We start from the raw sequence: 453,831 nt of genomic DNA, 5'->3' as shown, positions 1-453,831 counted from the left end.
TGGCGACCTGCAAGCAGTATCACCTGACGCCGAAGATCATCATGCTGAACAACCGCTTCCTGGGCATGGTCCGCCAGTGGCAGCAGATCGACTACGGTTCGCGCTACTCCGAGTCCTACATGGATTCGCTGCCGAACTTCGAGAAGCTGGCCGAGGCGTATGGCCACGTCGGCATGCGCATCGAGAAACCGGGCGACGTCGATGGCGCGCTGCGCGACGCGTTTGCGATGAAGGACAAGCTGGTGTTCATGAACTTCATCACCGATCAATCGGAAAACGTCTGGCCGATGGTTAAAGCAGGCAAGGGTCTGTCCGAAATGCTGCTGGGTTCGGAGGATCTCTAATATGCGACACATTATCTCTGTATTGCTGGAAAACGAAGCCGGTGCGCTGTCCCGCGTGGTGGGCCTGTTCTCGGCACGCGGCTACAACATCGAAACGCTGACCGTGGCGCCGACCGAAGACGCGACCCTGTCGCGCATGACCATCGTCACCACCGGCTCGGACGACATCATCGAACAGATCACCAAGCACCTGAACCGCCTGATCGAGGTGGTGAAGGTGGTGGACCTGACCGAAGGCCATCACATCGAACGCGAACTGATGCTGATCAAGGTGCGCGCGGTGGGCAAGGAACGGGAAGAGATGAAGCGCACGGCGGACATCTTCCGTGGCCGCATCATCGACGTCACCGAAAAGAGCTACACGATTGAACTGACCGGCGCCAAGAGCAAGCTCGATGCGTTTATCGACTCGATCGACCGTGCTTCGATACTCGAAACAGTACGTACCGGCGGTTCCGGCATTGGACGCGGCGAACGCATCCTCAAAGTATAAGCAAGTAACTTACAACGAATTTATTTAGGAATGAACATGAAAGTTTTCTACGACAAAGACGCTGACCTCTCCCTGATCAAAGGCAAAAACGTGGCCATCATCGGCTACGGCTCGCAGGGTCACGCGCACGCACAAAACCTGAGCGACTCCGGCGTCAACGTCACCGTGGGTCTGCGCAAAGGCGGCGCCTCGTGGCAGAAAGTGGAGAAAGCCGGCCTGAAAGTCGCTGAAGTGAACGACGCCGTCAAAGCTGCCGATGTCATCATGATCCTGCTGCCGGACGAGAACATCGCCCAGGTGTACAACGAAAACGTCGCACCGAACGCCAAGCAAGGCGCGGTACTGGCCTTCGCCCACGGCTTCAACGTGCACTACGGCCAAGTCGTGCCGCGCGCCGACCTGGACGTCATCATGGTTGCACCGAAAGCGCCAGGCCACACCGTGCGCGCCACCTACACCCAGGGTGGCGGCGTGCCGCACCTGATCGCCGTGTACCAGGACAAGTCCGGCGTGGCGCGTGACATCGCCCTGTCGTACGCATCGGCCAACGGTGGCGGCAAAGCCGGCATCATCGAAACCAACTTCCGCGAAGAGACCGAGACCGACCTGTTCGGCGAGCAGGCAGTGCTGTGCGGTGGCGCGGTCGAGCTGATCAAGGCCGGCTTCGAAACCCTGACCGAAGCGGGCTACGCGCCGGAAATGGCTTACTTCGAGTGCCTGCACGAACTGAAGCTGATCGTCGACCTGATCTATGAAGGCGGCATCGCCAACATGAACTACTCGATCTCGAACAACGCCGAGTACGGCGAGTACGTGACCGGTCCCAAGGTTGTCACCGCGCAGACCAAGGAAGCCATGCGTCAGTGCCTGAAAGACATCCAGACCGGCGAATACGCCAAGTCCTTCATCCTGGAAAACAAGGCCGGCGCACCAACCCTGATCTCGCGCCGCCGCCTGACCGCCGAACACCAGATCGAAGAAGTCGGCGCCAAACTGCGCGCCATGATGCCTTGGATCGCCAAGAACAAAATGGTTGACCAGTCGAAGAACTAAGCAGTTCCTTCTTCTGCAAAAAACCGGCACGCGTTGCCGGTTTTTTTACGCCCGGTGGAAATGTGTGAATTTTTTAAAGTTTCCTTGAGGTAAAATATTGCTTTATTAATGAAGAATGAGGTTGTGATGATCGTTTGGCGTGGATATGGTTTTCTGGTGGTACTGCTGGCAGTAGCCGGCATGGTCTTGGGGCAGCTGGGCGTGGAGGCATTGCCCGAAGGGTATCGTCCGGGCGGCGCCTTTGTGGGACTGGTGCTGGCTGCAGCGCTGGTGTATGGTCTGCATCGCCTGATCGAGGCCAAACAGCCAGCACGTGTGCTGATCGATAAAAATACCGGTCAGGAAGTGGTGTTCAAGCCCAAGCACGATCTGTTCTTCATCCCGCTGAAATACTGGTCGCTTGTGCTGGTCGTGCTGGCCGTGGTGCAGTTCTTCCAGAAATAATCAGTGCAGGGCGGCGTAGGCTGAGATTGCCGCAATCAGCGTGAGGACGCCGACCATGGCGGCGCCCCATTCGGGCACCAGCATCTTGCCGTCGTCCGCATAGGGCGGCACCAACTTCCTGCTGAAGATTTCCTTGCTGCGCATGGCGCGCGCGTGGCCGAACGAGATGATGGGGATGATGAATCGTCCCAGGCTGTACATCAGCACTTCCATAAAAAGGTAGAACGCGAATTCGCCGACGATCATCATCTGGAGCCTCCGTATCGATTGCGCATCATAGCTGTGCTGTAGTTAGGAAATCCTTAAAAATGGAAATGTTACAAACAGTCACTATGTCTTACAGGTGCGCGTAGTAAATTCATGTAAAGTCCGGCTTGTCGTAATCTCAACCTGGAGCCCGTAATGAACCTGATGAAAAAACTTGCCGCCGCTGCCGCTGTGTCCTTTGCGCTGGGCGCGCACGCCGCTCCAACTGAATCGCTGCCAAGCGCCGGCACGCTGGTGATCGTGCCGGCCTACGGTGAAGTCAAGCATGTCAACGACCAGGCAGTCGTGGTGCTGGCCATCGAAGAGCAGGACAAGGACAAGACCGCCGCCGCTTCGCGCGTCAATCAGAAGATGAAGCAGGGCCTGGAGATCGTCAAGAAAGAAGATCCGAACGCCAGCCTGAAGACCCAGGGGTATTACACCTATCCGGTGTATCCGGAAGAGCGCGTGCTGCCGAACGGCCAGCCGGTCAAGCAGCGCGTGCCGACCGCATGGCGCGTCGGCCAGTACCTGGAAGTGACCACCACCAGCCTGGACAAGCTGCCGAAAACCGTGGCCGCCGCGCAGAAGATCCTGACGCTGAACGCCATCAACTTCGGCCTGACGCCGGACACCACGCGCAAGCTGGATGAGCAGCGTATCGCCGCCACCTACAAGAACCTGAACGAGCGCATCGGCTCGATCGCCAATGCCATGGGCCGCAAGGTGGGCGACGCAGTGGTCGACACCATCGACTTTGAAGGCTCGGGCAATTACGCCCAGCGCGAACAAGCTTTCGCGCCAGCGCCGATGATGATGCGCGCCAAGGCCGCCGACATGGCCGAAGTGGCCGAGCCAAGCTTCGAGCCAGGCGAAACCACGCTGCAGATGCAGGTCGTCGGTAAAGTACGCTTCAAATAATGGCCAGTTGAGGTAGAGTTGCAGTTTTCTTAACTGGAGACTGCAATGAAATACCTTGCTGCTGCTGCCCTGATGGCGTGCGCCGTGGCGCACGCCGATACCTTGCCGACCAACGGCGCACTGGTCGTGGTGCCGGCCTTTGGTGAAGTGAAGCACGTCAACGATCAGGCTACCGCCACACTGTCGATCGAAGAAATCGACAAGGACAAGGCCGCTGCTGCCTCGCGCGTCAATCAGAAGATGAAGCAGGGCCTGGAGATATTGAAGAAGGCCGATCCGCAGGCCAGCCTGAAATCCCAGGGCTATTACACTTATCCCGTCTATCCGGAAGAAACGCCGCCGCAAGCCGGCCAACCAGTGCAGCCGCGCAAGCCGCGCGTGCCGACTTCGTGGCGCGTGGGCCAGTCGGTACAGCTGGTGACCGCGAACCTGGAGGCTTTGCCGAAAACCGTGGCTGCCGCGCAAAGCGTGCTGAGCCTGAATAATCTGCGCTTCGGCCTGACGCCGGAAACCACGCGCCAACTGGAAGACCAGCGCATCGCCGCCACCTACCAGAACCTGAATGAGCGCATCAACGCGATCGCCAAGGCCATGGGGCGCAAGGTCAGCGAGGCGGTGCTGGATACGGTGGACTTCGAAGGCTCGGGCAACTACGCCAATCGCGTAGAAGTCAGCGGCTCGCGCGTACTCGCCTACGCCAGCAATGTGGCGCCACCACCACCAGCCCCGCCGGTGACCGAGCCGAGTTTCGAGCCCGGCGAGACGGTGCTGAACATGCGCCTGGTGGGCAAAGTGCGCTTCAAATAAACTAGGGCTGGACGCCGCGCGCCAGCAATGCGTCCAGCTGCGCAAACAGCGTGGTGAATTGTGCGTTGGCGGTGCGGCAGTAGGCGCAGGTTTGCAAATGCGCGGCGAGCGCCTGTTGCTGCGCCTGTCCCAGCGGCTCGTCGCGCGCGCTGATGACCAGATACGTCGTCTCGCGGCAGGTCAATGCTTTGTTCATTCCAGTTCTCCCCAGCCGCGCACCGCACACTCGCGCAAGCGCATGCGGGCGCGGTATAACGTCACGCGCAGGTTGCCGCTGCTGATCGTACAGCTGGCTTCGATTTCCTTCAACTCCATGCCCAGGTATTCGCGCATCAGGAATAGCCGCGCGGTGTCCTCGGGCAGCCGGTTCATGCAGACTTCGATGATGTCGAGCAGCTGCCTTTCGGCCTCCTTGGTGGCGCCGCAGACGGTGTCGACGAAGCTGTCCGGGTGCCAGGCGTCGTCGCTGGTGAACAGCGGATCGAACTCGCCGCCGCCGTCGTTGCTGGTGCTGTCCGGCAGCGGCGCCTGGAAGCGCCGGGCGCGGATGGCGTCGACGATCTTGTGGCGCAAGATGGCGGTCAGCCAGCTACGCAGGCCGGCGCGGCCGGCGTAGCTGTCCCATGCCTTCATCGCACCCAACAGCGCTTCCTGCACCGCGTCCTCGGCGTCGGCGGCCGAAGCGAGTTGCAGGCGCGCCAGCCGTAGCAGAAAGGGCCGCTCCTGCGCCAGCTGGCGCCATGGATCGGCGTCGCTCATTGCGTGCGTCGTCCCAGTGAAATCGCGTAAGCGGGTGCGCGCGCATTCAGGATCGGGTCGGCCGACGGCGTAATGCCGGCTGGCAGCGTCACCGGCATGAAGACGACGCCATCGCAGCTTTGTGCCGCCAGCGCGGTCACGCGCAGCGTGCCGAGCGCCACATGGCCATTGCCTTGCCACTGTTGTGACGAATCGATCAGGGAATCGCCCTGGGCCGGCAATTGCGCATAGATGGTGAACTCGGCCGGACGCAGGGCCAGGCGCTGCGCAAGTTCGGCTTCCAGGAAGTTGTCGGGCATGGTTTTTTCCTCATCATCGCTCAGGTAGAGTGTGCCGGCGGCTGGTTCGACCACGATGCGCGCGTGCTGTTTCGCGCTGCCCGCACCTTCGAAGACAAAAGCGTTGGTGGAGAAGTAGGGCGTGGCGGCATACGACGCAGGCGCGGTGTGGGATGCCAGCAAGGCTGGCTGATTCTTGCCGTCCGGGTATTTGGCATTATGCGCCGCAACCTTGGCCGGGTCAGGTTTTTTGGTCACCGGGTCCGGCACGCGCGCCTCCAGGAAGCTGACAAACGATGCCGGCGTGGCGGCAAAGAACACGGGTTCGGAGATCAGCAGCAGGTCATAAGTTTCGTTGCCGCCGGTCAGACGCATCGACAGGCCGCGCACTGAGCGGCTTTTGTCCGATACGCCGGGATTGCCGCCGCCGATCGAAAAGCGGATCGCCGCATCCACCCTGGCTTGTGCGAACAATGGGCTGTTGACGAACTGCGCCACCTGCGGCGCCGGCGTAAAGTCGCCCTTGGCACAGAAGCCCTTGGCATGCGAGCCGCGTTTGCCCGGGTGCTTGCCGAAAGTACCGTTCAGCGCGTCGACCAGCGCGGCGGGACCGGGGACGTCCGCTTCGGCGGCGGTAGCTTGTTGATTGAGTAGCAGCAGGCTTGCAGCGAGAATGGCTGGTTTCACGGTGTTCTCCAAAGAGGTTGAGATACCGTTAAGTCGTTCCACCGCTTTGTTTGTTACACGCATTTTTGATGATGCATGGTAACAGGTCCTTTTTTGTTGTCGCCTCCTCTATAATGACGGAGCAACACTACCTGATAAAAGAACGGACCACTATGCCCAAATTTCCCCGCCGCCGCGCCAAGAACGCGGCCGTAGCCAAACTGCCCAAAACGTCACGTTTCAGCCGTTTTGCGCGTCGCGCCCGGGGACTGGACCTCGACCGGCCGCGCCATCGCGGCATCTACCTGCTGCCGAACGCCTTCACCACGGCGGCGCTGTTCTGCGGCTTCTACGCCATCGTCATGGCGATGAACCAGAAGTTCGAGCATGCGGCATGGGCGATTTTCATCGCCATGATCCTCGACGGCCTGGATGGCCGCGTCGCCCGCCTGACCAACACGCAGAGCGAATTCGGTGCGCAATACGACTCGTTGTCGGACATGGTGTCCTTCGGCGCCGCGCCGGCGCTGGTGATGTATGAATGGTCGCTGCGCGGCCTGGGCAAGCTGGGCTGGATCGCCGCCTTTGTCTACTGCGCCGGTGCCGCGCTGCGCCTGGCGCGCTTCAACACCAATATCGAAGTGGTGGACAAGCGCTACTTCCAGGGCATGCCTTCGCCATCGGCGGCAGCGCTGATGGCCGGCTTTATCCTGATGATGCTGGACCTGGAAGTCTCCGGCCTGGAAATGGGCTGGGTATCGTGGGGCATCGCCGTATTTGCCGGCCTGACGATGGTCAGCAATGTGCCGTTCTACAGCTTCAAGGATGTGAACTTCCGCAAGCCGGTGCCATTCATCGGCGTATTCCTGATCGCGCTGGGCCTGGCGCTGATCGCCATCAAGCCGGCGGCGACCTTGTGGCCGCTGTTCGCGGTGTATGGCATATCGGGCTATGTGGTGGCCGCCTGGCGCGCGGCCAAGGGCAAAAAGGTCAGCCTGATCCAGACCGAGATGGAAAGCGACGACCCGAGCGAACGGCTTTAAATAATAGGGCGGTCGGCCCTGAAGCAGTGAAACGCAACGCAGCATCAGCCACGGAGCTATCATGAGCAACGCATCCAACCGCCTCATCATCTTCGACACCACCCTGCGCGACGGCGAGCAATCGCCGGGCGCGTCGATGACCAAGGATGAAAAGGTCCGCATCGCCAGGCAGCTGGAGCGCTTGCGCGTGGACGTTATCGAAGCCGGCTTCGCGGCAGCGTCGCCGGGTGACTTCGAATCCATCAAGGCGATTGCCACCGCCGTGCGCGAATCGACCATCTGCTCGCTGTCGCGCGCCAATGACCGCGACATCGCCCGCGCCGCCGAAGCGCTGGCGCCGGCCGAGCGCAAACGCATCCACACGTTCATCGCCACCTCCAAGCTGCACATGGAGGCCAAGCTGCGCATGCTGCCGGAGCAGGTGTTGACACAGGCGCGCAATGCGGTGCGCTTTGCCCGCCAGCATACCGACGATATCGAATTCAGCCCGGAAGATGGCAGCCGCTCGGACGAGGACTTCCTGTGCCGCGTACTGGAAGGTGTGATCGAGGAGGGCGCGACCACCATCAATTTTCCCGACACGGTCGGCTACGCCGTGCCGGAGCTGTTCGGCGAAGCCATTCGCCGCCTGCGCGAGCGCATTCCGAATTCCGACAAGGCCGTGTGGTCGGTACACTGCCATAACGATCTGGGGATGGCGGTGGCCAACTCGCTGGCGGGCGTGATGATCGGCGGCGCGCGGCAGATCGAGTGCACCATCAACGGCCTCGGCGAGCGCGCCGGCAATACCGCGCTGGAAGAAGTGGTGATGGCGCTGCGCACGCGCGGCGGCTACTACAACCTCGAATGCGGCATCGACACCACACAGATCGTGGCGGCATCCAAGATGGTGTCGCAGATTACCGGCTTCGCGGTGCAGCCGAACAAGGCGGTGGTCGGTGCGAATGCGTTTGCCCACGCCTCGGGCATCCACCAGGATGGCATGCTGAAGTCGCGCGAGACCTATGAAATCATGCGTGCCGAGGATGTCGGCTGGGCCGCGACCAAGATCGTACTGGGCAAGCTGTCCGGCCGCAACGCCTTCAAGCAGCGTTTGCAGGAGCTGGGCATCGGCCTGGAATCCGAGGCCGAGGTGAATGCCGCCTTCGCGCGCTTCAAGGAGCTGGCCGACCGCAAGGCCGATATTTTTGACGAGGACATTCTGGCGCTGGTGTCGGACGAGCAGCAATCGCAGGAAAGCGAGTTGTATCGCTTTATCTCGCTGGAGCAGCGTTCCGCCAGCGGCGAGACGCCGACCGCCAAAGTGGCTTTCAGCATCGACGGCGAGGTGCATGTCAGCGAAGGCCGTGGCGACGGCCCGGTGGATGCCACCGTCAACGCCATCGAGGGCGAGGTGGGCAGCGGCGCAGAGCTGGTGCTGTTCTCGGTGAACGCGATCAGCACCGGCACGCAGTCGCAAGGCGAGGTGACAATGCGTTTGTCGAAGGAGGGCCGCATCGTCAATGGCGTTGGCGCGGACCCGGATATTATCGTGGCGTCGGCAAAGGCGTATCTGTCGGCGCTGAACAAACTGCATTCCAACATTGAGCGAGTGAATCCGCAACCATGAGTGAGTATTTTGATGTTGTAGCGTTGGGCGAGGCGATGGTGGAGTTCAACCAGGCCGAATCCAGCGAGCCTTTGTATCGCCAGGGCTTTGGCGGTGATACGTCCAACGCCGTGATTGCCGCCAGCCGCCAGGGCGCGCGCGTGGCCTACCTGAGCCGTGTCGGCGAAGACCATTTTGGCCGCATGTTGCTGGACCTGTGGCGTGCGGAAGGCGTGGACGTGAGTGTGGTAGCGCGCGACCCGCAAGCGCCGACCGGCTTGTACTTCGTGAATCACGGCCCGGAAGGACATACCTTCAGCTATCTGCGTGCTGGTTCGGCGGCCAGCCGCATGCAGCCGCAGACGATGGACCTGAGCGCGGCGGCGCGCACGCGCTGGCTGCACGTATCCGGCATCTCGCAAGCGATTTCCGCCAGCGCTTGCGATACGGTGTTTGCCGCCATCGAGACGGCGCGCGGGGCGGGCGGCAAGGTTAGTTTCGATCCCAACCTTCGCCTGTCCCTGTGGCCATTGGCGCGCGCCCGCGCCACCATTGCGGCGACGATCGCGATGACCGACCTGTTCCTGCCGAGTCTTGACGAAGCGGTGGCGCTGGCAGGCACCGACGATGTGCCGGCGATCTTTGCCTGGGCACGTGCGCATGGCGCGCATACGGTGGTGCTGAAAGCCGGCCCGTCCGGCGCATGGTATGCGGCGCCAGGCGCCGAACCGCAACTGGCCGCATCGCGCGCCGTGCAGGCGGTGGACGCCACCGGCGCCGGAGATTGTTTCGACGGCTCGCTGCTGGCGCGCCTGGCGGCAGGTGACGCGCTGGCCGATGCGGTACGCTACGCCAATGCGGCCGCCGGCCTGTCGACGCTGGGCCATGGCGCGGTGGCGCCGATTCCGACTGCGGAGCAGGTGCGCGCGGCGCTGGGCTGATACTTCGTTCCACGCCGAAGCATTTGCGCTACCCGATAGCTATCCTGATGTTTTCAACAGGAGGTTTACATGGCTGTCACTTGCTTTATCCGTTACGAGATCGATCCCTTCCAGCGCGAGGCATTCCGCCAGTATGCCGAGAACTGGCACCGCATCATCCCCCGACTGGGCGGCCGCCTGCTGGGCTACTTCCTGCCGCTGGAAGGCAGCAACTACGAAGCCTGGGGCCTGGTCGGCTTCGATACGCTGGCGGACTATGAATCCTATCGCGCCCGTTTGCGTGCCGATGCCGAGGCGACCGCAAATTTCGCCTACGCCCAGCGCGAACGCTTCATCTTGCGCGAAGAACGTACCTTTACCGAGGCCGTGACATGATCGCTGTGATTTTTGAAGTGACGCCAAGCGCCGATGGCCGCGCCGGGTATCTGGCGCGCGCGGCACAGTTGGCGCCGTTGCTGGCCTGCGTGGATGGCTTTATCTCGGTCGAACGCTTCACCAGCATCACCACGCCAGGCAAGATGTTGTCGCTATCCTTCTGGCGTGATGAGGCGGCGGTGCAGGCATGGCGCCAGCAGGAGCAACACCGCGTCGCACAGCGGGCGGGGCGCGACGGCGTGTTCGACGACTACCGCCTGCGCGTGGCGTCGGTGATCCGCGACTACGGCATACATGACCGCGCTCAGGCGCCGGCCGACCAGCCGCCCATGACCCCGCGCTCCGGGCGCGCCTCTCCATGACGCTGGCGCAACCGCGCTTTGCCCGCGTGGCGGCGGCCATCGGCGATCCGACGCGGGCACTGATGTTGTCGCGCCTTCTGGATGGCCGCTTCTACACCGCCACCGAACTGGCGCAACACGCCGGCGTGGCGGCACCGACCGCGTCGCAGCATCTGAAGCTGCTGGTGGATGAAGGCCTGGCCCGCGTTCGCGCGCAGGGCCGCCACCGCTACTACATGCTTGCAGACGGCAATGTGGCGCATGCACTGGAAGCGCTGCTGCGCGTGGCTGACGGCGCACTACCGGAATCCACGCGCTGGAAGGCGCCGTCGATGCACGGCCTGCGCCATGCGCGCAGCTGCTACGGCCACCTGGCCGGCGTGATGGGCGTAGACCTGTGCCGCTGCTTCATCGATCAGGGCTGGGTGGAGGGCGACGCGCAGGAATATGCGCTGACAGCGGAAGGCGTGGCACGCGTGCGCGATCTCGGCATCGTGCTGCAAGAGAGTCCGCGTCAACTGTATGGCTGCGTCGACTGGTCCGAACGCCGCGACCATTTCGCCGGGCCGCTGGCAGTCGCGCTGCTGGACAACTTCATCGAACGCGGCTGGCTGCGCCGCAGCGCCGACACGCGCGCACTGGAAGTCTCCGCCAGCGGCCGCAAAGCCCTGGCGGAGCTGTTTGTTTAGAAGCGAACTTTGACGTAGGCGGCCGGGCCGTGCAGGCGCACGTTGAGGTCGCTATTGTCGCGGTTGCGGTTCAGGCTGATTTTGTGTGCCGTGTATTCCGCCACCACGCCAACTGCCTTGGTCGGATACCATTCCACGCCCAGCGCGCCGCCATAGATATGGCCTTCGATGTTGCCGCCGTTTTTCTTGATCCCGGAAGCGTCCGCGTACAGGCGCACGTTATCCGATACCTGCTGACGCCAGCCCAGTTCCAGCAGCGGCGCGTAAGCGTGCTCTTTTTCATGGTAGTCGGCATTGCCGGCCACGCCGTTCAGCACGCCGCTGGCGGTGCCCTTGATGCTGGCCGAGTAGTAGGCGGCGCCGACGCCGACGCCAAATACGCTGTTGCCGCTGCCGATCCACCACTTATAAGCCAGATTGGCCAGGTCCAGTTTCAGCTTGGCGTTCAGCTGGCCGGTGCCGCTCAGCGGCAGGCCGTTGACGTTGGTGGAGCCACTCAGCGACGGGTTGTAGTTTTTGTCGTAGCGGTAGTAATCGAAGTCCAGGCCCTGCGAATCGCCGATCAGCAGCGATGCCTTGACGCGCGGCAGCGTAACGTGGTCCAGCTCGTAGCTGCCGGTATCGATGCGGCCATAGTTGGTATCGCCCTGATAGTCGATCTTCGGCTCGGTGTAGAAGGCGCCGACCGACAGACTGGCGCGGTCGAGTGCCGGCGAAGGTTCTGCCCAGGCGATGGCGCTGGCGGCGCTCAGGGCCAACAGCGTGGCGGCGTAAATGGCGTGGCGGGCAGGGGGCGTGCGTAAAGACATGGTTTCTCCATAGGTTGCAATGTTGATGGGAAAATAATAGCAACCATGACCAGCCAAACACGTCGGCGCACGCCCAGAGTGCGCGTGGGAATCATCCTACTCTATAGCCAACCGGGCAAAAGGCAATCAATATTAGCCGTTTGGTGGCAGCTCCCCCAAAAAGAGCATACACAGCCTGTATTTTCCGCTATACTTCCGGGTCTGGTCTTTCCGGCCAGGCTTCATTGCAACTTCACGGTGGGCAGGGTTACGACTCCGCGCACCGCATGTTAAAGGTAAATATCATGACCGTAGAAAACATCAACAAAGCAGCGATCATCGCTGACAACGCCCGTGGCCAAAAAGACACCGGCTCCCCAGAAGTGCAAGTTGCACTGCTGACCGCACGCATCAACGAACTGAACGGCCACTTCAAAGCCCACAGCAAAGATCACCACTCGCGTCGTGGTTTGATCATGATGGTTAACCGTCGTAAATCCCTGCTGTCCTACCTGAAGAGCAAAGATGCAACCCGTTACCGCGATCTGATCGCTAAACTGGGTCTGCGTAAGTAATTCTTGCGCCGTCTGGCTTAAGTCAAAATGCCTGCGTCAGTTTGCTGTCGCGGGCATTTTGTCTTTCTGGGTATTGAAAAATTGCCAAGTAGAATGTAGTAAAGGTGGTCTGACAACTGCCTGTGGTGAGGTGAACGACAGCCCCTGAAAATCTGTCGGCAAATAGAAAGGGATTACCCATGTTTAATAAAGTTACGAAAACCTTCCAGTACGGTCAGCACACCGTCACGCTGGAAACTGGCGAAATTGCTCGCCAGGCATCCGGCGCGGTGATGGTGTCGATTGAAGACACCGTCATTCTGGCCACCGTGGTAGCGCGTAAAGACGCGAAACCAGGCCAGGACTTCTTCCCGTTGACCGTCGACTATCTGGAAAAAACCTATGCTGCGGGTAAAATCCCTGGCGGTTTCTTCAAGCGCGAAGGTCGTCCTTCGGAAAAAGAAACGCTGACCTCCCGCCTGATCGACCGTCCTATCCGTCCGCTGTTCCCGGAAGGCTACCTGAATGAAGTGCAAGTGGTCATTCACGTTCTGTCGGTCAACCCGGAAATCGATCCAGACATCGCCGCGATGATTGGCGCTTCGGCCGCGCTGAGCGTGTCGGGCGTGCCATTCAATGGTCCGATCGGCGCCGCCCGTGTGGGTTACGCCAATGGCCAGTACATCCTGAATCCTACCGTTGAACAACTGAAGACCTCGCAGATGGATCTGGTGGTTGCCGGTACCGAAACCGCCGTGCTGATGGTGGAATCGGAAGCGCAGCAGCTGTCGGAAGAAATCATGCTGGGCGCCGTGGTCTTTGGCCACACCCAGATGAAAGCCGTGATCGACGCGATCCACGAGCTGGTACGCGACGGCGGCAAGCCTGAACAAGTCTGGACCGCGCCAGCCAAGAACGAAGCGCTGATCGGCCGTGTGGCCCACTTCGCCGAAGCGAAGATCCGCGACGCCTACCAGACCCGCGACAAGCAAGCCCGTACCGACAAGCTGCGCGCAGCATCGGCTGAAGTCGTCGCTGATCTGGCTGCTGAAGCTGCCGCTGCCGGCGCCGCTGCACCTGATTCGGTTGACGTTGGCAACATCCTGTTCGACATGGAATCGAAGATCGTCCGTTCGCAGATCCTCGAAGGCGAGCCACGTATTGACGGCCGCGACACCCGCACCGTGCGTCCAATCTCGATCCGTACCTCGGTGCTGCCACGCACCCACGGTTCGGCACTGTTCACCCGTGGTGAAACCCAGGCGCTGGTGGTTGCCACGCTGGGCACCGCCCGTGATTCGCAGAAGATCGACGCGCTGATGGGCGAGTTCACCGATCCGTTCATGCTGCACTACAACATGCCACCGTTCGCCACCGGCGAAACCGGCCGCGTCGGTACGCCGAAGCGTCGTGAAATCGGTCACGGCCGTCTGGCCAAGCGCGCGCTGATCGCCGCGCTGCCGTCGCAGGAAGAGTTCAGCTACTCGGTGCGCCTGGTGTCGGAAATCACCGAATCGAATGGTTCGTCGTCGATGGCTTCGGTCTGCGGCGGCTGCCTGGCGCTGATGGATGCTGGCGTGCCGATGAAAGAGCACGTGGCCGGTATCGCCATGGGCCTGATCAAGGAAGGCGGCCGTTTCGCCGTGCTGTCCGACATTCTGGGTGACGAAGATCACCTGGGCGACATGGACTTCAAAGTAGCCGGCACCCGCAACGGTATCACCGCGCTGCAGATGGATATCAAGATCCAGGGCATCACCAAGGAAATCATGCAAGTGGCGCTGGCGCAAGCCAAAGAAGGCCGCGAGCACATCCTGGGCGAAATGCAAAAGGCCGTGCCAACCGTGAAGACCGAACTGTCGGACTTCGCACCACGCCTGATCACCATCAAGATCAATCCGGAAAAAATCCGTGACGTGATCGGCAAAGGCGGCGCCGTCATCCGCGCGCTGACCGAAGAGACCGGCACCCAGATCGACATCAGCGACGAAGGCGTAGTCACCATCGCTTCGGTTGACGCTGCTGCCGGCCAGGAAGCCAAGCGCCGCATCGAAGAGCTGACCGCATCGGTTGAAGTAGGCAAGTCCTACGACGGCGTCGTGCTGAAGCTGCTGGACTTCGGCGCCATCGTTCAGGTGATGCCAGGCAAAGACGGCCTGCTGCACATCTCGCAGATCGCCAACGAGCGTGTGAACGCCGTTGCCGACTACCTGAAAGAAGGCCAGGCAGTACGCGTCAAGGTTCTGGAAACCGACGACCGCGGCCGCCTGAAACTGTCGATGAAAGCCGCAGCGGAAGAAGCAGCCGCAGCAGCAGCCAACGCACAGTAATCAGTTCAGTCTGATGTGAAAACCGCCGGGTGCGCAAGCCCCGGCGGTTTTTTTATTGTTCTTTGATTTGCGTCTAGCGGTGGATGAAATTTCGTTGTGCCGCCGGCTTGACAGGTCTAGCATGAGCTGACATACCGTCACCGGGGAGTCATCATGCAAACCACTATTTTTATCGATGAAAAGCTGATGCAAGAGACGCTGCTGTTGACGGGATTGACATCAGAAAGCGCAGCCGTGGAACTCGGCCTGCGCACGGTGGTTCGCCTCAAGCAGCAAGAGAAGATACGTGAAATCCGAGGCAAGCTGCCTTGGGAGGGCAACCTGGACGCCATGCGGTCTGACAAATGATCTTGGTAGACTCCAGCGTCTGGATCGATTTTTTCAGAGGCAATTCGACCCCGCAAACCGATGCGCTCGATGCCATATTGGGCCACGAGCCTTTGGCCATCGGTGACTTGATTTTGGTTGAGGTGCTGCAAGGCTTTCGTCTGGATCGTGACTTCCACCAAGCGCAGAGATTGCTAACTTCGCTGACCGTGATCGATCTCGGCGGTCGAGCCGTAGCCATACAGGCGGCCCACAATTTTCGCGCCTTGCGGTTATTCGGCGTCACCATACGCAAAACCATCGATACATTAATCGCCACCCGCTGTATTAACGATAGCTATGCCTTGCTTTACAGTGACAAGGATTTCGATCCTTTCGTCGATTACCTTGGCCTGCGCTCGGCAATGCCCTTTCTTGCCTAATCTGCGCCGGCAATATATGGCATGTTAGATTTGCATTTTCTATTGATAATTGTGTTTTCAGCGGCGGCATCACGCTCGGGATACCGTTTGTGAGCGTGTAATTTTTCGTCATTTCGATCGTCGCTTTTGCCGTTGTAAGTTTGCTTCTCGATTGCTATTAAGCGGGCTGATGTGGATTAGCTCTCGTCCAGGGCACGGTCTGCGGGCTTTGAGATGCTGGCCGTGCTGAAGCGCTGAACTTTGCGTTCTCCATCCTGTCCAACGTGCAGGGGAGGACATCATGGATAGTCTCTACTACGAAGACGTTGCGGCCTGGGCAGAGAAGCAGGTAGCACTGCTACGTTCACATCAATGGGCGCAGCTGGATATCGAGCATATCGCCGAAGAAATTGAGGATATGAACGTTAGCCATCGCCATCAGTTGGCACACCGGATGGCAATTCTCCTGGCGCATATGCTCCAGTGGAAATATCAGCCAGATCGCAGAGGTAAAAGCTGCCTTAATACCATGCGTACACAGCGCGACGCCATCGCAAAGCTATTCAAGAAAATGCCAAGCTTGCGTAAGCTGCTAGAAGACGCCGAGTGCGATGAGGAAGTTTGGCGTGACGCGGTCGATATCGCCGGACGCGAAACAAACCTGGTTGATTTGCCTAAAGATCGCGAATGGCCGTTTGAAGTTGTTTTGAAAGCAGACTATTTGCCTGCTCAAGGCCCGAAAATAGCGCCTTGAGCAGGTGCTGGCGCTGGATTACTTGCCGTCGTAGGTGACGCGGAAGATGCGGCCGGCGTAGTCGTCGGAGATCAGCAGCGAGCCGTCGGCCAGCATGATCACGTCGACCGGTCGGCCGACCACTTCTTCACCGCGCAGGAAGCCATCGATGAAGCTGGTGTCGCTGACCATCTTGTTGCCGTACAGCGTGATCAGGCGGACGTTGTAGCCGATCTTGGTCGAGCGGTTCCACGAGCCGTGCTCGGCGACGAAGATGTTGTTGCGATACGCTTCAGGGAACTGCTTGCCGGTGTAGAAGCTCAGGCCCAGCGGTGCCACGTGCGGCCCCAGCTTGGCGACCGGCTCGACAAACTCTTCGCAGGTACGGCCCGCGCCGAACTTCGGATCTGGCACCACGCCACCGTGGCAATACGGGAAGCCGAAGTGCTGGCCGAACTTGGTCAGCACGTTCAGCTCGCACGATGGCGTGTTGTCCCCCATCTCGTCGCGGCCATTGTCGGTGAACCACAGCTGTTTAGTCGTCGGGTGGAAGGCGAAGCCGACGGTGTTGCGCACGCCACGGGCGATTTCTTCCAGCTGGCTGCCGTCCGCGTTCATGCGGTAGATCTTGGCGCTCTTGGTATCGTCGGTGTCGCAGATATTGCAGGGTGCTCCGACCGGAATGACCAGCTTGCCGTCCGGGCTGGCCTTGATGACTTTCTCGCCGTGCCATTTGTCATTCGGCAGGCTGACTTTGACCACTTCATACGATGGCTTTTGCGCGTAACGCTTGTCGATGTTGTCGAAGCGGATTACGCGGCTGATTTCGCCGACATACAGCGCGCCGTTCAGCAGTGTGACGCCGATCGGGTTTTCCAGGCCCTCGGCGATGGTGACCACGTCCGCCGTCTGCTTGTCCGCACGCGGCACCAGCGCGTACACCTTGCCGGCTTTGCGCGAACCGACGTAGACGATGCCGCTGTCCGACACCACCATGCTGCGTGCCGTGGTCGCGCCTTCCGCGTACACGCTGATGCGGAAGCCTTTGGGCAGCGTGAAGCCGCTCAGCAGATCCGAGGCGGGCTTGACCACGGGCGCCGCAACTGGTGCCGGAGCCAGCTTCTTGTTGGCGTTGGCGCCGATGTAATCAGCCAGCAGCGCAATCTGCGATGGGCTCAAGGCTGGCGACCAGGCTGGCATGTTCTTGTCCGGAACGCCCTTGCTGATGATCTTGATCAGGTTGGCCTTGGTCGGCTCGCCGTGCAGCCAGGCATGCTGGCCCAGCGTGGGGCCGACCGCGCCCTCCATCTTGGCGCCATGGCAGGCGGCGCAGTTGGCCTGGTACAGTTTGTCGGCGGCTTGCGTGGAAGCGGCCGACAGCGCGGCAGACGCGGAGAAGGAAACGAACGCCATGCCGATGGCGGCGGCTTGCAGAGCGGTCTTGTACATTGGAAGTTTTCCCCTGATAAATGGTGGCGCCATTGTACAGTCAGCGCAGGGGAGTGAGGCGGCGTGTTTGCCGCCTCGATACAACTCAGCTTGCCAGACTGTTGCGCAGTTGCGGCAGCGCAGCGATGCGTGGCTGGGAGGCGCGCGCGGCGGTGCGCACCACGCCGGTCGATGCGCCTGCACCATCCAGCTTGAACACGCTGACCAGTTGCGCCAGGTGGGTGGATTGGCCTTGCAGCGATTCCGCCGCTGCGGCTGCCTGTTCCACCAGCGCGGCATTCTGCTGCGTCACGCCGTCCATCTCGCCGATGGCCTGGTTGATCTGCTCGATGCCAGCTTCCTGCTCCTGGCTGGCGCTGGCGATCTGTTCCATGATCTCGCTGACGCTGCGTACGCTGCTGACGATTTCGGTCATGGTGTTGCCAGCCTGGTCGACCAGGGCGGCGCCGCTTTCGATTTTTTCCACCGAATCGCTGATCAGTTCCTTGATGTCCTTCGCGGCGCTGGCCGAGCGTTGCGCCAGGTTGCGTACTTCCGATGCGACCACGGCAAAGCCGCGACCCTGTTCGCCGGCGCGCGCCGCTTCGACAGCCGCGTTCAGCGCCAGGATATTGGTCTGGAAGGCGATGCCATCGATCACGCCGATGATGTCGACCACGCGCTTGGACGAGCTGCTGATCGATTCCATGGTGGTCACCACTTCCGCCACCACGCCGCCGCCGCGTACCGCCACGTCGGAGGCGGTGGCCGCCAGCTTGTTGGCCTGGCGGGCGTAGTCGGTGTTCTGTTTGACGGTCGAGGTCAGCTCTTCCATTGACGAGGCGGTTTCCTCCAGCGAGCTGGCTTGCTGCTCGGTACGCGACGACAGGTCCATATTGCCGCTGGCGATTTCGTCCGATGCGATGGCCACCGCCTCGGTGGTGGTGCGCACTTCGCCGACGATGGAGGCCAGGCGGTCGCGCATGGCGGCAATGCTGTACAGCAGGCTGGACTTGTCATTGGCCGCCAGCTCCACGCGCACCGTCAGGTCGCCGGCCGCAATGCGGTCGGTGATGCCGGCGGCATAGCTTGGTTCGCCGCCCAACTGCTTGAGCACTGAGCGGGTAATCAGCCAGCCCAGCAGAATGGCGACGCCTAGCGACACCACCGCCAGCACGACGGACAGCGTGATGCCCTGGATGCTGCGGTCGTGCACGGCTTTGCCGGTTTTGTCGATGGCGGCGCGCTGGCGCTCGGCAACTGCGCCGATGCTGGCCAGGTAGCGTTCGCAGGCAGGCACGAACAGTTCGCGGATGCGCTGTGCGGTCAGCTCGGCGTTGCCGCTATCGCGCGCTTCCAGCACACTTTTGCGCGCGGCCTGGTAGACATCGCGGTCGGCCAGGGCCTTGGCGTACAGTTCCTTGGCGCGCGGGTCGACCAGGCGGTCGTTCAGCAGTTTCTGCACTTCGGCGTTGCGCTGGATGGCGCGTGCCAGGCCGTCGTCAAAATAGCGACGGTCTTCCGGATTGCTCAGGCGGGCGGATGCCTGGGCGCGCTGCACATTGCTCTGGATGCTGGCTTGCCACTCGGTGACCAGCCGTTCGGTTTGCAGTTGCTGTTCCAGCAGGTGGTCGGTGTCTTCGGTGATGCTGCGCAGGGTGAGCGAGCTGCCGACAGCAATAACCAGCAGCAGTACCAAGCACGCGCCAAAACCTATGGCCAGGCGGTTACCCACTCTCATTTTGGCGAAATTCATGTGTTTCCTCGATAGTCAAATGTGGTGGATCATTATTGTCTCAATAGCAATATGTATTGTGATTGAGCAATTCTAACACTGATTCAAAAAGTTTGTGCTTCGGGGAAATACCTATTGTGTGGGGCTGATATCGGCGAAGATGAGGGGTTTTGCGGGTGAGATGACGCAATCCGAATTTACTTTTATTTACAAAGTGACGTTGCTTAGGTAGTCTCTGCAAGCATGACTTCCATCACCGATTTCGACGTGCCGTTCGACGGCCACATGCTCAAGGCCGACCACTACACCGGCACCGCCAGCAATCGCATCCTGTACCTGCATGGGGCTGGAAACAGTACCCGCCACGGCCACCATTTGCTACGTTCAGCCTTGCAGCAGCGCGGGCTGGGCAGCGTCTGTTTCGACGCCATCGGTCATGGCGAGACGGGCGGCGCGCTGGCACAATCTTCTGTCGCCAGTCGCACCCGGCAAGCGCAGGCGGTGCTGGCGGCCAGCGCGCTGAGCAAGCCGCTGGTGGTGTTCGGCTCCAGCATGGGCGCCTACAACGCCATCCGGCTGACTGAGCAGCACAAGGTGGATGCGCTGGTGCTGATTGTTCCTGGTGTCTACACACCATCGGCTTATGAGGTGCCGTTCGGACCGGATTTCTCGGCGGTGATACGCAAGGAGCGCAGCTGGGACGATAGCGACGCCTGGGACATCCTGTCGCGCTTCGAAGGACGCCTGCTGGTGATCCACGCCGAGCACGACGCTGTCATCCCGCTGGAAATTTCCGACCGGCTGTTCGGCGCCGCCACCCGCGCGCAATCGCGCCAGCTGCACATCGTGCAAGGCGCTGAACACAATCGCCTGTGGTCACTGCTGGCAGAAACACCGGCGGACTTCGATGCAACCATCGATATGATTGTCAACATGGTTAAGTAAGATCAAAATACGTATCTCAGAGTTGCCTTATCGTAGGACGCGTTTGAAAGCGCCTGCAGATAGGATACTTTGATCATGATACGGTCCTTCGCCAGTAGGGATACAGAACGTCTTTTTTTAAGTGTGCCTGTGCCACGCTTCCGAAATATCGAGCGGCCAGCTAGACGGAAATTATTGTTGCTGCATGCGGTTCATAGCTTAAATGAGTTGCGCATATTGCCGGGAAACCACCTCGAAAGCTTAATTGGCCGTCGAGCGGGGCAGCATAGCATCCGGATTAACCATCAATGGCGAATCTGCTTTCGATGGAGTGGCATAGATGCTTATGACGTTGAAATAATTGATTATCATTAGGAGGTCGGCATGAAAACCGTTCTTCAGGAAATCCATCCAGGCGAGATATTACGTGACGATTTTTTAGTGCCCTTGGGCTTGCCTGAGAGCGTGCTGTTTGATGTATTGGAGGCTCCGCACGAAGAGGTTGCAGCGTTAATTGCTGAGCAGGGACCCGTCACGGCCAGTGTCTCTCTTGCGCTTGCCAGCTATTTTAAGACGAGCAGTGATTTCTGGATGAGTCTACAGGCCGAGTATGAACGGCGTTTGCTGAATGGCGGAAGGCAGTAGGAGTCGAACTTACGAGGGAGCGGCTGACGCCCCCCACCGGGTTTGAAGCCCGGCCCCATCACCGGATGAGTATGCCTTCCGTTGTTTTCCGTTGTTTGCTACGCGCTGTACGCCCATGCGGCGTTCGGGCGTATCAGGTGGATATTGCCAATGCGGCGAGTATAGCCGACACGGTCGAAGAACTCCAGGATCTGTATCGCCCGCTTGCGTCCGAGGCCGGTCGCGTCGCGGAACGATGACGCCTGTACTTCGGGCAGTGTGGTCACCAGTCGCGCCAGTTCATTCAGCTGCTGCGGGTGATAGAACAAGTCTTTCACCACCTGATTCAATTCGCCTGTTTTGGACAGCTTGAGCAGCAGGCGACGCACTTCGGCCTCCGGCATCTGATGCATGCGCATCAGGTCGCGTACCCATGGCGGATCGAAGCCGCCCGCCAGCAGCGATGCGAGTAGCGGCGCCGCCAGTGCCTGTTCCTCGGCGCTCAGTTCGACGCTGTGTTCGGGCAGGTGCAGGCTGCGGCCACGCTGCCGGATGGCGCCATCTTTCAGCAGCGTGTCAATCAGGCGGCTCCACAAGCGGTCTTCCATGTCTGGTGAGACGATGCGCTTCAATCGCCACAATTCCGGCCCGGCGTCGTCCGGCGCGCGCGCGTGGAATTCGCCCAGCGCCTCCAGGATGCGTGCTTGCAGCGCCTGCACCTCGGCGGACGCGATCAGCAGCGTGTCGCCGCCTTGCAGCGCGACTTCCACCGTGCCGGCTGGTGCCTTGATCTGCTCCGCCGGCAGTTGCGACAGGCGCACCAGCGTCGATGCACGCAAGCCCAGTGGCCCGCGTGCCAGCAATGCCGCGATGTCGCCGTTGCCGATGTATGCGGACAGTGCGTCCAGCCACGCCAGGCGTGCCGGGCTGCGCCGCTTGCGCGCCGGCCCGAAAGGATCGAGTACGACACCGCCGCCGATGGTGGCGGTGGCTTGCGCATTGCGGATGACGAAGCGGTCGCCCGGCACCGCATGCACTGGCGCGTCCAGCACCAGTTGCACGCGTCCGGTGTGGCCGGGCGTCAGTACTTCATCGTCGAGCATCACGACGTTGGCGGTGTGGTGGGCGGCACCGAGGTGTACGTGGACGGGTGACCAGGGCTTCAGCGTCAGGCCGCAATCCGGCGTCAGCGTCAGTTGCACGTCGACGCGCTCCGAGCATTCGCCCAGCGCCGGCGCGACAACCCAGCTGCCGCGTGCGATATCGTCTTTGGATGCGCCGCTCAGATTCAGCGCCAGGCGCTGGCCTGCGCGGCCCACTTCGGCGGCGCGGTTTTGCGCGTGGATGCTGCGCACGCGTACTTGCTGGCCGCCGGGCGCCAGTTGCAGCGTATCGCCAATGCGCACGCTGCCCGCCAGTGCGGTGCCGGTGACGATGGTGCCTTGACCAGACAGCGTGAACACACGGTCGACGCCGAGGCGGAATAAACGCCGTTCATCGTTGGCCGGTAGCGTGGTGGCTATTTGCGCCAGGTGCTGTAGCAGCGCAGTGACGCCGACGTCGCCTTCGACCGTGGCGTTGGTGCGGAATATCGGTGCGCCGGCGAAATCGGTGGGCGACAGCAGGGTGTGAATTTCCTGCTCCAGTTGTTCCATGCGCGCAGCATCGGCGCGATCGATCTTGGTCATCGCCACCACGCCGCGCCTGACGCCCAGCAGGCGCAGGATGGACAGGTGTTCCAGCGTTTGCGGCATGATGCCGTCGTCAGCGGCGATCACCAGCAGCGCGACGTCGATGCCGGTGACGCCGGCGGCCATGGTGCGGATGAATTTTTCGTGGCCCGGCACGTCGATCACGCCCAGCACGTCGTCGCCCAGCGGCGTGTAGGCGTAGCCGAGCTCAATCGAGATGCCGCGCGCTTTCTCTTCCTTCAGGCGATCGGTGTCGACGCCGGTGAGGGCGCGCGTCAGCGTGGTCTTGCCGTGGTCGATGTGGCCTGCGGTGCCGACGATCATGCCTGGAGCAGCGACAGTTGTTCGATGAAGCGCTGCTGCTGATGGTCTTGCAGACAGCGCAGGTCGAGCCACAGCGCGTCTTGCGCCACGCGGCCGATGACCGGCAGCGGCAGCGCGCGCAGACGTTGTTCCAGCACGCCTAGCGCGTTGCTGACGCGGCCTGCGGCAGCGGGGCGCACCACCAGGCCGTGGCTTGGCAGTTGGTCGACCGGCAGCGCGCCGCTGCCGATCTGGCTGGTCATGGCATCTTCGCTGACTTCATAGCCTGCGCCCAGTGCGGTTTGCAGCAGTGGCAGAATGGTTTGCGCTTGCGCGCGCATGTCAGCGGCGGGGCGTGTCAGCAGTTTGAGGGTGGTCAGGCGTTCTGGCAGCAGGTCGGGTGCGCGGTACAGCGCGAGCACTGGCTCCAGCGCGGCCAGCGTTAGTTTGCCGACGCGCAGCGCGCGCTTCAACGGATTCTTTTTGATTTGCGCGATCAGGTCTTTGCGGCCGACGATAATGCCGCATTGCGGGCCGCCCAGCAGCTTGTCGCCGCTGAAGGTGACCAGGTCGGCGCCGCCTTCGATGGTTTCGCGCACGGTGGTTTCATGCGGCAGACCGTATTGTTCGAGGTCGACCAGCGTACCGCTGCCCAGGTCCACCGCCAGCGGGATGTTGTGCTTTTTCGCCAGCGGCGCCAACTCATCCAGCTCGATGCTCTTGGTGAAGCCGGTGATGGCGTAGTTGCTGGTGTGGACCTTCATCATCAGCGCGGTGTCTGGGCCGGCTGCTTCGTCGTAGTCTTTCAGGTGGGTGCGGTTGGTGGCGCCCACTTCGCGCAGCACGGCGCCGGCGCGGGTCATCACGTCGGGGATGCGGAAGGCGCCGCCAATTTCCACCAGTTCGCCGCGCGAGACGATGACTTCCTGGTTCAGCGCCACGGTGTTCAGCATCAGCAGCACGGCGGCGGCGTTGTTGTTGACGATGGTGGCGGCTTCGGCGCCGGTCAGTTCCAGCAGCAGCTCTTCGATCAGGTTGTCGCGGTCGCCGCGCTTGCCGGTGTCGATGTCCCATTCGAGGTTCATCGGCCAGCGCATGGCGTCGACTACCGCTTGCACGGCGGCGTCCGGGAGCAGGGCGCGGCCAAGGTTGGTGTGCAGGACGGTGCCGGTCAGGTTGAAGACCGGACGTAATGGTGAAGCGTTTTGTTCTTGCAGGCGGGCGGCCAGCATGGCCAGTAGCGATGGGATGCTGGTGTCGGTGGCGGGTGTGGCGGCTGCCACGTCGCCGCCTTCACGGGAGGCCAGCAGCATGGCGCGCAGTTCAGCCAGCAGCGCGCGTGCGGCTTCCAGCGTCTGCACGCGGCCATGCTGCGCAATCAGCGGTTCGCAGCCGGCGTCGGACAGAATCAGATGCACAGCCGGCAGACGGATCGCGCCCGGTGCCTTATCCGCGTCACCGTGCGGCGATGCCGATGCGGCCATTGCGGTCGGTGCGCTGCTTGTCGTCGCGCCGGCCGCAGCCGCAGCTACGGTGCGTGCGTCCGCCGCAGTGGCGGGCGTCGCGGGAGACGCCGGCTTGCTGCCAATTGCTGGCGGCTTGCTCATTCGGCGTTAAACCACAGCAGAGGATTGCCGCTGGCGCGCGAGTAGCCGGCTTCGCCGACCAGCAGGTCCAGCGTCAGGCTGGCCAGGTCGTCGGCCAGTGGCTCGACGAACAGGTCGTGCTCTTGGTTGAAGATCTTGCGGTAGGTATGGCAGTCCTCGCAGGTCTCTGCGCGTGCTACCTTGCTTGGATCGTTGGCCTTGTTGACTGGCTCGGTTGGCTCCGGCGTGCCGTCTTCCGGTTCGATGCTCTGGTAAGCGATCTGGGAGGTGCTTTCGCAGCACGAGCACTTCACGCGCACCATATGCCATTCACTGGCGCAGCATGCGCAGTGCAGATAGCGATAGCCCTGCGATTGTCCACCGATGCGGATCACGCTGGCCACTGGATGCGCGCCGCACACAGGACACAGGGTGTTGGTCACCAGCGGCTGCACGCGCGGCGCGTCCAGCTGGCTGGCGCGCATGGTCCACATGACTTGCAAGGCTGCAGCCACAAACGGTGCGTGCAGTGGATGCACGCCTTCGGTCAGTTCGGCCAGCACCGCATCGGCGCAGCCTTCCAGTTGCGCGCTGTCGAGCGAGCGCAGTTCTTCCAGCACGGCAGCCAACTGTGGCTGGCTTGCTGCCAGCGGGTCCAGTTCATTCAGGATGGCGCCGAACACGCGGCGCCACGTAGCGGGGCGCTGGCCGCTGACAGGCAGCGGCGGCATGTGGTGATCGATCGCCAGTTCGATGCCGGCAGCGTCTGGCAAGGCGAAAGTTTCAGGCGGCAGTGAGCGGATCACGGCGGCTTGTGCGTCAACCAGCGCAGCCATCATCTTCAGGTAGCCGCTCATGGTCTCGCCGACCGGAATACCCTTGATTTGATTATCTGCCAACTGGCGAAGGCGCGTTGCGCGCGCGGTGAACAGACTGCGTGCTTCCGGGAGCAGCAGGCGCGGTATGGCGGTGTGATCGAGTGCCTCGATTTCGCCAGGTTCTAGCAAGCGTTGTACCAAAAAAAATCTCCCGTATTGCTGGCAGCAGAATCGCTGCCAGCTCAGGGAGTATTTTAATCCCAAATCGGGATCGCCGCAGGCTTAGTCAAGCTTTGTACGGCCTTTGCGGATCACTTCATCAAACCAGCGCGGATGGTGCTTGCGTGCCCAACCGTAGGTGACCGTGCCGCGCACCATGGCGCCGATCGAACCCTTGACCCAGAACGCCGCGTAAATGTGCACGATGATCGACATGATCAGCACCGTCGCGCAGAAGGCGTGCAGCAGCGCGCCGAGACGCACGATCTCGATCGGGAAGTAGAATGCAAAGTACGCGCGCCAGATCACGATGCCCGACAACAGCAGGCCAGCCATGGACAGGATCAATACGTAGAACAGAATCTTCTGGCCGGCGTTGTACTGGCCGACCGGTGGCAGATTCTCTTCACGGTTGTTGAACACGTCCTGTGGTTGCTGCAGCCATTCCTTGTCGCCCGGTTCGAACTTGTTGTGGTGCCAGAAGCGCACCACCAGCACGAAGAACGAGACGAACATCACCAGTCCGATGAACGGATGCAGGATGCGCGTCCACTGGCCGCCGCCAAGGAACACCGCCATCCACGACATCGCCGGATGGAACATGGCGAGGCCGGAGACAGCCAGCAGTATGAAGCAGATCGCCGTGATCCAGTGATTGCTACGGTCGTTGGCCGTATAACGCTGGATCAGCGGATTGCCGTCTTTATCATGGTTGGGTGAGCTCATTTTGCTTCCTCCCTGATACGTTGGGCCTCGGCGACTGCCTCGGCTTCTTCTTCCTTCGACACTTCGTTAGGACCCACGCGCGAGTAGTGGAACCAGCCCGCCAGCGCCGTCACCGCCATGCCGGCCAGTGCCAGCGGCTTGGTCAGGCCTTTCCACAAACCGACCGTGGCGCTGATGCTCGGATCTTTCTTCAATCCGTGGTACAGCGTTGGCTGGTCGGCGTGGTGCAGCACGTACATGACGTGCGTGCCGCCGACACCGGCTGGATCGTACAGGCCGGCGTTCTGGTAACCGCGCGACTTCAGATCCTCGATGCGCTCCTCGGCGTGTTGATGCATGTCCTCCTTGGTGCCGAATACGATGGCGCCGGTAGGGCAGGTCTTCACGCACGCAGGTTCCTGGCCGACAGCTACGCGGTCCGAGCACAGCGTGCACTTGTAGGCGCGGTTATCCTGCTTGGAAATACGCGGCACATCGAACGGGCAGCCAGCCACGCAGTAGCCGCAGCCGATGCAGTTCTCCTGATGGAAATCCACAATGCCGTTGGTGTACTGGACGATCGCGCCCGGCGAAGGACAGGCTTTCAGACAGCCTGGATCTTCGCAGTGCATGCAGCCGTCCTTGCGGATCAGCCATTCAAGGTCACCCTTGGTGTTCTCGTATTCCGAGAAGCGCATGACGGTCCAGGATTGCGCCGTCATGTCGATCGGGTTGTCGTAGACGCCGGTGGTTTCACCCACTTCGTCACGCAGATCGTTCCATTCCATGCAGGCGGTCTGGCAAGCCTTGCAGCCGATGCATTTGGAGACGTCGATCAGCTTGGCGACAGTGCCGGTCACCGGTGTGCGCGCCACCGGTGTCTGGATTGTCGTTGCCGACATGCGCTTGATATCAAGTGATTGTAATGCCATGTTTTATCTCCTCCGGCGTTAAGCTTTTTCCACTTTCACCAGGAACGATTTCGATTCCGGTGTCTGTGAATTGCCGTCGCCTACAGTAGGCGTCAGCGTGTTAACCAGGTAGCCCGGTTTGGTGAGCCCCTTGAAGCCAAAGTTGATCGGCAGGCCGACGTGATGCATCGGTTTGCCGTCGATGGTCAACTGCTTGATACGCTTGGTCACCACTGCTTTCGCAATGATGTAGCCGCGCTTGGACGATACCTTCACCCGATCGCCATGCACGACGCCGACTTCCTTGGCCAGCGCTTCGCCGATTTCGACGAACTGCTCCGGCTGAATAATCGAATTCAGACGCGCATGCTTGGTCCAGTAGTGGAAGTGTTCCGTCAGGCGGTAGCTGGTAGCCGCGTGCGGGAATTCATCCTTCTTGCCCAGTTTCTTGCGGTCGTTCGCGAACATGCGGCCGGCCGGGTTGTTAAAGGCTTTCGGATTATTCGGATGCAGCGGGTTGTGGCCGATCGGCGATTCGAACGGCTCGTAGTGCTCGGGGAACGGACCTTCGGCCATCGCATCACGCGCAAAGAAGCGTGCCACGCCTTCCTGCAACATGATGAATGGACCCATGCCGTTTTCCGGCGGTTCGTCCGCTTTGTAGTCCGGCACGTCGGCGCCGCCCCAGTTGGTGCCGTTCCACGCGATCAGCTTGCGCGTCGCATCCCATGGCTTGCCTTGCGGGTCGCACGAAGCACGGTTGTACAGCACGCGGCGGTTGGCCGGCCAGGCCCAGGCCCAGTTCAGCGTATTGCCGATACCGGTCGGGTCGCTGTTGTCGCGGCGGCCCATCTGATTGCCTTGCGCGGTCCACGAACCGGCAAAGATCCAGCAACCGCAAGCGGTGCTGCCGTCATCCTTCAGTTGCGCGAAGCCTGCCAGCTGCTCGTTCTTCTTCAGGATAACCTTGGTCGGATCTTTCGGATCGGTGATTTCCTTCAGCGCTTTACCGTTGAATTCCATCGCGATCTCTTCCGGCTGCGGCGAGTGCGGCTGCGCGTAGTTCCAGGTCAGGTTCAGGATCGGATCAGGGAACTTGCCGCCGTCTTTCTTGTACGCCGCTTTCAGGCGCAGGAACAGGGCCGACATGATTTCCAGGTCGCTGCGCGCCTGGCCTGGCGGCTCGGCGCCTTGCCAGTGCCATTGCAGCACGCGCGACGACGAGACCAGCGAGCCACGCTCTTCAGCGAAGCAGGAAGTCGGCAGGCTGAATACCTCGGTCTGGATCGCTGCCGGATCGACCTTGTGGAAGTCGCCGTGCGGTTTCCAGAACTCCGACGTTTCGGTTTGCAGCGGGTCCATGATGACCAGCCATTTCAGCTTGGACAGGCCGTCAGTGATCTTCTGCTTGTCCGGGCCGGAGGCCAGGATGTTGAAGCCCTGGCAGATGTAGCCGGTCATCTTACCCTGAGTCATCAGCTCGAAAGCCTGCATCATGTCGTAAGGTTTATCCAGCTTCGGCAGGTAGTCGAAGGCGTAGTTGTTTTCCTCGGTGGCGTGATCGCCCCACCAGGCCTTCATGAAGGAGACCAGGAACTTCTTCGAGTTGCTGTAGTAGCTCAGCTGATTAGGGCGCAGCGGTTTCAGCGCGCGCTTGGCGACATAGGCATCCCAATCCTGCTCGGCCTCGCCTGGCAGGCTCAGATAGCCCGGCAGCATATTGGTCAGCAGGCCCAGGTCGGTCAGACCCTGGATGTTGGAGTGGCCGCGCAGCGCGTTCATGCCGCCGCCGGCGATACCCATATTCCCCAGCAGCAGCTGGATCATGGCGCCGGTACGCAGGGTTTCCGCGCCGGTCGAGTGCTGGGTCCAGCCCAGTGCGTACAGGATGGTTGCGGCACGGCCCGGCACAGCGGTCGATGCCAATGCTTCCGCCACCAGATGGAATTTCTCCGGCGGCACGCCGCAGGCTCTTTCCACCATCTCTGGCGTGTAGCGCGCGTAGTGCTTCTTCATCAGCTGGTACACGCAGCGCGGGTGCTGGAGCGTTGGATCGATCTTGGCATAGCCATCGTCGCCCATCTCGTAGTTCCAGCTGCTCTTGTCGGTGTACTTGTTCTTTTCGTCGTCCCAGCCCGAATACAGGCCGTCGTTGAAGGCGAAATCTTCGCGCACGATGAAAGGCATGTCCGTGTAATTGCGGACGTACTCGTGTTGAATTTTGTCGTTGGTGAGCAGGTAGTTGATGATGCCGCCCAGGAACACGATATCCGCGCCGGTACGGGTAGGGACGTAATGGTCCGCCACCGAGGCCGTTCGGGTAAAGCGTGGATCGACCACGATCAGCTTGGCGCCGCGATGCGCTTTCGCTTCCGTGACCCATTTAAACCCGCAAGGGTGTGCTTCTGCTGCGTTGCCGCCCATGACCAGGATAACATCAGCATTCTTGATGTCTACCCAGTGATTCGTCATCGCACCACGTCCAAATGTCGAGGCAAGACCTGCCACCGTTGGACCGTGTCAAACACGTGCTTGGTTGTCGAATGGGAGCATGCCGGTGGCACGCATCGTTTTATGGGTTAAGTAGCCGACTTCGTTACTGGCTGCCGATGCACACAGCATGCCGGTGGTGGTCCATCGGTTGACGGTTTTGCCGTCTTCGGTTTTTTCGATGAAATTGGCGTCACGGTCCTCTTTCATCAGCTTGGCGATGCGGTTCAGCGCGTCATCCCACGACATCGGGCTCCATTCGCTCGCACCTGGAGCGCGGTATTGCGGCGCCAGCAAGCGGTTAGGCGAGTGGATGAAGTCGATCAGCGATGCGCCTTTCGGGCACAGCGTGCCGCGGTTGACCGGGTGGTCGGCGTCGCCTTCAATGTGGATGATGCTGGATTTGGCGTTTTTGGCGCCGTCGCCCAGGCCGTACATCAGAATGCCGCAACCGACGGAGCAGTATGGGCAAGTGTTGCGGGTTTCGGTGCTGCGCGCCAGCTTGTACTGCCGGACTTCGGCCAAAGCCGTAGCCGGTGCAAAGCCGAGGAGCGCAATGCTCGAACCCGCGATGGTCGCGCCGGTTACCCGAAGGAACTGGCGTCTCGACATCTGGTTCATGGAATACCTCTCTTGTTTGTCTAGTGACCTCCCAAGTTTATCACCTGCATTAACCCTGTCGTGAGTGCTGAATTGTATTAATTGTTGCTAATACGCCAGAACTGCCTTTTGGTATGGGTGAATTGATAATTTTTGTTTTGCTTATAACAAGCTTTCAACTGCCTGAATCGATGGCGGCGAGGCGCCGGGGCCGAGGCAGGCGGCGGCGCCTGCGGCTACCGAGAATTGCAGGTGCTGCAACGGCGTCGCGTCGATGCGGTGCATCATGCTCCAGGCCAGCGCGGCGATGCTGGCGTCGCCGGCGCCTACCGTGTCCACCACCTCGATGCGTGGCGCCGGCTGTGACCAGCTTTGGTCGCCGATATGCAGCGAGGCGCCATCCGCGCCTTTGGTGTACAGGTAGGTGGCGGCCGGGTTCCAGCTGCGCAGCGTGTCGAAGGCGCCGGCGATATCGTCGGTGCGGAACAGGCCCGCCAGGTCTTCTTCGGAGACCTTGATCACATCGGCCAGCGCTGTCATGCGGCGCAGCGTGGTGTCATAGCGCTCGTCCATCAGCACGCGGTAGTTGGGATCGTAGCTGATGCGCACACCCTCATGTTTCAGCTGCTCGGCCAGCGCCAACAGCTTGCCGGCCAGCGGCTCGCGCGCCAGGCTGATGCCGCCGAAGTGCACCCACTTGCAGTGCCCGCGCCAGCCTTGCGGCAGCTGCGCCGCATCGAAATGCAGGTCGGCGGCATCGTCGCCGATGAAGAAGTAGGCCGGTGGATCGGTGCGGTGGACGATGGCCAGCAGCGGCGATTTCGCGTAACGCTGCAGGAAGCGCAGGTCCAGCCGCGCCGCTTCGCTGGCACGCCACAGCGCGTCGCCGAAGACATCTTTGCTGATCGCGCCGGCAAACGCGGTCGGCACATCCAGCGCGGCCATCGTGCGTGCCACATTCCAGGTCGAGCCGCCGGTGAGGCTGTACCAGTGCTGCTGCGCGCCGTCCTGCACCACCATGTCGGTCAGCGCTTCGCCCGCTGCGATAAACAAGGGGAATGCCGTCATCTCAGTCTTTCACCACATTGAGCACTTCGTAGCAGGCGCCCATGGTGTGGTAGTCCACCTTGCCGGCCGGGCTTTTCTCGTCGGTCAGCTTGCTGTTGTCCGGCGCGAGAATGCGATACCAGGCGCCATGCTGGTGATCGACGAAATGCTCCCAGCTGTAGGCCCAGATCTTGTCGTACCAGGTCCAGTAGCGATGCTCGCCGGTACGCGCCGCCAGCAGGGCGGCGGTCGCCAGGCTCTCGGCCTGCACCCAGAAGTATTTGATGTCGTCGCAGATGCTGCCGTCCGGCGCGAAGCCGTAGTAGATGCCGCCGTGTTCGTGGTCCCAGGCTTTCGCCAGCGCCGCGTCGAACAGCTCCGCCGCGCGCGGCAGCAGCCAGTTCGGATTTTGCGACAGGTGGGCTGCATGGCGCTCCAGCAATAGCAGCAGCTTGGCCCATTCGGTCAGGTGGCCGGGCTGGTAGCCCCATGGACGGAAGATGTTGGTCTTGTCGTGGCGGTTGTATTCCGTGTCCACCGACCAGTCGGAGTGATAGTGTTCCCACACCATGTTGTCGGCCAACGCCGCCTGGCGGATGGTGATGTTGCGCGCCAGCGTTTCAGCGCGCAGCAGGTAGGCGCGCTCGCCGGTCGCTTCAAAGGCGGCGATCAGCGCTTCGCAAGCGTGCATATTGGCGTTCTGGCCGCGATAGCTGTCCAGGTGCGACCAGTCGGCGCTGGCCTCGTCAGCGTACAGGCCGTGCTGCGCTTCCCAGAAGCGCTTTTCCATCAGTTCGAAGGTTTCGGCGATCCATGGCGCCGCCTGCGTTTCACCAGCCATCAGCGCGTGGCTGTAGGCCAGCAGCACGAAGGCCAGGCCGTAGCAGTGGTTGGTGCCGTCGGTGACGCGGCGTTCGCCGTTGTTCCAGTCCAGCTGCCATGCGTAGCCGCCGGTGGCAGGATCGCGGTGCGCGTCGCGCAGGAAGGACAGCGCATGACGCAGGCGCTGGCGATCTTCCACGTCGCCAAACTGGCGCCACGCCATCGCATAGTTGAAGACGAAGCGGGTGCTGCTCACCAGATGGCGCGTGTGCGCATCGTAGACAGTGCCGTCGTCTTTATAGAAGTGATACAGGCCGCCGCTGGGATCAACGCAGCGGGCGTCGTAAAAATGCTTGGTGTGGCGGATGTGGTTCAGCAGCGTGCTGCGGGAGCGGAAATCAGGGGCCATTATCAGGTCCGTTTGAAGTTGACGAGGTTCTTGGGTCGCCAGCCGTCCATGACGGTACTGGCGCGTACGATTAATTCCACCGGCGCGATCTTCTCCACCGGCTCTTCTTGCTGGCCGTTGAGCAGCATGTCCACGCCCAACGCACCCAGTTCTTTTTTGTCGATGCGCAGCGTGGTCAGCGGACGGTGTCCCAGCACGGCGGTCGAGATATCGTCGAAGCCGACGATGGCGATGTCGTGCGGGACTTTCAATCCCTTGGCCAGGCAGCAGCGCATCGCCACCAGCGCGGCGCTGTCGTTGTAGCAGAACAGCGCATCCGGCGGATGCGGCAGCGACAGCAGCTGCTCGGTCGCTTCCCAGGCGCCGATTTCCAGGTCGACGCCGTCCGGCAGGTAGGCCTCCATGCGCGGATCGCCAAGGATGCCTTCCTCGAACAGCGCTTGCCGGTAGCCGCGCGCGCGTTCGCGGATCGAGTAATGCGATAACGGGCCGGAAATGAAGCCGATGCGCGTGCGGCCGGTATCGATCAGGTGCTTGGTCGCCAGGTAGCCCCCCATCATATTGTCCGGGTTGACCGAGCTGTAACCGCGCAGCTTCATATCGATCAGCACCAGTTGCTTGCCGGTCGAGCGCAGGGCGCTCAGCGTCTCCGGTTCGAAGAAGCCGGCGCACACAATGCCGTCCGGCGCGTGCATGCGGATCTGGTCGATCAGGCCATCGGCCGGGCCCACCGCCATGAACGACAGCACGATGCCTTGCTTGCGGCAGGCTTCCTCCGCACCGTGCAGCACCGGCGAATAAAACGGACTGCTGGCCGCCGTGTTGTGCTGGCGGTGCAGCAGGAAGGTCAGGCGGCGCAGGCGTTTCGGCCGCAGCTTGCAAAAATCGTAGCCCAGACCGCGCGCCGTTTCCAGCACCATCTGGCGGGTGGCTTCGGTCAGGCCGGGTTCATTTTTCAACGCGCGTGAAATCGTCCCCGCTGATACGCCCGCGACACGGGCGATGTCCCTGATCGTGATATTCGTCCCCATTATTTTTGTGTCTCCTCGGTGTGATGGAAGTCTTGCATTAGCGTTATTGACGGTCAACCGCGATAGCGAGTTGGCCTTTGAGTTTAGCGTAATTTACTAAACACGCTCAATTTAGTGAATATGGCTAAACTGAGGCCGAAATTCGCTTGGTGTTTGACCGGCCGGCGGCAACTATGCAGAATATTTTTATCAATAATATAAAAACCATCCATACGAGGAGACGCTCATGGAACACGTTGCACCCGCAACAGTGCACCCGCACGCCCATGCGGAAGGTGGCAACACCGTCCCGCTGATTATCATCACGCTATTGTTTTTCATGTGGGGGCTACTGACCTCACTGAATGACGTGCTGATTCCGCACCTGAAATCGATCTACACGCTGAACTATGTACAGGCCATGCTGGTGCAGTTCTGCTTCTTTGGCGCCTACTTCATCGTTTCGCTGCCGGCCGGGATGCTGATCAAGAAAATCGGCTACCAGCGCGGCGCGGTCAGTGGACTGGTGCTGGCGGCCGCCGGCTGCGCATTGTTCTTCCCGGCGTCGACCAGTGGCTATGCCTTGTTCCTGCTGGCGTTCTTCGTGCTGGCCAGCGGCATCACCATCCTGCAAGTGGCGGCCAATCCGTTTGTCACGGTGCTGGGCGCGCCCGCCACCGCCTCCAGTCGGCTGACGCTGACGCAAGCCTTCAATTCGCTGGGTACGACCATTGCGCCGGCGCTGGGCGGTGTGCTGATCCTGGCCGAAGGCGCGCCTGCCGTTGCTGGCATCGTCCGCAGCAAGGCGGAGGAAGCAGCGGCGGTGCAGGGGCCGTATCTCGCGCTGGCGGCGGCGCTGCTGGCGCTGGCGATGCTGTTTGCGCTGGTGCGCCTGCCGAAGATCATGCACGCAGATGAAGAGGGCGGCGCGATGTCGTCCGTCAGCACTGGCGTGCTGGCGCACCGCCACCTGCTGCTGGGCGCCATTGGCATCTTCCTGTACGTCGGTGGAGAGGTCAGCATCGGCAGCTTCCTGATTAATTTCCTCGGCGAGGCGAATATCGCCGGCCTGTCGCATGGCGATGCGGCGCACTACGTCAGCTATTACTGGGGCGGCGCCATGATCGGCCGCTTCATCGGCTTTGCCGTCATGCGCTACATCAGTCCAGGCAAGGCGCTGGCGTTTAACGCGACTGCTTCCATCATTCTGATCCTGCTGGCGATCTTTGGCCATGGCCAGTTGGCCATGTGGTCGATCATTGCGGTCGGCCTGTTCAACTCCATCATGTTCCCGACCATCTTCAGCATGGCACTGCACAAGCTGGGCAAGCAGACCGGCCAGGGCTCGGGCATTCTGTGCATGGCGATCGTCGGCGGCGCACTGGTGCCTTTCGCGCAAGGCCTGCTGGCGGATACCATCGGCCTGCAACAGTCGTTCTTCGTGCCCGCCGCCTGCTATGTGTTCATCCTCTATTTCGGCTTGAAATACGCCGGCATGTACCACAACAAGGAGACTGTATGAAGTTGAAACTGGCGATCGCATTCGCCCTGGCCGCGATGTCGGCGCAGGCGGCCGAGCAACCATGGATGGACAAGTCGCTGAGCGCCGACCAGCGCGCCGAACTTGCGCTGAAGGCGATGACGCAGCAGGAAAAACTGCGCTGGGTGATGGGCCACTTCGGTTCCGACCGCGACCAGCACAAGAAGCATCCGGCAGCGCTGCCTTTCTCGGCCGGCTACATCGAGGGCGTGCCGCGCCTTGGCCTGCCGGCGCTGTTCGAGACGGATGCCGGCCTGGGCGTCGCCACGCAGGCGAGCAAGACGCCGCGCGAACGTACCTCGCTGCCTTCCGGCCTGGCTACCACCGCCACCTGGGACCGCGCGCTGGCCTACAAGGGCGGCGCGATGATCGGGTCCGAAGCGCGCGCTTCCGGCTTTAATGTCATGCTGGCCGGTGGCGTCAATCTGCTGCGCGAGCCGCGCAACGGCCGCAATTTCGAATACGCCGGTGAAGATCCTCTGCTGGCCGGCAGCATGGTGGCGGAGCAGGTCAAGGGCATCCAGTCCAACAACGTCATCGCCACCATGAAGCACTACGCCGTCAATGACCAGGAGACTGGGCGCTTCGTGGTGGATGTCCGGCTGGACGACGCCAGCAATCGCATGTCCGATCTGCTGGCGTTCCAGTTCCTGATGGAGCAGGCCGATCCCGGCTCGGTCATGTGCTCATACAACCGTCTGAATGGCGTCTACGCTTGCGAGAACGATTACCTGTTGAACCAGGTGTTGAAGAAGGACTGGGGCTACAAGGGCTATGTCATGACCGACTGGGGCGCTGCGCACAGCACGGTGGAAGCCGCGAACGCTGGCCTCGATCAGCAGTCCGCCTGGGAGTTCGACAAGTCGGCATACTTCGGCGGTGCGCTGGAGGAAGCTGTCACCAATGGCCATGTGTCACAGGCGCGCTTCGACAACATGGTGTTCCGCGTGCTGCGCGCCATGTTTGCCAACGGCGTGGTGGACCATCCGGTCGCCGAAGGCGGCAAGATCGACTATGCCGCCAACAGTGTGGTCAGCCGCATCGATGCGGAAGAGGGCATGGTGCTGCTGAAGAATGCCAACAGCGTGCTGCCGCTGAAGGCTGGCGCGAAGAAGATCGTCATCATTGGTGCGCATGCGGATGTCGGCGTGCTGGCCGGTGGCGGTTCATCGCTGGTATATCCGATAGGTGGCAACGCGGTGCCGGGCATTGCGCCGACTTCGTGGCCTGGACCAGTGGTGTATCACCCTTCGTCGCCATTGAAAGCGATTCAGGCGCGCGCACCTGGCGCTTCGGTCAGTTTTAATGACGGCAAGGACCCTGTCGCCGCAGCCAAGGCGGCCGCCGATGCGGATGTCGTGCTGGTGTTCGCGCAGCAGTGGGTGGGTGAGGCGCTGGACGCGGTGTCGCTGTCGCTGCCGGATAATCAGGACGCGGTGATTTCCGCTGTCGCCAAGGCCAATCCAAAGACCGTGGTGGTGCTGGAAACTTCCGGCCCGGTGCTGATGCCGTGGGTGGAGCAGGCTGCCGGCATCCTCCAGGCGTGGTATCCGGGCAGTGCCGGTGGCGAGGCCATTGCGCGCGTGCTGTTTGGCGAAGTTAATCCGTCCGGCCACTTGCCGGCGACCTTCCCAGCCTCGGAGAGCCAGCTGCCGCGTCCCAAGCTGGATGGCGATCCGAAAAACGAAACCGTGCGTTTCACGGTCAACTATCATGAAGGCGCGGCGGTTGGCTACAAGTGGTTTGACCTCAAGGGGCTGAAGCCGCTGTTCCCGTTTGGTCACGGCCTGTCGTACACGCAGTTTGCCTACTCGGGCCTGAAGTCCAGCCAGAAGGACGGCAAGCTGTCGCTCAGTTTCAAGGTAACGAATACCGGCGCTGTCAAAGGCAAAGATGTGCCGCAGCTGTATGTGGCGCCGCTGAACGCCAAATGGGAAGCGCCGAAACGTCTGGCCGGCTGGGACAAGGTGGAGCTGGCGCCGGGCGAAAGCAAGGAAGTCAGCGTCACGGTCGACCCGCGCCTGCTGGGCGTTTTCGACAGCAAGAGCAAGACCTGGCGCATCGCAAAAGGTGGTTACAAGGTGCTGCTGGCGCATGACGCGGCAGACGCCAAAGCGACAAGCATCACTGTCCAGCTGCCGCAGCGCACGCTGAACGTCAACGGAAAATAAACAGAGGAGCGAGACTTGAAACAACTATACAAATTCTGCGCGATGGCGATGATGATCGGTGCCTGTGGCATCGTTGAGGCAGCGCCTGCCGCGAAGGGCGATTTCGTCACCGTCAAGAACACGCACTTTGCGCGCAAGGGCCAGGCTTACTACATCGCCGGCGCCAACTTCTGGTACGGCGGCTACCTCGGCGCCGCCACCGGCGTTGGCGACCGTGCACGCCTGGTGAAAGAGCTGGATAACATGAAGGCCATCGGCATCAACAACCTGCGCGTGCTGGCCGTCTCGGAAAAGACCGAGATGAAGAGCGCCGTCAGCCCGGCCACCACCAGCGCCCCAGGCCAGTACGATGAGAACCTGTTGGCCGGCCTGGACTTCCTGATGGCGGAAGTGGCCAAGCGTGACATGACCGTGGTGATCTACCTGAATAACTTCTGGCAGTGGTCTGGCGGCATGACGCAGTACCTGAACTGGTTCGAAGGCACGCCGGCGCTGGACCCGAACGTGACCAAGGACTACGACACCTATATGCAGAAGACGGCCGGCTTCTACCGCAACGCCGCCGCGCAAACCGAATACCGCAACGTCATCGCCAAGATCGTCAAGCGCGTCAACACGATAACCGGCAAGCCATACACCGAAGACACCCACATCCTGTCCTGGCAGTTGGCGAATGAGCCGCGTCCGGGCAACGGCAAGTCGACGGCGGAAGAAAAAGCAGTCTACGTCAAATGGATCGACGATGTGGCGGGCTACATCCATAGTCTCGACAAGAACCATCTGGTCAGCACGGGCAGCGAAGGCCTGGCTGGCTCCGCGCAGGATGCGCAATTGTTCCTGGATGCTCACCGCACCAAAAATGTCGACTACCTGACCTACCACCTGTGGCCGAAGAACTGGGGTTGGTTCGACTCCAACAACCCAACCGGCAGCTGGGACAACGCCATCGGCAAAAGCCGTGACTACCTGAACTCGCACATCGAGTTGGCCAAGAAGCTGGGCAAGCCCATCGTGCTGGAGGAGTTTGGCCTGGACCGCGACGGCCCGTCGTTCAGCATCAAGGCGACGACCAAGATCCGCGACCGCTTCTACCGCGAGGTATTCGACATCGTCGCCACCCGCGCACAGAAAGGCGATCCGATCGCCGGCTTCAATTTCTGGGCATGGGGCGGCATGGGACGCGCGGCCAATGCGGATTACTGGTGGAAGCCAGGCAATGACTTCGTCGGCGATCCGCCGCAGGAAGAGCAGGGCCTGTACTCGGTGTTCGATTCTGACGTCAGCTCGCTGCTGCTGATTAAGGAGTACGCCGACAAACTGCACGGTATCAAGCGATGAAGCGCCTGCTGGTATTGCTGGCGATGATCGTCAGCGTCAACGCCCACGCCCAGAAGTTTGCCGGGCTGGCCGACACGCCGCAGATGGGCTGGAACAGCTGGAACTCGTTCGGTTGCGACATCAACGAAAAGCTGATCCGCGATACAGCGGACGCCATGGTCAGGCTGGGTCTCAAGGATGCCGGCTACGAGTATGTCAACATCGACGACTGCTGGCACGGCAAGCGTGACAAGGATGGCTTCATCCATCCGGACCCGGAACGCTTCCCGTCGGGGATGAAGGCGCTGGCAGATTATGTGCACAGCAAGGGCCTCAAGCTGGGCATTTATTCGGACGCCGGCGCCACCACCTGCGGCGGCAAGCCGGGCAGCCGTGGCCACGAGTATCAGGATGCCAAGACCTACGCCGGCTGGGGCATCGATTACGTCAAGTATGACTGGTGCGACACCAAGGGCCTGAGCGCTCAGGGCGCCTACACCACGATGCGCGACGCCATCCGTGCCGCTGGCCGGCCGATGTTTTTCAGCATGTGCGAATGGGGCGACAACAAGCCGTGGGAGTGGGCCAGGGACATCGGCCATTCGTGGCGCACCAGCGCGGACATTTATCCATGCTGGAACTGCGAGCTGAATCACGATGCTTACTCGCGCCTTGGTGTGTTGCGCATCTTCGACCGCCAGGCCGGCTTGCGCAAGTACGCCGGCCCGGGCCACTGGAACGATATGGACATGCTGGAAGTCGGCATGGGCATGACGGAAGACGAGGACCGCGCGCACTTCTCGATCTGGGCGATGATGGCGTCACCGCTCATCCTCGGCAACGACCTGCGCAAAATTCCGCAATCCACGCTGCGCATCCTGGAGAACAAGGATGTCATCGCGATCAACCAGGACAAGGCCGGCATCCAGGCTTGGAAGTTCTTCGACGACGGCAAACTGGAATACTGGGCCAAGCCGCTGGCGAACAACGAATGGGCGCTGATGGTGCTGAATCGCGGCGAGCAGGCGGCCGGCGTCAACTATGACTGGAAAGCGCACCTGGTCAGCGATGAGCTGAGCAAGCGTGAACTCGACTTCAAGCTGGCAACCTATGACTGGCAAGACATCTGGGGCGGCAAGTCGGGCGATACCGGCAAGAAGCTGGAAGCGAAGGTGGCGCCGCATAGCGTGCTGCTGTTGCGCCTCAAGCCGCAGCCGCTGGATGGCGCGGCGTGCAGCACCACGCCGGCGCCGCGCAAGCTGAGTTACCACTGGATGTCGCGCACCCGCTGGCAGCAGATGTTCGACGAAGACGTGGAAGTCGCCGACAAGGGCGGCGTCGACCTGCTGTTTGTTGGCGACTCGATCACCGAGGGCTGGAACGCGGATGTCTGGAAGCGCTCCTTCGGTCAGTGGCGCACGGCCAATTTCGGCATCGGCGGCGACCATACCGGCAATGTGTTGTGGCGCTTGCAGAACGGGCACGCTGAAAAGCTGCGTCCCAAGACTGTGGTGCTGACCATCGGCGTCAACAACTTCAGCTTCTGCAACGCGACGCCGGCGCAAGCCTTTGATGGCGTCAAGCTGGTGGTGGCGCAGTTGCGCAAGCTGTATCCGGATGCGCGCATTCTGCTGAACGCCATTCTGCCGCACGGCGAGTCGCCGCAAAGCGTGGAGCGCAAGCGGGTAGTGGAGTTGAACCGCATGGTTGCGACCCTCAACGATGGCAAGCACGTGTTCTTCCATGATTATGGCCAGGCGTTCCTGCAGAAGGATGGCGTGATGTCGGCGGATGTAATGCCGGACTTCCTGCATCCGACACCGTGGGGCTATCAACTGTGGGCCGACGCCATGCTGCCGGATATCCGCAAGCTGATGGAGTGAGTGTGAGCCGATTTCGCCCACAGCGCCGGATAAAGGCGGCATTGACGGCGGCAGGCTGGCTTGCCGCCAGTCTCGCCGGATCGGCGACCATTCCGGCCGCCGATCCGCACGTTGCGCGCATGGGGCGCACGCAAACGCTAGCGGATGGCGGCGTGCGCTTCAGCTATCCCGGCGTGAGCTTTCAGGTCAGTTTTGAGGGCACACGGCTGATCGCCACCATGCAGGCCAGCGGCAAGCAAAGCTATGTGGACGTGATTGTGGACGGCGAGGCACGCAAGCTGCGCCTGGATGAAGGTCGTCAGACGCAGGTGCTGGCGGCCGGGCTGGCGCGCGGTCTGCATACCGCGCAAATTGTCAACCGCTCGGAAACCTGGCAGGGCAATGCGGCTTTGCTGGACCTCGACACGGATGGCGCGTGGCACGCGGCGCCAACTCTGCCGGACCGCAAGCTGCTGTTGCTGGGCGACTCCGTCACCTGCGGTGCGGCGATCGACCGTGTGCCCGGTGAGGAGAACGGCGCGGCATCGGCCAATCCGCGTGCATCTTATGGCATGTTGATGGCGCAGCAGCTGAAAGCGCAGGTACAGCTGGTCTGCTACGGAGGACGAGGCCTGGTCCGCACGTGGGAAGGCAAAACCAAGGAACTGAATCTGGCCGACTATTACGGCATGGCGCTGCCGACGCAGCCGGTCGCCGTGCCGTGGGATCAGCGCGACTACCGGCCGGACGCCATCCTGGTCGCCATCGGCACCAACGACATGACCACCGGCATACCGGAGCGCGAGCAGTATGTGACCGCGTATGTATCACTGGTGAACACGCTGTTGCAAGACCATCCGCAAGCGCAGATCATGCTGACTGAAGGCGGCATTCTCACCGGCGAAAAGCAGGCCGTGCTCACGGCCTACATCAGCGAAACGATACGCCGCGTGGGCGATTCACGCGTGCACGCCATCGCCTCCAAAGGTTATCCGGGCGACGCCGCCAACGGCCATCCGACCGGCGCGCAAAACATCAGCATCGTCAACGACCTGCTGCCGCAGGTGCGCAAGGTTATGCGCTGGTAATCAGTTGGCCCAGCATGGGCGCCAGCAGCACCATCAACACGCCGCTGAAGATCATGGTCAGGCTGGCGACCGCGCCTTCCTGCGGACCAATCGAACGCGCCTTGCTCAAGCCGAAGCCATGGGCCGCCGCGCCATACGGTGCGCCGCGCGCAATGCGCATGCGCAGCGGCAGCCTCGCCAGCAGCACCTGGCCAAGCAGGATGCCGAACAAGCCGGTAATGATGACAAACACGCCGGTCAGCTGCGCCGAACCGCCCAGGTGGCGCGTGGCTTCGAGTGCAAAAGGTGTCGACACCGAGCGTGCCAGCAGGCTTTGCGCCATGCTGCCGTGCAGGTCCAGCAAGCGGTCCAGCAGCAGTGTGCTGCCCAGCGAAGCGGCGATACCGGCCACGCTGCCGAGCGTCAGCGCCAGCCAGTGCTCCTTCACCAGATCGCGATACTGATAGATCGGCAGCGCAAACGCTACCGTTGCCGGGCCGAGTAGCCAGGACAGCCAGCGCGTATCGCCAAAGTAGACCGGGAACGGTGTCGACGACAGCTGCACCACCGCGATCAGCACCGCCGAGGTGGCGATGGCGGGCGTCAGCCACAGGCGCGGGTAGCGTTTGTGCAAAGCCTGATTTGCATAGAACAGGCCCAGTGTCAGCAGCAGGAACAGCAGCGGCTTCACGCGGCACGCTCCGCGCGCAACCGGCGCAGCTTGCGGCCGCGCTCAAAGCGGCACACCCATTCGACGGTGAAAGCGGTCGCCAGCATCACGCAGGCGAAGCCGATGCCGATGGCGGCGAACAGCCGCAGGCCATCTTCTTTCAGCAAGCCGGTGAATTGCACCACCGATACCACCAGCGGAATGAAGAACAGCAGCATATTGGACAGCAGCCAGTCCGCGCCATGTTCGATGGCGGAAGGCCGCAGCACGCCGGATTGCAGCAGCGCGACCATGATAATCAGGCCGACCACGCCGCCGGAGAAGGGCAAGCCGACCCAGGCCGAGAAGCGGTCGGCGGCATACCACGCCGCGATCAGCCCCAGCACCTGCGCCAATGTGTAGACAATACGTTTCATGCTGCCATTTTAGGTGTCGCCGGATAAAAGATAAAATGAATTAAAATTATTAAAATCATTCTGAATTGGAATAGATAATGGACATCCGCGCACTGCGCTATTTCGTTGCTGTGGTCGACCATCAGGGCTTCAGCCGCGCTGCCGAGGCGCTGCATGTGACCCAGCCGACGGTCAGCAAGATGATCCAGCAGCTGGAGCAGTCGCTCGACTTGACGCTGCTGGAACGTGTCGGCAAGCGCTTCACGCTGACCGACGCCGGCAACGTGGTGCTGCAACGCGGCCGCGCGCTGCTGGCGATGCATGAAGAAATGGGCGTTGAGCTGGCTGACTTGCAGCAGATGCGGCGCGGCGATCTGCGCATCGGCGTCACCCAGCAGGCGCACGCGCCACTGGCGCCGCTGCTGGCGGCTTATCACAAGCGCTATCCGCAGATAGAACTCAAGCTGTTTGAGGGCGGCTCGCAAGGCATCGAGGCGGACTTGCGCAGCGGCGCGCTGGAAATGGGGACGATGCTGGACTATCCTTCCAATGCGTCGGCATGGCAGGACTTCGATTCCTTCCCGTTGCTGACATCGCCCATGTGCCTGCTGGCGCCCAAGGATGCGCCATGGCGCGGACGTCGCGGCGTGGCGCTCAGCGAATTGGCCGATTGCGCCTTCATCTTCTACGGCGAAGGCTTCGCGCTGAACGAAGTGATTGCGGATGCCTGCCTGCGCGCCGGCTTCAAGCCACGCATCAGCAGTCGTAGCGGTCAATGGGATTTCGTCGCCTCGCTGGTGCGGCTGGGCGTCGGCGTCACGCTGCTGCCCAAGGTGTTTTGCGATACGCTGGAGAAGGGCCAGTTCACCGTGGTTAAGCTTCAGGAACCGGCGCTGGACTGGAAGCTGATGCTGGCCTGGCGGCGCGGCGGACATCTTTCATTCGCCGCGCGCGCCTGGCTCGATCTGGTGCGCAGTAAATCCGCCTAGAAGTTGGCGCCGATGCGGAAGCCGAACATGCGTGGTTCGATGAAGTTGGACTTCATGAAGCCACCGAAGGCCGAGTCGGTGCTGGTCTTGGCATGCTTGTCGCTGAAATTGCGGACGTACAGTTCGGCGTGCCATGTGTCTTCCGGCGATTCAAGCCGCACCGACGCGTCGCCCGTCGCATAGGCGCTCTGGTAACGGCCGATGTGTGCGAACTCGGAATTCAGCAGATCGAAGTAGGCCTTGTCGCGCCAGTTCACCTTCACATACGGGATCACCTTGTAGCCGTTTGCCAGACCGAACTCCTGCGAGAAGTTCAGGTTGAGCTGATACTTCGGCGTATTCGGCAGGTGGTTGCCGTCGATATCGGCAAGGCGGCGGCCCAGCAGCGTCTTGTCGGTGCCGTTGTAGACGGCCGGGCAGGCCTGCAGTCCCAGTTCGGTGCGCACGTCGCACAGATAGTCGTCGCTGTACGAATTGAAGTCGTGGACGCTGGTGTTGATGTAGGCGAACCCGCCACCGAAGCGCGCACCGCGCCATGGCCGGTAATCCCATTCCAGTTCCAGGCCAGGGATGTTGACGCGGCCGACGTTGATGGTACGCCAGGTTTCGTACACATCGCATTTCGGCTGGTCGGCCGGGCAGGGCAGGCCGTTGTCCGGAATGATCTGGTTGACGAAGTAGGTGCCGGTCAGCTGCATGCCTTTGTACTTCATGAGGAAGGCAGTGGCGGACAGGCTCAGTTTGTTTTCCAGGAACTTGCCCTTGAAGCCCAGCTCATAGTTGGTGACGGTTTCCGGATCGTAGGGCAGGAAGGTGACTTGTCCCGGCTTGCCGTCGGCGCACAGGTGATAGTTGCAGGTGTCCGCCTTGTCGGCGAAGCCTCCCGCCTTGTAGCCGGTAGAGATGGAGCCGTAGACCATCTTGTTGTTGTCGATCTGCTTCTGCAGGCCGAGGCGCCAGGTGACCTTGTTCCATGTCTGTTTGTGGTCGTTGGAGGTTGGCGATCCATACAGGCGATAAGCATCGACGCTGCCGCCCATGCCCGGCGAGAGGTCGGTGCCGTCGTGAACGTGGAAGCCCGGCGTGCCGGGCGTGCCTTGCGAATACCAGCCGTTGTAGTAGGCGGCGTTGCCGATCCAGTTGGCGCCATACACCTTGCCGCCTTTGTCCTCCTTGCTGTCGACGCTGTAGCGCGCGCCGGCGGTGGCGGTCCATGTCGGGATGAATTGCCAGTCGGCTTGCGCGAAGGCTGCCTTGGCGTCCACCTGGCGGTTAGGCTGGTGATACAGCACGCTGCCGACATCGCCGTAAGGCTTCTGGATGGTGTTGGTCTGCTCGTAGTCGATCGCGTTCCGCTCGTGCATCCAGAACAGGCCCGCCACGTATTTGACGCTGCCCAGTTGCTGCTTGAGCTGGGCCTCGTGTACGGTCGACAGGTAGCGCGAGGATAGCGTGCGGTGGAAGGAGTCGGTCAGCGGCCAGGTGCCCCAGTTGCCGTCGGCGGAATTCGGATAGGCGCCGTTGATCTGGAATGGTGCGGCGTTCTGCAGGCCCTTGTCGTCGTCGGTGATCTCCGAGCGCCGCTGGTCGGCCACCTGGAAGGTGTAGTCGAAGCTGGTGTGGTCGTTGATATTCCAGTTGACGCCGGTGCGGAGTGTGCGGATCTTCATGTCGATGTGACCCGGCACGTTGACATTGATGTCCCACTTGCCCTGGTCGGTGCAAGCGTAGCGTGTGCCGGCGCCGGCCTCGCAGTCGCGGAAGTTGGCGCCGCCGGCGCTGGAGTCCTGGAATTCTTCGTAGGCCGCCTTGGCGGTGAGGTCGCGATTGACCTTCAGCAGCGCAGTCAGGCGGCCCGCCCATTGGTCCTGGTTGGTGTAGTACTTGCTCGGACCGACCGGCGTATTGAAGCGCTGGTCGACGTCCGGCTTGCCATTCGGGATCCAGCCCAGCGCTGGCGCATTGGCTTCGCTGACGTCGCGGCTCTGGTTGGCATAGCCGTCGCGTTTCACTTTCATGAAGGTGCCACGCAGCGCGAGCGAGTCGTTGATCACCCAGTTTTGCACCAGGTTCAGCTGCTTCTTGTTGTAGTTGCCCAGGTCCAGCTGCGCATTGCCGTAGTTACCGGTCCAATCGGGCTTGGCGGGAATGACGTTGATGCTGCCGCCGGTCGAGTTACGGCCGAACAGCGTCCCTTGCGGGCCGCGCAGCACTTCCACCTGCTCCAGATCGAACATCAGCGCCTGCGCGCCTTGCGGGCGCGGCGAGTACATGCCGTCGACGTGGAAGCCGACCGCCGGGTCGCCGGTCTCGGTAAAATTGGTGGAGGTGATGCCGCGTATGGTGATCTGCACCGCCGAATCGAGGCCGGTGTTTTCGATGACGACGTTGGGCATTTCGCCGCTCAGGTCACGCAGGCTGGTGGCGCCCTTGCGCGCCAGCTGTTCCTGGGTGATGGCGGTGACCGCCAGCGGGGTCTTGAGCAGCGAAGTGGAATAGCGGGTGGCGGTGACTTGAACTTCCGGGATTTCGTCCTGCGCAGCGGCCACGCTCATGAAACTGCAAGCGCTGGCCACGGCAAGACTCATCAGCGTCTTACTCGTAGGGTGCAGCATTTTGTCTCCTTGGTGTTATTAGAGTGGTCATTCGCCAAATCTTGATGCGGCCGCGCTCAGGATGTGGCAATCTGACAATTCAGTATTGACCTCCGATTCGGGGTGGTCAAACAGAACACCATTTGATGACGCAGTTTATTCAGGTTTACTAAACATGAAGAGATACCACCTTGCAGCTTGCGTGCTGGTTTTGAGCGCGCTGACTTCTCCCCTCCATGCGGCGCAGCAGCCGTTGAAAATGCGCTGGGAGGTGTTGCGCAACGAACTGGCCGGGCCGCAGGGGCGAACCAAGGCGCGCCTCAGCATCACCGCGCTGAAGGGAGCGCCGTTGCCGGCGCAGGGCTGGTCGCTGTATTTCAACACCGCGTATGGCATCGTCAATGGGCCGCTGGATGGTCACCTGGTGATGGAAAAAGTCAGTGGCGGCTTGTACCGCGTGCGGCCGGCGGCCGGCTTCAAGGGCCTGAAGGCGGGGCGCACGCTGCATGTGGATTACTATTTTTCCGATGTGCTGATCAAGCTGGAACGCGCGCCCGCCGGTCCTTACCTGGTCTACGATGCCGCGCCGGAGGTGGCGCACGCCGTCAGCGACTATCAGGTGCTGCTGCCGACACGCCCGGAACAGTTGACGCGGCCGGCCGGCGCACATGTGCTGGTGATGCCGCAGGATACCTACCGCCGCAATGCGCAGGCGGACCTGCTGCCGGCCAGCGCGCTGCCGCCACTCTTTCCGACGCCGCTGGAATTGAAGGCAGGCGCCGGTCGCGTGCAGTTGCTGCGCGCGCCGCAAGTGATCTCCGGCCCTGGTCTGAAGTACGAAACGGCGTTTGCCCGCGCGCTGTTTGCGCGCTATCTGCCGCAGGGGGATAGCACGCGTACACCGCTGCCGCTGCGCCTGCGCATCGGTGTGGTGGACGGGCAGCAGTCGCCGGAAGCCTATGAGCTGAGCATCAGCGCCGACGATGGCATCAACATCACCGGCAACACGGCGGCTGGTGTCGCGCGTGGCCTGCAATCGCTGCACGATCTGTTGCCTTTGCCGTCGCCTGCCGCCGCGCAGATCGAGTTGCCGGCGCTGGAGGTGGTGGATGCGCCGCGCTTCGCCTATCGCGGCTTCCAGCTGGATGTCGCGCGCAACTTCCAGCCGAAGGAAGTGGTGCTGAAGACGCTGGACCTGATGGCCACCTACAAGCTAAACAAGCTGCATTTCCACATCACCGATGATGAAGGCTGGCGGCTGGAAATCGCCGGCCTGCCGGAACTGACCAGCATCGGTGCGGTGCGTGGCTACAGCGCGAAGGATGGCGTGCGTTTGCCGCCGGCGTATGGTTCGGGCCCGCGCAGCGACGATCCGCATGGCAGCGGCTACTACACCCGCGCCGACTATATCGAGATCCTGCGCTACGCGGCCGCACGCCACATCGAGGTGATACCGGAGGTGGAGATGCCGGGCCATGCACGCGCCGCCGTCAAGGCGATGGAGGCGCGCTATCACCGGCTGACGGCGGCGGGCGAGCAGGGGGCGGCGCGCTACCTGCTGAACGATTTCGACGACCGCTCGGTGTATAACTCGCCGCAGCAGTACAACGATCATGTGATCAATCCTGGCCTGGAGTCCAGCTATGCATTCATCGATCATGTGGTCGAACAGATCGCTGCGCTGCACCGCGACGCTGGCGTGCCGTTGAAGACCATGCATGTCGGCGGCGATGAGCTGCCGCATGGCGCATGGGAGAAATCGCCGGTCAGCCTGGCGCTGATGCAGCGCGAGAAGCTGGCCAGCGTGGCGGATCTGTGGGATTACTTTTACAACCGTGTCGACGGCATCCTGCGCAAGCATGGCATGACTGCCTCGGGCTGGGAGGAGCTGGGGGCGCGTCGTTCGGCGCAGGAAGGCGCGCAACTGCTGCCGAATCCGCGCTTTACGCAGCGGGGTTTCAGCCTGTATGTATGGAATAACACGCCGGGCAATGAGGAATTTGCGTGGCGTGCTGCCAACGCCGGCTACGACATTGTGCTGGCGCCGGTGACCAATATGTATCTGGATATGGCGGCCAATGCCAATCCGGAGGAGCCGGGAGTCAACTGGGGCGCGTATGTGGAGCTGGATACGGTGTACAACTTCAAGCCGATCAGCGCGCAGTTGAGCGAGCCTGGGCGCAAGCGCATACGCGGACTGGAAGCCACGCTGTTTTCGGAAACGATCCGTGAAGCCAGCCAGCTGGACTACCTGATGATGCCGCGACTGCTGGCGGTGGCCGAGCGGGCGTGGGCACCGGACCCGGCCTGGGCGCTGGCTGGCGATGCGGCGCAGACGGCCGGCTTGCATCGGGCAGCCTGGTCGGGCTTCGTCAATGTGCTGGGACAGCGGGTGCTGCCGCGCCTGGACCTGGAGCGCGGCGATGTGGCTTACCGGATCGCGCCGCCAGGAATGGTGGTGGAGGGCGGCAAGGTGCTGATCAACCATCTGCTGCCGGGCATGACTTTGCGCTACACCACCGATGGCAGTGCACCGACGGTGCGCAGCAAGCCGGTGACCGGGCCGATCGCCGCCAGGGGCACGATTTCCGCCGCCGCTTTCGACCGCACCGGCCGCGCCGGCCTGGTGGCGCGCATCGTCAACCGCTAGCCCCGCCGCCGCATTTTCGCGCAGGCGGGTATCCCCAGCATGGGTTGCGGCGTACGCCGGAACGACGGGGCGGAGGTTTTTGCCGTCCAGTCGCCGTTTTGTGCAGTTCGTCGCAATCCCTGGTCGCTGGTTCGTGCGCGCGGGCTATGATGCTTGTATCAACACCAGAGGATGCGATATGAAGAAGCTTTTCCAGTTCGGCTTGCTGTTTGCCGCGTTTTGCTCGCTGTTTGGCCGTGCCGGCGCCGCTGACGACGTCACCGAAACACGCATGATCCCCATCGATGCCCGCGTGGTGCGGGTCAAGATCGATGGCGTCGTCGATCTCAAGCTGCGCCAGGGCGACACGCCGACGCTGCGCATCATCGGCGAGAAGCGCTACCTGGACAAGCTGACCGCGTCCCAATCCGGCGACACCTTGCATCTGGAAAGCGAGGGGCGCGGCATCAAGATCGGGCGCGGCACCGCCCGTGCCGAGCTGATCCTTCCAAAATTGCGCGAAGTGGTGTCGGAAGGCGTCGGCCAGACCGAAATCAACGGTTTCAGCGGCGACAAGCTGGATCTGACCCTGGATGGCGCCGGCAGCATGAAAATCGTCTGCGACTACAAAATCGTCAAGGCCAACCTGGGCGGCGTCGGCAGCATGAACGTGTGGCTGAGCGAGAATGAAGAAGCCGAGCTGGACCTGCGCGGCGCCGGCTATATCACGCTGGGCGGGCGCAGCAAGCTGCTGAAGGCCAACCTGGGCGGCGTCGGCGGGCTGAATGCGCAGCAGTTCCAGGCGGATTCTGTCGATGTCGACCTGAGCGGCCTGGGCAACGCCACCGTTACCGCCAGAACCAATGCGACGCTGAACCTCAGTGGCCTGGGATCGGTCATTGTGTATGGCAAGCCGTTGAACCGCAATGTGTCGGTGGACGGGCTGGGCAAGGTCAGCTGGAAGTAACAACACACCTACTATACAACGCGATATGAAAAAATTCATACTAGCGATCGTCATCGCACTCGGCTGGCAGCAAGCCGCGATGGCAGGATTCGCCGAAGGGGCGACCGCGTACAACAGCAAGAACTATGCGGTGGCATTGAAAGAGATACGCCCGCTGGCGCAGGCCGGCAATGTGGATGCGCAGCATCTGCTGGGGCTGATGTACTACATGGGTCGCGGCGTGCCGCAGGATTACAAGGCGGCGCTGGAGTGGCACCGCAAGGCGGCGCTAAAGGGCAAGGCCGACGCGCAATACGTGGTCGGCGCCATGTATTACACCGGCAACGCGGTGATCCAGGATCACAAGCAGGCGGTGTCGTGGTTCCGCAAGGCGGCCGAGCAGGGACACCCGGACGCGCAGCAGGTGCTGGGACTGATGTATCGTTATCATATGGGCGGCATGCCGCAGGATAATGTGATTGCTTATATGTTATGGAATCTGGCGGCAGCCAATGGTTCGGCCAATGCGGCCGAGCAGCGCGCGCAGGTGCTCAAGCATATGAGCAAGGAGCAGATCGAGGAGGGGCAGGCGCTGTCGGCGGCCTGGCGGCCCAACACGGCTTTACCGCAGAAGTCCCGCACTGGCGGCGGGTAAAGTGCGGAAGTCGTACAATCGCTCTTTATCCATAGAGGGCGAACGATGCGCGCGATTGAAATCACCCAACCCGGCCCGGCCGATGTCCTGAAACTGTGTGAACGCCCGATGCCGGTGGTGAAGTCCGGCGAGGTGCTGATCAAGGTGCATGCCGCCGGCGTCAACCGCCCGGACGTGTTCCAGCGCACCGGCAATTACGCGCCGCCGCCGGGCGCTTCCGACATTCCCGGCCTGGAAGTCGCCGGCGAAATCGTCGACGGTGATCTCGACTACACCACCCTCGATATCGGTGACCATGTCTGCGCTTTGGTGCAGGGCGGCGGCTATGCCGAGTATGTTGTTGCTCCGATACAGCAGGTTTTACCAGTCCCGAAAGGCTGGTCGATGCTCGAAGCGGCGACAATTCCGGAAAATTACTTCACAGTCTGGAGCAACGTTTTTGACCGCGCCAATCTGAGCGCCGGCGAGACTTTGCTGGTGCAGGGCGGCAGCTCCGGAATCGGCGTTACCGCCATCCAGCTGGCCTCGGCGATGGGCCACCGCGTGTTCGCCACCGCCGGCTCCGATGACAAGGTGGCGGCCTGTGTGCAGCTCGGCGCCGAACGCGGCATCAACTATAAAACCGAGGATTTCGCGGCGGTCGTCAAGTCGCTGACCAACGACCGCGGCGTCGACGTGATTCTGGACATGGTGGCCGGAGACTACCTGCCACGCGAGGTTTCCTGCCTGGCCGACGATGGCCGCATCGCCATCATCGCCACGCTGGGCGGCGGCAAATCGACGCTGGATATGGGCCAGGTGCTGCGCCGCCGCCTGACCGTCACCGGCTCGACCTTGCGCCCGCGCTCGGCCGAATTCAAGGGGGCGATCGCCAAAAAACTGAAGGAAAAAGTCTGGCCGATGATGGCCGAGCGCAAGCTCAAGCCGGTCATTCATACGGTCTTCCCGCTGGAGCAGGCGGCCGCCGCGCATGCGCTGATGGAAAGCAGTTCGCACGTCGGAAAAATCATGTTGCAGGTGATCTGACGGTGATTTCGTTGTAAAATGCGTAGTAAATTTACGGTTTTCGATAGCCGGGGAGAGGCTTTGCCTGTTTGACCATGCGTTTTTGGGCGCGGTAAAATAGTGGGTTATCAAACCTTTGGGCAAGCTTATGCGTCGCAAACTCGTTATCGGCAACTGGAAAATGAATGGCAGTCGCGCCGCCAACACGGCGCTGTTGTCGGGGATAGTCGCCGGCTTGAACGACTTTGGCGCGGACTGCGCGGTGTGTGTGCCGGCGCCCTATCTGGCCCAGTGCCAGGCTGAACTGGCTGGCTCGGCCGTGGCGTGGGGGGCACAAGATGTGTCCATTCACGCCAGCGGAGCGTATACTGGCGAAGTATCGGCGGCGATGTTGCAGGATTTCGGCGCCACCTACGTGTTGTGCGGTCACTCCGAGCGCCGCTCCTATCACCACGAAAGCAGCGAGCTGGTGGCGCGGAAGACGGTGGTGGCGCTGGCAGCAGGGTTGACGCCGGTGGTGTGTGTTGGCGAGTCGCTGGCCGAGCGCGAAGCAGGGCAGACCGAAGAGGTGATCTGCGGTCAGCTGCAAGCCGTGCTGGATGCGATCGCGGCCGACGACGTGGCAAAGATCGTGCTGGCCTACGAGCCGGTATGGGCGATCGGCACCGGCAAGACCGCCACGCCGCAAATCGCCCAGGATGCACACCGCTTCCTGCGTGACTGCCTGGCGGAAAAACACGCGGCTGCGGCGGCGGAAGTGAAAATACTCTACGGTGGCAGTATGAAACCGGAGAATGCAAAAGAATTGATGGCCCAGCCGGATATTGACGGCGGCCTGATTGGCGGCGCCGCGTTAAAGCCGAGTGATTTCCTCGGGATTATTCAGGCCGTATAAATGCAGTAAATTGCAGTAGAAACGCGCAGTAGAAACAAAACGATACAAAACTTTTAATTTGGAACGGAATAACATGAACTTTTTCAATCTGGTTATCGTAGTGCAGGTGGTTTCCGCCATCGCCATTATCGGCCTGGTGCTGCTGCAACACGGTAAGGGCGCCGACATGGGCGCGGCCTTCGGCTCCGGCGCTTCCGGCAGCCTGTTCGGCGCCACCGGCTCCTCCAACTTCATGTCGAAGTCGACCGGTGTTGCTGCCGCGATCTTCTTCATCGCCACGCTGAGCCTGTCGTACATCACGACCCACCGCGCCAACAACGTCAGCGGCGGCGTGATGGATCGCGCGCAAACCACCGTGCCGGCAGCGCCTGCCGCAGCGCCGGCAACCGCGCCAGCAGCACCTGCCGCTTCGGCGCCAGTTGCACCGGCTCCTGCAAACTCTATTCCAAAGTAATATAATCTCTGTAGTTATTTAGTGCTGTTGATATTTTTTTAAGTTGTTTGCTCATAGTTTTAGCAGTATCTTTGTGAGCACAAAAATAGTTAAAGATTTATCGATTTTTTCTTGTTTTGACGCAATACGGGATTAACAACCGCGTGAAAACGAAGTAAAATAACGGCCTTATGCCGACGTGGTGAAATTGGTAGACACGCTATCTTGAGGGGGTAGTGGCGCAAGCTGTACGAGTTCGAGTCTCGTCGTCGGCACCAGAATATAGGCCAGCAAGGGTGGTACCAAGCTGGCTTTTTTACGAGGATGTGTCGTTCGATCCTGGTCTGAGCAGTTTTTCGATTGGGGCGAACGTTAAGCGCACCGCAGCGTACCGCGATGTGTCCTTTAAACTGATCGTTCAACATAAGCTCATCTAATCGTGAACCTCGAAAATTATCTCCCCGTCCTGTTGTTTATCCTCGTCGGTCTCGGCGTAGGCATTGCTCCCCAAGTACTCGGTCACATCCTCGGCCCAAAAAGGCCGGATGCAGCCAAGCTGTCCCCGTATGAATGCGGCTTCGAAGCGTTCGAAGACGCGCGCATGAAATTCGACGTGCGTTACTACCTCGTCGCGATTCTCTTTATTTTGTTCGATCTGGAAACGGCATTCTTCTTCCCGTGGGGCGTATCCATGCGCGAACTGGGCTGGCAGGGCTTCGTTACGATGATGGTGTTCATCGCCGAATTCGTGGTCGGTTTTTGGTATATCTGGAAGAAAGGTGCCCTTGATTGGGAATAAGCCATGGCTATTGAAGGCGTATTAAACGAAGGTTTCATCACCACCTCGGCCGACAAGCTGATCAACTGGGCGCGTACGGGTTCGATGTTCCCGATGACGTTCGGTCTGGCTTGCTGCGCAGTCGAAATGATGCACGTGGGCGCTGCCCGTTACGACATGGACCGCTTCGGCGTGGTGTTCCGTCCATCGCCACGTCAGTCCGACGTGATGATCGTGGCCGGCACGCTGTGCAACAAGATGGCGCCGGCACTGCGCAAGGTCTACGACCAGATGCCGGAGCCGCGCTGGGTCATCTCGATGGGTTCCTGCGCCAATGGTGGCGGCTACTATCACTACTCTTACTCCGTTGTGCGCGGCTGCGATCGCATCGTGCCGGTTGACGTGTACGTGCCAGGCTGTCCACCAACTGCTGAGGCCCTGCTGTACGGCATCATGCAGTTACAGAACAAGATCAAGCGCACCAATACGATCGCACGCTAACGGGGGCGCAACACAATATGACTACACATCTGGAAAAACTCCAAACCGCCCTCGGCACTGCCCTGGGCGACCGCGTTTCTACGGTCGTTGCGCTGGGCGAGATCACGCTGACCGTCAAGGCCGCTGATTACTACGCCGTGATGCAGACGCTGCGCGACGACGCCACGCTGGGCTTCGACACCGCCATCGACCTGTGCGGCGTCGATTACCTGAACTATGGCGATGGCGCCTGGGATGGCCTGCGTTTCGCGGCTGTCACCCACCTGCTGTCGGTCCAGTACAACTGGCGCGTCCGTGTACGCGCTTTCTGCGCTGACGACGAGATGCCGCTGCTGCCGTCGCTGACGCCGCTGTGGCGTTCGCTGAACTGGTACGAGCGTGAAGCGTTCGACATGTTCGGCATCCTGTTCGAGAACCACAACGACCTGCGCCGCATCCTGACCGACTATGGCTTCATCGGCCACCCGTTCCGCAAGGACTTCCCGGTCTCGGGCTACGTGGAAATGACCTATGACGCCGCACAGAAGCGCGTGGTCTACCAGCCGGTCACCATCGAGCCGCGTGAAAACGTGCCGCGCGTGATCCGCGAAGAAACCTACGGGAAGTAAGAACATGGCAGAAATTAAGAACTACACCCTGAACTTCGGTCCGCAACACCCGGCCGCGCACGGCGTGCTGCGCCTGGTGCTGGAGCTGGACGGCGAAGTGATCCAGCGCGCTGACCCGCACATCGGCCTGCTGCACCGCGGCACCGAGAAGCTGGCTGAGCAGAAGACCTATCTGCAGTCGGTGCCGTATATGGACCGCCTCGACTACGTGTCGATGATGTGCAACGAGCACGCCTACGTCATGGCCATCGAAAAGATGCTGGGCCTGGAAGTGCCGCTGCGTGCGCAATACATCCGCGTGATGTTCGACGAAATCACCCGCATCCTGAATCACCTGATGTGGCTGGGCGCGCACGCGCTGGACGTCGGCGCCATGGGCCCGTTCCTGTATTGCTTCCGCGACCGCGAAGACCTGTTCGACTGCTACGAAGCGGTATCGGGCGCGCGCATGCACGCAGCCTACTACCGTCCGGGCGGTGTCTACCGCGACCTGCCGGATGCAATGCCGCAGCACAAGCCATCGATCATCCGTTCGGCCAAGGCCATCGACAACCTGAACAAGGACCGTCAGGGCTCGATGCTGGACTTCATCGAAGCCTTCACCGCGCGCTTCCCGACCTATGTCGACGAATACGAAACCCTGCTGACCGATAACCGTATCTGGAAACAGCGTACCGTCGGCATCGGCGTGGTGTCGCCGGAAGATGCGAAAGCCATGGGCTTCACCGGCGCCATGCTGCGCGGTTCGGGCATCCAATGGGATCTGCGCAAGCACCAGCCATACGAAGTGTACGACCTGATGGACTTCGACATCCCGATCGGCACCAACGGCGACTGCTACGACCGCTACCTGGTGCGCGTGGAAGAACTGCGCCAGTCGAACAAGATCATCAAGCAGTGCGTTGAATGGCTGCGCAACAACCCAGGTCCCGTCATGACCAGCAACCGCAAAGTTGCGCCACCAGGCCGCGTGGACATGAAGACCAATATGGAATCGCTGATCCACCACTTCAAGCTGTTCACCGAAGGTTTCCACGTACCGCCAGGCGAAGCCTACAGCGCGGTGGAACACCCGAAAGGCGAGTTCGGTGTCTACATTGTGTCGGACGGCGCCAACAAGCCATACCGCGTGAAACTGCGCGCTCCAGACTATGCACACTTGCAGTCGCTGGATGAAATGGCGCGTGGCCACATGATTGCCGACGCCGTCACCATTATTGGTACGCAGGACATCGTGTTCGGCAGTATTGACCGCTAAGTGCGAGAGGCAAAAAGTATGTTGTTATCCGAGCAGTGCTACAAAAAAATCGATCGCGAGCTGGCCAAGTACCCAGACGATCAGCGCCAATCGGCCGTGATGGCCGCGCTGGCGCACGCCCAGGTTGAACTGGGCTGGGTCTCGCCTGAAACCATGCAGGAACTGGCCGACTACATCCGCATGCCGGCCATCGCCGTGCAGGAAGTCGCGACGTTCTACAATATGTACAACCTGAAGCCGGTCGGCAAGCACAAGATCACTGTGTGCACCAACCTGCCTTGCGCCCTGTCGGGCGGCGAGCGCGCGGCACACCACCTGAAGCAGAAGCTGGGCATCGACTACCGTGACACCACGGAAGACGGCGCGTTCACGCTGATGGAAGGCGAGTGCATGGGCGCCTGCGGCGACGCACCGGTGCTGCTGGTGAATAACCACCGCATGTGCAGCTTCATGTCCAATGACAAAATTGACTCCCTCGTGGAGGAACTGAAGAAATGACGTCACTCCACAACCGACACATCGATCCAGTCATCCTGGCCGGCCTCGACGGCGATAACTGGCATCTGGAAGATTACGTCAAGCGCGGCGGCTACAGCGCCCTGCGCCGTATCATCGAAGAGAAAATCACCCCGGAACAGATCATCGCCGACCTGAAAGCGTCGTCGCTGCGCGGCCGTGGTGGCGCGGGTTTCCCTACCGGCCTGAAGTGGAGCTTCATGCCGCGCCAGTTCCCGGGCCAGAAGTACCTGGTATGCAACTCAGATGAGGGCGAACCGGGCACTTTCAAGGACCGCGACATTCTTCGCTACAATCCGCACTCGCTGATCGAAGGCATGGCCATCGGCGCCTACGCGATGGGCATCACGGTTGGCTACAACTACATCCACGGCGAGATCTTCGAGGTGTACACCCGCTTTGAAGAAGCGCTGGAAGAGGCGCGCGCCGCCGGCTTCCTGGGCGACAAGATCATGGGCAGCGAGTTCAGCTTCCAGCTGCACGCGCACCATGGCTATGGCGCTTACATCTGCGGCGAAGAGACTGCGTTGCTGGAATCGCTGGAAGGCAAAAAAGGCCAGCCGCGTTTCAAGCCGCCATTCCCGGCGTCGTTCGGCCTGTACGGCAAACCGACCACCATCAACAACACTGAAACCTTCGCTGCGGTGCCGTTCATCCTGAACATGGGCCCTGAAAAGTACCTGGCGATTGGCCGTCCGAACAACGGCGGCTCGAAGATCTTCTCGATCTCGGGCGACGTTGAGCGTCCGGGCAACTACGAAGTACCACTGGGTACGCCGTTTGCCAAACTGCTGGAACTGGCAGGCGGCATGCGCGGCGGCAAAAAGATCAAGGCTGTGATTCCTGGCGGTTCCTCGTCGCCGGTGATCCGTGGCGAGATCATGATGCAAACCGACCTGGATTACGATTCGATCGCCAAGGCCGGTTCGATGCTGGGTTCCGGCGCGGTCATCGTGCTGGACGAGACCCGCTGCATGGTCAAGGCCATGGAACGCCTGGCGTACTTCTACTTTGAAGAGTCGTGCGGCCAGTGCACGCCGTGCCGTGAAGGCACGGGCTGGATGTACCGCATGATCCACCGCATCGAAAACGGTCAGGGCCGCGCATCGGACCTGGACGTGCTGAATTCGGTATGCGACAACATCCAGGGCCGCACGATTTGCGCGCTGGGCGACGCGGCAGCAATGCCTATGCGTGCGTTCATCAAGCAATTCCGCGAAGAATTTGAACACCATATCGAGCACAAGCAATGCTGCGTGCCCGCGTATATTTAAGCTGCGTCAGGTAACGATCACCATGGTTGAAATCGAAATAGACGGCAAAAAAGTCGAAGTCCCTGCTGGTAGCATGGTGATGGACGCCGCCAACAAACTGGGAACCTACATTCCGCACTTCTGCTATCACAAGAAATTGTCGATCGCAGCTAACTGCCGCATGTGCCTCGTCGAAGTGGAGAAGGCGCCCAAGCCTTTGCCAGCATGCGCAACGCCGGTCTCGGCGGGCATGATTGTGCGCTCCAACTCCGACAAGGCCACGCAGGCACAGAAGTCGGTGATGGAATTCCTGCTGATTAACCACCCGCTGGACTGCCCGATCTGCGATCAGGGCGGCGAGTGCCAGTTGCAAGACTTGGCAGTGGGCTACGGCAAGGGCGAATCGCGCTACGAAGAAGACAAGCGTGTGGTCACCCCGAAAGACGCCGGCCCGCTGGTGTCGATGCAGGAAATGGCGCGTTGCATCCAGTGCACCCGTTGCGTGCGTTTCGGCCAGGAAGTGGCCGGCGTCATGGAACTGGGCATGATCGGCCGCGGCGAACATTCGGAAATCACCGCGTTTGTCGGCCAGACCGTCAACTCGGAAATGTCCGGCAATATGATCGACCTGTGCCCGGTCGGCGCGCTGACCTCCAAGCCATTCCGTTACAGCGCCCGTACCTGGGAACTGTCGCGCCGTAAATCGGTATCGCCGCACGACGGCCTGGGCGCCAACCTGATCGTTCAGGTTAAAGCCGGCAAAGTCATGCGCGTGCTGCCGCTGGAAAACGACGCAGTCAACGAGTGCTGGATTTCCGACAAGGACCGCTTCTCGTACGAAGGCCTGAACACCAGCGACCGCCTGACCCAGCCGATGCTGAAGCAGGGCGGCGAGTGGAAGGAAGTCGATTGGCAGACCGCGCTGGAATACGTCGCGCACGGCCTGAAAAACATCCGTCACGAACACGGCGCCAATGCGTTGGCCTCGCTGGCCACGCCGCACTCGACGCTGGAAGAACTGCACCTGCTGCAAAAGCTGACCCGCGCCATGGGCTCGGACAGCGTCGACACCCGCCTGCGCCAGACCGACTTCTCGTCGGACGTGACGCCGTGGCTGGGCATGTCGATCAGCGAATTCGGCGCGCTCAACCGCGCCTTCGTGATCGGCTCGTTCCTGCGCAAGGATCACCCGCTGCTGGCCACCCGTCTGCGTACCGCAGTGAAGGGCGGCGCCAAGCTGTCGATCCTGCACGCAACCGACGACGACCAGCTGATGACCATCGCCAACAAACTGATCGTTGCTCCATCGGAGTGGCTGTCGGCGCTGTCGCAAGTGGTTGTCGCCGTCGCTAAAGCGAAAGAAGTTGCCGCACCAGCAGGCTACGAAGGCGTACAAGCCTCGGACGCTGCTGCCGCGATCGCCGCTTCGCTGCTGTCGGGCGAAAGCAAGGGCGTATTCCTGGGCAACGCTGCTGTACAGCACCCACAAGCTGCCGCGCTGCACGCCGCCGCACAATGGATCGCTGAACAGACCGGCGCCAAGCTGGGCTACCTGACCGAAGCCGCCAACACCGTTGGCGCCTACATCGCCAACGCCAACAGCGGCAAGGCGCCAGCCTTCAGCGAGCCGAAAGCCGCTTACCTGCTGCTGAACGCCGAACCGGAACTGGACGCGCACAATCCGCAAGCCGCCGTGGCCGCCCTGAAGAAAGCCGACATGGTCGTGGCCCTGTCCGCCTACAAGCACGGCATGGACTACGCCGATGTGCTGCTGCCGATTTCGCCATTCAGCGAAACCTCGGGCACCTTCATCAATGCTGAAGGCCGTGCACAAAGCTTCAACGGCACCGTCAAGCCGCTGCTGGAAACCCGTCCTGCGTGGAAAGTGCTGCGCGTGCTGGGTAACATCCTCGGCCTGGACGGCTTCGACTACGACACCTCGGAAGCGATCCGCGACGAAGTGCTGGGCGCCGGCGTGACCGATGTATCGGCCAAGCTGAACAACGTGTCCAAGCTGCCGCTGACCGCCGCTACCGCTACCTCGACTGGTGTTGAACGTATCGCCGACGTGCCGATCTACTTCGCCGACGCCGTGGTCCGCCGCGCCGAGTCGCTGCAGAAGATGGCCGACGCGGCTGCGCCGAAAGCGCACCTGTCGAGCGCCCTGGCGCAGCAACTGGGTGTTGCCGAAGGCGACAAGGTCAAGGTTACCCAAGGCTTCGGCAGCGCGATCCTGGTCGCCACTGTCGACGCCAAACTGCCAGCCAACGCCGTGCGCGTGGCCGCTGCTCATGCATCGACCGCCGCCCTGGGCAGCATGTTTGGTTCCATCACCGTTGAAAAAGCAGGAGAGGTGAAATAATGGCGCTGCCTGAATTCGTCACTACACTACACACGCTGGGCGCCAACAGCGTGCTGGCGCCAGTCTGGCCAGTGGTCTGGTCGCTGATCAAAGTCCTGTGCGTGCTGCTGCCGCTGATGGGCCTGGTTGCTTACGCCACCCTGTGGGAGCGCAAGTTCATCGGCTGGATCCAGATCCGCGTCGGTCCTAACCGCGTCGGTCCGCTGGGTCTGCTGCAGCCGATCGCCGATGCGCTGAAACTGCTGTTCAAAGAGATCATCACCCCGGCCAAGGCCAACCCAGGCCTGTTCGTCATCGGCCCGATCATGACCATCATGCCGGCACTGGCATGCTGGGCAGTGGTGCCTTTCGGTCCGGAAGCCGTGATCGCCAACGTCAACGCCGGTCTGCTGCTGCTGATGGCGATTACCTCGATGGAAGTCTACGGCATCATCATCGCCGGCTGGGCCTCGAACTCGAAGTACTCGTTCATGGGCGCGATGCGCGCTTCGGCACAGATGATTTCCTACGAAATCCCGATGGGCTTCGTGCTGGTGGTCGTGCTGATGGTGTCCGGTTCGCTGAACTTCGGTGACATCGTCGCCGGCCAGCAAAAAGGCATGATGGTCGAGCAGGGCTTGAACTTCCTGTCGTGGAACTGGCTGCCGCTGCTGCCGTTGTTCGTGGTCTACCTGACCTCCGGCCTGGCCGAGTGCAACCGCCACCCGTTCGACGTGGTCGAGGGCGAGTCGGAAATCGTTGCCGGCCACATGGTCGAATACTCGGGCATGGCCTACGCCATGTTCATGCTGGCCGAATACGCCAACATGATCCTGATCGCCACGCTGGGTTCGATCATGTTCCTGGGCGGCTGGTCCGCACCGTTTGCCTTCCTCGAATTCTGGGGCGGTTTCGGCGGCTTCTTCTGGTTGTTCGCCAAAGCGTTCTTCCTGGTGTCGGTCTTCATCTGGGTGCGCGGTACTTTCCCACGCTACCGTTATGACCAGATCATGCGTTTGGGCTGGAAAGTATTCATTCCGCTGACGCTGGTGTATCTGGTGTTCATCGCTGGCTGGATGCAGACCTCCTGGAATATCTGGAAGTAAGGGATTAAAGAAAATGGAACGTTTAAAAGACTTTATCGGTAGCTTCATGCTGACCGAACTGATCAAAGGGATGGCGCTGACGGGCAAGTATATGTTCTCGCGCAAGATCACCGTGCAGTACCCGGAAGAGAAGACGCCAATGTCGCCGCGCTTCCGTGGCCTGCACGCGCTGCGCCGCTATCCGAACGGGGAAGAGCGCTGCATCGCCTGCAAACTGTGCGAAGCAGTGTGCCCGGCGATGGCGATCAGCATCGAATCCGAGCAGCGTGAGGACGGCTCGCGCCGTACCACCCGTTACGACATCGATCTGACCAAGTGCATCTTCTGCGGTTTCTGCGAAGAGTCGTGCCCGGTTGATTCGATCGTGGAAACGCATGTGCTGGAATACCACGGCGAGAAACGCGGCGATCTGTACTACACGAAAGAGATGCTGCTGGCCGTCGGCGACCGTTACGAGAACGATATCGCCGCAGCCCGCGCAGCGGACGCTCCTTATCGCTGACCCAGGCGGGCCGAACTCCGGTGAGGCCCGCTTCAGCGATGTGATCAATAAAACTGTACGTCTCTTGGGTTAGTTATGGAATTTAAAACTGCTTTGTTCTACGTCTTCGCGGCCATCATGATATTGGCCTCGCTGCGCGTTATCACGGCCCGCAATCCGGTGCACGCGGCACTGTTCCTGGTGCTGGCGTTCTTCAACGCCGCCGGCATCTGGATGCTGCTGGAAGCCGAGTTCCTGGCCATCGTGCTGGTGCTGGTCTACGTTGGCGCCGTGATGGTGCTGTTCCTGTTCGTGGTCATGATGCTCGACATCGACACCGAAAAGCTGCGCGAAAACTTCTGGGGCTATCTGCCAGTCGCTTCGTTTGTCGGCGTGATCATCGTGCTGGAAATGGCTGCCGTGCTGTGGCGCTCGTTCCTGACCTTCGATCAGGAAGTGGCCAATCCAAACAATATCGGCGGCACCAAGGAACTGGGCCTGCTGATCTACACCAAATACATCTATGGCTTTGAGATTGCCGCCGTGGTCCTGCTGGTTGCGATCATCGCAGCCGTGGCGCTGACCCTGCGCAAGCGCAAAGACACCAAATTCTTCGACCCAGCCGACGCTGTCCGCGTCAAGCGTAATGACCGCCTGAAGATCGTGAAAATTGATCCAGTCACTACGCGCGGCCAGGTTGAAACCGAAGTTAAGGAGGCACCATGACTTTATCCCTGGCTCACTACCTGGTTCTGGGCGCGATCCTGTTCGCGATCTCGATCGTGGGTATTTTCCTGAACCGCAAGAACGTCATTGTCATTCTGATGGCCATCGAACTGATGCTGCTGGCAGTGAACATGAACTTCATCGCGTTCTCGCATTACCTCGGTGATGCGGCAGGCCAAATCTTTGTCTTCTTTATCCTGACCGTTGCTGCTGCCGAATCGGCAATCGGCCTCGCGATCCTGGTGGTGCTGTTCCGTAATCTGGACACCATCAACGTAGAAGACCTGGATAGCCTGAAGGGCTAAGTTTTAACCTCCGAAAAATAACGATTAAGGTTCATCATGGCGGGTACACTTAACGCTAATCTCTTGCTAGCCGTACCACTGGCGCCCCTCGCGGGCGCAGCGGTAGCAGGCTTGCTGGGAACTAAATTCTTCGGCAACGTGGTCGGTCGCAAGACCGTGACTGCGGCGACCATTCTGGGCGTGCTGGTGGCATTCATTATTTCGGCGATGACGCTGATGGAAGTGCTCGACGGCGCGCGCTTCAATGAAACCATCTACACCTGGATGACCGTGGCCGGCATGAAGCTGGAAGTCGGCTTCCAGATCGATTCGCTGTCGGCGATGATGATGTGCGTGGTGACCTTTGTGTCGCTGATGGTGCACATCTACACCATCGGCTACATGGCGGAAGATGAAGGCTACAACCGCTTCTTCTCGTACATCTCGCTGTTCACCTTCTCCATGCTGATGCTGGTGATGGCGAACAACTTCCTGCAACTGTTCTTCGGCTGGGAAGCCGTGGGCCTGGTGTCCTACCTGCTGATCGGCTTCTGGTACACCCGTCCGACCGCCATCTTCGCCAACATGAAGGCCTTCCTGGTCAATCGTGTGGGTGATTTCGGCTTCATCCTGGGTATCGGCCTGCTGCTGGCTTACGCCGGTTCGATGAATTACCAGGAAGTGTTCGCCAAGCGCGAAGCACTGTCCCTGCTGACGCTGCCGGGTACCGACTGGGCGCTGCTGACCGTCGCCTGTATCTGCCTGTTCATCGGCGCGATGGGTAAATCGGCGCAGTTCCCGCTGCACGTCTGGCTGCCAGATTCGATGGAAGGCCCAACCCCGATTTCCGCACTGATTCACGCGGCAACCATGGTTACCGCCGGCATCTTCATGGTGTCGCGCATGTCGCCGCTGTTCGAGCTGTCGGACACCGCGCTGAGCTTCATCCTGGTGATCGGTTCGATTACCGCGCTGTTCATGGGCTTCCTGGGCATCATCCAGAACGACATCAAGCGCGTCGTCGCTTACTCGACGCTGTCGCAGCTGGGCTACATGACTGTGGCGCTGGGTTCGTCGGCTTACTCGGTGGCCGTGTTCCACCTGATGACCCACGCGTTCTTCAAGGCACTGCTGTTCCTGGGCGCCGGTTCGGTCATCATCGGTATGCACCACGACCAGGACATCCGCAACATGGGCGGCCTGCGTAAATACATGCCGATCACCTGGATCACTTCGCTGCTGGGCTCGCTGGCCCTGATCGGTACGCCGTTCTTCTCGGGCTTCTATTCGAAAGACTCGATCATCGAAGCCGTGCACGAGACGCATATCTGGGGCGCCGGTTTCGCCAACTTCGCCGTGCTGGCTGGCGTGTTCGTGACCGCGTTCTACTCGTTCCGTATGTACTTCCTGGTGTTCCACGGTAAAGAGCGTTTCGGCCAGGCGCATGCCCACGGCCATGACGATCACCATGCTCCGGCTGCTGCCGCTGCGCATGACGACCACGGTCACGACGACCATGGCCACGACGAAGACCATGACGACCACGCGCACCACGGTCTGGCCCCAGGCCAGAAACCGCACGAATCGCCATTCGTAGTCTGGTTCCCGCTGGTGGCCCTGGCCATCCCGTCGGTGCTGATCGGCTTCTTCACCATCCAGCCTATGCTGCATGGCGACTTCTTCAAGGATGTCATCTTCATCGGTGAAAACCACAAGGCGATGGAAATCCTGGGCGAAGAGTTCCACGGTGCCGTCGGCATGGCGATCCATTCGCTGACCACGTTGCCGCTGTGGCTGGCCATCGCGGGTGTCGCATCGTCGTACTACTGCTATATGATCAATCCACGCGTACCGGCATGGTTCTTCGCCAAGTTCAAGGCAGTGCACACGCTGCTGGACAACAAGTACTACATGGACAAGTTCAACCAGACCGTGTTTGCCGGTGGCGCACGCTTGCTGGGTGAAGGCCTGTGGAACTTCGGCGACAAGAAACTGATCGACGGTCTGCTGGTCAACGGCAGCGCCAAGCTGGTTGGCTGGTTCTCCTCGATCACCCGCCTGGCGCAGACCGGTTATATCTACCACTACGCCTTCGTGATGATCCTCGGCATTCTGGGGTTCCTGGTCTACTTCCTGCCGTTTTGGCACGCTTAATTAGCTGATACGCATAGAGATAACGATAACCATGATGTCAACAATATCTTCATTACCTCCGTACCTGAGCCTCTCGATCTGGCTCCCGATTATTTTCGGCCTGATCGTGCTGGCAGTAGGGCGTGACAGCAACGCGCCATTCACCCGCGTGCTGACTTTGATTGGCTCGATTGTCAGCTTCGGTGCGACGATCCCGCTGATCACCCACTTTGACAATGCCGCCCACGGCATGCAGTTCGTCGAGAAAGCGCCGTGGATCGAGCGCTTCAACATCTGGTACTCGCTGGGTATCGATGGCCTGTCGCTGTGGTTCGTGCCGCTGACCGCCTTCATCACCATCATCGTGGTGATCTCGGCCTGGCAAGTGATCCAGAAGCGCGTCGCGCAATACATGGGCGCGTTCCTGATCCTGTCCGGCCTGATGATCGGCGTGTTCACCGCCATGGACGGCCTGCTGTTCTACTTCTTCTTCGAAGCGACCCTGATCCCGATGTACATCATCATCGGTATCTGGGGCGGCGACAACCGCGTGTATGCGTCGTTCAAGTTCTTCCTGTACACCTTCTTCGGCTCGCTGCTGACGCTGGTTGCCATCGTCTACCTGTACAACGTGACCGGTAGCTGGGACATCCTGCTGTGGCACAAGGCGCCGCTGACGATGACCGAACAGATATTGATCTTCCTGGCCTTCTTCATGGCGTTTGCCGTGAAAGTGCCGATGTTCCCGGTCCACACCTGGCTGCCGGATGTCCACGTCGAAGCGCCAACCGGCGGTTCCGCCGTGCTGGCCGCGATCATGCTGAAACTCGGCGCCTATGGCTTCATCCGTTTTTCGCTGCCGATCACGCCGGATGCTTCGCACTACCTGTCGGGCTTTGTGATTACCCTGTCGCTGATCGCCGTGATCTACATCGGTCTGGTGGCACTGGTACAGAAAGACATGAAAAAGCTGGTCGCCTACTCGTCGATCGCGCACATGGGCTTCGTCACGCTGGGCTTCTTCGTCTTCAACGACATGGCAGTGCAGGGCGCCATCATGCAGATGATCTCGCACGGCTTCGTGTCGGGCGCGATGTTCCTGTGTATTGGCGTGCTGTACGACCAGGCCCACTCGCGCAACATCGCCGACTACGGTGGTGTGGTCAACAAGATGCCTAAGTTTGCCGCCTTCTTCATCCTGTTCTCGATGGCCAACTGCGGCCTGCCAGCAACCTCCGGTTTCGTTGGCGAGTTCATGGTGATCCTGGGCGCCACCCAGTACAACTTCTGGATCGGCCTGCTGGCAGCAACGGCACTGATCTTTGGCGCAGCGTACTCGCTGTGGATGGCCAAGCGCGTCATCTTCGGCAAAGTGACCAACCACCACGTGGCTGAACTGGTCGACCTGAATGGCCGCGAGTTCTTCATGCTGGGCATTCTGGCGGTTGCCACGCTGTACATGGGCCTGTACCCAGCACCATTCACCGACACGATGCAAACCTCGGTCGCTGACCTGCTGGCACACGTAGCACACAGCAAGCTGCCTTAAGAAAAAACGGAAACGCATAAATGACTACACCTATTGCACAAGACGCCATCAACCTGGTCCCGGCCTATGCCGAGATCGCGTTGCTGATCGGCGCTTCGGCCATCCTGCTGATCGACATGTTCCTGTCCAAGGCGCAGCGTTCGTTCACCTACGTGCTGTCCCTGCTGATGCTGGTGGTCCTGGCTGGCATCAGCTACACGGACTTCGCCGCCGGCACCACGACCTATACCTTCCACGGTATGTTCGTCGCCGACCCGATGGCCAACCTGCTGAAACTGTTCACCTACCTGACCGTCGGCATGACGCTGATCTATTCGCGCCAGTACGCGACTGACCGCGACATGTTGAGCGGCAACCTGGGCGGCGAGTTCTACGTGCTGGCGCTGTTCGCCATGCTGGGCCAGATGATCATGATCTCGGCTTCCAGTCTGCTGTCGATCTACCTCGGCGTGGAACTGATGTCGCTGTCGCTGTACGCACTGGTGGCGATGCGCCGCGACAACGTGCGCGCAACCGAAGCGGCGATGAAGTACTTCGTCCTGGGTGCGCTGGCTTCGGGCTTCCTGCTGTACGGCATGTCGATGCTGTATGGCGCGACCGGCACGCTGGACATCCGCGAAATCGCTACCGCTGTTTCCGCCGGCACCATCAAGCCGACCATCCTGGTGTTCGGCCTGGTGTTCCTGGTTGCCGGCCTGGCCTTCAAACTGGGCGCCGTGCCGTTCCATATGTGGGTGCCTGACGTCTATGATGGCGCACCAACCGCCGTGACCCTGCTGCTGGGCGGCGCACCGAAGATCGCCACCTTCGCGATCTGCATCCGCCTGCTGGTGGAAGGCCTGCTGCCGATGGCGTTCGACTGGCAGCAAATGCTGATGGTGCTGGCTGTGATGTCGCTGGTGGTGGGTAACGTCACCGCGATCGCGCAAACCAACATCAAGCGTATGCTGGCTTACTCGACCATCGCACAAATCGGTTTCGTGCTGCTGGGCCTGCTGGCTGGCGTGGCCGGCACCACCAACCGCACCGGCATGGACGCCGCCTACAGCTCGGCCATGTACTACGTGCTGACCTATGTGCTGACCACCGTCGGCACCTTCGGTACGCTGATGCTGCTGTCGCGCGCCGGTTTCGACGCCGACAACATCGCCGACTTCAAAGGCCTGAGCAAGCGCAGCGGCTGGTTCGCCACCGTGATGACCATCCTGCTGTTCTCGCTGGCCGGCGTGCCACCGATGATGGGCTTCGCCGCCAAGTTCGCCGTGCTGGACTCGGTGCTGGCCACCGGCCAGATCTGGCTGACCGTGTTTGCCGTGATGTTCTCGCTGGTGGGTGCGTTCTACTACCTGCGCGTTATCAAGCACATCTGGTTCGACGAGCCGGTTGACAATGCACCGCTGGCCGCGCCAGCCGACATGAAACTGGTACTGAGCCTGAACGGCCTGGCCATCGTCGCGCTGGGCATTCTGCCTGGCCCGCTGCTGGACGTGTCGCTCAAAGCCATCAAAGCAACGCTGGCTGCCTGATGGATATCTCCACCGCCGGCTGGCTGGTCATCGCGATAGCACTCGCGGCGGCCAACCTGCCGTTCTTCAACGACAAAGTGTTCGCGGTACTCGGCACCAAATGGCAAGGCAAGCCGCTGTTCGTGCGCTTGCTGGAAATGACGGTGCTGTACTTTGTCGTTGGCGCGGTGGGGTTCTCGCTTGAGACCCACATCGGCGCCCGTTTCCCGCAGACCTGGGAGTTCTACGCGATCTCCGCCTGCCTGTTCATCGTTCTCGGATTCCCGGGATTTATCGTCCGCTACCTGCGCAAGCCCCACGGCTGATACACTATCGTTCTCATACGATAGTGGAGCAGGGATGGACAACCTCAAAGAAACGCGTATCGACGGCGAACTGGTCTACGACGGCCATTTCCTCAAAGTCCAGCGCGACACCATAGAACTTCCCAACGGCAAGCGCACCAAGCGCGAATACATCCTGCATCCTGGTGCGGTGGTGATTCTGCCGCTGCTGGACGATGGCACCGTGCTGATGGAGCGCCAGTTCCGCTATCCGCTGCACGACGTATTCATTGAATTCCCAGCCGGGAAAATCGATCCGGGCGAAGACCCACTGCTAGCCGCCAAGCGTGAGCTGGAAGAAGAAACCGGCTACACCGGCGGCGAATGGCAGTTCGTTACCAAGATCCACAACGCCATCGCTTACGCGGACGAGCATCTGGACCTGTACCTGGCGCGCGGCCTGAAGGCCGGCAAGCAAAAGCTGGATGAAGGCGAATTCCTGGAAACTTTCACCGCCACCATCGACGAACTGTTGCAATGGGTCCGCGAAGGCAAGATCACCGACGTCAAGACCGTGATCGGCATCTTCTGGCTGGACAAGCTGCGCTCGGGCGACTGGAAGCTATGAAGCGCTGGCTTGCGTTGGTCATGCTGTGTGTCGCCGCCAGCGACGCGCAGGCAGCGGCGCAGCGCACGCCATTCCAGATACGCTGTGAGGATACGATCAGCAAGTCGGTGTCGGTATTGAAGGCGAAGCAGGAAGGCTACACCATCAACAACCAGCTGCCATACCGTGCGCTGACCGCGCGTACCGGCAGCAGCAACCGCGGCATGCAGACGCTGGGCCTGACCGTTACGCAAGGCTTGCACAAGGCCTCGGTGGGCGGACCGATCCTGCAGGACCGTCAGAGCGGCTATGAATGCATCGCGCCGAAGGTGGATATCCAGCTGTACTACTCGCCGGTGCGTATCTACGTCGGCAACGAGTTTGTGCCGGGCACCTGCGCGTACAAGGAAATTCTGGATCACGAGATGCGGCATCTGAAGGCGCACATGGACAACCTGGCGCGCGTGCAGAAGGTGGTGGGCGATGCATTGAACAAGCGCTTCGCCGGGCAGCCGATGTATGCGCCATCCGGCACCGCGATGTCGGCGTTGCAGCACGAGATCGGCAGCACCTGGTTCAACTTCATCCGCGACGAATTTGAGAAAGGCAAGGCCGATCAGGAAAAGATCGACTCGCCGCAAGAATATGCCCGCCTGGGCAAGGCATGTAACGGCGAGATCGCGCAGATCCTGACGCGCCGCCGCAAGTAAAGAGAGTTATGACAGAGAATACGAAACCGCGCTACTTCGCGCTGCTGCCGGCCGCCGGCGTTGGCGCGCGCATGGCGGCGAACGGGCCTAAGCAATATCTGACGGTCGGCGGAAAGCCGATGCTGCGTCATGCTGTCGACGCTTTTCGCGCCTCGCCGCTGGTGGCGCACACCTACGTGGTGGTCAGCCCTGATGATGGCGTGATCGATTCCGTGCTGCCGGCGGACCTGGACGGCGTGACCGTGCTGCGCGTCGGAGGCGCCACGCGCATGGACTCGGTGCTGAACGGCCTGCGCGCACTGAACGGCGTGCTGGCCGAACATGATCTGGTGATGGTCCACGACGCCGCACGTCCCGGCCTGACGCCCTCTTTGATCGCTCGCTTGATCGACGGCGTCGGCAACGATCCGGCCGGCGGCTTGCTGGCCCTGCCGGTAGTCGACACCATGAAACGCAGCGCCCCCGGCACCGACGGCATCAGCGTCAGTGCCGCCACCGTGCCGCGCAACGGCTTGTGGTCCGCCCAAACGCCGCAGATGTTCAGCTACGCCTTGCTGCTGCGCGCCCTGGGCAGCGCCCCGGACGCCAACGCCATCACCGACGACGCCAGCGCCGTCGAAATGCTCGGCTACGCGCCACGCCTGATCGAAGGCCATCCACGCAACCTCAAAGTAACGCTGCCGGCAGACATCCGCATCGCCGAGATGTACCTGGCACATAAGGACGACTAAACATGAACAAACTCCCATTCCGCATCGGCCAGGGCTATGACTGCCACGCGCTGGTTGAAGGCCGCAAGCTGATTATCGGCGGCGTCGACATCCCGCACCACGTTGGCCTGCTGGGCCACTCGGACGCAGACGTGCTGCTGCACGCCATCACAGATTCGATTTTGGGTGCCGCCGCGCTGGGCGACATCGGCAAGCACTTCCCGGACACCGATCCGGAATTCAAAGGCGCCGATTCGCGCAAGCTGCTGAAAGAAGCTGCCAAGCGCGTCTTGGCGACTGGCTATAGCATCGGCAATATCGATTGCACCATCATCGCCCAGCGTCCGAAAATGGCGCCGCATATTCCGTCGATGCGCGCCAACATCGCCGAAGACCTCGGCGTGGACATCAGCCAAGTCAACGTCAAAGCCAAGACCAATGAAAAGCTGGGCTACCTCGGCCGCGAAGAAGGCATCGCCGCCGAATCCATCGCCTTGCTGATCTCCTCGTAAAACAGGATCGCCTCATTCTCGCTAGCACTGAAGGCAATATCGGGCGGCACCGACGGATAGTCGCGCAAGAAATCCTCGACGGTTTTGCCCGCCAGCAGATAATCAAACATCCGCTTGATCGGTACCAGCGTGTTGGCAAACACCGGCGTGCCTCCAAGAACGGCCGACTCCATCTGTACCTCGGGTGTCAGCGACTGCATGAAAGCCAGCAGTTCTGGATCGATAGGATCAAGCGGCGAGTTTCGCGGCTCAATGATGCGCCCCTTGAAGCGTTCAACTGGGTTGAAATAAAACCCCGACTCCAGAGGCGGGCAGTCGTCGTCAAACTGAACGTCATCGTCACGCCCTGGAATGACTTCCGACCACTCGCTTACTTCTCCCAAGTATGGTTCGACGTTCTTCTCGGGTTGCCTTTCTGAATGAGATGATTCGTATTCCATTATTTCGCTCCGTTTAAATGAGTGCGACCTCCTGTCCACGCGACAAACCTAACGTCAAAAAACGTCGCAAGTTGTAATGGTAGCGGGCATCCTCAATTGTGATCGAGCGGCTATCCTCGATCACAGCTCCACAATCGGCAAAGTCCAGACCATGATTGCGAAGATTGCTTTTGCGCTTGGCCTCGTCCCAAAAATAGATTGTCATTTCAGTCTAGCTGCTGAACGATATCCTTCAAGCAGACTGAAGAGGACAGTCGGCCCAGGAATCATTGGAATATCCTGAACCGTTGTTCTTTACGTGCTTTAAGCTAAATCAAGAGTGCGTCAGAGTGCTTAGCAACGACCAGTTGAGCCTGCCCGCAAATCCGCTGGCGCTCATGCAGTCATCGCAGCCGAATCCATCGCCTTGCTGATTTCTTCGTAAAATAAAATCGCCTCATTCTCGCTGGCGCTGAAGGCGAGGTCGCGTGGCACCGATGGATAGTCGCGCAGGAAATCGTCGACGGTTTTGCCCGCCAGCAGATAATCAAACATTCGCTTGATCGGCACCAGCGTGTTGGCAAACACTGGCGTGCCACCAAGAATGCCCGGCTCCATCTGCACTTCTGGTGTTAAAGACTGCATGAAAGCCAGCATTTCAGGGTCGAAAGGATCGAGCGGCGAATTTCGTTCCTCAATGATTCTTCCCTTAAATCGCACGACCGGATTGGCATAAAATCCCGACTCCAACGGAGGACAATCGTCATCGAACTGAATGTCATCGTCAGGCCCGGGTATGACATCCGACCACTCACTTACTTCGCCCCAATAGGGCTCGACGCTCTTTCCGTGTGACTTTTCTGAATGAGATGATTCGTATGCCATTATTTCGCTCCGTGTAAATAACCGCTACCTCGTAACCGCGCAAGAAGCCCAACGCCAGAAAGCGCGGTTCGTTGTAGTGATAGCGCATATCCACGATAGTGACCGTGCGATGATCCTCGATCACCGTGCCACAGTCCGCAAAGTCCAGACCATGATTGCGAAGATTGCTTTTGCGCTTGGCCTCGTCCCAAAAATAGATCGTCATTTCAGTCTAGCTGCTGAAAGATATCCTTCAAGCAGACTGAAGAGGACAGTCGGTCCAGGATATCGTTGCGCTATCCTGAACCGTTACTTTTTGCCGGCCTTAAGCTAAATCAAGCGTGCGTCAAGGCGGTGAGTGCTGCCACCAGTTGATCCAGCTCTTCGGTGGTGGTGGAGAGTGCGACGGTGGCGCGGACGATGTTGCTGTGGCCGATGTTGCGCTCGACCGTGAAGATGTTGAAGCGGTTCAGCAGCGCCTGCTGTAGTTCACGCGCGCTCATGCCGTCGATGGCGAAGGCGACCAGCGCTGTGCCATGTTCCGCCGCGCGTGGCGACAGCAGGCGCAGGCCGGGCAGGTCGGCGACGCGGCTGACCCAGTAGTCACGCAACTCGGCCAGGCGGGCCGTCTTGGCTTGCGTGCCGCCCACGCTATCATGGAAATCGAGCGCCGCAGGCGTGGCAAGAACGGCGCCCAGCGCAGGCATGCCAACATGCAGACGACAGCGGATATCGGTGACTGGATAATCCTGATCGCCCATGTGTGGCTCGATCTTGTGCAGTTGCGCAGCGCGGATGAAGACGAAGCCAAGACCCGGCGGCGCGCCGATCCACTTGTGCAGGTTGAAGCCGGCGAAATCGACATGCATCTGCTGCACATCCACCGGCAACTGGCCCAGCGCGTGCGCACTGTCGACCAGCACATCAACACCATGCTCGCGGGCGAAAGCGACAATCTCGCGCACCGGCACCTGCTGGCCGTTGCACGGATAGACCTGCGACAGCAGCATCAGTTTCAAGCCGGGCGTACTGCGGATGGCATCCTTGTATCGCGCCAGCAGATCTTCCTGGCTGATGGGCAGTTCAAATTGCAGCGTCAACGGCGTGACGCCGCGCCGCTGCTGCAGCCACGCCATGCTGTTGCGCATCGCCGGATAATCGAGATTGCTCCACAAAACCACATCGCCCGGCTGCAACGAATGATACTGGCCAATCAGCACTTGCATCGACTCACTGCCACTGCGGGTGAGCAGTATCTCATCCGGCTCCGCGTTGATCAGTTGTGCCAGCCGCGTGCGCAAGATATCTACATGCCTGGCGGTGAACTCCCCGCGCACAAACGGACTCAGATGCGCATTCGCATAGCGCACAGCCTCCTCAAACGCCGCCTGCACTGGCAAAGCCATCGCGCCGAAATAGCCGTGTTCGAGATTGGTGACCGTAGAAGTGGATTTGGGATACTGGGACGCAATGTCATGCATGAGTTGGCCTTTAGCTTGGGACGTGTCCTATTCTATCCAAAGTTTTGCTGATCTCCTCATAGAAGAGTGTAGCGTCGCTTTCCAGCACCGTTGTCGCTACATCTTGTGAGACGGCAGGATAGTCGTACAGGAAAGTAGACATCGTTTTGCCAGCCAACAGATAGTCGAACATGCGCTTGATGGGACATTCAGCCAGCTATCGGGATCGTCCAAATAACTATTCAGTTTAGTAGCTGAAAGATATCCTTCAAGCGGACTGAAAAACAATGGGCTCAGGACATCATGTCGATATCCTGAGCCCGTTAGTGGGGATGGCTTTAAGCCAGATCAATCGTACATGCTGAATCAGCGCGGCAGCGCGATCACCTCGCCGATGCCGGAGTGGTCGTGCTTGTCGCCGTACACGCGGTCCAGCTCTACTTGCGCAAACTCGCCGGTGCAGTGGCCGGCGGCGACGCGTTCCACGTGCCAGCGTGTCTTGAAGTTGTTCACCACTTCGCTGACTTGCTGGTCGCTCTTGTCGACCAAGTGCAGTCCGCCGACGATCGTGTACAACTGCTTGTCGTACTGCGATGCAGCCTCCAGGATGCGCTCGATGCCCGGGTGCGAGCAACCGACCACCACCGCCAGGCCTTGCGGCGTACGGATCGCCAGCGACAGTTCATTCAGCTCCAGCGTGCCCTTGCTGTCCGACACGGTCTTGACCAGGTATAGCCCCGGCGCCACCTCCACCGATTTGTCGATCAGCGTGAATCTGGCGGCAGGCCATGGCGAATCGATGGTCAGGCTGGCGGGCGGCTTGCCGTTGAAGTAGCGCAGGTCGGGCGTGATACCGGCCGCATTGCGCAACAGCGCCTTGGCGGCAGGCGGGGAGGGCGGCGTGCCGAAGGAGCCGGTTTCCAGCGGCGCGTAGATTTTGACGGTAGGGTTCTGTTCCAGCACATAGGCCAGGCCGCCGGTGTGGTCGCCATGGCGATGCGAGATGACCACGAAATCCAGCGTTTTCAGATCGATGTTGAGCTTGCGTACATTGTCGGCAAAGGTCTGGTACTGGCCGCCGGCGTCGAACAGGATGCGTTTGCCCTGGTACTCGACCAGCGCCGAATAACCCCAGCCGCGCTGCAAGTCCGACGGTTTGCCAAACGCATCGAAAATCACCGTGACACGCGCCGGCGCATCATCGGCTTTGGCGGGTAGCAGGCAGCTCAGGCCTGCCAGCAAAACGAACAAGCGGAACAACTTCATATCTGATCCTTGTCTGATGAGGGAATCAGACAATTTTCACGCGCGGCGGATTTTTCCGCCAAGTCTATTTCCGCATAGTGTTATTGGTTTTCCGAAGAAGGCAGTAGCAGATCGCGCAGGCGGTCGGCGGCGCCCGGTATGCGCTCCAGTCGCGGATAGCGCAACGAATCGAAATAGGGGATGCTGGCCGAACGTACCGCGCCATCCGCCTCGAAGTCCAGTGCGATGGCCTGCTTGCTGGCGGCGCTGTCGCGGATTGCCTGCTTTAGTCCCTCATCGGTATAAGGCTGTCCGCCGACCGATACCAGGCGTGCGCCCAGGCTGATGCCGGCCTTGAACGCCGGGCCTTCCCATGCCACGCTCTTGATCGCGCCCTTTTTTCCTATTACCAGTCCGAGCGAGGTGGACAGGTCCATGCCGCCGAGGTCCACCTCATGCAGCGTAAAGAATTCCGTTGGCTGGTCGGTGTACACCAGGCGATAGCCGCCACGTTTCAGACCGTCGAGCAGATAGGTGTCGTCGTGCGCGTGCAGGCGTTGCTTGAAATAGGCCGCCCAGTCATACGGCGCGATCTTGTTGAGCGTCTTGCAGACATCTTCGAAGGTGTAGGTGGTGATGGTGCGCGTATTCTGCCCCGCGCCAAAGAACACGGCGGCGAAATCCAGCATGCTTTTGCGATCCTTGGTCAGTGCGCGCAGCAGCATGTCGACGTCCAGCCAGAGCAGCACGCCTTCGGCATAGTAGTCCTCGCGGCGCTGCCAGTCGCGCCAGTTGACTGGCTTGGCCGGCATGTACAGCGCATCGACGGTGCTGTCCTGCAGCGACTTCCACGCGCGTCCCGGGCGATTCGCCATCAGCGACGCATCGACCGCCAGCGCATCCAGGCTTTGCTGCACGCTGCGCAAGCCCTGGCGCGTGCTGATCACGTGCGCCCAGAATTCGGTCTGGCCTTCATACACCCACAGCAGGCTGCCGCGCATCGGCAGGTTCAGGTTGGGTGTGTATAAATCGGCAGGCTGGCGCGTGCGGCCGTTCCACGAGTGGATGAACTCGTGCGCCACCAGATTGGCCATCAGCACCTGCTCGCCGGGATCGCGCGCGTAGTTGGCCGAGACATTGATTTCAGTGGACTCCTGATGCTCTACGCCGCCGCCAGAAGGCAGTACATCCGACAGCGACATCAGGAAATCGAAATGCCGGTAGTGTTGCGAACGGAACAGCTGTGGCACGGCGGTCGCCAGCGTTTTGAACTTGGCGATCAACGTTGCCGGCAGGTCGAGTGAGGCGGCGCTGTCGCCGAACATATTCAGCCGCACTTGTGTACCGTCCAGGTCGATGCGCTTGTAGTAGCGGCCCGCGTACACCGGTGCATCGACCAGGTCTTCAAAATTGGCCGGCTTGAAGGTGACGCGATTGCCGCTGGACCTCGCCGTTTCCAGCGACGTCGCAAACTGGAAACCATCAGGGATTGTCAGCTCGGCCTGCACGCCGACATTCCGGATGTACCACCCGGCTGGATACAGCGCTACCTTTTGCCAAGACAGGATCAACAGATCGCGTGACATCAGCTTCGGGCCGGCTGCGGCGGGCAGGTACTGAAACTCCAGTTGGATCGCGCGCGCGCCGGATGGCACGTTGATGTGGAAAGCGTAGGGATTGGCATCGTCGCGCCGCCAGTCCAGCCGGCGTCCGTCCGCATGGATCATCAGGCCGGCCAGCGGCGCGGCTTCCTGCGTTGGTGAGTGACTGCCGGTTTCCCATTGAGGATAGAGCAACACCATGGCGCCGGGCTTCTGAACCGGAATGGTTTCGCGTACGCGAAAGATCTTGTGCACGCTGTCGCTCGCGTCGACCGCAAGCTGGATATCGCCTTTAAAAGGAATGTCTCGCGGCGCCGGGATCATGCCGGCCATGGCGAGGCAAGGAAGGATGAGCAGGGAGAGCAGTAGTTTTTTCATATCGTGCGTCTTGCAATATACATGCCAAACGTAAGCCGTTGAATGGCAAGGGTATCGGGCCGTCCGCCCGGTGTAAAGCTGTCCGCACGGACGTCCGATGTCAGGCGCGCGTCACGCGGTGGGTGTTTGGACTATCGTGGAAAAAAGGAGGTGCGTATGTTGAAGACTTGCTTGGTGGGATTGGGTCTGGCTGCGGTAACTGCGGTTGTGCCGCCGGGAGACGAGAAGAAAACGAAGACCAAGGTGCTGGAGGCGGGCGCGAAGGTATTGCAGAGTAACCGGCCGCTGGCGGGCTTCGATATTTATCTGGTTGGCTTTCATCCAATGAAAGAACATCCGGAGCAGCAGATGGAGGCCCATCATTACTGTCATCAGATGAACGAGGATTTCGCGCAATGCATGCTATTTGACGGTAACGCCGAAGACGCGAACCTGAATGGCGTGGAATACATCATCTCCGAGAAGCTGTTTGCATCTTTGCCGGCCGGGGAGCGTGCATTCTGGCATCCGCACAACGGCGAGATCCTCAGCGGCCAGCTGATGGCGCCCGGCATACCCAAAGCCGCCGAGAAAGCGCTGATGAAAACCAAGATGAACAGCTATGGCAAGACATGGCACTTCTGGCACACGGATCAACAGAAGCTGCCGCTGGGCGAACCCATGCTGGCATGGTCATTCAACCGTGACAACGAGGCGGTGCCCGGCCTGGTGGAGAAACGCGATGAAAAGATGGGGCTGGACACCGCCACCACGCGCGCGTCGCGACGTGACCTGCTGCCGCTGGCCAGGCCGCAGTCGGGCGTGGATGATCTCAAAGGCAAGTTTCCGCGCCCGACCACTGACATCCCTGGCGTAAGGCAGCAGTAGCTCCTGCAGCAGTAGCGTCTGTTACCATACGCCTTTTTGGGAGTGAAGATGGCGCGGGATATGACTGCGTACCGCCAGATGGCGGTGCAATCGGTGGCGTGGGGCGGACAGGTGGCGATCTATCCGTTGCCCGGCCAGGCCTATTCGACCGACCTGCCGGTGCAATGCTCGCGCCGCATGAGCGACACCAGCATCTATCCGCTCGGCACCTGCTTCCTGGTGGACGCCAAGCTGACCGACCGCCAGGGCGGCCCGCAGTACCTGTATGTCTGGCATGGCGACGACATCAAGGTACTGTCGGATAAGGAAGCCGAGGTATTCCTTGGCGCCTATCGGCGCGTGCGGCTTTAATGTACCGCGTGCAGCTTGGCGGCGGGCTTGTCGCCATCGCGCGCCCACAGCAGCGCGACCGCCGCCATCGACAACGACAGCACGCCACCAACCACCATTGCGCTTGATACGCCCAGATGATCGACCGCCAGGCCGCCCACCAGCGCGCCGCCGGATAGCGCGATCTGCGCGGTAGTGACGAACACCGCGCCGCCACTTTCCATCGCATGCGGCGCGGCCTGGAAGATCCAGGTCTGCACCGACATCGGCATCATGCCAAACGCAATGCCCCAGATGACCACCAGCACACCCGCGCCGATCAGGCCATGGCCCAGCAACGGCAGCGCGGCGGTCGACAAGCCCATCACCACACCGGTGGTGATCAGCCCGGCCCGTACGCTGCGCGCCAGGATCTTGCCGCCGATTACGTTACCCGCCAGGCCCGCCGCGCCATACACCAGCAGCAGGATGCTGATGGTCTTGGCGTCCAGCTGCGTCACCTGGGCGAGGAAGGGCGTGATATAGGTGTAGGCCGTGAATTGGCCGATAAAGATCAGCATGGTGATGAAGATGCCCAGCCGCGCCTTGGGCACGCGCAGCAGTTCCGGCAACTGGCGGAAGGTGACCGAGGACTTGGCCGGCAGCGCCGGCAGCAAACGCATTTGCGTCAGCAGCACCAGCACGGCAACCAGGCTGCCGGCGTGGAAGGCGGTGCGCCAGCCGAACAGTTCGCCAATCAGCGCGCCGGCCGGCACGCCGGCCACGGTGCCGATCGAGACGCCGGCAAATATCATCGACAGCGCTTTCGGCTCCATGCCCGGCTGAACCAGCCGCGTGCTCAATGCTGGTCCCAAGGCCCAGAAGCCGCCAACGCCGACGCCCAGCAGCGCGCGGCCCACCAGGATCAGCGGGAAGGAATGCGAGAAGGCGACGATCAGGTTGGACAGCAGCATGGTGCCGGTCAGGCTCCACAGCACGTAGCGGCGGTCGGTCTTGCCGATGCCGACGGTGACCAGGATGGCCGCCACCGCCGCCACCAGGCCGGGCACGGTAATCATCATGCCGGCCACGCCTTCGGTGATACCGAGTTCGGCAGCAATTGCCGGCAGCAGGCCGACCGGCAGGAATTCGGTGGTCACCAGCGCGAACGCGCCAATGGCGATGGACAGCACGCCTGGCCACGGTGAGTGATGGGGAGCAGGCGAGGCCGGCGCGGTGGCGACGGTCGCCTGGGTATTTTGTTTTTGCATGGGAATTCCTGAAAAAGCTTGAGTTTTTTACTGGTCGGTTCATAATGTCCGTAGCAAGGAACTTTGTCAATAAATTTTTAACCGATCGGTATGAAAGAGAGAAAAATCGGCCGCCCGCGCACCTTCGACGCGGATAGCGCGCTGGAAAAAGCGATGAAGGTGTTCTGGGAGAAGGGCTACGAAGGCAGTTCGCTGCCGGAGTTGACCGAAGCCATGGGCATGAACCGGCCCAGCATGTACGCGGTGTTCGGCAACAAGGAGAACCTGTTCAAGCTGGCATTGGAACGTTACGGCGCCAGCCGCGATCCCCTGTTTGAAGCAGCGTTGCAACAGCCGACCGCGCGCGAAGTGGTCGAGCATTTCCTGCGCGGTAACGCCAACGCCCAGACCGAGGAAGAGAGCCCACACGGCTGCCTGGTCATCAATGGCGCGCTGGCATGCAGCGACGATGCGCTGCCGATCCGTAACACGCTGATCGAACGCCGCGCCGCCGCCGAGGACCGGCTCAAGCAGCGTTTCATCCGCGCCAGTCAGGAAGGCGATTTACCGCCGAATTTCTGCGCCGGCCAGATGGCGCGCTACGTGATGACCGTGTCCAACGGCATGGCGGTGCAATCCGCTGCCGGCGCCACCCGCGAGCATTTGCAGCAGGTGGTGGACCAGGTGCTGTACGGCTGGCCGAAGAAGTGACGGCTTAGTCGCCGCTGGCGTCGTCCTCGTCGTCATTGCCGGCGCCTTCCTTGACGGCCTGCGAACGCGCGCCGTCGGCGCCGGTTTTCAGTTTGGCGGCATTGGCCAGGAACTGGTCGACGCTGCGATCCTCGCTGTGCCGCACTTCCGGCGGCAGCAGCACCGACATATACAGCTCATCCGCCGCGCGGCCCGTGCTTTGCAGGTTGGACAGCACCATCAGGCCGGAGCCGGCCAGCAGCATCACCGTCGCGGCAATCAGGAAGCGGCGCGGGTGGTGTGGCTTGATGGTAATCAGGTGGAAGAAGATCATCGCACAGGCGATGCCCAGCGTGACCAGGTTGCCGTAGCGCGTCAGCGATTCCGCCGACCACGCATAGGCCAGCACCGAGCTGCCCATGCGCCACAAGCCCACCACCGCCAGCGCGCTGCCGAGAATGAACAGATGGCGTCCCATGCGCGCATGTGCGCCGAACAGCCGGTTGGCCAGCGCCCATACGCCCGCCCACAGCAGGCCGGCGGCCAGGCTGGACGCCAGCACCAGCAGGTAACGGATCAGCGCGAACGGTTCGACATCCGACAGCCAGGTTTCCACGCAGCTGAACAGCGCGATCAGCACCAGGCCGATGGTGGCCGGTGTGCCGCCTTCCCAGCCGTGCATGGTGGTGTCGGCGATTTCCGGCGCCACCGGGAAGTCGGCGCCGCGCACGCGCAAGCGGGTGTGGCCGAGGCGCACCACGGCTTCGCCGTCGAGCGACATGCTGCTCTGCTTGCGGCCCTTGTAGACAATGCCGTTCTTGCTGCCGAGGTCGCGCAGCACCACCTGGTTGTGCTGGTCGGTTTCGATGATGGCGTGGCTGGCGGCGCTATGGGCATCGTCGAGGATGATGTCGTTGTCGTAGCTGCGGCCGATGCGGATCGGCAGCGCACTTACCTTGTGACGGTGCAGCACGTCGCCATTGCGGGCGAGGATTTCGATGAAGTAAGGGGCTTTCATTTGACGCCGCCTTTCTTCGCCGTGGCCGGCGCCAGCGACAGCGATTCAAGGAACACGCGCGTCAGGCGCATGCCGTTGTCATAAGAAACGCCGCGCGCATCGAGCCGGCTTTGCAGGCTCATCAGGCCCTGGTCGGTGCTGGCGGTCAGCAGTGCAAAGTCGTACAGGCCGGCGAACTTGCGGTAGGCGCGCACACACAGCACGGCGCGCAGCGACAGGTCTTTGTGCTTGACGAAGCTTTCGGTGCAGTTGGGGCCGGTCAGGCGCGCGTCGCGGTTGCTGCCGAAGTGTTCGTTCTTGAACGAGGTGCTGGCCAGTTGTGCGAAGCGCAGCTGGTCGAGGCCGGTGCTGCGCAGGAACTGGTGGCGGATAGCAATCTGGCCGGTCTGTAGCGAGCCGCTGACGAAGATCGCCGATTCCATCGCACAGCTGGCGTCGTCCACCGAGAATGGTTTGTCGGCCTTGACGTTGGAGCGGCCCCAGCAGCGCATCTGTTCGGATTCGCGCACCGGCACTTGATACGGTCCCATCGGTTTCAGGCTCAGCGGGCTGGCGAGCAGCTGGTTGACCATCGCAGTCTGGTGCGCCAGCAACTGGCTGGCCACCACCGAGGTGAAATCGGCCGGCGCTTTTTGCTGGGCTTCGACTTTTTTCAGCAGGTCCTGTGCGTAGCGCGCCGGCACCAGGAAGCTGACCAGTTCGCCGTCAAGGCGCTTGGAGACGTTGACGCCGGCCACCGAGCCGTCGGCCGTCACGCTGGGGCCGCCGCTCATGCCGGAGTTGATCGGGCCGGTGAACATCAGCTGGTCGTAGAAGCTGCGGGTGATGACGCCGTTGTAGGCCCCTTCGGAAATCGCGAAGCCGAGATCGAGCGGATTGCCCATCGAGTACAGGTATTGGCCCTGCGTCAGGCGTGCGAGTTTTTCCGGCATCTTGAAAAAGCCGGTGCCGTTGCGGTTCACGCGCAGCACGGCCAGGTCGTGCAGCACGTCGACCGCCAGCAGTTCAACATTGCCGCGCTGGCCGCTGGTGTCCACCCATTCGCCGACGTAGGTGTCGGGATCGAGGGCGAATTGCGAGACCACGTGATAGTTGGTCAGCACCAGGTTGCTGGTGCCGATCAGGAAACCGGAGCCGACCGAGGATTGCGTGCGGCCGCTTTTCAGCAGCGAGCGCACTTGCAGGATGTCGTTCTTGGCGGAGGCGTACAGGTGCTGGGCGGCGCTGGAGGGCGGCGGCAGCGGCGCGCCGTCGGCGTTGGCCGCATCGCCGGCATCGGCGGTGTTGCTGTCGGCCGCGCCATTGGCGCCATGCGCGCCCTGTGCGCCCTGTACGGCGCCTGACGCGGCAGCGGCAGGTGGTGTGGCGGTGGCCGGTGCTGCGTTGGCTTGGCCGGTGGGCGGCTTGGCGCCGGGCTGCGCCGCTGCGGCGGGGTTGGTTGGTATGGCTGGCTTGGCTGATGCCGCGCGCGCCGCCGGGCTGGCGGGCTGCTGCGCGGTGGCGGTTTCGGGCGCTGCCGGCGCGATGCCGGCGCAGGCCCAGGTGAAAGCAAGAATGCTGGCGAGCTTGGTGACTTTCATGCAGTCCTTAAAACAACGTTACAGCGCGCCATCCTCCACCGGCACCGGCGTCAACGGCGTCATCATGTGGCCCAGCTTGGCGGCCTTGGTATCCAGATAATACTGGTTGAAGGCATTGCGGTTGACCAGCAGCGGCACGCGCTCGGCCACTTCAACGCCCAGATTCGTCATGGCACTGATCTTACGCGGATTATTGGTCATCAGGCGCAGGCTTTTTACGTTGAACTGTTCGAGCATGGGCTTGACCAAGCCATAAGTACGCTGATCCGGCTTGAAGCCCAGCTGTTCATTGGCCTGCACCGTGTCGGCGCCAGCCTCTTGCAGGCGGTAGGCGCGAATCTTGTTGACCAGGCCGATGCCGCGGCCTTCCTGGCGCAGATAGAGCAGCACGCCCCGGCCTTCATCGGCAATCTTCTTCAGCGCGCCTTCCAGCTGGGCGCCGCAATCGCAACGTTGCGAGAACAGCACGTCGCCGGTCAGGCACTCCGAATGGACGCGCGCCAGCACCGGCTCGCCATTGCCGATATCGCCCAGCACCATCGCCAGGTGTTCCTTGCCGGTGGCTTTCTCGACGAAGGCGTGCAGCGTGAACTGGGCCCAAGGCGTTGGCAGGGCGCAGGAGGTGACGTAGTTCAGTTCGTCTTGGGACGGGATTTCTGCGCTCTGCGACATGGTTTTGCTCTTTATTCTATTCATCCAGGGTAAAAAAGGCGCGCCGGGCTGTTCCAACAGACCCGGCGCGCCCTTCATGATACCAAAACTGGCGGAAATGTTTTGAGGGCCCCCTCGGACCCTCAAGCCTGCTTATTGTTTAGGCAGGTCGAACAGCAGCAGTTCAGCTTCTTCCGCCTGATCCAGCGTGACGACTGGCTCGTCGCTCAGTTTCAGCGCGTCGCCGGCTTTCAGATGCACGCCGTTGACAGTGACCGCGCCGCGGATCAGGTGCACATAGCCAATCCGGCCTTCTTTCAGCTCATGTTTCAGGCTGTCGCCCTCGGCCATGATGGAGGCGTAGATCTCTGCATTCTGGTGGATCAGCACCGAACCTTTGCGGCCATCGTTCGACGCAATCAGGGCCAGCTTGCCTTGTTTGCTCTCGGGAGCGAAGTTCTTTTCCTCGTAGCTTGGAGGAATGCCGACCTGGTCAGGCTGGATCCAGATTTGCAGGAAGTGCACGATTTCATCACGGTTGTGGTTGAACTCGCTGTGACGCACACCGGTGCCGGCGCTCATGCGCTGGACATCGCCGTAGTGCAGCACCGAACCGGTCCCCATGCTGTCCTTGTGTTCCAGCGCGCCGCTCAGCACGTACGAAATGATTTCCATGTCACGGTGGCCGTGGGTGCCAAAACCCTGGCTGCCTTGCACTTTGTCTTCGTTGATGACCAGCAGCGGGCCGAAACCGACGTGTTCCGGGTCATGGTAATGACCGAAGGAGAAGCTGTGTTTGGAGTCCAGCCAGCCGTGGTTAGCTTTGCCGCGCGAATCAGAATGACGTACTTGTAACATGATGTGCTCCATTTCTTGTTGGGGTTAATGTGCGATAATTTTGAAAGCGTTCTTTCGTATCGCTGCATCCATGAATCACATTGTAGTCCGCTGATTCCAAATAAAAAAACGGAAAAATTACCGTCCTACTATCGAAAAAATCGAATGCTCAGACTAAGCCTTGAAGCCCTGCAAATCGTGGACGCCATCGACCGGCGCGGTTCCTTCTCCGCTGCCGGCAAGGAATTGCACCGCGTGCCATCGACGATTTCGTACACCGTCAGCAAGCTGGAGGACGATCTCGGCGTGCAGGTGTTTGAACGCAACGGCCCGCGCGTGGAGCTGACGCCGGCCGGCGCCGAGCTGCTTAAAGAGGGGCGCTACCTGCTGAAGGCGGCGCAGGATCTGGAGCACCGGGTGCGCCGCGTGGCGTCAGGCTGGGAAACCGAGCTGGCGGTCGGCATGGATTCCATGTTTTCCGCCTGCCTGTTCCACGACGACGTGCCGGCTTTCTATGACGTGGCCAAGCAGACCCGCCTGCGCATCGTGCAGGAAGCCTTGTCCGGCACCTGGGAAGCCTTGCTGGAGCGCCGCGCCGATATTCTGGTGGGCGCGGCTGGCGACGGCCCGGCGGGTGGCGGCTATGTTTCCGAGCCGCTGGGCAAGATCAACTTTGTGTTTGCCGTGTCGCCATCGCATCCATTGGCGAGTGTCCAGGACAAGCTGGGACGGACGCATCTGCAACACTACCGCGCTGTCAGCGTGGCCGATTCGGCACGCCGGATGGCGCCGCGCACAGTCGGCCTGTTGCTGGGACAGGACACGCTGACCGTACCCGACATGAAAACAAAATTCCAGTACCAGCTGGCTGGCATGGGCTTTGGCTTCCTGCCCGAACCCTGCGCCCGTACGGCCATCGCCGCCGGCCTGCTGGTGGAGAAACAGGTCGAGGAGCCGAAGCCGGCCGAGACCTTTTACCTGGCCTGGCGCAGTGGTGAAAATGGCGCCGCATTAAACTGGTGGATCAACCGCATGCGACAACCGGGCCTGTTCGAACGCCTGATTAGCCAGCTGCCCCATCATAATGTTGACCAAGGCCAATAGTTTCGGGCAACATGTCAGGATCGCCTAACGTCTCGCTGGAACTTTCAATGACCGCCACGCCGCCTGTGTTTCCGCATCCTCTGGCTGACCGCAACGGCAGTCCGGCAGCCTTGCTGCTGGACCTCGCGCGCCTGCCTGCTGGCGCCGCGCCGGTGACCGTGCTGGAAGAACTGGCCGGCGGCAGCATGAGCTGCTACTACCGCGCCGGCGCCGACGAGGCCTTGCAGCAGTCACTGGAACAAGCCGGCTGGAAGCCGCTGCCGGCCGACAAGGCGCAGCGCGTCGACGACGCGCTGCCGAAAGAGCTGCCGCCCGCCATCCAGTGGATTGAAGGCGACTGGTTCCTGGCCACGCCGCCGAAGCCGGTCGGCACCCAGGCCGCGTCGCGCGCGCTGGCGCTGCGGCTGGTGCAACTGGTGTCCGCCGATGCCGACACCCACGAAATCGAAGCGCTGCTGCGCCAGGACCCGACCTTGTCATATCACCTGCTGCGGCTGGTGAATTCGCTGGGCATGGGCACCGGCCGCCGCGTCACCAGTTTTTCGCAAGCCATCCTGATCCTCGGCCGCTCGCAGCTGCGCCGCTGGCTGAACCTGATGCTGTTCTCGTCGCGCGAAGGCGACCAGCGCTCGGCCATGTTGCTGGCGCACGTGTCGGTACGGGCGCGGCTGATGGAGTTGCTGTCCAAGGCCATCGGCGAAGACAAGCATCATCAGGAACAGGCCTTCATGGTCGGCATGTTCTCGCTGTTGGGGACGCTGTTCGGCATGCCGCTGGAGGAAGTGCTGAAGCCGCTGACCATCAGCGACGCGGTGCAACGGGCGCTGCTGTCGCATGAAGGCGAACTGGGCCAGCTGCTTTGCGTGGTCGAATCCGCCGAGCGCGCGGAATACGATAGCCTGGGCGACTGCCTGGCAGCCTTGCAGCTGGACGGCGCCACCTTCAACCGCCTGGTTGCCGATGCTTATTTATGGATGCAAGGCGTCAGCGCCGGCAAGGCGGGTAACGTCCATGGTTAACGCGATCGAGCGTTGCCTTGAATTGAGCCGGCTGGCGCGCAGCCAGCAAGGCGAGGCGCTGGCGCAGACGCTGCGCGAGCTGGAGCAGGCCCTGACGCTGGCCCGTTCGACCGTCAAGCCGGCCGACATGCCGGCGTTGCCGGACGGCGCCACACTGGAACTCGACCTGACCGGTTATGTGACGGCCTGGAGCGCCGGCGCAGAAGGCATGTTCGGCTACACGGCCGCCGAGGTTATTGGCCAGCATGTATTGTTCCTGTATGCAGAGGACGATGACGACGGTAATATCGCCGAGCTGTTCTTCGACCACAGTCCCGGCGCGCTGGCGGCGCGCACCGAAGTGCGGCGGCGCAAGAAAAGCGGCGAGATCATCTGGGTGCACCTGGACATCGAACTGCGCCACGACGACAGCGGCGAACCGCTGGGCATGCTGGTGCGCGTGTCGCAAGCCAACCATGCGCTGTCCGACCAGGACAAGATCAACCTGCACGCGCGCATCATCGAAGACAGTGAGCAGGGCGTGCTGATTACCGATGCACATGAGCGCATCGTCTCGATCAATTCCTCGTTCACCCGCATCACCGGTTACACGCCAGCCGAATCGATCGGCAAGACGCCGGACCTGCTGCGCTCCGGCGTGCACGACGCCGAGTTCCGCGCCAAGGTGCGCACGGCGATGCAGGGCGGCGGTCCATGGCGAGGCGAGATCATCGGCAGGCGCAAGAATGGCGAGATGTTCCCGCAGTCGGTGACCATCAGTGCGGTGCGCGACCAGCGCGGCAGGATCAGCCACACGTTCTCGCTGTTCTCCGACATCAGCGTGCACAAGGATGCCGAGGCGCGCATGCAGCGCATGGCCAACTACGACCCGCTGACCGGCCTGCCCAATCTATGCCTGCTGACCACGCTGGTAGGCCAGGCGCTGACTGAAACCAAGCGGTCCGGCGAACATGGCGCCTTGCTGGTGGTGGAGATCACCCGCGTCGGCGCCATCAGCGATACGCTGGGGCATGATATCGGCAATGAATTGCTGAGTGAAATCGGGCGCATCTTCCGCCAGACGCTGCGCGAAGGCGATGTGCTGGCGCGGCTGGACGGCCATCGCTTCGCTGTCGCGCTGCTGCATGTGGAAAAGCGCGAGCACGCCGGCATCGTCGCCGAGAAGCTGTTGACGGCGCTGGCGTCGCCGATCCTGGTCGCGGCGCACAGCTTGCAGGTTGGCGCGCACGTCGGCATCACCGTCTACAACGAAGACGGCGCCGATGTGCCAACGCTGATACGCTATGCCGACGTAGCGGTGGCCAAGGCGGCGCAAAGCATCGAATCGAACTTCCTGTTCTACAGCGAAGAGATGAACCAGCGCGCCAAGGAGCATTTGCGCATCGAAAGCGAGCTTCGCCAGGCGCTGCACAACCACGAATTGCAGCTGTTCTATCAGCCGAAGGTGAGCTTGCGCAGCGGCCGCATTGTCGGCGCCGAGGCGCTGCTGCGCTGGCGCCATCCGGTGCGCGGGCTGGTGTCGCCGGGCGTGTTCATCCCGGTGGCGGAAGAGACTGGCCTGATCCATGACCTCGGCTCGTGGGTGCTGGAAGAGGCGTGCCGCCAGGTCAGGGAGTGGCGCGACGCCAACCTGATCATGCCGCCGATCGCGGTCAACCTGTCGGCGCGCCAGTTCGACAGCGAGCTGCCCAGGCGCGTCGCGGCGGTGCTGGAACGGCACCAGGTGCAGCCGGACCAGATCAACCTGGAAATCACCGAAAGCCTGCTGATGCGCGGCACCGAAAAAGTCATCGCCATCATGAACGAGCTGGTGGCGATGGGCATGGCGCTGGCGCTGGATGACTTCGGCACCGGTTACTCCAGCCTGGCGTACCTGAAGAAGTTCCCGATCAGCACGCTGAAGATCGATCGCTCCTTCGTCATCGGCCTGCCGTACGAGGAGAATGACTGCGCGATTGCGCGCGCCATCGTCACCATGGCACAGCAGCTGCGCCAGGAGATCGTGGCCGAGGGCGTGGAGACCGCCGAGCAGATGAGTTTCCTGCGCGAGCTAGGTTGCGACCAGCTGCAAGGCTATCTGTTCAGCCAGCCGGTGCCGGCCGCCGAATTTGCCGCCATGCTGCGCGAAGGCAAGCGGCTGGCTTTCCCTAACCGTTGATCAGTGTGCTACGGAAGAGAGATAGCGTGCTATGTTACAGGCTGACAGAATGGTCTGTTTTCATCCACCTGAGGAGACTTCCATGCTAAAACATACGTTTGCTGCAATGACGCTGGCTTGCGCCGGCCTGGCCCTGACCGGCTGCACTACCACCACCGGTGAAGGCAAGCCAAGCGCCGCCGCCGTCAAGACCGAGATCGAGCAGGGCGCCTACACCACGCTGGAGCGCCTGTACAAGGAGGTGCCGGGTTCGCGTGAACTGGTGCGCAAGGCAAACGGCGTGCTGGTATTCCCGAACGTGGTGGCGGCCGGCCTGGTGGTCGGCGGCGAATATGGCAAAGGCGTGCTGCGTAGCGGTGGCCAGTCGGTCGATTACTACAGCGTTGCTTCGCTGTCGGTCGGCTTCCAGGCGGGCGCGCAATCGAAGGCGGTGGTGCTGCTGTTCATGAGCCGCGAGGCGCTGGACAAGTTCCGCAATGGCAAGGGCTGGACCGCAGGCGTGGATGGCTCGGTGGCGCTGATCAAGGTGGGCGCGAATGGCGAGATCGACACCTCGACCGCCAATAATCCGATCCAGGGCTTTGTACTGACCAATGCCGGCCTGATGGCCAACCTGAATCTCGAAGGCACAAAGATTTCCAAACTTAATCTCTAAGGCAATAATGACGCGTAACACCCTGGACCAGGCCCATATTCATCCCGCTGCGCTGGCGCAGATCGAGAACAATCATGCTGCGCTGGTAGCGGAAGTGCAGGCCGCCATCACCGCCCACAAGGTGGTGGTGGTTGGCATGGGCTTGAATCCCTTTCCCGCCAAGGCACGCAAGATCCTGGACGGGCAGGGCACGCCGTACACCTACCTCAGCTACGGCAATTACTTTTCGCAATGGCGTCCGCGCCTGGCGCTCAAGCTGTGGAGCGGCTGGTCGACCTTCCCGATGATCTTCGTCAACGGCACGCTGATCGGCGGCGCCAATGATCTGCAAAAGCTGATCGCCAGCGGCGAGTTTCAGCGCATGCTGGCGGCCTAGTCGGGATCGACTTCGTCGTTGAGCTTTTCGGTCAGCTCTTTCAGTGACGGCGACGCTTCGTCCAGGTGGTAGACCACGCAATGGGGCGCGCCGCCGTCTTCGACTTCCAGTTCATATTTGAAATCCCAGGACTTCGGCGCCTGCTTGACCAGCTTGGGCGGCAGGGCGAAGAAGTCGCTGGCCTGTAGCAGCTGTTGCAACTGGCTGGCCTGCTCCTCTGGTAGTTGCTTCAGGTCGACGGTGCGGGTTTGCGCGCCGGCCGGGCCGGCAAAGCCGCCGGTGCATTTGAGTATCAAGCGCATGGTGTTTCCTTCACGTCACACCCACCACTTTCCACGCGGCCTGGATGGCGTGCTGCTCGGCCGAATCGGCGCCGTACAGCAGCGCGGCGGACTCGGTGGTGGCGTTGGCCATGTCGGCAAAGGTGGCGTTTGGCGTCAGCAGGCCCAGCGCCTTGTACCAGATCGGCCCGGCCTTGTCCCAGGAGTTGCCCTTGAGCGCGATGGCGGCCGCATAGAACGCGTGGTTGGGGATGCCGGAGTTGGTGTGCACATCGCCGTCTTCGATGTAGCCTGACATGTTTTTCGGCTGGTCGTCGCCGGACCAGGTGAGCGCCTGGTTACCAGGATCTGCCATCGAACGCAGCGCCTTACCGACCGACGGCGCCATGATGCCGGCGCCGATCAGCCAGTCGGCCTGCTCGACATTCTGCTTCAGCGTCCACTGTTTGACCACGCTGCCGAACACGTCGGAAATCGATTCATTGAGGGCGCCGCTCTGGTCTTCATACACCAGCCCGCCCGGCACGGCAAACTGCGTGACGCCATGCGTCAGCTCATGGGCGATGACATCCAGCGCGCCGGTGAAGCCGAGGAATAGCTTGCCGTCGCCATCGCCATAGACCATTTGCTGGCCGTTCCAGAAGGCATTGTTGAACTTGCTCTGGTAGTGAACCGTGGACTCCAGCCGCATGCCCTTGCCATCGATGGAATTGCGTTTCAGAACTTCGCGATAGAAATCGTAGGTGGCGCCGGCGCCGTCATACGCCTGGTTGACGGCGACATCGGTGGACGGCTTGCTGTCCTCGCCGCGCGCCAGCTTGCCCGGCAGTTTGGACTTGTTTTGCGCATCGTAGACAGTGCGGCGTTTCTCGCCGGTGGCGGCGGCCGCGATGCCCAGCACGACAGGCGCAACCGAGCGCTGGCCGCGCAGGTGGGCGGAAATTTCCGCTGCATCGAGCAGGCAATGGCGCTCGGTGGCGTCTTGCGTTTGTTCCGCCAGCTTGCGCAACATCTTGGGCGGAACGATGAAGCAGGTGCAGCCATGCGGATGCTCGGCCATAACGTTCTCCTAAACAATGCAATAACGTATTTATACACGTATTTGCGTTGCCGGCACGTCACCGTTGGCGCGCAGCGGTCTTGAGCGGATCGAGCAACATGCGCAGGTTGTTGTGGTCGAGTTCGTACATCAGCGCGATCAGGCCGCCCAGTTCGCCGGAGGGGAAACCTTCGCGCGCGAACCAGCCCAGGTAGTGGCCGGGCAGGTCGGCAATCTTGCGGCCCTTGTACTTCCCGTAGGGCATTTCGCGCGTCAGCAGCAGGGCGAGTTTTTCTGAGTTCATCCGCGCATGATAAACCCTTATTGCGGCGCCGACACCATCTCCAGCGGCACGCCGCCGCGCGCGGTGCGCAAGTTGACCAGGCGGACCGGTTCCAGCGCGTTTTCCGCCTTGCCGTCGGTGGTGACCGCCAGCGCGATGGTGTTCTGGCCGTTCGGGTTGAGGATGCCGGGCGGGATCACGAAGGTGCGCTGCGGCCCGATGTGGGCCGCGAACTGGCCCATGTTCCAGCCGTTGACGAAAATCAGCGCGCGGTTTTCGCGCTCCGAGCGCGGCTGCGTGGTGTCGCCGAAGGCCAGGCCCAGCTGCACATCGTGCTGCTTCGGCAGATCGAGCTGGAACTGGGTCTTCAGCCAGTAGGTGCCTGGCGCTGGTGGCGCGTCGGTGGACTGTGCCTTGCTCCAGCCTTGCTGCGGCGCTGATGGCAGGTGCCAGCCTTCGCGTTCGCCGTACAGGCCGCCGTTGTTGAGCGGGCCGCGCGCCACGTCGGTCAGCGTTTCGCCGCCGCGCGTGCCTTGCAGGCGCCAGGCGATCGGCACGGCGAAGCGCTTGCCGCCTTTCGATGTCAGCGAGGCGGAGATCAGGCCGCGTGCCTCGCGGTGGTAGTCGTCCGCCATCAGGTTCCAGTTGTGCGAGTTGTTGCGCACCATGACGGCGATCAGATGCTTGCCTGGCGCCAGATTGCCCAGTGCCAGCTTGACGCTATCGGTGGTTTCGGGGAAGGAACGGCCGGTGTCCAGTTCGTGCTGGCCGACGTAACGGCCGTCGATCCACACTTGCAGCATGCCGGCGCCGCCGGCGCCGTAGAACAGTTCCAGCTGATTGGTTTTCGGATCGGAGATGTCGATGCGGCCGCGATACCAGATGTCGCCGTGATGGAAACCGTAGTCGCTCATCGACAGCGTTGGCTGGCCGCGTTCGGGCATGGTCCAGGTTTGCGCCGCCGAGGCGCGCGTGTCGGCCTTGGTCCAGAGTGTGTCGTCGAAGTCTGGTCGGGCTTCCTGGCTGTCGGTGCGGCGCAGCCAGGTGGCGGTGGCCAGGTCGGGCAGTTTGACGGCTTCCGGCCCGGCCAGCGTGGCGCTGCGGTAGCTGCCGTCTGGTTGTGCGGTCAGTGCGAGGCGGCTGCCGTTGAAGGTGGCGGCACTGAAGGCCGGTCCCCAGATTTCCAATGCGCTGGCGGCCGAGGTGTCGCCGGTCAGCGCCAGCGTGCCGCCGGCCAGTGTGGCGCTGCGCACCAGTGCTGGCGTCAGTTGCAGCACCTGGCCGGCTGGCGTTTTCTGCGTCCAGAAGTTGATGCTGTTTTTGTTGTCGGCGATCAGTAGCAGCAAGGCCGGTTTGCCGCCGCCGCTGATGCGCACGCGCGCCAGGCCGTCGTGCACGTAGCTCAGTTTGAGATCGCCGCTGGCAGCGTCGTAGTGCGAGCTGACCTTGCCGGCCAATACTTCGACGCGCGGTGCGCTGGTGTAGCGCAGCACGGTTTCGCCGTCTTCGCCATCGCGGCCATGCAGCAGCGCGAGATCGCGCTCGCCCTGGCGGAAGTGGGTTTGCAGTTCGGAGGTGGAGTACACCAGTTGCTGGCGCTCCAGCGCATAGGACGCCAGCAGCATCTTGGCGTCCTGGCCGTTGAGGCGCAGCGGCACCGTGTAGCGGCGTTCCCTGGTGTCGAGTTCAAAGGTGAAGCGGTCGTCGCTCAACTGGTCGGAAGGGCTGTGCACGGCGAACAGGATGTGCGTGCCCAGCTTCGGATTGACGTTGTGGTAGACCTTCACCTTTGGCGACGAGGTCGGGATGAGCGGCCCTTTGCCCATCTGCGCCAGCGCCTGTTCGGCGGCTTGTACGAACATGCCTTGCTGCTTCAGCGTCAGCGCCTTCGGCCGCAGGCCACGGTCTTCCGAGATCGGCGCGCCGTAGTCGTAGGAGGTGTACACCACCGGGCCGCCCAGCCAGCCCCACGAGGTGCCGCCGAAGGTCATGTAGATGTTGTGGATGGTGATGCGGTTGATCAGATTGGTGCCGTAGAACACGCGCTGGTAACCGATGCCCTGGCGCTCGGCGGTGCAGTTGTAGGTGCCGTTGGAGCCCCAGTAGTCGAACCAGCCGCCGCCCAGTTCGGCGGCGAAGCCTGGCGTTTTCGGCGATGACAGTGCGCCGGCCTTGAAGCCGGGCTTGCCGTAGATTCCCCAGTCTGGCGCCTTGTTCGGTCCGGATGGATCGGCGAACACATTGCAGCTGCCGCCAGGGTAGCCGTCGAAGGCGTAGATGTCGGTTGGGCCGGAATTGGCCCATGGCGCGGTGGAGGTCGGCGGCGTCCAGTCGGGCAGGCGGCCGGCAGCGTTGTGGAAGAAGGGGACGGTGATGCCGTCAGCACGGGCTTTCTTGGCCAGGTGCTCCATCTGGCGCACGTGTTTCGGCTCCACCTTGCCCAGTTCGTTTTCCAGCTGGTAGGCGATGACGTTGCCGCCGCCGTCGGTGATCTGGTGGCGGGCGATGATGGCGTTAATTTGCGTCATCCATTCATCGGCGGCGGCCAGGTAGACCGGATCGTCGGTGCGGGCTTCGGCCTTGTTGCGGAACATCCAGCCGGGATAGCCGCCGCCGGTCAGTTCGGCGTTGACATAAGGGCCGGTGCGGGCGATGACGTACATGCCTTCTTCTTCGGCGATCTCAATGGCGCGTTCGACGTTGCGCACGCCGTTGAAGTCGTACACGCCGGGCGCTGGCGAGTGGTAGCCCCAGTCGAAGTAGAAGGCGATGCCGTTGAAGCCGACCGCTTTCATTTTCTGGATGATGTCGCGCCACAGCGAAGGGCTGGGCAGACGGAACGGGTGAATCTCGCCGGACCAGACGACGATGCGCTTGCCGTCCACCATCAGCGAGTGTTCGTCCCAGCTGACTTTGCGTGGTTTGCCTTTGGGCTTGGTAGCGGTGGTGTAGGCCTGGCGTTCGTCCAGCAGCACCGAGGCGTTGGCCACCGTGCCGGAGATGCCGCCGGTCTGAGTCTTGGTGCTCCAGGTGCGCAGCTTGTCGCTGCTGTCGGCGTACCAGAGCTGGCGGCCGTCGGCATCGTTGGCGTACAGGCGCCAGCCGCCACTCGGCAGCTTGACCAGCGCCGGCGTTCCAGCGATGCTGCCCAGCGCGGCCAGGCCGGCTTGCGGCTCTACTCTCCAAGGGCCAGCCAGCGTCGCGGCGGTCGCCAGTTCCAGCTGACCGCTGGCAGGATTACGCACCAGCGCGGCGTATGGCGCGGCCGAGGCTGGCGCTGCGTCGTGGCCGGCATTGGCGCGAGCACCGGCGCTGACAATGGCGCCGGCGCTGTCGCTCGCACCGACAGTTGCGCCGGCTGTCCCGACGCCGACGTCGCCGATGCGCGCGATCGCGGCGCCGGGGGGCAGTCCACGCGCTTGTTGCTGGGCCGACCATCGCGTGAATTCGGCGTCCGGCGTTAGTACATAGGTTTGTGCGCCTGCTTGCGTGGACAGCGACACGGCCAGCTGCGGCTGGCCGTCCACGCCGCTCAGCCAGCGCGGTGCGGCGGCCAGCGTCAGGCCTGGCAGCGCTGGCGCGACGATATCAAGCGGCTGCCAGTGTTTCAGGTCTGCCGACCGGGCGACCGCGATGCGCGCACCCTGCGCGTAGGCGATGTAGTAGTTGCCGGCATGGCGCACGATGGACGCATCGACGGCGACATCGGCTGCCGGAGCGCCGCTTGGCGCTGCCAGCGCTGTTAATGCTGTCAATGCCTCCGACGCCAGTGGCGTGAAGGTCACGCCATCGTAGGACGAATACACGCTCAACTTGCCGATGCTGGCCAATGGTGCGCCAACCAGCACAAACACCGGTGAATCCGCCGTGACCTGCTGGCGCGCCTGCTGCTTCTGCGCGTCCGACGCCTGCGGAATCCCCAGCTCCTGCGCGCCCGCATGCAGCGCCAGCGTCGCGCAAGCCATGGCGAGCAGGCGAGGCAGCAGGGATAGTCGGGGGCGGCGAAGCGCGGTGCGTGCAGTCGTCATGGGCGAGGGCGAGGCCAGTCGGGTTGAGGTAGCCCGGATCATAATGCCTTTTCACCTTGGCAACCCCGCTGGAAAACGTCAACAATCTGAGTGTTTTGGCGCAAACGCCGCATGATAATTGCGGTTGAGGCAAATATGTTTTGGATTTTGCTGTCTTTTTCTCATGAACGAAAGCCCAGATACTGCATGGCATCCACTTTAAAGGAGTCATGCCATGCCCATTGCCTTATTGGCGCTGACCATCAGCGCATTTGCCATCGGAACCACTGAGTTTGTCATCGTCGGCCTGTTGCCAACGATTGCCGCCGACCTGGGCGTCAACCTGCCGTCGGCCGGGCTGCTAGTCAGCCTGTACGCGATGGGCGTCGCCATTGGCGCCCCGGTGCTGACCGCGCTGTCCGGCAAAATGCCGCGCAAGCTGCTGCTGGTGTCGCTGATGGTGCTGTTCACCCTTGGCAACCTGCTGGCCTGGAAGGCGCCGGGCTATGAATCGCTGGTCATCGCCCGCATCCTGACGGGACTGGCACACGGCGTGTTCTTCTCGATCGGCTCGACCATCGCCACCTCACTGGTGCCGAAGGAAAAGGCGGCCAGCGCGATCGCCATCATGTTCACCGGCCTGACGGTGGCGCTGGTGACGGGCGTGCCGCTGGGGACATTCATCGGCCAACACTTCGGCTGGCGCGAGACCTTCCTGGCGGTGGCGGCACTGGGCTTGATTGCTGCTGTCGGCAGCGCGATCTTTGTACCGTCGTCGATCCAGCACAACCAGCCAGCCTCGCTGCTGCAGCAGATGAAGGTGCTGGCTGAACCGCGCCTGCTGCTGGTGTATGCGATGACGGCAGTGGGTTATGGCGGTTCGTTCATCGCCTTCACCTTCCTGGCGCCGATTCTGACCGACATCACCGGCTTCAGCGCCAACGCGGTCGGGCTGGTGATGCTGGTGTACGGCGTATCGGTGGCGGTCGGGAATATCTGGGGCGGCAAGCTGGCCGACCGTCGCGGCCCGATCGGCGCGCTGAAGATCATCTTTCTTGGTCTGGCGGCTGTGCTGGTGGTGTTGACCTTCGCTGCGCCATATAAATGGCTGGTGATCGCCACTGTACTGGCATGGGGCGCGGTGGCGTTTGGTAACGTGGCAGGGTTGCAAGTGTATGTTGTACAGCAGGCAGAGCACTACACACCACGCGCTGTCGATGTGGCGTCGGGCCTGAATATCGCCGCCTTCAACCTGGGCATCGCCGGCGGCGCATGGGGCGGCGGCGTGATCGTCCAGCACTTGGGGCTGGCGCACACCGGCTGGATCGGCGGTCTGGTGGTGCTGGGCGCCTTCGGCCTGACCGCGCTGAGCGGCCGCCTGGACCGCCTGAATCCACGGCCGGCCAGTATCAGTGGGGGCAGGTCGCTCCACGCGACAGGTCACTGAGCGGTGTATAGTGGCGGCGATTTGAACTTCGCCGTCACACCATGTCCGCAGTCTCCCTGTTTAGCCTCATCTCCGCATATTTTGCGATCCTGCTGATCGTTGCCTGGCGCACTTCGCGCAACGCCAACAACGACAGCTTCTTCATCGGTAACAAGAGCAGCAACTGGCTGCTGGTGGCCTTCGGCATGGTCGGTACCACGATGAGCGGCGTCACCTTCATCAGCGTACCCGGCGCCATCGGGCGCGACGGCTTCGGCTACCTGCAGGTCATCCTCGGCTATGTGCTGGGCTATATCGTCGTCATCACGGTGCTGCTGCCGCTGTACTACCGTCTCAAGCTGACGTCCATCTACACCTACCTGGAACAGCGGCTCGGCCCGCGCTCTTACAAGAGCGGCGCCGCGTTTTTCATCCTGTCGCGCACCATGAGCGCGTCGGCGCGGCTGTACCTGGTGGTGAACATCCTGCAAATTACCATCCTCGACAGCTTGGGCGTGCCGTTCTGGCTGACCACGCTGGTCATCCTCGGCATGATCCTGCTGTACACCTACGAGGGCGGCGTCAAGACCATCGTCTGGACCGACATGCTGCAAACCGCCGGCATGGTGCTGGGACTGCTGATCTGCGCCGGCTGGTTGCTGCATGCGATGGACACCGGCCCGCTGGACAGCCTGGCGCAAATGCACGAACAAAACCTGACGCGCGTCGTCACCACCTCGATCGACAGCCCGGCCAATTTCTGGAAGCAGGTCGGCGCCGGTTTCTTCATTGTGCTGGCCATGACCGGCATGGACCAGGAAACCATGCAGAAGAATATCTCGGTCAAAACGCTGCGCGATTCGCAAAAGAATATGGCGCTGATGACGGTTGTACTGACCGCTGTACTGGTACTGTTCATGTACCTTGGCGGCTTGCTGTACCTGTACGCGCCGACAGTGGGCATTACGGCTGTAGGAGACAAGATCTTCCCGGCGGTGGTGATGAGCCACATGCCGGCGGCCTTGCAGCTGATCTTCTTCATCGGCCTGATCTCGGCGCTGTTCCCCAGCGCGGACGGTGCCATGACCGCGCTGACGTCGTCGTTCAGCATCGACATCCTCGGCGTACAGCGCCGCACCGACATGACGGAAGCGGCGAAGATACGCTTGCGCCACCGCGTGCACCTGGTGTTCTGCGCCATCTTCCTGGCGCTGGTGCTGGTGTTCAAATGGGTGGACAACGCCAGCATGGTCGGCCTGGTGCTGAAGCTGACCGGCTATACCTATGGTCCGTTGCTGGGCCTGTTCGCTTTCGGTATCCTGACCCGGCGCGCGCTTCGCGACCGCTGGGTGCCACTGGTGGCGCTGGCCGGACCGGTGCTGTGCTATGTTATTGATTTTAATCAGGAAGCGCTACTTGGTAGTTACCGCATCGGGTTGGAACTACTTGTTATCAATGGCCTGATCGTTTTCACCGGACTGCTGCTTATTTCCAAAAAGCAGCAATAGCAGTATTATCATTGCAAATTACGCAATCATGGAGTGTTGATGAGTCAATCCCCGTTATCTTATGTTCGTCGTGGTTTCGCCTTCTTCTGGCGCGCGCTGGACGCCGGGCGCCGCACGGTGCTGAACCTGATTTTTCTGGCCATCGTGCTGGTGCTGCTGTACGCCATCTTCGGCGGCGGCGCCAAGCCGCTGCAGCCCAAGACCACACTGGTGCTGGACCTGAAAGGCCAACTGGTGGAGCAATCCAGCGTCAATGCGACGGATGCTCTGCTGGCCAACGCACGTGGCGCTGAAGTGCACAAGATGATACAGCTGCGCGATGTACTGGCGGTGCTGGAGACGGCCGCCAAGGATCCGGACATCGGCGGCGCCGTGCTGCTGACTGACGAGATGCAAGGCGCCGGCCAGGCCACGCTGCGTGAAGTGGCCAGCGCCATCGAGCGCTTCAAAGCCGCCGGCAAGCCGGTGGTGGCGTGGGGCGCCAGCTACGATCAACGCCAGTACCTGCTGGCCGCGCATGCCAGCGAAGTGTATATGCACCCGATGGGCATGGTGATGATCGAGGGCTTTGGCCGCTACCGCAACTACTACCGCGACGCGCTGGACAAGCTCGGTGTGACGGTTAACCTGCTGCGCGTCGGCACCTACAAGGCAGCGGCCGAGCCGTATATCGCCAATGGCCCGTCGCCGGCCGCCGCCGAGGCGGACGCGTATCTGTATAACGCGCTGTGGGCTTCGTACACCGACAACGTGGAAAAAGCACGCAAGATGCCGCAAGGCCAGATCATGAAGTCCATTAACGAACTGCCGCAGCAGGTGGCGGCGGTGAATGGTGACCTGGCCAAGCTGTCGGTGGCGACCAAGTTTGTCGACGGCCTGAAAACGCGCGATGAAATCCGCGAGCTGATGGTCAAGCGCGGCGTGCCGGACGCGGAAGGCAAGAGCTTCCGCCAGATCAGCTTCGACGAATACCTGGCGCGTGTGCCGCGCAAGCTGACCGGCGACGCCGTTGGCGTGATCGTGGCGCAGGGCGAAATCAGCGACGGCAGCGCCGGCCCGGGCGCCATCGGCGGCGAGTCGACCTCGAAGCTGATCCGCATGGCGCGCGAAGACAGCAGCATCAAGGCTGTGGTGCTGCGCGTCGATTCGCCTGGTGGCAGCGCCTTCGCTTCGGAACTGATCCGCCGCGAGCTGGAACTGACGCGCGCCGCCGGCAAGCCGGTGGTGGTCTCGATGAGCAACCTGGCAGCATCGGGCGGCTACTGGATTTCGATGGCGTCAGATGAGGTGATCGCTGAGCCGAATACCATCACTGGCTCGATCGGCGTGTTCGCGCTGCTGCCGACCGCCGACAAGGTGGTGGACAAGCTGGGCATCCACACCGCCGGCCAGCCGACCACCTGGCTGGCCGATGCCGGCAACCCGTTGCGTCCACTGGACCCGCGCTTCAGCCAGGTGATCCAGGGCAGCATCAACCATATCTACGAAGAGTTCACCACCAAGGCGGCCAAGGCGCGCAAGACCACGCCGGCCAAGATTGATGAAGTGGCCCAGGGTCGCGTGTGGACTGGCGTGCAAGCCAAGGAGCGCGGCCTGGTCGACCGACTGGGCACCTACAACGATGCGCTGAAATCGGCGGCGTCGCGCGCCAAGCTGGCGGGCGACTATCGTGTGGTGTATGTGGAGCGTGATATCAGCAAGGTTGACCGCTTCATCGAGATGGTCGGCGGCGGCACAGCGAAAGCAGTGGCGCAGGCCGTGGCGGCCGAGCTGAAACTGGGCGCCGCCGCCAGCACCGGTCTGCCGCCAAGCGCGGCGACCGAGGTGGCCGGCGACTTCGCTTGGCTGTCGGAGTTGACGGCGAAACGCAAGCCGTTCACCGCCATCACCCACTGCCTCTGCGAATCGCCTTAAGCCAGCGGTAGCGTCACTTCGAAGCAGCTGCGTCCATCGCGCATCAGGACGCAGCGCGCTTCGCCACCATGGCGGCGGGCGATCTGCCGCACCAGTGCCAGTCCAAGACCGGCGCCGGTATTATCCAGTGTGCCACGACGACGGAAGAAGGGCTCGAACACGCGCTCGAATTCCGAGTCCGGCACGCCCGGGCCCTTATCCCATACACGCAAGGTCGCCACACCGTCGGCGCAGGTAATTTGCACGTTGGCCGGCGGCACGCCGTGGCGGTGCGCATTCTCCAGCAGGTTGCGCAACAGGCGGCGCAGCAAGCGCGGGTCGCCATGCATGATGGCCGATTCGCCGTCCAGCGTCGCCTCGTCATAGCGCGCGCATTCCTCGGCTGTCAGGGCCAGCAGGTCCAGTTCCTCGGTGTCGGTATTTTCCCGGATGGCGCCCAGCCGGCTGGCCAGCAGGATTTCATCCAGCAGATGATTCAGCTCGGCGATGTCCTGCTCCAGGCCCGCACGCCGCTTCGGATCGATGCCTTCCGTGATCAGCTCCAGCGCCAGGCGGATGCGCGCCAGCGGCGTGCGCAATTCGTGCGAGGCGTTGGCCAGCAAGGTCTTGTGCGCGCCGACCAACTGTTCGATCTGGTCGGCGGCGCGGTTGAAGCTTTGCGCCAGCCGCGCCACCTCGTCCTTGCCTTCCACCTTGACGCGCGTGGTCAGGTCGCCGGCACCCAGCGATTCGACGCCTTGCTGCAAGCGTTCCAGCCGCTTGGTCAAATGGCGCACCAGCGGGAAGGCGGCGATGCCGATGCCCAGCGCCACCAGCATCAGCGCGTTGTGCAGCATGGCCTTGGGGCGGGTGAAGCCCAAGGGCTCGCTGGACAGCAGCTTGCGGCCGTCCGGTAGACGCACAAAGGATTCCGGCGGCGGGCCGGTGACGCCTTGCTTGCGCCAGTGTCGCGCCGGGATCATTTCGCCAACCACGGCCAGCGGGCGCCAGTCGCGCGTGTACAGCGTCATATGGGCGTTCATGCCGTAGGCCATGCGGGCCAGCGCGGCCTGTTGTTCCTCGGGCGGCGCATCGGCCGGCGCCAGCATGTTCGACACCAGCTTGGACAGCGTGATGTTGGAGCGCTCCAGCGGGCTGCCGCTGCGGTTCCAGATCAGCGTGGTGGCGATGGCAAACAGCGCCAGGATAAAAAGCAGCGCGACGTAAAAGCGGAAGTAAAGGCGCGGAAGGCCCATGCTGAAGCGTTTCATCAATCCTGCACCTTGGCGAACAGATAACCGGCGCCGCGCACGGTGATGATGCGGCGTGGTTTTTTGGGATCATCCTCGACGGCGGCGCGGATACGCGACATGTGGACGTCGATCGAGCGGTCGAAGGCTTCCAGCGGCTCGCCCTTCAGCAGGTCCATCAGCGCATCGCGCGACAGCACGCGGCCGGCGTGTTTGGCCATCACCAGCAACAGGTCGAACTGGTAGGCGGTGAGGTCGCAGGACACGCCATCCAGCTTGGCCGAATGCGCGGCTGGGTCGATTTCCAGGCGGCCGAAACGCAGGAAGCCTTCGCCGGGCGTGCCGGCGTTGCGTGCGACATCCAGCGGGCGCGGTTCGACGCGGCGGCGCAGGATGGCGCGCAGGCGGGCCAGCAGTTCACGTGGCTCGAAAGGCTTGGGCAGGTAGTCGTCGGCGCCGATTTCCAGGCCGACGATGCGGTCGATGGCGTCGCCGCGTGCGGTCAGCATCAGCACCGGCACGTCCGACGTGGCGCGCAGCTGGCGGCAGACATCCAGGCCGTCCATGTCGGGCAGCATCAGGTCGAGAATGACGGCGTCGATTTCGGCGGCGGCGATGTGGGTCATGGCCTCGCGGCCGGTCGGCGCGTGAGTCACGCGGAAGCCTGATTGGCCCAGGTATTCGGTCAGCATTTCGGCCAGGCGGGGGTCGTCTTCGACTAAAAGTATGCGGTCTACAGGATTCATGTGGGCCATTCTACGTCAGCAGCTTGTAGGGCCGATGTCACCTCGGTAAAGAAATGTAAAGGTAGATTAACGATATCAACGCAAAGTCCTTGATTTGTAGCGAGATTGTATCGTCGGTGTTTCCCCCGCAGACATGGCGAAAACCTTGTGCTAGAGTCCCGGCATTGAGGCCATGGCGCGGTTGCCATGGACACGCACGCCTACAAAAAGGATAACGATGGATTCGCAAGCCAAGCCGACTTTGAATGCCAACCCTCCCAAGCGCAGCCGCAAGCTTCTCGGCAGCGTGATCGCTGTGGCCGTGATGGCCGCGCTGGGTGGACTGGCGTGGTATCTGACGCACCAGCCAGCAACGCCGGCGGGCGGCGCCAGTGCGCAAGGTCCTGGCGGTCCTGGTCCCGGCGGTCCTGGTGGTCCCGGTGCTGGCGGCGGTCGACGCTCGCCGGCCACCACGGTGGGCGTGGCGACGGCAGAGAAAGCCGATATCCCGGTCACGCTGGAAGCATTGGGCACGGTGACGGCGGCGGCCACCACAACGGTGCGCCCGCAAGTCTCCGGCATCCTGCAGAGCGTGTTGTACAAAGAGGGCCAGATGGTCAAGGCCGGCCAGGTGCTGGCGCAGATCGATCCGCGCCAGTTTGAAATGTCCCTGATGCAGGCCACCGGCACGCGCCAGCGCGACGAAGCCCAGCTGGAAAACGCCAGGCTGACGCTGAACCGCTACCGCACGCTGCTGACCCAGGACTCGATCGCGCGCCAGGATGTCGACACGCAGGCGGCGCTGGTCAAGCAGCTGGAAGGCACGGTCATGACCGACAAGGCGGCCGAGGGCACGGCGAAACTGAACCTGGGCTACACCAAGGTGGTGGCGCCGATCTCCGGCCGCGTGGGCTTGCGCACGGTGGATATCGGTAACCTGGTCGGCTCCAGCGACACCAGCGGCATCGCCGTGATTACCCAGCTGTCGCCGATTGACGTTGAATTCTCGATCCCGCAGGACAGCGTGCCGGGCGTGGCGCAGCGCGTCAACGACGGCGCTTCGTTGCCGGCGCTGGCGCTGGACCGCACCCGCACCAATACGCTGGACAGCGGCAAGTTCTACGCGATGGACAATCAGATCGATACGTCGACCGGCACGGTCAAGGCCAAGGCGCGCTTTGCCAACGCCAAGTCGACGCTGTTCCCGAGCCAGTTCGTCAACGTGCGCCTGGAGCTGAACACCATCAAGGACGCCATCATGGTGCCGGTGACGGCGCTGCGCCATGGCACCAAGGGTGACTTCGTCTATGTGCTGAAAGAGGACAAGACCGTCACCGTGCGCCAGGTCAAGCGCGGCGCCTCGACCACCGACAAGGTGCAGATCACCGAGGGCCTGAAGCTGGGCGAGCAAGTCATCACCGAAGGCGCCGACCGCCTGAAGGAAGGCGCGAAAGTCACGCTGCCGGGCGCCAAGCCGGCTGGTGCTGGTGCTGGCGCCGGTGCTGACGGCGCGGCCAAGGGTGAACATCACCGCCGCAACAAGGAAGGCGCGGCCAAAGCAGAAGGCGCAGCGAAACAATGAGTCCATCCGCACCATTCATCCAGCGTCCGGTAGCGACTTCGCTGCTGATGCTGGCGATTGTCCTGGCGGGCATCGTCGGCTTCCGCTTCCTGCCGCTGTCGGCGCTGCCGCAGGTTGACTTCCCGACCATCCAGGTGCAGACGCTGTACCCGGGCGGCAGTCCGGAAGTGATGGCGCAGACCGTGACCGCGCCGCTGGAACGCCAGTTCGGCGCCATGGCCGGCCTGTCGCGCATGAGTTCCACCAGCGCTTCCGGCGTATCGATCATCACCTTGCAATTCGGACTGGGACAGTCGCTGGACGTGGCCGAGCAGGAAGTGCAGGCCGCGATCAACGCCGGCTCATCGCTGCTGCCGACCGACCTGCCGGCGCCGCCAATTTACGCCAAGGTCAATCCTGCCGATGCGCCGGTGCTGACGCTGGCGATCACCTCCGACACGATGCCGCTGACCGAGGTGCAGAACATCGTCAACACCCGCCTGGCGCTGAAGATCAGCCAGGTGTCCGGCGTCGGCCTGGTCACGCTGAGTGGCGGCCAGCGCCCGGCGGTGCGGATTCAGGCCGACACCAATGCGCTGGCGTCGTATGGCCTGGGCCTGGACACACTGCGCACCGCCATCACCGCAGCCAACGCCAACGGCGCCAAGGGCAGCTTCGATGGCCCGAGCCGCGCCTACACCATCAACGCCAACGACCAGCTGGTGACCGCCAAGGATTACAAAGACCTGATCCTGACCTACAAGAACGGCGCGCCGGTGCGGCTGGCCGACGTCGCACAGGTGGTCGACAGTGCCGAGAACGTGGAGCTGGGCGCCTGGGCCAACACCAAGCAGGCCATCATTCTCAACGTGCAGCGCCAGCCTGGCGCCAACGTTATCGCCACCGTGGACGCCATCAAGGCGCGCCTGCCGGAACTGCAAGCAGGCCTGCCGGGCGCCATGCATGTCGAGGTGCTGAGCGACCGCACCAAGGGCATCCGCGCCTCGGTCGAACACGTGGAGCTGGAGCTGTTGTTGGCCGTGGTGCTGGTGGTGCTGGTGATCTTCGCCTTCCTGCACAGCCTGCGCGCGACTGTGATTGCCAGCCTGTCGGTGCCGATTTCGCTGATCGGCACCTGCGGCGTGATGTATTTGCTCGGCTACAGTTTGAACAACCTGTCGCTGATGGCGCTGACCATCGCCACCGGTTTCGTGGTCGATGACGCCATCGTCATGATCGAGAACATCGCCCGCTACATCGAGGAGGGCGAAACGCCAATGGCCGCCGCGCTGAAAGGCGCCAAGCAGATCGGCTTCACCATCATCTCGCTGACGGTGTCGCTGATCGCCGTGTTGATCCCGCTGCTGTTCATGGGCGACGTGGTGGGCCGGCTGTTCCGCGAATTCGCGATTTCGCTGGCCATCACCATTTTGATTTCCGCCGTGGTGTCGCTGACGCTGGTGCCGATGATGTCGGGCCGCTGGCTCAAGCCGCACGGCGAGGAAAAACTCAGCCGCTTCGCGGTGCGCTTCCAGGAATTCTTCGACTGGGTCATCAGCCACTACGACAGGTCGCTGACCTGGGTGATCAAGCATAGCGGCCTGACGCTGCTGGTGGCGCTGGGCACGTTGCTGCTGACGGTGCTGCTGTACATCGTCATCCCGAAAGGCCTGTTCCCGACGCAGGATACCGGCCAGTTGCAGGCACGCCTGGAAACCGGCAAAGCGGTTTCCTATCAAAAGATGGCGTCGTTGCAGCAGGAGGCGGCCAAAGCAATTCTCGAAGATGCGGCGGTTGAGAATCTCAGCTCCGTGGTTGGCGTGGACGCGGCCAACAACACCATGCTGCACACCGGCAGCATGCTGATCAACCTGAAGCGGGAAGGGCGCGGCAACCAGCAGGAAACCATGGACCGCCTGCGCAACCGCGTGGCGCAAATTCCCGGGCTGACCTTGTACCTGCAACCGACGCAGGATCTGACCATCGATGCTGAAACCGGTCCGACCCAGTTCCGCGTGTCGATCGAAGGCGCGGACAACGCCACTGTGAACGAATGGGCGACCAAGCTGGCCAACCAGATGCGCACCAAGTCGCAGCTACGCAATGTGGTATCGGACGTCGAGGCCAGTGCCGCTGCGGCCTATGTCAGCGTTGACCGCGACACGGCCTCGCGCCTGTCGGTGACTGCCGCGTCGATTGACGATGCGCTGTACAGCGCCTTCGGCCAGCGCATCGTCTCGACCATCTTCACCGAGACCAACCAGTACCGCGTGATTCTGGAAGCGCGCCGCGATGATATCTCGACGCCGGAAGACCTGGGCAACCTGCAACTGAAGACCGGTTCCGGCAAGGCCACGCCGTTGTCGGCGGTGGCTACCGTCACCGAACGCCAGGCGCCATTGCAGATCACCCACGTGGCGCAGTATCCGGCCACCACGCTGGGCTTTGACACCGCACCAGGCATCTCGCTCGGCACTGCGGTCGACAGCATCAAGCAGGCTGCGGTCGATATCCATATGCCGACTGCGGTCACGCTGACCTTCCTTGGCGCGTCCGGCGCCTACCAGAATTCGCTGGACAACCAGCTGTGGCTGATCCTGGCTGCCGTGGTGTGCGTGTACATCGTGCTGGGCGTGCTGTATGAAAGCTATATCCACCCGCTGACCATTTTGTCGACGCTGCCGTCGGCCGGCGTCGGCGCCTTGCTGGCGCTGTGGGTCTCGGGCCAGGACCTGGGCGTGATCGGCATCATCGGCATCATCCTGCTGATCGGTATCGTCAAGAAGAACGCGATCATGATGATCGACTTCGCCATCGAGGCGGAGCGCGACGAAGGCAAGCCGCCGCGCGAGGCGATCCACCAGGCCGCGCTGCTGCGCTTCCGTCCTATTCTGATGACGACGCTGGCCGCGCTGTTCGCTGCCGTGCCGCTGATGCTGGGCTGGGGCGAAGGCTCGGAGCTGCGCCGCCCACTGGGGCTGGCCATCTTCGGCGGCCTGATTGTCAGCCAGTTGCTGACGCTGTACACCACGCCGGTGATCTACCTGGGCTTCGACAGCCTGGCGCGGCGCCTGCGTGGCGAGTCTGGCGACAAGCGCAAGCCGCAGGCTGAAGGCGGTGCCGCGTGAACCTGTCCTCGCCATTCGTCAAGCGTCCTATCGCCACCGTCTTGCTGACGGTCGGCGTGGCGCTGGCCGGCATCGGCGCGTTCTTCGTGCTGCCGGTGGCGCCGCTGCCGCAGGTGGACTTTCCGATCATTTCGGTCAACGCCACCGTGCCCGGTGCCAGCCCGTCGACCATGGCCACCAGCGTGGCCACGCCGCTGGAGCGGCACCTGGGCACCATCGCCGGCGTCAACGAGATGACCTCGCAGTCCAGCACCAGCAGCAGCAACGTGATCCTGCAGTTCGACCTGAACCGCAATGTGGACTCGGTGGCGCGCGAGGTGCAGGCGGCGATCAATGCCAGCCGTGTCGATTTGCCGGCCACGCTGCGCAGCAATCCGACTTACCGCAAGGCGAATACCTCCGGCTCGCCGGCGATCATTCTGGCGCTGACCTCGAAGACCCGTACGCCGGGCCAGATCTACGATTCGGTGTCCAACATCGTGTTGCAACGCCTGTCGCAAGTGACCGGCGTGGGCGACGTGGAACTGGGCGGCAGCTCGCTGCCGGCGGTGCGCGTGGAATTGAATCCGTTCGCACTGAACCGGCAGGGTTTGTCGATGGAGGACGTGCGCGCCGCCATCCAGGCCGCCAACGCCAACCGTCCGCGCGGTGCTATCCAGGGCGACGGCCGCCGCTTGCAGATCTATACCGAATCGGCCAACACTGTCGGCGGCCGCAGCGCCGCCGATTATCGTCAGCTGATTGTCGGCGTGCGCAACGATGTGCCTATCCGCCTTCAGGATGTGGCGGAAGTGGTGGACGGCGTCGAGGACCAGAACAATCTGGGCCTGTTCAACGGCGAGCCAGCCATCATCGTGCTGCTGCGCTCCCAGGCTGGCGCCAACGTCATCGAGACGGTGGACAGCGTGCGCGCACAGCTGCCGATGCTGCAGGCGCAGCTGCCGCCGGACGTCAAGATCCAGGTGGCCAGCGACAGTACCAATTCTATCCGCTCGTCGCTGCATGAAATCGAAGTGACGCTGATTATCTCCATCCTGCTGGTGGTGCTTGTGGTCAGCGTATTCCTGCGCAATGTGCGCGCCACCATCGTGCCGACGGTGGCCACCGTGGTGTCCTTGCTGGGCACTTTCGGCGTCATGTACCTGCTGGGCTTCAGCCTGAACAACCTGTCGCTGATGGCGCTGACCGTGGCTACCGGCTTCGTGGTCGATGACGCCATCGTGGTGCTCGAAAATACCACCCGCCATATCGAGGCCGGCATGGACCGCTTCGAGGCGGCGCTGCTGGGCGCGCGCGAGGTGGGCTTCACCGTGCTGTCGATCAGCCTGTCGCTGATTGCCGTGTTCATTCCGCTGCTGTTCATGGGCGGCCAGTTCGGCGCGCTGTTCAAGGAGTTTGCGATTACCTTGTCGGCGGCGGTGATGATTTCACTGGTGATCTCGCTGACCACCACGCCAATGATGTGCGCCTGGCTGCTGACGCCCGGCGGCCACGAAGCCAGGCCGCAGACGCCGGTCGCGCGTTTCTTCGAGCGTGGCTTCGACGCCATCCTGCGCGGCTATGCGCATGCGCTGGACTGGGCGCTGCACAGTGTGTGGCTGGTGATGGCCAGCCTGGTGTTCGTCATCGGCCTGAATTTCTACCTGTTCGCGGCCATCCCGAAAGGTGGTTTCCCGCAGCAGGACACGGGCCAGATCAGCGGCGGCATCCGCGCCGACCAGAGCATCTCGTTCCAGGCCATGCAGGGCAAGCTGCGACAGCTGGTCAACATCATCAAGGATGATCCGGCAGTGGACACGGTGGTCGGCTTCACCGGCGGCCGCCGTGCCGGCGGCGGCTTCATGTTCATCAACCTGAAGCCGGCCAATCAGCGTGACGTGGCCGGTCAGGCAGTGATCGCGCGCCTGCGGCCGCAGCTGGCCAAGGTGACTGGCGTCAGCCTGTTCCTCAGTCCTGTGCAGGATCTGCGCTCGGGCGGACGCTCGGCCAACGCCAACTTCCAGTACACGCTGAAGTCCGACAATCAGTCGGACCTGAAGAAGTGGGCGACCCGTTTGGCGCAGGCGATGAAAGAGCAAAAAGCGCTGATGGACGTGGACTCCGACCAGGCCGACAATGGCGTCGAGACTTTTGTCACCATCGACAAGGACATCGCCTCGCGGCTCGGCGTCTCGACCAAGGATATCGACAATGCGCTGTATAACAGCTTCGGCCAACGCCAGGTGGCGACCATCTATGATGAGTTGAACCAGTACCACGTCATCATGGAAGTGCCGCGCGAATTCGCCAAGAGCCCGAATGCGCTTAACGATGTCTACGTGCCGGCCAAGGGCTTGCCGTCGCCGTCGGCGTCCAATCCGAGCGGTGCGCCGACCGTGAGTACGACCACCACCTCGTCCACCGGCGCCACATCCACCACCACCACGGCCGCCAATGTGGCCGCGCCGGCGGTGAAGGATGCATCGTCCGGTTCGGCGCTGAGCACCACGGCCACCACCATGGTGCCGCTGTCGACGTTGGCGCGCTTTGCCGAAAGCTCGGCGGCGACTTCGATCAATCACCAGGATGGTGAACTGGCGACCACCATCGCCTTCAACCTGGCCGAGGGCTACAGCTTGTCCGACGCTGCGGCCGCGATCTCCAGCGCCGAGGCGGAAATCGCCATGCCGAATAATGTGCGCGGCAATTTCGCCGGCTCCGCCAAGCAGGCGCAGGAGAGCAACAAGTCGCTGCCGCTGCTGATCCTGGCCGCGATCGTGGTGATCTACATCGTGCTGGGCATCCTGTACGAAAGCCTGGTGCACCCGGTGACGGTGCTGACCACGCTGCCGTCTGCCGGCGTTGGCGCGGTGCTGGCGCTGCTGATCTTCAAGATGGAGTTCTCGACGATTGCGCTGATTGGCATCTTCCTGCTGATCGGTATCGTCAAGAAGAACGCCATCATGATTATCGACTTTGCGCTGGAAGCCGAGCGCGCGCGCGGGCTGTCGCCGCTGGAAGCAGTGCGCGAAGCCTGCCTGCTGCGTTTCCGCCCGATCCTGATGACCACCTTGGCGGCGGCGCTGGGCGCGTTGCCGCTGGCGATCGGCTTCGGCGAAGGCTCGGAGCTGCGCCAGCCGCTGGGCGTGGCCATCATCGGTGGCCTGATCGCCAGCCAGCTGTTGACGCTGCTGACGACGCCCGTGGTCTACATCCTGATGGACAAGCTGCGCCGCCGCAGCCCGTCCGAACAACAACTCAGCCGCATCCATAGCGACGAATCGCCGATTACACCATGAGCAAACACGCATCTTCTTCCTCTTATTCCCTGAGCGCGCTGGCCGTGGTGTCGGCGCTGCTGGCCGGCTGCTCGGTCACGCCGGCTTACAAGGTGCCTGAAACGGCGGCGCCGTCGGCCTACAAGGAGACACCAAGCGACGCTGACAAGGCTGCCGCCGGCTGGACCGCCGCCGCACCGGCCGACACGCTGGAACGCGGCCCGTGGTGGCAGCTGTTCGGCGATCCGCTGCTGAACCAGATGGCCGACAGCATTGAGGTGAATAATCAGAACGTCGCCGCCGCCATCGCTGCGTATGCGCAGGCGCGCTCGCTGGTGGCCGAGCAGCGCGCGTCGCTGTTCCCGTCGGTGAACCTGAACGGCAGCGCCACGCGCACCGGTGGCGGCGGCAACACGTCAACCGCCAACCAGTACCGCGCCAATATCGGCGCCAGCTGGGAGCCGGATGTATGGGGCAAGCTGCGCGCCAACGTCAGCAACGCCGACGCCAGCCTGCAGGCCAGCGCCGCCGACCTGGCCGCAGCACGCCTGTCGGCACAGGGCGAACTGGCCACCAATTACTTCTCGCTGCGCCAGACCGATGCAGAGAAGGCGCTGCTGGACGCCACCGTGGAAGGCTATGAGCGCGTGCTGCAGATCACGCAGAACCGCTTCGATGCCGGCATCACCGCCAAGTCGGACCTGCTGCAGGCGCAGACGCAGCTGGCCAGCGCTCGCATCGACCAGATCACGCTGGTGCGCCAGCGCGCCACGCTGGAACATGCGATTGCGGTCTTGCTGGGCAAGCCGGCCGGCGACTACACGCTGGCACCTGCCGACTGGAAGATCGCCGTGCCGGATATTCCGACCGGTGTGCCATCGACGCTGTTGCAGCGCCGTCCCGACATCGCCGCCGCCGAACGCCGCGTGGCCGCCGCCAACGCCAATATCGGCATCGCCCGCAGCGCCTACTTTCCTAGCCTGAACCTGACCGGTTCCTACGGCTACGGATCGTCGTCCACCGGCGGCTTGTTCAACGCTTCCAACAACCTGTGGTCACTGGGCCTGACGGCGGCGCAGACGCTGTTCGACGCCGGCGCCATCAAGGCCCGCGTCAGCGGTGCCGAGGCGGCGCGCGACCAGGCCATCGCCAACTACCGCCAGACCGTGCTGACCGCATTTGCCGATGTCGAGAACCAGCTGGCCGCCACCCGCACGCTGGCGCAGCAGCAGGATCTGCGCAAGGTGGCGTCGGAAGCGGCCGACCAGGTCGAGGTGCAGATGTTGAACCGCTACCGCGCCGGCCAGGTCAGCTACAGCGACGTGGTGACTGCGCAGCAGACTGCGCTGAGCGCGCGCCGCTCTCTGGTACAGGCGCAGGCGGATCGCCAGACCACAGCGATTGCCCTGATCCAGTCGCTGGGCGGCGGCTGGCACGCCGCCCAGTAAGCTGTCGTCGCCGCGAAAGCGGCGACCCATGGAACGCCAGCAGCGCGACGCGGCCGGCGCGTCCCGCCGCAACGGCCCGCTATGCCTTGGGCCGTCTGCCGGCTTGGCTTTATAATACTGGCGCCGTTATCAATCAGGGGCCATATCTTGTTTAAATACTTAGTCATTCCTGCCGCAGTGCTGTGCGCCACAAGCGCATACGCCGACGAAGGCCAATGGCAGCCATACCAGCTGCCACAACTGAAATCCGAATTGAAACGCATCGGCATCGCCATCCCGGCGGAAAAGCTGGCCGATTTGTCGAAGCACCCGATGAGCGCCATCGTGTCGCTGGGCGGTTGCTCGGCATCGTTTGTGTCGGACGCCGGCCTGGTGGTCACCAACCACCACTGCGCGTATGGCGCCATCCAGCGCAACTCGACGCCTGAACATCATTACATCGCCAACGGCTTCCTGGCCAAGACCCGCGACGCCGAACTGCCGGGCGGCCCGAACACGCTGGTATATGTGACCGACAAGGTAGAAAACGTCACCAGCCGCGTGCTGAAAGGTGTTGCGCCAGCCATGAACGGCAAGGCGCGCAGCGAAGCGGTGGAGAAGAACATCAAGGCCCTGATCGCCGAATGCGAGAGCGACAAGTTCTATCGCTGCTCGGTGCCGGCCTTCCATCGCGGCCTGGAGTACTACCGCATTCGCCAGATGATGATACGCGACGTGCGCCTGGTGTACGCGCCGGCCAATTCGCTGGGGGACTTTGGCGGCGACATCGACAACTATGAATGGCCGCGCCACGTGGGTGACTATTCCTTCCTGCGCGCCTATGTCGGCAAGGATGGCCGTCCGGCCGAGCCGTCGCCGGACAATGTACCGTACAAATCCAGGGACTTCCTGGTGGTCTCGGCCGAAGGCCTGAAGAACGGCGACCCGGTGCTGCTGGCCGGCTACCCTGGCCGCACCAGCCGCTACAAGCTGCCGTCGGAAATCCGCTATGCGCGTGACGCCGCCTATCCGGCCAAGGCTGGCGAGATCCAGTCCGACCTGGACGTGATCGCCGCTGCCACCAAGGATAGCGATGCCAACGCGGTGCGCTACGCCAGTGTGGTCAAGAGTCTCAATAACGTGATGAAGAAAACGCGCGGCCTGATGGACGGCTTTGCACGCAAGGACATCGCCGCCATCAAGGACGTACAGGACGCCGAGTTCCGCGCCTGGTACGCCAAACAGCCGAGCGCCGACAAGAAGCTGCTGGCCGAACTGGATGCACTGATCGCCGCCGACATCGCGCTGAGCGACGAGGAGTTCGGCTATGGCGTCGCCACCACCGGCGACCTGCTGAAGTCCGGCGCAACGCTGTATCGCCTGGCGCAGGAAAGCGCCAAGCCGGATGCCGAACGCGAAACCGGCTACCAGCAGCGCGACCTGGCCTTCATCAAGGCGCGCCTGAACCGTCTGGAGCAGTCGTATGTCGGCAGCGTCGATCAGGCCCGCTTCACGGCGGCGCTGCAGCGCTATGCCAAATTGCCGAAGTCTATGCACGTGACCGGCCTGGATGCACTGCTGCCTGCGGTGGACGCCGTGCCGGCGCTGTACACGCAGTCGCAACTGGGCGACACCGCCAACCGTCTGGCCTGGATCGGCAAGGACGCCAAGGCCATCGCCGGCGCCAACGACGCCTTCCTCAAGCTGGCGGTGAAGCTCGACGGCGTGACGCAGTCGCTGAAGGAGCGCCGCAAGGAGCTGGACGGCAATCTGGAGCGCGTAATCCCGCAATACATGGCGGCCGTCATCGCGTGGAAGAAATCGCAGGGCAAGCCGGTCTATCCTGATGCGAATTCGACGCTGCGCGTGACCTACGGCACCGTGTCGCCGTACTCGCCGAAGGACGGCATTACCAAGGGTCCGTTCACCACCATCGAAGGCATCGTCGAGAAGAACACCGGCAAGGCGCCGTTCGACGCACCGCAAAACCTGCTGGATGCGATCAAGGCCAAGCGCTACGGCCAGTTCAAGGACCCTGTGCTGGGCACCGTACCGGTCGACTTCCTGACCAGCGCCGACACCACCGGCGGCAACTCCGGTTCGGCGGTGATGAACAAGCATGGTGAGCTGATCGGCCTGAACTTCGATTCAACCTATGAGTCGATCACCAAGGACTGGTACTTCGACCGCGACATCACCCGCGCCATTCATCTGGATATCCGGTATATGCTGTGGGTGATGGCGGAAGTCGACCATGCCGACAATCTGCTCAAAGAAATGACCATCAAGTATCCTAAAAAATGACGACCTTGCAGCTCCTGCTTAGTTACGCCAATATGCCATTGCACCTGGCGGTATTTGCCACGACCCCGCTGGAGCTGCTGTCGTTCCTGCTGTCGGTGGCGACGGTATGGCTGAACATTCGCCAGAGCCACTGGGCCTGGCTGTTTGCCATCATCTCGTCGGCCACCTATGGCCTGGTGTTTTATGGTTCGCGCCTGTATGGCGACATGGGCTTGCAGCTGGTGTTCATTACCGTGTCGATCTTCGGCTGGTATCAGTGGCTGCATGGCGACGATCGCCACGACAAGCTCCCGGTGACGTCGCTATCGGCGCGCGGCCGTGTGATCGCCGGCGTCGCCTGGCTGGCGGGCTTTGTGCTGCTGGCCTGGTTCCTCAAGACCTATACCGATACCGACGTGCCGAAATCGGACGCCTTCCTGACCGCCGGCTCGCTGGTCGGCCAGCTGCTGCTGTCGCGTAAGAAGATCGAGAACTGGCATGTGTGGATCATCGTCGATGTGCTGTATGTGGGGCTGTATTTGCACAAGCACCTGATGCTGACGGCAATTCTGTACGCGGTGTTTGTCGGCATGGCGGTGGTCGGGCTGCGCGCCTGGAGCGGCGACACGCACACTGGCGGCCGCCGTCTGGCGCTGGAATGAGCGGCGCGCCGCTACGCATCGCCATCCTCGGCACGGCGTCTTCGGGCAAGACCACGCTGGCCGCCGCGCTGGCGGAGCGCTATCAGACGGTCTGGGTGCCGGAGTATTTACGCGAATTTGTCGACACCGCCGGCCGCGTGCCGGTGGCGGGGGATCAGATCCACATCGCCCGCACGCAGCTGGTGCGTGAACAGGCCGCCGCTGCAAGCGCGCGGCGCTATCTGTTCTGCGATACGTCGCCGCTGATGACGGCGGTGTACAGCCGCCACTACTTTGACGGCATCGATGCCGAGCTGGCGGTGCTGGCTGACGCGCACGCGCGCGACTATGCGCTGACGCTGGTGACCGCGCCGGATATTCCGTGGATTGCTGATGGCTTGCAGCGCGAGAGCGAGGAGGTGAGCATCATCATCCACCGCATGCTGCATGAGGAATTGTCGGCACGCGGGATTCCTTACGTGCCGATCAGCGGCGGCGTGCAGCAGCGCATCGCCCAGGCGGACGACGCGCTGGCCGCACTGTAGCCCCCGGTCAGAGGTCGAACTGCGCCGAGACGCGCACGGTGCGCGAGGCGCCCGGCATCAGGTAACCGCCCAGATCAGGCGTCACATCGCGCCAGTAGAACTTGTCGAAAGCATTGTCGACCGCCGCGCGGAAGGTGGTGCCGACGCCGCCGATACGGGTTGAGTACGAAGCGCTCAGGTTCACCACATGGTACTTCGGCACGAACACGCTGTTGGCCGCATCAAACGCTTTCTTGCCCGAGTAGATCCAGTTGGCGCCCACTTTCAGGCCCTGCACCGCAGGCACGGCGTAATCCGCATACACCGACGACTTGAACGCGGCGACATTGGTCACGCGCTTGCCGTCAAGCTCCACCGATCCGGTGCCGCTTTGCCGCGTGTTCAACGCAGTGGCCGAGAAACCCACATCCAGGTCGCGGTTGACGCGGCCGTTCAGCGCCAGTTCCAGGCCACGGTTCTGCGCCTCGCCGTTGCGCACGTAGTATTTGGCAGCGTCGGTGTACTCCAGTCCTTTGCGGATCTGGAACAGGGCCACGGTGGCGCTCAGGTCAGGGCGGATATCGGCCTTGATGCCCACTTCCACCTGCTTCGATTTGCCCGGTTCCAGCGCGCGGTGTTCATTCTCGGTGCCTTTCGGCGCCACGCCGCCATGCTCCAGGCCCTGCGCGTAGGAGATATAAGTCGAGACATTAGGACGCACGGCGTACACCAGCGCCACGTTGGGCAGCCAGAAGCCGATGTCGGTGTGGGCATAGGGCGGCAGCACGCCGTCGTCGTCCGGTTTCACGTATTCGTCGCGCTTCACCTGCACGTAGCGCGCGCCGGCGTGCAGCTTCAGTTGCTCGTTGAGGCTGACGATGTCCTGCGCGAACAGCGCGCGTTCGTTGTCGCGGCGGCGCTCCGAGACCGGGCCGCTGCTGCCTGGCGCCGGCGCCACAATCACCGGATGGTAGATATTGCTGGTGCCCGACCAGTCGTACAGGTCATCGCCCCATTTTTCGCTGTTCTTGAAGAACGATGCGCCGCCGGTGAATTCATGCTTGACCGAACCGGTGGCGAAGCGGCCTTGCAGCAGTGCTTGCGCCGTCAGTGGCGATTTCTTCTCGCCCAGGCTGATGTAGTTGTAGACATCGTAATCGCCATTGCCGCAGAAGCCCGGATACAGTTCCTGCGCGCCGCAGCCGTAAGGGAAGGCGGTGTAGTCGTCGCGCTTGAAGTGGTGCTGGTTGACGCTGACGGTGGCGTTCCACTCGGGCGAGAACTGGTAGGTGAAGCGCGCACCGACGTTGCTGCTGGTGGTTTCCACCGGGCGGCTCCACGGCTGGTCGTTCAGCAGCTGGTCGGCCGGCACGTCCGGCAGCGTGGCGTTGTTGAGCAGCTGGTAGCCCGGCGCGGTGATCTGCGATTTGCGCTGGTAGTCGGCGTCGACTTGCAACAGCGCCTGCGGCGAGATGCGCCAGTCGAAGGCGGCCGAGACGAACTTGCGGTTGCCGTCGGCGCCCTTGATGTAGGAGCGCAGTCGCTCGCCGGCGACGTTGACGCGGTAGCCGAAGTCGCTGTTCTCAAAGCGTCCGCCGAGGTCCAGTGCGCCGTACAGCGTGCCGCGCTCGCGTGCTTCCAGTACCACGGTGCGCAGCGGCGTGTCGGTCGGGCGCTTGGTGACGTAGTTGATGATGCCGCCCGGCGCGGAGACGCCGGCCTGCAGGCCGGACAGGCCTTTCAGCACTTCCAGCCGCTCCTTGTTTTCCAGCGGGATCTGGGTGTCGCCGGCGATCGCCATGCCGTCCTTGCGGTAGCTGGAGGCGTTGTCCAGCTTGAAGCCGCGAATCGAGAACTGTTCGGCGTAGCCGACCGCGTTGTAGGCGTCGCTCAGGCTGGCGTCGTAGCGGGCGGCGTCAGTGGTCGAGCGGATTTGCAGGTCCAGCATCTGCTGCGCGGTCAGCACGCTGACCGAGGCTGGCGTTTCCAGCAGCGGTGCATTGGAGAAGCCGGCGACGGCAGCCGTGGCGGCGCGCGTCTTGGCGGCGCTGACGACGACTTCCTGCATCGTCTGTTCAGGTGCATCTGCGTCGGCGCCGGCGGCGTGCGCCAGGCCGGAAGTCATCTGTAAAACCGCCAATGCGATGGCGGACACTGCAAAGTTTGGTGTGGACATATCTGCTCTCTACTTGTTCGGCTGGATGCCAGCGAAGAGAGCCATCAAAGGAGGGGAGGTACCGACTTTTGCGCTTTCCTTCGCTGGCATTATCCAGATCAGGTACGAAGGGTATCTCTCACCCGGAAACGACGTTCCCAGGACCCCTAGCGAGGCGCCAGTGTAACACAGTTGTCATCGCGCGCCAGCGGTGCTGGTGCCGTGCGCCGCGTTTTGCGCGGCGCCGCTACACTGCGGACTTGCGCCGCCACACGGCGGCCATTGAAAGGATTTGAATGAAGCAGTCGTATCAAGAGGGGACCTGGTTTGCCGTGCCGTTGCTGGACGGCGGCTATGGCTGGGGCCTGGTGGCGCGCCTGACGCCCGGCAGCAAGATCATGCTGGCTTACCTGTTCGGCCCCAAATTGCCGCGCTTTCCGTCGCTGGAAGAGCTCAACACGCTGCGCCCGCAGGATGCAGTCAAGGTGCTGCGTTGCGGCGACATGGCGCTGGCCAGCGGCCACTGGCGCGTGCTGGGCGATATCGATGTGTGGCAGCCGGCCATGTGGCCGGTGCCGCAGTTCCTGCGCCGCGCCGATGCGCTGAAGCGCGCGTGGCGCGTCACCTATGCCGATGCGGACCCAGGCCGTTCCGAGCGCGAAGAGTCTGTGCCCTATGAGACACAAGGGCTGGAGTCGGACTCGCTGTACGGCTACGGCTCGGCCGAGCTATTGCTGACCAAATTGCTGGAGGCGCCGGAGCACCCGATCAATCAGCAGACGCCGCGCAGCTGACATTCCACGCCGCGTATTCGCTGCGGCTCTTGCGTACCGCCACCCTGACCAGCGTGTCACGGTCACTCTCGAACACCATGCCCACCATGACAGGCGCCCCGTTGGACGGTGGCGCCGGCTCGATTGCGGCCAGGCGGAAGGTCAGCGCACGCTGCCGCGCGCACGATGAGTTCCCGGCGAACAGCAGGCGCGCTCGCGCCAGCAATGTGCGGTGCTGCCAGATCAGTGCCTTGACGTCGTCCGGATGCACGGCCGGGTCCATGCGCGTGGTGTATTGGGCGACGCTGCACGGCACCTTGGGCGTGGCCAGCCAGACGTACCATTCCGGCGCCGCCGCCGAGGGTGTCCAGCGCTCGCCCTTGGGTGCTTTGGCGTTGTAGATGTAGCTGGTGCGGATTTGCCGGCACAGGTCCGGCGTCAGGCGGCGCGGCGCCGAGTCGACGCGTGCGATCACCTGCCACGGCTCGCCGCGACGGCGCTGGATGTCGAACGCCGGCGCGAACAGCGACGGGCCGCCGCTGACATGCGCTGGCACTTGCTGGCGGTAGTATTCCTCGAAGGAACTGCGCTCTGCGTCGCTCGCTTCGCGCGTCTGCGGCGCTTGCGGTTTGGCCGGTGCCGCCGGTGTTCTGGCCGCGTGCGCGCTGCCGCCGGCGCCGAGCAACACGGCCAGCAGCACGGCGGGCAGCGCGCCGCTATTCAGGGGACTGCGCATTACAAGCCTTTCATGACAATCTGGATCTGCAGGCCGCCGCCGTCACGGTTGCGTACCTGGAGTTCGGCATTGTGACGGCTCATGACGCGGTCGACAATCGCCAGGCCAAGACCGGCGCCGTTGGCCTGGCCGCGCGCTTCGTCCAGGCGGGTGAAGGGTTTGAGCAATTGCTCGATCTGCGCGGCCGGCACGCCGGCGCCGTGGTCCTGTACTTCGATGATCACTTTTTTGGACGCGTGCATGCCCTTGACGCTGCACTTGATGTCGATGTCGGTATGGTCCTCGCCGGCGGTCTTGCCGTAGCGGCGCGCGTTTTCAATCAGGTTGTTGATGACACGCTTGATGTCGGTGGCGTTGCCCATCACCTGTGCGCCGGGTGCGATGTCGGTGTGGATGCGCACATCCGGCAGGCGCGCGGCTTCATGCGCGGTGTCTGCCAGCAGCTCGCTGATGTCGACGTTGATGAAGCTGGACGCCTCGGTCGGCTTGGCGTAGTCGAGGAACTGGCCGATGATGGCGTCCATCTGGCCGATGTCGGACTGCATGCCTTCGCGCGCTTCGTCCGACAGGTTGGCCATTTCCAGCTCCAGCTGCATGCGCGCCAGCGGCGTGCGCAGGTCGTGCGAGATGCCGGCCAGGATCACCGCGCGGTCGGATTCCACCTGCTGCAATTCGTCGACCATCTGGTTGAAGCTGCGGTTGGCCTCCATGATCTCCATCGGGCCTTTTTCCGGCAGCGGCGCCGGCCGCTTGCCCTGGGCGAAATCGCGCGTTGCCTGCGTCAGGCGACGCAGCGGCAGGTTGACCAGGCTGGATATCAGCGCCGCGCCCAGCAGCGACACCAGCGACACCACGCTGGCCCAGCCCAGCCACTGGATGCCGGTCAGGCCGCGGATGCGTTCGCGCTCCAGCATCAGCCAGTACTGGTCGTCGTCGATATTGAAACTGACCCAGAAGCCGGCCACGCCGTTGACCTTGGCCGAGAAGCGCGTGTCGGCACCCAGCTTGGCCTTGACCAGCTTTTCGATGTCCGGCATCAGCGCGTTCCTGGCTGGCGGCTCGACCTTGTCGTCTTCTTCAAGCGGGAACACGCGGATGCCTTCGTTCGACACCAGCTCGAACAGCAGCTCGCGGCGCAACTCGGGCGCCGAGTGGGTCAGGGCAGCGTGGGTGATAGTGACCACCGAGATCACCTGGGCCGAGATCTGCTGCACCTGCGGCTCGTGCTGCACCACGCTGATCATGCCGACCCAGGCCGTCATGCTGGTGGTGGTCAGCGCGCCCAGCAGGAAGAAGGTGCGCCAGAAAAGGCCGCTTTTCAGGCTGGCCAGGCGGAACGAGAACGGCAACTTCATCTGCACGCCGGCGCCTTAGCGCGGCTGGCCCTCCGGGATGAACACATAGCCCAGGCCCCAGACGGTCTGGATGTACAGCGGGCTGGATGGATCAGGCTCGATCAGCTTGCGCAGGCGCGAGATCTGCACGTCCAGGCTGCGGTCGAACACTTCGTATTCGCGGCCGCGCGCCAGTTCCATCAGCTTTTCGCGCGACAGCGGCTGGCGCGCGTGGCGCGCAAATACTTTCAACACTGAGAATTCGCCGGTGGTCAGCGGCACCGTCTCGCCGTTTTTCTTCAGCGTGCGCGTGCCCAGGTCCAGCACGAACTGGCCGAACTCGAAGGTCTGCGGAGTTTCCGACGGCGCGCCGGGGATTTCGTCCGGGCCGCGGCGGCGCAGCACGGCGCCGATGCGCGCCACCAGCTCGCGCGGGTTGAATGGCTTCGGCAGATAGTCGTCGGCGCCCATTTCCAGGCCGACGATGCGGTCGACGTCTTCGCCTTTGGCGGTCAGCATGATGATCGGCGTCTGGTCGCCGGCGCCACGCAGGCGGCGGCAGATCGACAGGCCGTCTTCGCCGGGCAGCATCAGATCCAGCACCAGCAGGTCGTAACGCTCGCGCAGCCACAGCTTGTTCATCGCGGTGGCGCTTTCGGCGGTGAAGACGTTGAAGCCTTGCTCGGTCAGATAGCGGCGTAGCAGGTCGCGCAAGCGGACGTCGTCGTCTACCACCATGATCTTGGCGGCGTGGCCCTGGGAAGTAGCGGCGGCGTTGTTGCTGGATTCAGTCGTTGTACTAGTCATGTGGCAGCCAGATTTGTCTTATTCATGTTGCTATGGTAACGTCATATTCGTCCTGCGAAAACGCGTGCGGGACGACCCATTACAAATTATTACAAACTTTACCCAATTAGCCTTACCCACCCGGTCAAAGCATCATACACTTCCGGCATAGATTCAGCTTTCCAGGGAACGCCATGTTCATCGATCACAAAAAAAAATTCGCGGCAGCAAGCGCATCTTTTTGCGTTCGGTCTTCCATGGCCTCTGCCTTGCTGTGTTGCGGCCTGCTGGCCGCTGGCGCCGGCCAGGCGCAGGACGGTCAGCGCCGCGATGCGCCACCCGCCCACCAGCAAAATGGCCAGCGTGGCGAAGCGGCACGTAGCAACGATGCGCGTCAACTCGATCCGCGCCGCTACGAGGAACGCGCCGAGGAGCAGCGCCGCGCCATGCAGGAAGCCAGTCGCAACGCCGAGATGAATCGCCGCGTCGGCCGCATGACGCCGGATGAGCGCCGCGACCTGCGCCGCCAGATCAATGAAGTCAGCCAGGATCTGTACGCGGTGCCGCCAAAGCGTTAATTGCCAGTCAATTAAAGATAAAAAAACGCTACGCTTGTTATTTTCGTACTATTGATCTGTATCAATATCCTCACACATGCGCCGCGCGAGGCGCTGATTTCCCTATCTTTTGCATGGTCTAAGTGTAATATTAGTTAATTACACGCAACGCCCTTCGGCCGCATGCGTGCCGTTTGGAGGAAGACCGTGGTTCAAGACGTTGCATCCGCAGCGCCAGCCGCCAGCCCGGAGCCAGAAGCCCCAGGGCCCGGCTTGCCCCTTGGTTTGGTGAGGCGCGCGGACGGAATTTATATCGATCTGGGCATGAGCAAACCGGCGCTGATGGCGGCGGTCAGCCATGTATTCCAGTCGGGCTGGTATTTCGCCGGCCTGGATTATGCCGCCCTGATGCTGGCAGTGTACGGCGTCGGCCCGGATCCCGGCGCGCTGCAGGCGCTGCGCCTGGCCGATGCGGCGCGCGTCTTCGATGGCGCCCGACTGGCACTGTACAAGCCACCCAAGACCAGCCTGTCGTATGCCGAGTATTACTTCCAGCAGCTGTACCTGGAGGAGCAGACGCTGCCCGACGGCACGCTGATCCCGGAACGCCCGGTGCAGCTGGACATCGACGAGTTCATCGCCTTCATGTGGAGCCAGGGCATCCGTTTCGGCATCGATGTGGCGGCGGTGCAGGCGGCCATGGCCTCGCCCAAGGCCGAACGCATCACCTTTGCCACCGACCTGGAGCCGGCGCCGGGGCAGGATGCCGCCGTGGTCGAAGTGTCGGCCGAGCTGCATCGCAGCGATGCGCCGAAGGCGCGTGCCGATGGCCGCATCGACTTGCAAAGCTTCCAGAACCGCTTCCCGCAGATCAAGGCGCATATGCGGCTGCTGAAAAAGCTGCCGGCGGCGCCTGGCCTGCCGGGCTTCGACCTGGCTGGCCGCAAGACCGAGCCGGAGCCGCCCAAGGACCTGACCTTGCGTTTCCTGTCCGGCGAGGGAACGGAAGCGAAAATGTTCGAGGATGGCGAGTATCTGGTGTCGACCCGCGAGGGTTTTCTCAGTGTCGACGCCAAGTCGAACCGGATTGCCATCACCGATAAAATCGTCAGCCTGGAGGGCGTCAGCGGCCGCACCACCGGCAACCTGCAACTGGCCGGCGCCTATGAGGAATACGGCGATGTGCAGGAACAGCGCGATGTCACCGGCAGCGACATCACGGTGCATGGCAACGTCTATGGCAATATCCATTCGCGCGGCGGCACGGTGGTGCTGGACAAGAACCTGGTCAGCGGCAGCGTGCACAATGCCGCCGGCGATATCCATATCGCCGGCGTGGCGTCGAATTCGGTGATCTATGCGGCCAACGGCGGCGTGACCATGCAGCGCGCCGAGAACTGCGTGATTTCCGGCACCCGCGTCAAGATCGAGGAAGCGTCCAACTGCGAAATCATCGGCGAGGAAGTGCTGGTGTCGGTGGCCGAAGGCTGCGCCATCGCCGGCCGCAACGTCGAGGTGGAAAGCGCCGGGCCGCGCCGCCGTACCGAGATGGTGATTTATGTGCTGGTCAAGGATGTCACCCAGTTCGACCAGGAGATCTCGGAGCTGGACATGCGCATCGCCGCCTTCGCCCAGGCCAACCGCGACAGCCAGTTGGAGATCGAGCGCATCTCGGCGCTGCCGGACGTGCGCCGCTATCTGGCGCTGGCGGCCAAGCTGCGCACCCAGGAACTGGTGCTGACGCCGGAGCAGGGCCAGCATCTGCGCAAGATCGCCAGCGCCGTGTCGGAAGAGATGAAGGCGATCCAGAAGCTGAAGCAGGACCTGCAGGTCGGCCAGACGCAGCACACGCTGCTGGCCGACCGGCTGCTGCGGGTGATCGAGCAGAAGGCGGAAGCAGCCGGCATCGCCCGCTGCGGCCTGCACCTGGCCAGCGGCGAAACCATGGTGCGCACCATGCCGTTTGCCGCCGATACCGCAGTGCTGCGCCAGTTGCAGCCCAAGGACCTGAAGCAGCGCCTGCGCGGCACGCCGAGCGGCGGCCAGTTGCTGTTTGCCGACAGCGCCGGTTCGCTCGACTGGCATCTGAATCCGCGCCTGCGGCCGGCGTCCCCTTGATGCGGCTGGCGCAAGCCCGCCGTAAATGCTAATCTTGCGCTACATTTTTCCTGGGGATTAGACTGTGTCAGACGACGCTACGGCGCTGGTATCCATTGCGGATGGCGATCTGCCGGCCGCGATCGTCCAGCGCGAGGACGGCATCTACTTCAAGGCCGACACCCCGGCGGTGGCCTGCCTGACCGCCGTCAGCCAGGTTTTCATGAGCAGCGCCTTCTTTGGCGGGCTGGATTACGCGGTGTTCAGCAAGATGCTGTACAACGTCGGCCCCGATTTGCCGGAGGTGCTGCGCGCGCAGCCCTTGCTGCGCTTCGCCGACATCATCCTGCCTTTCCACGCGGTGCGGCGCGCGCTATACAAGACCGTCAAGGTGATCAACGGCGAGGCCGAGTATTACTTTGAGCAGGTGTTCATGGAGCTGCCGGACATGCCGCCGCAGCCGGCGCGCCTGAATTTCGATGAATTTGTCGCCGACATGTGGGTCAAGGGCATCCGCTTCGGCATCGACGCGCCGGCGGTGCGCGATGTCATCGCCACCGGGCGGCTGGCGCGCATCATCGTGGCGCGGCGGCTGAACGCGGTGCCGGGACGCGACGCCGCCATCGTTGAGGTATCGCAGGACATCCACCGCAGCAATGCGCCCAAGGACATGGGCGAGGGCAGGCTGGACCTGCAGACGTTCCAGAACCGCTTCCCGCAGGTCAAGCCCAACGTCAAGTTGCTGCGCAAGGTGCCGCGCGCGGCGGGTGTGCGCGGCTTCGAGTTGTCCGGGCTGGTGCTGGAGCCGCCGGTGCCCAAGGATATCGAGCTGGCGTCGGTGGCCGGCGAGGGCACAGTGATCGAAAACCTGCGTGGCGGCGAATTCCTGGTGTCGGCGGTGGAGGGCTTCCTCAGCGTTGATCCGGCCAGCAAGCGCTTGTCGATCGGGCCGAAGATCATCAGCCGCGAGGGCGTCAGCGCGCGTACCACCGGCAATTTGCAACTGACCGCCGAGTACGAGGAGTTCGGCGACGTGCAGGAGCAGCGCGTGGTTGAAGGCGGCAACATCACCATCCACGGCGATGTGTTCGGCAACATCACTTCGCGTGGCGGCGATATCGCGCTGAACAAGAACCTGATGGGCGGCACCGCCATCAATGCCGATGGCGCGATCCGCGTGCGCGGCGTCGCTTCAGGCGCGGTGTTGCAGACCAGGCAGGGCGAGATCGCGCTGTCGCGGGCGGAAAGCTGCATCATCTCCGGCACGCGGGTGGTGATTGGTGAGGCCAGCAACTGCGAGATCCTGGCCGAGGAAGTTGTGATCAAGGTGGCAGAAGGCTGCGCCATCGCCGCCCGCAAGATCGAGATCGTCCACGCCGGCCCGCGCAAGCAGAGCGAGATGCTGCTATACACGCTGGTGCCGGATACCGCCAAATACGATAAGAAGATCGCCGAGTTGCAGCCGCGCGTGCTGGCGGCCGGGCGCGAGGCCGAGGCGCGCAAGGCGGAGATGGACGAGATCACCGGCCAGACCGAGGTGCGCAATTACCTGACGCTGGCCACCCGCGTGCGCAAGCGCGAGGTGACGCTGACGCCGGAGCAGCTACCGCTGTTCCAGAAGATGGCGGAGACGGTCGGGCCGTCGCTGCGCCGGGTGGCGAAGATTTCGCTGGCGATGAAGGCGGCTCAAGTGCAGCAGGAGCAGGCGCAGGAGGAGGTCAATCAGGTGCTGCGGCAAAAGAAGGCCTTGCAGCGCGGCTCGCGTTGCGTGGTGGAGCTGCTGACCGGCGATGTGCTGCTGCGGACCATGAGCTTTGTGCCGGGCGAGCCGCCGCTGTATGACCGCCCGGCCAGGGAGGTCAAGGCCAAGGTGCGCACGGCCGCGCCGGGCATGACGGTGCTGCATGCCGGCCACGTCGGGCCTATTCACTGGGTGCCGCAGGTCGACGACTAGATCTGCCGGCGCAGCGCCGCCAGCAGTTCGCGCGCGTAGCCGGGCAGCGCTGCTTCGTCGCGCACGCAGATCAGCAGCTTGCGGTCGGCCCAGGCATCGCTCAACTTGACCATGCGCAGCGGCGCCGGGCTGCGGCGTGCCGCCGTTTCGGGCAGGATCGCCAGCCCGGCGCCGCTGGCCACCATGCGGCTGACCGCTTCGAAACTCAATAGCCTGATCTTGCAATGGAAGCGCCGGCCCAGCCGCGCCGCCTGTTCGATGGCGTTCTGCTGGAAGGCGCTGTCGCCTGCCAGGCCGATGAAATCGTGGTCCAGCGCCTGTACGAACGCCAGTTGGCGTTGCTGCTTCAGCTGCTGCGCCAGCGGATGGCCGCGCGCCATCACCAGCACCAGCGGATCGTCGCGGAAAGCATAGGTTTGCAGCGCGGCGCTGTCTACCGCATCCGAAATGATGCCGATGTCGGCGGCGCCGTCGGCTACGGCCTGCACGATCTCGCGGCTCATGCGTTCTTCCAGGTTGATGCTGAGGCGCGGATGTGCTTTGAGGAAGGCCGCCAGCGCGTCCGGCAGGAACTCGGTGATGGCCGAGGTATTGCACAGCAGCCGCACCTGTCCTTTCAGCCCGGCGGCGAATTGCGCCAGGTCGGCGTGCATGTTTTCGACCTGTCGGGTGATGGTGCGCGCATGCTGCAATAGCGTGCGGCCAGCCTCGGTGGGTTCGGCGCCGCGCCGGCCGCGCTGCAACAGCGGCACGTCGAGCGCTTCCTCCATGCCGCGCACGCGCGCGCTGGCCGACGGCAGCGCCAGGTGCGACAGTTGCGCGCCGGCGGTGATGCTGCCGCTTTCTGCGATGTGGATGAACAGTTGCAAGTCAGTCAGGTCGAAGCGCATAGTCCGGGTTTAGCCTAAGTATTATCCGAAGTCTGGCTCAGTATATTCCACATTTTCAGGCACCTCGCGGCACGGCACAATATGGTTCATGGAGATCTTGTTCATTACCGCCGTTTTCATTGTCGCTGGCCTGGTGAAAGGCGTCACCGGCATGGGCCTGCCGACCGTGGCGATCGCGCTGCTGTCGCTGCGCATGCCGCCCTTGCAGGCCGCCGCGCTGCTGATTGTGCCTTCGTCTGTAACGAACGTCTGGCAACTGGCGGCCGGGCCGTCGGTGTATCCGCTGTGGCAGCGTTTCCGCTGGGTGATGCTGGCGATCTGCGCTGGTGTGGCAGGCGCTTTCCTGCTGGGCGCCGCCAGCTGGAGCGGGCTGGTGCTCGGGTTGGCGCTGCTGGCTTATGGCCTGCTGGGCCTGAGCGGCTGGCGCATGCGGGTGGCGCCGCGTCATCAGCGCTGGGCCGGGCCGCTGGCCGGTGCCGCGACCGGGCTGATGGCCGGCGTTACCGGCGTGTTTGTCATGCCGGTCGCGCCCTATCTGCAAGCGCTGGATCTCGACAAGGATGAGCTGGTGCAGGCGTTGGGCATGGCGTTCACCGTCGGCACGCTGGCGCTGGCGGTGATGCTGGCGCTGCGCGGCGAATGGCAGGCGACTGCCGCTGGCAGTTCGGTGCTGGCGCTGTTGCCAGCCATCGCCGGCATGCAGCTGGGCCAATGGCTGCGCGATCGCATGCAGCCGGCGCTGTTCCGCCGCTGCTTCTTCATCGCCCTGCTGGCGCTCGGCGCCCACCAGCTGCTGCGTATCGTTACAGGGTGATTTTGCCGCGCATCTGTTTGCGCTGGCCGTCTTTGGTCTTGCCGTCGAGGCGGCGGCGCTGCGAGCCGAGCGTCGGCTTGGTGGCGCGCCGCACGGTGGGCAGCACGGCCACGCTGTCGACCATTTCCTGCAGACGGCGCAATGCGTCCAGCTTGTTGGCGCCCAGACTGCGCGACTGCTGCGCCTTCATCACGATGACGCCTTCGCGCGTGATGCGGCTGTCACGCAGTGCTTGCAGGCGCTGCTTGATGTGGTCTGGCAGCGACGAGGCGGCAATGTCGAAGCGCACATGCACGGCGTTCGATACCTTGTTCACATTCTGTCCTCCCGGCCCCTGGGCGCGGATGGCGGTGAATTCCACTTCGTCGGGATTGATCGTGTAGTTCATTCAACGATTGTAGCAGTTGACGCCTGTCAACGCATGCGGCGGCGGGCGCGGTTAGCATGGCTACTGCTGTTCTTCCCATCGAAAGGATCGTCATGGCTACTCCGAACACGCCGGTTGCCGCTGCGCGCCAGTACCTGGTCTTCCGGCTGGGCGGACTCGATTACGCGCTGGACTTCTCCAAGGTGCAGGAGCTGCGGCCCTTGCAGGCGCTGGAGCGCTTTTCGTCAGAGGGGGAAATCATCAGCGGCGTGGTGGTGTCGCGCGGCGTCATCATGCCGATCGTCGACATGCGCATCGCTTTCGGGCCGCGCCCGCCGCAGCATGATCCGCTGACCGATGTGATCATCCTCAAGCTGTCCAGCTGCGTGATGGGAATGGTGGTGGATGGCGTGACGGATATCGTCTCGCTGGCGCTGGAACAGATCCAGCCGATTGCCGGTGCGGCAGCGGTGGATTACCTGGCGGGACTGGGAGAAGTGGACGGGCGCCGCCTGATCGTGGTCGACATCGATAAGCTGATGTCGGTCCGCAAAGTGCAGTTCGGCGCCCGCCAGGCTGCCTAGTTGAGCGCTTCCAGTTCCTCGCTCAACGCCAGCCACTGTTCTTCCAGCTCGCCCAGCTCCTTGACGCAGTAGGCCTGGTCGGCCAGCAGTTCCTTCAGCTTGCCCTTGTTGGCGGCGTCGTAGATCGACTCGTCGGCCAGCTGGGCGTCCACGCCGGCCTTCCTGGCGGTCAGCTTGGCGATCTGCTCGTCCAGGCGCTTGATCTTTTGCTCGATCGGCTTGCGCTGCGCCGACAGGCGCTGGCGCTCTTCCGCGTCCTGGCGTTTCTGCTCCTTGCTGGCGGCTGGCGCGACGGCGGCTTTCGGCGGCGCCACCGGCGACTGCACCGGGAAGGCGGTCTTGTTGTCCTTGCCGGCCGCCGGCAGCACGTCGGTGCCTTTGCCCAGCTTGGTCTGGAACAGCCAGTCCTTGTAGTCATCCAGGTCGCCATCGAACGGCTGCAATTTGCCGTCGGCGACGATGATGAACTGGTCGGTGGTGGCGCGCAGCAGGTGGCGATCGTGCGATACCACCACCAGCGTGCCTTCGAACTGCGCCAGCGCTTCGGTCAGCGCTTCGCGGGTTTCCAGGTCCAGGTGATTGGTCGGTTCATCCAGCAGCAGCAGGTTTGGGCGCTGCCAGACGATCAGCGCCAGTGCCAGGCGCGCCTTTTCGCCGCCGGAGAACGGCGCGATCGGGCTGGCGACCATGGTGCCCGGGAAGTTGAAGCCGCCGAGGAAGTTGCGCAGTTCCTGCTCGCGCGTGGTCGGCGCGATTTTCGCCAAATGCCACAGCGGCGATTCGTCGTGACGCAGCATCTCCACCTGGTGCTGGGCGAAGTAGCCGATGTTCAGGCCCTTGCCGGTGGTGGCTTCGCCGGTCAGCGGCATCAGCTCGCCGGCGATGGTCTTGATCAGCGTCGATTTGCCGGCGCCGTTAATCCCCAGCAGGCCGATACGCTGGCCGGTCTGCAGCGAGAAATTGATACCGCGGACAATGGTTTTCTCGGTGATCTCGCCGGTCTTCTCGTTCTCGCTGCGGTAGCCGGCGTTGACCTCGTCCATCACCAGCAGCGGGTTCGGTGCGCTCAGCGGCTCGCGGAATTCGAACGAGAATTCGGCGGCGGCGCGCAACGGCGCCAGTTCTTCCATCTTGGCCAGCGCCTTCATGCGGCTCTGTGCCTGGCGGGCCTTGGAAGCTTGCGCCTTGAAGCGGTTGACGAAGGATTCCAGGTGGGCGCGCTTGCGCTGCTGCTTTTCCAGCGCACCGGCGGCCAATATCATCTGCGCCGCGCGCTGGCGCTCGAAGGCCGAGTAGTTGCCCGAGTAGCGTTTCAGCTTGCGCTCGTCGATGTGCACCACGACGTTGACGATTTCGTCGAGGAAGTCGCGATCGTGGGAGATGATCAGCAGCGTGCCGGCGTAGCGTTTCAGCCAGTCTTCCAGCCAGATGATGGCGTCCAGGTCCAGGTGATTGGTCGGTTCATCGAGCAGCAGCAGGTCGGATGGGCACATCAGCGCCTGCGCCAGGTTCAGGCGCATGCGCCAGCCGCCGGAGAAACTGGCCACCGGCTGCTGCATCTGGTCCAGCGTAAAGCCGAGGCCCAGCAGCAGCTGTTCGCCGCGCGACTGCACGGTGTAGGCGTCGGCGTCGGCCAGCGCGCCGTAGATATTGCCGATGGCGATGCCGTTTTCGTTGGATTCCGGCTCGGACTCCAGGCGCGCCAGTTCTTCCTCCAGCTTACGCAAGCCGACGTCGCCGTCGATGGCGTAATCCAGCGCGGCGCGTTCCAGCGGCGGGGTTTCCTGCGCCACGTAAGCGACGCGCCATTTGGCCGGGAAGTCGATGTCGCCCTGGTCCGGATGCAGCTCGTTGCGCATCATCGCGAACAGGCTGGATTTGCCGGCGCCATTGGCGCCGATCAAACCGATCTTGTCGCCAGGGTTGAGGGTGACATCGACTTGTTCCAGCAGCGGCTTCACGCCGCGCATTAAACTAACTTGATTGAAACGGATCATTTTAAATTTTCAGTTGGTCGGCCGTCAGCAGGAAGACCATGTCGTCGCCATTGCTGGTGGTGAGCCAGGTCAGGCCCAGTTCACCAAAGGCGGCTTCGGCGTATTCTTTTTCATTGCCGATCTCGACGATCAGCAGGCCATCGTCGGTCAGGCGTTCGGCGGCGCCGGCGACAATGCGGCGCACCAGGTCCATGCCGTCCTTGCCACCATCGAGCGCGAGCTCCGGCTCGGCGCGGTATTCCATCGGCAGCTTGCTCATCGAACCGCTGTTGACGTACGGCGGATTGGTGATGATCAGGTCATACTTCTTGACCGGCACATTGGCGTACAGGTCGGACTGGATCAGCGTCAAACGGTCTTCCAGCGCGTAGGTGGCGACGTTGCGCCTGGCGACTTCCAGCGCGTCGGCCGAAATATCGACCGCGTGGACGGCGGCGTCGGGGAAGGCGTCCGCCATCATGATCGCCAGGCAGCCGGAACCCGTGCACAGCTCCAGAATATTGGCCACGCTCTCAGGCTCGTTGACCCACGGCGCGAAGTATTCGGGGATCAGCTCGGCGATGAAGGAGCGCGGCACGATGGTGCGTTCATCCACGTAGAACTTGTAGGTACCCAGCCACGCTTCATTGGTGATGTAGGCCGCCGGAATGCGCTCGACGACGCGGCGTTCGATCACTGCCAGCACCGACGCCACTTCGTCCGGCAGCAGCTTGGCGTCCAGGAAGGGATCAAGGCGGTCCAGCGGCAGCTTCAGCGTGTGCAGGATCAGGTAGGCTGCTTCGTCGAAGGCTTCCATGCTGCCGTGGCCGAAGAATAGCTGGGCAGTGTTGAAGCGGGTGACGGCGTAGCGCAGCAGGTCGCGCGGCGTGGTGAATAGAGTGGTGGTCATGGCTTTTCAGGTCAACAGGTTTTCCAGCGTGCGGCGGTAGATATTCTTCAGCGGATCGACGAAACGCAGTTCGATATGCTCGTCGATCTTGTGAATACTGGCGTTCGGGGGGCCGAATTCTATCACCTGAGGGCAGATCTGCGCGATAAAGCGGCCGTCCGAGGTGCCGCCGGTGGTCGACAGCTCGGTGTCAACGCCGGTCTCCGACTTGATCGCCGACGACAGCGCATCGCTTAAAGTGCCGCGCGGCGTCAGGAACGGCAAGCCGCTCAGCGCCCACTTGATGTCGTAGTGCAGATTGTGCTTGTCCAGGATGGCGTGCACGCGGCGCTTCAGGTCCTCGTGCGTGCTGGCGGTCGAGAAGCGGAAGTTGAAGTCGACCACCATCTCGCCAGGGATCACGTTATTCGCACCGGTGCCGGCGTGGATGTTGGACATTTGCCAGGAGGTCGGCAGGTAGTATTCATTGCCGTGGTCCCAGACTTCCGCCGCCAGTTCCGCCAGCGCCGGTGCGCCCAGGTGGATCGGGTTCTTGGCCAGCTGCGGGTAGGCGATGTGGCCTTGCACACCCTTGATCGTCAGCTTGCCGGACAGCGAGCCACGGCGACCGTTCTTGATCATGTCGCCCAGCGTTTCATCCGAGGTCGGTTCGCCGACGATGCAATAGTCCAGCGTTTCGCCACGCTCTTTCAGCATATTGCAGACAATGACCGTGCCGTCGGTGGCCGGGCCTTCTTCGTCGCTGGTGATCAGGAAGGCGATCGAGCCTTTGTGATCGTCATGTTTGGCGATGAACTCTTCGCAGGCCACCACAAAGGCGGCGATCGAGGTCTTCATGTCGGCCGCGCCTCGGCCATACAGCTTGCCGTCACGGTGGGTTGGCGTGAAGGGCTGCGAGCGCCATTGTTCGACCGGGCCGGTCGGCACCACGTCGGTGTGGCCGGCGAAGACCATCAGCGGCGAAGTCGTGCCGCGACGCGCCCACAGATTGGTCACGCCATTCGATACGATGGTTTCGCACTTGAAGCCGAGCGGCGTCAGCAGGTCGATCAGATGCTGCTGGCAGCCTTTGTCATCCGGCGTGACGGAGGACAGGGAGATCAGCTTTTCGGTCAGCGCCAGGGTCTTGGAAGGGGTCATGTCGGCTATATTCAGCGATTAAAGATTTGTTGGTACTGCGCGTCGGAGAAGCCGACCGAGAAAGCGCCGTGGTTATCCATCACCGGACGTTTGATCACGGACGGATTCTCCAGCATCAGCGCGATCGCTGCTTCGTCGTCGACGATGGACGCCTTGCGCTCATCGGACAGCGCACGCCAGGTGGTGCCCTTGCGGTTCACCAGCACATCGCGCGACAGCTGCTTCAGCCAGCCGGCGACGATCTCGCGCGTCAGGCCCTGCTTTTTGAAATCGTGGAAGGTGAACTCCTGCTGCTGGTCGGCCAGCCAGGTGCGTGCTTTTTTGACGGTATCGCAGTTCGGGATGCCGTAGAGGGTAATGGTCATGATCAGTCGGGGAAGTTGGACCCGGTAGGATACCATGGCCGGCGCTCCGACTGATAGGCTACTGGCGGCGCGTTCGATAAGTATCGACGCTGCGCAGCAGGGCCGTCATCAGGCTGGACACGGTCAAGCCACCCAAAATGGCGCCGGCGATGGTTGCCGCGCAGTAGATGGCGGTCTGGTAGCTGGCGTCTACGTGCGTTCCTGTTCTTACCGCTACCGCCATGGCGATCATGGAAACGCCGGCTCCCAGCGCCAGGCCGGCGATAAAACCGATCGCTCCCCAAACGGGACGATAAGCGCGTATGCGACGCAGGTAGACGAATGCGGCGTAAAACATGGCAGCCAATAGCACTCCAAGCAAAATAACAAACAAGGCGGCCATTTTTACTCCTCCAACGCATCAAAACGATCATGGCATCAGCGTAACATCTTGCCTATTTTGAAAGCGCACGGATTCTTCTGCAGAGCGCCGGGGCGGGAGTATTGGGTATCCCTCGCGGAAATTTAGTCGATTACCTAGACCGTTTTAGACTGATGAGGGCTAGTTTTAGACTGCTTTAGACTCTACGAGACCCGTTTAGAACGTTTTAGACTAAATTTACGGAAGGCATACCCAACACCCCGCTCAGGTGTTGAGGGTGAACTCGGTGAACGAAGCTTCGCTACTGGGTGGTTTGGCTTCCGGCGCGGCCTGGGCTTTGCTGTCCGGCCCATTATTGAGCAGCCACAGCAGATTGGTGGCGGAATCGGCGTTGGCCAGTGCTTCGTCCTGGCTGACCTGACCGTCCTGCACCAGCTTCAGCAAGGCCTGCTCGAACGATTGCGAGCCGGGTGACATGCTCTTTTCCATCGCCTCCTTGATCTGGCCGATTTCGCCTTTTTCGATCAGATCCGAGATGTAGCGCGTGTTGACCATGACTTCCACCGCCGCCGAGCGCGTGCCGCCATTCGCCGTGCGTACCAGCCGCTGCGAGACGATCGCCTTGACGGTGCTCGATAAATCCTGCAACAGGGCGGGGCGGTTCTCGATCGGATAAAAGCTGATGATGCGGTTCAAAGCGTTGTAGCTGTTATTGGCGTGCAGCGTCGCCAGCACCAGGTGGCCCGACTGCGCATAGGCCAGCGCCGCCGCCATGGTTTCCTTGTCGCGGATCTCGCCGATCAGGATGCAGTCCGGCGCCTGGCGCATGGAGTTGCGCAGCGCGGTATAGAAGTCCTTGGCGTCGCTGCCGATCTCGCGCTGGTTGACGATGGATTTCTTATTCTGGAACAGATACTCGATGGGATCTTCCAGCGTCAGGATATGGCCCGAGCGCAGTTCATTGCGGTGATCCAGCATCGAGGCGATGGTGGTCGACTTGCCGGAGCCGGTAGAGCCGACCAGCAGCAGCAGGCCGCGCTTTTCCATGATCAGTTCCGACAGCACCGGCGGCAGCTGCAAATCCGCCAGCACCGGTATCGTCGCCGGCACAAAGCGGAACACGGCCGAAATGGTGCCGCGCTGCCGGAACGCCGACAGGCGGAAGCGCCCCAGGTTGGGCACCGACACGCCCATGTTCAATTCATTGGTGGTGACCAGTTCATCCATCTGCGCCGGCGTGGCGATTTCCGCCAGCAGCGCCTGGATATTGTCCGGCTCCAGCTTTTGCTGGTTGATCGGGATCAGGTTCCCGTTGATCTTGATGTGCACCGGAGAATTCACCGCGAAGAACATATCTGATGCGTTCTTCTCCTTCATTAGCTGGAACAGGCGATCCATGGCCATGGTGTGACTCTCCGGTTTTTAAAGCAGCAGCTTAAACGCCGCGCAGCAGTTCGTTGATGCTGGTTTTCGAACGGGTCTGCGCGTCCACGCGCTTGACGATCACCGCGCAGTACAGCGAGTACTTGCCGTCTTCCGAAGGCAGCGAACCCGATACCACCACCGAACCCGAAGGCACGCGGCCATAGGTTACTTCGCCGGTGGCACGGTCGTAGATCTTGGTCGACTGGCCGATGTACACGCCCATCGAGATCACCGAGTTCTCTTCAACGATCACGCCTTCAACGATTTCCGATCGGGCGCCGATGAAGCAGTTGTCTTCGATGATGGTCGGATTGGCCTGCATTGGTTCCAGCACGCCACCGATGCCAACGCCGCCCGACAGGTGGACGTTCTTGCCGATTTGCGCGCACGAACCGACGGTGGCCCAGGTGTCGACCATCGCGCCTTCATCGACGTAGGCGCCGATGTTGACGTAGGAAGGCATCAGCACCACGTTTTTGGCGATGAAGGAACCACGGCGCGCCACCGCTGGCGGCACCACGCGGAAACCGCCCTTGGCGAAATCGTCGGCGGTGTAGTTCGCGAACTTGGTTGGCACCTTGTCGTAGAACTGCATGGTGCCGTCCGATGGCAGCACCACATTGTTCTCCAGGCGGAACGACAGCAGCACGGCCTTCTTGACCCACTGGTTGACTACCCAGCTGCCGGTGGCCTTGTCGGCCACGCGGATGGTGCCTGCGTCCAGGCCGGCCAGCACGTGGTTGACGGCGTCGCGCAGTTCGGCGGCGCCGTTGGCCGGGTTGATGTTCGCGCGGTCTTCCCAGGCGGTTTCAATGATGTTCTGGAGTTGTTGGCTCATGATGGACTCAATAATATTAAAGGGACTTGCAGAATTTGACGATGCGCTGGGCCGCTTCCAGGCCTTCCGCCGTTTCGGCGACCAGCGCCATGCGGATGCGGTTGCGGCCCGGATTGATGCCATGCGCCTCGCGCGCCAGGTAGCTGCCCGGCAGTACGGTGACATTATATTCGGCGTACAGGCGCTGGGCGAATTCAGTGTCGGACAGGCCCGTGCGGCTGACGTCCGCCCACAGGTAGAAGCTGGCATCCGGCAGTTCGACGTCCAGCACTTCCTTCAGCAAGGGCGTGATGGCGTTGAACTTGGCGCGGTATTGTTCGCGGTTTTCTTCGACATGGGTTTCGTCGTTCCAGGCCGCGATCGACGCAGCCTGCACGGTGGTGCTCATGGCGCCGCCGTGATAGGTGCGGTACAACAGGAATTTTTTCAGTACCTCGGCGTCGCCGGCGACAAAGCCCGAACGCATGCCTGGCACGTTGGAGCGCTTCGACAGGCTGCTGAACACCACCAGGCGCGCATACGGCTTGTCGATGGTGGCCAGGCCAAGCTGGTGGGCGGCTTCCATCGCGCCCAGTGGCGGTTGCTCGCCGTGATAGATCTCGGAGTAACACTCATCGGCGGCGATGACGAAGTTGTAGCGTTCCGACAGCGCGAACAGGTGTTCCCAGTCGGTCAGCGACAGCACGGCGCCGGTCGGGTTGCCTGGAGAGCAGACGAACAGCAGCGCCACACGCTGCCATACCTCGACCGGAATGCTGTCGTAGTCGCAGCCAAAGTTGCGCGCCGGGTCGGAGTTGACGAAGTACGGCTCGGCGCCGGCCAGGTAGGCCGCGCCTTCATAAATCTGGTAGAACGGATTCGGGCTGACCACGATCGAGCCGGCGTCCTTGTCGATCACCGCCTGGGCCAGCGCAAACAGCGCCTCGCGCGAGCCGTTCACCGGCAGCACTTGCGTGGCGGCGTTCAGCTTGGGCAGATTGTAGCGGCGCTCCAGCCAGCTGGCGATGGCATTGCGCAGCTCGGGCGTGCCAATGGTGGTCGGGTACACGGCCAGGCCGCCGAGGTTGTCGATCAGCGCCTGCTGAATGAACTTCGGCGTCGGATGCTTGGGTTCACCCATGCCCAGGCTGATGGCCTTGAACTGCGGGTTGGGCGTTACCTGCTCAAACAGCAGACGCAGTTTTTCAAACGGGTAGGGATGAAGCTTGTCGAGAAGTGGGTTCATAGTCCTTGATTATAGCGCCTCGGCGTGTGCCCGGTCATCCATGCTAAATTGTTAAAATATACGGGTACACAACCACAGGTGCAGGATATGGCGGAAAATGAGATCGTGCTGGAAGCGCAAGTCAGCCGCAAGGTAATGGCGGCGCGGCTGGCGACAGGGCTGGCGCAGGGATTGCTGCTGTATTGGCTGTATGCGGCCGCGCGTGACGCCGCCTGGCCGGCGACGTCGGCCTATGTGATGGTGCCGCTGATGACGGTGCTGCTGATCTGGCCGGTGCTGCTGGTGTCCAGCCTGGGCCACCTGACGCTGCGCGCGGTCGGTTACTGGCTGCTGGCGGCGGCCGTGGTGCTGCTGCTGTTCGCCCAGCACGATGTCTGGCGCGGGCTGCACTCGCACCTGCTGCTGCCGCGCTGGCAGTATAGATCCGTGTGGTCGCCGTCGGTGCCGCTGCTGGGCTACGCCGCCGCCTTCTTCTTTATCGCCCATGCGATGGTGATGGCCGGCGCGCACGAGGGCCGGCGCATCGCCAGCTACAACGGCTATTTCGAGACCGCCTGGAAGCTGGCTATACAACTGTTGTTTTCCATGTTCTTCGTTGGCGCGCTGTTCCTGGTGCTGTGGATGGGCGCCGAGCTGTTCATGCTGGTCAAGCTGGGTTTCCTGCGCGAGCTGCTGCAGCAATCGTGGTTCAACGTGCCGGTGGTGTGCACCGCCTTCTCGTGCGCCATGCATGTGACGGACGTGCGGCCGGCCATCGTGCGCGGCATCCGCACCTTGCTGCTGGTGCTGCTGTCGTGGATCTTGCCGGTGGCGGTGGTGCTGGTGACCGGCTTCCTGTGCACGCTGCCCTTCACCGGCCTGACCGCGCTGTGGGAGACACGGCACGCCACCGCCGTGCTGCTGGCGACAGCGACGGTGCTGCTGGTGCTGATCAACGCCGCCTTCCAGAACGGCGCCGCGATCGTCGCGCTGCCGCTGCGTGTCGGTGCGCGCACCGCCGCCATCCTGATCCTGCCAGTGATCATGGTCGGCATCTATGCGCTGGGGCTGCGGGTGGCGCAGTACGGCTGGACCTCGGACCGGGTGATGGCCGCCGCCTACCTGCTGGTGACCACCTGCTACGCCATCGGCTACCTGTGGGCCGCCTACGAATACGACACCTGGCTGCAGCCGCTGACCACGGTGAACATCTACACCGCTTTGCTGGTGCTGGCAGTGCTGCTGGTGCTGTTCTCGCCGCTGGCCGACCCGGCGCGCATCGGCGTGCACAGCCAGATGGCGCGGCTGGCCCAGGGCAAGCTGGCAGCCGCCGATGTCGACTTCCACTATCTGCGCTACCAGGGCGGACGCTATGGCAAGGCCGCCTTGCAGCAGCTGGCGCGCGCCACCGGGCCGGATGCGGCGGTACTGCAGGCAGGCGCCAAGGCGATGCTGGCGCAGGATGACAAGGACCGCTGGAAGACGCCGGTGCATTCGACAGCGCCAGTGTCGGTGGCCGACAACCTGACCGTGTGGCCGGCCAATGCCCAGGTACCGGCCGGCTTCCTGGCGCAAAACTGGCAGGATACACCGGACAATCAGAAGCCCTCGTGCCTGAGCACCAGAGAAGGCAAATGCGACGCCTTTGTGTTCGACGCCGACGGCGACGGCAAGCCGGATGTGCTGCTGCTGGAAAAGCAGCACGCCTTTGGCGCCCGGCTGTATGCCGAAGAGGGCGATGGCAAGTGGAGCACGGTTGCCACGCTGAGCTACCGCGACGCTGCCTGCAAGCCGCTGATTGAAAAGCTGCGCAAGGGCGAATTCACGCTGGCCACACCACGTTTCAAGGAACTGGATATCGGCGGCCAGCGGTTCGAGCTGAGAGCCGAGCACCCGCCGCGCGAGAACTGCCTCAAGTAACGGCGCCCTGTAGCGGGCAGGCATGCATATCGTCTCCAAGGCGGCGCGCCAGCTCGCCGCGAAGTTGTTGCAGGCCGTGGATGCGCTGGTCGATATCGTCCAGCTTGCGCTGCAAGGCTGCGCGCAACTGCGGCGCGGCGTCGTCCGGCTCGGCCAGCAGCGGCAGGTCGGCCTCGATCTCGCTCAGCGTGAAGCCCAGCGTTTGCGCCAGCCGGATGTAGCGCAGCCAATTCACCGCTTCTGGCGGATAGTCGCGATAGCCATTGGCGCTCCGGCGCGCGCGCAGCAGGCCGCGCTTCTCGTAAAAGCGCAGGGTGTCGCGGCTGATGCCGGTGGCGGCGGCAATTTCACCGATTTGCATGCCTGGATCTCCAGTTAGTGCTTGACCCTGGAGTGTACTCCTGCCTTTAGTATGGCGACATCATTGAACGGGAGAGCCCATGCTGAACATCGCCACATATCGCCACATCGTCCGCGCCAGCGCCATCTACGACCTGGTGCTGACCGCGCCGTTTGCCACGCCGTGGAGCTTTGCCATCGTCCGCGCGCAGCTGGACGCCACCAACCAGGCGCTGGGCGGCGCAGCGCTGCCGGCGTTCACGCCGTTTCACATTTTGTTTGCCTGCCTGCTGGGCAGCGTGGTGCTGGTATGGTCGGTGCTGCGCATCCGCGACCCGCAGCCGCTGTATGGCCGCTACGACGGCATCGCGCGCTTGCTGTTCAGCAGCTGGATGATCTGGACGTTGCACGCCACCGGTGCACCGCTGCTTTGGCTCTTCATCGTGCCGGAGCTGGCGTGGGGCATTGTCCAATGGCTGCCGCTGCGCGTCCGCCGCGTTCGCGCTTAATCAGGCGGCTTGCGCCAGCGCCGCCGGCGTGCCCCAGACCTGCTGCGCCACGCGCATCATGTTGCGGCCCAGGACCAGCTCCGCCTCGCTGTCGCTCATGCCGGCGCGGCGCAACGCTGCCGGCAGGTCGCGCCAGACTTCCGGCGGCGTGAAGCTGGGCGGATGCGCCATGCTGTAGCCGGCCGACGCCGGCCACCAGTGCGATGGATCGAAGCCGGGCGGCGTGTCGTCCAGGCCGGGCTGCTGGAAGCAGATATCCAGGCCGATGCCGACATGGCGTATGCCCACCAGGTCGGCGATATAGGCCGCATGGCGCGCCACAGCGTGCGCATCCGGCTGTTCGCTGCCAAGGAAGAAGGACAGGCCGGAAACGCACACCACGCCGCCGGTGGCCGCGCAGGCGCGTATCTGCTCGTCGGTGACGTTGCGGCCGTGCTGCACCAGCGTGTAGGGATTGGCGTGGCTGAAGATGACCGGCTGCGACGACGCCTCCATGATCTCCAGGCTGCTGACGCGGCCCGTATGCGAGCAGTCCATCAGGATGCCGTTGTCGTTGACCGCCGCCACCATGCGCTGGCCGAGCGGCGTCAGGCCGCGCGGCGCGTCGTGGCAGCCGCCGGCGACGCTATTGTTGCGGTTGTAGGCGAAGTGGATCTGGCGCACGCCCAGCTGCGCGTACAGCGCCACCATTTCCGGCTGCTCCAGCAGCGGCAGCGCGCCTTCCAGGTCGAAGCTGATCGCCATGCGGCCATCGGCGGCGGCCTGGATGATATCGTCGACGCTGGACACCAGCGCATAGCGCTGCGGATCGGCAGCAATGGTAGCGCGGTAGCCGGCAATCACCGTCATTACCTGCGACAGCGGATTCATATCGGCGCCCACATTCAGCGACACATAATTGACGCCAGCCGCGTGCAGGCGGCGCACCGGCGTGAAATCGGCCAGCGGGTGCTGGGGCAGGCAGGCGTGGGCATCCCAATTGATCATGGCATTCATCTTTATCAAAACGGCTATACTGCATCATAATGTATATTCGCTGCATGCTTTATACTATCGCCCTCATTTAAAGAATTCAGGCCGATATGTCCTTCTCCACCCTGGGCCTTGCTCCCTCCCTGCTCAACGCCATCACCGAGATCGGCTACCTGCAGCCGACCGCGATCCAGCGCGAAGCGATTCCCGCCATCCTGCGCGGCGAAGACGTGCTGGGCGCGGCGCAAACCGGTTCCGGGAAAACCGCCGCCTTCGCGCTGCCGATGCTGCAAACGCTGCTGGCCAAGCGCGGCGGCCCGCGCCAGCTGCACGGCCTGATTCTGGTGCCGACGCGTGAGCTGGCGGCGCAGGTGGGCGAGTCGGTGCGCCAGCTGGTGTCGATGCTGCCGACCACCTACAAGGTGCAGGTGGTGTTTGGCGGCGTTTCGATCAATCCGCAGATGCTGGCGCTGCGCGGCGGCACCGACATCCTGGTGGCCACGCCGGGCCGCCTGCTGGACCTGATTGACCACAACGCGGTGCGCATCGAGCAGACCTCGATGCTGGTGCTGGACGAAGCGGACCGCCTGCTGGACCTCGGCTTCAGCGAAGAGCTGAACCGCATTCTCGCGCTGCTGCCGGCGCAGCGCCAGAACCTGTTCTTCTCGGCGACCTTCCCGCCGGCGGTGCAAAAGCTGGCCGACAGCCTGCTGCGCACGCCGACGCGCATCGAGGTGCTGGCCGAGTCGTCCGACCAGCCGGCGATCACGCAGCGAGCAATCAGCGTTGATGTGCCGCGCCGGACCATGCTGCTCAAGCACCTGATCCAGCAGCACAAATGGCGTGGCGTCATGGTGTTTGTCGCCTCCAGGTACGCGTCCGACCACGTGGCCGACAAGCTGCGCCGCAACGGCATTCATGCCGAGTCCTTCCATGGCGAATTGAGCCAGGGCGCACGCACCCAGACGCTGACCGACTTCCGCAGCGGCTATCTGCAAGTGCTGGTGGCGACCGACGTGGCCGCGCGCGGCATCGACATCGCGCGCCTGCCGGCGGTGGTGAATTACGATCTGCCGCGTTCCGCCGTCGACTACACGCACCGTATCGGCCGCACCGGCCGCGCGGGCGAAAGCGGCATGGCGATCAGCTTCGTCAGCGCCGACGCCGAGCAGCATTTCCGCCTGATCGAGAAGCGCCAGAACCAGCGTGTGCCGCGTGAAGTGATCGCCGGTTTTGAGCCGACCGAAACGGCGCAGCCGGTAAGCGCCGTCACGGATATCGTCAACGGTGGCATCAAGGGCAAGCGCAAGAGCAAGAAGGACAAGCTGCGCGAAGCCGCCGCCAACGAAGGGACAGGCGAGTAAGCTACATGGCTTGATGGGATGGCGTCACTGCTGATTTCCGGTGGGACGATACAGTTTGCGATAAGCCGACGGCGACGTGCGCAAGGATGCGCGAAAATGCTGGCGCAACGACAGCGCGGAGCCAAAGCCAGCTTCCTGCGCCACCATCTCGATCGATATCTCGCTGCTCTCCAGCAGCCGCTGCGCATGCGCCACGCGCTGGTTCAGCAGCCACTGCTTGAACGAGGTGCCGGTCGCATCGCGGAAATGGCGGGTGAAATTGCGCCGGCTCATGGCGGCGCGCGCGGCCAGCGCATCGATGCTGTGATGATGCGCCAGATGCCGGTTGACCCATTCCAGTACCTGCCCGAACCGATCATCGCTGCCGCTGACCGGCACGGGACGTTCAATGAACTGCGCCTGGCCGCCTTGCCGCTGCGGTGCCACCACCAGCTGCCGCGCGATGTGATTGGCCGCCTCGGCGCCGCGCAACTGGCGCAGCAGGTGCAGGCAGCAATCCAGTCCCGCCGCCACGCCGGCGGAAGTCAGCACATCATCATCGACGTACAGCACCTCGCGATCAACCGCGACGGCCGGATAGCGCCCGGCCAGCGTATCGGCAAACGCCCAGTGCGTGGTGGCGCGATGGCCGGCCAGCAGGCCGGCTTCCGCCAGCGGGAAGGCGCCCAGACACAGACCGACGATGCGGGCGCCGCGCTGATGGGCGCGTTTCAGCGCTTCCAGCAGCGCCGGCGGCGCGCCCCGGCAGTCGTCATGCCAGGTCGGCAGGATGACGATATCGGCACGGGACAGTGCCGACAGGCCGTGCCGGACCGAGATATCGAAACCGCCGGTGGTGCGCAGCGGCGAAGGGTCTGCGGAACAGATTTTCAGGTCGAAACCTGCGTCACGGAACACCATGCCGGGTACCGACAGGTGAAAGGGTGTGATGCCGTCGAAGGCGATGACGGCGATCCGGTAGTTTTGGGCGGTGGTCGCGTTCATGGCCCGATTATATCGTATGTGTGCCTTCGGGCCACTGTTGGCACGCCGTCCGGCGGCGCACAATGTCTCTCATCGCAACCCAACCAGGAGAATTACCATGCGCCGTGCCCTGATCGTCATCGATGTGCAAAACGAATACTTCAGCGGGAATATGAAGATTGAATACCCACCGGTGGAGGTCACGCTGCCGAATATCACCCGCGCCATGGATGCCGCGCACGCCGCCGACATCCCGGTGGTGGTGGTGCAGCACGACGCGCCGGAGCAGTCGCCGATCTTCGCCAAGGGCTCGCCAACCTGGCAGCTGCACGATGAAATCGCCCAGCGTCCCTCCAGCCATCACATCAACAAGACTTACGCCAGCGTGTTCACCGGCACGGATCTGGGACAGTGGATCGCAGATAACGGCGTCGACACGCTGACCATCGTTGGCTACATGACGCACAACTGCGATGCGTCGACCATTTACGAGGCCGCGCACAAGGGTTTGTCGGTCGAGTTTTTGTCAGACGCCAGCGGTTCGCCATCGTATGAAAACGCGGCCGGCAAGGCCAGCGCGGAAGAGATACATCGTGTCTTCAGCACGGTGTTCCATTCCGGCTTCGCGGCGGTGGCCAGCACCGAACAGTGGCTGACGGCGGTGCGCGAAGGGAAAGCGCTGGAGCGCGACAATATCTATATGTCGGTCCAGCGCACGAAGCAGCATTAACCGCCGACGCGTTTGGGCTTGTGGCCGAGCTTCACCAGTTCGGCCATCACACGTTCGCAATGGTCGCCCTGGATTTCGAGCACGCCATCCTTGACGGTGCCGCCCGAGCCGCAGGCGCTGCGCAACTGCTTGCCCAGCGTTGCCAGTGCGTCGGCGTCCAGCGGCAGGCCGCGCACCAGCGTCACGGTCTTGCCGCCACGGCCCTTGGATTCGCGCGACACGCGCACATTGCCGTCGCCGGCCGGCTTGGCCTTGGCGGCCGTTTTGCAGCCGCAATCGCCCAATGGCTTGCGGCAGTCAGGGCAGATGCGGCCGGTTTCGGTGGAGTAGACAAGGGCCATGGCTTAATCCTTCAGCAATCGCGGCATCATGATGTCGAAGAAGCGTTTCTGGTCCGAGGCCAGGCAGACCTGCGCGTTCGGCTTGCCCAGCTGCTCGCGGGTGTAGCCGTCGTTGTCGACGACGATGCGCAGCGGCGTGGTCGGGCAGACCGCCGGATCGATCAGCCATACCACCGGCACCACGTCGAACAGCGACGGCATATTGCTGGACCATGGCTGGTAGGCGTTGATCCATTGATGATAGAGCAGGGCCAGCGCATCGGTCACCGGCGAGCCGTGGCCGAGCAGGGCGTTGCGTTCCACTTCGTCGAGGCGGATTTGGGTCGAGTCGACCGGCATCATCACGATCGGCACGCCGGAGGTGAACAGCTTCTGCGCGCCGGCGATATCGGAGACCATGTTGTATTCCTTGTCGGCCGGGCGCGATGGCACGTATTGCGACTTGCGGTAGCCGCTGCGCACCGAGCCGCCCATCATGGCGACCTGTTTCAGCTTGCTGAAGGTGGCGGCGTCGCGCTGGATGGCGGCGCCGATGTTGGTCAGCGGGCCGAGCGCCAGCAGCGTGATCTGGCCGGGCTGGCGCTTGATCTGGTCGAGCAAGAAGTCCACCGCATCGACTTTTGCCGGCAGCTTGCCGCGCTGTGCATAGCGCGCCTGCGTGAACGGCTGCGGATTACCGCTGGTGGCGACGCCTTGCGCCACCGGAATCTGGCTGTGGCCTGTTTCGCGCAGCATGCGTTCCAGCAGTTGCGCGCGCAGGGCGGTGTCGCCCCAGGCGGTGGTGATGCCGACAATCTCGATCTCAGGGCTTTGCAGCAGCAGGCCGAGGGCGAAAGCATCGTCGATGTCGTCGCCGATGTCCATGTCGACGATGACTTTTTGCGGCGCGGCCTGCGCGACGACAGCGCACGACAGCGCCAATGCGGTAAACAGCCCGCGCAACGGGCGAGCGAGAGGGTAAGCCATGACGATCCTTGATGCGGTGAAGCGGGGATTTTACAGGAAGCTGGCTTTCCTCAGCGTGGCCGGCACGATGCGGCGGTGCGCCGGGGCGACAAATAGCATGTACAGGCGGCCCAGCGCATTCCGGGTATGCACCACGGTGCTGATCGCAACCTTGCCCGGCAGCTTGCAGACCGAGAGGCTGACGTTGAGGTGCTTGTCGGAGTCGCCGAGGATGACTTCCTGCTCGCTGAGATAGTTGATGGTAAATATGCCGACGCGGTCGCCGACCTGATAGGCGCTGGCCGGCTTGGCTGGATCGATATCGCTCAGCAGGCCGAGGTTTTTCAGGCCCACCAGTTGCACGATGCGGTTGCGCAGCGCCATGGCGGCGTTGACCCAGCCGGGCGTGGTGGCAGCCACGCGCAGATAGAGTTCCAGTGCGCTCAGAGGCGTAGGCGCGAGGTCGGTGGTGTAGCAGTCGTGAAAGTCGGCGCCGCGCAGGTGTTGGCTTATCTCGGTTTGTTGTGGAATGGCGGTGGTGGTGATGTTCATTTTTCGGTGACCAGATCAATGCGGCGCTTGATGCGTTGGGCTTCTGCGGTGTCGCCGGCTTGTTCGGCGCGCATCGCCTGTACGCCCAGCCAGGCAAGCAGTGGACGGCGCCAGCCTTGGGCGGAGGCGGTTTCCACGGCGTCCGCCAGAATTTGCGGCGTGGCTCTGCCGGCGCGCAGCAGCACGCCGCTGGCGACCAGCCGCGAGAGCGGATCGGCGATGGCTTGCACTGCGCTGGCCGCCGCCGCGTCGCTGGTTGCCGCAGCCACCGGCTGATGCTGCGCTGGCAGCAGCCCGATGTCGGCGGCGGACAGCGGTGCGCCAGCGGCGGTCGTGGTGGACGCGGCTGGGGCGGCAGCGACCGAGCGGCCGACGCCGGGCAGACGGCCGGCGAGGTAGGCGGCGTAGGCGCGGTCGGCGGGGCTGGCATCCTGGGCCAGCTTGTCGTAGCCGGCGCAATCCTCGAACACCAGCGAGGCGACGCGCGCGGCGCATTGGATCAATTCTGCGCGGATCATCAGGTCGACCTTGCCGGTGCTGGCCAGCGCGCTGCGGGCGCGCTTGAATTCGGCGGCCTCGATGCGCGTGTTGCCCTCCATGTAAGCAGCAGTGGCGCGGTCGATGCCGTTATGCGCGTTCATCTGCCAATCCGGCACTGGCGGATTGTTGCCGCAGCCGGCCAGCAGCACGCCAGCGATGACGATAATCTTCTTCATGGCAGCTTGATCTCCGTATCGCGCTTGAACGGCCACTTGCGGTTGATTTCATTCACCAGCTGCTCCACACGCCGCAAGCTGCTTTCCACCTCGCCGCGCAACGCGCCCAGGTCTGCGGTGGCTTCCCTGGTGTTGGAGGCGACCGCCTGCGCTTCAACCAATACCGCATCCATCTTCTTCAGCGAGTTGCGCGCGTCCGCCAGCAGGCCGTTCAGCTGCTGCACCGTCGCCTGCGCATCGGTCATCACGCCTTTCTGGCCGAAGACCTGTTCGTCCGCGTGGCCGATCAGGCTATCCGCCTTGACCGCCAGCGCATTCACCGTCAGCAGCAGCTTGTTGGCGCGTTCCATCAGCTGCTGGGCGTTCTTGTCATCGCCGGCGATCAGGCCCATCGCGCCTTGCGGGCCATTCAGCTTGCCGGTCACGCCGGCGACATTCGCCAGGCTGGCGGCCAGCGCGGAATTCTCCGCCGTCAGGTCGTTCAGGTTTTGCAGCAGGTCGCGCGCCGCCGCCAGCAGGCGCGGAATTTCGGCGCCCGGATCGCCCACCAGCAGCGTGCGCGCCGCGCCATCCTCCAGTGGTGGATCGGTGGGAATGCCACTGAAAGCGCGCAGCTTGGCGCCGCCCACCAGGCCGCGCTCCAGCGTGAAGATGCTGGAACTGCGCAGCCAGTGCGCATCCTTGCTCTGCACATCCACCACCACGCGCGCCTTGCCCTCGCTGCTCAGCTCAATGCGGCGCACGCGTCCGATGGGGAAGCCGGCAAACGTCACATCCATGCCGACCACCACGCCTTCCGAGTCGTCGGCTTGCAGTATCAGCGTCTGCGTCGACTCGAAGGCGCCGCGTGCGTATAACAGATACAGGCCGGAGCCGGCCACCAGCACCACCATCAGCACCAGCAGCAGGGCGGCCTTGAATTCAGCATTGCGCACAGGCGCGGCTTGGTTGATTGGTTCAGTCATATCAGTAGTAATTCCCCATAAGCGAGGCGACTTCGATCAGCAGCATCACGGCAAACAATCGCACCATGTCGGACAGACCATGCGATACCTTGTTGCGGTAGCTCTCGCCGAAATAAAAAGAGGAAGCCATCGGTATCAGCCCGACGGCAAAGCTGAAGAACACAATCTTCAGCACCAGGATCATGGTCACGGCCGGGTTGAACACTTGCCCGACCACGCGCGTGTAGCCAGCCAGCGCCCACGGCGTAAAGCCATATAGCGACAAATAGGTAAGGATCAGCGTCAGCACACAACTGACGGCGGCCAGCAGCCATACCGCGAAAATGCCCGCCGCCACACGCGGAAAGAACTCGCGATGCAGTTCCGCCTCGGTGACATGCTGGCCGGTGCTGCGGCCCTGAGCGAATTCCAGCCCGGCGGGCAGGGTGGTGCGCAGCGCCACGAAGGCGGCGGCAGTCAGCGGGATCAGCTCCAGCACCAGCACGCGCACCACCATCTCCAGCGCATAGCGCGTCAGGCCATAGCTTTGCGAAGTCACCACCACGATGCGTATCAAGACCAGGCTGACCAGCGCGGACAATACGCCATACCACGCCAGGCTGGGCGCGGTGTCGGCCACCAGATGGCGCGCCAGCAGCGGGCGCCGTTCGCGGCCATAGCTGGACGGCGCCAGCGCCACGGACAGCATCAGCACCGCGAACTGCGTCAGCCGCCACCAGCTTTGCAGCCAGCCGACCGCGCCACGGTGCAGCCGTTGCAGGAGATTGGGGAAGGATGCTTGCGTACTCATATTGGCATATTAGCACCGGCGCGGCGGGAACAGGTGTCCGCTACTTTTCCGGGAAGCTGTCGATGATGGCGTCAGCCGCCGCGCGCACCCGCGCGCTGCGGCTCAGATCCGCGTGCATCGCCAGCCACACATCATAATGGTCGACCCGTTCCGGCCAGATGCGCACCAGGCGCGCGTCGCCATCGGCCATGTGGCAGGGCAGCTCTGCCACGCCCATGCCCAGTCGCGCCGCGTCGATCAGCGCCAGGCCGCTGTTGACCTCCATCGCCACGCGCGCGTTGTGCACTGGCTCCAGGCAGATTTTTTCCTGGTGGCGCGGCGCCACGCTGACCTGATAGATGACGATGTCATGCCCCGCCAGCCCGTTGCCCGGCACCGGCATGCCGCGCTCCTTCAGATAGGCCGGCGTGGCGTACAGGCCCATGCTGCGGCGGGTCAGGTGGCGCGAAATCAGGTCCGGATCGCTGGGCTTCAAGGTGCGCACCGCCAGGTCGGCCTCGCGCCGCGTCAGGCTGGTGATGCTGGTGCTGGTACTCAGCACGATGCGGATTTCCGGATGCATCACGTGCAGGCGCTGCATGGCGGTGATGACGAAGTGCGCGGCCATGGTGTCTGAGGTGGTGACGCGCACGCTGCCGGACAGCCGGTTGTCGATGCCTTGCATCTCGCGCTGAAACTGTAGCGCCGCCTGTTCCATCTTTTCAGCGGCGGTGACGGCCAGTTCACCGGCTGGCGTGGCCAGATAGCCGGACGGCGTGCGCAGGAACAGGCGCGCGCCCAGCGACTTTTCCAGCGCGTTGAGGCGGCGGCCGACGGTGGCCTGGTCGATGTCCAGCAAGGCGGCGGCGGCGCGCAGCGTGCCTTTGCGGTAGATGGCGAGGAAGATGCGGGCGTTGTCCCAGTCCATGGCGGCTCCGTGCGTGATGCATATTTGCATCAGAATGCTGATGTTATGCGTATTTACTGCATCATGCAAGCCGCCTACCATGGGCGGATGAATACCTCGACGACAAGCGCCGCGCAGGCGCGGCAAGTACCTCCCTTATTGATGCTGATGACGCTGGCCATCGGCTTCGTCATGGCGATGATCGACGTCACTGCCGTCAATACGGCGTTGACCGACATTTCCGCCAGCCTGTCGGTGCCGCTGACCGGCCTGGTATGGGTGGTCGACGGCTACACGCTGACGTTTGCCGCATTGCTGATGGCAGGCGGCGCGCTGGCTGACAGATTCGGCCCCAAGACTGTCTACCAGGGCGGGCTGAGTGTGTTCATCCTTGGCTCGGTGCTGTGTGCCGTGGCGCCGAGCGGCCATGCGCTGATCGCGGCGCGCTTCCTGCAAGGCGTCGGTGCGGCGCTGTTCATGCCCAGTTCTCTCAGCCTGCTGACGCATGCGTATGAAGACCAGGCTACGCGGGCGCGCATGCTGGGCACCTGGTCGGCCATCGTCGGCTGCTCGTCGGCGGCTGGACCGCTGGTGGGGGGATTGCTGGTGCACGAATTCGGCTGGCGCAGCGTGTTCTGGGTGAATGTGCCGATTGGCTTGCTGGGCATCGTCTTGACGCAGGTGATGGCGCCGGCTACGCCGCGCCATCAGCGCGACCTGTCGATGCTGAGCCATGCGCTGGGGGTGATCGCGCTGGCGGCGCTGAGTTTTGTGCTGATCGAGGGGCCGGCGTTGGGCTGGATGTCGGGCGCAGTGCTTGGCGCTGGCGTGGCCACGCTGGCTGCCGCCGTGCTGCTGGTGCGACGCGAGCGGGCAGGCGCGCATCCCTTGCTGCCGAAAGCGCTGTTCGATACGCCAGCCTTTGCGGCCGCTAACGGTGTCGGCTTCCTGATTAATTTTGCGGTGTTCGGGCAGTTGTTCTTGCTGAGTTTATTTATTCAGCAGGGCGGGGCCGATGCGCTGCAAACGGGCCTCAAACTGATACCGATGATGGCGGCCTTCGCCATTGGTAATCTGACTTCCGGCCGCATTACGGCGCGTGTCGGCACGCGGCCGCCGATGATGTATGGCCTGCTGGTGGGCCTCGGCATGGCGCTGATGATGCTGTTTGGCTTGCGTCCGGATACGCCTTACTGGCTGCTGGTGGCGGCGGCGGTGCTGATGAATGTCGCCATCGGCATTGCGATTCCGGGCATGACGGCGACCGTGATGCTGGTAGCTGGCAAGGCCCACGCCAACAGCGCCGCCGCCGCGTTGAACGCCAATCGTCAGATCGGTGCGCTGGTCGGCGTGGCGATGATGGGGACGGTGATGCACGTGACGCCTGAATGGGCGCTGCGCATGCCGCTGGCGTTCACGCTGATCGCAGCGGCATACGCGGGCGCCTTGTACCTGGTGTACCGCTACGTCAAACCCGCGCGGCCAGGCGGGGTCTGACGCCTGGCATTCAGGCTAAAGCGTGCCGGTTAGATGCCTTGCTGCTGGCGCCACGCGATCATTTCGGCGATGGTCAGGATAGGCAGCTGGTGCTGTTCGGCGAAGCGTTCAATGTCGGCGCCGCGCATCATGGTGCCGTCGGGGTTCATCAACTCGCACAGCACCGCCGATGGATCCAGGCCCGCCATCGTCGCCAGATCGACCGAACCTTCGGTGTGGCCCTTGCGGGACAGCACGCCGCCAGGCGTGGCGCGCAGCGGGAATACGTGGCCGGGGTGCACCAGGTCGGATGGCCTGGCGTTGGCCGCCGTCGCCGCGCGGATGGTGGTCACGCGGTCGGCCGCAGAGACGCCGGTGGTGACGCCTTCGCGTGCTTCGATCGATACCGTGAACGGTGTGCCATAACGGCTGCCGTTGTTGGCTGCCATCATTGGCAATGCCAGTTCGCGCACCTTGTCGGCGCTCAGGCACAGGCAAACGATGCCGCTGCATTCACGTATCATCATGGCCATGGTCTGCACGGTCAACTTTTCAGCGGCAACGATCAGGTCAGCTTCGTTCTCGCGATCGAAATCATCGAGCAGGATGACCGGGACGCCGGCGCGCATGGCTTCCAGTGCCGCGTGGATGCGGCCTTCCAGATCGTCGGATACCAAGATGTAAGGGGATATTGCGGTGTGGTCCAGCATGTGAAACGCTCCTTGATGAAATAGGAACGCGACAGGGCAAGCGAATACGCGCAGCCCACCACGCCGATGGCTCGGGCAGCAGGATGCGTCAAGCGCACATCTTCTTTCATCCGGACTTTAACCGTCGGCCCTGGAGTTACACCAGATCTGCGCGTTTCCGCGCTCGCGGGCTTTACCGCCGGTGGGGAATTACACCCCGCCCCGAAGACGTTGTTGTTGCCTGCCGGACGGCAGGCACGAGGATTCTAGCCTAAATTCCGGATTTCGGTGTAAGGTAGCAGGTCTATTACATATTTTGCATTCGGAATGAAGCTGATTACCCTGCGTATCGTGTCCGGCGCTGCACTGTTGGCATGTTCTTTTCTGGCGCAAGCCGAGACTCTCCCGCCACTGAAGCTGAGCGATCAGGTGCCGATCGGACCGCAGGTAAAAGTTGGCAAACTGTCCAATGGGCTGACCTACTATATCCACCAGAATGGCCGTCCCGAGAAAAAGCTCGAATTGCGGCTGGTGGTCAAGGCGGGCTCGATCCTGGAAGACGAGGACCAGCAAGGCCTGGCGCACTTCACCGAGCACATGGCCTTCAATGGCTCGACTCATTTCAAGCGCAACGAACTGGTGTCCTATCTGCAGTCGATCGGCGTGAAGTTTGGTGCGGACCTCAACGCCTATACCAGTTTCGATGAAACTGTTTATATTCTGCCCATCCCTACCGATAAAAAGGAAGTCGTCGAACAGGGCTTCCAGGTGCTGGAGGACTGGGCGCACGGCCTGTCGTTCAATGATGCCGATATCGACAGCGAACGCGGCATCGTGCTGGAGGAACTGCGCCTCGGCAAAGGCGTGGACGACCGCATGAACAAGGTGGTGCTGCCGAAGGTGCTGAACGGCTCGCGCTACGCCGAGCGCATGCCGATCGGTAAAGAAGAAATCATCAGGAACTTCAAGTACGACGCCATCAAGCGCTTCTACCGCGACTGGTATCGTCCGGACCTGATGGCGGTGGTGGTGGTCGGTGACATCGAGCCGGCCGAGGCGCAAGGCCTGATTGAGCGGCATTTCGCCAAGCTGAAAAATCCGGCCAGGCCGCGCCTGCGCGCGTACGCGCAGATCCCGGAACGCCAGGATTCCGAAGGCATCGTCTTCACCGACAAGGAAGTCAGCGCCAACACGGTCTACATCCGCTATCCGATCCAGTCCTGGCCGGCCGGCGAGACCATCGGCGACTACCGCCAGAAGCTGATCGAGGGCATGTACAGCTTCATCCTCAGCCAGCGCATGTACGAATTGACGCAGCAGGTCGATCCGCCTTTCCTGCAGGGCGGCAGCGGCATGAACAAGATCGTGCGCGGCTACCGTTCCTTCGGCGCCGGCGCGGTGCTGGGCAAGGGCGGCGCCACGCCGGCCATCAACGCGCTGGTGCAGGAAGACCAGCGTGCGCGCCAGTACGGCTTCAGCACGTCGGAAGTGGAGCGCGCCAAGAAGGGCATGTTGCGCAACTACGAGCGCATGTACAACGAGCGCGAAAAATCCGATTCGTCCGGCTATGCGGCGGAGTACATCCGCAACTTCCTGGAGGATGAAAGCATCCCCGGTATCGCCACCGAGTACCGCTACGCGACCGAGCTGATACCAGGGATTACGGTGCAGGAGGTGAATGACGCCGTGCGCGCCGCCGTGCCGGATAACCAGAGCAAGCTGGTGATCTACACCGGCGTCGACAAGGCCGGCGCGGCGCCGCCGAAGGCAGATCAACTGGTGGCGATTGCCACCGCCGCCGAGAAGATCGCCGTCAAGCCGATCGAAGACAAGGTCTATGCCAGCCAGTTGATGCCGACCCTGCCGAAGGCCGGCCGCATCGTCAGCGAAAAGGTCAATGCCGTCATCGGCACCACCGAGCTCACGCTGAGCAACGGCGTGAAAGTGGTGCTGAAGCCGACCGACTTCAATAATGACCAGGTGATCCTGGGCGGTCTGCGTTACGGCGGCTGGTCACTGCTGCCGGACAGCGATGTCTTCGCCGCGCATTACGCCAGCAGCATCGTTGGCCAGATGGGCGTGCTGAATTATTCGCCCAACGACCTGGTGAAGGTGCTGGCCGGGAAGAGCGTCAGCTCCAGCGCGCAAGTCAGCTCGCTCAACGAATCGGTGGGCGGCAGCTCCGGCAGCACCGACGTGGAAGCCATGCTGCAACTGGTGTACCTGCAAATGACGCAGCCGCGCAAGGACGCCGCCATCTACACCGCCTACGTCGACCGCCAGCGCGAACTGGCGCAGAACAATCTGGCGCGGCCGGAATCGGTGTTCTACGATACCGTGACGGCAGCGCTGTACAACAATAGCCCGCGCGTGCTGCGCGCCGCCAAGCCGGCCGACTTCGACCAGCTGGCGCTGGACCGCGTGCTGGATATTTATAACAGCCGCATGTCGAGCGCGCGTGACTTCACCTTCTTCATCATCGGCAGTTTCGAGGTCGAGAAGATCAAGCCGCTGCTTGCCACCTACATCGCCAGCCTGCCGGCGGGCGAGATCCCGGTGGCGTTCCGCGACGAGGGCGTGCGCCCGGTCAAAGGCGTGGTCAAGAAGGAAGTACATGCCGGCTCGGAGCCGAAGAGCACCATTTCGCTGTCCTTCACCGGTGAGGTGGAATACTCGCGGGCGGCGCGCATCCGCTTGCAAGCGCTGGTGGAAGTCATGAACATCAAGCTGATTGAAACGCTGCGCGAGAAGATGGGCGCGATGTATAGCGGCGGCATGAGCGGCAGCATGAACCGCATCCCGTACGGGAACTACTCGATCAACGCCACGCTGCCATGCGCGCCGGAGAATGTGGACAAGGTGCTGGCCGCGACGTTTGCGGAAATCGACAAGATCAAGCGGGATGGCATAGACGAGGCGGACCTGAACAAGGTCAAGGCTTCGTGGATCAAGAGCTATCGCAAGGGGATGCGCGAAAATGGCTATTGGATGGCGTCGTTACAAAATGCCTTCTTCAACAATAACAATCCAGAGGATATACTCACTTATGAGTCGCGCGTGAACGCGCTGACGGTAGCGGACCTGAAAACGGCCGCGCAGCGTTATTTTGATACAAACAACTACCTGCAGGTAGTGCTGTATCCCGAGAAGTAAGGAGTGATCATCATGGCAAAGAAAAAAGAAGAGCTGGACCCGGAAACCCTCGAACTGATTAACTGGTGTATTGAAGTGGAGGGCTTCCTGGTCAAGGGCGGCGCCACCCAGCAGGAGGCGCAGGACCATATCGAAGAGCAGGTGGAATGGTTCACCGACCAGTTCTATGAAGGCTTGACGCCAGAGGAAGCCGCCAAGGAAGCACTGGCTTAATCGGGCAGGGCGTCGTGGCAGACGACGCCGAGTTTATTTCCTTCCGGGTCGCGGAAGTAGGTGCCATAGTAGTTGGCGTGGTAGTGCGGGCGCAGGCCCGGCGCACCTTCGCAACTGCCGCCAAGCGCCAGCGCCGCCGCGTGGGCGCGGTCCACCGCCTCGCGTGACGCCGCCATCAGCGCCACCATCTGCCCATTGCCGCAGCCCGCAGGCTGGCCATCATACGGTTTGCCGATCACGAACAAGGGCCGCGCGCCTTCGGCCGGCTGCCAGGCAGCCCACGGCTGGCTGGCGTCGACAAAGCGCTGGCGCGCGCCGACTATCTCCATCAAGGCGCTGTAAAAAGCCAGCGCCGGTTCAAAATTGTTAATGCCCACATAAACGTGCGACAGCATGTGCTTCCTCCGGCAGATAAGTATATTGTCAACAGCAGCAGACAGTGTACGCCGGGACGGACGCCAATGCATCATGCGCAAGAAGGAGTAAAACCATGTTCAAAAAAATAATCGTCGGGTTCTCGGTGCTGGTGCTGGTGCTGTTTGTGGTGGCGGCGCTGCAGCCAAGTAGCTATACCGTCCAGCGTGCGATCAGCATCCAGGCGCCGCCGGAAAAAGTGATCCCGTTGATCAGTGACTTCAGCCAATGGCCGCGCTGGTCGCCATGGGCGAATATCAGCGCCGGCCACATGGAAGTGCTGCGCCAGACGCCAAGCAATATCAGCGTCAAGCTGCAATTCGCCGGAGAGAATGCGGCGCCGTCAATGATGGAATTCTGGGTGCAGCCGCAGGATGGCGGCACCACGGTACGCTGGAGCATGAACGGCGAAACTGATTTTACGGGTAAGATCATGAATATGATTATCAGCATGGACAGGGCGCTAGGCCCGGCGTTTGAAAGCGGCCTGGCCAAAATGAAAGCGGTGGCGGAAAAATAAGCGGAGGCGTGTGATGCGGATGCGTGCGTTAATGCCGGCGGCGGCGATGGTCGTCATGGTGGCCACGATTGCAGCGGCGCGCCCTTTCATCCGCGTGCGCGGACACCCGATCTAACTGGCGCGCCAGGCGCCGGGATTGACGCCGGCCCATTCCTTGAAAGCGTGATTGAACGCGCTTTGCTCCTGGTAGCCGAGCAGGAAAGCGATATCCACCAGGTTTAATTCGGGACGTTTCAGGTATTCCCTGGCCAGCGCAAAGCGGGCCTGGTCCAGCACCTGCTGGAAGGTGGCGCCGGCTTCGCTCAGCTTGCGCTGCAAGGTGCGCGGCGACAGCTTCAGTGCTTCGGCAATCGACGCCAGCCTGACCTGGCCGCTCGACAGGCTGGCGATGATGGCAGCATGCACCTGCTGCGTGATCGCCGGCTGGCTGGCGAGGCGCTGTTGCAGCAGCTGCTCCGCGTGCTGTTGCAACACCGGGTAGAGGCTGACGTCGGCGTTCGGCACAGGCCAGGACAGCATCATGGCGTTGAAGCTGGCCACATTGGCCTCGGCGTCAAATTCGGGCACCGCGCCCAGCACTTTTTCATACTCGTCGCGCAGCTCGGGCGGACCGCCATCGTGCATCAATTTCAGATCATTGGCCGGCAGCGTGATGCCGGCCAGCCAGTTGCTGAACACCCGGATGCCTGCAAACACGCTATCGGCCAGGTGCCGGTGCGCGCTGCTGTAATTGCTATGCCAGGCGTAGTAGGCGATGTCGTCATCGACAGTGATGCTGGAACGGCCCAGGTCATGCGCCAGCTGTTCATAGCGCATGGTCTGTTCGAAAACGTGGCCGAAGTCGCGGCAGCTCAACAGGATCAGGCCATAGACGGTGTAGGTGCCCAGTTTGACGCATTGGCCGACATGCAGGCCGAAATGCGGATCGTTGGCCAGTTGTGCGCCAAGGTCGAGCAGGTGCACATAGTCGTCGGCGGGCAGCGATTCCGGCAGCGGTTCCAGCGTGCCGGGCGCCAGGCCGGCGGCTTGCTCCAGCGCCCGCGCCGTCACGCCGCGCGCTGCGGCGGCTTCCAGCAGCGGCTGGAGATAAGAGCCCGCTACGCGTTTGGCATGATCGAACAAGGGAGCTGTCATGAATGCGCAATACCGGCGGGCGGCATTGTTTTAATCTCAACTGGTGAATAATCGGTGCGCTCCAGTATAACAAGCGCCCGCCAGGGAGATAGAAAAACAATGAGACGCTGGAACGGTTGGGGTGACGATGCGGTTGAATTTGCGCTGAACGATGGCGCGTTGGCTTTTCTCGCGCAGCGCATCGGCGCCGGCAAGCCGGTGCCGGATGCGGGCTTCGAGCAGGCTTGCGCGCAGGTCGGCGCCTCGCGTCTGCCGGCGCATCGCTTGGTGAATACCGCGCCGGCACTCCGGCTGCGCAATGCACTGGGCCAGAGCCTGCCGGACTGGCTACGCCTGCGGTATGGCGTGATTGGCGCAGCGCCGGACGGCGTAGCCTATCCGGAGAGCGCGCAGGACGTGCGCGACTTGCTGGACTATGCACGCCAGCATGGGGTGGCGGTGATCCCGCAAGGTGGCGGCACCAGCGTTGCCGGTCATCTGACTGCGCCAGCCGGTATGCCGTCACTGGCGGTGAACATGACGCGCATGCGCCAGTTGCTATATCTGGACACGGAATCGCAACTGGCGACCTTTGGCGCCGGAGTGCTCGGCCCCGACCTGGAGGCGCAGTTGCGCGCGCGCGGCTACACGCTGGGCCATTTCCCGCAGTCGTTCGAGTATTCAACGCTGGGCGGCTGGGTGGCGACACGCTCGTCGGGGCAGCAGTCGCTGCGCTACGGGCGCATCGAGCAGATGTTCCGAGGCGGCTCGCTGGAGACGCCATCGGGCACGCTGCATTTGCCGACATTCCCGGCGTCGGCTGCCGGGCCGGATCTGCGTGAGATAGTGCTAGGCTCCGAAGGCCGTCTCGGCATCCTGACCGAAGCGACGGTGCGGGTGACGCCGGCGCCGGCTTATGAGGCGTTCCACGCGGTGTTCTTCCCCAACTGGCAGACGGCGGAGACAGCGGTGCGGCAGGTGGTGCAGGCCGGCTTGTCGCTGTCGATGCTGCGTCTGTCGAATCCGCTGGAGACGCTGACCATGCTGGCGCTGGCCGGCCATCGTCGCATGGTGTCTGTGCTGGAAGGCTATCTGTCGCTGCGCGGCTGTGGCGACGGCAAGTGCATGCTGATGATCGGTGTCAGTGGCCGCAAATCGCTGGCGCGCGCAGCCTTGCGCGAGGCGCTGGCGATGACGCTGCCGCATGGCGGCGTGCATGTGGGGCGCTTCATGGGCGACAAGTGGCGGCAAAACCGCTTCCGCAATGTCTACTTGCGCAACGCGGCGTGGTCGCATGGCTATGCCATCGATACGGTCGAGACGGCGGTGGATTGGCCGCGCGTCGAGATCATGATGCGGGCGTTGGAGAAGGGCGCCGTGGCGGCGCTGGGCCAGTATGGGGAGCAGGTGCATACCTATACGCACTTGTCGCATCTGTATGCGCAAGGGGCGAGCGTCTACACGACGTTTGTGTACCGGCTGGCCGGCGACTATGAATCCGACCTGGCGCGCTGGAAGTCGCTGAAGACGGCGGCTTCGCTGGCGATTGTCGAGCATGGCGGGACGATCAGCCACCAGCACGGCGTAGGTGCCGATCATGCGCCGTATCTGGCGGCGGAAAAGGGGCGGCTGGGTATGTCGATGCTGCGTTCGGTGCTGGAGCATGTGGACCCGCAGCGGATCATGAATCCCGGGAAGCTGATGTCATGAAGCGCACCGACTTCGCGCGTGAGTGGGATGTGATTGTGATTGGCGGCGGCATTACGGGCGCTGGCATTCTGCTGGAGGCGGCAAGGCGCGGCCTGAAGGCGTTGCTGGTTGAGCAGCGCGATTTTGCCTGGGGTACGTCGAGCCGGTCTTCAAAGCTGGTGCATGGTGGATTGCGCTATCTGAAAGAGGGGCAGTTTGCGTTGACGCGCGAGTCGGTGCATGAGCGCGAGCATTTGTTGCGTCAGGCCGCCGGCCTGGTGGAGCCGCAGAGCTTCGCCTTTGGCGATTATGTGGGGCGCAAGCCGGGCAAGCGGGCATTCCTGGCGGGACTGGCGATTTATGACCGCATGGCGGGACAGCGCGCGCGGCACTACTATGGCCGCGACGAGTTCGCGGCGCTGGCACCGAATGTCGCCACGGACGGCCTTCAGGGTGGGATGGTCTACACGGACGCCAAGACGGATGATGCGCGGCTGGTGCTGAGGGTGTTACAGGAGGCGCGCGCGCATGGTGCTGTCGCATTAAATTACATGGCTGTCGAGGCGCTGCTACGCGCTGGCGACGCCACGCCAGCGAATGGCGACGTGGAAGGCGTGCGTCTGCGCGACGGCCTGGATGGTGCGCAGCACGAGGTGCGCGCACGGATGGTCATCAGCGCGACCGGCGCCTGGGCAGACCGGCTGCGCACAACGCCGCCTGCTTCGGGCGTGGCGGCCAATGAAGCAACTGGCATGCATGCCGGCCGTCCCGGTGGCGCTTCGGCGGCCGGCGGCACGGAGCGCGACGGGGCGGCGCGTCGACTGCGGCCTTTGCGTGGTAGTCACCTGGTACTGCCGGCCTGGCGGCTGCCGCTGGCGCAGGCGATCAGCTTGATGCATCCCGCCGACGGCCGCCCGGTGTTCGCCTATCCGTGGGAAGGTGTTACGCTGGTCGGCACGACCGATGTGGATCACCGTGACGATCTATCACAAGAAGCAGCCATCACGCGCGCCGAATGCGATTACCTGCTGGCCGCCTTGCTCGCGCAGTTCCCGCAACTGCAATTGGGCGATGATGACATCATCGCCACCTACGCCGGCGTGCGGCCGGTCATCGATAGCGGCAAGTCCGATCCGTCGAAAGAGACGCGCGACCACGCACTGTGGCTGGAAAACGGCTTGTTGACCGTCACCGGCGGCAAGCTGACCACCTTCCGCGTGATCGCGCTGGACGTGCTCAAGCTGGCCGCCACGCGACTGCCGGAGCTGCAGGACAAGCTGTCGCCACAGCCGGTATTCACGCCCTCGCCACCGCTGCGCTATACACCGGAGCTGCCGGCCGGTCAGGCGCTGCGCCTGCAGGGCCGCTACGGCGTGCAGGCACAGGAACTGGTGGATGCGGCGCAGGCCGGTGAGCTGGCCGTCATTCCTGGCACGGAAACCATCTGGGCGCAGCTGCGCTGGGCCGCGCGCCATGAAGACGTCTGCAAGCTGGAAGACCTGCTGCTGCGGCGCACGCGTATCGGCATCCAGTTGCGCGGCGGCGGCGTCGCCATCCTGCCACGCATCCGCACCATCTGCCAGCCGGAACTTGGCTGGGACGATCAGCGGTGGGAGCAGGAGCAGGCCGCGTATCTCGCACTCTGGCAGGCGCATTACAGCATGCCGCAACAATAACCACTACGAGACATCATGGCAGACCACTACCTGCTCTCCATCGACAACGGCACGCAAAGCGTGCGCGCGCTGCTGTTTGACTTGAACGGCAATCTGGCCGCCAAGTCGCAGATTCACCTGCAAGCCTATTTCTCCGCGCATCCCGGCTGGGCCGAGCATGACGCCGATGGTTATTGGGACGCGGTCGCCGCCGCCTGCCAGCAACTGTGGCGCAGCACCGACATCCCGCGCAGCGCCATCAAGGGCGTCGCTGTCACCACGCAGCGCGGCACGGTGGTCAATCTGGACCGCGAAGGCAAGGTGCTGCGGCCAGCGATCACCTGGCTGGACCAGCGCCGCGTCGGCAAGCAAAAACCGTTAAGCTGGTGGTGGCGCGCCGCCTTCAAGGCTGCACGGGTGGAGGACACGATTGAATACTTCCGGCGCGAAGCGGAAATCAACTGGATCGCCGAGCAGCAGCCGGAGATCTGGGCACAAACGTATAAATACGTGCTGCTGTCCGGCTTCCTCAACTACCGGCTGTGTGGGCGCCATGTTGATTCAACCGGCTCGCAGGTAGCCTACCTGCCGTTCGACTACAGGCGCCACCAATGGGCCGCACGGCGCGACTGGAAATGGCAGGCGCTGCGTGTGCGCCCCGACATGCTGCCCGAGCTGGTGTCGCCAGGGACCGTGATCGGCACCGTTACCGCAGCCGCTGCTGCGGCAACCGGCATCCCGGAAGGCACGCCGCTGGTGGCCGCCGCTGCGGACAAGGCGTGCGAGGTGATCGGCGCCGGCAGCCTGGAACCGCACATCGCCTGCCTCAGTTACGGCACCACCGCGACCATCAACACCACCAGCAAACAGTACGTGGAGGTGACGCCCTTCATTCCACCGTATCCGGCAGCCGTGCCAGGCGCCTACAGTACCGAGGTGCAGATCTTCCGTGGCTACTGGATGGTCAACTGGTTCAAGGAGCAATTCGGACATCTGGAAAAGATGGCTGGCGCGGAGCAGGGTACGGCGCCGGAAGCGATGTTCGACCAATTGGTTAACGAGGTGCCGCCGGGCTCCATGGGATTGATGCTGCAGCCGTACTGGAGTCCAGGCATCCGCATCCCCGGGCCCGAAGCCAAGGGTGCGATGATCGGCTTCGGCGACGTCCACACGCGCGCGCATATGTATCGGGCCATCCTGGAGGGCTTGGCCTATGCGCTCAGGGAGGGCAAGGAGCGTATCGAAAAACGCAGCGGTGTGGCGGTGACAGAATTGCGCATCGCCGGCGGCGGCTCGCAAAGCGACGCGGCGATGCAACTGACGGCGGACATCTTCGGCTTGCCCGCCGCCCGCGCGCATGTCTACGAAACCTCCGGCCTGGGCGCGGCCATCGCCATCGCCGCAGGCCTCGGGCTGCACAAGGACTTCAACACCGCAACGCGTGCCATGACGCGTCCGGGCCGCGTGTTCCATCCGATCGCCGCCAATCAGAAAATCTACGATCAGCTGTACCGGCGCGTCTACCTCAATATGTACAAGCAGTTGCAGCCGATGTATCAGCAGATCGCTGACATCACCGGCTATCCGGAGCAGTTATAGGCTGCCGCGCAGTTCAAGCGCAATGGTGCGCGGCGCGGTAACGCTGGCATAAGGCAGGCCGAAGGCTTTGGTCTGCCCATCCAGGTTGTAGACGTAGCGCTTGTCGAACAGGTTGTTCACCAGCAGCCCGATGCCGAACTTGCCGTTGCTGGCGTCCCAGCCGAGGCGCAGGTCGGCTTTGCCGCCGGAGTCGCCGGTGCGGAAGGCTGGTGCGTTCAGGCATTGCAGCGCGCGCGTGTCGTCGTTGCAGCGGGATTTGCTGTGATAATTCCCTTGCAGCGTGGCGCTCATGCGGCCGTTCAGCGCCTCCCAGTTGGCGTTGATGCCAGCCATGCCGCTGAAGCGCGGCGTGCCGACCGTCTGGCCTGACAGATCGAGTGTGGCGCCGCTGCTGTCGGTGGTCTGGTAGCGCTGGTAGGTCTGGTCGATCAACTCGACGCCGGCGAACGCGGTCAGGCGTGGCGAGATGCGGATGCGCGCATCGAGATCCAGGCCCTTGGCCTCCTGGTCGCTATTGATGATGTTGTAGGTGGGGATGGCGCTGGTGCCGCCCAGCTTGACGTCTTGCAGGTTCTTGAAACGGTAGGCGAACAGCGAGCCATTGATGGTGGCGCGCAGCGACGGCGCGGTCAGCTTGAAGCCCAGTTCCAGATTGGTCATCTTTTCGGGACTGAAGCTCGGATCGCGCTCACGCGGATTGGATGATGTGGCGTTCGGCGGCGTGAAGACATTGAAGCCACCGGCCTGATAGCCGCGCGATAGCGAGGCAAACAGCAGCAGGTCGTCATTCAGCTTGTGATCGAGTACCAGGCGCGGACTCCAGTCGGTCCAGCTGCGGTTGGCGCTGACAGGCGTGGCGGCCAGCGGGCCGGCGGCGGCAAAGATGATATTCGGCGGTAGTGCCGAAGCATCCAGTCCCGCAGCCGGGCCGTAGGTGTTGAGCAGCGCGTCCAGCGCGACCGATTCACGGCCCGGCACATGCCATTGCATTTCCTTGCGGTCGCGGCTCCAGCGCAAGCCGGTGGTCAGGCGCGTGCCAGGCGCCAGGCGCCAGATCAAGTCCCCGTAAACAGAGAAGGCACGCGTGCGCAGGCTGGCGTTATTGTCCTCCTGCCAGCTGAATACCGAGCTTTCGTCCACGCCGGGAACGCCTGCCATGCCCAGTCCACCAAACAGCGTGGCGAAATCGGCGACGCCGCCTTGCATCAGGCTCAGGCTATCCAGCGTAGCGGTGTTGAGAATGGCGGAACTGCGCTGCCGCTCGCGGTTGTTGTAGAAACTGGCGCCGGCGATCCAGTCCAGCGTGTCGGTGGTGCCGGACAGCTTGAATTCCTGCTGCCAGTTGTAGGCCTTTTTCTGGTCTTGCGTGGCCAGGCGGAAGTCGATACGCGCGCTGCCGTCGTTGTCGGTCAGATTATATGACGAGAAGGTGCGGTAGGCGGTGGTGGAGCGCAGCGTGACGCCGCCCAGCGGTATCTCGGCGCGCAGCGTCACGCCGTCGAAGTTGCGCGTCTCGCGGCCATCGGTGTCGTTCTCCAGCGGCGCCTTGCGTGGGTCGCTGAAACGGGCAACGTAGGCAGTATCGTAGACGCCGGTGTAGCCGGAAAATGGCAGCGTTGGATCCTTGACGACCCCAAAGGCTGGCCAGCCTTTCTGGCGTAACTGTTCGTGCTCCCACGACAGCAGCAGCGTCGCGTCGCTGATTTTCTGCTTGAGCGACAGGCGCGTGGCCCAGGTATTGTCGCCGGTGGTGCGGTGGCCGGTGCTGGTATTGCGCACCCAGCCATCGCTGCGGGCGCGGACGAACACCAGCCGTGCGGCGGTACTGCCGCTAAGCGGCACGTTGAGCATGGCGTCGGCATCGACGCGGCCGTAATCGCCCACCTTGACATGGCCGCTGGCATCGAATTCCGCTTCCGGCTCGTTGGTGACCACCGAGATGGCGCCCGCCGCGCTATTCCGGCCGAACAGCGTTCCTTGCGGGCCTTTCAGCACTTCCACCCGCTGGATGTCGATGAAGTTCATCAGCGCACCGCCGGTCTTGCCGGTGTAGACGCCATCGACGTAAATGCCGACCGGCGTATCGGTGCCGATGCCGAAGTCGCCCGCCTGCACGCCGCGTATGCCGAAGATCGGCTGGGTGGGCTGGGTGGCGTCAACCTGGAAGCCAGGCAGGTAGCCTGTGACATCGCCGAGATTGCGTGCGCCGAGGTTCTGGATGTCGCGCGCGGTAATCACTTCCATGGAGATCGGTACTTCCTGCACTGACTGCGCACGGGATTGCGCGGTGACGATGACTTTCTGGATATCGTCGTCGGCGTGCGCGCTGAGTGTGCCGGCGAAGGCGAGGGCGATGCTGTGCGCAAGCACGCGCATGTGGCGGGATGGTCGGGATGGCGGCTGCAATGCATGTGGCTTCACGGTCTCTCCTCGGTTGTTTGGTTTTTTTCAATGTAGACGCGTGCTTCACCGCGCCGGGGGCCGGATCGGACAGACAAGGATGCCGTCCCGGCCAACCCCTGTCGGTGTTGCGTGGCCGCTTCGGCTCCCCGCTTGTCCTTTTTGCCCCCGTCGCCGCCTGGCTTTGTTTGCACAATGAAGCCGGGACTTTCAACAATGGGGGGGAACACAATGATCGCAAACGAGATTACCGACTGCGGCAACGCGGTGTGTGTGGTGGGCGCGGGGCCGGGCGGCTTGTCGGCAGCGCGCGCGCTGAAGGCGATGAACCTGGCATACGAGCAGTTCGAGCGCCATGCGGATGTCGGCGGCATCTGGGACATGCAGAATCCCGGCAGTCCGATTTACGAATCCGCGCACTTCATTTCATCGCGCGATCTGTCTGGCTTTATCGGCTTCCCGATGCCGAAGTCGTATCCGGACTATCCGACCAACCAGCAGATACTCGGCTATGTGCGCAGCTATGCGGATGTATTCGGCCTGCGTGCGGCGATCCGCTTCAATACGCCGGTGCAGCATGTACAGAAAGAAGACAGCGGCAAGTGGGTGGTGACGCTGGGTGACGGCACGCGCCGCCGCTATCTGGCGGTGATTTGCGCCACCGGCTGTAATTGGGACCCGAATATGCCCGAGGTGAAAGGCCAGTTCAACGGCGAGATACGCCACTCTGTCACCTACAAGAGCAGCGATGAATTTGCTGGCAAGCGGGTGATGATTGTCGGCGCCGGCAACTCCGGCGCGGATATTGCCTGCGATGCTGCCAGCCGCGCGCGGCACGCCTTCATCAGCATGCGGCGCGGCTATCACTTCATTCCCAAGCATTTGTTTGGCATTCCCGCCGACCAGGTGGGCGAGAGCGGCCCGCCGCTGCCGATCTGGGTGGCGCGTCCGGTCATGAGCCTGTTGCTGAAGATGTTCACCGGCGACCTGACACGCTTCGGCTTGCCCAAGCCGGACCACAAGCTGTTTGAAAGCCATCCGCTGCTTAACTCGCAGCTGCTGCACAATCTTCAGCATGGGAATATCACGGTCAGGCCGGATGTGTCGCATTACGACGGCGACGATGTGGTGTTCAGGGACGGCAGCCGCGAGCAGCTGGACCTGGTGATCTATGCCACCGGCTACAAGTGGAGCTGCAAATACGCAGCTGAATACTTTGAGTGGCGCGGCGGCAGGCCGCAGCTGTATCTGTCGATGTTCAGCCGCGATCACCGCAACCTGTTCGGCATCGGCTACGTTGAAACCAATTCCAGCGCCTACAAGCTGTTTGACACGGAAGCTTTCATGATCGCCGCCTACCTGCGCGATCAGCTGGACAACCCGGCCAGCGCCGGCCGCTTCGATGAATTGATCGCGCATGACCATCCCGACCTGTCGGGCGGGCTCAAGTTCGTGCAGTCGCAGCGGCATGAAGTCTATCTGGAAGCGCACGCGCTGAAGTCTTACCTGAAGCGGCTGCGGCGCAAGATGGGCTGGCCTGAACTGACTGAAGACTACTACGACTGCTTGCGCGTTGATACGGCGGCTGCACAGCCGGCCGCACTGCGCGCGGCGGCTTGACGGAGGCGGCATGGAGAAGACCTTTGCGTTCTACCAGCAGCAGGCAGCCGGCCTGGATTTTGAAACGCGCGCGCTGATCGGCGGCCGTTTCGTCAACGCTATCTCGGCCGAGGAGTTCGACACCATCAATCCCGCCACCGGCCGCCGGCTGGCCGGCATCGCGCGCTGCGGTGCGCTGGAAGTGGATGACGCAGTCAGTGCCGCGCGCCGCGTGTTCGAGCGTGGCGACTGGTCGCGCGCCACACCCAAGCACCGCAAGAAAGTCTTGTTGCGTTTCGCCGACCTGGTGGAAGCCAAGCTTGAGACACTGGCGATCATGGAGAGCCTGGATTCCGGCAAGCCGATACGTGATGCGCTGTCGGCCGACCTGCCTGACATGATCGAAAGCCTGCGCTGGCACGCGGAAGCCGCCGACAAGCTGTACGACCAGGTAGCGCCTACCGCGCCGGATATCGTGGCAATGATCGTGCGCGAACCGGTCGGCGTGGTCGGCGCGGTCCTGCCATGGAATTTTCCGATCTACCTGGCTGGCTGGAAGATCGGTCCGGCGCTCGCCAGTGGCAATTCCATCGTCATCAAGCCGGCCGAGCAAACCACACTGACGGCGCTGGTGCTGGGCCGGCTGGCGCTGGAGGCGGGTGTGCCGGATGGCGTGCTGAATATTGTGCCGGGCCATGGCGAGACAGTGGGGCAGGCAATTGGCCGGCATGGCGATATCGACTGTGTCAGCTTTACCGGCTCTGGCGAGGTGGGACGGCTGTTCCTCAAGTATTCGGCCGAGTCGAATATGAAGCGGGTGGTGCTGGAGTGTGGCGGCAAGAGCCCGGCGCTGGTGCTGGCCGATGCGTACGACCTGGCTGGCGTGGCGCAACAGGTGGCGCTGGGTGCGCTGTTCTGCCAGGGCGAGAATTGCAGCGCCGGCTCGCGGCTGATCGTGCATCGCTCGCGCAAGGACGAACTGCTGGAACAGGTGAAGCGGGCGTTTGACGAATGGTGCGTCGGCGATCCGCTCGATCCGGCCACGCGCATCGGCGCGATGATCGAACCGCAGCATATGCGGCGGGTGCTGGGCTATATCGCTGGTGGCAAGGAGCAGGGCGCGCAACTGGTCTATGGTGGCCAGCAGGTGCGGCAGGACAGCGGCGGCAGCTTTGTCGAGCCGACCATCTTTGACCGGGTGCAGCCGTCGATGACGATTGCACGCGAAGAGATCTTCGGCCCTGTGCTGTCAGTGCTGACGTTTGACAGCCTGGCCGAAGGCGTGGCGATTGCCAACGACACCAGCTATGGCCTGGCATCGTCCGTCTACACCAGCAGCCTGGACGCGGCGCACAGCGTGGCGAAGCAGATCCGCGCCGGCACGGTGTCGGTCAACTGCTTCTCGGAAGGCGATACCGGCGTGCCGTTCGGCGGCTACAAGGAGTCCGGCTTTGGCGGCCGCGAGAAGTCGCTGCTGGCGCATGACCAGTACATGGAAACCAAGACCATCTGGATGCAACTGGGGAGGGGCGGCGCATGACGACAACTGCAACGGGGCGTGTGGCCCTGATTACCGGCGGCGCCGGCGGCATCGGCCGCGCCATCTGCCGTGGCTTTATCGCGCGTGGCATCCAGTGCGTGCTGGCGGATTACAACCAGGCGTCGCTGGATGTCGCCGTCGCTGAACTGGGACCGGCAGCCACCGGCGTGGAAATCGATTTGCGCGACTTCAGCAAGCTGCCGGAGTTGCTGGCCTTTGTGCAGCAGCGCTTCGGGCGGCTGGACATCCTGGTCAACAATGCGGCCATCACCGGCACCGGCCATTTCGAGGAGCGCTCGGTCGAGAATATCCTCGGCGAGCTGAATATCAACCTGCTGTCACCGATTGTGCTGACACGGCTGGCCTTCCCGGCCTTGCAGCGGGCTGGCGATGGACGCGTCATCAATACGGTTTCGCTGGGCGGCATTTTTCCGCTGCCGGAAACCGGCATCTACTCGGCCACCAAGTTCGGCCTGCGCGGCGCCATGCTGTGCCTGGGCATGGACGCCGAACGGCACGGCGTGAAGATCGGCAGCGTGATGCCATCCGCCACCGAGACGCCGATGCTGATGCGCGAAGCGATTGAGGGCGGCAACACGCTGCAGTTCATGGACCCGCCGCAGCAGCCGGAGGATGTGGCGAAGCAGGTGCTGCGCATGCTGGATCACCCCTGCCTGGAGCGCTATCCGCGCATCAGCGAATCCTGGACGGTGCGGCTGGCGATGCTGGCGCCGAACCTGCTGCCCAGGCTGATCCCGCTGTTCCGCAAGAAGGGCTTGCGCGGCCATGCACGCTACCTGGAGTCGCTGCGGCGGCGCGGGCTGGTGCAGGTACGCGATGGCCAGTGGGAGCTGTCCTAGGCGGTTGCTTGCGCGGCGCCGGCCCGCTCCACGGGAATCAGCCGTGGAGCGGGCGCGCCCTGGCGGATCTGGTTGGGCAGCATGCCGGACCAGCGCTTGAAGGCGCGGCGGAAGTTGCGCGCATCGGTGAAGCCGGTGGCCATGGCGATATCGACCAGCGGCATTTCGCTGCGCTTCAGCAGGTCGAGCGCCGCCTCGTAACGCACCTGGTCCACCAGCCGCTGATAGGAGGTATCCAGCTCGGCCAGCCGGCGGCGCAGCGTGCGCTCGCTGAGATTGAGCGTCGCACCGACTTTCGCCAGGCCCGGCACCTCGTCCACAGAGCCGCGCAACTCGTTCATGATGGATTCGACCAGATCGTTGCGCGGCGTTTCCGTCTCCAGCAACTGGTCGATTTGCGCCTGCAGGCTGCCTTGCATATAGCGGTCATGCGTCGGCAGCGGACAGTGATACCAGGCCATGTCGCAGATCAGGCGATTCAGCGGCGCGTTGAACACCACCGGGCAACGGAAGTATTCGCTGTAGGCGGCAGCATACGCAGGTCGAGGATAGCGCAGCTCCAGCCGCGCCGGGCGGAAGTGCGAACCGACCATCGCGCGCGATACTTCCACGCCGCTGACAAAAATCTCTTCGATGAAGAAGGGCTCCAACTCGGGATCGTGAAAGCGCGTCGCCACCTCGGTGACGAAGTGGTGTTCGTCGAGGATGCCGATTTCATTGACCGTCAGTGCGCCGGCGGCGCGCTGGTACTTGATCAGATACTGGAACGCCTCGCCCAGCGTGGCGCAGGTCAGCATGCCGAGGCCCGGCAGGCCGAAACACACGACCGTCTGGCGTGCGCCGGTGGCGATGCCGATCGCCGGATCGCCCCAGCGCTGCATCGCACGCCGTATCAACAGGCTGGTTTGGCGGTAGGAGACGCGGAAGTTGGCGTCGCACAGATTCTCCGGCGTGAAGCCCAGCCCCTTGCACAGCCGCTCAGGCGAGTGGCCACGGCTGGCCACCAGTTGCAGCACCTGGCGTATCACATGCGGCGGCACATCGGCTGCGGCTTCGGCGTCGGGATGATGCGGCTTGACCGGCATGGGCGCTTCTCCTGTAGATTGTGCGGCTAGCATAGTACGGTTTGTGGCGGCTGGATCACGTTGTGGCTAAATGGCCGTTTTGGTGCCGTGTTTGGCCATTTTAGACCTATTGCACTACGCCGCCGTCGTAAGCTGGGTAAAAATTCAACACGGGATAGACCATGCGGACTTTCATCCTTTCCTGCGCCTGGGCGCTGGGCATAGGCGGCACCACCATGATGCCGCTGCTGGTGACGAATGCGATGGCGCGGCTGCACCTGGACGAAGGCCAGGCGACCATGCTGGTTGGCGTCGAGATGATCGGCATGCTGATCGGCTGCATCGTGCTGCCGCCATTGGCGCGACGCCTGCCGGTACCACTGACGGCGGCCGCAGTGGTGCTGCTGGCGGCCTGCCAGGCCGCTTCCGCGCTGCTGCTGCCGGTGCCGGTGTTCAGCGGGCTGCGCCTGGTTGCCGGCTTGTGCGAGGCGCAGATGATCGTCATGGTCGGCATCTGCCTGGCTTGCCATCCGGATGCGGAACGCCTGTGGGGACTGGTGCTGCTGGTGTCCGGGCTGGCGGTGGCCGGCGTGTTCACGGTGCTGACCTTGTTCCCGGATGCCGCCAGCGGCGCGGCCGTGTGGCAGGGACTGGCGCTGATGGCGGCGGTGCTGGGCGTGGTGGCGGTGCGCGTGCCGTCGCTGGCGCCGCAGCGGCTGCCCGGCGTGCACATGGGACGGCAGGGCGGCATGGCCGGCATCTGGCTGGCGTGGGGCGTGTTTGTTGGCGTGTACAGCGTGCAGGCCGGCGTGTGGGCGGTGTCGGCGTTGCAGGGAGAGCGTATCGGCCTGACGCTGCCGCAGATCGGCGTGCTGCTGTCGGTGTCGTCGCTGCTGGGATTCTTTGGTGCGCTGGTGCCGGCGATACCGGTGCTGGCGGCGCGACGCGGACTGACAGTGATGGCGGCGCTGGCCGTGATGTTCGGCTCCGTCGCCTGCTTCTTCCTGGCACACGGCGCGGTGCTGTACTTCATCGGCCAGTTGATGCTGAATGCGGCCTTCTACACCATCATGGCGGTGCTGAACAGCTTCATCTCGGCGCAAGACCGCGACGGCACGCTGCTGTCGCGCTCCGTGGTGGTGACGTTTGCCGCCGTGGCGCTAGGCACGGTGGGGGCGGGAGCGTTATTCCAGGACGCCGGCGGTGTCGGCGTGACGGTGTTCGCGCTGCTGGCGCTGGCGGGCAGCGTGCCGCTTGGGCTGAAAGCCCTGCGCGGCACGCCACGCGTCAGCGCATCACCAGCGCTTTGACTGCGGCTAGCGAGGCCCCACCGGTCTTGGTGGCCTGCACCTGATTGCGGCCGCCTTCCTTTGCCACGTACATGGCGCGGTCGGCGGCGACAAACAGCGACTCGGTGTTGTCCAGCTGGTGCGGGTGGATGGTCGCCACGCCGATGCTGACCGTCAGCCACGCCGACGTGGTCGAGCGCGGATGCGGGATCTGTAGCGATTCGATGTGGGCGCGGATGGATTCGGCCAGCTGGTAGGCAGCAGCGGCGTCGGTCTCGGCAAACAACAGCACAAATTCCTCGCCGCCGTAGCGTGCCGCGAGGTCGGTCGGCCGCAGCGCGTGCGAGGCGATCGCCTGCGCCACCTGCTGCAGGCAGGCGTCGCCGGCCGGATGGCCCAGCGTATCGTTGTATAGCTTGAAGTGGTCAACGTCCAGCACTACCAGCGACAAAGGCTGGCCGCTGCGCATGGCGCGCTGCCATTCTTTTTCCAGGAAACTGTCGAAGTGGCGGCGGTTGGCGATCTTGGTCAAGGGATCGACCATGGCGGCGCGTTGCAGCGCGTCTTCCGACTGCTTGTGGTGGGTAATGTCGTGCAGCAGGCCGATGAACAGCGGCTGGCGCAGGTACATCGGCGTCAGCGTCAGGTCCATGCACACCGAACTGCCGTTGCGGTGGCGGATGATGACCTCGCGCGTGCCGTGGTTGTGCGCCGACTGCGGCGCGGCGGCATAGCGGGCGAAGTAGTCCAGGTACTCCTGTGCCACCAATGGATTCAGCAGTTCGGTGATGTCGCGGCCGGCCAGTTCCTCCGCCTGATAACCCAGGTATTTGTCGCAGGCTGGATTGGTGAACTGAATGCGGCCGTCGGCCTCGATGATCAGCAGGCCCTCGGCCATGTTGTTGACGATGGTGCGCAGGCGTTCGGCCTGTTCCTCATGCGTTTCGCTGCGGCTGCGGATTTGCAGCTGGGTGCGCACGCGTGCGCACACTTCCGGCATGCGCAGCGGCTTGCTGATGTAATCGACCGCGCCGAGATCGAAGCCGGCCACCACGTCCTCGGTGGCGGTGCGCGCGCTCATGAAGATCACTGGAATGCGCTGGGTGGCGGCGTTGCTCTTCAACTGGCGGCAGGTTTCGTAGCCGTCCATGCCCGGCATCATGATGTCGAGCAGGATCAGGTCCGGGTGGACGCGGCGCGCAATTTTCAGTGCGCGCTCGCCGCTGGTGGCGACGAAGGTCTGGTAGCCCTGTTCGACCATCAGCTTGCGCAGCGCGCCGAGATTTTCGGGCGCGTCGTCCACGATCAGTATCGCGGCATCGCGCCGCGTAGCAAAACTCAGACTTCCGGAATTCATTGGAGATCGCCTTTAACCTGGTGGGTTGCATTGGCGTGTTTGAGCGGTTGCGCGGGTCGGCAACGGCGGGTCAAAACAGAGGTGATCGGTGCGTGTTTCAACAAAGGCTGGCCTGATATGAAAGTGACTATCCGTCTAAATCATACCGCTTTGCTGTCGAGCTCGGGTGAAAAAAATCCGGTGGGCTACGCGTGTTGTCCTCGATGCATCAGGCCGCAGCCACGCTAGCGCCAGATTGTGTAAGTAATGTTGGCTGGAAGTTATGGGAATTGCCGTTTTTAGTGACTATTGGTGATAAAGTCGCGGGCGATGGTGTTGTATTTTTGCGGGCGGCGAGTGCCGCCCGCTGAGGGTGTTACTTAGATTTTTGCGGCAATCAGCTTGCCCAGGATCTCGATGCCGTGGCGGATGCGTTCCGGCGGCACGGTGACGAAGGACAGACGCAGCGTGTTGGTAGCCGGCTCGTTGGCGTAGAACGGCGAACCAGGGACGAACGCCACTTTCTGGGCGATCGCTTCATCCAGCAGCTGCATGGCGTTGATGTGCTGCGGCAGCGTGACCCAGATGAACATGCCGCCTTCCGGCTTGGTCCATTCGACGCCGGCCGGGAAGTGCTGGGCCATCGCGTCCAGCATTACCTGGCACTGGTCGCCGTACAGCGCGCGGATTTTCGGGATGTGCTGGTCGAGGAAGCCGTCCTTGATCACTTCGTGCACCACCATCTGGGTCAGCTGCGACGTGTGCAGGTCGGCCGCCTGCTTGGCCAGTTCCAGGCGGCGCGCCAGCGGCAGCGGGGCGACCACGTAGCCGAGGCGGATGCCAGGGGTCAGCACCTTGGAGAAGGAGCCCATGTAGATCACGCCGTCCGGGTTCATCGCCACCATCTTTGGCAGCGGCTCGCCCTTGTAGCTCAGCGAGCCGTAAGGATCGTCCTCGATCAGCGGCAGGCCAAGGCGGGCGCAGGTTTCCACCAGCTCCTGGCGACGCTCGATCGACAGCGAACGGCCGGTCGGGTTCTGGAAGTTGGGCAGCGAGTACAGCAGGCGCGCGCCTTGCGCGACCTTGTCGATCGACGACGGCACCAGGCCATGTTCGTCGGTAGCCACCGATTTGAATTCCGGCAGGTAGACCGAGAATGCCTGCAGCGCTCCCAGGTAGGAGGGGGTTTCAACCAGCACGCGGCTGCCTTCGTCGATCAGCACCTTGCCCAACAGGTCCAGCGCCTGCTGCGAGCCGGAGACCATCAGCACTTGTTCCGGCACGATTTTGGCGCCGCCGGTCGACAGCGAATCGGCGATCCACTGGCGCAGCGGGGTATAGCCATCGGTCGGGCCGTATTGCAGCGCGACCTTGCCGTTGTTGGTCAGGACCTTGTCGTAGGCCAGCTTCATTTCGTCGACCGGGAAGGTCAGCGGCGATGGCAGGCCGCCGGCGAAGGAGATGATCTCTGGCTGCTGCGTGATCTTCAGGATCTCGCGGATGAAGGAAGCCTGCAGCTGTTCGGCGCGTTCGGCGAACTGCCACTGGATCGGATTGGGATTTTCGATTTTCATACGTGTCTCACTAGAGGATAACAACAAGCGCGCTTGTGGCGGCTTTTATAGAAGGAACGGCAGCGGATAAGCTGCCGCCCGCTTTACGCGACTTCCGCGATCAGTTCGATTTCGACGCAGGCGCCAAGCGGGATTTGGGCGACACCAAAGGCGGAGCGGGCGTGCTTGCCGGCGTCGCCGAAGACTTCGCCCAGCAGCTCGGAAGCGCCGTTGGTGACCAGGTGCTGTTCAGTAAATTCAGGGGTGGAGTTCACCAGGCTCATGACCTTGACGATGCGCTTGACGCGGGTCAGGTCGCCGCCGACGGCCGCTTGCAGGGTGCCGATCAGGTCGATGGCGATGGCGCGTGCGGCGGCCTTGCCTTCTGCGGTGTCGATGTTCTTGCCCAACTGGCCGACCCAGACGCTGCCGTCGGCGCGCTTGGCGATGTGACCAGACAGGAATACCAGATTGCCGGTTTGGGCGTACATGACGTAGGCGGCGGCTGGAGTGGCTGGTGCTGCCAGGGTGATATCAAGCGCTTTCAGTTTTTCGTAAACAGACATTGTGGTTATCCAGTTAATTATTAGTGTGGAGACCGATATTGTACTCTCGCGGCGGAGGATGCTTACAGTTGCCGCGAAATCCAGATACTGTACGGCGTCAGCCCCGTTTTACCTGCATTTTGCGGCCCGCGCCCACGGTGGCGATGACAGCGATTGCGAAGACCAGGGTTTGCCATTCCAGTGCTTCGCCCAGTACCACGGTGGCGCCCAGTACAGATAAAAAGGGTTGCACCAACTGTACTTGCCCGACCCGCGCCACGCCACCGAGCGCCATGCCGCGATACCAGAAGAAGAATCCGATAAACATTGAAAATACGGAAACGTAGGCGAAGCCGGCCCAGGCGGCGGTGTTGGCGCTGGCAATCTGCGCAGCTTCCTGCCACGCCAGCCAGCCGATCACCGGCAGCAGCGGTGGGGCGGCCAGCACCAGCGCCCAGCAGATGGTTTGCTGTCCGCCCAGTGTCTGCGACAGGCGGCCGCCGGCGGCGTAGCCCATGGCCGCCAGCAGCACCGCCAGGAAAATCGCCAGGTCGGCGGCGTGCAGACTGCCGCCGCTCTGCCGCAGCGCAAAGCCGACCACCAGCGCCGAGCCTATGATCGCCATGATCCAGAAGCCTCGGGACGGTTTTTCTCCACCCAGCAGGGCGGCGAACAGGGCAGTAGCCAGCGGCAGCACGCCGACCAGTACAGCGCCGTGGGCGGCAGGCAGGCTGCGCATGGCAACGGAAGTCAGCCAGGGGAAACCGATCACGCAGCCGATGGCGACCATGGCCAGTGCCGGCAGCGCGGAGCGCGGCGGCAACGGGGCGCGTTTCCAGTACAGCCAGCCGGCTGCCAGTACGGCGGCAGCCAGTGCGCGGGCGAGGGCGACGAACATCGGCGACAGTCCTGCCGCGCCTTCCGCGCCGGCGCCAACAGCGAGGCGGGTGAAGGGCAGCGTCAGGCTGAAGATGGCAACACCGATCAGGCCGAGCAGCATGCCGGTGGTTTCGTCACTCAGGCGGCTGTGAGTGGTCAGCATGGGTGTTGGTGTCATGCTGACATCCTACGTGACAAAACCAGTACAGTGCCAGTACACTTGCAAACATAATTTGACATACTGTGACGGTAAAATGACCAATACACGACCACGCACTTCGCTGTTGGGCGCCGCAGCAGCGGCGGCAGCGGAAGCAGTCAACGAGGCGCTGGCCGCCGCCCAGGCACGCGAAGCCCGCGCCATGGCCGCCCCTGTGCCCGGCCCGGCGGTGACGGCGGTGCCTTTGCCCGGCCCGGCTGCTGCCAGTACGTCTGCCGGTCGCAATGAGCCGCGTGGGCCACGTGCGCCAACGCGTACACCTGGCAGGGCTGCTGGCAACACACGAGCGGCAACGGCGCAAGATCCCGCGCAGGGGCCTGCGGCGCCTGGTCGCGCGTCTGCCGGCGCGAACGCTGGCGCCGGTACGGCTGCAGCTACTGGCGCTGGTGCGGCCGCAGCTAATGGCGTGGCCGGGCGCGGCGGCGCTGGGCCGATGCTGGGCCTGTTGTTGCGTGAATCGGGCGAAACGCTGATCGACCAGATCGTGCGTTCGGTGGCTGCGCGTATCGATGACCGCGTGTTGCGCGGTGGCGCGCGCATGCCGTCGATCCGGGCGTTTGCGGCGTCGCACGGCGTATCGGCCTTCACCGTGGTGGCCGCCTACGACAAGCTGGTGGCCACCGGCTACCTGGAATCCCGCCGTGGCGCCGGTTTCTTCGTGCGGGAGCGGCCGGCGATGGCGCTCAACGTGGCCGATCCGGCGGCGGGCGGCGGCGCATTCGGCGTGCATGGCGCGGCTGGCGGGCGCGCTGCGCTATCCGGCTTCGACAGCAAACCGATAGACGTGGTGTGGCTGGTGCGGAATATGTTCCGCCAGATGCCGCATCAGCAGATGCCAGGCTCCGGCGTGCTGCCGCCCGAGTGGCTGGACGGCCCTGCGGTGGCCAACGCCCTGCGCGCCGTCAGCCGCCAGAACCCGACGCTCTTATTAAGCTATGGCGTGCCGCAAGGCTTTCTGCCGCTGCGCCAGCAACTCCAGCACAAGCTGGCCGAGCTGGAAATCGCCGCCGCGCCAGAGCAGATCCTTACCACGGCCGGCGTCACGCAGGCGCTGGACCTGGTGGCGCGCGAATTCACGCGGCCTGGCGACACGATCTTCGTCGACGACCCGGCCTGGTTCCTGATGTTCGGCTCCTTCGCCGCGCTGGGCGCCAAAGTGGTCGGCATCCCGCGCCTGGCCGACGGCCCGGACATCGCCCGCCTGGCCGAGCTGGCGGCGCTGCACAAGCCCAAGCTGTACATCATCAACTCGGTGCTGCACAACCCGAGTTCCACCTCGCTGTCGGCGGCCAAGGCCTTCCAGGTGCTGCGCCTGTCGGAGGAACACGACTTCATCATCGTAGAAGACGATATCTACTGCGACCTGCATCCCGGCAGCGCGGTGCAGCCGGCGACGCGGCTGTCGGCGCTGGACCAGCTACAGCGCGTGATCTACCTGAGCGGCTTTTCCAAGACCATGGCCGCCAACCTGCGGGTCGGCTTCATCGCCACCTCGCCGGAGCGCGCCGAGCGCCTGGCCGACCGCAAGATGCTGTCCACCTTGACCACCAGCGACATCGGCGAGCGGGTGGTGTACAAGGTGCTGTCCGAGGGCTCCTACCGCAAGCACGCCGACAGATTGCGTGCACGGCTGGATGGGCTGCGCGCCAAGACGCTGCGGCAGATGGAGCGGGCCGGCCTGAAAGTCGACGGCTCGCCGCCGGCCGGCATGTTCGTCTGGGCCGATGCCGGCTGCGACACCAATGTGCTGACGGAGCGCGCCATGGCGCATAATCTGCTGCTGGCGCCGGGCAGCCTGTTCTCGCCCAAGCAGCTGCCGTCGACCCGCATGCGCCTCAACGTCGCGGCGATGCAAGACCCGGCCGTGTGGCGATTCCTGGAAAGGGAATTGGTCGGCTCTTGAAAAGCCTCTTATAATCCCCACTTTCCTGAAATCTTAACCAAAAGACTATTCCAAAATGGCTGATACCGAAAAACAAACCCTTGGATTCCAGGCAGAAGTGAAACAGCTGCTGCAGCTGATGATTCACTCCCTGTACTCGAACAAAGAGATCTTCCTGCGTGAACTGATCTCCAACGCCTCCGACGCATCGGACAAGCTGCGTTTTGAAGCGATCAACAACGACGCCCTGTACGGCAACGACCATGAACTAAAGATCAAGGTCAGCTTCGACAAGGCCGCGCGCACCATTACCATTTCCGACAACGGCATCGGCATGAGCCGTGACGAGGCGATTTCGCACCTCGGCACAATCGCCAAGTCGGGCACCAAGGAATTCTTCGGCAAGCTGTCGGGCGACCAGCAGCAGGATGCGGCCCTGATCGGCCAGTTCGGCGTGGGCTTCTACTCAGGCTTCATCGTCGCCGACAAGATTACCGTTGAAACCCGCCGTGCTGGCGCCGCCGCTTCGGAAGGCGTGCGCTGGGAATCGGAAGGCCAGGGCGACTACTCTGTCGAACAGATCGAGAAGATTGGCCGTGGCACGGACATCATCCTGCATCTGCGCGAAGGCGAGGACGAGCTGCTGTCGTCGTGGAAGATCAAGTCCATCATCCGCAAATACTCGGACCACATCTCGCTGCCGATTGTGATGCAGAAGGAAGAGTGGGACGAAGAGCAGAAAGAAACCGTCCTCAAGGACGAGCTGGAAACCGTCAACCAGGCCAGCGCGCTGTGGGCGCGCAGCAAATCCGACATCACGCCGGAACAGTACGAGGAGTTCTACAAGCACGTCTCGCACGACTTCGCGGCGCCGCTGACCCATACGCACAACCGCGTTGAAGGCCGCAGCGAATACACCCAGCTGCTGTACATTCCGGCCAAGGCGCCGTTCGACCTGTGGGACCGCAACAAGCGTGGCGGCATCAAGCTGTACGTCAAGCGCGTCTTCATCATGGACGATGCCGAGCAGCTGATGCCGACCTATCTGCGCTTCGTCAAGGGCGTGATCGACTCGGCTGACCTGCCGCTGAACGTCTCGCGTGAAATCCTGCAAGAGTCGCGTGACGTCAAAGTGATCCGCGATGGCTCGACCAAGCGCGTGATCGGCATGCTGGAAGAACTGGCCAACGCCGACGAGCAGGAAAAGAAAGACAAGTACACGACCTTCTGGACCGAGTTCGGCCAGGTGCTGAAAGAGGGCATCGGCGAAGACGCGGCCAACAAGGACCGTCTGGCCAAGCTGCTGCGTTTTGCTTCGACCGCCAACGACAACGACCAGCAAATCACTTCGCTGGAACAGTACATCGCGCGTGCCAAGGAAGGCCAGGACAAGATTTACTACGTCACCGCCGATAACTACATCGCCGCGAAAAACAGCCCGCACCTGGAAATCTTCCGCAAGAAAGGCGTTGAGGTGCTGCTGCTGACCGACCGCGTCGACGAGTGGATGTTGTCCTTCCTGACCGAGTTCGAAGGCAAGGAACTGGTGTCGGTGGCCAAAGGCGGCCTGGATCTGGGCGCGCTGGAAGATGAAGCCGAGAAGAAGGAACACGAAGAAACCGAGTCCTCGTACAAGGATCTGGTCGAGAAGATGAAGGAAGCGCTGACCGATAAAGCCAAGGACGTGCGCGTGACCTTCCGCCTGACCGATTCGCCGGCATGCCTGGTGGCGGACGAGAACGAGCTGTCGGGTAATCTGCTGCGCATGCTGAAGGCGGCGGGCCAGAATGCGCCGGAGTCCAAGCCTATCCTGGAAATCAATCCGGATCACCCGCTGGTGCAGCGCCTGAAGAACGAAGACGTGGCCAGTTCCTTCAGCGATTGGTCGAACATCCTGTTCGATCAGGCACTGCTGGCCGAAGGCGGTTCGCTGAGCGACCCAGCCAGCTTCGTCAAACGCCTGAACGAGCTGCTGCTGGCGAAATAAGCCCTGCCGCGCGCTGGTGTGTTGTGATACTTTAGCGTTTCACAACACACCGGGGCGTTCATGAAGAAATCCGCACTGGCGCTGGCTGTTCTGGCCAGCGTCTTCCTCTCCGCACACGCACAAAATACGCTGCCCAGCGAGACGCCTGAGGAGTTCAAGGCGCCGGTGGATAGCTTCGACTATATCAAGCGCACGGTGATGATACCGATGCGTGACGGCGTCCACCTGAACACTGTCATCGTCATTCCGCGCAAGGCGCGCAACGCGCCGATGCTGCTGACCCGCACGCCGTACAGTGCCGAAGGCATGACCAGCCAGTCGGAAAACGCCCAGATGGAATCGATCCTGCAGGGCTATGACAACCAGGCCGACGTCATTACCAAAGGCGGTTATATCCGCGTTGTGCAGGACGTGCGCGGCAAGTACGGCTCGCAGGGCGACTACGTGATGAACCGGCCGATGGCCGGCACCGCCTTCAATCCGACCGCCATCGACCATTCCACCGACACCTGGGACACCATCGAGTGGCTGAGCAAGAATGTGCCGGAGTCGAATGGCAAGGTGGGCATCATCGGCAGTTCGTATGATGGCTATCTGCCGCTGATCGCGCTGGTGAATCCGCACCCGGCGCTGAAGGTGGCGGTACCGATGAATCCCATGGTCGACAACTGGCGCGGCGACGACTGGTTCCACAACGGCGCCTTTCGCCAGGTGAACCTGCCATACATCCTGGAGCAGGTGGTCACGCGCCGCAACGACGCGCACTGGTTCATCAACACCTACGACGACTACGATACCTTCATGCGCGCCGGCTCGGCCGGCGAACTGGCGCGTCAGCGCGGCGTCGAGCAGAGTGGCTTCTGGCGCAAGGTGCTGGCGCATCCATCGTATGACCAGTTCTGGCAAAGCCAGGCCGTTGACCAGATCCTTGCGAAGCAGCCGATCACCGTGCCAACGCTGCTGGTACACAGCCTGTGGGACGCGGAAGACATCTACGGCGCCATCGCCGCCTATAAGGCGATCAAGCCTAACGACAAGGACAACAAGGTATTCCTGGTGATGGGGCCATGGAACCACGGCGGCCAGGATGGCGACGGCAGCAAGCTGGGGCCGATCCGCTTCAACAGCGACACCGGCCTGCACTTCCGCGAAGAGATTCTGCGGCCCTTCCTCGACCGTTACCTGAAGGACGAGCCATCGCCGGAAGCGCTGGCGGCGAAGATCGCCCCGGTGACGGCGTTCGAGACCGGCACCAACAAATGGCGCGCGCTGGAGCGTTGGCCAGCCGGCTGTGTCACCGGCTGTTTCATCGCGCCGGCCACGCTGAAGCTGGGCGCCAACGCCAGGCTGAATCTGACCAACGCCGCGCCGGTGGCATTGCGTGCACCGGCGCAGAAGAACGGCTATGACGAATACATCTCCGACCCTGCCAAGCCGGTGCCATATCGCGCGCGGCCGATCGCGGCGGTGGGCTATGACGAAGCCAAGGGCCAGACCTGGCCACGCTGGCTGGTCGACGATCAGCGCGAACCCTCGGGCCGCACCGATGTGCTGACCTATACCACCGGCGTGCTGTCGGCGCCAGTGAAGATCAGCGGCGAGCCGGTGGCACACCTGCTGGCCTCCACCAGCGGCACGGACGCCGACTGGGTGGTCAAGGTGATTGATGTCTATCCGGATCAGGTGCCGTCGCAGCCGGAGCTGGGCGGCTATCAGCTGATGGTGTCGGCAGATATCTTCCGTGGCCGTTATCGAGAGAGCCTGGAGACGGCCAAGCCACTGGCGGCCAACACACCGCTGCCGTATCGGTTTGCGCTGCCGACCGCTAATCACGTGTTCCTGCCGGGCCACCGCATCATGGTGCAGATCCAGTCCAGCTGGTTCCCGCTGTATGACCGCAATCCGCAGACCTTTGTGCCGAACATCTTCCACGCGCAGCCGGCGGACTATAAAAAGGCAACCCAGCGCATTTACCACGACAGCTATATCGAGCTGCCGCTGGTCGGCGCCTCCGTCAAGTAAGGCTTACAGCGCGGTGCGTAGCGCGAACAGCTCGGGGAACAGCACCACGTCCAGCATCTTGCGCAGGTAGCTGACGCCGGCCGTGCCGCCGGTGCCGGTCTTGAAGCCGATGATGCGCTCGACCGTGGTGACATGGCGGAAGCGCCAGAAGCGGAACGCGGTTTCCATGTCGACCAGCTTTTCCGCCAGCTCGTACAGCGCCCAATAGCGCGTTGGGTCGCCATAGACTTGCAGCCACGCTTGCTGCACTGATTCGTCGGCTGCCGTTGGCAAGGTGGGATCGGCGTTGAGGCGCTCGGCGGAAATCGGCAGGCCGTGGCGGGCCAGCAGCTTGACGGCTTCGTCGTAGATCGACGGCGTGTTCAGCGCTTCTTGCAGCAGCGGGAGTTCCGGCGTGGTGGCGTGCACGTTGAGCAGCGCGGCGTTCTTGTTCCCGAGGATGAATTCAATCTCGCGGTACTGGTAGGACTGGAAGCCGGATGAGGCGCCCAGGTAAGGGCGGATGGCAGTGTATTCCGGCGGCGTCATGGTGGCCAATACGTCCCAGGCGTGCACCAGCTGGTCCATGATGCGTGCCACGCGCGCCAGCATCTTGAAGGCTGGCGGCAGGTCGTCGGCCTGGATGTGCGTGCGCACCGCGCGCATTTCGTGCAGCATCAGTTTCATCCACAGTTCGCTGGTCTGGTGCTGGATGATGAACAGCATTTCATTGTGGTTGGGCGACAGCGGGTGCTGGGCGTGCAGGATCTGGTTCAGGCCCAGATAGTCGCCGTAGCTCATCGCGTTGCTGAAGTCCATTTGCGCGCCGTGCCATTCAGGGTTGGTGTCGGCACCGTGCATCGGGCATTTGTTTTCGCTCATACTGTTTATCTCGTTTTCAGGTCACGGCGTCGCGCTTGGCGTCGATGTTGTAGTCCTTGCGATCCAGGATGTCGCGCAGGATTTCGACAGCGTCCCATACATCAGCATAGCTGGTGTACAGCGGCGTGAAGCCGAAACGCATGATGGCTGGCTCGCGATAATCGCCGATGACGCCGCGTGCGATCAGCGCCGCCATCACCGCGTAGCCGTGCGGATGGGTAAAGCTGACGTGGCTGCCGCGATTGGCGTGTGCGCGCGGCGTGACCAGGCCCAGTGGATGGGCGGCGCAACGGGCTTCCACCAGTTCGATGAACAGATCGGTCAGCGCCAGCGACTTGGCGCGGATCGCCGCCATGCTGGTCTGGTGGTGGACGTCCAGGCCGCATTCGACCAAGGCCAGCGAGACGATCGGCTGGGTGCCGCACAGCGCCCGGGCGATGCCCTCGGCCGGCTGGAAGTCTGGCGCCATGGCGAATGGCGCGGCGTGGCCCCACCAGCCGGACAGCGGCTGGTGGAAATGCGGCTGGTGCTTTTTCGGCACCCAGATGAAAGCCGGTGCACCAGGGCCGCCGTTCAGGTATTTATAGGTGCAGCCCACCGCCAGATCGGCGCCGCCGGCGTGCAGATCGACCGGCACCGCACCGGCCGAGTGGGCCAGGTCCCAGAGGATCAGCGCGCCGTGCTCGTGGGCGAGGGCGCTAGCGGCCTGCATGTCGTATTGGTAGCCGGTGCGGTAATTGACGTGGGTGAGCATGACCACGGCGGTATCGGCGCCGATGGCGGCCGGCAGTTCCTCCGGGCTGTCGATCAGGCGCAGCGTGTAGCCGCGATCCAGCCAGGTGGTCAGGCCCTGGGCCATATAGATGTCGGTCGGGAAGTTCGAGCGTTCGGTGACGATCACGCGGCGGCCGGCATCGGCGGCTTGCATATCCAGCGCGGCGGCCAGCGCCTTGAACAGATTGACCGACGTGGTATCCGTGACAACCACTTCGCCATCGGCGGCACCGATCAGCGGCGCCAGCAGCTTGCCGAGGCGCTTGGGCAGCTCGAACCAGCCGGCAGCGTTCCAGCTGCGGATCAGGTCCTTGCCCCATTCCTGGGCGATCACTTGCTGGGCGCGGGTGAGGGCGGATTTTGGCCGTGCGCCCAAAGAGTTGCCATCCAGATAAATAATGCCGGCTGGCAGATCGAACTGGTCGCGCAAGGAGGCGAGCGGATCTTGCGCGTCGCGCTCCAGGCAGTGATTGCGAGTTGTCATTGTGGATACAAGTTGAGGTCTAAAGCAGCGAGTGTAACCTGAAAAATTGCCCAAAGCGCCGATTTTTCAGCGGCAGTATCCGCCGCAAACCCGCATGAATACTGGACTTGCGCACTTTTTTAAAAATTTTTCGATTTTTTTTCAAAAAAACCCTAAAGTTCCCCTAAACCCTGCCGTTACCGTTCTTAGATGCGCAGGAAACCGTGCATCGACCGGTCGGGCGGGTAGGCAAAAAATTTTTAAATTTTTTTCGTTAAAACCCTAAAGTTCTCCAAAAGACTGCCGTTACCGGTTTAGATGTCGCAAAAAAGAGTCGCTTTGCCGCTTTATTTTTCGATTTAAAGGGATGATTTTTTGAAACTTGTATCCCGCAAGAAACCTACGCCGCAAGGGCGTAGCAGCTGATCTGCGAGTGTTTGTAAGACAAACACCGACAGGTCGCGTCCTCTATTTCCCGACGAAAAATACGGAGAGTATCCTCTACTCGCCCTTTTGTTGCTCAAGCAGAATGTATCTCAACGGAAACGCAAACGTGTTCCGACAGAGAGAAAACGCAAGGAGTGGGAAAATGACCGCAAACGATATGATGGCTGAAATTCGCGACGCCAACCTGAGCTACCTGATGCTGGCTCAGCAGATGATCCGCGCCGATAAAGTCACCGCGATTTTCCGTCTGGGCATCGCTGCTGAAATCGCCGACCTGATCGAAGGCATGAGCAACGCACAAATCCTCAAGCTGGCAGGCGGCAATATGATGCTGGCCCGCTTCCGCTTCGACGACAGCGCCATCCTGTCGATGCTGACCAACTACAATAAAGACCGCGTTCTGGCCCAGTCGCACGCCGCCATCCTGATGGCCGGCCAGCCAGTCGAAGAAATCGTTTAATTGCTGGGAGCGCAGATCATGGCCGCCAAGAAGAGTGTTGTGTCGGAAGCCCAGGAAATTCAGCTGGCCATCGAATTGATCCAGCTGGGCGCCCGCCTGCAACTGCTGGAATCGGAAGTGTCGCTGTCGCGCGAACGCCTGCTCAAGCTGTACAAGGAGCTGAGGGGCGTGTCGCCGCCGAAAGGCATGCTGCCTTTCTCGACCGACTGGTTCCTGACCTGGCAGCCAAATATCCACTCCTCGCTGTTCATCAACATCCACAGCTTCCTGGTGACGCATGCCGGCGCCACCGGTGTCGAAGCGGTGATGAAGGCGTACAAGCTCTACCTGGAGCAAATGCCGCCGGAGCCGGGCGAAGAGCCGCTGCTGTCGCTGACCCGCGCCTGGACGCTGGTGCGCTTCTTCAGCAGCAAGATGCTGGAAACTGCGCCATGCGGCAAGTGCCAGGGCAAGTTCGTGGTCAACGCCATGGACCTGAACGGCAGCTACGTCTGCGGCCTGTGCCACATGCCTTCGCGTGCCGGCAAGACCAAAAAATCGCGCGAAGCCGAGGCAATCGCGGCATAATGCCCGCGTGACTGAAACGTATATCAATTACATTCAACGCATCCTCCGCGCGCCTGCCGTGCGGGCTATGCTGATCCAGTGCGGTGCATTGCCGCTGACCCTGGCCATCCTGTACCTGATGGCCAGTTTCCGTTTACCCACCGATTATCTGACGCTGGCCGTCGTGCAGGGCCTGCTGGCCGCGCTGATCACCTGGAAGCTGGCGCTGGCAGCCTGGTGGCGCGCGATCCAGCTGCTGTTCCCGCTGGCGCTGCTGACCACGCTCGCGCTGCAGCTGCCGTCCTGGCTGTTCGGCGCCGGCTTTTTGCTGCTGCTGGGCTGGTACTGGTCGACCTTCCGCACGCAAGTGCCTTACTACCCGTCCGGGCCGGCCGTGTGGGACGCGGTGCGCCAATTGCTACCGGCGGACAAGCCGCCGCGCGTGGTCGATATCGGCAGCGGCCTTGGCGGCTTTACGCTATACATGGCGCGCGTGCGCCCGGACGCCGAGGCGATCGGTATCGAACTGGCGCCGCTGCCCTGGTTATATAGCTGGCTGCGGGCGCGGCTGACCGGCAGTCGCGCCCGTTTCATGCGCGGCGACTATGAAAATCTTGATTTCCGTCAGTTCGACCTGGTGTTCGCCTACCTGTCGCCAGCTGCCATGCCGGGATTGTGGCGCAAGGCGAGCGCGGAAATGGCTGCTGGTTCGATGCTCGTAAGCTATGAATTTGTCATTGAGGAAAGAACGCCAGATAGCATCATTCGTGCCACAGCAGGAGAGAATCCCCTCTATATATGGTACTTTTAAGCATCATTTGACGTTATTCACTTGCCCCTCGCCCCCTAGTCAGGCTATTGTAGTTCTATATGTAAATTCTTGAAAAAACCGGCCCGCTTAGTCACAATTCGGCCGGTTTTCGCTCTGGGGAGTCAGCACACCTTGTTAGTCATCATCGGATATGTAGTGGTCTGCGTCGGCGTGTTCGGCGGCTACGCCATGAGTGGCGGGCATCTGGCCGCGCTGTTCCAGCCGCTGGAGCTGGTCATGATCGGTGGCGGCGCCTTTGGCGCTTTCCTGGTCGGTAACAACGGCAAGACGCTGAAATCCACGCTGGCTGCGCTGCCGACGCTGTTCAAGGGCTCGCGCTACACCAAAGACCTGTACATGGAGTTGATGTCGCTGCTGTTCGACGTGCTGTCCAAGGTGCGCAAGGAGGGCCTGATGTCGATCGAAGGCGACATCGATAGCCCGGAGCAGAGCCCGCTATTCAGCAAGTACCCAAGCGTGCTGGAAGACCACCACATCGTCGAATTCATGACCGATTACCTGCGCCTGATGGTGTCCGGCAATATGGATGCGTTCCAGATCGAGAACCTGATGGATATCGAAATTGAAACCCACCACCACGAGGGCGCCGCACCCGGGCATGCCATCGCCAGGCTGGGCGACGGCATGCCGGCCTTCGGTATCGTGGCGGCGGTGATGGGCGTGGTGCACACGATGGAATCGGTGGGCCTGCCGCCGGCCGAGCTGGGTATCCTGATCGCTCACGCGCTGGTCGGCACCTTCCTCGGCATCCTGCTGGCTTACGGTTTCGTCGGTCCGCTGGCCAGTCTGCTGGAGCAGAAGCTGGAAGAGTCGACCAAGATGTACCAGTGCGTGAAAGTCACGCTGCTGGCCAGCCTGAACGGCTATGCGCCGGCGTTGGCAGTGGAATTCGGCCGCAAAGTGTTGTACTCGACCGAGCGTCCGTCCTTCAACGAGCTGGAAGACCACATCAAGAAATCCAAATCGAAGTAAGCCATGCTGCGCATACTCTATTGTTTAAGGATGAATCATGGCTGAAGAGGGCCTGCGGCCGATTATCGTCAAGCGCATCAAGAAGCATGGCGGCGGTCACCACGGCGGCGCCTGGAAGATTGCCTACGCCGACTTCGTGACGGCAATGATGGCCTTCTTCCTGCTGATGTGGCTGCTCGGCTCGACCACCAAGGGTGACCTTAACGGCATTTCCGAATACTTCAAGACGCCGCTAAAAGTGGCGATGTCCGGCGGTTCCGGCAGCGGCGACAGCTCCTCGATCCTGAAGGGCGGCGGCAAGGACCTGACCCGCACCGACGGCCAGGTCAAGGCCAGCGACGATCCGCAGGTCAAGAAGACCTATAACCTGACCGCCGCCAAGGCAGCGCTGGAAGCGGAAGAGAACCAGCGCCTGAAAAACCTCAAGGAGCGCATCGAGAACAAGATCGAGGCCAATCCGCTGCTGAAGAAATACAAGGAACAGCTGCTGCTGGACATCACCAGCGAAGGCTTGCGCATCCAGATCGTCGACGAGCAGAACCGTCCGATGTTCGCGCTGGCCAAGGCCGAGCTGCAACCGTACACCAAGGAAATCCTGCACGAGATCGGCTTCGTGCTGAACGATGTGCCCAACCGCATCACCTTGTCCGGCCACACCGACTCGACGCCTTACATGAGCGACGCCGGTTACAGCAACTGGGAATTGTCGGCCGACCGCGCCAACGCCTCGCGCCGCGAGCTGATCGCTGGCGGCATGCAGGATGCCAAGATGCTGCGCGTGGTGGGGCTGGCCTCGGCCATCAACCTCGACAAGGCCGATCCGTTCAATCCGATCAACCGCCGCATCAGCATCGTGGTGATGAACAAGCGCGCCGAAGACAGTGTGCTGCGCGACGGCCGCAAGATCGAGGTTGGCGACGTCGAGGATGCCGGCGAGATCGCACCTGCGGCTGCCGCCCAGGCCAAGCCGGCCGGCCCGCCTGTCCGCAAATAAGCACATAGGCAAATAAGCAAATAAGCAAGCAGAAGTAATCGAGACTGTTATGACGAGAAAAAAAATTCTGGGTTCCCATGTCAAGCGCCTGCTGTCCGGCGTGTCTGACCACGGTCGCCGGCATCTGACCGAAGTCGAGACCGACCTGATCCAGACTGGCCTGCTGCTGGAGGAAGCGATTGAAAAGCTGTCCTTCAACTTCATGGCCATCCACCAGACGGTGGAAGCGGAACAGGCCACCATCCAGCTGCTGCTGGATGGTGGCACCGTCACACCCGAGCAGCGCACCCAGCTGGAGGCGCTGCAAGGCCAGGTCGGCGGCTATGTCAACGCCGCCATCACCAGCCTGCAGTTCCAGGACATGACCAGCCAGCTGCTGGACCGCACACTGAAGCGCGTCACCGGTCTGCGCGAGTTCCTCGGCACGCTGGGCGCGCACGGCGACGAAATGCTGCCGGAGAGCGACAACGAGCAGATTGTCGAACTGCTGGGCAAGGTCAGCATGGCGCTGGCGATACAGAGTCTGGAATTGCGCAGCGTGCTGCGCAAGGCAGTCAGTCAGCAGCACCTGGAAAGCGGCGACATCGAGCTGTTCTAACACCTAAACAACGTGATTTACAAGAGAGAATAAGATGGCCAAGACTATACTTGCAGTTGATGATTCCAGCTCCCTGCGCCAGATGGTTGCCTTCAGCCTCAAGGCTGCCGGCTACCAGGTGGTGGAAGCGGTGGACGGCCAGGAAGGCCTGGAAAAGGCCAAGCTGCAGAACGTCGACCTGGTGCTGACCGACCAGAACATGCCGCGCATGGACGGCCTGCAACTGATCCAGTTGCTGCGCGAGCTGCCCAGCTATGCCAAGACGCCTATCCTGATGCTGACCACCGAATCGTCCGACGAAATGAAAGCCAAGGGCCGCGCCGCCGGCGCCAACGGCTGGCTGGTCAAGCCTTTCGACCCACAGCGGCTTATCGAGGTAGTTAAAAAGGTCATCGGCTGATATAGGGCGCGCAATGATGCGAAGCGAACGTAACGGAGTATCACCATGACCATCGATATAAGCCAGTTTTATCAGGTCTTTTTCGATGAGGCCGAGGAACTGCTGGCTGAAATGGAGCGGCTGCTGCTGGCCGTCAATGTGGAGTCGCCTGACACCGAGGATCTGAACGCGATCTTCCGTACCGCCCATTCGGTCAAGGGCGGCGCGTCGACCTTTGGCGTGACCGACATGAGCGAAATCACGCACGTGCTGGAGACCCTGCTGGACCGTATCCGCAAGGGCGAGATGGCGCTGACCGGCGAACACGTGGACGCCTTCCTGGCCGCCAAGGACATCCTCAAGATGCAGCTGGACGGGCACCGCCTCGGCAGCGAAGTGGACCAGGATGCGGTCGGCAACGTGCGCATGATGCTGCAATCGCTGGCGCAGGATGTGCCGGTGGTGGCGCTGGCGCCCGTTGCGCCGGCCTATAACGCGGTCGAAGCCAAGGTGGTCGATCACAGCGGCGGCCGCCGCTACCGCCTGGAACTGCCGGCCATGGCGCACCGCGAAGTACAGGCGCTGGGCGAGGAGCTGGGTCTGATGGGCCACGTTTCGATCACGCCGCTGGACAAGGACCGCAATGCGATGGTGGTCACCACGCACGAAAGCCTGGATGACATCATCGCCATCTGCTCGTTCGTGCTGAATCCGGACGAGATGCAGGTCACCGAACTGCCGGCGCTGGACGACGCCCAGGCGCAAAAAGAGAAGACCGCGCGCGACCAGGTCGAGGCCGATCTGGGCTATGGCTTCTTCGATACCACCGAACTGAAACCGGCCGGCGCCAGCGGCGAAGGCTATGGCTTCTTCCAGCCGCTGGACGAAATCCGCGCCAACGCCGGCGCCGCCTCCGAGGATGCGCAGGGTTACGGCTTCTTCCAGCCGGTCGAACAGATCCGCGCCGCCGCCGGCATCGTCATCGAGACACCGCCAGCGGAAGAAGAGAAGAAAGTCGCCAAGAAGGAAGAGAAGGAAAAAGAGAAGGCGCCTGCCCACGCCGGCGCCGAATCGGCGTCGATCCGCGTGTCGATCGAGAAGGTCGACCAGCTGATCAACCTGGTCGGCGAACTGGTGATCACACAGGCGATGATCGAGCAGCGCGTCGACACGCTGGACCCGATGGTGCACGAGCGCCTGCTGAACAGCGTCGGCCAGCTGACCCGCAACACCCGCGACCTGCAGGAAGCGGTGATGTCGATCCGCATGATGCCGATGGACTTCGTGTTCTCGCGCTTCCCGCGCATGGTGCGCGACCTGGCGCACAAGCTGGGCAAGAAGGTCGACTTCATCACCAACGGCGCCGCCACCGAGCTGGACAAGGGCCTGATCGAGCGCATCGTCGATCCGCTGACCCACCTGGTGCGCAACTCGATCGACCACGGCATCGAGATGCCGGAGGTGCGCCGCGCCGGCGGCAAGAGCGATGCCGGCCGTTTGTTCCTGTCGGCCTCGCACCAGGGGGGCAACATCATTATCGAAGTCTCGGATGACGGCGGCGGATTGAACCGCGAGCGGATACTGGCCAAGGCGCAGCAGAACGGCCTGGCGGTCAGTGATACCATGAGCGACGCCGAAGTCTGGCAACTGATCTTCGCGCCGGGCTTCTCCACCGCCGATGTGGTCACCGATGTCTCCGGCCGCGGCGTCGGCATGGACGTGGTCAAGCGTAACATCACTGCCATGGGCGGCGTGGTCGACATCCGTTCGGCCAAGGGCTTCGGCACCACCATTTCGATTTCGCTGCCGCTGACGCTGGCGATCCTGGATGGCATGTCGATCCGTGTCGGCGACGAGGTGTACATCCTGCCGCTTGGCTTTGTCATCGAGTCGCTGCAACCGGCGCCGGAAGATGTCAAGGAAATCAGCGGCAAGGGCCGGGTCATCAAGGTGCGCGGCGAATACCTGCCGCTGGTGCCGCTGTACCAGATGTTCGACATCACGCCGCGCTTCAGCGACCCGTGCCAGGGCATCGTCATCATCGTCGAAACCGACGGCCGCAAGGCTGGCCTGTTCGTCGATGAACTGGTCGGCCAGCAGCAGGTGGTGGTCAAGAACCTGGAGTCGAATTACCGCAAGGTGGCTGGCATCTCCGGCGCCACCATCCTTGGCGACGGCGGCGTGTCGCTGATTCTGGACGTCGCTGCACTGATACGCTCGTCGCGCCAACTGGCCGACGAATCGATTTTTTCTTCATAGGGGGCCAAGATGGCAGAGATCCAATCCAACACCGCACACGCCAGCGAGATCGCCGGCCACGAATACCTGGCCTTCAAGCTGGGCGCGGAAGAATACGGCATCGACATCCTGAAAGTGCAGGAGATCCGCGGCTACGAGGCGGTCACCCGCATCGCCAACGCGCCGGAATTCATCAAGGGCGTGATCAACCTGCGCGGTATCATCATTCCGGTGGTCGACATGCGCATCAAGTTCAACCTGGGCGAGCCGGTGTACGACCAGTTCACCGTGGTCATCATCCTCAACATCAATGGCCGCATCGTCGGCATGGTGGTGGACTCCGTGTCCGACGTGACCACGCTGACGCCGGAGCAGGTAAAGCCGGCGCCGGAAATGGGCACCGCCTTCAGCAGCGACTACATGATCGGCCTGGGTACCATCGATGAGCGCATGCTGATCCTGGTGAATATCGACAAGCTGATGTCCAGCCCTGAAATGGGCTTGATGGACCAACTGGCGGCGTAAGACCGCCACCGCCGGCGCCACAGCCCCGCCCCGGTGTTAAAGCAATACGGACGTGCCCCAAAAAGAAGGGCGCGCCGCCACACGACGATAGAGTATAGAAGAGGGGAGTGACACCATGAATTTACGCGATTTCAAAATCGGCGCACGGCTACGCATTGGCTTCGGCATCATCCTGCTGATCCTGGTGGGCATCGTGCTGATGACTAACTACCTGAATTACAGCAACAAGAACAAGCTGACCAAGGGACTGGAAACAGCGACCGCCAAGAACCTGCAAGCGGGCACGATGAAGAGTGCCATGCTGGAAACCGGCATCGCCATGCGGAATATCGGCCTGCAGTCGGACGTCAGCCTGATGCAGAAGGAAGAACAGAAGGTCAAGGACCAACGCGCCCGTTACGACAAGGCGCTGAATGAACTGAAGGCGCAGGGCCTGAATGACAGCGAGAAAAAAGTGCTGACGGAACTGGCGGCGCTGGACGCCGACACCGATGCCGCGTTCAAGGAAGCGATCGGACAGATCCTGGCGTTCAACAGCGAAGGCGGCGCCAAGGTGATTTCCGGCCGCATCGATCCGCTGAACACCCAGACGCTGGCGCTGATCAACAAGCTGGTCGACATGCAGCAGGCCAACGCTGCCGAAGTGATGGACAATTCCGTCACCGCCGATCGCGGCCTGATGCTGGTGCTGTTTGTGCTGGGGGGCGTGGCGGTGGCGCTGGGCGTGGTGTGCGCAACGATTATTACCCGCTCGATCACCGTGCCGCTGTCGGGCGCGGTTGGCGTGGCGCAGAAGGTGGCGTCGGGCGAACTGACTTCGCACGTGCAGGTGGAAGGCAGCGATGAAACCAGCGAACTGCTGCAGGCGTTGAAGGACATGAACGACAGCCTGGCCAAGACGGTGGGCGATGTGCGCACCGGCACCGAGCTGATTTCGACCGCGTCGCAGGAAATCGCCTCGGGCAATGCCGACCTGTCGGCACGCACCGAGTCGCAGGCCAGCTCGCTGGAGGAGACGGCGTCGTCGATGGAAGAATTGACCTCGACCGTCAAGCAGAATGCCGACAATGCGCGCCAGGCCAACCAACTGGCGGTATCGGCATCGTCGGTGGCGGAGAAGGGCGGCAGCGTGGTGTCGCAGGTGGTGCAGACCATGGGTTCGATCACCGAATCGTCGCGCAAGATTGCCGACATTATTTCGGTCATCGACGGCATCGCCTTCCAGACCAATATCCTGGCGCTGAATGCGGCCGTCGAGGCGGCGCGTGCGGGCGAGCAGGGCCGTGGTTTCGCGGTGGTGGCTTCCGAGGTGCGCAATCTGGCGCAGCGCTCGGCCGGCGCCGCCAAGGAAATCAAGGAGCTGATTACCGATTCGGTGGAGAAAGTCGACGCTGGCAGCAAACTGGTGGATGAAGCTGGCCAGACCATGGATCTGATCGTTACGTCGATCCGCCAGGTGACCGATATCATGGGCGAGATCACCGCCGCCACGCAGGAACAGAGCAACGGCATCGAGGAAGTCAATACGGCGATCTCGCAGATGGATGAGATGACGCAGCAGAATGCGGCGCTGGTGGAGCAGGCGGCAGCAGCGGCGGAAAGCATGCAGGAGCAGGCGGAATTCCTGTCGCAGGCGGTCAGCATCTTCAAGCTGTCGCATGATGCGGCGGTGCGCCAGGCTGCGCCGGCGCCGCGCCGCGCGGTGACGGCCAAGCCGGCCGCAGCCGCCGCGCCAGCGATTGCCGCGCCGCGCCCGGCAGCGACCAAGCCTTCGCCAAAGCCGGCCGCAGCGAAGAAATCCACGCCGGCGTCCTCGGGCGCCGACGAATGGGAAGAGTTTTAAGCCGTCGCACCGGCGTTTGCCGGTGCGACGTGGCATATTTAGAAACACGCATCAAAAAGGATTCAACATATGCCGCAATCAAAAGACACCGTCAAAGAATTTGACTTCAACGCCCGCGATTTCGAGCGGGTGCGTGGCCTGATCTACAAGCGCGCCGGCATCTCGCTGGCGGACAGCAAGCAGGAGATGGTCTACAGCCGCCTGGCGCGCCGCCTGCGCGCCACCGGCATCGACTCGTTCGCCAAATACCTGGACGAGCTGGAAGCCGGCCGCCTCGGCGAGGAGTGGGAGTCGTTCACCAACGCGCTGACCACCAACCTGACCTCGTTCTTCCGCGAAGCCCACCACTTCCCGCTACTGGCCGACCACGTCAAGGGCAAGCGCGAGCCGCTGACCATCTGGTGCTCCGCCAGCTCCACCGGCGAGGAACCCTACTCGATCGCCATGACCGTCTGCGAAGCGTTCAACACGCTGACGCCCAACGTGCAGATTGTCGCTACCGACATCGATACCAATGTGCTGGCCACCGCCGCCAACGGCGTCTACGGCATGGACCGTCTCGACAAGATGTCGCCCGAGCGCCAGCGCCGCTTTTTCCTCAAAGGCAAGGGCGACCGCGAAGGCATGGCCCGTGTCCGGCCGGAATTGCGTAATATGATAACGTTCAAGCAGTTGAACTTGCTGGCGGACAGCTGGCCGATCAGTGGCCAGTTCGACGCCATCTTCTGCCGCAACGTGATGATTTACTTCGACAAGGCGACCCAGCGCAAGATCCTGGCGCGCTTCGTGCCGCTGATGAAGCCGGATGCCCTGCTGTTTGCCGGGCACTCGGAGAATTTCCTGTATGTCTCGGAGTCGTTGAAACTGCGCGGCAAGACCGTCTACGAACTGGACGATAGCTCGGCCGCCCGTAAAGCACCGCCGCACCGCACCTGAGAGAAAACATGGACCTCGAACAATTTGCCACCAACGTCTATTACGACCGGACGTTTGACTGTCAGGCCGCCAAGATCCTGCCTGGTGAGTATTACCACACCAACAAGGACATGCTGATCGTCACCGTGCTCGGCTCCTGCGTGTCGGCCTGCATCCGCGACCGCACCACCGGCCTGGGCGGCATGAACCACTTCATGCTGCCGGACGGCGGCGGCGACAACGGCAGCCCGGTGTCGGCTTCGGCGCGCTATGGCACGTATGCGATGGAAATCCTGATCAATGACCTGCTGAAGGCCGGCGCCAAGCGCGAGAACCTGGAAGCCAAGGTATTCGGCGGCGGCGCCGTGCTGAAGGGCTTTACCGCGATCAACGTCGGCGAACGCAATGCCGCCTTTGTGCTGAATTTTTTGAAAGTGGAACGGATCAGGGTGGTGGCGGAAGACCTGAATGACATCTACCCGCGCAAGGTGTATTTCTTCCCGCGCACCGGCAAGGTGCTGGTCAAGAAGCTGATGCAAAGCCACAATGACACCCTGGTCAAGCGCGAAATCGAATACGCCAGCCGCCTCAAGGTGGCACCGGTGGGCGGCGAGATCGATCTGTTTTAAATAACAAGAAAGCATTTTATGAAGATCAAAGTCCTGGTGTGCGACGACTCCGCACTGATCCGCAGCGTCATGAGCGAGATCATCAACTCCCAACCCGACATGGAAGTGGTGGGCGCCGCGCCCGACCCGCTGGTGGCGCGCGAGCTGATCAAGCAGACCAACCCTGACGTGCTGACGCTGGACGTCGAGATGCCGAAGATGGACGGCCTGGATTTCCTGGAAAAACTGATGCGCCTGCGGCCGATGCCGGTGGTGATGGTGTCGTCGCTGACCGAGCGCGGCTCGGAAATCACCATGCGCGCGCTGGAACTGGGCGCGGTGGACTTTGTCACCAAGCCGAAAATCTCGATTCAGGCTGGCATGCGCGAATACACCGAGCTGATCACCGACAAGATCCGTGCCGCCTCCAAGGCCCGTGTGCAGGCGCGCCGCCTGCCGCAGCCGGGCCACGAAGGCCATACGGCGACGCCGCTGTCGGCGCTGCGCAATCCGCTGCTGTCGTCGGAAAAACTGATCATCGTCGGCGCTTCCACCGGCGGCACCGAGGCGATCCGCGAATTTCTGATGCAGATGCCGTCCGACTGCCCCGGCATCCTGATCACCCAGCACATGCCGGAAGGCTTTACCCGCTCGTTTGCCAAGCGGCTCGACACGCTGTGCAAGATCTCGGTGCAGGAAGCGCAGGGCAATGAGCGTGTGCTGCCGGGCCACGCCTATATTGCGCCCGGCCACTCGCATCTGTACCTGACGCGCAGCGGCGCCAACTACATGACCCGCATCGACCAGGCCGAGCCGGTCAACCGCCACCGTCCGTCGGTCGATGTGCTGTTCCGTTCCGCCGCGCAAGCAGCAGGCAAGAACGCGGTTGGTGTTATCCTGACTGGCATGGGCAAGGACGGCGCCGCCGGCATGCTGGAGATGCGTAACGCCGGGGCGTATAATTTCGCCCAGGATGAAGCAAGTTGCGTGGTGTTCGGCATGCCGCGCGAGGCGATTGCGGTGGGGGCTGCGCACGAAGTCGGCGCGCTGCAGGCACTGCCGGGCATGGTGCTCGGTCACCTGGCACAGCACGGTATGCGCGCTCTGCGTGTTTAATTGTGCAAGTGTGACGTTTTACTGCGACTTTGTTCGCCTTAGGGCAACGAAAATGCTATCCTACAACTTAATGCCAAATAGTAGGCACTATTAACAACCGCGTAGAGAAACAACGGAGCAATTCATGGCTGATCCAAAGATGAAATTTTTAGTTGTTGACGATTTTTCGACGATGCGCCGCATCGTCCGGAATCTGTTAAAAGAACTGGGTTATGCCAATGTCGACGAGGCAGAAGACGGCGTGATGGCGCTGGCAAAACTGCGCGCAGAATCCTTCGACTTCGTCGTGTCCGACTGGAACATGCCGAATATGGACGGCCTGACGATGTTGCAGAACATTCGTGCCGATCCAGCCCTGGCCAAACTGCCAGTGCTGATGGTGACTGCGGAAGCGAAAAAGGAAAACATCATCGCGGCGGCGCAAGCCGGCGCCAACGGTTATGTGGTTAAACCATTCACCGCAGCAACGCTGGACGAAAAACTGAACAAGATCTTCGAAAAACTCGGAGCTTGATTGTCGGCGGCGGGGGCCAGTCCCCCGCAAGCGGGTAGCGCGGACGCGGGCGCTGCCGAGCTATACCTCTAAGGCCATGCACCAGACCACCTTCCTCGTCCGTGAGCCATTGCTCGACCCCAAGCAGCGCGTGGTCGGCTATGAGCTTGCCTGGCAACATGCCGGCACGGGCACCGTCTCCACGCGGGAGTCGCTTGAATCCCTGATAGGCTTTGTTGCCAGCCAGGTGGTTGACGAGGATGACGGCTGGCTGCTGCGCGACAAAATCCTCTTCCTTGAAGCCGTGCCGGCCATGCTGTCGGCCGATACGCTGTACGACCTTCCCCCTGAACGCACTGTGTTGTCGATCCGCGCGGCCGAACTGGCCCATCCGGATACGATGGCGGCTGTCCAAGGCTTGCGCGCCGGCGGCGTCGGCATCCTGCTGCGCGAGGCGGACCTGACCCGCACCGGCAGCCGCTTGCCGACCATGGCCTCGTATGTCGAGGTGCGTTTCTCGGGCGCCGATGTGGCAACGCAGGCGCGCACCTATGCGGCGCTGAAGCAGTCCACTGTGGGCATGATCGCCCGCCCGGTCAGCAACTGGGCCGATTTCGACGCCTGCGCGGCGCTGGGCCTGAATGCTTTCGTCGGCAAGCTGCACCTGACGCCGCGTCCGTCGACCGACACCAAGAGCCTGAATCCGGCGCAGACGGTGATCATGCAGCTGATGCAGATGGTGCGGCAGAATGCCGATATCGTCCAGCTGGAGGCGGTGCTGAAGCGTGACGCCACGCTGTCCTACAAGTTGCTGCGGTTTATCAATTCGGCGGGTTTTGGCGCGGGCAGGGAAGTGCAGTCCTTGCGGCAGGCGCTGACCTTGCTGGGCTACCAGCCGCTGTACCGCTGGCTGACCTTGCTGCTGGCGACCGCCAGCACGTCCGGCTATTCGCCGGTGCTGCTGGAGACAGCGGTGGTGCGCGGCCGCCTGGCCGAGCTGCTGGCGCAGGCGGCGCTGGGCAAGCCCGAGGCGGAGAATGTGTTCGTCGCCGGCATGTTCTCGCTGCTGGACCGGCTGCTGGGCATGCCGATGGATCAGGTGCTGGCGAATGTTCAGCTGTCCGACGATGTGGTGGCCGCCTTGCTGTCGCGCAGCGGAAAATACGGTCCTTACCTGGCGCTGGCGGAAGCCTGCGAGTTGAGTTCCGACCTGGTCGCCTCGCTGGCGGCAACGCTCAAGCTGAACCCGCTGGAGGTCAACAAGGCCCACCTGTCGGCGCTGGCCTGGGCCCAAAACGTCGCCGCTTGATCTCCCTCAAACACGCCACGCGCGACGATTGACGCTGCACCTTGCGCGGCGCATGATGGCCCCATCATGAACGCCAATTCCGATCAGGAGTACATCGACAACAAAGTGGGCGACGTCCGCACCGCTGTGGATGACTTGCGGCTGTCAACCAGCGAGCGCGTCGCGGCGCTGCACGGCAGATTTGATGCCGTGGATGCTCAGTTCCGGGCAGCAGGCGATCAACTCAAGGCCTTGGATCTTAAAATTGAAAGCACCGTTGAGGCGGCGAAGGCGGAAATCATCAAGTGGATTGCCGGGCTGCTCATCGCGATGGTCGCGTTGTTTGTAGGTGCGACCGGCACCATCGTGAACCTGCTGTCGCCTCGTCCGGCGCCGTCGATCAGTGCGCCGGCGTTGATTATCCAGTTGTCGCCGCAGGGCGCGGTGGTGTTGCCGGCCGCGCCTGCTGACCGCAAGCCTTAGATTTCCAGGTTGTCGATCAGGCGGGTCGTGCCGAGCTTGGCGGCTGCCAGCACCACCAGTGGCGTGCCTTGCGCCAGGTCGCCGGCGTTAGGCGGTTGCAGGTCGTTGCGCTTGCGGATCGAGATGTAGTCCGGCTTCCAGCCACGCTTGGCCAGATCGTCCATCGCCTTGTGCTCAAGCTGGAACACATCCAGATGGCCGGCGCGCACTTCGTCCGCCACCGCGTTCAAGGTCTGGTACAGCGCTGGCGCCTCGGCGCGCTCCGTCTGCGACAGGTACATATTGCGCGACGACAGCGCCAGGCCGTCATCCGCACGCCAGGTTTCAGCAGCAATGATTTCGGTCGGCATCGCAAACTGGCGCGTCATGTTGCGGATGATCATCAACTGCTGGTAATCCTTTTTGCCGAACACCGCCACGCGCGGCTGCACGCACGAGAACAGCTTGGTCACCACCGTGCACACGCCGTTGAAGAAACCCGGACGGAACTCGCCCTCCAGCGTATTGCCCAGGCCATCCGGCGGCTGCACGCGGTATTCCTGCGGCTCCGGATACAGATCCTTCTCGGTTGGCGCGAACAGCACGTACACGCCTTCCTTCTCCAGCTTCTCGACGTCGGCCTGGAAGGTGCGCGGATACTTGTCGAAGTCCTCGTTCGGGCCGAACTGCAGGCGGTTGACGAAGATCGACGCCACCACCGGGTCGCCGTGCTTGCGCGCCAGGCGCATCAGCGACAGGTGGCCTTCGTGCAGATTGCCCATGGTCGGGACAAAGGCCGTGCGCAGCTGGCCGCTGAGTTGGTCGCGCAGTTCTTCAATCGAGGTGATGATTTTCATGGTGTTCGCTCATTCTTGTTGCCGGCTCACGCCGGCGAGTAGGCCAGCCGCACATAGATCGGTGCGAACGGCTCGGCCTGGGTAATTTCAATCAGGGTTTCCTTGGCCAGCTCCAGCAGCGCCACAAAGTTGACCACCACCACCGGCACGCCGCCGCCGATGTCAAACAAATCGGCAAACTCGACAAAGCGGGCCGATTGCAGGCGGCGCAGGATGCCGGTCATGTGCTCGCGCACCGACAGTTCCTCGCGGCTGATCTTGTGGTGCTGGGTCAGCTTGGCGCGCTTCATCACGTCCAGCCAGGCCTGTTGCAGATCGACCGCCGCCACGTCCGGCCAGGTCGGAATCAGGCTTTGCTCGATGAAGATCTGGGTGCGGACGAAATCGCGGTCGAGCTGCGGAATCGCGTTCAGGTCGTAGGCTGCCAGCTTGATCTGCTCGTATTCCAGCAGGCGGCGTACCAGTTCGGCGCGCGGATCGTCCGCCTCAACATCGAGGTCGGCCTGGCGTTGCGGCAGCAGCATGCGCGACTTGATCTCGATCAGCATGGCTGCCATCAGCAGGTACTCGGCCGCCAGTTCCAGGTTGGACAGGCGGATCTGGTCGACGTACTTCAGGTATTGCAGCGTCAGCTGCGCCATCGGAATGTCGAGGATGTTGAAGTTTTGCTTGCGGATCAGGTACAGCAGCAAGTCCAGCGGGCCTTCGAAGGCATCAAGGAAAACCTCTAGCGCGTCGGGCGGGATGTACAGGTCGGTGGGCAGCTTCAGCAGCGGCTCGCCGTAGAGGCGGGCGTGGGCGGAGACTTCGGCCGTGACGGCTTCGGCTTCGGCGGCAGCGGCCTCCACAGCCGTGGCGTCCTCCGCAGCCACTGCATCGCTTGCCGCGTCGTCTGCCGCCGCCGCCGTGGCGTTCGCCGCAGCCGGCGCATCGCTTGCAGCGTCGACGGCAGGCGCCGCAACGTCGTTGGCAGCAGCGGCGCCAGCATCAGCGAGTGGATGGACGTCGCCATCCGGCGCGCCGTGTTCGGCGTCCGGTACTGGCGGCTTCACGTCAGCCGTATCTTCTGGCACCATCCCCGCCGCCCGCGTGCGCTGAGCGCTTAAACCTTGTTCTGGTAGACGTAAGCTTGCTGCTTGACAGCCGATTTCAGCTGACGCTCCTGCTCATCCAGCGAAATCGCTGGACGGTCCCACAGCAGCGCGCGGCCTTGTTGCTGGCCGGCTTCAATGCCAGGATTCTTTTCCTTCAACGCCTTGATGAACAGGGTGTGGTCGGATTCGTACATCGAATGTTGTTTAGAAAGTTTCATATTATCTAAGTGGGTGGATCAGCAACGGCTATTTTACCGCCCCCGGTGCTCCAGCGCTATTTCTATCGCTGCGCACTGGCCGGATCGGGTATGCTCTGAAGCATAATGTTGCACGAATATCAAAAATGACGCAAAAACGCCTGACCGCCAAGACCATTTTCCTGCTGACCCTGCCGCCAATGCTATGGGCTGGCAACGCCATTGTCGGCCGCCTGGTGCACGACATGCTGCCGCCGGTGCTGCTGAATTTTCTCCGCTGGAGCATCGCCTTCGTCATCCTGTTGCCGCTGGCCGGTCCGGTGTTCCGTCGCCAGGCGGGACTGTGGAGGCACTGGAAAACCTACGCCTGGCTCGGCCTGCTGGGCATCGGCATGTACAACGCGCTGCAATATATGGCACTGCAAAGCTCGTCGCCGATCAACGTCACGCTGGTGGCGTCCGGCATGCCGGTATGGATGATGCTGACCGGCTGGCTGTTCTTCGGCGTGCCGGTCAGCCGCCGGCAGGTGGCAGGCGCTGTGCTGTCGATCGCCGGCGTGCTGCTGGTGCTGGCGCGCGGCGAATGGCGGCACGTGCTGGAATTGCGATTGGTGCCGGGCGACCTGTTCATGATACTGGCGACCATCGCCTGGTCGTTCTACAGCTGGCTGCTGCTGCGCGCCACCGAACCGGCCGACATCCGCAGCAACTGGGCCAGTTTCCTGCTGGCGCAGGTGGCGTTTGGCGTGCTGTGGTCAGGCGGTTTCGCGCTGGGCGAGCAGGCGCTGGGCGCAATGCCGGTGCAGTGGAGCTGGCTGCTGGCAGCGGCGCTGCTGTACGTGTCCACCGGCCCGGCGATTGTCGCCTTTGGCTGCTGGGGCGCGGGCGTGCGCGAAGCGGGGCCGTCGGTTGGCGCCTTCTTCGTCAACCTGACGCCGCTGTTCACCGCCGTGCTGTCGTCGGCCTTCCTCGGCGAAGCGCCGCATGGCTATCATGCTGCCGCGTTTGCGCTGATCGTCGGCGGCATCGTCGTTTCCGCGCGGCGCGGCTAGCTGGCCGTCGCCGCCTTCAGTGCATCGATGAAGACGCGCACTTTCTGCGGCACATGCGAGGTGGCCGGGTAGACGGCGTGGATGTCGCTCTCCGGCAGCGTCCACTCTGGCAGCACCCGCACCAGCCGCCCGGCGGCGACATCGTCCTTGACCGAGAAAGTGGTGGCGCGCAGCACGCCGTCGCCGCTGATCGCCGCCGCACGTGTCGCATAGGCAGTGTTCGACGAAAATACCGTGTTCTGCATGCGCACATCGATCTGGTTGCCGGCGTGGTCGGTCAGCGCAAACTGCGTCGGCTGCGCCAGCACCGACAGCGACACGTACGGCAGCCGCGCCAATTCCTCCGGCGTGCGGGGCATGCCGTGGCGGGCAATGAAGTCCGGGCTGGCCACCAGCCAGCGCACCAGCTTGTCCACCCGCGTTGCCATCAGGCTGGAATCGGCCAGCTTGCCGAGTCGCACGGTGACGTCGATGCCTTCGGCGATCAGGTCGATGATGTGGTCGCCACAAGTCAGGTCAATCTTCAGCGCCGGATAACGGGCGCGCAGTTGCGCCAGCAGCGGCGACACCACTATCAAGCCATAGTCGATGGGGCAGGCCACGCGCAGCGTGCCTTGCGGGCTTTCGCTGCCGCTGCGCGCCTGCTCGATGGCCAGCTCGGCCGCCTTTAGCAACTGCTTGCTGGAGGTATAAAACGCATGGCCGGCCTCGGTCAGGCTCAGCTTGCGCGTCGAGCGCAGCAGCAGGCCGACGCCGATTTCCTGCTCCAGCAGCTGCATATGCTTGCTGACCATCGATTTGGCCAGTCCCAGCCGCCCGGCGGCGGCCGTCAGTGATCCGGCCTCGACCACAGCGACAAAAGTGGCCAGACGGTTCAGGTTGATGGAGGAAAGATCGGTCATACGTTAATTGTACACTTTAAGCGGACAGTGATTCGCAATTTGTCCGGCTTCTCAGCACGATGTTGTCTCCCTATACTCGCCTCATCAATCACCCACCAGGAGTCATCATGAAGCTGTACGGCATTCCACTTTCCGGCCATACCCACCGCGTGCAACTGTTTTTAGGCCTGCTGAACCTGCCGCACGACTACATCACGGTCGACCTGCGCAGCGGCGAGCACAAGAAGCAGCCGTTCCTGTCGATGAATCCGTTCGGCGAAATTCCGGTGCTGCAGGACGGCGACGTCACGCTGGCCGACTCCAACGCCATCCTGGTCTACCTGGCTGCCAAATACGCCGATAGCCGCTGGCTGCCGCGCGATCCGGTCGCCGCCGCCAAGGTGCAGCGCTGGCTGTCGGCCGCTGCCGGCAAGATCGCCTACGGTCCGGCCACCGCCCGCCTGGTGACGGTGTTCAACGCCCCGCGCGACCATGAAACCGCGAAGAACATCGCCGCGCGCCTGTTCGATGTCATGGAGCAGGAGCTGCAAGGCAACCGCTGGCTGGCGGGCGAGCACCCGACCATTGCCGATGTCGCCGGCTACAGCTACGTCGCGCATGCGCCGGAAGGCGGTGTGTCGCTGAAGCCTTACCCGAACATCCGCGCCTGGCTGGACAATGTGCGCGCGTTGCCGGGCTTCGTCGGGATGCCTGCCACCAAGGCCGGCCTGGCTCCAGAGGAGGTGTAATCATGGATGCCGCCGCCTCGATTTTCCATGCCGGTGAACTGGCAATCCAGCAGCGCGTGGGTGTGCGCGAGCAGATGGCTGGCGCGGCGGCATACATCCGCGATTTCATGCCGGACCAGCACCGCGATTTTTATCACAGCCTGCCGTTCTTCTTCGTCGGCGCGCTGGACGCGGCCGGCCAACCGTGGGCGACCATGCTGGCGGCCGACGCCGGCTTCATCGTGTCGCCGGACGCGCGCACGCTGGATATCAGCGGCGGCATGCTGCCCGGCGATCCGCTGGAAGGCCAGCTGCACGCGGGTGCCCACATCGGCGGACTGGGCCTGGAACCGACGACGCGCCGCCGCAACCGCGTCAACGGCGAGATCGTGGCGGCGGACGATGGCGTCTTGCGCGTCAACGTCACGCAGAGTTTTGGCAACTGCCCGCAATACATCCAGCATCGCCAGCACACGCCGGCGGCGGCTGATGGCCGCAAGGTACAGGTATTGCGCGGCGTAGCGCTGAGCGCTGCCGACCGCGAGCTGATCGCGCGCGCCGACACCTTCTTCATCGCCAGCGCCAATATGGCGGCCGATGCGGGCCGGGGCCGTGGCGTTGATGTGTCGCATCGCGGCGGCCGGCCGGGCTTTGTGCGGGTCGACGATGCGCATACACTGACTGCGCCTGAATTCGTCGGCAACTACTTTTTCAACACCATGGGCAACCTGTTGAACAATCCGCGCGCCGGCTTGTTGTTCATCGACTTCGCGAACGGCGATATGCTGCACATCGCTGTCGAAGGTGAAATTATCTGGGAAGGCCCACAACTGCAAGCCTTTGCCGGCGCGGAAAAGCTGCTGCGCTTCCACGTGCGTGAAGTAGTGCGCAATGTAGGCGCTCTGCCGTTCCGCTGGACCGAGCCGAAACCAGCGATGCAAAACGCCCGCACCGGCAGCTGGGCCGAGGCGGATCGCACGCAAACCGCCGCCGCGCTGACCACCAGCTGGCGTCCGTTCAACGTGGTGGATGTGGTGCAGGAGAGCAGTGACGTGCGCTCGTTCCACCTCGAACCGGCCGATGGTCTGGGCGTTGCGGCGCATGTGCCGGGCCAGTTCGTCTCGTTGCGTCTGCCCGAGTGGGCGACTGGTGGCGCGGCGGCCAAGATCCGCAGCTACACGATTTCCGATGCGCCGGATGGCCGCCGTTATCGCATCAGCGTCAAGCGTGATGGTGTGGTGTCGTCCTGGCTGCATGCGCACCTGTCGCCGGGCGCTCAGATCGAGCTGATTGGGCCGGGCGGCGATTTCGTATTTGAAGAGGGCACGCAGCGCGCGGTGGTGATGCTGTCCGCCGGCATTGGCATTACGCCGATGGTGGCCATGTTGAATGGTTTGCTGGTCAACGGCAGCCGCACGCGGCACAAGCATCCGATCTATTTCATCCATGGCGCGCGCGAGGTGTCGCATCCGTTTGCCGTTCACTTGCAGAACCTGGCGATGGGGCACAGCAATCTCTACCTGCACGTACAGAACAAACGCATCGATGTGCAAGCGCTGAAAGAGTTGCTGCCATTTGATGACTACGATTTCTACCTGTGCGGCCCAGCAGGCTTCATGCAGGCTATGTACGACGGGCTGCGCAAGCTGAATGTCGCTGACGCACGCATCCGCTTTGAGGCCTTCGGCCCGGCCAGTGTGCGGCGCGATGCGGCCAAAGCCGCGCTGGCTGCGGCCGTTGCTCCTGCTGAGGCCATTGCGCCTACCGCGCCTGCGTCGTCGGTGCCCGTGCCGGTGCCAGTGCCAGTGCATTTCACGCGTTCTGGCGTCGACGCCACGTGGGATGGTACGCACGCCAGCTTGCTCGATCTGGCGGAAGCCAACGGCGTGGAAGCGCCGTCCGGTTGCCGCTCCGGCCTGTGCGGTTCCTGCACTGTGGGCTTGAGCAGCGGCGAAGTCGATTACACGCGCGCTTGCGGCACCGAGCCGGAAGCCGGCCAGGTGCTGCTGTGCTCTGTAACGCCGCGCGCGGGTAGCGGCCCGCTGGCGCTGGCGTTATAAGTCCTTAGCGCTTGGACTTGACTTCCTTGTCTTCGCAAGGCGCGTGGGCTGGGGCGGTGGCGCCGCCGTCCGTATGCGCAGTGTTGCAGTCAACCTTGTTCTTGTCGCGCTGCGCATGCTTGCGGTCCTTGGCGGTCTGGTTGGCATTGGTGTTCTGACGGTTGCTATTGTTTTGCATGGTCGTCGCTTGCTGCTCGCCGCTGGTGGCGTTGCTCTGGCCTTGCGTCGGCGTGCCGGTGTTGCTGGTGCCGCTGGTGCCCGTGGTTTGGGTCTGGGCCATGGCTGCGGTGCTCAGGCAGGCCGCTGCGATCATTGCAATCAGTTTGCTATTCATGATGGTCTCCTTTAGCGTTTAACGTCGGGGTTGGGGGTAGTAGGGGCGGCATGTGGCGAAGATGCCTTGCCGTTGTCCTTGCCACAGGCGTTAGCCTGGCTGGCCTTGCCGGTCTTGGCATGCGCCTCGACCGTTTCGGCGCCGCTGGCGTCCACACCGCCTTGCATGCTGGTGCACGGATGTTTATCGGCGCGCTTGTCGCTCTGCTTGGTCTGCGCCGCCTTGCCATCGCCGGTTTTCACCGACGGGTCCGGGTCGGCCTGCTGTGCCCAGGCGCCTGTTGTCAGGCATCCGGTCAGCAGACATATTGCCAGTTTGTTCTTCATGCTTGCCTCCATGCTTGTATCCGATAGGTGCAAACATTGTTTCACGTCGGGCTCGTTGCTGGCGTAGGAGCACTGCCCGTCGTGAAGTCGGAGCGCAGGTGTTTAACGTACTTGGCCCGGATCGGTTTTCTTGCGCGTATCGGTCGAGTTGGGCATTGGGTTATTCGCGCAGGCGACCTTGTTGCCGTTGCGCGTGCGGGAGCTGTTGAGGTCAGGATCGGCGCCTTTGTCCACGCAATCCATATTGTTGTTCCGATTGCTGGCGTCGTTACCGGTGCGGTTGCCGCGACTTTGTGGATCGGTCGTGCTGTTGTTCTGCTGCGCGCCGGTGGTGGACCTGTTTTGGCCACTCTGGTTCTGGCCACTTTGCGTGGTGCCGGTTTGGCCGGTCTGACCTGTTTGTCCGGTCTGGCCCGTTTGGCCAGTCTGGCCGGTCGTGCCGGTTTGCGCTATTGCCACGCTGCCGATGCAGGCTGCTGCAAAGAATGCGATCAGTCGAGTGTTCATGTCTGCCTCCTTGGGTAAGTGAGAAGACATTTTTTCATGCGGGCGCATGAAGCGGCGTAGGACCGCCGCCCGTAAGCGTGTCAGTGCCGCAGCAGGCGGCGCATCACCAGCGGCGCTGGCTCAAGCGGATTGGCGTGCGAATACTCCAGCTCCTCGGCCAGTTCGAATTCGTAGGCGGCGTAGAAGTCGATCAGCTTGGGCTGATCCGCGCGCACGGCCAGACGAACTTCCTGCACGCCGGACGCCAGGCCGTGATGGATCACCGCCTCCAGCAAATGCTGCGACAGGTTGATGCCGCGATGACCCGGCAGCACGCCCATGCGGCAGACTTCCCACACATCCTGCTCGGAATCCAGCGGCAGCCAGCGCACCGAACCGATGGCCTGGTTGTCGACCTCCAAAACAAAACCGCCGCCATCGCGCAGGTGCTCTGCAACGATGACGGCGGTTTCGCGGTGGCCACTGGAGGTGACGCTGACCTTGCCGGCCCACGCGGCGCGCGTGAGTTCGGCGATCAGTCTGGCGTCATCCTTCGTTGCTTCGCGCACCCTCAGGTTCATGCCTGGTCCTTAACGGATGCGCATGCCCGGCTCGGCGCCCGGCCACGGATTCAGGATGTAGATGCCTGGATTGGCTTTCTCATCGGCTGCCGAAGCGGCCATGACCATGCCTTCCGAGACGCCAAACTTCATCTTGCGCGGCGCCAGGTTGGCCACCAGCACGGTCAGCTTGCCGATCAGGTCTTCCGGCTGGTACATCGACTTGATGCCCGAGAAGACGTTGCGGTGACGGCCTTCGCCGGCGTCCAGCGTCAGGCGGAGCAGCTTGTCCGAGCCTTCGACGTGTTCGCAGTTGACGATTTTGGCGATGCGCAGGTCGACCTTGAAGAAGTCGTCCACGGTGATTTCCGGCGCCATCACTTCGATGCCGGTTTCGGTCACGGCGACAGCCGGCGCGGCCTTGGCCTTGGCAGGCTTTTCGGCCTTGACGGCTGGTGCGGCAGCCTGCGCAGCGGCGGCCGACGGCGCGTCGAACAGGTCTTCGATCATCTTGGCGTCCACGCGGGTCATCAGGTGCGCGTAGGTGCCGATGGTGCGGCCCAGCATGGTGCTCGACACCGCGCCGCTGGCGACATCGGTATCGGTCCACACCAGCTGCTCGTCGTTGAGGAACTTGGCGACGTTGGCGGCAACGCCCGGCAGCACTGGCGACAACAGCAGCGTCAGCTGGCGGAACAGGATCAGCGCGGTGGTGCAGACGTCGTGCAGCTCGGCCACTTTCGACTCATCCTTGGCCAGTATCCATGGTTTGTTCTCGTCGACATACTGGTTGGTGATGTCGGCGATTTCCATGATCTCGCGCAGCGCCTTGCCGAATTCGCGCGACTCATAGTTGGCGGCGATGCTGGCCTGGCGCTCGACGCCTTCAGCCGTCACCAGCGCACGCTTGATCCACGCCTGGGCGTTGTCGGACAGGCTGGCAGCCAGCTTGCCGTCGAATTTCTTGGCGATGAAACCGGCGCAGCGCGAAGCGATATTGACGTACTTGCCGATCAGGTCCGAGTTGACGCGGGCGACGAAGTCTTCGCCGGTGAAGTCCAGGTCTTCCACCTTGGAGTTCAGCTTGAAGGCGATGTAGTAGCGCAGCCATTCCGGATTCATGCCCAGGTTCAGGTAGCGCAGCGGCGAGATGCCGGTGCCGCGCGACTTGGACATTTTCTCGTTGTTGACGGTCAGGTGGCCGTGCACCGCCACGCGCATGCGCTCGATGGTCGGGTGATCGGCAAACTTCAGCATCGCTGGCCAGAACAGCAGGTGGAAGGAGACGATGTCCTTGCCGATGAAGTGGATCTGCTCGGTGTTCGAATCGCGCAGGAAGGCGTCGTAGTCCAGGCCTTTCTTGGCGAAGTAATTCTTCAGCGAGGCCAGGTAGCCAACCGGCGCGTCCAGCCAGACGTAGAAGTATTTGCCTGGCGCGTCAGGAATCGGGATGCCGAAGTACGGCGCATCGCGCGAGATATCCCAGTCGGCCAGCTTTTCGCCGGCTTCGCCCAGCCATTCGGAGACCTTGTTGACCATTTCCGGCTGCAAGCGGCCAGGGGTGTTCAGCCATTCGCGCAGGAATTCGTAGCAGCGCTGGTCCGACAGCTTGAAGAAATACTGTTCCGACGGCTTCAGCACCGGCGTGGCATTGGTGAATACCGAGAACGGATTCACCAGGTCGGTCGGCTGGTAAGCCGCGCCGCACACTTCGCAGTTGTCGCCGTACTGGTCCTTGGCGCCGCATTTCGGGCATTCGCCCTTGATGTTGCGGTCGGCCAGAAACATGCCTTTGACCGGATCGAAGAAGCGGTCAACGGTCTTGGTCTGGATCAGGCCGGCATCGCGCAGCTTGCGGTAGATGCCTTGCGACAGCTCGACGTTTTCCGGCGAGTCGGTCGAGTACCAGTTATCGAAGGCGATATGGAAGCCGTCCAGGTACTGCGCGCGGCCGGCGGCGATCTTGGCCACGAACTCCTGTGGCGTGATGCCTTCCTTCTCGGCGGCGATCATGATCGGCGTGCCGTGCGTATCATCGGCGCCGACAAAGTGCACCTCGCGCGCAACACCGGCGTCACGCTGCATTCGCTGGAACCGGACCCAGATGTCGGCCTGGATGTACTCCATCATGTGGCCAATATGGAAAGCCGCGTTAGCGTAGGGCAGGGCAGTGGTGACGAACAGCTTGCGAGTCATGGTTGTTGCACTTTGTGGGTGGAAAAGGAGCATTTTAACAGCGGATGCGGCAGTTGCGCAGCTTGCGCTAGAATGGCGGCATATTTAACGGAGAGTTACATGAGCATCACTGTAGAAGACGTCAAGGCCGCCCTGTCGAAAATTGTTGACCCAAACACAACGAAGGATTTCGTCAGTGGCAAGTCTGTCAAGAATCTAAAGGTCGATGGCAGCGATATTTCGCTGGACATCGAACTCGGCTACCCAGCCAAAAGCCAGATCGATGCCATCCGCAGCAGCGTGATTGCCGGCCTGAAGACCCTGCCGGGTGTCGGCAACATCAGCGTCAGCGTATTCAGCAAGATCCTCGCGCACACCGTGCAGCGTGGCCTGAAGCCGATGGTGAATGTCAAAAATATCATTGCCGTCGCCTCGGGCAAGGGCGGCGTGGGCAAATCCACCACCGCCGTCAACCTGGCGCTGGCGCTGGCCGCCGAAGGCGCGTCGGTCGGCCTGCTGGACGCTGACATCTACGGCCCATCGCAGCCGATGATGCTGGGCGTCAAAGGCCGTCCGGAAACCAAGGACGGCAAATCGATGGAGCCGCTGGAGAACTACGGCGTGCAAGTGTCGTCGATCGGCTTCCTGATCGATCCGGACGAGCCGATGGTGTGGCGCGGCCCGATGGTCACCCAGGCGCTGCAACAGCTGCTGGAACAAACCAACTGGCGCGACCTGGACTATTTGATCGTCGACATGCCGCCAGGCACCGGCGACATCCAGCTGACCTTGTCGCAAAAAGTGCCGGTCACCGGCGCGGTGATCGTCACCACGCCACAGGACATCGCGCTGCTGGACGCGCGCAAGGGCCTGAAAATGTTCGAGAAAGTCGGCATTCCTATCCTCGGCATCGTGGAAAACATGAGCGTGCACATCTGCACCAACTGCGGCCATGCGGAAGAAATCTTCGGCCATGGCGGCGGCGAGAAGATGTGCCAGGACTTCAATGTGGACTTCCTCGGCGCGCTGCCGCTGACCATGGCGATCCGCGAGCAGGCCGACGCCGGCAAGCCGACCGTGGTAGCCGATCCGGATGGCCAGGTTGCTGCGATCTACAAGGCGATCGCCCGCAAGGTCGCCGTGCAGGTGGCTGAAAAAGCCAAGGATATGACCAGCAAGTTTCCTACCATCGTCGTCAAAAACGACTAAGGAGCCGTGATGATGAAGCCGCTGCTGGCCGCAACCCTGCTGACGCTCAGCGGCGGCGCGCTGGCCCAGCAGTCGGTATCGTTTGTCGAGCCGGCGAATGGCGCGACTGTCGGCAGTCCGTTCAAGGTCAGGTTTGCGGTGGCTGGCATGAGCCTCAAGCCGGCCGGCGACATGAGCGCCAACACCGGCCATCATCACCTGCTGATCAACGCCACGCCGGTCAAGGCGGGCGAGGTGATACCTACCGATGAAAAGCACATCCATTTCGGCAAGGGCCAGACCGAAACCGAACTGACGCTGCCGCCCGGCAGCTACACCTTGACCATGCAGTTTGCCAACGGCCTGCACCAGGCCTACGGCGCCGGCATGAACAAGGAAATCAGGATCACCGTCAAGTAATGGCTGTACCGGCCGCGCTCAGTCTGCGCAAGGCGCCGCGCCAGCGCCGCTCCACGCATACGGTGGAGGCGATACTTGAAGCGGCGGCGTTGGTGCTGGAAGCCGACGGCCTGGAAGGCTTCAATACCAATGCCGTTGCCCGTCGCGCCGGCGCCAGCATCGGCACGCTGTACCAATATTTCCCCAGTAAAGATGCGCTGACTTTGGCCTTGCTGATACGCGAGGAAGCCAAGGCGCATGCGGCCGCCGCTGCCGCCGCCGCGCTACCATCCTGGCGCGATGCTTTGACGGCGTTCATCGAAGTCGGCGCGCGCCAGCAATTGACGCGGCCGCATCTGGCGCGCCTGCTGGACCAGGAAGAGGAGCGTCCGCACATTCGCGCCGCTAAGGATGGCGCGCATAGCTTCAGTGAATTGCTGCACGTGATGCTGGATAAGCCGGACGCGCCGCCAAACTTGCATGATCCGGCGCGCCGCGCGCTGGCCGCCGCCGATCTGCTGGCCATCATCCGCGCGATGGTCGATGCCGCAGGCCAGCGCGGCGAAACCGACGTGGACGACCTGGCTCGCCGCGTGCGCGCTGCGGCGTTTGGCTATCTGGCCGCTTAGCTCACCACGGCCAGGGAATACTGAGTCCCGCGCCTGCCAGGTGTGCAGCTTTATAGAGCGCCTCGCCCAATACCAAGTCTTGCAAGGCAAGGCCGGTCATATCAAGCACGGTGATGTCTTCCGGCTTGCGCATGTAGTCAGCGCTGCCGTTCAGCAGATCGCCCAGTTGCACGCATGCGATGCCGGGAGCCCATTGCATTTCACCCAGCGTGCTGGCTTGCGCCAGATCGTCGACGATGACCTGTGCCTGTTGCAGCACGCCGTCCGGCAGTTCGCGCTTGCCGCGTGTGTCGGCGCCGACGCAGTTGATATGCGTGCCAGGCTTGACGGCGCCCGCACTGAATAGCGGCCCGCGCGCCGGCGTTGCCGTGATGACGACATCGCTGGCGGCGACCGCTGCATCAGCATCGGCGGCATGGCGCAACGTGCAGTGCGCCAAGCCCAGCGCGGCAAAGCGCGCCTCAAAGCTGCCATCCGGTCGGCCGCTGCGAGATACGTAGTACGCTGCGCGCAGCGAGGGCAGGGCGCGCAGCGCCGCAGCCAGTTGCGCGCTGGCTTGCACGCCGGCGCCGAACACGCACACCGACTGGCTGTCCTGTCGCGCCAGCGTGCGCAGCCCCAGTTCGCCGGCTGCGGCGGTGCGCGCGGTGGTGATGGCGTTGCCGTCCAGGATGGTGCGCGGCCGTCCTGTGGCCGGATCGAATAACATCACTGTTGCCTGATGCGGCTCGCCGCCCAACTCGCGGTTGGCTGGCCAGAAGCCGGCCGCCTTGAAGCCCAGCAAATCACGCGACGCGACGTCGCCGGACTTGATGCCGAACACGCCGCCCGTTGCCAGCGCCTCGCGCACCACCGGGAAGATGCGGCCTTGCTGCCTGGCATGCAGCGCGAAGGCGGTAGTGACAGCGTCTAGGGCGAGATCGGCATTCAGCAGACCGGCGATCGCATCGCGGTCCAGCAGCAGGAGTTGGGCTTGTTGTCGCATGATTGGCAAAATTATCTAAAACTGGATAAAATGTATTGTATCGACATTTGAGGAGCACGTCATGCACAACAATCTGGAAACGCCGGCGCTGTTGCTGGACGAGGGCCGCATGCAACGCAACATCGAACGCATGCAGAACCGCATGAACCAGCTGGGCGTGGCGTTTCGTCCGCATGTGAAGACCAGCAAATGCCTGGAAGTGGTGCGGCGCCAGATGGCGGCCGGCGCGCGCGGTATTACCGTCTCCACGCTGAAGGAGGCGGAGGAATTCTTCCGCGCTGGCGTGGATGACATCCTGTACGCCGTCGCCATCGTGCCAAACAAGCTGGACCATGCGCTGAAGCTGATCCGCGCCGGCCTACGCCTGACGCTGCTGGTGGAGTCGGTGGCGATGGCGGAGCAGGTCGCCATCCATGGTGCAGCGAATGGCGTCTGTTATGACGTACTGATCGAGATCGATACCGACGGCCACCGCTCCGGCGTGAAGCCTGCCGATCCGCTGCTGCCGCAAATCGCCGCCGCGCTGCAAGGCAGCGCCCGCCTGAAGGGCGTGATGACGCACGCCGGCGCGTCCTACGACTTGAATACGCCGGAAGCGCTGGCCGCCATGGCCGAGCAGGAGCGTTCACGCTGCGTGGCCGCCGCAGAGAATTTGCGCGCCGCCGGCCATGCGTGCGAAGTGGTCAGCGTCGGCTCCACGCCGACAGCGCTCAGTGCGCGGCACCTGAAAGGCGTGACGGAGGTGCGCGCTGGCGTCTACGTCTTCTTTGACATGGTAATGGCCGATGTAGGCGTCTGCACGTCGGATGATGTGGCGATCAGCGTGTTGTGCACGGTCATCGGTCATCAGCCGGACCAGGGCTGGATCATCACCGACGGCGGCTGGATGGCGATGAGCCGTGACCTCGGCCATCAAAGCCACGGCTACGGCCTGGTGTGCGATGCCGACGGCAAGCCGGTCGACGGTCTGGCCTTCGGCAAGGCCAACCAGGAGCATGGCGTGCTGCAATGGACGGGCGAGGGCGATATCAGCCAGATGTTCCCGGTCGGCAGCAGCCTGCGTATCCTGCCAAACCACGCTTGCGCCACCGGCGCGCAGCATGGCCAGTACCATGTGATTCCCCAAAAAGGCGGCGAGTTGAAGGTGTGGCCGCGCTTCAGCGGCTGGTAAATGCGAGTAATCCGTTTGCGCCGTTACTAAGCTGTTGATCGTAAAGGATTTTCTGCGAAAGGAAAGCGAGTTGAGGGCAGGGCGTCGGACGCCTATTCTGTTGGCTTCACCAACAGGAGAACCACCATGAAATTCAACCATCTCAGCTTTCCATCCAGCGACGTGCGCGCCACCGCCGACTTCTTCGTGCGGCACCTCGGCTGCTCGCTGGAATTCATCAGCCCGGCAGCCGCGATGCTGAAGCGTGCCGGTTTCGACATCGTCATCGAAGCCAAGGACCACACCGTGGTGTGGCCGCACAACTTCCATCTCGGCTTCGAACTGCCGTCGGTGGAGGCGGTGAGCGAGTTGTACCAGCACCTGCAAGCGCAGGGCGTTGCCATGAAAACCGGCATGTTCCACCATGAGCGCGGTTCCCGCTTTTTCTGCGCCGCGCCGGGCGGACTGCTGTTCGAAATCAATACCCGCGCCGACGCACACGAGCAGTACCGCGCCAGCTTTGAGCGCCAGGCCGCCGCCGACGCGGTAAAATAGCTGCTTTTATATCTCAGCTTTCACTCCGATGACCAACGCACCAGCCAAGCCAGTCCGCACCCGTTTTGCCCCAAGCCCGACCGGCTACCTCCACCTCGGCGGCGCCCGCACGGCGCTGTATTCCTGGGCCTTCGCCCGTCACTTCGGCGGCACCTTCGTGCTGCGTATTGAAGACACCGACCTGGAACGCTCGACGCCGGAAGCCGTGCAGGCGATTATCGAGGGCATGGCCTGGCTGGGCCTGAACCACGACGAAGGTCCGTTCTATCAGATGCAGCGCATGGACCGCTACCGCGAAGTGGTGGGGCAGATGCTGGATGCCGGCACCGCCTACCATTGCTATTCGTCGCCGGAAGAAGTGCAGGAAATGCGCGACCGCGCCACCGCCGCTGGCCAGAAACCGCGCTACGACGGCACCTGGCGCCCAGAGCCAGGCAAGACGCTGCCGGCGATTCCGGAAGGCCGCAAGCCGGTGGTGCGCTTCAAGAACCCGCTGGATGGCGAAGTGAGCTGGAACGACTTCGTCAAAGGCACCATCACCATTGGCAATAAGGAGCTCGATGATCTGGTCATCGCCCGTCCGGACGGCACGCCGACCTATAACTTCTGCGTCGCCATTGACGACCTGGACATGGAAATCAGCCACGTGCTGCGCGGCGACGACCACGTCAACAACACGCCACGCCAGATCAACATCCTGCGCGCCATCGGTGCACCGCTGCCGGAATACGGCCACTTGCCGATGATACTTGGTTCGGACGGCGCCAAGATGTCCAAGCGCAAGGATGCGGTCAACGTCATGCAATACCCGGCCGAAGGCTATCTGCCGGAAGCCATCCTGAACTATCTGGCGCGACTGGGCTGGAGCCACGGCGACGACGAAGTGTTCTCGATGGAGCAGGTATGTTCGTGGTTCGACGGCTCGCATCTGTCGAACTCGGCTGCACAGTTCAACATCGAAAAACTGAACTGGCTGAACAACCACTATATTAAGCAGGCCGATAACGAGCGTCTGGCCGAACTGGCCAAGCCGCGCATGCTGGCCAACGGCGCCGTGTTCGAGGGCGCGCCGGCCCTGCCTGTGGTGCTGGGTCTGCTGAAAGAGCGTACCAACACCGTCAACGAACTGGCCGACGCCGCCATGCTGTTCTACCGCGAGCCGCAACCGGATGCCGCGCTGCTGACCCAGCACGTCACCGATGCCGTCAAGCCGGCGCTGGCTGATTTCGCCGAGCGTTGCAAAACGGTCGAGTGGAACAAGGCGGCGCTGGCAGCCATGATCAAGGAAGTGCTGGTGGCCAATGGCCTGAAGATGCCGCAGATCGCCATGCCGTTGCGCCTGTTTATTACCGGCCAGCTGCAAACGCCGGCGATCGACGCTGTACTGGAAATCTTCGGCCGCGACACGGTTGTGGCGCGTCTGGCGAAGTTCCTCTAAATTATTCATTGAAGCAGGGGCAAAGTTGCAAAAGGGTATTTGCATAATACGGCGCCTCTGCTATACTCTTGTCTCTCGCGCAAACGGGGGTATAGCTCAGCTGGGAGAGCGCTTGCATGGCATGCAAGAGGTCAGCGGTTCGATCCCGCTTACCTCCACCAGTTTGCAGAGATTGTAGTACGGTAGTTCCAGGGTCCCCATCGTCTAGAGGCCTAGGACATCACCCTTTCACGGTGAGTACCGGGGTTCGAATCCCCGTGGGGACGCCAGCTTCGCCAAGGCTGGTTGGTCGTAAATTTTCTGTGCCAGAGGGGGTATAGCTCAGCTGGGAGAGCGCTTGCATGGCATGCAAGAGGTCAGCGGTTCGATCCCGCTTACCTCCACCAACGCACGGAAGATGTAGTTCAGGTAGTTCCGAGGTCCCCATCGTCTAGAGGCCTAGGACATCACCCTTTCACGGTGAGTACCGGGGTTCGAATCCCCGTGGGGACGCCAGCTTTGCCAAGGCTGGTCGGTTAGTAGTTACTGTTTTCTGCGCCCGGGGGGTATAGCTCAGCTGGGAGAGCGCTTGCATGGCATGCAAGAGGTCAGCGGTTCGATCCCGCTTACCTCCACCAACAGCGTAGAATACATATCCAGTAGTTCCTTGGTCCCCATCGTCTAGAGGCCTAGGACATCACCCTTTCACGGTGAGTACCGGGGTTCGAATCCCCGTGGGGACGCCAAAGCGCAAGTGACCAAGCCGCCATGTAGCGGCTTTTTTGTTTTCTGCGCCTCCTCCTCTTTGCAGCAGTGCAGAATGATCCCGTCTATTAGACGCGATTGCTGCTATCGGTTGGGTAGCTGAATTGCTCTAACGTCAAAGACCTCTCCGTACACATGAAGCAAGCCGCAAGGGAAATGACCAGATATTGTCTGATAAATTGGACAAAAAATTAAAATTTGTCTTTTTAATCGGACGTTTTGAACTTTAAAATATTATGCCTGTCCGATGAAATTGACAAAAAAAGGTATTTTGTCTAATTTGTCGGACATGAAAACCAAAACATCACGCCCGTTTCCGTCTGTAGAGAGACAGCTTAAGGCCTTTGGACTTAGGCTGCGAGAAGCACGTCTGCGCCGAGGCATTTCGACGCTACTGTTTTGCGAACGAATGAATGTGTCGCGTGACACGTTGAATCGGCTGGAAAAAGGTGATGCTTCGATTGCGATGGGCACATACCTGCGCGCGCTTCGCATCCTGGGCATGGACAAAGACTTTGATGCTGTGGCCAGGAACGACGACCTCGGACGCAAGCTCCAGGATGCTAAGCTTTTGATTCGAACTCCACGAGGACGCGCAACGAAGTCTCTTCGCATCGGACAGGAGGCTGTCAATCAGGAGGAGTCTGTTGATGAGTAAAGCTAAAACACTACAGGAGCGTGAAACTTATCAAGTACATCTTGAAGCGGCAGAGTTAGGCATTCAGGAGCAGGTGGGCATACTTCACCGAAACCTGCGCAAGGAGGATTTGCCGCCTTCGTTCCAATACGTGGAAAGTTGGGAGCAGCACCCTGGTCGGTTCATGCTCGATCCACGATTGGACATCCATTCGGGGGAGCAATTTCCTGAAGTGGGCGTGCCGGGTTTTGGTATTTTCCTCGATTCAGCACCGGACAGGTGGGGACGTATGCTGATGGAGCGGCGCGAAGCAGTCGAAGCCGACCGCGAAGAGCGCGCGATGAAGAAGCTGCATGAAGTGGACTTTCTGCTGGGAGTACACGACATCACGCGCATGGGGGCACTGCGCTTTCGCAAGTCCGAGGGGGCCAACTTTCTCGACAACCGCGAAATTGCCGCGCCGCCGGTCACAAGTCTGGCTGAATTGGCCGAGATCAGCCGTCAACTGGAGGAACCAGGCGTGGAAAAGTTACCGGCGTACGAGCGCTGGCTTGCCATGTTGATCGCGCCTGGCACGTCCCTTGGTGGCGCCCGGCCGAAAGCGAATTTCACTGATATAACAGGCAAACTTTGGTTCGCAAAGTTTCCTTCCAGAGAAGACCGTTACGACGTTGGTGCGTGGGAGTATCTCGTTCATCGGATGGCGCGTGATGCCGGTATCTGGGTTCCTGAGTCTCGCCTGGAGAAGTTTGGGGATGGATACCGCACTTTTTGCGTCGAGCGCTTTGACCGTGAGAGGTGGAGTCGCCGCATGTTTGTGTCTGCGATGACTTTGCTTGAGCGCCAGGATGGGCAGACGGATGCCAGCTATATCGACATAGTGGAATTCATCTCTGACCAAGGCGCGCAAAACCATATCAATACAGACCTTGAGCAACTTTATCGGCGTGTCGTTTTCAACGTCCTGATAGGCAACCGCGACGACCACTTGCGCAATCATGGATGCCTTCGGGATAAGTCTGGCTGGTGCCTTGCGCCGGCATTTGACATGAACCCGAGCCTGTACAAGCATGAGCACGCGCTGACACTGGACGGGCAAACGGCTGCTCCAAGCTTGAAGGCCGTAAGTCAAACTGCGGAAGATTTTTATCGGCTTACCCGCGCCAATGCAGACGCCATCGAGAAAGAGGTGGCAGCTGTGGGTGATCCTGAGTTCCAAGCGCAACGTTGTGGTGCTGCCAATCTTGCTGTCTTTTTTCAGCAAAAACAAGGGTTTGCTATTGCGTTCACCTAATCGTGCTGCTATGATTCGCGCCTTGGAAATGTCCCCATCGTCTAGAGGCCTAGGACATCACCCTTTCACGGTGAGTACCGGGGTTCGAATCCCCGTGGGGACGCCAAAAGACATTTCCAAATGGCCAGTACGGACAGTTTCTGTCCCCATCGTCTAGAGGCCTAGGACATCACCCTTTCACGGTGAGTACCGGGGTTCGAATCCCCGTGGGGACGCCAAATCATGCAAAAAGCCGCCTTGTGCGGCTTTTTGCATTCCTGTGCTGTAATGAGGATCCGCTTATATGACGAATTTCCGCCGCCTTGATCTGTTCTGCCGCGTAGTCGATAACTACGGCGACATCGGTATCTGCTGGCGTCTCGCCAGACAGCTGGTGCGCGAGCACGGCCTGGCGGTAACGCTGTACGTCGACGACCTGGCCAGCTTCCAGCGCATCTGCCCTGAAGTGGATGTGGCCGCCGAACGCCAGCAAGTGGAAGAGGTCACGGTGCGTCACTGGCGCGACCAGGATGGCGTCTACACGCCGCAGCAGGTGGCCGATATCGTCGTGGAGTTCTTTGCGGTCGATCTCCCGCCCGGCTATATCGACGCCATGGCGCAGTGCGAGCCACGCCCGGTCTGGTTCAACCTCGAAGGGCTGACCGCAGAGGAGTGGGTGGAAGGCTGCCATCGCCTGCCGTCGCCGCAGCGGCAGGGGCTGATGAAGCATTTCTTCTTCCCAGGCTTTACCGAAAAAACCGGCGGCCTGCTGCGTGAGGCAGCGCTGGAACAACAGCGTTTGCAATTCGAACCCGAGCCGTTCCTGCAACAGCTGGGCCTGACGCCGGCGGAGCTGATATCCACCAAGGTGTCGCTGTTCTGCTATCCGCACGCGCCCGTGTCGGCCCTGTTTGACGTGTGGCAGCAAGGCGACAGGCCGCTGACCTGCCTGGTGCCGGAAGGCGTGGCGGCCGATGCCGTGCGCGCTTTCAGCGGCAGCGATGGCCGCGCCGGGACAGTGGCAACGCATGGCGCGCTGACGGTACGCGTGCTGCCTTTCGTGCCACAGCCGGACTACGACAAGCTGCTGTGGGCTTGCGAGCTGAACTTCGTGCGCGGCGAGGATTCCTTCGTGCGCGCGCAGTGGGCCGGCAAGCCGTTCATCTGGCACATCTACCCGCAGGACGAAAACCTGCATCACAAAAAACTGCGCGCCTTCCTGCTGCGCTATGCGGAAAACCTGCCGCAACTGGCGCTGTTTTCGCTGCGCTGGAACGGCGCACCGGCCGCTGGGGATGATGACTGGATGGCGCTGTGGAACGGGCTGCAAGGGGAGCGCGAAACGGCCGCTGCGCACGCCGCCGGGTGGCAGCAACAAATGCTGGCGCACGGCGATCTGGCCGGCAATCTGCTGTCGTTTGCCGCCACGCTGAGATAGGCGCTAGAAGAAAAACAAGGTACAATGCCGGGTTAATCTCTATGAAGCATTTTTTACCCGATCAAACGTAGGCCGCCCAGGCGACGATGATCTTTACGCAACCACCTTATTAAGTAGAATCACTATGAAACCTGCAAAAGAAATTCGTGTTGGCAATATCATTATGGTTGACGCTAAGCCATTCATCGTGCTGCGTTCCGACGTCAACGGTTCGAGCCGCACGGGCTTCACCTACAAGTGGAAAATGAAGAATCTGCTGACCGGCGCGCCATTCGAAAGCGTGTTCCGCGGCGACGACAAATTCGACGTGGTCGTTCTGGACAAGAAGCCAGTCACCTACTCGTACTTCGCGGACCCACTGTACGTCTTCATGGACGCTGACTACGAACAGTACGAAATCGAAGAAGAAAACCTGGGCGACGCCCTGAACTACCTGAAAGATGGCATGGAATGCGAAGCTGTCTTCTACGACGGCAAAGCAATCTCGGTTGAACTGCCAACCACCATCCAGCGTCAGATCATCTACTCGGAGCCTGCTGTCAAAGGCAACACTTCGGGCAACGTGACCAAAGAAGCCAAGATCGAAAACGCCATCGAATCGAAGCAGTTCACCATCCAGGTGCCACTGTTCGTGTCGCAGGACGACATGATCGAAATCGACAGCCGTACCAACGAATTCAAGAAAGTCGTGCGTAACTAAGCACCGCTTTTTTGCGAAAAGCACGCCCGCGCAAGCCGGCGTGCTTTTTTTTTGTTAATTTTTGTGGTGTAACTTGCAACCTCCTGATATATTAATGCAACGCAACAAATGCGGCGCATTAGTGAAACCAACCTCGGGGATGGCATGGATCGCAGGGATTTCGTCAAAATGGGCGTGGCGGCTGGCGCTGCCAGTGGCAGCGCCTTCGGCAAGCCGCTGGGCAGCGGTGGCATCCTCGACGCCGGCGTGCGCGAACAGCAGCAGATGATGGAGGCGGGCAAGCTCACGTCGCACTCGCTGACGTCGCAATACCTGGCGCGTATCAAGACCATCGACAAGTCCGGGCCGCGCCTGAATTCCATCATCGAGATCAATCCGGAGGCGTTGAAGATCGCGCTGGAGATGGACCGCGAGCGCAAGCTGAAGCGCCTGCGCGGCCCGCTGCACGGCATTCCGGTTCTGCTGAAGGATAATATTGCCACCGCTGACCGCATGAGCACCACCGCCGGTTCGCTGGCATTGTCCGGCGTGCGTGCGGCGCGCGATGCGCATGTGACGGCGCAGTTGCGGGCGGCCGGCGCTGTCATCATCGGCAAGACCAACCTGAGCGAGTGGGCGAATATGCGCTCGACCCATTCGGTCAGCGGCTGGAGTGCGCGCGGCGGCCTGACCTTGAATCCGTATTCGCTCGACCGCAATTGCAGCGGCTCCAGTTCCGGCTCCGGCGCGGCGATCGCAGCCGGCCTGGCGACGCTGGCGGTGGGCACGGAAACCGATGGCTCCATTGTTTCGCCGGCGTCGATCTGCGGCCTGGTGGGCATCAAGCCGACCCTCGGGCTGGTCAGCCGCAGCGGCATCATTCCAATCGCCCATTCTCAGGATACCGCCGGGCCGATGGCGCGCAGCGTCGCCGATGCGGCGCTGATGCTGTCGGCGATGACCGGCGTGGACCCGAAAGATCCGGTGACGCAGGAGGGCGTCGGCAAGGCTGGCGACTACCGCGCGGCGCTGGACAAGGCCGGGCTGAAAGGCGCGCGCATCGGCGTGGCGCGTAATTTCTTCGGCCATCATGCGGAGCTGGATGCGGTGATCGAGAAGGCGCTGCTGGATCTGAAAGCGCAGGGCGCGGTGCTGGTGGATGCGGACGTGCCCAACGTCGGCAAGTACAGCGACAGCGAAACCGAAGTGCTGCTGTATGAATTCAAGGCCGACCTGGCGGCTTACCTGAAGGAGTATGCGCCGAACGCACCGGTGTCGAATATGGCGGAGATCATCGCCTTCAACCAGCAGCATCGGCAGCAGGAGATGCCGTATTTCGGCCAGGAGTATCTGGAGCAGGCGCAGGCCAAGGGCGGACTGGAGTCGCCGGCGTATCAGAACGCGCTGGCCAATAACCGCCGCTATGCGCGTGCCGAAGGCATCGATCAGGTGATGCAGCAGCACCGGCTCGATGCACTGGTGGCGCCGACCGGCGGCCCGGCGTGGCTGACGGATTTCATCAATGGCGACCACTTCATCAGCGGCTTCTCGTCGCCGGCGGCGGTGGCCGGCTATCCGCACATCACCGTGCCGGCCGGCTACGTGCAAGGGCTGCCGGTGGGCCTGTCGTTTGTCGGCGCGGCCTACAGCGAGGCGGCGTTGATCCGCATGGCCTATTCGTATGAACAGGCGACCTTGCACCGGCGCGCGCCGCAGTTTCCGCCCAGCGTGTCGCTGGCGATGCGCTAGTTCTTCAGCACGTGGCGGAAGGTGGGCTCGATGCCCATCGCGTGCAGGTGCCTGACGATGTCTTCCAGTGAAGCGTCTTTCAGCAACAGGCCTTGTGGCGTCTGGCGCGCAGGTGCTGGCGCTGGCGCCGCAGTGTGCTGGCGCTGTAGCGTCGCCAGCGCGTGATCGAACTGCTCGTCGCTGATGCTGTCGAGCTTTTCCAGGAAGGCGGCTTGCGCCATTTCGTTTGGCGGCACTTCCAGGCCCAGGTCTTCGGCCAACGCGCCACCCATGCTCGGATTGATAAACGAGGCCCACAGGCCGGTGGCGACGTGCAGGCATGGAGGCAGTTCGACCATGGTGCGGCCGAAATCAATCTGCTCATCTTCAAAGTAAGCCTTGTGCAGCAAGTCGAGGAACTGGCGTGCCTGTTCCACCGGGATGGGCGAGGCCAGCGACAGCCATAGACGGTAGCTGTCGCCACCGGACACGCTGACCGCCGGCGCGGGCAAGTCCAGCGCCGATTGCAGTGCGTTGGCGACATCGCACAGGCGCAGCCAGTGCTGTTCTTCCACCGCCTTGTGAAAATCGATGACGATGGCGCGCGTCACGCCATCCTGTGCCAGGTCGAAGGCAAACGTCGCCTCGCCGCGCAGGTGGTGCTGGAGGCGCTGGTGGTTGTCGGCGTTGAGCAGGTACAGGCGCCGCAGTTCAGAAATTAACTTGTCCATGCTTGCATTATCGCTCATTATTGCGCAACTTCACATGACAGGGAGGGCGGATGAAAGCTGTACTGATAGCGTTGGCGTTGAGTTCCGGTTGGGCTGCGGCGAGCGAGTTCGCCAAGCCGCATCAGTTGATTGATGTGGGCGGCGGCCGCAAGATGAATCTGTACTGCAGCGGCAAAGGCGCGACCACCGTGGTGTTTGATGCGCCGGCCGGCGATGCAGGGTGGGCCTGGTATCGCGTGCAGCCTGAAGTGGCCAAGCAAACACGCGCCTGCGTGTTTGATCGTGCCGGCTTTGGCTTCAGCGATTTTTCTCCGCAGCCGAATACCGCCGAAAGCGTGGCGGCCGACTTGCACAAGCTGCTGACCGCAGCGGGTGAGAAGGGGCCGTTCATCATGGTGGGTAATTCGCTGGGCGGCGCCAATGTGCAGGTCTACACGTATCGCCATCCGCAATCGGTCAAGGGACTGGTGCTGGTGGAAGCGCAGCATGAAGACGAAACCGCGCGGCTGGACCGCGCCTCTGGCGGCAAAATCAAACAGATCTACGCGATGGTCGTGGGACAGGACAAATACTGCCTGGATGCGGCGGAGCAGGGCTTTGCCAAGGACGCCGAAAAACAGAAGCAGTGCATCGGCGAGCCGCTGGTGAACTATGGCGCGCAACTTGGCGCGGCGATACTGGCGTCCGAGTTGAAGCCGTCATACTGGCGTGCCAGGGCGGCGGAGTACGATGCCATGGCGACTACTGACGAACAACTGCGCAAACTACGCCGGCCCTTCGGCGATATTCCGGTGGTGGTGCTGACGCGTAGCGTCAGCCCTTACGCGGTGCCGGGACAGCCACAAAGCGCCGCCAACAAAGCCTTCGAGGTGGAGAATGCCGCGATCCAGAAGGAATTCACCAAACTGTCGCCGCGCAGCGTTCAGCGCGTGGTAGCCGGCGCCGGCCACACGATTCAGGCAGACAAGCCTGAAGCGGTGACCGCCGCCGTGCTGGAGGTGCTCAAGCAGGTCGGGCGCTGAGCGCTGTCTACATCGCTTTGCGGACCAGGACCGCTTCGGCGCGGTACTGTTCCGGCAGGATGCGCTTCAGGTCCGTCAGCTTTTGCAGGTCGTTGTAGACGATGTAGGGATCGTTCGGGTGCAGCGTCAGGTAGTTCTGGTGATAGGCTTCGGCCACGTAGAACTGCTTGCCCGGTTCGATCCTGGTCGCCAGCGGCTTCTTGAAGGCGCGTGAGGCGTTCAGCTGGACGATGTATTTCTCCGCCACCGCCTGCTGCACCGGCGTCTGCGGGAAGATGGCGGAGCGGTATTGCGTGCCGCTGTCCGGCCCCTGCCGGTTCAGTTGCGTCGGGTCGTGCGCCACCGAGAAAAAGATCTGTAGCAGCTTGCCATAGCTGACTTGCGTCGGATCGTAGGTGACCTTCACCGATTCCGCATGGCCGGTGTCGCCGCGCTCGATCGCTTCGTAGCTGGCGCTGCGCGCATCGCCACCGGTGTAGCCGGAGACTGCGTTGCTGACACCTTTCACGTGCTGGAATACGCCTTGCACGCCCCAGAAGCAGCCGCCGGCAAAGATGGCGGTGGCTGTGCGGGCGCCGTCCACAGGTTCGTCGGCGGCCGGCGGCGCGATGACTGTCGCGGCTTCCGCCGATATCGCCTGCTGCTGGCAGGCCACGAGGCTGAGAATGGCGAGCGCGCCGCCAACTGCTTTGCTGATGCTGTTCATGATGGTGCTCCTTTTAACCGAAGGTGAAGGCGTAGGCTTGGACGCCTGGATCGAGGAATTCAATGCGGAAGGTGCGGTCGGCTACATCGCCGGACTGGCGCACCAGCTGGTACAGGCGCTGGCTCTTGATGACGCCGCTGCCATCTGCGGCGGTATCGCTGCCGTGGTTCTGGCCCGGCGCCGCCCCGTCGACGGTGACGCGGAAGCGTACCGGCTTGCCGTCCTTGCCCGGCCCAAGCACCAGATGCAGATCGCGTGCATGGAAGCGGTAGACGATGCTGCCGTTGGCTTGGTTCAGCGTGACCTGTTCCGGCTGCGCCAGCCAGTTGCCGGCCAGGCCCCACTGGTTCAGCGCTGGCTTGGCGGGCGCCGTGTACTGGCGGGCGGCGTTGGCTGCCTGCTTTTCCGGCGAGGCGAAGTTTTCAGCGCGCTCGTAGCCCAGATAGGTTTCCGGCGAGCCGACCTGGCCCATGTCCGATTGCTGCTGGATGCCTTTGACGTCTTCGGTGCTGACCACCGTGTTGGTCACGTCCTTGCGGCCGGCTTCTTCCAGCAGTTGCTGGATCACCTGTTCCGAACGGGCGTAGTCGCCTTCGCCGAAGTGGTGGTGGCGGATCTGGCCTTTGGCGTCAATGAAGTAGTGCGCCGGCCAGTATTGATTGTTGAAAGCGCGCCAGATGGCGTAGTCGTTGTCGATGGCGACCGGGAAGTTGATGCCCTGGTCTTTCACCGCCTTGCGCACGTTGTTGACGTTGCGTTCGAAGGCGAATTCCGGTGCGTGCACGCCGATTACCACCAGTCCCTGGTCGCGGTATTTATCCGCCCAGGCTTTGGTGTAGGGCAGGCTGCGCAGGCAGTTGATGCAGGAGTAGGTCCAGAAGTCGACCAGCACCACTTTGCCTTTCAGCTGCTCGGTGGTGAGCGGGGCGGTGTTGAGCCACTCGACGGCGCCGTTCAGTGCGGGCAGCTTGCCTTCAACCGGCAGCGTCTCGGCGGCCTGCGCCGCAGCGCGGCGGGACATCATCTCCGGACCGGCGGCATTCCCCGCCATGGCGACACGCGACATCATGGCGACACGCGACATCATGGCGCCGCTAGCCGGCGCATCATCCGCCACAGCGGCCTGGCGCATCATCGCTCCGCCAGCCGGCGCATCTTCCGCCACTGCGGCTTGGCGCATCATGGAGCCGCTAGCCGGTTCATCTTCTGCCGTAGCGGCCCTGCGCATCATGGAGCCATCGGCCTCCGCTTCGCCTGCGGCTGCGGTCTGGGGCATCATTGCGCCGCCTGCTGGCGCGTCATTTGGAGCAGGGCGCGGAGCGAGCGTATCGATCAGCTGCTGCTCGATGCCGGCGGTGGCGACGCTGGAGACGCGCGTTAGCAGGCCGGTATCCAGGCCGGTCGCAATCGCCGCGACACCGGCCAGCATCGCCACGCCGAGGCCACGGCGTATCCATTCACCCGCGCCCAGCGAGCGCTTCATCGCGCTGAAGACTTTACCACCGACCAGCAACGCCAAGGCCAGCGAAGTCGCCGCGCCGGCGGCATAGGCCAACAGCAGCAGCGTTGTGCCGACACTTGCGCCATTCAGCGCCGCGCCGGTCAGGACCAGGCCCAGTACCGGACCGGCACATGGCGCCCACAGCAAACCAGTGGCCACGCCCAGCAGGAAGGACGAACGTGCGCCACCGGCCGAGTCGCCTTCCGTCTGCGCCTTGTTGGACAGCTTGTCACCCAGTGCGACCAGCGGCTTGGTCAAGCGGTCCGCCACCTGTGGCAGCATCAGCGTAATGCCAAAGAAGGCCATCAACACCAACGCAATCCAGCGGCCATATTCATTCGCCTGCACCACCCAGCCGCCACCGACGGCGGCCAGCGTCGCCACCAGCGCAAAGGTCATGGCCATGCCGGCCAGCAGCGGCAGTCCGCTGCGTACAAACGGTTGTCCGGTGCGGGCAAACACAAACGGCAGCACCGGCAGAATGCAAGGACTGACGATGGTCAGCGCCCCGCCCAGATAGGAGAGCAATATCAGCAACATGATGTGGTCCTCCGATCAGGCTTCGCCAGCGACGAAATTCAGCGCCACACCGTCGATGCAGTAGCGCAGGCCGGTTGGCTCCGGGCCATCGTCAAACACATCGCCCAGATGGCTGCCGCAGCGGCGGCACACCACCTCCACGCCATACATGCCCAGCGACGTGGTGCGGCTGGTGTTCACGCCACGCTCCAGCGGCTTCCAGAAGCTGGGCCAGCCGGTGCCACTATCGAATTTGTTCTTCGACGAGAACAGCGGATTCTGACAACCGGCACACAGGAACTTGCCGGCGCGGTGCTCCTTGTAGAGCGGGCTGCTGAACGGGCGCTCGGTGCCGTGCTTGCGCAGCACTTCGTACTGGGCGGGCGTCAGCAGCGCACGCCATTCGGCGTCGGTGCGGGTGACTTCCCAGGCGGCGGCCGGAGCGGCGATGGTGCTGCGGTAGGCAATGCCGGCCAGCAGGGCGGCGCCGCTGGTCAGGATGAAAGAACGTCTCGATGTCATGGTGTCCTCCGTAAGTGGAATAACGATGGAGCCATTCTGCGCCCGCAATGCTGACAAAATCCTCACGTAAACTTAAACTAATTGTGATACTTTCGTAGTACGTATTGCGGCACAATGACGGCCATGGACAACAAACGTGTACTCATCGTCGAAGACGACATTCATATCGCAGACCTGTTGCGCTTGCACCTCCAGGATGAGGGATACCAGGTCACCCATTGTGCCGACGGCACGCAGGGACTGGCCCAGGTACGCACCGGCGGCTGGGATGCGCTGATCCTCGACATCATGCTGCCTGGCGTTGACGGCCTGGAAATCTGCCGCCAGGCGCGCGCCATGACCACCTACACGCCCATCATCATCACCAGCGCACGTTCCAGCGAAGTGCACCGCATCCTCGGCCTGGAACTGGGCGCGGACGATTACCTGCCCAAGCCATTCTCCGTGCTGGAACTGGTCGCACGCGTGAAAGCGCTGTTGCGCCGCGCCGATGCCATGTCGCGCAACCAGCGCAACGAGGGCGGGGCGCTGGAACTGGACGGCGTGCGCGTCGATCCGATCACACGCCAGGCACATTTGAACGGCGCCGCGCTGGACCTGACGCCGCGTGAATTCGATCTGCTGTACTTCTTCATCAAGCAGCCCGAAAAAGTATTCTCGCGCCTGGACCTGCTGAACCTGGTGTGGGGCTATCAGCATGACGGCTACGAGCACACGGTCAACACCCACATCAACCGCCTGCGCGCCAAGATCGAAACCGATCCCGCCGACCCTAAACGCATCCTCACCGTGTGGGGCAAGGGCTACCGGTACGCCAGCGGGGCCGCATGAAACTGACACTGTCACAGCGCCTGTCGCTGGTATTCTCGATCCTGCTGCTGGCTTGCTGCGGCGCGTCGGCGTGGCTGCAGATCCGCGCCAACATCATGCACGAAAAGGAAGTGGTGCAGGGCCTGTCGCGCGGACTGGCGCGCAGCATCGCACTGGATGCGCAGCTGATGCATGCCGAGGATGCGCAAGCGCTCGGCCCCGCCATGGTGCGCCGCCTGTTCAGCCGCCTGATGGACGTGAATCCCAGCGTCGAGGTCTACCTGCTCGATATGGATGGCCGCGTCGTCGGTCACGCCGCGCCGGACGGCAGCCTGAAACGCGACCATGTCAGCCTCGATCCGATCCGCCGCCTGCTGGCCAACGAGCCATTGCCGATACAGGGCGACGATCCACGCAGCGACAAGGGCCGCAAGGTGTTCAGCGCCGCCATCCTGCGCGCCGGCGAGAAGAAGGTCGGCTACATCTACGTGATCCTGCAAAGCGAAGAGCACGACCGCCTGGCCGCCCGCGCCACCGCCAGCTCGGTGCTGCGCACCACCTTGTGGTCGATGGTGGTGGTGGCGGGACTGGTGCTGATCGCCGGCCTGATTGCCTTCCGCCTGATTACGCGGCCGCTGCGCCGCCTGACCACCACCATGCGCCAGCTGGACACCAAAGCCGATCAGCTGGTGCTGCCGGCGCCAGTCGCGGCAAGCCCGCGCGATGAAATCGCCGTGCTGGAACACGCTTTTGGCGACATGGCATCGCGCATCAACGACCAATGGACCACCATGCGCCAGCTGGATCATGAGCGGCGCGAAGTGGTGGCCAATATCTCCCACGACCTGCGCACGCCACTGGGCTCGCTGCACGGCTACCTCGAAACGCTGTCGCTGAAGGATGAAACGCTGACGGCCGCCGAGCGCCAGCACTACCTCGGCATCGCGCTGGCGCAGAGCCAGAAAGTAGGGCGGCTGGCGCAAGCGCTTTTTGAGCTGGCGCGCCTGGAACACGGCTCGGTGCAGCCGGAGCTGGAGCCGTTCTCGCTGTCCGACCTGATCCAGGACGTATTCCAGAAATTCGAGCTGCAAGCCGCCGAACGCCAGGTGCGCCTGATGGCGACGCTGCCGCATCCGGCGCCGATGGTGCGCGCGGACCTGGGCATGATGGAGCGTGTGCTGACCAATCTGTTCGACAACGCCATCCGCCACACACCGGCCGGCGGCGAGGTCGAAATCACCGTGGCGCCAGCGGCCAGCGGCAAAGTCACCGTCACCGTGGAAGACACCGGGCCAGGCGTGCCGGCCGCCATGCGCGAGAACCTGTTCCGTCGCCCGGTGGCGCTGCAAGGCGAGTACCGTGTCGGCGGCCTTGGGCTGTTGACGGTCAACCGCATCCTGCAACTGCATCACAGCAAAATCGAATTGGTCAGCGAGCCGGGTCTCGGCGCGGTGTTCCGCTTTACGCTGGATGCTGCGTGAGCGGCTGGCGCCATTCCGTCAGGTAGTGCTGCGGCGTCTTGCCGAGGATGCGGCGGAACATGGCGCTGAATGCGCTCGGACTGGCGTAACCCAGCGCCGCCGCGATCTCGCCCACGCTTTGTCCCTGCGCCAGCCGGCCGAACGCCTCGGCCAGATGCACCTGCTGCACCCACTGGCGGTAATGCAGCCCGGTCTCCTTCGGGAATAGGCGGATCAGCGTGCGCGCGCTGGCGCCCACCTCATCCGCCCACTGTTCGATATTCCGGCCGCTGCCCGGATCGGCCATGATGGCCGAGCATACCGCCAGCAGGCGCCGGTCGCGCGGCCAGGGGATGGCTATCGGCACCGTTTCCGCCGCCTTCAGTTCGGACAGGATCAGCATCGCCAGATGCTCGCCGCGCCCCGGCAGCGGATATTCGATCGGTTCCTCCAGCAGCGCCAGTATGAGTTCGCGCAGCAGCGGACTGACTTCGATCACGCGGCAGGTATCGCCATAGGCGGCAGCGGTCTTCGGCTCGACGTAGATCGAGCGCATGGTCACCTTGCTGGTGGCTGTCCAGTGATGCATCACGCCCGGCGGTATCCACAGCGCGCGGCGCGGCGGCAGTACCCACATGCCGGCATCGGTCAGCACGCGCATCATGCCGTGGGTGGCATACAGCAGCTGCGCGCGCTCGTGATGGTGCGGCGTGCCGGAGACACCGTGCTCCACATCGCGCGAAATGGCGGTGACTACACGCGGCACGCGCTGATAGTCACGATGATCGGTGCTGCGGGCGGTATCAGGCATCTGTCACTTATTCGACGAAAATTGGAATATCAGGCTTTCTCGACCATATTACACTTAAACGTCCAACAATAAAGGCTTTACATATGACTACCGCTGCCATCAGCCGTCCACACGGCGACACGGTCATGCAGATACTCGGTGCGGTTGCACTGGTCCACCTGCTGAACGATCTCACCCAGGCCATGCTGCCATCGATCTACCCGATGCTGAAATCGGAATTTGGCCTGAGCTTCACGCAGGTCGGCCTGATTACGCTGACTTTCCAGTGCACCGCCTCGCTGCTGCAACCATGGATCGGCCACTACACCGACAAGCGCCCGATGCCTTTCCTGCTGCCGATGGGGATGGTGGCCACGCTGGTCGGCGTGTTGATGATGTCGTTTGCCTCGACTTTCCCGGCGCTGCTGGTGTCGGCGGCGCTGATTGGCGTTGGCTCGTCGACCTTCCACCCTGAAGCCTCGCGCGTGGCGCGCGCCGCGTCCGGTGGCCGCTTCGGCTTTGCGCAGTCGCTGTTCCAGGTGGGCGGCAATGCCGGTTCTGCGCTGGGACCTGTGCTGGCGGCGGCGGTGATCATCGGCCGTGGCCAGGGCAATATCGCCTGGTTCGCGCTGCTGGTGCTGGCCGCGATCGTGGTCCTGGTGTACGTCAGCCGCTGGCACAGCCACCATCTGGCGCAGCCGAAGAAGGCTGCCGCCGCTGCGGTGTCGCCGCTGCCGAAGGCACAGGTGTATGGCGCCATGACGGTGCTGGCGCTGCTGGTCTTCTCCAAGTACATCTACATGTCCAGCCTGACCAGCTACTACACCTTCTACCTGATCGATAAATTCGGCGTGTCGGTGGCGAACGCCCAGATGTATCTGTTCCTGTTCCTTGCCGCTGTGGCAGCGGGCACTTTCATGGGCGGCCCGATTGGCGACCGCATAGGCCGCAAGCGCGTGATCTGGATCTCGATCCTCGGCGCGGCGCCGTTCACGCTGGCGCTGCCGTATGTCGGCTTGTTCTGGACTGCGCTGCTGTCGGTGGTGATCGGCTTTGTGATCTCGTCCGCCTTCTCCGCGATTGTGGTGTTTGCGCAGGAACTCATGCCGGGCAAGGTCGGCATGGTGGCGGGTATCTTCTTCGGCCTGATGTTCGGCGTCAGCGGCATCGGCGCCGCAGCGATGGGCCATATCGCCGACATCAAAGGCATCGCCTATGTGTACCAGCTGTGCTCCTACCTGCCGCTGCTGGGCATCCTGACGGTGCTGCTGCCACACATCGAGCAGCCGAAGCACCGTTAAACAGCTCAGGCGTCGATAAAGCGCATCTTGAAGTTGCGGCCTTTGATGGCGCCGAAGTCGCCGCCCAGCGGGTTGCCTTTGTTGAGGCGCGCGAAGGCGTCGTAGGCGACGCGGCGGTCGATGGCGACGTAGGTCTGGAACTCGGTCACGTTGATCTTGCCGACTTGTTCCTTGCTCAGACCTGCATCGCCGGTCAGCGCGCCCAGCACGTCGCCTGGGCGCAGCTTGTCCTTCTTGCCGCCGGAGATTACCAGCGTCATCATCGGTGCCGGATCGACGCCGTACTCGTTGTCATCGAGGCTGTCGAGGTCGAACCAGTTGACCGGCTGGCCCTGGTATTCCTCGATCAGCTTGACCCACTTCTTCTCGTTCGGCGCACACAGCGACAGCGCCAGGCCTTGCTCGCCGCCACGGCCGGTACGGCCGACGCGGTGGATGTGCACCTCGGTGTCCTTGGACACATCAACGTTGATGACCGCTTCCAGGTTGGGGATGTCCAGGCCGCGCGCGGCAACGTCGGTGGCCACCAGTACAGAGCAGCTACGGTTGGCAAACAGGATCAGGATCTCGTCGCGTTCACGTTGTTCCAGCTCGCCGTACAGCGTCAGTGCGGAAAAACCCTTCGATTGCAGATGCTCGACCAGCTCGCGGCATTGCACCTTGGTGTTGCAGAAGGCGATCGCCGACACCGGCTTGTAGTGGCCCAGCAGGCGCGCCACTGCTTCGTTGCGGTTATCGAAACCGATCTCGAAGAACAGCTGCTCGATCTGGCTGTTGTCGTGCTGCGCCTCGACGGTGACTTCAACCGGATCAACCAGGAAGTCATCGGTGGCGCGGCGGATATCGTCCGGGTAGGTGGCCGAGAACAGCAAAGTCTGGCGGCGTTTCGGGCAGGCGCTGACAATGCCGGCGATTTCGTCGTAGAAGCCCATGTCGGTCATGCGGTCGGCTTCGTCCAGCACCAGCGTGCCGACCTTGGACAGGTCCAGCGTTTCGCGGCCCAGGTGGTCGCGGACGCGGCCCGGCGTGCCGACCACGATGTGGGCGCCATGCTCCAGCGAGGCGATCTGCGGGCGCATCGGCGAGCCACCGGTCAGCACCAGCACCTTGACGTTGCCGGTCGAGCGGGCCAGGCGGCGCAGCTCGCCGGCCACCTGGTCGGCCAGCTCGCGGGTAGGGCACAGCACCAGCGCCTGTACTGCGAACCAGGCCGGATTCAGCTTGGCCAGGATGCCGATGCCGAAGGCGGCGGTTTTGCCGCTGCCGGTCTTGGCCTGGGCGATCAGGTCGCGGCCTTCCAGCACCGACGGCAGGCTTTGCGCCTGGATGGTCGTCATCTCCTTGTAGCCGAGCGAGTCGAGGTTATCCAGGAAGGCGGGATTCAGCGGCAGGCTGGCGAAGGAGGTGGAAGTCATGATGGCGGACCCTGTTCTAAAAGGATGTGAACACAGTCTAACAGGCGTCGCGCTGACTGTGCGGGAGGTGTTTGTGAAGTGTGCTGCGGCTGTGCCGTATCAGTCACGCTTCCATACCGGCAAACCGGTGAGGTCGAGATTTTCGTCGCGTACCCAGACAGGCAGACCCGAGGTATCGGTCGGCTCCAGCAGTTCCAGCTGCTCTTGCTTCAGCGCGGCGCGGCGGGGGCGCGGCGGCGGCGCGCGCTTGGCCTCTGGTTCGAGCGGCACGGCGGGCAAAAAACCGGGCAGGTCGAACGTCGCGTTATCTTTTTTATCTCTCATCTGGAAAAAAACAAAAGCCCGGCTGCATCAGTCGGGCTCCGTTAGCGATTACTTAAGGCGTGGAGTGTAACACAAAGCGCAAACTCAACGGAAGCTCAGGGCCCCCGTCAGGTCGCCCGGCGGCGTGGCGTGGCGGGCGGCAAAGGCTTCGTTGCGCGTCTTCAGGCCTTCCAGCAAGGGCAGGCCGTGCAGGCGGGTGATGAAGCGCATGATCGACGTGGTGTCGTAGAAGGTGTGGTCCACATGGCCTTTTTTCGCGAATGGCGAAATGACGATGGCAGGGATGCGCGAACCCGGCCCCCAGCGGTCGCCTTTTGGCGGCGCCACGTGATCCCACCAGCCGCCGTTTTCATCGAAGGTAATCACCACCAGCATGTTCTTGAACTGCGGTGACTTCTTCAGGTGCTCGATTATATTGGTGATGTGGGCATCGCCGGACTCGATGTCCGAGTAGCCGGCGTGCAGGTTCAGATTACCCTGCGGCTTGTAGAAGGTCACGGCCGGCAGCTTGCCTGCCACCGCGTCGGCGATGAATTTGTTGGAGATCGGGCTGTCGCCCAGGCCGCCGTCGCGCAGGTATTCCTCGCGCTCTTTGGTGCCCGGCGCGAACTGCTTGAAGTAGTTGAACGGCTGGTGGTGGTACTGGAAGTTCGGCTTCTCGCCGCCGCCACGTGCATCCAGCGCCGCCTGCCACGCGCCGCCATACCACGCCCAGCTGATCTTCTTGCGCGACAGCAGATCGCCGATGGTGTCATAGGTTTGCGGCGGCAGGGTGCTGGCGTCTTTCGGATCCGCGTGCAGCGGATCGCCGTCGTAGGCCGGGCGGATGTAGCTAGGCTGGTACGGCGGCGCCATGGTGTTGACCGCGTAGCCGTCCGGCGTGATGGCGCCGTTGTTGACGAAGTGCGGATGGCCGTCCATCGCCGATGCCGGCGAATCCTGGGTGACGGAGAGGCGATAGCCAGTCGGGCCATCGTCCAGCACCGCGATCTTCTTCTTGGTCGCGGTGTCCTTGGCGTTGAAGTATTCCGGCACGCGGCCGGTAATCAGGAACTGGTGGTTCAGGTAGGAGCCGCCAAAAGCCGCCATGAAGAAGTTGTCGCACAGCGTGTACTGTTCGGCGATCTTCCACAGGCCGAGGTTTTTATCGGTCTCGCTGTAGTAGCCCATCACCATGCCGCCGGTGTTGCCCCAGGCAGCGAAGCCGTCGTTCTTGCCGCCGTTGATCTGCATCTGGTTTTGGTAGAACAGGTGCCACAGGTCACGCGTGATGACGGCTTCCGGCAGCGGCTTGCCTTCGGTGTCGACCAGTTTGAAAGGACCGTTCGGCAGACCCTTGATGTCGTCTTCCTTGATGGCGTATTTTTTGCCACCGATGTCCTGGGTATTCGGCACCATGCCGCCCCAGACTTTTGGCAGCGACGGCAGCACCGAACCATCGCGGTCACGCTGCGCGGAGGCGGTAGCCGGCACGGCGGACAGAGGCTGGGCGGTGCCAGGGAAATTGGCGAACAGGTTGTTGAAGCTGCGGTTCTCCAAATAGATCACCACCACGTTCTTGATATTGGCCTTCAGCTTGTCATCGAGCGAGCCTTTGGCGGCGGCTTTGGCCGGGGCGGCTTCGCTCAGTACCGGCAGCGTGGTTGCCAGACCGGCGGCGCCGGCTGCCTGGAAGATGCGGCGGCGCGAAGGGTTGGCGGGAGCGTTTTGCGCTGCATGTTCCAGTTGTTCTGGTTGTTCCATCACTTGCTCGATATCTTTCACCTGCGCCTCCATGGCTAACTTGAAAGGATAATTGTGACAGTTTTGCGGTTGATTGGGTACGGCTTTATGACAGGTGGAAGTGGAGGCGAAGTCACGCCTCCACTTGTCAAGTTAGCTCAATTACGCTTGCTTTCGCGTTTGACGGCGGCGCTGTACGCCGATCAGGCCAGCCAGGCCAGCCAGCATCATGGCGTACGATGAAGGCTCTGGCACGGGGGCATAGGAGATGACGCTGAGATTGTCGATGGCAAAATCGGTATAAACATAGTTGTCATAAGTATCCCATCCGGTCACATAGGAGCCCTGACTGATATTGTAGAAATTGCCGTTATTGTAATCGCCGCAGACAACGCAGGCACCGACGGTAATCCCCCAGTAAAACGGGCGAACCTCGCCATACGGGTAGCCCCAGTCGCCGCCGATCGCGGTCGGCGAGATGTGGATCGTATTCGTGCCGGTGCCATCGGGCGCAGGGGCCAGCCACTGCGCTGCGAACCATTTATTTCCGAGCATGGCTTCGATTTTCACCACATACCCGAGCGCTTGTTGCCCGTTGATTAATTTGGGCGAGGTGACGGTAATATCGAATCCGCTTATGTTGCTGTTGGGGCCGGTAAAATAAATGCTGTCGCCTTGTACGGCATTGCCGACGCCGTCTGCTTCCGGCACCACATTTTGGATGTTCGACTTGAACCCGTGGCCGATAGGCGTAAGCAAGTTGGGGTTATAAAGCCCAACAGCGAGATTGTCGAAATCGAAGGTGTACGCAGTGGTCTCGCGTGCGGCGTGGCTGGTGCTGGACAGCAGCGCGCCTAGGACAAGGATCGAAGCAGACAGCAGTTTCTTCGTTACGGGCATGGGATCTCCAAGGTGGATGAAATGGTGTTGTTGCCAATTCAGGATATCTTAAAAGCAATGATTCTGGAACAATTATATTTTGTTTGTGATAATTGCTTTTTTAATAAACTCACTTGCTGAGCCCCAAAGCAAAAAAGGCCTATCGCAGCGCGATAAGCCTTTTTTAGTATTTGGTTGCGGGGACAGGATTTGAACCTGTGACCTTCGGGTTATGAGCCCGACGAGCTGCCAGACTGCTCCACCCCGCGTCTGAAGGCAATCATTATATACAGGTTTGCCCTGATGCGCAAGCCCGGCTTATTCGGCCCCTAATCGCCACAGCGATGTGACCTCGGCGGCGCGGGCGGCGTGCAGCGGATCGGTGGCGTCGGCGGCGCGTGGATGCACCGGGCGGACGTCGATCCGGTCCAGTACTTTGAGGCCGGCGGCGGCAATCCATTCCAGCAGCTGCGCGCGCGGCCGCAGACCGAGATGCTCGGCCAGGTCGGACAGGATCAGCCAGCCTTCGCCGCCCGGCGTCAGGTGCGACGACAGGCCGTTGAGGAAGCCGCGCAGCATGCCGCTGTCCGGGTCATACACGGCATATTCGATCGGCGAGCTGGGACGTGCCGGCACCCATGGCGGATTGCAGACCACCAGCGGCGCGCGGCCTTCGGGGAACAGGTCTGCCACTTGCAGTTCGACCTGGCTGTCGTAGCCCAGCAGCGCGAGATTCTCGCGGGCGCAGCGCAACGCCCGCTGATCCTGGTCGGTGGCGATCACGCGGGCGATGCCGCGCTTGGCCAGCACCGCCGACAGCACGCCAGTGCCGACGCCGATATCGAACGCCAGCTTGGCGCCCGCCGGCAGCGGTGCATCCGCCACCATCTGCACATATTCCCCGCGCACCGGCGAGAACACGCCGTAGTGCGGATGGATGCGCGCGCCCAGCGCCGGGATCTCGACGCCGGTACGGCGCCATTCGTGCGCGCCGATCAGGCCTAATAGCTCGCGCAGCGAGGCGATGAATGGTTGTTCGTAGCGGCCGTAAGCTTCATTGCAAGCCAGCTTGACGTCCGGCGCGCGGCGCAGCGGAATGCTGTAGCCCTCGTCGAAAGGGATGAGCAGCATGGCCAGCGTGCGGGCGCGCTGAGACTGCGCCTGGCGGTGCAGGTGGAAGGCTTCGGTCGGCGAAGCCGGCACTTTCGGCGCCTTGGCTTTTTTGCCGGCGCGGCCCTTGTGGTCTGCACGGCGGGCCAGTGCTTGCAGCAACTGGCGTGCGTTCTGGAAGTCGCCGCGCCACAGCAGCGCCGTGCCTTCGCAGGCCAGGCGATACGCAACGTCCGCATTGGTGGTGTCGTCGGCGATGATGACGCGTTTCGGCGGTGGCATGCCGGTTTCGGAACGCCAGAGCGCGGAGTGCTGTTCGCCGTTCTCCTCCCAGTGGATTTGTTGTGGAATCGGCGAGGAGATTTGTTCAGGCATGGGGAGGCGATCGATAAAATAGGGAGGCGCCACGCGGAGTTGCGTGGCGCGGAGCCGCTATTATACCGATGCGGTGTCGGACGCCGGAGTTGCGGTGTCGGTGGTTTCCGCCGCAGGTGCCGGCGTTTCAGCAGGCGTCGCTTCCTTGACGTCGACATCGGTGGCGTTGGCGCTTGCCTTGGCCTTGTCGGCGGCGGTCGGCGCCGCGTAGGTATTGGTGTCCTTGCTGTCGACCAGGTTGAGCAGGCGCAGCGACAGGCTGCGCAGCGTGTTGCGGTCGATGCCGTCGTCGGTTTTGTTGGCGCTGTTGTCGCTGCTGGCCAGCGCGGTTTGCAGGTTGCGGCCGATGAGCTGGAACAGGTCGGCCAGCGTGCCAGGGAAGTCGAGGTTTGGCAGTTGCACCACGGGCAGGTCCTTGGTGTCGGTGGTCTGGTCCGGCTGCGGCAGCTCGTCAGCGTTGCTGGTCTGGCTGGCCGCCGCACTCAGCTCGGCGTCGTACTGGACTTCCACTTCGAAATCGAACTTGCGGCCATCGGCGGTGGTGATGGTGCCTTTGCCGACGAAGTGCGAGCTATCGGTCAGGCTGAAAGCCGCCGCATTGGTGACGCTGCCGCCGCTGCGGGTCTGCTGCACGCCGGCGGCGAAGGTGGACGTGGTTTCCAGGCTGGCCGAGTCAAAGTCGATCACCGCGCCCTTGGCGTCATCGCCAAACAGGGCCTGGGTGAAGCTGTTGACGAAATCCTGGGCGAAATCCACCGTGGCGTTGCCGAGCGCGGCGACGCGGCTGGTCAGGTCCAGCGGGTTGCTGGACTGCTTGGCCGGCGTCGCGCCTTGCAGTTTTTGCAAAGCTGCCGGCTTGCTGTCATTGGCCTGGTTGCCGGTGTACAGCGAGGGCAAGCGGTTGCCCAGATTGGAGATGATAGACATGATGGATTCCGTTTAATAACACTTCTACAACTCTTTAACGGTATCCTGGTCCAATACTTGAGGGCCCGGCGCGCAATTTAGTGGTGGTGGGTCCAGCCTTCCGGTGCGGCCAGGTAGGAAGCAACCGCGTCTTTCTGGCCGATGGCGTGGTGACGTACTTCGCCGCACTGGCAAACGCCGACGTAAGGCTGGATGTGCGAGCAGGCCGAAACTTTTTGCAGGCGGACTTGCACGGCTTTGGCGCACTTGGCGCATTTGAAGGTGAGGGTACGTGGTGCTTTTAACATGGTTGCGTGACTGCTTACAAAGACAAAGGCGGGATTTTATCACTCACGCAAAGATGTCGACCGACGGCGTGGCTGGCGGGCCGCTGTCGTAGGCGCGCTGCGCCAGCTCGGCACGCGCCTGCATTTCCATCTGCTGCGCCTGGGTGGCCACTGCGCGATCCGGGCCGGAAGGCTCGGCCGGCGCCAGCGCCGCCGCCTGGATGGCGCGTGCGCGTTCGATGGTTTCCTCGGGTGTGGCGCCGGGCGAGGTGTCGATATTGACTTCGCCGCCGATGGCGTAATCGACGCCGTTCGGGCCGCGCTGGTAGGTGTAGGAGGCGCCGGAGGTCGCCAGCCCGCCGGCGGCGGCCATGTGGGCTTGCTCGTGCTGCCGGACTTCGAGGTCGCGGGCCTTGAGCTGGTCGATCAGGGCCAGTGCTTCGTTGGATAGCTTGGTGGAGGCGGACGGCGTGGACGGCGTGGATTGCGCAGTTTGTGCGGTTTGTGCGGACGCGGCCACCTGCACCGGCGGCACGCTGTGCGCCGGGGACGGGTAGCCGGAACTCGCTGATAGGGCGCCGATGCTCATGTTTTTGCCTCGCGGAGGCTAAATCATAGCACCGCGCGGCTTACATGACGCTAATCGTGCTGCGGCCGCCGGCCGACGGTTGCACCAGGATCTTGGCCGAGATACGTTCGGTCATTTCCTGCACGTGGGAGATGACGCCAACCTTGCGGCCCATCGCTTGCAGGCCGTCCAGTGCGTCCATGGCGACGCGCAGGGTATCGGCGTCCAGGCTGCCGAAGCCTTCGTCAATGAACAGCGATTCGACGCGCACGCGGTTGGAGGACAGCGAGGCCAGGCCCAGCGCCAGCGCCAGCGAGACCAGGAAGGATTCACCGCCGGACAGCGAGTGCACCGAGCGCATTTCGCCGCCCATGTCCTGGTCGCGCACCAGTAGCGCGAGCGATGGTGCAGTGTTGTTCTGGATGCGTTCCAGCTGGTAGCGGCGCGACAGGTGGTTCAGGTGGGCGTTGGCGTAACCGAGCAGGACGTCCAGCGTGAATTGCTGGGCGTAGTTGCGGAAGCGCTTGCCGTCGGCGGAGCCAATCAGGTCGTCCATGCGCGCCCAGCGCTGGGCGAAGGTTTCCTGCTGCTCGATTTCGGTCAGCATGGTGTGCGAGCGGCGGCGCTTTTCGTCATCCTGCGCCAGCGCGAGTTGCAGGGCGGTGGCGTGGTCGTTGGCGGTTTTGCGTTCGGCCAGCAGGGTGTTGAGGGCGGCCGTCACAGTGTCGATCGGCGATGCGGCCGGAGCGCGCGTGTCGGCTGTGTCAGCGGCCTGCGGCTGCGGCGCGTCGTCGGCTGGCAGGTCCGCTGCGGCGTCGGCGGTCCACAGGTCGGCAGTGGCGTTGTCGTTATCGGCGTTCGCGCTGGCGTCGTCGGCTTGCAGGGTGGCGGAGCGTGATGGCGGGGCGGTGAGCTGGTGCTGTTCGCGCTGGCGTTGGCGTTCTTGCAGTACCGTGATCGCCTGGTCGGCGGCGCGGGCGAGCGATTGCAGCGCGTTGCGTTCGATGGCGATGTCGTCGGCCGGTGTGGCCAGCAGTTCGCGCAATTGCGCCAGATCCTGCATGCCGGCTTCGGGCTGGCGCTGCTGGAATGCGGACAGCCATTCGGTCAGGCGCCCGGCGGCTGCGGCAGCGGAGGCTTGCAAGGCGGCGAGGCGCTGGTTGGCTTGCGCCAGCGCTTCGTCGGCGCGTGTGCGGGCCTGGCCGGCTTGCTGCGCTGCCGCCTGGCTGGCGGCGTAGCGCACCTTCGCCGCATCGATGGCTGCTTGCAGCGCCGCCTCGACGTCGCGCACTTCCTTGCCGGCCCACATGGCCATGCGCTGTTCCTGACTGGCTTTGAGCGCGGCATCGGCGGCGCCAAAGGTTTCGCGGATGGTGAAGGCGTCCTGGCTGGCCTTGGACCATGCATCCGTCAGCGCCTTCAGCTCGACCTCGAAGCCAGCGAGGGAGGCCGCGCGTTCGTCGTAGGCGCCGCGCTGCGCCAGCCATTGCTTGCTTTCCGATTGACGCGCTTCATAGAACCGTGCCGGCCCGGACTTCCAGTCTTCCTTCCATTCTTCGCTTGGAATTTCGCCGCCGCTGAAGGCCGCGTCCAGGTCGGACAGCAGGCCGCTCAATACCAGCGCTACTTCGATGCGCTGATCCTCCAGGCCCTTGTACTCGGTGTTGGCTTGCGCCAGCGCGGTCTTGGCGGTGGCAGCGACGGTTTGCAGGCGCGTGTGATCGGCGGCTGCGCGCTCGTAGGCGGCTTGCGCCTGATCGCGTGCGACGCGGGCGGCGTGCAAGGCGCGCTCCTGCTGCTCGACCATCTGCAAAGCCTTATATGCTTCTTGCAGCTGCGCGGTGAACCACGCGGTGCGCTCGGCTTCCAGCGGCAGTTCGCTGCCATCAACCAGCGGATGCGCGGACCAGACGGCGCGCACGCGTTCCAGCTGCTGCTGCACGGAGCGTTGTTCGGCGGCCAGCACGTTGAGCTGGTCGGCGCTGGCTTGCGCGGTGGCGCTGTGCGCTGCCTGATGCTTGACGTTGGCCTCCATCTGCTGACGGCTGCGCGCCACATCGCCTTGCAGCTCGCGCAGCATGATTTGCAGCCGGTCGTCGCTGTGGCGGTATGGGTGGTCTTTGGCGCCGCAGACCGGGCAAGGTGTCTCATCTTCCAGCGTTTGCCGCAGCGATTCCACACTGGCGGCCGTGGCGGCTTCCGCCAGCTTGAGCGAGCGCTCCGCCTGCGCAAAGGTCGCCATGATGGCGATGCCTTGCTGCTGGGCGGCGTTCAGTTGCGCTTCGGCGGCGGTCATGGAATGTCGCAGTTGCACCGATTGGGCTTCGATCTGCGCATGGCGGGCCTGGCGGGCTTCGAGGTCCAGCCAGATTTTCTCCGCGCCGGCAAGCAGATCGCGATGCTGCTCCCAGCCGGTGCGCGATTCGCGCAGCTGCTCGACCGGATACATGGCCATTTCTTGCGCGGCTTGCTGGCGCTGGAGGTCCAGCGCTTGCAGCGCCTGCACAGCGGCTGCCAGCCTGGTGCTGGCATCGGCTTCCTCGTCCCGATGCAGTTGAGCGTTGCGCTGCACGCGCGACAGGCCGTTATGCAGGCGCTCGGCCTGCGCGGCCGCCTGGCCGGCCTGCACGAACAGCACGTCCCAGCGTTCCCATTGCTGCGCGAGCGTTTTCCAGTGCTTGTGCTGCTCCAGCCAGGTGACGCCAGCCTGCTGTTGCGCGGCCAGGCGCGCGTGTTCGTTCTGGCGCGCTTGCAGCGCGGTCCTGGCTGCGGCCTCGGCGTGATCGGCTTTTTCGCAGGAAGTGGAAGCCTGGCGCCAGGCGGGCAGCATGGCTTCGATGCGGGCGTCCAGCGCCTTGGCCTGGTCCAGTTGCGGGGCGGCGTCGCGTTGCGCCGCTTCGGCTTGCTGCTGGCTGGCGGCGGCTTGCGCCTGTGCGGCGCTGGCTTGTTCCAGGGCGGCTGTGGCCTGCTGCACGTTCTGCGCATTGGCGACGATGGCGTTTTGCGTGGCGGCGATGTCGGCGTCGATGCGATGAATATCTTCGTCCAGTGGTCGTGCCGGCTGCACGGCGTCGATGCGCGCCAGTGCCGCATGGCGCGGAGCCGCTGCTTCGATAGCCGCTTGTGCGGTGGTGCTGGCCTGCTGCGCGGCTTGCTCTTCCTGCGTCAGCTTCTCGGCTTGCTGGTGCCAGCGCAGTTCTTCTTCCAGTTCGGTCTTTTTCTGATCCAGCGCCTGCAAGGCGATGGCGGCGTCAGTGCTTTGCGACGTGATCTCGGCGCGCTGTTCGCTGGTCAGCGGTTTCTGGTCCGCCAGCCGCAGGTTGAGTTTTTGCAGCGCCGCCTGTTCCAGCTTGTTGCGCTCGAAGGCGCGGATGGAAATCTCGGAGTAGACAGTGCTGCCGGTCAGCGTCTCCAGCAGCTCGCCGCGCTCGTTGTCCTCGGCCTTGAGGAAGGCCGAGAACTCGTTCTGCGCCAGCAGCACGGCGCGCGTGAACTGTTCGAACGACAGCCCGATGCGTTTCTCGATTTCGGCTTTCACCTCGGTCTTGGTGGCGCCGATCGGCTGTTCCGACGGCAGCAGCTTGAGCGACATCGCGGTTGGCTGCAACGCGCCTTCCGCCTTGGTGCGCGAGCGGCGCACGCTCCAGCGCGCACGATAGGTGGCGCCGTCGCTGCCGACGAAATCGACTTCGGCATAGCCCTCGGCCGTGCCACGGCGCAGCAGCGTGCGCGGGTCCTGCGTGGAAACTGTCTCGTTGCCGACGTCGGACAGGTAATTGCGCCCGGCCACGCGCAACAGGCGTGGCGTGGCGTCGTACAAGGCCAGGCACAATGCGTCCAGCAGCGTGCTTTTGCCGGCGCCGGTCGGGCCGCTGATGGCGAACAGGCCGGTCGATGCCAATGGCTCGGATTCGAAATTGACAGTGAATTCCTCTGCCAGCGAGGCCAGGTTCTTGCCGCTGATTTTCAGGATTCTCATGGTTGCATCAACTCCGCAAAGGCGCTCAGTTGATCGACCGGCGCTGCATTGCCGAAGCGCTGCTCGTATAGCTGCCGGAAAATGTCGTCCGGCTTGAGTTTTTCCAGCTGGTCCAGCGTCATCACTTCCTTGTCGATGGAGGAGGCGCGGGCGGCGGTCGAGGTTTCGATTTTTGCCAGGCGCACCTGCTTGCCATCCAGCGCTGCTTCGATGCGCGCGCGCAGGCCGGGCTCCGGCTGTTCCAGCAGCACGCGCACTTCCAGGTAGGGCTGCTGCTCGACTGGCGCCTCCGGCGGCGACAGCGCCGCCAGTTCTTCCAGCACCTGCGTCAGCGGGGCCGGCCTGGACGGCACGCGCAGCAGTTCCACCGCACGCGGCACCGGCACCGGCGCGATCTCGCGCACGGCGGCGCCTTCCAGGTCGATGCGCAGGATCTGGTGGGCGTAATTCACTTCAGCGAAGGACAACGGCAGCGGGCTGCCGCAATAGCGGATGTGCTCTTGCTTGCCGACGTGCTGCGCCAGATGCAGATGGCCAAGCGCAGCATAGGCAATCGCCGGATCGAAGATCCCGGCCGGCAGCATCTCGGTGCCGCCGATGACGATGCGGCGCTCGGAATCGCTGGACATCTGGCCGTCCACCATGTGGCAATGGCCCATGGCGATGATGGCCTGGCCGTCCTGCCGCTTGCTGTGCGCCAGTTCAAACGCCTGCTGATAGAGCAGGGCGATGCCGGCCAGGTAAGGATCGACGCCTTCGGCGGCATTCGCGCGCGGCACGTCGCCGGGACGCAGGAAGGGCACGGCCAGGCACCAGGCCTCGACCTCGCCGCTGCGGCCGGTCAGCGGCAGCACCAGCGATGCGACATCGATCTCACCGTCGGCATTGCGCTGCACCGCGCCGATGACGCGCGTGCCGTGCGCCTCCAGCAGCGGGCCGGGTGCATCCAGCCGTCCCGGCGAATCGTGATTGCCAGCGACGATGATCAGGTTCAGGTGCGGCGCGCGCTCTTTGGCCAGGCGCAGGAAACGGTACAACTGCTTCTGCGAAGCCGCCGACGGATTGGCATTATCGTAAATATCACCGGCGATCAGCAGCACGTCGGCCTGTTCGGCAACGATGGCGTCGAGCAGCCAGTCGAGGAAGCGCTGGTGTTCGTAGTGACGCTCAAAATTATGCAGGGATTGGCCGAGGTGCCAGTCGGAGGTGTGCAGCAAACGCATGAAGTATGTGAAACAGCCGGAAAAGCGCCAATATAGCGCATGCCGGCTGCGACCGGTTTGATTTATGCCACGTTGCTTGCGGGGGCGTGCTGCATCTGGCCGGCGCGGAAGGTATTGCGACCGGCCTGTTTGGCCTCGTACAGCAGGATGTCGGCGCGGTTCAGCAGTTCGGCCGGGCTGACGTCCTCCTCGCTGTAGAAGGTCAGGCCGATGCTGGTGGAGATCGACACCACCGTGCCATCGAGGTCGAAGTCTGCCTGCATGGCTGCGACGATTTTGGCTGCCAGCGCCGCCGCGTCGTCCACCCGGTGGATGCGCTCCATGATGATAGTGAACTCATCGCCGCCCAGGCGCGCGATGGTGTCGCTGGCGCGCATGGTGTGGGTCAGCCGCGCCGAGAAGGCTTTCAGCAGCGCGTCGCCGACCGCATGGCCGAAGGTGTCGTTGACTGGCTTGAAGCGGTCGATATCCATATACATCACCGCCATCAGGTTGCCGTTGGCGCGCGTGGCGATCATCGCATCGTGCAGCTTTTGCAGGAAGCCGGCGCGGTTGGTCAGCCCGGTCAGCGCGTCAACCTGCGACAGCCGCAGCAGCCGCTGTTTCTCGCGTTTTTGCACGGTGATGTCCTGCCGCATGACGTGGAAGCCGATGACATTCGCGCCGTCTTCGTCCAGCTGCGGGATGTACACCACTTCGTAAGTGCGCTCGGCGAGGTTGCTGCTGTCGCTGGTGTCTTCCTCCTCGAAGGTCAGCGTCTCGCCTTGCAGCGCGCGCTCGACGTAGGCTTCGAGGAAGGCGTAGCGCTCCTCGCCCATGGTGTCGCGGATGGTGCGGCCCAGCACCGATGTACCGCTACGGTTGAATTCCCGTTCGTAGGCGACGTTGTGGAAGCGGTAGACCTGGCCGGCGTCGATATACGCGACCATGGCCGGCAGCGTGTCGGCGATGGTGCGCAGGCGCGATTCGCTTTCACGCAGCGCCATCACCGATTTGCGCACGTGGGTAATGTCGTCCACCGTGCCAACGTAGCCGTAGATCTTCCCGTCCACCACCATGGCGGCGATCTTGAACGAGACCCAGACGATCATGCCGTCCGGATGAACGCAGCGCAGCGTGTCCTGGTAGGGGACGCGCGTCTGCGCCATATGGGCCAGCGCGTTCTTCAGCACAGCGCGGTCCTGTGGATGGACCGCGCGCAGCCAGGCGTCGCCCAGCGCTTCCTCGCGGGTCAGGCCGGTAATCAGTTCAAACGTCCGGTTGACGTAGGTGCAATGGCCGGTTGCGTCGGCGCGCAGCAGGCCGAGTGGCGAGGCATCGTTGACGGCGGTGAGTTCCGCCTGCTGCTTGCGGGCGGCCAGTTCGGTCTCCATGCGCGAGGTGATGTCGCGCACGTTGACCGCGACGCCGTCGGTGATCGGCACGATCTGATGGTGCAGCCAGTGAACCTCGCGGTTGGGCAGGAAGTCGACCTCGAACTCTTCTTCCAGCGGCTGGCGGGCTTCCAGCACATGCCGGTATTTTTCGACAAAGCCTTTGGAGTGCAGCTCGGGCACGACCTCCACCAGGCGCTTGCCCTTGATGTCGGCGCTGCGGTAGCCCAGCAGCTGCGCGCCGCGCTCATTCAGGTCGGCGATGGTGAAATCCAGGATCTCGCGCCGCGCGCCGCGCATGCGGCAGGCCTTGAACAGGAACACCGCATCCAGGCTGGCGTCGGCGGCGGCACGCAGCATCAGTTGTGCTTCGATCACCATGCTGGCGGTGCGGCGCAGCCGGTGCGCCTGCTGCACCAGCAGGTAGACGAACAGCAGCACCAGCACCGAAGCCACGGTGGTGGCGATATAGTACATGTCGCGGCGGTGTTCGAAGCGCGCCATCTGCGATTCGGCGGGATTGCCGACCACCGCCATCAGCTGGAAGCGCGGCATCTCGGCATAGCCGTAGATGCGGTCGATGGCGTCGAATCGCCGCTTGAGCAGAAATTCTTCGGGCGGCTGGGTAGGACTGGACTGCGCCACGCTGAAATCGATGCTGTCGCTGATGATGACCTGGTCGTCAATGCGCGCCGCCGACATGCCGTTTTCACGGCTGATCAGCATTACCGCACCGCCGGCATCGACGGTCAGGCGGTCATAGTCCTCGACAAAATAGGCCGGATCGATCATCACCATGATGACGCCGGCGAAGCCGCCAGCGGGATTGTTCAGCCGGCGCGAGATCTGGATCTGCCATTTCTTGGTGCGGCTGTCGACCACCGGCGTGGCCACCAGCGCGGTATCGTCGCTGCTGCCCGCGTGCTTCCTGAAGATCGGATGGTGCTTCAGGTTGGGTGCGAAGTAACCGTTCATGCTTTCGATGATATTACCCTCACGGTCCAGCACCGCCAGTGGCAGATCGAGCTTGGTTGGCAGCAGCGAATCGAGCAGGCCGTTCCTGCGGGTGAACTCGGGCAGCCGCAGCCTGCCGTCGCTTTCTTCGTATTTGAGCTTGAACAGCTGGGTGGCGTGATCGACCTGGCGCAGTAGGTGGTTGGTATGCTCGGCCAGCGTGCGCGCCAGCGACTGGCTATGCAGCACCGCTTCGTAGTGCGCGGTGTGCTTTTCCTGCCGCACCTGATAGGCGACGGCGGCCCACATGAAGGCCAGCAGCGCGATGCCGAAGGCGGGCAGCAGGATGGCGCGGTACAGGCGGCGGAGAGCGGCGAACATCGGGCGGGAGTCCTCACGGATGGCTTTGAGGTTATTCTGCACGGAAATATCACTTTTGGCGTGAAAGGTGCGAAAAAACGTCACTCCGGCCACAGGCAATATTGAAAACTTTATTAGAATAGTGCCTATGACCGAACCGATATTGAGCCTGTCCGCCGCGCGCGCGCTGCACCTTGCGGCGCAAGGGCTGTTACAGCCGCGCCGCCGCAAGGCCCGTCGGGAAGATGTGCTGGCCGCGATCCGGCAAATGGGCGTGCTGCAAATCGATACCATTCATGTGGTGGCGCGCAGTCCCTACCTGGTGCTATGGAGCCGGCTGGGCGATTATCCGCAGCCGTGGCTGGAGCAGGCGCTGGCGCAAGGTGAATTATTTGAATACTGGGCGCATGAGGCCTGCTTCGTGCCGGTCGAGGATTACGGCTTGTACCGCCATCGCATGCTGGACCCGGAGGCCATGGGCTGGAAGTATTCGGCCACCTGGATGAAGGAGCGCCGCGCCGAGGTCGAGGCGGTGCTGGAACATATCCGCGCCAACGGCCCGACACGCTCGTCGGATTTTGAGCGCACCGATGGCAAGGCCGGCGGCTGGTGGAGCTGGAAACCTGAAAAGCGCTCGCTGGAAGTCCTGTTCACCACCGGCCAGCTGATGATCTCCGCGCGCCACAACTTCCAGCGCATCTACGACCTGGCCGAACGCGTGCTGCCAGCCTGGCACGACAGCCAGCTGCCGCCGATGGAAGACGTGCGCCGGCAACTGGTGCTGAAGGCGGTGAAAGCCATGGGCTGCGCGCGCGGCGCCTGGATCAGCGACTACTTCCGCACCCGGCCGCCGCGCCTTGATCCGGAAATGCTGGTCGGGCAGGGCGCCTTGCTGCGCGCCTGGGTGGACGACTGGGATGACCCGATATACGTGCATCCGGACCACGCCGGATTGCTGGAAAGCGCCGCTGCCGGCGCGCTGGCGTCAACGCTGACCACCATCCTGTCGCCATTCGATCCTGTGGTCTGGGACCGCCGCCGCGCGCTGGAGTTATTTGATTTCGACTACCGGCTGGAGTGCTACACGCCGGCCGACAAGCGCAAATACGGCTACTTCACGCTGCCCATCCTGCGCCGTGGCGCGCTGGTGGGCCGGCTGGACGCCAAGGCGCACCGGCGCGATGGCGTGTTTGAAGTGAAGTCGCTGGTGCTGGAGCCCGGCGCGCGTATCAGCGACCGTTTCACGCGCGACATCGCCGGCGCCTTGCAGCGCCTGGCCAACTGGCACGCCTGCCCGCAGGTCCAATTACAACAGGCAGCGCCGGCCGCATTCGGCCCGCAGCTGCAAGCCGCGCTGGACGCGGCAGGAGCAGAAAAGGAAGCCGCATCATGAGTTTGCCCGCCGCCCCCGCCAGCTTGCTGGCCGCCGACGGCCAACCGCTGTTTGGACGCTACGCCGGCCAGGTCGGCAAGATCGACTGGAGCCAGCTGGCCGCGCCATTTTCCCGCAGCCCGCTGTGGCGGCGCTTTCACCACAAGCGCTGGCATTACATCGCGCTGTGCACCGAGGAGGTGTTCTGCGCGGTCGCCATCGTCGACCTGGGCTGGATCAGCACCGCCTTCGCCTACGCTTTCGAGCGCCGCGACGGCGACATGCTGGCCAACTTCTCGCAGGACGGCCTGCCGCTGGTATCGGCCCGGTTGGCCAACCATGCCGGCGAATCGAGCAGCTTCAAGACCAAGGGCTGCCACATCACCGTCGACACCAACGGCGACGGCAGCTACGAACTGGCGCTGCGCTGCGACTACCTGGAGATCGACGCCAGCTTCGGTCCGTCGCCATCGCCGCTGCTGCTGGCCACCGGGCCTATCGACCAAGGCTCGGTGCACGCGACGCAGAAATCATCGGCCATGCCGCTGCGCGGCGAAGTGCGCACCTGGCGCGAGGAATTCAAGCTCGATGGCGGCATCGCCAGCTTCGATTACTCCAACGGCCTGCTGGCGCGAAACACCGCCTGGCGCTGGGCCTCGGCGCACAATATGGAGCTGGGCTTCAACCTGCAGGCCGGCTATTTCGGCGACCGCGAAAACGCGCTGTGGCTGGATGGCGACCTGATTGCGCTTGGCCCGGCGCACTTCCTGTACGATAAAAAAGAGCCGCTGTCGCCATGGCATATCTTCACCGAAGACGATATGCTGGACTTGACCTTCACGCCCGAAGGCGCGCGCCGCGACAACAAGAAAATGGTGGTGGCGGCCAGCCGCTATTTGCAGCCGATCGGCACCTTCAGCGGCTGGGTGCGCGCCGCGCCCGATCAACCCAAACGCATGGTCACGCAGCTGATGGGCGTGACCGAAGACCATTCCTCCCGCTGGTAGCCAGTTATGAGCATCCGCAATCTCGATCGTCTGTTCCAACCCCGTTCGGTCGCCGTCATCGGCGCCTCGGATAATCCGCAGCGCATCGGGACGCGAGTACTGGCCAATCTGCTGGCCAGCGATTTCCTCAAGAACGGCGGCTCGGTGTGGCCGGTCAATCCCAAGCACCAGAAGCTGCAAGGACTGCAAACCTACGGCCGCGTGAGCGCGCTGCCGATCGCACCGGACCTGGCGATCATCTGCACGCCGCCAGCCACGGTGCCGGGCTTGATCAATGACCTGGGCCAGGCCGGCGGCAAGGCCGCCATCGTCATGACGGCCGATCCGGGCCACAGCGGTGGCCGCTTCCTGCACCAGCCGATGCTGGAGGCGGCGCGGCCCTATCTGCTGCGCATCCTCGGCGCCGGCAGCGCCGGCCTGCAATCACCGGCGCTGGGATTGGACGCCAGCTTCACGCAGATGGCGGCGAAGAAGGGCAAGCTGGCCTTCGTCTCGCAATCGGCGGCGCTGGCGACGGCAGTGTTGGACTGGGCCGGCCAGCGCGGCATCGGCTTCTCGCGTTTTGTTGCCATGGGCGACGGCGTTGACGTGGACTTCGGCGACCTGCTGGACTACCTGGCGGCCGACGGCGAAACGGAAGCCATCCTGCTGTGCATCGAGCATGTCAGCAGCGCGCGCAAGTTCATGTCGGCCGGCCGCCTGGCGGCGCGCGGCAAGCCGGTCATCGTGCTGAAAGTGGGGCGCGACGCGGCGCCCGGCGCCGACCTGGTATTCGACGCCGCCATCCGCCGTGCCGGCATGTTGCGGGTGAACTCCACCGAAGACCTGTTTGACGCGGTGGAAACGCTGGCGCGCCAGCGCCCGCAGCGCGGCGAGCGGCTGGCAGTGCTGACCAATGGCGGCGGCCTCGGATTGATCGCCACCGACGCGCTGGCGTGCAGCGGCGCGCAACTGGCGGAACTGTCGCCGGCCACGCAGAAACTGCTGACGCAGGCCGGTGCACCGCACGCCAATCCGGTCGGCCTGCTGGCCGATGCCCAGGTCGAGCGCTACACCAGCACCGTGCAGGCGCTGTTGCGCGAACCGCAGGCCGACGCGCTGCTGTTCCTGCATGCGCCCACCGCCATGGTGCCGAGTCACCAGATCGCCGAAGCGGTGGCGCCGCTGATGCAGGCGGCCGGCAAGAACGTGCTGTCCTGCTGGCTGGGCGGCGGCTCGGTGGCGCAGGCCCGGCGCGTATTTGCCGACGCCGGCCTGCCAACCTACGACACGCCGGAAAAAGCCGTCCACGGCTTCCTGCAAATCGCCCAGTACCGCCGCAACCAGGCATTGCTGATGGAGGTGCCGGTCGGCGTGCCGACCACCAGCGCCGGCGGCCGTTCGACCGCGCGCAAGCTGGTGCAGGCGGCGTTGCATGACGGCCGTAGCGAACTGTCGGACGCCGATGCGCGCGCGCTGATGGCTGCTTACGGCATCGCGCTGGCGACGCCGCAACAGGCGGCGCTGGCCGGCGCCACGCTGGCGGCGGCGCGCATCCAGATCAGTCACGATCCGGTGTTCGGGCCGGTGGTGTTCTTTGGCCAGGGCGGCATTGCCGCCGACGTGGCGGCCGACCGTGCCGCCGGCCTGCCGCCGCTGAACATGGCGCTGGCGCGCGACATGGTGGATCGCACCCGCGTCTCACGCCTGCTGGCGCAGGGCCAGACGGCGGCCGACGCCGAAGCGCTGATCCGCACGCTGGTACAGGTGGCCGACATGGTGGCCGACCTGCCCGAACTGGCGGAGCTGGATCTGAATCCGCTGCTGGCGATCGGCGGCAGCGTGGTGGCGCTGGGCGCGCGCATGCACCTGGCCAAGGCGCGTGGCCGCCGTGCCGAACTGGCCATCCGCCCGTATCCGCAGGAACTGGAGGAGCGGCTCGACTGGAATGGTGGCCAGATCCTGCTGCGCCCGATCAAGCCGGAGGATGGCCCGCAGCATCAGCAATTCTTCGCCGCGCTGGCGCCGGACGACATCCGCCTGCGCTTTTTCTCGGCGATGCGCGAACTGCCGCCAGCCCAGCTGGCACGGCTGACGCAAATCGATTACGACCGCGCCATGGCTTTCATCGCCACCCGGCCCAATGCGCAAGGCGAGCCGGAAACGCTGGGCGTGGTGCGGGCGGTGCTGGACCCGGACAATCAGTCAGCCGAGTTCGCCGTCATCGTGCGTTCCGATTTGAAAGGGAAAGGGCTGGGCTACATCCTGTTCCAGAAGCTGGTGGATTATTTCCGTGCCAGAGGCACGCGCGAGATCGTTGGCGACGCGCTGTCCGAGAACGCCGGTGTGCAAAAAATGATACGCCACTTTGGCGGCGTGGTTTTGCCGCACCCGGAAGCCGGAATGGTGCGTTTGCAACTGCCTTTGCGGTAGCATTCGCCGCAAGCTTGAGATAAGATAATCAGACCAAGAGCGCTGACGGGTTTGTTCTAGCTCAAAGCGCCGTTGTCGGGAAACTTTACACTTTTACTTCCGCTACCTACCCCCTGGGAGTCAGAATGTTAACCGCCACATACACTTTGGTTGCCCTGTCCGTCGAACAAGCCAGTGTTCGGCTCAGCCTGATATCGTTTCAAAAGTATGTGCGGACCACGCTCATGCAACAGAATCGCATGACGCTGTCGCAACTGGAATACGCTTGCGAAAATCTCAATACCTTGTATCAAGCCTGCCACTGGCGCAAGACGGAGATGTATTTGATCCCCGCGCTGCGCGACGCCACCGAGCACGCCGATCATCTGCTCGATGATCTGAACCGGCTGAACCAGGCCGCGCTGACCTCGATCCGCCTGCTACAGGAAAAGCTCGGCGCGCTGGCTGACGTGCGCGACGAGCAGGTCAGCGAAGTGTGCGACAGCATCGACACTTTTTGCGCTGCACTGCTGAAGCGGCTGGAAAAAGAGGAACTGGAACTGTTTGCGCTGGCGCGCAACGCCATTGCCGGCGAAACCTGGTTCTCCATCGCCAACCAGCTGATGATGCACGATAAGCACCTGGATGAAATGAAACGTTCCGGCCTGCCACCGGCCGAAGCGGCCCAGGTGGCTGCGCGTCGTCGGGCGCTGCCGGGCGGGGAGGTGGATGACGGTCAGATTTCCATTCCCGGTCTGCAAGTCTTGCCAGTTGTAAGCTTGGAAGATTTGCCTGCGCGGCCCCTGCACCGCGCTGCGCGGCAAGCGTCGCGCGACGATGCAGTCATGAAATAACCGTCCTCATATCGCGTTAGCAGGGCAAAATTTCCCTGCTTTGCTATGATGGTGGTTTTAGTCATCACCACCATAGCGCACCATGTTTGATTTCCTCTTTAAGCGTGCGACCGAAACTTCGGCCGTTCCCACCGCTCCGGCAGCCTCGCCAGAGCAGGATGCGGCCACTGCCGCCACCGCCAGTCGTCGTGACGAGCAGACGCAGCGTGCCGCCGCGCTGAATGGCAATGAAGCGGCTGCGGTCGCACTGATACTGGAGAGCGAATTTGCCGGCGTGCGCCTGACCGCCGCCGAGCATGTGCAGTCGCGCGCCGCGCTGGAACAGGTGTTGGCGGCGGTGCGCAATACCGACCGTCGTGTGGCCAAGCTGATGCAGGGCCGTCTGGATGCGATCCGCTACCAGCAGACGGAGCAAAAAAAAGCACAGGTGTGCCTGGATCTGGCGCAACGCCTGCTGGCGGATGAGAAGCTGACGCCGAACCAGGTGGCCGAGCTGGATCGCCAGTGGCTGCTGGTTGCCGATGTGCCAACGCTGGCTGCCGATTATGCCGCCGCCCGGGCGGCGTTGGCGGCGCGTCTGGAAGCGCAGGTCAACTTGCAGCGCAGCATCATTGACGCCATGGCTGCGGTGCGCAAGTTGCCGCAAGCCGGCTTGCCGGCCGAAGAGGCGTTGCAGGCGCTGGAACGCCATGCCGCCGCCCAGGCTGATTACCAGCAGGCGCCCGAACACAATGCCTTGCCGCGCCACCTGCTCAGCGATTTTGCCGCCGCAGTCGAACAGGCCCGCGCCGCGCTGACCGCGCCGCCGAAGCCGGCCGCCAAGGCCGCAGTCACCACCACCGCCGCAGGAACCACCGCCGCAGCCGCAGCCGCCACCGCCGCCGCAGGTACCGCCGCCGCAGGCACCGCCGCCACCGCAGGCACCGCAGCAGCAGCTACCGCCGCCGCAGCCACCGCCGCCACCGCAGGCACCGCGGCAGCAGCTACCGCCGCCGCCGCCACCACTACCGCCGGCGCTGCCGCCGCCACAGCCGCCGACACCGACACTGGCACCGCCAGCGCCGGCCCCGGCCACGCCAGCGCCGGAGCGGCCGAAGCCGATGCGGCCAGTGTCGCCGGCGCCGACGATACGCACGTCACGCCGGCGCACGCCTCTGGCAACGCCGCCGAGACTGTCGCAACCGCGACTGCCAAGCCGCCCAAGCAGCCGAAGCCCGCGCCCAAGGAAACCGACAAGAAATTCCTGGAAACCATGGACGCCATGGAAGCAGCCCTGGAACAAGGCCAACTGCACGCCGCCGCCGAACACGACAAATGGCTGCGCGACCACAAAACCCGCCTGAACCAAGCCCAGACCGATCATCTGAACCACGTCCGCGCCGAACTCAAGCGCCTGGGCGACTGGGCACGCTGGGGCGGCAACGTCTCGCGCGAAGAACTGGTGAAGGCTGTGGAAGACCTGGCAGGCCAGAAACTCGCGATGAGCGAACTGGCCAAAAAGGTTGGCAGCATGCGCGACCGCTGGAAAGCGCTGGACGCCGTCTCCGGCCACGCACCGAAATCGCTGTGGGAGCGCTTTGACGCCGCCTGCACCAGCGCCTACGCGCCGGCCGCCGCCCACTTCAAGCAACTGGCCGACGAACGCCACGCCAACGCCGCCAAGGCGCAAGCGCTGATTACCGAAACACAGGCCCTGGCTGAATCGGTCGCCGGCGGTGGCGCCGATCTGAAAAACGTCGCCGCCGCCGGCCAGCGCCTGCGCCAGATGTGGGGCCGCCTGGGCACCATCGACCGCAAGGAAAAACGCAAGCTGGACCATACTTTTGACAAGGTCCTGGCGCACATGCTGGCGCCGCTGTCCGAACAGCGCAAGGTGGAAGCCGCCAAGCGCGAGCAATTGATCGTTGAAGCCGAAGCGCTGGAGCCATCCGACCGCCACACGCTGGACAAGCTGCGTCATTTGCAGGAACGCTGGCAGGAACAGGCCAAGACGCTGCCGCTGGAGCGCAAGACCGAGCAAGCGTTGTGGCAGCGTTTCCGCGCCGCCTGCGACGCCATCTTCGCCAAGCGCAAGGAAACCGCCCACGCCGCCGATCACGAACGCAAAACGCAGCTGCACGCGCGTGAGGACGTCTGCAAGCAACTGGAAGAAGCCACCTTCAGCGGCGATGACAAGGCCCAGCTGGCCGCCATCGCCAAGGCGCTGAAGGACGCCGCTGCCGCCTGGAACACCACCGGCACCGTGCCGCGCGCGGCCGAGGCGCGCATCAACCAGCGCTACCACAACGCCGTCGGCAAGGTACAGGCACAGGCGGACGCGATCAAGCGCCGCGCCGGCGCCGCCCAGGCCAACGCGCTGCGCGACAAGCTGCGCCTGACGCAGGCACTGGAAAGCGAGCTGGCCTCGGACGCCGCCGTCGACGGGGCCGGCTGGCAAGCTCAATGGGCTGAACTGCCGTCGCTGGGCAATGATTACGAGCGGGCGCTGCAAGGCCGCTTCAACGCTGCGCTGGCAGCCGTCGATGACAAGCGCGGCGCCTACGTGACGCAACTGGAAAGCAACCGCGCCAAGCTGCTGGATGAAGTCCTGCGCCTGGAAATCGTCGCTGGCGTCGACAGCGGCGCCGAGTTTGCCCGCGAGCGCCTGAAGATGCAGGTGGAGGTGCTGCAATCGTCGCTGAAGTCCGGTCAGAAGCCGCAGTCGGCCAGTGCCGCCTATCTGCAACTGTGCGCGATGCCAGCGCTGGCCGACGCCCGCACCAGCAGCCGCATCGAACAGCTGTTCCGCCGCATCGGTGGCGCGGAGCGCGCATGAGCTTGAACGAAGTCCGGATACAGGCCGAGGATTTCGACCTCAGCACGGAGATTGCCCAGCTGCGCGCCGGCCATCCAAAAGTAGGGGGTGTGGTCAGCTTCGTCGGCACGGTACGCGACCTGAATGAAGGCGCGGCCGTGTCGGAGATGGAGCTGGAGCATTATCCTGGCATGACCGAGCAGGCCATCAGCGATATTGTCGATAAGGCAAAACAGCGCTGGCCGATTTTCAGCGCGCTGGTGATCCACCGCATCGGCCCGCTGAGGCCCAAGGACCAGATCGTGCTGGTGGCGGTGACGTCGGCGCACCGGGGCGAGGCGTTTGCCGCCAGCGAGTTCATCATCGACTATCTGAAGACAGAAGCGCCGTTCTGGAAAAAGGAGCAGACGCCCGAGGGCGCGCGCTGGGTGGATGCCCGCGTCAGCGACGATGTTGCGCTGAATAAGTGGCAGTAGCTCCTTGAAAAGCCATTGGTGGCCCCTATGTTAGCGATAGTTAAATATATCGGAGCATCACCATGCGTCAAGACAAACTCACCACCAAACTCCAGGAAGCCCTGTCGGACTCGCAGAGTCTGGCTGTGGGCAATGACAACCAATACATCGAACCGCTGCACCTGCTGACGGCCTTGCTGAACCAGGACGACGGCAGCGCCCGTTCGTTGCTGCAACGCGCCGGCGTCAATGTCGGCGGCCTGACCCGCGCGCTGACGGCGGCCATGGAGCGCCTGCCGAAAGTCTCCGGCAATGGCGGCAATGTGCAAGCCAGCCGCGAGCTGGTTTCCGTGCTCAACCTGGCCGACAAGGAAGCGCAGAAACGCGTCGACCAGTTCATTTCCAGTGAAATGGTGCTGCTGGCACTGACCGAAGACAAGTCGGACGCCGGCACGCTGGCGCGCGAAAACGGCCTGACCCGCAAGTCGCTGGAAGCGGCCATCGACGCCGTGCGCGGCGGCGCCAAGGTAGACAATGCCGACGCCGAAGGCCAGCGCGAAGCCCTGAAAAAATACACCCTCGACCTGACCGAACGCGCCCGCATGGGCAAGCTGGACCCGGTGATCGGCCGCGATGATGAAATCCGCCGCGCCATCCAGGTGCTGCAACGCCGCTCGAAAAACAATCCGGTGCTGATCGGCGAACCCGGCGTGGGCAAGACCGCCATCGTTGAAGGCCTGGCGCAGCGCATCGTCAACAACGAGGTGCCGGATTCGCTGAAGGGCAAGCGCGTACTGGCGCTGGACATGGCGGCGCTGATCGCCGGCGCCAAGTACCGTGGCGAGTTCGAGGAACGGCTGAAATCCGTGCTGAAAGAGCTGGCCATGGATGAAGGCCAGACCATTGTCTTCATTGACGAGATGCATACCATGGTCGGCGCCGGCAAGGCCGATGGCGCCATGGACGCGGGCAATATGCTGAAACCTGCGCTGGCGCGCGGCGAGCTGCATTGCGTCGGCGCCACCACGCTCGACGAATACCGCAAGTACATCGAGAAGGATGCTGCGCTGGAGCGCCGTTTCCAGAAAATCCTGGTGGACGAGCCGACCGTCGAAGCCACCATCGCCATCCTGCGCGGCTTGCAGGACAAGTATGAGTTGCACCACAAGGTCGCCATTTCGGACGCGGCGATCATCGCGGCGGCCGAGCTGTCGCATCGCTACATTACCGACCGCTTCCTGCCCGACAAGGCCATCGACCTGATCGACGAGGCGGCAGCCAAGATCAAGATCGAAATCGATTCCAAGCCGGAAGTCATGGACAAGCTGGAACGCCGCCTGATCCAGCTGAAGATCGAGAAGGAAGCCGTCAAGAAGGAGAAGGATGAGGGATCGCGCAAGCGCCTGGAACTGATCGACGAAGAAATCGTGCGCCTGACGCGCGAGCTGAACGACTTCGAGGAAATCCTCAAGGCCGAGAAAGCCGTGGTGCAGGGCAGCACCCACATCAAGGAAGAAATCGACCGCATCAAGCAGGAGATGGAGCAGGCCACGCGCGACAGCAACTGGCAGCGCGTCTCGGAGCTGCAATATGGCCGCCTGCCGCAGCTGGAAGCCGAGCTGAAGCAGGCCGAGGCGGCATCGGCGCGCGGTGTGTCGATTGAAAAGAACACGCCAGCCAAGCAGAAGCTGCTGCGCACCGAAGTCGGCGCCGAAGAGATCGCCGAGGTGGTGTCGCGCGCGACCGGCATTCCGGTATCGCGCATGATGCAGGGCGAGCGCGACAAGCTGCTGCACATCGAAGAGAAGCTGCATGAGCGTGTGGTTGGCCAGGACGAGGCGATTTCCGCCGTCGCCGACGCCATCCGCCGTTCGCGTGCCGGCCTGGCCGATCCGAACCGTCCGTATGGTTCGTTCATGTTCCTTGGCCCGACGGGCGTCGGCAAGACCGAGTTGACCAAGGCGCTGGCCGGCTTCCTGTTCGACACGGAAGAGTCGTTGATCCGCATCGACATGAGCGAGTTCATGGAGAAGCATTCGGTGGCCCGCCTGATCGGCGCGCCGCCCGGCTATGTCGGCTACGACGAGGGCGGCTACCTGACCGAAGCCGTGCGCCGCAAGCCGTACAGCGTGATCCTGCTCGATGAGGTGGAGAAGGCGCACCCGGATGTGTTCAACGTGCTGTTACAGGCGCTGGACGACGGCCGCATGACGGATGGCCAGGGCCGCACGGTGGATTTCAAGAACACCGTCATCATCATGACCTCGAACCTGGGCTCGCACAAGATCCAGGCGATGGAGGATTCCGATCCGGCGCTGGTCAAGCTGTCGGTGATGGCCGAGGTGCGCTCGCACTTCCGTCCGGAGTTCATCAACCGGATTGACGAGATTGTGGTGTTCCATGGCCTGGATGAGAAGAATATCGGCGCGATTGCGCGTATTCAGCTGGCCATCCTGGAGCGCCGTCTGGCGAAGATGGAGATGACCTTGTCGGTGACCGACGCGGCGCTGCACAAGATCGCCGAGGCGGGCTACGATCCGGTGTATGGTGCGCGGCCGCTGAAAAGGGCGATCCAGCAGCAGATCGAGAATCCGCTGTCCAAGCTGATCCTGCAAGGGAAGTTCGGACCGAAGGACACCATCAAGGTCGATGTCCACAACGGCGCGCTGGTGTTCGGCGGCTAAGCGCCCTGGTGGCGGACGATGCGGTTGCGGCCGTCGCGCTTGGCGCGGTACAGCGCATCGTCCGCCCGCTTCAGCAGGTCTTCGTAGGACAGGTCGCCCGGCGTCATTTCACCCAGCCCGCCGCTGATCGTGGCGCCGGTCTGTTCGGCGATGCGCAGCCGTAGCCGCTCGGCGATTGGCAGCGCCATCTCGCCCTTGGTGTGCGGCATCAGCACCACAAATTCATCCCCGCCCAGGCGCGCCGGAAAGTCCGTGGCGCGCAACTCGCGCCGGCACACGTCCGCCGTGACGGTAATGGCTTTGTCGCCAGCCAGATGGCCGTGCTGGTCGTTGATGATCTTGAAGTGGTCGATATCGAAGATCAGCACCGAGGCCGGTGTCTTGTAGCGGGCGAACAGCTCGAAATGCTCGGTCAGGCTGGTCATCAGCTTGCGCCGGTTGGCCAGGCCCGACAGCGCATCGGTTTCGCTCTGCATGCGCAGCAGCCCTTCCAGCTTTTTACTGGCGGTGATATTGCTGGCCACCCACAGCACCGCATCCTCGCCCATCACCGCATGCTCCAGCGGCTGCACACGGCCCTCGAACCAGATCGCTTCCATCGGCCCGGCGCCACCGACGCCCTTGACGTCGTCCGCCGCCAGTTCGTACTCCACCACATGCAAACCGCGCGAAGCCAGCGCGATGGCGATCTGCGCCTGGAACCAGGCGGCTTTGGCCGGTTGTAACACGTCGTTCAGCGACTTGCCGACCAGGCTGCTGCCATCGTGGTAGTAGCGGGTATCGGTGCCGCCGAACAGGGCGGCGTAGCGGCCGCTGCGGGTCAATATGAATGCCGGGTCCGGCAGCGCCGCCAGCAGCGCCGCGATCTGTTCGTTCGAGAAGAGGGACAGGTCCGCCATGCGATATCGCTGTTGTGATTGATTGGTTTCCACGAATGTACCGTACTTTTAGCCCAAGCTTGCGTTAACGGCAGCAATTTTGAAAACTTAACGATCGATCATTATTGTTGTAATCCAAAAAACGTTGTTGGCGAACAGCCAAAAGTTTTCTTGAACATGGCGGAGAAGGCCGACTGGCTGGCGTAGCCCAGTTCGGCGGCCACCCGCGACAGCGGCACGCCGCGTGCGATCAGCGGTGCCGCGTGCGCCAGCCGCACCTGCTGGCGCCACTGGGCAAAGCCCATGCCCAGTTCGCGCTCGAACAGGCGCGCCAGCGTTCGTTCGGAGGCGCCGACCTGGCTGGCCCAGCCGGCCAACGTCAGCTCGGCGCCCGGTTCGGCGATCAGCGCGTCGCACAGCGCTTTCAGGCGCTTGTCGTCCGGCAGCGGCACGCGCACCGGGCGCACGGCGCAGCGCGGGATTTCGTCCAGGATCATTTCCATCAGCAGGTGGTGGCGGTGGGATGGCTCCTGCTGGTCATGCTGTTCCAGCGCCGTCAGCAACTCGCGCAGCAGTGGCGACAGTTCCAGAATCTTGCATTCATTGCCGGGGAAGGGCGCGCGGCCGGCGTACACGCGCATTGGCCGCAGGTGGGTATTTTCCAGCACGGTGACGCTGTGGACGATGCCTGGCGGTATCCAGATCGCCCGTTGCGACGGCACGATCCAGCTGCTGTGGTTGGCGTCCACCCGCATCACGCCGTGCAGTGCGTAGGTGAACTGGCCCCAGCCGTGGACATGCGGCGCCAGCACGGCGGCCGCCTGCAGGTCGCGACCGGACATGGTGATCGGCCGCTCGGCGGTGGGCGGCTCGTTGGGGAAGTCGAAGCGCGTGTGGTTGACGATCTGGATGGGCATGGCAGGAATTCGACAAAGATTGTCTTTCTATCTTAAATCAGACGGCTGCAAATTGCTTACACTTTGGCAATCAAATAAGGAGATTGCAGCATGAATGACAAAAATCTTTGGCGCCAGGATGCCCGCGTGATTACGCTGGTGGGGCTGGCGCACGGCACTTCGCATTTCTATCACGTGATCCTGGCGGCGCTGATTCCGTGGCTGAAGCCGGAGTTCGGTCTCAGCTATTCGCAGCTGGGCTTGCTGATGACGGTGTTTTTCGTGGTGTCTGGCGTGGGGCAGGCGATGGCTGGCTTTGTGGTCGACCGTCTCGGCGCGCGCACCGTGCTGTTCAGCGGCATCGCGCTGCTGGGCGTGTCGGCGGTGATGCTGTCGAGCGCACACAGCTACACGCAGCTGATGCTGGGCGCGCTGCTGGCCGGCTGCGGTAATAGCGTGTTTCACCCGGCTGACTACACCTTGCTGAATCAGCGCGTGTCCAAGGCGCGGCTGGCGCATGGCTTCTCGGTGCACGGCATCAGCGGCAATATCGGCTGGGCACTGTCGCCGCTGTTCCTGACCTTCGTGGCGGGCCGCACCGACTGGCGCACTGCGCTGCTGTGCGCCGCCTTGCTGCCGCTGATGGTGCTGGCGCTGCTGGCCTGGAACCGCCATGCGCTGCGCCCGGAACCGGCGGCCGTTGCAGTAGCCGGGGCCAAGGCTTCGGCGTCCGCCGACAGCAGTGCCTTCGGCTTCCTCAAGCTGAAGGTGGTGTGGCTGTGCTTTGCGTTCTTCCTGATTTCCGCCGTGGCGCTGGCCGGCATCCAGACCTTTGCCGCCACCAGCCTGGTCAGCCTGTACGGCATGTCGCTGGCGACCGCCACCTCGGCTTACACCTGCTTCATGTTCGCCTCGGCGGCCGGCATGGCGTATGGCGGCTTCCTTGGCGCGGGCAGCCGCAACCATGACCGCATCATCATGATCGCCTTCGGCTCGGCGGCGCTGTTGTCGCTGGTGCTGGCAGCGGCCGTGGTGCCGGCCTGGATGGCGGTGGTGCTGATGGGCCTGATCGGCCTGGTGACGGGCATTTCCGGCCCGTCGCGCGACCTGATGATACGCGCGGCGGCGCCGGCCAATGCCACCGGCCGCGTGTTTGGCGTCGTGTACTCCGGCCTGGACAGTGGCCTGGCGCTGGGGCCGCTGCTGTTTGGCGCGCTGATGGACGCCAACCATCCGTCCGGCGTGTTCGTCTTCATCGGCATCTTCCAGGCGCTGGTGATCCTGACGGCGGTGGGCGTGGGCAGCAACACGCGCGTGGCTGCGGCGCCAAAAACGGCGTAGTATCGGATGCTTTGAAGATCAATGCAAAAGGATGACGATGCGCTTTGCCACCACCGACTTATGCGACGACAACGCCAACCTGCTGGATGACGGCCGCCTGGCTGTGCTGCCGCCGGTATTCAGGCACTACGGCCAGCGCCTGCGTTTTAGCGGCAGGGTGGTGACGCTGAAGGTGCACGAGGACAACGCACTGGTGCGCGCCACGCTGGAAACGCCAGGCGATGGCAATGTGCTGGTGGTCGATGGCGGCGGCAGCCTGCGCCGCGCGCTGGTCGGCGGGCAACTGGGCTTGCTGGCACAGGACAATGGCTGGGCCGGCATCATCGTCGATGGCTGCATCCGCGATACCGATGAAATCAACGCCTGCGATATCGGCGTGCGCGCGCTGGGTGCGCATCCGCAGAAGAGCAGCAAGAAGGGCGTCGGCGAGCGCAACCTGCGCGTGCAGATCGCCGGCGTGCCGGTCAGTCCCGGCGACTGGATTTACGCGGACGCCGATGGCGTTCTGGTGGCGCAGCAAAAGCTGGCCTGACCGTGCGCAATGCAGAAGCGGCAGCGACATCATCGCTGCCGCCTTGCCTTTACGGCTTCTGCTGCTGATGCTGCTGCAGGTGACGGCGCAGGCGTTGCTGGAACTCGTCGACATCGTCCACCGTGGTCAGGTCATCATCGACTTCGACCATGTGGGTGGCGTGGCCGGGCGAAAACGATACGCTCGCCTCCACGCCATCCTTGTTCTCCGACAGCTTGTGTCCCTGAACGGCGCCCAGCACGTTGCCGTGCACGTCGGTTACGATGGTCATCTTCATGACATGCCTCCGCCCTGGATGTTGTGGAAGCAACCGCCGACGCCCTGGTTGTGGATGGCGACGAAGTACGTGGCGTTGCCGTTGTTGTCCTTGCGCTTGCGTTGCTGGTCAGCCAGGTGGACGGCGCCCTGGTTGGGCGTCTTCACATCGGCCGAGGCGAACTGGGTGCCACGGTCGCCGCCGTAAGTGTAGCTCCAGAACGCGGTTTGACCAGGGGCCAGGAAGGTCAGCGGCCCTACGTTGTTGAAAGCCATAATCTCCTCCGTAAAAGTAGGCTGCGCCAGCGGATGCCGGCGCGGCACTTCCATCTTAGCCAGCCCATCGGCACACACTTTGATGCAAACCATGTGCGGGCTTTTTTGGTGGCGCGCGCGTTCTGAGGGATAATGACGGATTGAATCAATCAGGATCACCAGCTTATGTTCTCTTACCGCCACGCCTTCCATGCGGGTAACCACGCCGACGTGCTGAAGCACTTCATCACCATCCAGTTGCTGCAGTATCTGAATCAGAAAGATGTGGCGTACACCTATATCGACACGCACGCGGGCGCTGGCGTCTACGAGCTGGACAGCGGATTCGCGTCCAAGAATGCCGAGTACGACACCGGCATCGGCCCGCTGTGGAACCTGACCGACATGCCGGAACAGGTCAAGGAATACGTCGACCTGATCCGCGCCATGAATCCGAGCGGCAAGATGCGCTACTACCCTGGCTCGCCTTACATCGCCGAGCAGGTGGCGCGCCCGCACGACCGCCTGCGCCTGTTCGAGATGCACCCGGCCGATGCCAAGCTGCTGGCCGATAACTTCCGCCGGCTGGACGAGCATGCGGCAGCGCAAGGCATCCGCCCGACCGTGCGCGGCCAGCGCGTGCTGGTCACCCGCAGCGATGGGTTCGCCTCGCTGAAAGCGCTGCTGCCGCCGCCGTCGCGCCGCGCGCTGGTGCTGATCGACCCGCCGTACGAAGACAAGCAGGACTACAAAAAGACCAAGGACGTGCTGGCCGAGGCGCTGGGGCGCTTCCCGACCGGCACCTACGCCGTCTGGTACCCGCTGTTGCAGCGCATGGAATCGCGCCAGTTCGCCGATAAATTGAAGCAGCTGCCGGCCGCCAACTGGCTGAATGTGGTGCTGACCATCAAGAAGCCTATGCCGGATGGTATCGGTGGCTTGCATAGCAGCGGCATGTTCATCCTGAACCCGCCATACACGCTGGAGCCGATGCTGAAGCAGGTGATGCCGTGGCTGGTCAAGGCGCTGGGTGTCGATGCCGGCGCGCGATTTACGCTGGAGAGTGGCACGCAGACGACGGGTATGCGCAACAGTAGCGAGCGCCGTCCACCGGTTCGTCAAAAAAACGTTGTCAAGAGCGCATGATTAGGTATAGGCTGGTCGGTAGAATGACAATGGGAGCCTCCCATGATGTTAGCCTCACCGGCATCACCCAATGTAGCTGACAATTTCTTCCTCGCGCGCCAGCCCATCCTCAACCGGGGACAGCGGCTGGTGGCGTATGAATTGCTCTTCCGCGATGCCGGTTCCTACAACGGCGCCCACGTCACCGACGACACCGAAGCCACCGCCACCGTGATTGCCCATGCGTCCGAACTGGGCATGGAGCAGGTAGTGGGCGACCAGATGGCCTTCGTCAATGTCGACGCAGTCGGGCTGATGAGCGACTTCATCCGCTTTCTGCCGAACGACAAGGTGATACTCGAAATCCTGGAAACGGTCAAGGCCACGCCGGAAGTGCTGGAGCGGGTACGCGAGCTGAAGCGGGCCGGCTTTCGGTTCGCGCTGGACGACGTTATCGGGCAATCGGACGACGTGCAGAAATTCACGCCGCTGTGCGACGTCATCAAGGTCGACATCAAGGACATGCAGCCCGGTACGCTATCGGCGCTGGCGCGGGTGCTGAAGAATCCGAAGCAGAAGCTGCTGGCAGAGAAGGTGGAGACGGTTGAAGAGTTCCAGGAATGCATGGACCTGGGCTTTGAATATTTCCAGGGTTATTATTTTGCGCGGCCGGTGATCCTGAGCGGCAAGAAGATCTCGCCATCACAGATCAGCGTGCTGAACCTGCTGGACTTGCTGGATCGCGATGCCAGCAGCCAGGAAATCGAGCGCAGCGTCAAGCATGACGCGCTGATAGCGCTGAATCTGCTGCGGCTGGTGAACACGCCGGCGGTGGGAGCGCGGCAGCGCATCAATTCGGTTGGCCATGCGCTGATGGTGCTGGGGCGGCGTCAGCTGCGACGCTGGCTGCAAATCCTGCTGTACGTAAAGAATGGCGGCACGCAGGAGTTCACCTCGCCGCTGCTGCAACTGGCCACCACGCGCGGCAAGACCATCGAGCTGATGGTCGAGCACCGCAAGCCGGGGCAGCGGGTCAGCGCCGACATCGGCTTCACGGTGGGCGTGATGTCGCTGATGGACACCTTGTTCTCGATCCACATGCGTGACGTGCTGGACAGCGTCAACGTGCTGGACGACGTGCGGGCGGCGCTGCTGCACCGTGCCGGCGACTACGGCCACATGCTCAGCCTGATCGAACACATCGAACGTGGTCGCGACGGCGAAATGCTGGCGCAGATGCTGCATCAGCTGCAGCTGCGCCCGGCCGAGCTCTACAACATCCAGCTCGCCGCCATCGAATGGGTCACCGAATACACCCGCAACATCTAAACCCGGGGTCAGTTCTGCCAAATGTACATGAGCTCGTGTACGTTTGGCAGAACTGACCCCGGAGTTTTTATTGGGCGAGGAGGAGGAAGACGGTGGGCTTTTTGTGGAAGTCGGGGGCGGGGGCGGTCTTCCATTGGGCGGCGCTCATCGTGCGGATGGTCTCGCTTGGCAGGCTGAGATCGGTTGCGACGCACAGCAGCGTGTTCGGTGCGCAGGCGGACGCCATCGCTTCCAGCATGGCGGCGTTGCGGTATGGTGTTTCGATGAACAGCTGGGTCTGCTTTTCTTTGCGCGAACGCTGCTCCAGCTCTTTCAGGCGGCTGGCGCGCTGTGCGGCGTCGGTCGGCAGATAGCCGTTGAAGGCGAAGCTTTGGCCGTTCAGGCCGCTCGCCATGACGGCCAGCAGCAGCGACGAGGGGCCGACCAGTGGGCGCACCGGGATCTGGTGCTGGTGCGCCAGGCGCACCAGGTCGGCGCCGGGATCTGCTACCGCCGGCACACCTGCTTCCGATACCAGGCCGCCATCCTGGCCGGCCAGCAGCGGCGCCAGCAGCTCGTTCAGCGCGGCGGCCGGGGTGTTGACGTTCAGCTCGGCGATCTTGATTTCCTGCATCGGCTTGCACAGCGGATGCTGCGCGCCGACCAGCTTCAGGAAGGCGCGGGCGGTCTTGGCGTTTTCTGCGACGAAATAGTCCAGCTGCGCGGTGATGCGCTGCACCTGCTCGGGCAGCACGTTGGCGAGCGCTTCGGTCTCGCCCAGGGTGTTGGGAATTAAATACAGGGTGCCGGTCATGTTATTGCTTGAAAAAAGTGAGGCCAAGTTGGCGCAGCATGCCCGTCAGGGCGATTAAGGGCAAGCCGGTGAGGGCGGTCGGGTCGCTGCTGTCGATCCGTTCGAGGATGGCAATGCCCAGCGCTTCGTTCTTGGCGCTGCCGGCGCAGTCATATGGCTGCTCGATGCGCAGGTAGGCGTCCAGCTCGGCATCCGGCAGGTCGCGGAATTTCACCACGGTCTGGATGTCTTCCAGTTGATGCGTGCCGTCACGGCCATCCCAGACGCACAGTGCGGTATGGAAGATGACTTCGCGGCTGCGCATTTTCTGTAGCTGCGCCAGCGCGTTGGCGTGGTTGCCGGGCTTGCCGATTTGTTCATCGTCCAGCGTGGCGACCTGGTCGGAGCCGATGACGATCGCGCCCGGCATCTGCGCTGCCACGGCGGCAGCCTTGTTGCGCGCCAGGCGCAGCGCGGTGGCGCTCGGTGTTTCGCCGGCCAGCGGCGTTTCATCGATGTCTGGCACGGCGACCTCGAACGGCAATTGCAGACGGGACAATAATTCCTTGCGGTAGGCGGAGCTGGAGGCCAGTACGAGTAAACTTGATGTCATGAGGGGAATGTTATATGCTCTGTCGCCGGTGATTCCTGCGACAGAAATGTCGCAAAAATCGCTAAGGTTTTGACTTGAATACGAAAACCCTGCTATTATCGCAGGTTTTCCGGGGAAACTCTGTAATGAATGCTCTTGTGATCGACACCTTTGAGTTCTGTCGGACCAACAGCAGCCAGGCAGGCACGACGCCTGTCGCTGAATTGACCCGCCTGGCCAAGGAGTGCGCGGACGCCTCCGGCGAGATTGCCTGGGAAGTGGAAGGAAGCACCCACAAGCTGGGTTTCCCGCAGATGACGCTGTCGGTCAACGGCACCGTGCAACTGGTCTGCCAACGCTGCCTGCAGCCTTATGCTCACCACCTCGATTCGTCGACCGTGCTGATGCTGGGTAAGGATGATGAACAGGCGGATGAAATTGAAGCAACGATAGACGACGAATCGATCGATGTCATCGTTGGAAGTCGCAGCATGGAACTGATGTACCTGGTGGAAGACGAAGCATTGCTGGCCTTGCCGCAATCGCCGCGTCACGATGTCTGCCCGGATTCCAGCCTGCTGGACAAGGCGAAAAGCGAGAAGATCTCGCCCTTCGACGCTCTGAAGAGCCTCACCCCGAATAAGTAGTATGTAACAGACGTGTCAATACGCGTGTTTATCGAGTCTTGGCAAGTTAGCAGTGCAATGTAGTAGGGCTCGATTCGCATGTTGTACGCGGTCGATTGTGTTAGAATTTTAGAACTTATGTATTAGGAGTCATTAACATGGCAGTTCAACAGAACAAAAAATCCCCATCGAAGCGCGGTATGCACCGTTCGCACGATTTCCTGGTTGCTCCACAACTGGGCATCGAGCCAACCACCGGTGAAACCCACCTGCGTCACCACATCAGCCCTAACGGCTTCTACCGTGGTCGTAAAGTCCTGAAAACCAAAAACGACGAGTAATCGATCGCTTTTGCTGGACACGGAAACAGGCGGTGCTGACTTGTGTAGCATCGCTTTTTCTTTTTTAAGCGGCTGCAATCTGATTTTGCACACCGTCATGTTCCAACGCGGATTCCGGATGCACCGGCTCTGCCGCTTGCCATAACAATGACAATCAAAATTTCTATCGACTGCATGGGTGGCGATCACGGCCCCTCGGTCACTATTCCCGCAGCTGTTTCCTTCGTCAAACGCGAACCTGATGCCGAGCTGATCCTGGTGGGCCTCGAAGACGTCATCCGCGCCGAACTGAAGAAACACCATGCGGACGCGCACCCGCGCCTGAGCGTGGTACACGCTACCGAACAAGTTACCATGGACGATCCGCTGGAAGTGGCGCTGCGCCGCAAGAAGGATTCGTCGATGCGCGTCGCCATCGAGCAAGTCAAGGACGGCAAAGCCCAGGCTTCCGTCTCCGCCGGCAATACCGGCGCGCTGATGGCGGTCGCCCGCTACGTGCTGAAGACCATGAGCGGCGTCGACCGCCCGGCCATCTGCAGCATCATGCCCAACCAAAAAGGCGGCCCGACCTATATGCTGGACCTGGGCGCCAATGTCGACTGCGAACCGCACCACCTGCACCAGTTTGCCATCATGGGCTCGGTGCTGGTGTCGGCCATGGAAAACATCGAACGCCCGACCATCGGCCTGCTGAACGTCGGCACCGAGGACATCAAGGGCAACGATGTGGTCAAGGCCACCAGCAAGCTGCTGCAGCTCGACCACGAGCGCGGCGCGCTGAACTTCTACGGCAACGTCGAAGGCAATGACATCTTCAAGGGCACCACCGACCTGGTGGTGTGCGACGGCTTCACCGGCAATGTCACGCTGAAGGCAGTGGAGGGCGTGGCCCGCTTCTTTGCCGACACCGTCAAGTCCGAATTCACCCGCAATCCGCTGACCATGCTGAGCGCCCTGATCGGCCGCAGCGCGCTGGGCAATATCAAGAAGCGCCTGTCGCCATCGCGTTACAACGGCGCCAGCCTGCTGGGCCTGCGCGGCCTGGTGTTCAAGAGCCATGGCGGCGCCGATGCATATTCCTTTGAGTGGGCGATCAAGCGGGCGTATGATGCTGCAAAAAATGACGTGTTGCCGCATATCTCGACCTTGATTACCGAGTTGATGCCGCGCAACACCGAAACACCGGAAGTACCTGGCTCAACTATTTAGTGGACGGTAAAACGGCATGACCCTGTATAGCAAAATTATTGGCACCGGCAGCTATCTGCCGGAAAAGCGCGTAACCAATCAGGAATTGACGGACCAACTCGCCGCCAAGGGCATCGAGACTTCGGATGAGTGGATCACCACCCGCAGCGGCATCGCGGCGCGCCACTTTGCCGCGCCGGATGAAAAATCGTCCGACCTGGCGGTGCACGCCGCCAAAAACGCGCTGGACATGGCTGGCCTGCAGCCCAACGATATCGACCTGATCATCGTTGCCAGCTCGACCCCGGATTTCTTCGGCAGCTTCCCGAGCACTGCCTGCATCGTGCAGCAAAAGCTGGGCATCACCAACCACGGCGCCGCCGTTGACGTGCAGGCGGTGTGCAGCGGCTTCGTCTACGCGCTGTCGACCGCCGACGCCTTCATCCGCGCCGGCGTGCACAAGAACGTGCTGGTGATCGGCGCTGAAGTATTCTCGCGCATCCTAGACTTCAGCGACCGCACCACCTGCGTGCTGTTCGGCGACGGCGCCGGCGCCGTGGTGCTGAGCGCGTCGGAAGAGCCGGGCATCCTGGCCACCGCGATGCATGCGGACGGCAGCCATTCCAGCATCCTGTGCATGCCGAACACCTTCGGCGGAGCGACCGCTGGCGAAGCCTACCTGTACATGGACGGCCCGGCAGTGTTCAAGCTGGCCGTGTCGGTGCTGGCCAAAGTGGCTGACGAAGCGCTGGCCAAGGCACAGATGCAAGCGGAGCAGATCGACTGGCTGATCCCGCACCAGGCCAACCTGCGCATCATGAGCAGCACCGCCAAGAAGCTGGGCCTGCCGCTGGAAAAGATGGTGGTGACCGTCGATCAGCACGGCAATACCTCGGCCGCATCGATTCCGCTGGCGCTGGACGCCGCCGTGCGCGATGGCCGTGTCCAGCGCGGCCAGAACATCATGCTGGAAGGCGTCGGCGGTGGTTTCACCTGGGGCGCCGTGCTGGCGAAGTTTTAAGCTGAATTAGAATTAGAGTTCTAACGGACTCAGCGGTAGCAGCGCGGTCATGATTGCATGATAGCTTTGCTGCCAATAATTAAAAAGAGATGAAGTCATGACTAAATTTGCTTTTGTATTCCCAGGCCAAGGTTCGCAGGCGATCGCCATGCTGGACGGTTTCGCCGGCAATCCTGTGGTTGCGCAGACCATCGCTGAAGCCAATGAAGCGCTGGGCTTCGACCTCGGCAAACTGATCGCCGAAGGCCCGAAAGAAGAACTGGACCTGACCACCAACACCCAGCCGGTGATGCTGACCGCTGGCGTGGCCGCCTATCGCGCCTGGATCGCCGCCGGCGGTCCGGTGCCGTCGGTAGTGGCCGGCCACAGCCTGGGTGAATACTCGGCGCTGGTTGCCGCTGGCGTGATCGCCTTCAAGGACGCGGTGCCGCTGGTGCGTTTCCGCGCGCAAGCCATGCAGGAAGCCGTGCCGGTCGGCCAGGGCACCATGGCCGTGGTGCTGGGCCTGTCGGATGACGATGTGCGCGCCGCCTGCGCCGAAGCCGCTGCTGGCGGTGGCGTGGTCGAAGCAGTCAACTTCAACGCTCCGGCGCAAGTGGTGATCGCTGGCGACACCGCCGCTGTCGAACGTGCCTGCGAAATCGCCAAGGGCAAGGGTGCCAAGCGCGCCATGAAACTGCCGGTGTCGGCGCCGTTCCACTCGTCGCTGCTGAAGCCGGCGTCGGACCGCCTGCGCGACTACCTGGTCAACATCACCTTCTCGGCGCCGCAGATCCCGCTGATCAACAACGTTGACGTGGCTGTGCTGAACGATCCTGCCGCCATCAAGGATGCGCTGGTACGCCAGGCCGCAGCGCCGGTGCGCTGGGTGGAAACCGTGCAGAAGATCGCCGCCGACGGCATCGTCGATGTGGTCGAGTGCGGCCCGGGCAAGGTGCTGATGGGCTTGACCAAGCGCATCGACAGCAATCTGGTAGGCGATGCAATCTTCGACCAGGCCTCGCTGGACAGCGTATTGAGCAAGCTCAAATAATCGTTTGCGATTTCAGGCACACTCGGAATTTACTGTAGAAGGACTTACATGACTTTAGCAAATCAAGTCGCCCTGGTAACGGGCGCATCGCGCGGCATCGGCAAGGCGATTGCCCAGGAGCTGGCGCGCCAGGGCGCGAAAGTGATCGGCACCGCCACCACCGAAGCCGGCGCCGAAGCGATTTCTGCTTACCTGGCCGAGATCGGCGCCGAAGCGGGCAAGGGCATGGTGCTGAATGTCACCAACGCTGAAGCCTGCGCTGCCATCATCGACGACATCAGCAAGACGTATGGCGCGGTCGGCATCCTGGTCAACAACGCCGGCATCACCCAGGACAACCTGGCGATGCGCATGAAGGATGACGAGTGGGATAGCGTCATCGCCACCAACCTGAACTCGGTCGGCCGCCTGTCGCGCGCCGTGCTGCGCGGCATGATGAAGGCCAAGGCCGGCCGCATCATCAACATCACCTCGGTGGTGGCCTCGTCCGGCAATCCGGGCCAGATGAACTACGCGGCGTCGAAAGCCGGCGTGGAAGGCATGACCCGCGCGCTGGCACGTGAGATCGGCAGCCGCAACATCACCGTCAACAGCGTGGCGCCGGGCTTCATCGACACCGACATGACCAAGGCGCTGGGCGAAGAACAGCACGCCGCCTTGCTGACCCAGATTCCACTGGCGCGCCTCGGCAAACCTGAGGATATCGCCGCAGCAGTCGCCTTCCTGGCGTCGCCGCAAGCCGCTTATATTACCGGCACCACCCTCCACGTGAATGGCGGTATGTATATGAACTGATGAGAATGGGCATAAAATACAGCCCATTCAAATCTTTTAGTCGTAATTTCGGTATATTTAGCAGCACTCACTGAAATTAGTTTTTCAGCGCGCAAACCTGATAAAATGCGCGCTTTCCGTAACACACAAAATGGAGCCATAACATGTCGGATATCGAACAACGCGTTAAGAAAATCGTCGCTGAGCAACTGGGCGTCGCCGAAGCAGACATCAAAACCGAATCGTCGTTCGTCGATGATCTGGGCGCTGACTCGCTGGACACCGTTGAACTGGTGATGGCACTGGAAGACGAGTTCGAAATGGAAATCCCGGACGAACAAGCAGAGAAAATCACCACCGTGCAGCAAGCGATCGATTACGCTACCGCGCACGTCAAGGCGTAATTTCTGCCCGATCGACTTTAGGAGAATCGCTTGAGAGGTTCTAAAAACCGTCGTGTTGTCATTACCGGCCTGGGCGCCGTGACCCCGATCGGCAATAATATTGCCGATACGTGGGCCGCAGCGGTCGAGGGCAAATCCGGTATTGCCACCATCACCAAGTTTGACGCATCTGCTTTCAGCACCCGTTTTGCCGGTGAAGTCAAAGGCTTCAACATCGAGGACTATATCTCCGCGAAAGAAGCCCGCCACATGGATACCTTTATCCATTACGGCATGGCGGCCGGCATCCAGGCTGTGCAAGACTCGGGCGTGGTTGTCACCGAAGAGAACGCCGACCGTATCGGCGTCATCGTCGGTTCCGGTATCGGCGGCCTGCCGATGATCGAAGAGCAGAAGGAAGATTACGACAAGCGCGGTCCGCGCCGTATCTCGCCGTTCTTCGTGCCGGCCTCGATCATCAATATGATCTCGGGCAACCTGTCGATCAAGTACGGCATGCGTGGTCCTAACCTGTCGATCGTGACGGCTTGCACCACCGGCCTGCACTGCATCGGCGCTGCTGCTCGTCTGATCGAGTATGGCGACGCTGACGTGATGGTTGCCGGCGGCGCCGAATCGACGGTCTCGCCACTCGGCCTGGGCGGCTTCGCCTCGGCCAAGGCGCTGTCCGCGCGCAACGACGATCCGGCCACCGCCTCCCGTCCATGGGATACGGACCGCGACGGCTTCGTGCTGGGCGAGGGCGCCGGCGTGATGGTGCTCGAAGAGTACGAACACGCCAAGGCACGCGGCGCCAGGATCTACGCGGAACTGCTCGGCTTTGGCATGAGCGCCGATGCGTATCACATGACTTCGCCCCTGGAAGATGGCAGTGGTGGCAGCAAGTCGGCGCAAGCCGCGCTGGCCAACGCCGGCATCAACCCGGATCAGGTGAATTATGTGAATGCGCACGGTACCTCGACGCCGCAAGGCGACGTGGCGGAAGTGCAGGGCATCAAGCGCACGTTCGGCGACCACGCCAAGAAGCTGGTGGTCAACTCGACCAAGTCGATGACCGGTCACCTGCTGGGTGGCGCCGGTGGCCTGGAAGCGGTGTTTACGGTGTTGGCGATTCACCATCAGGTGTCGCCTCCAACCATCAACATCTTCAACCAGGACCCGGCTTGCGACCTGGACTTTGTTGCCAATACGGCGCGCGACATGAAGATCGATTACGCAGTGAAAAACTCGTTCGGCTTCGGTGGCACCAACGGCAGCCTGGTCTTCGGTAAAGCCTAAAAAAGTTTGAACCTTTTCTCGCCTCGCCCTGTCTAAACAGGGTGAGCGAGAATTCGGCGCCGGCATTCGCTGGCGCCTGAATTGCCCGGCCTCGCGGCCGGCGCTCCCACCTGGTTATCCCCTTTTTTGTAATGTGTTTGTGGTGCTGCCGTCATGTCGATCGCGGTGTCCGTTGTGGTTCGCCCCTCGCGCGGCTTGCGGATTGCGCACGCCGGCTTGTGTTGTGGCGTGCTGGCGTCCGCCGCCGCCTGTCCCGGCATGGTGGCGCCCGCGTTGTGCCTGTTGAGTGGCGTGCTGGCCTGCTGGTTTGGCCGGCCGTCTGCTATCGCACGCCGGATTGATATATCCGGTGTCGGCCACCTGCGGCTGGCGGTATACCAGCACAACGACAGTGCGCTTTGCCAGCTGGAAGGTGCGACGTTATGGCCGCGCCTGCTGTTGCTACGCCTGTGCGACGCCTCCGGCAAGGTGCAGGTGTTGGCGGTGTTGCCCGACAGCGTGGCGGCCGCCGACTGGCGCCCGTTGGCGCTGGCATGCCGCGCTGTCGCCCGCACTGAAATAAACACGCCGACAGCTTGAACTTCTTGCAGCGGGCTAACTCTATAGCGTATGGCTATACGAAACGGCTGCGCTGCAGGCCACCGAGGAATGCAGGAGTGACGACAGAACGCGAGTGCGACCAATTGCTGGTCGAACGGGTCCGTGATGGCGATAAGCAGGCGTTTGATTTGCTGGTGGTGAAGTACCAACGCCGGCTGATGCGCCTGCTGTCGCGCATTGTGCACGACCCTGCCGAAGCGGAGGACGTAGTGCAGGAGACCTTTATCAAGGCATACCGGGCGTTGCGGCATTTCCGCGGCGATTCGGCCTTCTACACCTGGCTGTACCGCATCGGCATCAACACCGCCAAGAATGCCCTGGTGACGCAAGGGCGGCGCATGCCCACGTCAACCGAGGCGGACAACGAGATGGCGGAAGCGTTTAACGAGGGTGAGCATTTGCGCGATATCAATACGCCGGAATCCATGCTGGCCAGCAAGCAGATCGCCCACACCGTCAATGCCGCCATGGATGCCTTGCCGGTCGACCTGCGCACCGCCATCGCGCTGCGCGAAATCGAGGGGCTGAGCTATGAGGAAATTTCCGCCATCATGGCTTGCCCCATCGGCACAGTCCGCAGCCGCATCTTCCGCGCCCGCGAAGTCATCGCCGAGAAATTGAAGCCTTTGTTGGACACGGCGGTTGACAAGCGCTGGTAAGGCGGGAATGATCGTGACATCCGGCAATTTGAATGGCGGGTACGAATGGACAGCGATAAAAAACTGCGTGAACATATCTCGGCGCTGGTCGATGGCGAGTTGCCTGACAGCGAGCGCGAACTGGCGCTGGCCGCGCTCAATACCCAGGCCGGACGTGCCGCCTGGCAGGCCTATCAGCTGACTGGCGACACGCTGCGCAATACGCCCGGACCCGGGCTGAGCGATGCTTTCAGTGCCCGCCTGGCGGCGCGACTGGCGGCCGAACCGGCGCACGCAGCCGCTGAAGGGACCGACGCCCCCCTTGAAGTCCAGCCAGCCGCCATCATTTTCCCTTAAGCGCATAGCTTTATCATCATATTGCACATACGGAATGGCGATTTTCGCTTACCATGTGCTAGCCTCACGTCGCGCGACGCCACGTGCAGGGCGATTGCATCCTGAACTTTGAAGAAGAGATCGATACTCCATGAAAAATAACTTCTCTGCTGGTCGTAAAACCCTGTCCGCGCTGGTAATGGGCGCCTGCTTGTCGATGTCCCTGGGCATGTCGCCCGCCACGGCGGCGTCGCCGGTCACCGGCGCCGTCATCGGCCTGCCGGACTTTGCCGACCTGGTCGACCGCGTCGGCCCGGCGGTAGTGAATATCCGCACCACCGAGCGCCCGAAACAGCTGCAGCGCGGCGCGCCCGGCCTGCAAGGCGACGAGGACATGCAGGAATTCCTGCGCCGCTTCTTCGGCGGCCAGATGCCAACGCCAAATGGCCGTGCGCCGCGCCGCCAGGCGCCATCCGACGAACCGGTCAACCGCGGCGTCGGTTCCGGCTTCATCCTGTCGGCGGACGGCTATGTGATGACCAATGCCCACGTGGTCGATGGCGCCGACGAGGTGTTTGTCACGCTGACCGACAAGCGCGAATTCAAGGCCAAGGTGCTGGGCGCCGATACCCGCACCGATGTGGCGGTACTGAAAATCGAAGGCGACAAGCTGCCATTCCTGACGCTGGGCGATTCGGACAAGATCCGCGCCGGCGAGTGGGTGATTGCGATCGGTTCGCCGTTCAACCTGGAAAACACCGTCACCGCCGGCATCATCTCGGCCAAGGCGCGTGACACCGGCGAGTACCTGCCGCTGATCCAGTCGGACGTGGCGGTCAATCCGGGCAACTCGGGTGGCCCGCTGATCAATATGCGCGGCGAGGTAATCGGCATTAACTCGCAGATCGCCACGCTGTCCGGCGGTTCCAACGGTATTTCGTTTGCGGTACCGGTCAACGAGGCGATCCGCGTGTCCGACCAGCTGAAGAAATCCGGCAAGGTCACACGCGGCCGCATCGGCGTGCAGATCGGTGAAGTCAACAAGGAAGTGGCGGAATCGCTGGGCCTGAAATCGGCGCAGGGCGCCGAAGTGTCGCTGGTGGAGCCGGGTGGTCCGGCGGACAAGGCCGGCATCAAGGCGGGCGACATCATCCTCAAGTTTAATGGCAAGACGGTCAACCGCTCTAGCGACCTGCCGCGCCTGGTGGGCGAGACGGCGCTGGAAAGCAAGGCAACCGTGACTGTGTGGCGCAAGGGCGCCGAGCTGACGCTGCCGGTGACCGTGGCCGAGCTGGATGGCGACAAGACCGCCAAGGGCACGAAAGGCAAGGGCGCCGACAAGGCCGAGCCAGCCAAGGCCAATGCGCTGGGCCTGAAGGTGGAAGACCTGAACGCCGAGCAGAAGAAGGAGCTGGGCGTCAACGGTGGCGTGGTGGTGGCTGATGTCGATGGTGTGGCGGAACGCGCCGGGCTGGATGAGGGTGACGTACTGCTGCAGCTGAACAACATCGAGATCAAGGATGCCAAGCAGTTCAATGCGGCAGTGGCCAAGCTGGACCCGAAAAAGCCGTCGGTACTGCTGGTGCTGCGTGAAGGCAATACCCGCTTCGTCTCGCTGCGTCCAAGCGCAAAAGCCGAGAAATAAACCAGCGTCGTTCCGGCGGACGGCGTCCGCTGGAGCGACCGGCGCTCATGCACTTTACCCTTTACTCCCGCAGTTATTGTCATTTATGTCAGGACATGCTGGACGCGCTGATGCGGCTGCAAACGCCGCAGCAGCCGATCAGTGTCGACGTCATCGACATCGACCACGCCGATGACCCCGCGCTGCTGGCCAAATACGACGAGCTGGTGCCCGTCCTGTTCGCCGATCTGTCGCAGCCGGAGCTGTGCCACTACTTCCTCGACGAAGCCAAAGTGCGCAAACTGCTTAAAATCTAGGCAGAATGGCATTTCTCGTGGCATAAATCGGGCTTTCCACTCTGAAATCCGGTAAAATGCCGGGGCAAAGCATATGTCCACAAGGCGCTCGCCAGGGCTTCGCCCCGTTCTGAGCGCTTTTTTGTATTGTGCGTCCGTCGTGTCAAACCCGTTTTTGAATATTTGTTAATGAATAACATACGCAATTTCTCCATCATCGCCCACATCGACCACGGCAAATCGACGCTGGCCGACCGCATCATCCAGCTGTGTGGCGGCCTGTCCGACCGCGAGATGGAGGCGCAAGTACTCGATTCGATGGATCTGGAGCGCGAGCGCGGCATTACGATCAAAGCGCAAACCGCCGCCCTGCAATACAAAGCCCGTGACGGCATCGTCTACAACCTGAACCTGATCGACACGCCCGGCCACGTCGACTTCTCGTATGAAGTGTCGCGCTCGCTGTCAGCCTGCGAAGGCGCGTTGCTGGTGGTCGACGCCTCGCAAGGCGTGGAAGCGCAGACCGTGGCCAACTGCTACACCGCGCTCGATCTGGGCGTGGAAGTGGTGCCAGTGCTGAACAAGATCGACCTGCCGAACGCCGATCCGCCAAGCGCGATCCAGGAAATCGAAGACGTGATCGGCATCGAAGCCGGCGACGCCGTCCAGTGCTCGGCCAAGACCGGCCTGGGCGTGGAAGACGTGCTGGAATCGATCATCGCCAAAGTGCCGCCACCGAAGGGCGATCCGAGCGCACCGTTGCAGGCGCTGATCGTCGACTCCTGGTACGACGCCTACGTGGGCGTGGTGATGCTGGTGCGCGTGGTCAATGGCACGCTGAAACCAAAAGAAAAAATCAAGCTGATGGCGACCGACTCGGTGCAGCTGACCGAAGACGTTGGCGTGTTCTCGCCGCGCTCGTTCTCGCTGCCGCAGCTGTCGGCTGGCCAGGTGGGCTTCGTCATCGCCGGCATCAAGGAGCTGAAGGCGGCCAAGGTAGGCGACACCATCACCCACGCCGTCAATGCGGCGCCGGCGCCGCTGCCTGGCTTCAAGGAAGTACAGCCGCAGGTGTTTGCCGGCCTGTTCCCGGTCGAAGCCAACCAGTACGACGCGCTGCGCGACTCGCTGGAAAAGCTGAAACTGAACGACGCCGCGCTGATGTACGAGCCGGAAGTATCGCAGGCGCTGGGCTTCGGCTTCCGCTGCGGCTTCCTCGGCCTGCTGCACATGGAAATCGTGCAGGAACGTCTCGAACGCGAGTTCGACATGGACCTGATCACCACCGCACCGACCGTGGTGTATGAAGTGGAAATGCGCGATGGCTCGGTCATCAAGGTCGACAATCCGTCGCGCATGCCGGAAACCACCAAGATCAACGAGATCCGTGAACCGATCGTCACTGTCAACCTGTACATGCCGCAAGAGTATGTCGGCTCGGTGATCACGCTGTGTATCGGCAAGCGTGGCGTGCAGATGGACATGAGCTACCACGGCCGCCAGGTCAAGCTGGTGTACGAAATGCCGATGGGCGAGATCGTGCTGGACTTCTTCGACAAGCTGAAGTCGACCTCGCGCGGCTATGCCTCGATGGACTATGAGTTCAAGGAATACCGCACTGCCGACGTGGTCAAGGTCGACATGCTGATCAACGGCGAAAAGGTTGATGCGCTGGCGATCATCGTCCACCGCTCCAACTCGGCCTACCGTGGCCGCCAGGTGGCTGCCAAGATGCGCGAGCTGATCCCGCGCCAGATGTTCGACGTGGCCATTCAGGCCGCCATCGGCGTCAACGTGATTTCGCGTGAAAACGTCAAGGCGCTGCGCAAGAACGTGCTGGCCAAGTGCTACGGCGGTGACGTCAGCCGTAAGAAGAAACTGTTAGAGAAGCAAAAAGCGGGTAAAAAACGCATGAAACAGGTGGGCTCGGTCGAGATTCCACAAGAAGCGTTCCTGGCAATCTTACAAGTGGATGAGAAATGAACCTGCAAGTCATCTTAGGAAACTTTGCATTAATCCTGTTCGTGCTGATGGTGCTGACGGGTGTGATCTGGTTCCTCGACGTGTTCTACCTGGCCAAGCAGCGCCGTGCCGCCGCCGACCGCGCGCTGGCCGAGTACGACGCCCGCAGCGCCAAGGCAACCGCCGATGGCATCAAGCTGGACAACCAGGGCCGGCGCGCGCAGATCGAAGCCGACATCCTGCGCCAGCCGACCTGGGTGGAATATTCGGGCAGCTTCTTCCCGGTGATTGCGCTGGTGTTCTTCCTGCGCTCTTTCCTGTATGAGCCGTTCAAGATTCCATCGTCGTCGATGGTGCCGACCTTGCTGGTAGGCGACCTGATCCTGGTGAACAAGTTCACCTACGGCATCCGCCTACCGGTCATCAACAAGAAAATCATCCAGATCAACGACCCGCAGCGCGGCGATGTCATGGTGTTCAAATATCCGAAGGATATGAGCCAGGATTACATCAAACGCGTGATTGGCGTGCCGGGTGATAAAATCACGTATGAAAACAAGCGCTTAACGGTCAACGGCGTGGAGGTGAAGTACACCGCCATGGAAGACTACCTGAACGATGAGCGCCTGGTTTATAACAAGCAATTCCAGGAAAACCTGAGCGGCGTCAGCCACCGCATCCTGAATGACGACAGCAAGCCGACCTATGGCCGCGATGCTGTCGAGGCATTCCCGGGCCGCGATGAGAACTGCACCTACCGTTATGAAGGCTTTACTTGCACCGTTCCAGCAGGCAATTACTTCATGATGGGCGATAACCGCGACAACAGCGCGGACAGCCGCTACTGGGGCTTTGTGCCGGACCGGAATATTGTTGGAAAAGCATTCTTTGTCTGGATGAACTTCAGCAGCTTGCGTCGTATCGGCGGCATCCAGTAACAGGCGGCGTTGAGGCGCGAAAGGGACTAAGATGAAAACACGGCAGAAGGGCATTTCGCTGGTCGGTTTAATCATTGTCCTGGCGCTGCTGGGCGTGGTGCTGGTGCTGGGCCTGAAGATCGTGCCCACCTACACCGAGTACCGGGCGATCCAGAACGCCATCGTCAGCGCCAAGGCGACCGGTGGCTCGGCGGCCGAGATTCAGCGATCGTTCGATGCCGCCACCACGGCCAGCTATATCAGTTCGATTAGCGGGCGCGATCTGGTGATTGAAAAATTGAATGGCGAGACGGATATCAGTTTCGCCTATGAAAAGAAAATCCCGCTGGTCGGACCGGCCAGCTTATTGCTTGAATATGAGGGCACCACCGCCAAGGCTGGTGTCAAACCCACCCAGTAAAGAACCGTACACACAATGAATCTCCAGTTATTGCAAACTCGTTTAGGCTATACGTTCCAGGATGCTGGCCTCTTGCAGCAAGCCTTGACGCACCGTAGCCATAGCAGCGTGCATAACGAGCGACTGGAATTCCTCGGTGACTCGATCCTCAACTGCGTGGTGGCGTCGATCCTGTACGATCGCTACGTGGACATCGATGAGGGCGACCTGTCGCGCCTGCGCGCCAACCTGGTCAAGCAACAGTCGCTGTATGAAATCGCACAAAAGCTGGAGCTGTCGCAGTTCCTGCGGCTGGGCGAGGGCGAGCTGAAATCGGGTGGTTTCCGCCGTCCGTCGATCCTGGCCGACACGCTGGAAGCGCTGCTGGGCGCGATCTTCCTCGACGGTGGCTTCGAGCCGGCGCGCACCGCCATCCGCTCGTTCTACATCCCGATCCTGGACACGGTCGACCCGCAAACCCTGGGCAAAGACGCCAAGACCCTGCTGCAGGAATTCCTGCAAGCGAAAAAAATCTCGCTGCCGCTGTACAACGTGATCGCCACCCATGGCGCCGCGCACAGCCAGGAGTTTGAAATTGAATGCCTGGTGCCCAAGCTGGGCATCCAGGTGTTCGGCCGCGGCGGCAGCCGTCGCGCCGGCGAACAGGCAGCCGCCAAACTGGCGCTGGCCGCCGCCGAGCAGGCGGTGCAGAAAGCACCGTCGGCCGCGCGCAAGTCCAAGCCGCGCGCGGCGCAGCTGAAACTGGCCGGCATCGCTACCGTGCAGGACCAGCCGACGCCGTCGGCCAAGGCAGCCAACAAATAAAAGAGAACACCATGACGACCGAAACGACCTCCGCCAGCAATTACCGTTGCGGCTACATCGCTATTGTGGGCCGCCCGAACGTGGGCAAGTCGACGCTGATGAATACGCTGATTGGCGCCAAGGTCAGCATCACCTCGCGCAAGGCGCAGACCACGCGCCACCGCATCACCGGCATCCAGACTTATGATGATGCGCAGTTCATTTACGTGGACACGCCTGGCTTCCAGACGCGCCACGCGAATGCGCTGAACAAAACGCTGAACAAGACTGTCACCAACACGCTGATCTCGTCGGACCTGATTTTGTTCGTCGTCGAGGCGGGCACTTTCGGCCCGGCCGACCAGCAGGTGCTGGATCTGCTGCCGACCGAAGTGCCGGTGATCCTGGTCATCAACAAGTCTGACCGCGTCAAGGACAAGGCGGCGCTGATGCCGTTTGCGCAGCAGGTGGCGTCCAAGTTCAACTTTGCTGCCATCGTGCCGGTATCGGCCAAGCTGCGCTTCCAGCTGGATGGCCTGGAAAAGGAACTGAAAGCCCTGCTGCCGGAGAACGAAGCGATCTTTGGCCCGGACGATATCACCGACCGCAGCGAGAAGTTCATGGCGTCGGAAATCGTGCGTGAGAAGCTGTTCCGCTTTGTCGGCGATGAGCTGCCTTATACCAGCACGGTGCTGATCGAGAAGTTCGAGCAGGAAGGCGATTTGCGCCGCGTGTTTGCCGCCATCCTGGTCGAGCGCGATACGCACAAATCGATGATTATCGGGAACAAGGGCGCGCGCCTGAAGGAAGTGTCGACGCAAGCGCGTCTCGACATGGAGAAGCTGTTCGGCGGCCCGGTGTACCTGGAGATCTGGGTCAAAGTGAAATCCGGCTGGGCCGACAACGAAGCAGGCCTGCGCGCTTACGGCTACGAGTAAATCCACCACCAGCATGTCCACCACGCCAGACGCCACCCTGGACGCGCCGCTCGCAGCGGCGCCGCAGGGCGCTGGCGTACCTGCGGCATCGGACGCCAGCCCCGCGCCGGCCAAGCGCCCACGTGCGCCGTCGCGCGAGCGCACCATCGGCACCAAGGTCGCCGGCCAGCCGGCCTTCGTGCTGCACAGCTATCCCTACAAAGAAACCAGCCTGATTATCGACCTGTTCACGCGTGACTTCGGCCGCGTGGCCTTGATCGCCAAGGGCGCCAAACGTCCGCACTCGCAGCTGCGCGGCGTGCTGCAAACCTTCCAGCCGCTATCGAGCAGCTGGGTCGGTAAATCCGAACTGCGCACGCTGACCGACGCCGAATGGGTAGGCGGCATGCTGCCGCTGGAGAAAACCGCGCTGCTGTGCGGCTTCTACCTGAACGAACTGCTGGTCAAACTGCTGGCGCGCGACGACGCCCACCCGGCCTTGTTCGACCACTACGTCTCCACGCTGAACCAGCTGGCGCACAACGAACCGGCGCCCATCGTCTTGAGAAAATTCGAACGGGCCTTACTTAAAGAGACGGGTGTTGCGGCCGACCTGACGCGCTGTATCGAAACGCGCAGCGCGGTGCGTTCGGAGCTGGTGTATGTAGTTGATCCGGAGCGCGGCCCGCGTCCCGAGCGCGCTGCTGACCCATGGCCGCGCGTCGCCGGCAAAACGCTGCTCGACATGGAATGTGAAAATTACGAAGACGCCGCCACGCAAGCCCAAAGCAAGCAGCTGATGCGCTTCCTGGTGGCGCATCACCTGAACGGTGCGCCGTTGAATACCCGGCAGATCCTGATTGATCTTAGCCAGCTATAAATCCAGTTATAAGAGAAAAAAATGAGCTTCCTGCAACCATCCGGCACCATCATCGACCTGGGCGTGAACATCGACCACGTCGCCACCTTGCGCAACGCGCGCGGCACCCGCTATCCGGACCCGATCCGCGCCGCGCTGCTGGCCGAGCAGGCGGGCGCCGACTGCATCACGCTGCACCTGCGCGAAGATCGCCGCCACATCAAGGACGCTGACGTCATCGCCATGGCGCCGCAGCTGATTACCCGGATGAACCTGGAAGCGGCGGTCACGCAAGAGATGATCGACTTCGCCTGCAAGATCAAGCCGGCCGACGTCTGCCTAGTGCCGGAAAAACGTACCGAAGTCACGACCGAAGGCGGCCTCGATGTCGCCGGCAACTACAATGCGGTCGAGCGCGCGGTGAAGCAGTTGCAGGCCGAAGGTATCCGCGTCTCGCTGTTCATCGACGCTGAAGAGGCACAGATGGACGCCACCGCCGCCATCGGCGCGCCGGTGATCGAGCTGCACACCGGCCGCTATGCTGACGCCGAAGGCGCCGAACAGGCGGCCGAGCTGGAACGCATCCGCCGTGGCGTGCAGTATGGCGTGGGCAAAGGCCTGAAGGTCAACGCCGGCCATGGCCTGCATTACACCAATGTGCAGGCGATTGCCGCGATTCCGGAAATCGCCGAACTGAATATCGGCCACGCGATTGTCGCCCACTCGGTATTCGTCGGCTGGGAGAATGCCGTGCGCGAGATGAAGGCCATCATGGTGTCCACGCGCATAGGACGCACGTCGTGATTTACGGCATCGGCACCGACATCTGCAAAATCCCGCGCATTGAAGCGGCGCTGGCGCGGCATGGCGACCGCTTTGCCAAGAAGATCCTCGGTCCGCAGGAGTTCGAGAAGTATTTGGTGCGCAAGGCCAGGCATCCGGTGCGCGGCATCCGCTTCGTGGCGACGCGCTTCGCTGCCAAGGAAGCGTTCTCCAAGGCCATCGGCCTGGGCATGCGCATGCCGATGACCTGGCCCGCCGCGCAGATGCTGAATCATCCTAGCGGCAAGCCGATGATCGTCTGTAGCGGCGTGCTGAAAGAATTCATGGAAAAGAACAAGCTGTCGGCGCAGGTGACTGTCAGCGACGAAGAAGACTATGCGGTCGCCTTCGTCATCGTGGAGCAGGAAAAGTGACTGAAGAAGTAAGCGATCCGCGCGAACGGGTATTAGCCACCGTGGCCAAGCTGCCCAACCTGCCGGGCGTGTACCGCTATTTCGACGCCGAAGACAAAGTCCTTTACGTCGGCAAGGCGCGCGACCTGAAGAAACGCGTCTCCAGCTACTTCCAGAAGAACCTGGCCAGCCCGCGCATCGCCATGATGGTCGAGCGCATCGCGCGTCTCGAAACCACCGTCACGCACAGTGAGGCCGAAGCGCTGATCCTTGAGAATAACCTGATCAAGGCCCTCAGCCCGCGCTACAACATCCTGTTCCGCGACGATAAATCCTATCCCTACCTGAAGATCACCGGCGGCGATGCGCCGCGCATGGTCTACTACCGTGGCGCGGTGGACAAGAAGAACCAGTACTTCGGGCCTTTCCCCAGTTCGTGGGCGGTCAAGGAATCGATGCAGATTTTGCAGAAGGTGTTTCAGATCCGCACCTGCGAGGAAAGCGTCTACGCCAACCGCACGCGCCCATGCCTGCTGCACCAGATCGGCCGCTGCTCGGCGCCGTGCGTGGACCTGATCTCCAGCGAAGACTACAAGCTGGATGTGGAAAACGCCGCACGCTTCCTGCGCGGCCGCCAGTCCGAAGTGCTGGCTGATCTTGAGCAAAAAATGCACGCCTACGCCGCCGACCTGAAATTCGAGCAGGCGGCCTCGGTGCGCAACCAGATCCAGTCGCTGTCGCGCGTGCTGCACCAGCAAAGCATGGAAACCACCGGCGACGCCGATGTCGACATCATTGCCGTGCTGGTGCAGGGCGGACGCGCCTGCGTCAACCTGGCCATGGTGCGTGGCGGCCGCCATTTGGGCGACCGTGCCTATTTTCCAACCCACGTCAGCGATGCCGAGGCGATTGCCGAGGAGGCGATTGAAGTCGAAGTACTGGCCGCCTTCCTGGCGCAGCACTATGCCGACAAGTTCATTCCCGGCACGCTGATCCTGAATATCGAATTCAATCACCCGGCGCTGATCCAGGCCTTGCAGGAGCAGTGCGGTCACCGCATCAACCTGATCTTCCAGCCGCAGGACCAGCGCCGCAAATGGCTGGAGCTGGCGCAGAAGGGCGCCGAGATCTCGCTGGCGCGGCTGCTGTCGGAGCAGGGCTCGCAGCAATCGCGCACGCGCGCACTGGTGGATGCCTTGCAGCTGGAGCCGGAAGACATCGACACGCTGCGCGTCGAATGTTTCGACATCTCGCACACGCAGGGCGAGGCGACACAGGCCTCGTGCGTGGTGTTCCATCACCACCAGATGCAGAACGGCGAATACCGCCGTTACAACATCAACGACATCACGCCGGGCGACGATTATGCCGCCATGCGCCAGGTGCTGTACCGCCGCTATGAGAAGGTCGCCAACGGTGATGGCGTCATGCCGGATGTGGTGCTGATCGACGGCGGCAAGGGCCAGATCGAAATGGCGCGCCAGGTGTTTGCCGAGCTGGGGCTGGACATCAGCCTGATCGTTGGCGTGGCCAAGGGGGAAGGGCGCCGCGTCGGCCTGGAAACGCTGATGTTCGTCGACGGCCGGCCATCGCAGGAACTGGGCAAGGAATCGGCGGCGCTGATGCTGGTGGCGCAGATCCGCGACGAGGCGCACCGCTTCGCCATCACCGGCATGCGCGCCAAGCGCGCCAAGACGCGCCAGACCTCGCGCCTGGAGGAAATCGAAGGCATCGGCGCCAAGCGCCGCCAGCGGCTGCTGGCGCGTTTCGGCGGCCTGCGCGGCGTGGTCAACGCCAGTGTCGAGGATCTGAAGACCGTGGAAGGCATCTCCAGCGCCCTGGCCGAGGAAATCTACAAGCAGTTGCATTAAGCACCAACTGTGCTGGTTTAATGCGCGGCGTCAAGGTAGACTAGCGGCGCATTACACATTTTCATGGCCGCACATCTTTTCTAGCTTATGCCCTTCAATATTCCGATACTGTTGACCTGGTTGCGCGTTGCGCTGATCCCGCTGGTGGTGGGCGTCTACTACCTTCCCACCACTGTGCTGCCGGTGGCGGATCAGAATATGGCGGCCACCCTGGTCTTCATTATCGCCGCCATCACCGACTGGTTTGACGGCTTCCTGGCCCGCCGCTGGAACCAGACCTCGGCCTTCGGCGCCTTCCTCGACCCGGTGGCGGACAAGCTGATGGTGGCCGGCGCCTTGCTGGTGCTGGTGCAGCTGGACCGCGCCAACGCCGTCATGTCCTTCATCATCATCGGCCGCGAGATCGCCATTTCGGCGCTGCGCGAATGGATGGCGCAGATCGGCGCGTCGAAATCGGTGGCGGTCAGCTCGCTGGGCAAGATCAAGACCACGGCGCAGATGATGGCGATTCCGGCCTTGCTGTTCCATGATGTGCTGTGGGGCGCGATCGACACCCAGTTCTGGGGCGCGCGCCTGCTGGAGGTGGCGGCGGTGCTGACCGTCTGGTCGATGTTCTATTACCTGCGCCTGGCGTGGCCGCTGATCAAGGAAAAATCCGGCCAGCTGTAATGGAATAAACAATATTTTCATTTGGCATTGACAGGCCGTGTAGAACCTCTATAATGCTGGCCTGTTGTTGATGACGACGAAGCAAAGCGGGAGTAGCTCAGTTGGTAGAGCGCAACCTTGCCAAGGTTGAGGTCGAGAGTTCGAGACTCTTCTCCCGCTCCAGGCAAATCGTCAAAAACAAGTAGTACTAGCAAAAACAGCAGTCACCTGCTATGATGCTGGACTCGAAATGCGGGAGTAGCTCAGTTGGTAGAGCGCAACCTTGCCAAGGTTGAGGTCGAGAGTTCGAGACTCTTCTCCCGCTCCAGTTTCCCCGGAAATTGGCTGGCGCAGTAAAAATGGTAACACTCCATGCGGGAGTAGCTCAGTTGGTAGAGCGCAACCTTGCCAAGGTTGAGGTCGAGAGTTCGAGACTCTTCTCCCGCTCCAGAATTCTGGATGGCAGCGCGTAACCCGCTGTGATCTTGTCATAAAAGTTCCCTCTGGCGAGGTAGCAAAGCGGTTATGCAGCGGCCTGCAAAGCCGTCTAGGTCGGTTCGACTCCGATCCTCGCCTCCATCAAATCAAATACTTGCGTTTTGTTGAGCTAGCTCAAAGCCGATGTAACCCACACGGATTTTGCGGTTGACCACACGCGAGACGGCCTGTTGGCCGTTGCTGTTCTGCGGCGCCGGGCCTATGCTCGGCCCATGGCTTCCTTCAAAACCCTCCCGCACGGCCGCATGCAGATCCGCATCGTGCCCGTCTGCTGCCCAAGCCCTTGTACGCCACCTTCGACGGCGAGGCCACGCGCGCGCCTATGCCGGCCACCTGGAAGCGCTGCTGGCCCATGGCACAACGGCGCGCTATACTGATAGCGCCGTGGCCAGCTGCCCGGCATGCGCCAAGGTGCTTTCCTTCGCAGCTGGCCTTCCGTCCATGCGCATGTTGTCTCACCCGGCATGGCGCGGGAATGTGTGCGGCACGGCACGAAAGGAGATACCTATGGCAGCACGCGACGAAATCGACCGCGTCACCGACCGCATCACCAACCGCATGACGCAAGCCGTCAAGGAGAAACTGGAGGAAGCGGCGGCGTTGACCGGCGCGACGGTGAACCAGTTCATGGTGCAGGCCTCGCTGGAGAAGGCCGAGCGCGTCATCGACCGGGAAAAGACCATTCCGATCACCGCCAGGGATGCATCCATGATTCTGCACATGCTGGACCACCCGTCCATGCCGAATGCGGCACTGCTGCGGGCCTTCGAGCGCTTCAAGCAACGGGAGGCGGAGAATGGCAACCAGAATCCTGCCGCTGGCGAACACCCATGACGTGGGTGCGTTTGACTGCGGCACGCCGGACCTGAACCTCTTCCTCCAGAACACCGCCGGGCAGCAGCAGCGCAAGTCCATCTCGCGGACCTATGTGCTGGTCGATGACGGCGCGCCAGCGCAGGTGCTGGGCTTTTATACCCTGGCGGTGCGGCGCATGGTGATGAAGGAGGCGCTACCGCCGGCGCTGGCGAAGCGGCTGCCGCGCGGAGTGCCCGGCTTCTCGCTGGCGCGGCTGGCAGTGGCCACGACGGCGCAAGGACAGGGCCACGGCGAGTATCTGCTGCTGCACGCTATGCTGCGCGCCGCGCGGGTGGCGGAGCAGATCGGCGGCTTTGCGCTGTTCGTCGACGCCAAGAACCCGGTGGTGGCGGAGTTTTACCAGCGCTACGGTTTTGCCGCGTTCCAGGATCAACCCTTGACCTTATGCCTGCCGTTTGCTGACATGCCGCGTTCTCCGCCGCCTATACGATAAGGGCAGGGCGTGCGTAGCCGGACTCCGCCTTGTCGGAATACGCTCTCCAGCGATATCTGAATGTCACCAACGCGTTGCCCTCAGCGTGTCATGCGCTCCGCGCATCCTCGGCCATAATCCCCGATGCGGGAATACTGTCCGATGCCAAATCACCGCCTCCGGCAGGCGCAACTCTGGAAGGAGGAGGGCGAGGAGTTTGCGCTGTTCGTCGACGACATGCGCCAGCGCGGCATCCTGCAGCCGATGCCATCGACCGGCCGTGGCTGGCGCCTGGCGGACGAGGTGGCGCCACCTGCGGTAGGGGCACGCTGCGTGCTGGGCTCTTTCTTTTTTCGAAGGCAGCCACATGGAACATATCCGGAAAACCATCGATGTCGGCGACTGGACCATGGACGTGCACGCATCGCGCCGGACTAGCAGGATGCCGAGCATTCCTATGCCAGCGTCGAGCAGGCGCTTGAGGGTGCGCGGGCACGAATTACCGTGATGCTGTGATGTGGATTGCCGGCAGATCGATTGCTGCCAGCGCGCGGCGCCTGGCTGCTCGAAGGGTAAGTGGAAACGCATAGCAAAAATAAAATAAGGAGTAGCAACAAATAGGGCGCCACCGCCATCGCCACCAGCGATCAGTTTGCCATGCTGGCGCTGACGGCTGCGCCTCGTGGCCGCGTCGCCGGTGAGCCGGCGCGTCCAGGTGCGCGTGCCAAGGCGGTGCGTCAGAACAGGCTTGCCTGCGCTGGTGCGGACGATGACGGCTGCGGTTCGCCCCCGGCGTCCTTGGGCGGGGCATGCTTCGGCGCCGGCCAGGCCGATTCCTCTACGCGAGATCGCCAGGCGACTGGGCATCTCTCGCAATACTGTCCGGCGCTACCCGCGTTCGGAGATCACTGAGCCCAGCTATGCCGAGCGCCATATCGCGAGCGGACTGGACAAATATTCTCTGCAATTATCGGGATGGCTGAAGAGCGAGGCGAGCAAGCCGCGTAAGCAGCGCCGCAATTTGAAGCAACTCCATGCAGAGCTGCAGGAGCTGGGATATCAAACCATGGCTTCCTTCAACATCCTTCCCCACGGCTGCATGCAGATTCGCATCGTTCAGAAGCGCCCCAGGCGCAGTTAGTACTGGAAATATTTTCCAAAGGTCTGCTATAATTCGGCTCCGCACGCGGGAGTAGCTCAGTTGGTAGAGCGCAACCTTGCCAAGGTTGAGGTCGAGAGTTCGAGACTCTTCTCCCGCTCCAGCTTCCCCAAGCTGGTCGCGCGTCGGTTGTACCACTCCAAGCGGGAGTAGCTCAGTTGGTAGAGCGCAACCTTGCCAAGGTTGAGGTCGAGAGTTCGAGACTCTTCTCCCGCTCCATTATTTCCTTCCCCATCGAACTATCCACGTCGCCGCCAAGCCGATTGCTATTAAATCCCGCTTTGCTTGCGGCCTAGCGTACCATCGTTGCCGCTGCCAGCGGTTGTGGCGCCTCGCGCTTGCGCGCCGGCTGGCGCGAGGCGGTGGTCGGGTTGGAGGTCAGCTGGTAGCCGCTGAAGGATTTCATCTCGTCCATCAGGAAGTGCGAGACGATTTTCTCCACGCCGAAGCCGCCGTTCAGCATCACCACCATCAGGCGCTTCCATTCCTGCATGTCGTCCACCACCGCGCGCAGCATGTAGTCATACAGGCCACTGACGCGGCAGGATTCAACGATCTCCGGCATGCCGGCGATGCAGTCGTCAAACGCGCCGAAGTCGTTCAGCGTGTGCCGCTCGAAGGAAATCTGCGCCATGACGATCAGCACATTGCGGATGCGGTCGACCGCGATTTGCGCGCGGTAGCCGGTGATGAAGCCACGTTCTTCCAGGTCGCGCACGCGGCGCAGGCAGGCGCTGGGCGACAAGGCCACGCGGTCGGCCAGCGCCTGGTTGGTGATGCGGGCGTCCTGCTGCAGCAGATCCATGATCTTGCGATCAATGCGGTCGATATCTTTCTGAGTCATCTACGGTCATCTCCTGATTGTAGGGCGCCATCTACGTAAAGCGGTAGGTCGGCAGCCCTCCCAAGGGAGGTGCAAGAATCATGCCGATATGGCGCCAGTTATTTTCCTTATGATGCGACCATTTCGGGATTTTTGATAGGTGCAGGAACTGTCTATTTTTACTGCGGGCGCATGCCGATTCTGCGGTTGTCGCCACCTGCGGCCGCCGAAGATTGTGCGGAAAATTACAAATCTTAAATAAAATCAAGGGTTTGGCGGATTTTTGTGACGCCCGTGTACCTCTGGACGGCGGAATTCCCTTGCGCCAGAGTCAGGCTTTCTTCAACAGGGAGCCAGGTATGTTGTTGGTGAGGGCGGCCAAAGCCGCAGATCTCGAAGGCGTTCATGCGCTGGCGCTGGCCGCCGGTCCGGGCATGACCACGCTCAAGGCGGACAGAGCCGCGCTGGCTGCGCGGCTGGCGCTTGCGGAAGCCTCGTTCCGGCAAGCGCTATCGCCGGCCGAATGCGATTATGTGTTTGTGCTGGAGGACACCGTCCAGGGCCGGCTGGCCGGCATTGCCGCCATCAAATCCGCAGTTGGCCTGGATGAGCCTTTCTACAACTACCGTATCGGCGCGCTGGTGCATTCGGCGCCGTCGGTGGGCGTCTACCACCGCCACGAGGTGCTGTACATGACGCACGACCTGACCGGCTGTGCCGAACTGTGCTCGCTGTTCCTGCATCCCGCCTACCGCAGCGGCAGCAACGGCAGGCTGCTGTCGAAGAGCCGCTTCATGTTCATCGCGCAGTTTCCGCATTTGTTCACGCAAACGGTGTTCGCCGAGATGCGCGGCTTCCAGCAGCCGGACGGCAGCTCGCCGTTCTGGGAGGCGATCGGCAGGAAATTCTTCCAGATGGATTTCCAGCGTGCCGATGATTTGTGCCAGCCCGGTGGCAAGAGCTACATCGCCGAACTGATGCCGCGTTATCCGATTTACACCAGTTTCCTGTCCGAAGCGGCGCGTGCGGTCATCGGTGTCACCCATGCCGACACGCTGCCGGCGCGCCGGCTACTGGAGCAGGAGGGCTTGTGCGCCAGCAGCTATATCGACATTTTCGACGGCGGCCCGGTGCTGCATGCGCAGTTGCGCGACCTGCGGGCGGTGCGCGACAGTGTTGCGCTCCGCCTCGGCGATGCGCCGCCCGGCGCCAGCCTGTCGCTGATCTGCAATACCGACATGGCCGGTTTCCGCGTGATGGCGGCGCCGGTCGCCGACCAGCATGCACTGCAATGCACCACCGATTGCACCATTCGCGTGCTTGGCATGGTTTGACGGGGTTTTTGCACCGTGGTGCAGGAACTGCGGTTTTTCGGCATCGGCGCGCTAAGAATCTGCGGTTGTCGCTGCCGCAGGAACGCTAATCTTGTGCGAGTCGGAAAAATAGCCATAAAAATCATAGTCTTGAGAAATTTCAGGCGTGATGGCGGCAGATGGACTTGAGGCTTTGTTTCGCCCTACAGTAAGGATGGTCGCTTCAATTCCAGTCACGCCGCCCCATTGCTACGGAGAGTTTTTGAGAATGAAACCAAGATATTCAGTGCTGTCGTTAGCGTTGCTGAGCCTGTTCACCGGTGCAGCCCATGCCCAAGCCGGCGCCACGCCGGACGCATCCCAGGTGGAATCCATCGTGGTGGTGGGCAAGCGCGGCCAGACGGCCGCCAATACCGCTGGCGGCGCCAGCGTCATGAGTGGCGAGGCCTTGAGCAAGGTCGGCGCCGAATCCTTCGCCGACTACCTGGGCAAGCTGCCGGGCGTGGTGTTCAACGCTGGCCCGAGCGGCAATTCCACTGCTGTGATCCGCGGTGTCGGCACCTCGGCCGGCCTGGACCAGGGACAGGGCACCACCGGCTACTACATCAACGAAATTCCGCTGACCGAAGTGGGCTACACCATTTCGATCCCGGATATCGACACCTTCGATGTCAGCCGCGTGGAAGTGCTGCGTGGCCCGCAGGGTTCGCTGTATGGCGCCTCGTCGCTGGGCGGCGCCATCAACTACGTGGCCAAGGAAGCGGACGCCGGCGGTTTTGACGCCACGCTGGAAACCTCGCTCAGCAAGACCGTCAACGCCCACAGCCTGGGCTACACCGGCAAGGCGATGCTCAACGTGCCACTGATCGCCAAAGAGCTGGCGGCGCGGGTGGTGGTGGTCAAGCGCGAAATGCCGGGCTATCTGGACAACATCGGCATCGGCAAGAAAGGCAGCAACGACAATCGCGTCACCGACGGCCGCGTGTCGCTGGTGTGGACGCCGGACAGCAAAACCAGGGTCAGCTGGTTCAGCCTGTGGCAAAGCTCGTTTGCCGATGACGAGTCCTACCGCATGACGCGCTACGGCGAACTGGAACGTTCGACCGCGCTGCCGACCAGCTTCGACCTGGACTTCGCGCTGCACAGCGCGCGCGTCGAGCGCGACTTCGGCTTCGCCAAGCTGACCGCGCTGGCCTCGTACAACAAGAAGCAGCAGGAATTGCACTTCGACTATTCGCCGTATTTCCCGAACTTCATGGGCACCGTCAATCCGCAGCTGTTCCGGCAACTGGGCGAGAGCAAGAACAACAACTACGAGGTGAGGCTGGCCTCCCCGGACGGGGGGCGCTTCGAGTGGCTGGTCGGCGCCTCGTACCAGAAGACCGACAAGCGCTTCGACGAGGACATCTCGGCGCAGGGCGCCAACGCGGTGTTGACGCCGCAGGTCGGCGCCGGGCTGCTGCGCGGCGATTTCTACCACTGGGGATTCAGCCAGACCTACGGCAAGGACAAGTCGGTGTTCGGCGAAGTTTCGGTCAACCTGGACGGCGGCTGGAAGCTGACGGCGGGCGGGCGCCGCTACGACACCTCGCTCAACAGCCGTTCCGAGTACCACGGCGTGCTCTACCCGGACGGCCTGATCATCCCGATCGGCTACCAGGCCGAGAGCGGCTTCTCGCCGAAGCTGTCGGTCAGCTACAAGCCGACGCCGCAGACCATGTACTACGCGGTGGCGTCGGAGGGCTTCCGCTTCGGCGGCGCCAACAGTCTGACGCCGATCGCCGGCTTCACCACGCCGACCGGCTGGGGCAGCGACTCGCTGCGCAACTACGAGCTGGGCGTGAAATCCTCGCTGCTGAACCGCCGCATCACCTTCGACGTCGACGTCTTCAATATCGACTGGAGCGACCTGCAGGTGCGCCTCAGCCGTCCAGACGGCCTGACCTACGGCACCAACGCCGGCAAGGCGCGGCTGCGCGGGCTGGAGTTCTCCGGTTCGTTCCGCGCCACCGAGAACCTGGAACTGGGCGTCAACTATACCTACCTCGACGCCAAGCTGACGCAGGATCTGCTGCAGGCGACGGTGCCGCTGCACAAGGGGCAGCAATTGCCGGGCTCGTCGAAGAATCAGCTGTCGAGCACGCTGACCTACAAGTGGAATGACCGCCACAACGCCAGCGCCTCGCTCAGCGGACGCTACCTGTCCGACGCGCCGGCCAACCTGCAGCAGACCGACCAGCGCATCAACGGCTTCAGCCAGTTCGACGGCCGCTACGCGATGTGGTTCGACAATGTTGAGCTGAGCCTGTTCGTCAACAACATCGCCGACAAGCGCGGGGTCACCTTCAGCTACGGCAACGACGCCTTGTTCGGCCAGCAGCAGTTCGTGATCCGGCCGCGCACCGCCGGCGTGCGCCTGCACTGGCAGTTATGAGCGGACCGATGCGGACCGGCGCGCTGCGTCCCAGCCTCGGCTGGGGCGGGCTGCTGGTGCTGGGGATCGCCAACATCCTCGGCGCCGGCGTCTACGTCATGACCGGCACGGCGGCGGCGCGCTTCGCCGGGCCGGCGGTGACGCTGTCGTTCGTCGTCGCCGGGTTCGCCTGCCTGCTGGTGGCGCTGTGCTACGCCGAACTGGCGTCCAGCATGCCGGAATCCGGCTCGGCCTATTCTTATTGCCGGCGCGCGCTCGGCGGCGGCCCGGCCTGGTCGCTCGGCTGGCTGCTGTTCCTCGAATACAGCATCGCCGCCTCGCTGCTGGCGGTCGGCTTCGCCGGCTACCTGGGCAGCCTGCTCGGCGACTTCGGCGTCGCGCTGCCGGCCGCGCTGTCGACGCCGCTGATCCAGTCGGCGGTGGTGGACGGCAGGCACGCGCTGTCGCTGGGCGCCGGCTGCAACCTGGTGGCGGCGCTGGCGGTGTTGTGCGCCGGCGGCATCGCCGCGCTCGGCATGTCGCGCTACTCGCTGGTCAGCACGCTGCTGGTGGTGGTCAAGGTGGGGGTGCTGGCCGGCTTCATTCTGGTCGGCATGGGCGCGGTCGATCCGGCCAACTGGGCCCCGTTCGTACCGCCCAACGAGGGCGGTTTCACCTACGGCTGGGAGGGCGTGGCGCGCGGCGCGTCGCTGTTGTTCTTCGCCTTCCTCGGCTTCGAGACGGTGTCCACCGCCGCCGCCGAAACCCGCCATCCGCAGCGCGACGTGCCGATCGGCATCCTCGGTTCGCTGGCGGTGTGCACCGGCTTGTACGTGTTGTCGGCGATCGTGCTGACCGGGCTGGTGCCGTTCCGTGAGCTGGGCGTGCCCGATCCGATCGCCATCGCGGTCGACCGCATCGGCATGCCGGGCATCGCGCTGCTGATCAAGGTCGGCGCGCTGGCCGGGCTGGCCTCGGTGCTGCTGGCCAACGCCTTCGGCCATTCGCGGATCTGCTACGCGATGGCGCGCGACGGCTATCTGCCCGACCTGTTCGCGAGCGTGCACCGGAACCGCAACAGCCTGTGGAAGGGCAACCTGCTGCTGGCGGCGATCGCGGCGATCGGCGCGGCATTGTTGCCGATCTCTGTGATGGCCGACCTGATCTCGTTTGGCGTGGCCTTCATGTTCGCCATGGTCGCGGTGAGCCTGATCCATGTGCGCAACACGCAGCCGGATCTGCCGCGCAAGTTCCGCGTGCCGCTGGGCGGCGTGCGCATCGGCGGGGTCTGGATCGGCTTCGTGCCGGTGGCCGCCATCGTCACCAGCTTCGTCATGACGCTGCCGGTGGCGCTCGACATCGTCGGCCAGGCGCGCCGCGGCGACTGGCTATCGGTCGGCCTGCTCGGCGTGTACGCGCTGGCCGGCTTCTCGCTATATCGGTTCTACGGACGGCCGCGCGCGCTCGGCCGTCTTTCTCACCAACCACCTGAAACGGAAACACCATCGTATGCTGAAAATCACTGAAGCCTTCGCGTTGGGGCGCCTGGACGCCCACGATCAGGCCGAACTGGTCCGCAAGGGCGAACTCGATGCCGCCACGCTGACCGAAGCCGCGCTGATGCGCATCGAGGCGCTGGACCCGACGCTGCGCGCCGCCAGCCATGTCGCGGCGGAGCAGGCGCTGGCGCGCGCCGCCGGCCTGCCAGAGGGCGGCGCCATGCGCGGGGTGCCGTGGATGCCGAAGGATTCGCTCGACTATCCGGGCATGCCGAGCCGTTCCTGCTCGCGCAGCCGCACCAGCATTCCGGTGGCCAAGGGCTACCCGTATGTGGAGCGGCTGGACGCGGCCGGCCTGGTCGCGGTCGGCAAGAGCTCGATGCCCGAGTTCGGGCTGCTCGGCTCGACCGAGCCGTTGGGCGGCCCGGTGACGCGCAATCCGTGGTCGCTGGCCCATTCGCCGAACGGCTCCAGCGGCGGCGCCGGCGCCGCCGTGGCGGCCGGCCTGGTGCCGCTGGCGCAGGGCAGCGACGGCGGCGGCTCGATCCGCCTGCCGGCCTCGGCCTGCGGCCTGGTCGGCCTGAAGCCGGGCCGCGACGCCACCGTGCGGGTGCGCTCGCGCCACAACGTGGAGGACCTGCTGGTCGGCGACAGCCTGATGTCGCGCAGCGTGCGCGACACCGCCTGGGGCTTCGCCGCCACCCATCTGCAGCCGAACCGGCCGATGGTGCAGGGCGCCGCAGCGCGCCGGCTGCGCGTGGCGGTGATCGAAAACGGCTTGCGCGGCACCGCGCCGCACCCGGACGTGGTTTCCGTGATCCGCCGCAGCGCCGACCTGTGCGCCTCGCTCGGCCATCGGGTGGAGGCGGTGCGATGGCCGATCGACGGCGCGGCCTTCATGCAATCGTTCGACGATCTGTGGTCGCACCTGGGCGCCGATTGCGTCGACGCGGTGCGGCCGCTGCTCGGCGGCCGCCGCATCGAGGACGCGCTGGAGCCTTGGACGCTGGACATCGCCAAGCGCGCCGAGTCGCTGCCGACCAGCGCGCTGGAGGCGGCGTACCGGCAACTGGCGGGCCTGCCGGCGCAGCTGGCGAAATTCTTCGAGCAATACGACGTGGTGCTGTCGCCGGTGGCGCTGACGCCGCCGCCGCTGTTGGGCAGCTTCGCGCCGACGGTGCCGGTCGACACGCTGCGCGAGACCATGTTCGACTGGATCTCCTACACGCCGCTGCAAAACATGGCGGGCACGCCGGCGATCTCGCTGCCCTTGTTCACCAGCGGCGAAGGGCTGCCGATCGGCAGCATGTTCGCGGCCGACCGCGGCCAGGAGGACATGCTGCTGGCGCTGGCCTACGAACTGGAGGCGGCGCTGCCGTGGCACGCGCGTTGGCCGGCGGTGTCGGTCGCCACGCAGGGCTTGTCGGCGGCGCCCGTATGACCGATAAATTCCTCCCCCGTGGTCCCGCCGATCTGATCGACCTGGTGCGCGGCCAGCCGCTGGCGTGGATCGTCTCCGGCGACCTGCAGGCGACCGTGCTGCCGGTCCAGCTCGAATGCGACGCGGCCGGCAAGCCGCTGCGCCTGCTCGGCCATTTCGGCCGCAACAATCCGCAGTGGTCGGCGCTGGCGCGTTCGCCCAGGGCCAAGGTGCTGCTGCTCGGCCCGCATGGCTATATTTCACCGTCGTGGTACGCCGACCGCAGCCAGGCGCCGACCTGGAACTACGCCTATGCGCAGTTCGAGGTCGAGGTCGAGATCCGCGACACGCCGCAGGACGCCGACGCGCTGCTGCGCCGGCTGGCCGGCGAGATGGAGGCCGGCAGGCCGGCGGCGTGGGCGATCGAAGACATGGGCGAGCGCTATGCGCGGCTGTCGCACGGCATCGTCGGCTTCCACGCGCGCATCGTGTCGGTGGGCAGCCGCTTCAAGCTGGGGCAGGACGAGCGCGACGATGTGTTCGCCGACATCCTGCGCGGCCTGCAACTGACCCAAGGCGATGCGCTGGCCGACTGGATGCGTCGCTTCGCCGACCGTCCCGCCGGGCTGGCGAGCTTGCCGACTGTACCGGTGCCGTCCGCGCTTGATCCCGATATCATGCGGTTCATCGACGACGTCCGCGACCGGGGCCGCGCGCTGACCGCCGGCCGCTCGCTCAGCTGGCCGGAGCGCCGCGTGGTGGCCGAGCAATCGCGCCTGCCATGGCAGCAGGGCGGACCGCAGATGGCCAGCACCGAGGAACGCGTGATCGATACCGAAGCAGGCCCGGTGCGTCTGCGCTTCTACCGGCCGCTGGCTGGCAGTGGGCAAGCCGCCATGGTGTATATGCATGGCGGCGGCTGGGCCTTGTTCAGCATCGACACGCACGACCGGCTGATGCGCGAGTACGCGGCGCGCAGCGGCATGGTGGTGGTGGGCGTGGACTACGCGCTGGCGCCGGAAGCGCGCTATCCTGTGGCGTTGAACCAGGTGGTCGGCGTGGTGCGCTGGCTGCGTGCGCATGCCGGCGAGCTTGGTATCGATGCCGACCGGCTGGCGCTGGGGGGCGACTCCGCCGGTGGCAGCCTGTCGATGGGAACGGCGCTGAAGTTGCGCGACGCTGGCGAGGGGGATGCCGTCAAGGCCATCCTCAGCATCTACGGTGGCTTTTCGCCCGAGTGCTCGCCGGCTTCCCGCCAGCGCTACGGCACACCGGACGATATGCTCACCGCAGACGAGGTGGATGAGTTCTGGGCCAACTATGTCGGCCACATCGGCGACCGCCGCGACCCCTACCTGGTGCCGGTGCTGGCCGCGCTGCAGGGCTTGCCGCCGGTATTCCTGCTGGTGGCCGAGTGCGACGTGCTGGCCGAGCAGAATATGCTGATGGCCGGCTGCCTGCTGGAAGCCGGCGTCGCGGTCAAGGTGAAGGTCTATCCGGGCGCGCCGCACAGCTTCATCGAAGCGATGGGCGTGTCGGCGCTCGCCAGCCAGGCCATCGACGATGGCGCGCAATGGCTGCGCAGCACGCTGGGCTGATGGGATTTTGTGATGTCAAAAGATAAGGATGCAGCATGATAGATCGTCGAAAGTTCCTGGTTTCCGCCGGTGGCCTTGCTGCCAGCGCGATGGCGCCCGCGTTCGCCGCCAGTGTCGCCAAACGCCAGTGGCCTGCGCCGCCACAGCACGCGCGCATGCCCGCCGACGTCGGCAACCTGGGTTATCACCGCATGGACGATTACGCCTGGTTCCAGCCCAAGGACTGGCACGCCGTGCTGCGCGCGCCGGACTCGCTCGACGCGCCGATCAAGGCGGTGGTGAAAGCGGAGAACGACTACACCAACGCCATGCTGGCCCCCTCGGCGCCGCTGCAGCGGCAACTGATCGAACGCATGCAGGCGCTGGACGCGCTGGATAGCGCGCCACTGCAGGTGCGTGATGGCGACTATCTGTACTACCAGCGCAGCAAGGAAGGCAGCGATCATCCGGTCTATGCGCGGCGTCCGCTGGCCGGAGGTGCAGAACAGATCCTGCTGGATGTCGGCGCCGAGGCGCAGGGACAGAAGTACTACAAGCTGAGTTGGGGCGGTCCGCAACATAGCCGTGATGGCCGCCTGTTCGGCTGGGCGGCGGATTTGCGTGGCTCCGACATCTTCTCGATCCTGGTGCGCGATGTCGCCAGCGGCAAGCTGCTGGTGGAGGATATCCTCGACTCGCACGGCGAATTCGCTTTCTCAAGCGACGGGCGCTATCTGTTCTGGTGCGGCCGCACCGACAAAGGCCGGCCATCGAAAATCTTCCGCCGCGAGATTGGTGGCAGCGGCGCCGACACGCTGGTCTACGAGAACAAGGACCCGGCATTCTTCGTCAGCCTGCGCACCACGGTGGCTGGCGGCTATCTGGTCATCCGCATGTTCAACGGCGACATGACCGAAGTACGCCTGGTGCCGATGGCCACACCGACCGCCGAGCCTGTTCTGGTCGAAGCGGCCACGCAGGGGCTGCATTACGATGTCGAGGAATGGAACGGCAAGCTGCTGCTGTTGACCGATGCCGACGGCGCGGTCGATTACAAGCTGGTCACGGCCAGCATCGGCGCGCCGGGCCGCGCCAATTGGCAACCCTTCGTCCCGCATCAGCCGGGCCGCTTCATTCTGGCCATCCATCCGTTCGCGGATTATCTGGTGCGCGAGGAGTGGCGCGATGCATTGCCACGGCTGGTGGTGATGTCGAAAGACGGCAAGGAAAAGGAAATCAGCTTCGATGAAGCAGCCTATGCGATCAGCGTGCCGAACGGCCAGGGCTGGCAGTCGCCGACACTGGCGTTTACCTACCAGTCACCGCGCTCGCCGCGTGCGTCCTGTCTGCTGACGCTGGCCAGCGGCAGCTACGCACGCGTGGACAAGCCCGTGGTCTCGGCGGCGTATGACCGTGAGCGCTATGAAGTGCGCCGGCTGGTGGCGCCGGGCGCAGACGGCGTGCTGGTGCCGATCACGGTGTTGATGCGCAAGGGACAAAAGCTGGACGGCAGCGCACCGCTGTATCTGTATGCTTACGGCTCCTACGGCGGCACGGTGGATGCGGAATTTTCATCGATGGCGATTGCGGCGGTCGACCAGGGCTGGATCTACGCCATTGCCCACGTGCGTGGCGGCGCCGAGCGCGGCACCGACTGGTGGCGTTCGGTGCTCAAGCAGGGCAAGAAGAAAACCTTCACCGACTTTATCGACTGTGCTGAATACCTGATCAGTCAACGCTACACGCGCAAGCAGCGCATCGTCGCGCACGGCTATTCGGCCGGCGGGCTGTTGATGGGGGCGATTTACACCATGCGTCCGGACCTGTGGGCTGGCGTGATCGCGCGCGTGCCGTTTGTCGACGTGCTGACCACGATGGAGCATTACGAGAACCATCCGCTGGGCACCACCTCGTTCCCGTTCTGGGGCGACCCGCGCGTGCCGGAAGAACATGCTTACATCGCCAGCTATTCGCCGTATGACCAGTTGCGCAAGACTGCCTATCCAGCGCTGCTGGCGGTAGGCAGCGTGGCCGATAACCGCGTCGCTTTCTGGGAACCGCTGAAGTTCGCGGTAAAGGCGCGCGCGCTGACCACGGCGGGCAATCCCATCCTGTCGCGGACCGCGATGTACGCCGGGCATATGGGCGATCCGGGCGCCAGGGCCATGTACGAGGAGGGTGCGTCTTTCCTGGCATTTGCCATGTGGGCGGCCGACCGGAAATGGGGCAAGGTGCCGCAGTCCTGACGGCGGCGAGGCGATTGTTACATCGAGCTGGCAGCCGCTAAACTCAGCAAATTGTCGTATGTGCTATTGTTGGGTTCAGAGTCTGATGCCTGGGAGATGATATGAATGCTTTGCCGGCCATTGCTGCGCTGTGCGGCGCGCTGGTCCTGACTTCCGTTCCGGCCGAAGCGGCTGGCCAGTTGGCGCGTCACATGACGGAGCTGAGTGGCGCACCGCAAACCAAGACCATGCGCGGCAAGCTGCGCGGCCACGATACGGCGGATTACACGATTCGCCTGCGCCAGGGGCAGTCGCTGACGGTAACGCTGAAAACCAATCTGCGCTCCAATTATTTCAATGTCAGCGGGCCGGGCGAAGGCGACGCGCTGTTTGTCGGCGCGCGCGACGGCGCCCGTTATAGCGCCAAGGTGGCGCAGGACGGCGACTACAAGATCAGCGTCTACCTGATGGCCAATGCGGCGCGCCGCGACGAGCGCGCCAACTTTACCTTGAAGATCGCGGTGAAGGATTGACGCTGGCGCGCGCTCTTTGCGTCCTGGCGGCCTGGCTGCTGCTGACGGTCAGTGGCCGCTGGCTGGGGGCCGGCGAGGCACAACAGTCGCTGGCGGCGTCGGTTGGCGGCAGCATCGGCCTGCCGTGGTTGCTGGCTGCCGCATTGACGGTCGCGGTGGTGCTGCTGTCTTCTCACCGCCGCACGCTGGGACTTGGGGCGCCTGAGCCCTTGAAATCGACCTGGCTGGTCTGGCCGCCGTTGTTGTATTCATTGCTGATGCTGCTGGTGGCATGGGCCGGCGGCTGGCCGCCGCGTAATGTGCTGCTGATCGTCGCCATCAACACCGCGTTGGTGGCGGTGTCGGAAGAGCTGATGTTCCGCGCGATACTGCTGCAAGGCTTGCTGGACAAGCTGCCGGTGTGGCCGGCGGTGCTGGTGTGTTCGGTGCTGTTCGGCCTGGCGCACACGGTGAACGGCCTGGCGACCGGGGACTTCAGTGGCGCGCTGTGGCAATCGGCGGCCGCTTTCCTGCAGGGTGTTTGCTATGCGGCGATCCGCCTGCGCACCCGCTCGATCTGGCCGATGGTGGTGGTGCATGGATTGTGGGATTTCGCACTGGTGACATCCATGCTCTCCGCTTCGGCGGACGGCGAAAGCTCGGTGCTGCCTTACGCCGCCTTGCTGGCGGTGTTGCCCTTGTGTCTGTACGGCGTCTACCTGCTGCGCGGCAGCCGGCGGGCCTTGATCAAAATCGAAACGGCGTAAGGCCTACCAGGGCGCCGTCATAGCGGCTGAAGGATGGCCTGGTGCTTCTGGCGCACCAACAGGCAGGCGAGGCCGAGCAGCGCGGACAGCGTCATGACCGCCGCCATCACCGTCAACTGATTGCCGGCGAACAGGCCGACCAGCGCGCCGGCGGTGGCGCCGGCCAGCATCTGCATCGAGCGCAGCAGGGCGGCGGCGCTGCCGGCGACATGGCCGACGGTTGCCAGCGCCTGGTGGGTGGCGTTCGGCATTACGATGCCGGCGCACATATTGCTCAGCAAAACGCAGGCCGCGACCAGCGCGATCGAGCCGGCGCCGGCCATCGCGACGATCAGCAGCACAATGCTGATGACGCTGGACGCGACGACGCCGAGGCTCAACAGGCGGTCGGCGCCCCAGCGTCGCGCCAATCGCGCACCGGCGGCCGCGCCGATGATGGTGCCGGCCGCCGTCAGCGCAAACAGTCCGCCATAGACGCCGTTCGATACGCCCAGCATGTCGATAAACACCGCCGACGAGCCGGTGATATAGGCGAACATGGTGCCGAACGAGGTGGCCAGCAGCGCGGTGTGGATCAGGTAAGCGCGGCTGTGCAACACCTGGCCATATGCCGAGATAGCGCTGCGCAGGGCGTTCTGCTGAGGCTGCTTGCCAGCTTGCGGCCGGGTTTCCTGGTAGCCGAAGACGCCCAGCAATAGCAGCAGGAAGCCGATGGCGCCCAGGCTGGCGTAAATCAGCCGCCAACTGCCGAAGTGCAGCAGTCCAGCGCCCAGCAGCGGCGCCACCAGCGGCGCGACGGCGTTGACCAGCGCGACATACGACTGGCGCGACAGCGCCGCCTCGCCGTTGAAGACATCGCGTACGATGGCGGCCGGCAGGGCTGCAGCCGCGCCGGCGGCAACGCCTTGCGCCAGCCGCAACAACAGCAGCGTGCCGATCTGATCGGCATAGGCGCAGGCGATGGCGGCCAGCGAGAACAGCGCCAGGCCAGCGATCAGCACCGGCTTGCGGCCGTAGCGGTCCGACAGCGGCCCGAACAGGATGGGGCCGACGGAAAAGCCAAGCAGGAACACGGTAAGCGTACGCGTGGCTTCGCCGATGCTGGTGTGGAAACCGGCCTGCAAAGCGGGTATTGCCGGCAAGCCAAGGTCAATCGCCAGCGGCGGCAGGGCCGACAGCAGGCCAAGCATGACGATGTAGAGCGGCGACGTGGTTTTAATATATGACATAATGATACTGTATCGTTAGGCGGTACAGTAGTGTATCATGATGCGGTACACTTTGCTGATGCATGGGAGCTGTGGATGGAAGGCATACAAGTTATTTCGAGAGCGGCTGCGATCTTGCGGGAGGTCGGTGCGCAGCCGGACGGTCTGAGCCTGGGCAAGCTGGCCAACGCCACCGGACTGGCGCGCTCAACCGTGCAGCGCATTGTCGATGCGCTGGAGATGGAGCATCTGGTGCAGGCCGGGGCAGGGGGCGTGCGGCCCGGATGGGGATTGCGCCGCCTCGGAGAGCTGCCCGGCTCCGGCATCTCGCAGGAATTGCGCGGCGCGCTGTACGGCCTGTTCGAAGCGACGCATGAAACCATCGACCTGTCGACGCTGAGTGGCGGCGAAGTGCTGTTCATGGACCGTTTCCTGTCAGACCAGTCCGAACGCGCCGTGCCGGCCGTGGGGGCAATCTATCCGGCCTACACCATGGCCAGCGGCAAGGGGCTGCTGGCCTGCCTGTCCAATGACGAAGTCGCCGCGCTATACGCGAATACGCCCTTGCAGCGGCTGACCACGCACACCGTTGCCAGCATCGCCGAGCTGCTTGCGCAACTGGACGGCGTCCGCGCCGGCGCATTTGCCTACGACCTGGAGGAGCACGCCCTCGGCCGCAGCGCGATCGGCCTGCCGGTGGGCGTGTACCGCGATGTGCTGCTGTCCATCTCGGTTGTGATGCCCACGCATCGCTTTGACAAACAGCGCGCAAAAGTCGAGAAAGCGCTGCTGACATGCGCCGAACGCTGCCGTGCGCGGCTGATGGAACTGCAAGCAGCCTGACATCCACCCAACTCTACTGTTGACCTTTGCCGCCGCTTCCCGCATAGTTATAAATGGTTGCGCAACCATAAACACCGAAGAAAGTGTAATTGCCCAACTTTTACTGGACACCTGATCACTATTTCGGAGGAGTTTGATGAAAGCACAGCCTTTCTGGCCGGGCGCGCCCATGGTCATGCTGGCGGTATTTGGCGCGGTCGCAGCGCCTGCTGTACTGGCCGCGCCGGCGGCCGACAATCTGGCGCCACGCCAGCGTATCCTGTTCAACGATGACTGGCGTTTCCACCTCGGCGACCCGGACGGCAATTCCGCCCCTTATCTGTACGACATCCGCCCCGAAGTGCTGAAATCGGCCGATGGCAAAGTGGCCGACGCCATGCCGGAAGAGGCTGCCCGCATCGCGCGCGGTAATACCGCGCTGCTGAAACCGTGGATCATGCCAACTGGTAACGCCTTCATCAAGGACCCGGCCAAACGCTACGCCCGTCCGGCCAGCGGCCCGGCATTCGCAGCGCCATATGCCCAGGCCGGCTTTGACGACAAAGCCTGGCGCAGCGTACAGCTGCCGCACGACTGGGCCATTGAAGGCCCGTTTCTGACCACCGGCCCATACGGCGGCATGGGCCGCCTGAAAACCTGGGGCCCGGCCTGGTATCGCAAGACGCTGACCTTGCCAGCTGCCGACCAGGGCAAATCGCTGTTCCTCGACATCGACGGCGCCATGGCCTATTCCAGCGTGTGGGTCAACGGCCAATTGGCTGGCGGCTGGCCGTACGGTTACAACTCCTTCCGCATCGATCTGACGCCGTATGTGAAAGCTGGCGCCGACAACCAGATCGCCATTCGCCTCGACAACACCGGCGAGTCGGCGCGCTGGTATCCGGGCGCCGGCCTGTACCGCAATGTCTGGATCACCAAGACCGCGCCGCTGCACATCGGGCTATGGGGCGTGCAGATCACCACGCCGAAAGTGTCGCGTGAATCGGCGGAAGTGGCCTGGCAGGTCACGCTGGACAATGACGCCAAGGTTCCAGCCGACGCCGAACTGACCACCCAGCTGTACGCGCTGGACGACAAGGGCGCCATCAGCGGCGCGGCGGTAGCAAGCGTCATCACGCCGCGCACGCAGGTTGCGCCGGGCGCCGGCACGGTGGTCAAGGGGACTGCCACCATCGCCAAGCCGCGCCTGTGGGGACCGTTGCCGACGCAGAAGCCGAATCGTTACGTGGCTGTCACCATCGTGCGCAGCGCCGGCCGCGTGGTCGATAAATACGAAACGAAATTCGGCATCCGCTCGCTGCGTTTCGATCCGAACGCCGGCCTGTACGTCAACGACGAGCACATCCCGATCCGTGGCGTGAACAATCACCACGACCTTGGCGCGCTGGGTGGCGCTTTCAACGTGCGTGCGGCCGAGCGTCAGCTGGAACTGCTGCAGGAGATGGGCACCAACGCCATCCGCATGAGCCACAATCCTCCCGATCCGCAATTGCTGGATCTGACCGACCGCATGGGCCTGGTGGTCATGGACGAGGTGTTCGATTCGTGGGAGCGCAAGAAAACCCCGCTCGACTTCCACCTGATCTTCCCCGACTGGCACGAGCAGGACCTGCGTTCGATGCTGCGCCGCGACCGCAATCATCCATCGATCGTCATGTGGAGCGCGGGTAACGAGGTGGGCGAACAGTACACCGGCGAAGCCGGCGCCGACATCGGCCGCAAGCTGGCCGGCATCGTGCACGAGGAAGATCCGACCCGTCCACTGACCAACGCCATGAACTGGGCGCAGGCGGACATGCCGCTGCCTACCACGCTGGACGTCATCAGCCTGAACTACCAGGGAACGGGCATCCGCACGCTGCCGGGCAAGTTCCCGATGTTCCGCGAAAAGTTCCCGGACAAGGTGATCTTGCATACCGAGAGCGCATCGGCGGTGTCCAGCCGTGGCGAGTACCAGTTCCCGGTGCCGGGCGTGACCAGTGCAGCTGTGCGTCCTGGCGTCGGCGGCGATCCGAAAGCCATGCAGGTCAGCGCCTATGAACTGTTCGCGGCCGACTTCGGCAGTTCGGCGGACAGCGCCTTCCGCGCGCTGGACATGCATCCGTACACCGCCGGCGAATTCGTCTGGACCGGCTTTGATTACATCGGCGAGCCGACACCATATTACGGCGCGCGCAGCTCGTACTCCGGCATCTTTGACCTGGCCGGTTTCAAGAAGGACCGCTACTACATCTACAAATCGCGCTGGCGTCCGGAAGAGAAAACGCTGCACATCCTGCCGCACTGGACCTGGCCTGAACGCGTGGGCGAGGTGACGCCGGTGCACGTGTTCACCTCCGGCGATGAGGCCGAGCTGTTCGTCAACGGCAAGTCGCAAGGCAAGCTGAAGAAGGCGCAGTATGCGTATCGCCTGCGTTGGGATTACGTGGTGTATGAGCCGGGCGAAATCAGCGTGGTGGCCTACAAGGATGGCAAGGAATGGGCGCGCTCGTCGGTGAAAACCACCGATGCGCCGGCCGCGCTGGACGCCACGGCGGACCGTTCCACCATCGCCGGCGACGGCAAGGACCTGTCCTTCATCACCGTGCGCGTCATCGACAAGAACGGTGCGACCGCGCCGCGCGCCAGCAACAAGGTGCGCTTCACGGTTGAGGGGCCGGGTGAACTGGTGGCCACCGATAATGGCGATGCCACCAGCTTTGTCTCGTTCCAGTCGCCTGAGCGCGCCGCGTTCAACGGCCTGGTGCTGGGTATCGTCCGCGCCAAGCCGGGTACGGCTGGCGCGATCAAGGTCCGCGTAACGGCGGATGGCTTGAAGGAATCCGTCATCACCATCCGCAGCACGCGTTAAGCAATCAGGTGCGCCGGGCGGCGCACCGTCATCTCAATACTGGCCGCGCACGGTCAGCATCACACCGCGAGGGGCGCCGTAGTAGTAGCCGGGGCCGTACTCGCGGATCTTCTCGTAATACACCTTGTCCAGCAGATTGGTAACGTTGAGTTGCGCGCTCAGCTTGTTGCTGAAACGGTAGCCGACAAAGCCGGACGCCAGCGTGTAGCCGCCCTGGCGCGCGAACGCCGTACCACTCTGGCTGGTGATCTCGCTTTGCACATTCAGGCCGCCGCCGATCTGCCATTTGTTCAGCTCACCCGGCAGGGTGTAGGTGGTGAACAGGCGGACCAGGTGTTTCGGCGTGGTGGTGCGCAGCGCCTTGCCGGTGTTGCTGGCGGTGTCGCGCACGTACTTGGTGTTGTTCAGCGTGTAGCCGGCGGTGATGTTCCAGTTTTTGCCCGGCTGGCCCGATACTTCGGCCTCGAAGCCACGGCTGCGCTGTTCGCCGTCGGCGACCTGGCAGTAGCCGTTGGTGTAGTCCGGCGGGCAGGGATTCGGGCTGCTCAGGTCGTCGACCGCCTTGCCGTTCTGGTCCAGCTGGAAGATTGCCATGCTGGCGTTCAGGCGCTTGTTGTAGAACTCGCCCTTGATGCCCAGCTCGATGTTACGGCCGGTGATCGGCTTCAGCGGCGTGCCGCCGACGCCAAACGCGCGCTGCGGCGTGAACACGTCGGCGTAGCTGGCGTAGGCGGTCAGGTTGTCGTTGAGCGTGAACAGCGCGGCCACGTAGGGCGTGAACTCGGCGTCGACGCTGTAGGCGTTGGCGACGGCGTCCGGCTTGTAGTCCCACCAGCTCATGCGCGCGCCCAGGATCACGGTCAGCGGATCGGTCACGCTGAAGCGCACGGTGGCGTAGGCGCCTTGCTGCTCGGTCAGGTTCTTGACGTACTTGCCGGTGAACGGCGCGCCTTCCGGCATGGGGATGGTGTACGGGTTCCAGGTGTAGGGATCGAGGCCGGTCATCGACGGCAGGCCGCTGACGGTGCTGCAGGAGCCGGCCACAGGCTGCGCGTAGTCGCGGGTGCCATTGGCGCCGATCACCAGTTCATGCTGGCGGCCGAGGAAGGAGAAGGGGCCGCTGGCATACAGGTCCCAGCTGCTTTGCTCCGCCGTGTAGTCCTTTTCGCCGCAGCGGCTGATCTGGTAGTTGATCTTGTTCGGGTCCTTGGCGTTGCGCGAGATCAGCGTCTGCACATAGCCGTTGGCGCCGTTCAGCCGCTTCATCTTGATGAAATCGAAGCTGGCCTTGGCGCTCCAGCCGCTGCCCAGGTCTTGTTCCAGCGTGGCGAATACCTGCTGGTTCTCGCGGTCCCAGTGATTTTTTGCCGAGCCGAGATAGGTATCGCGTGGGACCACCATCGGGCTGCCGTCGATGTTGGCCATCAGGTTGCCCCAGGCGCCGTTGGTTTTCAGTTGCGCGTATTCGGCACCGGCGAACAGTTTGGTGGTCGGGCTCAGGTCCGCCTCCACCACGGCGTAGAACACGCCTTTGTCGGCGTAGCGGGATTTCTGAAAGTGGCGGCGATCGTCCTTGACCGCGACCACGCGGCCACGCACCGAGCCGGACGCGTTCAGTGGGCTGGAGACGTCGACTTCGCCGCGATAGGTGTCCCAGCGGCCGACGGTGGCGGCGCCGGACAGCGCGAATTGCTCCAGCGGGCGCTTGCGCACCAGGTTGACCGCGCCCGACGGGCTGCCGGCGCCGCGCATCAGGCCAGCCGCGCCGCGCAGCACTTCAGCATGGTCCATGGTGGCCATGTCCGGCTGGATGTAGAAACCATTGCCGCTGCCGGGCGTGATGGCGGCGTTGCCGTCGAACTGCACGTTGGTGATTTCCTGGCCGCGTGCGTAGTAGCTGACGCGTTCCGAGTCGGTGTTGAACACTTCGATACCGGGCGTGCTGCGCAGCACGTCGTTCAGGTCGGACAAGCCCTGGTCTTCAATCTGCTGGCGTGTGATGACGGTCAGGCTGTGCGGCGTTTCGCGTGGCGAGGCATTGATTTTCCCGATCGACAGCGCGCGCGCCGTGTACGAGCCGGTGCCTTCGCTGATATTGTCGCGTGCGGCGGTGACCACCACCGCTGCCATTGTCTGTTCGCCTTTCGGCAGCGCGCGCAGCATGTAAGCGCCGCTGGTGGTTGGCACGGCTTCCAGGCCAGTGCCGTCCAGCAGCGTGTCCAGGCCTTGCTGCACGTTGTACTTGCCGTGCAGGCCACGGCTGTTCTTGCCTTCGGCCAGATCGGTGGAGCCGGCCAGGAAGATGCCGGACTCGCCGATGAAGCGCGTCAGCACGGTCTTCAGCGGGCCGGATGGGATCTTGTAGTCGCGGGCGGCAGGGGCGGCTGCCTGGGCGTGTGCTTGCGCGGCGATCAGCAGCGGCGATGCCAGCACGGCGCCGTTCAACGCCAGGCGCAGGGCGCGCGCCAGGATGCGGGGAGTGGGTTGCTTCGACATGTATTTCTCTCTGACAGTTATCGATAAGAAGATTGCTTCATCTTCTGAATCGAAGTGCTCGCCAAAAAGCGGAACTGTCTGTGTAAATTATTTTTATTTCGGCTCGATGGTGGTCCACCACGGTAGCGTGCGCTCGACCTTGACCGGCAAAACACTCTCCAGCATGGCCAGCGCCCGCTCCGGATCGCGCAGCGGATAGCCGCCCAGCACGCGCAGATGCGCGACTTTCGGCGATACGCCCAGGTGACCACGGTGGTAACGCGCCAGTTCGGTCACCAGTTCCTGCAGCGGAATGTCGGCCGCCAGCAGCACGCCGCGCGTCCACGCTTCGCGCGCCGGATCGGCCGCCATGGTTGGCTGGATGCTGTCCGCGCTGAAGCGCAATTGTTGGCCCGCCTCGGCCACGCGCGTATCGCCGCCGCTGGTGGTGACGGCGACCTTGCCCTGGTAGACAGCCAGCAAGGTGTTGTCGCCGTCCAGCCGCACGGTAAAGCGCGTGCCCAGCGCTTGCAGGCGGCCATGGCGCGTTTCGGCAAAAAATGGACGGGGATCGTGGCCGGTGTCGATCAGCATTTCACCGGTGAGCAGCTGGATGCGGCGCATCGCCGGCTGATAGTCTGTATTCAGCACTGTGGCTGTATTGAGCCAGACGCGGGTGCCGTCGGCCAGCAGGATCTCGCGCATTTCGCCGGTTGCCGTGCGATGGTCGGCCGACCAGGCCAGCGCCATGTCGGACAGCCCGCCATCTCGCCAGCCGGCCCAGCCCAGCGCCATATCGGACAGCCCGCCATCGCGCCAGCCGGCCCAGCCCAGCCAGCCGGCGCCAGCCAGCACGGCGATGCTGCCCAGCAGGCGGCGGCGTCCGCCGCGCTTGGCATGGATTTGCGTCAGGGCGCCGGCGGCGGCCTGGCGGTTTTCCGGCGCCTGCATGGCGGCGAAGCGCTGGCTGATGGATTCGGCATACGCCCAGGCCTGGCGATGGTCGCCCGCCTGATCCAGCCAGTCGCGCAGCGCGGCGCGGTCCTGTTCGGTGGCGTCGCCCGAGCGCAGCAGGGCGAACCATTCGGCCGCCTGCTGCATCACCGCGTGCGACGGCGTCGCGGTGTCAGCTTGCATCGGCGGTCCAGCGTGCTTCCAGTTGCATACAGTGCAGCATCGCTTGCGCCATGTATTTGCGCACCATGCGGTCGGAAACACCCAGTTCGGCGGCGATTTCCTTGTCGGTCATTTCCAGTACGTTGCCCATGATGAAGGCGCGGGCGGCATTGGCCGGCAGCTTGCGCAGCATGGCGTCCACCGCCGTCAGCGCCTGTAGCACGATGGCGCTGTCTTCGGCCGAGCAGACGTTGCCGGCCGGCTAGGCAGCCAGGGCGTCGAACCAGGCCTGTTCCACCTGGCGGCGGCGCCACAGGTCCACGCACAGCCCGCGCGCGACCGTGCTCAGGTAGGCGCGAGCGCCTTCGGCACTGTCGAAACTGCGCGGTTTCAGCAACAGGCGGATGAATGCGTCATGGGCGAGATCGGCCGCATCGCCATGGTTGCCCAGGCGGCGTTGCAGCAGGCCGTACAGCCAGCCGTGATGGTGGGAATACAGGAGTTCGACGGCCGACATGCTGGCACTTCGTGAATAAGAATCATTCCATTTTAGGGCATTGCTGCCAATTACGCAACGAGGGGAGTGGCCAATCGTAAAAATTGTGCAGCGCGGTAGGCATTTCTTAATACCTTTTTAATCGTTCTCGATTTAAAATTAATGCTATTTGACTAAGGGGATTTCGATGGAAGAGTTGCTGGCCGCCTTCATGGCCTGGTTTTTACACCTGGACACGCATCTGGCGCAGCTGATCGATCAGCATGGCGACTGGGTCTACCTGATCCTGTTCCTGGTCATCTTCATCGAAACCGGGGTAGTCGTCATGCCGTTCCTGCCCGGCGATTCGCTGCTGTTCATCGCCGGCGCGCTGGCGGCCAAGGGTTTGCTGGACCCGGTCACGCTGTGCGTGCTGCTGTTTATCGCCGCCGTTGCCGGTGACGCGCTGAATTTCAGCATTGGCGCCTGGTTCAAGAGCAGGGCGCTGGATACCAGCAAGATCCCGTTCGTCAAGCAGGAGCATTTGCTGCACACGCAAAACTTCTTCGACAAGCACGGCGGCAAGACCATCATCCTGGCCCGTTTTGTGCCGATCGTCCGCACGCTGGCGCCGTTTGTCGCCGCGCTGGGTTCGATGCCGCGCAAGGTATTCTTCGGCTATAACGTCAGCGGCGCCTTCCTGTGGATCGGCAGCCTGGTATCGGCCGGCTACCTGTTCGGCAATATTCCGTGGATTAGCAAGAACCTGACCGCAGTAGTGATGGGCATCGTCGTGCTGTCCATCCTGCCGGCGGTGGCAGGATGGCTGCGCGCCCGCGCCGCTTCCTAAGCGCCCAGCTTGCGCCCCAGCCGGCGCCAGCCGATGACGATGCCGGTCAGGCTCATGACCACACCGCCCAGGCTGAACAGTATCAACACGCCGTCCCACAGCGGGCGGCGCTCCACCAGCGGCAGCCAGTCCCAGCTATGCAGCAGCGAGAATAGCCAGCGGCTCCAGCGCTGGAGGCGGTCGCAGCGGCTGACCACCATGCCGGTGTGCGGATCGAGATAGATCCAGCTGGCCTGTGCATCGTTGAACGCCAGGCGCAGCACCGGCAGCGGCTTGATGCTGCCGCTGGTCATGCTGTGTTCGTCGCGGCTGTAATAGTAAAAGTCGTAGGCGTTCAGCGTCTCGACTTCCACCAGCGGCGCTGGCAGAAGGCCACGCGCGGCACTGAGCAAGGCGTTGACGTCGATGGCGGCCGTTTGTGCGCTGCGTCCGTCCAGCAGCAGAGGCTTGCCGGCGGGCGGCTGCGCCAGCACCATGGTCTTGCCCAGCACCCGTATCCAGCGCAGTTCCCGCACATCGCCGCTGGCGGTGGACAGCAGCGCTTCAGGCGCGGCATCCAGCGCGGATGGTTGCAACGCTCCCTGCTCGATGACCGACATGCGTAGCTGCGATGCGCTGCTGGTGAACACGCGCCATGGATTCATCGACATCAGGCCGCTGAAAATCCAGGTGGTTGCGATCACCGCAAACAGCAGGCCGCCGATGTGGTGCCAGCGCATGAGGGCGCCAGGGTAGGGCGAGCGGCTGCCGCTGCGGTATGGCCGCGTGAAGCGCCAGCGCTGGATGCCGACCGTGGCGCCCGCCAGCACCATCACCGTGCCGGCGATGGCAGACCAGTTGACGATGTCGGCCCAGTAGCGGTCCAGCATCCCGCCCCGGAATGGATACAGCCAGTGTATCCAGGCGCCGGCGTAATTCCACAAGCGCTCGCTGCGCGATGCGTCGCGCACCACTTCGCCGGTCCGGCCGGAGATGTACAGCAGCGTGTGCGCGTCGTCGTCGAGCTGCACGCGGTGCAATGGGCGATGGCTGTCCAGGCTGCGCGTGTGGGTGAACGCATCTTCATCGATCATGTCCAGATAGTGCGCTGCTACGTCGGGACCGGCGTAGGCGGTTGCGCTGGCGATGGCGCGTTGCGCATCGGTCGCCATTACGCGCCGTCCGCTGTGCGCATCGATAACGATGGTGGTTTTGCTGTCGGTCGGCTGTACCAGGTAGACCGGCGTGCCGGCGCTGGCGACCGCCAGCCGCAGGTCGCTGAAAGGACCGCTGACGCTAGCGCGCGCCAGGGCTTCCTGCGGCGCCAGCAGCGGCGTGCCGGCCGGTAGCGGCGGCAGGTGCTGCAAGCGTTCGGCATCGGTCAGCTTGGGGTAGCCGACGTACATCATCACCATGCCGGAGCAGAACCACATCGCGAAAAACACGCACAGCACGATGCCCAGCCAGCGGTGCAGCAGAAACAACAGGCGCTTCATGCTTACAGACTCAGATTGGCGGAGACATAGACGGCACGGCCATCACCGGGCGCATGGCGGGTCTGGTCGTTCAGCCAGACGTACTCGTAGTAGCGGTTGGCGAGGTTTTTCAGCTGCACATCCAGCGTCCACTGGCGCGACAGGCGATAGCTGGCACTGGCATTCAGCAGCGTGTAGGCGCCGTATTTTCTGCCGGTATTGGCGGTGGTCAGGTAGTAGTCGCCTTGGCCGTTGGCCCAGGCGGACAGCTTCAGCGCCGGCGTCGCTTGGACTTCATAGCCAGCCGAGTAAAGGCGGCCGGGCAGGTGATCGATCTGCTTGCCGAGCGTGGCGGGTGCCGCCGGATCGGGGCGCGTGATGCGCGAGCGTTGCCATGAATAGCTGAACCATGCCGACGCGTTGTCGCCGGCGCGCACGTTGAATTGCAGGTCGGCGCCATCCCGGCGTGTGCTGCCGATATTTTCCGAGCCGCCGGCGGGATCGTTGAGGCGGCGCTTGACCTCGTCCGAGGCGTCCTGCCGCCACAGCGCCACGCGGCCGTTCAGCCAGTCCACCGGCGTGAACTTGACGCCGCCTTCCCAGCCTTCATTGATCGATGGCCGCAGCGGGCTGCCGCTACTCTGGTAAGCCGCCGCGCCGGCGCCGACCTGGAAGGTCTTGCCCCAGTTGGCGTACACGCTGGCCCTGCTATTCGGCGCATACACGGCGCTGAACTTGGGCTGCCTGATCAGCCCGTAATCCTGGATGTCGTAGTGGACGTTGCGCGAGCGGTCGCTGAAGTCGCCCTCGACCTTGTCGACGCGGTAGCCGGGGATCAGCTTGACGCCGGGCAGCGGCTGCACGACGGCCTGCACATAGGCGCCGTAAGTGTCGAAGCGGAAGTGCTGGTCGCGCGTGGTGGACACGCGTACCTGGTCCAGCGTGTTGTAGCGCGGGCTGGCGTCGTGCTGGTGCTCGGCGCTGACGCCGCCTTCAATCGAGACGCCAGGCAGGCGGTAAGTCAGGCTGGCCAGCAGGCCCTCGTGCGTTTCATCGATCACCCGTTCCTGCTGCGAGGTGATGATGGAATAGCGCAGCCAGCGCTGGTCCTGTACCGAATTGCGGTACAGCTTCGCCGCCAGCGACAGCTGGTCGCTCAACTGGTGATCCAGGTGCAGGCTGAGTTGTGTCATCTCGCGGTTGCCGCCGGTGGCGCGTGCATAAGCGTAGGACGAGGTCGGATCACTGCGCGCATCCTTGGCTTCCAGATAGCCGGCTTCGTCGCCATTGCTTTCAGTATGCCGCAGGATGAGGCCGGAGCGCGTGCGGCCGTCATCGCTGGTGTAGAACCATTTTCCGCCGACGGTCAGCTTGTCGAATTCGCTGTTGCTGCGGTAGCCGTTAGACCTCAGGTAGCCGACGAAGTAGTTCTGCGTCCAGTTCTTGTTCTCGATGCCTTGCGCGACTTGCACCTGGCGCGTGGCGAAGCTGCCGTAGCCGAAGCGCAGCTCGGTATCGTTGCCGCCCAGGCGGGTATTGACGTTCACATTGCCGGCGATATTGTGCAGGCCGTAGCGCGGGTCGTTGGTGCCGCGCACCACCTCGATGCTGTTGATTTCAAGCGGGAACAGCATGTCGAGGAAGGGCATGCCGCCAGCGTTGTCGTTGCTGGGGATGCCATCGATCAGCAGCTTGACGGCGTTGACTTCGCCTTCGCCATTAAAGCCCCGGAATGACAGCTTGCCCGATTCATTACCTTGGCGGAATTGCGTCAGCATGACGCCGGGCGCGCGCGAGAACAATTCCCACGTGTGCTGGGCCTGCTGATCCTGGATCAACTCGGCACCGAGGATATCGACCGAACTGAGCACGCTGCGTGCCGCCATGGGGCCGCTACGCTGCGCGGTGATTTCCACGCGGCCAAGCACCAGCGCGGCATCATCGTTATTTTCTTGTGCGATGGCGAATGACGACGCGCCGACAAGCGCAGGCAGCAATGCGGCCTGCGCAAAAATTTTTGCGGATGAAGACATTTTTACTTCCTTGTAGAGATTCCTGCGGCACAAGCGAACGCGCTTGAACCGCCATGTAAAACGGATGGAATGAACTCAGGAAGTAGCGGGCGGCCCGCGCGGCTTGGCGGCGGCCCAGGAGAACAGCGGCGCTGGCGCCTGGTGGAACAGGGAAGGGTAAAGGTCGTGTCCGCCGACGACGGCAAAGCTGAACGCTTCCGGTGGCGTGAATGCCTGCGGGCTGGCGTGCGCCGCGCAGTACGGGCACTTTTCCATGTGCTGCATCAGATCGGGCTGCTGCGGCGTGCCGTCATCCGGCAATTGAACGCGCTTGATGCCGTTGGCGCCGCACAGTTCCAGCCACTGCGGCGGACTGCCCTTGGGCGTCATCGCATGCGTAACCGCCGGCGCGAGCGCGCCGAACAGGACGGCCAGCAAGGCGATCCAGGCAATAAGCACGCGACGGTCAAGTATGGAAAACATGCCGCCATTGTAAAGCAGCTTGGATTTTTCTGCCTTTAGCTCCCAATACGGCTGGCGCAACGAGCGCATAAATGGATTGGATCTCTCCGTGACGTTTCGGGCCGTTGCCGAAAACGGTACAAGCCAGGCTTGCCAAGGCTAGTCTGGAAAAGCTGAGAGCATGGAACGACGCAGTACTGGATGCGCCATCGCTGAAGCAAGTGTTCGAGTAAGCACAGGTTTTTTTAATACGCGGTTAATGATCGCTGTCGGACAATCGGGTCTTTACCACCCGTTTGTCCGATCATGAACCGCGACCTGCCACTTCCAGAACTGTCGATCGTCATTCCCGTCTATAACGAGGAGGCGGGCCTGCCGGCGCTGTTCGCGCGACTGTATCCGGCGCTCGACCGCTTGCAGACTTCCTATGAAATCATCTTTATCAATGACGGCAGCCGCGACCGCTCTGTCGGCATTCTGGCCGAGCAGTTCCGGCTGCGGCCGGATGTCACGCGGGTGGTGCTGTTCAATGGTAATTACGGTCAGCACATGGCCATCCTGGCTGGCTTTGAGGCGGCGCGCGGCGACATCATGGTGACGCTGGATGCCGACCTGCAAAATCCGCCAGAAGAAATCGGCGTGCTGGTGGAGAAAATGCGCCAGGGCCACGATTATGTCGGCTCGATCCGCCGCAAGCGGCGCGATTCCGCGTGGCGCACCTGGGCCTCGAAGGCAATGAACCATGTGCGCGAAAAAATCACCAGCATCAAGATCACCGACCAGGGCAATATGCTGCGCGCCTACGGCCGCAATGTGGTCGACCTGATGAACCGGTGTGGCGAGGTGAATACCTTTGTGCCGGCGCTGGCTTACCGCTTCGCGCGCAATCCAGCCGAGGTGGTGGTCGAGCATGAGGAGCGTTCGGCGGGCGAATCCAAGTATTCGCTGTACAGTCTGATCCGGCTGAATTTCGACCTGGTCACCGGCTTTTCGCTGGTGCCGCTACAGTTCTATTCGATGCTGGGCATGCTGATGTCGATCGCTTCCGCCGTACTGGTCGGACTGCTGCTGGTGCGCCGACTGTTCCTCGGCGCGGAGGCGGAGGGTGTGTTCACGCTGTTTGCCATCACCTTCTTCCTGATGGGTGTGATCTTGTTCGGCATCGGCTTGCTGGGCGAGTACATCGGCCGCATCTACCAGCAGGTGCGCGCACGGCCGCGCTATGTGGTGCAGGCCATCCTCGAACAGAAGGCTGAAATGGTGCAATCGGCAAGGTTATAATGCGCTCGACCCAGCCATGGAGGGCTGGACATCGGAGAACACGCTACCTTGGATGCCGGAAGAAAATCGCGCAAGGCGCCGCATGATGCGGCGCTGCTGGCGGCCGCCTGCGGCATCGTCGGCAGCGAGGGCCTGGCCGGGCTGACGCTGCGGCCGCTGGCGGAAGCGCTGGGCGTGTCGGTCACCGTGCTGACCAGCCATTACGGCGCGCGCGCTGATGTGATTGCGGCGGTCTGCAACGCGGCCTGCGAGCAGGACAAGCAGCTAATGGCGGAGTGGCGCGGCACGCTGGCGGCGCTGGGCACGCTGTCGCCGGCAATCGCGGCCGAGCTGGCTGAAACCATGCTGGAAGAATTGGCCACGCATCATCGCGGCCTGTCGATACTGTATCTGGAACTGCTGCATGCTTGCACCTGGGATGCGGCGCTACAGCCGGTGTTCGCGGCGTGGCAGGCGGAACGGCGCGGCTTCTGGCAAGCGTTTGGCGAGCGCGCCGGCATGGCGCCGGGCTTGCTGTCTGGCGGCTGGTGGCATGGCTATATCCTCGCTGAACTGGCTTACGGGCTGGTGCTGGGACCGGTCACCGCTTACCGCAGCTTGCGCCGACTTTGCCTGCGCCGCCTGTTTGCTGGCGGTCTGGCGACCAGGGCAGATGCCGGCGACGCGGAATTGTTCGCGCTGTTGCTGGCGCGGATGCAGGCGGCCGATGGCGAGCTGGCTGGCGCGAACGGCGCCGGCACCAGCACGAGCGCCGGCACCAGCGCCAGCATAGCCGGTACTAATGGCATGGTCGCCGGCGCTATCGGCAGCATCGGCACCGCTAGCGCGAACGGTGCCGGCAGCGCGGGCCGTGAGCCGGCGTGGGCGGCGCAGGCGGGGCGCGTTTGTGGCCGCTGGCTGGCGGCGCGGGGCGTGCATGGCCTGACGCACCGCGCCGTGGCGGCGGAGATCGGCATCGCCCACACGACGCTGAGTTATCGCTATCCGGCCCAGCGCGATCTGGTGATCGCCGGCCTGGAATCGATCGTTGCGCACATCCGCTTCGCGGTGGATGCCGACAGCCTGACCGAGTTGCAGCGCCTCCGCGTGGAAGGCGACGGCAAGCAGCTGGACCTGGCGCGCGCCAATTTCGCCGTGGCGATTGCTGCCGCGCGCATGCCGGAGTTGACGGCTTACACAGCCGACATGCGCAGCCGGCGCGGCAACAATCTGGTGAAAGTCTTCATGAAGTATCTGCCGCAGGCACGCGGCATCGACGCGCTGTGTGCGCAAGTCATCTCGATGGGCCTGACTGGCTTGACCAACACCGAGCCGCCCGGCGAAGCATCCGACCAGACGGTAGCCGCAGCATTTGGCGCTGCGGCAAAGTGGCTGCAGCAGAATCAGTAGCCGCAGCCAGGGGCTCAAGCAGAATCAGTGCCGCAGCCAGGGGCTTACTCAGCGTAGGCCCACAGGTCCACCAGCGCGGCGCTGCTGTAAGTCAGCAGACGGAACACGGCAGGCGCGTAGTCGCTGTCAGCCACCAGGTAGCCTTCCGACTGCGCCGGCAAATCGCCGCAGCCAGAGGCTGCCAGTGACAGCTTCAGCGTACCCGGCAGCGACGACGTGCTCAATTTTCCTGACAGCTTGCAATTGCTGCCGCCCGCCACGATATCGCCACTGGCATTGACGCTGAACGTCGCCGCCGCACCGGACGCCAGGCGCACCGTGTAGCTGCGCGCGATGGCGCTGATACTCAGCGTGGCCGAGGTGGTGGCGTTGCTGTTCAACAGATCCAGCGAGGTATTGGCTGTCGGCGCCGGCGTCAGCTGCCATGCGCCGCCGGCGTCGCGGCGGTACACCGCGCTGGCCTGCTGGGCGCTGTTGTTGAGCACCAGCAGACGGCTGCCATCGGCCGCCGAATAATATTTGCCAGCGGTAGGATTGGCGCTATCGCCCGAACTGACCGCATACACGCCAGCCGCCAGATCGGCGACTTTGACTTCAGGCTTGGCGGCCTCGTTATTGCTGCCGCAGGCGGACAGCAGCAGGGCGGCCGCGCTGGCCAGAATAGTGAGGGAATTTTTCATGGCGCGGCTCACTGGGCAAACAGATCACGCAGGCGCAAGCGCAGCCATTGCTGGCCGGCCGGGCGCTGGTCGTAGCCAACCTGCATGGCGGTCACGGAAATCTTGGTCTTGTAGACGACAGCTTCATCTTCCGCCTGGTCGGCGGTGGCAGCGGCCGGCAGCGAGCCGCTCAGGCCCCACGGCGCGGCGCTGCTGAATTTCAGCGCGTAGGTATCGTAAGTGCCGATGCGCGCGAAAGCCCATGGCGCGGTGGCGGCAACGCCATCCGGGAAGTTGACGTTCAGCGCGGTGCCGGTTGGCAGCAGGGCGGAGCTGCCGGCCTTGGCTTGCAGCGCAGCGATCAGCTTGACGGTCAGCTGGGCGACAGTTTTGGAACGGGCGTTGGCCAGCGCGGTGTTATCGACCGTGTCGGTGCCGGCGCTCAGCGCGATGGCAGGCAGGCCACGGCCGGCGGCGAATTGCGCATTGCCGATGGTGCCGGAGTTGATCACCACCTTGCCGACGTTCTGGCCTTCGTTCGGACCGGACAGCACCAGGTCCGGCGCCTTGCCCCAGCGTGCCTGCGCCAGCACGTCCAGGCCATACATGGTGGCCATCACTGGCGTGCCGTGCACATAGTTGAAGTCGCCGCCGGTGTAGCCGCTCTTGGTGAACGGTCCGACCGCAGGCGCGCCGGTGGCGGCGGCACCGTTGTGGCAACCGCCTTCGGCTTCGATCTGCGTCTTGTCGTTGTCCGGAATGATGGTGTTGGTGCTGTACATCACGATGGCCGCGCTGCGGCCGCTCTGGCCGGTGCACGGCACCGAGACGATGACCGAGTGGCCGGCCGCCTTCAGTTCGTCATACAGGGCCTTGACGTTGCTGGTCAGGCCGTCATCGTTGGACAGCACGATATTCAGGGCGAAAGCAGGGCTGACGCACAAGGCGAGCGCGGCACTCATGGCTAAACGTTTCATAGGGTCCTCTCGGTGGGAAAACCGACAGAATATGAAAAGTTTATGACGGCGATATGACACGTGTACGAATTATTTGAACTTGAATATGGCGTAAAAAAAGACACTTGTACGGCTATTGTGTCGCTGCCTCGCCGGAATTTTCCGCTTGCCTGGTGGCCAGTACCTTGTCGATCCGCAGGCCGTCCAGGTCGACCACTTCGAAGTCCCAGCCTTGCCACTGGCAGCGGTCGCTGGTGCGCGGAATATCGCCCAACAGCAGCATCACCATGCCGCTCAGCGTGTTGTAGCGGCCACGTTCTTCCTCCGGCACATCGCGCAGGCCCAGGCGGTCTTTCAGCTCGGGAATAGGAATCAGGCCGTCCAGCAGCCACGAGCCGTCATGGCGCTGCACCGCCCACGATTCTTCCGGATGCGGCGTCTTGAACTCGCCGGTGATGGCTTCCATCACGTCCTGCAGCGTGACGATGCCGAGCACTTCGCCGTACTCGTCGACGATGAAGGCCAATTGCGCGCCGGACTGCTTGAAGTGCTCCAGCAATTCCATGCCGGTCAGCGATTCGGGCACGAATACCGGCTCTTCCAGCTGTGCGGTGAGGTCCAGCTGGTTGCCGTTCAGCGTCTGCATCAGCATCTGGCGTGCGCTGGCGACGCCCAGCACCTGGCGCCAGCCGTCGCGCAGCACCGGGAAGCGCGAGTGCGTGCTGGCGTTGAAGCGGCTCAGGTTGACGGCGGGATCTTCATCAACGTCGAAATAGATGATGTCACGGCGCGGGATCATGAACGAAGCGATCTGGCGGTCGTCCAGGCGGAACAGCTTGCGCACCATCTGGTGCTCCTGTTCTTCGATGACGCCGGAATCCGAGCCTTCCTCCAGCATCAGGTGCAGTTCTTCCTCGGTCATGGCCTGCGGGCCGGTGTTACGCACGCCCAGCAGGCGCAGCACCAGTTGCGTCGATGCCGACAGCAGGCGCACAAATGGGCGGGCGATGATGGCCAGCAGCTGCATCGGACGGGCGATCAGGCGCGCCAGCGGTTCCGGATTCAGCTGGGCCAGACGCTTCGGCACCAGTTCGCCCAGCACAATCGAGAAGTAGGTCAGGATGACCACGATGGAAGCGGTGGCGGCGTTGTCGGCCCATTTTTCAGGCACGCCATGGGACAGCATCCATTCGCCGAATGGACGGGCCAGCGTGGCTTCACCGACGATACCATTCAGCACGCCGATGGAGGTGATGCCAATCTGGATGGTGGACAGGAACTTCGTGGGATCTTCGCCCAGTTGCAAGGCGGCGCGGGCGCCGTGGTCGCCGCCTTCGGCCAGCTTGGCCAGGCGGGCCTTGCGGGCCGTCATCAGTGCGATTTCAGCCATGGCAAACAGGCCGTTGAGCAGGATTAACCCCAAAAGTATAGCAATTTCCATCGAAGTGGCGCACCAGGCGCGATGTTAGAAAGCGCCTATTCTATGCCAGAGTTCTTAAGAATCTATTTTTTGGCCTTGCCTATATTTCCAGCACCAGATGGCCGGGGGCGGTAGCCCAGGAGACGCAGGTGCACATACCGGTGGCGCGCATCTCTGGCGTCAGGCAGATGTCGCGGTGCAGCGGCTGGCCTGACAGTACCAGCGTATAGCACTTGCCGCATTCGCCGCGCTGGCAGTCGTAGGAAACGAAGGCATCGGCCGCCAGCAGCGCGGCCAGGATGGACGTGCCGGGCTGGACTTCGACCGTCATTTCCGATAGCGACAGTTCGACCGTCAGCGGCCCGTCATCCTGCTGCGTGCGGGCGCCGAAGCTTTCGAAGTGCAATGCATCGGCCGGCCAGCCTTGCTGTGCGCCAGCTTCGGCCAGGCCTTGCAGCAGCGGGGCCGGCCCGCAGGAATACAGGCTGTCGCCGTCCTGATAGGGGCCGAGCAGGGCGCCGAGATCGGCGCGGCCGCTCTGGTCGGCGATGTGCAGCACGATGCTGGCGTGCGGCAGGGCGCGCAGTTCGTCCAGCAGCACCAGCCGTTCGGTGCTGCGCGCCAGGTAGTGCAGCGCGAACGGCTGGCCGGCCGCGCTGAGCGCGTGCGCCATCGATACCAGCGGCGTGATGCCGATGCCGCCGGCAATCAGCAGCACACGTGCGCCGGCCGCGTTCAGCGGAAAGCTGTTGAACGGACCATCGATGGTGATCTCGCTGCCGGCCGCGTAGGCTTCATGCAAGCGGCGCGAGCCGCCCTTGCCGCTATCCTCGCGCTGGACGACGATGCGGTAGGTGTCGGTGGCGCCGGCGGCGCCGACCAGCGAATAGTGGCGTTCAAGCGCACCGCCATCGGCATCCTTGAAGTGTACGACGATGTGCGAGCCGGACTGCCAGTCGGGCAGGGCGGTGCCGTCCTGGCGGCGGAGCTGGAACTCCTTGACGGCCTGCCCATGGGCGATGACCTGCGAGATGACGTAGCCCATGGCTTTAGCTGACTGCCGGATTGAACGGTGACGCATCCAGGTATTCCCACTCCACCTGTTGCGGCGTGTCGCGCAGGATCCAGCGCGCAACCTTGAATTCCCAGTAGCGCTTGGTGCCGCCGGTTTCGTTGTGCGGATCTTCCTGATGCCACAGCACGGTGGCGGCGCCGGTCAGTTGCAGCAGCTGGCCACGCTCGAAATCCGGGATGCACAAGCCGGCGTTCGGATTGACGTGGAAATTGCCCAGCGTGTTGAACAGGCTGTTGCCATCGTAGTCGGGGATGCGCAGCGTGTTTTCGTCCACCTGCTTGATGAAGCCGGGCTTGCCGCCGCGATGCGAGGCGTCCGCGCCAGCGCTGTCATGGCGGCTGGCGAGGAATAGCGTGTCGGCCTGCTGGATGATCTGCTCCACCGGACCGCGCAGCACCGTGCCATGCGCCGTTTGCACCGGCACCACCGGCTCGCCCATCCGGCGCAACTGGCGGCGCTGGATGTATTTCGGGCAGTTCGGATACGCCTCGCGGATCGCCACCTCGGCGCCTTCCGCGTCCAGCCGGCTCAGCTTGCCATTGACGCGGTAGCGCCGGCGCGAGCCCAGTTCGATGAACAGCATGCCGATGTCCGGAATCGCCTGGATGTTGCTCCAGAACGGATCAGACAGATCGCGCTCCTGCTGCGGAATATTGATGAGGACGGAACTGCCGTCATTGGTTTGCACAAAGCCTGGCTTGCCGAACAACAGCGAGGCCCAGACCCTGCCGTCCGCATCCGTGCTGCCCACCACGGCCATGAACAGCTTGGCGATGAAGGGACGGGCGCCGCCGATGACCTTGTCGGTCATGACGCTGATATTGCGGTCGGCGATGGCGGTTTCGCCGGCGCGCTGCTGCGCTTCACGTTCGCCCGCGTGGAAGCTGTCGTTCATTGCGTTCTCCATCGTTGATTGCTATACGGCGTATTGTGCGCAGTCCGCCGTAAAACAAGAATACCTGCCCGACGCAAGTAACTATTTCGCCGGCCGAAACGATGAATTGATCCAGGCGTTGTTTATCCGGCGCAGGCCAGTGCCTAGAATGGCCTCACCCAACTGACCTGTTAGCGAAAGGAAGCAAACCATGAAAGTCGCAATCATCATCCTGTCCGACCCAAAAGCCGGCGAAGAAGCACTGGGCCGCATGTTCAACGGCCTGGCCGCCGCCTATGACTTCAAGCAGAAAGGCGTCGAAGTCGGCATCTATTTCCAGGGCACCGGCACCCGCTGGCCTGGCGTGCTGGCTTCGGACCAGCACCCGATCCACGCGCTGTACAAAGGCGTGGAAGACACGGTGGTCGGCATCTCCTGCGGCTGCGCCGACGTGTTCGGTGCACGCGAGGAAGTCGAGAAGGCCGGCTTCGACCTGATCACCGACAACAGCGTGCCTGGCACCTCCGGCCTGCCCAGCATTGCGCAGATCTCGGCGGATGGCTACACCGTCTTCATTTTCTAACCGATCTGCGCTGAAGGATCTCATCATGAAAACACTCCGCATACTTGCCGCGCTCAGCCTGGCGCTGCTGGTGCACGCCGCGCCGCCCGCCTACGCCAAGGACGTCGCCAACGTGGCCAGCACCGCTGCCGTGGAATACCGCACCGTCAAGGTCGACGGCGTGAATGTGTTCTACCGCGAGGCAGGACCGAAGAACGCGCCGGTGCTGTTGCTGCTGCACGGTTTCCCGACCTCGTCGCAGATGTTCCGCAATCTGATTCCGCAGCTGGCCGACCGCTACCGCCTGATCGCGCCCGACTATCCGGGCTATGGCCAGAGCGACATGCCGCCAATGGACAAATTCACCTACAGCTTCGACAACCTGGCCAATGTGATCGACAAGTTCACCCAGACGCTGGGCCTGACGCGCTATGCGCTGTATGTGCAGGATTACGGCGCGCCGATCGGCTTCCGCGTCGCCACCGCCCATCCGGAGCGTGTGACTGCCATCGTGGTGCAGAACGGTAATGCCTACGACGAGGGCATCGCCCACAGTTTCTGGGATGATCCGCGCGTCTACTGGAAGGACAAGACCGAAGCGAACGGCAACAAGCTGCGTCCGCTGTTTGAACTGGCCGGCACCAAATGGCAATACACGGAAGGCGCGCGCGACCCGGCGCACGTCAGCCCGGATGCGTGGACGGTTGACCAGGCGTATATGGATCGTCCCGGCAACAAGGACATCCAGCTGGAGATGTTCTACAGCTACGGCACCAATCCGCCGCATTATCCTGCATGGCAGGCCTACTTCCGCAAGCACCAGCCGCCGATGCTGATCGTCTGGGGCAAGAACGACAAGATCTTCCCGCCAGCCGGCGCCCATCCTTATCTGCGTGACCTGCCGAAGGCAGAACTGCACTTCGTCAACACCGGCCACTTCGCGCTGGAAGAGGATAGCGTGGCGATTGCCAACTACATCCGTCCTTTCCTGGCGAAGAACGTGAAAGCGGCTAAGTAAGCGCCAGTTCCGCTTCCAGCGCGGCAAACAGGATGTCCATGCCGTTGTGGTAGATGGCGTCGATCTCGGTCACGCGCAGGAAGGGCATGGCAGCGGTGATGTGGGGGAATTCGGCCGGCCGGCTGAAGTCCTCCAGAATGATTGGCGTCGCGTCCGGCTGTTTGGCGCGGCTGCCGACTTCCGCCAGGCCGGCGCCGGCGGTGAAGTTGGCCATCATGCGGTAGTAGCGCGCGCTTTGCGCCGGATTCATGCCGGCTTCGTGAAAATGCCCCAGCAACTGCTCGTAGAACTGCAACGCGGTTGGCGTGCGGAAGCGGCGCGATACCATGCTGAGGTAGGCGTGCGGATGGTCGATGGCCATCAGGCGCAGGCCGTCGAAGGTGCGGCGTGCGCGTTGCAGCGGCGTGCCGTCCGGCGTCAGCGTCGCCGACACCTCATCGAGCACAATGTCGAGAATGCCATCCAGCAGCTCGGCCTTGTTGCGGAAGTAGTGGTAGAGCGCCATCGCCTCCACCCCCAATTCGCTGCCCAGCTTGCGCATGCTGAGCTGGTCGATGCCATGTTCGTCTATCATGCTGAGCGCCACCTGGGCGATGCGCTGGCGGTCCAGCGGTTCGGTCTTGTTTTTCACACTCTTAATTTGCCTTTTTATTCACGATGCACATGCATTATCGCACTGGAACAGAAACCATAGAAATAGCTGCACGCCGGCATTTTTTCGCCGCTGCGCCGGACGGCTTCGGCTGCACCATCATTGACTTGCCAGGGACTTCGGCCACGCTGCTGAGCGTCCTGGCGATGCCGTCGCCGACCATGAACCGGGTGGCCGGCCTGCCGGGCGGGCAGCCGCTGGCGGACGAGACGCTGGCGCAGATCCGCCAGTTTTTCCGCCAGCGCGGGATTCCGCGCTTCTGGCTGCACGCCTGGAACACGCCGGACAGCGCCGTGCTGCACGACAGCCTGCTGGCGCATGGCTGCACCCGGCGCGGCGCCTGGGGACAGTTTGAGCTGGTGCTGGCGGGCTTGTTACCGCCAGCAGCGGCCTCATCCCTCAACATCCGCCTGGCGACAGCGGAAGAATACGGCCTCGCTGGCCAGATCCTCAGCGACAGTTTCGGCATGCCCTTGCTGACGCCATGGATGGCGGGGCTGGCGGGCCGGCCGGCGTGGCAGGTGTTCTTCGCCTGTGATGAGAATGGCACGCCGGTCGCCACCGGCACTTTGCTGATCGACGGCGTGCAGGCGTGGCTTGGCATGGGCGGCACCTTGACGGCCGCACGCGGACGCGGTGCCCAGCAGGCCTTGCTGGCGGCGCGGCTGGCGGCGGCCAAGTCGGCCGGCTGCGTCATGGCCAGCGTCGAAGCCGAGGCTGCCGAACCGGGCGAAAGCAGCACGTCGCTGAACAACATCCTGCGTGCCGGTTTCCGGCAGGTGGGAACGCGGCAGAATTATTTATGCGATAGTTAACTTTACAGTGTAAGCACAGATGTGTATTCTGCTGGACTTTACAATGTAAAGCTCAGAGGAGTAGCAATGGATCGTCGATATTTTCTGGCCGCCAGCGTGGTGGCTGCGGCAGGTGGCGCAGCGGCAGCGGCCGCGCCCGATGGCATTACTGTGACCAGGCCGGATGGCGTCAACCCGCCGGGCATCCGCACGGCCGGTATCAAGATGGTGCCGGTGGTGGGCGGCAAATATAAGGTGTGGACCAAGAAGATCGGCAGCGGCCCGGTCAAGGTCCTGCTGCTGCACGGCGGCCCCGGCTTCACCCACGAATACCTGGAGGCGATGGAATCCTTCCTGCCGCAAGCCGGCATCGAGATGTATTACTACGACCAGCTGGGCTGCGGCAACTCCGACCAACCTGACGACCCGTCGCTGTGGACGCTGCCACGCTATCTGGAGGAAGTGGAAGAAGTACGCAAAGGCCTGGGGCTGGACAACTTTGTGTTGTACGGCCATTCGTGGGGCGGCGTGCTGGGCATCGAATATGCATTGACGCATCAGCGCCACCTGCGCGGCCTGGTGATTTCGAACATGACCGCCGGCATGCAATCGCTGCTGAAGCACCTGGACACCATCAAGCAGCAATTGCCCCCGGCCTCGCTGGCCAAGCTGCTGGCGCTGGAAGCCAAGGAGGCCTATGACGCGCCGGAGTACGAGCAGATCATGATGGAAGACCTGTATCCGAAGGTCATCTGCCGCACGACACCTTGGCCGGAGCCGGTCGAGCGTACCTTCCGCCACGCCAACCAGAAGATCTACAACCTGATGCAGGGCAAGAGCGAATTCCTGATGACCGGCAACCTGAAGGATTGGGAACGCTGGGACCGCCTGCACGAAATCAAGGTGAAGACGCTGACCATGGGCGCCAAATACGATGAAATGAATCCCGAGGACATCCGCAAGATGGCCAGCCTGATGCCACGCGGCCGCGCCGTTATCTGCGAGCAGGGCAGCCATTTGTCGATGTGGGACGCGCAGGCTGATTACTTCGCGCACCTGCTGAAGTTCCTTCAATCCGTATGATTGATATATAATGAGAATCATTTTCATTCAGTCGGATTAAACGGGTGCCTGTCTCTGGCAATCAACAGCTTAAGGAGCGCCAGCTGACAGGCGATACACTGACCAGACTCTACGAGCGCTGGCGCGCGCCATTGGTGCGCCTGCTGCAGCGGCGCACCGGTAGCCGCCATCTGGCGGAGGACGCTACGCAAGAGGTGTTTGCGCGCCTGGCGGCGTCGGGCAGGGCGCTGACGCCGGCCGAGGAAGCGCCGTATCTGGCCACTTCGGCGCGCAATGCCGCCACCGACCAGTGGCGCCGCAGCGACGACGCCGAGCTGGTGTCGATGGACGCGGCCGAGCAGGAATTGAAGGCGCTTCCGGATCAACCGCAGCGTGAGCCGCAGCAGATCGTCGAGCAGCGTCAGCGCATCGCGCGCCTGAACGACGCCGTCGCAGAACTTCCGCAACGGCAGCGCCAGGCCTTCCTGCTGAACCGTATCGACGGCATGACCCATGACGAGGTCGCCGCCGCCATGGGGATTTCGGCGCGCATGGTGGCCAAGCACCTGTGCCGGGCCATGGCCTATTGCCAGTTGCGCGTCAACTACGGTAGCGTGGAGCAGATGGAACGCCTCCATGTACACGAGGAAGAAGCCGGGGATACGCCATGAGCCACGACCTGATTGCCTTGCATGAGCAGGCTGCGCAATGGTTCATGCGCCGCAGCGAGCCGGGCTGGACCGGCGCCGACCAGCACGCGCTGACCGTGTGGCTGGCAGCCTCACCACAGCATCGTGAAATTTATGAAGGCATGGCATTGACCAGCCATGACTTGCACCATATTCCGCTGGCGCAGAAAACCTCCCGGCGTCCGCACGCCGCATCCGCCCCTGCCAACAGGGCGCGTGGTGCGCAGGCTGGTCGGCGGGCATGGCTGACGGCAGCGTTGGCCGCGTGTGCGCTGCTGGCGGTTGGCGCTGGGTCAGGCTGGCAGCACTGGCAGCACTGGCAGCATTGGCAGGGCGCACCTGCCTATGAACTCGCCGTCGCTACCGCGCCCGGCGAAGTCCGCACGCTGGATCTGCCGGATGGTTCCACCATCGTGCTCAACATCAATAGCAAGCTGACAGTCCGCTATGGTAGCCACCGGCGTGAAGTGGTACTGGAAGGCGGCGAAGCCTTTTTCAAGGTCGCCCGCGACGCGCAACGGCCGTTCACCGTCGCCAGTGGCGCCAGCGAGGTCAAAGCGGTCGGCACGGCATTCAACGTCCGCGTCACGCCGGCGCAGATCGTGGTGAAAGTGCGGGAAGGCCGGGTCGAGGTCCGCCCGGACAGTGGCGCCAGCCAGGCGCAAATCTACGTGCTCAACGCCGGTGGCGGCCTCGGCATCCATCCAGCCAGCCACCGCGCGCGCAGCATCGCCGTTTCGGCGGACACCGTGGGCGACTGGCGCAGCGGCCAGCTGCATTTCAGGAGCGCACCGCTGGCGGAAGTGGCCGCCGATTTGCAACACTATCTTGGTCAGCCGGTGGTGGTGGAAGGGGCACTGGCCCGGCAGCCGATCTCCGGTGTCGCCTCTACCCGTGAGCCACGCGCCTTCCTGCTGGCGCTGCCAGCGCTGCTGCCATTACGCGTCCAACAGCAGCTGGATGGCAGCTGGCGCATCACCGCCCGCTGAAAAATATTTGCGCATTATTCGCATCCCAGGTTCTGACTTTCCCAGGCTGTGCGTTATTACCTAAGGGGACCACCCCAAGCGGTAACTATTAACGAGGAATGGGGAAGATGAAGGAGACCTTACGTCAATGCGCAGCCTGGCTGCATACCTGGGCCGGGCTGGTGGTCGGCTGGGTATTGTTCTTTGTGTTTGTCACCGGCACCGCCGGCTATTTTCAGCATGAAATCACCCGCTGGATGCAGCCGGAACGCGTGGCGCCGCAAGCGCCCGCGCAGCCGCTGACGCTGGCCGACACGCAGCGCCTGGCAGGCCTGGCGCTCGACCGGCTGGCGCAGGCCGCGCCGCAAGCCGCCAACTGGCGCATCACCTTGCCACACTACGCACAAGGCAACCGCTCGTGGCAGGAATTCGGCGTGCGCTGGGAGCAGATGCCCGAGCCAGGCCACGATTACGGCCCCGCCGTCGCCGAACGCCTGGACCCGGCCAGCGGCGCCTTGCTGCCACAGGAGGCGGAGCCGCGCGCCACCACAGGCGGCTCCGGCCTGTACCGCATGCACTACTCGCTGCACTATATCCCGTACACCTGGGCGATCCGTATCGTCGGCGTCTGCACCATGCTGATGCTGATTGCCATCGTCACCGGTGTCATCACGCACAAGAAGATCTTCAAGGACTTCTTCACCTTCCGTCCCGGCAAAGGGCAGCGCAGCTGGCTGGATGCGCACAACGCCATCAGCGTCATGGCGCTGCCGTTCTTCCTGCTGATTACCTACAGCGGCCTGGTGTTCTTCCTGTACAGCTACATGCCAGCCGGGCGCGACATTGTGTATGGCACCGACCATGACCAGGTCGAAGCCTTCTTCGACGAACTGTACGATGGCGGCCACCAGCACACGCCGGTCAGCCGGCCAGCGATATCGCTGGCGCCGCTGATAGAACAGGCGCAAGCCGCCTGGGGGCCGGGCAAGCTGGCCTCGATCCTGATCGAAGCGGACGAAGGCGAACCGCCGGAGGTTGTGCTGTCGCGCGTGGCGGGCAATCACTTGAGCGCCTATCGTCCGGCCACGCTGCGTTTCAACGCGCAGACCGGCAAGCAACTGCCGGAGAAGCCGGAGCCGGGTGGCAGCGCTGCCGCCACACAGGACGTGATGTTCAGCCTGCACGAAGGGATGTTTGCCGCGCCATGGGGACGCTGGCTGTATTTCGTCGCCGGCCTGCTGGGTTGCGCGATGATCGGCACCGGCCTGGTGTTGTGGACCGTCAAGCGGCGCAAGCACCATCTGGCCTCCGGCTTTGAAGGCGCCGACCACTTCGGCGTGCGGCTGGTGGAAAACCTCAACGTCGCCACGATTGCCGGCCTGCCGCTGGCGCTGGCCGCCTATTTCTTCTCCAACCGCCTGTTGCCGGTGGCGCTGAACGAGCGCGCCGCATGGGAAATGCACTGCCTGTTCGCTGTCTGGCTGGGCACGCTGTTCTACGCGATGGCGCGTCCGCTGACGCGGGCATGGATCGAATTGCTGTGGGCGGCTTGCCTCGGCTTCGCGCTGGTGCCGCTGCTGAACGTGCTGACCACCAGCCGCCACCTCGGCCACACGCTGCCGCAGGGGGACTGGGTGCTGGCCGGTTTCGACCTCACCATGCTGGGCCTGGCGGCGCTGTTTGCCGTGATGGCCGTCAAAGTACAACGCCGCCTCGCGCCGGCCAAGGGAATCGCATGAGCAAGACATTGACGACTGCCGATCGCTGGTCGGTACTTTCACGCATTGTGGCGGCCGCGCTGGGTGGCTACGCGCTGACTTCGGCCGCCACTGTGCTGGTGGCCTTGATCTGGCCGGCGCCCAAGGCGCAAGCCGTGCTGTGGGGCACGATGCTGAGCTTTGCCGTCTACACCACGGCAGTGATCTGGGCCTTTACCACCCGCAGCGCCACGCGCGCGTGGATCGGCATGCTCGGCAGCACGGTCGTGTGCGCCGGCCTGGCGTGGCTGCTGAAAGGAGGTTTGCCATGAATACCCTGCTGCATATCGGCATTCTGGCGATCAGCCTGCTGGGTTTCCTTGCGCTGGCGCTGGCCAGCGAGCGTTATGGCGAGCATCTGTCAGGCCGTCAGCCTTCGCCGCGCGCGCAACTGCTGGCGCGCATTGCCGGCTGGCTGTTGCTGGCGGTGGCGCTGGCCTGGGGGATCACTGAACTGAATGCCGGCATCGGCATTGCGATGTGGCTGGGCTGGTTGAGCGTGGCGGCGCTGGTGCTGGTGTTCTCCTTTCCGAAATGGCCATGGCAGCCGCCGGCACGCGAGAAGCCTGATCGCATCCCAAGGCTGCCAGCCGCCGGCACGGTGCCGGTGCCGCGCGTGCGCCGCGTGGTGGCGGCGCTGCTGCTGGTGGCCACCGGCAGCGTGTTTGCCTACAGCCTGGCCAGGGTGGAGCCGCAGTTGCTGAAGCGTCCCGATGCGGTGCGTGGCAAGATCGGACCTTGGGAGTTCACGCTGGCCGAGGCGCATCGCGAGGCGCCGGAATTGATGGCGATGGATATACCGTTCAAGGAATTCCGCATCCGCTTCTGCGAAACCTGCGACCTGGAGATCCGCCAAGTGCTGATCAAGGTGAATAAACCGCGCAACGAGCGCACCACCGGCATGGCCTTCTTCGGCGCACGTTGGGAGCGCAAGGCGGAGATTCCGCTGCCGTCCACCATCAACGCCGACAGTGAGCTGTGGCTGACGGTGGTCGGCAAGGATGGCAGCGTCCACCAGCAGGCCGTGCGGCTGGTGCTGGTGTCGCCGTCGACGGTGGAGTGGTTCAATCAACACAAGGAGCAGTAATGCGTCACGCTAAACATTTGATCGTGCTGTCCGGCCTGCTGCTGGCGGCTGGTGTGCAGGCACACGAGCCGGTGGTCAGGTGCTATCTGCTGGACGACGCCACGGTGCGTTGTCGCGGCTCGACCAATGATGACGAAGCGCTGCCCGGCGCGCGCATGGAGGTGGTGGGGCACGACGGCAAGACGCTGCTGGAAGCCAAGCTTGACGCCAATTCCACGCTGACATTCAAGAAACCGCAGCAGCCGTTCTATGTGTTGTTCGATACCGGGCCGGGTTTGCAGGCCATCGTCGAGCAGGAGGAAATCACCAGGCCGGCGCCGGGCCGCGCACCCGGCTGGATGCGCAAGCCCTGAGCCTGGTCAACGGCTGGCGTCTGCCTCGGGTACGCCAAAATCCGGTGTACCGTCCGCGCGCCACTGGATCAGCTGCGCGCGCGTGTGGCGATTCGGATCGCCGAGCGGATCACCCTTGATGTCGCGGTAACTGCGGGCGTGATATACCAGAATGCCCGACTTGCCGTCCGGCGTGGTGGTGAATGAATTGTGGCCGGGGCCGTACTGGCCGTTCTTGTCGCTGCTGGCGAAGACCGGCGCCGGCGACTTTTTCCATGATTTGGGATCGAGCAGGTTGGCGCTCGCGTCCGCCGTCAGCAGGCCCAGCACATAGTTGGCGTCGGTCTTGCTGGCGGAATAGGTCATGAACACGCGGCCGTTCTTTACCAGCACGGCCGGCGCCTCGTTCACATCGAAGCCGATCTTTTCCCACGCCAGCTCCGGCTGGCTGAGCATCACTGCGGGGCCGGCGATGGACAACGGCGTATCCATCCGCGCCAGGTAAATTGCCGTCACATGCTTGTCGTTCTCCGGCGGACGCTGCGTCCATGCCAGATAGCGCTGCTTGCCGACCGTGAAGGTGGTCGCGTCCAGCGAGAAGGTTTCCCAGCCGGTCTTCAGCTGGCCGCGCTCGATCCAGCTGCCTTCCAGCGGATTCGGCGACGCGTTCTCCAGCACGTACAAGAGGATCTCCCACGGTTTCTCCGCCTGGCCAGCGGTGAAGTAGACATACCATTTGCCATCGATGTAATGGATCTCCGGCGCCCAGATATGCGCGCCCATCGGCCCGGTGGCGTGCTTGCGCCAGATGGTCTTGACCTCGGCCTTGCCGAGATCATTCAAGTCCTTGGCCCGGCGCAGCTCGATGCGGTCGTATTCGGGCACGGTGGCGGTGTAATAGTAGTAGCCGTCGCTATGCAGCGTCACCTGCGGATCGGCGCGCTGCGTCACCAGCGGATTCTGAAATGCCGGCGCCGCTGATACATTCGACATCAACAGCGCAGCAGCCAGCGCAAAAGCCAAGCGATTCATCCATCGTCTCCATTGTATTTTTCAACGATGATGAAACGAAACCCGCCGGCCTTCCAATAACTTTTTTGCATCCAGCGATACTTTTATTGGAATCGATATTCACGCGACCAGATTTGTTCTCCTGACAGGCCAAAGGTGACTTTTTCAATATCAGGCGGCAAAGGAACACTCACTGTGAAACTACCACTCTTGTCGGGGTGCGTTGAAGCCATTTCGACAAGAATGCGGGTCGATTTTCCTTCATCGACGACTCGGATGCTTTCCGCCACGATAGAGCTGTGGAAGATTAGGCCGCGCAGCATAAGTTTCACTTGAAAGTGGTCTGTGGCGACTTCCAGTGACTGAATGCGTACATCGCCTGTTTCCGCTATACGGGGAAGTGTCATGGCGGTACCTCCTTTCATCCCATTGTAGATCAATCAGGTTTAGGTTTAAAACCTCTCCCTGACTTATGAATTTTGTCACCCGGGTTTTGCTCGAATTTTGTGCCAAGATTTGCTCTCAATATAGATTTGGCTAGTTTGGCGGGTGTGCTGAGCATCGCGTTACGGTGGACAAGACATTCCCCTGTAGCCGATTCCCACGCCTCAGCAGCAAAGGCCGAGCAAGGATTTGCCAGAGACCACGCATCCGAGCCTGCTGCGCGATAGGATGCAATAGTGGCAAAAAGATTTGCCGCCTGCTGTGTGTTGATGAACATCACGCGACAGTATTCACTTTGTCGACCGAGCTCCAGATTCTCCTTCAGCCCGTTTGCGCCGCTGTCTGGATGATTGCCCCATGTGCCATAAGTGACAGGAAAGCCGTCGATAGGGCAATACTCGATCCAGCTGTGCCCAAAGATACCGCCTTCTGATGCATTTGAATGTATTTTTAGTATCCCGCTCATGATGGCGTACTCCCGGTGGCTACCTTACATAACCAGCTCAAAGCACGATTGATCTATAACAAACTTCTTCAGCATGTCTCTTACAGTTCATAATGGTAGAAGTTGATAGTTATCAGGATTCCCTCTCCGCATGAAATTGAAGATCTTCGCCTCTCTGACACTGGCAATTGCGCTAACACCATTCACCCACGCGCAAGACACCCGCTACGTGCCGCACGCGTCGTACACGCAGCTGGCGATACCTGGCCCGGCTTGCCTGACGATGAATCAGCCGTGGGAGGACGTCTGGAATCCCTGCGCGGAAGCGGACCACAAGGATTGGTTGCAGGATCTGCGCCATTGGCGCGACGAGCGCCGTATCCGCGTCGGCTACGATGGCAGCCGCTATGCGCGGCCGTCGGCACAGTGGACGCAGTCGAGCTATATGCAGGCGCAGATGATGGTCGAGGACCGCTATTTCTATGACCCGGTCAAGCGCCAGTACACGGTCGACCGCTACCTGGATGACCTGGAAAAACGCTTCGGCGGCATCGATGCGGTGCTGGTCTGGCCGACCTATCCGAACATCGGCCTGGACGACCGCAACACCATCGACATGGTGCGCTCGCTGCCGGGCGGCATTCCGGCGGTGAAGAAAATGGTGGCCGAGTTCCACCAGCGCGGCGTGCGCGTGATGTTTCCGATGATGTTGTGGGACCAGGGCACGCGTGCGCTGGAGCGTTCCTGGCCGGACGAACTGGCGGCGCTAATGAAGGAAATCGGCGCCGACGGCATCAATGGCGATACCCAGGACGGCGTGCCGCTGGCCTTCACACTGGCCGCCGACAAGATCAACAACCCGCTGGTGTTCCAGCCGGAAGGCCTGCCGTCCGACGAAGCGCTGGCCTGGAACCTGATGACCTGGGGCCAGTACACTTTCCCGTTCGCGCCGACCGTGGACCGCTACAAGTGGCTGGAAACGCGCCACATGGTCAATATTTCGGACCGCTGGAACCGCAGCAAGACCGATGATCTGCAATTCGCCTTCTTCAACGGCGTCGGCTGGGAAAGCTGGGAAAACATCTGGGGCATCTGGAATGGCATCACGCCGCGCGACGGCGAAGCCACCCGCCGCGTCGCTACGCTGTCGCGCCTGTACACGCGCTTCCTGGTCAGCCCGGAGTGGGAGCCGCACTATCCGTCGCGTCGCCATGGCGTGTTCACCAGCCGCTGGCCGCTGGCGGAAGGCACGTTCTGGAGCATCGTCAACCGCAACGAGTACGAGAGCAAGGGCGTGCAACTGCGCGTGCCATACCGCGACGGCGCACGCTACTTCGACGCCTACCATGGCGTTGAATTGACGCCGCAACGCGATGGCGACGGCGTGCTGCTGTCGTTCCCGATCGAGGCGCGCGGCTTCGGCGCGGTGCTGATGACCCACGCCGCGCCCGACGCCAGGCTGCAAGCCAACCTCGCCAGAATGAAGGCGATGACAGCACGCCCGCTGGCCGATTTCTCGGCCGAATGGAAACCCTTGCCGCAGACGCTGACGCCAGTTGTGCCGACCAGGTTGACCAGCAGCGCACCGGAAGGCATGGTCGAGATCCCTGCCGGCAAGTTCGACTTCACGCTGCGTGGCCTGGCGATTGAGGGCGGCAACACGGCCGGCGTCGATGTGCAATATCCATGGGAGGACAGCGCGCGCCGCTTCCACCAGCATGATATGGACATCAAGCGTTTCTTCATCGACCGCTACCCGGTCAGCAACGCCCAGTTCAAGGCCTTCATCGACGCCACCAGCTACCGTCCGGCCGACGATGCCAACTTCCTCAAGCACTGGAAGAACGGCAGTTATCCGGCCGGCTGGGCCAACAAGCCGGTCACCTGGGTCAGCCTGGAAGACGCGCGCGCCTACGCAGCGTGGGCCGGCAAGCGCCTGCCGCGCGAATGGGAGTGGCAGTACGCCGCCACCGGCAGCGATGGCCGCGTCTACCCATGGGGCAACGACTGGCGCGCCGACCTGGTGCCGCAGCAGGCCAGCGGCCGGCTGGTGGCGGCGCCGGCTGATGTCGATGCGCATCCCGGCGGTGCCAGCCCGTTCGGCGTGCAGGACCTGGTCGGCAATGTCTGGCAGTGGACTGACGAATACAGCGACGAGCACACCCGTTTCGCCATCCTGCGCGGCGGCAGTTCCTATCGTCCGCAAGGCGCGATGTGGTATTTTCCACAGGCCTATCGCAACGATCAGCACGGCAAGCTGCTGCTGATGGCGCCGGGCCGCGACCGCGCCGCCACGCTTGGTTTCCGTTGCGTGACCGACGCCGAATAACCGGAGAAACAGCATGCTGCTGAAAGACATGATGAGCAAGGCGGTGGTGACGGTCGAACCGGACGACACGCTGGCGCTGGTCAAGCAAATGTTCCACCTCGGGAAATTTCATCATGTGCTGGTGATGGAGCAGGGCCAGCTGACCGGCGTGGTATCCGACCGCGACCTGTACAAGGCGCTCAGCCCCAACATCGACACGCCGGCCGAGAGCTACAAGGACGCTGTCACGCTGAACAAGACGGTGCGCGAAATCATGTCGCGCCAGCCCATTGTGCTGAAGGACGACGCCACGCTGGATGACGCCATCGATATCTTCAATGCGCATATGATTTCCTGCATTCCCATTGTCACGCAGCAGGGCAAGCTGCTCGGCATCCTCAGCTGGCGCGACATCCTGCGCAACCTGCGCTCGCTGGAGAAGCGATGAACACCCTGGACGCGCTGACCGGACTGGCCGACCGCGCCGCCTTCCGCGAAGGCCTGCGCGCAGCATTGCAACGCGCAACCCGGACCGGCACGCAAGTGGCGCTGGTGCTGGTCAACCTGGACGGTTTTCAGGCGATCAACGACCTGCATGGCCAGGACAGCGGCGACGCCTTGCTGCGCGAGATGGCCAGCCGCGTTCTGCAACTGGCGCGTGCCGGTGAAATGGCGGCGCGGCTGGGCGGAGATGAATTCGCCATCGTCTGCGAACAGGTGACGGCGCCGGCGGCGCTGGCCGCGTTGGCCCAGCGCATCGGCCTTGCGGTGCAGGCGCCGGTGGCCATCGATGGCGAGAAAGTGCTGGTCACCGCCAGCATCGGCATTGCCACCGCCAGCGATGTCAGCACCGCAGTTGCCGGTGATCCTGGCGACGAACTGCTGCGCTTTGCGGCGGCAGCGGTGCAGGTGGCGCGCGACGCCGGCGGCAACGGCTGGCGCTTCTTCGATCCGCAACTGCACGACCGCGCCATGCAGCGCATGGACCTGTCGCATGGTCTGCAACTGGCGCTGGAACGCAACGAAATGGCGCCACGCTTCCAGCCCATCGTCGACGCCGGCAGTGGCCGCATCGTCGGCGCCGAACTGCTGCTGCGCTGGTTCCCGCAGCAAGGGGAGGTGTCGCCGGCCGAATTCATCCCGATTGCCGAAGCAAATGGCGCGGTGATCGGCATCGGCGCCTGGGTCTTCCGCCAGGCTTGCCTGGCCGAGCGCGACTGGCATGCGCGCTGGGGCGCGAAGGCGCCGTATGTATCGGTCAACGTCTCGGTGCGCCAGCTGGATGATGCCGGCCTGGCCGACAGCTTCGCCGCCATCCTGCGCGACACCGGTGCCGATCCGCAGCGTTTGCTGCTGGAGATTACCGAGAGCATGCTGATGGATGACATCGTCGCCAAGCTGCGCGTGCTGGACCAGCTGTCGGCGCTGGGCCTGCGCATGGCGATGGATGATTTCGGCACCGGCTATTCGTCGCTGGCGCAACTGGCGCGGCTGCCGGTACAGGTGCTGAAGATCGACCGCTCCTTCATCAACGATATTGCCGAGAGCGGCGAGAGCAGGGCGGTGGTGGAGGCCATCATCAGCCTCGGCCGCGCGCTCGGCCTGCGGCTGGTGGCCGAGGGCGTGGAAACCGCCGCCCAGCAGCTGGAACTGTGCGGCTACGGCTGCGACTACATCCAGGGCTATTATTTTTACCGCCCCATGCCGGCGGAGCAACTGGTGGCCGCTGTCGACAAACAGGCGGCGCTGGGCGAGCTGCCGCAACCTGGCGGCCTGTATTTCCTGCTATATGTCAGCGAATCGGTGGCGCCGTTATCGCAGAGGCAACTGGACCAACTTCTTCTCCGTACCCGCGCCAACAACGCCGAGGCCGGCATTACCGGCTGCCTGCTGTATGAGGATGAGCACTTCATGCAGATCCTGGAGGGCGAGCGCAGCCAGGTGCTGGATACCTTCGAGCGCATCCGCGCTAGCAAGCTGCACGCCCGCGTCCGGGTGGTCATCGAAGGACCGGCGCGGCGCCGGGTATTCACCCACTGGAGCATGCTGTTGCCGGATAGCACAGCCGCACGCCGGCACGGCCCGGACTTCCGCGCCTGGCAAACCCATCCGATGCGCTTCGACAGCCTTGCCGACGATGCGCGCGTCTGCTATGCCTTCATCACTGCTTACGTGCCTGACGTGAAACACTAGTGCCATTGCGTAAGCTTTGTCTTACGCAAACACAGCACTCGCCCCTATGCAAGATCGCTGCTGAAGTCCAGATAATCGATAGCATCACCTGGATACGGAAAGCGGTCATGAAGATTCTCAAGCAGCGCCTGCTACGCGGCGCTAGCCCGCATTGCGCGCCACCTTGTTTGCAGGCGATTATCGACGTGCAGCCGTGGCATGAGCACTCGTCGGGCGACTTTCCGGTGTTGTGCGAGCGGCTGCTGGCGTGGATGCCGACGCTGCGCAAGCAGCAGCGCGCAGGCGGCCGCCCGGGCGGCTTCGCCGAGCGTCTGCGACAAGGTGCGCATTTCGGCGACATTATCCAGCACGTCACGATGGAATTGCAGCATCTGGCAGGCAATTACGTCACCTTCAGCCAGGTCAACGAAGTCGGCGGGCAGCCCGGCTGCTATCGCGTGGTCTGCGGCTACGCCTCGGAACGCGTGGTGGCAGCTGCGTTGGGGATGGCGGTGGCGCTGACCGAGGCGCTGGCGCGGAACGCGGAATACGACTACACCGGCCAGTTGCGCCGGTTACGGCGGCTGGCACAGCGCTGTGCCGTCAGCCCCGCCGTCAGCGCGGCGCTGACGGCAACACGCCGGCGCGGCATTCCAGTCCACCGCATCAGCGAGGATGCGGAAGAATTCCAGCTGGGCTGGGGCAGCCACCAGCGCCTGATGCGCGCCACCACCACGGCCACCGACCTCGACGCCATGTTTGCCGGCAGCGATGGCCGCATCCCGGTGATCGCGGTCACAGGCACCAATGGCAAGACCACCACCACCCGTCTGATCGCCCATGCGGCCGCTCAGGCCGGCAACCGCGTTGGCATGGCGTGCAGCGAGGGCGTGTATCTCGGCGGCATGCTGGCCGACACCGGCGACTGCACCGGCTACCATTCGGCCCGATTGGTGCTGAGTTCGCCACAAGTCGATTTCGCCGTGCTGGAAACAGCACGCGGCGGCATCCTGCGGCGCGGCCTGGCATTCGATCGCTGCGATGTCAGCGTGCTGCTCAATATCAGCGAAGACCATCTCGGCATGGATGGCGTGGAAACGCTGGCCGGGCTGGCGCGGGTCAAGCAGGTGCTGCTGAACGCCGCCTCGCGCGCCGTGGTGCTGAACGCCGAAGACCCGCTGTGCGTGGCCATGGCGGCGCAGCTGCGCGGTGGTCCCGAGGTCTGGTATTTCTCGCTTGATGCGGAAAATCCGCAACTGCTGCGCCACCTGGCGCAGGGCGGGCGCGCCGTCTACCTGCAAGACCATGTCGCCATCCTGGCCGGCGGCGCGCGCCATCAGGCCTTGCTTGACGTGCGCCGCATGCCGGTGACGCTGGACGGCGCCGCCCGCTGCCACATTGCCAATGTGCTGGCCGCCGCCGCAGCGCTGGTGGCGGCTGGCTTAGCGCCGGAGCAGGTCGTATCCGGCCTGGCCGGGTATGTCGACGACAGCAGCAGCGAGGTGCTGCGCTCCAAGATTACCGACATCAATGGCGTCCATGTCATTGTGGACTATGCGCACAACGGCGCCGCCTATACGGCGCTGGCGCAGATGGCGCACGCCATTTCGGACGGCCATGTGGTCGGCGTGATCTCGCTGCCTGGCGACCGCCGCGATGCGGATTTGATGAACGTCGGCGCCATCTGCGCTGCCGGCTTCGATGATCTGGTCATCTATGAGGCCGATAACCGTGGCCGCAAGCAGGGCGACACCGCGCGCCTGCTGGCCTGCGGCGTGCGCAACGCCAACGTCAGCAAGGGCCGCCTGCACTGCAAGCTGGATGCGCAGCGCGCGCTCCGCTTCGGGCTGGGCATGTGCAAGCCGGGCGATGTGCTGGTGTTTGGCTGCTGCACGTCGCTGAAAGATGTAATCGCCGCACTGCCGCCGGTCGTGCTGGCTTAACCGTAAAGAAAGGCTGAAATATGCATACTGCAATCGTAGTCCACGGCGGTGCCGGGGCGGGAGAAGAATTGAGCGCCGGCTGCCGCAGCGCAGCCCAAGCCGCCGCCGGGGCGCTGGCGCGGGGCGAGCAAGGCCTGGCGGCAGCCATCGCCGCCGTATTGGTGATGGAAGATGATGAGCGCTTCAACGCCGGCACCGGCTCGGCGCTGGGACTGGATGGCAAGACCATCGAAATGGATGCTTCGGTGATGGACAGCCGTGGCACGCTGGGTGCTGTGGCGATATTGCGTTCGGTGCGCAATCCGGTGCTGGTGGCGCGCGACGTGGCAAAGTCGCCGCATGTGCTGCTGGCCGGTGAGGGCGCACTGCGTTTTGCCCGCATGATGGGGCACGAAGCTTACGATGTGGTCAGCGACAAGGCCCGTCGCGAACATCAGAAGATGCTGGAGAAAATGGCGACCTGCGAACAGCCGATGGCGGGCGTTGACAATATCGAATTCGAACGCTATTGGAACTACGACGGTCAGCCCACCTTCAAGGCGCCGCATGGCTGCGACACGGTAGGTGCGGTGGTGCGCGACGCTGATGGCCACTTTGCCGTGGCCGGCTCCACCGGCGGCTCGGCGCCATCGTTGCTGGGCCGGGTCGGCGATACGCCGCTGATCGGCAGCGGCTTCTACGCCGGCGCGGACGGTGCGGTGGCCGCCACCGGTATCGGCGAATACATCATGCGCAATATGCTGGCCAGCAAGGTCTACCATTGGATCGCCGGCGGCATGGACCTGCACGAAGCGCTGCGACGCGGTATCGCGCTGGTGCCGCCGGATGCCGATACCGGCCTGATCGCGGTCAGCAAGACCCAGGCCGGCTGGCTGGCCAATGCATCGACACCGTTTGCACACTTGTAGCGCCCTGTGTGAATCCTCGCACACAGGCAGGCTGTGCGAGTGATTATCATGCAAGTCCACTTATCGTTTTTCTTACTACAACAGGGGGTTATATGGGCTTTATTATCTGGTTGGTGATTGGCGGCGTTCTGGGCTGGCTGGCAAGCATTGTGATGCGCACCGACGCGCAGCAAGGCATGTTCCTCAACGTGGTGGTTGGTATCATTGGCGCCGTGCTGGGCGGCCTGATCCTGGCGCCGATGTTCGGCAGCGGCACCATCAATGACGGCGACTACGGCGTGGTGTCGCTGGGCGTATCGTTCCTCGGCGCGATCGTGTTGCTGGCGATTGTCAACCTGCTGTTCCGCGGCCGCGCGCGTTAAGCCATCTTGGACGACTTGCCCGGCTATGTGCGCGTGCGCGGGGCGCGCGAGCACAATCTGAAAAACGTCGACGTCGATATTCCGCGCAATGCGCTGGTGGTCTTCACCGGCGTATCCGGTTCCGGGAAGTCGTCACTGGCGTTCGGCACGCTGTATGCCGAGGCGCAGCGGCGCTACCTGGAATCGGTATCGCCGTATGCGCGGCGGCTGTTCCATCAGATGCCGGTGCCGGAAGTTGACGCCATCGACGGCTTGCCGCCGGCGGTGGCGCTGCAACAACAGCGCGGCACGCCGACCACGCGGTCGTCGGTCGGCAGCGTCAGCACGCTGTCGAATTCGCTGCGCATGCTGTATTCGCGCGCCGGCGACTATCCTGTCGGGCAGGAGTTGTTGTACGCTGAATCGTTCTCGCCGAATACGCCGCAGGGCGCATGTCCGCAATGCCATGGCCTCGGACGTGTGTATGAGGCCACCGAAAAATCCATGGTGCCGGATGACAGCCTGACCATCCGCGAGCGCGCGGTGGCTGCCTGGCCCACCGCCTGGCACGGCCAGAACCTGCGCGATATCCTGGTGACGCTGGGCTACGATGTCGATGTACCGTGGCGCGACCTGCCGAAAAAGACCCGCGACTGGATCTTGTTCACCGACGAGCAGCCGGCCGTGCCGGTGTACGCCGGCCTGACGCCGGCCGAGACGCGCCGCGCGCTCAAGCGCAAGGAGACGCCCAGCTATCAGGGCACCTTCACCGGTGCGCGCAAATACGTGCTGCAAACCTTTGCCGGCACCGAAAGTGCGTTGATGAAGAAGCGCGTCGCGCAGTATCTGGTCAGCATGGCCTGTCCAACCTGCGAGGGCAAGCGGCTGCGCAAGGAAGCGTTGTCGATCAGGTTTGCCGGGCATGACATCACTGAAATCTCGCGCCTGTCGCTGCGCCAGCTGGCGCAGTTGCTGCAACCGTATGCGGCGGCACCGCCGTCTGGCCGCAAGCCGGCCAGGCCGCACCCGGAAAAGGCGATTGTCACGCAGCGCATTGCCGCTGATCTGCTGGCGCGGCTGGAGGTGATGCTGGACCTCGGCCTCGGCTATCTGAATCTGGAGCGCGGCACGCCCAGCCTGTCGCCGGGCGAGTTGCAACGGCTGCGGCTGGCCACGCAGGTGCGCTCCAGCCTGTTCGGCGTGGTGTACGTGCTGGACGAGCCATCGGCAGGCCTGCATCCGGCCGACACCGAAGCGCTGCTGCGCGCGCTGGACCGGCTGAAGGCGTCCGGCAATTCGCTGTTCGTGGTGGAGCATGCGCTGGAGGTGATACGGCATGCCGACTGGATCGTCGATGTTGGCCCGAAAGCCGGCCAGCATGGCGGCCAGGTGCTGTACAGTGGCAAACCGCAAGGGCTAAAGGCGGTGAAGGATTCGCGCACTGCGCATTACCTGTTCGGCGCGGCGCAACGGACCGAGCGTCCGCTGCGGCAGCCGTCCGGCTGGCTGAAGCTGCGTGGCGTGGTGCGCAACAATCTGCAAGGACTGGACGCGGATTTCCCGCTGGGTGTGCTGGCCAGCGTCAGCGGCGTGTCCGGCTCGGGCAAGTCCAGCCTGGTCAGCCAGGCGCTGATCCAGCTGGTGCAGGCGCAACTGGGCCAGACAGCGGTGGCCGAGCCGGCCGAGACCAGCGAAGATTTGCTGGAGGCGGCCGAGGATGCCGAGCTGCAAGGCCAGATCGCCGGTGGCATGGAGCAGGTGCGGCGGCTGGTGCAGGTCGACCAGAAGCCGATCGGTCGCACGCCGCGTTCCAACCTGGCCACCTACACCGGCCTGTTCGACCATGTGCGCAAGCTGTTTGCCGCCACCCGCGCGGCCAAGGCCAGGCATTACGACGCCGGACGCTTTTCGTTCAACGTTGCAAAGGGGCGCTGCCCGCATTGTTCCGGCGAAGGCTTTGTCATGGTCGAGCTGCTGTTCCTGCCGAGCGTGTACACGCCGTGCCCGGAATGCGACGGCGCGCGCTACAACCCGCAAACGCTGGCGGTGCGCTACCGCGAGCACAACATCGCCGACGTGCTGGCGATGACGGTGGACACCGCCTGGGAGTTCTTTGAGGACGTGCCGCCGCTGCGCCATGCACTGGAGGTGCTGCGCGCGGTCGGCCTCGGCTATTTGCGGCTGGGCCAGCCGGCCACCGAGCTGTCCGGCGGCGAGGCGCAGCGCATCAAGCTAGCGACCGAACTGCAACGCGCCAGCCGGGGCGATACGCTGTACGTGCTGGACGAGCCCACCACCGGCCTGCATCCATCCGACATTGACCTGCTGCTGAAGCAGCTGCATAGCCTGGTCGACGCGGGCAACAGCGTCATCGTGGTCGAGCACAATGTGCAGGTGCTGGCGGATAGCGATTGGCTGATCGATGTCGGTCCTGGCGCCGGCGAGGAGGGCGGCCGCATCGTCGCCAGCGGGCCGCCGGCGAAGGTGGCGCAACACAAGAGCAGCCGCACTGCGCCCTACCTGAAGGCGGTGATTTAGCGACGATGACTGTAGCGTCGCTATCGATCCAGCGATGTTTTTTTTCCCAGTTCGCAGGAACCGCAAGAACTTGCACTGCGGCGCTCCGGACGGCTGCGTCACTCAATCCACCAAAACAATTCTGTTCGTCGAGCCACGATTCTGGTCGAATGCTCCAGTTGCGCTGCCATCTTCCAGCGCTAAGGTTATCTGGCTACGCCAGGCTTCAGACCATGGAGCAAGCTAGCGGTGCACAACGGTGACAATTCGTGAACCTTTGGTACGCGACTGAGTTCGGCCAGCAGCGGCCTTGTGAACGCGCGGATACTTTTCTTCACTTCGTGATGTATGTTAAAAAAATCAATAATTGCTGGAGCAATCGCAATTTCCGTAAGTGTCATCGCCCTTTCACTCTGGATGAATAAAAGCTCCATGGGGGTTTTGGTCATGAATCTGTTTGGGGTGACGTAAGGAGCCAAGATCTAGCCCGCCTGAGCGGCTGCTTTAACGGAACGTGCCAACGGCAGCAAGCGGCCAAAACCGGTCGCTCAGGTAATCAACCATTAAGACACCACAACGATAATGCACCGCTCACCTGATGCCGGAGTTGTTTTGCGTCTTACATCTACCAGGTAGCAACCGAGATAAAGTAATCACTAACAAGCAGTTCACTGCGGATGTTGCATAAGTTCAATAGTGTGGCCGTCAGGTCCTCGGGTGTAGACCATGATTGTTCCGCTAGGCGCGGTTTGCGGTTCGCCGGTTGCCGTCCATCCATAAGGGGCCATGCGATTTAGCATTGCGCGCAGGTCGGTCACGGCAAACGTCAAATGAGCCGAACCGACATCACAGGGACGTTGCTTTAAAATCAAGCGGTCTTCTGGTGCATCGTACTCAAGCAGCTCAATTTTGTATCCATCGGGGCCTTGTAGGAGAGCATTTCTTAAATAAGCCCCCGGCACACCGACAACTTGTTCCATCGCGTGTCCACCGCCAAGCTCTTTGCGGTAAATGAGTTGAAAGCCGAGAACTTCAGTCCAGAAATCAAGTACGCCATCTATCGATGCGACTGTCAGCCCAGTATGCTCGGTGCGTAATACGGTAGAGGTTTGGTAGTTCATGAATGCATCCTGTCATTACAGTCAGGGCCGCGAATATATGCGATCGCTGAAATCCGGCCGGGACTGCCTTCGTTACTTTAACAGATGGCCGTTCTGGGGCGACAACGGCGTGTCGGCGCAGACCATGATTTTTTGCAATGGCAACATGCTATGCTGACGGGGCCGGCCGAGAACGGCCAGAAGCGGACTAGCTCTTGCTCGACCCGCTATCGCCTGGCGGGCGGCACAGGTGATGCCTGAGTCAGATGGAAATTACAATGCAGGAGTTTCATGAAGCGCATATCGAACGGACTGGAAGAAATTTCGCACGATCAAACAGGAACCTTATTCCGCGTTTTCCAATTGTATTACTACGAAAATTCGGACTGGATGGCGGAAGAAATCGGTGATGACGGCTTGTTCGATGCATGTGCAGTCTCGATTGCTGACTATGTGACGTCTTCATCGAAAGGTGCATATTGGATCAGGAAGGACGGCGCCTTGGCGGGTTTCGTTGTCACGGAAGCCGTAAGCTTGCCGGACGGTAGGGAAGTAGATGAATTAGCAGACCTGTTCATCATGAAGCGCTATCGGCGCCAAGGTGTCGCGCTTGCAGCGGTTCGTGAACTGGCCAGGAAGTTCGAAGGGCCGTGGCTTGTCGCAGTCTTTCGAAATGATACCCGTGCGGCTGCCTTCTGGCATAAGGCATTTCAAGAACTCGATCTCGCAAGCGTACGCCCTTATACCGACCCTGAGCTTGAACAGTTCAGGCTCTACGCTGTGAATGACCGGCAGCTTGCACAAGACACGTGAGTGGTCCGCATTGGGGCGGTTGCCGCCGAAACGGAAGCCTACGGGGGGAAAGTAAAAAAGCCGGAATAGCAGTTCCGGCTTTTTGTTTGCTGCGTTTAGCGATTACGACGATTTGATCAGACCAGAAATGTAGGTCAGTGAAGCGGTAATTTTCGGGCCGAGAATAGCCAGGCCGGCGGTGATCGCTGCGGCGATTGCTGCTGCCATCAGGGCATATTCGATTGCGGTGATGCCGTCTTCGTCGCGGATAAAGTGTTTGATTGCGTTCATGATTGTTCTCCTAAGTTTGATCGATTTGAATGAATGACGTCTGAATTATGACGATTTGATCAGACCGGAGATGTAGGTCAGCGATGCGGTGATTTTCGGGCCAAGGATGGCCAGACCGGCGGTGATCGCTGCGGCGATGGCGGCTGCCATCAGGGCGTATTCGATGGCGGTGATGCCGTCTTCGTTGCGGATGAAGTTGGTGATTGCGTTCATGATGAGCCTCGTAAAAGTTGGTTGAGTAAGTGGGCTATTACGTCAACTAAAACGGGGTTCAGGTTTTAGGTTTGCTGCCGATGAAAGTCATTCTACGCACCTTGCCGCCGCCACACATCCGACAAACGCCACGATCTACAATGACAATTGTCACTGCTTACCGTCCGCCCTGAAAGACGTATGGTGAGGCGAGGAGAGCCGGAACAGCAGTTCAGGCTTTCTTGTTTGCTGCGGTCAGCGGCTGGAGTAGTAGGCGGCCAGTTCGGCGATTTCGGCGTCGGTCAGCTGGCGCGCGACGTTGCGCATTTGCTGGTTGAGGTCGTTGCGGCGACTGCCGTTTCGGAAGGCGTGCAGTTGGTCGCGGATGTAGGCGTCCGGCTCGCTGTCCAGAATCGGCGTGGCGGATTGCTGCGCGTAGCCGCCGTGACAGCTGGCGCAGGCGCCGATGTTGCGCATCGGCGAACCGTTGCTGACCAGCTGCGGCGTCGCCCGCTTGCTGGCCGACGGTTCGCGCTCATGCGGCAGGTAAGCGTAATACGCCGCCAGGTCGCGCATGTCGCGGTCGCTCAGCATGGCCACCATCGGCTGCATGATGGCGCTGATGCGGTGGCCGGACTGATAATCGCGCAGCTGCTTGTAGATGGCGCTTTCGATCTGGCCAGCCAGGTTCGGCGAATTGGCCTCGCTGACGCCACGGATGCCGTGGCACATGGTGCAGCGCATGGCCAGCGTGGCGCCACGACCGATCGACTCGGCATTCGCCGGCCGCATCATGGTGGCGCTGACGATGACGTTGCTGGGGCGTGCGGCCGCATCGTCGCCCAGCGCGCTGGCGCGCGTGCCGCTGGAAATGCCGGCCGCACTGCAAATGGCCTCCCACAGCGACAGCGCTGCCGCGCGGTTATTGGCAAACGGCACCCAGATGAAGCCGACCGCCGCCGACACCAGCGCCATCACCAGCAGGATGATGACGCTGTAGCGCGTCCAGCGATTTTTCAGGGAAAGGACGGATGGTTCTTGCATGGCATCACCTGATCGGAACAGCCGGCACGGCCGTATTCGGAGTATTGATGAGCTGCGCGATCGGGAAGCCGTAGTTGATCAGGCTCAGGCCGATCATCAATGCCAGCCACAGCGCGAAGCCGTTCAGCGCGGCTGGAATGCGACCGGTCGCATGCACCGGCGCGCTGAAACGGAACTGCGGCAGCTCGATGTGCGCGCTGCGGTGGCCCTTCAGCAGTATCCACAGGAACAGCACGCCCGAGGCCAGCAGCATCAGCCCGCCGGTGAAGGTGATGATGACCGAGATCGCCATCGGCGCCAGGTCAGCGGCGGTGTAGTCGTAATAGGCCATGCGGCGCGGCATGCCGAGAATGCCAACCCAGTGCCACGGCAGCGTCAACACCATCATGCCGACGAACCACAGCCACAGTTGCACGCGCATCAGCTTCCAGCAATCGAGCGCGCGGCCGGTAAGGTGCGGCCACAGGTCGTAGGCGACGGCAAAATACATGATGACGATGGCGCCGCCAAAGATCAGGTGGAAGTGACCGGTGATCCATTGCGTGTTGTGGATGGCGAAGTCCAGCTGGTAGCTCATGTTGATTAGCCCACCGGCGCCGCCGAAACCGAGCATGATGAAGGACAGCGCCAATGCCAGCATCAGCGGGTTCTTCCATGGCAGCTTGCCTATCCACGCAAACTTGCCTGTGCCGCCGCGCAGCCGGCCGGCAATTTCGACCGAGGCGCAGATGGTGAAAATGGTCAGCAGCGTCGGCACGGAGACCATGCCGGTGAATACCGCGTGCAGGAACTTGACGCCGGTGCCGACTTGCGGGTCCTGGAACAGGTGGTGGATGCCGATCGGCATCGAGAACACCAGGAACAGGATGAAGGAAATGCGCGCCATGGCGTCGCTGTACAGCCGCCCGCCAATCGCGCGTGGCACCAGCGTGTAGAAGGCGATATACGCCGGCATCAGCCAGAAGTAGACGATGGCGTGCAAGGTCCACGAGAAGAACACACGCGCCAGGCCGGCGTCGATGGTGCTCTTGAAACCCAGCGCCACCGGCAGGATCAGGAACAGGATTTCCACCGCCGCGCCCACCGAGGTCCACGCCCACAGGTAGGCGCCGGCGTTATTGGCGAACATCGCCAGCGGCACCGTCTCGCCCGGATGGTTGCGGCGCCAGATGCGCAGGTTGACCGCCATCAGCGCCACCCAGATCCACGATCCGACCACCACCAGCACCACGCCGATGTAATAGAAAGCGTTGGCGATCAGCGGCGGGTAAAAGGTGTACAGCACCGAAGCCTTGCCCAGCGCCACCGGCACCATGGCCACCACAGTGCCAACCACCACCAGGCCGAAGCCCAGCCAGGCCCACTTCAGGCCGACCAGCGCCTGCTTCAGCGCCAGTTCGACGATGGCGTAGCCGAAACCCATCGCCACCAGCGTCGGGAACACATAGCCCATGGCCGAGCCGTGCGCGGTGACCGAGCGGTAGTACAGTTCAGGATTGCCCAGCCAGGAGGACAGCGGGCTGCGGATATACATCTGCCATTCGCCGAGGATCAGCGCCAGGAAGAAGGTAATGAACGCCAGCCAGAAGTGGGCCAGCACGAGACGCCGGTTAGGAACGTTCAGCACAGCTCAGCCTCCTTTTCTGTTGCGCCAGGCGGGCATAGGTTTCCTTGTCGACCACCTTGACATGCGCCCACATGGCGGCGTGGCCGACGCCGCAGAATTCGTGGCAGGGCATGGTGTGCTCGCCGGTTTCCTTGAAGCGGGCGTGGAAGGTCGATACATAGCCGGGGATCAGGTTGACGTTGATGTTGGTATTGGTCACGCTGAAACCGTGCACCACGTCGGCGCTGGTGGCGCGGATGACGATCGGCGTATTTTCCGGCACCAGCACGCATTGCGGCGTGAACGAATACTGGTTGCCGACCAGCCGCACTGTGACGCTGCCATCGGCCTCGGTGGCGCTGCCGAGGTTGGCCTCGACAAACTCGCCGGCCAGGTGCAGCGTGCCCGGATTGATCGTCTCCATGCGCTGCGGCGGCATGGTGATCCAGTGCAGGCTCATGTAAGCCATCATGAACAGCAGCGTGGCGACCACGATGCCAACCACCCACACCCAGCGGGTTTCCGCCTGCTCGGCAACGTGGGCGGCCTGATGTGGATCGCTCATCTAGGCACCTCCGCGCGCGACGAATACCAGGAAATAAAAGGCAAACCAGATCAGCATCACGATTGCCACCGCCACGCCGGCCAGCGCAAACGCGCCGCCCGGTCCCTGCGCCACGATGGCGTCCACGCGCTGCTGGTTGGCCGCCTCGGTTTCCACTGGCGTATCGGGTTCCACGATCATTGCTGTCCTCCTATTCAAGCAGCGCGCTGCGCAGCTGGTTGACTTGTTGCGGCGTGACCGGCGTGGCGCCGTTGCCCCAGGCGTTGCGGATGTAGGTCGCCACTGCCGCCACCTGCGCATCGTTCAGGTCCTGCGCGAACGGCGGCATGCCGTACGGCGTTGGATTCTTGCGCGTGCCTGGCGGGTAGCCGCCATTGAGGATCATGCGCACCGGATTCACCGACGAACTCATCAAGATCGACTGGTTGGCGGCCAGCGGCGGGAAATGCGGCGGCATGCCGCGTCCATCGACCGCGTGGCAGCTTGCGCACTGGGCCTCGTAGATGCGCTGGCCCTCAGCGAACTGCTGCTGGACATCGTTGGTCAGTGGCGCTGGCGGCGGGGCAGGTGGATCGTCGCCCGGCAGGCTCTTCAGGTAGACCGCCATCGCCTTGACGTCGGCATCGCTCAGGTATTGCAGGCTGTTGAAAGTGACTTCGGCCATCGGGCCATAGACCGTGCCGCGATGCGAGACGCCCGTTTGCAGCAGATCCATGATGTCCTGCAATTCCCAGTTGCCGAGACCGGCCTCGCGGTTGGAGGTCAGCGACGGCGCGTACCAGTTCTGCATCGGAATCAGGCCGCCCTGGAAGGCCTTGGCCTCGGCCGAACCGCCCAGCGCGTTGATCGGCGAGTGGCACATGGCGCAATGGCCCAGGCCCTGCACCAGATAGGCGCCACGGTTCCATTCGACCGACTGCTGTGGATCAGCCTTGTATTCGCCTTCCTGGAAGTACAGCGTGCGCCAGCCGATCAGCAGGCTGCGGTTGTTGTATGGGAAGCGCAGCTCGTGCTCGCGGTTGACCTTGTGCACCGCCGGCACCGACATCAGGTAGGCAAAGATGGCGTCCGAATCCTCGCGCGTGACCTTGGTGTAGGAAGCGAACGGCATGGCAGGGTAGAGCAGCTTGCCGTCCGGCGAGCGGCCGGTGTGCAGCATGTCGTAGAACTGTGCCGGCGTCCATTTGCCGATGCCGGTTTCCTTGTCCGGCGTGATATTGGGTGCGTACAGGTTGCCGAACGGCGTAGGCATGGCGCGGTTGCCGGAGAAGATCGCTTGTCCGGGCACGGTGTGGCAGGCGATGCAATCACCCGCTTGCGCCAGGTATTTGCCGCGCTCGATCTGCGCGCTGTTGATGGTGGTGTCGGGCGCAGACGAGCCACGGTTCATCAGCCACCAGGCGGCGCCAGCCAGCAGCACCAGGATCAGGACGATGGAGAGCAGGACGCGCTTCATGGCTTGGCTCCCGCCGCCGCGTGCGGATTCTGGCTGCCGCAGCCCATCGGCAATTGGGTGTTGTCGGCTGGCGCTGGCTTGTCATTGGCTGGCACCGGCAGCGTGGCCAGGTAGGACGAGACTGCCGCCACTTCAGGTTCCGACAGTGTTGAGGCGATCAGCTGCATGCAGTCCGGCGACAGCGCGGTGCGGGTGCCGTAGCGCCAGGCGCCCAGCTGTGCGCTGACATAATCGGTGCGCAGGCCGAGCAGGCCCGGAATGCCGGGCTCGCGGCCGGTCAGCGTGGCGCCGTGACAGGTGGTGCAGGCGGGAATCTTCTTGTCGGGCAGGCCCTTGGTGACGATCTGCTGGCCTTGCGCGATGGTGGCCGGTGGCGCCGATGGCGCGGCGACAGCGATCGGATCGGGACTCTGGGCGGCGAAGTAGTCGGCCATCTGCTTCAGGTACGCGGGCGGCAGGTAGGCCAACAGGTAATTCATCGGCGCATAGCGGCGGCGGCCTTCCTGGAAGGCGATCAGCTGGTTGTACAGGTAGCCGGATGGCTTGCCGGCCAGGCGCGGGAAATAGACGTTGGCGACGCCACGGCCCTTGTCGCCATGACAGCCGACGCACGCCAAAGTACGCGCCTCCATCGTATCGGGCGCGCGCTGCGGGGCAGGGATGCTGGCTTCCTGCTGCGCATAGGCGTGGCAGGCAAAGGTACTCAGAACCAATAAAGCTGATAAACCGCGGGATGGGACCATGCCGTCTCCTCTGGGTGCTACACACGATGGACCGCTAATCAATGTATATCTTATAACCCTTGGTCCGCCATGTAGTGCGTGCTCTGCCACAATGGGGAGGTGGCGTTGTGAAAAAGGAACGCTTTGTCCAAGACATCTACTCTCTTGATATCGTGACAATGCGATAGTTTTAAGGTGGCTTCAGGCAATTAAATGTTGTTTTAGTGTTGTCATCCCGAGCATCTTCATCCTGACCCGTCCCACCGAATTCGCGGACGCGTGGGAGCATTCAGTCCCCGGTGTGCGTAACAAGCCAGTTGTTACCTATCGATACTTATTGCAGCCAAAGCCAGCCGGTATCTTCTCTCCATCGGATTCGCTGATTGAGACCGGCCTAGCAAGTGTCAATGTCATCTCCGATATCCCTGTTTAACCGAGCGCACTTAACGCGATTACTTTAGGAGTTTCAAATGGCAATTATTCTGAACAACACTACCAAGTACGATGCACAGTTTACCGTTCTGAAAGGCGACCAGGTCGTCGTTTCGCTGCCCGCCGTAGAGCCGCAAGGCAGCGTCAGCATTCCGACCGAGAACGAATATATGGTAACGGCCCAGGCCACGATCGATGGCAACACCTACACCTCGGCGCCACTCAAGGTGGACGGTGCTGCGCGCTTTCAGGCGCGCGTCATCCAGCACCGCAGCCAGCAAACCTACATCTTCGATCTGGTGAAGTCGGCTAGCACCAAGCCGAATAAGCTGCAATTTGAGAAGACCTGCCTGCCGACGGTAATCTTCACCATCGTCAAGGATGGCAAGCCGCTGCAGGCCATCTCGGTGAGCGACTCCTTCCTGGCACAGGAACTGACGCTGAGCGATACCTACACCATCAGCGCCGTTGTCAAAGGCATCACGACTGACGTCACTACCACCAATAACCCGAATGCCAAGGTGACCGCCATCGATGCAACTGCTTCGGCAGACGAGGGCTACTTCTCCCTGTTGCTGGGTCAGTCGTAAGCTTTGCGGCTGGCTTGTCGAACGGCGAGCCAGCCATGGTGTTTTAAGGAGTGACGATGATACCTCCCGGACGAACGCGAAAACTCCTGCTCAGCAATATGACCTCCGCCCCGGCGCGGGCGTGCCTGCGGTGCGGACAGCACATCATGACAGATCTGTGGATTGCCGCGCGTGGAACTGTGCAGTTGCCCGATCCGCGCCAGGCAGGCATCTCGGCTACCGTTGCTTACACCGATCCGGCCACGCTGGTCGACTACACCGCTTCGCTGCAGGAGGACGGTATTGGTGGGCGGCTGGAGGTCGCGCAGATGCTCATGGCCGGTGTGCCTTGTCTGCAACTGTCCCATCAGGGCAGTGGGATAGGCAATGTGTTGGAGTTGAGTAATCGGACCGGTGGCGATGTGGCTTTCAGCCTGATGCTGATCCGCACGCCGTTCGTCGTCGATTGTGTCGTGCCGGCTGGCGAAACCGCTGCGGTCCAGTGGGACCATCTGGTACTGGCGGTTACGGTCGACGGCTTGACGCCGGCGCCACTGCAGGTGCGCAACTGGGACACGACATTCGTAATTGAACTGGCGTCGATGCAAGGCAGGTTCTTGCCTACGCTAAAGCAAGTCTGATGTGCTTGACTCTCAACGAAAGGAAGCAAAATGACGAAGGTTTTAACTTTACAGAACGAGTCATCGAGCGTTGTCACGTTCTATGTTACCGGGAGCGATGGCAAGACGCGGATGCTGGCGCTGGAAGCGGGAGAATCGGTTGATTCGCCGCTGAAATGGAACGGTCCCGGCAGCGCCGGTTTGGTCAGCGGCATGATCAATGGCTCGGAGATCAATCAGGTACTGCCCTCCGTGCTGATCGAAAACGCCGACACGACCTTACGGGTACTCGATGGTGTGGTGTGGGAACGGGATACGGACCCAGCGACACGGCTCGGTACCACGCAGTTGCCTGATGGCGAACCAGGCGTGTTTGCGATACAGAAGCAGCAGATGTCGAAATGGTGCTGGGCGGCAGTGACCAGCAGTGTGGTAGATTTTTACGGCTCGGCAAAGAAAACCCAAGGGGAGCTGGCCAACTCCGAACTCAAATTGACGAGCTGCGATGTGAAGGCGCCCCCATCAGAGTGCAACAAGCCTTTCGCGACCGCGACCGCGCTGCGCCATGTCGGTCATTTGAATGCTACGACGCCGGATGGGCTGACGCTAAGCAAGGTGGAGACCGAAATCGCGGCACAACATCCGATCGCGATGAGCCTGAACTGGCCAAATAAAACCATTGGGCACGCGATCGTGATCAGCGGCTACGCCGGCGCCGGTGATACGGCAACCATCACGGTACAGGATCCGGCCACTGCCAGCACCAGCATTGTCAGCTTCAAAGGTTTCCCCGGCAACAGCTATCCAGACGCCATCTGGAAACGTTCATATACCACCAAGTAAAGGATCGCACCATGTCTAACATTGTATTCCACCAGGAGCCCCGCAACGGGCAAAAAATTGTCATGGCTGCGCTGGCACAGTTGCATCTCCAAGACGCTTCGGCGCGCAGCCTGCTGCAGACGTCGACTGCTTCCCAACTGTCGGCGGTGTCGCCGGTGCCAGTCTTTGTGCTGAACGTCGATGCCGCCGGCCGGCTCAACAAGGACGATATCCGCCCTGCCGGGGTGCGCTATCAAGTGCTGATTAAAACAAGGGCGGTTGCGCAGGCTTATGTTGAGACCGTCCATCGATTTGACGGCGATGTCGCGGTGGAGCATCAGATGTTGCAGGCCGGACCGTTTGTCGACGGGTTTACCAATGCGATTGAAACAGCCGAGGCCGAACTGAATGGCGATTACTCACCCGTGCTGCTGATGGTGCCGGAAATTCATTTTCAGGCGCTGGGATTTTTACCGCAGCCGAGCGACGCTGGCGTGAGCGATCCCCGTTTTCTGCCGGTGACGCCAATTCCTTCTGGCGTGGAGAGCAAATTCTATCCACTGGATGACTTGCTCGATGCATTGATGCCGATTGTCCGGGAAGCGATCGATTCCGGTAACGACTATTAACATCAATTGGCGGCGCCGGCACGCCGGCGCCGCCGCTCGGGAGCTTGACCATGCAAGAGGAAACGGTGCTGCTGGAGACGGTCGACCCGGCCATCTGCGGCAACTTTGATATCGTCGCACGGGGCAACGTCACGGTCTATGTTGAATGGCGGTTTGCGGAGCTGGGCGCCAGCGTCAGCGTGGATATCCGCGATGACAAAGGAAACAGCGAATCCACCTTCACACTGAGGTTGGGGAAGCACCGCATCGTGCAACTTGGCGTGATCGATGTCACGCTGAGCGCGGATGCCGGCGATGAACATGCTGTTCCCGGCATCTATTTGCGCTGCTGCCTGCCTTTGTCCAGCGCGGAGTTCTTCGACGCCGTGATCGGTGGCTGGTATAGCGATGATCCTGGCCCGCCACCGTTCCCTCCACCACCGCCTTTTTATCCCCCACGCGATGAGACTGCTGCGCAGGCCTACCGGATCGATGCATTGCCTGCGGCCGCCGACCTGTTTCCGTTCATCTGGCTACATGCGCCGGATCCTCATCTGCAGCAGGAAATGGTGGTGTCGTTCGCTTCCTGCAGCGGGTTTGCGGATTTCGCTTTGTACAAGAACCTGCAGCGTTGCGTTGGCGCCGATGCCGCCGCGCAGAAGCGCCAGGTGGCCACTGCCTTTTTGAAAGGCGCAGACAGTGTCAAGCTGGATAACTTGGCTGAGAAGCTGTCGCTGACCCAAGCTTTTTCGCTGTTGCGCGTTGAGCTGGAAGCACTGCCTCCGCAACCATCCATCGATGTGCTGGAACAGGTGGTGGAAGCTCAGCTACAGATGACGGTCAATGCCTTCCTCGACGCCAGCGATTGGAGAAATATACAAAATCCCTGCCTATGGCAAACCCTGTATGCGTTGGCGCTGAGTGGCGACGCAAGCGATGCCGCCTTGAGCGCGGCACTGTATCCGCTGGCCCAGACTGCCTATTGGCTGGGCTTGCTGGCTGATGGAACGCTGGCCGCGACGACGCCGGCGCTGCGTCTGCGGCCATTGAGCGCAACGCTATCGATGCCGGATCTCGTCGCAGCCAGGATGCTGACGCTGCCGACCTTCGTGCAGCCGGCACCGCTTGCGCCTGCGGGCCGGTGGGAGCTGCTGGGCATGGGCACGCTGAAAATGGCGCGCCAGCGCTTGCAGGCCTACGTGCCGGGCGAACTGGCGGAAGTGGTCAATGTGATGCCGCGTGAACGCCAGGAGGTACAGGAACGGCAGGTCGTGCAGGATGTGCTGCATGAGCGCCAACTGGGCGAGCAGACCGGGTTGAGCGAAGAGCAGCAACATACTGCCGCCGCCAGCGAGCTGGGTGACGCGATGCAGGCGGTGATGGCGGCCGACGGTTTGTTGCGCGACATGAATAATGTGCATCCGTCCTATGCCAATCTGGACCTGACCCTGTCTGGAAGCGCTGCTGGCGGCGATGCGCGCAGCGGCTGGGGCGCACGTCAGGCGGCGCAGCTGGCGCAGCGCGTGACCGAGCAAGCGGCGACGCGGCTGGGCCAGCGGGTGGGCTGGCAGCGCAAGCGGATCTGGCAGCAGTTGCAGGAACGCCGCCAAAGCAATCTGATCGATAACGCCGGCAATGGCCGCCTGGTTGGCGTTTACCGCTGGATTGACCGCCTGCTGCAGGTACACATGGAAAACCTGGGGCAAAGGCTGGTGCTGTCTTTTCTGTTTGAACAACCCGCCCAGGATTGGCTGGCACAAGTCAAGGCCGAGCATGGCATCAGCGCCGCGCCGCCGGTAGCGCCACTGACTTTTGGTGCGACAGATGGCAAGGGCTACCAGCAGATTACAGAAATAAATTATCAGGACTTTGGCGCCTTTTACGGCCTGGACGAGCTGGAGGCGCCGCCGCCGGCAACGCTGCGGCTATGCGCCAGCTTCGACCGCGCCAGCGCCGCCAGCGGTGCTGCATTAAACGTCCCCGACGGTTACCTTGGTGTGTCAGGAGAGGTGACGGCGGCACTGTCCGACAGTCGTTACAACCTGGCTGGCGTGGTAGCGGGCGTGAGTGTGACGGTGGCTGCCAGCACGCTGCCGCTGGCGTTGAGCGTGACGGTTCCGCAAGCGAGCGCGCCGGCTGCGGACGTTGCCGCGCTGCCGGGGCAGGATAGCGCGAGCGGCGCCGCAGCAGTCAGCGTCAGCGTGCCGGCGCCTTCGCAATCGGCGTTCGGCAAGACCGATATCAGTTCTGCCGTGCAGGGACGCGCTGGTGCGATTCCGCTGACCCTGATTTCGTCGGCGCCGGCCTTTGTCGTGAATATCGAGGTGCTGTGCCAGCGCGACCCTGCGGCCGGGGGCAGCGGCGCACGTGCAATGAAGGCATGGCAGATCCGCATCTACCAGCGCTTGCAGCAGGCCGATCAGGCATCGCAGCGCGCTTACGCCGATGCGGTGGCCGCCGCAGTGGCCGCCGCCAGCGCCGGGCGCGGCGGCGACGTCCAGCGCGACGCCTTGCGCCAGCGCTGCCTGGCCTTGCTGGCACCCGCAGCGCCGCAGGAATGGCGCGTGCTGTCGCCAGCGCTGGACTGGCAGGCAATGGCCTGGCAGTATGAAGAATGGCCGGTCGCCGCACCACCGGCATGGCCCGAGCCGGCGCCAGCCGCAGCCACCGAGCCCGGCGCTGACCGTCTGTTCCGGCAATTCCTGCGGGCGCCGGCTGCGCGGGTGTTGCTGACGGTGCTTCCGGGGAGCGAAATCCCACTGCTGTATGCATTGCAGTTTGGCCGCTCCTGGCCTGGCGGGATACAGGCGACGCCTGTGACCGATAGCTGCCGGCAACTGGTCGAGCAGTTGCGCCGGTCGCAGGTCTTGACCAGCCAGACGCCGCCCTGGAGCGTGCGCTTGCCGACCTCCATGCTCTACCTGCAGGAAAGCGACCATTTGCCCAGCTTTATCGGGCCGCCGCCGGCCGGACTGGCGCCTTCGCTGGGGATGGCGCCATGATTTCTGGCGCGGTGCCGGTCGGCACTATCCTGCCTTTTGCTGGACCGCTGGCCTTGCACGATGCGCCGACGCAGCGCATCGAGCGCTTGCGCTGGCAACTGTTCAGGGATGGCTGGCGCTTGTGCGACGGCGCTTCACTGCTGCGCGGCGATTACCCGGAATTGTCCGACCTGCTGGGTAGCGCCTATGGCGGCGATGCCAGTCATTTCAATCTGCCCGACCTGCAAGGATGTTTCATGCGGGGCGTGAGTGGCAATCTGGCCGCTGACAATGCGGAACGCAAGGCGGTCAAGGAAGGCGGCAATGTGGGCAACCGGGTTGGCTCCCACCAGGCCGACGCCTTCCAATCACATGAACATGACTACACTGAGCCGGTGCTGCTGCCGGATGCCATGGTGGTGCTGGCGACGGAGGGGAGCCCGCTGTATACGGCCAAGCCGATGCAGTCGACCACCAATTACGTGCCGGCTGACACGGTGCGGACTGCCGATGAAACCAGGCCGGTCAACCTCAATCTCAACTTCATCATTCGTTGCCGTTAAGGATGAAGTAGCTTTGCAGCGCGGTGCCGATCTCCGCAGCGAGCGACGCTTGCAGCGCGATCGACATGGCTTGCTGGTGGTCGAATTGCGCTGACCACAGCAAGTTGCCGCTTGCCGTATCGCGCAACCGGACCGAAACGCGTAGATGACCGGCGTCCGCCCGCACGCTGCCCTCCAGCGCTTGCCGTGCCTGAGGCAATCCCGGCGCAGCGCCAAAACGACGGAACAAATGGTCAATCAGCTCTTCATTCAGTCCCTGTACGAACACGCTTGCCGGCGCGTCTTGCGCCAGGCAGCGTAATGGCGCCAGCGCCAGTGGCCGGGGCGTGGGCAAGCCGGCGTTGTGCAGCAAAGGTACATAGCTCCCCTTAGGAATGACCAGTGCATGCGGCGCATGGCGACCGGAACCGAGGTAATAGGCGGCCAGCTTGTCGCGCAGACGGCCCATCTGTACCCGAACCACCGGGTCTTCTCCGGTATGGAAAGAACTTGCGGTGCGTTCAAACACTTCAATGCCGATCGTATATTCGTTCAGATCGCGCAAGGCGCCGTCCATGCGTTTTTCAACCAGGAAGGCCAGCAGGCGGCGCAGGCGCGGCGCCTTGGCAAATTCCGGGCTGGCCAGCAACTGCTGCAGCGTGACGGCGAGACCGTTTGAGGCGGCGGCCGGGATGCTGGCGGCAACAGTCCAGGCGGGATGGCGGCTGCTGGAGACAATAAGCTTGTCGATGATGAACTCCTTCTGCTTGGAATAAGTATCCTGGGTTGCGCTGTCTGCGCAGGCGCGCGCAGTCTCGCGCGCACTCTCTACTTATCAAAATCCGTGCCTGAAAGAACACCCACTGTTAGCCCCGCAAACGCTGGCCGCTGGTGCTGCTGCGGCCGGTGTTGACAGCGTATTGACAGCTATTGACATGTCAACACTGCGGTATAATCGCGCTCACCGCGCCCCAACAATTGTGTGCTGCATGAACGACGAATACACGCTGACCTCACCGCTGGCCGTGCACGCAGCGCGTGCCGGCCCCTTGCTGGGACTGACAATACTGTGGCATCCCGAACTAGACCGTATCGGTCAGCAGCACATCGGTCCGCCCGAGGCTGGCAAGGTCGAGTTAAGCCGTTACCTGCCAATGTTTGGCGACGCCGGCCTGGCTGGTCTGCCGCTGGGACATCGCAGCGTTTCGCGTGCGCCGCTGACGATCGCCCGGGATGGCGCCGGCAATGTCAGCATCAGCATGGCGTCAGGCAGGATGGCGGTCACCGCCAATGGCCAGCTGCTGTTGGCGGCGGCCGTCTTTACGCCGGAACAGGTGACGCGAGGGCTGGTACTGGGCTTGGGCGGCGCGATACTGGTGTGCGTACACTGGATGCACGGCTTGCCGCGCCAGAATGCGCTGCCGGGGCTGCTGGGTGTCAGCAGCGCCGCGATCCGTCTGCGCGATCAGGTCAGGCAAGCGGCGGCAGTCAGCCTGCCGGTATTGCTGTTGGGTGAGACCGGCACCGGCAAGGACCTGGCGGCGCGCGCCATCCACGCCGGCGGCAGCCGCGCAGGCGCTCCCTATGTGGCGGTGAACATGGCGGCGCTGAACGAATCGTTGGCCGTTGCCGACCTGTTTGGCGCGGCCAAGGGCGCCTACACCGGCGCCCAACAGGCGCGTGTCGGTTTGTTCGGCGAGGCCGATGGCGGCACCTTGTTTCTCGATGAAATAGGCGACACCCCACAGGTCATCCAGCCGATGCTGCTGCGGGTGCTGGAGAACGGCGAATACCGGCCGCTGGGCGCCAGTCGCGTGCTGCACGCCAATGTGCGCCTGATTGCCGCCACAGATCAGGACCTGAGCGCGCGGCAGTTCAGTCCTGCCTTGCTGCACCGTATGGAAGGTTTTCTGATACGGCTGCCGCCGCTGCGTGAGCGACGCGAGGATATCGGCCTGCTGCTGCGCCATGTGCTGGCAGAGCAAGGGGATGCCGCTGTGCTGGCGCGGCGGCTGCCGGCGGCATTCATCGAAATCCTGTGTCGCCAGGATTGGCCCGGCAATGTGCGGCAATTGGCGCAGGTGCTGCGCCGCGCATTGATGGCGGCGCATTCCGGCGAAGCGCTGCTGCTGGAAACATTTATTCAGATGCCAGCGCCAACACCGCCAGCCCCTGTGCCGAGTGCCATTGCCGCGCGTTCAACCCGCATCAGGCTGGAGGAGCTGGCGCCGCAGGAGGTGGCGCGGGTGCTGCGCGTACATGGCTGGCAGATCCAGCCGGCCGCGCGCGAGCTGGGTATTTCGCGGCCGTCGTTGTACAAGTTGCTGGCAATGTATCCGCAGCTGCGGCGCAACGCGGAGTCGCCGACTTAGGCGCCGCCGTGCGGCAGGTCCGGTTCGGTGCCGTCGCCGACCTGGCATTCGGGATCAAAGCTGAACACCCTGGTTTCGGTCACATGGCCAAGCTCGCGCATAATGCGAACCGTCAGTACGAACGAGAGCTCCCAGCGCCCTGGCGCATGGTTGACGTCCAGCTGGTGCTTCCAGCTGTGGGTGACGCGGCGGTGCTTCTGATCCGCGCCGACATAGTTCTGCGCCGTGCAGCGAAAATCAAGTGACAGCGGGTAGCAGGCGCCCAGCGCCTGCACAAAGGGCGAGGGCGCGGCGTACAGCGGCGCTACCTGTCTACCGATCTGTACCAGCGCCGGTTTGGTGATGATGCAGCAGTCGACAATCTGGAAAGTGTAAAAATTGCCCTTGCGTCCATAGCCGTTGACTGCGACGTTCAACACATCGCCCATGGTGAACGCGATACAGCCGGAGTCGGCGCCGGTGACTGGCTGCACATCCGGCGTCAGCGTCCAGTCGAGCTGGCTGCTTATCTGGTCGACGTCGAAGGAGAGTGAGAGCAGTAGCGGCGGGCGTGATACGGCGTCGACATCGCTGGCTTGCTGTGGAGTGGACATCAGGTTCATGGCGGCTTTCCTGTGGGTTGGTGAAGGGTTGGGATGGCGCGGCGCAGCGCAACCAGGTCGGGTTCGGAGTCGATCAGGTTGGCGGGATAACCGAGTTGGCGCGCGCGGGCCAGATGCTGGGTCGCCAGCAAGCGCCGTCCGGTCAGTTCGGCGGTCAGCGCAGCGCGGAATTGCACTTCCGGCGAGGCCGGCGCGGCGTCGCTGGCACGCTGGCTCCATTCCAGCGCGGCGGTGGGCTGGCCCAGCCGTGCCTGATAGAGCGCGTAGCGTGACATGCGGTTGATGTTGTCGGGTGATCGCTGCAGCAAGGCGCCCAGCAAATCGCTGGCGCGCTGATAGGCGTGCTGCGCATCTTGTTGCCGTCCCGGCAGCCAGCGCAGTGCATCGGCCAAATTGGCCCAGACGAGGTAATTGTTGGGACTGCCCTTGGCTGAAGAGGCGGCTTGCTCAAAGGCGTCGGCGGCGCCGGCGTAAGCGCCGCGTGCATACAAAATCGTACCGAGGTTGGAGTACAAATGGCTGTCAGGCTGCAACATCAATCCCTGTTGAACCAACTGCAGGGCTTCGTCGCTGCGGTTCTGGCTGAGCAAGGCCGCGCTCAGGTTGGCATAGGCATAGACCGCGTTGGGCTGTAGCTTCAGGCTGAGCCGGAAGTCGCGCTCGGCTTGGGCATAGTCGCCTTGGCGATAATGCAGCGTGCCCAGCAGATCGGCAAAGCGGCGCTCGCGCGGATGCAGCTGCATGGCGTCTCGCAGCGCGTGTTCGGCATCGGCATAGCGGTGCATGGCGATCAACAATCTGGCATGGCCCAGCAACGCCAGGGCGTTCAACGGGTCGAGCTGCAGGGCCCGCGTACTAGCTTGTTGCGCGCCCGGGTAATGCCCCTGGAATTCCAGCACCGACGCCTGCGCGGCATGTGCCAGCGCCAGTTGATTGTCCAGGCGCAGCGCCTGCTGTGCACTGGCGTCGGCCAATTTCAGCCAGGCTTCGTCCCGGCCATCGCCGGCATACCGGAGGCTATAGGCCAGCGAAAGTCCTGCGGCGGCGGCGGCGTGGCGCGGATTCTTTTTCAGTACGGCGTCGAAGTCAGCTATGGCTTGGTTCAGGCTATTGTCGCGGTCGCCCGTGGCCAGGCTGGCCATGCCGGCGCGCAGCATGTCCGCTTCGCTCATGGCGATCGCGCGCAAGGGCTGCCACGCTGCCGTAGACAGCCAGGCCATGCCAGCTAGCGCCGCCAGCGCCAGTGCGCCGCTGGCGAGCCAGCGCGCATTGCCTGGTGGGAGCTTGGCCGGTGGCATTGGCGGCGGCTGGCCGACGGCAATGGCGCGCAGCTGTTGTGTCACCTGGTCCATGGATTGCAGCCTGTCGGCGGGTTGCTGAGCGGTCATGGCATGTACCAGCGCCGCACACTCGGGGCGGAAAGCGCTGAAGTCCCATAGCCTCGAAGATAATTGCAGATGGGCGGCGGCCAGCGCCAGGCCACGCAAGCCGGCATGCGGGCGATGGCCGGCGATCAGCTCATACAACACAACGCCCAGAGCATAAACGTCACTTGCCGGGCTGGACGATTGCCCCAGCAGGCGTTCCGGCGCCATGTAGGCGATCGTGCCTTGCGCGTTGTCGAGCGGGGCGCTCTCGGTGGCCAGAGGATCGATGCTGCGCGCCAGGCCGAAATCGAGAATGCGTACGCGACAGGACGGCTCCAGCATGACATTTGAAGGTTTCAGGTCGCCATGGATCAGTTGGGCCTGATGTGCCTCGTGCATGGCTTCAGCGATTTGACCGATGATATCGAGCGCCTCGGCCATCGGCAGTGCGCCGCCGACAAGCCGCTGCGTCAGCGTCTCTCCCTCGATCAATTCCATCACGATGACTTGGGCCTGCTGATGCTTTTCGATCGCGAAGATGCGGACAAAGGCAGTGTGCTTCAAAGAGGCGCCTAGCCGTGCTTCTTTGAGCAATGGGTGCGGATCTTGCGGTAGCCCCGGCGCATGCATACGCTTGATCGCAACGTGGCGTTGCAGGACTGAATCCCATGCGGCAAATACCCGGCTATAACCGCCCATGCCAAGCTGACGGCCTATCTGGTAATGATTGTCGCCTATATCCTGTAGGTCGTCGCGAACGGGTAGGGAGAGCATGGTCGGCGTCAAGGCAAGCAGTAACTACACGCTATTTATCGTTGAAACATACAGTAGAAAATAATACAAAGTAGAGATTTTGTCACGATGTTTGTTGAAAATAAGAATCTTTTCTGAAACCAAGCCACCGGTTGGGTCGCGCATAAAAAAATGCCTGCGCGAGGCAGGCATTCGGGCGGGAGCGAAGAGCGCTTACGCGGCTTTTTCAGCCGGGAAGGCGTTGGTGGCTTTCGAGCCCCAGATGGCGTAGAACAGCACGTACAGTTCGCACACGGCGGTCAGCAGGAAGGACAGTTGCAAGCCGACGGTGTCGGCCAGCCAGCCTTGCACCACCACCAGCGCGCCGCCGGCGATCGCCATGATCAGCAGGCCGGCGCCTTCTTCGGTCAGCGGGCCCAGGCCTTTGATGCCCAGCGTGAAGATGGTCGGGAACATCACCGAGTGGAACAGGCCGACCGAGATCAGCGCCCACATGGCGACGCTGCCGGTGCCCAGCGCGGCGATCATCATCACGATGAAGGCGCCGATCGAGCAGAAGGCCAGCACGCGCTCGGCAGTGGTTTTGTTCATTGCCCAGGCGCCGACGAAACGGCCGATCAGCATGCCGCCCCACAGCAGGAACAGGTAGTGTGCGCCTTGCTCGTGGCTCAGGCCGCCGATTTCCGGCTGCGCGGTGAAGTTGATGAACAGGTTGGCCACGCCGATTTCGGCGATCAGGTAGATGAAGATGGCGGGAATGCCGAACACCAGGTTGCGGTGCTTCCACAGCGACAGCTTTTCACGCTCGGCGTCGGACACGCGGCTGGTGGCGCCATGGTGCATCGATGGCATCTTGAAGCGGGCGATCACCAGCGCCAGGATCACCAGCACGCAGGCGACGATCAGGTAGGGCAGTTGCACGGCTTGGGCGTCGGCCAGTTTTTCGGCCTGGGTCAGCACGCGGCCGGCTTCGGCGGTGCCGGAGTTGGAGCGGCCCAGGATCAGGTAGGCGCCGAACAGCGGCGCCAGCGTCGCGCCCAGCGAGTTGAACGCCTGTACCAGGTTCAGGCGCGAGGAAGCGGTTTCCGGCGAGCCCAGCACCGCGACATACGGGTTGGCCGACACTTGCAGCAGCGTGATGCCGCAGGCGATGATGAACAGCGCCACCAGCGTCACGCCGTAGGACGGCATGCGCGCGGCAGGTATCATCAGCAGGGCGCCGGCAGCCATCATGATCAGGCCGAACACCATCGATTTCTGGTAGCCGATGCGCTCGATCAGGCGCGCCGATGGAATCGAGGCGAAGAAATAGGCGATGAACCAGACCGATTCGATCAGCGTGGTTTGCGTGTAGTTCAGGTCGAACACGCTGCGCAGGTGCGGCAGCAGCGTGTTGTTGATGACGGTGATGAAGCCCCAGGTGAAGAACAGGCTGGTCAGCAGCGACAGGACGGCGCGGTTGCTGGAGCCATTGGCATGCGGCTGCGCGGAGCTGGAAGCGGTGGAAATTGGTGCGGGCATGAGTGTCTCTGGAAGTTTTCTTAACCTTCTATGCTATAGCAGTGCCCGTATGTTCTCCAATGCCAAAAAAATCATTATCAATAACTTTTGGGTATAGCTGGCAACAAGCTAGTGACCTGCGGCAATTTTGTTGCCAGAATGAAATCAACAAAGGTGCGCACTCGCAGTGACAGGTGCCTTGCATGCGGGTACAGCAGGATAAACGGCCGCGAGGCGCCGCCATGTTGCGGCAGCAATTCGACCAGTGCGCCGCTGGCCAGATCCTGTTCCACGATGAAGCGATAGGTCTGCACCAGACCCGCGCCGGAGCGCGCCAGCGTGACGATGCCCAGCACGTCTTCCGAGCAACACAATCCGCCTTCAGTCACCACATCGATTTGCTTGCCATCGCGTATGAACGGCCAGGGGATGCGCTTGCCGGTGCTGGGCAGGTCAAACTGGATGCATTCGTGCTGGCTGAGGTCGTCCAGCGAGGTGGGCGTGCCGGCGCGCCGCAGATAGTCTGGAGAGGCGACCAGCACCAGTTCGGCGTCTTCCAGCTTGCGGGCGATCAGGTTGGAGTCGGCTGGCGCGCGGCCGCGGATGGCCAGGTCGTAGCCTTCGTCGGCAAAGTCGATGTTGCGGTTGCTGACGTGGATGTCGATGCTGACGTCGGGATATTTGCGGCGGAACTCGCCCAGCAGCGGCAGCAGCCGGTAGTGGGCGTAGGGCGTCGGCGCGCTGATGCGCAGCGGGCCGGAGGGCTGGACCTGGGCGCCGGTGATCTGCCGTTCGGCTTCGGTCAGCTGGGACAGCGCCTGGCGGCATTGCTCAAAGTAGACGCGGCCGCCGTCGGTCAGGCGGATCTGGCGGGTGGTGCGGACGAACAGCCGCACGCCCAGCCTTTCCTCCAGCCGCGATACCGAACGGCTGACCGCTGCCGGTGTGACCCCGGCAGCTGTGGCGGCAGCGGTAAAGCTGGATAGTTCCGCCGCCAGGCAGAACAACTCGATGCTGCCGAGCAGGACGTCGTCAAATTGACGCTTCATATCGGTTCATTCATTACGTGATGTATCAATTGTCTTGTTTTTTGATGTCTTTATCAAGGTCCAGCGCAAAAGTATAGTTTGCTCACACCAACCAACTTTGAAAGGAAACACATCATGAGCAAGACAGTCATCGTTACCGGCGCTTCCAGCGGCATCGGCTTTGCGGTTGCCGAGGCGTATTTGAAGCGCGGCTACAACGTGGTCGGCAACGCACGCACCATCGAGCGCCTGAAGGAAGCGGCGGACAAGTTGGGCAACCCGTCCAATTTCGTGCTGGTGCCGGGTGATATCGCCAAGGCGGCGACCGCCAAGGCGCTGTTTGCCCGCGCGGTGGAGGCGTTCGGCAAGGTGGATATCCTGATCAACAACGCCGGCATCTTCATCGCCAAGCCGGTGACCGATTACACCGAAGACGACCTGGAGCAACTGCTGGACACCAACCTGAAGGGCGTGTTCTTCCCGTCGCAGGAAGCGGCAGCGCACATGGGCGCCAACAAGTCGGGTCACATCGTCAACATCACCGCCAGCATTGCGATGCAGCCGAATGTGAAAGTGCCGGCGCTGCTGCCGGTGCTGATCAAGGGCGGCCTGAATCACGCCACGCGCGGCCTGGCGATCGAGCTGGCGGCGTCCAACGTCAAGGTCAATGCGGTGGCGCCGGGCATCATCGCCACGCCGATGCATAGCCAGGACGAGGCCACACAGTCGTTCTTCCGAACGCTGGCGCCATCGGGCACCACGGGTGTCACCGACGATATTGTCAACGCCGTCATGTACCTGACCGAATCCAGCTTCACCAGCGGCACCATTCTACCGGTCGATGGCGGCGCCACCGCCGGCACCTGGTAAATCAAAGGAGAATCACCATGCCATATGTAAATATCCGCGTCACCAATGAAGGCGTGACGGCTGAACAGAAACAGCAATTGATCGAAGGTTCGACCGATCTGCTGCAACGCGTGTTGAACAAGGACCCTGCCACCACCTTTGTCATCATCGACGAGGTGGAGACCGATAACTGGGGCGTCAACCGCGAAAACATCACCACGCGCCGCCAACGCGAGAAGGCGGTGAAATGAAGCTGCTGTACGTGGGTGATCCCATGTGCTCGTGGTGCTATGGCTTCGGCAAGGAAATGACCGCGCTGATGGCCATGCACCCGGGGCTGGAGTTGCAGATCATCGTCGGCGGCTTGCGAGCCGGCGGGACTGAAGTGCTGGATCAGGCGGGCAAGCAGTTCCGCCTGACGCACTGGGCACGCGTGGAAGCCGCCAGCGGTCTGCCGTTCAATCGCGAGGCGCTGATGGCGCGCGAGAACTTTGTCTACGATACCGAGCCGGTGTGTCGCGCAGTGGTGGCGGCGCGGCGGCTGGCGCCGCAGGCGGACCTGCTGGCCGTATTCCGCGCCTTGCAGCACGCGTTTTATGCCGATGGGCTGGATACGACCGACGGCAGGGTACTGTCCGCAGTCGTGGCCGCGCAGCTGGGTATCGACGTGGAAACCGTGCTGCGCACCTGGCAGGACGGCGTAACCATCGCACAGGCCAGCGCCGACTTTGCCCATGCCCGCGCGCTGGGCGTACGCAGCTTTCCGGCCTTGCTGCTGGAGCGCGATGACGGCGTTGTCGAAATCAGCGGCGGCTATGCGCAGGCGGCGCAACTCGACCGGCAGTTGCGGCTGGCGTCAGAGACGTAGCGAGGCCTCGTGCATGCTGACGTGCGGCGCCGGTGTTCGTGCAGATCGCAGAGATGGTGCGTTTCATCACGCTGCGCCGGCGCCGTTTGCACTAAGCTGAAAGCTGTGCTGATCGGTGGAGCGGGCAATGACTTTGGCGACAGATCAAAAAAACGATGACAGCGGGCTATCGCCAACCTCTAAGGCCATGCTCGCCATGCGCAAAGAGGTGTTTGGCCTTTGGGAAACGCATGTGCGCGACCATATCGATGAGGCGGAGGCTGTGTCCGGCCCGATCCTGATCAATACCTTGCCGGCGTTTTATGACAATATCGCCGAGGCATTGACGCCGTCCTATCCGCGCGAACATGGCGCCAGCAACACGAACTCGATGTCCGCCCACGGCGGCGAGCGGGCGCGCATGACGACCTTCCGCGCCGACCAGATCATCCTCGAATACCAGCTGTTTCGCGATGCGATTGCACAGACGGCCAATCGCCTGGACGTACGCTTCTCCGCCGAGGAATGGCGTGTGGTGGAAGTCTCGATCGATACCGCAGTGCGCGATGCGATCCGGGAATTTGCCGTGATTCATGAGCGCATGCGCGAGCGCCTGGCTGCGACGCTGTCGCACGACATGCGCAATCCGCTGTCGCTGATCGTTACCGCCACCGAATTCATCGCCCGCAGTCCTGACATCGATGAGGCCCGCCGCATGGCCGTCAGGATTCAGGTGGGCGCCAAACGCATGCAGCTGATGCTGGCGCAACTGGTCGACGTGCTGACGTTTGAACGCGCCGCCAAGCTGCCGCTGGTCCTGACGGAATTCGATATCCGCGACCTGCTGGAGAGTACGGCGCAGCAGTTCAATATCGGCGGCGATGAGCGCATCAAGATCAGCGCCGGCTCGGTGGTGGGGCAGTGGTGCCGCAGTTCGCTATACCGCGCGCTGGAAAACCTGATCACCAATGCCATCAAGTATGGGGATGGCGGGGCGATCCGTATCAAGGCGGCCGCCGAGGGAGGGCGGCTCATGCTGAGCGTGCATAACACTGGACATCCGATAGACGAGGGCCAGCGCGAGCGCATCTTCGAGTATCTGCGGCGCGAGGGGCAGGGCGGGCTGACCGAAGGCTGGGGCATCGGCTTGCCGTATGTGCGCTCGGTTGCAGAAGGCCATGGCGGCAGCGTGGCGGTGGATAGCTCCGCCGCCACTGGCACCACTTTCATCATCGATATCCCGGTTGATTGTCGTCCCTATGTCAACGGCAGGCCGGACTGATCCGGCATTCTCCTACTTGCGGTCGGGCACTTGGCTGATCGCTGTCCGGCGCTACTTCGCTTACTATCCCCCCATAAGCCACGATGGCGGATGGGAGACGTGATGCCGCATGCAACAACGCAGCGTCGGATTTTGATCGTAGACGATAACCGCGATGCAGCCGATTTGCTCGCGCAAGTGCTGGCGCTGTATGGCCACGTTACGGAAGTTGCCTATGACGGGCATGCGGGACTGGCCGCAGTGGAGCGCTTTTGTCCGGACCTGCTGTTTCTAGATATCGGCATGCCGCAGCTCGACGGTTACCAGGTCGCCGCACGCATCCGGCAAATGCGCCATGTGCCGCAGCCCTTGCTGGTGGCCTTTACCGCATGGAGCGACGATGACGCCAAGGCGCGCGTGATTGCCGCCGGATTTGATCTTCACCTGACCAAACCGGCAGACTTCAATGTGTTGCTGGATACAGTGTTGAAGTCGCCGCCAGTCGCGTTATAGCCTGCTGATGGTTTCGACTTTGCCAAGCCGCCCCTGAGCGGTCGACAAGCGGAATTTCTCGCGACGGTCCCCCATCATGTTTTGCAATTCCTTGACCGGCAAGCCGGTCACCTCATGCATGCGGATCAGCAGCGAAGCGCCAACCGGCAAGCGGAGGTTGCGCACCTTGCTGATCATCGGCGCCGTCACCTCCAGCGTGCGCGCCAGCGCGGCGTCGTTCTTCAGGTTCAGCTTGTTGGAGATATTGTCGAGCAGCTGGTTGGGATTGTAGTGCGTTTGCATGAGGCCTCCGTTGGTGGAATCAGTTCCAGTAAAAATTCACTGTAATGGAAAAAATTTCTGCGGAGGCCGCTTTTCAATCGTGCTACGCAATCGATGAAAATACTTTCATTTTTCGCACAACCTGTCCACGACAAACTATTTTGCTGCCGCCGCCGCGCGCTTGCGCAAGGTGGTAACGGCGGTGCCGCCAACGCCCCAGTTGTCGGTCTCTACCTCATCAATGATGACGAAGGTGGTGGCCGGGTTCTTGTTCAGAACTTTTTGCAGCAGGTCGGTCACGCCCTGAATCAGCTCCTGCTTTTGCTCGGCAGTCGCGCCTTCATTGGTGATGCGGATATTTACGAATGGCATAGCTTTTCTCCTTGGTTAAAATCAGTTGACAGGGCCAGCAGCGCGCCGGCCAGCAGCAGGGCGGTCGAGACGCCCAGCGCAATGGTGATGCCCGACAGGATAGCAGCTGTGGCCGGCACCGCCACCAGCGCGCCATAGACGGCCACGCCCATCGCCCCGCCGACCTGGCGCGCCGTGTTCAGCACCGCCGACGCCGTGCCGCCCTGGCTGCGCTCCACCGAAGACAGGATGGCGGTGGTCATGGCCGGCACCGCCAGCCCCATGCCGGCCGGTATCAGCGCCAGGCCCGGCAACATGGCCCAGAAGCCGGCTGTTTCGGAGATGCCGAACACGGCCAGCAGCGTGTAGCCGCTGGCGCCGATCAGGCCGCCGACGATCATCGGCAGGCGCGAGCCAACTCGCGCTTGCAGCCAGCCGCTGGCGATGTTGGCGAACAGGAAGGTGCCGGTCAGTGGCAGGAAGATCAGGCCGGCGTCCAGCACCGGGAAGCCGCGCACTGTTTGCAGGTAAAAGCTGAGGATGAAGATCACGCCGTAGTAGGCGAAGTTGACGAACACGCCGAACAGTACGGCTGGCGTAAAGCCGGTCAGCTTGAATAATTGCAGCGGCAGCATAGGCGCTGCGCTGCGGCGCTCCACTTGCAGGAACAGCGCGCCGGCGATCAGCGCCACGGCGAAGGCGGCCAGCACGGCGGGATGCGTCAGGCCGAGGGCGTGCACTTCAATCACCGCGCCGATGAAGGCGGTCAGCGCGATCACGGCCAGGATCTGGCCCGGCACGTCGAAGTGGCGGGCCGGACCACTGTGGCGGATCGCCGGCACCACGCGCAGCGTCAGCCAGAAGCCGATGATGCAGATTGGAATATTCACCCAGAAAATGCTGCGCCAGCCAAATGCCGACATCAGCACGCCGCCCAGTACCGGCCCGGCCGCGATCGATACGCCGCCGGCCGCCGTCCACCAGGCGATGGCCTTGGCCAGCAGCTTGCGGTCATGCGCGTAGACGGCGTTGAGGATGGCGAGCGAACTCGGCACCAGCAAGGCCGCGCCGATGCCTTGGGCGGCGCGGGCCAGGTTGAGCGTCAGCGCATCCGGCGCCACGGCGCAGGCCAGCGACGCCAGCGTGAACAGCGCGAAACCGCCGAGGAACACGGCGCGCGCGCCGAAACGGTCGCCGATGGCGCCGGCCGACAGCAGGAACACGGCGAAACCCAGCGTGTAGGCATCCACCACCCATTGCAGCTGGCTGACGCCGGCCTGCAATTCGCGGCCGATCTCCGGCAGCGCGACGTTGACGATGGTGACGTCCAGCTGGACGATGATGAAGGCGAAGCTGCAAGCCAGCAGGATCGCCAAGGATGGTGTGGTTTTCATGATGCCGCTCCATGATTCGATGTTGGCAATATAGGCCAAATAATGCATCATGAAAAATGAATTATACTGAATCTGTGATTCTTAAATTGAGAACGACTATGGAACTCTCATCCCTGCGCATCTTTAAAACCGTGGCCGAGGAGGGCGGCGTGACTCAAGCCGCTACCCGGCTGAACCGTGTGCAATCCAACGTGTCCGCCCGCCTTACCCAGCTGGAGGAATCGCTCGGCGTTAACCTGTTCCATCGCTCCGGGCGGCGCATGCTGATTACCGAGGAGGGCGCCCGGCTGCTGGCTTACGCCGAGCGCCTGCTGCAATTGGCTGACGAGGCGCAGGAAGCGATGCGCGGCGATCGCCAGCCGTCCGGGCAATTGAAAATCGGCTCGATGGAAACCACAGCCGCCGCCCGTCTGCCGCAGGTGCTGGGGCAGTTTCACCGGCAGTATCCGCAGGTTGACCTGTTGCTGGATACCGGCCCGACCGATTACCTGCTGCAGGCAGTGCTGAATCACCGGGTCGATGTGGCGCTGGTGGCGGCGCCGGTCGAGCGCCCGGAGCTGATGCAATTGCCGGTATTTGATGAGGAATTGGTGCTGCTGACCGATAGCCTGCACGGCCCAGTCAAGTCGCCGGCCGATGTGGCAAGGCGCACGCTGCTGGGATTCCGTAGCGGCTGTTCCTACCGCCGACGGCTGGAGCGCTGGTTTGCCGAAGGCGGCGTATCACCTGCGCGGATTGCGGAATTCGGGACGTTCGAGGCCATCATCGGTTGCGTTGCGGCGGGGATGGGTGTGGCGATGATGCCGAGGGAAGTGCTGAAACAGCGCGAACTGGCGAAATCGGTACGCATCCATACGCTGCCGGCGGAAGTGGCGCGCGTGCAGACGATGCTGGTGTGGCGACGTGATATCGCCCAGCATGCCGCACGCGACGCCTTTGCCGCAACCTTCGGCGCCTTGAACACAGGCGCCGAAGGCTAGGACATTATTTGTTGGTGGTTGGCGTTGGTTCGGTGCTGTTGACCGGCGGCGTAGCTGGTGGCGGCGCGTTCGGGTCAGGCTGCGTGGTGGTGCCGCCGTCGGTGGCCGGCATATTGTTCACGGGTGGCGTGACTGGCGCCGGAGTGGCCGCTGGCGCTGGGGTCGCTTCCGGCACTGGAGGCGCATCCACTTCTTTCTTCTGGCAGCCGCTGATGATGGCAGCGGTGGCGATCAGGGCGCAAGCAAACTTACCGGTCAGATGAAACTGTTTCATATTGGACTCCTTCAGTTGGATGGCTTGAATTATCATCTTAGCCATTCCTGAGGTTGCGCCGTATCGGCGTGCTTGCAGTCGCTTTGTAGGACTACTGCCCGTGTGATGACCTCCGGTACAATATTGGCATTCTGTTCAATCCCGGGGGACTCATGCGTCATTACATCGCAGCCGCGCTGCTGACCTTTATCGTGGTGGGCGCAAGTGCCAGTGAGTCGGCCAGCGGCAGTTTTGTCGCCGGCAAAAGCTGCGAAGCGTATTCCTCTTTCGCCAAGCGCAGCAATCCCGGCGATATCAAGATCAGCGCCGGCACGTCCTACACCGTGCGCGAAATCAACAAGACTGACTTCGACTGGGTGCGCATCGAGGTGCCCGGCGCCGAGCCCAAACTGCGCTGGGTGCAGCGCGAATGCGGCAAGCCGGAACTGGAAGAGCGCGAGGAGCGCACGGCCGCGCGTGGCAACGGCGAAGTCTGCTCGTTGCCGAACCAGCAGGACAGCTACGTGCTGGCCATCACCTGGCAGCCGGGCTTCTGCGAACATGTCAGCTACAAGGGCAAGAAGCCGGAGTGCGACGCCATGAACGGCGGCACGCTGGCGGCAAAGAACCTGAGCCTGCACGGCCTGTGGCCGAACAAGAAGGAATGCGGCACCAACTACGGCAGTTGCAGCGGACAGCCTTTCGCGCTGAGCAAGGACACCATTGAGAAAGTCGCGCCATGGATGCCTAACTTCTACTACGAGCGCACCTTCGGCGCCTACGAGTGGAACAAGCATGGCAAATGCCAGTCGCTGCCGCCGGACGACTACTTCATCAAGGCGGTATCGGCGGTGCGCGTGGTGAATGAATCGGAAGTCGGCAAGATCGTGTTGGGCAGCACTGGCAAGAGCTTCCGCGTCAACGACTTCTTCGAGCGCGTCAAGGCGCGCTATGGCGACAAGGTCGCCAACACGATTACGCTGGTTTGTACGCAGCGTAAATACCTGCAAGAGATCCGCGTGTCGCTGGCGCTGGACTTCGCCACCGACCGCGACCTGCCGCAGATGGTGGCCAACGCCAAGCCGGCGGCCAGCCGCACCGCCAACTGCGCCGACGAGATCTATGTCGAGGCAGCTGGCAGGTAGCGGCGATCAGGCTGCGAAGCCGCCGTCGATCACCAGATCGGCACCGGTGACGAAGCCGGCTTCAGGGCTGGCCAGGTAAGACACCATCGCTGCCACTTCGTCGGCCGTGCCGTGGCGTTTCAGTGCCATCAGGTCGTGCAGGGCGGCGCCGAAATCGCCGTCGGCAGGGTTCATATCGGTATCGATCGGGCCGGGAGCGATATTGTTGACCGTGATGTTGCGCGCGCCCAGGTCGCGCGCCATGCCCTTGACCAGGCCGACCAGCGCCGACTTGCTCATCGCGTAGGCTGCGCCGCCTTCAAACGGCATGCGCTGCGCATTGACGCTGCCGATGTTGATGATGCGGCCGCCGTCCTTCATATGCTTTGCCGCTGCCTGCGAGGCCACGAACACGCCGCGCACATTGACTGCCACCGTGCGGTCGAAGTCTTCCAGCGAAAACTGGTCGGTAGGACCGAGCAGCAGCACGCCAGCGCTGTTGACCAGGATGTCCAGACGGCCGTAGCGGTCGGCAACGCTGTCGATGGCCTTGGTCAGCGAGGCGGCGTCGGAGGCATCGGCCTTGATGGCGATCGCTTCGCCGCCGGCAGCCTTGATTTCTTCTACCAGCGCTTCTGCGGCGATGGCCGAGGCAGCGTAGCCGATGGCGACTTTCGCGCCTTCGCTGGCCAGGCGGCGTGCCGAAGCGGCGCCGATGCCACGCGAACCGCCGTTGATGAAAGCGACTTTACCGTTGAGTTTGGTGGTGTTCATGATGTGTTTCCTTTCGATGTGGTTGGTTGATGAACACAGTATGGTCTGCCGCACTTGATCCCGGTAGTCATAAAATAACGTGTACAGTTTCAACCATTGGTATAAGATGGTGGCATGCTCACTGAATTAAGCAGTTATCTCGACGCCTTCATCGCCTCCGCTGACGAGGGCAGTTTCTCCGCAGCCGCGCGCCGGCTGGGGCTGACGCCGGCCGCAGTCAGCAAAAGCGTCAATCGGCTAGAGTTGCGGCTGGGCGTGAGATTGTTCCAGCGCAGCACCCGCAGCCTGGCGCTGACCACCGACGGCGAGCGCCTGTACGGCCAGGTGCGGCTGCCGTGGAATGAGATCGGCGATGCGCTGACGGATCTGCGCCAAGGCGCGGGCAAGCCAGCCGGCACGCTCAAGGTGGCGTTGGCGCATACCGTGGGCCGCACCTATTTCGTGCCGTTGCTGGATGAGTTCACGCGCCGCTATCCGGACGTGGTGCCCGATCTGTATTTTGATAATCGCCAGGTAGACTTGGTGGCGCAGGGTTTTGATGTCGCCATCGGCGGTGGCATCGAGCTGACCGACGCGCTGATCGCACGCGAGCTGGCGCGCATGCATATTGTGCTGGTGGCGTCGCCGTCCTATCTGAAAGCGCATCCGGCGCCATCGCAGCCGCAGGAACTGGCGCGCCATCGCGGCCTGTTGCGGCGTTCACTAAGCACCGGCCGGCTGGTGCCGTGGACTTTGAAGAATAGCGCCGGCCAGGAAGTGGTGGCGAGTGTGCGTCCTGTGGCAGTGATGGACGACCCGGAAGCGTTGGCGCGCGGCGCCGCCAGCGGCATGGGCATCGCCATGCTGCCGTTGGCGCACGCCTTGCCCTTGCTCGATGGCGGAGAGCTGCTGCCGGTGCTGCCGGACTGGTATGCTGAAACGCGGCCGCTGTCGATCTACTACTCCAGCCGCAAGCTGGTGCCGGCCAAGGTAAGGGTATTTGTTGACTATATGGTGGAGCAGTTCCGTGCCAGTGGCCATGCGGCGCGCTTCCACCGAAACTAGGACAGGAGATGCATCGATGAAGTTCAAGCTGGGATTGGTGGCGTTGTTATTGGCGGGGCAGGCATTTGCAGGCGTGAGCATCACGCCGGATAACGCAAAATTGCAGTACACCGGCCGCATTGATTTTGCCGACCGCGCGCGGCCGATGATGTCCTGGCCCGGTACCAGCATCGAGGGGAATTTCACCGGCGGCAGCCTGGCGGTCAAGCTGGACGACCAGCAGGGCAAGAACTTCTTCAATGTCTTCATCGACGGTGACTACGCCAGGCCGGTGGTCATTGAAGCAAAGCAGGGCAGCGGCGTCTATCCTGTCGTCAGCGGCTTGAAGGCGGGCGCGCACAGCTTCCTCATCACCAAGCGCACCGAGGGCGAGGAAGGCGGCACCTTCTTTCAGGGGCTGGAGCTGGCGGACGACGGCGTGCTGCTGCCGCCGCCACCGCGCAAGAAACGCCATATTGAATTCTTCGGCGACTCGATCACCACCGGCATGGGTAACGAGTCGCCGGACGATGGCCCGGACGACCGTCTGCGCGACAAGAACAATTTCATGTCCTACTCGTCGATCACGGCGCGCGCGCTGGATGCGGAGGCGCACATCATCTCGCAAAGCGGCATTGGCGTGATGGTCAGCTGGTTCCCGTTCACCATGCCGGACTTCTACGACCAGCTTAGCGCGGTCGGCAACAACGACAGCCATTGGAACTTCAAGTCATGGACGCCGGACGTCGTGGTCATCAACCTGTTCCAGAATGACCGCTGGCTGATCGATCGCGAGAAGCGCCTGTCGCCTATGCCGACTGATGCGCAGCGCATCCAGGCCTACCGCACTTTTGTGCAAAAGATCCGCGTGCTGTATCCGAACGCCTACATCGTTTGCGCGCTGGGCAGCATGGACGCGGTGCAGGAAGGCTCCAGGTGGCCCGGCTACGTGCGCACAGCGGTCGACGAAATGCAGCAGCTGGGCGATCAGCGCATCGACACCATCGTCTTCCCATGGAACGGTTTCGGTGGCCACCCGCGCGTCCAGCAGCATCAGGCCAACGCCGCGCTGCTGACTGCCTTCATCAGGCAGAAGATGGGCTGGTAAAAAGACAGGGGACAGCTGGCGCGCGGGCGCGGTAGACTGAGGTTTTCCAATCGGGAGGCCGCGATGAGCGAACAGTGCCAGCATTTCAACCAGATTCATACGCATCACGCCAACACCAACGGCTGCGAGGAATGCCTGAAGACTGGCGACCGCTGGGTGCATTTGCGCGTTTGCCTGAGCTGTGGCCACGTAGGCTGTTGCGACCAGTCGCCCAATCGCCATGCCACCAAACATTTCCATGCCACCGACCACGCCATGATGCGTTCCGGCGAGCCGGGTGAAACGTGGGGCTGGTGCTATGTCGACCGCGAGATGTTCGACCCGATTTGATGATTGTGCTGATTTCGTCATTCTTTGCGCGGCGCTGAAACAAGACGCCAGCGGCGCCGGGACGTACATTATTGGCTAAACATTCACCAAGAGGGTACGTATGCATCGCCGACAGATATTGCAGGGCGCCGCCGGTCTGGGACTGGTTTCCGGCTGGAGCGTTCAGGCCCACGCCGCCAGCGCCGCCAAGGGTGCGATTCCCGCCACCGCCCAGCCTTTGCCGCTTTCGTCGGTGCGCCTGCTGCCTTCGGTGTATGCGGATGCGGTGCAGGCCAACCAGGCCTACCTGCTGCGTCTGAGTGCCGACCGGTTCCTGCATAACTACCACCGCTTCGCCGGCCTGCCGACCAAGGGTGCCATCTATGGCGGCTGGGAGTCGGACACCATCGCCGGCGAAGCACTGGGTCACTACCTGTCCGCCCTGGCGCTGATGCACGCGCAGACCGGCGCGCCGGCGCTGAAGCCACGCATCGACTACATCGTGGCCGAACTGGCGCGCGTGCAGCAGGCACAAGGTGACGGCTATATCGCCGGCTTTATGCGCAAGCGCAAGGATGGCAAGGTAGTCGACGGCAAGGAGATCTTCCCTGAAATCATGCGCGGCGAGATCCGCTCGGCAGGCTTTGACCTGAATGGCTGCTGGGTGCCGCTGTATAACTGGCACAAGGTGTTCGCCGGCCTGTTCGATGCGCAGACCTATGCCGGCAATGAGCAGGCGCTGCAAGTGGCTATCGGCCTTGCGGGCTATATCGACAAGGTGTTTGCCGCGCTGAATGACGAGCAGGTGCAGCAGGTTTTGAACTGCGAGCATGGCGGCATCAACGAAAGCTTTGCCGAGCTGTATGCGCGTACGCAGGACAAACGCTGGCTGGCGCTGGCGCAGCGGCTGTATCACACCAAGGTGCTGCTGCCGCTGACGCAGGGCCGCGATGAACTGGCCAACCTGCACTCCAACACGCAGATTCCGAAGCTGATCGGCCTCGCGCGGCTGCACGAGCTGACTGGCCGCGAGAGCGACGCCACCGCTGTCGACTTCTTCTGGAAACGCGTGACGCAGCATCACAGCTACGTCATCGGCGGCAACGGCGACCGCGAATACTTCTCGGCGCCGGACAGCATCGCCGCGCACATCACCGAGCAGACCTGCGAAGCCTGCTGCAGCTACAACATGCTGAAGATGACGCGCCATCTGTACAGCTGGGCGCCAGACGCCGCTTATTTCGATTACTACGAGCGCACGCACCTGAACCACATTCTCTCTCATCAGAACCCGCGCACAGGCATGTTCACCTATATGACGCCGCTGATGTCCGGCGTCGCGCGTGAATATTCCAGCGAAGAGAATGACTTCTGGTGCTGTGTGTTGTCCGGCATGGAAAGCCACGCCAAGCATGGCGACTCAATCTATTGGGAGAATGGCGACACGCTGTTCGTCAACCTGTACATCCCATCGACGGTGGAGTGGAAGGGCGCCGGCGCCAGGCTGGAACTGAACACGCGCTATCCCTACGAAGGCGATATCGACCTGAAGGTGCGCGGCCTGGCGGGCCAGCGCCAGTTGACGGTCGCACTGCGGATTCCGGCGTGGGCCGGCAAGCACACGATACTGGTCAACGGCAAGCCGTATGCTGCGAGCACGGAAAAAGGCTATGCGCTGATCCGCCGCCGCTGGAAGGCCGGCGACACGGTGCGCCTGTCGCTGCCACTGGCCCTGCGTCTGGAATCCACCGCCGGCAACGACAAGGTAGTGGCGCTGGTGCGTGGTCCGATGGTGTTGGCGGCAGACCTTGGCGCCTCAGATAAACCTTACAGTGGCGTGGCACCGGCGCTGGTTGGCGCCAACATCCTTGGTTCGTTCGCCGCGTCGGACAAGAACAAGGCGGCCTACCGCAGCGTGGGCAGCGGGAGGCCGGGCGACATGAAGTTCACGCCATTCTTCGCTTTGTACGAGCGGCGCGCTGCGGTGTATTTCAACGCTTATACGGAGGCGGAATGGGCCGCATCGGAAGTCGCCTTCCGCAAGGAAGAGGCGCGCCTGAAAGATCTGGCCGACCGCTCGGTGGATGTGATGCATCTCGGCGAAATGCAGCCGGAGCGCGATCATGACCTGCAATCGGATATTTCGTATCCGGTGTCCTACCGTGGCCGCAATGGCCGCGATGCGCGCACGGGTGGTTTCTTCAGCTTCCGCATGAAATGCACCGATGGCCCGCTGGTGCTGCAAGCCAGCTACTGGGGCGAGGAGCGCAACCGCGACTTCCACATCAGCATCGATGGTGAACGGATCGCACGCGTCAAGCTGGATGGCAGTAATCCGGGCGTGTTCATCGACCGCGAGTACCCGGTCCCGGAACGCCTCACCAGCGGCAAGGGCAGCGTGGTGGTACGCTTCGATCCGGAGCCGGGCCACACAGCGGGGCCGGTATTCGGCGTGCGCCTCTTCACCTCAGCGGTGCGCACCGCTTAAGGCTTTTTCACTGGCTTGCTCTTTGCCTCAAAACGGGTTTTATTGGCTTCGGCCAGCAACGCGCGGCAATCCACCGGATCCACTTTGCCGGTGTTGATCAACGGGATAACGGCAGCCAGCGGATTGATCGCGGTGGCCAGCGCCACGGCGGCGCCAGCCTTCAGCGCCAGCGGGCCTGCCTGCGGTCCGACTTTCGGTTCGGTGAACGTACCTTTAGCATACAGCGGCGTGCGCAGCGAGACGATGCGCACGCCTTTGGTTTGCGGCCGCACGTCCAGGTCCAGCGTTTCCTTCGACAGGTCGACATTGCCGTTGACGTTGATGACGGCTTCCTCCGTGTCGACCACGAAGCGGCGTGCGGTGGCTTTGCCGTGTTCCACCACAAAGTCGCCGGCCAGGCAGTTCAACTGGATCTGCTTGTCGCCAAACAGTTTGACGAATACCAGATTGGCGATGTTGAGGCCCGCTGCTTCCAGGATGAATTTGCTGACCGAACCTTCGCTGACGGTGGCGCCCAGTTCGCCGCTGGAGGTGGCCAGCATGCTTGACACGGAATTGCCTTTGCCGGCGAGGGCCGCATCGGCGCTGACTTCGCCGACGCTGGCCTGCATCGATTCCAGTTTCGGGAACAGCTGGTTGATCTTCAGGTGGCGCGCGGTCATGCGGACTTCGGCGTCGATCTGCTTCTGGCGGCCATCCAGCTTGACGTTGGAGGTGATGTCGCCGCCCGCCATGCCAAAGTTCAGCGGCGTCAGGGTCAGCACCTTGTTGTTCATCTTGATGTTGGCCTGAATGTCGTTGAGCGGAATGTCATGCGTGCGTATCAGCTTCTTGCCGGTGAACTTGACGTCGGCGTCCAGTGCGTCCCACTTGGCGGTGTTGAATTGTTCGACCGGCAGGGCCTTGTCTTCCGGCTGGTTCTGCGGCTTGTTGCGCTTGGCCTTGCTGGTATTGCTTTCGGCGCCGATGGTCGGGCCCAGGTCTTCCAGACGTAGCTGGCGCGACGTTACGGCGCCAGTCAGCAGCGGGCGTGGTTTGCGCGGGCTGTAGGTCAGCGTGCCTTCCAGGTCGCTGCCACCGACTGTGCCGGTGAAGTTCTTGTAGGTCCAGTTCCAGATGGCGTCGGATTTTTTGCCGATCAGGCGGCCGGTGGTGGCGTAAGGCGGCGTCTCCGGCAGCAGCACGCCGGTCAGCGGATACAGGTCGGCCATGCTGGCGCCGCCCAGCGACAGTTTCAGATCCAGGCCCGCAGGCGAACGCGGATCGGTGAGGACGCCTTCGACGGCGATCTTGTTCTTTGCCAGATTGGCGTTGGCCTGTATCGGGAAGTTGGTATGTTCATCGGTCAGCGCGAGCACCTTGCCGACCTTGCCGCCGCCAGTGACCGGCGCATTGCGGTAGCTGCCGCTGAGTTCCAGCTTGATGCCGTACTTTTGCGCGTCCGGACCTTCATTGATGCCTGTGGCCTTGGCACGCAGGTCCAGCTTGATGCCGTCGTCGATGTAACGCAGATCGCCTTCGCCCAGCGTCAGACGCTGAATGTCGACGTCCCACTCGGACGGTCCATTGTCCTTGAAGGTCCAGGTATTGCTGCCGTCGGCTCGGCGCTGCGCGGCCAGCACAATTTTCTCGACGGCGAGGTCGGTGATGGCGACTTCCTTGTGCAGCAGCGGCAGCGGATGCAGCGCGACAGTGATGTTGCCGGCGCTGGCCAGCTTCGGCCCTGCCGTAGTCCATGTCGGGTTGGCGATATAGACGTCATTGGCGCTGATGCGCGGGCGTGGCACGTAGCGGCGCCAGCCCGGTTCGGCGGCGTCGCCTTGTTCCCAGCGCACGCGCAAGTCGCCATTGATGGCGAACTCACGACCGATGGTGTCCGAGACGCGCTGGTTGATCCACGGGCGGGCGCGGTTCCAGTCGAACGTCAGCACGAAGATGACGATGGCGATCAGTACCAGCAGCAGCGTGGCAAACAAGCCAGCAATAATTTTGAGTGGGCGCGTTTTTTTCATGGATACCGATGCTACGCCTCGTGTGCCCTGGCTTATGTGCGCTACGCCACAGTAGGCTAAAAGCTGGCGTGCTTGCCGACTAGCCAGGCGTGCATCAGTTCGCGGTTTTCGCTGTTGTCTTCGTAGTGGAACTTGCCGGCGATTTGCGTGGCGACGGGCAGGCCGTCCTGGAACAGCACGCGGTTGCTGGCCAGCGCGGGAACCTTGTCGCCGGTGAGCAGGGTGCCGCACAGGTTGAGCGGATCAATGGCGGAGATGCAGACGTAGCTGCCGTCGTGCTGGCGGCGGCGCATCTCGCGCAGCAGGGGGATGGCTTCCGGCAGGGCGAATTGTTCGCCTGACAGGCCGGCGACAAAGCGGCCGCCACGAATTTCGCCGCGCGCTTCGAGACGGTGATAGACCGGCAGCAGCTCGCGCCAGCTTGGCATCCAGCCGGCTTCACGCTCCAGCAGGCGCCACATCATCACGCCGTAACGGCGCAGCAGCGTCATGGCGATGTGTTCCAGCGTGTCCGGATCGGTGCGCGGCTTGCGGCCAGGCTGCGACGCCGGCGCGGTCTCGCCGGCGCGGACGGTGATGGTCAGATTGTCGCCGCGCCGGACCAGCGCCCAGCGTCCGGCTTCCTCCATTGTCGGTCCGGCGCCACGCCGGCGGCGCTTGTCGTTGCTGGCGCGCTTGTTGGCTGGCACCAGCATCGCGCGCAGACCGGCGTAGCTATCGGCATTGACCAGGCCAGTGGCCACCAGTTCGCCCAGCGTGTTCTCCAACTCCACTGGCAGCAGGCGCGCGTCGTGCGACAGTTCATCGAAGAACATGGCGCCATCGCGCCGCAGCGTTTCCAGTACGCGTGCCGCGCGCGGCGATACCTCGACTTCGCCCGCCACCGCCGGCAGCGCGTGCCATAACGCCAGTTGGCGGCGCGGCAGCAGCACCAATGGCGTGCTGCGCACCGGTCCGCCGGCCGCGCTGGCGGGCGCTCCGACGCGTGTCCAGACGATCTTGCCGGCGCGGCACAGATCATCCAGCCATAGCGGCGAGTAGTCTTTCAGGCGCAAGGCCAGCAGGTCGCTCTCCCATGCGCCGGCGGCTGCTTCGTAGCCTTCCAGTTGCGCCAGCAGTTCGGGCAGCGCGTCCATGCCTTGTAGTCGCGCTTCCGGCGCCAGGTGCTGCCATTCGAACAGGAAGCGCATGAAATCCTGGCGCTCGACCGGCTCGACCTCGCGCCGCAGGTTGCGGATCGTGTAGCGATGGATGCGCGCCAGCAGGTGGCGCTCGCACCATTCTTCGGTGGTGGCGCCGGGCGTAAAGCGGCCACGCATCACATACCCTTCGCTTTCCAGCTGCGTTAGCGCGATGGTGACGGTGGAGGCGGGGAGCGCCAGCGGCGCGGCAATCGCCGGCACCGTCTGCGGGCCGACGCCACCCAGGCGCGCCCGCAGAATCTCGACCAGTGCCGCATCGCGCGTCCAGCCTTCGTCTCCTGGCGCACCACCAGTCGCTGCCTGGGCGGGCGCACCGTTCGCCACCTCGGCGGACGCGTGGCCGGCTGATTTGGCAGGCGGCGAGGCCGGTGACAGGGCCGGCGTCGCCGCCGCTGCCGGATAAGCCGCTTGTACGCAGGGCAGCCGTTCCAGCGCCGCCCACAGGTCGGCGCCGCTGGCCGCATCGCGCAAACGCGTGGCGCGGCCGCTGGCAGCAAGGCCATCGAGCCATGCCGGCCAGCCTTCTTCGCACGCCGCCTCTTCCGGCGTAATGCATGCCAGCGACATCAGCGCCTCGTGCATCTCGTCGCTGCTGCGCACTGACGGCCAGGCCTCCTCCGCCACCGCCGCAATCGCCCCGGCGTCGAGCGCGCCCAGATCATCGGTGGAGGCGGGATCGGTCCAGCGGCGATTCAACACCGCTTGCGTGCGGCGTTCCTCCAGCGGCGCATCGTCGAGGAAAGCGTAGGGCCGCGCATTCAGGATCTCCATCGCCAGCGGTGAGGGCGCCGGCAGGTCGCGTGCCAGCAGCCTGACGTCGCCGGCCTCCATGCGCCGCAACAGCGCCAGCCAGGTTTCACTGTCCATCGCCTCGTGCAGGCAGTCGTCCAGCGTTTGATCCACCAGCGGATGGCTGGGCAGCTCGCGTTCGCCAACGATGTTTTCCAGGCATGCCGCCTGATCGGGAAACACCGCAGCCAGCAAATCATCGCTTTTCATGCGTTGCAGTTGCGGCGCCACCTTGCGGCCGCCGCTAAAGCGCGGCAGGGCCAGCGCCGTCGTCGCATTCCATCGCCAGCGCACATTGAACAGCGGCGCATCCAGCAAGGCCTGAATCAGGATATGTTCCGCAGTATTCGAACGCAGATAGCGCCACACCTCGTCCAGCGGGAAACTGTGGCTCTCCGACAGCGACAGCACGATCGCATCTTCGGTGGCCGCCGCCTGCAATTCGAAATTGAACGTGCGGCAGAAGCGCTTGCGCAATGCCAGCCCCCAGGCGCGGTTCACCCGGCTGCCAAACGGCGAATGCACCACCAGCTGCATGCCGCCCGATTCGTCGAAGAAGCGCTCCATCACCAGTGTATCGCGCGTTGGCAGCGCGCCCAGCGCGGAGCGTGAACGCGCCATGTACTCGGCGATCTGGCGCGCGGCGTCATCGCGCAGGCCCAGATGCCCGGCCAGCCAGTCGACTACGCGTTCGATTGCCACCTCGCCATCGTCGCCGGCCAGCAGGCCGTCGATCTCGCCGCGCAAGCGCGCCACGCCGATCGACAGTTCATCCGTGCGCCCGGGCGCCTCGCCGATCCAGAACGGGATGTTGGGCGCCGCGCCGTGCGCGTCTTCGACCCGCACCTTGCCGGTGTCAATGCGCAGGATCCGGTACGAGGTATTCCCCAGCTGGAAAACGTCTCCCGCCAGGCTCTCCACCGCAAAGTCCTCGTGCACCGTGCCGATATTTTGTCCTTGTGGCTCCAGCAGTACCGTGTAGTCCGCGTTGTCCGGTATGGTCCCGCCGGACATCACCGCTGTCATCTTGCCGCCGCGCCGCCCGCGCAAGGTGCCGCTGATGGTATCCCGGTGCAGGTAGGAGCCGCGCACGCCCTGGCGGCTGGTATAGCCATCGGTCAGCATATGCAGCACCTCGTCATAGCGCTTTTGCTCCAGTTGCGCATAGGGCGACGCTTGCCGTATCAGCGCAAACAGTTCGTCTTCGCGCCATTCGCGGCAAGCCACTTCCGCCACGATCTGCTGCGCCAGCACGTCCAGCGGCGCTGGCGGAATGCGCACAGCATCCAGCTCATTGCGCCGCACGCAGTCCAGCAGCGCCGCGCATTCAACCAGGTCATCGCGCGAGGTCGGGAACAGCCGTCCCTTCGGCGTGCCGCCCACATGGTGGCCGGAGCGGCCGACGCGCTGCAGGAGCGAGGCAATGCTGCGCGGGGAGCCGATCTGGCACACCAGGTCCACATCGCCGATGTCGATGCCCAGTTCCAGCGAGGCGGTGGCGATCAGCACCTGCAATTCGCCACGCTTCAGGCGCTGCTCCGCGTCCAGCCGCGATTCCTTCGCCAGGCTGCCGTGGTGCGCCGCCACCAGGCCGGCGCCGAGGCGATCCGCCAGATGACGCGCCATGCGCTCGGCCATGCGCCGCGTGTTCACGAAGATCAGCGTGGTCTTGTGCATCACCGCCAGCTCGGCCAGGCGGTCGTAGACGCGCTCCCACACATCATTGGCCATCACCGCCTCCAGCGGCACCGGCGGCAGCTCAAGATTCAGGTCGCGCGCCCGCACATGGCCGACGTCCACCACCGCGCAGGCACGCCCGGTCCCGGCAAGAAATTGCGCCACCGCCGATATCGGCTTCTGCGTGGCGGACAGGCCAACCCGCACCGGCGGCTGCGCGCACAGGGCGTCCAGGCGCTCCAGGCTCAGGGCCAGATGGCTGCCACGCTTGCTGCCGGCCACCGCGTGGATCTCGTCGACGATCACCGTGCGCACGCCGGACAGCATGGCGCGGCCACTGTCCGAACCCAGCATCACGTATAAGGACTCCGGTGTCGAAACCAGGATATGCGGCGCGCGGCGGCGCATGGCGTTGCGTTCGGCCTGCGTGGTGTCACCGGTGCGCACGGCGGTGCGGATGCCGTGCGGCGGGTGGCCAAGCGCTTCCAGCTCGCGGCCGATGCCCTCAAGTGGCGCCAGCAGGTTGACGCGGATATCGTTGGACAGCGCCTTCAGCGGCGATACGTACAACACCCGGGTTTCGTCCGGCAGCGGCGCGTCGCGGCTCTCGCGCACCAGGGCGTCGATGGCGGCAAGGAAGGCGGTCAGCGTCTTGCCGGAGCCGGTTGGCGCGGCGATCAGCGTGGCGTTGCCGGATTGGATCAGCGGCCAGGCCTGGCGCTGAGCCTCCGTCGCGCCGGCAAAAGCCGCGCCAAACCAGGCCGAAACGGCGGGATGGAATGCATGCAGAGCGTCGGTCATGAAGGTCATGTTGGGGCAGGGCGCGTGAATCTCAACCATGCGCCGGAGGAACGCAGGGTCATGGTAAGCTTGAAACATTGTAAATCATGAACCGTCCCTACCCATGTCAACGCCGGCCTCCGAAGGCTTACCGCTGTTCCTGAGCGCTCCCGGAGAGCTGGGCGCCTGCATCTGGGCGCATGACTGGGACAATACGCCGCTGGGCCCCATCGCCAACTGGCCGCATAGCCTGAAGACCGTCATCAACCTGATGCTTAATTCTCCGCAGCCGATGTGGATGGGCTGGGGTGGGCAGGTGACGTTTTTATACAACGACGCCTATATTGATGTGCTTAGCGTCGCCAAGCATCCGTGGGCGCTCGGGCGGCCGGCGGCCGAAGTGTGGGCCGAGATATGGGATATTTGCGGCCCGCTGTCGGACCGCGTGTTTTCAGACGGTGAGTCGACCATGGCCGACGATGTCCGCCTGTTCATGCGGCGCGGCGATTTTCTCGAAGAGACTTACTATGCCTTTTCTTACAGCCCGGTGCGCGATGAAACGGGCCGTGTGGCGGGGCTGTTCTGTGCCAATCTGGATGTCACCAGTCGCCACCTGAACGCGCGCCGCATCCACATGCTGTCGGACCTGAACACCCAAACGCTGCAGGAAAAAACCGTGCAGGGCGCCTGCGCCGTCGCGTTGGCCACCATTGCCGACAATCCGGACGATGTGCCTTTCGCACAGCTTTATTTGCCCGGCGAGGGCGCGCCGGCGCAGCTGCTGCATGCCACACATGCCGATATTGCCGATGCGCGTGCGTTGTTTGCGGTGGACGAGGTGATTGCCAGTGGCGAGGCGCGGCTGATAACGCTGGATGCGCAGACGCCGCTGGCCGGACTGCCATTAGGCCTGGCGCAGCAGCCTTTGCGCCAGGCGCTGGTGCTGCCGCTGGCGGGTGCCGGCCCGGCGCAGTCCACTGGCGCGCTGGTACTGGGCGTCAGTTCGGCACGCAAGCTCGATGCGGACTATCGCAGCTTCCTCGACCTGATCGCCACCCAGGCCGGCAACGCCATCCGCCATGCGCGCGCCGCCGAGGATGAACGCCTGCGCGCCGACATGCTGGCGGAACTGGATCACGCCAAGACGCAGTTCTTCAGCAATGTCAGTCACGAATTCCGCACGCCGCTGACGCTGTTGCTGGGACCCGCCAATGATGCGCTGGAAGATGGCGACGCGCCATTGCCGCCGGCGCAGCGCGAGCGCGTGCAGCTGATGCAGCGCAATGCGTTGCGATTGCAAAAGCTGGTCAACACATTGCTGGAATTTTCGCGCGTGCAGGCAGGCCGTGCGCACGCCAGCTTTGCCGCTGTCGACCTGGCTGCGCTGACCAGCGACCTGGCCAGCAGCTTCCGTTCCGCCATCGAGGGCGCCGGCATGCGCCTGGATGTTGATTGCGCGCCGCTGCCGATGCAGGTCTACGTCGATCCGGCGATGTGGGAAAAAATTGTATTGAACCTGGTGTCGAATGCCTTCAAGTTTACGTTTGAAGGCGAGATCAGTGTGCGCCAGCGCATCGTCGGCGACCAGTTGCGGCTGGAGGTGGCGGATACCGGTGCCGGTATTCCGCATGACCAGTTGCCGCATTTGTTCGAGCGCTTTCACCGTGTCGAAGGCGCGCGATCGCGTACGCATGAGGGCTCCGGCATCGGCCTGGCGCTGGTGCATGACCTGGTACTGATGCACAGCGGCCGGATTGGCGTCGAGAGCGTGCTGGGACGCGGCAGTGTGTTCAGCGTCTCCATCCCGCTGGGTTGCGCGCACCTGCCGTCAGCGCAGGTGGCAATGGCGGCGCCTTCTGTGGCCCCTGTCTCCATCACGGCGGAAGCTTACGTCATCGAAGCGGAAGGCTGGGTGCAGCATCAGGCCACGTCGACCGACAATAGCGCGAAGCATGGCCGTCTGCTGGTAGTGGACGACAACGCCGACATGCGCGACTATCTGCAACGCCTGCTTCAGCCGCATTGGCAGGTGGAGGTGTGCAATAACGGTGTCGAAGCGTTGGCCATCATCGAACGCAATCGGCCGGACATGGTACTGTCGGATGTAATGATGCCGCAGCTGGACGGTTTCGGCTTGCTGGCAGCGTTGCGCGCGCATCCCGCTACGCGTGACATTCCCTTCATGTTGTTGTCAGCGCGCGCCGGCGAGGAAGCCCGGCTGGAAGGCTTGCAGGCGGGCGCAGACGACTATCTGGTCAAGCCGTTCTCCGCACGCGAGCTGGCCGCCCGCATCGAAGTGCTGCGCCTGCGCCAGCGCATGCGTATGGTGGAGGGCGCGGCGGCGCGGCGCCTGCAAACGGTATTCAGCCAGGCGCCGGTGGCGATCTGCCTGCTGAATGGGCCGGAGCATGTGTTTGAACAAGCCAATGATTACTACCAGCGGCTGGTCGGGCCGCGCCCGCTGCTTGGACTGACGATACGCCAGGCGTTTCCCGAACTGGAGTCGCAAGGTATTTATGAACTGCTGGACGGTGTGCTGGCCACCGGCCAGCCGTATGTAGGCCGATCGATACAGCTGCACATGCGGCGTGCGCCGGACCAGTCGCCCAGCGAGTGCTGGTTTGATTTCGTCTATCAGCCCTTGCTGGATGACGCCGGCGTGCCGCAAGGCGTGGCGGTGGTGGCGTTTGAAGTGAGCGAGCTGGCCAACGCCAAGCGCGCGGCGGAGGCGGCCAATCGCGCCAAGGATGAATTCCTCGCGATGCTGGGTCATGAGTTGCGCAATCCGCTGGCGCCTATCGTCACCGCGCTGCAACTGATGCGCATGCGCGGCGGTGACTACGCCATCAAGGAGCGTGAAGTGATCGAGCGCCAGACCAGGCACCTGGTGGCCCTGGTGGACGATTTGCTGGATGTGTCGCGCGTGGCGGAAGGGAAGATCCAACTGAACCGGCGCGTGGTCGAAATGGCGGAGGTGGTGGCGCGTGCCATTGAAACCGTCAGCCCCTTGATCGAACAAAAGCGTCATCAGCTGTCGCTGGAGGTGCCGTCATCCGGCTTGCCGGTGCTGGCCGACCCTGTGCGCTGCGCGCAGGTATTGGCCAACCTGTTGACCAACGCAGCCAAGTATACGGAACCGGGTGGTCGTCTGGCGGTAAGTGTCCGCCTTGATGATGGCCAGGTGGTGGTGGATGTCGCCGATAACGGCATCGGCATCGCGCCGGACATGATAGGCCCGGCGTTTGAACGCTTCACGCAGGCGCGCCAGGCATTGAGCCGCTCGCAAGGCGGACTGGGACTGGGGCTTGCCATCGCACGCAGCATGATGGCGCTGCATGGCGGCAGCGTGAACGCCAACAGCAATGGCATCGGTTGCGGCAGCACCTTTACGATACGCATGCCGCTGTGGCAGGGGCATGCCGGGGATGCCGCCGCAGCGTCTTCCCCGGCGCCTGCCTGTGCCACGCATGGCGGACTGTCGATACTGGTGGTGGACGATAATGAGGACGCCGCACGCGCGTTGGGCGAAGCACTGGAACTAATGGGCCACACCGTCAAGGTGGTGTTCAGCGCGCCCGCCGCGCTGGCGGTGGCGCCGGTGTTTCATCCGCAGGCGGCCTTGCTGGACATCGGCCTGCCGGGCATGGACGGCTATGAGCTGGCGGTGCGGCTACGCGAGTTGCCCGGCATGGAGGAACTGTGCCTGTTCGCGGTAACGGGATATGGGCAGGAAGCGGACCGCAAGCGGGCGCGCGAGGCTGGCTTTGAACAGCACCTGACCAAGCCGGTCGAACTCGGACAGCTGGAAGCGTTGCTACAGACAGCGCGCGCGCTTTAAACGCTGATGCGGAAGCTATCGCGGTATTGGTTGGGCGTGACGCCGAAGCGCTGCGCAAACACCAGCCGCATGCGCGCCGCGCTGCCAAAGCCGCAGCGGTAGGCGATGGTCTTCAAGGCCAGCTCACTCCCCTCCAGCAGGTTGCGGGCCGCATCCACACGGATGCGCTGCACGAATTCGGCCGGTGTAACGCCCATCTCCTTGACGAACTGGCGCGCGAAGCTGCGCGTGCTCATGCCGGCCACTTCCGCCAGGTTCTCCACCGACAGCGAATCTGCCAGGTTGTCCATCACGTGACGCTGGATGATGCTCGCCAATGCATCCGGTGCGCCCGCTTCGGCAAGATAGGGACTGAATTGCGACTGGCCACCCTGGCGCTGCGCCAGCACCAGCAGGCGTTTCGCCGCCGCCAGCGCGATGGCCTGGCCATGGTCCTCCGCCACCAGCGCCAACGCCAGGTCGATGCCGGCGGTGACGCCGGCTGAGGTGACCAGGCCACCGTCACGCATGTGGATGCGGTCATGTTCTACCTGGGCCAGCGGGAATTGCGCCGCCAGCGTACTGGCATCAGCCCAGTGGGTGGTGGCGCGCTTGCCATCCAGCAGGCCGGCGCGGCCCAGCAGGTAGGCGCCGGTGCAGATCGAGCCGTAGCGGGGGACTTTGCCGGCCACCTCGCGCAGCCAGGCCGATAGCGCCGGATTGTCTGCTTCTGCTGATAACTGCGGTCCGCCAGCCACCAGCACGATATCGTAGCCGGTGCCGGCCTCGCTCAGCGTGTGGTCGGCGACCAGTTGCTGGCCGTTGGAGGCGCGGATGGGCGACGGCGCGGTGCCTATGGTCACCAGCCGATACTGCTGTTCAGGTGGCAGGAAGGCGTTGGCCTCGGCGAATACATCCATCGGACCGGAGACGTCCAGTGACTGCACGCCGGGGAATAGCACCAGGGCCAGCGTCTTCAAGATGCGCGTCCCATGACGGGAGCTGGCGGAAAGTAGGCACCGCGCGCCAGCAGCCGCAGCGAGCCGGCCGCCACATACAGTACCAGCAGCAGCGTGGCGCCGAAAGTGACGGCGGCCAGCACGTGCAGTGCAGGTTCGGCGTGGTTTTGCGCCATCAGCATCAGTCCTTGCGCCAGCGTGGCGAGGCCGAAGGTGTAAGCCCAGTAGCCGGGCGCAAAGTCCTGCTGCGCAAGCCAGGGCGTCGCTAGCGCCAGCCCGGCGAACACGAACAGTGCATAGCCGGCCAGCGCATAGGTAATGGCGTTGCTGGCCTGCGCGCCGGCCAGCACCTGGTACGCCACCAGCGCCACCACAGGTGGAGCGCTGTAAATGCCCATGAAATTACGCGTCTTGTCGGACAGGCCTCCGGTCATCAGCTGATGCGTGATGGTCGAGTCAAGCACCAGCCAGGAGATGCCGCCCGCGCCGAATAGCATCCAGCCGTAATCGGTGTAGCCAAAGCTGCCGGCGGCGAGAGCGTTCACCAGCACGCTGGCGGTATAAGGCAGGTACAGCGGCGGCACGATGTGCGCGGCGTCGCGCTGCCGGCTCCAGTGTGCGGCCAGGCGCCAGGCGCCGTAGGCGATGTTGGCGACTGAGCCTAGCCAGAAGACAGGTGTCGCTGCAGACAGCGTGTACGGTTGCAGCGCCAGCGCCACCAGGATCAGCGACTCCGGTATCAGCGCCAGGAAGGCCGATTGCACCGGGTCGCGTGTTTCGGCAACGGCAGCGGCGCGGTGGATCAGCCACTTGCGCGCATACAGCCACGCGAACAGCAGGAAGGACAGCACGGCCAGCGCTTGCAGCAGTTCGCCGGCCAGTGGCGGCAACGTCCACAGTTGATGGGCAAAGCGCCAGGCGTTGCCGGTTTCGGCCAGCCCTAAAGTAAGGGCAAAAAATGAGGCGGGTAGCAGTTTGTTTTTCATGATGGTGGCGGAAAGTGATCGATGAGACGATTTTAGGCCGCTGAGGCGGCGGCAGGAATCAATCAAATGGATCGTATCCTGCCAATGTAGCACCGAATCCGGCCTTTGCGTTTTACGCAAAGGTGTTGACGCGCTGCGCTGTCTTATCAGCGTGTGGGCTGAACGCTACAGTGGCTCATCTTCTAACTCACTGGAGTCATCACCATGACCAAGCTGCTGCAACCGATCCAGATCGGTGACCTGACCCTCAACAACCGTGTCGCCATGGCGCCGCTCACCCGTTCCCGCTCCGGCGCGGATGGCGTGCCGGTGGCCCTCAACGCCGAATACTATGCACAGCGCGCCACGTCCGGCCTGATGATCACCGAGGCGACCAATGTGTCGCCCAACTCCGCCGCCTTTGAACTGGCGCCCGGAATTTACAACGACGCGCAGGTGGCAGGCTGGCGCCGCGTGACGGAACAGGTGCACGCGGCCGGCGGCAAGATGTTCATGCAGCTGTGGCACAGTGGCCGCGTCAGCTCGTATGCGTTGCTGAAGGGTTCCGAACCACTGTCGCCGTCCGGCGTGAATGATGATCTCGGGCTGTTGCAAGTCTACGGTGCACTGCGCAACGGGCAGTACACGCGTATCTACGCTTCGCCGTCGCGCGCCATGCGCAATGAGGAAGTGTATGCGGCCATCGCTGAATTCCGTGCCGGCGCCGAGAATGCACGGCGCGCGGGACTGGATGGAGTGGAGATCCACGCGGCCAACGGCTACCTGGTGCAGCAGTTCCTGTCGCCGGTGGTCAATCGCCGTAGCGACGAATTTGGCGGCAGCGTGGAGAATCGTGCGCGCTTCCTGCGTCTGGTGATCGAGGCGGTATTGGAGGTGTTCCCGAAAGAGCGCATCGGCGTGCGCATTTCACCGTATGCGGCCTATAACAATGCTACTGATCCGGATGTGGCCGAAACCTATGGCTACCTCGCCCGCATGCTGAACGAGTATGGCATCGCCTACATTCATGGCGCCGATACCAATGCCTGGGGCGGTGTGCCGGACATGCCGAAGATCCTGGCGCTGGTCCGCGCCAACTACAGCGGTGTATTGATGGCCAATGCCGGCCTGACGCCGGAAGCTGCGCAGTGGCTGGTGGAAGACGGCAAGGCGGACATGGTGGCGTTCGGCCGGCTGTACGTCGCCAATCCAGACCTGGTGGCACGTATCGCCGGCGGCGGTCCGTACAACGAGCCGGACCCGTACTCGTTCTACGGCGGCACGGAGCGTGGCTACACCGACTATCCCGCTCTGGGTTAAGGAGAAGGCCATGGACCGCTGGCAGGCGATGGAAACGCTGGTGCATGTGGTGGAAGCGGGTTCGTTCTCGGGTGCGGCCCGCCGCCTGAACGTGGGCCAGCCTTGTGTGTCCAAGCTGGTGGCGCAACTGGAGACAGAACTGGGTGTCCAGCTGCTGCTGCGTTCCAATCGCGGGCTGGCGCCGACCGAGTCGGGACTGGCCTATTACCAGGGCGCCCGCCGCGCGCTGGAAGCGGCGGCCGACGCCGATAGCAGCGCACGTGGCGCCAGCGTGGGTATGGGTGGCCGGCTGGTGGTCTCGGCACCGGTGACTTTCGCGCGCCTGCACGTCATGCCGCAGGTGCAGCGCTTTCTCGACCAGCATCCGCAACTGAAGCTGGATGTGGTGCTGGACGACCGCAATATCGATCTGCTGGAAGAGGGCGTGGACGTGGCATTGCGCCTGGGCGCCCTGAGCGATTCCGCCATGACGGCGCGCCGCATCGGCCGCAGCCCGCGCGCGGTGCTGGCCACGCCGTCCTATCTGGCGCGGCATGGCGAACCGCTGCATCCCGGCGAGCTGATTGCCCATCAGGCGATCGTCTACAACCGCGCCGGCAGCGGCACGGCATGCATGTTCCAGTGCGGCGAAATGCAGGAACCGGTGACGCTGGAAGGGCGTGTACGCGTGTCGGCGGCAGAAGGCGTGCGCGCTGCCGTGCTGGCGGACATGGGCATCGCCGTCGCATCGGAATGGATGTTTGCGCCGGAACTGGCCAGTGGCCAGGTGCGGCGCGTGCTCACCGGATGGGACTTGCCGGCCATGGACCTGTGGGCGGTATTCCCCTCCGGCCGCAAGGCCAGCGCCAAGGCGCGGGCGTTTGCGGCGTTCGTCGAAGCGCTATTAGCGCATTAACTGCGGTCCTGCCAGCGGCAGGTCGAACCAGCGCTTGCCGGTGGCGTCGGCCAGTGCATTTCCCAATGCCCCGGCCATCGGTCCCTGCGCCGCCTCGGCCACGCCGAGGAAGGGCGCGCCTGGCCTATCAATCAGAACCACATCCACCTTGTCCGGCACATTCGAGTAGCGCATGATCGGGTAGCTGGCCCAGTCCACGCTGGTGATGCCGTCCGGTGTGAATTGCAGCTTCTCGTACAAGGTCCAGCTGGCGGATTGCAGTATGCCGCCTTCGACCTGGTTGCGGATGCCATCAGGATTGACGCCCTGGCCGCAGTCCACAGCTGCCGTCACCCGCACGATGTGCACCGCACCGGTGCTGCGCTCGACGCGTATCTCCACCGCCAGCGCCACATAAGCCATGATGTTCTTGTACTGGCCGAAGGCGAAGCCGAAGCCATGGTCGCGGCGGCGCTTGCGCTGGTTCCAGCCGAACTGCGTCGCGGCGCGTTCCATGACCTCGCGTGCGCGTGGATCGTCCATGTGGCGCAGGCGGAACGCCACCGGATCGGTGCGCGCGGCTGCCGCCAGATCATCCATCATGCCTTCGATCGCGAACAGGTTGATGTGCGCGCCAAGCGAGCGCATGGCTGACGTGCGCAGCGGCGTCACCGGCAGGAAGTGGTTGACGACCTTCGCCTGCGGTAGCGTGTACAGCGGAATGGCGTTGCGGTCGCCGCCGCCTTCCGGCATCGGCATCGGCTGCGAAGGGCTGGGCACGAAGGGACGGGCCAGCAATTGCGCCGGTATCAGCTTGCCGGCGTTGCCGGGACGTTCGTTGTGCGAGCCGCTCCACAACTCGTACTGCCAGTCGCAGATTTTGCCTTCGGCGTCGAGCGATGCAGCCAGCTGGGTGCTCATCGCTGGTGCATAGGGCTCCCACTGGTTTTCCTGGTCGCGCATCAGTTGTACCCGAACAGGACGGCCGGGCAGCACGCGCGCCAGCAGGGCGGCATCGGCAGCCACGTCGTCGGCACCGTTCTGGCCATAGCAGCCGGCGCTTTCGGTATGGATGCAGCGGACATCGTCCAGTGGCATGGCCAGCAGCTCGGCCAGTGCGGCGCGCAATGGATACACGCCCTGGGTATGCGTCCACACGGTCATGTCGCCTTGCTCCAGCAAGGCCACCGAGCACGAAGGTCCGATGGAGCCGTGCAGCACGTACTGCTTGGTATAGCGGTGTTTGAGCGTCAGGACCGCTTTGCCGGTCTTGGCCTTCTTGTCCTCGACGACGATGTCCTGCGAGGGCAGGGCGCGCAGCGTGGCGTGAATATTGGCTGGCGACGGTAGCGCCGGGCCGCGTTGCCAGCGGGCGCTGGCCGATAAGGTACGCATCGCCTGCACGGCCTGCCATTCGTCGCTGGCGATGACGGCGAGGTAGTTGCCATCCACATGGACTTTCAGTACGCCAGGCATGCGTGCCACGGCCCTGGCGTCGGCCGACAGCAGCCGCGCGCCGTAAGCCGGCGGCCGTACCACGCGGGCGTGCACCATGCCAGGTAAGCGCATGTCCTGCACGTAGGCCGCTCCGCCGGTGAGCTTGGCGGGGATGTCGACGCGCGGCAGCGACTGGCCAATCACGCTGTAATCGCGCGCTGGCTTCAGTGGCGACCTGACTTGTGCCGCGCGATGCAGGTCGACGGCGCGTACAGCGTCGCCGTAGTGCATCATGCGGCCGTCGGGCGCGATGACGTGGCCGTTGCTGGTCTTCAGTGTGGCCGCGTCCAGCTTGAATTGCGCGGCGGCGCCTTGCACTACTAGCGCGCGTACCTGGGCTGCGGCATTGAGCAGCGCTGTGCCGCTATCCGCCATGGTGTGGCTACCGGCGGTAAAGCCTTCGTTGGGCGTCAGGCTGGTGTCGCCGGTGATGAAGTGGATGGCGGCTGGCGCCACGTCCAGCTGTTCGGCGGCCACCTGCAATAATGCCGTACGTACTCCTGTTCCCAGTTCCACCTTGCCGGTGAAGACGGTGACTTTGCCGTCTGCGGCGATCTTGATCCAGGCGTCCAGCATCGGTGTGCGTTGCAGGCTGCCCGCCAGGTCCTTGTTGGCGACCGGCGGCACGCCCATGCCGTTGAATTCCGCAAGCGCGCGCCGTGGCAGCAGCGTAAAGCCCAGCACCAGGGCGCCGGCTTGCATGACTGCGCGGCGGCGCAGGTCGATGGTTGCGGCGTTCATGGCTTGCTCCCTTCCGCGACTTCCTTGATAGCAGCGATGATGCGCATATGCGTGCCGCAGCGGCACAGGTTAGGCTCCATGTGCGTACGGATCTGCGTTTCGCTTGGATGTGGATGTTGTTCCAGCAGCGCTTGTGCGCGCATCACCATGCCGGCGATGCAATAGCCGCATTGTGCTGCCTGGTGTTTGATGAATGAAGCTTGCAGCTTGCCCGGCTTGTCGGCGCTTCCCAGGCCCTCGATGGTGCGTACCTGCCGGCCCTCGCAGGCTGCCACCGGCGTCAGGCAGCCGAAGACCGGCTGGCCATCCAGCAGCACGGTGCAGGCGCCGCACTGGCCCATGCCGCAGCCGAATTTGGCGCCGTTCAGTTCGAGCTGATTGCGTAGCGCGTAGAGCAGCGGCGTGGCGGGATCAATGTCCAGCGTGTGGCGGACGCCGTTGACGGTCAGGGTGCTCATTGCTGGTTCTCCTTGCGGATGTCGGTAACGCGTTTTTCTATGCCATCCCATGCCGGGCGCTTGCCGATATCGGCGCGCACGTAGGCGGCGATGCTGGCGATTTGAGCATCGCTCAGCGCGGCGGCAAACGGCGGCATGAAGGTGGTCTGGTGTGCGTGGCTCCAGGGCACGCCATTCAGCACAATCTGTATCAGGTTATCCGGGCGATCGCTGTTGACGGCGGTGCTGAGCGCCAGCGATGGACGGCCGCCGGTGGCCATCATCGGCGCAGCGGCGCCATGGCAGCTGGCACAGGCGCCGGCGAACAGTTGGGCGCCTTGTGCGACGCGGGCGTTGTCGGCGGCCGGGGCCACCGATGCGGCCTTGGCAGCTGGCTGTTGCAGCGACATGATGTAGGTGGCGATGGCGTCGGTATCCGCTTCCGGCACTTGCGACAGGCTGTGCGCGACGGGACCCATCGGACCGGCGGCGGCGCCGTGTTCCGGCGACCAGCCATGGCGCAGATAGATCGCCAGTTGTTCACGCGTCCATGGCTTCGGCGCCTGGGCCAGCGCGGTCAGCGCCGGCGCATCCCATCCATCGATATTGCCGCCGCTGAACGCCGGGCTGCGCTCGCCGCCGATCGGCCCTAGCGCGCTGTGGCAGGAGGCGCAATGGCCAGCGCCATCGACCAGGTAGCGGCCACGGTTCCATTCATACGATTGCGCAGGATCATCCGCCACGGGGCCTGGACGCAGGTACAGCAGGTTCCAGCCGGCCAGGAAAGGGCGGAAACGCAACGGCAGTAGCAAGTCGTTGTCCGGCGCCTTGTACACCACCGGCGTGCGCGTCATCAGATAGGCGTAGGCATCGTCAATGTCGGCAGTCGACATTCTGGTGTAGTGGAGGTAGGGGAAGGCTGGATAGAGCAGGTGGCCATCGCGCGCCACACCGTGCCGCAGCGCGCGCGTGAATGCGGCCAGCGACCAGTTGCCGATGCCGGTGGCCGGATCAGGCGTGATATTGGTGGTGTAAATGGTGCCAAACGGTGTGCGCAGCGGCAGGCCTCCAGCGTAGGGCGAACCGCCGGCGGCCGTGTGGCACACCATGCAGTCGCCCTGGGCGACGACCCGTGCGCCGCGCGCGATGCTGGCGCTGTCAAAGTCATTCGGCCCTGGTGTTTGCACCGGGGCTAGCGCCGGCTGTATGACCCAGGCGGTGGCTGCCGCAGCGCCTGCCGCCAGCGCCGCCCCTATCCAGATCCAGTATCTCGTTTTCATGCATGCTCCCGGTGTCTTAAGCCTGCACTGTGCCATTGCCACGCGCGCTTGGTAACCGTCCAGATGGCATGGCTACTATTCCGGCCAGGAATGGCCAAACGATTGTAATTAATCGATGGATCAATTAAAGTCGGCTGCTGGATTTCCCAAACGGAGAACATCATGCCCCAACTGACCTTTAGACAAAAACTTTGGCTGCCGCTAATTTGCAGCCTGCTGTGCCTGACCGGCGTTGCGGTTTTAGATGCGCTGCAATTACGCACTCTGCGTTTCGAGGAACGCCAGCGGGCGTTGACCGATATGAATGACGCCGCCCTGCATATCGTGCAGCGCTACGCGGCCGAGGCAAGTAGTGGCAAGGACGATCTGGCCAATGCGAAGAAGCGCGCGCTGGCGACACTGGACAGCATACGTTATGCCGGGGACGGCTATGTGTCGCTGATCGGCACGGACGGCCGCATCATCCAGAATCCCGGCAATCCCGCTTCCAACGGCAAGGACATGATGGATTTCCGCGATGCCGACGGCGTTTATATCTTCCGCGAGTTCGCGCGGATTGCCAATACGCCGGAAGCTAGCGGCTTTGTGCGTTTCCTGTGGCAGCGTCCCGGCCAGAAGGACGCCACGCCCAAGCTGGCGCGCATCAGCACTTATAAACCGTGGGGCTGGGTATTCCTGACCGGGGTGTACACCGACGATATCGAGGCGGACTTTCACCGTTCGCTGCTGACGTCCGCTGCTGGCCTGCTGGCGGCGGGTACGGTGCTGCTGCTGGTGTCCGGCGCCATCAACCGTAGCCTTGGCCGCGTGCTGGGGGGCGCGCCTGAGTATGCGGTGGCGGTCGCCAATCGCATTGCCGCCAATGACCTGAGTGCACCGGTAACGCTGCGTCCCGGCGACGACAGCAGCCTGCTGCACGCAATGCACACGATGCAGCGTAATCTTGTTGGCACCATCGGCGAGATACGCGGCAGCGCTGAAACCATTGCCACGGCTTCAAGCCAGATCGCGGTCGGCAATCTGGACCTGTCTGCGCGCACCGAGACGCAAGCCAGCTCGCTGGAGGAAACGGCGGCGTCGATGGAACAACTGACTTCCGCCGTTCGCCAAAATGCGGCCAACGCGCAGCAGGCAAATGAGCTGGTGCAGGATACCGCGCAGGTGGCGCAGCAGGGCGGGGAGGTGATTGGCCGGGTGATCCAGACCATGGGCGACATCAATGCCGCCTCCAGCCGCGTAGTGGATATTATCGGCGTCATCGACGGCATCGCTTTCCAGACCAACATCCTGGCGCTGAATGCGGCGGTGGAGGCAGCGCGCGCGGGTGACCAGGGCCGGGGTTTTGCCGTAGTGGCAACCGAGGTGCGCAACCTGGCGCAGCGTAGCGCGGCCGCTGCGCGTGAGGTCAAGCAGTTGATCGACAATTCGGTTGCCAGCATCGCAGCTGGACAAGCGCTGGTGGCGCAGGCTGGCAACACCATGGAGCAGGTGGTGGGCAGCGTGTCGCGCGTGACCGCGATCATGGCAGCCATCAGCGATGCGTCGCGCGAGCAGAGTACCGGGATTGGCCATGTCAATCAGGCGATTACCGAAATGGACTCGGTGACGCAGCAGAATGCGGCGCTGGTGGAGCAGGCGGCAGCGGCTGCGGGCAGCATGCAGGACCAGGCCAGCCATCTGACCAGCTGTGTTGGCGTCTTCCGCCTGTCACATGGCGGCGCCGCGCCGCTACGGCCCTTGCTGTTGAATTGAGGCCTTTAGTCGCTTATTTGCCGGTACTGCGCCAGCAGTGCCGGCATTTGCTTTTGCAGCAGCAGTTGTGCGCAGGCCTGGCGCAGGCGCGTTGTGATGGCGGGCGTGGCGGTTTGTTGCGACAGATATAGGCATAGATCGGCCTGGCCGACCACCAGTGGCGCGCCAAAGTCCGCAGGCTTGTGGCCGAGATGGCGGATGGCATAGTCCATGGAGGCGCGCACGCCGGCCACACCGTCCAGCCGTCCCTGAAGCAGCATGCGTAGTCCCTGTTCGTAGCTGCTGGTTTCGTAGCGGGCGATGCAGGTGTGCAGTGAGCCGGCGAAGCTGGCCCTGCGCAGCAGCGCAACCCTGCGGCCGCACAAGGCTTCCATTCTGGTATAACGCGTGCCGCGTCGGCCGACCACCACCACGTCTTCCGTGCCCAGCGTGGCCAGTGGCGGCCGGGTTTGGCCAGTGCTGGCGTCGATGGCCAGCATCAGGTCAGCAGTGCCGCCGGCCAGCATGGCGATGGCGCGTGCATAGGGCACCGCTGTGGTGGTGATGGGCAGTCCGCTCAAGGAAGAAAGCTGTGACGCCAGGTCGACAGCGACGCCTGCCAACTGGCCGTCTGCATTGCGTCCGCCCCACGGCATCAGGTCAACGACCACCATGCGTAACGGTACGGTTGGGGGCATCGCCAGCGCTGGCAGCGTGGCGAACAAGGGAGCACAGAGAAGATGGCGGCGGGTGCGGTTCATGAACGTCCCCTGAAGTGGAATTTCAGTATAAGTGATCGACCGATAAATTAAAAGCAGATATACTCGAAACATGCAAACCAAGACCAAGCCTGTGGTAAAACGACTGTCGCCGGCGGAGCGCGAGCAGCAGATTGTCGCCAAGGCCATCAGCTATTTCGCCACGCACGGCTTCAATGCCAGCACGCGCGAGCTGGCCAAAGAGATCGGCATCACCCAGCCGCTGCTGTACCGCTACTTCCCCAGCAAGGATGCGCTGGTGGACCGCGTGTTCCAGGTCATTTACCTGTCACGCTGGAACACCGAGTGGGATCGTCTGCTGCGCGATCGTGGAATGCCGCTGTCGAAGCGCTTGCACCTGTTTTACAAACAGTACGCCGGCATGATCCTGCAAAGCGATTGGATACGCATCTTCATTTTTGCCGGCCTGACGCGACAGGGCATCAACGATCGCTACCTGGCCGGCCTGCGCGAGCGCGTGTTCGACGTCATACTGGCGGAGCTGCGCTTTGAACATGGCGTGGATGCGCCGACACCACAGCAGTACGAGGATGAGATTGAGTTTATCTGGGGCCTGCACGCCGCCATTTTTTACGTCGGCGTGCGCAAGTATGTGTATGGCCTGGCGGTGCCGGATGATCTGGACCGCCTGGTGGCGCAGAAACTTGACGTGTTTCTGGCCAGCGCGCCCAAGGCGTTGAAGAACTTGCGGAAGGCAACCTAAACCTTGGTATGAGTTTGCATACGAAGGTGCAATTTCGCTAAATCCTTTCTGATTTTATATTGACGCATGTGTCAATCAGGGAGGAGTTATGTTTGTCAAACACTACAAGAAGCTGCCCGGTTTTCGCACCATGGCGGCCGAGTGGCTGATGCTGGGATTTGTGCTGGCGCTCAGCGGTCTGCTGATCGCTTACTTCGTGTGGAATGAGCGCGGTCTGCTGATGACGTCCAACATCGAGCGGATGCGTATGCAAACGCTGATTATCGACGAGAACCTCAGCCACCAGCTGGAAGGTGTACGCAGCGCGCTCGATAGCGCGCGTGCCACGCTGAAGCCAGGCAGCAGTTGTTCTGTCGATTGCCGCCGCACGCTGCTGCAATCCCTGAAGCGCGCCATGCCGGGCGTGCGCGCCTTGCTGGTGCTGGACCGCAAGGGCGATATCGTGATGTCCGACGATGACTTGCGCGATAGCCGCCTGGATGACCGCAACTACACCAGCCACGTCGAGCGCATGCGCGATCCGGATACACTCTATCTGTCGCAGCCCTACGAGAATACGCCGGGCGTGTTTAACATCAAGCTGTCGATGGCGCTGATCGGTGCGGATGGCGCCAATAATGGTGCAGTCAGCGCCATTCTCAATCCTGAATACTTCGATGCTGTCATGCGCTCCGCCTTGTATGCGCCGGACATGAACAGCGCCATCACCGAAGACAGCGGCCGCCGCATCCTGTTCGTGCCAGCCGATCCCGCTGCGATGCGTAACACCAGCGCCGCGCCTGATCCGTTCTTTGTCCGCCACCAGAACAGCCATCGTTCGGAGACGGTGCTGGACGGTACGGCGTCGAACGGCGAGCAGCGGCTGGTTGTCCAGCGCACCATGCTGCTGCGTGGCCTGGGGCTGGACAAGACGCTGGTGGTCAGCCTGGGCCGCAACCAGGCGCTGATCGCCGCCGGCTGGCATAGCATGGCGTGGACCTGCGGCATTGCCTGGCTGGTGTTCGGTCTGACGTCCAGCGGTGCACTGGTGCTGGTGCAGCGCCGCCGTCAGGTGCTGGAAGATCTGGCCGCCGCGCGCGAGGACGAGCAGGCCGCCGCTGCGGAAAAGATTGAACTCGCGCTGAACGGCGCCAATCTCGGCTTGTGGGAATGGCAGATGGCGGAAGATTACCGCACCGTCGACGGCCGCGCCGCCGCCATGCTGGGCTACACGGAAGAAGAGCTGAATGGAGGCGCCATCGACTGGCGCAGCATGGTCAAGGCGGACGATATACCCGGCATCGAGGCGGCGCTGGCCGCGCACGTGGCCGACAGTTCGCGCTCCTTCGAGGCGGAGTACCGCATGCGCCATCGGGCTGGCCACTGGATCTGGGTGCAGACGCGCGGCAGGGTGGTCGAGCGCGCGGCGGATGGCAAGCCGTTGCGCATGCTGGGCACGCGCATGGACATCAGTGCGCGCAAGCTGGCGGAAGCGGAGATTGCCCACCTGGCATTTTACGATGGCCTGACCAATCTGCCCAACCGACGGCTGCTGCTGGATCGGCTGCATCACGCCATCGCCAAGGCGGCACGTGGCGGTATCCATGGCGCGGTGCTGTTTGTCGATCTGGATAACTTCAAGTCGCTGAACGACACCATGGGCCATGACATGGGCGACCGCCTGCTGGAAATGGTGGCTTTCCGTCTCAGTGAAGTCACGCGCGAGACGGACACTGTGGCGCGGCTGGGCGGCGATGAATTCGTCATTCTGCTGGAAGACCTCGGCGCGGACCAGCAGCAGGCCATGGGCAATGCCGCCGCTGTCGCCGGAAAAGTGCTGGACTCGCTGAGCCGCAGCTATACGCTGGATGGGCATGAGCTGCGCAGCACACCGAGCATCGGCGTGGTGCTGTTCGGCGCCGAGCATCACACCATCAACGACCTGTTGCGCCAGGCGGATATGGCGATGTACGAGGCCAAGGCAGCCGGCCGTGCCACCTTCCGTTTCTTCGATCCGCACATGCAGGTGGCGCTGGATGCTTCCGCAACGCTGGAGTCGGACCTGCGTTTCGCATTGCAGCGCGATGAGCTGCGCCTGTACTACCAGCCGGTGGTGGACAATACTGGCCGCGTCACTGGCGTGGAGGCGCTGCTGCGCTGGCAGCATCCGCAACGTGGCTTGATCGGGCCGGGCGAGTTCATTCCGCAGGCGGAGAAATCCGGCCTGATCGTGGAGCTGGGCGAATGGGTGCTGGAAGCGGCCTGCCGCCAGCTGGTGTGCTGGAACGGGTCGCCGGACAGCACCCACCTGACCATGGCCGTCAATGTCAGCGCACGCCAGTTCCGGCAATCTGCCTTTGTCGACCAGGTGCTGGCGGTGCTGGAACGTACCGGCGCAGATCCGCGCCAGCTGAAGCTGGAACTGACGGAAAGCATGCTGCTGACCGACATGGATGACGTTATCGCAAAGATGACAACCCTGAAAGCGCATGGTGTCGGCTTTGCACTGGATGATTTCGGCACCGGCTATTCGTCGCTGAGCTACCTGAAGCTGCTGCCGATCGATCAGCTGAAAATAGACCGCTCGTTCGTGCACGACATGCTGCACACGCGCCATGCATCGAGCATCGTGCGCGCCATCATTACGCTGGCGTACAGCATGGACCTGGCGGTGGTGGCGGAAGGCGTGGAGACGCGCGAGCAGTGGTCGGCGCTGGAAGCCTTTGGCTGCAATGCCTTCCAGGGCTATCTGTTCGGGCGTGCTGTGCCACTGACCGAGCTGGCTGTACTCCCCGACACCGCTGCGTACTGTGCTCCTTCCCGCGCGCAGGCCGACGCTATGCTCGATATGTCAATATAAGGAGTATCAGCATGGCAGAAACCAAAGGACGTATCGAACCCTACCACCATCCGGCGGCCGGCTGGGGCGCGCTGAAATATGTGGCGATCAACCTGTTCAAGGAGCGTGTCAGCGGCGTCAATTACAAGTCGCTGTTTGCGCAGAACCAGCCCGACGGTTTCGACTGTCCCGGTTGCGCTTGGCCGGACCGTGAGCATGCGTCGACGTTTGAGTTCTGCGAGAACGGCGTCAAGGCAGTGGCTGCGGAATCGACCAGCAAGCGTGTGACGCCGGAGTTCTTTGCCGCGCATACGGTGACGGAGCTGTTGCAGCAATCCGATTACGAGCTTGAACAGCACGGCCGCCTGACGCATCCTATGCTCTACGATCCAGTCGGCGACAAATATGCGCCGGTAGCCTGGGCTGAAGCCTTCAAGCTGATCGCAGACGAGTTGAACGCGCTGGATGATCCCAACCAGGCCGCGTTCTATACTTCCGGCCGCGCCAGCAACGAGGCAGCCTTCCTGTATCAGCTATTCGTGCGCGCTTATGGCACCAACAACTTTCCGGATTGTTCGAATATGTGCCACGAAGCGACCAGTCGCGGCTTGCCGGGCACCGTGGGCATCGGCAAGGGAACGGTGACGCTGGACGATTTCGAACATGCGGACACGCTGCTGATCTTTGGCCAGAACCCTGCCACCAACCATCCGCGCATGCTTGGCGAACTACGGGAATGCGCGCGGCGTGGCGCAACCATTGTGTCGATCAATCCTTTGCGCGAACGCGGCCTGGAACGCTTCGCCAGCCCGCAGCATCCGGTGGAGATGCTGACCATGTCCAGCACGCCGATCAGCTCCATGTTCATCCAGCCCAAGCTGGGAGGCGACTTTGCGTTGATTAAAGCCCTGGCCAAGCGCGTACTGGAAATGGACGACAGGGCGGTGCTGATTGGCGTGCGGCGCGTGCTGGATATCGATTTCATCGACGAACACACCACCGGCTTCGCCGAATTCGCGCGAGACCTGCGGGCGGAGAAATGGGCGCTGCTGGAAGAAGAATCCGGCGTGCCACGGTCTCAGATCGAGGCGCTGGCGGATGTCTTCATGCGCGGCGAACGCGTGATCGCCACCTGGGGTATGGGACTGACGCAGCATAAGCATTCAGTACCGACGATACAGATGCTGTCCAACCTGATGATGATGCGCGGGCAGATCGGGCGCCAGGGCGCGGGCCTTTGCCCGGTACGCGGCCATTCGAATGTGCAGGGCGACCGCACCATGGGCATCGAGGAACAGCCGGCGCAGGCTTTCCTTGACCGCATGGAACGGGTGTTCGGCTTTGTCCCGCCGCGTCATCACGGTTATGACGTGGTGGCGACCATCGGCGCCATGGCGGAGGGGAAGGTCAAGGTGTTTGTTGGGCTGGGCGGCAATTTTGCCATGGCCACGCCGGATACGCCCTTGACTTTCAACGCCCTGCAGTCGTGCGAGCTGACGGTGCACATCGCAACCAAGCTGAATCGCAGCCATCTGATTCACGGCCGGAAGGCGCTGATCCTGCCGACATTGGGCAGGACCGAGATCGACATGCAGGCCGGCGCGCCGCAAGGCGTGACGGTGGAAGATTCCATGAGCATGGTGCACATCTCCTTTGGCCTGAATAAGCCTGCTTCACCGGACCTGCTGTCGGAGATTGCGATCGTCGCGCGCATGGCCGAGGCGACGCTGGGCGAGCGCTATCAGCTGAAGTGGAAAGACTATCGCGATGACTACGCGCTGATCCGCGACGATATCGAGAAGGTCTTCGACGATTTTTATGATTACAACGCGCGCGTGGCCAAGCCGGGTGGTTTTCACCTGAAAGTGGCGTCGCGCGAGCGCGAATGGGCGACCGCCAGCGGCAAGGCGCAGTTTGTGCCGCATAAAATCGCGCTGGATACGCCGATCCGTCGTGCCCGCGCCAGGCATGGCGAGCGCCTGCTGGTGATGATGACCACCCGCTCGCACGACCAGTACAACACCACCATCTACGCGCTGGATGACCGCTATCGCGGCGTGTTCGGCATGCGGCGGGTGATCTTTATCAACCAGGCCGATATCGACATGCTGGGCATGAAAGCCGGCGACTGGGTAGATGTGCAAAGCGTGTGGGACGATGGCGTGGAGCGCCGTGCCGACGGCTTCATGCTGGTGGCTTATGACATTCCGCGCGGCTGCATCGGCGCCTACTATCCGGAGACCAATCCGCTGGTGCCGCTGGCCAGCGTGGCCGACGGCGCGGGCACGCCAACCTCGAAGTCGATTCCTGTCCTGCTGACGCCTGCGGTAGCATCATGATTATCCGGCCGCCAACCAATTGGTTGCGGATGCTGTTCGTCTGGGATGGCTCCGTACTCAAGACCATCGTGCCGCAGCTGCTGATTATTTTGTCGATCAGCGTACTGGCGGTTGTCACCAGCGGCCATATCCTCGGGGCGAAAATTCCGCTGGATACGGTGCCGTTTCCGCTGGTGGGTGTCAGCCTGGCGATCTTCCTGGCGTTCCGCAACAACGCTGCGTATGCGCGCTATGTGGAGGCGCGGCAGATCTGGGGGCGCATCCTGATCGCGGCGCGCGCACTGACTTCGCAAGTCATCAATTACCTGCCCGAAGATGGCGACGGCTTTGAGCGCAAGCTATTCGTGCAGCGCCTGATCGCCTTTGTCTACGCCTTGACGCACCAGCTGCGGCATACCGATCCTTCTGCGGATCTGGCACGCTACTTGTCTAAAGAAGAGGCGGATGAACTGCGCGGCTTGCACTATATTCCGGTGGCGCTGCTGGACCGCATCCGCCTGATGTTGTCGCGCGCCGGCCGCAAGCGCGGCGAAGGCGAGCCGTTGTTGTGGTTACTGGATGCGCAGGTCAGCGAACTGGCTGCCGCTGTTGGGGGCTGCGAGCGCATTTCGAATACGCCGATTCCGTTTGCGTACGGCGTGCTGGTACACCGAACGGTGTATCTGTATTGCTTCATGCTGCCGTTTGGGCTGGTGGCGGACCTGGGCATGGCGACACCGCTGGTGTGCGTTTTTGTCGCCTATACGCTGTTTGCGCTGGAAGCGATTGCTCAGGAAATTTCGGAGCCATTTGGCACCGATCCGAATTGTTTGGCGCTGAACGCCATGACGCGCAATATTGAGCGCTCCTTGCTGGAGCAATGCGGTGAGGAGTTGCCAGCGCAGCTCGAACCCTGCGAGCGTTACAACATCTCTTAAGGCCGCAGCTGGATAACTGTGCCGCCGGCCTTGCCGGCGGCAGCGGATTTTTCGCGCCACAGCGGCAGCGCCGATGCCGGCATCGGACGGGCGATCAAATAGCCTTGCGCCTGGTCGCAGCCCAGTTCCCGCAGCAGCTGGCGGTCCTGTTCCATCTCGATTCCTTCTGCTACCGTTGTGACGCCCAGTTCACGGGCGGAGGCAATCGCGTGGCGCAGCAGCGTGTGCATGTGCGGTCGCTTGCTGGCGCCGTGTACCAGGCGGCGATCCAGTTTCAGTTCGGTGAAGGGGAAGCGCGACAGTTGCAGCATCGAGGCGTGGCCAGCACCGTAGTCGTCCAGCGCAAGGCCGAAGCCCTGCATGCGCAGCTTGATGAGGATGCGCAGCGCGGTGGCCAGGTCGGCGATTTCCTGATGTTCGATGATTTCGAAGGTGATAGCGCGTGGCGGCACATTGGCGTCGTTGACGGCCTGGATCAGCTGTTCGGCCAGGTGCGGATCGGTCAGCGACAAGGGCGAAAGATTTACCGATAGCGGCAAGGACAAGCCATCGGCCTGCCAGCGGCGCCAGTCGCTCAAGGCGAGGTGCAGCACTTCAACGGTCAGCACATCCACCAGGTTGGCGGCTTCCGTCTGCGGCAGGAAGCAGGCGGGCGACAGCAATCCATGCGCCGGATGGCGCCAGCGTATCAGCGCCTCGGCGCCGCGCAGCGAGCCGTCCTGCAGGCAGGTCTTTGGCTGATAGTAGAGTTCAAACTGGCGGTTCTGTAGCCCGGTGAGGATTTCGCCGGCGCCGGGCTGCGGCGGCGCTGTGCCGCAGCGTGTGCGGGTGTCGCTTATCCGGTGTGCGGCGATGCGTGCGGCCGCCGGCGGGCAGCTGTCGACGGCGTTCCGCAGCGCGTCCGCCGTCAGCGGCTTGGGCAGGGCGGCCAGCGCTTCGAGGCCCAGCGTGGTCGCCAGCGTGAGGGCGGCGTCGTGCAGGCGTGCGGTGTGGCGGCTGGTGATAATGATGGGCAGACCTGGCTCCAGCATGGACAACGCTTGCAGCAGACCGGCACCGTCCATGTCCGGCAGGTCGAGTTCCATGATGACCAGGTCTGGAGGGGAGGGCAGCGATTCGATCAATTCGAGTCCGCCGGCGGCGCAGTCGGACCAGCCGTTGACGATGATGCCAGCCTGGCGGCATTGCGCCACCGCCGCTTCCAGCTCGGCTCCGCTGCCATCAATGACGACGGCACGCAGGGGTGGTGCAGCCGGATCGCCGGCGATCATGTGCGCACCGGTCCTGTGACCAGGCGCAGGCCAGTGCGCGCAGCGCCATATGTGGCGCTGTCGTGACGACCGCCGGGCGCGGCTTGCCGACTGTCGCGCGATGTGCCGTTGTGCGTGTCTTGCGGCCGGCTGCCGCGTACCTTGCCACTGCGCGCGGATTGCTGCGTGTTGTCGCCAGCCGGTGCATCGGCGCGGGCTGACGTGGTGGCTTCGGCGGTGACCTTGAAGCGGGATACCGCACGTTCCAGCTGCCCTGATTGTTCTTGCAGCGCTTGCGCGGCGGCGGCCACCTGTTCTACCAGCGCGGCATTCTGCTGCGTGCCGTGATCCATCTGGACGACCGCCTGGCTGCAAGCCAGAATGCCCGCATGCTGCTCGGCGCTGGCGTGCTTGATCTGCGCCATGATTTCTTCCACATGGGTGACGCTGCTGACGATGTCCTGCATCGCCGCCGACGCCGCGCGTACTTGCTGGTCGCCGGCCCCGGCCTGAGCGACCGCAGCTTTGATCAGGTTGCCGATGTCGCGCGCGGCATCGGACGAGCGGTGTGCAAGCGCGCGCACTTCGCCTGCCACCACAGCAAAGCCACGGCCAGCCTCGCCGGCGCGCGCCGCTTCAACGGCAGCGTTCAGCGCCAGGATATTGGTCTGAAAGGCGATACCGTCGATCAGGCCAATGATGTCGGCCATCTGCGCGGCGGACGAGCGGATGGATTCCATGCGCGCGGTGACGGCGGCGACAGCCTCGCCGCCTTTGCCTGCCGCCGCCGAGGCTTGCAGCGCCATGGTATTGGCGCGCGCCGCGTGGTCGGCGTTCTGCTGCACGGTGGTGGTCAGTTCCTCCATCGCGGCGGCGGTTTCCTGCAGGCTGGACGCCTGCTGCTCGGTGCGTGCCGACAGATCCAGATTACCGCTGGCGATCTGGCTGGAGGCGGCGGCGATCATCTCGGTGTCGCTGCGTACCTGCGTTACCAGTTTGCTCAGGTTATCGCGCATATGCTCCATTTCGTACAGCATGCTGCTGCGGTCGCCGTCGCGCAGCGTGATGGCCTGCGTCAGATCGCCATCGGCAATGCTGGCGGCGGTACGCGCCGCCTGATCCGGCTCGCCACCCAGCTCGCGCCGCAGACGGCGGATGATGGCGGCTGCCACGGTCAGCGAGATCAGTATTGCCGCCGCGCCCAGGACCAGCATCTTCATCTGCGTGGCGGCATAGGCGTGCGCTGCCTGCTCGCGCGCCTCGCGCATCAGCGATACTTCGTTGCCGATCTGCGCGGCCAATGTTTCACGGCAGGCTTGCAGCATGGGTTTGACATGGGTATTCAAGTAAGTGCGGGCTTCCTCATCGCGCCCCGCTTGCACCAGCGCGATCAGCTTTTGCTGACCGACAGCGTATTCCTGGTAGGCCGCACGGACCTTTTTCAATGCGGCGCGGCCGCCCGCCGTCACCACCCGCCGGTCCAGCTCCGCAAGCTTGGCATCGGCATCGCGCCGATAGCCGTCAATGCTTTCCAGCTGCTGGCGCCGCACGGCTGGATCGGCGCTCAGCATCAGGTTGCGCAGCGAGACGGCGATATCGGTCACACGCAAGCGGACGTCGGTGGACAGCTCGATCTTGGGCCAGCGGTCATCGGCGATGGTGGCGGTGGTGGCGTTCAGCTTGGCCTGTTCGGACAGTCCCAGCGCAATGGCGGCAGCGAGGAACAGGCAAATCAGGCCGAAGCCGGTGACGAGAAGATTGGCGACCTTGATGCGGGCGGTTTTCATGAGCATTCATCCAGAAATGGCGTGTGCTCAGAATAAGCGCCAGCGCGCCGCCCGGATGGCTACAGATGGGCTTTTTTGCGAGGAGCACAGTTGGCCATGTCGCCGGCCAGCAGGCCTAGCGTGCGCACCGCCGCCTCCACGTCCGCATTCCAGGGATAGCTGTAATTCAGGCGGATGCAGTGCTGAAAAGCGTCGCCGGTGGCGAAGATATTGCCGGCGCCGATGCTGATGCCGCGTTCTTGCGCCCTCGCGTACAGCTCCAGCGCGCGCACGCCGTGCGGCAGGTTCACCCACAGCACATAGCCGCCGGCCGGCGTCGACACCTCGGTCCCGGACGGGAAGAAACGCCGCACCGCCGCCGTCATGATGCTGGCGTTCTGCGCATAGGCCTTGCGTAGCTTGCGCAGATGATAGTCGTAGCCGTCGTTCTTCAGGTACTCGGCGATCGCCAGTTGCGGCAGGGCGGGTGTATTCAGCGTGTTCAGGAACTTCAGCTTTTCCACCTGCGATTTGTAGCGACCAGGCAGCGCCCAGCCGATACGGTTGGCGGGGCTGAGCGTCTTGGAGAAGGAATTGCAGTGCAGGACCAGACCGCGCGTATCGTAGTTCTTCAGCGAGGTCGGATGGACGTCGCCGTAATACAGCTCATGATAGACATCATTCTCGATGACCGGCACGTCATGCCTGGCCAGCAGTTCGACCAGCGCGCGCTTGCGCTCATCGCTCATCTGGAAGCCCACCGGATTCTGGAAGTTGGGCATGACGATGCAGGCCGCCACGCCCTGGCCGACGATGGCGCGCTCCAGCGCTTCCAGGTTGATACCTTGCGCCGGATCGGTTTCGATCTCCACCACGTGCATGCGCATCCGTTCGATCGCTTGCAGCAGCGCGTAGTAGGTCGGTGATTCCACCGCGATCACGCTGCCCGGCGGCGCCACCGCTTGCAGGCACAGGTTCAGCGCCTCGGTGGCGCCGGTGGTGATGACGATCTCGCCGGCGTCCACCGGCAGGCCGTTCTCCAGGTGGCGGCGGGCGATCTGCCGTATCAGTTCCGGATTCCCAGGTGGCAGGTCGGCAGTCATGCCCATCTGGCCGACGCGGCGCCCCAGGCTGTTGGCGTAGTGGTTGAGGCGTGCCCACGGAAATGTGGCGGGATCGGGATAGGGCGAGCCGAGAGGCACGCTGCCCTGATTGATCGAACGTAGCGTGGTGAGCACAAATTCGCTGGTGTCCAGCGTTTCGGCGCGCGCCATGTCGGCCGGCGCCTGTGGTTCGCTGGCCACGGGCGCAGCTTGCACGCTCGGCTTGCGGCGTACGAAATAGCCGGACTGCGGCCGGCTTTCAATTAGTCCCTGGCTCTCCAGCAGCAAAAATGCGCGGATGACGGTGGAGACACTGAGGTTGTGGTGCTGGCTGGTCTGGCGCACCGACGGGATCTTCTCGCCTTCGCGGATCACGCCTTGCGCGATCTGGCTGGCGATATCGGCGGCCAGGGTTTCGTACAATTTCACGGTCTCTCTCCCGCAAATGAATGCTGTCAGCGTAGCTCAAATGCGGCGCGGGCGACACTATACCTCGGTTTAGGTAGGGCGGGCTAACCCATACTGGAGTATAGGGTCCAAGTCGCCAAAACCACACTATAATCCAGGGTATTGCCAATATAACCAATAAGGATAGGCATGTTTCGGGTACCTCGCACTCCTTGGATGTCTGCGCTGCTGATTTTACTGATGTTGTTGATCTACGTGATCGACACTTTTTCGCCGCTCGACATGGCCATCGCTGTCATGTACGTGGTGGTGGTGCTGCTATCCGCCAGCATATGGGCGCGGCGCGGCGTGCTGCTGGTGACTTGCGCCTGCCTGGCCCTGACTTTTCTTTCCTACGCGATGACGCACAGCGAGGTGTTTTCCGGCGCGGCTTCCGGCCGCCTGCTGGTCGGCCTGCTGGCGATCAGCGTCACCTGCGTGCTGGTGCTGCGTGGCCAGGCCGCCACCAACGCGCTGATCGCGCGCGAGGAGGCGCTGCGCCGCAGCGAGGCTTTCCTGGCCGGCACCCAGCGCATCAGCAAAACCGGCAGCTTCAGTTTCAAGGCGCCCGGCGGCGAGATGTTCTGGTCCGACGAGGCGGCGCGCATCTATGGCTATCCGCTGGACGTGGCGCCGACCATGGCGCGCATCCTGGCGCACACCGCGCCGGAAGACCGGCACATCGTGCAGGAGGCGATCGACCAGACCTTGCGCTGCGAGGGCGAGATCGACCTGCGCCACCGGCTGCTGATGCCCGACGGGGAGCTCAAATACGTGCACGTGCTGTCGCGCCCCCGGCACACGCGGGAAGGCGAATGCGAATACCTCGGCGCGCTGACCGACGTGACTGCGGCGGTGCTGGCCGAACAGGCGCTGCACCGCTCGCAGGTGCAGCTGGCGCACGCCACCCGCGTCACCATGCTGGGCGAACTGGCCGCCTCGATCGCCCACGAAGTCAATCAGCCGCTGGCGGCGATTAGCACCAATGGCGAGGCTTGCTTGCGCTGGCTGAACCGCCCGCAACCGGAGCTGGACGAGGCCAAGGCCACCGTCACCAGCATCCTCGAAGCCAGCGCCCGCGCCACCGGCGTGATCCGCCGCATCCGCGCGCTGGCGCGCCGCAGCGACCCGCAGTATGTGGAACTGGACCTGAAAAGCGTGGTGGAGGAGAGCGTCGACATGGTGCGGCGCGAGCTGAATACCCACCACGTGGCGCTGATGCTTGGCCTGGCGTCCGACCTGCCGCCGGTGAACGGCGACCGGGTGCAGCTGCAGCAGGTGTTCATCAACCTGCTGATGAACGCCATGCAGGCGATGCACGCCTGCCAGCCCGGCCAGGCGGTGCTGACCGTGCAAACCCAGCGGAATGCCGATGGCGCCTTGCAGGTCAGCGTCAGCGATTCCGGTCCCGGCATTCCGGCCAGCGTGGTGCCGCGCCTGTTCGAAGCCTTCTACAGCACCAAGGACGACGGCATGGGCATGGGCCTGCCGATCTGCCGCTCGATTATCGAAAACCACGGCGGCCGCATCTGGGTCAAACAGGCGGCGCCTGACAGCCCGGTCGCCGGCGCCACGATTCTTTTCACCTTGCCTGCCCATGAACCAGATTGATTATTCCGACGCGCTGGTCTACATCGTCGACGACGAGGCGCCGCTGCGCGACGCCATTTCCAGTCTTTTGCGTTCGGTTGGCATGCAGGTAGCCAGTTTCCCGTCGGTGGCGGCCTTCCTGGCCGAGCCGCGCAAGGAGCTGACCAGCTGCCTGCTGCTGGACGTGCGCCTGCAGGGCGTCAGCGGCCTGGATTTCCAGGCCGAGCTGAATCGCGACGGCGTCACGCTGCCGATCATCTTCATGACCGGGCATGGCGATATTCCGATGTCGGTGCGGGCGATGAAGGCCGGCGCCGTTGATTTTCTGGCAAAACCCTTCCGCGACCAGGACCTGCTGGACGCCATCCACACCGCGCTGGCGGCGGACCGCGAACGGCGCCAGCGCGACCAGGCCACCAATGGCGTCAGGGAGCGCTATGCAACGCTGACGCCGCGCGAGCGTGAAATCATGGCGCTGGCCGCGCGTGGCCTGATGAACAAGCAGATCGCCGGCGAAGTCGGCACCAGCGAAATCACGGTCAAGATCCACCGCGGCAACGCCATGCGCAAGATGCAGGCCAAGACCTTCGCCGACCTGGTGCGCATGGCGGAAACGCTGGGTTTAGCCTAGGGTTGAGCCTGGGTTTAAGGCCACCTATACCCTTGTATAATTTTCCTGATTAGCCCCTGCCTGTATCTTTCTCCCATGCGCTGAACGGCCGCGAGCCGCCGTTCGTTCAAGGGAGTTAGCCAGTGTCTTATCCGGATCCACAATTTTGCAATCTCGCTATCGTTGACGACGACGAGGCTGTGCGCGTAGGACTGCGCAGCCTGCTGCGTTCCTACGGCTACGCCGCCAACGCCTACGATTCGGCGCTGGCCTTGCTGGCCTCCGGTTCGCTGGGCGATTATCACTGCATCATCACCGACCTGCAAATGCCGGGCATGAGCGGCATCGAGCTGCTGGAGCAGTTGCGCCGCGATGGCACCCAGCTGCCGCTGATCCTGATGACCGCCTTCCCGGAGCCTGCGCTGCGCAAGCGCGCGCTGAACGGCGGCGCCTGCTGCTTCCTGAGCAAACCCTTTGAAGCGAACGAATTGCTGCGTTGCCTGAGCCAGGCCAGCGGCAGCTTCCCGACCCACGCCGAGGAGTAAATCCATGCCACACACCATCAGCAGTTCGCGCCGTCTTATCTATATTTTGCTGCTGCTGGTGATCACCGCCAGCATCACGCTGTCGGTTTTCATGGAGCGCACGGCGCACAATATCCGCCGCAACGAAACGCCGCTGCTGAACCACACCATTCCGCAGATGCGCTACCTGGGCGACTTCGAAAGCGCCTTGCTGCGCTACCAGCTGGCGCTGAACAAACGGTTTACGGAATCGATTACGCCTGAACGCTTCGTGTTCCTGGAGAACATGGGGCGCGGCGAACTCGATGCCTCCCTGGCGCAATTGCGGCCCAGCCTGGGCGATGGCCCGGAGCTGGGCGCCTTGCGCGACGGCTACCAGCGCATCGTCGCGCTGACGCCGGAATTCGAACGCCATGTCGGCAATGATTCCGCTGCCGCGCGCGCTGTCCTGGTACGCATGAACGAAGAGGTCAAGCAGCTGCGCGTGCGCATCGACAGCCTGCAGCAGGCCGTCGAAGACGCCATCTACGACAACGGCGGCATGGCGCATCGCGCCATCGGCTGGATCACCGGCCTGGTACATGTATTCGACGTGCTGGCCCTGGTCACCTGTTTATTCATGCTGTACCACGTCCGGGCCCGCGTGCGGGTTGAGGATGAGCTGAGCCACCAGGCCCGCCACGATCCGCTGACCGGGCTGGCGCACCGCCGCAGCTTCGAAGTGCGCCTGGCAACGCTGCCGCCGGTGCCGCACGTGGTGGTGCTGGGGACCATCGACCGCTTCTCGCGCATCATCGGCGGCTTCGGCCACGCCTTCGGCGACCGCGTCATGATTGGCCTGGCGGCACGCATTCGTGGTGCGGCGGAGCGCAGCGGCGGCGAGGTATTCCGCCTGGATGGCGCCAACTTCGCTATCCTGTTCCGCATGGAATGCAGCGATCCGGCGTTTGCTGAGGCCTTGTCCGGCCTGCGCGACGAGGTGCGCAATCCGTATGACTGCGAGGGCCACGAAATCTACACCACCTTGAGCCTGGGCGCGGTCAACTATCCGCAGCACGGCGCGAATCCGGATGCGCTGCTGCGCAATGCCGACGCCGCGCTGCAAGCGGCGCGCAAGGCCGGTGGCGACCGTGTGGAAATCTACTCGCAGCAGCTCAACGCCGAAGCAGGCGAGCGGCTGGACATGGAAGCGTTGCTGCGCCACGCCATCGAGCGCGAGGAACTGGAACTGCATTATCAACCGCAGCAAGCGTTGCACGACGGCGGCCTGGTAGGTTTCGAGGCGCTGCTGCGCTGGCGCCGCCACGGCAAGCTGATTTCGCCGGCCGAGTTCATCCCGCTGGCCGAGGAATCCGGCTTGATCGTCTCGATCGGCAACTGGGTACTGGAAGAGGCCTGCCGCCAGATCAGCGTGTGGCAGGCGGAAACCGGACAGCGCGTGGCGGTGGCGGTGAATATCTCGCCACGCCAGTTTGCCGCGCCCGGCTTCCTCACGCATCTGGAGGACCTGCTGGCGACCACTCACATCGATCCCTCCTGCCTGGAACTGGAAATCACCGAGAGCGTGATGGTGGAAGATGCCGAAGCGGCAATCGCCTTGCTGCACCGTCTGCGCGGGCTGGGACTGAAGCTGGCCATCGACGATTTCGGCACCGGCTATTCCAGCCTGGCCTACCTGTCGCGCTTCCCGATCCACAAGCTGAAAATCGACCAGTCCTTCGTCCGCAATATGCACGCGGTGAGCGAGCAGGGTGCGATTGTGCAGGCCACCATCGGCCTGGGACACAGCCTGGGCCTGACGGTGATTGCCGAAGGCGTGGAATCCGAGGCGCAGCGCGCCATGCTGAGCAACTGGCGCTGCGACGAGATACAAGGGTATTACTACAGCCGTCCCTTGCCGGCGGCATCCGCACTGAACTTCCTCGAAGGGAGCCTGCAACTGCAGGCCGCATAACACGGAGATGATAATGATGAAATGGTTCCGCAACCTGAAAATCGCCAGCAAGTTGAATGTGGTGGTGGCCGCCGTGCTGGCGCTGATGATGGCGCTGGGTGTGTTCTCCGTGTTTCAGCTGTATGCGCTGAACCGGGTCACCAACGAAATCGACCATCGCTGGGCGCCGGGCGTGCGCAATGCGCTGGAGATCAAGTACGGGCTGACGCGCTTCCGTACCTTTGAACTGTTCCATGTGGTGTCGACCGAGCCGGACATCCTGCGCAAGTACGAGCAGGACATGGAAAACCAGATGCAGAAGGTGCAGCAGTCGCTGGCCGCCTATGCCACGCTGGCGCACGCCGGCGAGGAGCAGGACATCGTCGCCCAGCTGCAATCCTCGCTGACTGCCTATCGCGGCGCGGTGCGCCAGGTGGTGGCGCTGTCGCGCCGTGGCGATGATGTCGGTGCGCTGGCCGTGGTGCGCGGCGAATCGCGCAAATACGATTTCGAGGCGATGGCACAGATCGACCGGCTGGTGGCCATCAATGAAACCGGCAGCGCGCAGGCGGCGCTGTCGGCCGACCAGACCTACCTGCATGCGCGCCACCTGATCTTCGGCTTCATGGCCGGCGCACTGGTGCTGGGCATGCTGCTGGCCGGCCGCGTGGCGCGCATGATTTCGCTGCCGCTGGCGCGTGCCGTCGATGTGGCGCGCCGTGTGGCGGAAGGCGATTTGCGCGTCGATGCGGAAAGCGGTAGCCGCGATGAAACCGGCGACCTGCTGCGCGCGATGAACCAGATGAGCAGCAAGCTGCAACGCATGGTGACGCAGGTGCGCAGCGGCACCGACACCATCGCCAGCGCATCGGCGCAGATTTCAGCCGGTACCAGCGACCTGGCGCAGCGCACCGAAGGACAGGCTGCCACGCTGGAGGAAACCGCCGCCACCGTGGAGGAGCTGACCACCACGGTCGCCAACAACGCCGACAAGGCGCAAGAAGCCTTCAAGCTGCTGGAGCAGACCGCCAGCGTGGCGCGCGAGGCGGAGGTGGCGGTGTCCACCGTGACGGCGACCATGGAACGCATCAGCGCTTCGTCGCGCCGCATCGGCGATATCGTCGGGCTGATGGACAGCATCGCCTTTCAGACCAATCTGCTGGCGCTGAACGCAGCGGTGGAAGCGGCGCGCGCCGGCGAACATGGGCGCGGCTTTGCCGTGGTGGCGGGCGAGGTGCGCGCGCTGGCGCAACGCAGCGCGCAGTCGGCCAGGGAAATCAAGGACCTGATCGCGCAGTCGCTGGCTGAAGTTGGCGGCGGCGGCCAGGCGGTGCGCGAAGCCAGCGCCACCATCGACGATGTGGTCAACGGCGTGCGTCGCGGCGCCACGCTGATGGGCGAAATCAGCCATGTGACGCGCGAGCAGAGCGTCGGCCTGCAGCTGGTGAACCGCACGCTGGCCAGCATGGACGGCGTGACGCAGCAGAATGCCACGCTGGTCGAGGAGTCGCTGGCCGCCATCATCTCTTTGCAGGAGCAGGCGGAATGCCTGGCGCGCAGCGTCAGCCTGTTCAAGCTGGCCGGTGCGGCGCGCGAGGAACTGACGGTGATCGAGATGCCGATGACGCCAGCTGCGGCGCGGCCAAAACCACGGCCAGCGCCGGCGCCTGCCGGCAGCGGCCTCAATTACGTCGCCGGGCTGGTATGATGGGTGCGTTACCTTCCCGGGCATGCAACCATGCAGCGTTTGATTTTTCTTCTATTGTTGTTGGGTGGCGCCGCGCAGGCAGCACAGGCAGCCCAGGTGGCTGGTGTGGTGGTGCAGGCCAGCGGTCCGCTGACGGCGCGTTCGCCATCCGGTGTGGCCAAGCCGCTGCAGGTCAAATCGGAAGTGGAGAGCGGCGATACGCTGATCACCGCAGCCGGCGCCTACGCGCTGGTGCGCTTCATCGATAACAGCGAATTGACGCTGAAGCCGTCGACCACCGTGGTGGTCGATCAGTTTTCGTTTGATGGCGACAAGCCGCAGGAAGACCGTGCCGCCTTCACGCTGGTGAAAGGCGGCCTGCGCTCGGTCACCGGCCTGCTGGGCAAGCGCAGCAAGGAGCGTTACGCGATGCGCACGCCCAGCGCCACCATCGGCATACGCGGCACCACCTTCTTCCTGGAGTACCTGACGGTGGCGGCGCCGGGACTGGAGCCCGGCCTGCACGTGCATGTCAGCAGCGGCGGCATCTCCATCGTCAATGGCGCGGGCGAGTTCCGTTATGACCCTGGACAATTCGGCTACATCAAGGACGACAAGAGCCGCCCGGTGAAGATGTTCACCAATCCTGGCATGCAGTTCCAGCCGCCGGCGTCATTCGGCGAAGCCGACACGCTGACGCCGGCACAGTAGGCTGTCGCTCAGGCGCGGCGCAGTTTCTTGCCGCCCATCGGCTTGATGCTGGCGGCGCAGTCGCCGCAGAAACCGTACAGCGACAGCGAATGCTCGTGCAGCACGAAACCGCGTTCGGCCGCCACGGCTTCCTGGCGCTGCTCGATGTCGGCGTCGAGGAATTCTTCCATCTTGCCGCAGTTGGTGCAGATCAGGTGGTCGTGATGGCTGCCTTCATTCAGCTCGAACACCGAGGCCACCGACTCGAAGTGGCGGCGGATCAGGATGCCGGCGTCGGCAAACTGCATCAGCACGCGGTAGACGGTGGCCAGACCCATGTCGATATTCTCGTCATGCAGCAGGCGATAGACGTCGTCGGCGCTCAGGTGTTTGCTCTTTGACTCCTGGAACAATTGCAGGATGCGTAACCGGGGCAGGGTGGCTTTCAAGCCGAGCTTGCGCAGCTCTTGAGGGATATCCATGTGTCTCTAGAATGATAATGATTCCTATTCTCACCATGGTAATCTAAATTTATTTCCTTAGCAATGCACGATTGCAGTGGTGTGCGAATTTCTGTGGTGGACAAAGCTATAATTTAGCAACCCGGTCTCTCTTTTTTCTTTCGTGAACCATCCATTTCTGCAAGGCGGCGGCCAAGTCGCACACATCATCGCGGCCCACGACTGGAGCAACACGCCACTGGGGCCGATCGACAGCTGGCCGCAGTCGCTGAAGACCACGGTGGCACTGATCCTGCGCTCGCCGGTGCCCATCGTGACGCTATGGGGCGAGCAGGGCGTCATGATTTATAACGATGGCTACTCGCTGTTCGCGGCCGGCCGCCATCCGGCTTCGCTGGGCGCCAATGTGCGAGAAGCCTGGCCCGAGGTGGCGGATTTCAACGACCACGTGATCAAGGTTGGCCTGGCTGGCGGCACGCTGGCCTACCAGGACCAGGAACTGACGTTGCACCGTTCCGGCAAGCCGGAACAGGTGTGGATGAATCTCGACTACTCGCCGATCGTCGACGAAGCCGGGCAACCGGTGGGGGTGATGGTGGTCGTGGTCGAGACGACCGCCACGGTGGCGGCCGAGCGCCGCCTGCGTGAGGAAAGCGAACAGGCGCGCGCTGCCGAGAAAAGCTTCCGCACGCTGGCGCAATCGATGCCGATCCAGGTGTGGACGTCGAATGCCGATGGTGTGGTCGAGTGGTTCAACGACCAGGTCTACCGCTACACCGGCAGCGAGGCGCCGCTGGACCGCGAGCGCTGGCGCCAGATGGTGCATGCGGAGGATCGCGACGCCGCCACCGAGCAATGGTATGCCGCGATCGGCGCTGGCAAAACTTTCGAGGCCGAGTTCCGCATCCGCCGCGCCGACGGCGCCTGGCGCTGGCACCTGGTGCGCGCCTTGCCGATCATGGACGAACAGGGCGTGGTGCAGCGCTGGGTCGGCACCAACACCGATATCCAGGACCAGAAATCCACTGCTGCCATGCTGCGCCAGCAGGTCGCGGAGCGCACGGCGGAACGCGACCGCATGTGGCAATACTCCACCGACGTGATGCTGGTGGCGGAACTGGAGGGCTGGATCACCGCCATCAATCCCGCCTTCACGCGCCTGCTGGGCTGGGAGGCGGCCGAGGTGGTGGGCACCTCGATCTACAGCTTGATCCATCCGGACGATCTGGAAGCGTCGGCAGCCGAGATGGCGGCGCTGGCCGGCGGCGCCACCACCTTCCGCTTTGAGAACCGCACGCTGCGCAAGGGCGGCGGTTACGCCATCCTGTCGTGGACTGCGGCGCCGGACGCGCGCTATGTGCATGCGGTGGGACGCGATATGACGGCTGAACGGGCGGCGGCGGAGGAGATGCGCCGTACCGCGCTGGCGTTGCAGCAATCGCAGAAAATGGAAGCCATCGGCAAGCTGACCGGCGGCGTGGCGCATGACTTCAACAATCTGCTGCAAGTCATCTCCGGCAACCTGCAACTGCTGGCCGGTGACGTGGCCGGTAACGCCCGCGCCGAGCGGCGGCTGGACAGCGCGCTGGCTGGCGTCAGCAAAGGAGCAAGGCTGGCCAGCTACCTGCTGGCGTTTGGGCGCAGACAGGCGCTCGATCCGCGCGTGGTCAAGATCGGCCGCTTCATCGCCGGCATGGAAGACATGCTGCGCCGCAGCCTGGGCGAGGAGGTCGAGGTGGAGATGGTGATCTCCGGCGGCTTGTGGAATACGCTGGTCGACACCACGCAGGTGGAGAACGCGGTGCTTAACCTGTGCATCAACGCGCGCGATGCGATGGACGGCGTTGGCAAACTGACTATCGAAGTCGGCAACGCCCACCTGGACGACGCCTACGTCGCCGCGCACCATGAGGTGAGCGCCGGCCAGTACGTGGTGATCGCCGTCAGCGACACCGGCAGCGGCATGACGCCCGAAGTGCTGGAGCAGGCTTTCGATCCCTTCTTTTCGACCAAGCCGGAAGGCAAGGGCAGTGGCCTGGGACTGTCGATGGTGTATGGCTTTGCGCGCCAGTCGGGCGGCCACGTCAAGATCTACAGCGAGGAGGGCAGCGGCACCACGGTCAAGCTGTATCTGCCACGTTCGATGGAAGCCGAGGATACGCCGCTGCCACTGGAAACCCGCGCCGTCATCGGCGGCACGGAAACCATCCTGGTGGCGGAGGACGACGAGGGCGTGCGCGCCACCGTGGTCGAGCTGCTGAGCGAGCTGGGTTACCAGGTGCTCAAGGCCAGCGACGCCGCCAGCGCGCTGAGCATCATCGACAGCGGCATTCACATCGACCTGCTGTTCACCGACGTGGTGATGCCAGGTCCGCTGCGCAGTCCCGACCTGGCGCGCAAGGCGCGCGAGCGTCGGCCTGGCATCGCGGTGCTGTTCACTTCCGGCTACACCGAAAACGCCATCGTGCACGGCGGCCGGCTGGATGCCGGCGTCGACCTGCTGGGCAAGCCATACACGCGCGAGGCGCTGGCGCGCAAGGTACGGCATGTGCTGGCCAACCGCCAGCACGCCAAACAGCTGCGGGCGGAAACGCCACCGCCGGCGCCTGCGTTGGATGGCGCGTCACGCATCCTGCTGGTGGAAGACGAGCCGGAACTGCGCGACACCACCGCCGAACTGTTGCAACTGCTGGGCCATACGGTGCTACAAGCGGGCGACGCGGGCGGTGCGCTGGCGCTGCTGGCGCAGCACCAGGTCGATATCCTGCTGACGGACATCTCGCTGCCCGACCTGTCCGGCGAAGTGCTGGCGGCGCGGGCACGGGAGAGCCATCCGGCGCTGCGCGTGATCTACGCCAGCGGCCAGCACCCGCGCGCGCCGCTTGAACGGGCGCAGGTGTTATTGAAACCTTATAGTCTCGATAAGCTGATGCAGGCTTTGCAATACAAGTCGTAATTATTTGATACGCAAATTATCAAAAAGCTCAGCCAAAGTGTGATTTTTGGTGAGAATCTTTCGGTATATTGCTTTTAGGTATCGACAGTTGCTTTTCAGCAGTATAAAGTTCAGGTATCCGAATTAGTTCTTCGGTCCGGCACCACACCCTCGTGCCTCGATACTCTTCCCCCCAGCCAAAAAACACGCTGCCCTTGCGCGGCTGGCGTTCGCCTGTACGCGTCATGGCAACGGCGGGGAAACCACAGGAATCCTGATGATCTTAGACTTCGCGCCCGAGCGTGCCGCCATGGCAACCCTGATGATGCTGAGCTGCTGTGCAGCCCTGGCAGGGGACGCCACGGACAGTGAAGCACCGGGCGCCGCGCCGCGCTGGACCCTGGGCGGTTTCGGCACGCTGGCGGCGGCGCACAGCAATAACGACCAGGCGGATTTCACCGCCCATGCCCTCAGCCCTGGCGCTGCTGGCTACAGTCGCGCTTGGAGTGCGCAGGTGGACAGCCGCGTGGGTGCGCAACTGGATGTGCGTTTCAACAGCCAGTGGTCGGCGGTGCTGCAACTGCTGTCGGAACGCGGGCTGCGCGGCACTTACCGGCCGGTGGTCGAATGGGCGAATCTCCAGTACCAGGCCACGCCGGACCTGAGCCTGCGTGTCGGCCGCATCACGCTGCCCTTGTTCCTTGCTGGCGACTACCGCAAGGTTGGCTATGCCTTGCCGTGGGTGCGCCCGCCGGTCGAAGTATACGGCGCGATTCCGCTGTCCAGCAGCGACGGCGTTGACGCCAGTTACCGCTGGCAGGCCGGCGCAACGAATAACGTGACGCAGGTGTTCTACGGCCGCACCGACATCCCCGCCACACCAGGTGCGCGGGCACGCTCGCATGGCCTGACCGGCCTGTCCAACACCACCACCAGCGGCGCATTGACCGTGCGCGCCAGCCTGCTGCGTGCGCAACTGAGCGTGGACGTCGCGCGCCAACTGTTTGACGGCTTGCGTGGCTTCGGTGCGCAGGGCGAGTCGCTGGCGCAGCGCTATGAACTGGAAAACAAACGTTCATTTGTGGCAGCGGCTGGCTTCAGCTACGATCCGGGCCAGTGGTTTGTCATGGGGGAAGCCGGCCGCATGAACACCGACTCCCACCTGGGCGACAAGACCGTAGGCTACCTCAGCGCCGGCTACCGTCATCGCGACCTGACGCCATACCTGGTGTATTCCAGCTCGCATGCCAATGTCGCCACCAGCGTCGCCGGCATGGAACTGAGTGGCCTGCCGGCGCCGCAGGCAGCGGCGGGCGCCGCGCTGAATGCGGGTCTGAACCAGCTGCTGGCGGCGATTCCGCGCCAGCACACCATCAGCGCCGGCGTGCGCTGGGACCTGCGGCCCGGCTACGCGTTCAAGCTGCAGTATGACCGCATCACGCCCCATCAGGGATCGAGCGGAACGTTCATCAATGTGCAGCCGGGCTTCCGCTCCGGCCAGCCGGTCGCGGTGCTGAGCGCCGCCCTCGACTTTGTGTTCTGAGGCGGCCATGTCGAAACTATTTTTCCGATGGAGCCTGGCGCTGCTGCTGTTATGCAGCGGTGCCGCGCATGCCGCCGAGTTCGTCGTCATCGTCTCGGCCAGGAACCCGCTCAACGCCATGAGCGCCGATCAGGTAGCGGCGATCTTCCTGGCGCAGAACGGACGCTTCCCCGGCGGCGCCGAAGCACAGGCGCTTGACCTGCCGGTCGGCAGCCCATTGCGCGATGACTTCTACCGCAGCGTGGCGGCGCGCACGCCGGCGCTGATGAAAGCCTACTGGACCAAGATGGTGTTCACCGGACGCGGCCACCCGCCGCGCGAGCTGGCCAGCAGCGTCGCCGTGCGGCGCATGGTGGCCGATAACCCGGGCATGATCGCCTACATCGACAAATCGGCGCTGGATGCCAGCGTCAAAGCCATACAGGTGACGCCATGAGCGCTGTCAAGGAAACCCTGCGCGCGCGCTGGCTGCGGCGCGGCCTGGATACCCACGTTTCGCTGCCGCTGTTTGCCTTGCTGCTGCTGGTGGCGATCTGGCTGGTGGCCTTCCATGAAATCGACGCCGAGCGTGAACACGCCGAGGAAGCCGCAAGCGATTCGCTGCATGAAATGCTGGGTACCTACGAAGCCCAGGTGGCGCGCAGTATTGACGGCATCGACCAGACCTTGCGCGTGCTGAAGTACGCGGTGGAGCGCAAGGGCGCGCTGGGGGCCTTGCCGGAGCTGGGCCGCGAGGGCTTGTTGCCACCGGGCGTGGTGTTCGTGGTCAGCATCGTCGACCGCCATGGCGTGACGGTGGCCAGCAATCCGCGCGCCTTGTCGATCTCGGTGGCGGACCAGGGCTATTTCAGGTTCCATCAGGAGCGCGATAGCGGCGCCACCTTCGTCAGCCCGGTGCTGCGCGACGCCGCCAATAGCGAGTGGCATTTGCACTTCACGCGCCGGCTGGACGATGCTGACGGCAATTTCGCCGGCATCGTGGTGGTGGAAACCGATCCGGCCTACTTCACCAGCAGCTATGAGCGCAGCCGCCTGGGCGAGCGCGGCATGCTTGGCCTGGTGGGCACGGACGGCGTGGTGCGCGCGCTGCGCACCGGTGACAAGATGAGCTTTGGCCAGCGCCTTGGCATTTCCGAGGGCGAGGTCGATAATCATATCGGTGGCAAGTACAGTGGCGTGCGCGAGCTGCATGGCATCGCGCTGAATGTGCTGGTCGGCCTGGACGAGCAGGAGCTGATGGCCGGCTTCGAACACCGGCGCCGCGAAAAGCTGTGGGAAGGCGCAGTCCTCAGCGGAGCGCTGGTGCTGGTCACCGGTTTGCTGTGGCTATGGTCGTGGCAGGGCGCGCGTACGCGGGCGCGGATGCGCCGTGCGCAGGAAACCTATGCGGCCGCATCGGCCGCCAGCCTGGATGCCTTCTTCGTCATGCGCGAAATGCGCGACGCATCCGGCGTCATTGTCGACTTCAGGATCGTCGACGCCAATCAGCGCGCGGTGCAGATGACCGGCAGCAGCAAGCAGCATCTGTGCAATACCACCTTGTGCAAGCTGATACCGGAGGCGCGCGAGAACGGCATGCTGAGGCACCTGGTGCGTGTGATGAAGGTGGGTGGCATGCATGAGCAGGAGTGGCAGAACACCATGCCGCAGCTGCGTGCGCGCTGGCTGCACCAGCAGGCGGTGGCGGTGCAGGGGGGCATCGTCGCCATCGTGCGCGACATCTCGGAGCGCAAGCTGGCCGAGGAACGCATGCTGCACCTGGCGCATCACGACATCCTCACTGGCCTGCCGAACCGCAGCCTGATCGCCGACCGCCTCGACCAGACCATCGCCCAGGCGCGCCGCAACGGCGGTGCGGTGCTGGTGGCTTTCATCGATCTCGATGGTTTCAAGCTGGTCAACGATGGCCTCGGCCACAATGCCGGCGACGAGCTGCTGAAGGTGGTGGCGCAGCGCATGTCAGGCTGCCTGCGCTCCAGCGATACCGTGGGCCGCTTCGGCGGCGATGAATTCGTGCTGCTGCTGAACGAGCCGTCGTCGGTGGTGGACGCTGCGCCGGTACTGGAACGCGTGCGCGAGGCGGTGCTGCAATCGGTCAGCCTCGGTGGCCAGGAAGTGCAGGTCAGCTGCAGCATCGGCGTGGCGGTGTATCCGAATGATGGCGGCGACGCCGGCACGCTGCTGATGAACGCCGACGCCGCCATGTATCGCGCCAAAGAGCTGGGCAAGAACAATATCCAGTTCTACACGCGCGAGATGAACGCCAGCATCGAGGAAAAGCTGGTGCTGCTGGAAGGCTTGCGCAATGCGCTGGACGAAGGACAGTTCCGCCTGGCCTACCAGCCCAAGGTGGATCTGCATCACGGCCGCATCTTCGGCGTCGAGGCGCTGGTGCGCTGGGAGCATCCCGAGCATGGCGTGATCGGGCCGGACCGCTTTATCCCGTTGGCCGAGGAGAGCGGCATGATCGTCGCATTGGGCGACTGGGTTCTGCGTACCGCATGTGCGCAGAACCGCGCCTGGCAAGACGCCGGCCTGCCGCCGCTGCGCATCTCGGTCAACGTTTCGCCGCGCCAGTTCGAGGAGCCGCGCCTGGTCGAGCGTGTGCGGCACGCGCTGGCCGACAGTGGCCTGGCCCCGGAGTGGCTGGAGCTGGAAGTAACCGAAGGCCTCATCATGCGCGACCTGCAGCAGGCCGTGGCCAAGATGGCGGAGGTGAAGGCGATGGGGGTGTCGCTGTCGATCGACGATTTCGGCACCGGCTATTCCAGCCTGTCGGCGCTGAAGTCCTTCCCGATCTCGACGCTAAAGATCGACAAGTCGTTTGTGCGGGATCTGGGACGCAGCAGCGGAGACGAGGCGATTGCCAGTTCCATCATCGGGCTGGCGCATCGCCTCAAGCTGCGGGTGATCGCGGAAGGTGTGGAGACCGAACAGCAGCGCGCCTTCCTGCGCGAAAACGGCTGCGACGAGATGCAGGGCTATCTGTTCAGCCGTCCGTTGCCGCCGGAGCAGCTGGCGAGACTGTTGGCCGCGCCAGCCGTCAGGGCTGCTTAGTAGGACCAGCTCAGCGTCGCGCTGCCGTTGCGTGGCGCAGCGTAGTAAGCCTGGGTCCAGTACAGGCTGGTCAGGTGCTTCTTGTCGTTGACGTTGTTCAGGTTGACGGACAGCGACAGGTTCTTGTCGATCTGGTAGCGCGCCATCAGGCCCAGCGTCGCATACGACGACTGCACCGTACGGATGCCCGGTTCCTGGTCCACTGACGTCTCGCTCTGCCAGGCCAGCGTGGCGCCCACTTTCAGCGCCGGCACGGCTGGCACCTGGTAGGTGGTGTTGACACGCGCGGTGGTGCGCGGCACGAAGGTGCGCACCGCCTCGCCATCGTCGCCTTTCAGTGAGGTCAGGCGGGTGATACCGGCGCTGGCCTGCCAGCCTTTGGCCAGCTCGCCCGACAGGTCGAACTCGAAGCCTTCCGATTCCGCGTTGACGCCACGGTAGTAGGTCTTGGCGCCGATCATGCCGGCCGCTTCGGCGGTGTTGTCCTGCTTGGTCCTGAAGATGGCGCCGGACGCATTCAGCTTGTTGTCAAAGAACGCGGCCTTGACGCCGGCTTCGCTGGTCTTGCCTTCCACTGGCGCCAGCGGTGCACCGGTGACGTCGATCTCGCTTTGTGGATTGAAGATCTCGGTGTGGCTGGCGTAGGCCGACCAGACGCTGTTGATGTCGTACACCAGGCCGACATATGGCGTGGTCTTGGTGGCCGAGCGGTACTTGCTGGTGCCATAGGAATTGCCGCTGCTCTTGGCGCGGGTGTGATTGACGCCGCCCAGCAGCTTCCAGTCATCGGCCAGGTTGAAGCGGGCCGCCAGGAACACGGTGTTGCGGGTGTCTTCATAGCTGCTGCCATCGACGGCGGCGTTGAAGGTCGGCTTCGGATAGCTGCCGTCGAACGCGGTCTGGCCCGGCAGTTCGGTGCCGATGCCCTGGCCGTAGTTCGATACGTCGGTCAGCCTGGAATTCGAGTAGCTGTAGCCGAAGCTCAGGTCATGCGTGCGGCCGCCGAGGTTGAATTTGCCGTCGACCGAGAGGTCGGCCAGTTTCTGCTTCTGGTCGGCCAGGTATTGCGACGGGTAGGCGTACAAGCCGCCGCCGACGCCCTTGACCGGCGTGCCGTAGACGTATTGCAGGTTGGAGTCGGACTTGAAGGTGATGTAAGTCATCGTGCCTTGCACGTTCCAGCCCTGGCCGAGGTTGTGGGTCAGCTCGGCGAAGGTGCTGTTGGTGGTGGTGTTCCATTCCGACCAGTCGGCCGAGGTGCTGGTGCCGACCGGGTAGTTGGTCGGCGAGCCGTCGGTGTAGTACAGCGGCAGCGCGCCCCACATCGGGCCGTCGATGCGGTTGGCTTCATAGGTGTGGCCGATGGTTAGCAGGGTGTCCTTGCTGAGGTGAGCGTCGACCACTGCGTAAGCGACGTTTTTCTTCGGCTCGTAGCGGTCGATATAGGAATCGCTCTGGTCGTGCACCAGCACCACGCGGCCGGCGACGCTGCCACTGTCGTTCAGCTTGGTGCTGACATCGCCTTCGACGCGGCGCTTGTTCCACGAGCCCAGCGTCAGGCTGGCGCTGGCCTGGGTCGATGCGGTCGGACGCTTGCGGATGAAGTTGATGGTGGCGGAAGGGTTGCCGGTCGAGGTCATCAGGCCGTTGGCGCCGCGCACCACGTCGATGCGTTCGTACAGCGCGGTGTCGAGGTCGCCCTGGACGTTGCCGAATACCTGTGGCATGCCGACGCCGTCGTACTGGAAGTTGATGATGTCGAAGCCGCGCGCGGTGTAATAGGTGCGGCTGGTTTCCACCTGCTCGACGGTGACGCCGGTGGTGGTGGCCAGCACCTGGTTGATGTTGTCCAGCTTGAAGTCATCCATGATCGCGCGGGTTACCACCGACACCGATTGCGGAGTTTCGCGCAGCGACAGTTCCAGCTTGCCGGCCGACTTGGTGGCGCGGGTGGTGTAGGCATCCTGGTCGGCGGCGCCGGTCACCGTCACGGTTTGCAGCTGGGTTTCCTGCTCGGGCGCAGCGGACTCGGCGGCGGCCATGGCCAGGCCGGAATAAATCATCGACAGCGCCAGCAGCAGGGGACGCAGGGGCAGGTGACGGGGCATGTGAAACTCCTTTTTGTTATTAGCTAATAAGAATCGGAATGAGAACTATTCTTATTATATCTGCTTGATAACATACACGCAACGCCGGGCGCCCGCCAGCATGTGTTCCACGCGTCCGACGGAACAGTCCGGACCCAGTACGCGCTGGAACAGTTCCAGCTCGGAGCGGCAAAACTTCTGGCACTGCTTGGCGGCGGCGCAGATCGGACAGTGGTTTTCCACCAACAGCAGGCTGCCGTCATCCTGTTGTTCGACCTCGGCCATATAGCCTTCGGCGGTGCGTGCCTGTACCAGCGCCTGCACGCGCTCGGGCAGGTTGCGGCTGGTGGCCAGGTGCTGACGGTATTCGCGTTCGCTGGCCTGCTCGCGCGAGACGATCAGTTTTTCGAGGCCGGCATCGCCAAACAGATCGCGCACCTGGTCGATCAGTTGCACGGTCAGCTCGGCGTGACGGTCGGGGAAGCGGGCGTGGCCGGCTTCGGTCAGCAGCCAGCGGCGCGACGGGCGGCCTGGCTTGTCGGCCACGTCCTCGTGGGTGACCATGCCTTTTTCTTGCCACGATTCCAGCTGCTTGCGCGCGCCCATGGACGTCAGGTTGAGCAGGGCGGCGAGTTGCTGCGCGGTTTGCGGGCCGCGCGTCTTGATCAGGAACAGCGTCTGCTCGGCAGTGTTCATGGCAGCGCTCCGCTGACCGGCGCCTGCATGCTGCGGTGCCAGCCCTGCATACGCCAGGCCGACCACGCGGTCAGGCACGCGCCCAGCAACAGGATCAGGCGGGTGTCGATCAGCGTCAGCACCGCGCCGACCAGGGCCATAATGATGTTGGCCAGGCAGAAGGTGGTGGAAATCAGCCCCATCACCGCGCCCTGGCCGTGGGCGCCGCCGAAGCGTTCGGCGCAGTAGTTGGGCACGATGGCGTTGTAGAACGAATGCGGGATGCCGTACAAGATGATGCACAGGATGCCGATGGTGGCGTTGCTGGCAGCCAGCGCGGCAATGATGGCGGCCACCGCAAAGGCGTACAGGCGGGCGCGCAGCAGCGGTTCGCCCTTGAACGGACGGCCGGCGACGATGGTGGTGGCGGTCATCACCGCGCACATGGCGGCGGTGGTCCAGGCGATGCCCTGGGCACTGTAGCCGGGAACTTCCACCAGCCATAGCGGATAAAACTCATAGAAGCCGGTGACGCCGCAGGTGTAGGCCAGGGTAATGATGAACAGGCCGCGCAGGTCCGGTTCGCGCAGCAGGTTCAGTGAATGGCGATCGCGCGCCACCTGCCACCAGGAGGTGGTGGCGCTGGACGGTGCTTCCGGCGGCAGCGTCGCGGCCACCAGCGCGGCGACCAGCAGCAGTGCGGCGACCGCGACCCAGAACGGCGTCGTAATACCGAATTGCAGCGTGGCGCCGGCCAGCAGCGGGCCGGCCAGCCAGCCCATGTAGAAAGCGCCGTTTAGCCACGACAGCGCCTTGCGGCGCAGCTCGCCATCGAGGCGATCGGCCAGCAGCGCGCGCGCCACCGAACCGCTGCCTTCCAGCAAGCCGGTAGCAAAACGGGCGACGATGAACAGTGGGTAGGACTCCATCAGCAGCGCCGCAGCGGTAACGGCGTGGCCGAGGGCGGCGCCGACCGAGGTAATCAGCAGCACCGGGCGGCGGCCGTAGCGGTCCGACATCGGGCCAAGCAGCGCGGAGCCGATCAGCAGGCCGATCGGATTAATCGTCAGCGCCAGGCCAAACAGCAGTTTGGGCGGCAGGCCGAGAAAAGTATTCAAGCCATTGGCGGAACCGTCGGCAAACAGCGGCGGCAGGATCGGATAAGGCAGCGCCGCGCCGATCGTCGAAAGCAAGGCCAGCAGACAAGCGGAAAAGATAAGCAGAGAAGTTTTCATGCCTCCACTCTAGCCCTGGCTCATCAATAAGTAAACAAAAAAGTTTACAAATCAGGGTCAGATCTGCCAAACGTACACGAACTCATGTACATTTGGCAGATCTGACCCCAGGTTTAGCGGCGGCCGAGGGCGCGGTCGATTTTTTGGTCGGTTTTGTATTGGCTCAGGGAGTACACGGCCCAGATCGTCGCTGGCAGCCAGCCGATCAACGTGATCTGCAGGATCAGGCAGATGATGCCGGCAAATGGGCGGCCAATGGTGAAGAAGGTCAGCCACGGCAAAATCAGGGCGATGATCAAACGCATAAGTCTATTCCGGTGAAGTTGTTGGACCGCACACAATATCACGTATGATGGCCTTCCTTTGCGACGGATTGCTTCTCTATGAAAGACTGGTTTGCCGGCGAACGCGGCGCGTATTTTTTTCTGTGGCTGGGGATAGGCCTGATCGCGCTGTTTGGCGTGCTGGAGTACCGCTTTCCGCAGGCGCAGCAGCTGGAGACGGCGCGCGGCCGCGTCGTCTGGCAACAGGAGACGCGCGGTGCGCTATATTTCGTCCTGTCGGATAAGCAGCAGCTGGTTCTTAATGCCAAGGGCGACATCGATGGCCGCCAGCGCCAGACGATACGCGATGCGCAGATGTATCCCGTCAGCGTGCAATTCCTGCGCGCGCAGAAAACCGCCATCGGCTTCGCGCCCGGTGCGTTCTATGCGGCGTACGGTGTCGCCGTCGGCGGCAAAACGGTGCTCAGCCTGGACGAGGTGCGCAGCGCTTACCGGCGCGATAACCTGATTGCGCTGGCGATGGGCGTCGCGGCAGCAGTGGCCGGCGCCTGGCGCGTGCGCTCCTTCAGTCCTGGCCGACGTCGCGCTGGCGACGGAAAGCCAGCCAGCCGGCGATCACGGTAAAGCTGGCGACAATCACCACGATCACCATGAAGCCGTGCGGCGAATCCGATAGCGGGATACCGCCCACATTCATCCCCATCAGGCCGGCGATGATGTTGATCGGCAGCGCCAACACCGTCACCACGGTCAGCACGAACAGGCTGCGGTTGTTGCCTTCGCTGGCCAGCGCCGCGATCTCTTCCTGTATCAGCTTGATGCGTTCCTGTAGCGAGGCCATGTCGGCCAGCACCAGCGAGAATTCCTCGGTCGACTGGCGCAGCTCCTGGGTGTCGATGTCGGCCATCCACGCTGGCGGCTTTTGCAGCAGGCGGAACAGCGCTGCCGGCTCCGGCGCCAGCAGGCGCTGCAGGCGCACCAGTACGCGGCGCAGCGCGCCCAGACTGGCGCGCTTGGTGGTCAGCTTGCCGGCCAGCAGATTGTCTTCGATGCGGTCGACGGTGGTGATGGCGCCGCGCACGATCTTGATCAGCGCGTCGGCCTGGTCGCGCAGCAGGTGGATCAGCAGCTCGACCGAGGAGCGGATCGGCTCGCCACCGCGCACGGCGTTGCGCAGGCTGTCGACCGCGCGCAGCGGCTTGCGGCGCGCGCTGATGGCGATCTGCCGGTCGACGCTGAGCCACATGGTGGCGATGTCGGACGGTTCGTAGCTGAAGTCGTGGACGACGTCGTTGACCACCGCGATCAGGGTGTTGTCAGCCAGTTCGATGCGGGTCGAGCGCGGGCCTTCATGCAGGCTTTCGTAGAATTCTTCCGGCAGCGCGGTGTGCTCGTGCAGCCATTTCTCGCTGGCGGTGTTGGCCAGGTTGAAGTGCAGCCAGATGAATTCCTGCGGATGCTGCTCGCGCTCGGTCAGCCACTGGCAGGCGGCGCTGGTGTCCAGCGGCAGGCCTTTGCCATCGGCGCTGCGGCCGAACAGGTAGCCGCAGACCAGTCCGGACAGGTCGGAACCGTAGGAAGGCGAAGGCGTCTGCATGCGGGCTTAGACCAGCAGCGTGGCGCTCATCTCCGCCGCGTCACGTTGCGCCTCTTCCAGCATCGCCGCCAGCTTGTGTTCGTCGATGAACAGGTCGATCGCCGAGTCGGAGTGCGGCGGCAGGTCGCGCTGCGGTTCCTGCAGCGGCGATTTGATCGGCGTCAGGTGGTTGGCCAGCAGCAGCGTGTCCAGCAGCGTATCCGGCGGGATCGACATGAAGCTGTCGCGCAGGCCTTCGATGGCGTCGGCCACCGGTTCGGGGATGCACAGCTTGCGCATCACTTCCCGGGTGATGATTTCCTCGCTGGCCGAGTGCCAGTTTTCCGGGTCCTCTTCCAGCAGGCCGGGGAATTCGTCGGCGCGCGACAGCAGGTAGAAGCCGCCGACCTCGTGCACGATGCCGGCGAACAGCGCGGTGTCTTCGTTGACGCCGGTGACATGGCGGGCAATCAATCGTCCCAGCGCTGCCACCGCCAGCGTGTGGTCCCACAGCTTTTCCGCCTTGTTGCGCACGGCCGGGTCGGTGATCTTGCTGCCGAACTGGCGCACCACCATGGCGGCCGCCAGCGCAAACAGGTTCTGGTAACCGATGCGCATGATGGCGCCGCGCACATTGGTCACCACCGGCGCGCCGGCGCGGTTGAACATGGCGGAATTGGAAATGGCCACCGTCTTGGCAGCCAGCAAAGGCTCGGCCAGCACCAGGCTGATCGCAGTGTCGATAGGGCAGTCGGGATCATCCAATGCCAGTTGTACGCGCAGCGCCGCATTGACGCTGGTTGGGAAGACGAGTTCGCCACGTATGGCCAAGGCCGCAATATGGCCAAATGCTTCAAGTTTGTTCATGGTCAAAATTATACGCAGGCTTCGTCCCAATCTCAACGCTCTATAGCCGTTGTTGATGCGATTCAGGCGGATAGGGGCGGCAAAGAGACAGTGCTGTCACGCTAGTGTCACACAGTGTGCTGCGGGAAGGGGGAGGGAGACGTTCGCGGCGGCGACAGGCGGCGCCGCGAACGGGAGAGCGGTGGATTAAGCGTTGACCAGTTGCGGCGTGCGGTTGCCGCGGTCGCTGTGGTAGCGGCTGACCGACAGGTCGTCGGCGCGGATCGCCGGGCGGCGCGCCGAGATCAGGTCCGATAGCAGCTGCGCCGAGCCGCAGGACATGGTCCAGCCCAGCGTGCCATGGCCGGTGTTGAGATACAGGTTGCGCAGGCCGGTGCGGCCGACGATCGGCGTGCCGTCCGGCGTCATCGGGCGCAGGCCGGTCCAGAAGGTCGCTTCGGTGGTGTTGCCAGCGCCGGGGAACAGGTCGTTGACCACCATTTCCAGCGTTTCGCGGCGGCGCGGATTGAGATCGGTATTGAATCCGGCGATTTCCGCCATGCCGCCAACGCGGATACGGTCGTCAAAGCGGGTGACGGCGATCTTGTAGGTTTCGTCCAGGATGGTCGAGACCGGCGCGGCGCCGGCGTTGACGATCGGGACGGTGATCGAATAGCCCTTCAGCGGATAAACCGGGATCTTGACCAGTTCCTTCAGCAGCGCGGTCGAGTAGGAGCCCATGGCGACCACATAGGATTCGGCGGTGACCAGCTCGTCGCCGCATTGGACGCCCTTGATGGCGTCGCCTTCGGTGACCAGGCCGTCGATCTCCATGCCGTAGCGGAATTTGACGCCGAGTTCTTCCGCCATCGCGGTCAGGCGGGTGGTGAACAGCTGGCAGTCGCCGGTTTCATCGTTCGGCAGGCGCAGGCCGCCAACCAGTTTGTTGCGCGCCAGGCCAGGTTCGGCGCCAACCAGTTGCTCGCGGCTCAGCAGTTCATAAGGCACGCCGGTTTCTTCCAGCACGGCGATGTCCTTGGCGGCAGCATCCATCTGCTGCTGGGTGCGGAACAGCTGGGTCGTGCCTTGCTGGCGGCCTTCGTATTCGATGCCGGTCGAGGCGCGCAGGGCCTTGAAGCAGTCGCGGCTGTATTCGGCCAGGCGCACCATGCGTTCCTTGTTGGTAGCATAGCGTTCGGCATTGCAGTTTTGCAGCATCTGCCACATCCATTGCAGCTGGAACAGCGTGCCGTCCGGTGTGATCGACAGCGGGGCATGGCGTTGCAGCATCCATTTCATCGCTTTCAGCGGGATGCCGGGCGCGGCCCAGGGGGAGGCATAGCCGGGCGAGATCTGGCCGGCGTTGGCGAAGCTGGTTTCGAGGGCGGGACCGGGCTGGCGGTCGAGCACGGTAACGTCGTGGCCGGCCTTGGCCAGATAGTAGGCGCTGGTGACGCCGATGACACCGCTGCCCAGGATAACTACACGCATATTGCCCCCGATTATTTTACTTCGATATATTCCGCTATGGTATTCTCGTTTTTGTAGCGTTTGTTACTGTATATCTTGAATAAAACAGTGGAATTTCATGCGAATACAGAAAGAATCGGTCCGCGGGCTGGACAAGCTGGACAGAAAGATATTGCAGATCCTGCAGGAGGATGGGCGCATCTCGATGAAGGATCTGGGCGAGCAGGTCGGTTTGTCGACTACGCCGACCATTGAGCGGGTCAAACGCATGGAGCGTGACGGCGTCATCACCGGCTATCACGCGCGCATCGATCCGCCGTCGCTGGGCGCCAAGCTGCTGGTGTTTGTCGAGATTACGCTGAACCAGAAATCCGGCCCGGCGTTCGAGCAGTTCCGGCGCGAGGTGCTGCGGATACCGGAGGTGCAGGAGTGCCATCTGGTGTCGGGGGATTTCGACTACCTGATCAAGGCGCGCATCCATGAGATGGCCGAATACCGCAAGCTGCTGGGCGAGATGCTGCTCAGCCTGCCCGGCGCGGCGCAGTCGAAAAGCTATGTGGTGATGGAGGAAATCAAGGAAACGCTGACCTTGTCGACCGAGGTGGTGCAGGGCTGATCTGCATCAAAGTGTGTCGCTTGCATTCATCGGCGAGCGGCGCATACTGAATCGATGAACTCCATCGAATCCACCAAGTACCGCAAGCACCTGGAAGAGGGCGGCGTGCCGTCTCAGCAGGCACAAGCGCATGCCGATGCGCTGGGTGAGGTGCTGGAGAACATGCCGAGCAAGGACTGGGTCAGGTCCGAGATCAGCGGGCAATTGCAGGAACTGAAATTCGATATGGTGAAATGGATGATCACGCTTTTCATCACCTTGTTCCTCGCGCAGACCGGCGTGACCATCGGCGCCGTCATTGCCCTCATCCGCTATATGCCCCACTGAGCCGGCTTCAGTTACAATGTCATAATGACATTACAACCAACTGGAGCAGGCGTGAAACCTCCGTCATTGCAGCTCGTCGTCCGCTCGCTGGACGAGCATCTGTCATCCGACCAGAGTTTCAGCTCCGCCTACGCGCGCGCGGTGGGCGCCATCGCCGGTAACGAAGGCAGCCTGACGCTGGCCCAGTTCGCCGCCGTCACCGACATTGCCGGCGACGGCCAATCTTCCGCCGTGTTCACCGCGCTGGTGCTGAACGCGATCGAGTCCGGCGTCGAAGTCGACTGGGCGCTGAATGCCCTCGGCCGCAGCTGTACCCCCATCGACCAGGCCGCGCGCGAACAGGCGCTGCACATGGTGGTGCCGCTGCTGGCGCTGCACGGCGCCGACGCCCGCGCGCTGGCGCAACGTTTCGCCAAGTCGCTGTCGGTGCGGCTGACGCCCGATGACCTGAACCGTCTGCCGCAAGCCGAGGAACGCGGCCTGCTTGCCAACCTCGGCGAACAGGCGCGTCGCCTGGTGCGCGGCCGCTCGCTGGCCGACGCGGTGGCGGATTTCGGCCGCACGGCCGGCCAGCCGGCGCTGGTCGACCATGCACGCAATTTCCAGTCCGGCGATATCGACCAGATGCAGTTGCGCGAGCTGGTCGGCAACAGCACTGCGGTCATCACACAGGACATCAATCTTTATCTGGAGCAGGCGCGCCTGCTGTCGCTGGGCGAGGCGGCGGCCAGTTCGCTGGTCAGCGCCGCCAACGACCTGAAAAGCCAGGTGACGCAGCGGCTGGTGCTGGTTGAACAGCGCATCGCTTACGAGCGCCGATTACTGATCGAGGAAATCGACGACGCCGTGCACGATGCCGGCAATGCCATCGAACTGGTGATGACCGACCGCCTCAACACCGACAAGTGGAAGGATGAGGACGTCTGGTCCAGCATCGGCCGCAACCAGTTCGGGCAGGAGATGGAACGGCGATTGGACCGCATCGTGCGGCGCAAGGAGCAGGCGCTGCATTTGCTGCAGGAGGATTTGCGGCTGTTCCAGTCCGGCATGCGGCTGGGGCAGGCGACGGTGTTCCAGCGTCAGCACCATGCGGCGCTGGCCAAGCTGATGCCGCGCTTGCGGGTTGGCACGCGCATTGTCAACAAGCTGGATACGGCGGCAAATGTCACGCTGGTCAGCGGCGCGGCGGTGGCGGCCAGTACCGGCACGGCGGCTTATCTGATCGGCGCGGCGGTGGTGCTGCCGGTGGTGGCGCCGGTGGCGCCGTTTGTTGGCGGCGCGGTGCTGCTGGCTGGTGCGTTCAAATGGTTCACCGACGGTGGCAAGCGCAAGCGCATGGAAATCCGCGACAAGCGCGTCGCCTTTGAAGAAGAGTTGCGCAAGCAGCTGCTGGCGGCCGAGCAGTCATTCAATACGCAGCTGGACCTGGTGGCGGAAGGCTTCCGCGACTCGGCCCTGCAACTGCTGACGCCCATCGTGCTGGAAGCCGAAGCGGCCGGCCGCGTGCCCGGCATGCGCCAGCGCATCGCCGACCGCGTCATCACGCAGGCGCAGGCGGCGATCCGCCAGCTCGACGCGGAGCTGCGTTAAGTCACAGATTGTGGGCGATGATGGCGTCGGCGTCGGTGGCGGCTTGTTGCAAGGGCTGGGCCAGGGCCTGTGTGGTGTACACCGGCGTTTGTGGCATTGCCGCGCCCAGCACCGGGCCGTCGGTCTTGCTGATGTCGACCGATACGGTGGTCGACAGGCCGATGCGCAGCGGATGCTCCTTCAGCTCTTTCGGGTCCAGCGCGATGCGCACCGGCAGGCGTTGTACCACCTTGATCCAGTTGCCGCTGGCGTTCTGCGCCGGCAGCAGCGAGAAGGCGCTGCCGGTGCCGGCCGACAGGCCCACCACGCGGCCATGGAATTCGACCTTGCCGCCATACATGTCTGCTTCTACCTTGGCCGGCTGGCCGACACGGATATGCTTCAGCTCCGATTCCTTGAAATTGGCGTCCACCCATAACTGATCCAGCGGCACGATCGCCATCAGCGAGGTGCCTGGCGTGGCGCGCGCGCCGATCTGCACGCTGCGCTTGGCTACGTAGCCCGACACCGGCGCCAGGATGGTGTTGCGGCGCGCCGCCAGCCAGGCCTGCACGTAGTCGGCCTTGGCCGCCTGCACCGCCGGATGCTGCGCCACACCGACGCCGCTGACGCCAGCCTTGGCCGCTTCTTCCTGCTTGACCGCGACAGCGATCGCGGCGCGCGCATCGTCCACCGCCTGGCGCGCGTGTTCGACTTCTTCGCCGGAGACGGTATGGTCGGCGGCCAGCGGTTTGCGCCGCGCCAGGTCGTCTTCGGCATTTTTCAGTTGCAGCTTGCGCTGCGCGATGGTGGCGTCGTACTGCGCCACGTCGGCGTAGCGCTGGCGCTGCTGGCGCACGGCGGCGCCCAGCCTGGCGTCGGCCTGCTGTAGGGCGATGTCGGCATCGGCCGCGTCCAGCTGAATCAGCGGTGCGCCGGCCTGCACCATCTGCGTTTCATCGGCGCGGATTTCGGTGACGTTGCCCGTCACCTGCGACGACAGGTTGACCAGGTTGCCGCCGACGTAGGCGTTGTCGGTCTCCTGCACCTTGGACAGCACGATCTGGTAGTAGGCCGCATAGGCTACGCCGGCGGCGATGAAGGCCAGCGTAATCCCCGCCAGCAGGGCCTTGCGTTTTTTTTCGTTGGGTTGGGTGGTGTCAGTGCTCATGATGATGTCCTATTTGGATGCGGTCGCCAGCGGCGCTTGTTCGTGATAGCCGCCGCCCAGCGCGTTGGTCAGCGCGACTTCGGCCAGCAGTTGTACTTGTTGCAGATAGAGGTCGGCATCCTGCTGCCTGAGCAGCGCCAGGCGTGCATTCAGCACGCTGCTGTTGTTGGCCAGGCCGTGATCGCGCCGCGCCTGCGCCGACGCCAGTTGCGCGAGTGCCGCCGACGTTGCCGCCGCCTGCTGCGTGATCTGCTGTTCGATGCCTTGCAGCTGTGCGCCGCTTTGCGCCACGTCGCGCACTGCTTCGACGATGGTCTGGTTGTATTCGGCGATGCGTTCGTTGCGGTTGGTGCGGGCGCCGTCCAGCTGCGCATCCAGGCGGCGGCTGTCGAACAGCGGCAGCGAGATGGTCGGGCCGAGATAGACGGTGCGGCTGGCTGCCTGCAGCAGCTTCTCGACCTTGATGGTGTCGAGGCCGATGGAGCCGGTCAGGTTGACGTCCGGGTAGAAGGCCGCCTGGGCGGCGTCGATCCTGCTCAGCGACGCCTCCACCTTCCAGCGCGCGGCCTGCAGGTCCGGACGGCGCGCCAGCAGCTCGATGCCGAGGCGGGCGGGCAGGACGTGCGGTGCGGACGACAGTGGCACAGGCTTCAGGTCTGTCAGCGCCTGGTTGTCGGCGCCGGCCAGCGCGCGCAGCGCTTCGCGTTCATGTTCGATGTCGGCCTGGAGTTGCGCCTGCTGCTTGCGGATCAGGCTCAGGTCCGCTTCCGCCATGCGCTGCTCGTCGGCGTTTGCCAGGCCGCGTGCGATGCGCTTGGCGCTATCCTGCACCAAGACCGATTGCGTGGCCGCCAGCTGCTCGGTGTTGGCCAGCCGCGCCCACGCGCCTTGCAGGCGGAAGTAGCTTTGCGCGATCGACGCGGCCAGCGCCTGTTCGGCTTCCGCGTAGGCGGCGCGGCCGACATTCAGTTCGCCGACGGCGGCCGCCACTTGCGCGCGGTTCTTGCCCCACCAGTCGAAGTTGTAGTGCAGGTCGAGGCGCAGCGTTTCGGTGGTGAAGTAGGCGCCGCCGATCGGTTCGGGGAACAGGCCGGTGCCCGAATAGCGCTGGCGGTTGGCGTTGGCGTACAGCGACGTCTCCAGCCCGAGGTCGGCCAGGCTGCGCGACAGCGACGAGCGCGCGCTGCCGATGTGGGCAGCAGCCACTTCCAGCGTCGGTCCGCTGGACAAGGCTTGCCTGATGATGGCGTTCAGCTGCTCATCATGGTAGGCGGTCCACCACTGGGCTTCTGGCCAGCCTTCGTTGGCCAGCTTGATGCCGGCAGACAGTTCGGCGCTGGCGATGTCGCGCCTGGGGAGCGGGTGCGTGTCCGGCGCGATGGCGGCGCAGCCGGAAAGCGCCACGGCCAGGGCCAGCAGAATAGGTTGTAGTCGAGTTTTCATTTGCTTTCCTTAGTCCATGGCGGCATGCGAGGTATCGACCGGCGCGCTTTTTGCCGGCGGCTTGACCAGCACCAGCAGCGGTATCACGCACAGCGTCAAAATAAACATCAGCCAGAAGTCGTCGACGTAGGAGATCATCGACGCCTGGCGCGTGATCTCGTTATTCAGCGCGGCCGCCGCTTCCGGCGTAGCCAGGTTGTCCAGCAGCGCCGGATTGGTGGTGCTGATATGTTCCGTCAGCGAGGCGTGCACGGTTTGCGTGTTCCGCACCAGCAGCGTTTGCACCAGTGCGATGCCGATCGAGCTGCCGATATTGCGGATCAGGCTATAGATCGCCGTGCCCTCGGCACGCAGTTCCGGCGACAGCGTGGCGAAGGTGGCGGCGCTCAGCGGCACGAACACCAGTCCAAGGCCCAGGCCCTGGATCACGCCCGGCCAGATGATGTCGCTCTGCGACAGCACCAGCGTGTAGCGCGACATCTGCCACAGCGAGAAGGCAGTGATCAGGAAGCCGGTACCCAGCAGCAGGCGCAGGTCGACCTTGCCCACCAGCCGGCCGACAAACATCATGGCGATCATGGTGCCGATGCCGCTGGGCGCCGTGACCAGGCCGGCGATCTTGGCCGGATAGCCCATCAGGCCTTGCAGCATGGTGGGCGTCAGCGCCCGCGTGGCAAACAGCACCACGCCCACCACGAAGATGAACAACAGACCGCTGACGTAGTTGGAATTGCGCAGCAGCCGGTAATCGAAAAAGGATTTGCCGGCGGGGCGGGTGGCCGTATGCGCGACAAAGTAGGCAAAGCTCAGCGCCAGGATGCTGGCTTCGACCCAGGTTTCGGTGGCGTTGAACCAGTCGTTCTGCTCCCCGCGGTCGAGCAGCATCTGCAGCGCGCCGATGGCCAGGCTGAGCGTGGCGAAGCCGAAAGCGTCGAAGCGCATCTTGCGCGGCGCATCGACCTTGCGGATGTAGCGCCAGATGCCGTAGAAGGCGATCGCGCCGATCGGCACGTTGATGAAGAATACCCAGCGCCAGTCGTAGCTGTCGGTCAGCCAGCCGCCGAGGGTGGGGCCGAGGATCGGGCCGATCATCACGCCCATGCCCCACACCGCCATGGCCGAGCCGTGCTTTTCGCGCGGGTTGATGTCCAGCAGCGTCGCTTGCGACAGCGGCACCAGCGCGGCGCCGAAGACCCCTTGCAACAGGCGGGCGATGACGATTTCGGTCAGCGAGCCGGCCAGGCCGCACAGCACCGACGCAACAGTGAAGCCGGCCACCGAGGTCAGAAAGATGTTCTTCTGGCCGAAACGGTCACACAGCCAGCCGGTCAGCGGCGTGGCGATGGCGGCGGCGACGATGAAGGAGGTCAGCACCCAGGTGATCTGGTCCTGCGAGGCCGACAGGCTGCCCTGCATGTGCGGCAGCGCGACGTTGGCGATGGTGCCGTCGAGCGCCTGGATCACCGTCGCCAGCATGATCGAGACGGTGATCATGCGGCGGTTCAGGCCGTCGTCCGCGACAGCGGCCGTTGCTGCGGCATTGCTCATGGGAGCGACTCGATATTGGCCTGGATCGCTTCAAGGAAGAGGGTGACGTTGCGCAGCATTTCGGGGTCTACATTGCCGAGCAACTCACGGCGCAGCGCATCGGCTTCCTGCCAGACCGACTGGTAGACCTCCTGGCCGGCAGGGGTCAGGCTCAGCAGCTTGACGCGGCGATCGGTTTCGGACGGCGTGCGCATCATGTAGCCGGCTTTGACCAGGCGGTCGACAGTGGCGACCATGGTGGGATCTTCCACACCGGCGCGTGCGGCCAGCTTCGTTTGCGACGGCGGTTCGCTTTCCTTGGCGGTCAGGGCGATGGCCATCCAGCTGGCCTGGCTCAGTCCCAGGTGCTTGAGGCGGCGGTCGATCGCCAGCCGCCAGGCCCTTGCGCTGCCGTGCAACGCGGCGGAAAAGCGTTCTTCTATAGAAGGCATATGATTTTACGGCTAATGGTTAGGTATCGAACGATTAGTTTAACACGAGTAAGATATGTTCGTCAGCGCACAGAAAAATCGTGCAGCATTTATTATGCTAAGTGGTGAGCAAGTTCGCTCGTGTCAAGAATAGAGACTCATCATGAAAGCCAAGTTACTCGCCGCCAGCCTGCTGGCGCTGTCCGCCTCAGCCTTTGCGTCGAATGTTTCGATCAGCGTTGGCCAGCCAGGCTTTTACGGTCGCATCGATATCGGCGACTATCCGGCGCCGCAACTGCTGTATCGCCAGCCGGTGATGATCGAGCGGCCGGTGCGCTATGTCGAAAGCGCGCCGATCTACCTGCGCGTGCCGCCTGGCCATGCGAAGAACTGGCGCAAGCATTGCCACGCTTACCATGCATGTAATCAGAGAGTGTATTTTGTACAGGACCGTTGGTATAACAACGAGTACGTGCCGCGCTATCGCGAGCGTCATGGCGGACCGCGCCATGAGCCGCACCGCAACGATCATCGCAACGATCATCGCAACGATCATCGTAACGATCACCATCGCGACGACCGTGGCCACGGCCGTGGTCCCGATCATGGTCGTGGCCCTGATCACGGACGCGGCCCCGATCACGGACGCGGGCACGACCGTCACGACCGATAACCGGCGGCACAGGCCGCCACAGGAGAAAAGTCTTGCAAAGTAAATACGTCATTGTTGGCGGCGGCGCGGGCGGGCTGGAGCTCGCCTGCAAACTGGGGCGCAAGCTCGGCCCGGAGGCAGTGATGCTGGTGGACAGCCGCCTGTTCCACATCTGGAAACCGTCGCTGCACGAGGTGGCGGCTGGCACGCTGGACGTGCACCAGGAAGGCCTGTCGTACCAGATGCTGGCGCACGACAACCGCTTCACCTTTGTCTACGGCCCGATGCTGGCGCTGGATGCGCAGCAGCGGGTGCTGACCGTCGGCGCGATTGAAAGCGGCGACGAGAGCAAGGAGCAGATACTGCCCGAGCGCCAGATCCAGTTCGAGAAGCTGGTGATGGCGGTGGGCAGCACCTCGAATTACTTCGGTGTGCCCGGCGCTGCTGAACACACCATTTCGCTGAACGCCACCGAAGACGCGGAACGCTTCCGCCTGACGCTGCTCAAGCTGCTGACGCTGGCCGAGCTGAAGAAAAGCGTGCAGCCGGATGCCGGTGTCGATGTGGTCATCATCGGTGGCGGCGCTACCGGCGTCGAGCTGGCGGCCGAGCTGCGCGAGGCCAGCGGCGTCTATGCCACTTATGGCTTTCGCCAGTTGCAGGCGGAGCGCGATGTCAGCATCACCTTGCTGGAAGGCGCGCCGCGCATCCTGGCGCCGCTACCCGAGAAAGTGTCGGCTGCCGCGCTGGAATTGCTGCGCCAGCGCGCCGTCAACGTCGTCACCGGTACGCGCGTGACCGCCATCGACGGCGCAGGCGTGACTGCCGGCGATACCGTGTATCCGGCGCAGATCGTGGTGTGGGCGGCCGGTATCAAGGCGCCTGACTTCCTGAAGGAGCTGGGGTTGCCGGTCACCAAGTCCGGCCAACTGGATGTTGATGGCACGCTGGCGGTCAAAGGGTATGATGATATTTACGCGCTGGGCGATTGCGCCGCCTGCATCGGCCCGGACGGCAAGCTGGTGCCGCCGCGCGCGCAAGCCGCACACCAGATGGCCGACTACCTGCTGGAGACTTTCATGCGCCAGCACAAGGGCCAGTCGCCGCAGACCAAGCCGTACACCTACCGCGACTATGGCTCGCTGGTGTCGTTCGGCCAGACCACCTCGGTCGGTAGCCTGATGGGATCGTTGAAGGGCTTAAGCTGGTTTGTCGACGGCTTCGTCGCGCGCATGATGTATGTCAGCCTGCACCTGATGCATCACCAGGCCGTGCTGGGCACGGTGCGCACCGGCGTGCTGGCGGTGGCGCGCTTCCTGATCAAGCGCACCACGCCGCTGGTCAAGCTGCACTAGGCTGTGGCTGCGGCTTCGGCAATATCATCGTCAGCGTGACGCCGCCCTCGGCGCCCGCTGACAGTGTCAGCGTGCCGCCCAGATAGGCGGCGCGCTCGCGCGCCATGCGCAGGCCGAACTTGCCGGCCGACTCGCCAGCCGGCACCGGGCCGCTGAGGCCGACACCGTTATCCTTCACCGTCAGCATCACTTCATCTTCGTTGTCGTCGACGATAACGTCGACTTCGCTCGCCTGCGCGTGCTGGATGATGTTGCGCAGCGCTTCCTCCAGCGTGTGCAGCAGCACGATGCCGTGGCTGCGCGGGCAGTCGAGTTCCTCTTCCGGCAGGCTGCAGCGGGCGGTGATGCCGCGCTGTTCGCCGAACTGCGTCACCAGCTCGTCCAGCGCCACGCGCACGCCGAGGAATTCCAGCTTGTCATTCCACAGCTTGAGCTGCATCTGGCGGTTGGTTTCGACGATCTGGCCAAGCAGCTTTTTCATGTGGCCAGCGCGGTCCTGCAGCGCCGGTTCGGGCGGCAGCTTTTGCATCAGCAGTCCGAGGTGCATGGTCAATGCCGTCAATGACGAGCCGAGGCTGTCGTGCAACTGGCGCGACAGCGAGCGGCGCTCGTTGTCCCAGCAGGTGTGGACGTGGCCGAGCAGTTCGCTCAGGTCGGCGCTACGCAGGGCGTCCTGCTGCGCAGTGTGCTGTTCTTGTGGTGCCGGTACGGACATGGATTTTCTCTGTAAAGTTCGGACGGACGACGGTCTTACCCGATCATACCCGAGCTTTGCGACCTCCGACGCACAACAGGCGCATTACTCTTTTATCGGCACCCTGGCACAGTTGTCGATCACCTCCATCAACTGGTCGATGTCGACCGGCTTGACCAGGTGACGGTCGAATCCGGCTTCCATGACGCGGCGCAAGTCTTCAGCCAGGCCGTAGCCGGTCAGGGCGATCAGCCTGATGTCGCGGGTGGCCGGATCGGCGCGCAGGCGGCGTGCCACCTCGTAGCCATCGATGCCGGGCAGGCCGATGTCGACCAGCGCCAGGTCCGGCTGGTAGTCCAGCGCCGCGCTCAGACCGAGCAGGCCGTCGGCTGCCGCTGCCACATCGTAGCCGTAGCCGCCCAGCATCATGGTCATCATTTCGCGGCCATCGTCGTTGTCTTCGATCAGCAGCACGCGCGGCTTGCCGTGCTCGGCTTTGGCGGGCGCTGGCGGCGCCACCACCTGATGCTCGATCAGCGGCAGGCGCAGCGTGAAGGTGCTGCCGCGATTCGGTCCGGGGCTTTCAGCCTCGATGCTGCCGCCGTGCAGTTCGGCCAGGCGGCGCACCAGCGACAGGCCGATGCCCAGCCCGCCTTGCGAGCGGTCCAGCGTGCTGCTGCCCTGCACGAACACGTCAAACACATGCGGCAGCAGTTCGGCGCTGATGCCGACGCCGCTGTCGCGCACGCTCAGCACCACATCGTCGTTTTCGGTCCAGGTGCGCACTTCGACGCGCCCGCCGGATGGCGTGTACTTGAGGGCGTTGTCCAGCAGGTTGCTGGTGATCTGTTCCAGCCGGGTGCTGTCGCCGTCGATCCAGCCGGCGTCGAGGTCCTGCACCAGCTCGAAATCGGTGCTGCGGCCGGTGGCGCGGTAGGTTTCCAGCGTTTGCCCGACCAGCGCCGACAAATCGAGCGGCAAGCGGTTCAGCAGGATCTTGCCGGACATGGCACGCGACAGGTCGAGCAGGTCGTCGACGATGCGGCCCAGGTGCTGGCTCTGGCGCTGGATGATTTTCTTGGCGCGCTGCATGCCATCCAGCGACACGCCCGGCAGGCCGATCAGCGAGGCGGCGCTGCTGATGGCGCTGAGCGGATTGCGCAGCTCGTGGCCGAGCATGGCCAGGAACTCGTCCTTGGCGTGGTTTTGCCGCTCCATCGACTTGCGCTCTTCGATTTCGCGCGTCAGCCGCTGGTTGGTGGCGGTCAGTTCGGTGGTGCGCTGGCTTAGCTGGCGCGCCTGCTTCTTCAGTTCCTCGCTCTTCATCGCCAGCGCCACGAACACCGAGATCTTGGCGTACAGGATCTGCGGAATCACCGGTGTGAACAAGAAATCGACGGCGCCGTGCTGGTAGGCTTTCAGCCGGTCCAGCTCGTCGGCCAGGAAGGCGGTGATGAAGATGATCGGAATGTCGGCCGAGCGGGCGCGGGCGTGGATGGCTTCGGCGGTTTCAAAACCGTCCATGCCCGGCATGTTGACGTCCAGCAGGATGACGGCAAAGTCATGCATCAGCACCTGGCGCAATGCGTCCTGCCCGGAACGCGCCGCCAGCACTTCATAGGACTCCTGCTCGGCCCATTGGGCGAGCAGGCTGGTCAGCGCGAACAGGCTGTTGGCGTCGTCATTGACGACCAGTATCTTTGGTTTGTCTGGTTTGGGCACGGGATCTCTGCCGTAGAAGCATTAATCGATGATAACAAGGGGCTAAATGAATGTCAAAAAAGCACATTCAATCGAGCGCTACAGCAAGGCGGGGCGGGGCGTGCGTTCGCTTTCGCACAGACCGCAGGCGATGGCGCTGGCACAGTAAAAGCGGACGATTAACCGAGAGGATTCCATCATGAATATCGATACTGTCGTGGACAAAGAATATGTTGGTCATAGCTTCCGCGCCCTGGCCGAGGCGCCGACCAGTGCCTTGCGCGGGCTGAGCGCCAAGGATGCCAAGGCGCTGGCCCAGGCCTTCAACGTGCACACCGTGCGCGACCTGGCCAACCTGGAGTTCGTCAAATGGGCGGTGGCAATCAGCACGCTGGCCAAACTGGAGCAGGAAACCCCGGCCGAGCAGGCCAGGGAAACCCTGCTGGACAACGCCGTCGAGATGACGTTCCCGGCCAGCGATCCGGTGTCGGTGGACGCCGGCATTACCCGTATTGAAGTGCCGCCGGAAGTGGTGAATGCGCATGATGACCACCAGAACGCTGCCAAAGTTGAAGAGTGCACCCAGAAGGGCATCAAGGAAGAAGCTGCCGCGCATTAAGCCATACCGTAGCGCAGGGTTGGCGGGCTGCGGCCCGCCTTTTTTATGTCAGGCCAGCGTGGCCGACATGGTGTGCGGCTGGCTCGGCTGATTGCGCATCGACTGCGCGGTGCAGCAACGGTTCTTGCCGGAGCGCTTGGCTTCATACAGGGCGCCGTCAGCGGCAGCAATCAGCGGCGCCACGTCGGTGGCATCATCGGGGAAGATGCCGACGCCGATGCTGGTCGACAGTTTCAGCGTCAGGCCATTGACCTGGTAGGGCTGCGAGACCGCTTCGATCAGCTTGTTGGCGGGTTCCTGGGTATCGGCCACGGTGGCGATATCACCCATGACGATGACGAATTCGTCGCCGCCGACGCGCGCTACGGTGTCTTCCTTGCGCGAGCAGCCGACCAGGCGCTGCGCCACCTGCTTGAGGATTTCATCGCCGTAGGCATGGCCATGGGTATCGTTGATGATCTTGAAACCATCCAGGTCCAGGTACATGACAGCAGCCTTGTTTTGCTGGCGCGTGGCGTGTTGCAGCACGGTGGCGATGCGGTCTTCCAGCAGCCGGCGGTTCGGCAGGCTGGTTAGCGGATCGTGCAGCGCCAGTTCCTGCTGCTGGCGGCTGTATTGCGCCAGCTCCTTGTACAGCAGGCGCACTTCCAGCATGTTGTGGATGCGCTTGTGAACTTCCAGCAGGTCGAACGGTTTGCTGATGAAGTCGCGCGCGCCGGCTTCCAGCGCGGCGATCTTGAAACTCGGCTGGGCAGTCAGGGCCAGCACCGGCAGATAGCCGCCTTGTTCGATTTCCTTCAGCCCCTTCATCACCTGGAAGCCATTCAGGCCAGGCATTTGCAGGTCCAGCAGGATCAGGTCGTAGCATTGCTGGCGGTGCATCGGGCAGACCTGCTCCGGCAGCATGGTGGAAGAGACATCTGTATAGCCGGCCTCGCGCAGGATCTCCAACATCAGTTCGACGTTGTCTGCGCTGTCATCCACCACCAGAATTTTGGCGTTCAGGATTTCGTCTCGGCTCGGCATAATGAGGTCTCTATCTCTCTAACTCTTAATAGTATTTCGATAATAACGCAAAGTGTGGGTGGTGCGACGCACACAAGCGCGTTTAATTTCTGCATGGAAACAATTCTACGCTAATTCCAGCAGTTTTGTAGTGTATCAACAGATTTTCTGATTGCTTGTAGGACATTGCCGCGTGTTGAAGTAGGAGTGGAAAAATTGCCACATGGAAACTTAATCAAAGCTGTGAACATTGTGATACCGTTTTCAAGCGTGGCGTTGGGCGGCTCCCATCGCGGCGACTTTGGCAATCAATTCGTTTGGCTCGATCGGCTTGGCGATATGCGCCAGGAAACCGCTGGAAAGCGCTTTGATGCGGTCTTCCGAGCGGGCAAAGGCGGTCAGCGCGATGGCCGGCAGGTCGCCGCCGCGCGCTGGCCCGAGGGCGCGAATGCGGTCCAGCAAGCCGTAACCGTCCAGTTCCGGCATGCCGAGATCGCTGACCATCAGGTCGGGGCGCTCATGTTGCAATAGATTCAAGGCTTCGCTGGCGGTGGCAGCGGTCAGCACCTGGGCGTTGCAATCGGCCAGGATGCGCTTGATGAGTTCGCGCGCATCGTCTTCGTCATCCACCACCAACACTTGCAGACCGGTTAGATCATGCGCTGCAGCATGGTGCTGCGCCTGCTGCTGTTCAGTGCTCATGCCTGGCTGCTGGGCGGTATGGCGCGGCAGGCGCAGCGTGAAGCACGAACCCATGCCTTCGCCTTCGCTGGCCACGTCGATGGTGCCGCCATGTTGTTCGACCAAGTGCTTGACGATGGCCAGCCCCAGTCCGAGGCCGCCATGTTGGCGGGTGGTGGTGGCATCGGCCTGGCGGAAGCGCTCGAAGACGTGGCCGAGGAAGGCCGGGGCGATGCCAATGCCGCTGTCGCGCACGCTGATGGCGATGTGGTCGCCGTCGCGCTGCACGCCGACGGTGACGCTGCCGCCAGGTGGCGTGAACTTGAGCGCATTGCTGAGCAGGTTCCACAGGATCTGTTGCAGCCGGCTGGCGTCGCCGGCCACCATGCCGGGCGCGTTGGCGAAATCTTTTTCGATGCGGATCTGCTTGGCCTCGGCGGCGGCGCGCACGGATTCGATCGCGGCGGCGGCAATCGCGGCCGGCGCCAGCGGCTGCATCTCCAGCCGGACCCGGCCGGAGGTAATGCTGCTCATGTCGAGCAGATCTTCGATCAGCTGCGACTGGGTGCGGGCGTTGCGCTCGATGGTTTGCAGGCCGCGATGCAGGTCGGCCTCGCCGCGGTTGCCACGGCGCAGCACTTGTGCCCAGCCGAGTATCGCGGTCAGCGGCGTGCGCAGCTCGTGCGACAGTGTGGCCAGGAATTCGTCCTTCAGCTGGCTGGTGCGCTCGGCCTCGGCGCGCGCCTGGCGCTCGGAATCCAGCAGCACCTTGCGTTCCTCGGCCGCCCGTTGCGACGCTTCGTACAGCCGTGCGTTGTCGATGGCGATGGCTGCCTGGGCGGCGATGCCACCGATGATGCGTTCGGTGCGTTCGCTGAACATGCCGGGCTCCGGGTGGCCGAACATCAGGCAGCCGATTGCCACGCCGCTGCCCAGCGCCACCGGCACCGCCAGGTAGCTGCGCACCGGCGGATGGCCGGATGGCACGCCGTGGTGGGGCGCGTTGCCACCGTAGCGCGGGTCCTTCAACACATCGTCGCAGCGCACCGTGCCTTCGCCACGCATGCTGGGGCCGAACAGGGCAGTGGCGCGTGGCTGGCCGTATTGCGAGAACTCGTCGGCCGCGCCGCTCGACAGCGTGTGCAAGACCATCGCCTCGCCAGCGGCGTTGGTGCTGTGATAGAAGAAGGCGCCGAAGCGTGCGCCGGCAATGCTGGTGGCGGCGTCGGTGATTTCCTGCAACAGGCGGCCAAGATCGCGCTGCGAGGCGAGCATCATGCCGGTATGGTTGAGCAGTTCCAGAATGGCGGTTTCATCGCGCAAAGCTTCCTGCGCGCGCTTGACCTGGTCGACATCGGTACTGGTGCCGAACCAGCGCAGCACGCTGCCATCGGCGCCGTGCACCGGGTTGGCGCGCATCAGGAACCAGCGGAACTCGCCCTGCGCGCTGCGGATCGGGACTTCCAGTTCGAACGGGGTGCCATGGTGGCGCGATTGCGCCCAGTGTACTTCCAGTGCATCGATGCAGTCCGAGGCGTAACTGCGTTTCCAGCCATCGCCGGCCATTTGCTCGGGCGTGGTGCCGGTATAGTCGTACCAGCGCTGGTTGTACCAGATCATGGCGCCATCCTGCTCGGCAATCCATGCCAGTTGCGGCATGGAATTGGCGAGCGCGCGCAATTCCAGCTGGCTTTGACGCAGCGCTTCCCTCGCGCGCAACAACTCGTCGTGCGCGTCCGCTGAGGGGGGCGGAGTGGCGATAGGATGGTTCGGAACTGTCATGGAATTATTTTAGCGCCAACACCATTGCCAGCTCCGCACGTTTGATCGCTGGCGCCGCCCCGGGGTTAGCCGCCGCGCACTTTGGCTGCTATTTGTTCCAATACCGTTTGCAGCTGCTCAATATCGTAGGGTTTTTGCAACGCTTGAGCGGGGAATTCCAGTCGTTTGGTCAGTTCGTCGCCATAGCCCGAGGCGAACAGCAGCGCCAGGTGGGGCTTCTGCTGCAGCGCCAGGCGCGCCAGGTCGACGCCGGACATGCCCGGCAGGCTGACGTCGGTAAACAGCACGTCAAAGCGCTGCTGGTCCAGCAGCGGCAGCGCTTCCTCGCCGCTGGCGACGGATTCGACCTCGTGGCCCAGCGCGCGCAGCGTTTCGCAGACCAGGTAGCGGGCGTCGGCATTATCTTCCACCACCAGCAGGCGCAGCGGCTGGTTGCTGTCGGCCAGCGGGGCGGGGCGGGCGATGGCCAATGTACACAGGATGCCATCCACACCGCTGGCGCCGGCCACTGGCGTGTAATACAGGTCCAGACGTTGCTGCTCGATGCGGCCATCGCGCCATAACGGCAGGTTGACGCCTCGGTAGCTGACGCTGCGGCCTTCGCGCGCGGGCGCCAGTGCGCCGCTGTTCCAGCTCCAGGCGGCCGGTTGCATCGACGGCACATTACCGCCGGGGACGCGCACGCCAGGCAGCCCGGCCAGCGCCGCATAGGCGTCGTTATAGACCATAATTTGTTCGGGGCCCCACATCAGCAGCATCGCCTGGGGCGAGTTCAGCAGGATGTCGACACTGAGTCGCAGACTGGCGGGCCAATTGGCCGAATCGCCCAGTGCGGTGGTGGACCAATCGGGAGCAGGCGGGGTAACGGCGGCAGGGAAAGTCATTCGGTGCGCGTGATCTCTGTTCTAACTGTCTTATGAAAAGGCAAAGCTGAGTGCATCGTACACGGTAAAAAAAAAGCCCGCTACCGTAGCGGGCTAAATCTATTTCCTTGGAGGAGAATAGAGGAGACAGCTAAATGATGCTGCAATGCGAAAACGAATGCAAATTTAGATTTGTAATGTGTGCAATCACTGGCAGGAATGAAGGGAGTGAACATGGCCAACGTCATTAAACATCGCAAGGTGAAAATCGTGGTGCTGGAGCAGGATGAGCAGATTGCCGGCCATTGTGGTGAGGGCGATATCGCCATCCTGTCTGACAAGGAGGGCTGGTGGATCAAGTTTGTCGGCGCCGACGGCCATATTGATTGTTATGGCGATCCCTATCCTTCCTATAATGAGGCATTGTGGTCGGCCAAAGCGGCGGCCGAGTTTGGCACGTAGTTTGCCAGCGCGTACGCCAGTGCTGGACAAGCAAGGGGAGTGTCCCTATAATGCTGCTTCTTTCAAGCGGCATGCTGTTTGAAAGGCTTGCAGTAAAGCAGTTTCCAGAGTAATTGATTCGGCATATCGTGTGCCAAGCCAATTAAAAGACAGTAAATGTCACACTTTGCAAAACGAAATTAATGCTTTATAATGCCAGCACGTTGCGGCTGTAGCTCAGCTGGATAGAGTACTTGGCTACGAACCAAGGGGTCGTGGGTTCGATTCCTGCCAGCCGCACCAGAATTTCAGTGCCAGCACCGCAAGGTGCTGGTGCTAAAAAGTAACTGATGTTATGATGTTGTTTTTGCGGCTGTAGCTCAGCTGGATAGAGTACTTGGCTACGAACCAAGGGGTCGTGGGTTCGATTCCTGCCAGCCGCACCAGAATTATCGCGTCAGCACCGGGAGGTGCTGCAGCAAAGTAGTGAAGATTAGTTGTATCAGCGTTTTACGCGGCTGTAGCTCAGCTGGATAGAGTACTTGGCTACGAACCAAGGGGTCGTGGGTTCGATTCCTGCCAGCCGCACCATCTGTAAGCCGAAGGGCCTGAAGAGAAATCTTCAGGCCCTTTTGCTTTTTGCCTTGCGCTGGCTCAAGCTCGGCCTCATCCACGCACGTTAGGCTGGCTGCTTGACTCGGAGGCTATCGTGGCGAATGATCAGAGCATCGAATTGCGCGTTGCATTGCTGGAGCATGAAATGGAAACGCTGGTGGAGATCGTTGAGGAAATACGCGCGAACTACGTTACCAGAGATTACCTGGAAGAGCGCCTGTCGCACTTTGCTACCAAAGAAGATCTGGAGCGCGTGAATCAAGGCTTGCGCAACTGGGTGCTGACCGTGGTGCTTTCCTGTACAGCGTTGCAATTCGCCGTGCAGTATGCGATTTTTCAGTTATACGTACACGCACACTGAGGAGCTTTGATGCTGGACCAGCCTGTGGGGTTCACTTTCGACGCCGTCAACGCGCTGGCGCCAAGCCATCTGCTTGATCAATCGTGAAGATTTCGCCAGCGATGCGCTGGCGCCAAGTTCGGCCGGCTCCGGCTTTTCCGGCGTCGCCCTGATCCACCTGGCGCGCAGCGTGGAAGATGTGCCGCGCATCCTGGCCAAGGCGGCGGAGGCGGGCGGTGTCGTCGTCAAGCCGGCCACCCGCACGCACTGGGGCGTGGCCGGCTACTTCAAGGACCCGGATGGCCATCTGTTTGAGGTCGACTATGAAACCGTATGGGTATTCGACAGCGAGCATCATTTGCGCGTCGATGAGGTCAATATCGTGTAAGCTGCGGCCCTCATCCCTACGAAAGAATTACATGAAACAACTGCTTTCCTCGTGCGCCATCGGCCTGACGCTGGCCTTGTCCCTGGCCGCCTGCGACCGCGCCAAGACGCCTGAAGCCGCACCGGCCGCAGCGCCAGCCGCCAGCGCCGCCGCCACAGCAGTTCAGGCATTGCAAAAAATCGACAGCAAGGTTGGCACCGGCGCCGAAGCCACTGCCGGCGTGACCGCCGTGGTCAACTACACCGGCTGGCTGTACGAGCCGAATTCGCCGCAACAGCACGGCGCGCAGTTCGATTCGTCGATCGGCCGTGAGCCATTCAGCTTCCCGCTCGGCGGCGGTCAGGTGATTCCAGGCTGGGACGAGGGAGTGCAGGGCATGAAAGTCGGCGGCAAGCGTACGCTGATCGTGCCGGCCCACATGGGCTATGGCGAACGCGGCGTCGGCCCGATTCCGCCGAACGCCACGCTGATCTTCGACGTCGAACTGCTGGACGTCAAGTAAGCACGTTGCGTGGCGCGCCCGCCGCCCACGCTTCGATATTGTCGATCAGCTGATCCACCAGCGTCTGCATTGCCTGCGTGCTGGCCCATGCCGAGTGCGGGGTCAGGATAAAGTTGGGCAGGCGCAGGTTGAGCAGCACATTGTCGGCGGGTGGCGGCTCCGTCACCAGCACATCAAAACCGGCGCCGGCGATCAGGCCGCTGCGCAAGGCGTCGGCCAGCGCCACTTCGTCCACCAGGCCGCCACGCGCGGTGTTAATCAGCAGCGCGTTGCGCCGCATGCGTATCAATTCCTTGGCGCTGATCATGTTGCGGGTCTGCTCGGTCAGCGGCAGGTGCAGGCTGATGACGTCCGACGTCTCCAGCACTTCATCGAAACCCGCTTCACGCACGCCATCGGCCGCCGCATCCGGCAGCGGCGAACGGTTGTACACGATGACTTCCATGCCGAAGGCGCGTGCGATCTGCGCCGTGGCCTTGCCCAGCGCGCCGTAGCCGAACAGCCCGAGGCGGCTGCCCGCCAGGTCGGCAATCGGATGGCCGAACAGGCAGAAGCGCTCCGACTTCTGCCACAGGCCGGCCTCGATATCCTCGCGGTAGGCGACCAGCTGGCGGCGCAGCGCCAGGATCAGTGCGAACGTATGTTCCGGCAGCGTGTGCACCGCGTAGTTGCGGATATTGGTCACCACGATGCCGCGCTGCTTTGCTGCCGCCAGGTCGATGATGTTGGCGCCGGTGGCCGCCACCGCGATCAGCTTCAGGTCCGGCAGCTGCGCCAGGTCGTCCGCCGACAGCGGCACCTTGTTGGTGATGGCGATGGTGGCGCGCGCATCGCGCAGGCGCTGCACAGCCTCGCCGGCGCGGGTGGCCTCATACTCGGTCCACTCATGCGCAAACGATGGCTTGCGGACAGTGGCGATCACGCTGTCGCGATCGAGGAAGACGATGCGATGTGCTTGGTTCATATGGCAACCTCAAAAGATGGGGCGCGCGCCGGCGTTTTCGGCAGGCGCATGCCCGGATGGTTGGAAAACAGTTCGGCGACCCATTCGACAAACACGCGCACCTTGGCCGACAGGTGGCGGTTTTGCGGGTACACCACGTGGACAGGCAAGGGGTCGCTGACCCAGTCGCCCAGTATCATTTCAAAACGGCCATCGTTAATCATCGGCTCCATCATGAAGGTGGCCATCTGCACGATGCCCAGCCCGGCGGCGCCGGCCGCAATATAAGCATTGCTGTCGTTCAGCGCGATGTGGCCGGGCAGGGCGACCTGTACCCGCTCACCGTCCCGCGTAAAATCCCAGTCGAAGATTTTACCGGTACGCGCGGAGAAGTAATTGACGCAGCGGTGGCGCAGCAGATCATTTGGATGCGCCGGCCGGCCATAGCGCGCCAGATAAGCCGGCGAGGCGCCAGTGGTAAAGTGCAGAATGCCGACCCGGCGCGCGATCAGGCTGGAATCGCCCAGCGTACCGCCACGCACGGCGCAGTCGACGCCTTCCTCGACCAGATCCACCGGCCGGTCGCTGCAGCCCAGTTCCAGCTGGATGTCCGGATAACGCTGGAAGAAATCGGGCAGCGCCGGCACGATCACCTCGCTCGCCAGGCCGGTCGGCGCATCCACCCGCAGCCGTCCGGACGGGCTGAGGCGCGTGCGCGACAGCGATTCCTCGGCCTCGCGCACGTCCGACAGGATGCGCAGGCAGCGCTCATAGTATGCCGCGCCGTCGGCGGTGACGCTGACGTGGCGCGTGGTCCGGTGCAGCAGTTTCACCGCCAGCGAGGTTTCCAGCGCCTGGATCAGCGTGGACACCGTGGCTTTAGGTAGTTTCATGTTCTCCGCAGCGCGGGTGAAGCCACCGGCGTCCACCACCTGCACAAACACTTCCATCGCTTGAAGTTTATTCATCTTTGGTCCCATTGTTCAGGATTCTGAACAATCAATTCGACTTTGCCTTATTTATCAGATTGTAGATCAAGTTTAAGATTGCTGTACTGCACAAAGTAAAAGAGAAAGAAAGGAGGACATATCATGAAATATCGGGATGCAATTTTCGCAACGATAGCGCTGGCATTGACGTCGGTTGCACTGGCAGGCGTGGTCTATACCGACGCCTATGCGCACACCGCCAGGGCGGAGGTGACCGGCGTTCGCGCACTGACGCTGGTGGCTAGCGGCGATTTCGCCTGCGATCCTGCTAACATGTTGTCCTCCAACGAATCGGGAACGGTGCAACAATGAACAAGCCAGTAGAGGCCCTGCCAGTTTTATCGGACCAGCTCAAAATCCGCAGCCTGGAAGTCAAGGGCGCGGAAGGTCCGCTGGCAGCCCGCCTCTATACCAGCGGCGATGCCGGCGCCAAGCGCGACATGCTGCTGGTCTTCTTCCACGCCGGCGGCTTTGTCGGTGGTGACCTGGAAGATGCGGACATGTTCTTGCGTCACCTGGCGGACGATAGCCAGCACGTCGCGGTACTCGCCTCGGCGTACACGCTGGCCACCGAAAAGCCATTCCCGGCAGCGGTAGAAGATGCACACGCGGTACTGGTGTGGGCCAAGAAAAACAAAGCCAAGCTGGGCTGGACCGGCAAGCAACTGCTGGTGGCAGGCATCGAAGCGGGCGCCAACCTTGCAGCCGTCTGCGCGCTGATGTCGCGCGACCGCGGCG

The 453,831-nt window shown here is 63.0% G+C and carries 417 protein-coding genes, 20 tRNA genes and 2 riboswitches (2 of these 439 cut by a window edge); of the genes, 263 read left to right on the top strand and 174 right to left on the bottom strand.

All coding sequences use genetic code 11. The features are described 5' to 3' along the window. The 4 genes from BLS51_RS05540 to BLS51_RS05525 form a co-directional block, all read left to right on the top strand. On the top strand, positions 1–344 hold the 3' portion of the coding sequence (locus BLS51_RS05540; RefSeq protein WP_090176954.1) for an acetolactate synthase 3 catalytic subunit. The gene continues 1,390 nt to the left of window position 1, outside the view; the window shows 344 of its 1,734 coding nt (coding positions 1,391–1,734); the start codon falls outside the window, past its left edge; its stop codon occupies positions 342–344. Position 345: 1 nt separating this feature from the next. Continuing rightward, entirely contained in the window at positions 346–837 is a 492-nt protein-coding gene (gene ilvN, locus BLS51_RS05535) for an acetolactate synthase small subunit (protein WP_090176958.1), read from the top strand. A 36-nt stretch (positions 838–873) separates the two neighbouring features. Continuing rightward, entirely contained in the window at positions 874–1,890 is a 1,017-nt protein-coding gene (ilvC, locus tag BLS51_RS05530) for a ketol-acid reductoisomerase (protein WP_090176962.1), read from the top strand. A gap of 126 nt (positions 1,891–2,016) precedes the next feature. Beyond that, positions 2,017–2,334 (top strand): hypothetical protein, encoded by a 318-nt coding sequence (locus tag BLS51_RS05525; RefSeq protein WP_090180559.1) that lies wholly within the window; start codon positions 2,017–2,019, stop codon positions 2,332–2,334. Here BLS51_RS05525 and BLS51_RS05520 read toward each other — a convergent pair whose 3' ends face one another. After that, entirely contained in the window at positions 2,335–2,583 is a 249-nt protein-coding gene (locus BLS51_RS05520) for a hypothetical protein (protein ID WP_090176966.1), read from the bottom strand. A gap of 153 nt (positions 2,584–2,736) precedes the next feature. On the opposite strand from BLS51_RS05520, the gene BLS51_RS05515 reads away from it, so the two are divergent. Next, positions 2,737–3,501 carry an SIMPL domain-containing protein gene (locus BLS51_RS05515; protein ID WP_090176970.1) on the top strand — a complete coding sequence of 255 codons (765 nt, stop codon included), beginning with the start codon at positions 2,737–2,739 and terminating at the stop codon, positions 3,499–3,501. A gap of 45 nt (positions 3,502–3,546) precedes the next feature. After that, entirely contained in the window at positions 3,547–4,308 is a 762-nt protein-coding gene (locus BLS51_RS05510) for an SIMPL domain-containing protein (protein ID WP_090176973.1), read from the top strand. Between the two features lies 1 nt (position 4,309). Here BLS51_RS05510 and BLS51_RS05505 read toward each other — a convergent pair whose 3' ends face one another. From BLS51_RS05505 to BLS51_RS05495, 3 genes are read right to left on the bottom strand one after another with little or no spacing between them, the layout of a single operon-like run. Continuing rightward, positions 4,310–4,504 carry a zf-HC2 domain-containing protein gene (locus BLS51_RS05505; protein ID WP_090176976.1) on the bottom strand — a complete coding sequence of 65 codons (195 nt, stop codon included), beginning with the start codon at positions 4,502–4,504 and terminating at the stop codon, positions 4,310–4,312. Then, entirely contained in the window at positions 4,501–5,067 is a 567-nt protein-coding gene (locus BLS51_RS05500; RefSeq protein ID WP_090176980.1) for a sigma-70 family RNA polymerase sigma factor, read from the bottom strand. Before BLS51_RS05500 ends, BLS51_RS05505 begins: the two co-directional genes overlap by 4 nt. Beyond that, positions 5,064–6,032, bottom strand: a complete 969-nt coding sequence (locus tag BLS51_RS05495) for a catalase family peroxidase (protein WP_175472514.1) — start codon at positions 6,030–6,032, stop codon at positions 5,064–5,066. Before BLS51_RS05495 ends, BLS51_RS05500 begins: the two co-directional genes overlap by 4 nt. Before the next feature lie 152 nt (positions 6,033–6,184). Here BLS51_RS05495 and pssA point away from each other — a divergent pair, with 152 nt between their 5' ends. The 6 genes from pssA to BLS51_RS05465 all read left to right on the top strand — a co-directional run bounded on the left by pssA (position 6,185) and on the right by BLS51_RS05465 (position 10,988). Continuing rightward, complete coding sequence (gene pssA, locus BLS51_RS05490; protein ID WP_090176986.1) at positions 6,185–7,054, top strand: CDP-diacylglycerol--serine O-phosphatidyltransferase; 870 nt, start codon at positions 6,185–6,187, stop codon at positions 7,052–7,054. 61 nt (positions 7,055–7,115) lie between these two features. Next, on the top strand, positions 7,116–8,663 hold the full coding sequence (locus BLS51_RS05485; RefSeq protein ID WP_090176991.1) for a 2-isopropylmalate synthase: 1,548 nt from the start codon (positions 7,116–7,118) through the stop codon (positions 8,661–8,663). Further along, a complete protein-coding gene (locus BLS51_RS05480) occupies positions 8,660–9,583 on the top strand; it encodes a sugar kinase (protein WP_090176994.1) in 924 nt (307 codons plus the stop codon). Before BLS51_RS05485 ends, BLS51_RS05480 begins: the two co-directional genes overlap by 4 nt. Positions 9,584–9,652: 69 nt before the next feature. Next, on the top strand, positions 9,653–9,958 hold the full coding sequence (locus tag BLS51_RS05475; RefSeq protein ID WP_090176997.1) for an NIPSNAP family protein: 306 nt from the start codon (positions 9,653–9,655) through the stop codon (positions 9,956–9,958). Continuing rightward, positions 9,955–10,320 (top strand): antibiotic biosynthesis monooxygenase family protein, encoded by a 366-nt coding sequence (locus BLS51_RS05470; protein ID WP_090177001.1) that lies wholly within the window; start codon positions 9,955–9,957, stop codon positions 10,318–10,320. The genes BLS51_RS05475 and BLS51_RS05470 overlap by 4 nt, the downstream gene beginning before the upstream one ends. Continuing rightward, complete coding sequence (locus BLS51_RS05465) at positions 10,317–10,988, top strand: ArsR/SmtB family transcription factor (protein ID WP_090177005.1); 672 nt, start codon at positions 10,317–10,319, stop codon at positions 10,986–10,988. Before BLS51_RS05470 ends, BLS51_RS05465 begins: the two co-directional genes overlap by 4 nt. On the opposite strand, the gene BLS51_RS05460 is transcribed toward BLS51_RS05465, so the two are convergent. Next, positions 10,985–11,797: a hypothetical protein gene (locus BLS51_RS05460; RefSeq protein WP_090177010.1), complete on the bottom strand. Its 813-nt coding sequence runs from the start codon at positions 11,795–11,797 to the stop codon at positions 10,985–10,987. The two genes, BLS51_RS05465 and BLS51_RS05460, sit on opposite strands and share 4 nt — an antisense overlap. A 284-nt stretch (positions 11,798–12,081) precedes the next feature. Here BLS51_RS05460 and rpsO point away from each other — a divergent pair, with 284 nt between their 5' ends. The 5 genes from rpsO to BLS51_RS05435 all read left to right on the top strand — a co-directional run bounded on the left by rpsO (position 12,082) and on the right by BLS51_RS05435 (position 16,142). Further along, positions 12,082–12,351: a 30S ribosomal protein S15 gene (gene rpsO, locus BLS51_RS05455; protein ID WP_090177014.1), complete on the top strand. Its 270-nt coding sequence runs from the start codon at positions 12,082–12,084 to the stop codon at positions 12,349–12,351. A 179-nt stretch (positions 12,352–12,530) separates the two neighbouring features. Then, the gene (pnp, locus tag BLS51_RS05450) at positions 12,531–14,660 is read left to right on the top strand and encodes a polyribonucleotide nucleotidyltransferase (RefSeq protein ID WP_090177017.1); all 2,130 of its coding nucleotides are present in this window, start codon (positions 12,531–12,533) and stop codon (positions 14,658–14,660) included. Between the two features lie 153 nt (positions 14,661–14,813). Next, positions 14,814–15,008 (top strand): type II toxin-antitoxin system VapB family antitoxin, encoded by a 195-nt coding sequence (locus tag BLS51_RS05445; RefSeq protein WP_090177019.1) that lies wholly within the window; start codon positions 14,814–14,816, stop codon positions 15,006–15,008. Further along, the gene (locus tag BLS51_RS05440; RefSeq protein ID WP_090177022.1) at positions 15,005–15,409 is read left to right on the top strand and encodes a type II toxin-antitoxin system VapC family toxin; all 405 of its coding nucleotides are present in this window, start codon (positions 15,005–15,007) and stop codon (positions 15,407–15,409) included. The genes BLS51_RS05445 and BLS51_RS05440 overlap by 4 nt, the downstream gene beginning before the upstream one ends. A gap of 280 nt (positions 15,410–15,689) precedes the next feature. Continuing rightward, on the top strand, positions 15,690–16,142 hold the full coding sequence (locus BLS51_RS05435; RefSeq protein WP_090177025.1) for a DUF29 domain-containing protein: 453 nt from the start codon (positions 15,690–15,692) through the stop codon (positions 16,140–16,142). 18 nt (positions 16,143–16,160) lie between these two features. Here the strand turns inward: BLS51_RS05435 and BLS51_RS05430 are convergent, their stop codons facing one another. Beyond that, entirely contained in the window at positions 16,161–17,570 is a 1,410-nt protein-coding gene (locus BLS51_RS05430; protein ID WP_229207376.1) for a c-type cytochrome, read from the bottom strand. An 85-nt stretch (positions 17,571–17,655) separates the two neighbouring features. Next, positions 17,656–19,305: a methyl-accepting chemotaxis protein gene (locus BLS51_RS05425; RefSeq protein ID WP_139168652.1), complete on the bottom strand. Its 1,650-nt coding sequence runs from the start codon at positions 19,303–19,305 to the stop codon at positions 17,656–17,658. Between the two features lie 222 nt (positions 19,306–19,527). Here BLS51_RS05425 and BLS51_RS05420 point away from each other — a divergent pair, with 222 nt between their 5' ends. From BLS51_RS05420 to BLS51_RS05410, 3 genes are all read left to right on the top strand, one after another. Continuing rightward, entirely contained in the window at positions 19,528–20,229 is a 702-nt protein-coding gene (locus BLS51_RS05420) for an alpha/beta hydrolase (RefSeq protein ID WP_090177029.1), read from the top strand. Between the two features lie 75 nt (positions 20,230–20,304). Continuing rightward, a complete protein-coding gene (locus tag BLS51_RS05415) occupies positions 20,305–20,583 on the top strand; it encodes a type II toxin-antitoxin system RelE/ParE family toxin (RefSeq protein ID WP_090177032.1) in 279 nt (92 codons plus the stop codon). Between the two features lie 9 nt (positions 20,584–20,592). Beyond that, the gene (locus BLS51_RS05410; RefSeq protein ID WP_090177035.1) at positions 20,593–20,853 is read left to right on the top strand and encodes a HigA family addiction module antitoxin; all 261 of its coding nucleotides are present in this window, start codon (positions 20,593–20,595) and stop codon (positions 20,851–20,853) included. Here the strand turns inward: BLS51_RS05410 and BLS51_RS05405 are convergent. From BLS51_RS05405 to BLS51_RS05355, 10 genes are all read right to left on the bottom strand, one after another. After that, positions 20,838–20,933: transfer RNA gene (locus BLS51_RS05405), tRNA-Sec, on the bottom strand. The two genes, BLS51_RS05410 and BLS51_RS05405, sit on opposite strands and share 16 nt — an antisense overlap. Positions 20,934–20,951: 18 nt before the next feature. After that, positions 20,952–22,847, bottom strand: a complete 1,896-nt coding sequence (gene selB, locus BLS51_RS05400) for a selenocysteine-specific translation elongation factor (RefSeq protein WP_090177039.1) — start codon at positions 22,845–22,847, stop codon at positions 20,952–20,954. After that, positions 22,844–24,310, bottom strand: coding sequence for an L-seryl-tRNA(Sec) selenium transferase (gene selA / locus BLS51_RS05395; protein WP_090180569.1), 1,467 nt, complete (start codon positions 24,308–24,310; stop codon positions 22,844–22,846). Before selA ends, selB begins: the two co-directional genes overlap by 4 nt. Positions 24,311–24,429: 119 nt before the next feature. Further along, a complete protein-coding gene (gene fdhE / locus BLS51_RS05390) occupies positions 24,430–25,431 on the bottom strand; it encodes a formate dehydrogenase accessory protein FdhE (protein ID WP_090177043.1) in 1,002 nt (333 codons plus the stop codon). Between the two features lie 81 nt (positions 25,432–25,512). After that, complete coding sequence (locus tag BLS51_RS05385; protein WP_090177048.1) at positions 25,513–26,175, bottom strand: formate dehydrogenase subunit gamma; 663 nt, start codon at positions 26,173–26,175, stop codon at positions 25,513–25,515. Further along, positions 26,172–27,086 (bottom strand): formate dehydrogenase subunit beta, encoded by a 915-nt coding sequence (fdxH, locus tag BLS51_RS05380; protein ID WP_090177052.1) that lies wholly within the window; start codon positions 27,084–27,086, stop codon positions 26,172–26,174. The genes BLS51_RS05385 and fdxH overlap by 4 nt, the downstream gene beginning before the upstream one ends. 18 nt (positions 27,087–27,104) lie before the next feature. Continuing rightward, entirely contained in the window at positions 27,105–30,176 is a 3,072-nt protein-coding gene (fdnG, locus tag BLS51_RS05375) for a formate dehydrogenase-N subunit alpha (RefSeq protein WP_090177058.1), read from the bottom strand. A gap of 141 nt (positions 30,177–30,317) precedes the next feature. Continuing rightward, positions 30,318–31,223, bottom strand: a complete 906-nt coding sequence (locus BLS51_RS05365; protein ID WP_090177062.1) for a carbohydrate kinase family protein — start codon at positions 31,221–31,223, stop codon at positions 30,318–30,320. Position 31,224: 1 nt separating this feature from the next. Beyond that, on the bottom strand, positions 31,225–32,433 hold the full coding sequence (locus BLS51_RS05360; RefSeq protein ID WP_090177065.1) for an AGE family epimerase/isomerase: 1,209 nt from the start codon (positions 32,431–32,433) through the stop codon (positions 31,225–31,227). Positions 32,434–32,435: 2 nt separating this feature from the next. Next, a complete protein-coding gene (locus BLS51_RS05355) occupies positions 32,436–33,464 on the bottom strand; it encodes a LacI family DNA-binding transcriptional regulator (protein ID WP_090177068.1) in 1,029 nt (342 codons plus the stop codon). 226 nt (positions 33,465–33,690) lie between these two features. Between BLS51_RS05355 and BLS51_RS05350 the strand changes: the two genes are divergently transcribed. From BLS51_RS05350 to axe2C, 5 genes are read left to right on the top strand one after another with little or no spacing between them, the layout of a single operon-like run. Next, the gene (locus BLS51_RS05350; protein ID WP_090177071.1) at positions 33,691–34,965 is read left to right on the top strand and encodes a sugar MFS transporter; all 1,275 of its coding nucleotides are present in this window, start codon (positions 33,691–33,693) and stop codon (positions 34,963–34,965) included. After that, a complete protein-coding gene (locus BLS51_RS05345) occupies positions 34,962–37,154 on the top strand; it encodes a beta-glucosidase (protein ID WP_090177076.1) in 2,193 nt (730 codons plus the stop codon). Before BLS51_RS05350 ends, BLS51_RS05345 begins: the two co-directional genes overlap by 4 nt. Before the next feature lie 15 nt (positions 37,155–37,169). Further along, entirely contained in the window at positions 37,170–38,492 is a 1,323-nt protein-coding gene (locus BLS51_RS05340) for a glycoside hydrolase 5 family protein (protein ID WP_229207377.1), read from the top strand. Next, on the top strand, positions 38,489–40,354 hold the full coding sequence (locus BLS51_RS05335; RefSeq protein ID WP_090177081.1) for a GDSL-type esterase/lipase family protein: 1,866 nt from the start codon (positions 38,489–38,491) through the stop codon (positions 40,352–40,354). The genes BLS51_RS05340 and BLS51_RS05335 overlap by 4 nt, the downstream gene beginning before the upstream one ends. Positions 40,355–40,356: 2 nt before the next feature. Then, positions 40,357–41,421, top strand: a complete 1,065-nt coding sequence (axe2C, locus tag BLS51_RS05330) for a bifunctional acetylxylan esterase/glucomannan deacetylase AxeC2 (protein ID WP_139168651.1) — start codon at positions 40,357–40,359, stop codon at positions 41,419–41,421. Here the strand turns inward: axe2C and BLS51_RS05325 are convergent. Together BLS51_RS05325 and BLS51_RS05320 are read right to left on the bottom strand one after the other, a co-directional pair. Next, complete coding sequence (locus BLS51_RS05325; protein ID WP_090177089.1) at positions 41,408–42,091, bottom strand: LrgB family protein; 684 nt, start codon at positions 42,089–42,091, stop codon at positions 41,408–41,410. The genes axe2C and BLS51_RS05325 overlap by 14 nt on opposite strands. Continuing rightward, complete coding sequence (locus BLS51_RS05320; RefSeq protein WP_090177092.1) at positions 42,088–42,486, bottom strand: CidA/LrgA family protein; 399 nt, start codon at positions 42,484–42,486, stop codon at positions 42,088–42,090. Before BLS51_RS05320 ends, BLS51_RS05325 begins: the two co-directional genes overlap by 4 nt. Positions 42,487–42,563: 77 nt before the next feature. Between BLS51_RS05320 and BLS51_RS05315 the strand changes: the two genes are divergently transcribed. After that, on the top strand, positions 42,564–43,454 hold the full coding sequence (locus tag BLS51_RS05315; protein WP_090177095.1) for a LysR substrate-binding domain-containing protein: 891 nt from the start codon (positions 42,564–42,566) through the stop codon (positions 43,452–43,454). Here BLS51_RS05315 and BLS51_RS05310 read toward each other — a convergent pair. After that, a complete protein-coding gene (locus tag BLS51_RS05310) occupies positions 43,451–46,069 on the bottom strand; it encodes a TonB-dependent receptor (protein ID WP_090177099.1) in 2,619 nt (872 codons plus the stop codon). The two genes, BLS51_RS05315 and BLS51_RS05310, sit on opposite strands and share 4 nt — an antisense overlap. Before the next feature lie 154 nt (positions 46,070–46,223). On the opposite strand from BLS51_RS05310, the gene BLS51_RS05305 reads away from it, so the two are divergent. The 26 genes from BLS51_RS05305 to ispF all read left to right on the top strand — a co-directional run bounded on the left by BLS51_RS05305 (position 46,224) and on the right by ispF (position 70,473). Then, on the top strand, positions 46,224–48,698 hold the full coding sequence (locus BLS51_RS05305) for a family 20 glycosylhydrolase (protein ID WP_090177102.1): 2,475 nt from the start codon (positions 46,224–46,226) through the stop codon (positions 48,696–48,698). 178 nt (positions 48,699–48,876) lie between these two features. Next, a complete protein-coding gene (locus BLS51_RS05300) occupies positions 48,877–49,644 on the top strand; it encodes a GIN domain-containing protein (protein ID WP_090177103.1) in 768 nt (255 codons plus the stop codon). Positions 49,645–49,669: 25 nt separating this feature from the next. Next, complete coding sequence (locus BLS51_RS05295; protein WP_090177106.1) at positions 49,670–50,278, top strand: tetratricopeptide repeat protein; 609 nt, start codon at positions 49,670–49,672, stop codon at positions 50,276–50,278. 45 nt (positions 50,279–50,323) lie between these two features. Then, positions 50,324–51,304, top strand: a complete 981-nt coding sequence (locus tag BLS51_RS05290) for an NAD(P)H-quinone oxidoreductase (protein WP_090177109.1) — start codon at positions 50,324–50,326, stop codon at positions 51,302–51,304. 127 nt (positions 51,305–51,431) lie between these two features. Beyond that, entirely contained in the window at positions 51,432–52,178 is a 747-nt protein-coding gene (gene tpiA / locus BLS51_RS05285; RefSeq protein WP_090177113.1) for a triose-phosphate isomerase, read from the top strand. A gap of 73 nt (positions 52,179–52,251) precedes the next feature. Continuing rightward, positions 52,252–52,632, top strand: a complete 381-nt coding sequence (secG, locus tag BLS51_RS05280; RefSeq protein WP_090177118.1) for a preprotein translocase subunit SecG — start codon at positions 52,252–52,254, stop codon at positions 52,630–52,632. Positions 52,633–52,804: 172 nt separating this feature from the next. Then, positions 52,805–52,889, top strand: a tRNA-Leu gene (locus BLS51_RS05275). A 161-nt stretch (positions 52,890–53,050) separates the two neighbouring features. Beyond that, a complete protein-coding gene (locus BLS51_RS05270; protein ID WP_090177122.1) occupies positions 53,051–53,410 on the top strand; it encodes an NADH-quinone oxidoreductase subunit A in 360 nt (119 codons plus the stop codon). A 3-nt stretch (positions 53,411–53,413) separates the two neighbouring features. Next, positions 53,414–53,890, top strand: a complete 477-nt coding sequence (locus BLS51_RS05265; protein ID WP_008450353.1) for a NuoB/complex I 20 kDa subunit family protein — start codon at positions 53,414–53,416, stop codon at positions 53,888–53,890. Positions 53,891–53,907: 17 nt separating this feature from the next. Further along, a complete protein-coding gene (locus BLS51_RS05260) occupies positions 53,908–54,498 on the top strand; it encodes an NADH-quinone oxidoreductase subunit C (RefSeq protein WP_090177125.1) in 591 nt (196 codons plus the stop codon). A gap of 4 nt (positions 54,499–54,502) precedes the next feature. Continuing rightward, on the top strand, positions 54,503–55,756 hold the full coding sequence (locus tag BLS51_RS05255; RefSeq protein ID WP_090177129.1) for an NADH-quinone oxidoreductase subunit D: 1,254 nt from the start codon (positions 54,503–54,505) through the stop codon (positions 55,754–55,756). An 18-nt stretch (positions 55,757–55,774) separates the two neighbouring features. Next, positions 55,775–56,254 carry an NADH-quinone oxidoreductase subunit NuoE gene (gene nuoE, locus BLS51_RS05250; protein WP_090177132.1) on the top strand — a complete coding sequence of 160 codons (480 nt, stop codon included), beginning with the start codon at positions 55,775–55,777 and terminating at the stop codon, positions 56,252–56,254. After that, the gene (gene nuoF / locus BLS51_RS05245) at positions 56,251–57,546 is read left to right on the top strand and encodes an NADH-quinone oxidoreductase subunit NuoF (protein WP_090177136.1); all 1,296 of its coding nucleotides are present in this window, start codon (positions 56,251–56,253) and stop codon (positions 57,544–57,546) included. The genes nuoE and nuoF overlap by 4 nt, the downstream gene beginning before the upstream one ends. 22 nt (positions 57,547–57,568) lie before the next feature. Then, positions 57,569–59,887: an NADH-quinone oxidoreductase subunit NuoG gene (gene nuoG, locus BLS51_RS05240; RefSeq protein WP_090177140.1), complete on the top strand. Its 2,319-nt coding sequence runs from the start codon at positions 57,569–57,571 to the stop codon at positions 59,885–59,887. After that, a complete protein-coding gene (gene nuoH / locus BLS51_RS05235) occupies positions 59,887–60,972 on the top strand; it encodes an NADH-quinone oxidoreductase subunit NuoH (protein WP_090177143.1) in 1,086 nt (361 codons plus the stop codon). Before nuoG ends, nuoH begins: the two co-directional genes overlap by 1 nt. A gap of 13 nt (positions 60,973–60,985) precedes the next feature. Continuing rightward, positions 60,986–61,474: an NADH-quinone oxidoreductase subunit NuoI gene (gene nuoI / locus BLS51_RS05230; RefSeq protein ID WP_090177148.1), complete on the top strand. Its 489-nt coding sequence runs from the start codon at positions 60,986–60,988 to the stop codon at positions 61,472–61,474. 75 nt (positions 61,475–61,549) lie between these two features. After that, positions 61,550–62,179, top strand: a complete 630-nt coding sequence (locus tag BLS51_RS05225; protein ID WP_090177153.1) for an NADH-quinone oxidoreductase subunit J — start codon at positions 61,550–61,552, stop codon at positions 62,177–62,179. Beyond that, entirely contained in the window at positions 62,176–62,484 is a 309-nt protein-coding gene (gene nuoK, locus BLS51_RS05220; protein WP_090177157.1) for an NADH-quinone oxidoreductase subunit NuoK, read from the top strand. Before BLS51_RS05225 ends, nuoK begins: the two co-directional genes overlap by 4 nt. A 36-nt stretch (positions 62,485–62,520) precedes the next feature. Continuing rightward, positions 62,521–64,617: an NADH-quinone oxidoreductase subunit L gene (nuoL, locus tag BLS51_RS05215; RefSeq protein ID WP_090177161.1), complete on the top strand. Its 2,097-nt coding sequence runs from the start codon at positions 62,521–62,523 to the stop codon at positions 64,615–64,617. Between the two features lie 31 nt (positions 64,618–64,648). Next, complete coding sequence (locus BLS51_RS05210; protein ID WP_090177166.1) at positions 64,649–66,145, top strand: NADH-quinone oxidoreductase subunit M; 1,497 nt, start codon at positions 64,649–64,651, stop codon at positions 66,143–66,145. 20 nt (positions 66,146–66,165) lie between these two features. Continuing rightward, positions 66,166–67,671, top strand: coding sequence for an NADH-quinone oxidoreductase subunit NuoN (gene nuoN / locus BLS51_RS05205; RefSeq protein ID WP_090177169.1), 1,506 nt, complete (start codon positions 66,166–66,168; stop codon positions 67,669–67,671). Continuing rightward, positions 67,671–67,976 (top strand): DUF2818 family protein, encoded by a 306-nt coding sequence (locus tag BLS51_RS05200; protein WP_090177172.1) that lies wholly within the window; start codon positions 67,671–67,673, stop codon positions 67,974–67,976. Before nuoN ends, BLS51_RS05200 begins: the two co-directional genes overlap by 1 nt. Positions 67,977–68,010: 34 nt before the next feature. Further along, positions 68,011–68,562, top strand: a complete 552-nt coding sequence (locus tag BLS51_RS05195) for an NUDIX domain-containing protein (RefSeq protein ID WP_090177175.1) — start codon at positions 68,011–68,013, stop codon at positions 68,560–68,562. Beyond that, on the top strand, positions 68,559–69,251 hold the full coding sequence (locus BLS51_RS05190) for a hypothetical protein (protein WP_090177178.1): 693 nt from the start codon (positions 68,559–68,561) through the stop codon (positions 69,249–69,251). Before BLS51_RS05195 ends, BLS51_RS05190 begins: the two co-directional genes overlap by 4 nt. Before the next feature lie 8 nt (positions 69,252–69,259). Next, complete coding sequence (gene ispD, locus BLS51_RS05185) at positions 69,260–69,982, top strand: 2-C-methyl-D-erythritol 4-phosphate cytidylyltransferase (protein WP_090177183.1); 723 nt, start codon at positions 69,260–69,262, stop codon at positions 69,980–69,982. Between the two features lie 2 nt (positions 69,983–69,984). Next, the gene (gene ispF / locus BLS51_RS05180; RefSeq protein WP_090177186.1) at positions 69,985–70,473 is read left to right on the top strand and encodes a 2-C-methyl-D-erythritol 2,4-cyclodiphosphate synthase; all 489 of its coding nucleotides are present in this window, start codon (positions 69,985–69,987) and stop codon (positions 70,471–70,473) included. Here ispF and BLS51_RS29940 read toward each other — a convergent pair. From BLS51_RS29940 to BLS51_RS05145, 7 genes are all read right to left on the bottom strand, one after another. Next, a complete protein-coding gene (locus tag BLS51_RS29940) occupies positions 70,413–70,913 on the bottom strand; it encodes a DUF433 domain-containing protein (RefSeq protein ID WP_217636396.1) in 501 nt (166 codons plus the stop codon). The genes ispF and BLS51_RS29940 overlap by 61 nt on opposite strands. A 13-nt stretch (positions 70,914–70,926) precedes the next feature. Then, positions 70,927–71,118 carry a BrnT family toxin gene (locus tag BLS51_RS30595; RefSeq protein ID WP_217636397.1) on the bottom strand — a complete coding sequence of 64 codons (192 nt, stop codon included), beginning with the start codon at positions 71,116–71,118 and terminating at the stop codon, positions 70,927–70,929. Positions 71,119–71,288: 170 nt separating this feature from the next. After that, complete coding sequence (locus tag BLS51_RS29930; protein WP_217636398.1) at positions 71,289–71,777, bottom strand: DUF433 domain-containing protein; 489 nt, start codon at positions 71,775–71,777, stop codon at positions 71,289–71,291. Then, positions 71,704–71,982, bottom strand: coding sequence for a BrnT family toxin (locus BLS51_RS30590; protein WP_090177189.1), 279 nt, complete (start codon positions 71,980–71,982; stop codon positions 71,704–71,706). The genes BLS51_RS29930 and BLS51_RS30590 overlap by 74 nt, the downstream gene beginning before the upstream one ends. 109 nt (positions 71,983–72,091) lie before the next feature. Then, positions 72,092–73,237 carry an aminotransferase class V-fold PLP-dependent enzyme gene (locus tag BLS51_RS05155; protein WP_090177192.1) on the bottom strand — a complete coding sequence of 382 codons (1,146 nt, stop codon included), beginning with the start codon at positions 73,235–73,237 and terminating at the stop codon, positions 72,092–72,094. 345 nt (positions 73,238–73,582) lie between these two features. Beyond that, complete coding sequence (locus tag BLS51_RS05150) at positions 73,583–74,482, bottom strand: MBL fold metallo-hydrolase (RefSeq protein WP_090177195.1); 900 nt, start codon at positions 74,480–74,482, stop codon at positions 73,583–73,585. 80 nt (positions 74,483–74,562) lie between these two features. After that, entirely contained in the window at positions 74,563–76,440 is a 1,878-nt protein-coding gene (locus tag BLS51_RS05145; RefSeq protein ID WP_090177198.1) for a M61 family metallopeptidase, read from the bottom strand. Between the two features lie 156 nt (positions 76,441–76,596). Here BLS51_RS05145 and BLS51_RS05140 point away from each other — a divergent pair, with 156 nt between their 5' ends. Then, a complete protein-coding gene (locus BLS51_RS05140; protein WP_090177202.1) occupies positions 76,597–77,307 on the top strand; it encodes an OBAP family protein in 711 nt (236 codons plus the stop codon). Positions 77,308–77,367: 60 nt separating this feature from the next. Next, complete coding sequence (locus BLS51_RS05135) at positions 77,368–77,658, top strand: hypothetical protein (protein ID WP_229207378.1); 291 nt, start codon at positions 77,368–77,370, stop codon at positions 77,656–77,658. On the opposite strand, the gene BLS51_RS05130 is transcribed toward BLS51_RS05135, so the two are convergent. Next, a complete protein-coding gene (locus BLS51_RS05130; protein ID WP_090177209.1) occupies positions 77,655–78,887 on the bottom strand; it encodes an MFS transporter in 1,233 nt (410 codons plus the stop codon). The genes BLS51_RS05135 and BLS51_RS05130 overlap by 4 nt on opposite strands. 90 nt (positions 78,888–78,977) lie before the next feature. Between BLS51_RS05130 and BLS51_RS05125 the strand changes: the two genes are divergently transcribed. Further along, positions 78,978–79,577 carry a TetR/AcrR family transcriptional regulator gene (locus BLS51_RS05125; protein WP_090177213.1) on the top strand — a complete coding sequence of 200 codons (600 nt, stop codon included), beginning with the start codon at positions 78,978–78,980 and terminating at the stop codon, positions 79,575–79,577. 4 nt (positions 79,578–79,581) lie between these two features. Here the strand turns inward: BLS51_RS05125 and BLS51_RS05120 are convergent, their stop codons facing one another. From BLS51_RS05120 to BLS51_RS05105, 4 genes are all read right to left on the bottom strand, one after another. Next, complete coding sequence (locus BLS51_RS05120) at positions 79,582–80,574, bottom strand: FHA domain-containing protein (protein ID WP_090177216.1); 993 nt, start codon at positions 80,572–80,574, stop codon at positions 79,582–79,584. Beyond that, entirely contained in the window at positions 80,571–82,154 is a 1,584-nt protein-coding gene (locus BLS51_RS05115; RefSeq protein ID WP_229207379.1) for a S1 family peptidase, read from the bottom strand. The genes BLS51_RS05120 and BLS51_RS05115 overlap by 4 nt, the downstream gene beginning before the upstream one ends. An 18-nt stretch (positions 82,155–82,172) precedes the next feature. Beyond that, positions 82,173–82,826 (bottom strand): GTP cyclohydrolase II, encoded by a 654-nt coding sequence (ribA, locus tag BLS51_RS05110; protein WP_090177222.1) that lies wholly within the window; start codon positions 82,824–82,826, stop codon positions 82,173–82,175. Between the two features lie 132 nt (positions 82,827–82,958). Further along, the gene (locus tag BLS51_RS05105) at positions 82,959–83,663 is read right to left on the bottom strand and encodes a pirin family protein (protein WP_090180585.1); all 705 of its coding nucleotides are present in this window, start codon (positions 83,661–83,663) and stop codon (positions 82,959–82,961) included. Between the two features lie 144 nt (positions 83,664–83,807). Here BLS51_RS05105 and BLS51_RS05100 point away from each other — a divergent pair, with 144 nt between their 5' ends. The 5 genes from BLS51_RS05100 (at position 83,808) to BLS51_RS05080 (ending at position 88,954) form a co-directional block, all read left to right on the top strand. Next, positions 83,808–84,746, top strand: a complete 939-nt coding sequence (locus BLS51_RS05100; protein WP_090177225.1) for a LysR substrate-binding domain-containing protein — start codon at positions 83,808–83,810, stop codon at positions 84,744–84,746. Positions 84,747–84,793: 47 nt separating this feature from the next. After that, positions 84,794–85,765: an EAL and HDOD domain-containing protein gene (locus tag BLS51_RS05095; protein ID WP_175472513.1), complete on the top strand. Its 972-nt coding sequence runs from the start codon at positions 84,794–84,796 to the stop codon at positions 85,763–85,765. Beyond that, positions 85,758–87,923, top strand: coding sequence for a putative bifunctional diguanylate cyclase/phosphodiesterase (locus BLS51_RS05090; RefSeq protein WP_090177234.1), 2,166 nt, complete (start codon positions 85,758–85,760; stop codon positions 87,921–87,923). The genes BLS51_RS05095 and BLS51_RS05090 overlap by 8 nt, the downstream gene beginning before the upstream one ends. Positions 87,924–88,005: 82 nt before the next feature. Further along, entirely contained in the window at positions 88,006–88,578 is a 573-nt protein-coding gene (locus BLS51_RS05085) for a BPSL1445 family SYLF domain-containing lipoprotein (protein ID WP_090177238.1), read from the top strand. Positions 88,579–88,585: 7 nt separating this feature from the next. Beyond that, a complete protein-coding gene (locus tag BLS51_RS05080; RefSeq protein WP_090177241.1) occupies positions 88,586–88,954 on the top strand; it encodes a glutaredoxin in 369 nt (122 codons plus the stop codon). Here BLS51_RS05080 and BLS51_RS05075 read toward each other — a convergent pair. The 4 genes from BLS51_RS05075 to BLS51_RS05060 are packed head-to-tail and all read right to left on the bottom strand — an operon-like array spanning position 88,951 to position 94,585. Beyond that, entirely contained in the window at positions 88,951–89,256 is a 306-nt protein-coding gene (locus BLS51_RS05075; RefSeq protein WP_090177245.1) for a protealysin inhibitor emfourin, read from the bottom strand. The two genes, BLS51_RS05080 and BLS51_RS05075, sit on opposite strands and share 4 nt — an antisense overlap. Positions 89,257–89,266: 10 nt before the next feature. After that, positions 89,267–90,295 (bottom strand): M4 family metallopeptidase, encoded by a 1,029-nt coding sequence (locus BLS51_RS05070; RefSeq protein WP_090177248.1) that lies wholly within the window; start codon positions 90,293–90,295, stop codon positions 89,267–89,269. Between the two features lie 58 nt (positions 90,296–90,353). Next, a complete protein-coding gene (locus tag BLS51_RS05065; protein ID WP_090177251.1) occupies positions 90,354–90,578 on the bottom strand; it encodes a DUF3820 family protein in 225 nt (74 codons plus the stop codon). A 17-nt stretch (positions 90,579–90,595) separates the two neighbouring features. Next, positions 90,596–94,585 (bottom strand): beta-galactosidase, encoded by a 3,990-nt coding sequence (locus BLS51_RS05060; protein WP_229207380.1) that lies wholly within the window; start codon positions 94,583–94,585, stop codon positions 90,596–90,598. A gap of 214 nt (positions 94,586–94,799) precedes the next feature. Between BLS51_RS05060 and BLS51_RS05055 the strand changes: the two genes are divergently transcribed. Genes BLS51_RS05055 through sppA form a run of 3 tightly spaced genes read left to right on the top strand, consistent with a single transcriptional unit; the run spans position 94,800 to position 99,412 of the window. Further along, positions 94,800–96,011, top strand: coding sequence for an MFS transporter (locus tag BLS51_RS05055; RefSeq protein WP_090177260.1), 1,212 nt, complete (start codon positions 94,800–94,802; stop codon positions 96,009–96,011). A 41-nt stretch (positions 96,012–96,052) separates the two neighbouring features. Beyond that, a complete protein-coding gene (locus BLS51_RS05050) occupies positions 96,053–97,498 on the top strand; it encodes a sodium:solute symporter (protein ID WP_090177261.1) in 1,446 nt (481 codons plus the stop codon). A 39-nt stretch (positions 97,499–97,537) separates the two neighbouring features. Further along, positions 97,538–99,412, top strand: coding sequence for a signal peptide peptidase SppA (gene sppA / locus BLS51_RS05045; RefSeq protein WP_090177265.1), 1,875 nt, complete (start codon positions 97,538–97,540; stop codon positions 99,410–99,412). Here sppA and BLS51_RS05040 read toward each other — a convergent pair. Both BLS51_RS05040 and BLS51_RS05035 read right to left on the bottom strand, forming a co-directional pair. Then, positions 99,409–100,662: a sensor histidine kinase gene (locus BLS51_RS05040; RefSeq protein ID WP_090177268.1), complete on the bottom strand. Its 1,254-nt coding sequence runs from the start codon at positions 100,660–100,662 to the stop codon at positions 99,409–99,411. The two genes, sppA and BLS51_RS05040, sit on opposite strands and share 4 nt — an antisense overlap. Beyond that, positions 100,662–101,387, bottom strand: coding sequence for a response regulator (locus tag BLS51_RS05035; RefSeq protein WP_217636399.1), 726 nt, complete (start codon positions 101,385–101,387; stop codon positions 100,662–100,664). Before BLS51_RS05035 ends, BLS51_RS05040 begins: the two co-directional genes overlap by 1 nt. Before the next feature lie 217 nt (positions 101,388–101,604). Between BLS51_RS05035 and BLS51_RS05030 the strand changes: the two genes are divergently transcribed. The 7 genes from BLS51_RS05030 (at position 101,605) to BLS51_RS05000 (ending at position 114,208) form a co-directional block, all read left to right on the top strand. Further along, positions 101,605–102,948 (top strand): MdtA/MuxA family multidrug efflux RND transporter periplasmic adaptor subunit, encoded by a 1,344-nt coding sequence (locus BLS51_RS05030; RefSeq protein WP_090177275.1) that lies wholly within the window; start codon positions 101,605–101,607, stop codon positions 102,946–102,948. Then, entirely contained in the window at positions 102,945–106,055 is a 3,111-nt protein-coding gene (locus tag BLS51_RS05025; protein ID WP_090177279.1) for an efflux RND transporter permease subunit, read from the top strand. Before BLS51_RS05030 ends, BLS51_RS05025 begins: the two co-directional genes overlap by 4 nt. Further along, on the top strand, positions 106,052–109,333 hold the full coding sequence (locus BLS51_RS05020; protein ID WP_090177282.1) for an efflux RND transporter permease subunit: 3,282 nt from the start codon (positions 106,052–106,054) through the stop codon (positions 109,331–109,333). Before BLS51_RS05025 ends, BLS51_RS05020 begins: the two co-directional genes overlap by 4 nt. Continuing rightward, on the top strand, positions 109,330–110,760 hold the full coding sequence (locus BLS51_RS05015) for an efflux transporter outer membrane subunit (protein WP_090177285.1): 1,431 nt from the start codon (positions 109,330–109,332) through the stop codon (positions 110,758–110,760). Before BLS51_RS05020 ends, BLS51_RS05015 begins: the two co-directional genes overlap by 4 nt. Before the next feature lie 147 nt (positions 110,761–110,907). Further along, entirely contained in the window at positions 110,908–113,043 is a 2,136-nt protein-coding gene (locus BLS51_RS05010; RefSeq protein WP_229207381.1) for a S46 family peptidase, read from the top strand. Continuing rightward, on the top strand, positions 113,040–113,684 hold the full coding sequence (gene pnuC, locus BLS51_RS05005; RefSeq protein ID WP_373994309.1) for a nicotinamide riboside transporter PnuC: 645 nt from the start codon (positions 113,040–113,042) through the stop codon (positions 113,682–113,684). The genes BLS51_RS05010 and pnuC overlap by 4 nt, the downstream gene beginning before the upstream one ends. Next, positions 113,681–114,208, top strand: coding sequence for an AAA family ATPase (locus BLS51_RS05000; protein ID WP_090177294.1), 528 nt, complete (start codon positions 113,681–113,683; stop codon positions 114,206–114,208). Before pnuC ends, BLS51_RS05000 begins: the two co-directional genes overlap by 4 nt. A gap of 7 nt (positions 114,209–114,215) precedes the next feature. Here the strand turns inward: BLS51_RS05000 and BLS51_RS04995 are convergent, their stop codons facing one another. Then, positions 114,216–116,363, bottom strand: coding sequence for a TonB-dependent siderophore receptor (locus BLS51_RS04995; protein ID WP_090177298.1), 2,148 nt, complete (start codon positions 116,361–116,363; stop codon positions 114,216–114,218). Positions 116,364–116,421: 58 nt separating this feature from the next. Then, a riboswitch (TPP riboswitch) is annotated at positions 116,422–116,521 on the bottom strand. A gap of 117 nt (positions 116,522–116,638) precedes the next feature. Between BLS51_RS04995 and BLS51_RS04990 the strand changes: the two genes are divergently transcribed. After that, positions 116,639–117,136, top strand: coding sequence for an Imm26 family immunity protein (locus BLS51_RS04990; protein ID WP_175472512.1), 498 nt, complete (start codon positions 116,639–116,641; stop codon positions 117,134–117,136). On the opposite strand, the gene BLS51_RS04985 is transcribed toward BLS51_RS04990, so the two are convergent. Genes BLS51_RS04985 through ompR form a run of 3 tightly spaced genes read right to left on the bottom strand, consistent with a single transcriptional unit; the run spans position 117,111 to position 119,923 of the window. Next, positions 117,111–117,851 carry a hypothetical protein gene (locus tag BLS51_RS04985; protein WP_229207382.1) on the bottom strand — a complete coding sequence of 247 codons (741 nt, stop codon included), beginning with the start codon at positions 117,849–117,851 and terminating at the stop codon, positions 117,111–117,113. The two genes, BLS51_RS04990 and BLS51_RS04985, sit on opposite strands and share 26 nt — an antisense overlap. After that, on the bottom strand, positions 117,851–119,206 hold the full coding sequence (locus BLS51_RS04980) for an ATP-binding protein (RefSeq protein WP_090177301.1): 1,356 nt from the start codon (positions 119,204–119,206) through the stop codon (positions 117,851–117,853). Before BLS51_RS04980 ends, BLS51_RS04985 begins: the two co-directional genes overlap by 1 nt. Positions 119,207–119,221: 15 nt before the next feature. Next, entirely contained in the window at positions 119,222–119,923 is a 702-nt protein-coding gene (gene ompR, locus BLS51_RS04975) for an osmolarity response regulator transcription factor OmpR (RefSeq protein ID WP_304514953.1), read from the bottom strand. 305 nt (positions 119,924–120,228) lie between these two features. Here ompR and BLS51_RS04970 point away from each other — a divergent pair, with 305 nt between their 5' ends. The 3 genes from BLS51_RS04970 to BLS51_RS04960 all read left to right on the top strand — a co-directional run bounded on the left by BLS51_RS04970 (position 120,229) and on the right by BLS51_RS04960 (position 124,579). Beyond that, a complete protein-coding gene (locus BLS51_RS04970) occupies positions 120,229–120,549 on the top strand; it encodes a hypothetical protein (RefSeq protein WP_229207383.1) in 321 nt (106 codons plus the stop codon). 303 nt (positions 120,550–120,852) lie between these two features. Next, positions 120,853–122,646: a flagellar assembly protein A gene (locus BLS51_RS04965; RefSeq protein WP_229207384.1), complete on the top strand. Its 1,794-nt coding sequence runs from the start codon at positions 120,853–120,855 to the stop codon at positions 122,644–122,646. 64 nt (positions 122,647–122,710) lie between these two features. After that, positions 122,711–124,579, top strand: coding sequence for a flagellar assembly protein A (locus BLS51_RS04960; protein WP_229207385.1), 1,869 nt, complete (start codon positions 122,711–122,713; stop codon positions 124,577–124,579). Here the strand turns inward: BLS51_RS04960 and BLS51_RS04955 are convergent. Beyond that, positions 124,576–125,469 (bottom strand): LysR family transcriptional regulator, encoded by an 894-nt coding sequence (locus BLS51_RS04955; protein WP_090177313.1) that lies wholly within the window; start codon positions 125,467–125,469, stop codon positions 124,576–124,578. The two genes, BLS51_RS04960 and BLS51_RS04955, sit on opposite strands and share 4 nt — an antisense overlap. 88 nt (positions 125,470–125,557) lie before the next feature. Here BLS51_RS04955 and BLS51_RS04950 point away from each other — a divergent pair, with 88 nt between their 5' ends. Continuing rightward, on the top strand, positions 125,558–126,283 hold the full coding sequence (locus BLS51_RS04950) for a sulfite exporter TauE/SafE family protein (RefSeq protein ID WP_090177316.1): 726 nt from the start codon (positions 125,558–125,560) through the stop codon (positions 126,281–126,283). Here the strand turns inward: BLS51_RS04950 and arfB are convergent. After that, entirely contained in the window at positions 126,273–126,671 is a 399-nt protein-coding gene (gene arfB, locus BLS51_RS04945; RefSeq protein WP_090177319.1) for an alternative ribosome rescue aminoacyl-tRNA hydrolase ArfB, read from the bottom strand. The two genes, BLS51_RS04950 and arfB, sit on opposite strands and share 11 nt — an antisense overlap. Before the next feature lie 92 nt (positions 126,672–126,763). On the opposite strand from arfB, the gene BLS51_RS04940 reads away from it, so the two are divergent. Then, positions 126,764–127,234, top strand: a complete 471-nt coding sequence (locus BLS51_RS04940) for a chemotaxis protein CheW (RefSeq protein WP_090177322.1) — start codon at positions 126,764–126,766, stop codon at positions 127,232–127,234. Here BLS51_RS04940 and BLS51_RS04935 read toward each other — a convergent pair. From BLS51_RS04935 to dapC, 8 genes are all read right to left on the bottom strand, one after another. Next, on the bottom strand, positions 127,231–129,231 hold the full coding sequence (locus BLS51_RS04935) for an ATP-binding cassette domain-containing protein (RefSeq protein WP_090177326.1): 2,001 nt from the start codon (positions 129,229–129,231) through the stop codon (positions 127,231–127,233). The genes BLS51_RS04940 and BLS51_RS04935 overlap by 4 nt on opposite strands. 1 nt (position 129,232) lies before the next feature. Beyond that, positions 129,233–130,120, bottom strand: a complete 888-nt coding sequence (gene prmB / locus BLS51_RS04930) for a 50S ribosomal protein L3 N(5)-glutamine methyltransferase (protein WP_090177331.1) — start codon at positions 130,118–130,120, stop codon at positions 129,233–129,235. 6 nt (positions 130,121–130,126) lie between these two features. Further along, on the bottom strand, positions 130,127–131,260 hold the full coding sequence (dapE, locus tag BLS51_RS04925; RefSeq protein ID WP_090177336.1) for a succinyl-diaminopimelate desuccinylase: 1,134 nt from the start codon (positions 131,258–131,260) through the stop codon (positions 130,127–130,129). A gap of 11 nt (positions 131,261–131,271) precedes the next feature. After that, positions 131,272–131,625, bottom strand: a complete 354-nt coding sequence (locus tag BLS51_RS04920; RefSeq protein ID WP_090177339.1) for an ArsC family reductase — start codon at positions 131,623–131,625, stop codon at positions 131,272–131,274. Positions 131,626–131,683: 58 nt separating this feature from the next. After that, complete coding sequence (locus BLS51_RS04915; RefSeq protein WP_139168650.1) at positions 131,684–131,962, bottom strand: hypothetical protein; 279 nt, start codon at positions 131,960–131,962, stop codon at positions 131,684–131,686. Positions 131,963–132,250: 288 nt separating this feature from the next. After that, on the bottom strand, positions 132,251–133,390 hold the full coding sequence (locus BLS51_RS04910; protein ID WP_090177346.1) for a PilT/PilU family type 4a pilus ATPase: 1,140 nt from the start codon (positions 133,388–133,390) through the stop codon (positions 132,251–132,253). Between the two features lie 31 nt (positions 133,391–133,421). After that, on the bottom strand, positions 133,422–134,249 hold the full coding sequence (gene dapD, locus BLS51_RS04905) for a 2,3,4,5-tetrahydropyridine-2,6-dicarboxylate N-succinyltransferase (RefSeq protein ID WP_090177349.1): 828 nt from the start codon (positions 134,247–134,249) through the stop codon (positions 133,422–133,424). Between the two features lie 16 nt (positions 134,250–134,265). Beyond that, entirely contained in the window at positions 134,266–135,474 is a 1,209-nt protein-coding gene (gene dapC, locus BLS51_RS04900; protein ID WP_090177353.1) for a succinyldiaminopimelate transaminase, read from the bottom strand. Between the two features lie 87 nt (positions 135,475–135,561). Here dapC and BLS51_RS04895 point away from each other — a divergent pair, with 87 nt between their 5' ends. After that, positions 135,562–137,373, top strand: coding sequence for a DUF4153 domain-containing protein (locus tag BLS51_RS04895; protein WP_090177358.1), 1,812 nt, complete (start codon positions 135,562–135,564; stop codon positions 137,371–137,373). Here BLS51_RS04895 and BLS51_RS04890 read toward each other — a convergent pair. Then, complete coding sequence (locus BLS51_RS04890) at positions 137,366–137,734, bottom strand: MerR family transcriptional regulator (protein ID WP_090177361.1); 369 nt, start codon at positions 137,732–137,734, stop codon at positions 137,366–137,368. The two genes, BLS51_RS04895 and BLS51_RS04890, sit on opposite strands and share 8 nt — an antisense overlap. Positions 137,735–137,813: 79 nt before the next feature. Between BLS51_RS04890 and BLS51_RS04885 the strand changes: the two genes are divergently transcribed. Beyond that, the gene (locus BLS51_RS04885; protein WP_090177365.1) at positions 137,814–138,221 is read left to right on the top strand and encodes a hypothetical protein; all 408 of its coding nucleotides are present in this window, start codon (positions 137,814–137,816) and stop codon (positions 138,219–138,221) included. On the opposite strand, the gene BLS51_RS04880 is transcribed toward BLS51_RS04885, so the two are convergent. Then, a complete protein-coding gene (locus tag BLS51_RS04880) occupies positions 138,222–139,208 on the bottom strand; it encodes a dipeptidase (RefSeq protein WP_090180606.1) in 987 nt (328 codons plus the stop codon). It abuts the gene before it with no gap. A 95-nt stretch (positions 139,209–139,303) separates the two neighbouring features. On the opposite strand from BLS51_RS04880, the gene BLS51_RS04875 reads away from it, so the two are divergent. Continuing rightward, a complete protein-coding gene (locus BLS51_RS04875; protein ID WP_090177368.1) occupies positions 139,304–140,557 on the top strand; it encodes a DEAD/DEAH box helicase in 1,254 nt (417 codons plus the stop codon). Positions 140,558–140,581: 24 nt separating this feature from the next. Here BLS51_RS04875 and BLS51_RS04870 read toward each other — a convergent pair whose 3' ends face one another. After that, positions 140,582–141,541, bottom strand: a complete 960-nt coding sequence (locus BLS51_RS04870; RefSeq protein WP_090177372.1) for a GlxA family transcriptional regulator — start codon at positions 141,539–141,541, stop codon at positions 140,582–140,584. Positions 141,542–141,638: 97 nt separating this feature from the next. Between BLS51_RS04870 and BLS51_RS04865 the strand changes: the two genes are divergently transcribed. Beyond that, entirely contained in the window at positions 141,639–142,250 is a 612-nt protein-coding gene (locus BLS51_RS04865; RefSeq protein WP_229207386.1) for a cysteine hydrolase family protein, read from the top strand. Here the strand turns inward: BLS51_RS04865 and BLS51_RS04860 are convergent. From BLS51_RS04860 to BLS51_RS04830, 7 genes are read right to left on the bottom strand one after another with little or no spacing between them, the layout of a single operon-like run. Continuing rightward, a complete protein-coding gene (locus tag BLS51_RS04860; RefSeq protein WP_090177379.1) occupies positions 142,247–142,591 on the bottom strand; it encodes a translation initiation factor Sui1 in 345 nt (114 codons plus the stop codon). The two genes, BLS51_RS04865 and BLS51_RS04860, sit on opposite strands and share 4 nt — an antisense overlap. A 3-nt stretch (positions 142,592–142,594) precedes the next feature. After that, positions 142,595–143,557 (bottom strand): nucleoside hydrolase, encoded by a 963-nt coding sequence (locus tag BLS51_RS04855; protein ID WP_090177384.1) that lies wholly within the window; start codon positions 143,555–143,557, stop codon positions 142,595–142,597. Between the two features lie 30 nt (positions 143,558–143,587). Further along, positions 143,588–144,088, bottom strand: coding sequence for a DUF2867 domain-containing protein (locus BLS51_RS04850; protein WP_090177387.1), 501 nt, complete (start codon positions 144,086–144,088; stop codon positions 143,588–143,590). Next, positions 144,085–144,804, bottom strand: coding sequence for a hypothetical protein (locus tag BLS51_RS04845; protein WP_090177390.1), 720 nt, complete (start codon positions 144,802–144,804; stop codon positions 144,085–144,087). The genes BLS51_RS04850 and BLS51_RS04845 overlap by 4 nt, the downstream gene beginning before the upstream one ends. After that, entirely contained in the window at positions 144,801–145,769 is a 969-nt protein-coding gene (locus tag BLS51_RS04840) for an MlaD family protein (protein WP_090177393.1), read from the bottom strand. The genes BLS51_RS04845 and BLS51_RS04840 overlap by 4 nt, the downstream gene beginning before the upstream one ends. A 1-nt stretch (position 145,770) precedes the next feature. Beyond that, complete coding sequence (locus BLS51_RS04835; RefSeq protein ID WP_090177396.1) at positions 145,771–146,559, bottom strand: MlaE family ABC transporter permease; 789 nt, start codon at positions 146,557–146,559, stop codon at positions 145,771–145,773. 40 nt (positions 146,560–146,599) lie between these two features. Next, the gene (locus BLS51_RS04830; protein ID WP_090177400.1) at positions 146,600–147,466 is read right to left on the bottom strand and encodes a LysR family transcriptional regulator; all 867 of its coding nucleotides are present in this window, start codon (positions 147,464–147,466) and stop codon (positions 146,600–146,602) included. Between the two features lie 87 nt (positions 147,467–147,553). On the opposite strand from BLS51_RS04830, the gene BLS51_RS04825 reads away from it, so the two are divergent. Then, positions 147,554–148,942 carry an MFS transporter gene (locus BLS51_RS04825; RefSeq protein ID WP_229207467.1) on the top strand — a complete coding sequence of 463 codons (1,389 nt, stop codon included), beginning with the start codon at positions 147,554–147,556 and terminating at the stop codon, positions 148,940–148,942. Positions 148,943–148,971: 29 nt separating this feature from the next. Here BLS51_RS04825 and ribB read toward each other — a convergent pair whose 3' ends face one another. After that, positions 148,972–149,631: a 3,4-dihydroxy-2-butanone-4-phosphate synthase gene (gene ribB, locus BLS51_RS04820; protein WP_090177403.1), complete on the bottom strand. Its 660-nt coding sequence runs from the start codon at positions 149,629–149,631 to the stop codon at positions 148,972–148,974. 94 nt (positions 149,632–149,725) lie between these two features. After that, positions 149,726–149,844, bottom strand: a riboswitch (FMN riboswitch). Between the two features lie 93 nt (positions 149,845–149,937). Between ribB and BLS51_RS04815 the strand changes: the two genes are divergently transcribed. Both BLS51_RS04815 and BLS51_RS04810 read left to right on the top strand, forming a co-directional pair. After that, positions 149,938–152,763 (top strand): M16 family metallopeptidase, encoded by a 2,826-nt coding sequence (locus BLS51_RS04815; RefSeq protein ID WP_090177406.1) that lies wholly within the window; start codon positions 149,938–149,940, stop codon positions 152,761–152,763. A gap of 12 nt (positions 152,764–152,775) precedes the next feature. After that, positions 152,776–152,976 (top strand): hypothetical protein, encoded by a 201-nt coding sequence (locus tag BLS51_RS04810; RefSeq protein ID WP_090177409.1) that lies wholly within the window; start codon positions 152,776–152,778, stop codon positions 152,974–152,976. Here the strand turns inward: BLS51_RS04810 and BLS51_RS04805 are convergent. Beyond that, positions 152,973–153,371: a VOC family protein gene (locus tag BLS51_RS04805; RefSeq protein ID WP_090177414.1), complete on the bottom strand. Its 399-nt coding sequence runs from the start codon at positions 153,369–153,371 to the stop codon at positions 152,973–152,975. The genes BLS51_RS04810 and BLS51_RS04805 overlap by 4 nt on opposite strands. A 95-nt stretch (positions 153,372–153,466) precedes the next feature. Between BLS51_RS04805 and BLS51_RS04800 the strand changes: the two genes are divergently transcribed. Beyond that, positions 153,467–153,910, top strand: a complete 444-nt coding sequence (locus BLS51_RS04800; RefSeq protein ID WP_090177416.1) for an SRPBCC family protein — start codon at positions 153,467–153,469, stop codon at positions 153,908–153,910. Positions 153,911–154,021: 111 nt separating this feature from the next. Here the strand turns inward: BLS51_RS04800 and BLS51_RS04795 are convergent, their stop codons facing one another. Further along, the gene (locus BLS51_RS04795; protein ID WP_090177421.1) at positions 154,022–155,044 is read right to left on the bottom strand and encodes an AraC family transcriptional regulator; all 1,023 of its coding nucleotides are present in this window, start codon (positions 155,042–155,044) and stop codon (positions 154,022–154,024) included. A 99-nt stretch (positions 155,045–155,143) separates the two neighbouring features. Between BLS51_RS04795 and BLS51_RS04790 the strand changes: the two genes are divergently transcribed. Genes BLS51_RS04790 through BLS51_RS04780 form a run of 3 tightly spaced genes read left to right on the top strand, consistent with a single transcriptional unit; the run spans position 155,144 to position 159,966 of the window. Further along, positions 155,144–156,733, top strand: coding sequence for an FAD-binding oxidoreductase (locus BLS51_RS04790; protein WP_090177424.1), 1,590 nt, complete (start codon positions 155,144–155,146; stop codon positions 156,731–156,733). Then, positions 156,730–158,388 carry a glycerol-3-phosphate dehydrogenase/oxidase gene (locus BLS51_RS04785; protein ID WP_090177428.1) on the top strand — a complete coding sequence of 553 codons (1,659 nt, stop codon included), beginning with the start codon at positions 156,730–156,732 and terminating at the stop codon, positions 158,386–158,388. The genes BLS51_RS04790 and BLS51_RS04785 overlap by 4 nt, the downstream gene beginning before the upstream one ends. A gap of 15 nt (positions 158,389–158,403) precedes the next feature. After that, the gene (locus tag BLS51_RS04780; RefSeq protein WP_090177432.1) at positions 158,404–159,966 is read left to right on the top strand and encodes an FGGY-family carbohydrate kinase; all 1,563 of its coding nucleotides are present in this window, start codon (positions 158,404–158,406) and stop codon (positions 159,964–159,966) included. Here the strand turns inward: BLS51_RS04780 and BLS51_RS04775 are convergent. Then, a complete protein-coding gene (locus tag BLS51_RS04775) occupies positions 159,961–162,387 on the bottom strand; it encodes a TonB-dependent receptor (RefSeq protein WP_229207387.1) in 2,427 nt (808 codons plus the stop codon). The two genes, BLS51_RS04780 and BLS51_RS04775, sit on opposite strands and share 6 nt — an antisense overlap. A gap of 210 nt (positions 162,388–162,597) precedes the next feature. Between BLS51_RS04775 and BLS51_RS04770 the strand changes: the two genes are divergently transcribed. Genes BLS51_RS04770 through BLS51_RS04760 form a run of 3 tightly spaced genes read left to right on the top strand, consistent with a single transcriptional unit; the run spans position 162,598 to position 166,365 of the window. Further along, positions 162,598–163,986, top strand: a complete 1,389-nt coding sequence (locus tag BLS51_RS04770) for a flavin-containing monooxygenase (RefSeq protein ID WP_217636400.1) — start codon at positions 162,598–162,600, stop codon at positions 163,984–163,986. Positions 163,987–163,996: 10 nt separating this feature from the next. Next, positions 163,997–165,505, top strand: a complete 1,509-nt coding sequence (locus tag BLS51_RS04765; RefSeq protein WP_090177441.1) for an aldehyde dehydrogenase — start codon at positions 163,997–163,999, stop codon at positions 165,503–165,505. Beyond that, positions 165,502–166,365, top strand: coding sequence for an SDR family NAD(P)-dependent oxidoreductase (locus BLS51_RS04760; protein ID WP_090177445.1), 864 nt, complete (start codon positions 165,502–165,504; stop codon positions 166,363–166,365). Before BLS51_RS04765 ends, BLS51_RS04760 begins: the two co-directional genes overlap by 4 nt. Here BLS51_RS04760 and BLS51_RS04755 read toward each other — a convergent pair. Next, positions 166,362–167,450, bottom strand: coding sequence for an AraC family transcriptional regulator (locus tag BLS51_RS04755; protein ID WP_175472511.1), 1,089 nt, complete (start codon positions 167,448–167,450; stop codon positions 166,362–166,364). The two genes, BLS51_RS04760 and BLS51_RS04755, sit on opposite strands and share 4 nt — an antisense overlap. A 161-nt stretch (positions 167,451–167,611) precedes the next feature. On the opposite strand from BLS51_RS04755, the gene BLS51_RS04750 reads away from it, so the two are divergent. Continuing rightward, the gene (locus BLS51_RS04750; RefSeq protein WP_090177453.1) at positions 167,612–168,739 is read left to right on the top strand and encodes an MFS transporter; all 1,128 of its coding nucleotides are present in this window, start codon (positions 167,612–167,614) and stop codon (positions 168,737–168,739) included. Here the strand turns inward: BLS51_RS04750 and BLS51_RS04745 are convergent. The 4 genes from BLS51_RS04745 to BLS51_RS04730 form a co-directional block, all read right to left on the bottom strand. Beyond that, on the bottom strand, positions 168,717–170,075 hold the full coding sequence (locus BLS51_RS04745; protein ID WP_090177456.1) for a diguanylate cyclase domain-containing protein: 1,359 nt from the start codon (positions 170,073–170,075) through the stop codon (positions 168,717–168,719). The genes BLS51_RS04750 and BLS51_RS04745 overlap by 23 nt on opposite strands. 359 nt (positions 170,076–170,434) lie before the next feature. Next, the gene (locus BLS51_RS04740; protein ID WP_090177459.1) at positions 170,435–171,628 is read right to left on the bottom strand and encodes an aminotransferase-like domain-containing protein; all 1,194 of its coding nucleotides are present in this window, start codon (positions 171,626–171,628) and stop codon (positions 170,435–170,437) included. Positions 171,629–171,711: 83 nt separating this feature from the next. After that, positions 171,712–172,173: a RidA family protein gene (locus tag BLS51_RS04735; RefSeq protein ID WP_090177463.1), complete on the bottom strand. Its 462-nt coding sequence runs from the start codon at positions 172,171–172,173 to the stop codon at positions 171,712–171,714. 97 nt (positions 172,174–172,270) lie between these two features. Then, positions 172,271–173,209 (bottom strand): DMT family transporter, encoded by a 939-nt coding sequence (locus BLS51_RS04730; RefSeq protein WP_229207388.1) that lies wholly within the window; start codon positions 173,207–173,209, stop codon positions 172,271–172,273. A gap of 475 nt (positions 173,210–173,684) precedes the next feature. Here BLS51_RS04730 and BLS51_RS04725 point away from each other — a divergent pair, with 475 nt between their 5' ends. Genes BLS51_RS04725 through BLS51_RS04715 form a run of 3 tightly spaced genes read left to right on the top strand, consistent with a single transcriptional unit; the run spans position 173,685 to position 179,142 of the window. Then, positions 173,685–175,154, top strand: coding sequence for an aminotransferase-like domain-containing protein (locus BLS51_RS04725; RefSeq protein ID WP_090177467.1), 1,470 nt, complete (start codon positions 173,685–173,687; stop codon positions 175,152–175,154). 55 nt (positions 175,155–175,209) lie between these two features. Further along, the gene (htpG, locus tag BLS51_RS04720; protein ID WP_090177470.1) at positions 175,210–177,120 is read left to right on the top strand and encodes a molecular chaperone HtpG; all 1,911 of its coding nucleotides are present in this window, start codon (positions 175,210–175,212) and stop codon (positions 177,118–177,120) included. A gap of 60 nt (positions 177,121–177,180) precedes the next feature. Further along, positions 177,181–179,142 carry a CocE/NonD family hydrolase gene (locus BLS51_RS04715; RefSeq protein ID WP_090177473.1) on the top strand — a complete coding sequence of 654 codons (1,962 nt, stop codon included), beginning with the start codon at positions 177,181–177,183 and terminating at the stop codon, positions 179,140–179,142. 3 nt (positions 179,143–179,145) lie between these two features. On the opposite strand, the gene kynA is transcribed toward BLS51_RS04715, so the two are convergent. Together kynA and kynU are read right to left on the bottom strand one after the other, a co-directional pair. Then, entirely contained in the window at positions 179,146–180,003 is an 858-nt protein-coding gene (gene kynA / locus BLS51_RS04710; RefSeq protein WP_090177476.1) for a tryptophan 2,3-dioxygenase, read from the bottom strand. Between the two features lie 16 nt (positions 180,004–180,019). Continuing rightward, positions 180,020–181,261: a kynureninase gene (gene kynU / locus BLS51_RS04705; RefSeq protein WP_090177479.1), complete on the bottom strand. Its 1,242-nt coding sequence runs from the start codon at positions 181,259–181,261 to the stop codon at positions 180,020–180,022. A 568-nt stretch (positions 181,262–181,829) separates the two neighbouring features. On the opposite strand from kynU, the gene flhD reads away from it, so the two are divergent. From flhD to BLS51_RS04625, 16 genes are all read left to right on the top strand, one after another. Next, on the top strand, positions 181,830–182,147 hold the full coding sequence (gene flhD / locus BLS51_RS04700) for a flagellar transcriptional regulator FlhD (RefSeq protein WP_090177486.1): 318 nt from the start codon (positions 181,830–181,832) through the stop codon (positions 182,145–182,147). Positions 182,148–182,165: 18 nt separating this feature from the next. Further along, entirely contained in the window at positions 182,166–182,714 is a 549-nt protein-coding gene (gene flhC, locus BLS51_RS04695; RefSeq protein WP_090180617.1) for a flagellar transcriptional regulator FlhC, read from the top strand. A 67-nt stretch (positions 182,715–182,781) separates the two neighbouring features. Next, complete coding sequence (locus BLS51_RS04690) at positions 182,782–183,504, top strand: class I SAM-dependent methyltransferase (RefSeq protein WP_090177489.1); 723 nt, start codon at positions 182,782–182,784, stop codon at positions 183,502–183,504. 132 nt (positions 183,505–183,636) lie between these two features. Further along, complete coding sequence (motA, locus tag BLS51_RS04685) at positions 183,637–184,497, top strand: flagellar motor stator protein MotA (protein ID WP_090177493.1); 861 nt, start codon at positions 183,637–183,639, stop codon at positions 184,495–184,497. A 37-nt stretch (positions 184,498–184,534) separates the two neighbouring features. After that, on the top strand, positions 184,535–185,491 hold the full coding sequence (gene motB / locus BLS51_RS04680; RefSeq protein WP_090177496.1) for a flagellar motor protein MotB: 957 nt from the start codon (positions 184,535–184,537) through the stop codon (positions 185,489–185,491). A gap of 49 nt (positions 185,492–185,540) precedes the next feature. Continuing rightward, entirely contained in the window at positions 185,541–186,089 is a 549-nt protein-coding gene (locus BLS51_RS04675) for a chemotaxis protein (RefSeq protein WP_090177500.1), read from the top strand. Positions 186,090–186,123: 34 nt separating this feature from the next. Next, the gene (locus BLS51_RS04670) at positions 186,124–186,489 is read left to right on the top strand and encodes a response regulator (RefSeq protein ID WP_090177503.1); all 366 of its coding nucleotides are present in this window, start codon (positions 186,124–186,126) and stop codon (positions 186,487–186,489) included. Positions 186,490–186,534: 45 nt separating this feature from the next. Then, positions 186,535–188,727 (top strand): chemotaxis protein CheA, encoded by a 2,193-nt coding sequence (gene cheA, locus BLS51_RS04665; RefSeq protein WP_090177505.1) that lies wholly within the window; start codon positions 186,535–186,537, stop codon positions 188,725–188,727. Between the two features lie 9 nt (positions 188,728–188,736). Next, positions 188,737–189,231, top strand: coding sequence for a chemotaxis protein CheW (locus tag BLS51_RS04660; protein ID WP_090177508.1), 495 nt, complete (start codon positions 188,737–188,739; stop codon positions 189,229–189,231). A gap of 115 nt (positions 189,232–189,346) precedes the next feature. Then, positions 189,347–191,074, top strand: a complete 1,728-nt coding sequence (locus tag BLS51_RS04655; protein WP_090177511.1) for a methyl-accepting chemotaxis protein — start codon at positions 189,347–189,349, stop codon at positions 191,072–191,074. Positions 191,075–191,143: 69 nt separating this feature from the next. Further along, a complete protein-coding gene (locus BLS51_RS04650; protein ID WP_090177514.1) occupies positions 191,144–192,010 on the top strand; it encodes a CheR family methyltransferase in 867 nt (288 codons plus the stop codon). A gap of 8 nt (positions 192,011–192,018) precedes the next feature. Beyond that, complete coding sequence (cheD, locus tag BLS51_RS04645) at positions 192,019–192,618, top strand: chemoreceptor glutamine deamidase CheD (protein WP_090177518.1); 600 nt, start codon at positions 192,019–192,021, stop codon at positions 192,616–192,618. Between the two features lie 18 nt (positions 192,619–192,636). Beyond that, positions 192,637–193,713, top strand: coding sequence for a protein-glutamate methylesterase/protein-glutamine glutaminase (locus BLS51_RS04640; RefSeq protein ID WP_090177521.1), 1,077 nt, complete (start codon positions 192,637–192,639; stop codon positions 193,711–193,713). Positions 193,714–193,837: 124 nt separating this feature from the next. Continuing rightward, on the top strand, positions 193,838–194,227 hold the full coding sequence (gene cheY / locus BLS51_RS04635; protein ID WP_008450066.1) for a chemotaxis response regulator CheY: 390 nt from the start codon (positions 193,838–193,840) through the stop codon (positions 194,225–194,227). A 76-nt stretch (positions 194,228–194,303) separates the two neighbouring features. Then, positions 194,304–195,515, top strand: a complete 1,212-nt coding sequence (locus BLS51_RS04630; protein WP_090177525.1) for an EAL and HDOD domain-containing protein — start codon at positions 194,304–194,306, stop codon at positions 195,513–195,515. Positions 195,516–195,581: 66 nt separating this feature from the next. Continuing rightward, positions 195,582–195,977, top strand: coding sequence for a hypothetical protein (locus BLS51_RS04625; protein ID WP_090177528.1), 396 nt, complete (start codon positions 195,582–195,584; stop codon positions 195,975–195,977). On the opposite strand, the gene panC is transcribed toward BLS51_RS04625, so the two are convergent. Genes panC through BLS51_RS04610 form a run of 3 tightly spaced genes read right to left on the bottom strand, consistent with a single transcriptional unit; the run spans position 195,974 to position 198,125 of the window. Then, positions 195,974–196,813, bottom strand: a complete 840-nt coding sequence (panC, locus tag BLS51_RS04620) for a pantoate--beta-alanine ligase (protein WP_090177531.1) — start codon at positions 196,811–196,813, stop codon at positions 195,974–195,976. The genes BLS51_RS04625 and panC overlap by 4 nt on opposite strands. Before the next feature lie 26 nt (positions 196,814–196,839). Continuing rightward, positions 196,840–197,865, bottom strand: a complete 1,026-nt coding sequence (locus BLS51_RS04615) for a segregation and condensation protein A (RefSeq protein ID WP_373994422.1) — start codon at positions 197,863–197,865, stop codon at positions 196,840–196,842. A gap of 50 nt (positions 197,866–197,915) precedes the next feature. Then, the gene (locus BLS51_RS04610; RefSeq protein WP_090177533.1) at positions 197,916–198,125 is read right to left on the bottom strand and encodes a DUF3460 family protein; all 210 of its coding nucleotides are present in this window, start codon (positions 198,123–198,125) and stop codon (positions 197,916–197,918) included. A 125-nt stretch (positions 198,126–198,250) separates the two neighbouring features. On the opposite strand from BLS51_RS04610, the gene BLS51_RS04605 reads away from it, so the two are divergent. After that, the gene (locus BLS51_RS04605; RefSeq protein WP_090177536.1) at positions 198,251–199,156 is read left to right on the top strand and encodes a DMT family transporter; all 906 of its coding nucleotides are present in this window, start codon (positions 198,251–198,253) and stop codon (positions 199,154–199,156) included. Here BLS51_RS04605 and BLS51_RS04600 read toward each other — a convergent pair. Continuing rightward, positions 199,153–200,058 carry a LysR family transcriptional regulator gene (locus tag BLS51_RS04600; protein WP_090177539.1) on the bottom strand — a complete coding sequence of 302 codons (906 nt, stop codon included), beginning with the start codon at positions 200,056–200,058 and terminating at the stop codon, positions 199,153–199,155. The two genes, BLS51_RS04605 and BLS51_RS04600, sit on opposite strands and share 4 nt — an antisense overlap. A gap of 107 nt (positions 200,059–200,165) precedes the next feature. Between BLS51_RS04600 and BLS51_RS04595 the strand changes: the two genes are divergently transcribed. After that, on the top strand, positions 200,166–200,786 hold the full coding sequence (locus tag BLS51_RS04595; protein ID WP_090177542.1) for a glutathione S-transferase family protein: 621 nt from the start codon (positions 200,166–200,168) through the stop codon (positions 200,784–200,786). Positions 200,787–200,788: 2 nt separating this feature from the next. Continuing rightward, positions 200,789–202,825: a 2Fe-2S iron-sulfur cluster-binding protein gene (locus BLS51_RS04590; RefSeq protein ID WP_090177545.1), complete on the top strand. Its 2,037-nt coding sequence runs from the start codon at positions 200,789–200,791 to the stop codon at positions 202,823–202,825. Positions 202,826–202,829: 4 nt separating this feature from the next. Here the strand turns inward: BLS51_RS04590 and BLS51_RS04585 are convergent, their stop codons facing one another. The 5 genes from BLS51_RS04585 to metG all read right to left on the bottom strand — a co-directional run bounded on the left by BLS51_RS04585 (position 202,830) and on the right by metG (position 206,727). Continuing rightward, positions 202,830–203,159 (bottom strand): hypothetical protein, encoded by a 330-nt coding sequence (locus BLS51_RS04585; protein WP_090177549.1) that lies wholly within the window; start codon positions 203,157–203,159, stop codon positions 202,830–202,832. Positions 203,160–203,170: 11 nt separating this feature from the next. Further along, a complete protein-coding gene (locus BLS51_RS04580) occupies positions 203,171–203,485 on the bottom strand; it encodes a hypothetical protein (protein ID WP_090177552.1) in 315 nt (104 codons plus the stop codon). A gap of 102 nt (positions 203,486–203,587) precedes the next feature. Further along, entirely contained in the window at positions 203,588–203,992 is a 405-nt protein-coding gene (locus BLS51_RS04575) for a hypothetical protein (RefSeq protein ID WP_090177555.1), read from the bottom strand. Positions 203,993–204,072: 80 nt separating this feature from the next. Continuing rightward, positions 204,073–204,552: a GNAT family N-acetyltransferase gene (locus tag BLS51_RS04570; RefSeq protein WP_090177557.1), complete on the bottom strand. Its 480-nt coding sequence runs from the start codon at positions 204,550–204,552 to the stop codon at positions 204,073–204,075. A 9-nt stretch (positions 204,553–204,561) separates the two neighbouring features. Then, on the bottom strand, positions 204,562–206,727 hold the full coding sequence (metG, locus tag BLS51_RS04565) for a methionine--tRNA ligase (protein ID WP_090177560.1): 2,166 nt from the start codon (positions 206,725–206,727) through the stop codon (positions 204,562–204,564). Positions 206,728–206,826: 99 nt separating this feature from the next. Between metG and apbC the strand changes: the two genes are divergently transcribed. Genes apbC through BLS51_RS04550 form a run of 3 tightly spaced genes read left to right on the top strand, consistent with a single transcriptional unit; the run spans position 206,827 to position 208,922 of the window. Beyond that, entirely contained in the window at positions 206,827–207,915 is a 1,089-nt protein-coding gene (gene apbC, locus BLS51_RS04560; RefSeq protein ID WP_090177565.1) for an iron-sulfur cluster carrier protein ApbC, read from the top strand. A gap of 9 nt (positions 207,916–207,924) precedes the next feature. Further along, a complete protein-coding gene (locus BLS51_RS04555) occupies positions 207,925–208,314 on the top strand; it encodes a DUF4399 domain-containing protein (RefSeq protein ID WP_090177568.1) in 390 nt (129 codons plus the stop codon). Beyond that, positions 208,314–208,922, top strand: coding sequence for a TetR/AcrR family transcriptional regulator (locus tag BLS51_RS04550; RefSeq protein WP_090177572.1), 609 nt, complete (start codon positions 208,314–208,316; stop codon positions 208,920–208,922). Before BLS51_RS04555 ends, BLS51_RS04550 begins: the two co-directional genes overlap by 1 nt. Position 208,923: 1 nt before the next feature. Here BLS51_RS04550 and BLS51_RS04545 read toward each other — a convergent pair whose 3' ends face one another. Further along, positions 208,924–209,907, bottom strand: coding sequence for an ornithine cyclodeaminase family protein (locus BLS51_RS04545; RefSeq protein ID WP_090177576.1), 984 nt, complete (start codon positions 209,905–209,907; stop codon positions 208,924–208,926). Positions 209,908–209,968: 61 nt separating this feature from the next. Between BLS51_RS04545 and BLS51_RS04540 the strand changes: the two genes are divergently transcribed. From BLS51_RS04540 to BLS51_RS04465, 16 genes are all read left to right on the top strand, one after another. After that, entirely contained in the window at positions 209,969–211,078 is a 1,110-nt protein-coding gene (locus BLS51_RS04540) for an alanine racemase (protein WP_090177579.1), read from the top strand. A 126-nt stretch (positions 211,079–211,204) separates the two neighbouring features. After that, on the top strand, positions 211,205–211,612 hold the full coding sequence (locus BLS51_RS04535; RefSeq protein WP_090177583.1) for a VOC family protein: 408 nt from the start codon (positions 211,205–211,207) through the stop codon (positions 211,610–211,612). 28 nt (positions 211,613–211,640) lie between these two features. Next, on the top strand, positions 211,641–213,050 hold the full coding sequence (gltX, locus tag BLS51_RS04530; protein WP_090177585.1) for a glutamate--tRNA ligase: 1,410 nt from the start codon (positions 211,641–211,643) through the stop codon (positions 213,048–213,050). Positions 213,051–213,135: 85 nt separating this feature from the next. Then, positions 213,136–213,211 (top strand) — tRNA-Ala (locus tag BLS51_RS04525). A 32-nt stretch (positions 213,212–213,243) separates the two neighbouring features. Then, a tRNA-Glu gene (locus tag BLS51_RS04520) sits at positions 213,244–213,319 on the top strand. Between the two features lie 41 nt (positions 213,320–213,360). Then, positions 213,361–213,436, top strand: a tRNA-Ala gene (locus BLS51_RS04515). Between the two features lie 33 nt (positions 213,437–213,469). Beyond that, positions 213,470–213,545, top strand: a tRNA-Glu gene (locus tag BLS51_RS04510). Positions 213,546–213,591: 46 nt separating this feature from the next. Continuing rightward, positions 213,592–213,667, top strand: a tRNA-Ala gene (locus BLS51_RS04505). Positions 213,668–213,699: 32 nt separating this feature from the next. Next, positions 213,700–213,775 (top strand) — tRNA-Glu (locus BLS51_RS04500). Positions 213,776–214,041: 266 nt separating this feature from the next. Beyond that, a complete protein-coding gene (locus BLS51_RS04495) occupies positions 214,042–214,452 on the top strand; it encodes a helix-turn-helix domain-containing protein (RefSeq protein WP_217636401.1) in 411 nt (136 codons plus the stop codon). Continuing rightward, the gene (locus tag BLS51_RS04490) at positions 214,445–215,725 is read left to right on the top strand and encodes a type II toxin-antitoxin system HipA family toxin (RefSeq protein WP_090177589.1); all 1,281 of its coding nucleotides are present in this window, start codon (positions 214,445–214,447) and stop codon (positions 215,723–215,725) included. The genes BLS51_RS04495 and BLS51_RS04490 overlap by 8 nt, the downstream gene beginning before the upstream one ends. Positions 215,726–215,755: 30 nt before the next feature. Further along, positions 215,756–215,831 (top strand) — tRNA-Glu (locus tag BLS51_RS04485). Between the two features lie 36 nt (positions 215,832–215,867). Then, positions 215,868–215,943 (top strand) — tRNA-Glu (locus BLS51_RS04480). Between the two features lie 65 nt (positions 215,944–216,008). Further along, positions 216,009–217,142, top strand: a complete 1,134-nt coding sequence (gene earP, locus BLS51_RS04475; protein ID WP_090177593.1) for an elongation factor P maturation arginine rhamnosyltransferase EarP — start codon at positions 216,009–216,011, stop codon at positions 217,140–217,142. Between the two features lie 124 nt (positions 217,143–217,266). Then, positions 217,267–217,842, top strand: coding sequence for an elongation factor P (locus tag BLS51_RS04470; RefSeq protein ID WP_090177595.1), 576 nt, complete (start codon positions 217,267–217,269; stop codon positions 217,840–217,842). Between the two features lie 144 nt (positions 217,843–217,986). Next, positions 217,987–219,570: an amidase gene (locus BLS51_RS04465; protein ID WP_090177599.1), complete on the top strand. Its 1,584-nt coding sequence runs from the start codon at positions 217,987–217,989 to the stop codon at positions 219,568–219,570. Here the strand turns inward: BLS51_RS04465 and BLS51_RS04460 are convergent. Beyond that, a complete protein-coding gene (locus BLS51_RS04460) occupies positions 219,567–220,280 on the bottom strand; it encodes a TOTE conflict system archaeo-eukaryotic primase domain-containing protein (protein ID WP_090180626.1) in 714 nt (237 codons plus the stop codon). The genes BLS51_RS04465 and BLS51_RS04460 overlap by 4 nt on opposite strands. 50 nt (positions 220,281–220,330) lie before the next feature. On the opposite strand from BLS51_RS04460, the gene BLS51_RS04455 reads away from it, so the two are divergent. Continuing rightward, the gene (locus BLS51_RS04455) at positions 220,331–221,302 is read left to right on the top strand and encodes an alpha/beta fold hydrolase (RefSeq protein ID WP_090177603.1); all 972 of its coding nucleotides are present in this window, start codon (positions 220,331–220,333) and stop codon (positions 221,300–221,302) included. A 7-nt stretch (positions 221,303–221,309) separates the two neighbouring features. Here BLS51_RS04455 and msrA read toward each other — a convergent pair whose 3' ends face one another. The 3 genes from msrA to msrB are packed head-to-tail and all read right to left on the bottom strand — an operon-like array spanning position 221,310 to position 224,550. Further along, complete coding sequence (gene msrA, locus BLS51_RS04450) at positions 221,310–222,008, bottom strand: peptide-methionine (S)-S-oxide reductase MsrA (protein WP_090177607.1); 699 nt, start codon at positions 222,006–222,008, stop codon at positions 221,310–221,312. A 13-nt stretch (positions 222,009–222,021) separates the two neighbouring features. Further along, positions 222,022–224,049: a redoxin family protein gene (locus BLS51_RS04445; RefSeq protein WP_090177611.1), complete on the bottom strand. Its 2,028-nt coding sequence runs from the start codon at positions 224,047–224,049 to the stop codon at positions 222,022–222,024. Positions 224,050–224,064: 15 nt separating this feature from the next. Next, the gene (gene msrB, locus BLS51_RS04440) at positions 224,065–224,550 is read right to left on the bottom strand and encodes a peptide-methionine (R)-S-oxide reductase MsrB (protein ID WP_090177615.1); all 486 of its coding nucleotides are present in this window, start codon (positions 224,548–224,550) and stop codon (positions 224,065–224,067) included. Between the two features lie 114 nt (positions 224,551–224,664). Here msrB and BLS51_RS04435 point away from each other — a divergent pair, with 114 nt between their 5' ends. Continuing rightward, positions 224,665–225,381: a response regulator transcription factor gene (locus tag BLS51_RS04435; protein WP_217636402.1), complete on the top strand. Its 717-nt coding sequence runs from the start codon at positions 224,665–224,667 to the stop codon at positions 225,379–225,381. Then, positions 225,378–226,841: a sensor histidine kinase gene (locus tag BLS51_RS04430; RefSeq protein ID WP_090177619.1), complete on the top strand. Its 1,464-nt coding sequence runs from the start codon at positions 225,378–225,380 to the stop codon at positions 226,839–226,841. Before BLS51_RS04435 ends, BLS51_RS04430 begins: the two co-directional genes overlap by 4 nt. Here the strand turns inward: BLS51_RS04430 and BLS51_RS04425 are convergent. Beyond that, on the bottom strand, positions 226,822–227,631 hold the full coding sequence (locus tag BLS51_RS04425) for an AraC family transcriptional regulator (RefSeq protein ID WP_090177622.1): 810 nt from the start codon (positions 227,629–227,631) through the stop codon (positions 226,822–226,824). The two genes, BLS51_RS04430 and BLS51_RS04425, sit on opposite strands and share 20 nt — an antisense overlap. An 83-nt stretch (positions 227,632–227,714) precedes the next feature. Between BLS51_RS04425 and BLS51_RS04420 the strand changes: the two genes are divergently transcribed. Then, on the top strand, positions 227,715–228,911 hold the full coding sequence (locus BLS51_RS04420) for an MFS transporter (RefSeq protein ID WP_373994310.1): 1,197 nt from the start codon (positions 227,715–227,717) through the stop codon (positions 228,909–228,911). 5 nt (positions 228,912–228,916) lie between these two features. Here the strand turns inward: BLS51_RS04420 and dbpA are convergent, their stop codons facing one another. The 12 genes from dbpA to BLS51_RS04360 form a co-directional block, all read right to left on the bottom strand. Continuing rightward, the gene (gene dbpA / locus BLS51_RS04415) at positions 228,917–230,326 is read right to left on the bottom strand and encodes an ATP-dependent RNA helicase DbpA (protein WP_090177626.1); all 1,410 of its coding nucleotides are present in this window, start codon (positions 230,324–230,326) and stop codon (positions 228,917–228,919) included. 99 nt (positions 230,327–230,425) lie between these two features. Next, complete coding sequence (locus tag BLS51_RS04410; protein WP_090177628.1) at positions 230,426–230,650, bottom strand: hypothetical protein; 225 nt, start codon at positions 230,648–230,650, stop codon at positions 230,426–230,428. Between the two features lie 84 nt (positions 230,651–230,734). Then, positions 230,735–232,393, bottom strand: a complete 1,659-nt coding sequence (locus BLS51_RS04405; RefSeq protein ID WP_090180638.1) for an acid phosphatase — start codon at positions 232,391–232,393, stop codon at positions 230,735–230,737. 141 nt (positions 232,394–232,534) lie between these two features. Further along, entirely contained in the window at positions 232,535–233,272 is a 738-nt protein-coding gene (locus tag BLS51_RS30125) for a PEP-CTERM sorting domain-containing protein (RefSeq protein WP_090177631.1), read from the bottom strand. A gap of 171 nt (positions 233,273–233,443) precedes the next feature. Next, a tRNA-Met gene (locus BLS51_RS04395) sits at positions 233,444–233,520 on the bottom strand. Between the two features lie 49 nt (positions 233,521–233,569). Further along, positions 233,570–234,736, bottom strand: a complete 1,167-nt coding sequence (locus BLS51_RS04390; RefSeq protein ID WP_090177633.1) for a methyltransferase — start codon at positions 234,734–234,736, stop codon at positions 233,570–233,572. A 60-nt stretch (positions 234,737–234,796) separates the two neighbouring features. Then, complete coding sequence (locus BLS51_RS04385; protein ID WP_090177637.1) at positions 234,797–235,663, bottom strand: hypothetical protein; 867 nt, start codon at positions 235,661–235,663, stop codon at positions 234,797–234,799. A 77-nt stretch (positions 235,664–235,740) separates the two neighbouring features. After that, entirely contained in the window at positions 235,741–235,950 is a 210-nt protein-coding gene (locus BLS51_RS04380) for a hypothetical protein (RefSeq protein WP_090177639.1), read from the bottom strand. Positions 235,951–235,993: 43 nt separating this feature from the next. Continuing rightward, the gene (locus tag BLS51_RS04375) at positions 235,994–236,518 is read right to left on the bottom strand and encodes a putative metalloprotease CJM1_0395 family protein (protein ID WP_090177642.1); all 525 of its coding nucleotides are present in this window, start codon (positions 236,516–236,518) and stop codon (positions 235,994–235,996) included. 40 nt (positions 236,519–236,558) lie between these two features. After that, the gene (locus BLS51_RS04370; RefSeq protein WP_090177645.1) at positions 236,559–240,476 is read right to left on the bottom strand and encodes an AAA family ATPase; all 3,918 of its coding nucleotides are present in this window, start codon (positions 240,474–240,476) and stop codon (positions 236,559–236,561) included. Continuing rightward, positions 240,473–241,699 carry an exonuclease SbcCD subunit D C-terminal domain-containing protein gene (locus BLS51_RS04365; RefSeq protein ID WP_090177650.1) on the bottom strand — a complete coding sequence of 409 codons (1,227 nt, stop codon included), beginning with the start codon at positions 241,697–241,699 and terminating at the stop codon, positions 240,473–240,475. Before BLS51_RS04365 ends, BLS51_RS04370 begins: the two co-directional genes overlap by 4 nt. A gap of 62 nt (positions 241,700–241,761) precedes the next feature. After that, complete coding sequence (locus BLS51_RS04360; protein WP_090177653.1) at positions 241,762–244,407, bottom strand: PAS domain-containing protein; 2,646 nt, start codon at positions 244,405–244,407, stop codon at positions 241,762–241,764. 127 nt (positions 244,408–244,534) lie between these two features. Here BLS51_RS04360 and BLS51_RS04355 point away from each other — a divergent pair, with 127 nt between their 5' ends. The 7 genes from BLS51_RS04355 to clpB all read left to right on the top strand — a co-directional run bounded on the left by BLS51_RS04355 (position 244,535) and on the right by clpB (position 255,943). After that, positions 244,535–245,779, top strand: a complete 1,245-nt coding sequence (locus BLS51_RS04355; protein ID WP_090177657.1) for a winged helix-turn-helix domain-containing protein — start codon at positions 244,535–244,537, stop codon at positions 245,777–245,779. Further along, positions 245,776–246,765, top strand: a complete 990-nt coding sequence (locus tag BLS51_RS04350; RefSeq protein WP_090177661.1) for a DUF2804 domain-containing protein — start codon at positions 245,776–245,778, stop codon at positions 246,763–246,765. Before BLS51_RS04355 ends, BLS51_RS04350 begins: the two co-directional genes overlap by 4 nt. A 6-nt stretch (positions 246,766–246,771) precedes the next feature. Continuing rightward, a complete protein-coding gene (locus BLS51_RS04345; RefSeq protein ID WP_090177664.1) occupies positions 246,772–249,177 on the top strand; it encodes a bifunctional acetate--CoA ligase family protein/GNAT family N-acetyltransferase in 2,406 nt (801 codons plus the stop codon). Positions 249,178–249,401: 224 nt separating this feature from the next. After that, a complete protein-coding gene (locus BLS51_RS04340; protein WP_229207389.1) occupies positions 249,402–250,010 on the top strand; it encodes a hypothetical protein in 609 nt (202 codons plus the stop codon). A gap of 82 nt (positions 250,011–250,092) precedes the next feature. Beyond that, positions 250,093–252,825 (top strand): DUF349 domain-containing protein, encoded by a 2,733-nt coding sequence (locus tag BLS51_RS30420; RefSeq protein ID WP_090177668.1) that lies wholly within the window; start codon positions 250,093–250,095, stop codon positions 252,823–252,825. Next, the gene (moaE, locus tag BLS51_RS04330) at positions 252,822–253,280 is read left to right on the top strand and encodes a molybdopterin synthase catalytic subunit MoaE (RefSeq protein WP_090177672.1); all 459 of its coding nucleotides are present in this window, start codon (positions 252,822–252,824) and stop codon (positions 253,278–253,280) included. Before BLS51_RS30420 ends, moaE begins: the two co-directional genes overlap by 4 nt. A gap of 62 nt (positions 253,281–253,342) precedes the next feature. Next, on the top strand, positions 253,343–255,943 hold the full coding sequence (gene clpB, locus BLS51_RS04325) for an ATP-dependent chaperone ClpB (RefSeq protein ID WP_090177676.1): 2,601 nt from the start codon (positions 253,343–253,345) through the stop codon (positions 255,941–255,943). Here clpB and BLS51_RS04320 read toward each other — a convergent pair. Both BLS51_RS04320 and BLS51_RS04315 read right to left on the bottom strand, forming a co-directional pair. Beyond that, a complete protein-coding gene (locus tag BLS51_RS04320; RefSeq protein ID WP_090177679.1) occupies positions 255,940–256,842 on the bottom strand; it encodes a GGDEF domain-containing protein in 903 nt (300 codons plus the stop codon). The two genes, clpB and BLS51_RS04320, sit on opposite strands and share 4 nt — an antisense overlap. Before the next feature lie 101 nt (positions 256,843–256,943). Continuing rightward, positions 256,944–257,738 carry an AraC family transcriptional regulator gene (locus BLS51_RS04315; RefSeq protein ID WP_090177683.1) on the bottom strand — a complete coding sequence of 265 codons (795 nt, stop codon included), beginning with the start codon at positions 257,736–257,738 and terminating at the stop codon, positions 256,944–256,946. Between the two features lie 90 nt (positions 257,739–257,828). Between BLS51_RS04315 and BLS51_RS04310 the strand changes: the two genes are divergently transcribed. Beyond that, positions 257,829–259,058: an MFS transporter gene (locus tag BLS51_RS04310; RefSeq protein WP_090177687.1), complete on the top strand. Its 1,230-nt coding sequence runs from the start codon at positions 257,829–257,831 to the stop codon at positions 259,056–259,058. Between the two features lie 37 nt (positions 259,059–259,095). Further along, positions 259,096–259,590, top strand: coding sequence for a ribonuclease E activity regulator RraA (rraA, locus tag BLS51_RS04305; RefSeq protein WP_090180644.1), 495 nt, complete (start codon positions 259,096–259,098; stop codon positions 259,588–259,590). A 49-nt stretch (positions 259,591–259,639) separates the two neighbouring features. Here the strand turns inward: rraA and BLS51_RS04300 are convergent, their stop codons facing one another. Next, the gene (locus BLS51_RS04300) at positions 259,640–259,867 is read right to left on the bottom strand and encodes a hypothetical protein (RefSeq protein ID WP_090177690.1); all 228 of its coding nucleotides are present in this window, start codon (positions 259,865–259,867) and stop codon (positions 259,640–259,642) included. After that, positions 259,864–260,121: a hypothetical protein gene (locus BLS51_RS04295; protein ID WP_090180646.1), complete on the bottom strand. Its 258-nt coding sequence runs from the start codon at positions 260,119–260,121 to the stop codon at positions 259,864–259,866. The genes BLS51_RS04300 and BLS51_RS04295 overlap by 4 nt, the downstream gene beginning before the upstream one ends. A 165-nt stretch (positions 260,122–260,286) precedes the next feature. On the opposite strand from BLS51_RS04295, the gene BLS51_RS04290 reads away from it, so the two are divergent. Further along, positions 260,287–261,246, top strand: coding sequence for a 23S rRNA (adenine(2030)-N(6))-methyltransferase RlmJ (locus tag BLS51_RS04290; protein ID WP_090177694.1), 960 nt, complete (start codon positions 260,287–260,289; stop codon positions 261,244–261,246). Between the two features lie 45 nt (positions 261,247–261,291). After that, positions 261,292–262,554: an EAL and HDOD domain-containing protein gene (locus BLS51_RS04285; RefSeq protein ID WP_373994318.1), complete on the top strand. Its 1,263-nt coding sequence runs from the start codon at positions 261,292–261,294 to the stop codon at positions 262,552–262,554. Between the two features lie 67 nt (positions 262,555–262,621). Here BLS51_RS04285 and BLS51_RS04280 read toward each other — a convergent pair whose 3' ends face one another. Together BLS51_RS04280 and BLS51_RS04275 are read right to left on the bottom strand one after the other, a co-directional pair. Next, positions 262,622–263,347: an SAM-dependent methyltransferase gene (locus BLS51_RS04280; RefSeq protein WP_090177701.1), complete on the bottom strand. Its 726-nt coding sequence runs from the start codon at positions 263,345–263,347 to the stop codon at positions 262,622–262,624. A 1-nt stretch (position 263,348) separates the two neighbouring features. Then, positions 263,349–263,939, bottom strand: coding sequence for a Maf-like protein (locus tag BLS51_RS04275; RefSeq protein WP_090177705.1), 591 nt, complete (start codon positions 263,937–263,939; stop codon positions 263,349–263,351). A 125-nt stretch (positions 263,940–264,064) separates the two neighbouring features. On the opposite strand from BLS51_RS04275, the gene BLS51_RS04270 reads away from it, so the two are divergent. The 33 genes from BLS51_RS04270 (at position 264,065) to BLS51_RS04115 (ending at position 286,794) form a co-directional block, all read left to right on the top strand. Continuing rightward, entirely contained in the window at positions 264,065–264,565 is a 501-nt protein-coding gene (locus BLS51_RS04270) for a YceD family protein (RefSeq protein WP_090177708.1), read from the top strand. Between the two features lie 137 nt (positions 264,566–264,702). After that, positions 264,703–264,885 (top strand): 50S ribosomal protein L32, encoded by a 183-nt coding sequence (gene rpmF / locus BLS51_RS04265; protein WP_008449924.1) that lies wholly within the window; start codon positions 264,703–264,705, stop codon positions 264,883–264,885. A gap of 147 nt (positions 264,886–265,032) precedes the next feature. Next, positions 265,033–266,094: a phosphate acyltransferase PlsX gene (gene plsX, locus BLS51_RS04260; RefSeq protein ID WP_090177711.1), complete on the top strand. Its 1,062-nt coding sequence runs from the start codon at positions 265,033–265,035 to the stop codon at positions 266,092–266,094. Between the two features lie 16 nt (positions 266,095–266,110). Then, positions 266,111–267,094 (top strand): beta-ketoacyl-ACP synthase III, encoded by a 984-nt coding sequence (locus BLS51_RS04255; RefSeq protein ID WP_090177714.1) that lies wholly within the window; start codon positions 266,111–266,113, stop codon positions 267,092–267,094. A 97-nt stretch (positions 267,095–267,191) separates the two neighbouring features. Further along, positions 267,192–268,127, top strand: coding sequence for an ACP S-malonyltransferase (gene fabD / locus BLS51_RS04250; RefSeq protein ID WP_090177717.1), 936 nt, complete (start codon positions 267,192–267,194; stop codon positions 268,125–268,127). Positions 268,128–268,175: 48 nt separating this feature from the next. Further along, positions 268,176–268,922 carry a 3-oxoacyl-ACP reductase FabG gene (gene fabG / locus BLS51_RS04245; RefSeq protein ID WP_090177720.1) on the top strand — a complete coding sequence of 249 codons (747 nt, stop codon included), beginning with the start codon at positions 268,176–268,178 and terminating at the stop codon, positions 268,920–268,922. A gap of 143 nt (positions 268,923–269,065) precedes the next feature. Then, positions 269,066–269,305, top strand: a complete 240-nt coding sequence (gene acpP, locus BLS51_RS04240) for an acyl carrier protein (protein WP_055936274.1) — start codon at positions 269,066–269,068, stop codon at positions 269,303–269,305. Positions 269,306–269,335: 30 nt separating this feature from the next. Then, a complete protein-coding gene (fabF, locus tag BLS51_RS04235) occupies positions 269,336–270,583 on the top strand; it encodes a beta-ketoacyl-ACP synthase II (protein ID WP_090177725.1) in 1,248 nt (415 codons plus the stop codon). Positions 270,584–270,736: 153 nt separating this feature from the next. Further along, positions 270,737–271,162, top strand: coding sequence for a protein YgfX (locus tag BLS51_RS04230; RefSeq protein WP_139168647.1), 426 nt, complete (start codon positions 270,737–270,739; stop codon positions 271,160–271,162). Positions 271,163–271,239: 77 nt separating this feature from the next. Then, complete coding sequence (rpoE, locus tag BLS51_RS04225) at positions 271,240–271,842, top strand: RNA polymerase sigma factor RpoE (protein WP_090177734.1); 603 nt, start codon at positions 271,240–271,242, stop codon at positions 271,840–271,842. Between the two features lie 45 nt (positions 271,843–271,887). Next, positions 271,888–272,178, top strand: coding sequence for a sigma-E factor negative regulatory protein (locus BLS51_RS04220; RefSeq protein ID WP_090177738.1), 291 nt, complete (start codon positions 271,888–271,890; stop codon positions 272,176–272,178). Positions 272,179–272,356: 178 nt separating this feature from the next. Beyond that, entirely contained in the window at positions 272,357–273,802 is a 1,446-nt protein-coding gene (locus BLS51_RS04215) for a DegQ family serine endoprotease (protein WP_373994319.1), read from the top strand. Positions 273,803–273,849: 47 nt separating this feature from the next. Beyond that, a complete protein-coding gene (locus tag BLS51_RS04210) occupies positions 273,850–274,098 on the top strand; it encodes a glutaredoxin family protein (protein ID WP_090177741.1) in 249 nt (82 codons plus the stop codon). A 168-nt stretch (positions 274,099–274,266) separates the two neighbouring features. Further along, entirely contained in the window at positions 274,267–276,060 is a 1,794-nt protein-coding gene (gene lepA, locus BLS51_RS04205; RefSeq protein WP_090177745.1) for a translation elongation factor 4, read from the top strand. Continuing rightward, positions 276,057–276,977, top strand: a complete 921-nt coding sequence (gene lepB, locus BLS51_RS04200; protein WP_090177748.1) for a signal peptidase I — start codon at positions 276,057–276,059, stop codon at positions 276,975–276,977. The genes lepA and lepB overlap by 4 nt, the downstream gene beginning before the upstream one ends. Positions 276,978–277,008: 31 nt before the next feature. Next, a complete protein-coding gene (locus tag BLS51_RS04195; RefSeq protein ID WP_090177751.1) occupies positions 277,009–277,377 on the top strand; it encodes a DUF4845 domain-containing protein in 369 nt (122 codons plus the stop codon). Between the two features lie 15 nt (positions 277,378–277,392). After that, positions 277,393–278,181 carry a ribonuclease III gene (gene rnc / locus BLS51_RS04190; protein ID WP_090177759.1) on the top strand — a complete coding sequence of 263 codons (789 nt, stop codon included), beginning with the start codon at positions 277,393–277,395 and terminating at the stop codon, positions 278,179–278,181. Between the two features lie 11 nt (positions 278,182–278,192). Next, positions 278,193–279,098 carry a GTPase Era gene (gene era / locus BLS51_RS04185; protein ID WP_090177762.1) on the top strand — a complete coding sequence of 302 codons (906 nt, stop codon included), beginning with the start codon at positions 278,193–278,195 and terminating at the stop codon, positions 279,096–279,098. A 13-nt stretch (positions 279,099–279,111) separates the two neighbouring features. After that, positions 279,112–279,957 (top strand): DNA repair protein RecO, encoded by an 846-nt coding sequence (gene recO / locus BLS51_RS04180; RefSeq protein ID WP_090177766.1) that lies wholly within the window; start codon positions 279,112–279,114, stop codon positions 279,955–279,957. 21 nt (positions 279,958–279,978) lie between these two features. Next, complete coding sequence (gene pdxJ, locus BLS51_RS04175; protein WP_090177770.1) at positions 279,979–280,740, top strand: pyridoxine 5'-phosphate synthase; 762 nt, start codon at positions 279,979–279,981, stop codon at positions 280,738–280,740. Then, positions 280,737–281,132, top strand: coding sequence for a holo-ACP synthase (gene acpS / locus BLS51_RS04170; protein ID WP_090177775.1), 396 nt, complete (start codon positions 280,737–280,739; stop codon positions 281,130–281,132). Before pdxJ ends, acpS begins: the two co-directional genes overlap by 4 nt. Further along, a complete protein-coding gene (gene uvrC, locus BLS51_RS04165; RefSeq protein WP_090177779.1) occupies positions 281,129–282,982 on the top strand; it encodes an excinuclease ABC subunit UvrC in 1,854 nt (617 codons plus the stop codon). The genes acpS and uvrC overlap by 4 nt, the downstream gene beginning before the upstream one ends. 87 nt (positions 282,983–283,069) lie before the next feature. After that, on the top strand, positions 283,070–283,651 hold the full coding sequence (gene pgsA / locus BLS51_RS04160; protein ID WP_090177782.1) for a CDP-diacylglycerol--glycerol-3-phosphate 3-phosphatidyltransferase: 582 nt from the start codon (positions 283,070–283,072) through the stop codon (positions 283,649–283,651). 86 nt (positions 283,652–283,737) lie between these two features. Then, a tRNA-Gly gene (locus tag BLS51_RS04155) sits at positions 283,738–283,813 on the top strand. 69 nt (positions 283,814–283,882) lie between these two features. Beyond that, positions 283,883–283,958 (top strand) — tRNA-Gly (locus BLS51_RS04150). A 46-nt stretch (positions 283,959–284,004) separates the two neighbouring features. Further along, positions 284,005–284,080 (top strand) — tRNA-Gly (locus BLS51_RS04145). A gap of 55 nt (positions 284,081–284,135) precedes the next feature. Next, positions 284,136–284,209, top strand: a tRNA-Cys gene (locus BLS51_RS04140). 426 nt (positions 284,210–284,635) lie between these two features. Beyond that, entirely contained in the window at positions 284,636–284,962 is a 327-nt protein-coding gene (locus BLS51_RS04135) for a type II toxin-antitoxin system TacA family antitoxin (protein ID WP_090177786.1), read from the top strand. Continuing rightward, complete coding sequence (locus BLS51_RS04130) at positions 284,925–285,437, top strand: GNAT family N-acetyltransferase (protein ID WP_090177791.1); 513 nt, start codon at positions 284,925–284,927, stop codon at positions 285,435–285,437. The genes BLS51_RS04135 and BLS51_RS04130 overlap by 38 nt, the downstream gene beginning before the upstream one ends. Positions 285,438–285,578: 141 nt before the next feature. Beyond that, positions 285,579–285,854, top strand: a complete 276-nt coding sequence (locus BLS51_RS29200) for a hypothetical protein (protein WP_139168646.1) — start codon at positions 285,579–285,581, stop codon at positions 285,852–285,854. 331 nt (positions 285,855–286,185) lie between these two features. Continuing rightward, a complete protein-coding gene (locus BLS51_RS29195) occupies positions 286,186–286,557 on the top strand; it encodes a hypothetical protein (protein WP_139168645.1) in 372 nt (123 codons plus the stop codon). Positions 286,558–286,602: 45 nt separating this feature from the next. Beyond that, a tRNA-Gly gene (locus tag BLS51_RS04120) sits at positions 286,603–286,678 on the top strand. A gap of 40 nt (positions 286,679–286,718) precedes the next feature. Continuing rightward, positions 286,719–286,794 (top strand) — tRNA-Gly (locus BLS51_RS04115). 73 nt (positions 286,795–286,867) lie between these two features. Here BLS51_RS04115 and BLS51_RS04110 read toward each other — a convergent pair. Beyond that, the gene (locus BLS51_RS04110) at positions 286,868–287,419 is read right to left on the bottom strand and encodes an Lrp/AsnC family transcriptional regulator (protein ID WP_090177798.1); all 552 of its coding nucleotides are present in this window, start codon (positions 287,417–287,419) and stop codon (positions 286,868–286,870) included. A gap of 338 nt (positions 287,420–287,757) precedes the next feature. Between BLS51_RS04110 and astA the strand changes: the two genes are divergently transcribed. From astA to BLS51_RS04070, 8 genes are all read left to right on the top strand, one after another. Continuing rightward, complete coding sequence (gene astA / locus BLS51_RS04105; protein WP_090177802.1) at positions 287,758–288,732, top strand: arginine N-succinyltransferase; 975 nt, start codon at positions 287,758–287,760, stop codon at positions 288,730–288,732. A 247-nt stretch (positions 288,733–288,979) separates the two neighbouring features. Beyond that, on the top strand, positions 288,980–291,145 hold the full coding sequence (locus BLS51_RS04100; protein ID WP_175472510.1) for a TonB-dependent receptor: 2,166 nt from the start codon (positions 288,980–288,982) through the stop codon (positions 291,143–291,145). Continuing rightward, positions 291,142–292,650: an APC family permease gene (locus BLS51_RS04095; RefSeq protein ID WP_090177807.1), complete on the top strand. Its 1,509-nt coding sequence runs from the start codon at positions 291,142–291,144 to the stop codon at positions 292,648–292,650. Before BLS51_RS04100 ends, BLS51_RS04095 begins: the two co-directional genes overlap by 4 nt. Next, the gene (locus BLS51_RS04090) at positions 292,634–294,064 is read left to right on the top strand and encodes an amidase family protein (protein ID WP_090177810.1); all 1,431 of its coding nucleotides are present in this window, start codon (positions 292,634–292,636) and stop codon (positions 294,062–294,064) included. The genes BLS51_RS04095 and BLS51_RS04090 overlap by 17 nt, the downstream gene beginning before the upstream one ends. After that, positions 294,061–295,641, top strand: a complete 1,581-nt coding sequence (locus tag BLS51_RS04085) for an alpha/beta hydrolase fold domain-containing protein (protein WP_090177812.1) — start codon at positions 294,061–294,063, stop codon at positions 295,639–295,641. Before BLS51_RS04090 ends, BLS51_RS04085 begins: the two co-directional genes overlap by 4 nt. A 35-nt stretch (positions 295,642–295,676) precedes the next feature. Continuing rightward, entirely contained in the window at positions 295,677–297,866 is a 2,190-nt protein-coding gene (locus BLS51_RS04080) for a S9 family peptidase (RefSeq protein WP_090177815.1), read from the top strand. 101 nt (positions 297,867–297,967) lie between these two features. Beyond that, positions 297,968–298,378 carry a hypothetical protein gene (locus tag BLS51_RS04075; protein ID WP_090177818.1) on the top strand — a complete coding sequence of 137 codons (411 nt, stop codon included), beginning with the start codon at positions 297,968–297,970 and terminating at the stop codon, positions 298,376–298,378. Beyond that, positions 298,375–299,124, top strand: coding sequence for a CPBP family intramembrane glutamic endopeptidase (locus BLS51_RS04070; RefSeq protein WP_090177821.1), 750 nt, complete (start codon positions 298,375–298,377; stop codon positions 299,122–299,124). The genes BLS51_RS04075 and BLS51_RS04070 overlap by 4 nt, the downstream gene beginning before the upstream one ends. Before the next feature lie 17 nt (positions 299,125–299,141). Here BLS51_RS04070 and BLS51_RS04065 read toward each other — a convergent pair whose 3' ends face one another. After that, entirely contained in the window at positions 299,142–300,353 is a 1,212-nt protein-coding gene (locus tag BLS51_RS04065) for a multidrug effflux MFS transporter (protein ID WP_090177824.1), read from the bottom strand. A 75-nt stretch (positions 300,354–300,428) separates the two neighbouring features. Here BLS51_RS04065 and BLS51_RS04060 point away from each other — a divergent pair, with 75 nt between their 5' ends. Beyond that, positions 300,429–301,175: an IclR family transcriptional regulator gene (locus BLS51_RS04060; protein ID WP_090285661.1), complete on the top strand. Its 747-nt coding sequence runs from the start codon at positions 300,429–300,431 to the stop codon at positions 301,173–301,175. A 136-nt stretch (positions 301,176–301,311) separates the two neighbouring features. Then, positions 301,312–304,026, top strand: coding sequence for a beta-galactosidase GalB (gene galB / locus BLS51_RS04055; RefSeq protein WP_090177831.1), 2,715 nt, complete (start codon positions 301,312–301,314; stop codon positions 304,024–304,026). A gap of 33 nt (positions 304,027–304,059) precedes the next feature. Here the strand turns inward: galB and BLS51_RS04050 are convergent, their stop codons facing one another. From BLS51_RS04050 to BLS51_RS30560, 4 genes are all read right to left on the bottom strand, one after another. Further along, entirely contained in the window at positions 304,060–306,522 is a 2,463-nt protein-coding gene (locus tag BLS51_RS04050) for a TonB-dependent siderophore receptor (RefSeq protein WP_090177834.1), read from the bottom strand. A gap of 93 nt (positions 306,523–306,615) precedes the next feature. After that, complete coding sequence (locus tag BLS51_RS04045) at positions 306,616–307,638, bottom strand: FecR domain-containing protein (protein WP_229207391.1); 1,023 nt, start codon at positions 307,636–307,638, stop codon at positions 306,616–306,618. Next, positions 307,628–307,840 carry a sigma factor-like helix-turn-helix DNA-binding protein gene (locus tag BLS51_RS30565; protein ID WP_307188139.1) on the bottom strand — a complete coding sequence of 71 codons (213 nt, stop codon included), beginning with the start codon at positions 307,838–307,840 and terminating at the stop codon, positions 307,628–307,630. Before BLS51_RS30565 ends, BLS51_RS04045 begins: the two co-directional genes overlap by 11 nt. 39 nt (positions 307,841–307,879) lie before the next feature. Then, entirely contained in the window at positions 307,880–308,134 is a 255-nt protein-coding gene (locus tag BLS51_RS30560) for an RNA polymerase sigma factor (RefSeq protein WP_307188138.1), read from the bottom strand. Positions 308,135–308,300: 166 nt separating this feature from the next. Here BLS51_RS30560 and BLS51_RS04035 point away from each other — a divergent pair, with 166 nt between their 5' ends. Beyond that, positions 308,301–308,942 (top strand): VTT domain-containing protein, encoded by a 642-nt coding sequence (locus tag BLS51_RS04035; protein ID WP_217636403.1) that lies wholly within the window; start codon positions 308,301–308,303, stop codon positions 308,940–308,942. On the opposite strand, the gene BLS51_RS04030 is transcribed toward BLS51_RS04035, so the two are convergent. From BLS51_RS04030 to BLS51_RS04020, 3 genes are all read right to left on the bottom strand, one after another. After that, the gene (locus BLS51_RS04030; RefSeq protein ID WP_090177838.1) at positions 308,939–310,417 is read right to left on the bottom strand and encodes a PepSY domain-containing protein; all 1,479 of its coding nucleotides are present in this window, start codon (positions 310,415–310,417) and stop codon (positions 308,939–308,941) included. The genes BLS51_RS04035 and BLS51_RS04030 overlap by 4 nt on opposite strands. Positions 310,418–310,419: 2 nt before the next feature. Continuing rightward, a complete protein-coding gene (locus BLS51_RS04025) occupies positions 310,420–312,429 on the bottom strand; it encodes a TonB-dependent receptor (protein WP_090177842.1) in 2,010 nt (669 codons plus the stop codon). A gap of 75 nt (positions 312,430–312,504) precedes the next feature. Continuing rightward, on the bottom strand, positions 312,505–312,891 hold the full coding sequence (locus tag BLS51_RS04020; RefSeq protein ID WP_090180659.1) for a DUF2946 domain-containing protein: 387 nt from the start codon (positions 312,889–312,891) through the stop codon (positions 312,505–312,507). Between the two features lie 285 nt (positions 312,892–313,176). Between BLS51_RS04020 and BLS51_RS04015 the strand changes: the two genes are divergently transcribed. Together BLS51_RS04015 and BLS51_RS04010 are read left to right on the top strand one after the other, a co-directional pair. After that, positions 313,177–314,151 (top strand): glycosyltransferase, encoded by a 975-nt coding sequence (locus BLS51_RS04015; protein WP_090177846.1) that lies wholly within the window; start codon positions 313,177–313,179, stop codon positions 314,149–314,151. A gap of 48 nt (positions 314,152–314,199) precedes the next feature. Further along, the gene (locus tag BLS51_RS04010) at positions 314,200–315,540 is read left to right on the top strand and encodes a TetR/AcrR family transcriptional regulator (RefSeq protein WP_090177849.1); all 1,341 of its coding nucleotides are present in this window, start codon (positions 314,200–314,202) and stop codon (positions 315,538–315,540) included. A 44-nt stretch (positions 315,541–315,584) separates the two neighbouring features. Here the strand turns inward: BLS51_RS04010 and BLS51_RS04005 are convergent, their stop codons facing one another. The 5 genes from BLS51_RS04005 to BLS51_RS03985 all read right to left on the bottom strand — a co-directional run bounded on the left by BLS51_RS04005 (position 315,585) and on the right by BLS51_RS03985 (position 320,545). Beyond that, positions 315,585–316,220, bottom strand: a complete 636-nt coding sequence (locus tag BLS51_RS04005) for a hypothetical protein (protein WP_090177853.1) — start codon at positions 316,218–316,220, stop codon at positions 315,585–315,587. Between the two features lie 8 nt (positions 316,221–316,228). After that, positions 316,229–317,176: a 5'/3'-nucleotidase SurE gene (locus BLS51_RS04000; RefSeq protein WP_090177857.1), complete on the bottom strand. Its 948-nt coding sequence runs from the start codon at positions 317,174–317,176 to the stop codon at positions 316,229–316,231. A 112-nt stretch (positions 317,177–317,288) separates the two neighbouring features. After that, entirely contained in the window at positions 317,289–318,596 is a 1,308-nt protein-coding gene (locus BLS51_RS03995) for a hemolysin family protein (RefSeq protein ID WP_090177860.1), read from the bottom strand. Positions 318,597–318,675: 79 nt separating this feature from the next. After that, positions 318,676–319,656, bottom strand: a complete 981-nt coding sequence (locus tag BLS51_RS03990) for a PDR/VanB family oxidoreductase (protein WP_090177863.1) — start codon at positions 319,654–319,656, stop codon at positions 318,676–318,678. Continuing rightward, a complete protein-coding gene (locus BLS51_RS03985; RefSeq protein ID WP_217636404.1) occupies positions 319,625–320,545 on the bottom strand; it encodes a PNPOx family protein in 921 nt (306 codons plus the stop codon). The genes BLS51_RS03990 and BLS51_RS03985 overlap by 32 nt, the downstream gene beginning before the upstream one ends. Before the next feature lie 190 nt (positions 320,546–320,735). On the opposite strand from BLS51_RS03985, the gene BLS51_RS03980 reads away from it, so the two are divergent. Next, on the top strand, positions 320,736–321,107 hold the full coding sequence (locus BLS51_RS03980; RefSeq protein ID WP_090177869.1) for a DsrE family protein: 372 nt from the start codon (positions 320,736–320,738) through the stop codon (positions 321,105–321,107). A 25-nt stretch (positions 321,108–321,132) separates the two neighbouring features. Then, positions 321,133–322,104: an alpha/beta fold hydrolase gene (locus BLS51_RS03975; RefSeq protein ID WP_090177871.1), complete on the top strand. Its 972-nt coding sequence runs from the start codon at positions 321,133–321,135 to the stop codon at positions 322,102–322,104. Here the strand turns inward: BLS51_RS03975 and BLS51_RS03970 are convergent. After that, positions 322,097–322,735, bottom strand: coding sequence for a TetR/AcrR family transcriptional regulator (locus BLS51_RS03970; RefSeq protein ID WP_090177874.1), 639 nt, complete (start codon positions 322,733–322,735; stop codon positions 322,097–322,099). The two genes, BLS51_RS03975 and BLS51_RS03970, sit on opposite strands and share 8 nt — an antisense overlap. Before the next feature lie 32 nt (positions 322,736–322,767). Here BLS51_RS03970 and BLS51_RS03965 point away from each other — a divergent pair, with 32 nt between their 5' ends. From BLS51_RS03965 to BLS51_RS03930, 8 genes are all read left to right on the top strand, one after another. Then, complete coding sequence (locus tag BLS51_RS03965; RefSeq protein WP_090177878.1) at positions 322,768–323,571, top strand: hypothetical protein; 804 nt, start codon at positions 322,768–322,770, stop codon at positions 323,569–323,571. A 66-nt stretch (positions 323,572–323,637) separates the two neighbouring features. After that, positions 323,638–324,633, top strand: a complete 996-nt coding sequence (locus tag BLS51_RS03960; RefSeq protein ID WP_090177882.1) for a proline iminopeptidase-family hydrolase — start codon at positions 323,638–323,640, stop codon at positions 324,631–324,633. 44 nt (positions 324,634–324,677) lie between these two features. After that, entirely contained in the window at positions 324,678–325,283 is a 606-nt protein-coding gene (locus BLS51_RS03955; RefSeq protein ID WP_229207392.1) for an RNA polymerase sigma factor, read from the top strand. Beyond that, positions 325,280–326,290, top strand: a complete 1,011-nt coding sequence (locus tag BLS51_RS03950; protein WP_090177885.1) for a FecR family protein — start codon at positions 325,280–325,282, stop codon at positions 326,288–326,290. The genes BLS51_RS03955 and BLS51_RS03950 overlap by 4 nt, the downstream gene beginning before the upstream one ends. 107 nt (positions 326,291–326,397) lie before the next feature. After that, positions 326,398–328,008 carry a PepSY-associated TM helix domain-containing protein gene (locus BLS51_RS03945; protein ID WP_090177888.1) on the top strand — a complete coding sequence of 537 codons (1,611 nt, stop codon included), beginning with the start codon at positions 326,398–326,400 and terminating at the stop codon, positions 328,006–328,008. Next, positions 328,005–328,298 carry a DUF3649 domain-containing protein gene (locus BLS51_RS03940; RefSeq protein ID WP_090177892.1) on the top strand — a complete coding sequence of 98 codons (294 nt, stop codon included), beginning with the start codon at positions 328,005–328,007 and terminating at the stop codon, positions 328,296–328,298. The genes BLS51_RS03945 and BLS51_RS03940 overlap by 4 nt, the downstream gene beginning before the upstream one ends. Beyond that, positions 328,295–329,113, top strand: coding sequence for a DUF3325 domain-containing protein (locus BLS51_RS03935; RefSeq protein WP_090177895.1), 819 nt, complete (start codon positions 328,295–328,297; stop codon positions 329,111–329,113). Before BLS51_RS03940 ends, BLS51_RS03935 begins: the two co-directional genes overlap by 4 nt. Then, positions 329,113–329,466 carry a hypothetical protein gene (locus tag BLS51_RS03930; protein ID WP_090177898.1) on the top strand — a complete coding sequence of 118 codons (354 nt, stop codon included), beginning with the start codon at positions 329,113–329,115 and terminating at the stop codon, positions 329,464–329,466. The genes BLS51_RS03935 and BLS51_RS03930 overlap by 1 nt, the downstream gene beginning before the upstream one ends. Positions 329,467–329,472: 6 nt before the next feature. Here BLS51_RS03930 and BLS51_RS03925 read toward each other — a convergent pair whose 3' ends face one another. The 3 genes from BLS51_RS03925 to BLS51_RS29190 all read right to left on the bottom strand — a co-directional run bounded on the left by BLS51_RS03925 (position 329,473) and on the right by BLS51_RS29190 (position 331,366). After that, on the bottom strand, positions 329,473–330,477 hold the full coding sequence (locus tag BLS51_RS03925; protein WP_090177902.1) for a glycoside hydrolase family 43 protein: 1,005 nt from the start codon (positions 330,475–330,477) through the stop codon (positions 329,473–329,475). Between the two features lie 83 nt (positions 330,478–330,560). Continuing rightward, a complete protein-coding gene (locus BLS51_RS03920) occupies positions 330,561–330,863 on the bottom strand; it encodes a hypothetical protein (RefSeq protein ID WP_090177906.1) in 303 nt (100 codons plus the stop codon). Positions 330,864–330,892: 29 nt separating this feature from the next. After that, positions 330,893–331,366: a hypothetical protein gene (locus BLS51_RS29190; RefSeq protein ID WP_139168643.1), complete on the bottom strand. Its 474-nt coding sequence runs from the start codon at positions 331,364–331,366 to the stop codon at positions 330,893–330,895. A gap of 130 nt (positions 331,367–331,496) precedes the next feature. Here BLS51_RS29190 and BLS51_RS03915 point away from each other — a divergent pair, with 130 nt between their 5' ends. From BLS51_RS03915 to BLS51_RS03885, 7 genes are all read left to right on the top strand, one after another. After that, positions 331,497–333,674: an SUMF1/EgtB/PvdO family nonheme iron enzyme gene (locus tag BLS51_RS03915; RefSeq protein ID WP_090177911.1), complete on the top strand. Its 2,178-nt coding sequence runs from the start codon at positions 331,497–331,499 to the stop codon at positions 333,672–333,674. A gap of 13 nt (positions 333,675–333,687) precedes the next feature. Beyond that, positions 333,688–334,101 (top strand): CBS domain-containing protein, encoded by a 414-nt coding sequence (locus BLS51_RS03910; RefSeq protein ID WP_090177914.1) that lies wholly within the window; start codon positions 333,688–333,690, stop codon positions 334,099–334,101. Continuing rightward, positions 334,098–335,846 carry an EAL domain-containing protein gene (locus tag BLS51_RS03905; protein ID WP_090177917.1) on the top strand — a complete coding sequence of 583 codons (1,749 nt, stop codon included), beginning with the start codon at positions 334,098–334,100 and terminating at the stop codon, positions 335,844–335,846. Before BLS51_RS03910 ends, BLS51_RS03905 begins: the two co-directional genes overlap by 4 nt. Positions 335,847–335,953: 107 nt before the next feature. Beyond that, positions 335,954–337,768 (top strand): cyanophycin synthetase family protein, encoded by a 1,815-nt coding sequence (locus BLS51_RS03900; protein WP_090177920.1) that lies wholly within the window; start codon positions 335,954–335,956, stop codon positions 337,766–337,768. A gap of 20 nt (positions 337,769–337,788) precedes the next feature. After that, on the top strand, positions 337,789–338,676 hold the full coding sequence (locus BLS51_RS03895; RefSeq protein ID WP_090177924.1) for an isoaspartyl peptidase/L-asparaginase: 888 nt from the start codon (positions 337,789–337,791) through the stop codon (positions 338,674–338,676). Positions 338,677–338,768: 92 nt separating this feature from the next. Continuing rightward, positions 338,769–339,038 carry a GlsB/YeaQ/YmgE family stress response membrane protein gene (locus BLS51_RS03890; protein ID WP_090177927.1) on the top strand — a complete coding sequence of 90 codons (270 nt, stop codon included), beginning with the start codon at positions 338,769–338,771 and terminating at the stop codon, positions 339,036–339,038. 6 nt (positions 339,039–339,044) lie between these two features. Next, on the top strand, positions 339,045–341,555 hold the full coding sequence (locus BLS51_RS03885; protein WP_229207393.1) for an excinuclease ABC subunit UvrA: 2,511 nt from the start codon (positions 339,045–339,047) through the stop codon (positions 341,553–341,555). A 185-nt stretch (positions 341,556–341,740) separates the two neighbouring features. On the opposite strand, the gene BLS51_RS29185 is transcribed toward BLS51_RS03885, so the two are convergent. Both BLS51_RS29185 and BLS51_RS03880 read right to left on the bottom strand, forming a co-directional pair. Beyond that, positions 341,741–341,983 (bottom strand): hypothetical protein, encoded by a 243-nt coding sequence (locus BLS51_RS29185; RefSeq protein ID WP_139168642.1) that lies wholly within the window; start codon positions 341,981–341,983, stop codon positions 341,741–341,743. A gap of 219 nt (positions 341,984–342,202) precedes the next feature. After that, on the bottom strand, positions 342,203–342,655 hold the full coding sequence (locus BLS51_RS03880; RefSeq protein ID WP_090177934.1) for a VOC family protein: 453 nt from the start codon (positions 342,653–342,655) through the stop codon (positions 342,203–342,205). 270 nt (positions 342,656–342,925) lie between these two features. On the opposite strand from BLS51_RS03880, the gene BLS51_RS03875 reads away from it, so the two are divergent. Continuing rightward, complete coding sequence (locus BLS51_RS03875) at positions 342,926–343,447, top strand: GNAT family N-acetyltransferase (RefSeq protein WP_090177937.1); 522 nt, start codon at positions 342,926–342,928, stop codon at positions 343,445–343,447. A 102-nt stretch (positions 343,448–343,549) separates the two neighbouring features. On the opposite strand, the gene BLS51_RS03870 is transcribed toward BLS51_RS03875, so the two are convergent. From BLS51_RS03870 to BLS51_RS03835, 8 genes are all read right to left on the bottom strand, one after another. After that, positions 343,550–343,717 (bottom strand): Flp family type IVb pilin, encoded by a 168-nt coding sequence (locus tag BLS51_RS03870; protein ID WP_090177941.1) that lies wholly within the window; start codon positions 343,715–343,717, stop codon positions 343,550–343,552. Positions 343,718–343,762: 45 nt separating this feature from the next. After that, positions 343,763–343,930: a Flp family type IVb pilin gene (locus BLS51_RS03865; RefSeq protein ID WP_154360730.1), complete on the bottom strand. Its 168-nt coding sequence runs from the start codon at positions 343,928–343,930 to the stop codon at positions 343,763–343,765. 234 nt (positions 343,931–344,164) lie between these two features. After that, a complete protein-coding gene (locus tag BLS51_RS03860) occupies positions 344,165–344,953 on the bottom strand; it encodes a c-type cytochrome (protein ID WP_090177951.1) in 789 nt (262 codons plus the stop codon). A 4-nt stretch (positions 344,954–344,957) separates the two neighbouring features. After that, positions 344,958–346,580 carry a cbb3-type cytochrome c oxidase subunit I gene (locus tag BLS51_RS03855; RefSeq protein WP_090177954.1) on the bottom strand — a complete coding sequence of 541 codons (1,623 nt, stop codon included), beginning with the start codon at positions 346,578–346,580 and terminating at the stop codon, positions 344,958–344,960. Beyond that, positions 346,564–347,124: a cupredoxin domain-containing protein gene (locus tag BLS51_RS03850; protein ID WP_090177959.1), complete on the bottom strand. Its 561-nt coding sequence runs from the start codon at positions 347,122–347,124 to the stop codon at positions 346,564–346,566. Before BLS51_RS03850 ends, BLS51_RS03855 begins: the two co-directional genes overlap by 17 nt. Beyond that, positions 347,125–347,304, bottom strand: coding sequence for a hypothetical protein (locus BLS51_RS03845; RefSeq protein WP_090177962.1), 180 nt, complete (start codon positions 347,302–347,304; stop codon positions 347,125–347,127). Positions 347,305–347,314: 10 nt separating this feature from the next. After that, positions 347,315–348,580, bottom strand: a complete 1,266-nt coding sequence (locus BLS51_RS03840) for a c-type cytochrome (RefSeq protein WP_090177966.1) — start codon at positions 348,578–348,580, stop codon at positions 347,315–347,317. Further along, positions 348,577–349,323, bottom strand: coding sequence for a c-type cytochrome (locus BLS51_RS03835; protein ID WP_373994311.1), 747 nt, complete (start codon positions 349,321–349,323; stop codon positions 348,577–348,579). The genes BLS51_RS03840 and BLS51_RS03835 overlap by 4 nt, the downstream gene beginning before the upstream one ends. Before the next feature lie 449 nt (positions 349,324–349,772). Between BLS51_RS03835 and BLS51_RS03830 the strand changes: the two genes are divergently transcribed. The 6 genes from BLS51_RS03830 (at position 349,773) to BLS51_RS03805 (ending at position 355,897) form a co-directional block, all read left to right on the top strand. Then, positions 349,773–350,324, top strand: a complete 552-nt coding sequence (locus tag BLS51_RS03830) for a hypothetical protein (RefSeq protein WP_090177970.1) — start codon at positions 349,773–349,775, stop codon at positions 350,322–350,324. 146 nt (positions 350,325–350,470) lie between these two features. Beyond that, positions 350,471–350,944: a hypothetical protein gene (locus tag BLS51_RS03825; RefSeq protein WP_139168641.1), complete on the top strand. Its 474-nt coding sequence runs from the start codon at positions 350,471–350,473 to the stop codon at positions 350,942–350,944. Positions 350,945–350,974: 30 nt separating this feature from the next. Then, a complete protein-coding gene (locus BLS51_RS03820; protein WP_090177981.1) occupies positions 350,975–351,766 on the top strand; it encodes a papain-like cysteine protease family protein in 792 nt (263 codons plus the stop codon). 11 nt (positions 351,767–351,777) lie between these two features. Continuing rightward, entirely contained in the window at positions 351,778–352,374 is a 597-nt protein-coding gene (locus tag BLS51_RS03815; protein ID WP_139168640.1) for a hypothetical protein, read from the top strand. A 50-nt stretch (positions 352,375–352,424) separates the two neighbouring features. Continuing rightward, positions 352,425–355,355: a hypothetical protein gene (locus BLS51_RS03810; protein WP_090177988.1), complete on the top strand. Its 2,931-nt coding sequence runs from the start codon at positions 352,425–352,427 to the stop codon at positions 355,353–355,355. Then, entirely contained in the window at positions 355,352–355,897 is a 546-nt protein-coding gene (locus tag BLS51_RS03805) for a phage tail protein (RefSeq protein ID WP_090177992.1), read from the top strand. Before BLS51_RS03810 ends, BLS51_RS03805 begins: the two co-directional genes overlap by 4 nt. On the opposite strand, the gene BLS51_RS03800 is transcribed toward BLS51_RS03805, so the two are convergent. Beyond that, positions 355,881–356,525, bottom strand: a complete 645-nt coding sequence (locus BLS51_RS03800; protein WP_090177995.1) for a hypothetical protein — start codon at positions 356,523–356,525, stop codon at positions 355,881–355,883. The two genes, BLS51_RS03805 and BLS51_RS03800, sit on opposite strands and share 17 nt — an antisense overlap. 340 nt (positions 356,526–356,865) lie before the next feature. On the opposite strand from BLS51_RS03800, the gene BLS51_RS03795 reads away from it, so the two are divergent. Then, positions 356,866–358,248 carry a sigma 54-interacting transcriptional regulator gene (locus BLS51_RS03795; protein ID WP_175472509.1) on the top strand — a complete coding sequence of 461 codons (1,383 nt, stop codon included), beginning with the start codon at positions 356,866–356,868 and terminating at the stop codon, positions 358,246–358,248. Here the strand turns inward: BLS51_RS03795 and BLS51_RS03790 are convergent. From BLS51_RS03790 to BLS51_RS03775, 4 genes are all read right to left on the bottom strand, one after another. Beyond that, the gene (locus tag BLS51_RS03790) at positions 358,245–358,850 is read right to left on the bottom strand and encodes a hypothetical protein (protein WP_090178003.1); all 606 of its coding nucleotides are present in this window, start codon (positions 358,848–358,850) and stop codon (positions 358,245–358,247) included. The two genes, BLS51_RS03795 and BLS51_RS03790, sit on opposite strands and share 4 nt — an antisense overlap. Beyond that, a complete protein-coding gene (locus BLS51_RS03785; RefSeq protein WP_139168639.1) occupies positions 358,847–360,991 on the bottom strand; it encodes a serine/threonine-protein kinase in 2,145 nt (714 codons plus the stop codon). The genes BLS51_RS03790 and BLS51_RS03785 overlap by 4 nt, the downstream gene beginning before the upstream one ends. Before the next feature lie 192 nt (positions 360,992–361,183). Continuing rightward, complete coding sequence (locus BLS51_RS03780; RefSeq protein ID WP_090178012.1) at positions 361,184–362,491, bottom strand: sugar MFS transporter; 1,308 nt, start codon at positions 362,489–362,491, stop codon at positions 361,184–361,186. Between the two features lie 77 nt (positions 362,492–362,568). After that, positions 362,569–363,519, bottom strand: coding sequence for a LysR family transcriptional regulator (locus tag BLS51_RS03775; protein ID WP_090178017.1), 951 nt, complete (start codon positions 363,517–363,519; stop codon positions 362,569–362,571). A gap of 114 nt (positions 363,520–363,633) precedes the next feature. Here BLS51_RS03775 and BLS51_RS03770 point away from each other — a divergent pair, with 114 nt between their 5' ends. The 5 genes from BLS51_RS03770 (at position 363,634) to BLS51_RS03750 (ending at position 366,968) form a co-directional block, all read left to right on the top strand. Next, on the top strand, positions 363,634–364,368 hold the full coding sequence (locus BLS51_RS03770) for an SDR family NAD(P)-dependent oxidoreductase (RefSeq protein ID WP_090178022.1): 735 nt from the start codon (positions 363,634–363,636) through the stop codon (positions 364,366–364,368). A 17-nt stretch (positions 364,369–364,385) separates the two neighbouring features. Continuing rightward, positions 364,386–364,598 carry a 2-hydroxymuconate tautomerase family protein gene (locus tag BLS51_RS03765; RefSeq protein ID WP_090178024.1) on the top strand — a complete coding sequence of 71 codons (213 nt, stop codon included), beginning with the start codon at positions 364,386–364,388 and terminating at the stop codon, positions 364,596–364,598. Next, positions 364,595–365,215 carry a DsbA family protein gene (locus BLS51_RS03760; protein WP_090178030.1) on the top strand — a complete coding sequence of 207 codons (621 nt, stop codon included), beginning with the start codon at positions 364,595–364,597 and terminating at the stop codon, positions 365,213–365,215. Before BLS51_RS03765 ends, BLS51_RS03760 begins: the two co-directional genes overlap by 4 nt. Positions 365,216–365,342: 127 nt before the next feature. Further along, positions 365,343–366,476 (top strand): sensor histidine kinase, encoded by a 1,134-nt coding sequence (locus tag BLS51_RS03755; protein WP_090178034.1) that lies wholly within the window; start codon positions 365,343–365,345, stop codon positions 366,474–366,476. A gap of 102 nt (positions 366,477–366,578) precedes the next feature. Then, a complete protein-coding gene (locus BLS51_RS03750; protein ID WP_175472508.1) occupies positions 366,579–366,968 on the top strand; it encodes a response regulator in 390 nt (129 codons plus the stop codon). On the opposite strand, the gene BLS51_RS03745 is transcribed toward BLS51_RS03750, so the two are convergent. From BLS51_RS03745 to BLS51_RS03735, 3 genes are all read right to left on the bottom strand, one after another. Further along, positions 366,963–367,250, bottom strand: a complete 288-nt coding sequence (locus BLS51_RS03745) for a hypothetical protein (protein ID WP_090178040.1) — start codon at positions 367,248–367,250, stop codon at positions 366,963–366,965. The two genes, BLS51_RS03750 and BLS51_RS03745, sit on opposite strands and share 6 nt — an antisense overlap. A 135-nt stretch (positions 367,251–367,385) precedes the next feature. Then, positions 367,386–367,601 (bottom strand): tautomerase family protein, encoded by a 216-nt coding sequence (locus BLS51_RS03740; RefSeq protein ID WP_090178043.1) that lies wholly within the window; start codon positions 367,599–367,601, stop codon positions 367,386–367,388. Next, entirely contained in the window at positions 367,589–368,974 is a 1,386-nt protein-coding gene (locus BLS51_RS03735) for an MFS transporter (RefSeq protein ID WP_090180670.1), read from the bottom strand. Before BLS51_RS03735 ends, BLS51_RS03740 begins: the two co-directional genes overlap by 13 nt. 98 nt (positions 368,975–369,072) lie before the next feature. Between BLS51_RS03735 and BLS51_RS03730 the strand changes: the two genes are divergently transcribed. After that, complete coding sequence (locus BLS51_RS03730; RefSeq protein ID WP_090178047.1) at positions 369,073–369,954, top strand: LysR family transcriptional regulator; 882 nt, start codon at positions 369,073–369,075, stop codon at positions 369,952–369,954. Between the two features lie 4 nt (positions 369,955–369,958). On the opposite strand, the gene BLS51_RS03725 is transcribed toward BLS51_RS03730, so the two are convergent. Next, positions 369,959–370,228 (bottom strand): hypothetical protein, encoded by a 270-nt coding sequence (locus BLS51_RS03725; protein ID WP_139168638.1) that lies wholly within the window; start codon positions 370,226–370,228, stop codon positions 369,959–369,961. Between the two features lie 152 nt (positions 370,229–370,380). Here BLS51_RS03725 and BLS51_RS03720 point away from each other — a divergent pair, with 152 nt between their 5' ends. After that, on the top strand, positions 370,381–371,352 hold the full coding sequence (locus BLS51_RS03720; RefSeq protein WP_090178055.1) for a ribonuclease T2 family protein: 972 nt from the start codon (positions 370,381–370,383) through the stop codon (positions 371,350–371,352). 6 nt (positions 371,353–371,358) lie between these two features. Here BLS51_RS03720 and BLS51_RS03715 read toward each other — a convergent pair whose 3' ends face one another. Further along, the gene (locus BLS51_RS03715) at positions 371,359–372,105 is read right to left on the bottom strand and encodes a 3-oxoacyl-ACP reductase family protein (RefSeq protein WP_090178059.1); all 747 of its coding nucleotides are present in this window, start codon (positions 372,103–372,105) and stop codon (positions 371,359–371,361) included. Positions 372,106–372,219: 114 nt separating this feature from the next. On the opposite strand from BLS51_RS03715, the gene BLS51_RS03710 reads away from it, so the two are divergent. The 4 genes from BLS51_RS03710 (at position 372,220) to BLS51_RS03695 (ending at position 377,033) form a co-directional block, all read left to right on the top strand. Then, positions 372,220–373,149, top strand: coding sequence for a LysR family transcriptional regulator (locus BLS51_RS03710; protein ID WP_090178062.1), 930 nt, complete (start codon positions 372,220–372,222; stop codon positions 373,147–373,149). A gap of 16 nt (positions 373,150–373,165) precedes the next feature. Beyond that, on the top strand, positions 373,166–374,236 hold the full coding sequence (locus BLS51_RS03705) for an SGNH/GDSL hydrolase family protein (protein ID WP_090178066.1): 1,071 nt from the start codon (positions 373,166–373,168) through the stop codon (positions 374,234–374,236). A 63-nt stretch (positions 374,237–374,299) separates the two neighbouring features. Continuing rightward, on the top strand, positions 374,300–374,566 hold the full coding sequence (locus BLS51_RS03700) for a UBP-type zinc finger domain-containing protein (protein ID WP_090178069.1): 267 nt from the start codon (positions 374,300–374,302) through the stop codon (positions 374,564–374,566). A 100-nt stretch (positions 374,567–374,666) separates the two neighbouring features. Continuing rightward, on the top strand, positions 374,667–377,033 hold the full coding sequence (locus BLS51_RS03695) for a glycoside hydrolase family 127 protein (protein WP_175472507.1): 2,367 nt from the start codon (positions 374,667–374,669) through the stop codon (positions 377,031–377,033). Here BLS51_RS03695 and BLS51_RS03690 read toward each other — a convergent pair. Together BLS51_RS03690 and BLS51_RS03685 are read right to left on the bottom strand one after the other, a co-directional pair. Then, entirely contained in the window at positions 377,030–379,045 is a 2,016-nt protein-coding gene (locus tag BLS51_RS03690) for an AsmA family protein (protein WP_090178077.1), read from the bottom strand. The genes BLS51_RS03695 and BLS51_RS03690 overlap by 4 nt on opposite strands. A gap of 56 nt (positions 379,046–379,101) precedes the next feature. After that, entirely contained in the window at positions 379,102–383,514 is a 4,413-nt protein-coding gene (locus BLS51_RS03685) for a DEAD/DEAH box helicase (RefSeq protein ID WP_175472506.1), read from the bottom strand. 103 nt (positions 383,515–383,617) lie between these two features. Here BLS51_RS03685 and BLS51_RS03680 point away from each other — a divergent pair, with 103 nt between their 5' ends. Next, on the top strand, positions 383,618–387,331 hold the full coding sequence (locus BLS51_RS03680; RefSeq protein ID WP_090178083.1) for an ATP-binding protein: 3,714 nt from the start codon (positions 383,618–383,620) through the stop codon (positions 387,329–387,331). Here the strand turns inward: BLS51_RS03680 and BLS51_RS03675 are convergent. Next, on the bottom strand, positions 387,328–388,290 hold the full coding sequence (locus BLS51_RS03675; RefSeq protein ID WP_090178089.1) for a GlxA family transcriptional regulator: 963 nt from the start codon (positions 388,288–388,290) through the stop codon (positions 387,328–387,330). The two genes, BLS51_RS03680 and BLS51_RS03675, sit on opposite strands and share 4 nt — an antisense overlap. Then, the gene (locus BLS51_RS03670) at positions 388,287–389,255 is read right to left on the bottom strand and encodes an SLAC1 family transporter (RefSeq protein ID WP_090178093.1); all 969 of its coding nucleotides are present in this window, start codon (positions 389,253–389,255) and stop codon (positions 388,287–388,289) included. Before BLS51_RS03670 ends, BLS51_RS03675 begins: the two co-directional genes overlap by 4 nt. A gap of 204 nt (positions 389,256–389,459) precedes the next feature. Here BLS51_RS03670 and BLS51_RS03665 point away from each other — a divergent pair, with 204 nt between their 5' ends. Together BLS51_RS03665 and BLS51_RS03660 are read left to right on the top strand one after the other, a co-directional pair. Further along, positions 389,460–390,554, top strand: a complete 1,095-nt coding sequence (locus BLS51_RS03665) for an alkene reductase (protein WP_090178096.1) — start codon at positions 389,460–389,462, stop codon at positions 390,552–390,554. A 10-nt stretch (positions 390,555–390,564) separates the two neighbouring features. Next, a complete protein-coding gene (locus BLS51_RS03660; RefSeq protein ID WP_090178099.1) occupies positions 390,565–391,449 on the top strand; it encodes a LysR family transcriptional regulator in 885 nt (294 codons plus the stop codon). Here the strand turns inward: BLS51_RS03660 and BLS51_RS03655 are convergent. From BLS51_RS03655 to BLS51_RS03645, 3 genes are read right to left on the bottom strand one after another with little or no spacing between them, the layout of a single operon-like run. Beyond that, complete coding sequence (locus tag BLS51_RS03655) at positions 391,438–393,666, bottom strand: xanthine dehydrogenase family protein molybdopterin-binding subunit (RefSeq protein ID WP_090178102.1); 2,229 nt, start codon at positions 393,664–393,666, stop codon at positions 391,438–391,440. The two genes, BLS51_RS03660 and BLS51_RS03655, sit on opposite strands and share 12 nt — an antisense overlap. Further along, the gene (locus tag BLS51_RS03650; RefSeq protein ID WP_090178104.1) at positions 393,663–394,124 is read right to left on the bottom strand and encodes a (2Fe-2S)-binding protein; all 462 of its coding nucleotides are present in this window, start codon (positions 394,122–394,124) and stop codon (positions 393,663–393,665) included. Before BLS51_RS03650 ends, BLS51_RS03655 begins: the two co-directional genes overlap by 4 nt. After that, complete coding sequence (locus BLS51_RS03645) at positions 394,121–395,383, bottom strand: c-type cytochrome (protein ID WP_090178108.1); 1,263 nt, start codon at positions 395,381–395,383, stop codon at positions 394,121–394,123. The genes BLS51_RS03650 and BLS51_RS03645 overlap by 4 nt, the downstream gene beginning before the upstream one ends. 162 nt (positions 395,384–395,545) lie before the next feature. Here BLS51_RS03645 and BLS51_RS30495 point away from each other — a divergent pair, with 162 nt between their 5' ends. Beyond that, positions 395,546–397,135 (top strand): methyl-accepting chemotaxis protein, encoded by a 1,590-nt coding sequence (locus BLS51_RS30495; RefSeq protein WP_090178111.1) that lies wholly within the window; start codon positions 395,546–395,548, stop codon positions 397,133–397,135. 5 nt (positions 397,136–397,140) lie between these two features. On the opposite strand, the gene BLS51_RS03635 is transcribed toward BLS51_RS30495, so the two are convergent. After that, positions 397,141–397,875: a substrate-binding periplasmic protein gene (locus BLS51_RS03635; RefSeq protein ID WP_175472505.1), complete on the bottom strand. Its 735-nt coding sequence runs from the start codon at positions 397,873–397,875 to the stop codon at positions 397,141–397,143. Positions 397,876–397,945: 70 nt separating this feature from the next. Here BLS51_RS03635 and BLS51_RS03630 point away from each other — a divergent pair, with 70 nt between their 5' ends. The 4 genes from BLS51_RS03630 (at position 397,946) to BLS51_RS03615 (ending at position 404,670) form a co-directional block, all read left to right on the top strand. Next, positions 397,946–398,596, top strand: a complete 651-nt coding sequence (locus tag BLS51_RS03630) for a TetR/AcrR family transcriptional regulator (protein ID WP_090178117.1) — start codon at positions 397,946–397,948, stop codon at positions 398,594–398,596. 88 nt (positions 398,597–398,684) lie between these two features. Continuing rightward, positions 398,685–401,435, top strand: coding sequence for a bifunctional diguanylate cyclase/phosphodiesterase (locus BLS51_RS03625; RefSeq protein WP_229207394.1), 2,751 nt, complete (start codon positions 398,685–398,687; stop codon positions 401,433–401,435). 11 nt (positions 401,436–401,446) lie between these two features. Beyond that, positions 401,447–403,753, top strand: a complete 2,307-nt coding sequence (locus BLS51_RS03620) for an FdhF/YdeP family oxidoreductase (protein WP_090178121.1) — start codon at positions 401,447–401,449, stop codon at positions 403,751–403,753. Continuing rightward, positions 403,750–404,670 (top strand): bestrophin family protein, encoded by a 921-nt coding sequence (locus tag BLS51_RS03615; protein ID WP_090178124.1) that lies wholly within the window; start codon positions 403,750–403,752, stop codon positions 404,668–404,670. Before BLS51_RS03620 ends, BLS51_RS03615 begins: the two co-directional genes overlap by 4 nt. Here BLS51_RS03615 and BLS51_RS03610 read toward each other — a convergent pair. From BLS51_RS03610 to BLS51_RS03600, 3 genes are read right to left on the bottom strand one after another with little or no spacing between them, the layout of a single operon-like run. Then, on the bottom strand, positions 404,667–405,941 hold the full coding sequence (locus BLS51_RS03610; protein ID WP_090178127.1) for an EAL domain-containing response regulator: 1,275 nt from the start codon (positions 405,939–405,941) through the stop codon (positions 404,667–404,669). The genes BLS51_RS03615 and BLS51_RS03610 overlap by 4 nt on opposite strands. Continuing rightward, the gene (locus BLS51_RS03605; protein WP_175472504.1) at positions 405,938–407,707 is read right to left on the bottom strand and encodes a methyl-accepting chemotaxis protein; all 1,770 of its coding nucleotides are present in this window, start codon (positions 407,705–407,707) and stop codon (positions 405,938–405,940) included. Before BLS51_RS03605 ends, BLS51_RS03610 begins: the two co-directional genes overlap by 4 nt. A 59-nt stretch (positions 407,708–407,766) precedes the next feature. Further along, positions 407,767–409,218, bottom strand: a complete 1,452-nt coding sequence (locus tag BLS51_RS03600) for an aminotransferase-like domain-containing protein (protein ID WP_090178134.1) — start codon at positions 409,216–409,218, stop codon at positions 407,767–407,769. Positions 409,219–409,437: 219 nt separating this feature from the next. Here BLS51_RS03600 and BLS51_RS03595 point away from each other — a divergent pair, with 219 nt between their 5' ends. The 6 genes from BLS51_RS03595 to BLS51_RS03570 all read left to right on the top strand — a co-directional run bounded on the left by BLS51_RS03595 (position 409,438) and on the right by BLS51_RS03570 (position 416,291). After that, positions 409,438–410,847: a sensor histidine kinase gene (locus BLS51_RS03595; RefSeq protein WP_175472503.1), complete on the top strand. Its 1,410-nt coding sequence runs from the start codon at positions 409,438–409,440 to the stop codon at positions 410,845–410,847. Further along, on the top strand, positions 410,834–411,457 hold the full coding sequence (locus BLS51_RS03590; RefSeq protein WP_090178142.1) for a response regulator transcription factor: 624 nt from the start codon (positions 410,834–410,836) through the stop codon (positions 411,455–411,457). The genes BLS51_RS03595 and BLS51_RS03590 overlap by 14 nt, the downstream gene beginning before the upstream one ends. A 122-nt stretch (positions 411,458–411,579) precedes the next feature. Further along, positions 411,580–411,981 carry a response regulator transcription factor gene (locus tag BLS51_RS03585; protein ID WP_090178144.1) on the top strand — a complete coding sequence of 134 codons (402 nt, stop codon included), beginning with the start codon at positions 411,580–411,582 and terminating at the stop codon, positions 411,979–411,981. A 4-nt stretch (positions 411,982–411,985) separates the two neighbouring features. After that, positions 411,986–413,914 carry a putative bifunctional diguanylate cyclase/phosphodiesterase gene (locus BLS51_RS03580; protein ID WP_090178149.1) on the top strand — a complete coding sequence of 643 codons (1,929 nt, stop codon included), beginning with the start codon at positions 411,986–411,988 and terminating at the stop codon, positions 413,912–413,914. 13 nt (positions 413,915–413,927) lie between these two features. After that, positions 413,928–415,601, top strand: coding sequence for a methyl-accepting chemotaxis protein (locus BLS51_RS03575; protein ID WP_175472502.1), 1,674 nt, complete (start codon positions 413,928–413,930; stop codon positions 415,599–415,601). A 30-nt stretch (positions 415,602–415,631) separates the two neighbouring features. Beyond that, on the top strand, positions 415,632–416,291 hold the full coding sequence (locus BLS51_RS03570) for a FecR family protein (protein ID WP_090178157.1): 660 nt from the start codon (positions 415,632–415,634) through the stop codon (positions 416,289–416,291). A gap of 8 nt (positions 416,292–416,299) precedes the next feature. Here the strand turns inward: BLS51_RS03570 and fur are convergent, their stop codons facing one another. After that, positions 416,300–416,752 (bottom strand): ferric iron uptake transcriptional regulator, encoded by a 453-nt coding sequence (gene fur / locus BLS51_RS03565; protein WP_090178161.1) that lies wholly within the window; start codon positions 416,750–416,752, stop codon positions 416,300–416,302. Between the two features lie 142 nt (positions 416,753–416,894). On the opposite strand from fur, the gene BLS51_RS03560 reads away from it, so the two are divergent. The 4 genes from BLS51_RS03560 to BLS51_RS03545 all read left to right on the top strand — a co-directional run bounded on the left by BLS51_RS03560 (position 416,895) and on the right by BLS51_RS03545 (position 424,266). After that, the gene (locus BLS51_RS03560) at positions 416,895–419,687 is read left to right on the top strand and encodes a hybrid sensor histidine kinase/response regulator (RefSeq protein WP_090178164.1); all 2,793 of its coding nucleotides are present in this window, start codon (positions 416,895–416,897) and stop codon (positions 419,685–419,687) included. A gap of 256 nt (positions 419,688–419,943) precedes the next feature. Further along, positions 419,944–421,209, top strand: coding sequence for a hypothetical protein (locus BLS51_RS03555; RefSeq protein WP_090178167.1), 1,266 nt, complete (start codon positions 419,944–419,946; stop codon positions 421,207–421,209). 7 nt (positions 421,210–421,216) lie between these two features. Beyond that, positions 421,217–421,645 (top strand): phosphate ABC transporter substrate-binding protein, encoded by a 429-nt coding sequence (locus BLS51_RS03550; protein ID WP_090178173.1) that lies wholly within the window; start codon positions 421,217–421,219, stop codon positions 421,643–421,645. Next, on the top strand, positions 421,642–424,266 hold the full coding sequence (locus BLS51_RS03545; RefSeq protein WP_090178177.1) for a bifunctional diguanylate cyclase/phosphodiesterase: 2,625 nt from the start codon (positions 421,642–421,644) through the stop codon (positions 424,264–424,266). Before BLS51_RS03550 ends, BLS51_RS03545 begins: the two co-directional genes overlap by 4 nt. On the opposite strand, the gene BLS51_RS03540 is transcribed toward BLS51_RS03545, so the two are convergent. The 4 genes from BLS51_RS03540 to BLS51_RS03525 form a co-directional block, all read right to left on the bottom strand. Then, entirely contained in the window at positions 424,263–426,374 is a 2,112-nt protein-coding gene (locus BLS51_RS03540; protein WP_090178181.1) for a TonB-dependent siderophore receptor, read from the bottom strand. The genes BLS51_RS03545 and BLS51_RS03540 overlap by 4 nt on opposite strands. Before the next feature lie 54 nt (positions 426,375–426,428). After that, on the bottom strand, positions 426,429–427,049 hold the full coding sequence (locus tag BLS51_RS03535) for a helix-turn-helix transcriptional regulator (protein ID WP_090178185.1): 621 nt from the start codon (positions 427,047–427,049) through the stop codon (positions 426,429–426,431). Further along, on the bottom strand, positions 427,046–428,263 hold the full coding sequence (locus tag BLS51_RS03530; protein WP_090178190.1) for an MFS transporter: 1,218 nt from the start codon (positions 428,261–428,263) through the stop codon (positions 427,046–427,048). Before BLS51_RS03530 ends, BLS51_RS03535 begins: the two co-directional genes overlap by 4 nt. A 113-nt stretch (positions 428,264–428,376) precedes the next feature. Further along, positions 428,377–428,568: a YqaE/Pmp3 family membrane protein gene (locus tag BLS51_RS03525; protein WP_090178194.1), complete on the bottom strand. Its 192-nt coding sequence runs from the start codon at positions 428,566–428,568 to the stop codon at positions 428,377–428,379. 78 nt (positions 428,569–428,646) lie between these two features. On the opposite strand from BLS51_RS03525, the gene BLS51_RS03520 reads away from it, so the two are divergent. Continuing rightward, positions 428,647–429,171, top strand: a complete 525-nt coding sequence (locus tag BLS51_RS03520; RefSeq protein ID WP_090178197.1) for a hypothetical protein — start codon at positions 428,647–428,649, stop codon at positions 429,169–429,171. Here BLS51_RS03520 and BLS51_RS03515 read toward each other — a convergent pair. The 3 genes from BLS51_RS03515 to BLS51_RS03505 all read right to left on the bottom strand — a co-directional run bounded on the left by BLS51_RS03515 (position 429,113) and on the right by BLS51_RS03505 (position 432,460). Continuing rightward, a complete protein-coding gene (locus tag BLS51_RS03515) occupies positions 429,113–430,144 on the bottom strand; it encodes a transporter (RefSeq protein WP_090178201.1) in 1,032 nt (343 codons plus the stop codon). The two genes, BLS51_RS03520 and BLS51_RS03515, sit on opposite strands and share 59 nt — an antisense overlap. Positions 430,145–430,150: 6 nt before the next feature. After that, positions 430,151–430,990 carry an HDOD domain-containing protein gene (locus BLS51_RS03510; RefSeq protein ID WP_090178204.1) on the bottom strand — a complete coding sequence of 280 codons (840 nt, stop codon included), beginning with the start codon at positions 430,988–430,990 and terminating at the stop codon, positions 430,151–430,153. A gap of 186 nt (positions 430,991–431,176) precedes the next feature. Further along, positions 431,177–432,460, bottom strand: a complete 1,284-nt coding sequence (locus tag BLS51_RS03505) for a D-amino acid dehydrogenase (protein ID WP_090178207.1) — start codon at positions 432,458–432,460, stop codon at positions 431,177–431,179. Positions 432,461–432,557: 97 nt separating this feature from the next. On the opposite strand from BLS51_RS03505, the gene BLS51_RS03500 reads away from it, so the two are divergent. The 3 genes from BLS51_RS03500 to BLS51_RS03490 are packed head-to-tail and all read left to right on the top strand — an operon-like array spanning position 432,558 to position 434,972. After that, positions 432,558–433,055: an Lrp/AsnC ligand binding domain-containing protein gene (locus BLS51_RS03500; RefSeq protein WP_072788401.1), complete on the top strand. Its 498-nt coding sequence runs from the start codon at positions 432,558–432,560 to the stop codon at positions 433,053–433,055. A 54-nt stretch (positions 433,056–433,109) separates the two neighbouring features. Continuing rightward, positions 433,110–433,382 (top strand): hypothetical protein, encoded by a 273-nt coding sequence (locus BLS51_RS03495; protein WP_090178211.1) that lies wholly within the window; start codon positions 433,110–433,112, stop codon positions 433,380–433,382. Positions 433,383–433,433: 51 nt separating this feature from the next. Continuing rightward, complete coding sequence (locus BLS51_RS03490; RefSeq protein ID WP_229207395.1) at positions 433,434–434,972, top strand: hypothetical protein; 1,539 nt, start codon at positions 433,434–433,436, stop codon at positions 434,970–434,972. Between the two features lies 1 nt (position 434,973). On the opposite strand, the gene BLS51_RS03485 is transcribed toward BLS51_RS03490, so the two are convergent. The 4 genes from BLS51_RS03485 to BLS51_RS03470 are packed head-to-tail and all read right to left on the bottom strand — an operon-like array spanning position 434,974 to position 439,544. After that, positions 434,974–436,122 (bottom strand): HlyD/EmrA/EmrK family protein, encoded by a 1,149-nt coding sequence (locus BLS51_RS03485; protein ID WP_090178217.1) that lies wholly within the window; start codon positions 436,120–436,122, stop codon positions 434,974–434,976. A 9-nt stretch (positions 436,123–436,131) separates the two neighbouring features. Further along, positions 436,132–437,565 carry an efflux transporter outer membrane subunit gene (locus BLS51_RS03480; protein ID WP_090178220.1) on the bottom strand — a complete coding sequence of 478 codons (1,434 nt, stop codon included), beginning with the start codon at positions 437,563–437,565 and terminating at the stop codon, positions 436,132–436,134. A gap of 9 nt (positions 437,566–437,574) precedes the next feature. After that, positions 437,575–439,113 carry an MDR family MFS transporter gene (locus BLS51_RS03475; RefSeq protein ID WP_090178224.1) on the bottom strand — a complete coding sequence of 513 codons (1,539 nt, stop codon included), beginning with the start codon at positions 439,111–439,113 and terminating at the stop codon, positions 437,575–437,577. After that, positions 439,110–439,544, bottom strand: coding sequence for a MarR family winged helix-turn-helix transcriptional regulator (locus BLS51_RS03470; RefSeq protein ID WP_090178229.1), 435 nt, complete (start codon positions 439,542–439,544; stop codon positions 439,110–439,112). Before BLS51_RS03470 ends, BLS51_RS03475 begins: the two co-directional genes overlap by 4 nt. 142 nt (positions 439,545–439,686) lie before the next feature. Between BLS51_RS03470 and BLS51_RS03465 the strand changes: the two genes are divergently transcribed. Continuing rightward, entirely contained in the window at positions 439,687–440,196 is a 510-nt protein-coding gene (locus tag BLS51_RS03465; RefSeq protein WP_090178233.1) for a hypothetical protein, read from the top strand. Between the two features lie 32 nt (positions 440,197–440,228). Continuing rightward, positions 440,229–441,530 (top strand): NAD(P)/FAD-dependent oxidoreductase, encoded by a 1,302-nt coding sequence (locus tag BLS51_RS03460; protein ID WP_090178236.1) that lies wholly within the window; start codon positions 440,229–440,231, stop codon positions 441,528–441,530. Here the strand turns inward: BLS51_RS03460 and BLS51_RS03455 are convergent. Together BLS51_RS03455 and BLS51_RS03450 are read right to left on the bottom strand one after the other, a co-directional pair. Next, entirely contained in the window at positions 441,517–442,245 is a 729-nt protein-coding gene (locus tag BLS51_RS03455) for a sensor histidine kinase (protein WP_090178241.1), read from the bottom strand. The two genes, BLS51_RS03460 and BLS51_RS03455, sit on opposite strands and share 14 nt — an antisense overlap. A gap of 84 nt (positions 442,246–442,329) precedes the next feature. Beyond that, positions 442,330–443,946, bottom strand: coding sequence for a response regulator (locus BLS51_RS03450; protein WP_090178244.1), 1,617 nt, complete (start codon positions 443,944–443,946; stop codon positions 442,330–442,332). A 178-nt stretch (positions 443,947–444,124) separates the two neighbouring features. Between BLS51_RS03450 and BLS51_RS03445 the strand changes: the two genes are divergently transcribed. Continuing rightward, positions 444,125–444,544 (top strand): hypothetical protein, encoded by a 420-nt coding sequence (locus tag BLS51_RS03445; protein ID WP_090178247.1) that lies wholly within the window; start codon positions 444,125–444,127, stop codon positions 444,542–444,544. Positions 444,545–444,592: 48 nt separating this feature from the next. Here the strand turns inward: BLS51_RS03445 and BLS51_RS03440 are convergent, their stop codons facing one another. From BLS51_RS03440 to BLS51_RS03430, 3 genes are all read right to left on the bottom strand, one after another. Next, the gene (locus tag BLS51_RS03440; RefSeq protein ID WP_090178250.1) at positions 444,593–445,570 is read right to left on the bottom strand and encodes a diguanylate cyclase domain-containing protein; all 978 of its coding nucleotides are present in this window, start codon (positions 445,568–445,570) and stop codon (positions 444,593–444,595) included. Positions 445,571–445,813: 243 nt separating this feature from the next. Beyond that, positions 445,814–448,012, bottom strand: a complete 2,199-nt coding sequence (locus tag BLS51_RS03435) for a PAS domain-containing hybrid sensor histidine kinase/response regulator (RefSeq protein ID WP_090178255.1) — start codon at positions 448,010–448,012, stop codon at positions 445,814–445,816. A gap of 65 nt (positions 448,013–448,077) precedes the next feature. Next, positions 448,078–448,896, bottom strand: coding sequence for a response regulator (locus BLS51_RS03430; protein WP_090178258.1), 819 nt, complete (start codon positions 448,894–448,896; stop codon positions 448,078–448,080). A 213-nt stretch (positions 448,897–449,109) separates the two neighbouring features. On the opposite strand from BLS51_RS03430, the gene BLS51_RS03425 reads away from it, so the two are divergent. The 7 genes from BLS51_RS03425 (at position 449,110) to BLS51_RS03395 (ending at position 451,161) form a co-directional block, all read left to right on the top strand. Next, a complete protein-coding gene (locus BLS51_RS03425) occupies positions 449,110–449,337 on the top strand; it encodes a hypothetical protein (protein ID WP_090180676.1) in 228 nt (75 codons plus the stop codon). A gap of 205 nt (positions 449,338–449,542) precedes the next feature. Continuing rightward, a tRNA-Arg gene (locus tag BLS51_RS03420) sits at positions 449,543–449,619 on the top strand. Positions 449,620–449,685: 66 nt separating this feature from the next. Beyond that, positions 449,686–449,762: transfer RNA gene (locus tag BLS51_RS03415), tRNA-Arg, on the top strand. 68 nt (positions 449,763–449,830) lie between these two features. Beyond that, positions 449,831–449,907, top strand: a tRNA-Arg gene (locus BLS51_RS03410). A gap of 118 nt (positions 449,908–450,025) precedes the next feature. After that, positions 450,026–450,292, top strand: coding sequence for a hypothetical protein (locus BLS51_RS03405; RefSeq protein ID WP_090178262.1), 267 nt, complete (start codon positions 450,026–450,028; stop codon positions 450,290–450,292). A 73-nt stretch (positions 450,293–450,365) separates the two neighbouring features. After that, entirely contained in the window at positions 450,366–450,659 is a 294-nt protein-coding gene (locus BLS51_RS03400) for a VOC family protein (RefSeq protein ID WP_229207396.1), read from the top strand. Positions 450,660–450,690: 31 nt separating this feature from the next. Next, complete coding sequence (locus BLS51_RS03395; RefSeq protein WP_090178271.1) at positions 450,691–451,161, top strand: FKBP-type peptidyl-prolyl cis-trans isomerase; 471 nt, start codon at positions 450,691–450,693, stop codon at positions 451,159–451,161. On the opposite strand, the gene BLS51_RS03390 is transcribed toward BLS51_RS03395, so the two are convergent. Both BLS51_RS03390 and BLS51_RS03385 read right to left on the bottom strand, forming a co-directional pair. Further along, positions 451,154–452,125: a D-2-hydroxyacid dehydrogenase gene (locus BLS51_RS03390; protein ID WP_090178274.1), complete on the bottom strand. Its 972-nt coding sequence runs from the start codon at positions 452,123–452,125 to the stop codon at positions 451,154–451,156. The genes BLS51_RS03395 and BLS51_RS03390 overlap by 8 nt on opposite strands. Beyond that, complete coding sequence (locus BLS51_RS03385; RefSeq protein WP_090178278.1) at positions 452,122–453,072, bottom strand: LysR family transcriptional regulator; 951 nt, start codon at positions 453,070–453,072, stop codon at positions 452,122–452,124. Before BLS51_RS03385 ends, BLS51_RS03390 begins: the two co-directional genes overlap by 4 nt. A gap of 123 nt (positions 453,073–453,195) precedes the next feature. On the opposite strand from BLS51_RS03385, the gene BLS51_RS03380 reads away from it, so the two are divergent. Together BLS51_RS03380 and BLS51_RS03375 are read left to right on the top strand one after the other, a co-directional pair. Next, on the top strand, positions 453,196–453,405 hold the full coding sequence (locus BLS51_RS03380; RefSeq protein ID WP_090178281.1) for a hypothetical protein: 210 nt from the start codon (positions 453,196–453,198) through the stop codon (positions 453,403–453,405). After that, a protein-coding gene (locus BLS51_RS03375; RefSeq protein ID WP_090178288.1) for an alpha/beta hydrolase crosses the window boundary here: on the top strand, positions 453,402–453,831 show its 5' end (the start). It continues 434 nt past the right edge of the window; 430 of the gene's 864 nt are visible here — the first part of the coding sequence; the start codon lies at positions 453,402–453,404; its stop codon lies off the right edge, out of view. The genes BLS51_RS03380 and BLS51_RS03375 overlap by 4 nt, the downstream gene beginning before the upstream one ends.

It is taken from the genome of Duganella sp. OV510, from assembly GCF_900100205.1.
Taxonomy (GTDB): Bacteria; Pseudomonadota; Gammaproteobacteria; order Burkholderiales; family Burkholderiaceae_D; genus Rugamonas.
The sequence above is the reverse complement of the archived record's forward strand: the minus strand, read 5'-3'. Positions and strand labels throughout refer to the sequence as shown.

Excerpts from the sequence above, each read along its gene's own strand:
- ilvN (WP_090176958.1), top strand. The coding sequence starts at position 346 with ATGCGACACATTATCTCTGTATTGCTGGAAAACGAAGCCGGTGCGCTG.
- ilvC (WP_090176962.1), top strand. The coding sequence starts at position 874 with ATGAAAGTTTTCTACGACAAAGACGCTGACCTCTCCCTGATCAAAGGC.
- BLS51_RS05525 (WP_090180559.1), top strand. The coding sequence starts at position 2,017 with ATGATCGTTTGGCGTGGATATGGTTTTCTGGTGGTACTGCTGGCAGTA.
- BLS51_RS05520 (WP_090176966.1), bottom strand. The coding sequence starts at position 2,583 with ATGATGATCGTCGGCGAATTCGCGTTCTACCTTTTTATGGAAGTGCTG.
- BLS51_RS05515 (WP_090176970.1), top strand. The coding sequence starts at position 2,737 with ATGAACCTGATGAAAAAACTTGCCGCCGCTGCCGCTGTGTCCTTTGCG.
- BLS51_RS05510 (WP_090176973.1), top strand. The coding sequence starts at position 3,547 with ATGAAATACCTTGCTGCTGCTGCCCTGATGGCGTGCGCCGTGGCGCAC.
- BLS51_RS05505 (WP_090176976.1), bottom strand. The coding sequence starts at position 4,504 with ATGAACAAAGCATTGACCTGCCGCGAGACGACGTATCTGGTCATCAGC.
- BLS51_RS05500 (WP_090176980.1), bottom strand. The coding sequence starts at position 5,067 with ATGAGCGACGCCGATCCATGGCGCCAGCTGGCGCAGGAGCGGCCCTTT.
- pssA (WP_090176986.1), top strand. The coding sequence starts at position 6,185 with ATGCCCAAATTTCCCCGCCGCCGCGCCAAGAACGCGGCCGTAGCCAAA.
- BLS51_RS05485 (WP_090176991.1), top strand. The coding sequence starts at position 7,116 with ATGAGCAACGCATCCAACCGCCTCATCATCTTCGACACCACCCTGCGC.
- BLS51_RS05480 (WP_090176994.1), top strand. The coding sequence starts at position 8,660 with ATGAGTGAGTATTTTGATGTTGTAGCGTTGGGCGAGGCGATGGTGGAG.
- BLS51_RS05475 (WP_090176997.1), top strand. The coding sequence starts at position 9,653 with ATGGCTGTCACTTGCTTTATCCGTTACGAGATCGATCCCTTCCAGCGC.
- BLS51_RS05470 (WP_090177001.1), top strand. The coding sequence starts at position 9,955 with ATGATCGCTGTGATTTTTGAAGTGACGCCAAGCGCCGATGGCCGCGCC.
- BLS51_RS05465 (WP_090177005.1), top strand. The coding sequence starts at position 10,317 with ATGACGCTGGCGCAACCGCGCTTTGCCCGCGTGGCGGCGGCCATCGGC.
- BLS51_RS05460 (WP_090177010.1), bottom strand. The coding sequence starts at position 11,797 with ATGTCTTTACGCACGCCCCCTGCCCGCCACGCCATTTACGCCGCCACG.
- rpsO (WP_090177014.1), top strand. The coding sequence starts at position 12,082 with ATGACCGTAGAAAACATCAACAAAGCAGCGATCATCGCTGACAACGCC.
- pnp (WP_090177017.1), top strand. The coding sequence starts at position 12,531 with ATGTTTAATAAAGTTACGAAAACCTTCCAGTACGGTCAGCACACCGTC.
- BLS51_RS05445 (WP_090177019.1), top strand. The coding sequence starts at position 14,814 with ATGCAAACCACTATTTTTATCGATGAAAAGCTGATGCAAGAGACGCTG.
- BLS51_RS05440 (WP_090177022.1), top strand. The coding sequence starts at position 15,005 with ATGATCTTGGTAGACTCCAGCGTCTGGATCGATTTTTTCAGAGGCAAT.
- BLS51_RS05435 (WP_090177025.1), top strand. The coding sequence starts at position 15,690 with ATGGATAGTCTCTACTACGAAGACGTTGCGGCCTGGGCAGAGAAGCAG.
- BLS51_RS05430 (WP_229207376.1), bottom strand. The coding sequence starts at position 17,570 with ATGTACAAGACCGCTCTGCAAGCCGCCGCCATCGGCATGGCGTTCGTT.
- BLS51_RS05425 (WP_139168652.1), bottom strand. The coding sequence starts at position 19,305 with ATGAATTTCGCCAAAATGAGAGTGGGTAACCGCCTGGCCATAGGTTTT.
- BLS51_RS05420 (WP_090177029.1), top strand. The coding sequence starts at position 19,528 with ATGACTTCCATCACCGATTTCGACGTGCCGTTCGACGGCCACATGCTC.
- BLS51_RS05415 (WP_090177032.1), top strand. The coding sequence starts at position 20,305 with ATGATACGGTCCTTCGCCAGTAGGGATACAGAACGTCTTTTTTTAAGT.
- BLS51_RS05410 (WP_090177035.1), top strand. The coding sequence starts at position 20,593 with ATGAAAACCGTTCTTCAGGAAATCCATCCAGGCGAGATATTACGTGAC.
- selB (WP_090177039.1), bottom strand. The coding sequence starts at position 22,847 with ATGATCGTCGGCACCGCAGGCCACATCGACCACGGCAAGACCACGCTG.
- selA (WP_090180569.1), bottom strand. The coding sequence starts at position 24,310 with ATGGCCGCATCGGCATCGCCGCACGGTGACGCGGATAAGGCACCGGGC.
- BLS51_RS05385 (WP_090177048.1), bottom strand. The coding sequence starts at position 26,175 with ATGAGCTCACCCAACCATGATAAAGACGGCAATCCGCTGATCCAGCGT.
- fdxH (WP_090177052.1), bottom strand. The coding sequence starts at position 27,086 with ATGGCATTACAATCACTTGATATCAAGCGCATGTCGGCAACGACAATC.
- BLS51_RS05365 (WP_090177062.1), bottom strand. The coding sequence starts at position 31,223 with ATGACGGCATTCCCCTTGTTTATCGCAGCGGGCGAAGCGCTGACCGAC.
- BLS51_RS05360 (WP_090177065.1), bottom strand. The coding sequence starts at position 32,433 with ATGGCCCCTGATTTCCGCTCCCGCAGCACGCTGCTGAACCACATCCGC.
- BLS51_RS05355 (WP_090177068.1), bottom strand. The coding sequence starts at position 33,464 with ATGGGGACGAATATCACGATCAGGGACATCGCCCGTGTCGCGGGCGTA.
- BLS51_RS05350 (WP_090177071.1), top strand. The coding sequence starts at position 33,691 with ATGGAACACGTTGCACCCGCAACAGTGCACCCGCACGCCCATGCGGAA.
- BLS51_RS05345 (WP_090177076.1), top strand. The coding sequence starts at position 34,962 with ATGAAGTTGAAACTGGCGATCGCATTCGCCCTGGCCGCGATGTCGGCG.
- BLS51_RS05335 (WP_090177081.1), top strand. The coding sequence starts at position 38,489 with ATGAAGCGCCTGCTGGTATTGCTGGCGATGATCGTCAGCGTCAACGCC.
- BLS51_RS05320 (WP_090177092.1), bottom strand. The coding sequence starts at position 42,486 with ATGAAACGTATTGTCTACACATTGGCGCAGGTGCTGGGGCTGATCGCG.
- BLS51_RS05315 (WP_090177095.1), top strand. The coding sequence starts at position 42,564 with ATGGACATCCGCGCACTGCGCTATTTCGTTGCTGTGGTCGACCATCAG.
- BLS51_RS05310 (WP_090177099.1), bottom strand. The coding sequence starts at position 46,069 with ATGCTGCACCCTACGAGTAAGACGCTGATGAGTCTTGCCGTGGCCAGC.
- BLS51_RS05305 (WP_090177102.1), top strand. The coding sequence starts at position 46,224 with ATGAAGAGATACCACCTTGCAGCTTGCGTGCTGGTTTTGAGCGCGCTG.
- BLS51_RS05300 (WP_090177103.1), top strand. The coding sequence starts at position 48,877 with ATGAAGAAGCTTTTCCAGTTCGGCTTGCTGTTTGCCGCGTTTTGCTCG.
- BLS51_RS05295 (WP_090177106.1), top strand. The coding sequence starts at position 49,670 with ATGAAAAAATTCATACTAGCGATCGTCATCGCACTCGGCTGGCAGCAA.
- BLS51_RS05290 (WP_090177109.1), top strand. The coding sequence starts at position 50,324 with ATGCGCGCGATTGAAATCACCCAACCCGGCCCGGCCGATGTCCTGAAA.
- tpiA (WP_090177113.1), top strand. The coding sequence starts at position 51,432 with ATGCGTCGCAAACTCGTTATCGGCAACTGGAAAATGAATGGCAGTCGC.
- secG (WP_090177118.1), top strand. The coding sequence starts at position 52,252 with ATGAACTTTTTCAATCTGGTTATCGTAGTGCAGGTGGTTTCCGCCATC.
- BLS51_RS05265 (WP_008450353.1), top strand. The coding sequence starts at position 53,414 with ATGGCTATTGAAGGCGTATTAAACGAAGGTTTCATCACCACCTCGGCC.
- BLS51_RS05260 (WP_090177125.1), top strand. The coding sequence starts at position 53,908 with ATGACTACACATCTGGAAAAACTCCAAACCGCCCTCGGCACTGCCCTG.
- BLS51_RS05255 (WP_090177129.1), top strand. The coding sequence starts at position 54,503 with ATGGCAGAAATTAAGAACTACACCCTGAACTTCGGTCCGCAACACCCG.
- nuoE (WP_090177132.1), top strand. The coding sequence starts at position 55,775 with ATGTTGTTATCCGAGCAGTGCTACAAAAAAATCGATCGCGAGCTGGCC.
- nuoF (WP_090177136.1), top strand. The coding sequence starts at position 56,251 with ATGACGTCACTCCACAACCGACACATCGATCCAGTCATCCTGGCCGGC.
- nuoG (WP_090177140.1), top strand. The coding sequence starts at position 57,569 with ATGGTTGAAATCGAAATAGACGGCAAAAAAGTCGAAGTCCCTGCTGGT.
- nuoH (WP_090177143.1), top strand. The coding sequence starts at position 59,887 with ATGGCGCTGCCTGAATTCGTCACTACACTACACACGCTGGGCGCCAAC.
- nuoI (WP_090177148.1), top strand. The coding sequence starts at position 60,986 with ATGGAACGTTTAAAAGACTTTATCGGTAGCTTCATGCTGACCGAACTG.
- BLS51_RS05225 (WP_090177153.1), top strand. The coding sequence starts at position 61,550 with ATGGAATTTAAAACTGCTTTGTTCTACGTCTTCGCGGCCATCATGATA.
- nuoK (WP_090177157.1), top strand. The coding sequence starts at position 62,176 with ATGACTTTATCCCTGGCTCACTACCTGGTTCTGGGCGCGATCCTGTTC.
- nuoL (WP_090177161.1), top strand. The coding sequence starts at position 62,521 with ATGGCGGGTACACTTAACGCTAATCTCTTGCTAGCCGTACCACTGGCG.
- BLS51_RS05210 (WP_090177166.1), top strand. The coding sequence starts at position 64,649 with ATGATGTCAACAATATCTTCATTACCTCCGTACCTGAGCCTCTCGATC.
- nuoN (WP_090177169.1), top strand. The coding sequence starts at position 66,166 with ATGACTACACCTATTGCACAAGACGCCATCAACCTGGTCCCGGCCTAT.
- BLS51_RS05200 (WP_090177172.1), top strand. The coding sequence starts at position 67,671 with ATGGATATCTCCACCGCCGGCTGGCTGGTCATCGCGATAGCACTCGCG.
- BLS51_RS05195 (WP_090177175.1), top strand. The coding sequence starts at position 68,011 with ATGGACAACCTCAAAGAAACGCGTATCGACGGCGAACTGGTCTACGAC.
- BLS51_RS05190 (WP_090177178.1), top strand. The coding sequence starts at position 68,559 with ATGAAGCGCTGGCTTGCGTTGGTCATGCTGTGTGTCGCCGCCAGCGAC.
- ispD (WP_090177183.1), top strand. The coding sequence starts at position 69,260 with ATGACAGAGAATACGAAACCGCGCTACTTCGCGCTGCTGCCGGCCGCC.
- ispF (WP_090177186.1), top strand. The coding sequence starts at position 69,985 with ATGAACAAACTCCCATTCCGCATCGGCCAGGGCTATGACTGCCACGCG.
- BLS51_RS29940 (WP_217636396.1), bottom strand. The coding sequence starts at position 70,913 with ATGGAATACGAATCATCTCATTCAGAAAGGCAACCCGAGAAGAACGTC.
- BLS51_RS30595 (WP_217636397.1), bottom strand. The coding sequence starts at position 71,118 with ATGACAATCTATTTTTGGGACGAGGCCAAGCGCAAAAGCAATCTTCGC.
- BLS51_RS29930 (WP_217636398.1), bottom strand. The coding sequence starts at position 71,777 with ATGGCATACGAATCATCTCATTCAGAAAAGTCACACGGAAAGAGCGTC.
- BLS51_RS30590 (WP_090177189.1), bottom strand. The coding sequence starts at position 71,982 with ATGACGATCTATTTTTGGGACGAGGCCAAGCGCAAAAGCAATCTTCGC.
- BLS51_RS05155 (WP_090177192.1), bottom strand. The coding sequence starts at position 73,237 with ATGCATGACATTGCGTCCCAGTATCCCAAATCCACTTCTACGGTCACC.
- BLS51_RS05150 (WP_090177195.1), bottom strand. The coding sequence starts at position 74,482 with ATGAAGTTGTTCCGCTTGTTCGTTTTGCTGGCAGGCCTGAGCTGCCTG.
- BLS51_RS05145 (WP_090177198.1), bottom strand. The coding sequence starts at position 76,440 with ATGAAAAAACTACTGCTCTCCCTGCTCATCCTTCCTTGCCTCGCCATG.
- BLS51_RS05140 (WP_090177202.1), top strand. The coding sequence starts at position 76,597 with ATGTTGAAGACTTGCTTGGTGGGATTGGGTCTGGCTGCGGTAACTGCG.
- BLS51_RS05135 (WP_229207378.1), top strand. The coding sequence starts at position 77,368 with ATGACTGCGTACCGCCAGATGGCGGTGCAATCGGTGGCGTGGGGCGGA.
- BLS51_RS05130 (WP_090177209.1), bottom strand. The coding sequence starts at position 78,887 with ATGCAAAAACAAAATACCCAGGCGACCGTCGCCACCGCGCCGGCCTCG.
- BLS51_RS05125 (WP_090177213.1), top strand. The coding sequence starts at position 78,978 with ATGAAAGAGAGAAAAATCGGCCGCCCGCGCACCTTCGACGCGGATAGC.
- BLS51_RS05120 (WP_090177216.1), bottom strand. The coding sequence starts at position 80,574 with ATGAAAGCCCCTTACTTCATCGAAATCCTCGCCCGCAATGGCGACGTG.
- BLS51_RS05115 (WP_229207379.1), bottom strand. The coding sequence starts at position 82,154 with ATGAAAGTCACCAAGCTCGCCAGCATTCTTGCTTTCACCTGGGCCTGC.
- ribA (WP_090177222.1), bottom strand. The coding sequence starts at position 82,826 with ATGTCGCAGAGCGCAGAAATCCCGTCCCAAGACGAACTGAACTACGTC.
- BLS51_RS05105 (WP_090180585.1), bottom strand. The coding sequence starts at position 83,663 with ATGTTACAAGTACGTCATTCTGATTCGCGCGGCAAAGCTAACCACGGC.
- BLS51_RS05100 (WP_090177225.1), top strand. The coding sequence starts at position 83,808 with ATGCTCAGACTAAGCCTTGAAGCCCTGCAAATCGTGGACGCCATCGAC.
- BLS51_RS05095 (WP_175472513.1), top strand. The coding sequence starts at position 84,794 with ATGACCGCCACGCCGCCTGTGTTTCCGCATCCTCTGGCTGACCGCAAC.
- BLS51_RS05090 (WP_090177234.1), top strand. The coding sequence starts at position 85,758 with ATGGTTAACGCGATCGAGCGTTGCCTTGAATTGAGCCGGCTGGCGCGC.
- BLS51_RS05085 (WP_090177238.1), top strand. The coding sequence starts at position 88,006 with ATGCTAAAACATACGTTTGCTGCAATGACGCTGGCTTGCGCCGGCCTG.
- BLS51_RS05080 (WP_090177241.1), top strand. The coding sequence starts at position 88,586 with ATGACGCGTAACACCCTGGACCAGGCCCATATTCATCCCGCTGCGCTG.
- BLS51_RS05075 (WP_090177245.1), bottom strand. The coding sequence starts at position 89,256 with ATGCGCTTGATACTCAAATGCACCGGCGGCTTTGCCGGCCCGGCCGGC.
- BLS51_RS05070 (WP_090177248.1), bottom strand. The coding sequence starts at position 90,295 with ATGGCCGAGCATCCGCATGGCTGCACCTGCTTCATCGTTCCGCCCAAG.
- BLS51_RS05065 (WP_090177251.1), bottom strand. The coding sequence starts at position 90,578 with ATGAACTCAGAAAAACTCGCCCTGCTGCTGACGCGCGAAATGCCCTAC.
- BLS51_RS05060 (WP_229207380.1), bottom strand. The coding sequence starts at position 94,585 with ATGACGACTGCACGCACCGCGCTTCGCCGCCCCCGACTATCCCTGCTG.
- BLS51_RS05055 (WP_090177260.1), top strand. The coding sequence starts at position 94,800 with ATGCCCATTGCCTTATTGGCGCTGACCATCAGCGCATTTGCCATCGGA.
- BLS51_RS05050 (WP_090177261.1), top strand. The coding sequence starts at position 96,053 with ATGTCCGCAGTCTCCCTGTTTAGCCTCATCTCCGCATATTTTGCGATC.
- sppA (WP_090177265.1), top strand. The coding sequence starts at position 97,538 with ATGAGTCAATCCCCGTTATCTTATGTTCGTCGTGGTTTCGCCTTCTTC.
- BLS51_RS05040 (WP_090177268.1), bottom strand. The coding sequence starts at position 100,662 with ATGAAACGCTTCAGCATGGGCCTTCCGCGCCTTTACTTCCGCTTTTAC.
- BLS51_RS05035 (WP_217636399.1), bottom strand. The coding sequence starts at position 101,387 with ATGAATCCTGTAGACCGCATACTTTTAGTCGAAGACGACCCCCGCCTG.
- BLS51_RS05030 (WP_090177275.1), top strand. The coding sequence starts at position 101,605 with ATGGATTCGCAAGCCAAGCCGACTTTGAATGCCAACCCTCCCAAGCGC.
- BLS51_RS05025 (WP_090177279.1), top strand. The coding sequence starts at position 102,945 with ATGAGTCCATCCGCACCATTCATCCAGCGTCCGGTAGCGACTTCGCTG.
- BLS51_RS05015 (WP_090177285.1), top strand. The coding sequence starts at position 109,330 with ATGAGCAAACACGCATCTTCTTCCTCTTATTCCCTGAGCGCGCTGGCC.
- pnuC (WP_373994309.1), top strand. The coding sequence starts at position 113,040 with ATGACGACCTTGCAGCTCCTGCTTAGTTACGCCAATATGCCATTGCAC.
- BLS51_RS05000 (WP_090177294.1), top strand. The coding sequence starts at position 113,681 with ATGAGCGGCGCGCCGCTACGCATCGCCATCCTCGGCACGGCGTCTTCG.
- BLS51_RS04995 (WP_090177298.1), bottom strand. The coding sequence starts at position 116,363 with ATGTCCACACCAAACTTTGCAGTGTCCGCCATCGCATTGGCGGTTTTA.
- BLS51_RS04990 (WP_175472512.1), top strand. The coding sequence starts at position 116,639 with ATGAAGCAGTCGTATCAAGAGGGGACCTGGTTTGCCGTGCCGTTGCTG.
- BLS51_RS04985 (WP_229207382.1), bottom strand. The coding sequence starts at position 117,851 with ATGCGCAGTCCCCTGAATAGCGGCGCGCTGCCCGCCGTGCTGCTGGCC.
- BLS51_RS04980 (WP_090177301.1), bottom strand. The coding sequence starts at position 119,206 with ATGAAGTTGCCGTTCTCGTTCCGCCTGGCCAGCCTGAAAAGCGGCCTT.
- ompR (WP_304514953.1), bottom strand. The coding sequence starts at position 119,923 with ATGGTGGTAGACGACGACGTCCGCTTGCGCGACCTGCTACGCCGCTAT.
- BLS51_RS04970 (WP_229207383.1), top strand. The coding sequence starts at position 120,229 with ATGGCCTCTGCCTTGCTGTGTTGCGGCCTGCTGGCCGCTGGCGCCGGC.
- BLS51_RS04965 (WP_229207384.1), top strand. The coding sequence starts at position 120,853 with ATGAGCAAACCGGCGCTGATGGCGGCGGTCAGCCATGTATTCCAGTCG.
- BLS51_RS04955 (WP_090177313.1), bottom strand. The coding sequence starts at position 125,469 with ATGCGCTTCGACCTGACTGACTTGCAACTGTTCATCCACATCGCAGAA.
- BLS51_RS04950 (WP_090177316.1), top strand. The coding sequence starts at position 125,558 with ATGGAGATCTTGTTCATTACCGCCGTTTTCATTGTCGCTGGCCTGGTG.
- arfB (WP_090177319.1), bottom strand. The coding sequence starts at position 126,671 with ATGAACTACACGATCAATCCCGACGAAGTGGAATTCACCGCCATCCGC.
- BLS51_RS04940 (WP_090177322.1), top strand. The coding sequence starts at position 126,764 with ATGGCTACTCCGAACACGCCGGTTGCCGCTGCGCGCCAGTACCTGGTC.
- BLS51_RS04935 (WP_090177326.1), bottom strand. The coding sequence starts at position 129,231 with ATGATCCGTTTCAATCAAGTTAGTTTAATGCGCGGCGTGAAGCCGCTG.
- prmB (WP_090177331.1), bottom strand. The coding sequence starts at position 130,120 with ATGACCACCACTCTATTCACCACGCCGCGCGACCTGCTGCGCTACGCC.
- dapE (WP_090177336.1), bottom strand. The coding sequence starts at position 131,260 with ATGACCCCTTCCAAGACCCTGGCGCTGACCGAAAAGCTGATCTCCCTG.
- BLS51_RS04920 (WP_090177339.1), bottom strand. The coding sequence starts at position 131,625 with ATGACCATTACCCTCTACGGCATCCCGAACTGCGATACCGTCAAAAAA.
- BLS51_RS04915 (WP_139168650.1), bottom strand. The coding sequence starts at position 131,962 with ATGTTTTACGCCGCATTCGTCTACCTGCGTCGCATACGCGCTTATCGT.
- BLS51_RS04910 (WP_090177346.1), bottom strand. The coding sequence starts at position 133,390 with ATGGCCATGGATCGCCTGTTCCAGCTAATGAAGGAGAAGAACGCATCA.
- dapD (WP_090177349.1), bottom strand. The coding sequence starts at position 134,249 with ATGAGCCAACAACTCCAGAACATCATTGAAACCGCCTGGGAAGACCGC.
- dapC (WP_090177353.1), bottom strand. The coding sequence starts at position 135,474 with ATGAACCCACTTCTCGACAAGCTTCATCCCTACCCGTTTGAAAAACTG.
- BLS51_RS04895 (WP_090177358.1), top strand. The coding sequence starts at position 135,562 with ATGGCGGAAAATGAGATCGTGCTGGAAGCGCAAGTCAGCCGCAAGGTA.
- BLS51_RS04890 (WP_090177361.1), bottom strand. The coding sequence starts at position 137,734 with ATGCAAATCGGTGAAATTGCCGCCGCCACCGGCATCAGCCGCGACACC.
- BLS51_RS04885 (WP_090177365.1), top strand. The coding sequence starts at position 137,814 with ATGCTGAACATCGCCACATATCGCCACATCGTCCGCGCCAGCGCCATC.
- BLS51_RS04880 (WP_090180606.1), bottom strand. The coding sequence starts at position 139,208 with ATGATCAATTGGGATGCCCACGCCTGCCTGCCCCAGCACCCGCTGGCC.
- BLS51_RS04875 (WP_090177368.1), top strand. The coding sequence starts at position 139,304 with ATGTCCTTCTCCACCCTGGGCCTTGCTCCCTCCCTGCTCAACGCCATC.
- BLS51_RS04870 (WP_090177372.1), bottom strand. The coding sequence starts at position 141,541 with ATGAACGCGACCACCGCCCAAAACTACCGGATCGCCGTCATCGCCTTC.
- BLS51_RS04865 (WP_229207386.1), top strand. The coding sequence starts at position 141,639 with ATGCGCCGTGCCCTGATCGTCATCGATGTGCAAAACGAATACTTCAGC.
- BLS51_RS04860 (WP_090177379.1), bottom strand. The coding sequence starts at position 142,591 with ATGGCCCTTGTCTACTCCACCGAAACCGGCCGCATCTGCCCTGACTGC.
- BLS51_RS04855 (WP_090177384.1), bottom strand. The coding sequence starts at position 143,557 with ATGGCTTACCCTCTCGCTCGCCCGTTGCGCGGGCTGTTTACCGCATTG.
- BLS51_RS04850 (WP_090177387.1), bottom strand. The coding sequence starts at position 144,088 with ATGAACATCACCACCACCGCCATTCCACAACAAACCGAGATAAGCCAA.
- BLS51_RS04845 (WP_090177390.1), bottom strand. The coding sequence starts at position 144,804 with ATGAAGAAGATTATCGTCATCGCTGGCGTGCTGCTGGCCGGCTGCGGC.
- BLS51_RS04840 (WP_090177393.1), bottom strand. The coding sequence starts at position 145,769 with ATGACTGAACCAATCAACCAAGCCGCGCCTGTGCGCAATGCTGAATTC.
- BLS51_RS04835 (WP_090177396.1), bottom strand. The coding sequence starts at position 146,559 with ATGAGTACGCAAGCATCCTTCCCCAATCTCCTGCAACGGCTGCACCGT.
- BLS51_RS04830 (WP_090177400.1), bottom strand. The coding sequence starts at position 147,466 with ATGGACTGGGACAACGCCCGCATCTTCCTCGCCATCTACCGCAAAGGC.
- BLS51_RS04825 (WP_229207467.1), top strand. The coding sequence starts at position 147,554 with ATGAATACCTCGACGACAAGCGCCGCGCAGGCGCGGCAAGTACCTCCC.
- ribB (WP_090177403.1), bottom strand. The coding sequence starts at position 149,631 with ATGCTGGACCACACCGCAATATCCCCTTACATCTTGGTATCCGACGAT.
- BLS51_RS04815 (WP_090177406.1), top strand. The coding sequence starts at position 149,938 with ATGAAGCTGATTACCCTGCGTATCGTGTCCGGCGCTGCACTGTTGGCA.
- BLS51_RS04810 (WP_090177409.1), top strand. The coding sequence starts at position 152,776 with ATGGCAAAGAAAAAAGAAGAGCTGGACCCGGAAACCCTCGAACTGATT.
- BLS51_RS04805 (WP_090177414.1), bottom strand. The coding sequence starts at position 153,371 with ATGCTGTCGCACGTTTATGTGGGCATTAACAATTTTGAACCGGCGCTG.
- BLS51_RS04800 (WP_090177416.1), top strand. The coding sequence starts at position 153,467 with ATGTTCAAAAAAATAATCGTCGGGTTCTCGGTGCTGGTGCTGGTGCTG.
- BLS51_RS04795 (WP_090177421.1), bottom strand. The coding sequence starts at position 155,044 with ATGACAGCTCCCTTGTTCGATCATGCCAAACGCGTAGCGGGCTCTTAT.
- BLS51_RS04790 (WP_090177424.1), top strand. The coding sequence starts at position 155,144 with ATGAGACGCTGGAACGGTTGGGGTGACGATGCGGTTGAATTTGCGCTG.
- BLS51_RS04785 (WP_090177428.1), top strand. The coding sequence starts at position 156,730 with ATGAAGCGCACCGACTTCGCGCGTGAGTGGGATGTGATTGTGATTGGC.
- BLS51_RS04780 (WP_090177432.1), top strand. The coding sequence starts at position 158,404 with ATGGCAGACCACTACCTGCTCTCCATCGACAACGGCACGCAAAGCGTG.
- BLS51_RS04770 (WP_217636400.1), top strand. The coding sequence starts at position 162,598 with ATGATCGCAAACGAGATTACCGACTGCGGCAACGCGGTGTGTGTGGTG.
- BLS51_RS04765 (WP_090177441.1), top strand. The coding sequence starts at position 163,997 with ATGGAGAAGACCTTTGCGTTCTACCAGCAGCAGGCAGCCGGCCTGGAT.
- BLS51_RS04760 (WP_090177445.1), top strand. The coding sequence starts at position 165,502 with ATGACGACAACTGCAACGGGGCGTGTGGCCCTGATTACCGGCGGCGCC.
- BLS51_RS04755 (WP_175472511.1), bottom strand. The coding sequence starts at position 167,450 with ATGCCGGTCAAGCCGCATCATCCCGACGCCGAAGCCGCAGCCGATGTG.
- BLS51_RS04750 (WP_090177453.1), top strand. The coding sequence starts at position 167,612 with ATGCGGACTTTCATCCTTTCCTGCGCCTGGGCGCTGGGCATAGGCGGC.
- BLS51_RS04745 (WP_090177456.1), bottom strand. The coding sequence starts at position 170,075 with ATGAATTCCGGAAGTCTGAGTTTTGCTACGCGGCGCGATGCCGCGATA.
- BLS51_RS04740 (WP_090177459.1), bottom strand. The coding sequence starts at position 171,628 with ATGAAAATCGAAAATCCCAATCCGATCCAGTGGCAGTTCGCCGAACGC.
- BLS51_RS04735 (WP_090177463.1), bottom strand. The coding sequence starts at position 172,173 with ATGTCTGTTTACGAAAAACTGAAAGCGCTTGATATCACCCTGGCAGCA.
- BLS51_RS04730 (WP_229207388.1), bottom strand. The coding sequence starts at position 173,209 with ATGACACCAACACCCATGCTGACCACTCACAGCCGCCTGAGTGACGAA.
- BLS51_RS04725 (WP_090177467.1), top strand. The coding sequence starts at position 173,685 with ATGCTGGGCCTGTTGTTGCGTGAATCGGGCGAAACGCTGATCGACCAG.
- htpG (WP_090177470.1), top strand. The coding sequence starts at position 175,210 with ATGGCTGATACCGAAAAACAAACCCTTGGATTCCAGGCAGAAGTGAAA.
- BLS51_RS04715 (WP_090177473.1), top strand. The coding sequence starts at position 177,181 with ATGAAGAAATCCGCACTGGCGCTGGCTGTTCTGGCCAGCGTCTTCCTC.
- kynA (WP_090177476.1), bottom strand. The coding sequence starts at position 180,003 with ATGAGCGAAAACAAATGCCCGATGCACGGTGCCGACACCAACCCTGAA.
- kynU (WP_090177479.1), bottom strand. The coding sequence starts at position 181,261 with ATGACAACTCGCAATCACTGCCTGGAGCGCGACGCGCAAGATCCGCTC.
- flhD (WP_090177486.1), top strand. The coding sequence starts at position 181,830 with ATGACCGCAAACGATATGATGGCTGAAATTCGCGACGCCAACCTGAGC.
- flhC (WP_090180617.1), top strand. The coding sequence starts at position 182,166 with ATGGCCGCCAAGAAGAGTGTTGTGTCGGAAGCCCAGGAAATTCAGCTG.
- BLS51_RS04690 (WP_090177489.1), top strand. The coding sequence starts at position 182,782 with ATGCTGATCCAGTGCGGTGCATTGCCGCTGACCCTGGCCATCCTGTAC.
- motB (WP_090177496.1), top strand. The coding sequence starts at position 184,535 with ATGGCTGAAGAGGGCCTGCGGCCGATTATCGTCAAGCGCATCAAGAAG.
- BLS51_RS04675 (WP_090177500.1), top strand. The coding sequence starts at position 185,541 with ATGACGAGAAAAAAAATTCTGGGTTCCCATGTCAAGCGCCTGCTGTCC.
- BLS51_RS04670 (WP_090177503.1), top strand. The coding sequence starts at position 186,124 with ATGGCCAAGACTATACTTGCAGTTGATGATTCCAGCTCCCTGCGCCAG.
- cheA (WP_090177505.1), top strand. The coding sequence starts at position 186,535 with ATGACCATCGATATAAGCCAGTTTTATCAGGTCTTTTTCGATGAGGCC.
- BLS51_RS04660 (WP_090177508.1), top strand. The coding sequence starts at position 188,737 with ATGGCAGAGATCCAATCCAACACCGCACACGCCAGCGAGATCGCCGGC.
- BLS51_RS04655 (WP_090177511.1), top strand. The coding sequence starts at position 189,347 with ATGAATTTACGCGATTTCAAAATCGGCGCACGGCTACGCATTGGCTTC.
- BLS51_RS04650 (WP_090177514.1), top strand. The coding sequence starts at position 191,144 with ATGCCGCAATCAAAAGACACCGTCAAAGAATTTGACTTCAACGCCCGC.
- cheD (WP_090177518.1), top strand. The coding sequence starts at position 192,019 with ATGGACCTCGAACAATTTGCCACCAACGTCTATTACGACCGGACGTTT.
- BLS51_RS04640 (WP_090177521.1), top strand. The coding sequence starts at position 192,637 with ATGAAGATCAAAGTCCTGGTGTGCGACGACTCCGCACTGATCCGCAGC.
- cheY (WP_008450066.1), top strand. The coding sequence starts at position 193,838 with ATGGCTGATCCAAAGATGAAATTTTTAGTTGTTGACGATTTTTCGACG.
- BLS51_RS04630 (WP_090177525.1), top strand. The coding sequence starts at position 194,304 with ATGCACCAGACCACCTTCCTCGTCCGTGAGCCATTGCTCGACCCCAAG.
- BLS51_RS04625 (WP_090177528.1), top strand. The coding sequence starts at position 195,582 with ATGAACGCCAATTCCGATCAGGAGTACATCGACAACAAAGTGGGCGAC.
- panC (WP_090177531.1), bottom strand. The coding sequence starts at position 196,813 with ATGAAAATCATCACCTCGATTGAAGAACTGCGCGACCAACTCAGCGGC.
- BLS51_RS04610 (WP_090177533.1), bottom strand. The coding sequence starts at position 198,125 with ATGAAACTTTCTAAACAACATTCGATGTACGAATCCGACCACACCCTG.
- BLS51_RS04605 (WP_090177536.1), top strand. The coding sequence starts at position 198,251 with ATGACGCAAAAACGCCTGACCGCCAAGACCATTTTCCTGCTGACCCTG.
- BLS51_RS04600 (WP_090177539.1), bottom strand. The coding sequence starts at position 200,058 with ATGACCGATCTTTCCTCCATCAACCTGAACCGTCTGGCCACTTTTGTC.
- BLS51_RS04595 (WP_090177542.1), top strand. The coding sequence starts at position 200,166 with ATGAAGCTGTACGGCATTCCACTTTCCGGCCATACCCACCGCGTGCAA.
- BLS51_RS04590 (WP_090177545.1), top strand. The coding sequence starts at position 200,789 with ATGGATGCCGCCGCCTCGATTTTCCATGCCGGTGAACTGGCAATCCAG.
- BLS51_RS04585 (WP_090177549.1), bottom strand. The coding sequence starts at position 203,159 with ATGAATAGCAAACTGATTGCAATGATCGCAGCGGCCTGCCTGAGCACC.
- BLS51_RS04580 (WP_090177552.1), bottom strand. The coding sequence starts at position 203,485 with ATGAAGAACAAACTGGCAATATGTCTGCTGACCGGATGCCTGACAACA.
- BLS51_RS04575 (WP_090177555.1), bottom strand. The coding sequence starts at position 203,992 with ATGAACACTCGACTGATCGCATTCTTTGCAGCAGCCTGCATCGGCAGC.
- BLS51_RS04570 (WP_090177557.1), bottom strand. The coding sequence starts at position 204,552 with ATGAACCTGAGGGTGCGCGAAGCAACGAAGGATGACGCCAGACTGATC.
- metG (WP_090177560.1), bottom strand. The coding sequence starts at position 206,727 with ATGACTCGCAAGCTGTTCGTCACCACTGCCCTGCCCTACGCTAACGCG.
- apbC (WP_090177565.1), top strand. The coding sequence starts at position 206,827 with ATGAGCATCACTGTAGAAGACGTCAAGGCCGCCCTGTCGAAAATTGTT.
- BLS51_RS04555 (WP_090177568.1), top strand. The coding sequence starts at position 207,925 with ATGATGAAGCCGCTGCTGGCCGCAACCCTGCTGACGCTCAGCGGCGGC.
- BLS51_RS04550 (WP_090177572.1), top strand. The coding sequence starts at position 208,314 with ATGGCTGTACCGGCCGCGCTCAGTCTGCGCAAGGCGCCGCGCCAGCGC.
- BLS51_RS04545 (WP_090177576.1), bottom strand. The coding sequence starts at position 209,907 with ATGCGACAACAAGCCCAACTCCTGCTGCTGGACCGCGATGCGATCGCC.
- BLS51_RS04540 (WP_090177579.1), top strand. The coding sequence starts at position 209,969 with ATGCACAACAATCTGGAAACGCCGGCGCTGTTGCTGGACGAGGGCCGC.
- BLS51_RS04535 (WP_090177583.1), top strand. The coding sequence starts at position 211,205 with ATGAAATTCAACCATCTCAGCTTTCCATCCAGCGACGTGCGCGCCACC.
- gltX (WP_090177585.1), top strand. The coding sequence starts at position 211,641 with ATGACCAACGCACCAGCCAAGCCAGTCCGCACCCGTTTTGCCCCAAGC.
- BLS51_RS04495 (WP_217636401.1), top strand. The coding sequence starts at position 214,042 with ATGAAATTGACAAAAAAAGGTATTTTGTCTAATTTGTCGGACATGAAA.
- BLS51_RS04490 (WP_090177589.1), top strand. The coding sequence starts at position 214,445 with ATGAGTAAAGCTAAAACACTACAGGAGCGTGAAACTTATCAAGTACAT.
- earP (WP_090177593.1), top strand. The coding sequence starts at position 216,009 with ATGACGAATTTCCGCCGCCTTGATCTGTTCTGCCGCGTAGTCGATAAC.
- BLS51_RS04470 (WP_090177595.1), top strand. The coding sequence starts at position 217,267 with ATGAAACCTGCAAAAGAAATTCGTGTTGGCAATATCATTATGGTTGAC.
- BLS51_RS04465 (WP_090177599.1), top strand. The coding sequence starts at position 217,987 with ATGGATCGCAGGGATTTCGTCAAAATGGGCGTGGCGGCTGGCGCTGCC.
- BLS51_RS04460 (WP_090180626.1), bottom strand. The coding sequence starts at position 220,280 with ATGGACAAGTTAATTTCTGAACTGCGGCGCCTGTACCTGCTCAACGCC.
- BLS51_RS04455 (WP_090177603.1), top strand. The coding sequence starts at position 220,331 with ATGAAAGCTGTACTGATAGCGTTGGCGTTGAGTTCCGGTTGGGCTGCG.
- msrA (WP_090177607.1), bottom strand. The coding sequence starts at position 222,008 with ATGAACAGCATCAGCAAAGCAGTTGGCGGCGCGCTCGCCATTCTCAGC.
- BLS51_RS04445 (WP_090177611.1), bottom strand. The coding sequence starts at position 224,049 with ATGTTGCTGATATTGCTCTCCTATCTGGGCGGGGCGCTGACCATCGTC.
- msrB (WP_090177615.1), bottom strand. The coding sequence starts at position 224,550 with ATGACATCGAGACGTTCTTTCATCCTGACCAGCGGCGCCGCCCTGCTG.
- BLS51_RS04435 (WP_217636402.1), top strand. The coding sequence starts at position 224,665 with ATGACGGCCATGGACAACAAACGTGTACTCATCGTCGAAGACGACATT.
- BLS51_RS04430 (WP_090177619.1), top strand. The coding sequence starts at position 225,378 with ATGAAACTGACACTGTCACAGCGCCTGTCGCTGGTATTCTCGATCCTG.
- BLS51_RS04425 (WP_090177622.1), bottom strand. The coding sequence starts at position 227,631 with ATGCCTGATACCGCCCGCAGCACCGATCATCGTGACTATCAGCGCGTG.
- BLS51_RS04420 (WP_373994310.1), top strand. The coding sequence starts at position 227,715 with ATGACTACCGCTGCCATCAGCCGTCCACACGGCGACACGGTCATGCAG.
- dbpA (WP_090177626.1), bottom strand. The coding sequence starts at position 230,326 with ATGACTTCCACCTCCTTCGCCAGCCTGCCGCTGAATCCCGCCTTCCTG.
- BLS51_RS04410 (WP_090177628.1), bottom strand. The coding sequence starts at position 230,650 with ATGAGAGATAAAAAAGATAACGCGACGTTCGACCTGCCCGGTTTTTTG.
- BLS51_RS04405 (WP_090180638.1), bottom strand. The coding sequence starts at position 232,393 with ATGGAACAACCAGAACAACTGGAACATGCAGCGCAAAACGCTCCCGCC.
- BLS51_RS30125 (WP_090177631.1), bottom strand. The coding sequence starts at position 233,272 with ATGCCCGTAACGAAGAAACTGCTGTCTGCTTCGATCCTTGTCCTAGGC.
- BLS51_RS04390 (WP_090177633.1), bottom strand. The coding sequence starts at position 234,736 with ATGCCTGAACAAATCTCCTCGCCGATTCCACAACAAATCCACTGGGAG.
- BLS51_RS04385 (WP_090177637.1), bottom strand. The coding sequence starts at position 235,663 with ATGTCTATCATCTCCAATCTGGGCAACCGCTTGCCCTCGCTGTACACC.
- BLS51_RS04380 (WP_090177639.1), bottom strand. The coding sequence starts at position 235,950 with ATGTTAAAAGCACCACGTACCCTCACCTTCAAATGCGCCAAGTGCGCC.
- BLS51_RS04375 (WP_090177642.1), bottom strand. The coding sequence starts at position 236,518 with ATGAGCATCGGCGCCCTATCAGCGAGTTCCGGCTACCCGTCCCCGGCG.
- BLS51_RS04370 (WP_090177645.1), bottom strand. The coding sequence starts at position 240,476 with ATGAGAATCCTGAAAATCAGCGGCAAGAACCTGGCCTCGCTGGCAGAG.
- BLS51_RS04365 (WP_090177650.1), bottom strand. The coding sequence starts at position 241,699 with ATGCGTTTGCTGCACACCTCCGACTGGCACCTCGGCCAATCCCTGCAT.
- BLS51_RS04360 (WP_090177653.1), bottom strand. The coding sequence starts at position 244,407 with ATGTTCGCCGCTCTCCGCCGCCTGTACCGCGCCATCCTGCTGCCCGCC.
- BLS51_RS04355 (WP_090177657.1), top strand. The coding sequence starts at position 244,535 with ATGACCGAACCGATATTGAGCCTGTCCGCCGCGCGCGCGCTGCACCTT.
- BLS51_RS04350 (WP_090177661.1), top strand. The coding sequence starts at position 245,776 with ATGAGTTTGCCCGCCGCCCCCGCCAGCTTGCTGGCCGCCGACGGCCAA.
- BLS51_RS04345 (WP_090177664.1), top strand. The coding sequence starts at position 246,772 with ATGAGCATCCGCAATCTCGATCGTCTGTTCCAACCCCGTTCGGTCGCC.
- BLS51_RS04340 (WP_229207389.1), top strand. The coding sequence starts at position 249,402 with ATGCAACAGAATCGCATGACGCTGTCGCAACTGGAATACGCTTGCGAA.
- BLS51_RS30420 (WP_090177668.1), top strand. The coding sequence starts at position 250,093 with ATGTTTGATTTCCTCTTTAAGCGTGCGACCGAAACTTCGGCCGTTCCC.
- moaE (WP_090177672.1), top strand. The coding sequence starts at position 252,822 with ATGAGCTTGAACGAAGTCCGGATACAGGCCGAGGATTTCGACCTCAGC.
- clpB (WP_090177676.1), top strand. The coding sequence starts at position 253,343 with ATGCGTCAAGACAAACTCACCACCAAACTCCAGGAAGCCCTGTCGGAC.
- BLS51_RS04320 (WP_090177679.1), bottom strand. The coding sequence starts at position 256,842 with ATGGCGGACCTGTCCCTCTTCTCGAACGAACAGATCGCGGCGCTGCTG.
- BLS51_RS04315 (WP_090177683.1), bottom strand. The coding sequence starts at position 257,738 with ATGCCCATCCAGATCGTCAACCACACGCGCTTCGACTTCCCCAACGAG.
- BLS51_RS04310 (WP_090177687.1), top strand. The coding sequence starts at position 257,829 with ATGAATGACAAAAATCTTTGGCGCCAGGATGCCCGCGTGATTACGCTG.
- rraA (WP_090180644.1), top strand. The coding sequence starts at position 259,096 with ATGCGCTTTGCCACCACCGACTTATGCGACGACAACGCCAACCTGCTG.
- BLS51_RS04300 (WP_090177690.1), bottom strand. The coding sequence starts at position 259,867 with ATGAAGATGACCATCGTAACCGACGTGCACGGCAACGTGCTGGGCGCC.
- BLS51_RS04295 (WP_090180646.1), bottom strand. The coding sequence starts at position 260,121 with ATGGCTTTCAACAACGTAGGGCCGCTGACCTTCCTGGCCCCTGGTCAA.
- BLS51_RS04290 (WP_090177694.1), top strand. The coding sequence starts at position 260,287 with ATGTTCTCTTACCGCCACGCCTTCCATGCGGGTAACCACGCCGACGTG.
- BLS51_RS04285 (WP_373994318.1), top strand. The coding sequence starts at position 261,292 with ATGTTAGCCTCACCGGCATCACCCAATGTAGCTGACAATTTCTTCCTC.
- BLS51_RS04280 (WP_090177701.1), bottom strand. The coding sequence starts at position 263,347 with ATGACCGGCACCCTGTATTTAATTCCCAACACCCTGGGCGAGACCGAA.
- BLS51_RS04275 (WP_090177705.1), bottom strand. The coding sequence starts at position 263,939 with ATGACATCAAGTTTACTCGTACTGGCCTCCAGCTCCGCCTACCGCAAG.
- BLS51_RS04270 (WP_090177708.1), top strand. The coding sequence starts at position 264,065 with ATGAATGCTCTTGTGATCGACACCTTTGAGTTCTGTCGGACCAACAGC.
- rpmF (WP_008449924.1), top strand. The coding sequence starts at position 264,703 with ATGGCAGTTCAACAGAACAAAAAATCCCCATCGAAGCGCGGTATGCAC.
- plsX (WP_090177711.1), top strand. The coding sequence starts at position 265,033 with ATGACAATCAAAATTTCTATCGACTGCATGGGTGGCGATCACGGCCCC.
- BLS51_RS04255 (WP_090177714.1), top strand. The coding sequence starts at position 266,111 with ATGACCCTGTATAGCAAAATTATTGGCACCGGCAGCTATCTGCCGGAA.
- fabD (WP_090177717.1), top strand. The coding sequence starts at position 267,192 with ATGACTAAATTTGCTTTTGTATTCCCAGGCCAAGGTTCGCAGGCGATC.
- fabG (WP_090177720.1), top strand. The coding sequence starts at position 268,176 with ATGACTTTAGCAAATCAAGTCGCCCTGGTAACGGGCGCATCGCGCGGC.
- acpP (WP_055936274.1), top strand. The coding sequence starts at position 269,066 with ATGTCGGATATCGAACAACGCGTTAAGAAAATCGTCGCTGAGCAACTG.
- BLS51_RS04230 (WP_139168647.1), top strand. The coding sequence starts at position 270,737 with ATGTCGATCGCGGTGTCCGTTGTGGTTCGCCCCTCGCGCGGCTTGCGG.
- BLS51_RS04220 (WP_090177738.1), top strand. The coding sequence starts at position 271,888 with ATGGACAGCGATAAAAAACTGCGTGAACATATCTCGGCGCTGGTCGAT.
- BLS51_RS04215 (WP_373994319.1), top strand. The coding sequence starts at position 272,357 with ATGGGCGCCTGCTTGTCGATGTCCCTGGGCATGTCGCCCGCCACGGCG.
- BLS51_RS04210 (WP_090177741.1), top strand. The coding sequence starts at position 273,850 with ATGCACTTTACCCTTTACTCCCGCAGTTATTGTCATTTATGTCAGGAC.
- lepA (WP_090177745.1), top strand. The coding sequence starts at position 274,267 with ATGAATAACATACGCAATTTCTCCATCATCGCCCACATCGACCACGGC.
- lepB (WP_090177748.1), top strand. The coding sequence starts at position 276,057 with ATGAACCTGCAAGTCATCTTAGGAAACTTTGCATTAATCCTGTTCGTG.
- BLS51_RS04195 (WP_090177751.1), top strand. The coding sequence starts at position 277,009 with ATGAAAACACGGCAGAAGGGCATTTCGCTGGTCGGTTTAATCATTGTC.
- rnc (WP_090177759.1), top strand. The coding sequence starts at position 277,393 with ATGAATCTCCAGTTATTGCAAACTCGTTTAGGCTATACGTTCCAGGAT.
- era (WP_090177762.1), top strand. The coding sequence starts at position 278,193 with ATGACGACCGAAACGACCTCCGCCAGCAATTACCGTTGCGGCTACATC.
- recO (WP_090177766.1), top strand. The coding sequence starts at position 279,112 with ATGTCCACCACGCCAGACGCCACCCTGGACGCGCCGCTCGCAGCGGCG.
- pdxJ (WP_090177770.1), top strand. The coding sequence starts at position 279,979 with ATGAGCTTCCTGCAACCATCCGGCACCATCATCGACCTGGGCGTGAAC.
- pgsA (WP_090177782.1), top strand. The coding sequence starts at position 283,070 with ATGCCCTTCAATATTCCGATACTGTTGACCTGGTTGCGCGTTGCGCTG.
- BLS51_RS04135 (WP_090177786.1), top strand. The coding sequence starts at position 284,636 with ATGGCAGCACGCGACGAAATCGACCGCGTCACCGACCGCATCACCAAC.
- BLS51_RS04130 (WP_090177791.1), top strand. The coding sequence starts at position 284,925 with ATGGCAACCAGAATCCTGCCGCTGGCGAACACCCATGACGTGGGTGCG.
- BLS51_RS29200 (WP_139168646.1), top strand. The coding sequence starts at position 285,579 with ATGCCAAATCACCGCCTCCGGCAGGCGCAACTCTGGAAGGAGGAGGGC.
- BLS51_RS29195 (WP_139168645.1), top strand. The coding sequence starts at position 286,186 with ATGACGGCTGCGGTTCGCCCCCGGCGTCCTTGGGCGGGGCATGCTTCG.
- BLS51_RS04110 (WP_090177798.1), bottom strand. The coding sequence starts at position 287,419 with ATGACTCAGAAAGATATCGACCGCATTGATCGCAAGATCATGGATCTG.
- astA (WP_090177802.1), top strand. The coding sequence starts at position 287,758 with ATGTTGTTGGTGAGGGCGGCCAAAGCCGCAGATCTCGAAGGCGTTCAT.
- BLS51_RS04100 (WP_175472510.1), top strand. The coding sequence starts at position 288,980 with ATGAAACCAAGATATTCAGTGCTGTCGTTAGCGTTGCTGAGCCTGTTC.
- BLS51_RS04095 (WP_090177807.1), top strand. The coding sequence starts at position 291,142 with ATGAGCGGACCGATGCGGACCGGCGCGCTGCGTCCCAGCCTCGGCTGG.
- BLS51_RS04090 (WP_090177810.1), top strand. The coding sequence starts at position 292,634 with ATGCTGAAAATCACTGAAGCCTTCGCGTTGGGGCGCCTGGACGCCCAC.
- BLS51_RS04085 (WP_090177812.1), top strand. The coding sequence starts at position 294,061 with ATGACCGATAAATTCCTCCCCCGTGGTCCCGCCGATCTGATCGACCTG.
- BLS51_RS04080 (WP_090177815.1), top strand. The coding sequence starts at position 295,677 with ATGATAGATCGTCGAAAGTTCCTGGTTTCCGCCGGTGGCCTTGCTGCC.
- BLS51_RS04075 (WP_090177818.1), top strand. The coding sequence starts at position 297,968 with ATGAATGCTTTGCCGGCCATTGCTGCGCTGTGCGGCGCGCTGGTCCTG.
- BLS51_RS04065 (WP_090177824.1), bottom strand. The coding sequence starts at position 300,353 with ATGTCATATATTAAAACCACGTCGCCGCTCTACATCGTCATGCTTGGC.
- BLS51_RS04060 (WP_090285661.1), top strand. The coding sequence starts at position 300,429 with ATGGAAGGCATACAAGTTATTTCGAGAGCGGCTGCGATCTTGCGGGAG.
- galB (WP_090177831.1), top strand. The coding sequence starts at position 301,312 with ATGAAAGCACAGCCTTTCTGGCCGGGCGCGCCCATGGTCATGCTGGCG.
- BLS51_RS04050 (WP_090177834.1), bottom strand. The coding sequence starts at position 306,522 with ATGTCGAAGCAACCCACTCCCCGCATCCTGGCGCGCGCCCTGCGCCTG.
- BLS51_RS04045 (WP_229207391.1), bottom strand. The coding sequence starts at position 307,638 with ATGCAAGCTGACACCGCGACGCCGTCGCACGCGGTGATGCAGCAGGCG.
- BLS51_RS30560 (WP_307188138.1), bottom strand. The coding sequence starts at position 308,134 with ATGTCGGCCGTCGAACTCCTGTATTCCCACCATCACGGCTGGCTGTAC.
- BLS51_RS04035 (WP_217636403.1), top strand. The coding sequence starts at position 308,301 with ATGGAAGAGTTGCTGGCCGCCTTCATGGCCTGGTTTTTACACCTGGAC.
- BLS51_RS04030 (WP_090177838.1), bottom strand. The coding sequence starts at position 310,417 with ATGAAGCGCCTGTTGTTTCTGCTGCACCGCTGGCTGGGCATCGTGCTG.
- BLS51_RS04025 (WP_090177842.1), bottom strand. The coding sequence starts at position 312,429 with ATGTCTTCATCCGCAAAAATTTTTGCGCAGGCCGCATTGCTGCCTGCG.
- BLS51_RS04020 (WP_090180659.1), bottom strand. The coding sequence starts at position 312,891 with ATGTTTTCCATACTTGACCGTCGCGTGCTTATTGCCTGGATCGCCTTG.
- BLS51_RS04015 (WP_090177846.1), top strand. The coding sequence starts at position 313,177 with ATGAACCGCGACCTGCCACTTCCAGAACTGTCGATCGTCATTCCCGTC.
- BLS51_RS04005 (WP_090177853.1), bottom strand. The coding sequence starts at position 316,220 with ATGAAAAATTCCCTCACTATTCTGGCCAGCGCGGCCGCCCTGCTGCTG.
- BLS51_RS04000 (WP_090177857.1), bottom strand. The coding sequence starts at position 317,176 with ATGAAACGTTTAGCCATGAGTGCCGCGCTCGCCTTGTGCGTCAGCCCT.
- BLS51_RS03995 (WP_090177860.1), bottom strand. The coding sequence starts at position 318,596 with ATGGAAATTGCTATACTTTTGGGGTTAATCCTGCTCAACGGCCTGTTT.
- BLS51_RS03990 (WP_090177863.1), bottom strand. The coding sequence starts at position 319,656 with ATGCGTCACCGTTCAATCCGGCAGTCAGCTAAAGCCATGGGCTACGTC.
- BLS51_RS03985 (WP_217636404.1), bottom strand. The coding sequence starts at position 320,545 with ATGAACGACAGCTTCCACGCGGGCGAACGTGAAGCGCAGCAGCGCGCC.
- BLS51_RS03980 (WP_090177869.1), top strand. The coding sequence starts at position 320,736 with ATGAAAGTCGCAATCATCATCCTGTCCGACCCAAAAGCCGGCGAAGAA.
- BLS51_RS03975 (WP_090177871.1), top strand. The coding sequence starts at position 321,133 with ATGAAAACACTCCGCATACTTGCCGCGCTCAGCCTGGCGCTGCTGGTG.
- BLS51_RS03965 (WP_090177878.1), top strand. The coding sequence starts at position 322,768 with ATGCATTATCGCACTGGAACAGAAACCATAGAAATAGCTGCACGCCGG.
- BLS51_RS03960 (WP_090177882.1), top strand. The coding sequence starts at position 323,638 with ATGGATCGTCGATATTTTCTGGCCGCCAGCGTGGTGGCTGCGGCAGGT.
- BLS51_RS03950 (WP_090177885.1), top strand. The coding sequence starts at position 325,280 with ATGAGCCACGACCTGATTGCCTTGCATGAGCAGGCTGCGCAATGGTTC.
- BLS51_RS03945 (WP_090177888.1), top strand. The coding sequence starts at position 326,398 with ATGAAGGAGACCTTACGTCAATGCGCAGCCTGGCTGCATACCTGGGCC.
- BLS51_RS03940 (WP_090177892.1), top strand. The coding sequence starts at position 328,005 with ATGAGCAAGACATTGACGACTGCCGATCGCTGGTCGGTACTTTCACGC.
- BLS51_RS03935 (WP_090177895.1), top strand. The coding sequence starts at position 328,295 with ATGAATACCCTGCTGCATATCGGCATTCTGGCGATCAGCCTGCTGGGT.
- BLS51_RS03930 (WP_090177898.1), top strand. The coding sequence starts at position 329,113 with ATGCGTCACGCTAAACATTTGATCGTGCTGTCCGGCCTGCTGCTGGCG.
- BLS51_RS03925 (WP_090177902.1), bottom strand. The coding sequence starts at position 330,477 with ATGAATCGCTTGGCTTTTGCGCTGGCTGCTGCGCTGTTGATGTCGAAT.
- BLS51_RS03920 (WP_090177906.1), bottom strand. The coding sequence starts at position 330,863 with ATGACACTTCCCCGTATAGCGGAAACAGGCGATGTACGCATTCAGTCA.
- BLS51_RS29190 (WP_139168643.1), bottom strand. The coding sequence starts at position 331,366 with ATGAGCGGGATACTAAAAATACATTCAAATGCATCAGAAGGCGGTATC.
- BLS51_RS03915 (WP_090177911.1), top strand. The coding sequence starts at position 331,497 with ATGAAATTGAAGATCTTCGCCTCTCTGACACTGGCAATTGCGCTAACA.
- BLS51_RS03910 (WP_090177914.1), top strand. The coding sequence starts at position 333,688 with ATGCTGCTGAAAGACATGATGAGCAAGGCGGTGGTGACGGTCGAACCG.
- BLS51_RS03905 (WP_090177917.1), top strand. The coding sequence starts at position 334,098 with ATGAACACCCTGGACGCGCTGACCGGACTGGCCGACCGCGCCGCCTTC.
- BLS51_RS03900 (WP_090177920.1), top strand. The coding sequence starts at position 335,954 with ATGAAGATTCTCAAGCAGCGCCTGCTACGCGGCGCTAGCCCGCATTGC.
- BLS51_RS03895 (WP_090177924.1), top strand. The coding sequence starts at position 337,789 with ATGCATACTGCAATCGTAGTCCACGGCGGTGCCGGGGCGGGAGAAGAA.
- BLS51_RS03890 (WP_090177927.1), top strand. The coding sequence starts at position 338,769 with ATGGGCTTTATTATCTGGTTGGTGATTGGCGGCGTTCTGGGCTGGCTG.
- BLS51_RS29185 (WP_139168642.1), bottom strand. The coding sequence starts at position 341,983 with ATGACCAAAACCCCCATGGAGCTTTTATTCATCCAGAGTGAAAGGGCG.
- BLS51_RS03880 (WP_090177934.1), bottom strand. The coding sequence starts at position 342,655 with ATGAACTACCAAACCTCTACCGTATTACGCACCGAGCATACTGGGCTG.
- BLS51_RS03875 (WP_090177937.1), top strand. The coding sequence starts at position 342,926 with ATGAAGCGCATATCGAACGGACTGGAAGAAATTTCGCACGATCAAACA.
- BLS51_RS03870 (WP_090177941.1), bottom strand. The coding sequence starts at position 343,717 with ATGAACGCAATCAAACACTTTATCCGCGACGAAGACGGCATCACCGCA.
- BLS51_RS03865 (WP_154360730.1), bottom strand. The coding sequence starts at position 343,930 with ATGAACGCAATCACCAACTTCATCCGCAACGAAGACGGCATCACCGCC.
- BLS51_RS03860 (WP_090177951.1), bottom strand. The coding sequence starts at position 344,953 with ATGCAAGAACCATCCGTCCTTTCCCTGAAAAATCGCTGGACGCGCTAC.
- BLS51_RS03850 (WP_090177959.1), bottom strand. The coding sequence starts at position 347,124 with ATGAGCGATCCACATCAGGCCGCCCACGTTGCCGAGCAGGCGGAAACC.
- BLS51_RS03845 (WP_090177962.1), bottom strand. The coding sequence starts at position 347,304 with ATGATCGTGGAACCCGATACGCCAGTGGAAACCGAGGCGGCCAACCAG.
- BLS51_RS03840 (WP_090177966.1), bottom strand. The coding sequence starts at position 348,580 with ATGAAGCGCGTCCTGCTCTCCATCGTCCTGATCCTGGTGCTGCTGGCT.
- BLS51_RS03835 (WP_373994311.1), bottom strand. The coding sequence starts at position 349,323 with ATGGTCCCATCCCGCGGTTTATCAGCTTTATTGGTTCTGAGTACCTTT.
- BLS51_RS03830 (WP_090177970.1), top strand. The coding sequence starts at position 349,773 with ATGGCAATTATTCTGAACAACACTACCAAGTACGATGCACAGTTTACC.
- BLS51_RS03825 (WP_139168641.1), top strand. The coding sequence starts at position 350,471 with ATGACAGATCTGTGGATTGCCGCGCGTGGAACTGTGCAGTTGCCCGAT.
- BLS51_RS03820 (WP_090177981.1), top strand. The coding sequence starts at position 350,975 with ATGACGAAGGTTTTAACTTTACAGAACGAGTCATCGAGCGTTGTCACG.
- BLS51_RS03815 (WP_139168640.1), top strand. The coding sequence starts at position 351,778 with ATGTCTAACATTGTATTCCACCAGGAGCCCCGCAACGGGCAAAAAATT.
- BLS51_RS03810 (WP_090177988.1), top strand. The coding sequence starts at position 352,425 with ATGCAAGAGGAAACGGTGCTGCTGGAGACGGTCGACCCGGCCATCTGC.
- BLS51_RS03805 (WP_090177992.1), top strand. The coding sequence starts at position 355,352 with ATGATTTCTGGCGCGGTGCCGGTCGGCACTATCCTGCCTTTTGCTGGA.
- BLS51_RS03795 (WP_175472509.1), top strand. The coding sequence starts at position 356,866 with ATGAACGACGAATACACGCTGACCTCACCGCTGGCCGTGCACGCAGCG.
- BLS51_RS03790 (WP_090178003.1), bottom strand. The coding sequence starts at position 358,850 with ATGAACCTGATGTCCACTCCACAGCAAGCCAGCGATGTCGACGCCGTA.
- BLS51_RS03785 (WP_139168639.1), bottom strand. The coding sequence starts at position 360,991 with ATGCTCTCCCTACCCGTTCGCGACGACCTACAGGATATAGGCGACAAT.
- BLS51_RS03780 (WP_090178012.1), bottom strand. The coding sequence starts at position 362,491 with ATGCCCGCACCAATTTCCACCGCTTCCAGCTCCGCGCAGCCGCATGCC.
- BLS51_RS03775 (WP_090178017.1), bottom strand. The coding sequence starts at position 363,519 with ATGAAGCGTCAATTTGACGACGTCCTGCTCGGCAGCATCGAGTTGTTC.
- BLS51_RS03770 (WP_090178022.1), top strand. The coding sequence starts at position 363,634 with ATGAGCAAGACAGTCATCGTTACCGGCGCTTCCAGCGGCATCGGCTTT.
- BLS51_RS03765 (WP_090178024.1), top strand. The coding sequence starts at position 364,386 with ATGCCATATGTAAATATCCGCGTCACCAATGAAGGCGTGACGGCTGAA.
- BLS51_RS03760 (WP_090178030.1), top strand. The coding sequence starts at position 364,595 with ATGAAGCTGCTGTACGTGGGTGATCCCATGTGCTCGTGGTGCTATGGC.
- BLS51_RS03755 (WP_090178034.1), top strand. The coding sequence starts at position 365,343 with ATGACTTTGGCGACAGATCAAAAAAACGATGACAGCGGGCTATCGCCA.
- BLS51_RS03750 (WP_175472508.1), top strand. The coding sequence starts at position 366,579 with ATGCCGCATGCAACAACGCAGCGTCGGATTTTGATCGTAGACGATAAC.
- BLS51_RS03745 (WP_090178040.1), bottom strand. The coding sequence starts at position 367,250 with ATGCAAACGCACTACAATCCCAACCAGCTGCTCGACAATATCTCCAAC.
- BLS51_RS03740 (WP_090178043.1), bottom strand. The coding sequence starts at position 367,601 with ATGCCATTCGTAAATATCCGCATCACCAATGAAGGCGCGACTGCCGAG.
- BLS51_RS03735 (WP_090180670.1), bottom strand. The coding sequence starts at position 368,974 with ATGAAAACCACACCATCCTTGGCGATCCTGCTGGCTTGCAGCTTCGCC.
- BLS51_RS03730 (WP_090178047.1), top strand. The coding sequence starts at position 369,073 with ATGGAACTCTCATCCCTGCGCATCTTTAAAACCGTGGCCGAGGAGGGC.
- BLS51_RS03725 (WP_139168638.1), bottom strand. The coding sequence starts at position 370,228 with ATGAAACAGTTTCATCTGACCGGTAAGTTTGCTTGCGCCCTGATCGCC.
- BLS51_RS03720 (WP_090178055.1), top strand. The coding sequence starts at position 370,381 with ATGCGTCATTACATCGCAGCCGCGCTGCTGACCTTTATCGTGGTGGGC.
- BLS51_RS03715 (WP_090178059.1), bottom strand. The coding sequence starts at position 372,105 with ATGAACACCACCAAACTCAACGGTAAAGTCGCTTTCATCAACGGCGGT.
- BLS51_RS03710 (WP_090178062.1), top strand. The coding sequence starts at position 372,220 with ATGCTCACTGAATTAAGCAGTTATCTCGACGCCTTCATCGCCTCCGCT.
- BLS51_RS03705 (WP_090178066.1), top strand. The coding sequence starts at position 373,166 with ATGAAGTTCAAGCTGGGATTGGTGGCGTTGTTATTGGCGGGGCAGGCA.
- BLS51_RS03700 (WP_090178069.1), top strand. The coding sequence starts at position 374,300 with ATGAGCGAACAGTGCCAGCATTTCAACCAGATTCATACGCATCACGCC.
- BLS51_RS03695 (WP_175472507.1), top strand. The coding sequence starts at position 374,667 with ATGCATCGCCGACAGATATTGCAGGGCGCCGCCGGTCTGGGACTGGTT.
- BLS51_RS03690 (WP_090178077.1), bottom strand. The coding sequence starts at position 379,045 with ATGAAAAAAACGCGCCCACTCAAAATTATTGCTGGCTTGTTTGCCACG.
- BLS51_RS03685 (WP_175472506.1), bottom strand. The coding sequence starts at position 383,514 with ATGACCGACGCTCTGCATGCATTCCATCCCGCCGTTTCGGCCTGGTTT.
- BLS51_RS03680 (WP_090178083.1), top strand. The coding sequence starts at position 383,618 with ATGTCAACGCCGGCCTCCGAAGGCTTACCGCTGTTCCTGAGCGCTCCC.
- BLS51_RS03670 (WP_090178093.1), bottom strand. The coding sequence starts at position 389,255 with ATGAAAAACAAACTGCTACCCGCCTCATTTTTTGCCCTTACTTTAGGG.
- BLS51_RS03665 (WP_090178096.1), top strand. The coding sequence starts at position 389,460 with ATGACCAAGCTGCTGCAACCGATCCAGATCGGTGACCTGACCCTCAAC.
- BLS51_RS03660 (WP_090178099.1), top strand. The coding sequence starts at position 390,565 with ATGGACCGCTGGCAGGCGATGGAAACGCTGGTGCATGTGGTGGAAGCG.
- BLS51_RS03655 (WP_090178102.1), bottom strand. The coding sequence starts at position 393,666 with ATGAACGCCGCAACCATCGACCTGCGCCGCCGCGCAGTCATGCAAGCC.
- BLS51_RS03650 (WP_090178104.1), bottom strand. The coding sequence starts at position 394,124 with ATGAGCACCCTGACCGTCAACGGCGTCCGCCACACGCTGGACATTGAT.
- BLS51_RS03645 (WP_090178108.1), bottom strand. The coding sequence starts at position 395,383 with ATGAAAACGAGATACTGGATCTGGATAGGGGCGGCGCTGGCGGCAGGC.
- BLS51_RS30495 (WP_090178111.1), top strand. The coding sequence starts at position 395,546 with ATGCCCCAACTGACCTTTAGACAAAAACTTTGGCTGCCGCTAATTTGC.
- BLS51_RS03635 (WP_175472505.1), bottom strand. The coding sequence starts at position 397,875 with ATGAACCGCACCCGCCGCCATCTTCTCTGTGCTCCCTTGTTCGCCACG.
- BLS51_RS03630 (WP_090178117.1), top strand. The coding sequence starts at position 397,946 with ATGCAAACCAAGACCAAGCCTGTGGTAAAACGACTGTCGCCGGCGGAG.
- BLS51_RS03625 (WP_229207394.1), top strand. The coding sequence starts at position 398,685 with ATGTTTGTCAAACACTACAAGAAGCTGCCCGGTTTTCGCACCATGGCG.
- BLS51_RS03620 (WP_090178121.1), top strand. The coding sequence starts at position 401,447 with ATGGCAGAAACCAAAGGACGTATCGAACCCTACCACCATCCGGCGGCC.
- BLS51_RS03615 (WP_090178124.1), top strand. The coding sequence starts at position 403,750 with ATGATTATCCGGCCGCCAACCAATTGGTTGCGGATGCTGTTCGTCTGG.
- BLS51_RS03610 (WP_090178127.1), bottom strand. The coding sequence starts at position 405,941 with ATGATCGCCGGCGATCCGGCTGCACCACCCCTGCGTGCCGTCGTCATT.
- BLS51_RS03605 (WP_175472504.1), bottom strand. The coding sequence starts at position 407,707 with ATGAAAACCGCCCGCATCAAGGTCGCCAATCTTCTCGTCACCGGCTTC.
- BLS51_RS03595 (WP_175472503.1), top strand. The coding sequence starts at position 409,438 with ATGTTGTTGATCTACGTGATCGACACTTTTTCGCCGCTCGACATGGCC.
- BLS51_RS03590 (WP_090178142.1), top strand. The coding sequence starts at position 410,834 with ATGAACCAGATTGATTATTCCGACGCGCTGGTCTACATCGTCGACGAC.
- BLS51_RS03580 (WP_090178149.1), top strand. The coding sequence starts at position 411,986 with ATGCCACACACCATCAGCAGTTCGCGCCGTCTTATCTATATTTTGCTG.
- BLS51_RS03575 (WP_175472502.1), top strand. The coding sequence starts at position 413,928 with ATGATGAAATGGTTCCGCAACCTGAAAATCGCCAGCAAGTTGAATGTG.
- BLS51_RS03570 (WP_090178157.1), top strand. The coding sequence starts at position 415,632 with ATGCAGCGTTTGATTTTTCTTCTATTGTTGTTGGGTGGCGCCGCGCAG.
- fur (WP_090178161.1), bottom strand. The coding sequence starts at position 416,752 with ATGGATATCCCTCAAGAGCTGCGCAAGCTCGGCTTGAAAGCCACCCTG.
- BLS51_RS03555 (WP_090178167.1), top strand. The coding sequence starts at position 419,944 with ATGATCTTAGACTTCGCGCCCGAGCGTGCCGCCATGGCAACCCTGATG.
- BLS51_RS03550 (WP_090178173.1), top strand. The coding sequence starts at position 421,217 with ATGTCGAAACTATTTTTCCGATGGAGCCTGGCGCTGCTGCTGTTATGC.
- BLS51_RS03545 (WP_090178177.1), top strand. The coding sequence starts at position 421,642 with ATGAGCGCTGTCAAGGAAACCCTGCGCGCGCGCTGGCTGCGGCGCGGC.
- BLS51_RS03540 (WP_090178181.1), bottom strand. The coding sequence starts at position 426,374 with ATGCCCCGTCACCTGCCCCTGCGTCCCCTGCTGCTGGCGCTGTCGATG.
- BLS51_RS03535 (WP_090178185.1), bottom strand. The coding sequence starts at position 427,049 with ATGAACACTGCCGAGCAGACGCTGTTCCTGATCAAGACGCGCGGCCCG.
- BLS51_RS03530 (WP_090178190.1), bottom strand. The coding sequence starts at position 428,263 with ATGAAAACTTCTCTGCTTATCTTTTCCGCTTGTCTGCTGGCCTTGCTT.
- BLS51_RS03525 (WP_090178194.1), bottom strand. The coding sequence starts at position 428,568 with ATGCGTTTGATCATCGCCCTGATTTTGCCGTGGCTGACCTTCTTCACC.
- BLS51_RS03520 (WP_090178197.1), top strand. The coding sequence starts at position 428,647 with ATGAAAGACTGGTTTGCCGGCGAACGCGGCGCGTATTTTTTTCTGTGG.
- BLS51_RS03515 (WP_090178201.1), bottom strand. The coding sequence starts at position 430,144 with ATGCAGACGCCTTCGCCTTCCTACGGTTCCGACCTGTCCGGACTGGTC.
- BLS51_RS03510 (WP_090178204.1), bottom strand. The coding sequence starts at position 430,990 with ATGAACAAACTTGAAGCATTTGGCCATATTGCGGCCTTGGCCATACGT.
- BLS51_RS03505 (WP_090178207.1), bottom strand. The coding sequence starts at position 432,460 with ATGCGTGTAGTTATCCTGGGCAGCGGTGTCATCGGCGTCACCAGCGCC.
- BLS51_RS03500 (WP_072788401.1), top strand. The coding sequence starts at position 432,558 with ATGCGAATACAGAAAGAATCGGTCCGCGGGCTGGACAAGCTGGACAGA.
- BLS51_RS03495 (WP_090178211.1), top strand. The coding sequence starts at position 433,110 with ATGAACTCCATCGAATCCACCAAGTACCGCAAGCACCTGGAAGAGGGC.
- BLS51_RS03485 (WP_090178217.1), bottom strand. The coding sequence starts at position 436,122 with ATGAGCACTGACACCACCCAACCCAACGAAAAAAAACGCAAGGCCCTG.
- BLS51_RS03480 (WP_090178220.1), bottom strand. The coding sequence starts at position 437,565 with ATGAAAACTCGACTACAACCTATTCTGCTGGCCCTGGCCGTGGCGCTT.
- BLS51_RS03475 (WP_090178224.1), bottom strand. The coding sequence starts at position 439,113 with ATGAGCAATGCCGCAGCAACGGCCGCTGTCGCGGACGACGGCCTGAAC.
- BLS51_RS03470 (WP_090178229.1), bottom strand. The coding sequence starts at position 439,544 with ATGCCTTCTATAGAAGAACGCTTTTCCGCCGCGTTGCACGGCAGCGCA.
- BLS51_RS03465 (WP_090178233.1), top strand. The coding sequence starts at position 439,687 with ATGAAAGCCAAGTTACTCGCCGCCAGCCTGCTGGCGCTGTCCGCCTCA.
- BLS51_RS03455 (WP_090178241.1), bottom strand. The coding sequence starts at position 442,245 with ATGTCCGTACCGGCACCACAAGAACAGCACACTGCGCAGCAGGACGCC.
- BLS51_RS03445 (WP_090178247.1), top strand. The coding sequence starts at position 444,125 with ATGAATATCGATACTGTCGTGGACAAAGAATATGTTGGTCATAGCTTC.
- BLS51_RS03440 (WP_090178250.1), bottom strand. The coding sequence starts at position 445,570 with ATGCCGAGCCGAGACGAAATCCTGAACGCCAAAATTCTGGTGGTGGAT.
- BLS51_RS03435 (WP_090178255.1), bottom strand. The coding sequence starts at position 448,012 with ATGACAGTTCCGAACCATCCTATCGCCACTCCGCCCCCCTCAGCGGAC.
- BLS51_RS03430 (WP_090178258.1), bottom strand. The coding sequence starts at position 448,896 with ATGACTTTCCCTGCCGCCGTTACCCCGCCTGCTCCCGATTGGTCCACC.
- BLS51_RS03425 (WP_090180676.1), top strand. The coding sequence starts at position 449,110 with ATGGCCAACGTCATTAAACATCGCAAGGTGAAAATCGTGGTGCTGGAG.
- BLS51_RS03395 (WP_090178271.1), top strand. The coding sequence starts at position 450,691 with ATGAAACAACTGCTTTCCTCGTGCGCCATCGGCCTGACGCTGGCCTTG.
- BLS51_RS03390 (WP_090178274.1), bottom strand. The coding sequence starts at position 452,125 with ATGAACCAAGCACATCGCATCGTCTTCCTCGATCGCGACAGCGTGATC.
- BLS51_RS03385 (WP_090178278.1), bottom strand. The coding sequence starts at position 453,072 with ATGAATAAACTTCAAGCGATGGAAGTGTTTGTGCAGGTGGTGGACGCC.
- BLS51_RS03380 (WP_090178281.1), top strand. The coding sequence starts at position 453,196 with ATGAAATATCGGGATGCAATTTTCGCAACGATAGCGCTGGCATTGACG.